We start from the raw sequence: 459,472 nt of genomic DNA, 5'->3' as shown, positions 1-459,472 counted from the left end.
GGTCGGTGCGGACGAAGCTGGCGATCACCGCGAGCGAGTTGAAGATGAAGTGCGGGGAGATCTGCGCGCGCAGGGCCTTGATCTCGGCCTCGATCAGGCGGGTGCGGGACTGGTCGAGGTCGGCGAGCTCCAGCTGGACCGAGACCCAGCGGGCCACCTCGCCCGCCGCACGCACCAGCACGGCCGACTCCCGGGGCGCGCAGGCGACGAGGGCGCCGTGGACCCGGTCGTCGACGGTGAGCGGGGCGACCACCGCCCAGCGCACCGGGCAGTCGGGGGTGTCGCAGGTCAGCGGGAAGGCCTCGCCGCGGCCCGACTCCAGGGGGCCGGCGAGGAGTTCCATGATCTCCGTACGGTGATGGCCGCCGACCCCGTCCCAGACCAGGACGTCCTTCTGGTCCGTCAGGCACAGCGCGTCCGTGCCGAGCAGTGAGCGGAGCCTGCGGGCCGACTTGCGGGCGGTCTCCTCGGTGAGTCCGGCGCGCAGCGGGGGTGCGGCGAGGGAGGCGGTGTGCAGGGTCTCGAAGGTGGCGTGCTCGACGGGGGTGCCGAGGCCGCCGGAGTTCTCGGGGCGGGCGGTGCGCCGGCCGAGCCAGAAGCCTGCGGCGAGCAGCGGGAGGATGGCCACGCACAGGCCTGCGATGAAGCCGCTCATATCGCCTCCGTCGCACGCCGTCCGGCGATGGGTTGCCTCATGCCGTCACCGCCTCACGCCGTCCGGCGATGAGATACCTCATGCCTTCACCTCCGCCCGCAGTTCCTCCGGCAGATGGAACCGCGCCAGGATCGCCGCCGTGCCGGCCGGCACCCGGCTCGGCGTGGCCAGGGAGACCAGCACCATGGTGAGGAAGCCCAGCGGCACCGACCAGAGCGCGGGCCAGGCGAGCAGCGCGTGCAGGGCGCCGGAGCCCGGGAAGCCGGCCATCGTCGCCGCGACGGCGAGCAGGGCGGAGCCGCCGCCCACCAGCATCCCGGCTGCCGCGCCGGGCGGGGTCAGCCGCCGCCACCAAATGCCGAGCACGAGCAGCGGGCAGAACGAGGACGCCGACACGGCGAAGGCGAGGCCCACCGCGTCGGCCACGGGGAGTCCGCCGACCAGGGCGCTCGCGGCGAGCGGGACGGCCATGGCGAGGACCGTGCCGAGCCGGAAGTGCCGTACGCCGCGGGACGGGAGGACGTCCTGGGTGAGTACGCCGGCGACGGCCATGGTCAGTCCCGACGCCGTCGACAGGAACGCCGCGAAGGCACCGCCCGCGACCAGCGCGCCGAGCAGGTCGCCGCCGAGGCCGCCGATCATCCGCTCGGGCAGCAGCAGGACGGCGGCGTCCGCGTCTCCGGAGAGGGCGAGTTCGGGGGCGTAGAGGCGGCCGAGGGCGCCGTAGACCGGGGGCAGGAGGTAGAAGGCGCCGATCAGGCCGAGCACGGCGACGGTGGTGCGGCGGGCGGCGACGCCGTGCGGGCTGGTGTAGAAGCGGACGACGACGTGCGGCAGCCCCATGGTGCCGAGGAAGGTGGCGAGGATCAGTCCGTACGTGGCGTACAGCGGGCGTTCGCCGCGGCTCTCGGCCTGCGAGGGCGACAGGCTGCCGCTGCCGCCGCGGTCCGGGTCGGGGACGGGGGCGCCCTTGTCGAAGGTCAGGCGGGTGCCGGCCTCGATGTGGTGGGTGCCGGCGGGGAGTCGGACCTTCTGCTCCTCGTGCGTGCGGCCGTCGAGGGTGCCGCTCACGGTGACGGTCAGCGGGCTGTCGAGCTTCAGGTCGACGGTGTCGTCGACGCGGACGACGCTCTGTTCGCGGAACGTCGCCGGTTCGTCGAAGGCGTGGCGGGGGGCGCCGTCGCCCTGCCAGGCGAGGATCAGGAAGAGGGCGGGGACGAGCAGGGCGGTGAGTTTGAGCCAGTACTGGAAGGCCTGCACGAAGGTGATGCTGCGCATGCCGCCGGCGGCGACGATGGCGACCACGACGACCGCGACGATCACTCCGCCGAGCCAGTCGGGCGCGCCCGTGAGGACGGTCAGGGTCAGCCCGGCGCCCTGGAGTTGGGGCAGCAGATACAGCCAGCCGGTGCCGACGACGAAGGCACCCGCGAGCCGGCGTACGGCCTGCGAGGAGAGGCGGGCCTCCGCGAAGTCGGGGAGGGTGTAGGCGCCGGAGCGGCGCAGCGGGGCCGCGACGAACAGCAGCAGGACCAGATAGCCGGCGGTGTAGCCGACCGGGTACCAGAGCATGTCGGGGCCCTGGACGAGGACCAGGCCCGCGATGCCGAGGAAGGAGGCGGCGGAGAGGTACTCGCCGCTGATCGCGGCGGCGTTGAGACGGGGGCCGACGGTGCGGGAGGCGACGTAGAAGTCGGAGGTGGTGCGGGAGATGCGCAGGCCGAAGGCGCCGACGAGGACGGTCGCGAGGACGACGAGGGCGACGGCGGGGACGGCGTAGCTGGAGTTCACGTCCGCATCGGTTCTTTCGGGCTCAGCGGTCTTCGACGAGCCGTACGAAGTCCCGTTCGTTGCGCTCCGCTCGGCGTACGAACCAGCGGGCGAGCAGGACCAGGGGTGCGTAGAGGCCGAAGCCGAGGATCGCCCAGACCAGGGGGCGGGTGTCCGGCATCGCCGCGAAGAGCAGGGGCAGCGGGCCGATGAGCAGGCCGAGGACGGCGAACACCGCGAGGGCGGTGCGCAGTTGGGTCCGCATCAGGGAGCGGACGTAGGTGTGGCCCAGGGTGGTCTGCTCGTCGATCTCGGTGCGGGGCCGGTAGTAGCCGGAGACGCGGCGGGTCTGCCGGGGCGGGCCGGTGACGACGACGCGGCGTTCGGCGGGGTTCTGCGGCATCGTCATGGCCTCCTCATCAGCAGGTCCCGCAGCTCGCGCGTGTGCCGTCGGCTGACCTGGAGTTCCTCGGAGCCCACCATGACGCTGACGGTGCCGGCGTCCAGGCGGAGTTCACCGACGTGGCGCAGGGCGACGAGGTGGCGGCGGTGGATGCGGACGAAACCCCGGGAGCGCCAGCGCTCCTCCAGGGTGGACAGCGGGATGCGGACGAGGTGGCTGCCCTTGTCGGTGTGCAGCCGGGCGTAGTCGCCCTGCGCCTCGACGTGGGTGATGTCCTCGACGGAGACGAAGCGGGTCACGCCGCCGAGCTCCACGGGTATGTGGTCGGGGTCGGGCTCGCTCACGGGTATGCGGGGCGCGGCGCCGCGGAGCTCGGCGGCGCGCAGCTCGACGGCGCGGCGGACCGCCTCGGCGAGCCGCTCCTTGCGGACGGGCTTGAGGACGTAGTCGACGGCCTTGAGGTCGAAGGCCTGGACGGCGAAGTCCTCGTGGGCGGTGACGAACACGACCAGCGGCGGCTTGGCGAACCCGGTGAGCAGCCTGGCCATGTCCAGACCGTCCAGGCCGGGCATGTTGATGTCCAGGAAGACGACGTCGATCGCCTCCGGCCCGCCCGGCCCCGACTCCAGGGCGCGGTTGATGCGGCGCAGCGCCTCGGTCGCGTCGCCGGCGCCCTCCGCGCTGCCGATACGGGGGTCGGCGTTGAGGAGGTAGAGCAGCTCCTCCAGCGAGGGGCGTTCGTCGTCGACAGCCAGGGCGCGCAGCATGAACCCGGAGTGTAGGAGCAATTCGCACGCTTGGACATGTGCTCCGTCCGGACGTTCGCGCTGGGTGGCGGGCCGCTTACAGTGCCCTCATGAACAGCGGCGCGGCGTCCTTCGACGAACTCGACCGGAAGATCATCACCGCCCTGATGGCGAATGCCAGGAAGAGCTTCGCCGAGATCGGCACGAGCGTCGGGCTGTCCGCGACGGCGGTCAAGCGGCGCGTGGACCGGCTGCGCGACACGGGCGTGATCACCGGGTTCTCGGCCACGGTCCAGCCGTCGGCGCTGGGCTGGCGTACGGAGGCGTACGTCGAGGTGTACTGCGAGGGCGCGGCCCCGCCGCGGCGGCTCGCGGAGGTGGTCCGCAACCATCCGGAGATCACGGCGGCGATGACGGTGACCGGGGGCGCGGACGCCCTGCTGCATGTGCGGGCGCGGGACGTGGAGCACTTCGAGGAGGTGCTGGAGCGCATCCGTGTCGAGCCGTTCATCCGCAAGACGATCAGCGTGATGGTGCTGTCCCATCTCATCCCGGAGAGTCCGGAAGCGGGCGCGGCGGGCCTCGCCGCGCCGGAGGAAGGCGCAGGAATCTGAGGCCACGCAGCAAGCGTGCGCCAGTTGGGCAAAATACGCAGCATTCCTGCGTGGACACGCAATTTTGGTTGCTTGTCGCTCGTCAGGGTGTCTTCTTACCTTGGTGTCAATCCTCATCGACACCGCAGGAAGCGGAGGAACCCCTCTGTGACCGACACCCGTGTGCCGCGCCGGCGGCGCTTCCTGGTCTGCGAACCCAGACATTTCGCCGTGCAGTACGCGATCAACCCCTGGATGCAGCCCGACGTCCGCGTCGACGTCGATCTGGCGCATACGCAGTGGCAGTCGCTGATCAGCGCCTACCGCTCCCACGGCCACGCCGTCGACACCATGGAGCCGGTCCCCGGTCTCCCCGACATGGTCTTCGCCGCGAACTCGGCCGTCGTCGTCGGCGGCCGTGTCTTCGGCTCCCTCTTCCACGCCAGCGAGCGCCGCCCCGAGTCCACGCACTACGACACGTGGTTCAAAACGGCGGGCTTCGACGTGTACCGGCCCGAGTCCGTCTGCGAGGGCGAGGGCGATCTGGTCTGGACGGGCCGTTATGTGCTCGCCGGCACCGGCTTCCGCACCACCCGGGAGGCACACCGCGAGGTGCAGGAGTTCTTCGGCCACCCGGTGATCAGCCTGACGCTGGTGGACCCGTACTTCTACCACCTCGACACGGCGCTGTTCGTGCTCGACGACGACAACATCGCCTACTACCCGGAGGCGTTCTCGGCGGGCAGCCGTGAGGTGCTCGCGCGGCTGTATCCGGACGCGGTGCTCGCCACCCGCGACGACGCCACGGCCTTCGGCCTGAACTCCGTGTCCGACGGCCGTCACGTCTTCATCGCGCCGCAGGCCGAGGCCCTCGCGGCCCGGCTGGACGAGCGCGGCTATGTCCCCGTCCCCGTCGACCTGTCGGAGTTCCGCAAGGCCGGCGGTGGCATCAAGTGCTGCACCCAGGAGATCCGCTCATGACCGCGCCCGCGCAGACCCGTTCGTCCGCCGATCTGATCCGCGCCGAGGAGCCGGTCCTGGCGCACAACTACCATCCGCTGCCCGTGGTCGTCGCCCGTGCCGAGGGCACCTGGGTGGAGGACGTGGAGGGCCGCCGCTACCTGGACATGCTGGCCGGCTACTCGGCTCTGAACTTCGGTCACCGCCATCCGGCGCTGATCGAGGCTGCGCACGCCCAGCTCGACCGCCTCACGCTCACCTCGCGCGCCTTCCACAACGACAGGCTCGCCGAGTTCGCGGAGCGCCTGGCGGCGTTGACGGGCCTGGACATGGTGCTGCCGATGAACACCGGCGCCGAGGCCGTGGAGAGCGGCATCAAGGTGGCCCGCAAGTGGGCGTACGAGGTGAAGGGCGTCCCGGCCGACCAGGCGACGATCGTGGTCGCGGCGGACAACTTCCACGGCCGTACGACGACGATCGTGTCGTTCTCCACGGACGAGACCGCGCGGCAGGGCTTCGGCCCGTTCACGCCGGGCTTCCGGGTCGTGCCGTACAACGACCTGGCGGCGCTGGAGGCGGCGGTCGACGAGACGACGGCGGCGGTGCTGCTGGAGCCGATCCAGGGCGAGGCGGGCGTCCTCATCCCTGATGCGGGCTACCTGGCCGGCGTGCGTGAGCTGACCCGCCGCAAGGGCTGCCTGTTCATCGCGGACGAGATCCAGTCGGGCCTCGGCCGCACGGGCCGTACGCTCGCCGTCGAGCACGAGGGTGTCGTCCCGGACATGGTGCTGCTGGGCAAGGCGCTGGGCGGCGGCATCGTGCCGGTGTCCGCGGTGGTGGCCCGCCGGGACGTACTCGGCGTGCTGCGGCCGGGCGAGCACGGCTCCACGTTCGGCGGCAACCCGCTGGCCGCGGCGGTCGGCACGGCCGTGGTCGGGCTCCTGGAGACGGGCGAGTTCCAGCGCCGGGCCGCCGAGCTGGGCACGATCCTGCGCAGCGGCCTGTCGGACCTGGTCGGCAAGGGCGTCCTCGGCTTCCGTGCGCGGGGCCTGTGGGCGGGCGTCGACGTCGACCCGGCGGTCGGCACGGGTCGGGAGATCGGCGAGCGTCTCATGCGCGAGGGAATCCTGGTCAAGGACACCCACGGCTCCACGATCCGTCTGGCCCCGCCCCTGACCATCACGGCGGAGGAACTGGTGGAGGCGCTGGGGACGCTGGAGAAGGTACTGAAGTAGTCCGCCCCGGCCCGGCGGCCCGGTTCCCCCGACACGGAGCCGGGCCGCCGCCGCGCCGCGCAGCCGGGTTCCTCACGCAGGGACCGGGCCGCCGCCGTCCCAGCCGGGCCACCGCAACCCCCGACCGAGGAACCCCGCCACACAAGGGCACCCCAAGACCGGCACCGGACCCGGCCCCCGCCCGACTGGCTGGGTGCCGAATGGCTCGGCGGTCCCTGCCGCAGGTCCCTGCCGCAGGGACCGGGCTGCGGGCGTCCGGTCGGGCCGCCCGGGTCCCGGCCGTGAGGCCCCCGCGCAAGTGCGCCCGACACCCGGCACCGGACCCGGCTCCCGCCAACCGACCCCACCTCGCCCCACCCGGCCCCAGCAAAGAGGCAACGCCCACACGATCCGCCTCGCCCCGCCCCCGACCATCACGGCCGAGGAACCGGTCGAGGCACTGGGGACGCCGGAGAAAGTACCGACATAGCACGGCCCGGCCCGGCAGCCCGGTTCCCGAAGGGGGCATCGCTGCCGGCGTCCCGGCCCGGCCCCCGGGGTTTCCGACCGAAGGAGCCCGCCGCGCAAGTGCCCCCAACACCGGCGCCGGCACGGGCACGCGGCTCCCGCCAACCGGCCCCACCTCGCCCCCACGCGGCCCCCGCAAAGACGCAACGCCCACCGGAAGGGTGAAGATGGGGACAAGAGGTGGTAGACCGCTCTAAGCGACAGAGAGGTCGGCCGTGGGCACACACGAGGAGCGGGGCGTTGCCCGGCAGTGGTTCGACGTGGCGGACGCCGCGCCTGTGCTGCTCGATGCGCAGGGTCGGGTGACGGGGTGGACCAGAGAGGCACAGCGGCTGCTGGCGTACGAGGCCGGCGAGGCGGTGGGGCGGAACGTCGCCGAGCTGCTGAGCGCCGAGGACGCGGCGCGGGTGCCGGAGGTGATGGAGCGGTGCCGCGCGGACGGCGGGTGGGTGGGGTTGCTGACGGGTCTGCGCGGGGACGGACAGACTGCCGGGATCATGGTGCGGATCACCGCGGCCCTCGACACGGAGAGCCCCTCGCGGTGGCTCGCCCTCCTGTCGGAGCTGGACGAGGCACCCGGCTGGGACATGAGCCGGGCGGTGCTGGAGCAGATGGTCGCCCGCTCCCCCGTCGGGATAGCGATCGTCGACACGGACCTGCGCTACGTCTGGTCGAACGCGGCCCTCGCCCAGTACGGAGGCGGCCCGCCCAGCCGCCGGCTCGGGCTGCGGCTCGCCGACATACAGCCCGGACTGGACTCCGAGTCCATCGAGGCGCAGATGCGCCATGCCCTGACGACCGGCGAACCGATCGTCGGCTACGAGCACGTGGGCCACGCCCGCTCCGCGCCGCTGCGCGAGACCGCGCACATGATGTCGTTCACCCGGCTCGACGACGGCCAGGGCCACCCCATGGGCGTGTACTACACGGTGGAGGACATCTCCGACCGGCACCAGGCCCGCCAGCGCCTGGCCCTGCTGGACCGGGCCGGCGAGCACATCGGCCGGACCCTGGACATCAACCGCACCGCCCAGGAGCTGGCGGACGTGGCCGTACCGGGCCTGGCCGACCTCGTCACCGTGGACCTGCTGGAGTCGGTGCTGCGGGGCGGCGAGCCCGCGGCCGGGCCGTTCGGCGACACGGAGCAGGTGACGCTGCGCCGCGCGGGGCATCGTTCGGTCACCGAGCAGGTGCCGGAGGCCGTCGTGGGCATCGGCGACCTGGTCGCCTATCCCGCGGGCTCGCCGCCCATCCGCTCCCTCAGGACGGCCAAGTCCTGGCGCGAGGAGAGACTCGATCCGCTCGGTGAGGCCTGGACCGAGCACGCGCGCGGCGGAGAAGCCGCCATCTTCGTCGAACTGGGTCTGCACAGCGTGATGATCGTGCCGATCCGCGCGCGGGGCGTCACCCTGGGCGTCACCTCCTTCTTCCGGCGCCGTCGCCAGGAGGCCTTCGAGGAGGCCGACCTGAACCTGGCCGAGGACCTCGTCTCACGGGCGGCCGTCTGTGTCGACAACGCCCGGCGCTACACGCGCGAACGCGACGCGGCGCTGGTCCTGCAGCGCAGCCTGCTGCCGCACGTCCTGCCCGACCAGGACGCGCTGGAGGTGTCCGCCTGCTACCGGCCGGCCGACGAGCTGACCGGCCTCGGCGGCGACTGGTACGACGTCATCCCGCTGTCGGGGGCCCGCGTCGCCCTGGTGGTGGGCGAGGTGCCGGGCCACGGCATCGACGCCGCCGCGGCGATGGGGCGGCTGCGGACCGCCGTACGCACCCTCGCCCTGCTGGACCTGCCGCCCGAGGAGGTGCTGGCCCATCTCGACGACCTGGTCGCGAGGTCGGCCCGCGAGGAGGGCGTCCAGGCGAGCGAGGGGGAGGCCGCCGTCGCCCAGTCCGTGGGGTCCGGGTGCGTGTACGTCGTCTACGACCCGGTCGACGGGCAGTGCACCATGGCGGCCGCGGGCCATCCGGCGCCCGCCGTCGTCATGCCCGACGGCGGCGTGGCCTTCGTCGATCTTCCGCAGGGCCCGCCGCTGGGCGTGGGCGGTCCCCCCTTCGAGTCGGTCGAGCTGGCGCTGGCGGAGGGCAGCACGCTCGCGCTGCACACCGACGGGCTGCTGGCGCGCGGGGACGACTGGGCCGTGGACGCCGACCGGGACCGGCTGCGGCAGGCGCTGGAGCAGCGCGCGGCCTCGGTCGAACTGCACTGCCGGAATGTCGTCGACGCCCTGACGCCGGACCGCCCGCACGACGACGTGGCCCTGCTGATGGCCCGCACCCGCCTCCTGGGCGCCGAGCAGGTCGCCGACTGGGACCTGCCCTCCGACCCGGCCGCCGTCGCGGACGCACGCAAGACGGCCTCCCGGATGCTGTCGGAGTGGGGCCTGGAGGAGCTGGTCTTCACGACGGAACTGGTCGTCAGCGAGCTGGTCACCAACGCGATCCGGTACTCCGACGGCCCCATCCGGCTGCGTCTGATCAAGGAGCGCGCACTGGTCTGCGAGGTCTTCGACGGCGGCGCCACGGCCCCGCATCTGCGCCATCCGCGCACCACGGACGAGGGCGGCCGCGGGCTGCTGCTGGTCTCCCAGGTCACGCAGCGCTGGGGCACGCGCTTCGTCCCCGACGGAAAGATCATCTGGGCCGAGCAGTCCCTGACGGATCCGTCGCCCTGAGCTGACGAATCTCGACAGGTGTAGTAATTCGGTGCATACGACGCACAGCATGGGAAACTGGTGTGATCCCGGTGGTGAGGCGGGAGCCATGAACGAGAAGGCGATCGACTACGAGGCGGTGTTCCAGGGCCTGCCCGGAATGGTGGCCCTGCTCACCCCGGAGCTGGTCTACGCCGACGCCAACGAGGACTTCCAGCGCCTGTCCGGGCGCACCCGCGCAGAGCTGGTGGGCCGGTACATCTTCGACGTCTTCCCCGACAACCCCAACGACCCCGCCGCCACCGGCATGCGCGACGTCCGGGCGTCGATGCTGCGCGTGGTGGCCACCGGCGAGCGCGACACGATGGCGCTGCAGCGCTACGACGTCGAGGACGCCTCCCTGCCCGGCCACTGGGAGGAGCGCTACTGGAGCCCGATCAACGCGCCCGTCTTCGGCCCCGACGGGCAGGTGGCCTTCGTCGCGCACCGGGTCGAGGAGGTCACCGAACTCATCCGCCTGCGCGGCGGCACCAGCGGTGACAGCCGGGTGAGAGTACTGGAGGCCGAGCTGTACACCCGCGCCCGGGAGCTGCAGGAGCTCAACGAGCGGCTGCGGCAGTCCCACGCCCGCGAACGCGAGGTGGCGCTGGCCCTGCAGGAGGCGATGCTGCCGGCCCGCCGGCAGGTGGGCAACCACCGGGCCGCCGTGCGCTACCGGCCCGCCGTGGGCGCGCTGAACGTGTGCGGCGACTGGTACGACCTGATCGACCTGGTGGGCGGCAACCGCATCGGCGTCTCCGTGGGCGACGTGGTCGGCCACGGCCTGGAGGCGGCCGGCGTGATGGGGCAGCTGCGCAGCGCGCTCAGCGCCACCTCACGGGTCGCCGACGGCCCGGCGCAGGCGCTCGACGTGCTGGGGCGGTACGCCCATGTCGTCGACGGCGCCGAGTCGGCCACCGCGGTCGCGACGTTCATCGACTTCGACGCCCGCACCATCACGTACAGCAGCGCCGGCCATCCGCCGCCGGCGCTGGTGCACGCCGACGGCCGGGTGGAGTTCCTGGACCTGGCCACGGATCCGCCCCTGGACGCCCGCCCCGACCCGAAGCCGAGGCCCCAGGCCGTCACCACCTACTCCGACGGTGCCACGCTCGCGCTGTACACCGACGGCCTGATCGAGCGCCGCCGCGAGGACATCGACACGGGCCTGGCCCGTCTCGCCGACGCGCTCGTGCGCCATCGCACCTTGGACCCCGAGGCCCTAGCCGACGCCGTCCTGCTGGAGCTGTTGCCGCCCGGGGGCGCGACGGACGACACGGCGCTCGTCATCGTGCGGCTGTGATGAACGAGCAGACCCGACGGCTCCCCGCAAGGGCGGGCCACCTGCCACGCGGCGATCGTGATCACGCCAAACCCCACCATCGAGTTGCCGCACACCGACCCCGGACACCAGGCTGGTCCCGCGGTCCTCCCCACCCGCAAACCCCGCCGCCCGCCCACTACCTGACATCCACTCAGATCGGTCTTCGTCGGCCGGCATCCGCCCGTCCCGGCCCGGTTCCGGCCTGTCACCCCTGCGCCTACACTGGCAGCCCCACGGCACGCTGGTTGACCTGCCAGAACGCGGCGGCCCAAGCTGATCCGCCGGAGTGAGGAGCGCCCCCCTTGTTCTACTACGTACTGAAATACGTGTTGTTGGGACCTCTGCTCAGACTGGTCTTCCGGCCCCGAATAGAGGGCCTCGAACACGTACCGGCCACGGGTGCGGCCATCGTCGCGGGCAACCACCTGTCGTTCTCCGACCACTTCCTGATGCCGGCGATAATCAAGCGGCGCATCACCTTCCTCGCGAAGAAGGAGTACTTCACCGGCCCCGGCATCAAGGGCCGCCTGACCGCGGCCTTCTTCCGCAGCGCCGGCCAGATCCCGGTCGACCGCACCGGCAAGGAGGCGGGCCAGGCCGCGATCCGCGAAGGACTCGGCGTCCTGAGCAAGGACGAACTCCTCGGCATCTACCCGGAGGGCACCCGCTCGCACGACGGCCGGCTCTACAAGGGCAAGGTCGGGGTCGCGGTCATGGCGCTCAAGGCACGCGTCCCGGTCATCCCCTGCGCGATGATCGGCACCTTCGAGGCACAGCCGCCCGGCAAGGTCATCCCGAACGTCCACCCGGTGAAGATCCGTTTCGGCGAGCCCCTCGACTTCTCCCGCTACGAGGGCATGGAGAACGAGAAGGCGATCCTGCGCGCCGTGACCGACGAGATCATGTACGCGATCCTGGCGCTGTCCGAGCAGGAGTACGTCGACCAGTACGCGGCCGTCGCCAAGGCGGAGCAGGAAGCCGCCGCGAAGGCCCAGGCCAAGGCGGGGAAGGATCGCAAGCTGCCGCGGCTGCCCATAAGCTGACGCGCTCCGGAGGACTCAGCCGAGCCGGTCGAGCGCCTCGTCGAGCACCCGGCGCAGCCGCAACGCGTCCGCCGCCACGGCACTCACCAGGGCGGCGGGCCCGGCGAGGGGCATGACAGCAGCGTTCTCCCCAAGCACCCGAGCCACCACCGGAGTCTGCGCGAACTCCGGCCGTACGAGCACGAGTTGACCGACCGCCCGGAACCCGCCGAGCCCTGCGGGCCCGTCCCACCCACCCGGCGCACCGGGTCCGCAGGCGAGCTCCTGATCAAGAACGACCCGCCCGGCAACACTCACCCGGATCCGGCTCCCGAGCCGCCCGGGCTCCTCCCCCACCCGCCCGAGCACCTGCTCCTCACGCAGCACGAGCCGACCGGTCGCGCCGACATCGACGCGGGTGGTCACGCACAGGTCACTCCCCCGGGCGGAGATCAACTGCTCGGGCAGCCACTGCAGTTCACCCCCGTCGGCGACGGACAGCCGTACGTCGTAACGTGCCTCGCCCTTGCTCTGTCCCGGCAGCGCGATGGTGGCCGCCGCGGACCCGACGCGCAGCCGGGCGCCGGCCTCCACGTCGGCCTCGATGGCGAACCGATCACCCCCGAGCGGCCCGCTCATCGCCCCGACGAGCACGACCCGCGCCTCGGCGCCGCTGCCCCGCGTCCGCCGGAGCGCCAGGGGCCCGTCGCCGTCGAGCACGGGCAGCGAGGTGCCGCCCCGCCCGTCGTCCCTGGCGACGATCCGCGCGTGTGCCCGCACCCCGCCGACGGTCGTCGTCATGCCGTCCACGCCACGAGCTGCGCCCGCACCCAGTCGGCGACGTCCTTCACTCCGGGCTCGCTCCTCAGCGACTGGAACACGACCGGCAGTTCGGCCCGCTGCGCCTTGGCGTCGGCCGCCATCCGCGCCAGGTCTGAGCCGACGTACGGCGCGAGGTCGGTCTTGTTGACGACGAGCAGATCGGCGGTCGTCACCCCCGGCCCGCCCTTGCGCGGAATGTCGTCCCCACCGGCGACATCGATCACGAAGATCTGCGCGTCGACGAGCCCCCTGGAGAAGGTGGCGGTGAGGTTGTCCCCACCGGACTCCACGAGAATGAGCTGAAGCGGCCCGACCGCGTCCTCCAGATCCTCGACGGCTTCGAGGTTCGCGGAGATGTCGTCCCGGATCGCGGTGTGCGGACAGGCCCCCGTCTCCACGGCGGTGATCCGCTCGGGCGCCAGTACGGCCTCCCGCAACAGAAACTCGGCATCCTCGCGCGTGTAGATGTCGTTCGTGACAACGGCCAGAGCCAGCTCGTCACGCAGAGCACGACAGAGCGCGGCAACAGTGGCCGTCTTACCGGACCCCACGGGCCCACCGAGCCCGATCCGCAGGGCACGCCGCGACCCGTCGGGACGGTGGGCGTCGGCACTGACGACGGAGGGGCCGTGGTGGGAGTGGTCGAGGTGCATGGGGCGGCTCCTTTTGGGCTTGGCTTCTCAGCTCTTCGGGTTTGGCTTCTCGGCCCTTGGGGTCTGGCTTCTCGGCCCTTGGGGTCTGGCTTCTCGGCCCTTGGGGTTTGGCTTCTCAGCCCTTGGGGTTGAGTCCTCAGCTCTTGGGTTTGGCTTCTCAGCTCCGGTCCGGGCATTCCAGCCCGTCCGGCGTTTGAGGACGAGGCCGTTCAGGCCGAAGCGGGGGTCTGGGGGCGGCAGCCCCCAGGTACGGGACGGGTAGGGGCGGCGGGGGCGAAAACCCTCAGGACGCAAACAACCGCACGCCCCAACCCGCATGCACCTCCGCCCCGATCTCCAACAGCGGAGCAGAAGCCGCAGGCAGCGCATCCACCCCGCCCTCCACAACACACCGCCCCGCCTCCACCGCCCGATCCACCACCCGGTCCACCTCGGGCGCCAACCGAGCCAGCACCCCCGTAGCGTCAAAGGGATCAAGACTCAGCAACCGCACCGTCGCACTCGCCGGCCCACTCACACACTCGTAAGCGGCGCAGTAAGCCGCCTCCACGGCCCCCAACCCCGCGGCCCGAGCCACAACCCCCAGCACAACCGGCTGATGAGCCCCCTTGGGAAACCGCCGAGCCAGCTCATCCAGCTCCCCGGACGGCCAGGTGGCCCGAGCGGCCCGCATCAACTGCCGCCCCAGCTTCCGAGCGGCGAGCCGCAACGCAGGCGACGGCGTACGGGCGTCGGCCGCAGCGTCCAGGGCCACCGCATCACCCCCGAGTGCCGCCGCCGCGGCGAGCGAGCCCGCGACCAGTCCCGCCGTGTGCAACCGCCCCCGGCAGAAGTCCTCCAGGCTCGCGGCCCCGGTGATCCGCCCCGCCTTGACGGCCGCCTCGGCCCCGCCGGAGTGCGCGTGGCCCCCGGCGGGAAAGCGGCCGTCGGCAAGGAGGAGGAGTGCAGCTCGTGACATAAGAACCCAACCATCAGAACCCGACCATCAGAATCCCGACCCTCAGAACCCCGACCCTCAGAACAGGAAGTACCGCTGAGCCATGGGCAGTTCGGCGGCAGCCGTGGCCTCCACCAGCTCCCCGTCTATGTGCACGGCGAAGCTGTCGGGATCGACCCGCACCTCCGGCCGCGCGTCGTTCTCCCGCATGTCGGCCTTGGTGACCCCACGCGTCGACTCGATGGCCACGAACCGCTTCCCGAGCTGGAGCCGCTCCGGCAGCCCGTCCTCGATCGCGAGCGGGGCGACGAAGTTGACCGAGTTCGACGCTGGCGCCCGTCCGATGGCACCGAACATCGGGCGGGGCAGAATCGGCTGCGGCGTCGGGATGGAGGCGTTGGCGTCGCCCATCTGCGCGTACGCGATCTGACCGCCCTTGATGACGAGTTGGGGCTTGACCCCGAAGAACGCCGGTTCCCACAGCACCAGGTCGGCGAGCTTGCCGGTCTCCACGGAGCCGATCTCGCGGCCGAGGCCCTGTGCGAGCGCCGGGTTGATCGTGTACTTGGCCACGTACCGCCGCACCCGCAGGTTGTCGGCAAGCCCGTCCCCCGGCAGCGCGCCCCGCCGCCGCTTCATCACATGGGCGGTCTGCCAGGTCCGCATGACGACCTCGCCCACCCGCCCCATGGCCTGCGAGTCGGACGAGATGATCGAGATCGCGCCGAGGTCGTGCAGTATGTCCTCCGCCCCGATGGTCGACGGCCGGATCCGCGACTCGGCGAAGGCGAGGTCCTCCGGCACCGCCGCATTGAGGTGATGGCACACCATCAGCATGTCGAGGTGTTCCTCGGCGGTGTTGACGGTGAACGGGCGGGTCGGGTTCGTCGAGCTCGGCAGCACGTGCGGCTCCGAGACGACGGTCATGATGTCCGGCGCGTGCCCGCCGCCCGCGCCCTCGGTGTGGTACGCGTGGATGCCCCGGCCGGCGATGGCGGCCAGCGTGTCGCCGACGAAGCCGGCCTCGTTCAAGGTGTCCGTGTGGATGGCGACCTGGATCCCGGTCCGGTCGGCGACGGTCAGCGAGGCGTCGATGACGGCCGGGGTGGTGCCCCAGTCCTCGTGCAGCTTGAGGCCGAGCGCGCCGCCGCGGATCTGGGACAGCATCGCCTCGTGGGAGACGGTGTTGCCCTTGCCCAGCAGGCCGAAGTTGACGGGGTGGCCCTCCATCGCCTCCAGCATCCGGGCCAGATGCCAGGGGCCGGGTGTCACGGTGGTCGCCTTCGAGCCCTCGGCGGGTCCGGTGCCGCCGCCGATGAGGGTGGTGATGCCCGACGCGAGCGCCTCGTCGGCGATCTGCGGGCAGATGAAGTGGACGTGCGCGTCGATGGCGCCGGCCGTCAGGATCCGCCCGTTGCCCGCGATGATCTCGGTCTCGGGGCCGATGACGAGGTCCGGGTGCACCCCGTCCATGGTGTCGGGGTTGCCCGCCTTGCCGATGCCGGTGATCCGGCCGTCGCGGATGCCGAGGTCGGCCTTGACGATGCCCCAGTGGTCGATGATCACGACGCCGGTGATGACCGTGTCCGGGGTGCCCTCCGCGCGGGTGGCCCGCGACTGGCCCATGGACTCGCGGATGACCTTGCCGCCGCCGAACACGGCCTCGTCACCGGCGAGTCCGGGACCGCCGGAGCGGTCCTCCTCGATCTCGATCAGCAGATCGGTGTCGGCGAGCCGGATGCGGTCACCGGTGGTCGGGCCGAACAGGTCGGCGTACGCGGCACGGGAGATCTCAGGCATCGAGGGCACCTCCGGTCTCCCCGCGCAGGCCGGGCACCACGCGGGCGCCGGTGAGCGGGACGAGTTCGACATCGACGGGGATGCCGGGTTCGAAGCGCACGGCGGTACCGGCGGCGACGTTGAGCCGCTTGCCGCGGGCGGCGGCGCGGTCGAACTCCAGACCGGGGTTGGCCTCGGCGAAGTGGTAGTGGGAGCCGACCTGGACGGGCCGGTCGGCGGCGTTGAGTACGGTCAGCCGGGTGACCTCACGGCCCTCGTTGTATGCGATCGGGCCGTCGGCGAACAGGATCTCTCCGGGGATCATGGAGGCCGCCTTCACACGATCGGATCGTGGACGGTGACGAGCTTGGTGCCGTCCGGGAAGGTCGCCTCGACCTGGACGTCGTGGATCATCTCGGGGATGCCCTCCATGACGTCGTCCCGCGTGAGCAGCTTGCGTCCGGAGGACATGAGCTCGGCGACCGTACGGCCGTCGCGGGCGCCCTCGAGGATGTGCGAGGTGATGAGAGCCACCGCCTCGGGGTGGTTGAGCTTCAGCCCGCGGGCCCTGCGCTTCTCGGCGACGTCGGCCGCCACGTGGATGAGCAGCCGCTCTTGCTCGTGCGGGGTCAGTTGCACGTCCCACCTCACAGTCCTTGCTCCGGACCGTGCGGGGTCCGGTTGCCGCAGCCACGGGGCAAAGTGCCAGGTGGCGTGGATCGGCAGGCTAGTTGGACGGAGTTTCAGGCAAGTTAACCGAGCTGTGATCCTCTAGGCGTCCGACTGCTGGGCCCGCATGCTCGTCAAGGCCCGCAGACCGTCCTGCAGCACCTCGACCGGCGCCCCTCCGAACAGGGCCTGCTGGGCGATGAACCCCTGCACCGTGGCGATCATGGTGCGCGCCACATGGTCCGCCGGGATGTCCGCCGGCATCATCCCGGCGTCCTGGTACGCCTCGACGGCCCGTCCCCAGGCCTCCCGCAACGTCGCGTACACATCCGTCAGAACGGCGGCCAGCTCCTTGTTGCGCACGGTCTCCGCCCAGACCTGCATGATCAGCAACGGGAAGACCGACTCCCCTTCCTCACTGAGGGACGAGTACACCCGCAGGGTCCGGCTCAGGACCGCTCCCACCAGGACGTCCGGCGGCGGGGGCGGGCTCTGCCGGACGACTTCCTCGAACGAGGCGCGGATCTCGCCGAGCACATCCTTGACGATCGCGGCGATCAGCTCGTCCTTGCCGCTGAAGTAGCGGTACACCGCGCCGGCCGAGAGGTCGACCTCCTTCAGCACGTCCTGCATGGACGTGGCGTGGAAGCCGTTGCGGGCAAAGAGACGGGCGGCGCCGTCGAGGATCTGCCGGCGGCGGGCGTCGAGGTGTTCCTGGGATACGCGGGCCATGGTCACAAAGTAAAACGAACATTCCTTCTTGACAAGGAGCGGCATCAGCAGGACGGTGGGAGCGTCATCAAAAACGAACGATCCTTCTTTTTAGCCGGGAGACCCCATGCCCACCCCGTCCGCTACGCCGCCCAGGTCCGCCGCACCCAGGCGCCTGATCGCGGTCGTCGTCCTCGTCCCCGTCCTCGCCGCCCTCGCTCTGTGGGCCTTCGCCTGGCCCGCCGCCCGCACCGCTCCCCGCGACCTGCCGCTCGGGGTGGCCGGGCCGGCCGCCGCCACGGCCCAGATGGAGAAGCAACTCGGCCGGCACGAGGGCGCGTTCGAGATCCACCGCTACGCGGACGCGTCCGCCGCCCGGGACGCGATCGAGGACCGGACCGTATACGGCGCTGTCGTCGTGACCCCTCAGGGCCCCGAACTGCTCACCGCGTCGGCGGCGAGCCCGGCCGTCGCCCAGCTGCTGCAACAGGCCGTGACCCAACAGGCCGCCGCCGAGGGCACCCAGGTCAAGGCCGTCGACGTCGTCCCCACACCCGACAACGACCCGCGCGGTGCGGCCCTCGGCGCGAGCGTCCTGCCGCTCGCCCTCGCGGGCATGGCGGCGGGAGCCGCGGTGACCCTGCTCGGGCTGCGCGGCATCCGGGCCGTGAGCGCCCTTACCGGCGCCGCCGTCCTGGTCGGCGTGGTCGCGGCCTCGCTCGCGCACAGCTGGCTGGGGATCCTCACCGGCGCCTGGTGGGCGGAGGCAGGGGTGTTCGCGCTGACGACGCTGGCCGTGAGCGCGGCCGTGGCCGGGCTCGCCGCACTGATCGGCAACGCGGGCATCGGCATCGTGTCGTTCGCGGTGATGTTCCTCGGCAACCCCTTCTCCGGGGCGGCCTCGGCGCCGCAGATGCTGCCCGAGCCGGTCGGCGTCATCGGCCAGTGGCTGCCGCCGGGCGCGGGCACGACCCTGCTGCGCTCGGTGTCCTTCTTCGACGGCGCGGCGGCGATCGGTCCCGCCATGACGCTGACCTGGTGGGCCGCACTGGGACTGGGCGCCGTACTGCTCGGGAACGCCCTGAGGTCCCGTAGGCCGAGCGCCGAGCCCGCGGCCGAGAGGGAGCTCGCCCCCGTCGGCTGAGCGGCCGCCCGGCCACACCGAACCGACCGTGCACCCCCGCTGTAGCGGACGGGGGTGCACGGTCCTGTCGTTCCGGGGTACGGCGCAGGGAAGTCCGAACGCCGGCTCGGCGTCCGGAAAGGCGGCGGCCCTACGAGGGGCTCGGCCCCCGGTGCTCCGCGGCGATACCGAAGCGCTGTCGTTCGCGGGGAGCGGACGCGACCTCGCGGACGCTGGAGACCGCGCTGATCACCTGCTCCTCGGTGAGCTCCGCCGGCTCCCCGAGTTTCTCCAGTCGTTCGAGGTCAGAGGCGGAGACAAGGGCGACGAGGGGCTTTCCGTGGCGCGTCACGACGACGCGCTCACCGCCGTACACCACGCGATTGATCAGTTCGGCGAGCTCAGCCCTGGCTTGCGTCACCGGAATCTCGTAGGCCATGCTCCCTACATTACGTCATGTACGTCCTGTACATTTTTTACAGGCACCCGGCAAGGGAGCGTGAGCCATGACCCGACCGTCAGCCCGCTATGTACTGCCCGAGTTCACCGAGCGCACGAGTTCAGGCCTCAGGACGCAGGATCCGTACTCGAAACTGCTGGAGGAGCGGATCGTCTTCCTCGGCACGCAGATCGACGACATCTCGGCGAACGACGTGATGGCCCAGTTCATGTATCTGGAGCACAAGGACCCCGACCAGGACATCTCGCTGTACATCAATTCGCCCGGCGGCTCGTTCAGCTCCATGTCGGCGATCTACGACACGATGCAGTACGTCACCTGCGACGTGGAGACGATCTGCCTGGGCCAGGCCGGCGCGTCCGGCGCGGTGCTGCTCGCCGCGGGCACGCCGGGGAAGCGGTTCGCCCTGCCCGGGGCCCGAGTGGTGATCCATCAGCCGGGGCTGCCCGAGCCGGTCGAGGGCCAGGCCAGCGATCTGGCCATCCAGGCCGACGAACTGACGCGGATTCGGGGCAGCCTGGAGGAGATGCTCGCCCGGCACACCGGGCGCACCCGCGAGCAGGTGTCGAAGGACATCGAGCGGGACAAGATCCTGAACGCCCAGGAGGCGCTGGAGTACGGACTGGTGGACCGGATCATCCCCAGCCGCAAGGCGACCCTCGCGCCGCCCACGGGGCGGTGATCGGCCGGTGCTGCCACCCGAGTTGCCGCCCCTGCCCGCGCTGACCCGTGCGGAGGGCGAGTTGATCGACCGTTATCTCGATGTGGTGGACCTGCTCGGCCGGATCAACCCGGCGCAGGACGGCGACACCTACCGCGGACTGCGTGCCGCCCAGGCGCTCGTCCGCAAAGCGGCCGAGCTGCGGGACGCGCTGGCGCTGATGCACCAGCGGGGCGAGACGGAGCTGCACGCTCCCACGCTCGCGCGTGCGCTGCGCGTGCTGGACGGGGAGCGCCGCACGGCTCGCGTCACGCTGCCGCCGCGCTCCGACAGTTGACGACGTGTACAGGCCGGCCCCGGACGTCTCGATCTCACTGACGACGCGTCCGGAGCAAGGCTGAAACGGACCAAACGGCGTACCCCCTTTCGGCGTAGCCGTGGCTCCTTTTGCGGGCCCGTCAGGGTTGCGCAACGGGCATGAGTCCACGGCGGAACAAGGCGCTCCATCGCTGGTCCGGGACGCCTTCGCCCTCTGGACACCCTCTCGAACACACGGGTACCCACCCGAACGGGTGAGTGGTGACTAACACCACAAATCACCGGTTCCGCTGGGTATTTCGCTCATCCGTGCACCAAGATCCCTGTCTGACGACAAGCCCCCGCCGCAGCGGCGGGGCGGTCCGGGCGGACGCCGAGTCCTGCCGCCGCCCGGATGACCGGTCGACAGGAGTGGATCGGCAGGAGTGGAGGACCCGAGCAAGACGGGTCGCCGGAGCGGACGTTCGTTCGATCCGAGCAGCCCTTGGGGTGAAGCCGCAGCAATGCGGCCGGGCAACTTCGCCAGCCCGAATCCGACAGGTCATCCTTCACAGGCGGCTGACGAAGGGTTGCGCATGACTGCGCTCAATCGTGTCCCGTCGCTCATGGCCCGGGCCGGTACGGCCTCGGCTCTCACCATCGCCGCAGTGGGCGGCTCGATAGTGGCGCCCGGCTTCACGTCCGAAGCGGAGGCAGCCACACCGGCGACGAAGGCACTTCAGATCGCGGCCTCCAAGAAGGGCTCCCCGTACAGGTGGGGCGCCACGGGGCCGAACCGGTTCGACTGCTCCGGGCTGACGCTGTACTCGTTCAAGAAGGCGGGCAAGAAGCTGCCCCGCACGGCGGCCCAGCAGTACAACAAGACCCGCCACATCTCCGCCAACAGCCGCAAGGCCGGAGACCTGGTGTTCTTCCACTCGGGGTCGTACGTCTACCACGTCGGCATCTACGCCGGGAAGGGAAGGATCTGGCACTCCCCCAAGAGCGGGGACGTGGTAAAGCTGCAGAAGATCTGGACCAGGAGCGTCTGGTACGGCCGGGTCAAGTGACCCACCCCGGGGCGATGGCGGCGGCCTGACACGCCGTCATCGCCCACGGGGCACGAGAAAGGCCGTCAGACGGCCATCAGCGGCCCGGCAAGGAGCCCGACGCCGAAGGCCGTCAGCGCGACGCCGGTGACGGTCGTGACCGCCCGGGCGGCGCGCGGCCGGCGCAGCCACCGCCCGAGCCGGTCCACCAGCAGCGCGACCGCCTGGAACCACACCAGCGCGATCGCGAGCACGATCAGTGCGAGCAGCAGCGTCCGGGGCAGCGCGGGAGCGCCCGCGGGCACGAACTGGGGCACCACGCTGAGGAAGGTCAGGGACGCCTTCGGGTTGAGGGCGTTGGTGACGAAGCCCTGCCGCAGCGGTCGCCCGGTGGAGTCCTCGCCCGTGTCCGCCACTTCACCGCGCCGCCGCCGCAGGGTCTGGACGCCCAGATACAACACATAGACCCCGCCGACCACTTGGAGCGCACGGAACAGCGCCGGTACGGCGGCCAGGACCGCGGCGACCCCCAGCACCGCCAGCGTCACATGCACCAGCATCCCGGCCCCGATCCCGAGCGCGCAGGCGATGCCGGCCCGGCGGGAGACGAGGGCGTTGCGCACGACGACGGTGAAGTCGGCGCCGGGCATGGCGACGAGGCCGGCGGAAACCCCGGTGAAGGCGATGAGCTGAGCGTCCATGGCACTCAGCGTGCCGGGCGGAAGCCTTCAGCAGGTATGTCGAATATCCTGGGCTAGCCTAAAGCATTGCTTTAGGCAGACAGGCTTGGACGGACGAGGGGCCCGGCATGTACGACGCGACCAGGCTCGCCGCCCTGGTGGCGGTCGCCGAGGCGGGTTCGATCACCCGGGCGGCCGAGCGGCTCGGCTACACCACGCCCGCGCTCTCCCAGCAGCTAGCCAAGCTGGAGCGCGAGGCGGGCACCGCACTTCTGGTACGGCATCACCGCGGAGCGCGGCTGACAGGTGCGGGCGAGCTGCTGGTGGCGCGGGCGCGGCGGGTGCTCGACGAGCTGGAGCGGGCACGGCACGAGCTGGCCCGGCTGACCGGCCTGTCGGGCGGCACGCTCCGGCTCGGCACCTTCCAGACCGCGGGCATCCATCTGCTGCCGCCGGCCCTCAGCGCCTTCCGGCGGGCCCATCCGGACGTGGAGCTGACGGTCGCCGACTACGAACCGTCGGCGGGTGTCGCCGCCGTGGCGGCCGGGGAGGTGGATCTGGCGCTGACGCACGCGTATGAGCCGGGCGACCCGATCCCGCTGACGTCCTCGGTCCGCGTCGAGCCGATCCTCGTCGAGGAGCTGGTCCTGGTGTCCGCTCCGGGCCACGCCCTCACCAGCGGGACCGCACGGCTGCCGCTGGCCGAGCTCGCCGGGCAGCCGCTGATCAGCATGGCGCCGGACGCTCCGGCCCGGCGGGGTGTGGAGGCGGTGCTGGCCCGGGCGGGGGCCCTGCCCTCGGTGCTGGTGCCGACGCCGGGGTATCTCCTGGTGTGCGCGCTGGCCAGTGCGGGGCTCGGGGTCGCGGTCGTACCGGAGATGGTGGCGCGTACGTCGGTCACGCCGGTCGGGGTGCGCGCGCTGGAGGGCGCTGAGCTGCGCCGTACGATCTCGGTCGCCTTCCGGAGCGAGGAGGCGGCTCCGGCTGCGGATGCCTTCCGGGCTCTGCTGCGCGGCTCGTTCGGCCGGTCGCGGCAGACCTGAGGGGTGGGCCTGCGGCTACGGTTCCTGGGGTCCTGCGATCGGCACGGGTTCCGCGGGCACCGTCCACGGCAGTTCGATGGAGATGGTCTTGCCGCCTTCGCGGGTCGGGCGCACTCTCAGCTTGCCGCCGCATTCCGCGGTCAGCCAGCGGATGATGACCAGGCCACGGCCGTTGTCCTGCTGGACGGCGGCGGGCAGTCGCTTGGGGAAGCGGGGGTGGCTGTCGGTGACCCCGATGCGCAGGTGTTCGTCACGGTCGAGCACGAGGTCCACCGTGAAGGTGGGTGACTGGCCGAGGGTGTGCTGTACGGCGTTGGTGGTGAGTTCGGAGACGATCAGGCGAATGGTGTCGGCCGCTTCCGTGTCCGGTGGCAGTCCCCACTCCGCAAGGGTGGTGACCACATAGGTTCGGGCCGCGGAGACCGAGGCGGGATCGCTCGGCAGAGTGACGGATGCTTCCAAATGGTCTGCCATGGCGATGTCGTCCCTTTCCCAACGGGACCGCAGTCCGACACGGAGCGGAGGGTTCGAGTACGGTCCCGGACTGGTGCTTCGTCGCCAGACTGCCATTACCAGGGCCGTCACGGTGCCGATCCCCCGAGATATGCATATATCTGTCGCTCGAAGCGGTGAACTCTGCGACGGCAGACCGTATTTGGACGGCTCGGTTGGAGTAAGGAGTTGCGCATGCAGCACGGTCCCGCGGTGCGCCGCCGGAAACTGGGCGCGGAACTGCGTGCGTTGCGCACCGGGGCCGGGCTCACCAGTGGTGAGGCGGCCCGGCTGGTGGGCTGGCACCAGTCCAAGGTGAGCCGGATCGAGACGGGTGCCAGCGGGGTGAAACCGGCCGATGTGCGGTTACTGCTCGACGTCTACGGCGTACAGGATGTCCAACTACGCCAGTTGATGCTGGCGCTGGCGGGCTCCGACGGGGGTGACGGCCGGGATCACTGGTGGCACGCGTACCGCGGAGTGCTGCCGACGACGTACCGCGACTTCATCAGCCTGGAGTCCCAGGCGAGCGCGATGCGCACGCTGGAGACCTCCGTGGTGCCCGGGCTGCTGCAGACGCCCGAGTACGCCCGCGCGGTGACCCGGGCCGCGGTGGGCGGGCTCGACGACGACGCCGACGAACGCCTGGACGCTCTGGTCGCGGTCCGTCTGGCCAGGCAGGACGTGCTGCGCGCCGAGCCGCCGCTGGAGCTGAGTGCGGTGCTGGACGAGGCGGTGCTGCGCCGGGAGATCGGCGGGCCCGAGGTGATGGAGCGGCAGTTGAGGCGGCTGGTGGAGGCGGCGCGACTGCCGCAAGTGCGGCTGCAGGTCCTGCCGTTCGCGGCCGGCGAGCATATCGGCATCACCGGGCCTTTCGTTATCTTCTCATTCTCGCGCACTTCTGATCTGGATGTGGTTGTTCTCGACCACTTGACGAGTAGCCTCTACCTCGAACGGAAAGAAGACCTCCAGGCCTACACGGAGGCCTTCAACGCCCTTCGGATCCACGCCCTTTCGCCCGAGGAATCGATGGATTACATCGCCGCACTGGCTGGCGGCGCGTAAGGAGGCACCATGACCGCCCTGCCTCGGAAGGTGAGTTCAAGCACCGAACTGCCTGGTGCACGATGGCTGCGCAGCAGCTACAGCACCGGAGCCAACAACTGCGTCGAGACGGCGCGGCCGCACTCGGGTCCCTGGACCGGGCTGCTCGCCGTGCGCGACTCCAAGGACCCGGCCGGACCCGCGCTGCTCTTCTCCCCCGAGAGCTGGGCGGGCTTCATGGCGGCGCTCCAGTCCTGACAGTTTCCCGATCAGCCTGACCGATTCCGATCATTTCCGATCGGTGCGGCCGGGCGCGACGGCAGGGCCGTGTCACGCCGACTCATGGTCGTGTCTCGCCGATGACCCGTACAGCGCGTTCGATCTGCCCCTCGGAGAGGTCCGCGCGGGCGGTGAGCCTCAGCCGTGAGATGCCGTCGGGGACGGAAGGAGGTCGGAAGCAGCCCACGGCCAGGCCCGCCGCACGGCACTCGGCCGCCCAGCGCACGGCCTCCTCCGGGGACGGCGCGCGCACGGAGACGACCGCCGCGTCCGGACGTACGGCTTGATGGCCCGCGGCGGTCAGGCGAGCGTGCAGTTCGCTCGCCACCTCGCGGGCCCGTGCCGCGCGCTCCGGCTCGCGGCGCAGCAGTCTCAGTGCCGCCAGGGCCGCGCCCGCCGCCGCGGGGGCGAGGCCCGTGTCGAAGATGAAGGTCCGGGCCGCGTTGACCAGGTGGTCGATCACCCGGGCGGGGCCGAGCACGGCGCCGCCCTGGCTGCCGAGCGACTTGGACAGCGTGACCGTGACGACGACGTCGTCGGCGCCCGCGAGCCCCGCCGCGTGCGGGGCCCCGCGGCCGCCGGCGCCGAGCACCCCCAGGCCGTGGGCGTCGTCGACGACCAGCCCGGCGCCGTGTTCCCGGCAGGCCTCGGCGAACCGGGCCAGCGGGGCCGCGTCGCCGTCGACCGAGAAGACGGTGTCGGACACGACGACGGCGGGCCCGTCGTGCGTCTGGAGCGCCTTGCGCACGGCGTCCGGGTCGGAGTGGGCGACGACCTGTGTCGTACCGCGCGCCAGCCGGCAGCCGTCGATCAGCGAGGCGTGGTTGCCCGCGTCGGAGACGATCAGCGAGCCGTGCGGCGCCAGCGCGGTGACCGCGGCGAGGTTGGCGGCGTAGCCGGACGAGAACACCAGGGCCGCCTCGACACCGCAGAAGTCGGCCAGCTCGCGCTCCAGCTCGGTGTGCAGCTCCGTCGTGCCCGTGACGAGCCGGGAACCGGTCGCGCCGCCGCCCCACGCCCGCGCGGCCCGCGCCGCTCCCTCGGTGACCTCGGGGTGGCGGGCCAGGCCCAGGTAGTCGTTGCTCGCGAGGTCGAGAAGCGGCGATTCGGCGGGGCGGGGGCGCAGGGTCCGCACGAGTCCGGCGCGGCGGCGCAGCTCCGCCTGCTCGTCGATCCAGCCGAACGCCATGACTCCTCCGGGCTTTTGTAGGCAGTGGACAGACACTAGCCGCAGCGGCGGGCACCCACGGTGTGGCAATACCCACACATCGAATGGACAGGGTTGTGCAAACTCTCCTTGGCTCGGAGCCCCTCCGTACGTCAGGATCAGCTCCCATGGACCTGCTGAACACGCTGGTGGACAAGGGGCTTCGGCGCGAGCTGCCGACCCGCGAGGAAGCCTTGGCCGTCCTCGCCACTTCCGACGACGACCTGCTCGATGTGGTGGCCGCGGCCGGGAAGGTGCGCCGGCAGTGGTTCGGCCGACGGGTGAAACTCAACTATCTCGTCAACCTCAAGTCGGGCCTGTGTCCGGAGGACTGCAACTACTGCTCCCAGCGGCTCGGCTCGACCACCGGCATCCTCAAGTACACCTGGCTCAAGCCCGACGAGGCCTCCCAGGCCGCGGCCGCCGGTTTGGCGGGAGGCGCCAAGCGGGTCTGCCTGGTGGCGTCCGGACGCGGCCCGACCGACCGTGACGTGGACCGGGTCTCCAAGACCATCAAGGCGATCAAGGACGAGAACGAGGGCGTCGAGGTGTGCGCCTGCCTCGGCCTCCTCTCCGACGGCCAGGCCGAGCGGCTGCGCGAGGCGGGCGCGGACGCCTACAACCACAACCTCAACACCTCCGAGAGCACCTACGCGGACATCACGACCACGCACACCTACGCCGACCGCGTCGACACCGTGAACAAGGCGCACGCGGCGGGCCTCTCGGCCTGCTCGGGTCTGATCGCGGGCATGGGCGAGAGCGACGAGGACCTGGTCGACGTCGTCTACTCACTGCGCGAGCTGGACCCGGACTCGGTGCCGGTCAACTTCCTGATCCCGGTCGAGGGCACCCCGCTCGCCAAGGAGTGGAACCTCACCCCGCAGCGGTGCCTGCGCATCCTGGCGATGGTGCGGTTCGTCTGCCCCGACGTCGAGGTCCGGATCGCCGGTGGCCGCGAGGTCCATCTGCGCACGATGCAGCCCCTCGCCCTGCACCTGGCCAACTCGATCTTCCTCGGCGACTACCTGACCACCGAGGGCCAGGCGGGCAAGGCCGACCTGGAGATGATCGCGGACGCCGGGTTCGAGGTGGAGGGCACCGACCAGGTGACGCTGCCGGAGCACCGGGCGACGGCCGGGGGCGGGTGCGGCTCGCACGAGAGCGCGGGGTGCGGGTCGCACGAAGGTGCCGGATGCGGATCGCATGAGAGCGCCGGGTGCGGGTCGCACGAGGGTGGCGGTGTCTGCGGTACGGCCGACCCCGCCGCGCCGGTCACCGAGGCGCGCACCGACCTGGTCGCCGTGCGCCGCCGGGGTGCCGGAACGGACCTCGCACCCAATGCCTGACCCGCGCTCCGTGGCCGACCTGACCGTGCCCGAGCTGCTGGAACTGGACCGGCGGCACGTCTGGCATCCGTACGGCCCGATGCCCGGCCGTATCGAGCCGCTCGTCGTGGAGTCGGCGAGCGGGGTGCGGCTGACCTTGGCGGACGGCTCGGGCGAACTGGTCGACGGCATGTCGTCCTGGTGGTCGGCGATCCACGGCTACAACCACCCGGTGCTCAACGAGGCCGTGCGCGAGCAGCTGTCGCGGATGAGCCATGTGATGTTCGGCGGGCTCACGCACGAGCCCGCCGTACGTCTGGCGAAGCTCCTTGTCGACATGTCGCCCGACGGTCTGGAGCACGTCTTCCTCGCGGACTCCGGGTCGGTGTCGGTCGAGGTCGCGGTCAAGATGTGCCTGCAGTACTGGCGTTCGCTGGGCCGCCCCGGCAAGCAACGGCTGCTGACCTGGCGCGGCGGCTACCACGGCGACACCTGGCAGCCGATGTCGGTGTGCGACCCCGAGGGCGGGATGCACGAGCTGTGGACCGGGGTGCTCCAGCGCCAGGTGTTCGCGGACCCGCCGCCGGCGGAGTACGAGGAGTCCTACGCCGATCAACTGCGCTCGCTCGTCGAACAGCACGCCGACGAACTGGCGGCGGTGATCGTCGAGCCGGTCGTGCAGGGCGCGGGCGGGATGCGGTTCCACTCCCCCGCGTATCTGCAGGTACTGCGGGAGGCGTGCGACGCGCACGACGTGCTGCTGGTGTTCGACGAGATCGCGACCGGGTTCGGGCGTACGGGTGCGCTGTTCGCGGCGGACCACGCGGCGGTGACGCCGGATGTGATGTGCGTGGGCAAGGCGCTGACGGGCGGCTACCTGACGATGGCCGCGACGCTGTGCACGTCCCGCGTGGCCGACGGCATCTCGCGGGGCGAGGTACCGGTGCTGGCCCATGGCCCGACGTTCATGGGCAACCCGCTCGCCGCCGCGGTCGCGTGCGCCTCGATCGAGCTGCTGCTCGGCCAGGACTGGCCGGCCGAGGTCAAGCGGATCGAGGCGGGGCTGCGCGAGGGGCTCGCCCCCGCGGCGGACATTCCGGGCGTGAAGGACGTACGGGTCCTCGGTGCGATCGGGGTCGTGCAGCTCGACCACGCCATCGACATGGAGGCGGCGACCGCGGCGGCCGTGCGCGAGGGCGTGTGGCTGCGGCCGTTCCGGGACCTCGTCTACACGATGCCGCCGTACGTCACGGGCGACGTGGACGTGGCACGGATCGGCCGCGCGGTGTGCGCGGCAGTGCGGGAGGGATGAACATGCCGATCCTGGTGATCACGGGGACGGGCACGGAGGTCGGCAAAACGGTCACGACCGCCGCGGTCGCCGCGACGGCGCTGGGCGTGGGCCGGTCGGTGGCGGTGCTCAAGGCCGCGCAGACCGGCGTACGGCCGGACGAGTGCGGCGACGCGGAGGAGACGGCGCGGCTCGCGGGCGCCGTGACGACCGCCGAACTCGCCCGCTATCCCGACCCGCTGGCCCCGGGGACGGCGGCGCGACGGGCCGGCCTGCCTCCGGTGCGCCCGCAGGAGATCGCCGAAGCGGCCGCCAAGCTGGCCACCGAGCACGACCTGGTGCTGGTGGAGGGGGCGGGCGGGCTGCTCGTCCGCTTCGACGAGACGGGCGGCACGCTGGCGGACGCGGCCGAGCTGATGGCGGCGCCGGTTCTCGTGGTGGCGTCGGCCGGCCTGGGCACGTTGAACACGACGGAGCTGACGGCGCGTGAACTGCGCTCACGCCGACTCGACCTGCTGGGCGTGGTGATCGGCAGCTGGCCCACGGCACCGGATCTGGCGTCGCGCTGCAACGTCGCGGACCTGCCCGAGGTGGCGGGAGCGCCCCTGCTGGGTGCGGTGCCGACCGGCGCGGGGGCGCTGGCACCGGCCGACTTCCGTGCTGCGGCGCCGGGTTGGCTGGCGCCGCGGTTGTTCGGGTCCTGGGACGCGGAGGGGTTCCGAGGGCGGGAGACGCCGTGACAGGAGACGCCGTGACGCCTGCCGCTTCCGCCGAGTGGGACGACGTGATCGGCACGTGGGACGAGATCCGCCAGGGCTACTACCTCGGCGATGCGCCGGAGGCGGTACTGGAATGCGCGAGGAACCTTGAGGCGAGCCTCCGGGCCGACAGTCCGGACACCGCTCTGTGGACCCTCGGACTGGTGCTGACAGGGCCCTACGTGATCCACGCCCGTCCGGATGCGGCGGCCGAGGCCCGTGTGCTGGAGGCGATGGGCGCCGTCGAGCAGGCTCTCGGAGAGGCGAGCTGCGCCCATGACGAGCATCCGTGTGACGACATGCCGCTCGACGACGAGCTGGACGCCCTTCGCGGTGTCCTGGAAATGCTGGCCCACCCGGGGCGGGACGGTGCAGCCGACGAACCCGGCCCCGAGGACGACTCGGACAACTGGTTCGAACACCGGATGACGCGGGAGATCTGGGCCTGCCCGCGTAACCTCGCCGGGTTCGCCCGGGCCCTCGTCGGCGCCTAACCGGTCGTACCTCCCCCACTCTCGTCGACCTCGGCAATGAGCCGCACCAGCTCGATACGGGAGCGGATCCCCAGGCGGGTGAAGACGCCCCGCAGATGGTGGTCGATCGTGCGCGGGCTGAGGGCGAGACGAGCGGCGATCTCGCGGTTGGTGGCTCCCTCGGCGGCCATACGGGCAACCAGGAGCTGCTGGGCCGTGAGCCCGGCGATCGGGGTGTCGGGGCCGGTCCGCCTGGGGCCGGCCGGGGTGCCCAGGGCGCGCAGTTCGGAACGGGCCTGGGCCGCGCAGTGCGGAGCACCGAAGGAGTCGAACGCCTCCAGGGCGCTGTGCAGGCGGTCGCGTGCCTCCGTACGGCGGCGCAGTCGACGCAGGGTGCTGCCGAACAGCAGCTCCGTGCGGGCGCGTTCGAAGTCGCGGGTGCCGTGGGAGTGCAGGTCGAGGGCCACCTGGTAGTGGTCCACGGCTTCCGCGCCGGGCGCGAGGAGGGCTCGGCAGCGGGCGCTGAGGGCGAGGTCGTCGGGGCTGCGCACGGCGCTTGCCCACCGGTGGTAGTCGGCGTGCGCGACGCGGGCGACCCGGGTGTCGCCGGTGCGGACGGCGGCCTCGACGTAGTGCGGGGCGGCCAGGTGGCGGATGGCCCGGTGGCCGTGCCCGGGGCCGAACCCGGCCAGGGCGCGCAGGCGGGCGGCTGCGGCGGCGGAGCGGCCGCTGCTCAGGTCGAGGTAGGCCAGCGCCCACTGGGCGAGGGCGGCGGGCAGGCCCAGGCCACGTGCGAGGGCGTACGACCGTGCGCTCGCGGCGCGTTCGTGGCAGAGGTCCGCGTCTCCGGTGAGCGCCGAGAACATGGCCAGGGCCGCCTGCAGATGACAGGCGCCGTTGTCCTGGCCGGTGGCGTGGGCCTGCCACAGCGCGTCCACCACGGCGGCCTCGCCGGCCCGGGGGCGTCCGGTCCAGAAGTCGGCGTACGCACGGAACTCCATCGCCTGCGGCACGGTCACCGGGGTGCCGCGAGCCCGGGCGGAGGCGGCCGCGCGGAGGGTCGCGGTGGCGGCACGGGTGTGGTCGCCGAGGAGCAGGGCGGCGATCCCGGCGTGGATCAGAACGGTGGGATCACCCCCTGGCCCGCACCGCCCGGCCGCCGCCTCCAGCAGCTCCCGCGCATCCTCGTACCGCCCCTCGAACGCCGCCACGAGCCCGCCCAGCGTCCCTGGCGAAACGACCCCGAGCCGATCGGCCACCCGCACGGCCTCGCGCAGGCGACGCAGGTCTCCGGTGTAGATGGCGGCTTCGGTGGCGCGGGCGAGGAGGTGGGTGGCGGGGGCCGGGGTGCGGGGGGCGACGGTGGGGGCGGGGGTGGCGACGGGGAGTGTGGGGGCCGGGGTGGCGACAGCGGCTCGGGGCGCTGAAACCGGGCTGTCGACGGCAGCCGGGGGCGCCGAGGGCGTGGCCGTGGCGCCCGAGGGCGCAGAGGCAGGGGCGGCGAAGGCGGCCGACTGCGGGGCGGGAGGCGCGGCGAGACCGGCCGACGGCGCAGGGGCAGGGGCAGGGGCAGGGGCGACAACGGCAGCCGACGCGACCGGTACTGCGCCGGCGGGAGCCTCCCCGGGCCCGGGAGAGGTACGGACCGTGGACGGGGATGCCCTGTCGGCGGCGACTCCGGTCGGCCGGGAGCGGCCCTCGCCCTCGGCAACGGGACTCGCCGTGAGGTCGCCATCCGAGTCGGCGGCGCTCGGCGGAGTGCCCCCGCCGAACGCGGCACCAGCCAACCGCGGGCCCGCTCCCACACTGGCCTCCGGGGACCGTGAGCCCGTTCCCACACCCGCCCTCGTGGCCCGCGGGCCCGCCCCGGGATCGGCCTCCGCCGGCCCCACGGCCGACCCCGCACCACCATCCGTAGGCAGCGGCCCCGCCCCCGCGCCACTCGCCGCAGACCCCCCACCATCCACAGCACCGATCCCCGCACCACCCTCCCCGGCACCGGCAGCCTCCACCCGCACCACCGCCGACACCAACGCGTCGAACGCCTCCCCCGCATTCCCCGCCCGCAGAGCAAGCACCCCCGTCAGTGCGTCCTCGGAGCCGGCTGCCGCCAGCCGCCGTGCCCGTTCCCCATCGCCGGCTCGCCAGGCGTACCCCGCTGCCCGGGTCAGCAGACGGGCCTGCTCGGACGGGTCGGGGCACAGGGCTGCGGCCCGTTCCGTCAGCGCCCGTGCCAAGGGGAGCCGCCCCGCAGATGCTGCCTTGCGCGCGGCGGTGCCGAGTTCCGCCGCGAGCCGGCCGCTGGGGCCGGGCGCGCCGGCGCCCCGGTGCCACGAGCGCCATGGTGTCTCGCCCGCGCCGCCCAGCACGCGGGCCAGCAGGCGGTGGACGTCGCGGCGGTCGGCCGGGGAGCCCGTTTCGTAGGCCGCGATCCGCGTCCACGCGTCGCGGAACACCACCCCGCCCGCACCCGCGTGTGCGATCCCGGCAGCCTCGGCGGCGTCCAGGGACCTGGTGTCGAGGCGGGCGGCCATGACGGCGCGCAGGAACGCGTCGGTGGGGACCGGGTACTGGTCGGCCGCGGCGAGGAGCAGGAGCAGGCGGGTGCCGTCCGGCAACGTCCGTATCTCCGCGCGGCGTTCACGCAGCAGGGACGGGGCCAGCTCGGCGGGGTCCGTGGGCAGCGGGTCGAGGCCCGTCGCCTGGCGGTCGGTCAGGCGCGGGACCAGTTCGGCGGCGGCGCGCGGATCGCCGTACACGGCACGCAGCACCCGTACGCGGACCCCGTCCGCAAGGGTGGCGGCCAGCTCTCGCCACGCGTTTGTGAGCTGCGGTGGCGAAGTGCGGTCAAGAGGTGGGGGGTTCACCGGTGTCACCACACAAATGACGTTACTGGCGAGTTATTTGAACCGTAAAGACCGGCGATTTCACCGATGCGGCGCGCGTAGACCCGGCTGACACTCCTGACAACCCCACACGTTTCAGGAGGCATCATGCAGCGCCACAAGCGTCGCATCGCCACGGCCGCCTCGGCCTTGGCCGCATCGCTCCTTCTGTCACTGTCCCTCTCCCCCACACCCGCGCACGCCGCGGCCCACGACCCCGTCGTCTTCGTGCACGGCCTGAGCAGCTCGGCGAGCAGCTGGGACGACTGGGCCGGCTACTTCCGGGCCGACGGCTACACGGCCGCCGAGCTGGACGCCTGGTCCTACGACTGGGCCCAGTCGAACGCCACCACCGCCCAGCAGCTCGGGACCGAGATCAGAAACGTGCTCGCCCGGACCGGCGCCTCGAAGGTCGACCTGATCGTCCACTCGCTCGGCGCGCTCAGCTCCCGCTACTACCTCAAGAACCTCGGCGGGACGTCGTACGTCGACGATTTCGTCTCCACCGCCGGGGTGAACCACGGCACGTCCACCGCCTCGTGGTGCGCATGGCTGTACACCTCCTGCGCGGAGATGAACACCGGCAGCTCGTTCCTGACCTCTCTGAACTCCGGTGACGAGACCCCGGGCGGCGTGTCGTACGCCAGCTACTGGTCGAACTGCGACGAGGCACTCAATCCCGACACCACGGCGGTCCTGAGCGGCGCGACGAACGTCGAGGTCGGCTGTGTCTCGCACACCGACATGAACAACGACCACGGCGTGTACGAGCAGGTTCGGGACTTCATCGGCTGAGCCGGCCCGGAACGACAGCCACCGCAACGGCGGGGGGTGCGTCGGCCCCGTACGGGGGACAATCAGGGTGAGCCCTGTCCCGCCCGGGAGGTCCCCATGGCCCTACGGTCCCCACGGTCCGCCGCCTCCGGCAAGGTGCCACGGGATGCCGTGCACCACCCGCTGTTCGCCCGCTTCTACGCCCGGACCAGCGTCAGCGCCGAGACCCGGATGGGCATGGGCGGCGTCCGCGACCGGCTGCTGGCCGGGCTCTCCGGCCGGGTGATCGAGATCGGCGCGGGCAACGGCCTGAACTTCGCCCACTATCCGAGTGCCGTGTCGGAGGTCGTCGCCATCGAACCGGAACGTCTGCTGCGGCAGTTGGCGGTGGAGTCGGCGCTGCGCGCGGGTGTGCCCGTGGACGTCGTGCCGGGCGCGGCGGAGGCGCTGCCGGTCAAGAGCGAGGCCTTCGACGCGGTCGTGCTCTCGCTGGTGCTGTGCAGCGTGCGGGACGTGCCGCGGGCGCTCGGTGAGGTACGGCGGGTGCTGCGGCCCGGCGGCGAGGTGCGGTTCTTCGAGCACGGCCGGGGCGGCGGACGCGCCATGCTCCTCACTCAGCGCGCCCTGGACCGGTCGGTGTGGCCACTGGTGAGCGGTGGCTGCCACGTCTCCCGCGACCCGGTCGGGGCGCTGCGCGGGGCCGGCTTCGAACTCGGCCCCGTCCGGCGGGTCATGATGCCGGAGAAGGGGCCGACGCTCCCCTCGTCGTACTGCGCGCTGGGGACGGCGTGGCGACCGCGGATCAGCGACTAGTCACAGGCTCCACTGGCGCAGTTCCCGCGCGATGTCGTGCACTGTGGCCTCGCCGCTCTTCACGAGCCGGGCCAGATCGCGTACCTGCTCGGGCGAGGTGACGACCTTGAGGCCGCTGGCGACGAGGTAGGCGTAGGCGACGGCGGAGGCGAACAGGGCGTTGGAGCGCTCCAACGCGGGGACGTGAATGAGGAGTTGGAGCAGGGAGGCGGCTCGGGTCTGCGGGCTGTCGTAGACAGGGACGTCGAATATCTCGGCCTCATGGCGTGCGACGGCGGCGACGAGGGCTCCCCAGTCGGTGACCTGGGGGTCCCCCGGCGTGTTCTGTTCGGCGAGCATGAGCAGCCAGGCGAGGTCGATGTTCAGATGGCTCAACGGATCAGTGGCGACCTTCGCGCGTGCCCTCGCGGTCCGCGCCGAACTCCTCGGCGAACACCGACTCGTACTGCTTCATGAAATCGGCCGCGGCCTCCACGAAGGTGTTGCCGACCTCGCCGGTGTCCTGCTGGACCAGCTCCTCGATGTAGCGGTTGACGCTCACGCCTCGGGCCAGCGCGCGTTCGCGGGCGGCGCGGGCCGTGCCCTCGTCCACTCTCACGTTCAACTGGGTCTTCGCCATACCTCGAAGCTAGCGCGATCGCGCTAGCACGGCAAGAGCCCACCCCGGGGGTCGAGGGCCGCCCCGGATCGGCGAGTGCCCCTTACATCGATATCAGGGACCCGACCTGGGGCGGAGACCCACCGGGACCTCGGGGGGATACCAGGTGTGTGGTGGATCACATTAGTCTCGGCGGTGACGACGAGTCGCTCCGTCGAGTCGTCCCGTCCGTTCCGCGAGGAGGCGGTCTTGTCCGCAGCAGCTGCCCAGTACGCCCCGGGGCCCGCGCCGGCCGACGGCATCGCGGCCCGCGCGCGCGGTCTGACCAAGGCGTACGGCTCGGGTGAGACCACGGTGCTCGCCCTCGACTCGGTGGACGTGAACATCGCGCGCGGGCGCTTCACCGCCGTCATGGGGCCGTCCGGTTCCGGGAAGTCCACGCTGATGCACTGTCTGGCGGGCCTCGACAACGTCTCGGCGGGGCAGGTGTGGCTCGGCGACACCGAGATCACCGGGCTGAAGGACCGGGAGCTGACCCGCCTGCGGCGGGACCGGATCGGGTTCATGTTCCAGTCGTTCAACCTGATCCCGACCCTGAACGCGGCCGAGAACATCACCCTGCCCATGGACATCGCGGGCAAGAAGCCCGACGAGAAGTGGCTCGACCAGGTCATCGACACCCTCGGGCTGCGGGACCGCCTCAAGCACCGGCCGTCCCAGCTCTCGGGCGGCCAGCAGCAGCGCGTCGCCTGCGCCCGCGCGCTGGCCTCCCGGCCGGAGCTGATCTTCGCGGACGAGCCGACCGGCAACCTCGACTCGCGGGCGGGCCTGGAGGTGCTCGGCTTCCTGCGGGAGGCCGTCGACCTGCTGGGGCAGACCGTCGTGATGGTCACCCACGACCCGGGCGCCGCCGCCCACTCCGACCTGGTGCTCTTCCTGGGCGACGGGCGGATCGTCGACGAGATGGAACGGCCGACGGCGGAAGCCGTACTGGAGCGCTTGAAGCGTTTCGACGTGACCCGCGGCCCGTTCGACGGCGGCGGCCCGGCGCCGGGGGCGGTACCGGACGACCGGCCGTCGTCCGCCTCGCCCGCGCCTGCCGAGTGGCCCGCGCCGCCCGAGGAGCGCTGACCCGGTGCTCAAGGCGACGCTCAGGAGCTTCCTCGCCCACAAGGGACGGCTGCTGCTCTCCGCCCTGGCGGTGATTCTGTCCGTCGCGTTCGTCACGGGCAGCCTGATCTTCTCGGACACCGTCAGCCGTACCTTCGACCGGCTCTTCGCCTCGACCGCCGCGGACGTCACCGTCACCCCGAAGGAGACCCTCGACGAAACGATCCCCTCCGGGCAGACCCTGACCCTCCCGGCCTCGCTGGCCGACCGGCTGGCCCAGGTCGACGGTGTCGCGGCGGCCCGCCCGGACGTGGACGTCGAGGGCCTCACCGTCGCCGACAAGAACCGCAAGTCGGTCGGCCCGACGACCGGCGCCCCGACCATCGGCACCGCCTGGAACCCGACCGAGCGCAGCCCCGTGGAACTCACCTCCGGACACGCACCGAAGGGCGATGCGCAGGTGCTGATCGACGCGGAGACCGCCGAGAGCAAGGACGTACGGATCGGCGACCGTCTCACCGTCATCGGGCAGGAAGGCTCCTTCCCGGTCGAGGTCGTCGGCATCGTCACGTTCACCACCACCAACCCCGGCGCCGCACTGGTCTTCTTCGACACCGAGGCCGCGCAGACGAAGCTCCTGGGCGATTCGAAGGCGGCCACCAGCATCTCGCTCGACGCGGCCGAGGGCGTCAGCGACGCGGACCTCAAGCGGCGCGTGGCCGAAGCGCTCGGCGGCGACACGGGCGCCTACGAGCTGCGTACCGCCGACGAGCAGGCCGAGTCGGACGTCGAACAGCTGGGCGGGTTCCTCGACATCATCAAGTACGTCATGCTCGGCTTCGCCGGGATCGCCGTGCTCGTCGGCGTCTTCCTGATCGTCAACACCTTCTCCATGCTGATCGCCCAGCGCACCCGTGAGCTGGGCCTCCTGCGGGCCCTCGGCGCGGACCGGCGCCAGGTGCGGCGCTCGGTCCTCGCCGAGGCGCTGCTGCTCGGTCTGGTCGGCTCGACGCTGGGCCTCGCGGCCGGCATCGGGCTGGCCGTCGCGCTCATCGAGCTGATGGGCCTGCTGGGCATGAACATCCGGGCAGCCGAGATGGTCATCGGCTGGGGGACGCCGGTGGTCGCGTACGTCGTCGGCCTCGGTGTCACCTTCGTCGCGGCCTACCTCCCGGCCCGGCGTGCGGCGGGCGTCTCGCCGATGGCGGCCCTCGCGGACGCCGAGATCGCCGACATCGGACGGCCGCTGAAGCTGCGGGCGATCGTGGGCACGGTGGTCGGGGCGGGCGGTACGGCGGCGCTCGTGGGCTGTGCCATGTCGTCGAAGACATCGACGGCGGCCTCGCTGCTGGGCCTCGGCGTCATCCTGACGCTCATCGCGACCGTGATCGCCGGACCCCTGCTCGTACGGCCCGTGATCCGGGTCCTCGGCGGGGCCTTCCCTGCGCTGTTCGGCTCGATCGGCCGGATGAGCCAGCGCAACGCCCTGCGCAATCCGCGCCGCACCGGTGCCACGGCCGCCGCCCTGATGGTGGGCCTCGCCCTGGTCGGCGGGATGTCGGTGGCGAGCGCCTCGATGACCAAGTCGTTCGACGAGCAGATCGACAAAACGCTGGGCGCCGACTTCGTCGTGCAGAACAGCAACTTCGTGCCGTTCCCCCAGGAGATCACCGACCGGATCCGGGACACCGAGGGCGTGGGGCTCGTCGTGCGCTCGCAGTTCACGACGATCGCGGTACGCCTGCCCGACGGCGACCGGGTGCAGACGACCGCCGCGGCGTACGAACCGCGGCTCGACGAGGTCGCCAACATCACCTACGCCCGGGGCGACAGCGCGGCGGCCCTCGCGGACGGGCGCCTCGCCATGGACAAGGACTTCGCCGAGGACCACGGCGTGCGCGTCGGCAGCACCCTCCCCGTCGAGTTCCAGGGCGGCCGGCGGGCCGAGCTGACGGTGGGTGCCCTCACCGACCAGGAGTCCTCCGACGGGTTCGGCTCCCAGGGCGGGATCTACTTCGGCCTGGCCACACTGGAGAAGTACGCGCCCGGCGGGCAGGACGCGGCCGTGTACGTCAACGCCGCCTCCGGCACGAGCACGGGCGACCTGCGGGCCGGACTGGAGAAGACGCTGGACCCGTATCCGCAGGTGCAGGTCCGGGACATCGCCGACTACAAGCAGCTGGTGCACGACCAGATCGCCGTGCTGCTCTACCTCGTGTACGCCCTGCTCGGCCTCGCGATCATCATCGCGGTGCTCGGCGTGGTCAACACCCTCGCGCTGTCGGTCGTCGAGCGCACCCGGGAGATCGGGCTGCTCAGGGCCATCGGGCTCGCCCGCCGGCAGCTGCGCCGGATGATCCGCCTGGAGTCGGTGGTGATCGCCGTGTTCGGCGCGGTCCTCGGGCTCGCGCTGGGGCTGGTGTGGGGTGTGTGCACCCAGCAGGTGCTGGCGTTGCAGGGCATGACGGCGCTGGCGATCCCCTGGGGCACGATCGTGGCGGTGGTGATCGGGTCGGCGGTGGTGGGTGTCGTGGCGGCGCTGCTGCCTGCGTTGCGTGCATCGCGCATGAATGTGCTGGCGGCCATCGCACACGAGTGATGGAATCGCGGCAGGTGCTCAAGTCCCCTGAAGGTGAGGAGAGTTCATGTCGCAACCGGTGGGCCCGCGTCCGTTCCGTTTCGGCGTCAACCTGATGACCTCCGCCCCTGCCGACGAGTGGCGCGCCAAGTGCCGCCGGGCCGAGGAGCTCGGCTACGACGTGATCCTGGTCCCCGACCATCTGGGCATGCCGGCGCCGTTCCCGGCCCTGGTCGCGGCGGCCGAGGCGACCGAGCGGCCGCGCCTGGGCACGTTGGTGCTCAACGCGGGGTTCTGGAATCCGGCCCTGCTCGCCCGGGAGGTGGCGACGACCGACGCACTGACGGGCGGGCGGCTGGAACTGGGGCTGGGCGCGGGCTATGTGCAGGCGGAGCACGATTCGGCGGGTCTGCCGTTCGGCACTCCTCGCGAGCGCGTGGACCATCTGCGTCGCACGGTCGAGGAGCTTGAGCGGCTGCTCGGGGCGGAGTCGTACCAGCCGCGGCCGACGCAGCAGCCGCGAGTGCCGCTGCTGGTCGGCGGCAATGGCGACCGCGTGCTGCGGCTGACCGCCGAGCACGCCGACATCGCGGCGTTCGGGGGTGCGTACCCGGACCCGGAGAGCTCGACCGGGCGGCTGCTCCCCGTCACGGCCGAGCAGCTCGACGAACGGGTGGCCCGCTACCGGAAGTTCGCGGCAAGCCGGCCGGAACCCGCCGAGCTGAACCTGCTCCTGCAGATGGTGACCGTCACGGAGGACCGCGAGGCCGTGCTCCAGCCGCTCCTCGACCTGGTGCCGGAGCTGACCCTGGAGCAGGCCCTGGCGCTGCCCATCGTCCTGACCGGCAGCCTGGACCAGATCACCGCGCAGGTGCTGGTCCAGCGCGAGCGGTACGGGTTCTCGTATCTGACGGTCCTGGAGCCATACATGGAGGCGTTCGCTCCGGTGATGGCGCGGCTGCGCGACAAGTAGCCGTCCGGATACTGGAATTCCGCTTCCTGTTCCGCCGCCCGTGATGGGATCACGGCATGACTGATCTGCGGATACGGCCCGCGACGGCCGACGACCTCGACAGTGCGCTGGCCTTCTGGAAGACGGCCGCCGAGGGCACGAGCATCAGCGACGACCGGGACGGCGTGGAGCGGCTGGTCGCCCGCGACCCCGAGGCGCTGATCCTGGCGGAGCTGGACGGCGAGCTGGTCGGCACGGTGATCGCGGGCTTCGACGGCTGGCGCTGCCATCTGTACCGGCTGGCGGTGCACCCGCAGCGCCGTCGCCGGGGCATCGGCTCGGCGTTGCTGGCCGCCGCGGAGGAGCGGTTCGTACGGCTGGGAGGGCGCCGCGGCGACGCGATGGTGCTCCAGCGCAACGAGAACGCGCACCATGCCTGGCGCTCGGCCGGGTACTCGCCGGAGGATCACTGGCGGCGGTGGGTGAAGCCGCTGAACGACTGATTCACCTCGGACAGGGATCACACACGGATCACATACCGCATCACTTTGCCCGTCCTTTACTATTGCTGGACCACTTCGGTCCTCCAAGGAAAGGTGTGAGCGTCCGCCCATGGGCGAGCCTCCCAGTACCCGACATCGCGCGATCCTCCCCACCCTGTCCGACCATGGGACGGAGGTGACCCGATGACCGAAGTGCTCCTCCTGCTGGTGGCGATCCTCCTGTCGCTCGCCTGCGGTGCCTTCGTCGCGGCGGAGTTCTCGCTGACCACGGTCGAGCGCAGCGAGCTGGAGCGCGCCGTGGAACGCGGCGAGCGGGGCGCGTCCGGCGCCCTGAAGGCCGTACGGAACCTGACGTTCCAGCTCTCCGGCGCACAGCTCGGCATCACGGTCACCAACCTGGTCGTCGGCATGCTCGCCGAGCCGTCGATCGCGCGGCTCATCGCGGGCCCGCTCGAATCGCTCGGCATCTCCCACTCGGCGTCCAGCTCGATCGCGCTGGTGATCGGTACGGCGCTGTCGACGATCGTCCTGATGGTCGTCGGCGAGCTGGTGCCCAAGAACTGGGCGATCTCCTCGCCCCTGGCCGTGGCCAAGCGGGTCGGAAACGCACAGCGCTGGTTCAGCGCGGTCTTCCGCCCCTTCATCACCCACCTGAACAACACGGCGAACCGCATCGTGCGCCTCTTCGGTGTGGAACCCACCGAGGAGCTGGCCGCCGCGCGCGGCCCGCAGGAGCTGGCCGCCCTGGCTCGGCACTCCGCCCGTGAGGGCGCCCTGGAGGCGGACACCGCCGAGCTCTTCGTGCGGACGCTGAACCTGGCCGACCTGACCGCGGAGAACGTCATGACCCCGCGCGTCCAGGTCGTCGCCCTCGACGCGCAGGCGACCTGCGAGGACGTGGCGAACGCGACCCGGGCGACCGGGCTGTCCAGGTTCCCCGTCTACCGCGGCAGCCTCGACTCGGTCGTGGGTACCGCGCACATCAAGGACATCCTGGCGGTGCCCGCCGAGAGCCGTCCGCGCGTCTCCGTCGCCGAGCTGATGCGCGAGCCGCTCCTCGTCCCCGAGACGCTCACCGTCGACCGGCTCCTGGACCGGCTGTCCGGCAAGCGCACCATGGCCGTGGTGATCGACGAGTACGGCGGTACGGCGGGCGTGGCGACCCTGGAGGACATCGTCGAGGAGGTCGTCGGCGAGGTGCGGGACGAGCACGACCCGCACGAGACACCCGACCTCGCCCAGGCGGGCAGTGACGACGACGGCCGGACCCTGTACTCGGCCGACGGCTCGGCGCGCGTGGACCAGCTCGCGCGCGTGGGGCTGAGAGCGCCCGACGGGCCGTACGAGACCCTGGCCGGTCTCGTCGCGACGGAGCTGGGCCGCATCCCCGCGGTCGGTGACTGTGTCGAGGTCGCCGGCTGGCGCCTCGACGTCGTGGACGCCGCGGGGCGCAGGGCCGCGCGGGTGCTGATGCATGCGCCGCCTGCCGACGAGGCGGACCAGGACGAGAAGGAGGACGAGCGATGACCGCCGTACAGCTGCTCATCGGTCTCGCGACGCTGGTCGTGAACGCCTTCTTCGTGGGCGCCGAGTTCGCGCTCATCTCCGTACGGCGCTCGCAGATCGAGCCGTACGCCGACCAGGGCGACCGGCGCGCCAAGAGCGTGCTGTGGGGCCTGCAGCACGTGTCCGCGCTGATGGCCGCGGCGCAGCTCGGCATCACGCTGTGCACGCTGGTGCTCGGTGTGGTCGCGGAGCCCGCCATCGAGCACCTGCTGGAGCCTCTGTTCCATGCAGTGGGCGTGCCGGAGGGCGCGGGGCACGTGGTGTCCTTCGTGATCGCGCTGGCGCTGGCCACGTATCTGCACATGCTGCTCGGCGAGATGGTGCCGAAGAACATCGCGCTGGCCGAGCCGGTGCGCAGCGCCCTGGTGCTCGGCCCGCCGCTGGTCACCCTGTCGCGGGCGCTGCGGCCGGTGATCTTCACGATCAACGCCTTCGCCAACGCGCTCCTGAAACTGCTGCGGGTCGAGACCAAGGACGAGGTCACCGCCACGTTCTCGGACGCCGAACTGGCACGCCTGGTGCGCGACTCCGGCGAGGCCGGCCTCATCGACGAACGCGCGCGGGAGCGACTGCACGATGCCCTGGAACTGGGCCGTCGGCCGGTGCGCGACGTGGTCCTTCCGCTGGAACGTGTCGTCTACGCGCGCGTGGGCGTCACTCCGGAGGAGCTGGAGCGCCTGTCGGCCGAGTCGGGCTTCTCCCGCTTCCCGGTCGTCGACTCCGGCCGCCACATCGTCGGATATCTGCATGTGAAGGACGCGCTGGACGCCTCCCCGCGGGACGTGCCGTTCCAGGTGGACGACATGCGGCCCATCGCGCGCGTCCGGGAGAGCACGCCCCTGGACGACGTACTCACCGCCATGCGCGGCAGCCGTACGCATCTGGCGGCCGTGCTGGGGAGCGACGGGCGACTGGGCGGGGTGGTGACCATGGAGGACGTGCTGCGGGAGCTGTTCGGACAGCGGGCGTAGGTCCGCCGAGGGAGGCTGACCGACCGCTGGGTATGTGCACGGGATACCATTTCTGTCGCCATGCAGACGAACCCCACCCACAGCAGCCTGGTCGCGGTCGGCGACTCCTTCACCGAGGGCATGTCGGACCTGCTCCCGGACGGCTCCTACCGGGGCTGGGCCGACCTCCTCGCCGGCCGGATGGCCGCCCGTACGCCCGGCTTCCGGTACGCCAACCTCGCGGTGCGCGGGAAGCTGATCGGCCAGATAGTCGACGAGCAGGTCGAGGTTGCGGCGGCCATGCAGGCCGACGTGATCACCCTGGTCGGCGGGCTCAACGACACCCTGCGCCCCAAGTGCGACATGGTGCGTGTGCGCGCTCTGCTGACCGAGGCCGTGGAGCGGCTGGCCCCGTCATGCAAGCAGCTGGTCCTGATGCGCAGTCCCGGCCGCCAGGGCCCCGTGCTGGAGCGGTTCCGGCCGCGCATGGAGGAGCTGTTCGCCCACGTGGACGAGCTGGCGGCCAAGCACGGAGCCGTCGTCGTCGACCTGTACGGCGCCCCGTCCCTCAGGGACCCGCGCCTGTGGGACGTGGACCGGCTGCACCTCTCCGCCGAGGGACACCGCAGGGTCGCGGAGGCCGTGTGGCAGACGCTCGGGTACGACCCCGAGGACACCGAGTGGCGCACGCCGGTGCCGGCCACGCTGCCGCCGGGGTGGACCTCACGGCGGGTCGCCGACGCACGGTTCGCCCGGCAGCACCTGCTGCCGTGGATCGGCCGCCGCCTGACCGGCCGCTCCTCCGGCGACGGCCGCCCGGCCAAGCGGCCGGATCTGCTGCCGTACGAGGGGACTGTGGAGTAGCTCCGGTTCCGGCTGCTGGGGAGGCCGCTCACCCGGTCCACCGGCTCACGGGGCAGGACTCGTCGGGACGTGACGCACGTCTCGTACGTTCCACCGAACCGGGCCACGGCGCCGGCCTGCACAAACCGCCAGTAGAATCTGGACACGTGACTTCTGCGCCCGCCAAGCCCCGCATCCCGAACGTCCTCGCCGGACGCTACGCCTCCACCGAGCTCGCCACGCTCTGGTCCCCCGAGCAGAAGGTGAAGCTGGAGCGGCAGCTCTGGCTCGCCGTGCTGCGGGCCCAGAAGGACCTCGGCATCGAGGTGCCGGACGAGGCGCTCGCCGACTACGAGCGTGTCCTCGACACCGTCGATCTGGCCTCCATCGCCGAGCGCGAGAAGGTCACGCGGCACGACGTGAAGGCGCGGATCGAGGAGTTCAACGACCTCGCCGGGCACGAGCACGTCCACAAGGGCATGACCTCGCGCGACCTCACCGAGAACGTGGAGCAGCTGCAGATCCGGCTCTCGCTGGAGCTGATGCGCGACCGCACGGTGGCCGTGCTGGCGCGCCTGGGCAAGCTGGCCGGCGAGTACGGCGAGCTGGTCATGGCCGGCCGCTCCCACAACGTCGCCGCGCAGGCCACGACGCTCGGCAAGCGGTTCGCGACCGCCGCCGACGAGCTGCTCGTCGCGTACGGCCGGGTCGAGGAACTCCTCGGCCGCTACCCGCTGCGCGGCATCAAGGGCCCGGTCGGCACCGCGCAGGACATGCTGGACCTGCTCGGCGGGGACGCGGCGAAGCTGGCGGAGCTGGAGAACCGGATCGCCGGGCACCTCGGCTTCGCGCAGGCGTTCACCTCGGTCGGCCAGGTCTACCCGCGCTCCCTGGACTACGAAGTCGTGACCGCGCTGGTGCAGCTGGCGGCGGCGCCGTCGTCGATGGCGAAGACGATCCGGCTGATGGCCGGGCACGAGCTGGTGACCGAGGGCTTCAAGCCGGGCCAGGTCGGCTCCTCCGCGATGCCGCACAAGATGAACACCCGCTCCTGCGAGCGCGTCAACGGCCTGATGGTCATCCTGCGCGGCTACGCCTCGATGACCGGCGAGCTGGCGGGCGACCAGTGGAACGAGGGTGACGTGTCCTGCTCGGTGGTGCGCCGGGTCGCGCTGCCGGACGCGTTCTTCGCGCTGGACGGCCTGTTGGAGACGTTCCTGACGGTGCTCGACGAGTTCGGCGCGTTCCCGGCGGTCGTGGCCCGTGAGCTGGACCGCTACCTGCCGTTCCTCGCCACCACCAAGGTGCTGATGGGCGCGGTGCGCGCGGGCGTCGGCCGTGAGGTCGCGCACGAGGCGATCAAGGAGAACGCCGTCGCCTCCGCGCTGGCGATGCGCGAGCAGGGCGCCGAGCGCAACGAGCTGCTCGACAAGCTGGCCGCCGACGAGCGCATCCCGCTCGACCGCGCCGGCCTGGACGCCCTGATGGCCGACAAGCTGTCCTTCACGGGTGCCGCGGCCGACCAGGTCGGCGTCGTCGTGGGCCGGATCGAGGAGATCGTGAAGCAGCGTCCGGAGGCCGCCGGTTACACGCCGGGGGCGATCCTCTGACGTCGCGCACCGCATGACGCGCTTCACCGCCGAGGAGTTGGAGGCCGCCCGCGACCGTCTGGTGCCGGACGTCGTCGCGGACGGTCTCCATGTGCTGTTCTGCGGCATCAACCCCGGTCTGATGACGGCCGCGACCGGCCATCACTTCGCCCGCCCGGGCAACCGGTTCTGGCCGGTCCTGCACCTGTCCGGGTTCACGCCGAGGCTCTTGAAGCCGTCGGAGCAGGAGGAGTTGCTGTCCTACGGGCTCGGCATCACGAACGTCGTGGCGCGGGCGAGCGCGCGAGCCGACGAGCTGAGCGCACAGGAGTACCGCGACGGCGGGCGGCTGCTGGCGACGAAGGTGGCTCGGCTGCGGCCGCGTTGGCTGGCCGTCGTCGGGGTGACCGCCTACCGGGCGGCGTTCGACGACCGCAAAGCGTCGGTGGGGCCGCAGGAGCGGATGATCGGGGACACGCGGGTGTGGGTGCTGCCGAACCCGAGCGGGCTGAACGCGCATTGGACCGCGCAGACGATGGCGGAGGAGTACGCCCGGTTGCGGATGGCGGCGGAGCGGGCCTGACAGGTCAGGGTGGGGCGACGTCCGTGACCACGGCCAGGAGTTGGACGTCGGCGGCGGGGTCCCGGTCGGCGACGGCCACCGCGATCCATCGTCCCGTCCCCTGCGCCTCCCAGAGGTGGGCGACGGCGGCGCCGGCGCTGAGAGACCGCCAGGGCTCGGGTATCTCCTCCCGCTCGGTGCGCAGCAGTGTGGTCTGCAGGTTCAACGGATGCGTGTGCCGCCATTGAGGCGCGTACACCTCGTACAGGGCGTCCCGGTACTTCTCGAACTGCTCCACCGTCGCCGCGCGTGTCCCGCAGTCGTCCTGGCTGCTCTCCAACACCACGACGTGATACCCGGGCCCCCAGTCGCCGACGTCCGACGGGCCGTGCTCCGCCGGAAAGGGGCGGAAGCACAGCTCGTCGATGAGGGCGATGTGCCGTGCGATGTTCATGGGTCCAGTAAACCCGGCCGCACTGACAATTGGCGTGCCGTCAGGCGTCCCGGCGCCGCACGCTCCACGCCCCCGCCAGCAGCGCCGCCGCCGTCCACAGCGCGGTCACCGCGAGTCCCGACCAGGGCCCGAGGGTGCCGTCGTAGGTCTGGTGAAGGGCGATCTGGCCTGCCTTGTCGGGCAGGAAGTCCGCGACGGTGCCGGCGGCGTCGCCGATCACGAACGACACCACCAGGATGAACGGGATCAGGACGGAGAGCGTGGCCACACCGCTGCGCAGCACCGCCGTGAGGCCCGCCGCGAACAACGCCATCAGCATGAGGTAGATCCCGCAGCCCACGACCCCGCGCACCTGCTCGGCCGTGGTGAGACCGCCGGCCGCGGAACCGAGTCCCGCGCGTGCCACCACCAGTGCGGTGAAGGCGGTGACCAGTCCCACGAGCAGTGCCGGCACGGCGATGGCCGTCACCTTCGCCGCGAACCAGCGTCCGCGCTGCGGAACCGCCGCGAGCGACAGTCGGAGCGCACCCCCGTGGTACTCCGACGACACGGCCAGCGCCCCGAACGCGATGGCGGCGATCTGGCCCGGCAGGATCCCGAACATGGCCGTGAACAGCGGGTCGAACTCCGGGTCGGAGCTCCCGTCGGTGCCGGCCAGGGCGGAGAACGCCGTGGTCACGGCGAACAGCGCCAGCAGCGCTCCGGGCAGCGAGCGGAGCGTACGGATCTTGAGCCATTCCGAGTGGAGCACGGGCGCGAATGCCATGGTTCAGGCCTCCTGGGGCTGTGCGGTGAACTCGGCCTCGGCCGCGGTCAGATCGAGGTAGGCCTGCTCCAAAGTGCCCTCTTCCGCCGCGAGTTCGAGGATGGGAACGCCTGCCTCGGACATGACGCGGCCGATGTCCTCCACGCGCGCTTGGTGCACACTCCAGTGCCCGTCCTCGTGCTGGACGGCGTCGTGACCGTGGCGGGCGAGGACGGTCTTGAGTGCGGTGGCGTCCGAGGTACGGATACGGACGCGGGGTTCCACGCGCGCGTGGATGAACTCCCGCATGGGGGTGTCGGCCAGCAGGCGCCCCCTGCCGAGGACCACGAGGTGGTCGGCGAAGGACGCGGTCTCGTTCATGAGATGGCTGGAGACCAGGACCGTGCGCCCCTCCCCCGCGAGACGGCGCAGCAACTCGCGGATCCAGATGATGCCTTCGGGGTCGAGGCCGTTGGACGGCTCGTCCAGCAGGACGACCTCGGGGTCACCGAGGAGGGCCGCGGCGATGCCGAGCCGCTGGCGCATGCCCAGGGAGTACGTCTTCACCCTGCGCCCCGCCACCGACGCGAGCCCCGTCTCCTCCAGCGCCGCGTCCACGCGGCGGTTCGGGATGCGGTTGGTCGCGGCCAGGACGCGCAGATGGTCACGGCCGGTTCGGTAGCCGTGCGCGGCCTGGGCGTCGAGCAACGCGCCCACCTGCCGCAGGGGTTCGTGCAGGGTGGCGTAGGCGTGACCGCCGACTGTGGCGGCTCCGGAGGTCGGCCGGTCGAGGCCGAGGACGAGCCGCATGGTGGTGGACTTTCCGGCGCCGTTGGGGCCTAGGAAGCCGGTGACGCGGCCGGGGAGGACGGTGAAGGTGAGGTCGTCCACGGCTCGCCGGTTGCCGTACTCCTTGGTGAGGGCTTGGACTTCGATGCTGGTCATGGCAGTCAGCCTGGCCGCCGGGGGTGGGCCGGCTCCTCCCCCGCCGGTGGAGATCGTCTCCCCCGTGCGGGGGAGGTCCGTTGTCAGTGGCGGCTGGCACCATGACGAAATGGTCCGCTTGCTGCGCCCGTTCGGTCGGGCGGTGACGTACACACGGCTGCTGCATCTGTTCATCGGCATCGTGTGGCCGAGCATGTGGCTCTTCGTCCGGGAAGCGTGGTGGATCTGGCTGGTGGCCGCCGCCGCGCTCGCCCCCGCCGCACTGGTGCCCGCGATGCGGACCGCGGAAGGGCTCCAGGCGAGGCTGCTGCTGACCGGGCACCGGCACGACCACGGGAGCACGGACATCGTGGTCGCGCCGTCGGCATCCTGGGGCGACCGGGGACGGCTCGTCGTCTGGCTGGAAGCGCGGCTGCTGCTGGGCTACGCGACCGTCACATGCGTCGCCCAACTGCTCTTCGGCACGGTGCACCTGCTGTCGGCGCCGTTCGACCGGGACTTCGAGGAGGGCGGACTGTTCACCCTCGCTGGCCGCGGCTGGTGGAACGTCCTGCTGGTGCCCCTGCTGCTGGTCGCACTGGCGGTGACGGTGGTCGCCTCCGGCCATCTCATCACGGCACTCGCCCGCCGCCTCCTGGGCCCCACACCCGCCGAGCGCCTCGCGGCCATGGAGGAGCGCACGGAACAGCTCCTGGAACGCACGCGTATCGCCCGTGAACTCCACGACTCCATCGGCCATGCCCTGACCGTCGCCGTGGTACAGGCGGGCGCCGCCCGCGCGGCCCGCGACCCCGCCTTCACCGACCGGGCCCTGGACGCCATCGAGGAGACCAGCCGGGCCGCCCTGGAGGACCTGGAGCGGGTTCTCGGCATCCTGCGCGAGTCGGAGCGGCCGGTCAGCAGCCGACCGACGCTGACGGACGCGGACCGGCTGCTGGAGTCCGCGCGGGCGTCGGGCGCGAAGATCGACATCGAGCTGACGGGACCTTTGGACACCGTGCCCGGACCGGTCTCCCGCGAGGGCTACCGCATCCTCCAGGAATCGCTGACCAATGTGCTGCGGCACGCGGGCGCGGTCCCGGTCGGGGCGCGCATCGCCGTCGCGGACGGCACGCTCACCCTCGAGGTCCGCAATCCGCTGACCGCCGACATACCCGGGCCCGGCCGGGGCAGCGGCCTGCGCGGGATACGCGAGCGCGCTGCCTTGCTGGGCGGGCGTGCGCGGACCGGCCCCGACGAGGGTGTCTGGCAGGTACATGTTGAGCTGCCGCTGAGTTGATCTAGGCTGGCCGGATGCCGGTCACCGTTCTCCTCGTCGACGACGAACCCCTCGTACGCGCGGGTCTGCGGGCCGTGTTGGAGGCGCAGCCCGACATCGAGGTGGTCGGGGAGGCCGCCGACGGAGCGGCGGTGATCCCGCTGGTCAGGCAGCTGCGGCCCGATGTGATCGCCATGGACGTACGGATGCCGCTGCTGGACGGGATCGAGGCCACGCGCGCGGTGCTGCGCACGGTCGATGAACCGCCGAAGATCCTCGTCGTCACGACCTTCGAGAACGACGAGTACGTGTACGAGGCGCTGCGGGCCGGTGCCGACGGGTTCCTGCTGAAGCGGGCCCGGCCCGCCGAGATCGTGCACGCGGTGCGGCTGGTTGCCGAGGGCGAGTCACTGCTGTTCCCCGCGTCGGTGCGGCAGCTGGCCGCACAGTACGGCGACGACGGCGGCAACCGGGCGGCGCGCGCGGTGCTGGAGCGGGCCCGGCTGACCGAGCGGGAGGCCGAGGTGCTGCGGCTGATGGCACGCGGACTGTCGAACGCGGAGATCGCGGCCCGGCTGGTGGTCGGGACGGAGACGGTGAAGTCCCATGTGAGCGCCGTCCTGGCCAAACTGGGGGCGCGGGATCGCACGCAGGCGGTGATCACGGCGTACGAGTCGGGGTTCGTGGCACCCGGGTGAGCCCTCCCCCGGACCGAGGCGAGGACAGCCGGACGGACCGACCGGTAGGTTCGGGGTGCCCACCACTCGCCGGGGTCAGCCACGGCGAGTACCATCCGCCCAACATGCGCACGAGCTGGGAGGACGGACGTTGGGGCCACTGACCGGCGGGGATCCCTCGCTGCTGCGAAGGATCAACTCCGCGGTGGTGCTGCACGCGCTGCGTGCCACGGACGCCGCCACGCTGACGGAGATCACCCGGGTGACCGGGTTGTCCCGGCCGACCGTCGAGGGCGTCGTCGAGGGACTCATCGAGGCGGGGTACGTCGTCGAGAAGCCGGCCGACGAGAGTGTCGTGCGGCGCCAGGGCCGGCCCGCGCGCCGGTTCCGGTTCCGGGCCGAGGCCGGTCACCTGCTCGGCGTGGAGATCGGGTCGCACCGGGTCGCCGCGCTCCTTGCCGACCTGGACGGCCGGATTCTCGGCGCCATCGCCAAGGACGTCGACGAGACGGCTCCGGCCGACGAGCGCCTCGATCGGGTGCGTACGGGCGTGGCCGAGCTGCTGCGCAGGGCCGGTGTGGCACGCAGCTCGCTGCGGGCTGTCGGGGTCGCGACGCCGGGCATCGTCGAGGCGGACGGAACCGTGCGGCTGGGCGCCGCGCTCCCCGAGTGGACGGGGCTCAGGCTGGGCGAGCGGCTGAGCCGTTCCTTCAAGTGCCCTGTCCTGGTGGAGAACGACGCCAACGCGGCGGCCGTTGCCGAACATTGGAAGGGCTCCGCCACCGAGTCCGACGACGTGGTGTTCGTCCTGGCCGGGCTGAGCCCCGGCGCCGGTTCGCTGATCGGCGGTCAGCTGCACCGGGGCTTCGGCGGCGCGGCCGGTGAGATCGGCGCGCTGCACATGCTGGGCCGCGAGGCGACACCGGAGACGCTGCTGTCGACCACGGACGAGCCCCTGCGTCCTCTCGACGAGCACGCCGTCGCCAAGGTCTTCGCCCAGGCCCGCGATGGCGACCAGCAGGCCCTCGCGGCCGTCGATCGCTTCATCCAGCGCCTCGTCCACGACGTGGCCGCGCTCGTCCTCGCCCTCGACCCCGAGCTGGTCGTCGTCGGCGGCTGGGCGGCCGGCCTGGACGGCGTACTGGAGCCGCTGCGCCGCGAACTGGCCCGCTACTGTCTGCGCCCGCCGAAGGTCGCGCTGTCCCTCCTCGGCGAGGCCGCCGTGGCGACCGGCGCGCTGCGGCTCGCTCTCGACCATGTCGAGGAGCAGCTGTTCGCGGTCGAGGGGACCGTGACGGGGCGACGCTGACGGTCACCCGGTCAGGCATCGGTCCGGCGCGCCACCGGCAGGCAGCGGCACGACCTCTGCGCCACTCAACGCGACGCGCCCCGGAGTCGATCCGGGGCGCGGGGCATGTGCCGGTACGGCGGTCAGGACGCCTGGCGCTCCGGGCCCTGGTGGATCTCCACGCCGCCGGAGTCGCCGAAGGTGAGCCGGCAGGTGTCCGCGCGGTACGTGGCGACGGAGAGCGCGGCGGTGCGGCCGTCGGCGAGGTAGCGGGTGGTCACGACGAGGACGGGCGCCCCCGGGAGGCGGTCCAGCTCCTTGGCGTCGTCCGCGCGGGCCGAGCCCAGCTCGACGGCGCTGTCCTGGCCCTCCAGCTCCAGGCGCTGCAGCTCGCGCAGCACGGCACGCGCGCGTGCCGCTCCGGCCGCGTCGATGGCGGAGAGGTCGGGCACCGAGGACTGCGGGATGTAGAGCAGTTCGGCCGCGACGGGCTGGCCGTGCGTCACGCGGGAGCGGCGCACGGTGTGCACGGCCTCGTCCCGGCCGCTCTCCAGGGCGTCCGCGACGGACGCGGGCGGCGCCGCCAGTGCGCAGTCCGCGGGCTGCCAGACGTCGTCGGTCGCCCCCGGCCAGGCGTGCTGCTCGCCCCCGACGGACACGCCCACGCGCGGCGGCGCGACAGTCGTACCGACACCGCGGCGGCGCTGCAGCCTGCCTTCCAGTTCGAGCTGTTCCAGGGCCTGCCGGAGCGTGGCCCTGGCGACGCCGAAGCGGGCTGCCAGGTCGCGTTCGTTGGGCAGAATCTCGCCAACGGTGAACTCGGAGTCCAGTGCCTCACTGAGCACGGTCCTCAGATGCCAGTACTTCGGTTCCGGCACCGTTTCCAGCTGCGTGGTCCCCACCCTGTCCTCCGCAATCGCCGTGGCCCGTCGGCGTTTTAGCGCCCTTGTTTATTAAAGGTTGTTGCACTTATCTGCGACCATAGGGCGGCCCTCACCCTTGGTCAATACCAATCGCCGGGAGCGTTCACGGGACGGGCTCGCGCCGTCACCGCCGGGACGGGGCGGTGGGAGCTACGCCGTCGCCAGCGACTTCAGCTTGTCGGGGTTGCGGATGATGTAGACCGACTGGATCTGCCCGTCCAGGACGTCCAGTTGGAAGACGCTGTCGGGCTTGTCGCCGGACCGCACCAGCACCGCGGGGCCACCGTTGATCTCCAGGAACCGGAAGGTGACATCGGGGACGCCGTTCCGGGTGACGCCCACGAGGAAGCGCCCGACCTTGTCGGCCGTCTCCAGGACGCGTACCGGCGCCTTGGCCTTGCCGCCGCTGTCGCCGACGAGACGGACGTCCGGGGCCAGCAGCGACATGAGGCCCTCCAGGTCGCCCTCCGCCGCCGCTGCCAGGAACCGTTCGGTGAGATCGCGTCGCTGGGCGGGGTCGACCTCGTACCGCGGCCGCCGCTCGTCGACATGCTTGCGGGCCCGCCCGGCCAGCTGGCGCACCGCCGCCTCACCGCGGTCGAGCATGGCGGCGATCTCGGCGTACGGGTAGCCGAAAGCCTCCCTGAGGACGAACACCGCCCGCTCCAGCGGCGACAGCGACTCCAGGACGACGAGCACGGCGAGGGAGACGGAATCGGCGAGGACGGCCCGCTCGGCGGTGTCCGGGACGGCGTCCCCGAAGTCGGTGACGTACGGCTCCGGCAGCCAGGGACCGACGTAGGTCTCGCCGCGCGCCTTGACCTGGCGCAGTCGGTCGATGGCGAGCCGGGTCGTGATGCGCACCAGGTAGGCGCGCGGTTCGCGCACCTCGGACCGCTCGGCGCCCGACCAGCGCAGCCAGGCCTCCTGCACCACGTCCTCCGCGTCGGCCACACGGCCGAGCATGCGGTAGGCGACCCCCAGCAGGACGGGGCGGTGCTCTTCGAAGACATCGGTCTCGGTGTCGGTGGTCACCGCTCCATCCCAGCCGACACGTCCGGCCGTGTCCAGGCGAAATCGGCGCCCCGACCCCGTGCCGTTCAACCTCGGGGGGCGCAGGGCGCGTTGGGGAGCACGCGAGCCCGATGTCCACGACCGTCAGGGTCTACCCGTCGGTAGCAATTGCTGACAAGCTGTCTACGGCCGTCCGTCAGCGTGTCCCAGCCGAGGAGCACCCCATGTCCGCCACCGTCTCCTTCCAGGTCGCCTCTCCCCACGGCCCGCAGAGCGTGAGCGTCGACCACACGCGCGTGGGCAGCGGCGAGCCGCTGCTCCTGCTGCACGGGATCGGGCATCACCGGCAGGTCTGGGAGCCGGTGGTCGACATCCTCGCGACCGAGCGCGATGTGATCTCCGTGGACCTGCCCGGCTTCGGAACGTCCCCGGGCCTGCCGACCGCCCTCTCCTACGACCTGGCGACGACGACGGCCGTGTTCGGTGCCTTCTGCGAGGCCATGGAGCTCGACCGGCCGCATGTGGTGGGCAACTCGCTGGGCGGCCTGATCGCACTCGAACTCGGCCGCGAGAAGCTCGTGCGGTCCGTCACCGCCCTCTCCCCGGCCGGGTTCTGGTCGGAGGCCGAGCGGCGTTACGCCTTCGGCGTGCTGCTCGCGATGCGGCAGATCTCGCGCCGGTTGCCGCTGCCGCTGGTGGAGCAGCTGTCCCGGTCGGCGGCCGGCCGTACGGTCCTGACGAGCACGATCTACGCCCGTCCCGGCCGCCGGTCACCCGACGCCGTGGTCGCCGAGACCCTGGCGCTGGCGCGGGCCACGGGCTTCGACCAGACCCTCGACGCCGGCCGGGCCGTCCGGTTCACCGACGACATCCCCGGTATCCCGGTCACCGTGGCCTGGGGAACCAGGGACCGGCTGCTCGTGCGCCGCCAGGGTGTGCGCGCCAAGCAGATCATCCCCCGGGCACGCCTCGTCAGGCTGCCCGGCTGCGGCCACTGCCCCATGAACGACGACCCGGCCCTGGTCGCGCGCGTCATCCTCGACGGCAGCCGCTGACCCACGCGGGGCGCGCGCCAACGCGCCCGACCCCAGGGCGACTCCGGCGCCGACCAGGGCGCTCCCCAGCGCCTGTACGGCGCCGTAGGAGCCCGTTCCGACGAGCGGGGCGGTGCAGGCGGCGGCCACCGGGATGAGGCCGGAGAAGAGCGTGGCGCGCTCGGCGCCGATCCGCTGCATGCCCATGTACCAGCACACGAAGCCGACCACGGTCACGACCACCGCCTGCCACAGCAGAGCGGCCGTCTCGGTGGTGCCGGGCCGGCGCAGCCACGCGGTGCCGTCCAGGAGCAGTCCGGCCGCCGCGGACTCGACCGCCGCGACACCGCACACCACGGCGGACAGCAGCCGCGGGCCCAGCGGGCGCAGCACGGGCACGGCCAGGACGGCGAAACCGACCTCGCCGACCAGCGCACAGGCGGAGAAGGCGATGCCGGCGCCGTCCGTACGCCCCCAGCCCTGGACCGTGACCGCGCCGGCGGCGACCAACAACGCCCCGTGGAGGACGGTCCGTTGGGGGCGGCGCTTGTCCAGCAGGGGGACGACCACGGCCACGACCACGGGTGCGCAGCCGACGAAGACTCCGGGAACCGCCGGTTCGGCCGTGCGCTCGGCGGCGATCACAGCCAGGTTGAAGCCGACCATGCCGACGGCGGCGAGTACTACGAGGCGGGCCCACTGACGGGCCGCGAGCGCGCGCAGCCGGGCCGGGGCGCCACGCCCGGCCAGCGGGACCAGCAGGAGGCAGGCGAGGGCGTAACGCAGGAACTGGCCGCCGGCGTACGGGTAGTCGCCGAGGAGGCTGTTGGCGGTGAAGGATCCCCCGACGAGGACGCAGGCGAGCGCGGCGAGCAGGGCTCCGCGCGTGGTGGTGGCGTTCATGGCACCGACGCTAGGAAGCGCAGCGGTCCGGATTAAGGTCCACTTTCATGACGCCATCGCAGACCAATCCGGCCGGGAGGACGGCACGGCACGCCTCGGAGCCTTCGGAGGCCTCGGAGACCTCGGCAAACGATTCCTCGGGGCGGGCGAGCGGCCCCAGCGGGCGGGCGCGGCCCCCTGCGACGCCGACCGCAGGTGGCCCGCAGCCTCCTGTGGACTCCGCAGCCTGGGAGTTGCTGCTGCCTGCCGCGTCGGCGCCGGCACGCGCGCGTGGGCGTTCGCTGCAGGCGGCGCTGCGTGAGGCGGTGCGGTCGGGGCGGCTGGCGCCGGACACCCGGCTGCCGTCGAGCCGGGATCTCGCGGCCGACCTCGGTGTGTCGCGCGGGCTGATCACCGAGGCGTACGAGCAGCTGACGGCGGAGGGCTATCTGCGCAGCGGCCGGGGTGCCGGGACCTGGGTGGGCAGTGCAGTACGGGCCGCCCGGCCACGCGCCCGTGATCTCGCGCCACGCGCCACCGGCGCCCACGCCGACTTCGTAGCCGGGACACCGGACATGTCGCTGTTCCCGCGCGCGGCGTGGGCTGCCGCGCAGCGCGGGGTGCTGGCCGAGCTGCCGCACCACGAACTCGGCTATCCCGACCCACGCGGGCTGCCCCGGCTGCGTACGGCGCTGGCCGAACTGCTGGCGCGCCGCCGGGGCGTGGTGGCGGACCCCGAGCGCATCGTGGTCGTCTCCGGGGTGGCACAGGCGACGACACTGCTCGGGTTCGTGCTGCACGCGCGCGGGATGCGCGAAGTGGGCGTGGAGAGCCCCGGGAGCCCGCAGCACGACGCGCTCTACGCATCAGCGGGGGTGACCACTGTGCCACTGCCACTGGACGACGAGGGGCTCGCCGTCGGACCGTTGCGGGAGTCCGGCGTACGGTCCGTCGTCACGACCCCGGCCCATCAGTTCCCCACCGGCATCGCCTACTCCGCGCGTCGCCGTGCCGAGCTGCTCGACTGGGCGCGGTCCGTCGACGGATTCGTCCTGGAGGACGACTACGACGGCGACTTCCGCTACGACCGTGCGCCCGTCGGCGCGCTCCAGGGGCTCGACCCCGAGCGCGTCGCGTACGCGGGATCGGTCAGCAAGTCCCTCGCACCCGGCCTCCGGCTCGGCTGGCTGCTCGTGCCGGAGGCGCTGGCCGAGGATGTCGTCGAGCGCAAGCGGACCATGGATCTCGGTCATCCCACCCTCGATCAGGCGCTGTTCGCCCGGTTCCTGGAGCGCGGCGACTACGACCGCCAGCTGCGCCGGTGCCAGCGCGCGTACCGCGAGCGCCGCGACACCCTCGTATCCGCCCTGGAAGATCACTTCCCGGGCGCGGAGGTGACCGGGATCGCCGCGGGCCTGCACGTCATCGCCGCACTGCCGGATCGGTACGGGCCCCAGGAGCGGTTCCTCGCGTGCGTGGCCGCGGCCGGGGTGGCGGTGCGGCCTCTGACGGACTACGCACACGCGCGTGCCGGGGAGGGCGATCGGCCGGGTGTGCGGCTGGTCCTGGGATACGCGCATCTGTCGCCGACGCGGATCCGTGCGGGCGTACGGCTCATGGCCGAGGCGGTCGTCGCGGGTCCACGCTGATCGGCACCACACCGGCACGCCGGTTCCCTTGCGGATGCGGTCAGTTGTTCACTTGTGGTTTGCGTGTGCGCTGCGGCGCACCAGTAGTTGTGGCACTGCACACTGGCCGGATCCCGCCTCTGGAGGCCTTCATGTCACACCGTCCGTCCCCGGGCCGCCGCAGCGTTCTGCGCGGCTCGCTCGCCGCTTCGGCGGCGCTCACCCTGCCCACAGCACTCGGCCCGGCACCGGCGTTCGCCCTGTCGGGGCGTCCCAAGGCCGGGTGGGGTGTGCAGACGGGCGACGTGACCTGCGACTCAGGGCTGGTGTGGGTGCGGTCCGACCGTCCGGCCCGGATGATCGTCGAGACGTCCGCGACCGAGTCGTTCCGCAAACCGCACAGATGGCACGGCCCGCTGCTCGGCGCTGACACGGACTTCACCGGCACGACCCGGCTGCGCGGCCTGCCGTCCGGCGAGCAGATCCACTACCGCGTGCTGCTCGCCGACCCGGACGACCCGCGCCGCACCGGTGAGCCGGTCTCCGGCACGTTCCGTACGGCCTCCGCGCGGCGGCGCGACGGGGTGCGCTTCGTGTGGTCGGGCGACCTCGCCGGGCAGGGCTGGGGCATCAACCCGGACTTCGGCGGCTACCGGATCTACAACGCGATGGCGGCGCTGGACCCGGACTTCTTCCTCTGCAGCGGCGACAACATCTACGCCGACGGCCCGATCACGGCGTCGGTCGCGCTGCCCGACGGCAGCACCTGGCGGAACATCACCACCGAGGAGAAGTCCAAGGTCGCCGAGACCCTGGCCGAGTTCCGCGGCAACTTCCGCTACAACCTGCTCGACGACAACCTCAAGCGCTTCAACGCGCAGGTCCCGTCCGTCATCCAGTGGGACGACCACGAGGTCACCAACAACTGGTACCCCGGCGAGATCCTCACCGACTCCCGCTACACCGAGAAGAACGTCGACGTCCTGGCCACACGCGCCCGGCAGGCGTTCTCGGAGTACTTCCCCATCTCCACCCTGCGCCGCCCCGAGGGCCGCGTGTACCGGGTGGTCAACCACGGTCCGCTGCTGGACGTGTTCGTGCTGGACATGCGCACCTATCGCAACGCCAACTCGACGGACGACCAGGCCACCGACGCGCAGGGCATCCTCGGCGCCGAACAGCTCAGGTGGCTCAAGCGCGAGCTGTCCCGCTCGCGGACGGTGTGGAAGGTCATCGCCTCCGACATGCCGCTGGGCCTGGTGGTACCGGACACCGGCGACGGCAAGCCGAACATCGAGGCCGTCGCGCAGGGCGACCCCGGAGCTCCGCTCGGGCGGGAGCTGCAGATCGCCGAGCTGCTGCGCTTCATCAAGCACCGCAGGATCACCGGTACCGTGTGGCTGACCGCCGACGTGCACTACACGTCGGCCCAGCACTACCAGCCGTCGCGGGCCGCGTTCACCGACTTCGAGCCCTTCTGGGAGTTCGTCTCCGGCCCGCTCAACGCGGGCGCGTTCCCGGCGAACACCCTGGACAACACCTTCGGTCCGGACCGGGTGTTCATCAAGGCGCCGACGACCGCGAACGTCTCGCCCGCCGGCGGTTACCAGTTCTTCGGCGAGGTCGACATCGACGGCGGCAGCGGCGAGCTGACGGTGCGGCTGCGCGAGTCCGACGGCACCGTGCTGTTCACGCAGGTCCTGCAGCCGGGCCGGGTCGGTCAGTAACTCCCGTGCCCGGAAGGCCGTAGCCTGGAATCCGTGCCGCGCACCGGTGTCATCCCCCGGGGCGCGGCACGGTCGTATACCCCGTCCCGGACGGTGTTTTCGCAGGTCAGAGTCCATTGTCAGTGGTCGCCTCTACGGTTTTTCCATGACGCGATCTTTGCAGGCCGTGGCCTACAGCCGACCCTCCGTGCTGGAGTCCGCAGCGGACGGACAGCGCCTGGGGCTCGAGACCTCACGGGGTGCGACGCCCTCGGGCGTGGAGGACCATCCGCGGTTCTTCGCAGGCTTCCTGACGTCCCCTCAGGTGGCCTCCGCCGGGCTGCTCGCGGTGGCCGACGTGGCCGCGGCGCGGTACTACCAGCGGCAGCTGCGCGCCTCTCTCGACCCGGTGGTGACGGGGAACGGCGACCGGCTGCGCTTCGAGTCCTTCTCCGGCTGCTGCGGGGTGTACGCCCGCCTGGACGTGCTGGAGTCGGGCCTGGACGGCGGCGAGGTCGGACACGGCACGACGAACGTCGACGTCAACAACCCCCTGCGCGAGGCCCTGTCGAAGATCGGCGCGGACGATCCGCTCCATCTGCGGGTGGGACCGGAGGAGTTGGCGGTGACCACGCTGGACGGCCCGGTCGTGGAGAAGAAGGTGCCGCTCCCCGACCGCTGGCTGCGGGGCTTCGCGGATGCGCAGGTGATAGCGGCCGGCTTCGACCTGCGGGCCGAGCTGCCGGCCGCGGAGGCCGTGCGGTTCCTGCGGGCGCTGCCGCGCGGTGGGGCGCGGGGCGCCTCGATCGGCGCGCGATGGGTGGTGTCTTCGGGGAGCGGGCTGCGGCCGACCACGCGCGCGGTGCCCGGTGCGGTGTGCCTGCCCGGCCCCGAGCGGCTGGTCGCGCTCCAGCGGGTACTGAGGCATGCCACGGCCCTGCGGGTCTACGGCCCTTCGGTCACGGGCGGCGCCGCCGCGACGGCGAGTGCCTGGGAGGTGGTCCTGCCGGGCATGCGACTGACCCTGACACTGTCGCCCGACGCCTCGCGCGGCTTCTCCGGCGAGGGCGGTGTCCTGGACGCCCTCGCGGCGGACGAGGCAGCCGAGGACGCGGAGCTGATCGCGGTACTCCTCGCGTGGGAGCCTCGCGTCGACGTGGCCGACCTGGCCGCCGCCTCGGGGCTCACGCCCGAGCGCGTCCGGGCGGCGCTGGTCCGCCTGGGCACGTCGGGGCGGGTCGGATACGACACTGCGGAGGCGGCCTACTTCCACCGGGAGCTGCCGTACGACGCCGAGCGCGTGGAGCGCCACAACCCGCGGCTGCGTTCGGCACAGGCGCTGGTGGCGGCGGGCGCGGTCGCGCTGGACGGGGCCGTCGGGACGGTGACGGCCGAGGACGGGCATGTGCACCGGGTGCGCGACGCGGCGGGCGTGCTCAGCTGCAGCTGTCTGTGGTGGGCGAAGTACCGGGGCGGGCGCGGGCCGTGCAAGCACGCGCTGGCGGTGCGGATGGTGCGGCGGGGCATCGCCGCTGCGGAGCGGGACATGGCACGAGTCGACGGGGGTGCGCGATGAGTTCGCTGATGGAAGCGGTCCGGGCCGGGCGGACGGCCGAGGTGGTGAGCCTGCTGGACGGGATGACGGATGCCGAACGACGGGCGGTCTTCCCGGAGTTGAAGGCGCTGCGCAAGGAGCTGAGGGCGGATCAGTGGACCGCGCAGGCCCGCAGCGCCTATCCCGCCCTGCACGCGGCGGGGACCGCCTGCCAGACCGGTGCGGCCGGTGTGGCGAGTTGGCTGGCGGCCTCCGACATGCGCTGGTGGCCCGCTCCGCCCGGGGTGCTGATCGACCTCCTGGGCGACCGGTCCCCCGGCTGGCTCGGCGACGTGGCGCACCGGCTGGCCGAGCGGCCGACCAGTTCGCGTGTGCCGTATGAGCTGATGGCAGGACTGGTACGGCTCTCCGGCTGCCCGGTGCCGACCACGGAGGCCTATGTCCACGGGTGGGTGGAGCACATCGGCCATGTGTGGCAGCGCGGTGACACGATCCTGGACCGGCTGCGCAAGGACCCGCACCTCGCGCAGCTCACGGCCGCGCTCTTCGAGACGAGTGAGATCGGCAGCCGTCTGGCATGGACCGCGGACGAGGGTCCGAACAGCTGGACCGAGGTGCTGGCGACGCTCACCGCCGACGGCGTCCTCGACCGGAAGCCGACGGTCGACGCGTGCGTGGCCCGGCTGCTGCGGGGAGGCGGTCCGGCCGCCGACCACCGGGTGTTCCTGCGCATGCTGCGCGCACTCGCACTCACCCGGGACGAGGAGCGGGAGCACACGGCCGAGTGGCTGGCTCTGGCTTCCGACGCCGCGTCCGTGGTGGCCGCGCACGCCCAGTCGGTGCTGGCGTCGCTGGCCCTGGACGGTGAACTGACCACCCGTCAACTGGCCGAGATGTCGGGCGCGGTCCTCTTCCGCACCGAGAGGAAGCTCGTGCGCGCCCAACTGGTCCTGCTGGGCAAGGCGCTCGCCCGCGACGCGTCCGCCGCCGATGAGCTGCTGCCCACCGCCGCCCAGGCCTTCGGACACGAGGACTCGGACGTGCAGGAGCGGGCACTGAAGCTGGTGGAACGGCATGCGGGCAAGGTCGGCACGGCCGAGACACGGGAGGAACTCGCCTCGGCGGCCACGCAGTTGATCCCCCCGCTCCGGATGCGTGCGGCCCAGAGTCTGGGTGCGGAGTCCGAGGCGTCGGAGCCGGTGCCCTACGAGGAGGCGCTGCCGCCCGCACCGGAGCCCGTGCGCCTCATGCCCGCGCCCGAGTCCGCGGAGGAACTGGCCGAAGAAGTCGGGGCGTTGCTCGCGTCCCACGGTGACGTGGCGGCGTTCGAGCGGGCCCTGGACGGGCTCGTGCGTCATGCGTACCGCGAGCGGGACGGGCTGCTGGAGGCGCTGGCCCCCGTCGTGGTGTGCCCCTGGTGGGACGGGCGGGAGCAGTCGTTTGCGTACAGCGCGGACGCCTACTTCATCAGGTACAACGGCCTGATCAACGCCGCGCACGGTCTCGAACTCCTACTGGCGACGCTGCGGGGGATGGTGCTCACGACCACGCTCCACAAGGCCCTCCACCGCGGGACCGTCACCATCGACTGCGGCCACAGCCCTCTCACCCGGGCCTTCGAGGCCCGCATCTGGGAGGTGGCGTACCGCATCCGCACCGAGCCTCTGCCGTTCCTGCTGTCCACGCCCACCTGGGGCACGGGCCTGCTGGAGCCGGACGAGCTGGTGACGCGTCTCGACGAGTACCGGCGGCTCGGCGCACGGGTGTCGGAGGCCGACTTCGCGCAGGCGCTGCTGCGGGTCCGACGCGGCGACCGTGCGGTGGCCGAGGCGGCCGCGGAGCGGGCGGCGGCGCTGGGCACGCCGCAGGGGACGCGTCTCGCCGAGTGGCTGGAAGCCGGGGCTCCGGCCGCGCCCGCGTTCCGGCGGCAGACGTCAGGGGACCGCATACTCGTCGAATCCGGGGAGATCGCCGAGTGGCAGGGTGACTTCCCAGCCGGATTCCGTCCGTTGGGACGGCCCGTGAGCTTCGACCGGGACCACTGGCACTGCTGGCACGGGGGCGAGGGCATGCGCCGGCACTGGCTGGCCCTGCTGCCGGAGCAGCGTGAACTCGTGGCGGTCAGAATGCTGCGCGAACTGTCGGCGGTCGCCGTCGACGACACCCGGGGCGAGGCGGAGGTCCTGCCGCAGCTGGCCGAATCGGGCGGTGAGGCCGGTGATGCGGTGCACCTGGCCGTGGCGTACGGGCTCGGTGCGCGGCACCCGGAGGACCGGCTCGCCGCCGTGGACGCCCTGCTGGTGCTGGCGGCGCGCGGGCAGCTCGACGGCGCCCGGATGGGCGCGGATCTGGGGCAGTTGGTGCGACGCGGGGCACTGAAGCCGTCGCGGCTCGTGGAGTCGGCGCGCACGGCGGCGGCCACGGGGGCGAACGCCACCGTCTGGGGGATGCTCCGGCATACTCTTCCCGTCCTCCTCGCGGACGTCGCAACCAGCGGCACGACCAGCGCGACGACCGCGCCCCCACGAGGACTCGCGGATCTCGTGGCCGTCGCTGCGGAATGCGCCGAGCGAACGGGGGCACGCGGGGAACTGCCGCATCTGGCGCGGACAGCGGATCGCCGTGGCTCGTCGCGGCTCGTGGCCCAGGCTCGGCGCCTGCGCAGTACATTGGCGGCTGCGTGACGTGACGAGAAGGGTAGAAAACAAGACAAAAAGGTTCTTTACCGCCCGGTCACAAAGCGTTCGTGATCACGCAACACCGTTCCTTCACAGTGGGTGCATGAGTCGAGACATATCTGATGTGACGCGTGCGAAATCCGGACGTTCTGTCCACCCCTGGCGGAGGAACGTCGTCCAGGTCGCCGAACTCTTCACGGCGGGGTTCCACTCATGGTGGTCACGCCGCCACGGTCACGCGCCTCCGACGGGCGATACCGGTGCCCGGCCGCGCCCTGACGCGCAGGCCGGGCCGTCGGAACCGTCGCCGGAGACGTCCGCGGCGGTGACCGATGAAGGCGCCCTCTGGCGGATGCGGACGACAGTGCAGGACGAACCGGGGTCGCTGGCCGTGCTGTGCACGGCCCTCGCCGGGCTGCGGGTGGACATACTGAGCCTGCAGACGCATCCGCTGGCCGAGGGCACGGTGGACGAGTTCCTGCTCCGTGCGCCCGGCGGGCTCACGGCAGCCGACATCGCCCGTGCGGTCTCGGAAGCCGGCGGTGCCGGGACCTGGATCGAGCGTGCCGACGCCCACGACCTGGTGGACGCGCCGACCCGGGTGCTGGGGCTTGCCACCCGTACCGCGCTCGATGCCGCCGAACTACCGCTGGCACTGCGGCAGTTGCTCGGCCGGTGCACCATTCGCTCGCTGCCCGCAAGGCCTGCCGTGGGCGGAAGGGGCCCCGAACCGCTCCCGGTGGAGGGCGCGCTCGAGGACACCGTGATGCGGCTGCGGGCGCCGGAAGGCGGAGTGATCACCGTGGAGCGGCCGTATCTGCCGTTCACGCCGACCGAGTTCGCGCGGGCGCGGGCCCTCGTGGAGCTGGACGCCCGGCTCGGCCCGCGCGTGCCGCGCAGCGAGGACGTGCTGACGCTGCCCGAGGGCAATGACATCACGGTGCGCCGAGCGGACACCGGTGACGTTCGGGCCGCCAAGGAGATGCACGAGCGGTGCTCGACGCGGACGCTCGGGATGCGGTACCACGGGCCGGTCGGTGACGCGGACCGCTATCTGAAACACCTGCTCAGCCCCCGCTTCGGCCGCACGATCGCCGTGCAGACCGCGTCGGGGCGCATCGTCGGGCTCGGCCACCTGCTGTGGGACGGCGACGAGACGGAGGTCGCGCTGCTCGTCGAGGACGCCTGGCAGCGGCGCGGCATCGGCAGCGAGTTGCTGCGCAGGCTGGTGGGGATGGCGGTCGAGGCGCGCTGCGAGAGCGTGTACGCCGTGACGCAGTCGTCCAACACCGGCATGGTCGCCGCGATGCGCGCCCTGGGGCTCCCCCTCGACTATCAGATCGAGGAGGGGACCCTGGTGATCACGGCCCGCCTGGCTGCGTCGGATGTCGAGCCGGAGGGCGCCGTGGGGGTTACGGGGCGACTGTCGAGTGCGGGTGGGACGGGGAGGGTCGAAGCGCCGTAGAGGCCAGGGGCCGGTTGACGGCCGCGGGTGTGCTGTGGCTGGGCGTGCCCTGCGGCCGGGCCGCACGTCGTGCCGGCCCCGCGCCCTTTTCCGGGCGCGCCGGCGTTCCCAGCGCTGCGTCGAGATCCGCCCACAGGTCCTCGACGTCTTCGAGCCCCACCGACATCCGCAGCAGTCGGTCGCTCACTCCGGCGTCGCGTCGGTCGTCCGCGTCGACGATGCGGTGGCTGATGGACGCCGGGTGCTGGATGAGGGTGTCGACGCTGCCGAGGCTCACGGCGGGGGTGATCAGGCGGACGTCGGCGATGACCTCGTGCGGGTCGCCGTGGACCTCGAAGGCGATCATGGCGCCGCCGATGCGCGGATAGTGGACGCGGGCGACGCGCGGGTCGTCGGCGAGACGGCGGGCGAGTTCGGCGGCGCTCGCCGAGGCGGCCCGTACCCGCACCGGGAGGGTCGACAGGCCCCGCAGCAGCAGATAGCCGGCCAGCGGATGCAGGACACCGCCCGTGGCGAACCGTATCTGCCGCAGCCGCCCGGCGAACTCCTCGTCGCAGGCCACCACGCCCGCCATCACGTCCCCGTGCCCGCCGAGGTACTTGGTGGCGCTGTGCAGCACGAGCCGCGCACCCTGTTCCGCGGGGCGCTGGAGCACCGGGGTGGCGAACGTGTTGTCCGCGAGCAGCGGCACGGAGCCGCAGGCGTGCGCCACGGCCCGCAGGTCCACCTCGGTGAGCGTGGGATTCGCCGGGGACTCGACCATCACCAGGCCGGTGTCCGGACGCAGTGCCTCCGCGATTCCGGCCGGGTCGGTCCAGGTCACCTCCGAGCCCAGCACTCCGGCGGTGAGCAGATGGTCGCTGCAGCCGTACAGGGGGCGTACGGCGACGACGTGGCGCAGGCCCATCGAGGCGCGTACGAGCAGAACGGCGCTCAGTGCCGCCATCCCGCTGGCGAAGGCGACCGACGCCTCGGTGCCCTCCAGCCGGGCGAGGGCGGTCTCGAAGCGGGCGACGGTCGGATTGCCCAGGCGGCCGTAGACGGGTGGGCCGTCCGGCTCGGCGCCGGTGGTGGCGAAGGCGTCGATGCGGGCGGCCTCGCCGCGGCTGTCGTAGGAGGGGTAGGTGGTGGACAGGTCGATCGGCGGAGCGTGCAGGCCCTGCCGGGCGAGGTCGTCGCGGCCGGCGTGCACGGCCTCGGTGGCGAGTGCTCTCGGTGCGGTGCGTACGTCGTCGTACCCGTGCATAAGGTCGTATGCCTCCCTGCTCGCTGGGTCCATGGGCAGCCATAACTCAAGGCCGAACAGCGGAAGACTGAACAGCGGGCGGGGTTCAGTGGTGGAGGACCGTGTTACGTTCGGCCAATGGCCGAATCTGTCGTACTGGATCCGGTCGATCTGCATCTGCTACGGCTCCTGCAGAACGACGCCCGGACCACCTACCGCGACCTCGCCACGCAGATCGGGGTCGCGCCGTCGACGTGTCTGGACCGGGTGACGCGGCTGCGCCGTTCGGGCGTGATCCTCGGCCATCAGCTCCGGCTGGACCCGGCCAAGCTGGGCCGTGGGCTTCAGGCGCTGCTGTCCGTGCAGGTCAGGCCGCATCGGCGGGAGCTGGTGGGACCGTTCGTGGAGCGGATCCGGGCGATGCCGGAGTCGCTGACCGTCTTCCATCTGACCGGGCCGGACGACTATCTGGTCCACGTCGCGGTCGCGGACATGGCGGATCTGCAGCGGCTGGTGCTGGACGAGTTCACGTCCCGGCGCGAAGTGGCGAGGGTGGAGACCCGGTTGATCTTCCAGCAGTGGGACTGCGGGCCGCTTCTGCCACATGACGTGCCGGAGAACACGCCCTCAGCGAAATCGGGCTGATGTAGGACAGGCGCCGGCGAAACCGGGCTGACGCGGCGCCGGTCGCCGTATGAGGATGGACCGCATGTCTGAGACCAACAGCCCGCTGCCCCGTGAGGTCGCCGACGCGTACGTCGACGAGCTCATCGCCCTCGACCCGGTGACCGGTACGTACCTCGGCGTGAAGGAGAGTTCGAGCAAGCTTCCCGACCTCTCGCCCGCGGGTCAGGAGGCGCTCGCGGACCTCTCGCGGGCCACGCTCGCCCGGCTCGACGAGGCCGAGCGGCGGCCCGGCGCGGACAGTGACATCGAGCGCCGGTGCGCGCGCCTGCTGCGCGAGCGGCTCACCGCGGAACTCGCCGTGCACGAGTCCGACGAAGGCCTGCGCGCGGTCGGCAACATGGCCACGCCCGCGCATTCGGTGCGCGAGATCTTCACCGTCACCCCGAATCAGACCGACGAGGACTGGGTCGCGATCGCCGAGCGGCTGCGTGCCGTGCCGGTCGCGTACGCGGGCTACCGCGAGTCCCTCGCGCTGGGCCTGGAACGCAAGCTGTACGCGGCCCCGCGTCCCACCGCCACGTTCGTCGAGCAGCTCACCGAGTGGTCCGACACGGGTGAAGGGCATGGCTGGTTCGAGGACTTCGTGTCGGCCGGGCCCGATGCGCTGCGCGCGGAGCTGGACGAGGCCGCCCGCGGGGCCACGGCCGCCGTGGTGGAGCTGCGGGACTGGATGCGCGACGTGTACGCGCCGGCGATCGAGAGCGCCCCGAACACGGTCGGCCGCGAGCGCTACGCCCGCTGGGCGCGCTACTTCAACGGCACGGACCTCGACCTGGACGAGGCGTACGCGTACGGCTGGTCCGAGTACCACCGGCTGCTCGGCGAGATGAAGAAGGAGGCGGAGAAGATCCTTCCCGGCGCCGCGACCCCATGGGTGGCGCTGGCGAACCTCGACGAGCACGGCCACCACATCGAGGGCGTCGACGAGGTCCGCGACTGGCTCCAGGGCCTGATGGACGAGGCGATCGAGAAGCTCGACGGCACGCATTTCGAACTCGCCGAGCCGGTACGCAAGGTGGAGTCCTGCATCGCCCCGCCCGGCGGCGCGGCGGCGCCCTACTACACGGCCCCCTCCGAGGACTTCTCACGGCCGGGCCGCACCTGGCTGCCGACCATGGGGCAGACCCGCTTCCCGGTCTACGACCTGGTCTCGACCTGGTACCACGAGGGCGTGCCGGGCCATCACCTCCAGCTCGCGCAGTGGACGTACGTCGCCGGGGACCTCTCCCGCTACCAGGCCACCATCGGCGGGGTCAGCGCCAACGCCGAGGGCTGGGCGCTGTACGCGGAGCGGCTCATGGACGAGCTCGGTTTCCTCACGGACCCGGAGCACCGGCTCGGTTACCTCGACGCGCAGATGATGCGGGCCGCCCGGGTCATCGTCGACATCGGCATGCACCTGGAGCTGGAGATCCCGGCCGACTCCCCGTTCCGCCCGGGTGAGCGCTGGACTCCGGAGCTCGCCCAGGAGTTCTTCGGCGCGCACAGCAGCCGTCCGGCGGACTTCGTGGAGAGCGAGCTGACCCGCTATCTGACGATTCCGGGCCAGGCCATCGGCTACAAGCTCGGTGAGCGGGCGTGGCTGCTGGGCCGCGAGAAGGCACGCGAGCGGCGCGGCGACGCCTTCGACCTCAAGGCGTGGCACATGGCGGCCCTGTCCCAGGGTTCCCTGGGCCTGGACGACCTGGTGGACGAGCTGGCCCGGCTCTGAGGTGGACGCCGGCGCCTGCTGCGGAAGTCAACCCCTGCCGCACGCGCCGGCATCGCCGCCCCCTCGACGCCGTCATCGCACCCTCAACGCCCGAATCCGCCCTCGGAGTTGATGACCTCACCGGTGATCCAGCCCGCCTCGTCCGTCGCCAGCCAGGCGATGAGGCGGGCGGGGTCGTCGGGCATGCCCCACCGGCCGGTCGGGAAGCGGGCGGCCACGGCCTCGTACGCCTCGCCCGTCAGGTAGTCCGTGTCCACCGGGCCGGGGTTGACGGTGTTCACCGTGATGCCTTGTTCGGCGAGCGTGGTCGAGAGCGAGCGGGTGATCGAGGCCAGTGCGCCCTTCTGAAGGGCGTAGGCGATCTCCCCCGGCATGCCGCCCGCGATGTCCTGCCCGGAGGTCATCATCACGACGCGGCCGCCGGGACCGGCCGGCCTCAGCCGGGCGTGGGCCTGGACGAGAAGCAGTACGGCGCGGGTGTCGACCGCCCAGTGCTCGTCGAGCATCGCGGCGTCGATCTCGCCGAGGGTGCCGTCGGAGCCGCTGACGGCGTGGTTGGCGATCAGGATGTCGAGCCTTCCGCCGAGTGCCGCGGCGGCCGTGGCGATCAGCTCGGCGGGCGCGGCCGGGTCGGACAGGTCACCGGGTCCCGCGAGGACCCGGGCCTCGGGGTCGCCGAGCGCCTCACGCACGGAGGCGACGACGTCGTCCGGGCTGTCGGCTCCCCAGGGCATGGCGGCGTCGTGCGGCACATGGTGGTGCAGATAGACGCTCGCCCCGTACGCGGCGAGCCGCCGTGCCACCGCATGACCGATGCCGGCGCGCCTGCTGGCCCCGGTGACCAGAGCGGTCCGGCCGCGCAGGGGCAGGGGGTCGCGGCGCAGGTCTTGGGGGGTGGGGTGCGGTAGTCGGGGCATGACAGATCATGATGGTGATCCGCCGGGTGCGGCGCACCTGGATATTCACCCATCCACGTGGCGTCAGTGCGGCAGCCGTCGCAGTTGGACGAGCCCCAGCCAGATCTCCGGGCCTGGCTGCACCTGGGCGGCTCGGACGGCGTACGCCCCCGGTTCCAGGGCCACTCGCAGATGCTCGGTGCGTTCCGTCTCCCGTCCGGGCCAGGCGGAGTCGAACAGGACGACCGTTCCCGGCACTTTCCAGCGCACTTCGCTTCCCCAGACCGCCGTGGCGAGGGCGTCCGGAACCCGGGCCAGCAGTTCCGCTTCGGAGTCGGCCGCGCACCACCGCACGAAGATGCCCTGGTCGGGCAGGTAGGAGGTCGAGGCGGGCTCGTCGCCGAACACCAGTGCCGCGCTGTCTCCGACGGGCAGGAGTCCGACGAAGCCGTCGATCTCGCAGGCCCGGTCGTAGTCCGAGGCCGTCTCGTCACCGTCCGCGCCCGCCCAGAAGGGCAGCACCGTCTCCGGCACCGCTATCAGCGGGCCGCCGCCCGACTCCACCCACTCCACCACGCCCGGTTCCGCGTATCGCACCATGGCAGCAGAACCTACACGCACCGCGTTGCGCTCAGATCACCCTCACCAACTCACGCCTCAGCAGCCGCAGTTGTCGGCACCCGCTCGCGGTGCGGTCAGCGGGTCGGCCTCCCGACGCTCCCGCCCCCGCCAGGTCTCGTACTCGAAGCCCTCACGCGCCCAGTACTCGAAACCTCCCAGCATCTCCTTGACCTGGTAGCCGAGTTCGGCGAGGGCCAGGGCGGCGCGGGTGGCGCCGTTGCAGCCGGGGCCCCAGCAGTACGTCACGACGGGTACGGACCTGTCGAGGAGCTGCGCTGCCTGCTCGGGGATCAGCGCGGTGGGGAGGTGGATCGCGCCGGGGATGTGGCCCTGGTCCCAGGACTCGGTGGAACGGGAGTCCAGGACGACGAAGCCGGGGTCGGCGTCGGCCGCGAGTGCGGCGGCGACGTCGGACACGTCGGCGTGGAAGACGAGGCTCGCGCGGAAGTGGGCGGCGGCGTCGGCAGGCGTGGCGGGCGCGACGCGCAGGACAGCGTTGGGCGTAGTCGTCATGACTGGAAATCTACGACCGGTGATCCACGCTCTGAAGAGGAATTCCCTTGCGCTCCTCTTGTTCCACCGGGGAATTTCCTGCTATTCCTCGCCCATGACCGCGTATTCCCCGGACGCCACCGACTGGCGCATCCTCGACGTCCTCCAGCGCGACGGCCGCGCCAGTTTCGCCGAGCTCGCTCGTGCCGTGTCCATGTCCGCGAGCGCGGTCACCGAACGGGTGCGTCGGCTGGAGGAGGCGGGCGTCATCCAGGGCTATGCCGCCGTGGTGGACCCCGAGCGGCTGGGCCTGCCGATCCTGGCCTTCGTCCGCCTTCGGTACCCGAACGGCAACTACAAGCCGTTCCACGACCTGGTCGCCGCGACGCCCGAGATTCTGGAGGCCCATCACGTCACCGGCGACGACTGTTTCGTCATCAAGGTCACGGCCCGTTCGATGCGGCATCTGGAGGAGGTGTCCGGCAAGATCGGCACACTGGGCTCGGTGACGACGAGCGTCGTCTACTCGTCCCCTCTGCCCCGCCGCCCGCTCGGCCACTGACGTCATCCGACACCCCGCTGCCGCAGCACCGACCCCGTTCTCCCCTTCACGACCTCCAACTGCGCATGGATCCGCCGCCGCAGATCGGGGACATGGCTGACGATCCCGACGCTGCGGTCGCGCTCGCGCAGTGAGTCGAGGACATCGAGGACCTCGTCGAGGGTCTGGTCGTCGAGGCTGCCGAAGCCCTCGTCGATGAAGAGCGTGTCCAGGCGGACCCCGCCGGCCTCGTCGGTCACGACGTCCGCGAGACCGAGAGCGAGGGCGAGAGAGGCGAAGAACGTCTCACCGCCCGACAGCGTCGCCGTGTCCCGCTCCCGCCCCGTCCAGGCGTCGACGACATGCAGCCCGAGCCCGCTGCGGCCACGGCCGGCCCGGTCGTCGGAGTGGACGAGGGTGTAGCGGCCGGACGACATGCGTTGCAGCCGCACGGTCGCGGCGGCGGCGACCTGTTCGAGGCGGGCAGCCAGGACGTACGACTCCAGGCGCATCTTGCGTTCGTTGTCCGACGAGGTTCCGGCCGTGAGCGTGGCGAGGCGGGCCACGCGGTCGTACTCCTGGCGCAGCGGGGCGAGTTGGCGCACGGCGGCGGTCGCGCGCGTGGACAGCCGGTCGAGCTCGGTGCAGCGCCGGCCGGCGGCGTCACGCGCGGAGGCGGCGTCGCGGGCCCGCTGGACCGCTGCGGAAGCGGCCCGCTCCGCGGACCCCACCTCGGCCGGCGGCTGCTGGGCGGCGGCAGCGGTGTCGGCCTCGGCGAGGACCGCGCGTACAGCGGACTCTTCGGACTGCCAGGCGTCCAGCCGTCGTTGCAGGTCGCGGTGGGCGGCGTCGTCGAGGAGCGCGGCGGCCGCGGCGTGCGGGGTGTCGAAGCCCGCGCGGAAGGCGGCGTCGGCCAGGCGGGCATCGGCGTCCTTGAGCCGTTGGGCGACGTCCTCGGCGACGCGCGCGGTGTCGGCGGCGTCGGTGAGCAGCTCGGCCTGCCGCTCCAGTTGGGCGGCTCGCGCGGCCACGCTCGCGGCGGCGCCGCGGGCCTGGGCCAACTCACCCTCCAGGGTGGCCCGTTCCCGGTCCAGACGCTCGCGGTGGCCCACCCGGGAGGCGACTCTGACCGCCGCCCGTTGCCGGTCGGCGGTCCGCTGCTCGTACTCCGCCTCGGCCCGGCGCAGCTCCTCATGTGCCGGATGCAGGGCGGAGGCGTCCCGGCGAGCCTGCGCCCACAGGCGCTCCAGCTCCTCGCAGTGCGCGGCGAGTTGGCCGGTCGGCGAGTCGCCGGCCTCGGCGGTGGCAGCGGCGAGCGCCTCGCGTACGACGCCCAGGTGCCGTTCCTTCTCGCTGTGCCGTTCCTCCGCCTGCTGGTAGGCGGTCAGCGCGCGCTCCTCCGCGTCCCGGTCCACGTGCCCGGCGTCCTTGCGGGCGGGGGCGGGGTGGTCGGTGGCGCCGCAGACCGCGCAGGGTTCGCCGTCCTGCAGCTGGGCGGCCAGTTCGGCGGCGATGCCGTTCAGCCGCTGTTCCTTGACGTCGAGCCAGTGCGCCTTGGCGTCGAGCACCTGTTCCTGGGCGAGCCGGGCCTGTTCGGCGGCGGCGTCCGTGTCCCCGGCGAGCTGGTCCCGCATCCGCGCGGCACCGAGCCGCTGCTGCGCGGGCTCACGCTGTACGGCGAGCTGCTCGGCCCGGGTCGCGGCGTCCTGGGCGGTGTCGATCCGGGCCTGGAGTGCGGCGCGGCTGTCCTCCCAACCGGCGAGCCAGTCCTCGGCGTCCTGTAGCAGGCCCTCGTCGGCCCGCTCCTGACGGTCCAGCTCGTCGCGCTCGTCGACGAGTTCGGCCAGTCGCTGCTCACCGCGACGCGCCGACTCCAGTCCGCCCAGTTCCTCGGCCGCCCGGCGCGCGGCCACCGCGAGCCCGGCGGCGCCGGCCCCCGCGAAGGTCTCCGGCAGCAGTACACGCGCGCGTGCCTCGGCCGCCGCCGCCCGTCGGTGCTCCGCCTCGGCCGCGTCGCGCAGCTCCAGCGCGGGCGCCACGGCCTCCGCCTTGCGGGACCGCTCCATCCGGACCTGCGCCTGGCGGTAGCCGTCGGCACGCTCCTCCAGCAGCGCGGCCCGCTCCGTTGCCTCGGCGAACCTCCGCTGCAGCCGGGCCACTTCGCGTACGTCGGCCAGGGCGCGATCGGCGGCCGCCTGGGCGGACTCGGCGGCCAGCAGGCGGCAGTGGGCGCCGGTCAGCTGCTCGCGGGCCGTGCTGCGGGCGATGGCGGCAGCACCGAGGATGGCCTCGGCAAGGCCCGGCTCGCCCGGTGCGAGGTCCGGCGGCAACTGCATGGCGTTTCCCGCCGCCTGCTGCATCCGGTGGGCGTCGGCCAGCAACGCGGCGTCGCCGTCCCGCACCTGCGCCTCGGCCGCCCGTCGGCGCTCGGCGAGGCGCTTCTCCACCTCGGCGAAACGGTGGGTGTCGAAGAGCCGGCCCAGCAGCTTTCCGCGCGCCTCGGCGTCGGCGCGCAGGAAGCGCGCGAAGTCGCCCTGGGGCAACAGCACGACCTGGCAGAACTGCTCGCGGCTCATGCCGAGCAGCTGGGTGATCTCCTCGCCGATCTCCTGGTGCGAACGGCTGAGGTCCTTCCAGCTCCCGGCCTGCACGTCGTACTCACGCAGCCAGGTCTGCGCCTTGTCGAGCGTCGTGCCCGAGCCGCGCTTCTTCGGGCGCTCCCAGGGCGGTTGCCGGGTGACCTCCAACCGGCGTCCGGCAACGGTGAGTTCGAGCCGGACCTCCGTGCGCGTGCCGGCCGCGGCGTGGTCGCTGCGCAGGGTCATGCCCTGGCCGCTCTGACGGGCACCCGGCACGGAGCCGTAGAGCGCATAGCAGACGGCGTCCAGGACGGAGGTCTTGCCGGCGCCGGTCGGTCCGTGCAGCAGGAAGAGGCCGGCCAGGGACAGCGCGTCGAAGTCGACGGTCTGCGAACCTCCGAAGGGCCCGAAGGCCGTCACGTCGAGGCGATGGAGCCTCACCGCGCCACCTCCCGCACAACCTCGTCGGCCCGCGCCGCGTCGAAGGCGTCCCTCAGCACGCCCTGTTCGTGCTCGTCCGGTCCGGCCCCGCGCACATGCGCCACGAAGTCCTCCGCGATCTCCTGATCGCTCCTGCCCGCGAGCCGCTGCGCATAGGACACCTCGGGATCGTCGGGCGCGCGCTCGGGGTCGAAGACGAGGCTGAGCGTGTGCGGGAAGCGCTCGGCGAGGCGGGCCATGGGGTCCGCCGGGCGCACCGCGTCCGTGAGCGTCGCCTCGACCCAGGCCTCCTCGCACCGCGTGAGCGCCGGGTCGGCGAGCAGGTCCTCCAGCGTGCCCCGGATCCGGGCCAGCGCGCGCGGCACCGGGCACTCGACCCGCTCGGCGGTGACCGCTCCGTCGGCGTCCAGGTCGACGAGCCACATGCTCTTGCGGTGATCGGCCTCCGAGAAGGAGTACGGCAGCGGCGAGCCCGAGTAGCGGACGCGCTCGGTGATGGTCTGGCAGCCGTGGAGGTGGCCCAGCGCCGCGTAGTCGACGCCGTCGAAGACCCCCGCGGGCACCGCGGCCACCCCGCCGACGGTGATGTCCCGCTCGCTGTCGCTGGCCTCGCCCCCGGTGACGAAGGCATGCGCGAGGACGACGGACCGCGTGCCACACGCGCGTGCCGTGAGGTCGTCGCGCACTCGGTCCATCGCGGCGGCGAGCACTGCCTCGTGCCCGGGCTTGTCGACGCCGAACTCGTCCTTCACCAGGGCGGGTTCGAGATACGGAAGCCCGTAGAAGGCCACATCGCCGAAGTCGTCCCGGAACACGACCGGCGTCCCGCACGCCGACGGCTCGGTCCGCAGATGGACACCCGCGCGGCCGATCAGCCCGGCTCCCACACCGAGCCGACGCGCCGAGTCATGATTCCCGGAGATCATCACGGTGGGCACACCGAGGTCGGCGAGCCGGTGCAGGGCGTCGTCGAACAGCTCGACCGCGGCCAGTGGCGGAACCGCCCGGTCGTACACGTCTCCCGACACGACCACCGCGTCCACACCGCGCTCACGCACGGTCGCGACGAGGTGACCGATGAACTCGGCCTGGGCCCCGAGCATGTTCACCCGGTGGAACGCCCTGCCGAGATGCCAGTCGGAAGTGTGCAGCAGCCTCATGATCCCCGAGACTAACGGCCGGGTCCGACAGCACGGGCGGTTACTCCCGTATCGCCCCGTCATGACAGGGGCGCCATACGCCCGTTACGGACATTTCACACAGCACGCCCTGCCCGCCGTGCAGCACGCCGCGCCGCCCAGCCCCTCACGCGTCCCCGTACGCCTCTCCCCCGAGCTCGAACCCCGCCGCCCCCGCCGTCGCGTCCGCGAGCCACGCGCGAAACGACTCCACGTCGGCGTCCGGCAGACCGATCTCGATCGTGACCGCCTCCCCGTACCGCACGTCCCGGACCTCGCGCCCGGTCGACCTGAGGTCGTTCTCCACCTTGCCCGCGCGCTGGTGGTCGACGGTCACCGTGGCCAGCCGGAAGCGGCGGCGGGTGAGCGTGCCGAGCTCGTCCATCGCCTGTCCCACGGCGCCGCCGTAGGCCCGGATGAGCCCGCCCGCGCCGAGCTTCACGCCGCCGTAGTAGCGGGTGACGACGGCGACGACGTACCGCATGTCGCGGCGCAGCAGCATCTGGAGCATCGGGACGCCGGCGGTGCCGCCCGGTTCGCCGTCGTCGCCGGCCTTCTGGATCGCGGCGTCGGCGCCGATGACGTAGGCCCAGCAGTTGTGGGTGGCGTCAGCGTGCTCCTTGCGGATGCCTGCGATGAAGTCCTGGGCCTCCTGTTCGGTGGCCGCCGGGGCGAGCGCACAGATGAAGCGTGAGCGGTTGACCTCGGTCTCGTGCACGCCCGCGTGGGCGACTGTGCGGTACTCGTCCTGCATCCGGCCAGCCTATGCCGAGCTTCCGCCAACCCTCGTCCCGAGGCCTGAGCCCTGAGGCCCGAGCCGGGGATCGGTTCACGTCGGCTTCTTGCCTCGCGCCACCATCACCGCCGTCAGCAACGCCGTGCCCGGCGTGAGAGCACGCCAGGTGGTGCCGTGCCAGGCGAGTACGGCGATCGCCGACGTCGGAAACTTCGTACGGACCTCGGCGAGCGCGCCGTCGAGGTCGTCGCCCGCGAGGTCGAGGACGAGTTCCTCCAGGCCGGGGTTGTGCCCCACCAGCAGCAGCGTCTCGACCTCGGCAGACACCTCGTGCACGACCGCCAGCAGGTCGGGCACGTCGGCCGCGTACAGTCGCGGATCGTGACGCACCGGTGGCGGTGTGCCCCACTGGGAGGCCGCCAGGTCCCAGGTCGCACGCGCGCGTACGGCGGTCGAGCACAGGGCGAGGTCCGGCAGACAGTCGGCCTCGGCGAGCATCCGGCCGGCGACCGGGGCGTCGCGGCGGCCGCGTGGGGCGAGCGGGCGTTCGTGGTCGGCGACACCGTCCGGCCAGGCGGACTTGGCGTGCCGCAGGACGACCAGGCGGCGCAGCGGACTCGCTCCCATGCGCGTGCTCACGCCGGGCTTCCCAGGTCGCGCGCGAGGTCGAGGCCGAGGAGCCGGTCGGCGTAGGCGTACGTCTCGAAGCGGGCGCCGTCCGAGAGCTCCGGCGCGGTCTCCACCCAGCGCAGGACGCCGAGCACGCCGGGTACGTCGAGGTCGTCCTCCCAGGCCGTACGCAGCTCTGTGCGCACCTCGTCGGGGATGGGCCGTGACGGCCGCTGCGCCCAGCCGGCAACGGCACGGCGCCAGCGGGCGAGGGTGTCGTGGGCTTCGGCCAGCGCGGCCACGTCGAGCCGTACGGGCACGTCTCTGCGCCGGGACAGCAGTGCGAGGCGCAGGGCGGCGGGGTCGCCCTCCCGCGGCGGCGCCTCCGAGCGCACGGGCGCGACGGCGACCCGTACGCCGTCGGGTTCCGCGTCACCGCCTTCACGCACGACGTGGATCACCTGCGCCTCGCCCAGGCCGCCCGAGGCCGCGTCCCGGCCGTCCTCGAAGGGCCGGATGCCGAGCGCCGCGGCGCCCGCCCGGAGCTCCGCCTGCTGCCGCTCCTCGTCGAGCAGCGCCCAGACCGGCGTACCGCCGAGCTCCAGGGCGCGGACGAGGAGGTCGGCGACGAGGAGCACCCGCAGGGCGGTGACGTCGAAGCCCTCCGTATGCGCCTCGATGCGGGTCAGGCCGCGGCGGGCGGGCGCGGCGTCGACGGGCTTGCCGGTTCGGGCGTCGATGATGCGCAGCACGGAGCGAGCGTAGGCGCCCGCGCGGTCGTAAGCAGCCATCCGGCCCGCTTTCCGGTCAGCGTGGCGGGCGTCGGGTCCGCCCGGAGTTCGCTGGTCATCCATAGTCGTACGGCCCATTCACGCGCGCGAGGCGTCTGTCGTACCCGGGCATCGCCACCCCCTGCCGTGCGGACTGCCCGAACGGTACTGCGCACCTGCCCGCCCGGACAGGAGTTCGGGCCAGGGTTCCCAGGATCCGCGGCGTGTCGGGGAATCCTCGTGGGCCGTCGGCCGTTGTGGGTCATGAGAACAGCTGGACGGCAGTTGTACGAATCACTGGTACGTACGAAGCAGGGAGGCCGACGGTGTACGGCGACGAGGCAGCGGTCCGCAGGATCCTCACCGAACTGGGCGACACCTGGGCCGTCGTGGGCCTGTCGTCGAACGAGCGGCGGGCGGCGTACGGGGTCGCCGATGTGCTGCAGCGCTACGGCAAGCGCATCGTGCCCGTTCATCCCAAGGCCGAGACGGTCCATGGCGAGCGCGGCTATGCCTCCTTGGCGGACATCCCCTTCGACGTGGACGTGGTCGACGTCTTCGTGAACAGCGACCTCGCCGGCCCGATCGCCGACGACGCGGTCGCCAAGGGCGCGAAGGCGGTCTGGTTCCAGCTGGGCGTCATCGACGAGGCGGCGTACGAGCGCACGCGCGCGGCGGGACTGGAGATGGTCATGGACCGCTGCCCGGCGATCGAGATACCGCGCCTCGGCCGTCCCCACCACTGAGTCGCCGCCGCGCCGAGCTGCCGTCTCACTGCGCCGCCACTGCACCGAGCCGCCTCCGGGAGCCTCCCCTCCCCACGACGACCACCCCATAATGCTCGGGTGACTTCCGCCTCTCCCCACCCCAACTCCAGCGCCCCGCACCGCTTTCCGGTCGTCGTCGTGGGCGCCGGCCCGGCCGGTCTCACCCTCGGGAACATCCTGCGGGCGGCGTCCGTCGACTGTCTGGTCCTGGAGATCGAGACACGCCAGTTCATCGAGCAGCGGCCGCGTGCCGGCGTCATCGAGGAGTGGGCCGTACGCGGACTCCAGCGGCGCGGCCTCGCCGACACGCTGCTGGAGCGGGCACAGCGGCACACCGAGTGCGAGTTCCGGTTCGCCGGGGAGCGCTACCGGTTCGAGTACGCACAGCTGACGGGCGCTCATCACTGGGTCTACCCCCAGCAGTTCCTGGTGACGGACCTGGTGCGCGAGTACGCGGACGTGCGCGGCGGCGCCATACGGTTCGGTGTGCGGGACGTACAACTGCACGACCTCGACACCGAGCGCCCCTCGGTGTCGTACACCTGCCCGGAGACGGGACAGCGGGAGATCGTGCACTGCGACTTCGTGGCGGGCTGTGACGGGGCGCGCGGAGTGACGCGGGCGGCCCTGCCTGCCGACCGGGCCCGCATCTCCCGCAGCGACTACGGCATCGGCTGGCTGGCGCTGCTCGCCGAGGCGCCGCCGTCCTCGGACTGCGTTCTGTTCGGCATGCATCCCAGCGGGTTCGCCGGGCACATGCCGCGCAGCGCCGAGGTGACCCGCTACTACCTCGAGTGCCCGCCCGGCGACGACCCGGAGAACTGGTCGCACGACCGGGTCTGGACGGAGCTGCAGCAACGGCTCGGGGCGAACGGCGCCCCGCCGCTGACGGAGGGGCGTCTCATCGAGAAGCGTGTCCTCGACATGCACAACTACGTGGTCGAGCCCATGGTGTTCGGCCGCCTCTTCCTGGCCGGCGACGCCGCCCACCTGACCGCCCCCATCGCCGCGAAGGGCATGAATCTCGCCCTGCACGACGCCTTCCTGCTCGGCGACGGACTCGTCGCCCACCTGACGAAGGGCGACAGCACCGGCCTGGACGGCTACTCGCAGGCCTGCCTGAACCGGGTGTGGGACTACCAGGAGTTCTCCCACTGGCTCTCGGAGGTCTACCACGGCACGTCCTCGGGCGACCCGTACCGCGCGGGCACCACCCTCGCGCGCCTCCGCCGCATCTTCGGCTCCCCGACGGCCGCGATGGCGTTCGCGGAGCAGTACCTGGGCAAGCACGCAGACGCCTGACTACGCCACCTCGGGACCGAGGTCGCCTTCGAGGACGGTCCGGGTGATCGGGGGACGGTCCCACAGGGCGAGGATCTCGTTGGCGAGGTCCACGATCGGGAGCGGGTGCGGGGCCCCGTCCACCTGGATGGCGGCGGCCGACAGGCTGCGCGGGACGGCACCGGCGGCGAGCAGGACGCGCCACTCCTGAGGACCGAGCTCCAGGAACTCCAGCCCGGTCAGTTTGGCGATCTCCTGCGGATCGGCGAGTGTGCCGGGGTATGCGGTGAGGGTGCGCAGGCGGGGCAGGCCGGTGAGGGGCGCGAGGCTGAACGGCTCACCGTCCCACACGCCGATGCTCAGCGCTTCCAGCTCGGGGTGGGCGGCGGCCTGGATGCTGGTCAGGCTGCTGCTGTTGACCCGCACCACGGCCGACGGCCGGTCCCCGCGAGAGTCGCCGCCCGCTTCCCCGCTCTCCCCGTTCAGCACCAGATCGGTCAGCGAGTCGGCGAGCAGTTCGGCGCCGATGTTCCACTCGTGGCCGACCATGACGATCTGCCCGAGGTGGCCGCGCGGACCGGGTGTCAGGTCGACCGCGATACGGTCGCCGCCACCGTTGCCGCCGAAGACGATCCAGCCGGGTGAGCCGACCAGTCGCTGCACCGCGGCGTCGGGCGGGGTGACGACCGCCTCCATCGCCGCGAACTCCCAGCGGCACGGGCGGGAGGAGGCATCGGCGACGAACAGGTCCTCCAGCGCGAGGAGTTCACAGCCGACTGCGTCGTAGACGACTTCCGCCGTCTCGTAGTCGCCCCAGTCCGCCCACCGCGCCCGCGTCACCCGGTAGAGCGCCTTGAGTTCGTCGGGCAGCGTGACGCCGAGGCGCGCTTCCGCGGCGGCGATCTCCGCCTCGGTGGCGCCGATGGCGTCGGGGAGCCGCTCGCGCAGGGTCCGTTCCAGCTGCGCCGGGTCCGCCGACGGCGCCGGCACCGCGCCGGGCATCGGATCGGGCAGGCGGCGCCACGGCTCGGCCACGGCGTCCTCGACCAGGAGGAGCGAGCCCGGGTACGGCCCGGCGATACCGGGATCCGCGGCGGGACCACAACTGATCAGACGGAGCACGGTCCGACCCGCCGGCGAGATCTCGGCCACGAAGGCGATGTCGTCGGTGTCGGCCTCCAGAAGAGCGTTGCGCACCACCTCGACCGCGTCCCACTCGTCCTGCATGTCCTCGACCTGGGCGGCTCGTCCCGGCTCCGGTGACCGGCGCCGCACGGGCACGCTCCACCCGTACACACCGATCCGGCCGGTCACATGGCCGCCCGGAGCGGCCAAGCGCTCCTCGTTGCTCGCCCGCAGGACCCGCAGGATGGGTTCCCAGGTCGCGAAGTCATGTATCGAGGGCAACGGTGGCCTCCGGTCGTTCCGTCGGTCGTGACGGAGCCGATCATCGCCGGGTTCGGCCGTTTCGGCCGTTCATCCGCTGGTGCTGGGCGACCGGCTTCAGTCGTGCAGCGGCCGGTCGCTGAGCCGGTGGTCCGCCACGTTCAGCGCCTCGTCGACGAGGCGGCGCAGATGACCGTCGCCGAGCGAGTAGATCACCCGTCGGCCCTCCTTGCGCGTGTTCACCAGACCGGCGAGACGCAGCCGCGCCAGATGCTGGCTGACGGCGGGCCGGGCCGCGCCGCAGGCCTCGGTGAGGGTCGTGACGTCGGCCTCGCCGGCCGTCAGTGCGTGCAGCAGCGTGAGACGGGTGCGGTCCCCGAGCAGGGCGAGGAGTTCGGCGGCGAGTGCGAACTGTTCCTCGCCCGGGGTGCGCGGGTGCGCATCGTGCGCAGTTGATAGGTGCATGCGTGCGCTCATACGCACATAATGGCCTCGTGGACGGCCCGCGTCCACACCCGCGCAACAGACCTCCACACACTCAGGCGACGGAAGGGGAACGCCGTGGGCGACCTGCACGAGCACGAGCACCACCACGGGCACGGTCACGACCGGGGCCCGGCGAGCGAGCACGAGCACGCGCACGACCATCCCCACCCGCACGACCACTCCCCCACCGGCCTCCGCCACCGCCTCGCCCACCTCTTCACCCCCCACTCCCACGAGACGGCCGACAAGCTCGACTCCGCGCTGGAGTCCTCGGCCCGCGGCATGCGCGCCCTGTGGGTCTCGCTGGCGGTCCTCGGGCTGACGGCGCTCGCCCAGGCGGTCGTCGTGGTCGCGTCCGGGTCGGTGGCGCTGCTCGGCGACACGGTGCACAACACCGCGGACGCGCTGACGGCCGTGCCGCTCGGGATCGCCTTCGTACTGGGCCGGCGCGCGGCAACTCGCCGCTTCACCTACGGCTATGGACGGGCGGAGGATCTCGCGGGCATCGCCATCGTGCTGACGATCGCCGCGTCCGCGGCCTTTGCGGCGTGGACGGCCGTCGACCGCCTCCTCGACCCCCGCCCCATGCAGCAGATCCCGGCGGTGGCCGTGGCGGCACTCGTCGGGTTCGCGGGCAACGAGTGGGTGGCCCGCTACCGGATCCGGGTCGGCCGGGCGATCGGCTCGGCCGCACTCGTGGCGGACGGCCTGCACGCCCGGACGGACGGCTTCACCTCACTGGCCGTCCTGTTGGGCGCGGGCGGTGCGGCGCTGGGCTGGCAACTCGCGGACCCGATCGTGGGGTTGGCGATCACGGCCGCGATCACGCTGGTGCTGCGGGACGCCGCGCGCGAGGTGTTCCGGCGGGTGATGGACGCCGTGGACCCGGCCCTGGTGGACCGGGCCGAGCAGGCACTGCGGGAGGTCGAGGGCGTACGAGAGATCGGCGAGTTGCGGTTGCGCTGGATCGGGCACCGGCTGCGCGCCGAGGTGGCGGTCGTCGTGGACGGCGAGGCGACGGTACGGCAGGCACACGCCATCGCCGTCGACGCCGAACACGCGCTGCTGCACGCCGTGCCCCGGCTCACCTCGGCCCTGGTCCACGCCGACCCGGCACCGGTGCCGGGCGAGGCGGATCCGCACCACGCCCTCGCCCACCACACCGCGGCCTGAACCCGCGTACTCAGGAGACGCCGAGCCCCTCCAGTACGACCGCCCCCGGCAGCTCGGCGAACGCCTTGCCCGGCACGAGCAGCTTGCCGCGCCGCCGGCCGCTGCCGACCAGGACGTACGGCAGATCGAGGACGGCCGAGTCCACCAGCACCGGCCAGCCGTCGGGCAGCCCGATCGGGGTGATGCCGCCGTACTCCATGCCGGTCTCGCTCGTCGCCGTGTCCATCGAGGCGAACGAGGCCTTACGGGCGCCCAGTTGACGGCGCACCACGCCATTGACGTCGACCCGGGTGGTGGAGAGCACGACACACGCGGCCAGGGACGTCTCGCCGCCGCGCTTGCCGGCGACGACAACGCAGTTCGCCGACTGTTCGAGCAGCTCCCGCCCGTAGTGCTCCACGAACACGGCGGTGTCGGCCCACTGCGGATCGGTCTCGACGTAGATGATCTGCTCGGCGGGGACGCTGCCGTGCCACTGGCGTACGGCGTCGGCGACCGGTCGGGTGAGCTCGTCGAGGCAGTCCGGGGCGGGAACGGCGTGGTCGAAGTGTCCGATGGGTGCGTCCATGAGCGCACGCTAACAGGACCGCGGAGGCTTCCGGCCGGGCGTCTCAGTGCACGAGGGGAACGGAGACCGTCAGGGTCATCTGCATCGGGACGTCGCCCTGATTGGCGTAGGTGTGCGGGGCGTTGGCGTCGAAGGTGACGCTGGAACCGGCCGCGACGCGGTACTCCACACCCTCGACGGTCAGGGTCAGTTCGCCCGTCGTGACATGGGCGATCTCGACGGTGCCGGCGGGATGCGGGTCCGATCCGCTGTTCTCGCCCGGCATCAGCTTCCAGTCCCACATCTCCAGCGGACCGGGGGCCTCCGTGCCGGCGAGGAGCCTGCTGTAGCTGCCCGCGTCGGTGTGCCACAGCCGGACCACCTGCTCGGGCGGGACGATGCGCACCTTCGGGCCCTGCTCGTAGTCGAGGAGGGTCGTGATGCTGACCCCGAGCGCGTCGCCGATCTTGACCACGGTGCCGAGGCTCGGGTTCGTGCGGGCCTGTTCGATCTGGATGAGCATGCCGCGGCTGACCCCGGCGCGCGCGGCGAGCGTGTCCAGGGTGAAGCCGCGCTCGGTGCGCCAGCGCTTGACGTTGCGCGCCAGGGACTGGGTCAGCAGGTCGAGGTCCGACACATTCCGTCCAACGTTGCGGAGTCCAATATTCTGGATGACAGGGTTTACCCCACTGCACTACGGTGGGATGCACCCGATCGTGCACCGAACTGTACTGCGAGGCACCCGTGACAGCACTCTTCGCCCTGGCCACCAGCCTGCTGTGGGGGCTGGCCGACTTCGGCGGCGGACTGCTGACGCGACGCACCCCGGCCCTGACCGTGGTCGTCGTCTCGCAGGGGATCGCGGCGATCGTGCTCGGCGTGATCGTCGTGGCCACCGGCGCCTGGAGCGAGGCCGGTGACCGGCTGTGGTTCGCGGTCGCCGCCGGAGTCGTGGGCCCGGTAGCCCTGCTCTGCTTCTACAAGGCGCTCGCGCTGGGCCCGATGGGCGTGGTCTCCCCGCTCGGCACCGTCGGCGTGGCCGTCCCGGTCGGGGTGGGCCTCTTCCTCGGCGAGCGGCCCGGACTGATGCAGGTCGCGGGGATCGCCGTCGCCGTGCTCGGTGTGGTGCTCGCCGGCGGACCGCAACTGCGGGGTGCACCCGTGCAGCGCCAGGCCATCCTGCTCACGCTGATCGCCGCCTTCGGCTTCGGCACGGTGTTCGCGCTGATCGCGGAGGCGTCGACCACCATCACGGGCCTGTTCCTCGCGCTCTTCGTCCAGCGTGTGGTCAACGTGGTGGCGGGCGGCCTCGCCCTGTACGCCTCAGTCCGGCGGGGCGCCGCCGCGCTCCCGGACGGCACCTTCCCCTGGCGCTCCCTGCCGGCGCTCGCCTTCGTCGGCCTCGCCGATGTGGCGGCGAACGGCACGTATGTGGTCGCCGCCCACCACGGCCCGGTCACGGTGGCCGCCGTGCTCGCCTCGCTCTACCCGGTGGTGACGGCGATGGCCGCGCGCGGTTTCCTCAAAGAGCGGTTGCGGGGCGTGCAGGCGGCGGGCGCGGGGCTCGCACTGGTGGGGACGCTGCTGCTGGCGACCGGCTGACTCAGGACTCCGCGTCCAGCTCGGCGAGTTCGACGGCCGCCGGCTCATCCGGCTTGGCCACCGCCTCCTCGTCCGGCCCGTCCAGCTTCGCAGCCGCCTTCTCGTCCAGCTCCGCCAGCTTCGCCACCGTCTCGTCGTCCAGCTCGGCCAGCGCCTGGAGCTGCTCGGGGGTGATCCCGTCGGGTATCGGCACGGGCGCCGGGGTCCGAAGCGGCGGCTGCCAGCCGTCGTCGGGGGTCCAGCGCCGTACGACTCGGGCGGGCGCCCCCGCCACGACGGCGTGGTCGGGCACCACGCCCCGGACCACCGCGCCGGCCGCGACCACGACGTTCCGCCCGATCCGTGCCCCCGGCAGGATCACCGCGCCGGTGCCGATCCAGCACCCGGGGCCGATCTCGACCGGCTCCATCCGCGGCCACTGCTTGCCGATGGGCTCGTGCGGATCGTCGTACGAGTGGTTCGTGGACGTGACGTACACGTACGGCCCGAAGTAGCAGTCGCTGCCGATGGTGACTGTCGTGTCGGCGATGACATGGCTGCCGCGGCCCAGCACGACGCCGTCCCCTATCCGCAGGATCGGCTCCGGGCCGAGGTCCAGGTCGGGCATCAGACCGGCCGTCAGCGTCACCTGCTCGCCGACGATGCAGTGGGAGCCGAGGTGGATCCAGGGTTCGCCGAAGACCGTGCCGAGCGGGAAGGCCAGCCGGGTGGCCTCGCCGATCGAGCCGAAGTGGAAGCGGCCGGGGTTCTCGGACGTCACCGAACCCGTGCGCTGCACCCAGGCCCAGCCCGCATGGACGGCGCGCTGCGTGAGGCCGCGCCGCCAGGACGAGAACGTGTTCTTGCGCTTGGGCACCCGCTTACCGTACTGAGCGCGCCGGGCCCTTATGCGGTCGAGGGCCTGTGATCTTCGCCCTACCGGGTGGCGTACGGTGCGCAGTGTCGACGACGTTTGCGGTGAGGAGAGGGCGATGACGCAGAAGGCGCTGGTCATGGGCATCGGGGGCCGGGAGCCGAAGATCGACGAGGCTGCGTTCGTGGCGCCGACCTCGTCGGTGATCGGGGACGTGACGCTGGAGGCGGGGGCCAGCGTTTGGTACGGCGCCGTCGTGCGGGGGGACGTGGAGCGGATCTCCGTCGGGGCCGAGTCCAATGTTCAGGACAACTGCACGTTGCATGCCGATCCCGGTTTTCCCGTGAGCATCGGTGCGCGTGTCTCGGTCGGTCACAACGCCGTGGTGCATGGGGCGACCGTCGAGGACGACTGTCTGATCGGGATGGGGGCGACTGTCCTGAACGGTGCGGTGATCGGGGCGGGGTCCCTGGTGGCTGCTCAAGCCCTGGTGCCGCAGGGGATGCAGGTGCCGCCCGGGTCGCTGGTGGCGGGGGTGCCGGCGAAGGTGAAGCGGGAGCTGACTGAGGAAGAGCGGCAGGGCGTCACGCTGAACGGAACCCTGTATGCGGACTTGGCGAAGGCCCACCGGGACGAGCACGGGGCGTAGCGGTCCTACGAGGTCCGCGGCCCGTCCGTGGCTGGTCGCGCCGTTCTCCACACCCCTTCAGGACGCGCTTCAGTCCCCGGCGGCCACCGGTTCCGGCTCCGCGTGTGCCGTCTGGGCCTTCTTCGCCTTGCGCTTGATGATCAGCATTGACGTCAGGCCGATCAGGACGGCTGCCACCAGGCCCAGCCACGAGAAGCGCTTCAGCCAGGACTCGGCGACCACTCCGACGTAGTAGATGACCGCGGTCGTGCCGCCCGCCCAGAGGATGCCGCCGAGGACGTTGGCGGTCAGGAACTTCCAGTACGGCATCCGCAGGACGCCCGCGAGGGGCCCGGCGAAGATGCGCAGGAGGGCGACGAAGCGGCCGAAGAAGACGGCCCACATGCCCCACTTCTGGAAGGAGCGCTCGGCGGTGGCGATATGGCCCTCGCTGAAGTGCTTGGGGAATTTCGCGCCCAGCCATGCCAGCAGTGGGCGCCCGCCCTTGCGGCCGATCGCGTAGCCGATGGAGTCACCGATGATCGCACCCGCGGTCGCGCAGGCGCCGAGCACGAAGGGGTCGATCTCACCGTGCTGGGAGGCGAGCAGCGCCGAGGAGACCAGGATGATCTCGCCGGGCAGCGGGATGCCCAGGCTCTCCAGACCGATGACCACGCCGACCAGTAGATAGATGGCGAGCGGGGGCACCGTTTCGAGCCATTCCTGGACGTGCAACGCCGCTTCCTCCCATGTCGTGCACCCTGTGGTTTCCCGGCGCACGCTCGGTCGTGAGCGTGCGCCGGGGCAGCCTACCTGTTCAGAGTGACGCTCTCGGAGTCCCACAGGTTGCACTGGTGCTCACGGTGCACACCGGTGCTCGGCACGTTCCCGCCGGCCGACGGTGTGCGCAGCGACAGCACCGTCCCGGGCCGGGCCGGCATCGCGGGCTGTCCTGTGGCGCGCGGCACTCCGTCGCGGACGAAGGAGCCCCAGTACTGGATCATCTGCCGCGCCAGCGTCCGCTGCTCCGCGTCCAGCGGTGACCGGAGCCCGAAGTGCTTGAAGAGGTACTGCACCTCGTTGACGTGGGTCGCACCGAAGTCGAAGTCGGTGCCGAGATCGCGCAGGGACGCGAACGGCGGGGAGGTGCGGTCGGCGAACTCGTAAGCGTAGACCTTGCCGCGCCCGGCGAGCGTGCTGTCGAGGCGGAGCGCCGGGCAGGCGAACAGCTGGTCGCCCTGGGCGGTGGCGTACGCGATGGTCGGCGAGGGGTGGGCGGACAGCGGGTAGCGGGCGAGGACCTCGTCGCCGTAGTCCTCCCGCATGACGGCCGGGTACTGCTCGGCGGTGAGCGGGGTTCCGCTCAGGTCGAACCGGGCGAAGGCGAACAGCCGGCCTTCGTCCTGGTTGGCCCCGTTCATGACCGGCACGCCCGCGGCCGCCCCGCGCGCGAACGCCTCCTCGGGCTGTCTAGGCAGGAAGTCGCCGCCGACCACGGGCGCCCAGTCGAACGCGCTCTGGGCGGCCAGGATCTCGGCGGCCGGCTTGGCACGCAGACACGCCAGGTCGGTACAGCCGAGCTTCTGTGCGAAGTCGGCACCCTGGGCCACGGCCGTCCCGTGCGGACGGGCGCCGCAGTCGCCGTACGCCCCGCTCTGGATGATCCCGGCCCTGAACAGCCCCTTCGCCGTCGGCGAGGCCAGCTGGGTGCAGACCGAGCGGCCGCCCGCCGACTCGCCCGCGATGGTCACGCGACCCGGATCACCGCCGAAGCGGCCGATGTTGGCGCGCACCCAGCGCAGTGCGGCCTGCTGGTCGAGCATGCCGAAGTTGCCGGAGACACCGTCGCGCGCCTCGCCGTCGAGCCCGGTCGTGGCGAGGAAGCCCATCGCCCCGAGGCGGTAGTTCACGGTCACGACGACGGTGCCGGTCTGCCGGGCGAAGGTGTCGGGGACGACGTCCTGACCGGCCCCGGCGGTGAGTCCGCCACCGTGGAACCAGACAAGGACCGCACGGCTGGCGACCCCCTCGGGGACATACACATTGAGGTCGAGGCAGTCCTCGGTGTGGCTGGGTTCCTCATAGCCGGGATCCCAACTCGCGCCCTGCACACATGTGTTGCCGAAGTCCTGTGCCGTACGCACCCCTTGCCAGGGTCGGACGGGACGCGGCTGCTTCCAACGGAGCTTTCCGACCGGCGGCTCGGCGTAGGGGATGCCGAGGAACTGCCTTCCCTCGGCGGTGGTTTCACCCCGCACCCAGCCCGCGGACGTGCGGATGACGGGCGGATCGGCGGCGGCTTGCGCGGGCACGGGCGTGACGAGCGCGGCCGCGAGGGCCATCAGCGCGACGGACATACGACGTAACACCGGTCCACCTCCACATTCGTTGACTGTCGAAGGTCGTCAAAGGTTCAAGCGGGGCTGCTGGGCGCGGCGGGAAAGCTATGAGCGTCAGTGACTCGTGTCAACGATCTGCGCAAGGAACGGCCGAATGACGCAGGGAACGAAGCAGGGGCCACCCCGGTGGGGTGACCCCTGACCGACTCAGGTCCTAGCGGAGTACGGAGTCGAGCGTCGCGCCGGCCGCGCCCACGACCGTGGAGACCGTGGCCGGCACCTTGGCCGGAAGGGCCACGACGGCATCGACGGGGGTGGCGGCCCCGGCTTCGTTGCCGGAGTCGTCCTGGACGTAGCGGGTCTCGTAGTGCGACTGCGGATCCCCCTCCGGCAGGTCCTGCTCATCGCGCGGAGACTCCGCGTCGGGCGGCTCGGGGACGGCGGTGCCCTGCGACTCGTGTCCGGGCTGCGCAGGTGCCCCGTTCTCCGGCCCCTGCTTCTCCTCCGGCTTCTCCCCTCTCTTCTCCCCTCTCTTCTCCTCGGTCTTCTCGTCGGACCCGGATCTCTCCCCGCGTACGTCCGCAAGCCCGCCGTCGAGCATCCAGCGCTGCGCCTCGGACCCGTCCCGTTCGGCGACCACCACGCTCACGCCTTCACCGGACGCAACGGCCAGTCCCCCGGAGCGGCGTGGCAGAAGTTCGCCGTGGACGGTGAGGTCGTAGCGCACCTCACCGGCGTGCGCGAGGCAGTCCGCCAGGACGACCGTGCCCTCGTCGGCGTCGGAGTCGAGGCAGAGGGTGGGGTCGGCGGCGCTGCCCAGCAGGCCGTTGTCCCGGTACGACCACTGCTGGGACGCGGCGGACGAGCACGCCGCCAGCTCGGCTCGGGCACCGGTGCGGACCTCGCCGTCGCTCAGGTCCAGGCACAGGCCACGGTCGAGATTGCGGAGTCGGCCCTGGGCGATCTCGACCGGGTCCTCGGCCGAGGCGGCCGACGGTGACCCGCCGGACGAGGGCGGGGGCACCGCGCCCGGACGGACGGTCTTGCCGCTGGGGGCACCCCAGGTGGCGCCCGGGGCGGGGACGCCGCTCTCCTCGGTCCAGCCCTTGGCCGTGAGCACCGTCACGAGCAGCGCGAGAGCGGTGAGACCGACCCCCATGGCGACGGCTTTCGGACGGACGCGCGGCGGAGCCAGGCGCTCCGGCCGGTGCCGCCCGCCGTGGCGCGGGCCTTCCCACGGCGTCGGCCCCGAGCCGCCCCGCCGGGGCCGGGAGTCGAGATAGCGCCGGGCGCCCCAGCCGAGCACGGTCTCGGCCAGCAGCACTTCGAGACCGCCCTCGAAGTGGCTGAGCTGCTCGGCGGCGTGACGGCAGTAGCGGCACTCCGTCAGATGCTGCTGGACATCGGGCAGCAGGGCTCCGCCCCGGCGAATGGGGACATCTAGAAGCCGGTTGTAGTAACGGCATTCCCGGCTGGGCGCGAGTTCGCCATGGGCGCGGACGCAACCCCTCCTGAATTGCTCGCGCACTCCCTCCAGTGCGGCCGAGGCGGTTGCCGCGTCCACCCCCAGCAGACCAGCGGGTATGGATATCGGTTCCGCCTCGACCTCGGTGTGCCAGAGAAGGCATTGCGAGGCCCCCGACAGAGCACGGAAAGCGCGTTCTGCGATATGCCGCCTTTCGGGCGTCACGGACCGCGCGGCACGAAGCCCGCGGCCGCCCGTCGGTTTGCCGAGTTCCGGCAGCAGAGCGGAAATTTGGCTGTCAGCCGCCCACTCCTTCACCAGATCCCTTACGGCGGTGAGGAGTTGGGGACGCAGTGCGCCGCCGCCCGGTCGGCCGAGCACGCGATGGAACGCGGCGGCGGCCACCATGGAGGCCGAACTCTCCGTGGACACCAGGCAGATGGCCGCGTAGTCGTGGGTGGCGCGCCAGTGCCGGGCCATCAGCAGCGCGACGGCATGAGCGTCCGCACCGGCCTTGCCGAGGCTCGCGACGAGATCGCGGTCGGACTCTCCGGGGCTCGCCCCGGGCCGTGGCGGGTAGGGCGGTCGTGGGGGGTGGGGGGATTGCACTGAACCAATTCCTTCCCGGCCTCAGGACGGCATGGGGAATGCACGCCCGTCGGAAAGCAGGTGCCTGATTGGTGCGTACCTAGGCCGCGTCACCTGTGGACCGGCTATCGGGGCCGCTCACTTTCGCACAAGCGACGCACAGGAAACAAGAAGTTCGAGTGACCAACGTTCAAAAGACAAGAAATTCAGAATAGTTACCGGCGGTATCCGCACCCGCATTCGATAGCACCGCCGAGGGACACACCAAGTTGTGTGCAACCAAGGACACTTGGTCCACGGAATCTTCAACTCCGCATCGATCGGCGGTATGAGGGCTGCCGGGCGGCCAGGACACAGAATCGGCCAGGACACAGAAGAGAGGCCCCGCACACTCGGCGGGGCCCCTCTTCGTGGTCGTACGGCTCGACTCAGCCGTTCGGCCTCAGCGTCCAGACGACGGTCATCGCTGCGGTGACGGCTCCGTCACCGCGCTGGATCTCGATGGCCACGGGAAACTCGGGCCGCTCCCCCGCGTCCAGCTCCGCGACGACGTCGGCGGCCGGACGGCCCAGCGTCGCGGTGGCGGTGACGGCACCCATGGCGAGCTTCTTGTAGGCGATCTCGGCCTTGACGGCGAGCGGGACGGCGCGCGAGAGCTGGTCGCCGAACGCGGCCAGCACGATCGCCCCACTGGCGGACTCTCCGAGCGTGAACATGGCGCCGGCGTGCGGCCCGCCCACGTGGTTGTGGAACTCGCCCTGGTCCGGCAGAGCCACCACGGCCTTCTCCGGCGTGGTCTCCAGGAACTCGAGGTTCAGGGTCCGGGCCATGGGCACGGTGGCGGCGAGCATCTCGCCGATCGACATCTGGTCTGCGCTCATGGCGGTCATGTTACCCATGAGTAGGCTCCGAGGAACAGGTCGTGTGACGGAACAGATAGGTGGTCCGTGTAAGGGGACTGCGATGGATGCGACGCGATGGACGCCGCACGGCTCGAAGCCGTCCATCCGACCCGTGACCTGCAATTCGTTTGGCAAATCGAGGACCGGGCGGCGATAGTCGGCCGGTGACCTCCGCCGCCGATCCGCCCCGCCGTTCCCGCCGCCCCGCCTGGGCGGGCCGCAACTACAGCCTGCTGACCGCCTCGGCGTTCGTCACGAACCTCGGCAGTCACGGCGCGCTGATCGCCGCGGCGTTCGCGGTGCTGGAGGCCGGCGGCGACGGCGGCGACGTGGGGCTGGTGGCCGCCTCCCGCACGCTGCCCCTGGTGCTGTTCCTGCTGATCGGGGGCGCCGTCGCGGACCGGGTCCCGCGGCACCGGGTGATGGTCGCGGCCAACGCCCTCAACTGTCTCTCCCAGGCCGTCTTCGCCGTGCTCGTCCTCGCCGGCGAGGCCCAGCTGTGGCAGATGATGCTGCTGACCGCCCTCGGCGGTACCGGGCAGGCGTTCTTCAGCCCGGCGGCCGAGGGCATGCTGCTGTCGTCGGTGCAGGGCGAGCAGGCGAGCCGGGCGTTCGCCGTGTTCCGGATGGCCATGCAGGGGGCAGTGGTCGGCGGTGCCGCGCTCGGCGGTGCCATGGTGGCGGCGATCGGGCCCGGCTGGGTGCTGGCGGCGGACGCGGTGGCCTTCGCCGTCGCCGGATCCATGCGGGCGTTCCTCGACGTGAGTCACATTCCGCAGCGCGCGCCGGGCGGCGGCATGCTCGCCGATCTGCGGGACGGCTGGCGCGAGTTCGCCGGGCGGCCGTGGCTGTGGGCTGTCGTCGTCCAGTTCTCCATCGCGAACGCGGTCGTCGCCGCGGCCGACGCGGTCTACGGTCCGCTGGTCGCCCGCGACCACCTGGGCGGGGCGGGCCCATGGGGCATGGCGCTGGGCTTCTTCGGCGCGGGCACGGTCGCCGGAGCCCTGCTCATGACCCGCTGGAAGCCACGCCGCCTGCTCCTCGCCGGCACCCTGTGCGTCTTCCCGCTCGCCCTCCCCTCCGCCGCGCTCGCCGTTCCGGCGCCGATCAGCGTGCTGTGCGCGGTGATGTTCCTCACCGGCGTGACGGTGGAGGTGTTCGGCGTCTCCTGGATGACGGCACTCCATCAGGAGATCCCGGAGGAGAAGCTGTCCCGGGTCGCCGCATACGACTGGTTCGGCTCGGTCGCCCTGGTCCCACTGGCGACGGCCCTGGCCGGCCCTGCGGAGGCGGCGGTCGGGCGCACGTCCGCGCTGTGGGGCTGCGCCGCGCTGGTCGTGGTCGTCACGGCGGGGGTCCTGTGCGTACCGGACGTACGGAACCTACGGCGCCGTACCAAGCAGGTCACCGCGAGCGGCCACCTCGGCTCAGCCGATGCTGAAAGCCCCGTTCGGGGGCTCGGGTGACGGTACGGCGTCCTCGTCCCGCACCGGCCGCGCCCCGCCGATGAAGTCCCGCAGCGCCGACCCGTGTTCGACCCTCGCCGGAAACGCGTCGGAGGCGGTCAGGCGGGCCAGGGCCGCCAGGTCGAGGGGCCGGTGCGCGGCGATGAGCACCGCGTTGCCGAACCGCCGGCCGCGCAGCACACCCGGCTCGGCGATCAGCGCCAGCTCCTCGAACACCGTGCCGTAGGTGGCGATCTGGGAGCGCAGGAAGGCGAAGGGTGCGGCATCGGCGAGGTTGGCCACATAGACGCCGCTCCCCCGCAGGACCCGGTCGGCCTGACGGACGTACGCGAGCGACGTCAGGTGGGCCGGCACCCGTGACCCGCCGAAGACATCGGCGACGAGCACGTCGGCCGAGTCGTCCTCGGCCGCTTCCAGCCAGTCCCGGGCGTCCCCGGCGTGCAGCCGGATGCCGACCCCGTCCGGAACCGGCAGATGCTCGGCGACCAGCTTCAGCAGCCCACGGTCGGCCTCGACCACGTCCTGCCGTGAGCCGGGCCTGGTGGCCGCCAGATACCGGGGCAGGGTGAGCGCCCCGCCGCCGAGATGGAACACGTCCAGCGGACGCCCCGCCTCGGCCACAATGTCCAGGACATGGCCGAGGCGGCGCGCGTACTCGAACTCCAGATGGGTCGGCTCGTCGAGATCGACGTACGACTGAGGAGCCCCGTCGACGGTGAGCAACCAGGCCCGCTTCCGATCGACGTCGGGCATCAGCTTGGCGGTGCCGTAGTCGACGGCGCGGGTGACGGGTATGGGATCGCTCACCTGCTCATTGTGCAGTCCCCGCGAACCGAGCGACCTCACACGACGGCAGTCACGGTCCCCGCTCCGACGGTCCTGCCACCCTCACGGATGGCGAACCCGAGCCCCGGCTCCAACGGCACCTCGCGCCCCAGCTCGACGGTCATCGCAACCGTCTCCCCGGGCCGCGCGACACCCACCTCACCGAGGTCGATGTCACCCACCACATCCGCAGTACGGATGTAGAACTGCGGTCGATACCCGGTGACGACAGGCGTCGTACGCCCGCCCTCACGGGCCGAGAGCACGTACACCTGCGCCGAGAACCGGCGCCGCGGCACCACACTCCCCGGCGCCGCCACGACATGCCCCCGCCGCACCGCGTCCCGGGGAACCCCGCGCAGCAGCAGCGCCACGTTGTCACCGGCCTGCGCCTCGTCCATCGGCTTGCCGAACGTCTCCAGGCCGGTGACCACGCTCTCCAGCCCGGCCCCGAGCACTTCGACCCGGTCGCCGACCCGTACGGTGCCCCGCTCCACGGCGCCGGTCACCACGGTGCCCCGACCGGTGATGGTGAGCACGTTCTCGACGGGCAGCAGGAACGGGGCGTCCACATACCGCTCCGGCATCGGAACGTACGTGTCCACCGCGTCGAGCAGCGCCTCGACGGACGCCGTCCACTTGGGGTCACCCTCCAGGGCCTTCAGCCCCGACACCCGTACGACGGGCGCGGCGTCGCCGCCGTAGCCGTGCTCGGTGAGCAGGTCGCGGACCTCCAGCTCGACCAGGTCGATGAGCTCTTCGTCACCCGCGTCGGCCTTGTTGAGCGCGACCACGATGTGGTCGACGCCCACCTGCCGGGCGAGCAGCACGTGTTCGGCGGTCTGCGGCATGATCCCGTCGAGCGCGGAGACGACGAGGATCGCCCCGTCGAGCTGCGCGGCGCCGGTGACCATGTTCTTGACGTAGTCGGCGTGGCCGGGCATGTCGACGTGCGCGTAGTGGCGGGTGTCGGTCTCGTACTCGACGTGCGCGATGTTGATGGTGATGCCCCGCGCGGCCTCCTCCGGCGCCCGGTCGATGCGGTCGAACGGAACGAAGGTGGAGGACCCGCGCTCGGCGAGGACCTTGGTGATGGCGGCGGTCAACGTGGTCTTGCCGTGGTCGACATGACCCATCGTGCCGATGTTCAGATGCGGCTTGGTGCGCACGTATGCCGTCTTGGACATGGCTGTACCTCGAAGTCTGTGAAGTCTCTGCAAAGGTGATCTCGCGTACGAGCGCTCTCGTGCGAGATCGGGACCCCAAGGACCTGCCGACCCTCCCCCTGCGGGGTCCGCCGGACTTTCCGGAGAGGGTCAGCTTCGGGCGCCGTCGACGGCGGTCAGGAAGACCGGAACGGCAGCCTTCGTGGCATCCGCGACTGCGGATGCTGCGAGGACGAAGGCGTGCCGGAACATGAGGTCGATCATCGTCGACGCCGTGCCCGGCGTCGAATGGTTTTTCGCGGATGGGGTGTTCGGGGCCTTATGCCCCGATGTTCTTCAGTGCCTCCCGCACCGACAGCGGCGCGAACCTCCCCCGCTCCCGCGCCAGGAACTCCCGTACGGCCTCCGGATCGGTCTTGGCGTACTCGCGCAGGCACCAGCCGATCGCCTTGCGGATGAAGAAGTCGGTGTGTCCGGACTGGCGCAGGCAGTAGGCGAAGAGGCGTCGGGTGTCGGTGTGGTCCTTGTAGCGCAGCTGGTGGAGGAGGGCGGTGCGGGCGACCCACAGGTCGTCGTCGACGATCCAGTCGTCCATGTCGGCGGTGAGCTTCGGGTCGGCCGCGACGAGCCCGCCGACGACGTGCGCGGCGAGTGCGTCGACGGTGTCCCACCAGGAGACGGTGGTGATGAGGTGCCGGGTCACGGGCAGGAAGCCGGAGGAACAGCGCCCCACGTGCCGGCGCAGATAGTCGACGGCGAAGTAGTGGTACTCGCGCTCGGGCAGCTCCCAGCAGCGCAGGGCGATCGCGGTGCAGTCGGCCTCGTCGGGGCGTGGTGTGCCCGTGAGGACGGCGCGGGAGAGGGCGCGGCGCTCGGGGGTGGGGATGCCGAGGAACGGGGCGACGTCTTTCATGTACGCCCGGGCGCCTGCAGCGCGCAGCGGGTCCGCGGCTGCGGCGTACGTGGCGGTGAGCCGCTCCAGGACCGTGTCGGCCAGACCACTGCGGGGAACTTCCGTTGTTCCCCCTCCTGTGACGCTCATGAGACGAACCATACGGCGATCACACATCTTTGTCGGTTAGTGTCGCCGGATGCTCGACGATGCCACCACCCGCTCTGGGGGCACCGCCAAGGCCTCTTCCCGGGCCGCCGCCACGGAGCTCGCAGTAGCCGCCCCCGCAGCCGTAACCGTTCCCGTCCCCGTGCCCGCGGGCTTCGCCGCGCGCTGCACGAGAACGCTGCTGTCGCCGTGGTCCCGGCTGTCCCTGCTCCTGGTCCTGCTCGCGGCGGCTGCTTCGTCCGTGCTGCTCTTCGAACCTCAGAAGCTGCTGGCGAACGGCTGGCCGCCCCACGTTGCGGGCCCGGCCGCGGTGGTGTTGTTCGCCGTGGCGTACGGGCTGATCACGGTGGCCTTCGTGCCACGGCCGCTGCTGAACCTGGCGGCGGGCGCGCTCTTCGGCTCCGAGTGGGGCATCGGCGCGGCCATGGCGGGCACGGTGCTGGGGGCCGGGATCGCCTTCGGGCTGGGCCGGTTGCTCGGCCAGGAGGCGCTGCGCCCGCTGCTGCGCGGCCGGTTGCTGAAGGCGGCGGACGGCCAGTTCAGCCGGCACGGCTTCCGGTCGATGCTGGCGGTGCGGCTGTTCCCGGGTGTGCCGTTCTGGGCCGCGAACTACGCCGCCGCCGTCTCCCGCATGGGCTACGTGCCGTTCCTGCTCGCGACGGCCATCGGATCGATCCCGAACGTCGCCGCGTACGTCGTCGCCGGCGCCCGTGCCTCCACGCCGACGTCGCCCGCCTTTCTGATCGCGCTCGCCTGCATCGCCCTGCCTGCGCTGGCCGGCGCGGTGGTGGCGTGGCGCAAGCGCCACCACCTGCGGGGCCGCTGAACCGTTTCGCCTGCTGCGAGGGCGGCTACGCCGACTCCAGGATCATCGCGTTGGCGAGTCCGCCCGCCTCGCACATCGTCTGCAGGGCGTAGCGGGCGCCGCGCTCGCGCATCGCGTGCACCAGGGTCGTCGTCAGTCGGGTGCCGCTGGCGCCGAGCGGGTGGCCGATCGCGATCGCGCCGCCGTGCACATTGACCTTGGCGAGATCGGCGCCGGTCTCCTGCCGCCAGGCGAGCACCACGCTGGAGAAGGCCTCGTTGACCTCGAACAGGTCGATGTCGCCGAGGGACAGGTTCGCCCGGCGGAGCACCTTCTCCGTCGCCGGTATCACCCCGGTGAGCATGAGGACGGGGTCCGAGCCGGTCACGGCGAAGCTGTGCAGCCGGGCAAGGGGGCGCAGGCCGAGCCGGGCGGCCGTCTCACCGGACGTGATGAGCACGGCGGAGGCGCCGTCGTTGATGGGGCTCGCGTTGCCCGCGGTGACGTTCCACTCGATCTGCGGGAAGCGCTCGGCGAAGGCGGGGTCCTGGTAGGCGGGCTTGAGGCCGGCGAGGATCTCCGGGGTGCTCCCGGGTCGTACGCACTCGTCGCGCGAGACTCCGTCCAGGGGCGCGACCTCGGCGTCGAAGAGGCCCTTGTCCCAGGCCGCGGCGGCCTTGTGGTGCGAGGAGACGGCGAACGCGTCCATCTGCTCCCGCGTGATCGACCACTTGGCCGCGATGAGCTCGGCGCTGATGCCCTGCGGGACGAGCCCCTCGGGGTAGCGCTCGACGATGCCGGGGCCGAAGGGGTCCTTGCCGGGCGGCACGTTCGACCACATCGGCACCCGGCTCATCGACTCGACCCCGCAGGCGACGACCATGTCGTACGCGCCCGCGATGACGCCCTGGGCGGCGAAGTGCACGGCCTGCTGGGAGGAGCCGCACTGGCGGTCCACGGTGGTCGCCGGGACCGTCTCCGGGAAGCCTGCCGACAGGGCGGCGTAGCGGGTGGTGTTCATGGCCTGCTCGCCGACCTGGTCGACGGTGCCGCCGATGACGTCGTCGATCAGCGCCGGGTCGACGCCCGAGCGCTCGACAAGGGTGCGCAGGGTGTGGGCGAGGAGTTCGACGGGGTGGACGTGCGCCAGGGCACCGTTCGGCTTGCCCTTGCCTATCGGGGTGCGTACGGCTTCGACGATGACTGCGTCACGCATGGTGCGGGCCTCCTTGGCCGCCGGGGTTCCCGCCGGCGCGATTACCGGTGAGTAGGAAAGTCCAACTCACCATAGCCTGGCGAGTTGGAAAATCAAACCCTCCCAGTTGGAAAGTCGAACCCTCCCCCTAAACTGAACCCCATGGCCGCCACCAAAGACCCGCGCCCCTGTTCCATTGCCGACGCACTGGCGCTCGTCGGCGAGAAGTACTCGCTGCTCGTCCTGCGCGAGGTGTGTCTGGGCAACGGCCGCTTCGACCAGCTCGTGCGCAACATCGGCGCCCCGCGCGACATCCTGGCCACCCGGCTGCGCCGCCTCGTCGACGCCGGCATCCTGACCAAGCGCGCCTACAGCGAGCGCCCCCAGCGGTTCGAGTACCGGCCCACGCCCGCGGGGCTGGAACTGGAGCCGGTCCTGATGACCCTCATGGCGTGGGGCGACCGCCACCTCCGCACGGACGGCGACCGCCCCATGGTGATCGAGCACACCTGCGGCAACGAACTGGTCGCGGTCGTCACCTGCCGGGCCTGTGGCGGCGCGGTGCACCACCAGGACCTCACGGCGCACCCCCAGGCGCCCGGATGGACGGTGACGGGACCGACGGCAGCCTGAGGCCCGGTGCCGCGGCCGGAGCCAGGCCCCTGTGCCGGAGCCGACTTCGAGGGACGCTACGCTGCCCCTCGACACCCGCGATCACTGCGCCGCCGACGCGGTGTCCCCCCTTCATCCCTTGCCACCATCAGCACTTGGACTCCGTAACTTCATGTCTTGGTTTGAATCCCTCATCCTCGGACTCGTCCAGGGGCTGACCGAGTTCCTCCCCGTGTCCTCCAGCGCGCACCTGCGACTGACCGCGGCGTTCTCGGGATGGGAGGACCCCGGTGCGGCCTTCACGGCGATCACGCAGATCGGCACGGAGATTGCCGTACTGATCTACTTCCGCAAGGACATCGGGCGGATCATCTCGGCGTGGCTGCGCTCGCTGACCAACAAGGAGATGCGGCAGGACCACGACGCCCAGATGGGCTGGCTGGTGATCGTCGGCTCGATCCCGATCGGCGTGCTGGGCCTGACGCTCAAGGACCAGATCGAGGGCCCCTTCCGCGACCTGCGCATCACGGCCACGATGCTGATCGTCGTCGGCATCATCATCGGCATCGCGGACCGGCTGGCGGCACGCGACGAGTCGGGCGGCCGGCACCGCGCCGCCAAGCAGCGCAAGGGACTTGAGGACCTGGGCGTGAGGGACGGCCTGATCTTCGGCCTGTGCCAGTCCGCGGCGCTCATCCCCGGAGTCTCGCGCTCCGGCGCCACCATCAGCGGCGGCCTCTTCATGGGCTACTCCCGCGAGTCCGCGGCCCGCTACTCCTTCCTCCTCGCGATCCCGGCCGTACTCGCCTCCGGCCTGTTCGAGCTCAAGGACGCGATGGAGAGCGACCACGTGTCCTGGGGCCCGACGATCTTCGCGACGGTGATCGCCTTCGTGACCGGCTACGCCGTCATCGCCTGGTTCATGAAGTACATCTCGACCAAGAGCTTCATGCCGTTCGTCTGGTACCGCATTGTCCTCGGTGTGGTGGTGATTGTGCTGGTCAGCATGGGTGTGCTCAGCCCGCATGCGGGCGAATCCGGCGGCTGAACCAGGGCCGCACAGGTAGCGCTATCTAGCATTTTCTAGCGCCTGATTGCAGCACCACGCCATGATCATCTCCCACTTGTCTCCCACTCATCTCCCACCGGGGAGGCGGGATACGCCCCACGAGGACGTGTGCGTCCGCAAAGTAGGGGATGACACGGAAGGGCCCGCACGGACGTGCGGGCCCTTCCGCACAGAGGGTAGAGCGGGTCAGCTGAGGTTCATGTCCGGCCAAGGCCGCGACCCTCGCCACGCGGAAGCGCAGCCGCTCATCCACCGTGTCCCAGGCAGCACCCGGTGAGGTCGTCCAGCGCGGCGCCCGTGAGGATAAGCCAGCCGAGGCGCGCTTCCATGTCCTCCCACGTGTGCGTCACCTCCACTCCCTCACCGTGCAGACCCGTGCCCCGTACACCGCTATGGCGACTTCCCCCATGTCCCCGTTGATCGCGAGGACCTGGAGGAGCCGGATGCCCCCAGCCGCCGGTGATCCCATCCGGCGCGCGGCCCTGGAGCTGGTGCTCCACCACCGCCGCGCCGTGAAGGGCCTCCGCGACCTCGCCCAGCTCCTGACTGATTTTGAGCACGCGCACCGGCTCCGCCGCACGCCGCCCATCCCCGAAAGGCCCCTCCACCAGACCGACTCACGGACGCTCCTCGCCCGCCGTTCGGCCCATGAGATCTGCACCGTCCCGCGCTACCGCGCACCACGCCGTGGGCCGAGCCACACCCGATGGTGGCCCGAGGGCCGGCACACCGGGATATGACTGGACGACGAGGACATCGTCTGCACTCAGGTCAGCGCGGGCCGTCTGCGTCGTCGTGCTCTTCGCCGACTGGGAGTGGCCGACGGTCGTCCCCCCGGGGTCCTCGCTGTAGGTAACCGCGGAGGATGCTCCTCGGAAGTTGAGCCTGAGCTGCTCTTCTGACGGAGCATCAATCGGGTGGGAGGGCCGGTCACCCGGCCCTCCCACCCGATTGATACGTCGGCGTCTCGCCATGGACATCTTCGAGTTCCGGTGGTGTCCCTGAGGAGACGTCTCACTGCCACCGGCCGGACGCGACAACGCCACTGATCGCCGAAGCCCCCAGCAAAACACCGATGAGACCCGTCAATGCACCAGCCGGGACACGCATCGGCCTCCACCAAGACCCTTGACGGCCTCACACGAGTACGCCCAGTCCCCGACTCGGAACAGCGGCGCGGGAGCGGTCAGCCGGTTCGCCACCAGTACCTCGATGACCTGACCGTGCGTCAGGTCCGCCCGCGAATCCGGTGGCCGCAGCCCGTCGACGATCCCACGACGTCCAGCCGACGCAGAAACTCGGCAGCGACAGGCAGAGCGCCCAGGCGCTTGATCACCACGGACTCAACCTCCACGCGAGGGCGTTCCGTCCGCCCGGACGACACTCCGGACCGTCTACGAGACGGTCCTCAAACCAAGCGGTTGGCTGCGGAGACTGCGGGTCGGGCAAGGACGGCAGAGCTCGACCTGGTACCTCGGCGACTGCAGCCAACCCCAAAGCCCCTGCTCCCGCTCTCCCGACTCAGGGCGGCGCCAACCTGGAAGACCGACAGCGACCTCCGGGCTTCCTGCCCCTCAGGAGCGGACAGACCGTTCTCAGACCTCCCGGGGATCTTGCTGGTCGAGCGCAGCCAGCACGCGAGTCGGATCGTCGATCAGATCGAACAGGCCGCTGGTCCGTCGCGCCCACTGCTCAGGATCCTCTCCCTCCGCGAACGCCGCGGCCGACGCGAACTGGTCCTGGAGGTTGACCGGCAGTCTGCCAGCCAGGAACGCACCGAGCTCTCGGCCCAGGACGGCTCGCGACGAAGACGGCCGCATGAAGCGGGCCAGCTTGCCGGTCGCCGGGACGACGGTGCCGCTCACTCCCTCGAGAGCCGCAACGGCATCGCGCACCCAGCCGCCATCCCAGGTGTCGGGGAGCGGAACAGCGATCCGCTGAACGCTGGCGATCGCGTCCCTCCCCAGCGCGAGCGAGAGCCCTCCCGGATCCTCGTGGAAGTTCAGGTAGCGGGCGACGTCGACGCCCGGCGGGCAGACCTCGTCGAGCCCGACGTCGCCGACGAAGTTGCTGGGGTCGACGAGCCACCCCTCCCGCACCACGACGGATGGCTTCAGACGGACCCGATACAGATAGAACTGGCTGCGCTGGTTGGCCTGGTCGCGGATCCGGCGCAGCATGTTGTGGACAGCGGCCTCGTACGTGCCGACGTGGAGAGCCTTCGCCCGCTGGCGCGCGGCCCACGCGGAAACCCGCTGCTCTCCGCCCATCCTCCTGCGGGTCTCGGGAGTCAAGACGGCTGCCGGGTCGAAGTGCCGCGTCGGCCAGTCCGGCTGCGTGCTCGTGTGGTACCAGGAGAACTGCGCGAACCCGTCGTCGTCGAGCGCCGGGTCGCCGGAGTCGAGCGTCACCCGAGGCGAGTCCTCGTGCTCGCAGGCCATGCCGCAGCCGGGGCAGGTCTCCTTCGCCTGCTCCCACCGATCGATCCAGTCCAGATCGACGCGCCACCGATGATCGCAGCGCCCACAGAGCATCTGCCGCTCGCGCCAGAAGTCAATCCGCCGTTCCACGGCACCATTCTCCGGAAGCGTCTGACGGAGAACCAGCCTCAGCCGAGGTCTCGAAGCCGCCGGAACTCCGCTTCCGCGGCATCTGCTTCGTCGCGGAGCAGGCCGACGATCTGCTCTGCGAACCTGCTGGGATCCTCGGAACGCAGCTCAGCAGCGCAGCGAACGCCGTACCACTTGCCCGCGAAGGCCATCTCGGCGTTGAGCAGGGACTCGGACATGGCTGCGAGAGAACTGCTCATGCTTCAACCCTACGGGCGGATGCGCCTGATGCGACGAGACCCCGGCAGATTCGGCGGGGCCTCGTCGCGCTCCGAGGATCCGTTCCCTACAAGACGTTCGCCGTCTTTACGCTCGTGTTACTGACCGGCACGTCGATCCGGTCCCGAGCGACGACGACCCCGTCCTTGACGACGTAGCACTCGACGACGTGCTCGCCCTTGAAGTCCGAGTGCTCGATGCGGACTCCCCGCTTGCTCGAGTCGACGATCTGGCCGCGGATCTTGTCCCGCCGCTCGGCTTCCGGACCACGATTGAGCACCTTCCACTTGAGTGTGTAGGGCTCCCCGACCGAGCAGCTGGTGACCACGAACCTCAAGCTCTTGTCGGCCTTGAGCAGGATCCCGCCGCGACGCATCGCGCGGAGCCAGGTCGGACGCCATCCGGCCTGCGTGACCTCGCAGTCGATGGACACTGTCTCGGAGACGTCGACCGGGAACTCGTCCTCGATGAACTCCTCGGTGTCCCTGAACGACCGGGACGACTCGCTCGCGCTCTTCGCCAGCGGCACCGACGTGCCGAAGACCTCGCGCCACTTCTTGTTGGCGGACGTCTTGCCTTCGTCCGCGATCGCCTCGAGGCATCGGTTGTACGCCTTCTTCGCCTTCGGCTGGAACGGCGCCTTGACGTGGACCCGCTGCCGGCTGCCCAGCGCCAGGTAGTACTCCTGCTCTGGTTGATCTTTGAGGAATTCGAAGAAGTCGCGGGCCATGAGGTCGAACGAGCCTGTGCCCGCTGCGTCGTAGTCGTCGGTCTGGTCGAAGAAATTGTAGACGAGGGTGTCGATGAGCAGGCCGCCCATGTTTACGCCGTTCGCGTTCTTCCATGCCCGTGCCATCCGGGCGAGGTGGCGCATGTTCGTCGAGGTGCGGTCGTTGCACTCCTTGGTCGCGGCGATCTCCTCGCGCGGCTTGGTGACCTTCCAGCCCTCAGCCTTCGTGTCCGGGTAGTCGAAGCTGCCATCGGCGTTCTCGAATGCCGGCTGGACCTCGAACTTGAAGGCGTTGGACGTGAACCGCACTCGGACGACGCACTGGTCGACGCGGATCTCCGTGTTCTTGTACCGCGCCTTGAGGTCGTCGCGAACCCTCTCGAGAATCCTCCGCGGGCCGGTGTGCCCGTCGTAGCTCGACCGGATCCTGGACGGAAGGATGAAGATCATGTCGAGGTCGGACAGGCCCTTGATCGCGGTGTGCCGGCCGAACGATCCGACCATCAGCTTGTAGTCGGTGCAGCTGTCCTTGTCGCGGAAGTCCTTGTTGAGCGCCTTCGTGATCTCGTCCCGGCGCGAGGCGACCGTCGTGGCCAGCTCCCCGACCTTCAGGTTCTCGAGCAGCGTTTCGAAGATCTCTGAGGTCTTCATCGTCATGCCTCGCCTTCGCCGAGCCGGAGCGCCTCCGGGAGGAAGAGGTCGATCTCGCGCGAGGTGAACGTCATCTCCTCGTTGTTCTGAAGCCCACCCTGGGCGCGCGTGAACGCCCTGCTGCTCGTCCTGGGCGCGTCGGCGTACGCGTCGCGCGCGGCCTGCTGCAGCTCGTCCCGCCGCTCTCGGCCCTCCGCGCCCGAGACGGTGCCGGACATCAGGTCGGCGATGAGGGAGATGTAGGACTCCCGGACGTCCCACAGCCGAGAGGCGATGCCGCGGTGAGCCTCGGACTCCTCCTCGAACTTGAAGGTCTTCGTCCCAAGGCTCATCCAGCTGACCAGGAGCGCGATAGAAGAGGTCGCGAGGCTCGTCAGCACTGCGTTGCCGAGCAGGCCGACCACCGCGGCAAGGAAGGTGCCCGAGCTGATCGCGGTGAGAGCAATGAGGACGCCCTGCTGCCACCGGTGCTTGGTGAAGCAGATGTCCGCCTGCTTCTCATGGGTCTTGTGGCTGTAGACCACGCGCCCGAAGGCCTCTCGCATCTGCGCCAGAAGGTACGGGTCGCGGTCAGGCACCGCGTCGCTCTCGGGTGTCAATTCGTTCCTACTCGGTCGAGGACTCCTGGACATGCGCCTGAAAGTCAGTTGCACATCTTCTGAGTATGGCGGCGACCACTGACACTCCGACCGACTTGAGCTACCTCCCGTTCAGGCCGCGCTCGATCCGGCCCGCCCTGCGGCCCTCTCCTGCTTCGCGCAGGTAGAGGAAAGCGGTGGACACGATGCCGCGGAGCCGCTCGCCTTCCTTCTCCGCGGCGGCCTCGCGAAGCTCCTGGCTCCAGGCCCGGGCGAGAGCGAGGCTCAGAGCAACTGGTACTGATCCGGGCAGACTGGGGCCGGACCTGGCAGCTCGCCGACGCCTGTGCCGCGTGCGCGGTCGCGATTCCGCAGGCGGCGACCATCCCGGAGCCCCCTGCGTCGTGCGACGGTACGGCCCGCGAGTCGCCAGCGGCCGGCGCCTCCTATGTGCTGGAAGAGCCCGGCGAGTGGATCGAATCACTGTGAGCAGCGCCGTATCGCAGCCATGGCAGGGATCCGGGGAACCGGCCAGAGGTTCGATGCGCCCGTTATCTGCCGTGGCGGTCGGGTCCCGTGGTGTCAGTGCGGGCGGTGCGGACGGCCCGGTGTGACAGGGGGGTACCGTGGCCGCGGTCCGGGGGCAGCCAGAAGGAACCGGGCAGCAGGTCGACTTCGCGGGCCGCCTGATCGAGGTCGGCGACAACCGGCTCCAGGGCCGTGTAGACCGGGTCGCCGCCGGCGGCCATGCAGCGGATGACGTCCGCGTTGGTTCTGGCCCGCTGCGCCACGACAGCTTGGAACTGCGGGCGGTCGCCCTCGTATCCGTAGGCGTCGAGCAGCAGGTGCAGGCGCCGGGAACGGGCCTGGAGGCGGTGAAGGCGGTCCAGCTCCGGCGAACCCGCGTGCGTGCAGGGGAACCCAGGTCAACGCCATGAAGGCCAAACCGAACTCCCGCGTTGAGTGCCCGGCGGTGTCCCAGTCGAAGAAACCCGCGAGGCCCCCGTCGCGCCAGACCGCGTTCCACGGTGTGGCGTCGTGGTGCCCGATGATCAGTCCGCGCCGCCACGTCTGTCCGGCGAGCCAGCGCGCATCGAGTGGCGGGACAAAGAACTCGGTCACATCGTGCAGCCTCCGCGCCCACGCCCCCCACCTGCCTCAGCGCGGTCTCGGAGCGCACCTACGCCGACCAGGGCAGCTCCTCGCCCGACACATCGCCGTCGAGGTGGGTCAGAACCTCACGCCCTTGACCGTCCACGCCCAGCACGCGGGGCGCGCCCGCGAAGCCGACCGTCTCCAGATGAACGTCAACCGCATGAGTTCCGGGTCATGTCCCCCTTCGTGGTGTAGCCGATCAATCGGTGGGCTTGTTGGTGGTGTGGGGTAGTGCGGGGGTGCGTTCGGGGAGCTCGGAGTAGAGCTCGGTCATGCTGCCTTCGGGCAGGTACCGACGGGGGAAGGCGATCCATTCGTCGTGCAGTTCGAAGAGCACGGCGGTGACCAGGCGCTCGAGGGCGTCGGGGTTGGGGAAGACCTGCACGACGTCGGTTCTGCGCTTGATCTCCCGGTTCAGCCGTTCAAGGGGGTTGGTGGACTGGATCTTCTTCCAGTGCTGGAGTGGGAAGACCGCGAACGCGGTCAGGTCCTCCTTCGCTGCCAGGAGCATCTCTTTCACCTTGGGGAACTGCTCGCCGAGCATGTCGGCGACGGTGTCCAGCTGGGTCCGCACCAGTGCCGTGGCGGGCTGGGCGAAGATGGTCCGGATTGTCGCGGCCACCATCTCACCAGCACCTTTGGGGATGTGCGCGAAGCAGTTGCGCAGGAAGTGAACGCGGCACCGCTGATAGGAGGAACCCAGCATCACCTTGCGGATAGCGGCCACCAGTCCGCTGTGGTGGTCTGCGATGACGAGGCAGATGCCGCCCAGGCCGCGGGCGCGGAGCGAGCGCAGGAACTCGCTCCAGAATGCTTCGGTCTCGCTGTCACCCACGGCGACCCCCAGGACCTCGCGGCCGCCGTCCTCGGTGATGCCGGTAGCGATGACGACGGCCTGGGAGACGATCTGATGGTTCACCCGCACCTTGCAGTACGTCGCGTCCAGGTAGAGGTAGGGGAACCTGGTGTGGTCCAGGGGACGGGTGCGGAACGCGGTCAGCGGCTCGTCGAGCTCGCCGCAGATCCGGGAGACCTCACTCTTCGAGATCCCGCTGTCCCCGCCCAGGGCCTTGACCAGGTCATCGACCGAGCGGGTGGAGACCCCGTGAACGTAGGCCTCCATGATCACGGCATACAGAGCCTGATCTATACGCCGCCGGCGTTCCAGCAGGCTGGGGAAGAAGCTGCCAGTCCGGAGCTTGGGAATCTCCAGGTCCAGGTCGCCGGCTGGCGTGGTCAGGGTCTTGTCCCGGTGGCCGTTGCGCAAGGCCGTCCGTGATGCGGTGTGCTCGTTCCAGCCGGCACCGATGTGCGCGCTCACCTCGGCCTCGATCAGTTCCTGCAGCATCCGCTCGGCCACACTGCGGACAAGCTCGATTCCATCAGACGAGCGTAGTGACTCCAGCAGCCGTATCAGGTCAGACTGGGACAGGGCCATCGCGTACTCCTCATGGTTGAACTGGGCGTTCACCAAGGAGAGTTACGTGATGGCCCGCCTCGCGTCAGGGAGCGGCAGGCACCAACAGAAGTGCGCCCCGAGCACCCGCCCGCGCACGCCCGCACCTTGATCGGCTACACCACAACAAGGGACGCCATCGAGTTCCGCTCCATACCCGCAATGACCTGCACGTTTCCTGCCCCTCACCCCCGCATGACCGTCAGGGGGTTTCCAGGGAGTTCGCCTCCCCGCTGAACCAAGCATCCATCGCGGCGCGACCTCGCGTGCCCGCGTCGGGCATGAAGTGCGTGTATGTACGCAGAGTAAAGCCAGGGTCGGCGTGCCCAAGCCAGCGGGCGAGGGAGACGATCGACTCGCCGGCTTCGAGCTGGACGCTGGCATAGGTGTGGCGCAGGGCATGGAAGCCGAGCCCGCGCGACGGCTCCCACTTGCTCCCGCCGGAATCGGGGTCCACTTTGCCGATGAGTCCCGCAGAGGCGAGCGCGGGCTTCCAGAGACGCCTGTTCCATGTGTCGCGGTTGCATGCGCGCCCCTGCCGGGTAGCCAGGAAAAGTGGGTAGGTACGCGGAGCCCAGTCGACGCGCTGCCGTTCGCTCTGAGGTTCATGGGGGCTCTCCCACGGGAGTTTCACCACAACCGGCTGCCAGCGCTTCGCGTGCTGTTTGATGCTGGCCAGGACGCCGGGTGCCGCATCGACCTCTCGCGTCTTGCCCCCCCTTGGGGAGCGCAAAGAAGAGGTGGCCGTCGATCATGCAGACCTGCCGCCGGACATGTACGACCCCGCTCTCCGCGTCGAGGTCCTCCGGGGACAGTCCGAATACCTCGCCCTGGCGCAGGCCAAGCCCCACCCCCAAGTCGACTGCGAGGCGGTATTGCTCCGGGAGCCCAGCGCGTACCCGCATCGCCTGATCGCGCGACCACGCCCGCGCCTTCTGCGCGGGCTTGGCCGGTGGCCGAGCGGTACGGCTCCCCTTCATCGGATGCTTCACCAGCCTGCCGTCCTCGACGGCGGCCTGGAGGATCGTAGAGAGATGCCCCCAGGTGGTGCGGATCGTCCCGGGCGACAGAGTCTCCTCCATCCGGGCAACCCATTCTCGGAGGGCTGGCGCAGTGATGGCATTCAGGGGCATCGACCCGAGCGCCGGGAGAACGTGTCCCCATATTCGTCGACGCGCCGCATCTCGGGTCGTGGCGGCGTACCGCTGGTGTGGCCACCATCGATCCTCCACGTACGAGCGCAGCAGGATCGTTCCTTCACGCGGGTCGACGAACTCCTGCCGCGTCACGTCGGTTTGAGCATGAGCGAGCCACTGCTTGGCGTCGGTGAGCTTGGTGAAGCTGCGGGCACGGACACCGGGGATGCCGGCGACCTTGTAACGCTTCCCCTTGCCGTAGAGCTTGCTCTTCTCCTTGGTTCGTTTGCTGATCCAGCGGTCTTCTATATGCCCTGGCACGTACTCGACACTCCCTAGCGGGCTAGATCGACATTAGTTTCGTGTGGCGTCAGCCACATCAACTACCGGCAAGTAGGGATGCAGCAGGACGTATCTGGGATCGAGAGGGATCGAAAGCGACTACACCTCTACCGTCCTGGGGTTATCAGGCTTCCGCACCCGAAGATTCTGCCACGCCTAAACCGACACAACCCACTATGTTGTTTTCGAAGGCAGTCACTCAAACGATCTCCTTCAAAGGGATATACAGACACCTCTGGAGGCTCTTGGAATGGGCGACTCCACGCCTGTGACCGAACACGCGACAATTTGGCAGTTGCTGGCACCTCCGCAGCTAGCCGAGCTGCTCGCAGTGTCGGACAAGACGCTGCGCAACTGGCGGAATGACGGCAAGGGCCCGGCTTACATCAAGCTCGACGGCGGCGCCGTCCGCTATCCGATGCGAGACGTTTATGCCTGGCTCGATGAGCAGCGCAATGCCTCCGTCCGCTTGCATGCACACCGCGCTCACGAAATGCGCCCGATAGAGCCCAAGATTCTGAACGCGGCCTGATCCACCCACCCCCATCCCTCACACGGAGGGGATTATGGTGAACGCTGCCGCCATACGGCCATCACTCTCTCCCATTTCCTTGAACTGAACCAAGGAAAGCGGAGCGGGACTCGAACCCGAATGTTACGTAAGCTGACTCGTGAAAGCGCGTTGACCTGCACCAACCATGCGGGTCGACCCCCCTCTCGCACGCGTTTCGATCCGCCTGAACCCCCTGCCGTGTTCCGACGGGAAAACGACAGGGAACACCGCTCACGCCGATGGAATCTGGATGGCGAACCAAGTCCAATGGTCGGGTGGCGGGGGCGCGGCTCCCCGCCACCCGACCACCCAATGAACCTAACGAGTTGGTGCGTGATAGCGGGTGAGGCATGTCTGGCCTGGTCGTGGATTGTTTTCAGACGTTGATGGTGCGATCGGATACGAGGCTGGCGATGGCGCGGTAGGTGTCGGGCAGGCGGTCGCGGCGGTGGGTCCAGCGCGTCAGTTGCTTCCAGCGTTTGTGATCGGCGAGGGCGTGTTCGACGGTGATGCGGTCGGATGAGTGCCCGTGGCGGTCACGTTCCCACTGTTCAACTCTGCCGGGCAGTGCTCCCGGACGCGGTTTTCTGGGCGGTGTGATTGCTTGCCCGCGGTGGTCGCGGCTCAGGCCGAGATAGCCATCGTCCAGAAGGACCTCGACGTCGGGGAAGTGCTGGAAGCAGATGGCGATGCCCTCGTTGCGGGCAGCCGTCGCGTCGTGCATACGCCCAGGTCGCAGGGCATCGGTCCATAACGTGCGGCCAAGCCAGTCGGCGATAACGGTGGCCTTCATGGTGTTCTGCTTCTTCTTCCCAGACACGAACACGCGCCGGCCGCCACGTCCGGCCGGCGGCCGGCGGACCTGGATCTCGGTGGCATCCAGCCGCAGCTCGATGCCTTCGGCCTGGGCGTAGGCGAACACGTCGGCCAGAGTCCGTAACCGCAGGCCGGGGCGGTCGGGGACCGCGCACCCTCGCTCGGCCAGGAGCGTGCGTACTTCTGCGATCGCACGGGTGATGGTGGAGCGGTCGACGCCGAACAGCAGCCCCAGCACCGCGTGCGGTAGGTCGTGTCGCAGATGGATCAGCGTGGCCACCAGCCGGTCGACGAACACCAACTGGTGGCGGGCGCCGGCACCCGCAGCCCGCTTCCTGGCCCCACCTCGTGCAGCGTGCCGGCGGCCCTCGAGACCGGCCTGCCACGGCACCGCCAACTCCTCGACCAGAGACGCGAGATGACGCCGGGAGATCCCGGTGAACAGCCGATGCGCCAGCACCGCCCGATTGACCATGATCGACACACCAGAATCATGCCACCGACCAGGCACGACGCCTCACCCCCTATCACGCACCAACTCGTAACGAGTTGGTGCGTGATAGCGGGTGGGGCGTGTTTGGCCTGGTCGTGGATTGTTTTTCAGACGTTGATGGTGCGATCGGATACGAGGCTGGCGATGGCGCGGTAGGTGTCGGGCAGGCGGTCGCGGCGGTGGGTCCAGCGCGTCAGTTGCTTCCAGCGTTTGTGATCGGCGAGGGCGTGTTCGACGGTGATGCGGTCGGATGAGTGCCCGTGGCGGTCACGTTCCCACTGTTCAACTCTGCCGGGCAGTGCTCCCGGACGCGGTTTTCTGGGCGGTGTGATTGCTTGCCCGCGGTGGTCGCGGCTCAGGCCGAGATAGCCATCGTCCAGAAGGACCTCGACGTCGGGGAAGTGCTGGAAGCAGATGGCGATGCCCTCGTTGCGGGCAGCCGTCGCGTCGTGCATACGCCCAGGTCGCAGGGCATCGGTCCATAACGTGCGGCCAAGCCAGTCGGCGATAACGGTGGCCTTCATGGTGTTCTGCTTCTTCTTCCCAGACACGAACACGCGCCGGCCGCCACGTCCGGCCGGCGGCCGGCGGACCTGGATCTCGGTGGCATCCAGCCGCAGCTCGATGCCTTCGGCCTGGGCGTAGGCGAACACGTCGGCCAGAGTCCGTAACCGCAGGCCGGGGCGGTCGGGGACCGCGCACCCTCGCTCGGCCAGGAGCGTGCGTACTTCTGCGATCGCACGGGTGATGGTGGAGCGGTCGACGCCGAACAGCAGCCCCAGCGCCGCGTGCGGTAGGTCGTGTCGCAGATGGATCAGCGTGGCCACCAGCCGGTCCACGAACACCAACTGGTGGCGGGCGCCGGCACCCGCAGCCCGCTTCCTGGCCCCACCTCGTGCAGCGTGCCGGCGGCCCTCGAGACCGGCCTGCCACGGCACTGCCAACTCCTCGACCAGAGACGCGAGATGACGCCGGGAGATCCCGGTGAACAGCCGATGCGCCAGCACCGCCCGATTGACCATGATCGACACACCAGAATCATGCCACCGACCAGGCACGACGCCTCACCCCCTATCACGCACCAACTCGTAAGTGAGCGTTTGATTCGCTTATTCGGTAGTTCATCGCGATTTTGAGCTACCGATCAGGGGCACCGGTTTGACGATCTGCCAGGAAAGCGGCTTGTGCGGCAATGAAGCACTCGATAATGCGCCGGGTTCCTCGGTAAAGCTCCCGTCCCATTTGGAAACCCACCGGTTCATGCTGGATTGCGAACTCGTACCCCGGCGCCCCGAACACCCCCGCACACGCCCTGCCCAGGCCGACCGCCGCCACATACCCAGGCATCATGCAGCCCTCACGGCCCTACCCCAGCGACCTGTCCGATGCCCGCTGGGAACTCATCCGCCCCACCCTCGAAGCCTGGCGCCAGCACCGCAACGGCATCCGCAAACCCACCCACGACCTGCGCACGCTGATGAACGCCATCCTCTACGTCGACCGCACCGGCATCCCCTGGCGCTACCTGCCCCACGACTTCCCGCCCCACCAGAGCGTCTACGGCTACTTCGCCCACTGGGAAGCCGACGGCATCTTCGACGAGCTGACCGGACTATTACGCGGCAAAGTCCGCCAGGCCGAAGGCCGTGCGAGCGAGCCCACCGCCTGCCTCGTCGACAGCCAGAGCATCAAGACCTCCGCCACCGTTCCCCTGACCAGCCAAGGCATCGACCCGGCCAAGAAGATCATCGGCCGTTATCTTGAGCCAGTACGAGCGTGTCCTTCATGTGTGTGAAGCACTCTGAAGTTCCCCCAACTTCCGTCGTGGATGCGGTTATCTGCCGCCGTCCAACACGGAAGGGCCGGATGCGTAGTGCGTGTACAGAGGGTGCTGGCACCCGGGTCGGCGGCGGAGTCGTGGACGCTGCTGGGGGATGATCTGCGGCCGGTCGATCCGGTCGAGTCGTTCCTGGCCTACCTGACGGCGATCGAGCGGTCACCGAACACCATCAAGGCGTACGCCCACGACCTCAAGGACTGGTGGACCTACCTCAACGGCCGCAGCCTCGACTGGAAGACGATCGATCTGGAGGCGGCGGCCGCGTTCGTGGCCTGGCTGCGGCTGCCGCCCATGGCCCGGAACGGGGTGGTGGCCGTGCTGCCGACGGCCGAGCACCACTGCACGGCCTCCAGCGTGAACCGCAAGCTTGCCGCGGTCAGTACGTTCTACGAGTTCCACGCCCGCAGCGGTGTTGAGGTCGCCGGCCTGCTGGTGACGATGCGTCCGGCCGGGCGGCACTGCGCGTCGGCCACCTCCTACAAGCCGTTCCTGCAGCACATCGCCTCTGGCAGGCCCGAGCGGACCAGGACCATCAAGCTCAAGTCCGGGCGGAAACGTCCCCGTGTCCTGACCGCCGTCCAGGCCCAGAAGATTCTGGATGCCTGCAAGCATCTGCGGGACCGGCTGCTGTTCGCCCTGCTGCTGGACACGGGGGTCCGTATCGGTGAGGCCCTGGGGATGCGGCATGACGACATCGAGATCGCCGAGAAGCAGGTGACGGTGGTGCCACGGCAGAACGACAACCGTGCCCGCGCTAAGGCCGGCCGCACGCGGGCCGTCCCGGCGAGTGCGGAGTTGATGCGGTTGTACTCCGACTACCTGCACCGCGAATACGGCGCCCTGGACTCCGACTACGTCTTCGTGAACCTCTTCGCCGAACCGCACGGCCGTCCCTGGGCCTATCCGGCCGTCTATGACCTGGTCAGACGGCTGCGGAAGACCACCGGGATCGCGTTCGAGCCCCACCAGTACCGGCACACCTACGCGACCTGGCTGCTGCGTCGCGGGGCGGGCATGGAGAACGTCAAGGAACTCCTGGGACATGCCTCGATCAGCACCACGATCGACACCTACGGTCACCTGACCGTCGAGGACGCCCGCCGCACCCTGGAGGACGCGGGTTGGTTCACCGGACGGGAGGTCCGGCTGTGACACCTCATGCCCTGCCTGCCGGACACGGCCGAGCCGGACTGCTGGAGAAGCTCCTGGCCACGGTCCGGGCCGAGTTCCGCACCGAGATCTACCGCCCGGCCCCCGACGACCCGGTGTTCGTCGCCCCGGCCTGCGCCGTTGCCGACTGCGACCGCATCGTCAGCATGCGGGGGCTCTGCAACGGACACGTGATCCGCTGGCGCCACCGCGGACGCCCGGCGATGGAGGAGTTCCTCGCGGATCCCGGCCTGCCCGTTCGCGGGCGCCAGGCCCTGACGGTCTGCACGATCACCGGTTGCCGCTACGGGAACTCCGGGAAGGGCTTGTGCGCCAAGCACTACGACCGGTGGGTCCGGGCCGGACGGCCCGGCCTGGACCTTTGGGATGCGCCGAATCTGGTGCAGCCCGGTGACGACCAGGCCGAGTGCCGACTGTCGTTCTGCACCCTGCGGGCGGAGGGCCCGCAGATGTTGTTCTGCCGCAGCCACCATGAGCGGTGGGCGAACGCCGGCCGCCCGGATGCCGAACGGTTCGCCCTGGACGCCGAGTTGACCGGCACCGCCCACATAGATCTGCGTGACCTGCCCCGTCAGCTGACGCTGGAATTCCAGTACGGGCTACAGTGCCGGTCCGATGCCCACCGCCGCACGACGCCGCCTCGCGTCGTGGCGCAAGCTGTCCGGCTCACCCGGGCCCTCGGGGTGTCCTCCCTGCTCGACCTCACCGAAGAGCAGTGGCGGCACGACGCGTCCTCGGGCCGCGTCCGTGAGCCGGGGCTCTTCCTGATCGAGGTCCGGGACGCCGTCGAGGTCCTGCGCGACGGCGCGGGCTGGGAGAGCGAATACCCGCGGGACGTGTGGCGGCTGGAGCGGCTGCCGGGCATCACCACCCCGGCCACCGCCACCGTCCCCCGACCCCGCGTTCGCCTCCATCTTGAGCGGATCACTCAACCGTGGCTGCGTGACCTGGCCAAACGATGGCTGCGGCTGAGGCTGACCAGCGGGCTGAGCATCACCGCGGCCCACACCGGCCTGGACGCGCTGGTCTGCTTCGGCGACTTCCTCGTGCACGTCGGCGTCGACCGGCTCGCCGACATCGACCGTCCGCTCCTGGAACGGCACCTCGCCCACGTCGCCTCAGTGCCTGGCGGGCACGGACTGAAGAAGGGCCGGATCAGCAACCTGAACCTGTTCTTCCAGGCCATCCGGCAACACCGCTGGGACGACTCCCTGTCGGGCACCGCCGCGTTCTACCCCGGCGACATCCCGCCGGAGCCGGCCGCCACGGTCTCCCGGCGGCTGGCCGAGCACGTCATGGCCCAGGTCGAGTCCGAGGCGAACCTGGACCGCTGGGACAACCCGTCCGGCCGCCTGATCACGCTCATCCTCATCCGCGGCGGACTGCGGATCTCCAGCGTCATCTGCCTGGATTTCGACTGCCTCCTCCACGACGGCCAAAAAGCCCCCTACCTGCGGTATTTCAACACCAAGATGAAACGTGAGGCGGCCGTCCCGATCGACGAAGAACTCGAACAGGCCATCCGCGACCACCAGCAGCGCGTCCTTGAACGCTGGCCCCAGGGCACCGGCGTCCTCTTCCCGCGACCGCACGCGAACGCGTCGGGACGGCTGCGGATCGCCGACGGCAGCTACCGGCAGATGCTCCGCCGCTGGCTGGCGACCTGCGACATCCGCGACGAACACGGCCAGCCCGTCCGTTTGACGCCCCATCAGTGGAGACACACCTTCGCCTGCCGGCTGATCAACCGCGACGTCCCGCAGGAAGTCGTACGCGTTCTCCTCGACCACGAATCGTCCCGGATGACCGCCCATTACGCGCGGATCACCGATCAGACCGTCCGGCGCCGCTGGGAAGCGGCGATGAAGGTCAACATCAAGGGCGAGCGCGTCACGCTCGACGCCGACGGGCCGCTCGGGCAGGCCCAATGGGCCAAGACCCGCTACGGCCTCGCCACCCAGACCCTGCCCAACGGCTACTGCGGGCTGCCCGTCCAGAAGACCTGCCCTCACGCGAATGCCTGCCTGACCTGCCCGGTCTTCCTGACCGGACCCGAGTTCCTGCCCGAGCTGCGGGAACAGCACACCCGCACCCTGACGTTGATCGACAATGCGAAGGGCTGCGGCCACACCCGTATTGCCGAGATGAACCAGCAGGTCGCCGACAACCTCGACCGCATGATCGGCGAGCTGGGAGACTGCCAGGACGAGGGGGCCGCAGATGCCGGCTGACAACTCCCACCTGATCGTCACTGCGGCCCGTCGACGGGCCGCAGCAACCCGCCGACGCGCGGTCTCCGCCTTGCGGCGGCTGGACACCACCGGCGGCGCGATCACATTCGAGACCGTCGCCCGCGAAGCGGGCGTCTCCCGGTCCTGGCTCTACAACCAGCCCGACCTCAGAGCCGAGATCGAACGCCTCCGGGCCCGCCACCGTGTTCCTGGGGCCCGGTCCGTTCCTGACCGGCAGCGGGCATCCGACGCCTCCCTGCTGCGACGTCTCGAAGCAGCCACCCAGCGCAACCGTCAACTGGAGGAAGAGAACCGGGAGTTGCGGCAGGCGCTCGCCCTCGCGCTCGGGGAACGACGCACCGCCGACCTGCCAGACCGCCGCGGCGACACACCGAGGAAGAAATCTTCCGCCGTCATCGGACCATGCTGACGAACACGTTGAGGACACCGTCCACCACACATCACGCCAGGTCAGCAGCACGCGAGTCGAGCGAGCTCAAGATAAGGGCCGCAAACGGCACATCGTCACCGACACACTCGGCCTCCTGCTCGCCGTCGCCGTCACCGCCGCCAGCATCCACGACTCCACCGCCGGCACCCAGCTCCTGACGCACATCGCCGAACAGCATCCCACCGTCACCAAAGCCTGGGCCGACAACGGCTACAAGACCAAGGCCGTCGAACACGCCGCCCGCCTCGGCATCGACCTCGAGATCGTCCAACGCGACCCCGCAACCCGCGGATTCCACATCCAACCCCGCCGCTGGGTCATCGAGATCTGTCAAGCACAGTGCACTCATGGAGTCTGTTGCTCTGCTGTTTCGGCGGTCTCGGTCCAGATGCGGCGGCTGTACCAGCCGGGCGGACGGGTGCGGCGTTCGCGGAGTTCGGCGAGTTCTCGCTGGTCGGCGTGGGCAATGAGCCGGTGGGGCCAGTGGCTCTCCCGGCGGGTGGTGATCCAGCCGCGGTTGATCCAGGCGTAGAGGGTGGAGGTGGTCATGTTCAGCTCTGCGGCCAGGTGCTTGAGCCACCACTCGTCCGGGCCGGGCTCCTCGCCGGGTGGTGCGGGGCGGTGCTGGTGGACGCGGCCTGCGGGGCAGGCGAGGCGGCGCATGAGGTCGCGGACGGTGGCTGCGGAGATCCGTTTGCCGCCCTTCGCGGGCCGGAAGCCCTCGGCTTCCAGGCGGTCGGAGATCCCGCTGGCGCCGATGCCCTGGCCTGCGAGTTCGCGGATCCGATCGATCAGTTGCGGGTAGTAGCTGAGCTGTTCCAGCCGCTGGACCGGGCGGATCACCTCTCCCGCCGTAGTCGTCCCGCCGGCCCAGACGATCGTGACGTTCACCTGCTCGCTGGTGCCGTGCACGGTGACGACGACCTTGTCGGCGACCGCGCGGACGATCTCCTTGCGGTCCGCTGTCGTGGTGCTGTCCGCACGCCACAAGCCCTCGATGTCGCCTGCCAGAGCCGTGATGGTCTGCCGCTCGGCGGGCGTGAGGATGTGTGGGCTGCTGCGGGCGAAGCGGTCGTAGTCCTCGCCGAGCCGCTGCTGGGCGGCCAGGGCGATCTCCCATTCCTTCTCCAACTGGCGCACGACCAGGCGGTTCTCCGGTTCGGCGAGGTGGTGGCTGCGCCGTGCCCGGTCGGCGTCCTGCGCGGCGCGTTCCAGCCGCTGCGACCACAGCCGTTCCAGCTCGGCCCGCTCGGCCAGGACCTGGTCGGCCGCGCGCAGGGACACCTCGACGGCGGCGGGCGTCAGTGCCGCGAGAACCTGCTGCTCGACGAAGGCGTCCACACAGGCGGAGTTAAGTAGCTGGCAGCCCTTCTGCGCGCCGTAGTTGGTCAGGTCCCGGGCGCACACGTATTCGGGCAGGGCCTTGCTGTGCTGGGTGTGATAGCGCACACTCATGCGCCGGTTGCAGCGTCCGCAGTGCACGAGCCCGGCCGCGAGCGCGGGGCCGCCCCGGACCGCTCCCATGGCTTCGGCGCGGGCACGGTTGGCCGCGAGTTTCGCCTCGTTCGCCTCGAACTGGGCGATGGTGATGTAGGCGGGCAGGGCATTCGGGATCATCACATGCCATCCGTCCCGGGAGCGGACGACCCGTCCGGTGCTCGGCCGGGCCGGGTCCTGGCGGCGCGGGTCGACCCGGCGCCGTCCGTAGGCATAGATGCCGGCATAGGCGGGATTGTGCAGCAGAGTCTGCAGCGTCATCCGGTTCGGCCTGCGCCATTCCAGGGTGCCCTTGTCCGGCCCCTCCCGCAGCCGGATGCCCAACTGGACGTCGTGCTCGACGAGATAACGCAGCACACCGTGCAGCGTGCCGAGCCGTTCGAACTGCGCGAAGATCAGGCGGATCACGGTCTGCACCTGCTCGTCCGGATCGAGGGCCACCTCCCCGGACGGGCGGCGGACGTAACCGCTGGGCAGGGGGAAGGCCAGCTCGCCACGGCGGGCCTTGTTCAGGCGTCCACTCCACATCCGCTGCTTGATCAGGTGGAGTTCGGCCTCGCTCATCGTGCCCTTGAGCCCCAGCAGCAGCCTGTCGTTGTACTCGGCCGGGTCGTAGACCCCGTCGGTGTCCGCCAGTACCGCACCCGACAGGGCGCACAGCTCGATCAGCTGGTACCAGTCCCTGCCGGAGCGAGCCAGACGGGACATCTCGATCCCCACCACGAGACCGACGTGGTCCAGCCCGATCTCGGTGACCAGACGCTGGAAGCCGGTGCGGGCCACCGCACTCGACCCCGACTTGCCCAGATCCTCGTCGATCACCAGGACCCGGTCCGCCTGCCAGCCCAGCGCGACCGCCCGGTCCACCAGCGCGTACTGCAACCGGGTCGACTCCTGGTGGTCGACGAGCTGCTGGCGGGTGGACTGCCGGACATAGATCACCGCGAGTCGCTGCAGGTGACGGTCGTCGATCTTGCTGCCGGGCCGCTCCCACGGCATCACCGAGGTCATCGCCGGTCCCGCTCACTCGCCGTCGCGGCGGCCGACAACGCGCGGCTCGCCAGCCGCACCAACTGCCCCACCACCGCCTGCTGGCTCACCTCCGGCAGCGCCGCCCACACCTGCCCGTCCGGCACCACCGGAATCGTCGTCTTGGGCCGACGTCACTGTCGTCTCGCATGACGACCCGTTCCCCTCGTCACTCAGCCGGCCCCGCAACCGTCGGGCCACAGCGACCAACCGCTGCAGGCCCTCACGGCCGATTATCGGCGTCCGCTCACTACTTTGACTATCCATAAGCGCAGTGTGCTTGGGCGATAGAACGCACCCTCGGCTGGCTCATGCACCACCGCCGTCTCGCCCGCGACTACGAAACCCACCCCCACCGATCAGCAGCCATGATCCAACTCGCCGCCATCAACCTCATGACCCGCCGCCTCACCCACGAGACCACCCTCAACTGGCGCTAGCGGTGAGCCAAATGAAACAGACAACCAAGAATCAAACGCTCACTAAATCGCATGCGGATGAGACGTTGATCGTCTATACCTCCACGGCAGGGTCCCACGCCGTCTCGCGTGTTGCCCCCGCCGGCCAAGTAGCGGCGAGTCGGGTCAGCGGCCCGGTCGCCGAGCAGGCAGGAGGAGTGAAGAGACGGCGTCGTGCACCTGGTACAGGTACTCAACCTCGCTGCCTATGGAGCCTTACGTGACAAGTGACCTGATCTTCCGCCCCATTACCGGTCTGGAGGAGATCAAACTCTTCAATGCTCTGCCTGGCCCCTACAACGACCGTCTCGCAGAAGATCTCCAGAGCGGACATTGCAAATCTGACTGGATGTGGGTGGCCCTACGAGACGGCCGACCGGTGGCACGGGTCGGCTGGTGGTCCCGCAGCGGCATCAGGCCCCAAGTCATGGAAACCCTCGACATCGACGACGCCCACGGCGACCCGCTCCGGACAGACATCGGCGCGCATCTTCTGCGCACCGCCCTCACCGCGCTCTTCCCTGCGGGCACCCTGCCGCCCCCGTACGTTCTCCAGCCCCTCCTGGCGAATTGGAGAGACGACTCCACCACGGAACGTCGCATCAAAGACCGGATAGAGGTGGTGGAGCGCACCGGCGGCAAGATTTTCGTCGAGAGGCTCCGCTATCGCTGGACGTCCAGCACACCAGTGCCTTCACACCGTGGCAGCCTGACCTTCCGCCCGGTCAGCAGCGATGAGGAAGCGATCGATCTTCTCACTCGCATCCTTCCGGGCACACTGGATGCCTACAGCCAGGCCGACGTCGCCCGTTCCTCAGCCAACGACTATGCACGCGTGCAGTACCACGACGAACTGCTGAGCTATCCCAGTCCGCGTGCATGGTGGCGGATCGGGGTCCGCCCGGACGGCGAACCAATCGGCTTGGTTGTTCCGGCGCAAAGCCCGAACGGCTTCGTGATCGCCTACCTCGGCGTGATCGACGGCCACCGAGGCCAGGGCTTCGTCAACGACCTGCTCGCCGAAGGGACCCACCTGCTGGCTGCCCAGGGCGCCGAACGCGTCACCGCAGACACCGATCTGGGAAACCAACCGATGGCCCGGGCATTCGAGCGTGCCAGGTATGACAACTTCGCTGGGCGCATCGACATGCGCTGGGACTGAGTGGCCACCTCCCAACCTTCACCCTCGCCCCTCCCCTCAACCCTCTCGCCAACTGGCCACCGACCTTCGATTTGTGGGACATCCCTTAAAGGGTGTTGCACAAGGCTGTGTTTGGGCAGGTCGGAGTGCATGAACACAGTCTTCTGGTCATGATGCGAGGGCGAGGTTGTGCATGTGAGCGACGGCTTGGACGGCGTGATGGAGGCCGTCGCCGTGCTGTCGGCAGTCGCGAAGGATCTTGTAGTTCTTCATGCGTCCGATCACATGCTCCACCCGAGCACGCACCTTACGGTGGGCGGCGTTGTCCGCTTCTTCGCCTGCCAGCAGGGGCCGGCGCGGGCGTTTGCGGTGCGGCACGACCATCCCGCAGTTGAGGTAGGCGCCGTCGCCCAGGACGGTCACGTCCTGGCAGTGTTGAGCCAGGCCGGAGACACGCCAGGCATGGGCATCTGCGGTGGTGCCCGGTGCCGGTCGTGCGGCTGCGATCACGAGGCGGGTGTCGGCGTCGACGATGACCTGCACGTTTGCTGAGAAACGGTAGTTGCGGCTGGACGCACCGACCTGCCGGTCGCGGACGGGGATCAGAGTTCCGTCCACGATCCACAGCCGATCCGCGGCGTCGGCCGGACGGGAGACGGGCTCGAGCGCCAGCAGCGGACCGAGACGTTGGATCACCCGGCACGCAGTGGACGAGGACACTCCGAAAAGCGGTCCCAGTTGCCGCATCGTCAAGTTCGTCCGGTAGTACACCGCGACCAGCAGCACCCGCTCCGCCAGCGGCAGGCTCCACGGCCGGCCCTGCATCGTGCCGTTGCCACCGCGCTCCCGCACTGCCTTGAGCAACCGCGAAAACTGCGTCAACCGCAGTCCCGTGAACGTCTCCACCCACACCCGTTCAGCACTCAACACCCCGGCCATATAAGGGAGATGCCCAGCTCAGAGGGTTGTGCAACACCCTTTAGGGGAGTCGAACCCCTGACATCCGTCGCGCAAAGGGGGCCTTCGCGTCCCAGGCGGGAGGCTCACCTGCATCCGGGCGCTGGCCGGAACTGCCATAGCAATCACCAGGGCCGCCAGTCCGCCGATGACCCGAACCGGGCGGGGATGCGTCGTTGAGGCGGTATGCGACGTAGTCCAAGGTCACGGTGCCGAAGGGCACGGTGGCGCTCCTCGTGGCCGCTGGCGAGATCCGGGAGGGCGCAGGCATGCGCCAGATCCGAAACGCCCCATTCACGAGACCTACCGGCTGGCACACTGCGCCATCAGGCTCGGGTGGGGGGCGAAGCCGCTGGGCCTTGCCCAGAGCCCGGATCGGCCGGCGCGACCGCCGCTGCCTGTCCCAGCCCAGATCCTGAAACGCAGCATGCCGGACGCATGGATCACGGGACGGGAGACGCCGAGGCAATCGGCGAGATCTAGGTCCTGTCGTCACATGCCCGGCCGCATCAGGAAGGATGCGAGGGAACGGGGCTTGGTAGGACGAGGCTGCGATGCTTCCTCGTGGCTCACCGTGAATACTGTTCCGAATTGCCATCACGCTGGGAGGAACATTGACCGTCGCCAAGCTCTTGAGACCCACCCTCGCCGCCACGCTCCTGGTCTCGGTCACCGCCTGCGGTGCGTCGTCCGTGCCGGACGTCTCGGCGAGCACCGCGACCACATCGGGGGCCGCCGAGACGCATCGCTCGGCAAACCCCGAGCCGGTCACCGCCACCATGCCGGATGTCATCGGTGGCAACGCCGGGCGTGCATACGAGCAAATGGGCTCCAAACTCGACATGACCTTCAAGGACGCGAGCGGGCAGGGCCGTCCGGTGGACGATCCGGCGGCGTGGAAGATCTGCAACTCGCAGCCGGGACCGAACCAGCAGATCACCGGTTACCCGGTGGTCTTCGGCGTGGTGAGAGTTTCGGAGAGCTGCACGGATGAGGTGCCGGAGTGACACGACAGTTGGTCAGTTGCTGCTGCTGAGTTCGCCGCTGAGTGTCTTGTGGATGCGGGCGCTGGGTTCGTTCAGGCCGGTGATCTCTACGGTCTTGCCGCGCTGGGCGTACTTGGTCTCGATGGCGTCCAGGGCGGCGACGGAGGAGGCGTCCCAGATGTGGGCGGCGGACAGGTCGATGACGACCTTGTCGGGGTCGCCCGCGTAGTCGAACTGGCCGACGAGGCCGTTGGATGAGGCGAAGAACAGCTCGCCCGTGACCCGGTAGACGACCGTGGCATGGTCGGGGTCGGTGACGGCGGTGACCTCGGCGAGGTGGGCGACCCGCTTGGCGAAGATGACCATCGCGGTGACCGAGCCGACGACGACACCGATGGCGAGGTTGTGGGTGGCGACCACGCACGCGACGGTGACCACCATGACGGTGATCTCCCCAGCCGGCATCCGCTTGAGGGTCTTCGGCGCGATGGAGTGCCAGTCGAAGGTGGCGGCCGACACCATGACCATGACGGCGACGAGCGCGGCCATGGGGATGTCGGAGACGACCGGTCCGAAGACGATGCACAGCACCATCAGGAACGCGCCCGCCAGGAACGTCGACAGCCGGGTACGGGCACCGGACACCCGCACGTTGATCATCGTCTGGCCGATCATCGCGCAGCCGCCCATGCCGCCGAAGAAGCCGGTGACGATGTTGGCGACGCCCTGCCCGACGGACTCGCGGTTCTTGGAGGAGTGGGTGTCGGTGATCTCGTCGACCAGCTTGGCGGTCATCAGCGACTCCATAAGGCCGACCAACGCCATGGCGAGCGCGTATGGGGCGACGGTCGTCAGGGTGTCGAGGGTGAACGGCACGTCCGGCAGGCCCGGCACGGGGAGGGAGGACGGCAGGTCGCCCTTGTCGCCCACGGTCGGCACCGCGATGCCGGCCGCGATGGTGATGACCGTGAGGATGACGATCGACACCAGCGGCGCCGGGATCACCTTGGTGACCTTGGGGAAGAACACCATCAGCCCCAGCCCGGCCGCGATCAGCGGATAGACCGGCCAGGGTACGTCCGTCATCTCCGGCACCTGCGCCATGAAGATGAGGATGGCAAGGGAGTTGACGAACCCGACCATCACGCTGCGCGGCACGAACCGCATCAGCTTGGCGACACCGAGCGCGCCGAGGACGATCTGGAAGACGCCGGCCAGGATGACGGCGGCGACGAGGTAGCCGAAGCCGTGCTCGCGGTTGAGCGGGGCGATGACCAGGGCGACGGCACCGGTGGCCGCGGAGATCATGGCCGGGCGGCCGCCGACGATCGCGATGGTCACGGCCATGGTGAACGAGGCGAACAGGCCGACCGCCGGGTCGACCCCGGCGATGATCGAGAACGAGATCGCCTCCGGGATCAGCGCCAGGGCGACCACGAGACCGGCCAGCACCTCGGTGCGCAGCACCTTCGGGTTGGACAGCCAGGACGGACGTCGGGAGCCGCGCAGCCACGCGGCTGGGGACAGGGCTGAGGAAGACAAGACGAAAGGAACCTGTCGTGCTCGGGCACACCCGGCATCACGGCGGGCGCACAGGGAGGCGTGGAGCACCGGCACGGTCCTCCACGAAGTCCGCGAGCGGTGCGGACCGAAGTCAGGGGCGGCAGCGAAGCGACCCACGAGGGAATCGAGTGCTGCTCGGGGGCGAAGGCTCACGGCGGGCAGACAGCGGCGACGCCGGGCATCACGGACATGCGCACGCTCTCTCCTGCGGACAACGGTCCTCGCCGGGGGCTTCGTCGGCCCCGACACGGCTGATGGTCACGGGACGGCATCCCGCACCACGGTAACCGGCACGGCAGGCAGCCTCCCCAAACCGACGCAACTCTACCCTAACGTTAGAGTAGAGATCAGCGACGACCGCCCCGGCCGCAGTAAGAGACAAGGAATGCACCCCGCGTGAGCAGCGAGCACATGCAGATCGGCGAGGTCGCCGCACGGACCGAGCTGTCGCTGCGCACCATCCGGCACTACGAGGAGACCGGCCTCGTCATCCCCTCTGCCCGCTCCCAGGGCGGCTTCCGCCTCTACACGGGGGCCGAGGTCGCCCGCCTGATGGTCATCCGCCGAATGAAGCCGCTCGGCTTCACTCTTGAGCAGATGCGTGACCTGCTTGAGGCCACCGACCGTCTCGACAGCGACCAGCTGACGCCGGACGAGCGAAAGGAACTGCTGGAGCGCATCCGCACGTACGAGCAGGGCGCCACGGAGCAGGTGGAGAGGCTGCGTGTCCAGTTGGCGCGGGCCGAGGAGTTTGCGGGGACACTACGCGGGCGCCTGGCGCGGGGCCGGCACGCCGGGGCGTAAGGAGCGCGGACGGAGGCGGCCGACCCCTTTACGCGCGCGGCACCGTGCCCGTCACATCACTTCTTCACAAGGCACCTCACTCCTCCCCGTGCAGCTCGGCCAAGCCGCTAGCCGCCAACGCCCGTCGCAGCTCTGTGACCGAGGGGGCGCCGTCGGTCGTGCCGTCGCCGTGGTGATAAAGCCTGCACGACAGGCTCGACCGGAGGTCCTCGTGGGCGAACGGGTCGGAGCCGTCCACCAGCACGGTGGGTGAGCCGTTCATCCCCCGCAGTGCGGCCTCTTCCGCATCTGCCACCTCTACCCAGTCCACCGGCACCGCCCGGCCCGCGAGGGCAGCGGCGATCCGCTCGCGCATGACCGGCGCGTTCGGGCAGTCTGGAACCGTCAGCACTGTGATCCGTACGTCGGCGTCCCTCGGGTTCATGGCGCGACACCTCCTGGCTGCTTGTGGGGACCGTAGACCTTCCAGCGCACTGGAAGGTCAAGGGCTAGCCTGGAGGCATGCGTATCGGCGACCTCGCCGCCACCAGCGGGCTGACCACGAAGGCAATCCGCTTCTACGAGCAAGCCGGGCTGCTGCCGGAGCCACCCCGTACCCCGGGCGGCTACCGCGACTACCCGGAGCGGACCACGCAGCGCCTCGCGTTCATCCGCGACGCCCAGGGCGCCGGGCTCACCCTCGCCGAGATCCGTTCCGTCCTGGCGCTGCGCGACGCCGGAGCCTCCCCCTGCACACACGTCACAGCGCTTATCGACCGGCACCTCGCCGACATCGACCGGCGCCTGGCCGAACTGCGCGAGACCCGCACCGCGTTGCGCGCACTGGACGAAGGGGCGGCCGCAACCGACCCGGTCGAGTGCACGGACGCCGACATCTGCCGCATCCTGGTCGGGACGAACAGTGAGCGCCGTTACTGAGCCGCACTCCCGCTCGCGCGTAGCGTTCCGGAGATGAGGGACCTGCCCCGCGCATGACGAGGAGCCCAGTAATGCTGCGCGCAGTATGGAACGGCACCGTGATCGCGGAAGCCCCGCGCACCGTGATCGTCGAGGGCAACCACTACTTCCCGCCCGAGGCACTGCACCGCGAGTACTTCACCGAGACCCGCAGCCGGTCGCTGTGCTTCTGGAAGGGGCTCGCCCGCTACTACGCCGTCACGGTCAGCGGGCGGACCAACCGGAACGCGGCCTGGTACTACCCGCACCCGAGCCCGCTCGCCCACCGGATCAAGAACCACGTCGCGTTCTGGCAGGGCGTGACGGTCGAGGGCGAGCCGGAGGGCAGGTCGTGAGTGGCCGCCGACTGGTCCGCACGGCGGCCTGGGCGGCGACCGCGACGGTCGCGACGGTCGGCGGATATGCCGGGTTGGTCAGCGGGGCACTGCCCGTCGACCTCGGCGTGGGCCGACGCCTCAGACCGCTCGGGCCGCAGGCCCTGGACATCGCGGCGCCCCGGGACGTCGTCTTCGACGTGATCGCACAGCCGTACCTGGGGCGCGCCACCCGGACCATGCAGGAGAAGGTGCGGGTACTGGAGCGCGGCAGCGACATGGTGCTGGCTGCCCACGTCACGCCAACAGGCGGGCGGTGGAAGGCGGTGACCGTGGAGACCGTGCGGTTCAGTCGGCCCGAGCGCGTCGGCTTCCGCCTCGTGCGTGGCCCGGTCCCGTACGTCGTCGAGTCGTTCGCCCTGACCGAACTGCCCACGGGCACCCGCCTGTTGTACGAAGGGGAGCTGGGCACCGATCTGTGGCGGGTCGGGGCCTGGTGGGGTGGGAAGGTGGCCGCCCGCTGGGAGGCGGCCGTCGCCGGATCCCTCGCCGTGGTCAAGGAGGAGGCGGAGCGCAGGGCCCGGCGCTGACCGGCGAGAGCCGTCAGGGGGCCGCCGGGCCACCGAGCGAGGCGAGGGCTGCGGTCACCGTCCTGCCCAGGTCGCGTGCGTCCGCTCCGGCGCGGGAACGCAGGTTGACGCCATACGCGAGCAGTGCCAGCAGGTCGGCGCAGGCACCGGGGTCGCAGGCGGCGGCGAGTTGTCCGTAGCCATGGGCGGTGACGAGCGCCGCGTACATCGCGTCCCGCAACTCCTGGTGATGCCGGTCCAGTACGGCGCGCACCTCGGGATCACCATTCTCGGCCCCGGCATGCGCGTTGGAGACCATGCAGCCCCAGCGGGCGTACTTGCCCGAGCAGCGCGCCTCGATCAGGCCGGCGAAGAACTCGGCGATGGCGGGCAGCCCCCGCTCGTCCTCCGCGAGGCGCCGGAACATCGGCTGAGACCTGTGCTCCATGTAACGCCGTAGCGCGGCGAGGTAGAGCTCCTGCTTGCCGCCGAACGTGGCGTACAGGCTGGAGCGGTTGAGCCCGGTCGCGGTCACAACATCCTGGATGCCGGTCGACGCCACGCCCTGCCGCCAGAACAGCCGCACCACGGCCTCCAGGGCCGTGTCCGGGTCGAAGTGCTTGATATCCGGCATGCCTCACCCGCCATCTCGAAACGAGGGTTCCAGGATACTTCCGCCGCCGCCATCTTGGAACGGTCGTTCCGAGTTGAGTCGTGACCCAGGAGGACCATCGCCATGCCCCTCAACGCCGAGCTGCGCTCCTTCTACGAAGCCCGCCAGCAGCAGATCCCCGCCGAGATACGCGAGATCATGCGCCGGGCGGGACAGGAACTGGCCGACTCCGGCCAGGCCGACCACGCCCTGACCGTCGGCGCGCAGGCCCCCCGCTTCACCCTCCCCACGGCGACCGGACAAACCCTGTCCCTGGACGACCTGCTGGCCGAGGGCCCCGTCGTGCTGACGTTCTACCGCGGTGCCTGGTGCCCGTACTGCAATATCGCCCTGCGCGCCCTCCAGCAGCACCACGACGCGATCACCGCACGCGGCGCCCGCCTGGTGGCCGTCTCCCCGCAGATCCCCGACGAGTCCCTCTCCCTGACCGAGAAGCACAGCCTCGCCTTCGACGTCCTCAGCGACGTCGGCTCGGACACCGCCAAGCAGTACGGCCTTGCCTTCGACCTTCCCGACGACCTCGCCGCCGTCTACGACAAGCTCGGCTTCGACCTCCAGCGCGTCAACGGCGGCCACCCGCGCATGCTCCCCCTGCCCGCCACCTACGTCATCGACCGCGACGGCGTAATCCGCTGGGCGTTCGCCGACACCGACTACACCCGCCGCGCCGAACCCGCCGACATCCTCGCCGCCCTCGACGCCCTGGACTGACCTACCAGGGCAGCGGTCAAATCACGACCGTGAGCGGGTCCGCATGCGCTGTGCGCGTCCGTCCGTCCTCCGCGGGAGGACGGACGGTGGAAGGTCTTCATCGGCACCGTGATCGGACCCCGAACGGGCAAACCGCCCGCCGCGCAAGTCGGCCGCCTCGCGGCCGAGCGACCTCAGCAGGCATTCCGGCCCGTTCGGCCTCCCGCCGCGCGCCGTCCGCATTACCGGTGCCTGCGGGCCTGCAACGAGCCGAAGGCGGATCAGTCAGGGGACGTGGCAGCTCTGGGACCGCGGCGCAGAACGTGCCGCACGGCGACCACGGCCTGCATCGCGGCGGCCGGACGCAACAGCGCCGGCCGGGGCCTGTCGGGCATCCTGCCGCGACGGATGCCGACGGCGGTGACCGCGGCCACGGGCACGATCCATGCCGCGAGCGCCGCGGCCCGCACCACACGGCTGGGTTCGTGCCGCAGTACGAGCCAGGTCCAGAAGGCGGCGTCGGCGAGGGAGTCTGCGTAATCACCGAACGGGGACACAGTGCCCTGGCGGCGGGCCAAGCGGCCGTCGGCCACGTCGAGGGCGATCGCCAGCAGGCCCGACCAGCGGCTCCCCCCGAGGGCGGTGGCGGGGAGATTGCCTCGCAACAGGGTGATCACATCAGCCCCGGAGAGCTGGTCGCGCTTCTCCAGCAGGCCCAGATGCAGGACGGTGAGAGTCCAGCTGGTGGCCACCCACGTCCGGGCTCCGGGGCCTCGGGCGGGCGTGAACAGTAGCCCGTGCAGGGCGCCGGCCTGCGCGAACGCACACGGATGCCGGGTCGCCTGCCGCAGTGACCGGTGAGCGGCCATACGCAGGAAGCACCCGACGGCACCCGGTCTCCACCGACCGTTGCGGAGTATCTCCAGCAAGGCGTCGGTCGCCGCACGGCTGTCGGCAAACTCATATACGGGTACGGACACGGCGTTGCGGTCCTTCCTGGTGCCCGACGTGTGCTGATCTCACCGTAGGCGGCCGTCCCGGCGGGGGAACGTGAGCACGCACACCGATCCGCGCGCCGGTCGGCCGTGGCGTCGTACCCGATCATGAGGCGCCGCGATGTCGACGGGCCCGGCAGGTTCGAGGCCCGGCAGACTCGGTGAGCGCGCTTACAGTTCCCGGCTGCTGTACGGCCGTAGCGTCGTGGGCATGGTGCTACGGCTCGTGCTGGGCGCGATCTACGCGGCGATGGGGATCGGTCAGCTCGCCTCTCTGGGCGAGATGCCGGCCGTCCTCGGCGCGTACGGCCTGGTGCACGGTGCCGCCGCGACGCTGCTGACCATGTCGTTGATTGTCGGCGAGTTGGTGTGCGGGGTGTGGTTCCTTGCCCGGCCGAGGTCGACGGCGATCGCCCCGGTGGGGGTGTACACGGCCGTGGCACTGGTGTGGAGCGGGCTGGCTGTGCAGGCATTCGTGCGCGGGCTGACGGTGGTCAACTGCGGCTGTTTCGGGAGCTACCTAGCCCAGCGGCTCGGCTGGTTCGTGCTGGTCCAGGACGCGCTGGCCCTGCTGTATGCCGCTGTGCTGCTGCGTGGCGCCCGCCGATCCCGTGCCCGGCCTGCCCGGCACGAGAGCACCGGTGACCAGACGTACGACCACGGCGAAGCGAAGGCGAGGAGACGATGACGGTGAACCATCCGGCACGACCGGTCACGTCGCCGGCGGCAGACGGCAGCCCAGCGAAGCAGGACCGAGAGGAGGTGTTCATCGAGTTCACCAAGTCGATCTGCCCGATGTGCAAGACGCCGGTCGACGCGCAGGTCAACATCCGCGAGAGCAAGGTCTATCTGCGTAAACGCTGCCGCGAGCACGGCGAGTTCGAGGCGCTAGTGTACGGGGACGCCGAGGAATACCTGTCGTCGGCCCGCTTCAACAAGCCCGGCACCATCCCTCTCACCTTCCAGACCGAGGTACGAGACGGCTGCCCGTCGGACTGCGGGCTGTGCCCGGAGCACAAGCAGCACGCCTGCCTGGGGATCATCGAGGTCAACACCGGCTGCAACCTGGACTGCCCGATCTGCTTCGCCGACTCCGGGCACCAGCCGGACGGTTACTCGATCACCCATGAGCAGTGCGAGCGCATGCTCGACACTTTCGTCGCCTCCGAGGGCGAGGCGGAGGTGGTGATGTTCTCCGGTGGGGAACCCACCATCCACAAGCACATCCTCGACTTCATCGACCTCGCCCAGGACCGCCCCATCAAGAACGTCACCCTCAACACCAACGGCATCCGCCTCGCCACCGACAAGAACTTCGTCGCCGAACTCGGCAAGCGCAATCAGGTGTCGGGCAAGTCGGTGAACATCTACCTGCAGTTCGACGGCTTCGACGAGCGCACCCACCTGGAGATCCGGGGCCGTGACCTGCGTTCGTTCAAACAGCGGGCCCTGGACAACTGCGCCGAAGCAGGGCTGACCGTCACCCTCGTCGCCGCGGTCGAGCGCGGCCTGAACGAGCACGAACTCGGGGCGATCATCGAGTACGGCATCGACCACCCTGCCGTCCGCTCGGTGGCGTTCCAGCCGGTCACCCACTCCGGCCGGCATGTGGAGTTCGACCCGCTGAACCGGCTCACCAACCCCGACGTCATCAAGCTCATCAACGCCCAGCGACCGCAGTGGTTCGCCAAGGGCGACTTCTTCCCCGTGCCCTGCTGCTTCCCCACCTGCCGCGCCGTCACCTACCTCCTCGTGGACGGCGAACCAGGCAACCGCACGGTCGTGCCCGTCCCCCGCCTGCTGAACGTCGAGGACTACCTCGACTACGTCACCAACCGCGTCCTGCCGGACGCCGACATCCGGGAGGCGCTGGAGAAACTCTGGTCCGCCTCCGCGTTCATGGGCACCGCCACTACCGAAGAGAAGCTCCGCGCCACCGCCGAGGCCCTGGACTGCGCAGACGCCTGCGGTATCGACCTGCCCACCGCCGTACGGGACCTGAACGACAAGGCGTTCATGATCGTCGTACAGGACTTCCAGGACCCCTACACCCTCAACGTCAAGCAGCTGATGAAGTGCTGCGTCGAGGAGATCACCCCCGACGGGCGGCTGATCCCGTTCTGCGCCTACAACTCCGTCGGCTACCGCGAGCAAGTCCGGGCCCAGATGTCGGGCGTGCCAGTCGCGGACGTGGCGCCGAACGCACTGCCGCTCGCGGACAGGCTCACCCCGACACCGTACGGCTCGAAGACCGTCCGTACCCAGGCGGAGGGGGAGCGGTCATGAACAGCGACGAGGTCAAAGCCTGCTGTGCCGACGCCTACGCGAAAGATGTCGTCGCCCTCCTGCTCGGCGACTCCTATCACCCCGGCGGCACCGCCCTGACCCGCCGCCTCACCGACCACCTCCACCTGACCGCGGACAGCCGGGTCCTGGACGTGGCCTCGGGCCGGGGCACGACCGCACTCCTGATCGCCGACGCCTACGGGGTGCGCGTGGACGGCGTGGACTACTCCCCCGCCAACACCGCCCTCGCCCAAGGAGCCGCCCAGGCGGCGGGATTGGCGGAGCGCGCTGTCTTCACCACCGGTGACGCGGAACACCTGCCCTACCCGGACGGCGCGTTCGACGCGGTGGTGTGCGAGTGCGCGCTGTGCACCTTCCCCGACAAGGCGAAGGCCGCCGCCGAGTTCGCCCGGGTCCTGAAACCCGGCGGCCGTGTCGGCATCACCGATGTCACCGTCACCACCGACCGGCTGCCGCCCCAACTCTCCACGCCCGCCGCGCGGATCGCCTGCGTCGCCGATGCCCGGACGCCGGCCGAGTACGCCGCGATCCTGTCGGCCGCAGGGCTGCGTACCTTGCGCACCGAGCGCCACGACCAAGCAATGCTGCGGATGATCGACCAGATCGAGGCCCGGCTGAACCTGCTCCGGCTGACTGCGGCGGACCGGCTCGCCGCTTCCGGTCTGGACATCGACGCGGCCCCGGCCGTCCTGGACGCGGCCCGCACCGCCGTTTCGGACAGCACCCTCGGCTACGCCCTCCTCGTCGCGGAGAAGTCCTCCGCACCATAGGCACGCTCGCCTGCTGTTCCGAGCTACGGCTTGATGTCGTAAAGGACGTTGAACGGGTCATCCGCCGTGGACCGGGCCACGTCGCTGAAGCCTGCTTCGGCGCACAGACTGCGTACGACCGCCTCGGGCATACCGCACGTTCCCAGGGCGGCTCCGCCGCTCGCGAGAGACGTGGTCATGCAGTAGAACATGCTGAACCCATAGAGCATCGATGGCACGGGGCCCACGTTGTCCTCTGGGCGATCCCGGCAGTTGACCTCGAGCATCAGGTAGTCGCCGTCGTCCTTGACCGCAGCCCTGATGGCGGCAAGGAGCCGCTGCGGTTCCGCCGCGTCGTGGATGACGTCGAAGGTGGTGACGAGGTCGTAGCGCCCCGGAAGTCCCTGGACGACATCGGCCGTCTCGAAGGTCACGCGGTCGGCGACACCGGCTTCCTCCGCGTTCGCCCGGGCGCGTGCCACCTGACCCGGGAAATTGTCGAACCCCGTGAAACGGGAGCGTGGGAACTTCTGGGCGAGCACGATCAGGGCACGGCCGGCACCGCAGCCCACGTCCGCGACGTCAACGCCCCGCTCCAGCCTTTCAACGACATGAGGGAAGGTGCTCAGCCAGTCATCGACCATCACGCTCTCGAACCAGCTGCCGGTGAAACGGCTCATGCCGTCCCACAGAATGTCCGGATACTCGCTCTGCCGTACGCCTCCGCCGCTCCGGAACGCCTCGACCAGTCGTTCATACGGTGCCATCGCGGCGGGCATCATCTGATACACGCCGCCGAGGAACATGGGTCCCGATTCGTCGGCCAGGGCGGGGGCGTGCTCGGCGGGAAGCTCAAAGCGCCCGGGCTCCGGCTCCTCCAGATAGCCCGCGGCGGTGAGACCGCGCAGCCACTCGCGTACGTAACGCTCGTTCAGGTCCAGACGCTCGGCCAGCTCCTGGCGGCCAACGGGGCCGTTGGCCGCCAGGTCCTTGAACAGTCCCAGCCGGTCGCCCAGATGGCACAGACCGACGATCATCGTCCCGCTGATGTCCCCGAGAGCCTTCTCCATGAAGGCTTCGACCCTTGCCTCGTCCAATCCCTGCTGTGCCGCCACTGTGTCCCTCCTGGCCAAGCACGGTGGCGGGGTGCGACCGTGCTTGGCCAGCGAAGCACCGGGGTGCTCTCTGGCCTCACCGCCACGACGGACGAGGCAGCTCGGGCCGGTTCGCCTCACCCGATCCGAGCATCTGACGCACATCCTGGAAGTGGCGGCAGCAGACGCTGGCACTGGCACTGGCAACAGCAGCCGACAAGCCTGCCCGGGCGCTGCCGGCATCCTCCTGCCCGGCGAGGGCGCATCCAGCGACGCCGCCGGGCCACCTGGATGCTGTCCCGGCACGAAGGACGTGGATCGTCGCCACGTAACCAACTGCCCCACGAACACGCCGACCCGTACGTAAGCGCCCTCACATACGTGTACACGCCCCGCGTCCTAGCGTCAGCGACGAGAGCGGAAACCACCGCAAGAGGAGGACGATCATCATGGCCACAACCCTGCGTGTTTCCCCGAGCACGGCCGCTATCCCGGTGCACGCGGTATGGGGCGCCGCGTCCGGTCTGGTCGGCGGCGTGGGTATGGGCATCTGGATGTCGGTGTCGAGGCCCATGGAAGACACCGCGATGATCACCATGGTCGCGGGTCTGCTCGGCTCCACGAACACCTTCGCCGGGTGGCTGATCCACCTGTCCATCGCGCTCTTCGCCGGTATCACCTTCGGCGCCCTGCTCGGCCAGTTTGCCCAGCGCCCCGCGCCCGCCGTGGTCCTCGGCCTGGCCTACGGCGCGGTGTGGTGGACGGTCGGCGCCCTGTGGATCATGCCCGCCAACATGGGCATGCCCGTCTTCGAGTGGAACGACGTCACCTCCTCCAGCCTCGGCGCCCACCTCGTCTACGGTCTCCTGGCCGGAGTCACCTTCTCGACCCTCGCCCAGTTGGCGGGCAAGCGGACCGGCCGGGCCGCGGGATGACACCGATACCACCGGGGTCACCGCCTGGTCCCGGCGCGCCGCCCCGGGGTGCTGAACCGCTCCTCGGTGCCCCGGACGACTACTGTCTGGCCAACAGAGCGGGCGCACTGGCCAGCCCGGCGTGGGGCACCGCACCCCCGCCCTGGGCACCAGGCCGACGCGAGGAACCACACCACATGAACCACACCGGTGACGAGGCCGAGAAGACCTGGTGCATCTCCGAGGTCGACATCTTCCGCGACTTGAGTGAGGCGGAGATGGACGCCATCGCCGCTGCGGCCCCGATGAAGACCTACAGCGCCGGCGAACTGCTCTACTCACCCTCCCAGCCCTCCGAGGTGCTGTTCATCCTCAAGCAGGGACGGGTGCGCATCTTCCGGGTCTCCGCCGACGGCCGTGCACTGACCTGCGCGATCATCAGCCCCGGCACCATCTTCGGCGAGATGGTGCTGCTCGGGCAGCGGATGTACGACAACTTCGCCGAGGCCCTCGACGACGTCACCGTCTGCGTGATGAGCCGTGCCGACGTCAACCGCTTCCTGTTGTCCGACGCCCGGATCTCCGCCCGCATCACCGAGATCCTCGGCCGCCGCCTGGCCGACCTCGAACAGCGCCTGTCCGACAGCGTCTTCAAGTCTGTCCCGCAGCGCATCGCCACCACCTTGCTGACGCTTGCAGCCGAGACCCGGCCAAGGGTGCTCGGCGCCCGCAGCCCGCAGATCGCGCTCACTCACCAGCAAATCGCCGCCTTGGCCGGCACGTCCCGCGAGACGTGCACCAAGGTGCTGCGCGACTTCGCCGACCAGCACCTGATCCGCCTGGCCCGGGGCCGCATCACCGTCCTCGACGCAGAGCGGCTCGCCGACCACGCGGGCTGACGTCACCGAACCGTAAGCACCCACTCCAGCCCAGACCGCGCGCCGCCCGCCTACAGTTCAGCCAGCCGACCCCGACCACCAGGAGCTGTCCCATCATGCGTGTCCGCACTCTGCTCCCGGCCGTCCTGGCCGCCGCCCTGCTCACCGTGACCGGGTGCGGCTCCGACGGTGGCACCGACTCCGGCAGCGACGTCCAGGGCGCACCGCCTAAGACGGCGTCTTCCGCCCCTGGGTCCACCACCTCGGACGAGAGCGGGGGCGACAGCGGGGCGCAGGTCCCCGAGGCCCTGAACTTCACCGGCACCACGGTGGACGGCAAGCCCTTCGACGCCAAGGCCCTCGCGGGCAAGCCAACCGTGCTGTGGTTCTGGGCCCCCTGGTGCCCCAAGTGCCGCGCCCAGGCCGCCGAGACCGCCAAGGTCGCCGCCGACTACCAGGGCAAGGTGGGCGTCCTCGGCGTCGCCGGCCTCGACAAGAACACCGCCATGAAGGACTTCGTTTCCGAGACCGGCACCGACGGCTTCCCCCACCTCTCCGACGAGGCGGGCGACGTATGGAAGCGGTTCGCCGTCACCGAGCAGAGCCGCTACGTCATCCTCGACAAGGACGGCGAGACCGTCTACGAGGGCGTGCTGCCCGGTGGCGAGGGGCTGGCCGAGAAGGTCGCCGGGCTCACCGGCTGAACCCGCCATGACCGACCTGCCCCTGGCTCTCGCACTCAGCGCAGGCATGCTCGCCGCCGTCAACCCGTGCGGCTTCGCCCTGCTCCCGGCCTACCTGTCGCTGCTCGTCCTCGGCGACGACTCCCCCAGCCGTACGGTCGCCGTCGGACGGGCGCTGACCGCCACCGCGGCGATGACGGTCGGATTCGCCGCGCTCTTCGGCGTGTTCGGCCTGGCCGTCCAGCCCGTCGCTGGCCAGGTCCAGGAGCATCTGCCCTGGTTCACCATCGCCTTCGGGCTCCTCATGGCGGTGGCCGGCGCCTGGCTGCTCGCGGGTCGTCAACTGCCCACCCTGGCCCCGAAGCTGCGCCGCGCGCCGACCGTGACGCGCTCACTTCCTTCTATGGCGCTGTTCGGCATGGCGTATGCGACGGCCTCCCTGGGCTGCACCATCGCCCCGTTCCTGGCCATCGTCGTCTCCGCCTTCCGCAGCGGCTCGACCGGCGAGGGCATCGCCCTGTTCGCCGCGTACGCCGGCGGGATGGGCCTGATCGTCGGCGCCGCCTCGCTGACCGTCGCCCTCACCCGCGCCACCGCCGTCACCCGCCTGCGCCACCTCGGCGCGATCGCGCCCCGGCTCGGCGGGGCACTTCTCCTGTGTGTGGGCGCGTACGTCGCGTACTACGGCTGGTACGAGATCCGCGTCCAGCGCGATCCCACGCTCCAGGACCCGGTCATCGACGCGGCCGGAGCCGTTCAGCGCGGCATCGCCGAGGCCCTGGACGCCACCGGCCCCGCAGTGATCGCTCTCCTCTTCGCAGGCCTGTTCATCGCGGCTGTGGCGCTCGTCCGCTTCCGGCGGGCCCGAGGGGCCCGCCGGTCACCCGGTGCGGACACCGGTGCGCGGTCGACGCCCAGCCCCAGCCCCTGAACGCGGGGCGATCGAAGGTCAGACGGTCATGGTGGTGCCGTCGAAGCGGCTGAGGGTGAACACCGCCTCCTCCAGCGTCGACTCCTTGGCCTCGCGCAGCACACCGATGGCGACCTCCTCGCCCAGCCGAACCGCCGCGGTGTAGTCGGTGCGCCAATGCACACCGGCCATGTTGCGGCCGGTGGCGATGTTGGCAGCAACCTTGTTGAGCTCGCCGCCGACGGTGAGCCGGTCGGCGTCCGGGCCGGCGTACGGCTCCAGGGCGGTGCCGTCGGTGCTGGGCACGACCGGGTCGGGCAGGACGTGCGATTCGTCGAACCACGCCTTGAGGATGGTCACGCACGCCCCGGCCACCGTGGCGTGTCCGGAGCCGTACGAGGGATGGGTCGGGCTGCCCTCGGGGAACGCCTGCGGCAGCAGGTAGCTGCCGTACTTCTCGAAGACCCGCTTGACGGCGACGGAGTCCAGCACCCCGCCGTCGATGGGGTACTCGCGCTGCCCGCGCAGCTGCTGGTGGACGCGGCCGCCGAACTCCTCCGGCCGCAGCCGCCGGTGCACGTACCACTTCTGGAACCACACCGACTTCAGGGCACGCGTGGCCACCTCGGTGACGAGCGAGAGGATGTGCGGGCCGCCGTACGTCCCGAAGCCGATCTGGTTGCGTGAGAAGTTGTACGGGTTGCCCGGATCCGCCGGCGCTTTCAGGTCGAGCAGGATGAGGGCGGCGTTGAGGTACGCCTCGTACAGCGCGTCGAAGTGCACGTAGTGCGCCAGGTCGCGCGGGGTCTGGATGTACCGCCGGGTGGCGAAGTCCCGCTCGTCGGGCTCGGGTTCGGAGCCGTTCTGCACCTCCAGCCAGTCGCCCCAGGTGGTCAGGTGGTCGACCGGGCGGACCAGGGTGTCCTGCCGCTGCGGGATCAGCAGTGTGCCGTACGGGATGTCCTTGAGCAGGAACTGCGAGAGATACGGCCCCACCAGGTCGCCCCGGGTGTCGCCGCGGAAGATGGTCTGTGGGGTCACCTGGCCGTTCTGCTTGGGCGCCCGGAAGTCCTCCAGACCGCTCAGTTCGGTGGCCGCCTCGGCGACCAGTTCGCTGTCGCCGAACCGGGTGAACAGCACGTCACGGCACAGCGCCATCCAGTACAGCTCGACCGCCTCGGCGGAGTTCTGCGCGCTGTCGATACGCGGCGCAGGCGGGATGGCCAGGGCTTGAGCGTCCGGGCCCTGCGGGTCGAAGGCCAGTCCGGCCTGCGGGTTGACCAGTTTGCGGGTGTCGCCGAGCGGGATACGCTCGAAGTCCTCGTAAGCGCCGGTGGCCAGGGCCCGGCGGAGCAGGTTGTAGGCGGCCGGGTCGACCTCGCCGTACTTGTCGTGCGGCAGCGCTTTGGAGTAGGTGCAGACGAAGGGGTGGTCGGTCTCCTCTCCGTTGGCGGTGTGGACCGGTACGTGGCGCTGGAACTCGGCCTCGGCGGCCCGGATCCGCGCATCGCGCGCGGCAAAACGACGGTCACTCATACGAATCCCCCGTGTTCCCCCGTGAGTTGTGCGTGGAATCGCACTCCTTACCCATGAGACGCCCGAGCGCGTAGGACTGTTGTGAGAACACGGGCAATCAAGAGGATTTGCACATATGTAGCGTGAACCTCCGCCTCCATACCAGACCGGGCAGACAGCGACGGCCGTGCGAGACGTCGAAGCGGTCGCGCCCGTCTGTCGGGAGTTCTCAGTCCCGGACCGAACCGGGTGGGCCGCCGAGCAGCAGTGGCAACACGCTGGGCATCTCGGCCACCGGTACCTCGATCAGCGAGCGGCCGGGTTCGCTGAGGCGGTCCTTGAGCGCCCCGGCGAGCCGTGCCGGGTCGTCGGCCCGGACTGCGCGCGCCGAAAACGACTCGGCAAGGCGCGCGAAGTTGGGGCCGGTCAGGTCGCTGCCGGTGAACCGGCCCTCGACTGCCAGCACATTCACGTCTGCGGGACTGCCGCGGCGAGAGCCACCTGAGCAGTCACCTCCGCCTGTCGCCACCCCGTCGCTTCCTGAGGCTGTAGCTGACGAGCCCAGCGCCCAGGAGAGAGCCGATGCCGGGAGCCAAGAGCTGGACGAGCGCATCAGGCCCCCACAGAAACCCCAGGCCGAGCGCCGTCGCGTTGATCGCGACCGCCAGACCCCACATCATCGCGGCCTGGGTCCGCGGTGGAATCCCCCGCATTTTCACTGGTGTGCACGTCTCTGCCTCGACCCGGCTGCCGGGCTGAAGTGACACGGCCGGGGGCGGGCTGTCGAACGCCCGTCCCCGGCCCCGATCTCCGTCAGTACCTGATGCGGCGGGTCAGCCGGCTCGCCATTCGAAGCCACAGGCCAGCAGTGCCGCCCCGGTGGCTATCCCAAAGCCCGGTGCGCCCGCCTGCGCGTCCTCCACGAAAGTCATCGCCGTCGCGATGACCGCCACGGTGGCCGCGGTGGCAAACAGCAGCAGGGATGCGCTTTTCTTCTCATCTCGCCCTTCTCGTTTCTTGTTGGTCGGTGGGAATCCTCGGCATCGGCCCCGCCGCGGGTAGGCGTAGGTGCCCCAGGGGTAGCTGGTGAATCCCCAACGGTGTTTGACGCGTGCTCCACCGCGAATCGTCAGGCATTGGCCCCGGTTACGGGCGTTCGTGGCGAGGAGTTGGATCGTGCCCAGGATGACCTCGATCGCGACCGTGACGGCAGCGATCGCCGGTGCGGCCGGTAGGAACACCACTCCCAGGAAGAAGCCCATCGCGCCGGTGATGATGTAGAGGTACCAGCCGTAGTCCGCGATCCGACCGGTCCACCGCTTGCTCAGGGTGGGCGTGACGCGAATCCTGGACGAGCCGCTCCACCACGAGCTCGGCGACCAGTACTCACCGGTCAACCTGCCCCACGAGTAGTACCAGGTCCGCTTCTTGTACCAGCGGCCGTCCAGGTCAAGGTGGTTGACGGGGTTGGCCCCGGCGTACTCGTAGGCGTTGCGGCTGCCGCCGAAGACCGGGTCGGTCGAGAGGAAGCGGCCGGTCTCGGGGTTGTACAGGCGAACGCCCGTCAGTAGGGCGCCGGTTGTTGTCTCCGTCGAGCGTTGCTCAGCGCCCAGCCAGCCCTAGCAGACGGCCTCCGTGCCGGCGCGCCGATTGCCGTACTCGTCGGCGCTCAGCGCGGTCGGCGCCACCGATGTGTCGAGCGGCAGCAGCAAGTTGACGTCCCCGTGCAGGTTGGTGAGCTGGAAGACCACGGTGCCCGATGCGCGGTCATGTCGTCGTACGGCTCTCCGGGGAAATCACCGCCCGGAACGCTGAGCGCGTCGCCGAGCGGCTGCGCCAGGCCCTGCGCACCCACCCTCAGGTACTCGAAGTCGACCTCGGGCGGGTGACCCACCTGAGCAGCGACGGCTGTGCGGCGTTCTTCGCGGCGTTGCTCGCAGCTCGCCCGCAGGCCACCCGTGTGACGGTGACGCACGCGAATGCGCGGGCACACGACACGCTCACTCAACTGGGCCTGGCCCGATTCCTCGATCTCCGTCGGGAGGAGGACCAGGACAGTCCGTAACGCCGGGTTCAGGCCGTGGCGGCGAGACCGTCGCCTTGGATGCGGCATGACCGGTGCGAGGACCGGAGCACCATGGCACAATGCAAAGACGCTCCGCGTCCGGCGTCCGCCAGAGGCCGCAGACAGAGCTGGTGCGCCGGGAAGCCTGGTCGGCATGGGTTTGTCCGCGCGACGAGGGGGCCGAGCGTGTCCGCCATTGAGATCGCACTGAGCCGGGCAATGAGCCTCGACGGAGCGCGCGGTGCCGCGGTCGTCGACTACGTCAGCCGTATGTCTCTCGGCACATCCGGCCATCCGGACGGCCTCGACCTGAACCGGGCGGTCCACGGGGACACCGATGTCGTGCGCGCCAAGCTGGCCGCCCTCCAGCTGATCGGCTACGCGCCGGAGCGGATGGAAGACATCGTGGTCACCCTGGACACGGAGTACCACGTCATCCGACCCTTGACCCGTCGCGCCCACGAAGGGCTATTCCTCTTGCTGGTCCTGGACCGAGGCGGCGCCGATCTCGACGCCGTGCGCAAGGAGCTGCGCTCCATCGAAACGCTGCTGTGAGGCTGCCGGATCGAGCCGTCCGGGCCAGCTGTCACTCACGTTCACGCAGGAACCGCTGCCGGTAGACGTGGGTCCGGCGCCGCGACCGCCACCTCGAGCAATGATGCACGGTGGTAATCAGGTCGCGCACTGCCGGATCCGAGAAGCCTTCATCAGGGTTCGCATTCCGGTCGACTGCGCTGCCGCGCGGGTGACGTTCCTTCAGCCACCTGCACGGGTAAGGTGTGCCGCCGGAATCCTGACGGGCCTTTGACACCCGTGCGTGCGAAGCACGAGGGTTGGAGGCGGAACGGAAACGGCGGCGATGGCGGGACTGGTGGCATGGGCCCGGAAGGGGTCGTCGCTGCTTGCCGCGCACCCCGCCCGTGCCGTGGTCGTGGCGTTCGCCGTCGTGGTGCTGGCGGGTGCTGTGGTGTTGTCGCTGCCGTTCGCCGCTGAGGACGGCTCCGCGACCGGGTTCGTGACGGCGCTGTTCACCTCTACCTCGGCCGTGTGCGTCACCGGTCTGGCCGTGGTGGATACGGGAACGTACTGGAGCGGCTTCGGCGAGGGCGTCATCCTCGTGCTGATCCAGGTCGGCGGCTTCGGCATCATGACCATGGCGTCGCTGCTGGCGTTGCTCGTCTCGGGACGCCTGCGACTCCGTATGCAGCTGACGGCGCAGGCCGAGACGAAGAGCCTCGGCATCGGGGACGTGCGCCGGGTGCTGCTGGGCGTCGCGGGCACCACTCTGATCGTCGAACTCGCCGTCGGGGCAGTGCTGGCGCTGCGCTTCCGGTACGGGTACGGCGAGGACTTCGGCAGCTCCGTGTACCTGGGCTACTTCCACGCCGTGTCCGCGTTCAACAACGCCGGGTTCGGACTGCACGCCGACAGCCTCACCCGCTACGCCCAGGACGCCTGGGTCACCCTCCCGATCGCGGCCGCCGTGATCCTCGGCGGCATCGGCTTCCCGGTGCTGCTGGAGCTGCTGCGCCACCGCCATCGGCGGCGTACGACCGGACGCCGCAACTGGACGCTGCACACGAAGCTCACGCTGATCACCACCACCGTCCTGCTGGCTGCCGGTACCGTGCTCACCTGTCTCCTTGAGTGGTCGAACCCCGGCACACTCGGCACCCACACCGCGGCAGCAAAGATCCTCGACGGGTTCTTCCACTCCGCGATGTCACGCACCGCCGGCTTCAACTCCCTCGACATCGGCGCGCTGCACGCCTCGACGCTGCTGATGACCTGCGTGCTGATGTTCATCGGCGGTGGCAGCGCCGGAACCGCCGGCGGGATCAAGGTCACCACCTTCGCGGTCCTGCTCGCCGCGATCACCGCCGAGGTGCGCGGCGAGCCCAACTCCGCGGTCCTGGGCCGCCGTCTCGCCCCGCATGCACTGCGCCAGGCACTGACCGTGGCGCTCCTCGGCGTCGGCCTGGTCATCGCCTCCACGCTGGCCCTGCTCTCCCTCACCGAAGAGCGGTTGGAGGTCGTGCTGTTCGAGGTCGTATCCGCCTTCGCCACGGTGGGCCTGTCCACCGGCATCACCGCCGACCTCCCGACGGTCGGCCAACTGCTGCTGATCGGGCTGATGTTCATCGGTCGACTCGGCCCGATCACTCTCGTCTCGGCCCTCGCCCTGCGCGAGCGCACCCGCCGCTACGAACTGCCCGAGGAGCGACCCGTCATTGGTTAACTACCTACGCAACCTGCGCGAACGGCGTCACAAGCGCCGCTCCGAGCCCCAAACCCGGGGTGAAGACCAGCGGGTCGCCGTCATCGGCCTGGGCCGCTTCGGCCTGTCCCTGGCCAACGAGCTGGTGCGGCGCGGCTGGGACGTCCTCGGCATCGACACCGACGCCCGCCTGGTGCAGAAGTACAGCGACGACCTCACGCACGCCGCTGTCGCCGACTGCACCGACGCAGAGGCGCTGCGCCAGCTCGGCGTCCACGAGTTCACCAGCGCCGTCGTCGCCATCGGCACCGACATCGAAGCGAGCATCCTGGTCAGCTCCAACCTGCTGGAGGCCGAGGTCCCCAACATCTGGGCCAAGGCCATCAGCCGCCAGCACGGCCGGATCCTCGAACGCCTCGGCGTCCACCACGTCGTCCTGCCCGAGCACGAGATGGGCGAACGCGTGGCCCACCTGGTCACCGGCCGCATGCTGGACTTCATCGAGTTCGACGACGACTACGCCCTGGTCAAGACCGTCGCCCCGGACATCGCCACCGGCGTCCCCCTCGGCCAGAGCCATGTCCGCAGCAGATTCGGCGTCACCGTCGTCGGCATCAAACGCCCCGGCGAGGACTTCACCTACGCCACCGCCGAGACCGTCGTCCGGAAGGGCGACGTCATCGTCGTCACCGGCAAGACCCACGCGGTGGAGACCTTCGCCGGGCTCGGCTGAGTCCCTTCGAGTCCGGAAGCCACATACCTAACCTGCACCCAAGGCGCCCGGATCGGTGCCCAGCACGTCGGCGCCGTGATGGAGCCCCTTCCCTCGCCCCTGCCGTCGTCCACCACGCTGTCCGACGCGGCAGATCTGCTGAGCCTGTCCGGCCACGGCGCGCTCCCGATGGTCGACGCCATCGGGAAGTACGTCGGCGTAATCACCGCCCAGGCGGTCGCCGAGGCACTCGTGGAACAACCCCAGACCCCGCCCGTCCGGGTCGGGCAACTCGTCGAGCCGCCCGCACCCGTGACCGCGGACCAGCCGCTCGCACAGGCTCTCGACGCCCTGCTCTCCCCCGGCGGGCACCGGGATGCCGGTCCTCGACGCCAAGCACGGCGAGCCCGTCGGCTGGCTCAGCCACCAGAACGCCCTGCGCGCCGTGCACACACCGACCGCGTAGTGCCGGGCACCCCGCCAACGGCGTTCCCACACGGACACCAAGGCGGGTCTGGGGAGGGGCATGTACGGCATCGTCATGACCGTGGACAAGCACGCCCGTTCTCCGCCGTCCACCGGCTCGGCGGCAAGCGCGTGCCCTCCCCCTTGCAGTCGCCACAGTGCCCCGCCTGCGAGAGCCACAAGATTCGCATCCTGGGACCGGGGCGCGCGGCGCCCGCCGACCTGCACGAGACATGAAACCGGTCTCTGCACTGGAGTCAACCGCACGGCACTCCACGCCATCCACAGCCAGCAGACCTCCCACCCGCCCTGTGATCGAGCGGGCCATCGGCGCCGACAAGCCCCTGAACGCAGCCTTCCTGCTGGATTTCATGTCGGCCGCGATGCCCACATCGGGCATTTTGCATAATGCAAAAGAGTTAGTAGTCACGGCGCGCAAGACGCATGGGGTAGTGGTCGCTGCATCCACACCCGCCCCGCCGCTAACGGAGGCCGCCCCAATGGCCCAGCGTCCCTCACGCCTCACCACCCGCAAGACCCTGCTCGGCGTCGCAGCCGTGGTCGCCCTGGCCACCCTCAACACCCCCGCCGTGATGGGCTTCGCCCAGCACGCCTACCACCGCTACGAGATCAACCAGCCCGAGTACAAAGCGAAGTACGGCCACTGGACACTCGCCTCACTCCCGGAGAAATACCAGCTCAACTCCATCCACGCGATCCTGCTGCACACCGGGAAAGTGCTGCTGATCGCCGGCTCCGGCAACAACGTGAAGCAGTTCAACGGCAGTGCCTTCAAGAGCACCCTGTGGGACCCGGCCACCGACACCTTCAAGAAGATCGACACCCCGGCCGACCTGTTCTGCGGCGGCCACGCCCAGCTCCCCGACGGCAAGATCCTCGTCGCCGGGGGCACCGCCCGCTACGAGGTCCTGAAGGGCGATGTGAAACGAGCTGGCGGCGCCATGCTGGTCAAGAACGAGGACCCGGACCGCGCCCGCACCTTCCCCAAGGGCACCCTCTTCCGCTCACCCTCCGGCGTGGAGTACCGCTCCCAGTTCAGCGTGCGCGTACCCGCCGCGAAGAAGACGCCCACCGGGCGGATCGGCCCCGTGAAGGTCACCGCGAGCGAGGCCCGTGTGTTCGTCGAGGCGGTCGAGGAGGGTCCGCTCGGCATCACCAACACCACCGAGCAGTACGCCATTGTCGGTCTTAAGGGCAAGGACGCCGACAACCTTCTACGGCATCGCCAACAAGCTCGGCCTCGACAAGAAGGACTCCCAAGGCATCAAGGACACCTACGAGTTCGACCCCGTCACCGAGAAGTACACCAAGGTCAGCTCCATGAGCGAAGCCCGCTGGTACCCGACCCTCACCACCCTCTCCGACGGGCGCGTCCTCGCCGTCTCCGGCCTCGACGACATCGGGCAGATCGTGCCGGGCAAGAACGAGATCTACGACCCGAGGACACAGACCTGGTCCCCGGCATCGACCCGCCACTTCCCTACCTACCCGTCCTTCTTCCTGACCGGCACCCGGAAGATCTTCTACTCCGGCTCCAACGCCGGCTACGGCCCCGCCGACCAGGGTCGCAAGCCTGGCCTGTGGAACCTCAAGACCAACACCTTCACCCCCGTCCCCGGCCTGAAGGACCCGGACATCCTGGAGACCTCCTCCTCGGTCCTGCTGCCGCCCGCACAGGACAAGAAGGTGATGGTGCTCGGCGGCGGAGGCGTCGGCGAGTCACGCGCGGCCACCTCCCGTACCGCGATCGCCGACCTCGACGCCGAGCACCCCGCCTTCACAACCGGTCCCCGCCTGCCGGAGAACACCCGGTACCTGAACAGCGTGATCCTCCCCGACGACACGGTGTTCACCACAGGCGGCAGCCACGACTACCGCGGCAAGGGCGCCAGCGACATCCTCAAGGCCCAGATCTACGACACTGCCAAGAACACCTTCGCACCGGCCGCAGACCCGACGGTGGGCCGCAACCACCACACCGAGGCCCTGCTATTGCCCGACGGCCGCGTCGCCGCGTTCGGCTCCGACCCTCTCTTCGCAGACAAGGCCAACTCCCGCCCGGGCCGCCCCGAGCAACGGGACGAAGTCTTCTCCCCGCCCTACCTCCACCGCGGCGACCGCCCGGACCTGACACCCAGGGGCAGAACGGAGGTCGAGCACGGCAGCGAGGTCGTCCTGCGCACCTCCGACCCGACCCGCATCAGCCACGTACGGCTCATCCGCCCCGGATCCGCGACCCACGTCACGGACTTCGACCAGCGCTCCGTGGCCCTCGGCATCACCCGGCGCGCCGACGGCACGCTCACCGTGCGCGTGCCCGAAGACGCGTCGCTCGTCCCACCCGGCTGGTACATGGTCGTTGCCGTCGATGAACACGGTGTACCGTCCCCCGCCGTCTGGGTGCACGTGTTCCTGTGAGACACAGCCTGCGCACACCAACCCTGCGGGACGCACCGGAGTCGGCACAGCGCAGTACAGCAGAGTGCAAAATTTACCCAGTGCAATGATTGGTTCGGTCCGCGCGTCCGTACTTCCTGGCAAACAGCCCTCTCACGCCAGGAGGCCCCATGCCCCTCTCCCGCAACACGATCGCCACTGTCTTCGTGGGCGGCGCGCTGGCGCTCACCCTTTCCGCGCTCGCCTACCCCGCCATGCTCGGCATAGAGAACACGGCGACGAACACGTCCCGGATCATCGCGAACACCCAGTACGGGCCGCTGACCGAGGCCGACCGTGACTTCGTGGTCAAGGTCCGCGCGGCCGGGCTGTGGGAGTACCCGTTGGGAGAGATGGCGATGGCGCGGGGCACCACGAAAGAGATGAAGGAGGCCGGCGAGCACCTGGTCGTCGGCCACGCCGGGCTCGACACGATGTGCCGCAAGATCGCCCCGGAACTGAACATCACCCTGCCGAACCAGGCCAGCCCGCAGCAGCAACAGTTCGTGGCGACGGTGGACTCCAAGAGCGGCAGGGAGTTCGACTCCACCGCGGTCAGCATCATGCGGGTCACCCACGGGCAAATCTTCCCGACCATCGCCAAGATCCGCGCCAGCACGGAGAACACCCTGGTGCGCCAGCTGGCCGATCTGGCCAACGACACGGTCTTGGACCACATCACGGTCCTGGAGAACACCGGCCTGGTCAACTACGACCAGGTCAACTTCCAGCAGACCACCCCACCGAAGCTCCCCAAGGGCCAACTGACCCCGCCCGCACCCCAGCCCGGCGCACCGTTGGTCGCTCTCACTCCCCGCCCGGACCTGGACGTCAACACCAGCTCCCCGACACCCACACCCAGCCCGACCGCCGAATGATCAGCGAGGGAGCGGCTGGGGCGCCGCCCTGTCACGATTCAACAGCGGAGGCCGGTGGGAGGGCAGACACTGCGCGGGAGAGCCGATAGGAGCGTACGACCGCGACGAGGCACGCGGCGACGAGAGCAGCGGCCCAGCCACCCAGATCACGAAGAAAGCCCGACCGGGACGCTCCGGACTCCACGCCGCGCGGTGGCACGCGACCTTTCGAGTCGTACACGACGGCAAGCGCGTCTCCGGGCCGGGTGGTCTGTGCGCAGCCGCGCCAGATGCGGACCTTCAGCGGTACGCCGTCACGGTCGGCCACCGAGCAGAGATATCGGCCGCTGCCGGAGACGGCTCCCGGTCCACCCTCGACCGAGGTCACCACGACGGACTCCACATGTCCCCGCTCCGCCATCACCAGGCCCACGGCCGCCTGGGGCGCGTGCAGCGCCAGGCAAACTCCGAGCACGGAGACGATGCCGACCAGTGCCCGGCCGGCCCGTACCACGCAGAGGTAGATGGCGAGCGCTGCGGCGCACACCAGGCCGCCCTCGCCGTTCGCCAGGCCGGTGACGCCGTACCAGGCACCGGCGACTGTGACCCCAACGATCACCCCCGCTCCTACGCACCCTGCAGCGAGCCCTTCCATTGCCAGCCACCACGGCGGCAGGCCGACGAACTCGGCGGGCCCCCACACCGCGCTCCGCAGATGCGCCATCAGGTGCCGTTCCGGCGTGGGCAGGGCGCGATGCCGTCTGCTCACATACGTCACCCCTCCCATTGTTTGCCCGTGTCCGCCATCCTCGTGTGACAGGCGGACGGTCCGCGCCGCCGCCGGCCGGACGCGCACACACGGCCCGTTTTGCCGAGATTGGGCAGCGGGGCCCACCTGCACACTTCCCTTGCATTATGCAAAACGAGTCTGGCAGAGATATGTGCGGCTCGAAGTCTGACGGCGCCCCGAGGGACCTCCGTGTTGAGCGGACAGCGTCCGCTCAACAGTTCGCGAGGCATTTGGTCAACGCCGGTCGGCGGTCGGCGCGGCGGCCACGAGGACCAGAAAGCCGCCCATGGTGTGGAAGAGCGCGGCTCCGGAAGCGAAGGTGCGAGCCTGGGCCTTCGCGGCCTCGTGGTACTCGGCTGCCGTGAGCACGACCCGCTCGCTGCGCAGCTTCGTGTTGTTCCACCGGGTGTAGTAGTGGTTGCCGTGCTCGTCGGTCTTGGTGTCCCGCGCCTCGCCCCCGGCCGTCATGGCCAGCAGCACCGCCGCGAACATCACGGCGTAGGAGCACTTCAGACCGGTCGGCAGGCTCCATGCGAACCGGGCCATCCGGCCGCCGTTGTTCCTGCCGAGCAGGCTTCTGCCGCCCTCGGAAAACAGGACCCGAAGCAGGGCGACGCCGAAGACCGGGAAGATCGCGACGAACACGACTCCCGCGGCTCCAAACGGAACCTTGTTCGGACCGGGCAGCCAGGTTGCCGCCGCGAGCAGCAGCGAGAGCACACTCAGGGCCCAGGCCAGCGCAAAGTGAACACGGTCGACGCGAGGCAATCCGGACAGCTCCACCTGATCCATGCGTCACTCCTCCCCCTGTGTGCCGTTGCCTCCGCTGCGGCGGCAACTCGTGCAGCATCGCGTGCCCCGGCGGCAGGAGGAAGGTCCCCCTCCCGGCAGCCTGCGCAGGCGAATCCTGCATGATCCGGGCAACCAGGCGGCGCCCCGGGCATCCGCACCGCCGTAGCCTCCGACAGCCGACCGCCCCTGGTGTCACTGGCGACGGGAACACATACGTCTCAGGAAATGCCGGAGCGATGCTGTCAGGCGTCGCGGACCACCGGGAGGTCCGCCGCCCAGCCCAGCGGATGCGGCTCCGTGTCGTCCAGCGCCGGGGCGAGGGGCTCTCCCCCGGCCTCGTTGAAGGCGGCCAGCGCCGCAATGAGCGCCAGCCGCTGCGTCGGAGTCAGCCGTTCGACGATCGTGGCGATCTCGGCGCGACGCCGGGCGGTGACGTCCTCGACCGTGCGTCGGCCTTCCTCGGTGAGCTGCAGCAGGGTCTCGCGGCGGTTGGCGGGATTGGCCTGCCGGTCCGCGAGCCCGGCCGCGATCAGCCGGTCGACCATACGCATCGCGGTGGACGGCGCCACCTGGAGCAGGTCGGCGAGCGCGACCAGCTTGGTGGCACCGCGCGTGGACAGGACGACAAGCATTCTGAACTGCGGGAGCGTCACCCGCTCCTCGACCGCGGCGAGGGAGCGGGCGGAAACGGCCACCAGCAGCCGGGACGCGGTCAGCACCGCACGCGTCACCGCGTCAACATCGTCCATCGCCCCCGCAGGGGTCTCGCGCTCCGGCATGTGTCCTTTCTACCGTGCCGAAGTCCCTGCTCACTCACGCAATGGGAACAGATTTTCCTTCCCCATGACCGTGGTAACGCAGCAGGAGCATCGCGGCGTCGTCGTGGGGCGGCCCGATGGCATGCTGGGCAAGGTCCGCACGCAGCGCCTCCAGTGCGCGGTGCGCGTCGGGATCCTTCAGCAGGTGCGCCCGTTCGCCGAGCGGATAGAAACGGCCGTCTTCGTCGCGGGCCTCGGTGACACCGTCGGTGTACAGCAGGAGCTGCTCGCCGGGGACGAAGTCCACCCGATGAGGCTTGGGGCCCTCGCTCCCGTGCGCGCCCAGCCCCAGCGGAAGGGCGTAGGCGGGCGGCCGCGGGAAGTCGACCATGCCGTCGCGGCGTAGGACGATCGGGGCCGGGTGGCCGTAGTTGAGGAAGACGGCCTCGTGTCGTGCGCCGATCTCCGCGAGGATCGCGGTGACGAACTTCTCGCCCTCCAGTTCCCGGGCCACGCTGCGTTCCAGGCGCTCGCCGAGCCTCACCAGGTCCGGCTCGTCGTGGGCGGCCTCCCGGAAGGCACCGAGCACCACGGCCGCCGTCTCCACCGCGGCCAGGCCCTTGCCCTGCACATCACCCACGATCACCCGGACTCCGTGCGGCGAGGCCACCACCTCGTACAGATCCCCGCCGATGCGGGCCTCCGCGACGGCCGAGGTGTACGAAACGGCCGCCTGCAGCGGGCCGGCGGTCAGCGGGACCGGCCGCAGCAACACTCGCTGGGCGACCTCCGCGATCGACCGCACGCTGGCCAGCTCCCCCTCGCGGCGCGAGCGCATGACAGCCGCCGCGATGCCGACGCCGGTGACGCCGGCCACCGAGGCCAGCGCGGTGAACCCTCTTCTTTCCTCGAACAGCCCGTCGTACAGCCCGAGCGCCACGCACAGCACCAACGCCACGAGCCCGAACACGGCCGTACGACGCCACCCCCCGACCAGCCCGGAGAACGCCGGACCGAGAGACACCAACGGCAGGAACCCGACCCCCGGCCCGGCCACGACGTCCATCACCGCGACCACCGCCATCACCACCGCCGGCATCCAGGACAGCACGGTCCAGCTCGATGGCGGCTTCCGGTCAGTCATGACGTACTCCAACGGTGTCACGGCACTCGAGAGCCGCCCGTCGTCCCCGCAGGCGCCCCTACCCCACCTTTAGACTATGCAAAGGTGGCTCGAGCGAGACGGCTCCCAACCCCGGTCCTTTACCCAATCGAGGCCAAGAGCCGACATTCCCGACCCGCGGAAGGCGACCATGCACAGAGAAACCACACCTCGCCGCCCCCAACTCCCCAGCGGATGGCGACGCCTGGCCGCGCGACTGCCGATCCCGCTCTTCCGCGCGGGGCTCGGGTCGCTTTTCGGGAGACGGCTGCTCCTGCTGCACCACGTGGGCCGCGTCAGCGGCCTGGACCGCATGGTGGTCCTGGAAGTGGTGTCCTACGACCCGACCCGCACGAGCTGGACCGTCGCCTCCGGATTTGGGCCGAAGTCCGACTGGTACCAGAACCTCCGCGCGCAGCCGAAGACCCTCATCCGGGTCGGCAACCGCCCGTACGCCGTCACCGCCCGCTTCCTCCTCTCCGAGGAAGGCGCCGAGATCATGCCCGGCTACGCACACCGACACCCGCGAACGGCCCGCCGCCTGTGCGCGTACATGGGCCTTCCCGTCGACGGCAGCGAGGCGTCGTACCGCGAGGCAGGGCGAGCCATCCCCTTCGTCCGCCTCGACACCGCCGTCGGACACCATTAGCACGGGCGCGGACAGGCGTGACGCCCCGGACAAAGTGTCCGGGGCGATGGGCCTCGGTGACCGCTTTCCGTTACACCGCCTACACCGCGGCAATACCCTCCATGCCGGACTCGGCGAAGGCGGGCAGTCCGGCGGCGGTGGTGACCTTGGTGAGGGAGCCATCCCTGCCGATGCGGAAGCCGTCCACCGTGCCCGAGACCGCGTTCTGCACATAGAGGAACTTCTCGTCCTGCGTCACCGCCAGGTCGATAACCCCCTGGGACTTGGCCGAAGGGGGCGTGGCGACACCGACGTCGTTGGTGAGCGCGAGCCGACCGTGGCGGTCTGTGCGGTAGCCGGTGACGGTGGAATTGCCGGTGTTGCCGCCATAGAAGAAGTCACCGGCGCGCTCAAGCCAGCACAGCGCGTCCTGCCCGTTGGCCAGCGGCCGCTGGACCCCCTTGAGGCGACCGTCACCGCGCACCTTGTACGTGCTGACTGTGGACTTCTCGGCCTCGGCCACCAGCATCCGGCCGCTCTTGTCGAAGGTGATCGCGAACGGCACGCCTCCCGCAGAGTCGTTGACCACTGCCCGGTGCGCAGGACGACCGTCGCGCCGCATCGGGAAGACCTCGATGGTGCCCGCGGACTTCGTGGTCACAGCCAGTGCCCTGCCGCCTGGAGTGAAGGCGACCTGACCGGGCGAGCTGGAGAACAGCGGCACCCTGGCGTTGTCCAGCCCCAGGGAGCGGTGCGAACCGCGCAACGGCTTCAGTCCCGAGGCGGTGATCCGGAAGCCTGAACACTGCCGGAGCCGCCCGCGTTCATGACGTAGGCAAGGTTGCCGTACACCGCGATGGAGGACGGGAAGTACCCGCCGGAGTCCACCACCTGGCGGTGCGTCAGCCTCTGCCCGTCGACCCGGAAGGAGGTCACGGTGCCACTGCCCGCATTGACCGCCAGCAGCAGCCCCGAGGCGTCGTCGTAGACGAGCGATCCCTGGGAGGCCAGGGAGTCGGTGGGCGCGTCGACCTGGTCGCCGCCCTTGCCGCCGGTGGCGTATCGGCCGGCAGCGCTCAGCGCGCCGTCCTTGCCTCGCCGGAAAGCGTGGATGGTGTTGCCTTCGAGCTCGTTGCCCTGGACGAACACCGAGTGATCCGCCCCGGCCTTGGCCGATTGCGCGGCGGGACCGCCGGGCTCGTCGCCGCTGCGGCGACGATCCCGGCTCCGGCGGTCAGCAGCCGGACTCGTAACGGGGACCTGCGCCTGGTGTGCCTGCTCATACGTCGCTCCTCGGGGTTCGTGCCGCCGCCACGGGGCCGGCGGCGGACGGAACCAGAGTTGCCAGTGAGACGAGCGTGGCAGAGCGGTTTCCCGACCGCGTCAGGGTCTCGTAAGGCCTTCGGCCCTCTCTGGCTCTAACGTCCCCAGACGCCGGTCACCACGGCACGGCCAACCGCCCGCGCCGTCGCAGGAATTTCGCGAAAACCGATGGGGGACTGGCGATCTCATTTTGCATCATGCAATGATCGAGCCGGGGGAAGCCGAGCCGACGGCCGATTGCCATCCGGCGCCCAGGAGTGAGACCGGCAAGTCAAGCAGGACGGCGCACCGGCCGTCGGTGGGCTCCCCCCCTCGACCCTGCCACCGCCTGCCCTCACAGCCGGTCCGCACCTCGGTACATACCGATCGGCGGAGGATATGGATTGCAGGAGCGAGCTAGCTCCTACCCGGCGTCACGGACCGAACCAGACCGACGACCCCCTCTGACCACGGAGCCACAGGGAACATTCACTGGCAAGTCGGGGGCCCTGCCCACAACCCTGTGGACAGGAAAGGAAGAAGGAGACCGTGACCACCAAAGGGCCAGGCGGCGAGGGAACGCCCGAAGAGCCGGACGGCACGCCGCCCGCCCCTGAGGACATCTGGCTGAAGTTCCTCACAGACAGCGAGGTGGCCATCCGCCAGTCCGCCCCCAAGGAACCCTCCGCCCTGGAACGGGCACCGGGGTGGCACCGACTCGTCGACCCAGCCGACAGGACTGGGTTGCGTTCGCGGCGTCCGCACGGCGGCGCGACCGACGGTGGAACGGATGCGGTCGGCGACCTATGGCAGCCGGACGAACCTTGGACCGGAGCGGCCTGGCGGGACCTGGACGACAAAGCCAAACTCCGGCGCGTCGTCCGCGTGATAGCCACGGCTGCCGCGATCACGGTGACCCTGGGCGCCTGGTCCTGCCTGCCCACCAGCGCGGGCACTGCCGGCAACGCGCCGGACGACTCCATCGTGCAGCAGTTGGAGGAGGCGCCCCCCGAGCTGTCCCCGGCAACCCGCTTCCCGCCCGGATCCGCCGCCGCGGAGCCGTCCTCGTCTGCGGTTACTGCCGGCTGACGCGCATCGCCAGGGGGAGCGCCTCGACGGCCATGGCGCACCCTGACGGAGAGCGACCGGCAGAGGCAGGCCCGAAGGCCCTCCCCCGGGCCGATCCGCCGAGCCCTGGACCACTGACTGAAAACCTGTTCAGCATGCTGTACGTGCGTTCAATGCCGGACGATCGGACCAGGCGGGCGGTGATCCGCGACGAGGCCCTGCGCTTGTTCGCCGACCGTGGGCCGGAGTCGGTGACCGGACGCCAGATCGCCGAGGCCGCAGGCGTGTCATCTGGGCTCGTGGTGCACCACTTCGGCTCCAAGGGCGGCCTGCGTCGGGAGGTCGACGAGTACGTGCTGGCCGTACCGGCCCGCCATACCCGGCCGCGGCGCGGGGATCTTCTTGCACGTCAATAACAGTGGCGCGACGGCTGGCTGCGTGTCGGTGCCCCGGCCACCAAGGACCGCATCATGGGCCGGATTACGCCGTCCGCCCATCGCAGGATCGCCATCGACTGACCAGCCCGACGTGATCTACGTCGATGCGCCTTGCCGAGCAGTGACGTTTACCCAGTGCAAAACGCTGGCCAAAGCAGGCCATCCATGTGACGGATGTGCCTCACGTGACTTTCTTCTCCGGCCGTTCAACGGCCTTCTTTGGGGTGGGATTCGTCTTGAGTCGTCGTACTCGACGTGCGCGTCGTACGTCGCACGCGTACAGACCGCTGAGCCTGAGGCGCAGGGCCTGGCTGACGCTGGGTGCAGTGGTCCTGGGGGGCGTGGCGACGTACGCCCTGGCCGGCCGTCCGAGGATCCGGGCGCCACAGGTCGGGCCAAGCGGCCCGTGAAGGTCTACGACCTCGCGTTGAAGGGAACCGGCAGTCAGGAGCGGGAGCTGCCGCGTACCAGCACGAAGCAGTTCTCGCTGCTGGGCGTCTCCTGGACCGGGCCCAGGAAGCAGATCGACGGCACCGCGCAGGTGCGCACGCGCAACCTGGAGACCGGTGAGTGGAGCGCCTGGCAGGACCTGGAGTTGGGGGTGGATCCGCCGGAGGGCGTCGAGCCGGGCATGCGCGGTGCCTCGGAGCCGCTGTGGGTCGGGCCGTCCGACGGTGTCGAGGTGCAGGTCGTCCGCGAGGACGGCACGGCGAGCGCGGGGCTGCCCACGGGGCTAGAGGTCAACCTGGTCGACCCGGGAATGACCTCCGCCGAAACCAAGTCCATCGGCACCGAGTTCGAGCCGGCCGCGTTCGCCGCCGAGACCGACCCCGCCGCCACGCCCACCGACACGGTCACCCCCACCGACACGGTCACTCCCACAGATGCGGTCACCCCCACGGACACCGCGACCGAGTCGCCCACGGCGGATCCGACCACGACGCCGACGGACAGCGTCTCGCCCACCGACACCGCGACCCCGACGGACTCGGCCTCCGCGTCCCCGTCGCCGAGTGAGACGGTGCCGACCGCCCCGCCGTCCACCGTCACCCAGCCGCCGATCACCGGCCGGGCCCAGTGGGGCGCGGACGAATCCAAGGTCGACGACCCGCCGGCGTACAACGACAAGGTGCAGGCCGTGTTCGTGCACCACACCGTCGGCTCCAACAGCTACCGCTGCGCCCAGTCGGCCTCGCTGGTGCGCGGCATCATGGCGTACCACATCGACGTCAACGGCTGGAACGACCTCGGCTACAACTTCCTGGTCGACAAGTGCGGCCAGATCTTCGAGGGCCGCGCGGGCGGTACTGACCTGCCCGTGCAGGGCGCACACACCTACGGCTTCAACAGCTACTCCATCGGCATCGCCGTCCTCGGCGACTTCCAGGGCGACTCCGCCAAGGGCATCGCTCCGGCCCGGCCGACCCGGGCCACGCTGGAATCGGTGGCCCGTGTCGCCGCCTGGAAGCTTGGCCAGTACGGCGGCAACCCGACCGCCAAGGGCGACACCGGGGTCTGGAAGAACGGCCAGGAGGCCACCCTCAACGTGATCTCCGGCCACCGCGACGGTTACGCCACCGAGTGCCCCGGCGCCGCCATGTACGCCAAGCTCGGCGAGATCCGCCGCTTCGCCGCGAGCCCCGGTAGGAACTCCGCCATCCCGACCGCCGACTTCAACCGCGACGGCGTGACCGACCTGGTCGCCGGCACGCCCCGGGCGCTGAGCAGCGGCGGCACGCTGACCGTCGTGCCCGGCAACACGGAGGGGCCGGACGCCACAGTCAAGCGCTCCTTCACCCAGAACAGCCCCGGTGTCCCCGGCGGCCACGAGTCCGGCGACAACTTCGGTGCCGCCACCGCCTGGGGCGACGTCAACGGCGACGGCTACGCCGACCTCGCCGTCGGCTCCCCCGGTGAGGACGACACCAGCGGCCACGCCGACCGGGGTTCGGTCACCGTGCTGTACGGTCCCGGTCTGGACTCCGGCTTCTCGTACACCACGTCGGGTGTGACCAGCACCGGAGCCAAGCTGGGCGCGGCCGTTACGGTCGGCGACTTCAACGCTGACGGCAAGGCCGACGTCTTCTCCGCCGGCACCGGCAACAGCGGCAGCTGGAACACCCGCCTGACCGGCGGCGCCACCCAGTACGGCAAGCTCACCAGCGCCTCCGGATCCCTCGCCGCCCTCGACGCCGCCACCGGCGACTTCAACCGTGACGGCTACGCGGACGTGGCCCTCAACTACCTCGACCAGTCCGGCACCGGCCGGGTCACCTGGTTCAAGGGCACGTCGTCCGGCCTGATCAAGGTCAGCGTCCTGTCCGTCAAGGGTGGCCGCTCCATCGCCGTGGGTGACGTCAACGGGAACGGCTATGACGACATCGCCATCGGCCAGCCCTTCACCGCCGAGTCCGGCGCCTTCAAGGGCGGCCAGGTCACCGTGGTCCCGGGCACCTCGACCGGCTTCACCACCACCGGTATGCGTACCGTCCACCAGGACACCAGCGGCGTGCCGGGTACCGCCGAGGCCGGCGACGCCACCGGCGCATCCGTCTCCGTCGGCGACTACAACGACGACGGCTACGCCGACGTCCTGACCGGCATGCCGGGCGAGGACATCACCCGCAGCGGCGCCAACCAGACCAACGCGGGCATGGCCCTGCTCCTCAAGGGCACCTCGTCGGGCCTGACCGGCTCCGGCGCCCAGTGGTACAGCCAGGACCGCAGCGGCATCGCTGGCGTGACCGAGCCGAACGACAAGTTCGGCTCCGCTGTGGTCCTGCAGGACCTCTCCGGCTGGGGCCGCGCCGACCTCGCCATCGGCGTGGAGGGCGAGGACGCCTACAACGGCGTCATCCTCCAGCTGGACAGCGGCAACTCCGGCATCGACACCAGCGGCGGCGTCTACTACAGCAAGAGCGCCCTGTGCACCCCCACCGGCGCCCACCTCGGCCAGACGCTCACCCCGTAACCCGGAACCGCACAGTGCCAATGCAACGTGGGGTCCTCCGTCGCGGAGGGCCCACATTTGCATTGGCGGCCGCGCTCCAGACCGCAGAATCGGGCATCAGCTGATCCCCTGGCCGGCCGCCGCCATCTGAGGCTCAGCCGATTCCCTCGACACATAGCCGGTGCCCTGTGGCGTCGCGGTCGGTGTCGGCAAAGCGCGGCTATTGATTGCCGGCCTGACGAGCGGGTAGCGCCTTCCGCAGCCCGGCAATCTCCGTGACCAGGGCGTTGCCGCACACCGCACATGCGCATGCGATTGCGCGGCTGGCAGGATCATCCGCATGTCCGAAGCGCCCGACATGACCTGCCGTCCCCTCATCCGCCGCCCCGGCCGGGTCTTCGCCGGATTCGGCGCCGTGGTCGGGGTCTGGGCGTTCCTGACGGTGCTGCTGTCCACCGAACGCTGGGGCAAGTGGTTCGTCCTGTGGATGACCGTCGGCCTGACGGTAGTGCTGACAGCCATTCTGGTGCTCCTCTGGGCCACAGCTGAGGTGCGCGCCGACGCGTACGGCGTGCGCTCCCGGATGATGCTGCGCCGCCGCAACGTGCCGTGGAGCGAAGTCGCGGACCTGCACATACGACTGCAGCGTGTACGCAACGGCGAAGTGCGTCGCGTCGACCTGGTGCTGCGCGGCGGACGCAAGCTGCGCCTGCCCCTGCCGCAGACCGCGAAATACGACGACCCGGCGTTCGACTCGGAGGTGGAGGCGCTCCGAGCACTGCACCGCTGCTACGGCACGCCGGAGTCGACGCATCTCCCCGTCGTGTCGTACCGCACCGCCGGGCGTGGCCGGCGCTGGTTGATGGCCTTGTGCCTGCTGCTGCTCGCAGGTGCGGGTCTGGCCGCGTGGTCCGTGCCGAGCGCCAATGCGCAGAAGCGGGCTTGGGAGGCGGCCGTGCCATGTGCCGCCGAGACGCCCGCAGCGGTGCGCGGCGAGTGCCTGACCACCGTGCCGGCCGTGATCGCGCGGGCCGAGCCCGAGGGGGGCAAGAAGCCCAGCTGGCTGTACTTCGCTGACGCCGAGCCGGTGCGGCGAGTCAGGGTCTCGTACGAAGGCGCCCAGGGGTTCGCGGCCGGTGACCGGGCCGAGGTGACCTTCTGGCGTGGTCAAATCAGAGTGGTCGCCGGCGAACGGCACGTCTGGCGCGAACACATGACGCCCGCCGGTGACGTGGCCGTCATCGCGGCCGGGCTGGCCGTGGGCGCGGCGTACCCGGGAGCCCTGATGCTGATGCGCCGGAGCGGGCGCCGCCTGGCTGACGACGAGGTGCTCCCGTCGGCACTGCCGTTAGCGGGCGTTCTGGTCGCTACCGCCGTATGGCTGCTGCCGCTGTGCTACCTCCACCCCACCACCCTGTTCTCATCGCGCACGCCGATCACGTGGTGGGCAGCGGGCTCGCTGGTCAGCCTGAGCCTGTTCGCCTGGGCGTGGCGCGCTACACGTATCCGTACACCGGGGGAGGCGGGAGCGGCCCAGACACCGCCCGTGCGGGGAGAGGTGTTCCTGGCCGCCCGCTTCCTGGACCATACCGACTACAACCCGCACGGCTTCGGCACCCACATCGTCCTCGGCGACGGCCCGCCCGCGGTGGTGCCTCACGGCGGCCCCGGCCGGTTCGCGGCGAAGCCGATCCCGGTGGAACGGCTTACCGCCGTGAACGTGAGGCGCGCGCGGGGCGATGAGGAGGCGATCAGCAGAAGCTGGCACGTCGCCGAACTCGACGACGCGGGCGCCCCGGTCCGCCTGGCAGCGGCTCCGGCCGACCTGACCCGAATGCTGCGCGAGCTGGGCCTCGGGTACAACCCCGCACCCACCGCCCGCCGCGAGCTCTGACGGGAGCGGCTGCAATGGTGGTCGCGGTGGCACTGTGACCAGGCGATCCGGCAGGCCGTACTGGATCACCGTCCCTGTGACCTGGGGCTGGCCGGGCAGTTGTGGTTGCGCGTCGGAGCGGGAGATCTGATCACAAAGCTGTACCCGGTGCGGCTCACCGAGCAGACGAGATCTCATACACCCGAAGATTCTTGTGCGCGTTCTTACACGAATGTACGCAGCATGAATTGGCGCGCTCTCACGTAGATGAGCGCGCGATAGAGAACTACCGACTTCCGTTGATCTTCTATACGGAAGGGCCGAGTTCGCGCCTGCGGCGGCTACCGCGAATCTCCCGGAAAGACAGAAGGACGACTGCCAGGTTCAGGGGGAAAGAGATGGCGTTCGCCACCTCTGAAATGTCGAACGCCCGCAGCAGGCTGGCCGCGGCAGCGATCAGGAAAAGGGAGAGCGGCAGAAGCCTGCGCCAGGTTGGGATGTCCTGCATCCGGGCGATAGTGACGGAGCACCACAGAGTGAGACAGAAGAAGGCGATCCCGAAAGCGATCACTGCGGGAAGCATAGAGATATCTCCACAAAAGTGGCCAAGGCCCGAGCGGTGAACAAACCGGCCTGCGGCAGTGCGGGTGGGACAAGGAGGTGGTGCTCCGCGACCAATGTCGCGGAGCACCACTTTATGCTCTACAGATGATCAGGCTGCAGAAGTCAGCCCTTCGTATAGACGATGCGATAGCTGGACACGTAGCGCCATGATGTTCTCGTCCAGCTCCAGCCTCCGGTCCGTGTCCATTTGATACCGGTCCATTTGATCCGGTACGTAGTGCGGTCACGGTAGGAGTACTGCCAGTGCGTTTCGAAGGTCGCCAGGATCTTCTGCCGGCCCCAGCCGTACCAGGCCACGACCTTGCACTTGAAGATGTACTGCTTGCGGTAGCGGTACTGCCGCTTCCACGCGCTGATGGGCACCGGGCCGTAGTCACCGCTCAGGACGTCCATGTACCAGTGCCAGCTGACGTTCTGCCAACCGCTGTAGCTCCAGCGCGTGGTGCGCAGGACCGTGGTGTAACTGCGGCCGGTCCAGGCGTGCTTGGGCACACGACAGGTCGCGCAGCCGGTGACGTCCTCGTTGTTGACGGGGTCGGCGCACGCGTAGTCGTAGGCGTTGCAGCTGCCACCCGGCAGCGGGTCGGCGGACAGGAAGCGGCCGGTCGCCGGGTTGTACAGGCGGACACCCATCAGGGTGAGGCCGGTGAGGGTCTCCCCGGACCGGTGCATTCCGCCGTGCCAGCCGTAGCGGACCGTGCTGGAGGTGTTGGCGCGGTTGCCGTACTCGTCGGTGGTGAGAACGGTGGGGGCCTGACCGGCGGTGGTGGGCAGTTGCATCACCACGTCGCCGTGCAGGTTGACGAGTTGCAGGACGGGTGAGCCGGTCTTGGCGGTGGTCGCCACCAGTTGACCGTCGAATCCGTTCACGTTACGGGTGACCGTGCCGGTGGCGGTGTCCTCCACGGTCCAGCGCGGGGTGTCCGCGTCGGAGCTGTAGTGGTGGAGCTTGGACTGGGTCTGTGTCCAGGTGCCCGAGGCGTTGGATTCCACCGTCGAGCCGCGGAAGCGCAGCTGGGAGTCGAGAGTCCAGGTCTGTCGCTGAGTGCCCGCGGTCTGCTGACGCACCAGGTCGTTGGTGTAGTAGGCCAGCGTGGTCCCGGGCGCGGCGGCGGTGCGGCCGAAGGTGTCGTAGGCGTAGCCGGAGTCAACCAGACGGTCGGCGCTGTCGTAAGTGTGGCTGGTGGTCGTGGCGCCGGTCGTGGTGCAAGCCAAGCCGGGCTCGGCGGCGGCGGTGGCAAGGGTCTTGCGGTTGGAGTTCTGGTCGAAGGTGTAGCTTCGGGTGACGCAGACACTGTCGACGGTGTCGTCCTCCGCCCGGACGAGCCGGCCGGCCTTGTCGTACCGGTAGGTCTGGCTGGAGGTCTGGCCCAGCGAGCCGGTATAGGAGGAACGCTGGCCGTGGACGGTGGGAATGAGGGTCTCCGAGAAGAGCACCTCGCCGTCACTGTCTCGGGTGTACGTCCGCTCCATGGCCATGCCGGCCGGGTTGGTGCTCTGGCTCATGGTGTAGCCACCCGGCAGCTTCTGGGAGCGCACCTGCCCGTCGGCGTCGTAGCGCACGCTGAACGTGCCCGCCACGGAGTCCGTGATCGACGTGGGAAGACCGCGTGGGTCAACGCTCGCGTCGTACGCGTAACTCGTGCTGGACGGCACATTGTCGCTGACGAGGACCGCGTGGCCCTCGGCGTCGTACTGGCTGGTGGTGACGCCTCCGTCGGCGTCGGTGTAGGAGACGAGGCGGCCGAGCTTGTCGTACGCCTTCTTGATCGTTCCGCCGCCGGTGGAGGTGATCTCGGCCACCTTGCCGCTGACCGGGTCGTAAGTCGTGGTGACCGCGGGGACGGCCGTGCCAGTACCCCCCGAGATCGTCACGGTCTTCGTGCGGCCCGCGTCGTCGTAATCGGTGGTCTTCACCCGAGTGGTTCCGTTGGCGGTCTCCGTGAGCTTGGCGGTCTCGACCCACCGGTCGTACTCGGCGGTCGTGGTCGCCAGCTGGCTCGGGTTGGAGCCCCCTCCGGTGATCGCCGCCGCGGGTCGGGTGCGGCACACTTCGTCGGCCCACTCGGGGCGGCCACCGCAGACGCCGGTGCCGTCGCCGGTGTAGTAGTCCGTGATCAGCGTGCCGGCGTCGGACCCGGTTGAGGTGGGCAGGCTGCGCGTGATCTGCCGCCCTGCGGTGTCGTAGGTGGCCTTCTCGGTGATGGCCAGGCCGCCCGGGTCCTGGATGGTGCTGGTGGGCTCGCCAACCACCCAGTCGTACACACTCTGGGTGACGCGGACATCGGCCGTCAGCGTCGGCCAGTTGCGCGGCTGACCGCCTTCGGTGCGCTTGGTGACCTTGTCCGAGACGGTCGCAGTGCCGTCGGTCGGACGGCCGTTGTCGTACTCGTTCACGGTGCGGTGGCGCACGATTGCCTGGTCACCTGCGGCCAGAACGGTGGTGGTGCCGTCCTTGAGCTCCGCGTCCAGGGCTACCCGGTGCAGCGGGCCGAGCGTCTCCACCTCACGGGAGCCGTCAGCGTTGTAGATGCCGCGGTTGGACAGCAGCTCGGCTCGCTCCGCCGCCGGTATACCGGCGATGCCGAGGTCGGCCAGCTGGGCCTTGTCGGCGTCGGTCGTTCCCAGCGCCAGCGCGCGGTTGGCTGCGGACAGCTCCCGGACGGCGTTGCCGAATTGGTCGTACTCGGTCGTGGTGATGTTCTTGGCGGCGTCCAGAGTGTTGACCTCACGCCCGGGGGCGTTGAGGTAATGCACCATGGCCCGCCCGTAGTCGCCCGCTGCGAGCGAGGCACCGCTGTGCGAGGCCGGGACCGAACCCGTCGGGAAGACCGCGGTGGCGTCCGAAGGAGCGTCGAGCTGTCCCCATGCCGCTACGTCGCCGGTTCCCATGGCCTGAGGGGCCTTGGCACCGGTGAGCGGTACGCCGTACACGACCGACGTCTGGGCCGTACCGCCGTCCAGCTCGATGGCGGAGCCTGCCTTGAGCGTCGGACGGGATGCCTTGAGCAGCATTCCTTCGCCGGACACTGGATCGGTGCCGACCTTGCCGTAGGTGAACGTCCAGGCAAGCTGGTCCGGCGGCGTGAACTGGGTGACCCGGCCGGCGGAGTCGTAGGCGTAGGTCGTCTTCAGCGCCGGGGAGATCCTGGGGTCCCAGGTCTCACGCAGACGTCCGGCGTCGTCGTAGGAGTACTTCGCCACGCTCGTCGCGGTGGACGCGGTGGCGCCGGGGCTGGTCGCCCAAGCGCGGATCTCGGACACCTGGTCCTTCACGTTCCCGAAGGCCGTGGCGGTGGCGGTGGTCGAGGCCGCGTAGACGAACTCCAGGACGCGGCATCCCCGGGTTGCGGGGTTCGCCTCGCAGGTTGCCAGGGTGACCGCGCTGGTGGCGGCGATCACGCGCTTGGGGCGGGCGAGGACCTTGCCGTCGACGGTAACCGCCTCGGAGATGACCTCGGTCGTGGAGTTGGCCTGTCCATCGACCAGGGACCGGGAAACCGTCCAGGCATCGGCGGACGTGTTGACCTGGCTGAAGGTGGTGACGTTGGCCTCGGTGTCAGAGAGGGTGAAGTCGCCGCTGGTGAAGTTGCCCTTCAGCGTCAGGTTTTCGGCACCCGGTTCAGGGATCCAGCCGGTCTTGGCCGAGTTGGCGGAGAAGGCGATCGTCTCCCCGTCGGCGGTGACGATGTCGAGCGAGGACGCCGAGGTCTTCCGCAGCTCGGAGTAGTCGGACTGGACGGCCTGCGCGACCGTGCCGGCCACCCACTCCTTGCCGAAGATGGCCGCCTGTCCGTCCTGTGCCGCACCGGCCTGCGGGGTGCGGGAGGACGCGCTGCGCGTCACCGTCATGTCGAGCACGGACACATCGGTGCCGGACAGGGTGTAGTCGCCTGTGAGGAGGTTCAGCGAGCCGGGCCCGACCTCACTGGCGGCGGCGCCGTCGGCGTTGCGGTCCACGACGACGGCGAGAGGCTGCGTCGCGCCGGAGGCTCCGTTGGGACCGGTGAAGTCGGCCTTGATCTGGATGGAACCGTCCGGGTCGACGGTGTCCGTCGTGTTCCACACGAGCGCGGCGTTCTTACCGCCCGTCAGCGGAACCGGCCATGCCGTGAGCGCGGCGCCGCCGGAGGTGACGTCACCGGCGGGGATCTTCACCCAGTCATCGGCTTCGGAGCGGCGCCAGGAGAAGGACACGGCATCGTACTTGCCCGCCTCCGCCTCGGCGATCAGCGGGAGCCGGCGCGCGGTGCGCTCACCGTCGGACGGCTGGATGAAGCCTCCGGGGCCGGCGTGGAAGGTGTACTGGGCGGGTTCGGACTTGTTGTCCGCCTTGTCGACGGACCGCACCTGCAGGGTCTGGGTGCCGTCCTTCGGCGGAGTGATGGAGAGGGCCTTGTTCGCAGTGGAACCGCCGGTGGCCACCTTGGTCCAGGTCACCCCGTCCAGCGACCACTCCAGCCAGTTGTGGTCCGCGGCAGGAGGCGTGACCGTGAATGTACCGGCCTGTCCTGCGCCCTTGACCCACTGAGCCGACGGATAGTCCGTCGATGTGATGTTGGTCGGGGCGGAGGGAGCCTTGGTGTCGACGGTGAACGTCTTCCACGCCGACCAGCCGACGTTGAAGTGCGTCCCGTCGTACGGCGAGGTCCGGAACTTGTACGTCTTGCCGTCAGTCAGTACGCCGGACGCGACCGTGACCTCGGCGACCTGGCCGGAGGGAACCCACGGGGAGACCAGGTACTCGCCGACCTTGGTGTCGGTCGCCGAATCCCGCACCTCGAAGGTGCCGTTGACCTTGTCGCCGTTGGCGTCCACGAAGGTGTCGCGCAGCGTGGGGGTGGTGGTGTCGACGACGTAGGCACCGTTGTAGGAGAAGTACGGTGGGCCCGCCTCCTGCTTCGTGCCGGTACGCGGCCGGTAGTTGTAGTTCACCACCAGCTTCGGCGGGTTGGAGGCCGCGTTGGCGGAGTTGACCCGCTTCCACTGGGCCACGATCGACTCGTCCGTGGCGCGGATGCCCATGTGGCCGCGGGTGGCCTTGGCAGAGGCCCACTCCTGCACCAGGGTCGTCACGTCGGCGTTGATCCAGCCGTCTGGCTGCGTGGTGCACCCCGCGTTGCCGCGGGTCTCGGTCGAAGTGGCCTTCTTCGCCGTCATGGTCGGGCGGTTGGTCCACCGGCTGGAGGTGGATGCGGCGCCGGAGGACCACACCTCCCAGGGGTAGAGCTTGCAGTCGGTGTTACCCGAGTGGAAGTTCCACAGGGACAGCTTCGCGTCCGAGATGAGCGCGTCCTGGATCGGCGAGGTGTTCCAGGAGATGAAGGACTGCGCCGTGCGCGGCGTGCCGTCCGCGTTCTTCGTACCGGGGTTGCCGAGGTCCAGTTCGGTGTCGGCGGACCAGTCCACCGTCTCGCCCTGCTGCACGTAGGTGTCGAAGACGTTGGACAGCGATGACGTCGAGGGGTCGACGGTGACCGGATAGGTGGTGTCAGGGTCGGCGAGGAACTTCGCGTCCGGGGTGATCACCAGATCGACCGACGAGCCCTTTTGCACGACCTTCATGCCGACCTTGGCGCGGTTGGTGTGCTCACCGGACCGCTTGTCGACGGTGGCGTCCCACATCACTGGGGCCGGCATGACGGCGTGCTTCTTGTTCTTCTTGTCAGTGAACAGGATGCTGCCGTCTTTGAGCTGCTTCGCCTTCAGGCCCTTGGCCTTCAGGGGCAGCGTGTAGGAGTAACCGCCCTCTGCGGGGCGCTCCTTGATCTCGACGTACTGCTCGAAGCCGGTCCGCGTGGCCTCCACGACCACGTCCGCGCCGGGAACGGCGTTGACGTACTCGGCACGCGTCCCGGCGAGCTTCGGTTTCGGCAGCCCGCCCTTCCACTGCAAGGTGATCTGCTGATCGCCTTCGCCGAGCGTGACCAGGTCGGTTGCCTTGGCCTCACGCGCAGCCTTCAGCGACTTGGCAGGAGTTCCGGTCTTGCCGGCCAGTCGCAACCCGTCCGGGTGCGCTTTCGGCTCCACGCCGCCGGCGACTTCCTGCAACTCGACATCGACATCGGTCCACTGACCGTCCTGTTGGAACCGGACCGGCCCTGCCGCCATCTCACTGGTCAGACTGCCGTCCTTGTTGACCCAGGTGGTCGACGTCTCGGTGCGCTCGCTCAGGGCCTCCACGCGGTGCCCGTAGAGCCGGGCGGCGATGCGGGCCGACGGTATGTCGTCGGCCTGATTGACAGCTGGTTTCTTAGGCTTAGCTTCCTTCACCTGCTGACTCTGAGCAGCGAAGGTGAGGGCCACGGCGTCGCCTGTGTTGGCGACCAGGAGAGCTGTTTCGGCGGCCAGCAGCATCGCGGCAGCCGCGGCGATCGGTGGCAAGGCCCGTCTGCAGCGGTGGAAAGCGAGCACAGAGCCCCGTATTCGGGGCACGGCGTGTCTCATCGATTGGCATCCCTCGTGGATCAGGACATGGGGGGCGCCCGATCCGACCACTTCCACGGTCGCGAAAGAAGTGAGATCTTCACCAATCCCCTGCACAACCCTTTGCTGCGCTGCACGGTCGTACGTGGACGGTGAGGTATGCCCATCACCGGGCATGCCTGGAAAGCCGAGAGCGCAGGCCATGGAACGGGGGAACGGTGTGGGTCATCGCATCAGGCTGAGTCAGGCCACCGGAATCGCGTCACTGTCCCTGACAGTCCTGGTCGCGGGCTCGCTCACCTTGCTGGCCGTGGACGTGCTGGCGCAGCCCCTGAGCAAGGGAACACTGATCACCGGGCTCATCTTGATGATCTTGCTGCCCGGAGTACTGCTGGGCCAGTACGCGCCACCTCCTTACCGTCTCCCCTACCGGTGGCGCTGGGGACTGCTCGGCCTGCAGGCGGTGCTCACCTATCTGCCTGTCCTCGTCTTCGAGTACTCGTGGCTGAGTCTCTTGGGATTCCTCGCGGGTGCCGTGCTGCTGACGGTGCCTCGACCGGCTTCGATCGTCATCGCGGCAGCGGTGGCAGCGAGCGGCCCTCTGCTCGTGAACAGCAGTCTGGTGACCGCGCAGAGCGGCAGTATGAGCGTGCTGGTGTCGACCGTCGTCACCGGCAGCAGCGTGTACGCGGTGGTCCACCTCACCCTGCTCGCTGCGCGGCTTCAAGCCTCACACAGTCAGGCAGGGCGGCTCGGTGAGCACCGCGAACGGGTCCGCATCACGCAGGACCTGCATGACCTGGTGGGTTCGTCACTCGTCTCCATCGCCGTGCAGAGCGAGCAAGCCCTCGCCCGGACTGTGAGCGACGCACCAGGTCACCAGGCGCTGACCGACATCGCCGCGCTGGCACGACGCACCCACCAGGAGATACGAAGCATCACTGGGCATAGGATCGCCGCCGATCTGCACACGGAAGTCGCGCATGCCCAGAATCTGTTGTCCCCTGCGGGGATCGCCACGCGCACAACTCTGCCGGCCGGGCTGGATCTCGGCGGGCCCACGGCCAATTGCATGAGTGCTGTCCTGCGCGAGGGCATCGGGAACGTGCTGCGGCACAGCCAGGCGTCGCGTTGCGAGATCGAGGTGACGACCCAGGTTTCTCGGGTGCAACTGTCCATCGACAACGACGGCGTTCTGCCGAGCGTAGAGGACGCCGATCAGGGCAGTGGACTGGTGAACATGCGATTCCGAGTCCTGGCACTCGGCGGAACCCTCGGCACGAAATCCTGCGGCGGACGCTTCATCCTGACCGTCGAACTTCCCCTAGATCCAGCCGTGACGCTCGGCGATACGAATCGCGTCCACCAGGGTGCGGGCGTGTAGTTTGCCCACGGCGGCCGAAAGTCGATTGCGTACGGTACCCACGCTGAGGAACAGATCGCTGGCGATCGCCCGTGTGTCCGCACCACTCGCGGCCAGCCTGAGTACCTCCGCCTCGCGCGGGGTCAACGGAGTCATCAATTCCGCCAAGTCTGCGAGCTCCGGCGGGTCGATCACCCGACCGCCTGCGGCGACCGTGCGCACCGCCTCCGCGAGTCCCTTCGGCGAGATGCTCTTCAGCAGGTGCCCCGCCGCCCCCGCGTCCAAGGCTCTCCGCACATGGCCGGGCCGGTCCAGAGCCGTGAGCATGACGGTACGGCAGGCCGGCGCCCGCTCGGCAAGCTCACACGCCAGAGCCAGCCCGTCCATACCCGGCAGATCGATGTCGAGCAGGGCGACATCCGGAGCCACATGTTCGATGGCATTCAAGGCATCGACCGCGTCGGCTGCCTGGGCGACGACCTCCATGCCGAACTCTCCGTCGAGAAGAGCTACCAGGCCTGCCCGGATCACCTGCATGTCTTCTACGACGAGGACCTTGATCACGCCGTGAATCGTCCAGTCCGCTTGGCACGAGCGCATTGCCAGCTCTCGGCAACGTTGACTTCTCTTGATTGCCTGTGCCCGGCAGAGCTTGAGATGGCCCGCCCCGAAGTGCAGTTCGCCAAGGTGGTGGCGCCGATGCGGCGCCGTGGTGGCGACGTTCAGCGGGGCCGCCCCCTGTCGGCTTCCGCTGGCGGCCGTGTCTTGCTGGTACGCCCGCGGCCAACGGTGAATCGGCGGGTAGTTCGCCGCTGAGGATCGAGGCCCGGCTCCCATGGATCTCGGCACGACTGGTTTCCGTGCCGTCGACAAGCAGCTCGACCACTCAATCATGGCCGCCATCGAGGGTCACGGTCATCGCGTGGCCCATGGCGTCAAGGTGAGATCGGTGACTCCTCCCGATCACAAGTCTCCCTGGCGGATCCGCCACCTCTACGCCGAGCGTGCCCCCGCTCCCCCATCTCGACCTCTGTACAAGAGCGAGGCTGGTGACCTGCTCCGCCTCCGCGCTGGTGTCGCCGGACGCAGTCAAATGCCGCAGACTCCCGTATAAGGGCTCGTATCAGCGTGGGCCGCTGAGAAGGTGACGGGTTGTGCTTGACGTCCCGTTCTGGCTGTGGGGAGCCTTCGCCGCGACGGTGGTGGTGTCGCTGGCGGTGGACCTGCTGGCCCACCGCACCGCGCACGTCATCGGCTTCAAGGAAGCTGCCGCGTGGAGCGCCCTGTGGGTGAGCCTCGCTCTGATCTTCGGCGGCGTCGTCTTCCTCGTCCTCGGCACGACGGCCGGCACCGAGTACACCACCGCGTGGCTGCTGGAGAAGAGCCTGTCGGTGGACAACCTGTTCGTCTTCGCCGTGATCTTCGCCTACTTCAAGGTGCCTCGCGCCTACCAGCACCGGGTCCTGTTCTTCGGCGTGATCGGCGCACTGGTCTTCCGCGGGATCTTCCTCTCCCTCGGTGTCGCCGTCGTCAGCCGCTTCACCGCGGTGCTGTTCGCCTTCGCCGCCGTCCTCTTCTACAGCACCTACAAGCTCCTCAAGGACGAGGAGGAGAGCTTCGACCCCGGCAAGAGCTTCGCTGTGCGCATGCTCCGCAAGATCATGCCGGTCCGGGACGAGTACGCCGACGCGAAGTTCTTCGTCAAGGAGGCCAGCAAGCGCGTGGCCACCCCACTCCTCGCGGTGGTCGCCGCGATCGAGGCCGCCGACCTGATCTTCGCCGTCGACAGCGTGCCCGCCGTCCTCGCCGTCAGCGACGACGCCTTCATCGTCTACACCAGCAACGCGTTCGCCATCCTGGGCCTACGTGCCCTGTACTTCATGCTCGCGGGCCTGCTGGACCGCTTCCACTATCTGAACATGGGCCTCGCGATCATCCTGGCCTTCATCGGCGTCAAGCTCATTCTCCAGGCGTCCCACAAGGTGATCAGTCCCAGCATCCCGGAGATACCCTCACCGATCAGCTTGGCGGTCATCGTCGTTGTTCTGGCCGCTTCCGTCGTGTTCAGCCTGCGGCGGCCCGTCCCGCCCCATCTGGCTACTGCAGCTCAGGATGAGAAGGCACCCTCCCTGTCAGACGCGCCATCCGAGAACCCGGGACCCGCTGGCGCACATGCTGAGCAGGACCAGCAGCCGGATGATCCGCCCCGGCCGGCGCAGTGATCAACGCGGCGGTGAGCAGCCTGTGGCCCATCCCTTTCCCCGTCCACACAGCCTATTGTTAAAGAATGAGCAAAGCCGCGCATGAGACGAGTCCCCGAGGGACGCTTGTGTGCCCGGTCTGCAAGCAGCCCCTCGATATGACCATCAAGAGACGGCACAAGACTCTCGGGATCTTCGTGCCGGTGTGGGGCCCGGGCCCCTGCCACAACCCCGAGTGCCCCGATCACCTGGAGCAGCCAGAGCACAGCAACCACCAGGACCACTGACCTCCAGGCAGGACGCCAGGCCCAGGGCCGCCGATCGCGGCCGGGGGCTGGGGACTCACGGTGGGCCTCCGAATCCCGCGCTCGTCGCGGACGGTGATCAACCTGACAGCCCCAGCAGTACGCGAGAAAGTGGGAGGCGAAGTGACAGAGCACCCAGGCCGGCGATTCCTCGGTTCTGGGGACGGCGACGCCCACTCGATCTCGGTCATGTGCAAACTCCGGGACTGGGTGAGTGCCCGGCCGCACGGCCGCTATGCCCTGAGTGGGCAGCGCATTGCGCGTGATGTCCGCGCTATCGGCCACGATTTACAACCGTGCGGAGCCTCTGGTTTCGCCGGTCAATTCACACAACGAGTGGGACCCGCTGGAAGAGATCATCGTCGGACGCCTCGACGGCGCGACGATCCCCTCCAAGCATCCGGTCGCGGCCCACGTACGCCTTTTCTTCCGCCGTCGCACCCACCGCCCCGGTACATCGGACGCGACGCCAGCAACGACCGGGCCTTAGCCCACCTGACCGCAAGGAGCCTGCCATGCTGCCGGTGCACCTCAACATCGCGGTCACGCTGACCGGCTACCTCCTCGTCATGGGCTATCAGGCTGTGGCCGGCGCCGGGCCGACCAGTTCGGACAGAACGTCCTCCATGGTCACGAAGCCAAGGACCGCTCCCCCTTCGCCGGTCACGGCGGCCAAGTGGCTGCCGTCGGCGCGCAGGGCGGTCAGGGTGTCGTCCAGCGGCGTGTCGATGCGGACCCGGGTGACGGGGTGCAGGGCACCGTGCGGGAACGGCTGGTCGCGGTCGGCGATGCCGAGGGTGTCCTTGATGTGCAGGTAGCCCAGCAAGGTGCCGTTCGGGCCGGTGACAGGGAAGCGCGAGTAGCCAACTGCGGCGGCCGTCCGCTCCAGTTCGGCCGGGGTGATGGTGTGGTCGACGGTGTGCATCCGCTGGGCGGGGACGAGGATTTCGCCGACCGGGCGGGTGCCCAGTTCCAGCGCATCGCGCAGCCGTTCACCGTCGGCGCGGGAGAGCAGTCCGGCCGCGCTGGAGTCGAGGACCATGCGGGCGAGTTGGTCATCGGTGAAGACCGACTCCACCTCGTCCTTCGGTTCCACCCGTAGCAGCTTCAACAGGATGTTCGCGAAGGCGTTGATGCCGAACACGACCGGGCGCAGCGCTCGAGTGAGGGCCACCATTGGCGGGCCGAGCAGCAGGGCCGTCCCGACCGGCGCTGCCAGCGCGATGTTCTTCGGAACCATCTCGCCGATCAGCATGTGCAGATACGTCGCCACGCTGAGCGCGATGACGAACGCGATCGGGTGCACCAAGCCGTGCGGGATGTGGGCCGTCTCGAAGGCGGGCTCCAGCAGGTGGGCGATGGCCGGTTCGGCGACCGCGCCCAGCACCAGCGAGGAGACGGTGATGCCGAGCTGGGCGGTGGCCATCATCGCGGAGAGGTGCTCCAGGGCCCACATGGTCATCCGGGCCCGCGCATGGCCCTGCTTTGCGCGGGGCTCGATCTGGCTGCGGCGCACGGAGATCAGGGCGAACTCGGCCCCGACGAAGAAGGCGTTGGTCAGCAGGGTCAGGGCGCCGATGGCGAGCTGCAGCACGGTCATCGGGACTCCTCCCCCGTCGCTCCCGCCTGGACCGGGATCTGGGCGGGCTCGGTGATACGGACACGGTCGGCGCGGTGGTGGTCGACGTCGAGGACATCCATGCGCCAACCGTCGTCCAGTTCCAGGACGTCCCCCTTGGCGGGGATGCGCGCGAGGCGGGTGGCGACCAGACCGGCCACGGTCTCGTACGGGCCGTCCGGTGCCGTCAGTCCTATCGCGGCGAGCTGGTCGATGCGGACGGAGCCGTCCGCCTCCCATGCCGCGCGGCCGTCGGCTGCGGCCTGTGCGGTCTGCAGGTCCGGCACCTCGAAGGGGTCGTGCTCGTCGCGGACCTCGCCGACGACCTCCTCGACGATGTCCTCCATCGTCGCCACGCCCGCCGTGCCGCCGTACTCGTCGATGACCACGGCCATGGTGCGGGTGGAGCGCAACCGCTCCAGCAGCCGGTCGGCGGTGAGGCTGTCGGGAACCAGCAGGGGCTCAGTGGCCAGTTCGGTGACCGGAGTGACCGCGCGCTTCTCCGGGGCCAGCGCGAGCACGTCCCGGATGTGGACGGTGCCGATGACCTCGTCCAGGCTGTCGCGGTAGACCGGGAAGCGGGACAGGCCGGTGGCGTGGGTGAGGTTCGCCGCGTCCGCGGCCGTGGCGTGCGCTTCGAGGGCCTTGACGTCGACCCGCGGGGTCATCACGTTCTCGGCGGTCAGCTCGCCCAGGTGCAGCGTGCGTACGAAGAGTTCGGCGGAGTCGGCCTCCAGCGCGCCTTCGGCGGCGGAGTGCTGGGCGAGCGCGACCAGTTCCTCGGGGCTGCGGGCGGAGGCCAGCTCCTCGGCGGGCTCCAGGCCGAAGCGGCGTACGAAACGGTTGGCGGTGTTGTTCAGGTGTCGGATGAACGGGCCGAAGGCGGCCGTGAAGCCGCGCTGCGGGCCGGCCACCACCTTGGCGACGGCGAGCGGGCGGGAGATCGCCCAGTTCTTCGGCACCAGCTCGCCGACCACCATCAGCACCACGGTCGACACGGCCACACCCAGCACGGTCGCGACGGAGGATGCCGCGCCGCCGAGGCCGACCGCATCCAGCGGCCCGCGTAGCAGCGCCGCGAGCGATGGCTCGGCGAGCATGCCGATCACCAGCGAGGTGACGGTGATGCCAAGCTGGGCGCCGGACAGCTGAACGGTCAGATGGCGTACGGCCTTCAGCGCGCCTTCGGCGCCGCGTTCGCCCGCCGCGGCGGCCCGCTCCAGGTCACCGCGCTCGACGGTGGTCAGGGAAAACTCGGCGGCGACGAAGAGTGCGCAGGCCAGTGTGAGAAGGAGGGCCAGCAGGAGCAGCAGGACCTCGGTCACCGTGCCACCCCCGTTCCCTCAAGTCTGTGACCTGGGCAGGGCATGGCACGGCCGGTACTGGGAGGCTCACCCATTGCGGGACTCTGGCTCCTTTTCGGGACGACGTCTTCGGTAGACGGGTCGGTTCGGTGCGACAGGTCGGGAGGGTGTCAGCCCTCTCTCCCCCATGGTAAAGGTCAAGCAAAGCCGGCCGGTCAAGTCCTTGGCGGCCGCGAGTTTGAGGCGGTTTTCGGACTTTCCCGCATCCGGGGTGGTGACGCCGCCTTCGGCGGGTCCGTCCACCCTATGCTTCTACTCGCGTGTAGAGAACGCCCGGGCCTGCCGGGTTGTTCCACGCGACAGACGCGCATGACGGACGCATGTAAAGGAGTGGACGCCGCGATGGTGTTCAAACGGCTGCTTGGTTCGCTCGGCGTGGGCGGGCCCACGGTGGACACAGTCCTCACGCCGGGCCCGACCCGGCCGGGCGGCAGTCTGTCGGGGGAGGTCCGCCTCAAGGGCGGCGACGCCGACTTCGGCATCGAGCAGATCACCCTGGAACTGGTGGCTCGGGTGGAGGCCGAGCACGACGACGGGGAGAGCGAGGGTGTCGTTATCTTCGACCGGTTCACCGTGGGCGGGGGCTTCCGGCTCGCGGCAGGTGAGGAGCGCGGCATGGCGTTCGCGGTGACGCTGCCGTGGGAGACCCCGGTCACCGAGCTGTACGGCCAGCCGCTGGGCATCGTGCTCGGCGTGCGCACCGAGCTGGCGGTGGCCGGCGCGAAGGACAAGGGCGACCTCGACCAGCTGACCGTGGGCCCGCTGCCCGCGCAGGAGGCGATCCTGGAGGCCCTCGGGCAGCTCGGGTTCGGCTTCCGCTCCGCCGACCTGGAGTACGGCCGCATCAGCGGCACCGGGCAACAGCTGCCCTTCTACCAGGAGATCGAACTCACCCCGGCCCCGCAGTACGCGCACCAGGTCAACGAGATCGAGCTGACCTTCCTCTCGAACCCCGCCAGCGTCGAGGTGATCCTGGAGGCCGACAAGCGTGGCGATTTCTTCACCGGAGGGCACGATGCGCTGACCCGCTTCACGGTCGGACACCACGACGTACGGGACTGGAACACCGAAGTCGACGGCTGGATCCGGCACCTGGTCGAGCACCGGGCGTCGTACGGCTCTCACTCCGCGTACGGCCACAGCGGGCACAACGGGCACGACGACCACCACCACAACGGGCACCGCTCTGGACCCGGCATGGGCACCGCCGTCGCAGCGGGTGCGGCCGGGCTCGCGATCGGCGTCGTCGGCGGCATGGTGGCTGCCGAAGTCGTCGACGAGGTCGGGGACTTCTTCGAGGGCGACGAGGAAGAAGAGAGCTGATGCCCCCCGACAGCACCCGGTAAAGGATGCGCAGCAGGGTGCGGAGCGGCTCTCCGCTTCGCACCCTGCTGGTAGCTTCTACGTTGCTGTAGAAGAAATGCTGTCCGGAGCGCCTCCGTCCGGGCATCCTTCCGACACGTACGGAGTTCTCATGGCCCTGTGGGACCGCCTCAAGGAGTCCGCATCGCAGATGCAGACCCAGCTCACTGCGAAGAAGAACGACCTCAAGGGCGGCGCCTTCCGCGACGCGAGCATGGCCATGTGCGCGCTCGTCGCCGCCGCCGACGGCACCGTCGACCCCTCCGAACGGCAGCGGGTGGCGCAGCTGATCGCCTCCAACGAGGTGCTGCAGAACTTCGACGCCATGGACCTGCAGCGGCGCTTCGAGGACAACCTCAACAAGCTCACCACCGACTTCGACTTCGGCAAGGTCAGCGTCCTTCAGGAGATCGCCAAGGCGAAGAAGAAGCCCGCCGAGGCGCGTGCCGTCATCCAGATCGGCATCGTCATCGGCGGCACCGGCGGCGACTTCGACAAGGACGAGCAGGCTGTGGTCCGAGAGGCGTGCTTCACTCTCGACCTGCCGCCGCACGAGTTCGATCTCTGACCAACAAACGGCACATGTGCCGGGCCGGCACCCAGGGGCCGCCGCCCGGCACACCGCCCGTCCGCACGGCCGCGATCCCGGCCAGCGCCGGACGCTGGCCAGCATCGTGCTCTCGGCCCCCTGCAGGAGCCGATCCCCCCGCCCGGTCACGGCGGGCCACCACGAGGACCGGCGTCGCCCCCCTGGAGCTTCTCCCCCAGGGAGGCCTTCCATTCAGCCTCGGCCGCCTCCGGGCCGTTTGCCGGAGCGGATGGGGAGCCGAGGCGCCGACAGCGGTTCTCCCACGTCCACGTCGGCCGCGAAGAGCCGATCGGCCACATTCTCGTCAGCCGCGCACTCCTGGACCGCACTGTCCGGCCTCCGGCTCCGGCGCGACCAATGCCTCAGCCAGCTCCGCCTGCTCGAACTCCTCGGCGTCGACATAAGACGAATCCGCTGGGGCAGAACTGAATCGGCAACCTGCCAAGTATGGGGCGAGACGGGACGGAGACGGGCCCGGGCTCGCCCTGGCGAGCATTCTGACCGACTGTCTGGTGCTGTTCGTCCGTCTTCGGGCGTCGCCCCATGGAAAGGCTCGTCACCAGACTCTCGATGCTTCGGGCCTATGCCTGACCGAACTGCCCCTGCGGGTCAGAGGGGCGTCGCCGCATGCAGGATGAGGACCATCGTCACGGCGGAGTTCGCTGACGACATTGCTGATACAGCGGTTCCCGCGGCCGCACCCCACGCGGCAAGGCCCACCGACGTGAACACCGACGGCCAGCTGCGCACCACCGGAGCGGGCCCGAGCAGGGCCGCCACCCGGCGCGGCACCGGCCCGGGTGCCGCGAGCCCCGCGAATGTGGGCACCGGCGTCCCGCGCGACACGAGGGCCGCCTTGCCGATCGCGCACGCAACGGCCCGCCGACTGCCGACCGCCCGGGCCGCTTCCTCGTCCGCCCATCGCTCCGCGGTGTACGACACCGCCGTACGCAGTGGCCGCAGGAAAGGGTTGGCGCGCGCGGCCAGTTGAACGGTGAGCAGGAAGCGGTGGTGCCGGGCGGTCAGATGCGCCCGCTCATGGGCGAACAGCGCCCGGCGCTCATCCGGTTCCAGGCAGTCCAGCAGGGCCGTGGTCACCACCACCCGGTCCCGTCGGCCGCCCGGCAGCGCGTACGCGTACGGGACGCCATCGGGCAGGACGGCCACTTCCGTACCCGGCAGCCCTGCCAGCGCGTGGTGGGCGCGCCGTCGCACCCGGCCGTGCCGCCACAAGGTCCGGCCGCAGGCCACGATCACCGCGACGAGCGCGGGGATGGCCGCCTTGCCCGCGACCTCGTCGTACGGGACCGCCTCGCGCACCTCGGGGTCCGACCAGCCGTCCGGCAGGGGGTTGCCGGGCAGCTGGGCGGTGCCGACCACCATGACCAGCCCCAGGCACACCGTGCTGCACGTGCCCATCACCGCGGCCACTCCGGTCAGCAGCCGCGTCGCGGTCCTTGGATGCAGACGCTGCTCGGCGAGGCGCGCGATCGGCCACGCCGTTAACGGCAGGACCAGCGGCAGAAAGACGAAGACCCCCATGAGATGTCAGTCTTCCCCTTCGCTCAGCGGCTGACCCAGCAGTTCGCGCAGCAGCCGCTCGTCGTCAGGGCCGAGGCCGGTGACGAAGCTGGCCAGCACCGCTTCCCGGTCGTTCTCGGCGTCCAGCACCCGGCGCATCTTCCCGGCGGCCAGGCCCGCCTGGTCCGACGTGGGCGTCCAGGCGAAGGAACGGCCCGCCTGCTCCCGTGTGACCGCCCCCTTGGCCAGCAGCCGGGTCAGGATCGTGATCACCGTCGTATAGGCAAGATCCCCGCCCAGACGCTCCTGCACCCAGCCCGCGGTCGCCGGACCATCCGCCTCGGCGAGCGCCGACAGGACCTGTGCCTCCAGCTCGCCCTGCCCCCGCCGCCGGGGACGCTGCCGGTGATCCGTCACACCCTGCCTCCCTTCCGCCATCATCCCGTTTCCCGGGCGGACATCGTATAGACGCCCGGAGCAACTCCGTGCCTCCCAAGGAGTCCGCACCAGCCCACCACCAAATCCTCTACATAATTGTAGAAGCTACGGTGCTCGGCACCGCCCGCCAGAAGCCAGGACAGTCGGGCTGGCCGAAGGGAACAAGATAAACGGGTGTCATCGCATGGCTGATTCCGGGCCTTCCCGCCGGCGCGATCGCCAAGGCCCGCCTGCCCGGGATCCGCGGGACTGTATCGACACGACGGTCATCGGCATCGCCGGCGCCTTCGCGGGCGGCTGGCTGTCGCCGGAGCCCCTCGACTAGCGGTGCAGCGGGAGTTCTTCGACGCCGCGAGCTGGGGCTCGGCCATCGCCGGTGCACTCGCGCTGCTGATCGGCCACCGCCTGCCGTTCGGCAACTCACAGGACTGACAGACCGCTTCGGGGCCAGTGCCCCGCAGATGGGTCACGCTCGCTGCGTCTGCCGCCCGGCCCCGCCATCCTTTCACTGTCTCTACAGTGCTGTAGATTCTTGATCCGGGTCCGCGCCGCGGACCGTGACCGCACCCGCCGAGAAGGAGTACGTCGTGGGAGTTTCCCTGTCCAAGGGTGGCAATGTCTCGCTCAGCAAGGAGGCACCGGGCCTGACCGCCGTCCTGGTCGGCCTGGGCTGGGACGTGCGCACGACCACAGGCACCGACTACGACCTCGACGCCTCCGCGCTGCTCCTCGACGCCTCCGGGAAGGTCCCGTCGGACCAGCACTTCGTCTTCTTCAACAATCTGAAGAGCCCGGACGGTTCGGTCGAGCACACCGGGGACAACCTCACCGGTGAGGGCGAGGGTGACGACGAGGTCGTCAAGGTGAACCTCGCGGCCGTACCGGCCGAGGTCGACCGGATCGTCTTCCCAGTGTCCATCCACGACGCCGAGAACCGTGGCCACAGCTTCGGCCAGGTCCGAGGGGCCTTCATCCGCGTCGTCAACCAGGCCGGCGGAGCCGAGATCGCCCGCTACGACCTGTCCGAGGACGCCGCCACCGAGACCGCGATGGTCTTCGGCGAGCTCTACCGCAACGGCCCGGAGTGGAAGTTCCGCGCGGTCGGCCAGGGATACGCCTCCGGCCTGGCCGGCATCGCCTCCGACTTCGGCGTCAACGTCTGACACGGACCGACATGACACCACCGGACCTGTCGCTCAGGACAGGACCGGTGGTCGCGCCGTCGAAGCAGTCCCACACCGCGGCTCCCTCTGCGACCGCCTCAGCAACCAACGAGGAGACCACGTGGCCGGCCTGCACCGCCTCCGCCCGGAGGACCGCGCGGACTTCGAAGCGGTACTGCATCTCGCACTGAGCACCGCGGACATCCGCGCAGCCCTCCTCGCCGACCCCACCGGCCACGCGGCCAGGTATCTCCGCGCCCACGCCCTCGACGCCGCCGACGAGATCACGGCGGAGGCGGGCGATGCCTACGACACGTACCTCGCCGTACGATCGTCCGCCCCGCACGGTCCGGAGCACCCGCCGAGCAAAGCCACCCTGTTGTCGGCGCTCAGCGTGCTCACGCCGCTGGTGGCCGCCACGTCCGCGGCTATCCTGCTCCTGCTCGGCTACGTTCTCCAACTCGCCGAGATATCAGGCAGCTTGCCCGCCTCACTCGTCACCGCGGGCTGGGTGCTCGCGCTCATCGCGGCGGTGAGCACCCTGCTCGCCCTGACCGCCCTCCTGCGCACGGCCCTACAGCAACGACACGGTATCCCCTCAGCCGACCGCCTGGAACAGGCACGGATCACCTGGCAACAGGCGCTACTCGACCGCGGAATGCTGCCCCACCTGAGACGCCGCATCAGCGAGGACCCACTCCTTCGCGCCACGCTCCCAAAGCCCTCACCCGCTGGCCCCGACGACACCGTCCGGCCCATCCCCTGACGCCACCCGCCGCCTCAACGCGCGACAGAGCCCTACACAAGAGCCGTACGCACCCGAAGGAGCACCCCCATGTCGGTCGATCTGAGCAAGGGCCAGCAGATCAGCCTCACCAAATCCGACGGCAGCAGCCTGACCTCCGTACGCATGGGCCTCGGCTGGCAGGCCGCACCACGCAAAGGCTTCCTGGCCAAGCTCACTGGAGGCAGTGAGATCGACCTGGACGCCTCCGCCGTACTGTTCACCTCCGGGCGGATCGCTGACGTCATCTTCTTCCAGCACCTGACCAGCGACGACGGTTCGGTCCGGCACACCGGAGACAACCTCACCGGCGGCGCCGGCGCCGGAGGCGACGACGAGGCCATCCTCGTAGACCTGGCCAGGGTCCCCGCCCACATCGACCAGATCGTCTTCACCGTGAACTCCTTCACCGGCCAGACGTTCACCCAAGTGCAGAACGCCTTCTGCCGCCTCGTCGACGAGACCACGGGAACCGAGCTGGCCCGCTACACACTCACCGGCGGCGGCAACCACACGGCCCAGATCATGGCGAAGGTCCACCGCAGCGGCAGCGGCTGGCAGATGAAGGCCATCGGCGAACCCGCCGTCGGCCGCACGTTCCAGGACCTGCTGCCGTCGATCTCTCCCCACCTGTAATCGCGGCCCCAGCCGTATGCGCGGCTTGCGCAGCCTCCCAGCCACTCCGGCTCACGGTGGCCGACACCAAACCCGGACAGCGACACCGTCGTCCCCCCGCCGCTCGATATGCTCGCGCCGCGCCCGGCCCGGGCCCTGAAAGAGAAAGCCAGGACCTGCATGTTCGGACTGAGCGAACTCGCCGTCATCCTCATCGTCGTCATAGCCGTCCTCGCGGCCAAGAAGCTCCCCGAACTCGCCCGCTCCGCAGGCAAGTCGGCCCGCATCCTCAAAGCCGAGGCCCGTGCCATGAAGGAGGAGCGCGCCAGCACCGGGGAACAGACCGTGGCCGGAGAAGGGGCGGCACCCCGCGTCATCCCGGGCGAGGCTCTGGCTCCCTCCAATGACACAGCCCCGCCCACGCCCCCACAGTCCCCTCAACCCGGGCACCCGGCGTCCGAGCCGCCCCAGGCCAGAGACTGAGGCCGCTACGGCAAGGCCGCACACCGCAGCATCAGCCGACAGGCACCAGGCCGCCGGGAGGATCTGGTGCGAAAACGCGCAGCAGCATCGGCAGCGAGCGGTGCAGCTCCCGTTCTCCGTAGGCCGGGTGACGGGTCCCGGTATGGAAGTGACTGATCGCCGGGAGTCGAGGCGCCGTGGCGGGCGTCCAGGGACCGTTCGTCGTGGCAGGCCGGAACAGACCTCTCACGGCACACCGCTTCATGCGCGCCTGCGCGAGATCAGCCATGCCGCACCGGTTGCTGCGGCACCGACGGCAATGGCCACACCGAGCTGATGGATGGGCAGGTCTGCACTCCGCCCATCGGTGTTGCTGCTGGCCTTCATGGTCGCCACGAACAGGTAACGAGTTGGTGCGTGATAGCGGGTGAGGCGTCGTGCCTGGTCGGTGGCATGATTCTGGTGTGTCGATCATGGTCAATCGGGCGGTGCTGGCGCATCGGCTGTTCACCGGGATCTCCCGGCGTCATCTCGCGTCTCTGGTCGAGGAGTTGGCGGTGCCGTGGCAGGCCGGTCTCGAGGGCCGCCGGCACGCTGCACGAGGTGGGGCCAGGAAGCGGGCTGCGGGTGCCGGCGCCCGCCACCAGTTGGTGTTCGTCGACCGGCTGGTGGCCACGCTGATCCATCTGCGACACGACCTACCGCACGCGGTGCTGGGGCTGCTGTTCGGCGTCGACCGCTCCACCATCACCCGTGCGATCGCAGAAGTACGCACGCTCCTGGCCGAGCGAGGGTGCGCGGTCCCCGACCGCCCCGGCCTGCGGTTACGGACTCTGGCCGACGTGTTCGCCTACGCCCAGGCCGAAGGCATCGAGCTGCGGCTGGATGCCACCGAGATCCAGGTCCGCCGACCGCCGGCCGGACGTGGCGGCCGGCGCGTGTTCGTGTCTGGGAAGAAGAAGCAGAACACCATGAAGGCCACCGTTATCGCCGACTGGCTTGGCCGCACGTTATGGACCGATGCCCTGCGACCTGGGCGTATGCACGACGCGACGGCTGCCCGCAACGAGGGCATCGCCATCTGCTTCCAGCACTTCCCCGACGTCGAGGTCCTTCTGGACGATGGCTATCTCGGCCTGAGCCGCGACCACCGCGGGCAAGCAATCACACCGCCCAGAAAACCGCGTCCGGGAGCACTGCCCGGCAGAGTTGAACAGTGGGAACGTGACCGCCACGGGCACTCATCCGACCGCATCACCGTCGAACACGCCCTCGCCGATCACAAACGCTGGAAGCAACTGACGCGCTGGACCCACCGCCGCGACCGCCTGCCCGACACCTACCGCGCCATCGCCAGCCTCGTATCCGATCGCACCATCAACGTCTGAAAAACAATCCACGACCAGGCCAAACACGCCCCACCCGCTATCACGCACCAACTCGTAAGTGCTCGCGGGGGGATCAGGAGCGACTGCCGGTCGCGAGCCAGGAGGGGGAAGGCCGGCAGGTCGGCGGCGCGCCGCAGCGGGTCGTCGCCCGTGGCGTCTGTCGCCGCCGCTTCGCGTCACGGCGGTCCTTGCGACAGCCCGAGGGTGGGCTCAATCTCCGGACGTCTGCGCCCGGCGCGGTACCTGGGGCGACATTGCGGCCGCTGCCTCCGCCTTGGCGTCGCTCACTGCGGCGGCGGCCTCCTTCCCGGCCTCGTCAGCAGCCGCCGCCGCGTCCATCGAAACCGCCGAGCCTGCATCGAGCTCTGGAACCCGGCTTTCTTGCGACGTGTCGTCGGCGTCGGCGGTGGCTGCTTCCTCGGGTTGCGCGGGTGTGTGCGAACCCGCAGTCGGCTGGTCGCCGAACGCACGGGTGACGGTCCGCACCGCCTCGGTCAGCTCCCCCGGGATCACCCAGAACGTGTTGTTGTCGCTGCTCGCCAAGTGCGGGAGCGTCTCCAGGTACTTGTAGGCCAGGATCTTCGGGTCGGCATTGTTGCGATGGACAGCCTGGAAGACGAGCTCCACCGCCTTGGCCTCGCCGTCCGCCCGCAAGATCATGGCTTGCTGCGTGCCCTGTGCCTCCAGGATGTCCTTCTGCCTGGTGCCTTCCGCGGTCAGGATCTTGGCCTGCCGCTCCCCTTCGGCGTGCAGGATGGCCGCGCGCTTGTCACGCTCGGCCCGCATCTGCTTCTCCATCGCTTCCTTGATGGTGTGCGGTGGATCGATGGCCTTGATCTCTACGCGGTTGACCCGGATGCCCCACTTGCCGGTGGCATCGTCGAGGACGGCGCGGAGCCGGGAGTTGATCTCCTCACGCGAGGTGAGCGTCTCCTCCAGGTCCATGCTGCCGATGACGTTCCGCAGCGTGGTCACGGTGAGCTGATCGATCGCCTGCAGGTAGTCAGCGACCTCGTAGGCCGCCGCCCGCGGGTCAGTGATCTGGTAGTAGAGCACGGTGTCGATGTTCACCACGAGGTTGTCCTCGGTGATCACCGGCCTGGGATCGGAGGAATAGACCTGCTCACGCACGTCGAGTTTGGTGTTGATGCGGTCCGCCACCGGCACAACGAAGTTCAGGCCGGGTTGCAGCGTCCGGCGATATCGGCCGAACCGCTCGATGTTGTAGCGGCGCGCCTGCGGGACGATCCGCACAGTGGAGGCCACGAGGAAGACGACGACGATGGCCGCCACAAGAGTGAGGATGACAACTGGATCCACAGTGTGCCTCCGTTGCTGTGTGTTCAGCCGTTCACAGAAGGAGCTCGCGGGGGTAGACGATGGCTGTGGCGCCTTCGATCTCCATGACGTCCACCAGCGCTCCCACCGGGATCACAAGGCTCTCGTCGAGGGCGCGGGCGGACCACTCCTCGCCGGAGAGTTTGATCAGGCCGTGGGTTGCGGTGACCTCCTGCATGACCTCGGCCCGCTTGCCGATCAGCGCATCACTGCCCTCGCGTGTGAGGGGCTGCTGTGCCATATGCCGCAGCGCGACCGGACGGACGATGACGAGACCCGCTCCCGCTGCTATCGCGAAGGCAACGAGCTGGCCGAGAACACCGATGCCCACACCAGCGACTACGGCGGCCACCAGCGCAGCGCCCGCCAGCAACCCGAAAACGAGTGTCAGGGTGAAGAACTCCGCGGCACCCAACACCCCGGCGGCGAGCAGCCACAGGAACCACGGCATCAAACCGCCCTCCTTACAGGGGCCTTCTCCACCAAGCTACCTTCCGTGACGCCGGGCAGAACAGACACGGGAGCCGTGGTCCTTGCTCGCCGAGGGGATTGCCCTGGCCCGCCGGGGTACATACGGGCAGCTGAAGGCCGCGCCAGCAGTGCCGGACCGCCGGGCGCCGGGTACGTCAGGACACTGCGCGGTCCCAGCACGTCAGCTGCGGTGCGTGCCTGCGGTAGGTGACACCGTCCAGGACGGGAGCGGTGAGGATGACCATGGGACGCATCGCCGCAGAGCGGGCCACCAGCGCCAAGGCCAGGCCACGCCGTCGCCGGAATTCGCACGGCCGGCGCGGGCGCCCTGGTCTCCAGACCGCGGGCGAACTGAGGATCGCTTCGCCGCGTCTGCGCCGCAAGTTCGTGCAGCGGATCGGTGCCGGGCTGCGTCATGGCTCCTCCTACCGGAGAACTGACGCATAAGGGTCCATGCCACTGTCACACACAGCCTTGCGGCATCACCATCGGGCCCAGTACCCATTTCCGCCGGTACCCGACACCCACTACCGGCCGACACCTGGGCGCCGACGGTGCTTCTCACCCGGCCGCTCCAGTTCCGAGTCGCGCAGGGCAAGCGCCTACGCGGAATCCTCCAAGGCGTGGGCAAACACGGGACTCGCCAGGTCGGCGCTTACGTCAGATCTCGTGAATTGCCGAGGGGGATTTCCGGCACACCCCTGGCCGACTGTGCTGGCGACGCCTTCGTCGGTCAGACGGTGGCCTTGGGGGTCTGTGGATCACAGGGGTCTGGTCGGCCAGTCGAACAGGCGGGCGCCGATGACCGCGGTCTGCAGGGTGTAGCGGTGTGCAGGGTCGCTGGGGTCGGTGCCGGTCAGAGTGTGGACGCGTTCCAGGCGGTAGGTCAGCGCCCGCACGCTCAGTGACAGTCGGCGGGCGGTTTCGGCGGCCACGCAGCCGGTGTCGAAGTAGGTGGGCAGCGTGTCGAGGAGGGGCTGGGCTCCGCCGCGGGCTTGCTCCAGCGGGCTGAGGGTGCTGCGGACGAGGTCCATCAGCGCGAGGATCGGAGTGGGCCCCCGGAAGGCCCCCAAGCGCACGAGGGTTCCGCATGTTGGCAAGGATGCTGCCCAGGTGACCCCTTCGCCCCGGGCAGGGACGCAGGCGCGGTGTTCATCTGGCAGTGAGGGGACCGACACGCCCCGAGCTCATTGCCGTACAACCCGCACTGCCTGAGGGCCGCGATTCGCTCGTGTCGGCGGGCGACTTCACCGCCCTGGGCCCGCTCCCGGATCCGATCACCTCGCTATGTCTGTGAAGGCTTGAGGTGGCAGCGCAGTTGAATAACGGTCCAGTCACACGCGCTGGCGCTTTCCGCACTTACTAGCCGTTACGTGATCCGCATCACTAAAGATTCCGTAAAGGCCGTGGTAGAACAGCGCAAGCCCTGTCCAGCCCACCCAGGCCTGCACGGGGTGTCGGCACGCACCGGTGACAGCCGGTAATCGCGAGTCTGCGGGCTGTGCCGCCCCGCCCCAGAGCCGCCGACGGCGCTCGCTCAAGACTGCACATCAGCTGGCGCAACCAGGCGCCGGCCTCTGCACCATCGAGGTAGCCACTGTGTCACTCGACTCCATGACCGACTCCGTCGACGAAGCTGTCAGCGAGTTTTTCGAGCCCATAGCCAAGTGGCTCGGGGAAGTCGTCTTCTACGCCGTTCCGGTCGGTGGAACGGAGCTGCCCCTCATCGTCGCCTGGCTCGTCGTCGCCGGTCTGGTCTTCACCGGCTGGTTCGGATTCGTGCAGGTCCGCAAGTTCAGACTGGCCGTCGACGTGGTGCGCGGGAAGTACGACGAGAAGGGGTCGCCTGGCGAGGTCAACCACTTCCAGGCGCTGACCGCCGCCGTCTCCGGCACGGTCGGCCTCGGCAACATCGCGGGTGTGGCCGTCGCCGTCTCCTGGGGCGGCCCCGGCGCCACGTTCTGGATGATCCTTTGCGGCCTGCTCGGCATGGCCACCAAGTTCGTCGAGGTCACCCTCGGTGTGAAGTACCGCGAGGTGCACGCCGACGGCACGGTCTCCGGCGGGCCGATGCACTACCTGCCCAAGGGCCTCAAGGAGCGCTTCGGCAGCAACGGCGCCAAGCTCGGCAAGGTGCTCGCCGTCCTCGCCTCGATCATGATCCTCTTCTTCGGCCTGTTCGGCGGCAACCTGTTCCAGACCAACCAGAGCTACGCGCAGATCTCCTCGACCTTCGGCGGCGAGGACGGCTTCCTGGCCTCCTCCGCCGGTGCCGTCCTCTTCGGCCTGGTCGTCTCCGCGCTGGTCGGTCTCGTGCTGCTCGGCGGCATCCGCTCCATCGCCTCGGTCACCAGCCGGCTGGTGCCCGCGATGGCCGGTATCTACGTCGTGGCCTGCCTGGTCGTCATCCTGGGCAACGTCACCCACGTGCCCGACGCCTTCCAGACCATCCTGCAGGGCGCCTTCGAGGCCGACGGCGTCGTGGGCGGTGTGATCGGCGCCCTGATCATCGGTTTCCAGCGCGCCGCGTTCTCCAACGAGGCCGGTCTCGGCTCCGCCCCGATCGCCCACTCCGCGGTCAAGACCAAGCACCCCGCGAGCGAGGGTCTGGTCGCCCTGCTGGAGCCGTTCATCGACACGGTCGTCATCTGCACCATGACCGCGCTGACCATCGTCATCGCCAACCCGGCCAGCTGGGCCGAGGCCCGCGAGGGCAAGGACATCGGCGGTGTCACCATCACCTCGGCCGCCTTCGAGACGGTCCTGCCCTGGTTCCCCTACATCCTCACCATCGCGGTGCTGCTGTTCGCCTTCTCCACGATCCTGACCTGGGGCTACTACGGCCTCAAGGCCTGGTCGTACCTGTTCGGCAAGAGCAAGGCCAGCGAAACCGTCTTCAAGGCCGTCTGGAGCCTGTTCGTGGTCCTGGGCGCCCTGATGTCCCTCGACTCGCTGATCAGCCTCGCCGACTCAGCACTCTTCCTGCTGTCGGTCTTCAACATCATCGGCCTGTACCTCCTCGCCCCGGTCGTCAAGCGCGAACTCAACTCCTTCCTGGAGTTCGTCCGGGCCCGCAAGGCCGGCGAGATCACCGACGGCGACGAAGACCAGGAGCCGGTGAAGACCACCGTCTGACCGCCCCCGCGGCCCGGCTCCTGAGCGGGCCCGTGCACACCTCGCGCCTTGGTGTGTACGGGCCCGCTCGTTGTGCATTGCGGCAGGTGAACGACCATCTGGTGTGATCACGTGCAGGCGGTTAGGGTGTTAGGAACGCGTCAGCGGCCCGCCCGGAGCGGGCGCCGCACGCGGGGTGTGCCGGGAAGTCTGGTCGGCGTCGAAGGGGCGTATGCCCTCATGCCGATGCCCCGGAGGCCTTTTCTGATGGCTGCTGCCCCGCGCGAGCGTTCCACCTTCCTCGGTCTTCTGCCGTGGCCGGAGCGGACAGCGGTGGCGCAGGCCCTGCGGACGGAGACGGTCGGCGGGCTGGTCCTGCTGGCGGCGGCCGTAGTGGCGCTGGTGTGGGCGAACACCCCGTGGAGCGGCGCCTACGAGGCGATCCGAGACTTCCACTTCGGCATACCCGCACTCGGCCTCGACCTGTCGGTGGAGCACTGGACCGCCGACGGACTGCTGGCCATCTTCTTCCTGGTCGCAGGTATTGAGCTGAAACGCGAGCTGGTCGTGGGCTCGCTGCGTACGCCCGCCACGGCCGCACTGCCGGTTGTCGCCGCGCTGTGCGGCATGGTCGTGCCTGCTGCCGTATACGCCGCCACCGCCACCGTCGGTGGCGGCAGCCTGGAGGGCTGGGCGGTCCCAATGGCCACCGACATCGCCTTCGCCCTCGCGGTCCTGGCCGTGCTCAGCACCCACCTTCCCTCCGCCCTCCGCGCCTTCTTGCTCACCCTCGCCGTCGTCGACGACCTCGGCGCGATCCTCATCATCGCGATCTTCTTCACCAGTGATCTGAACTTCCTTGCCCTGGGCGGAGCCCTCGCCGGGCTGGTCATCTTCTACGTACTCCAGCGGTATCGGGTGCGCGGCTGGTGGTGGTACGTACCGCTCGGCATCACCATCTGGGCGCTGATGTACAACGCAGGCGTCCACGCCACCGTGGCCGGGGTGGCGATGGGCCTGATCCTGCGCACCACCCGCGACAAGGGCGAGGACGCCTCCCCTGCCGAGCGGACCTCCCATCTGCTGCACCCGGTCTCAGCAGGAGTGGCCGTACCACTCTTCGCTCTCTTCGCCGCAGGCGTCGCAGTCTCCACAGCGTCGCTGGGCGAGGTGTTCACCCAGCCGGAGCCGCTGGGCGTGGTGCTGGGCCTGGTCGCCGGCAAGACCCTGGGCATATTCGTCGGCACCTACCTCGCCGCGCGCTTCACCCGGGCCCGCCTCAACCCCGACCTGGCCTGGGCCGATGTGTTCGCCCTCGCGGTACTCGCCGGGATCGGCTTCACCGTGGCCCTGCTGATCGGCGAACTCGCCTTCCCCGACCCGACCGATGCCGAGCACATCAAGGCCGCCGTGCTCCTCGGCTCCCTGATCGCCGCGGCCCTTGCGGCGCTGCTGATCAAGCGCCGCAACGGGATCTACCGCCGCCTGTGGGAGGAAGAGACGCGGGACGAGGACGCCGACGGCATCCCCGACATCTACCAGCGGACCAGCCCCGGACCCGGCAGCGCTACGGGCGACGGCTGAGGAGGACGCTCATGCGCGCACGGGATCTCGCCGAGCCCTACCCCTTCGTGACCACGGACGACGACGCCCTCGACGCGGCCCGCATGCTGGCGGAACAGTCGCTGCCGGCCCTGCTCGTCCTCGACCCCGACGGGCAGCCCCACGCCATCGTGCCCGGCTCCCAGCTCATCCGGCAGCTCCTCCCCGCCTACATTGCCGAGGACCCGCTGCTCGCCGGTGTCGTCAACGAGCGAAACGACGCCGACCTCGCGGAACGTCTGACCTGCCTCACCGTCGCCGAGTGGGCACCGCGTCATCTGTATCCCCCGCCCATGGTGGGGCCGGATGCGCGTCCGATGGAGGTCGCGGCACTGATGACCCGGACCCATAGCCCCCTGGTCGCCGTCATCGAGCGCGACGGCCCCCAGGTGACGCTGCTCGGTACGGTCACCGTCGCCCGCCTCATGCAGCACTTCATCGGCGCCCCGTGAACGGCGCCGGGTCTCTGCTCACCGTGGTCATCGTGGTCGCCGCGCTGGTGATCAGGACCGCTATCGGTGAGCTACGCCGACCGGGCAGCACCCGGGAGCAGTGGGCGTTCGCGACCAGGGGCCGCGCCCTGGCCGCCGGGGTGGCGGCGGCCGTGGCCGTCGCCGTAATGGGCTGGCCACAGGCCGGGGCGGCGGCATTGGCGTGGGCAGTGCTGGTCGGCACGCTCGTCGCCTTCCTCATGGGCCGACCCACGAACAAGCCCTGACACGCCCCACCCCGCCAGCCTCCCGACACCAGCGCGCCAACAGCTCGTGCGGCTGACCGAGTGAATGCACGGCATACGGCCGGAGAGTCCGCCCGTGCTGAGTGACGCACTGAGGTCAGCCAGCTCGGCATGGGCCAGCAGCGGATAGTTCTGTTGCCCTGGAGCCCGCCCAGCCCGACGTACCAGCCGTCGTCGAGAACACCCCACCCGGCCTTGCCCTGGATCACCGGTGCGTCAGTGCGCCTCTCAAAAGGATTTCGCCGGCCAGTCCAGCAACCGGGCCCCGATCACCGCGGTCTGCAGCGTGTAGCGGTGCACCGGGTCCGACGGATCGGCGCCGGTGAGCTTGTGGATGCGCTCCAGGCGATAGGTGAAGGCCCGCACACTCAGCGACAGCCGCCGGGCCGCCTCCGCGGACACGCAGCCGGAATCGAAGTACGCGGTGAGGGTGTCCAGGAGCGGCTGGGCACCGCCGCGGGCCTGACGCAGCGGGCCGAGGGCGCTCTGCACCAGGTCAGCCATGGCCTGCCGGTCGCGGGTGAGGACGGGGTAGACGAGGAGGTCGGCGGCGCGCAGCACGGGCTCGTCGAGTTCCAGGCGTTCGGCCAGGTCGAGGGCGTTCAGAGCCTCCTCGTACGAGTGGACGACGCCGGCCGCGCCGGGCTGCGGGCGGCCGATCGCCACCTGTCCTCCGCCGGTGGCGGCGAACGCCTGTTTGGCAAAGTATGCGAGGACCTCGTCCTGGTCGCCCGGGGCGATGCACACAAGCCGCCCGTCCTTCGTGGTGAGCAGGATGCTCCGGTCGCCGAACCGGCCGATCAACGCATGCTCCACCTCACGCAGAACTGGGTCTCCCTCGTCGTAGGCGGTCTTGCCGCGTGCCACGGCAACCGCGTGCTCGTAGGACAGGCGCAGCCCGTAGCGCTCCGCACGCTGGGCCAGCCGTCCCAGGTCACTACGGCCGTAGAGCAGGTCGTCGATGAACTCCCGGCGGGCGGCTTCCTCCTGGCGTACGGCGAGCCGCTGGGCCCGCTCATAGCCCTCGGCGAAAGCGTCCACGGCCTGGGCCGCGGCGCCGAGCACGCCGTCCACGGAAACGCCGTTCCCGGTCGGCCAGTTCGCCCGAGTGGCGGCCATGTGGGCAGCGACCAGCGCGCGCAACCCGAGACCCGCCTCCGCGGCCTGCTCACCCAGGCCGCGGCGCGAGTCCAGTTCCTCCCGCGTCAGTCGGCGACCCGTCGCGGAGGCATCCGCGAGAAGGCCGGCATACCCGTCCAGGTACTCCGCGTACTCCTTGGACACGCCCTGCCCCGTCATATAGGTCCCCCGAATGAATGCGCCATTGACGCCTTTTTAACGCATGGCCCGCGGGCGGGGCCTGGCGGGGCAGAGGTTCACTGCCTGGCTCCGGCAATCCACGGAGGTAACGAGGAGCCGACCAAGAATGCCGGCGTGGCCACCTACGACCAGCAGCGGGAGAATACGTGCGGCAGGCGCTTGTGTCGTTGCGTCGATAGGCTGCTACGTAGGTGTGCCGGGAAGCCTGGTCGGCGGACATGTCCGGCTGCCCTGGGGGCTCTGATGCACCTTTTCCGTTTCCGTCATCATCGGCGGTCCCGGCCTCAACCCCCACCTGGGCATGAAGTGGTCCGGCTGCACGGCGATCTCGGGCTCCGTAACGCCGACGCGACGGGGCGGCGCCTTGTGCAGGTGATCGACAGAGGTCCGGATGTCCTGGAGGTGGACCTGACGAACCTGAAATACCTGAGCCCAGACGGTTGCGGAGCGTTCTTCACAGCTCTTCGGGCTGCCCGGGCACGCGGTGTGCGGCTGGTCATCACACACGCCAACGAAAGGGCACAGGCAGTTCTGTGGCAGATGGGACTGACCCGCGCTCTGACGGACGGAGACGCGGGGGCCCGGTAGAGCACGTAGCCCACAGCGCACGATGCCTGATTCCGGCAATGTCGCGGATGACAGAGTGCATGCCAAGAACCTGTCAATGCCGCGTAAAGAACGTGTAGGGTTCCCACCGGTGTGCCGGGAAGCCTGGTCGGCGATTTGAGGACAAGTCTCTTCGCTGATCGGGGGTTCTGGTCATGGTGCTCATCGTGGTCTTCGGGGTGGCGCTTCTTGTCGCGGTGCTGCTGTCGGGCCTTGCCGCCCGGACCGTCCTGTCCACCTCGTTCCTCTTCCTGGTCGGCGGGGCACTGGTCAGTGACGGCTTCCTCGGGCTGATTCACATCACGCCGGACAGCGAGATCGTGTCCGTCACGGCCGACCTGGCGCTGTTCGCGGTGCTCTTCACCGACGGCATGCACGTCTCCTTCCCCAAGCTGCGCGCCAACTGGCGCAACCCGGCACGCGCGCTCGGGCTCGGCATGCCGCTCGCCTTCGTCGGCATGGCACTGATCACGCACTACCTGGTGGGCCTGGACTGGACGACATCCTTCCTGGTCGGCGCCGTACTCGCGCCGACCGACCCAGTGTTCGCCTCGGCGATCGTCGGGCGCAAGGAAGTCCCGGCGAAACTGCGGCAGTTGCTGAACGTGGAGAGCGGCATCAACGACGGGCTCGCCCTGCCGGTCGTCCTCATCCTAATCGCCACCGCCGGCCCAACCTCCGGGCAAGCGGAGGCGTCCCTGGGGAAGATCGCGCTGGAGCTGGTCCTGGGCCTGGTCTTCGGTGTCGTGCTGCCGATCGCGGTGACCGGCCTCGTACGGTTCCGGCTGCTGGGCGCGGAGCCGAAGCTCCAGCCACTGCTGCCGCTGGCGATCGGCGTGATCCTCTACGCGACCTGCCACCTCACGCACGCCAACCCCTACCTCGCCGCGTTCTCCGCGGGTGCCGTACTCACCGCCCGCTCCATCGAGGCCAAAGAGGCGTTCGAGCCGCTCGGTGAGGCGCTGGCGGAGCTGGCCAAGTTCGCGGCGCTGCTGGTGTTCGGCGCGCTGCTGACGCCACAGCTGTTCGGTGACCTGTCCTTCGGCGGCTACGTCGCCGTCGTCCTGGCCATCGTGCTCATCCGTCCGGCCTCGCTGCTGCTGTCGCTGCTCGGTACCCGCTTCACCCGGCAGGAGAAGCTGGTCGCCGCCTGGTTCGGCCCGAAGGGCTTCGCCTCGGTGGTGTACGGGCTGCTGGTGCTGCAGGCCGGGATCCCGCAGGGCGAGGAGGCGTTCACGCTCATTGCCGTGTGCATCGCCTTCTCGATCATCGCTCACAGCTCCACCGACGTACCGATCGCACGCATGTTCCACGTCGACGACCTCGCCGGAATCCCGGCCGGACGCGAGGACAGCGACGCACAGTCCAAGGAGGCTCCAGCGGAGGTACGTGCGTGAACGCCTGCCGACGCTGACTGGTCCTCAACCGAGGCGAGTGCGGCCCGAAGTCGCAGACGACGCACGGGCATGGCATGCCTCTTTGCCCGCTCCGCTGGCGCAGCACTTTCACGCCGCCTCTGGCCACGGCGCAGCCCTCAGGACAGGCGGCTGAGGGAGCCGGGAGACGTGGCCGGGAGGCATTGGGAGCATGACACCGGAGCCTGGCCAAGCCTGCGCAGCGGGCGGAGACAGCGGGAGGGCTACCCACGATGAGGTGGTTCTGGAACATCGGCGGCCCTAACTATGAACCGGTACGGCTGAGCTACAGCGCCACCTCCGCTTCGGGCGGTCCGACCGAACTCGTCCTGCTCGACCGATGCAACCGCGTCATCGGGCGACTTCGTTTCAGGGCCTGCCAAACGTGCCGGACCGGGCGCATCATGGACATCTGGATCTGCGACACGTGGCAGCGCCAAGGGATGGGGCAAGAACTCGTGTGCTCCCTGCTCGCCCACCGCCCGGGCTACCGGTGGAGCACCACGCTGCAGAGCAGCGCGGGGCGGGGATTCTTCTTGGCGATGACACGGGAAACCACGGTGCCCCTCCCAAGGTGGCCCGTTGTGTTCCCATCTCATGGGCTGGTTCCGGCGGACCTGGCGCCGCCTGCTGGACGCCTGCTGTTGACGGCTGCGCTCAGCACCGTCGGTCCGTCCCAGCCACCGCCAGGCGACCCCGGCGCCTGGCACCGCGGTCTGCAGCCAGGGCGTTGCCCGATCCTTGAAAGCAACCGGTAGTCGGACCGCAGTGAGCACTGCCCGGAAACGGCGGTGCGCCCGCTCCGGCCGCACGGGCAGGATGAGTGGCGGGGAGCACCGGGGATGGTCCCGGTGCCGTGCACCGTCCTGGGGCGCCGCACCGGGGGCCGAAGGGTTCGTGGCTCCGTTGCGGTCCTATCGTCCGGGCACGGGCTGGTGGCGAGCCCTGATCGGTTGGCGTCATGCACCTCGCCCCGATGCACACTGGAAGAGAGCTGCCGGTGCTCACGAGGGGGTGTCGCGATGGCTGCGGCACGGTGTGCCAGGGTGCGTCTGTGGCGGTGGCGGCGAAATCCGCTCCGGCGGCGCAGCGACGTCATCGAAGCCTGGGTCGTGCTCGCTGGGTGGTTGCTGGCCCTGGTAGGTGGCCTGCTCACAGGGCTGACGGCGGCGGACGCGATCGGGCAGTCCACCGACCGGCAGCGGGCGGAGCGCCGCGAGGTCTCGGCCGTCCTCGTCGAGGACGCGGAGGACAGGGTGCGCACCAGGGCAGTGGGCGACCCAAGGGTGTGGGCGATGGTCCGCTGGACCGCGCCGGACGGTTCGACACGCACCGACGAGGCCAGAGTCTCGGCCTTGAGTCCGGCCGGGAACCGGGTCACGATATGGATCGACGAGGACGGTCGCCTCACTGCCGAGCCTCTGACCGCCGGGGAGGCGCGGTTCCATGCGATCTCTGGAGGAGTGCTGGCCGGAGCCGCTGTGAGCGGCATCGCGCTGGGCGCTGTCTGGGTGACACGCCTGTACTTGAGCCGACGGCGTTTGAAGCAGTGGGCTGCGGAGTGGGAGCGGATCGACACGCGATGGGGGAAGAAAGCCGGCTGACCAGACCGGTCGAGGGTAGTGCCACAGAAACAGGTCTACGGTGTGGCGGGGTCGGCCGGTCGGGGGTGGCGGCCGAGGAGTTCGGCGGGACCCTGGCGGGTGGCGGCCAGCACTACCCGGTCCTCGGGCCGTAGAACGTACCCGGGGTGCAGCTCCCAGACGAGCCCGGGAGGCCGGTCGTCGCCGTCGGCCGGATGGGCCGCCGCGAGATCGGGACGGCGGTCGGCGGGGGCGGCCGCGTCCAGGGCCAGGACACGCCAGGCCCCGGGGCGGAAGGCTTCGGCGACCGTTCGGCCATCCAGTTGCGGGTGCCCTGCGACGACGAGGGCGGCGAAGAGGAGCACCTTGCGTTCGACGGGTATTGCTCCGAGGATCTGGCGGCCCATCATCGCGCCGGCGAAGGCGGGGGCTGCGAGGCTGGAGACGCTGCGGCTGCGGGTGAGGGCGTGCGGGTGGGCGGAGCGCAGGGTGCGGTAAACGGCGGTGGCGAAGTCGTCGTCGTACAGGCGCAGCGCGACACGCAGGTCGGGCTTGACGGAGCGGGCGTACAGGGCGGCTTCAAGGTTGGTGGTGTCGGAGCTGGTCAGGGCGAGCAAGGCATCCGCACGGTGGATCTTGGCGGACTCCAGGACGCCCTCCTCCGTGACGTCACCGATCACGGTGGGAATGCGCAGGCGACGGGCGAGTGGAATACCGCGCGCCTCGGGGTCCAACTCCACGCAGACGACGGGGATGTCGAGTTCCTTCAGCCGGGCCAGCACACGGGTCCCGATCTTGCCGAGGCCGAGCAGGACGACATGCCCGGACAGGCCACGCGGCGGGCGGCGCAGGGCGGAGGCGCTGCGGAAAGTGCCCAGGCCCTCCAGCACGGCAGCGGTCATCACCGGCAGCAGCAACAACCCTGCCAGCCCGGACAGGAGTTGGATGATCTGACGGCTCAGCGGCTCGCCGATCGCCGGGTCGTCGATGGCGAACAGGTCGAGCAGGGTGAGATAGGTAGCGTGCAGGAGGTCGTCGTCGGTGGTCAGCCAGGCGGCGACAGCGAGGCCGAGGACGCAGGCGAACAGGCCGACCAGCGACCAGCGACCAGCGCAGCCGACGCGAGAACAACCGGGAGAGCGGAGCTCCCCGGCCGGCCAGCCGACCGGCGGGCAGTACCGGCCCACTGTACGAGACAGCTTCCAGCACCACCGTGCCGTGTCCAGTGGCCACGGTCACCGCGCGCTCATCGGGCAGGAGTTGGGGTGCCTCGGGGCCGCTTCTGTCCGAACCCTCCGCCCCCGCAGGATCGTTGGCAGTCGCCGACAACAGAGCCAGGGTGCACAGACCGGGGTCGACGACCTCACCGCGGCGAGGCGGAGTACGCTCCACAGCCCGCAGCAGCAGTCCATCCGCCTGAACGACCTTGCTGGTACCCGCAACGGCGGTGGCGGCCAGTGCCGGGGCGGCGGTGTCCGCGTCGGACATGACAGTGGTGGAGGAGTCCAGAGCCACCGGGTCCAGCCCTGGCGAGGCGACGATGGCGGCCTGGTCCAAGAGCTCTTCCAGCTGCTGGCCGAGCTTGCGGTTGTACAGTCGGATCACCAGCCGCACCTGTGGGTTGAGGCGCCGGGCGATCAGCGCCGTGCGGATGTTCACCCCATCGTCCTCATACACCAGCGCGAGCGCGGTAGCCCGTGCCACCCCGGCCGCGGCCAGCACCTCGTCGGTGACCTCCGATGCCTCCAGCACCTGTTCGTCATCGGCGGCATCCGGTGCGGTGCCCGCAACCCTGGTCATCACCGTGGACACCCGGCCGAAGAGCGCCGCCGCCCGGTCCCGGCCGGCCGACGACCTACCCGCCGCGACGCCGCTTCGGCCGGGGGCCACGAGCGTGACGTGCTCGCGGTAGACCTCGCGCAGTTCGTCGGACAGCCGGTAAGCCAGCCCGTCATCACCGCAGACGATCATGTGTCCACTGCGGGGCGCTACTTGGCGCGGGAGAGACGACATGGAAGATCATTTTGCCGCAGTCCGACAGTTGTTTCCATGCCCACGGGACGGAGGACAGCAGAGCGGCACGGCACGACGGAAGACCGCCCCTCGGCGGGCATGTGTCCGCCTCGATCGCGCGTAGACCCCTACCCGCACTCCGTAGGGTGTCTGGTGCACCGCAGGGCTTCCTCGGTCTCCACGGAGCTGGTGTTGGCGTCGTTCGCGATCTTCTGTTGTAGGTCGTTCACCTTCTTGGAGTCGATGCCGTCACCGCGTGCCGTGGCCCAGATGTCGATGATCCGGACGCTGTCGTCCTGGAGGAATCGGGCCTGGTCCGCGTCGACCCGCTCGACTACCGCCTGTTGCCAGCTGCCCGCGATGTGCCGTGCGTGGTTCACCTTCCACGGCGGAGGACTGTCGGCGGTGTTCTTGAGACGCCGCAGTACATCCGAGCGCCATTGCTCGGCCTGCGACTCGGGGACGTCGTCCGCGATGCCGTCGTAGTAGCCGAGGCCGGCGGCGCAGCTGCGCGATGGGCCGGTGTAGAACGGGCCGGTGGCGTCGGCAGGGACCTCGGCGAGGCGTGTGGCGCACTGGCGAACGTGTGCGGCTCGAAGGTCGGCGTACGCAGTGGAGTCCTGGGACACCGCACGCAATACGTTGACGAGGTCGTCGAGGTGGGCCGACATCCGGACGGTCTTGCCGTCCTGCCACGGGGCACTGTCCTCCCGCTCTCTGTACTCGTCGTTGACGCCGCTGAGTATCTCGTGGGTGTCCTGGGCGTAATCCACCAGAGCTGCCGCGAGTGGGACGCGCAGGTCCGGGGCGACGGCGGGCTCCTGGCGTCGCTCGATGTCCTCACTGACCGCGCCGAGAGCGGCCTGCATGGCGCGAGCCTGCGTGACCGTGTGCCGCCCCGGTGTAGTGCCCACTACCACGCTCCGTATTGCGATGCCGAGATCACCGCAACTCATGTCGGCTCGCTGCCCGTCACCCAGGGCGCGTTGCAGGGCCTTGTCGGACAGCAAGGCGTCGCAGTCGGCCCCGTCGTCGCGCGTGGCGAGGGCATAGCCAACCAGTCCACCGCCGATGAGGACGAGTGCGGCTCCCGCCATGGCAAAGACACGGGTACGTCGCGTACGAGTTGCTGTCTGGGGTGTGATGGTGCTCATCGGCCGATCGCGTCGTTGGCCAGCTTCTCGCCGGTGGTGTGGTCATTGCGCATGTCAGCTTGGAGGTCGTTGACGGTCCAGTGGTCCTTTCCGGGCTTGCCTTCTCCTTCAGCCCACTCCTTCATGAGGTCCCGCATCTCCTGCTGCGAGGTAAGGCTTCGGTCGGCGACCTCGGCGGCGGCCGCGTCGTTGTTGTAGCCCTTCTCCTGATTGGAGATGTCGTACGTCCAGGCGTCGAGCATGCGTTGCGCGGCGTCGCCGATGCCGGGAACCGCAGTCACAGGAGTGCCGGCGATGTGGTAAATAGTCTTGGCCTTCCAGTCTTCCTGAGCGTTGGCGTTGTCCCGCTTGTCGTAGATCACGTCTTCCCGTACAGCGTCATAAGCGCCGAGGGCGGAGCCACCCTTGCGGGCGGGATCCCGGATCGAGTCGGCGGTGTCGCCGCCGGTGTCCTCCAACTGCTTGGCAATGTAGGCGGTTTCCGCCTTGTGCATGGTGCCGTAGGCCTCGGGGTCCTCCGCGATGCCCCGCATCATCCGGATCAGCTTGTCGGAGTCAGGGGTCATGTGCGCGTTCTCATCACTGCCGAACACCCCCTCGCCGCCTTGCCTGGGCGCATCGTCCGTGTACGTATCCTGCAGTCCGGAAAGGATCTCGTGGGTGTCGTTCGTGTAATCGGCTAGGCAATTGGCAAGGGGCTGCCGCAGGTTCGGTTTGATCTCCTCGTGCCCCGGCGGCGTATCGAGCAGAGTGACCGTGTCCCGCATGATGCGCGCCTCCCCAGCCGTGTGCGGCGGGCCCGCCTCCTCGCCTGTCGTGGCGGCCTCCAGGATGCTGCCGAGGCCGACGCGGGTGTTGGAGGCGTCGATGTGATCGATGTTGCCGGTCGGCTCCTGCCCGCGGTAGACCTCCCGGACTTCCAGGTCGGGCCAGTCGCGCTTGTTGAGCAGGTACTCCAGACGCTTGTTGCCGCCGTCGTCGCCGGGGTCGAGGTACGCGGTGGCCGTGTCGGGGTCGTCGCTCATGATGCCGAGCATGTCGTCCACCGGGTCAGTGACGGGAACGGCGTCGACGTCGGCACCAGCCTGTGCCTGGTCATACTCGTTCCACAGGTCCGGGTGCTTCTTCTCGGCGGCGATGATGTCGTCGGTCAGGCCCGTGGTGAGTCGTGGGGGGTAGTCGGCGGTGTCACCGTGCTTCAGCAGGGTGGACAGTGTCTGGTAGCCGTAGGGCTGGGAGCCGTCGTCGCCGGTTCGCTCGACGCCGAGCGCACGCATGTCCTCGCGCCACCGGTCGGAGAACTCCTTGTCCTGGTTGGCGGTGGCGATGTTGTTGGCGAGGGCGTGCTGGATGTTGTTGTACTTGTCCTTGTTCGGCCCGTCACCGGCCCGTTCGTGCTCCAGGTCCTGAGCCAGGCGCAGGGTGCCCTCGGGGCCGAGGTCACTGACGAGCATGCGGCTGAACTCGGGGTCCTTCTGGTTGTGGCTCATCAGCCGGTCGAGCTCGTTGAGTTCGGCGGGGGAGAGCTTTTCGCCCTTCTCGTACTTCTTCAGGAGCTTCGAGGCGCGCTGGGATTCGTCCTGGTCGATGGACTTGACCGTCTTGTCGTTGAAGCCCTCGTCGCCGCCCTTGCCGGTGTTGCGCTTCAGGGCGATGGCGGCGGACTGGTCCGCGTTCGCGGCGGCCGTGAGGATGATACCGATCCGGGCCTGCCAGAACAGGACCTTCTCCTCGTTCTGCGAGGGAAGCAGGCCTCCTGGGCCGCGGCGCTGGTTGCCGTCCTCTTCCGGGTCGATCAGGCTCACTTCGCCCATGCCGCTGATCTGCACACCGTTACCCTTGGCATCGGCGGCCAGCTCGTGTAGGTCGGCCTTGTACTTGCGCAACTCCTCGTAGGCGTCCTCCAGGACGGCGCGTATGCCCTTCGCCTCGGTGACCGCGTCACCGAACTCCTTCTCAGCGGCCGCGACCTGGGCGCGGGCGAACACCGATGTCCCGTCGATGCTGGTCCAGCCGGCCTGGTCGAAGGGCTTGACGACACCGTCACCGAAGCCCTGGCCCCATTGCTGGTAGCGGCGGGCGACATCGCTCCACTGGTCGGCGGCGGTTTTCAGAGAGGCGACGTCGAGGTGGTAGAGCTGTTCGTAGGCAATGCTGCTCATGGCAGGTTCCTGTCAGTCGAAGTCGGGCAGCGAGGCGTGGACGGCGTTCATCTCGGACTCGTTCGCCGACTCCGTACGGACGTGGTTGTGCGCGGTCGTGATGCATTTGTCGCCGATGTCACCGCAGGTGCGGGCCAAACGGCGCGCCTGCTTGTCCCAGCTCTCCAACGTGCTCATCAGCGCCACACCGAGATCGCCGCCCCACAGGTCCCCGCTGAGAGACCCCACAGCCGCCATCATCTCCCCGTCCTCGCCGACGTCCCCGTTGGAGTGCACCATGCTGGCCAGCTGATTGGAGTTCTCACCGGCGCGGTTCAGCGCGGCCGGGTCGTCGACCCCGCTGAACCCAGTGGTCTGCACACCCCCGCTGCCACCGCTCGACATGGTCTGGATTCCGCCGGTCCCCGACCCCTGGGAAGGTGCACCGGGAACCGGGTCGAAGTCGCGTACGTCGACGGGGTGGTCGGGTGCGGCGATGGGCGAACTCGCCGAGCCGGGGCCCGAAGTGCCGCCTGCAGGCGCCGAGACGGGGCGTATGTCACGGGTGTAGATGCCACCGGGATCAGGGTTGACGCCGGGAGCGGGGTCCATGTCCCGCACGTCCCTGCTCGTGTCCGGCGTGGGTAGTTGGTACGCGGTGCGCGGATCCGGCCCCCCGTTCGGCGCGGATATAGGACGTACGTCACCCATGTCAGAACTCATCGCGTTCCCCCGCGTAAGTAACGCGCCATCACCAAAGACTGCACGTCAACAGAACCGTGATCGAATCACCGCCACCCTAATGGCCCCTGCCTCCCGTTGACCAGGGAGGTCCTGTGCACATACGACGGCTCACACAATGGGCCCGTTTCAGCCCGAAGTTGCTGGTCACGGCGTCGGCATAAGTGAGGTTGCCCGGATGATGAACTCACCCCGATGATCGCCGTCCACGCCTGTACCGCGGCACTGCAAGCATCCCAAATGACGCCAAATCGGCGCTGCACGGCGGACGTTCGCACGGGAGCGTTTGGGGGCGCAGAGCCATCGGCGCCCTCACGTTCCCGAGGCACGCGGCAGGTTCCGCGGGCGGGCTCCCAAAAGTTCGGCCAGGCCGTGGCGGGTGGCGGCAAGCACTACGCGGTCATGCGGGCGCAGCACGTAGCCCGGGTGCAGGTCCCAAACGAGGCCGCTCGGGTGCTCGGCACCCTCGTCCGACGGCGTTGCCGCGAGGTCGGGCAGGCGCTCGTCCGGGGCAGCGGAGTCGAGGGCCAGGACACGCCACGCACCGGCGCGGAAAGACTCGCCGACTGTGCGGCCCTCCAGCTGCGGATGGCCTGCCACCTCGACGGCGGCGAACACGAGCACTCTCCGCTCGACCGGAATGGCCCCGAGGATCCGTCGGCCCATCATCGCCCCGGCGAACGCGGGCGCGGCCAGAGTGGAGACGCTGCGGCTGCGGGTGAGGGCCCGGGGGTGGGCGGCGCGAAGGGTGCGGTAGACGGCGGTGGCGAACGCGTCGTCGTACAGGCGCAGTGACACGCGCAGCCGGGGCGCCACGGACCGGGCGTACAGAGCGGCTTCGAGGTTGGTGGTGTCGCTGCTGGTGACGGCGAGCAGCGAGTGGGCTCGGTGGATCTTCGCTGCCTCCAGGACACCTTCCTGGGTGACGTCGCCGATCACGGTGGGCACACGCAGACGGCGGGCCAGCGGGATGCCGCGGGCCTCGGGGTCCTCCTCGACGCACACCACCGGGATGCCGAGCTCGCAGAGCCGGGCCAGGAGTCGGGTGCCGACCTTGCCGAGGCCGAGCAGGACGACGTGGCCGGACAAGCCGCGCGGCTGGCGGCGCAGCGCGGACGCGGTGCGGAATGTGCCGAGCCCTTCCAGCACGGCGGCGAGCAGGACGGGCAGCAGGAGCAAGCCGACCAGACCGGACAGGAGTTGGAGGACCTGGCGTGCGGTGGGCTCGCCGGTTGCGGGGTCGCCGATGGCGAAGAGGTCGAGGAGGGTGAGGTAGGCGGCGTGCAGAGGGTGGTCGCCCGTGGTCAGCCAGGAGGCCACCGCCAGGCCCACGACGCTGAGCAGGAGCCCGGCCATGGACCAGCGCAGGCGGCGTGAGAAGAACGAGCCGATCGGCAGGCCCCGCCCCGTGAGACGACCGGGCGGACGTGCCGGGCCGGCGTGCGTGACGGTCTCCAGGACGATGGTGCCCCGGCCGTTGGCGGCGGCAACGCTACGGTCGTCCGGCAGCAGCAACGGCCCGTCCTGGCCACTGGCGTCCGAACCCTCCGCTCCCGCCGGGTCGTTGGCCGTGGAGGAAAGCAGGGCGAGCGTGCACAGGCCGGGGTCGGCGACTTCGCCGCGCCCTGGCGGGGTGCGCTCCACGGCACGCAGGAGCAGGCCGTCCGCCTGTACGACCTTGCTGGTGCCCACCACAGCTGTGGCCACGAGGGCGGGCGCCGCGGTGTCCGCGTCCGACAGGACCGTGGTGGAGGTGTCCAGGGCAGCCGGATCGAGTCCCGGTGAGGCGACCGCGGCAGCCTGGTCCAGCAGGTCGGCCAGATGCTGGCCAAGCTTGTGGTCGTAGAGCCGGATGACCAGACGCAGCCGGGGGTTCAGACGGCGGGCGGCGAGGGCGGCACGGATGTTGGTCTCGTCGTCGTCATGGACGAGGGCGAGGGCATCCGCCCGTGCGACACCGGCCTCGGCAAGGGCATCCTCGTCGAGCACCGGTGCTTGCAGGACGCCGACGCCTGGCGCGACATCGGAGTTGGCGGTGGGGTTGACGACCGCCTGCATCCGGGCGAGAAGGGCCGCCGCCCGAGCCCGTGCCGCGGTTGCGTTCCCGGAGTCGGTGGTGGCGGACAGCGTCGGTACGACGACCGTGACCCGCATGCGGTACAGCTCACGCAGCTCGGAGGCCAGACGCTCGGCGAGGGCGTCGTCGCCGCAGACCACCATGTGGCCGGACAGCGCAGGGTGCCGTGTCTGGTCCGGAAGCAGGGTGCCGCGCCTCACCGTGCGGTCCTCCTTCTGCCAGTCACCGCTCGGCTGCTGTGGGGCGTGCCGTCGTACGTGAGTCGGCGCACCTGTTCTCCTTCCTCGGTGCGGATATGGATGCCGTGGCTGCGGTGGCGTTCGAGCCGCCACGACCGGAATTGATCATGACGCACTGGGGCAAGTGGCAACTGCGAGCTCGTTCCGTCGGCACAACTTCACCTGCGCCAGATCGATTGCGGGGTATCGCAGTCCGGCATCAAGGAGACGTCAAGACTGCCGGATTACGGCAATGCGTCGTGGACCAAGGCGAGTTCAAAATGGTGTCGACGGAGCACGGACGCGACACGAGTGCCGTGTTCTGGCAACCGAGGTAAGTAGAGCCGCAGGACGACGCTGAAGGGGGTGAGGAGATGGGGCAGGTCTTCGACGCCGCCGCAGAGTTCCCCACCATCATCTTCACCTCGGCCCTGCTCGTCGCTCTCGGCTTCTGGCTGCTGGTCCTGCTGGGCCGGGCCGACGTACACACCTTCGACGCCGACGCTCCCACGTTGGTCAGGACCCTCAGGGGTACGCCGTTCGCCGTCGCCGCCTCCGTCGTGATCGCGACCGTCTGGCTCGTCAGCCTCACCGGAACCCTTCTGATGGTCCGCGCAGGCTTGACGGGACTCGGCGGTGCCGCGGCCCGCGTCGCGCTGCTCGCACTGTCCACCCTCGTCGCCTGGTTGCTGATGCGGAGCTTGGCGGTTCCGCTGGCCAGGTTGTTCCCCGAGGAACCCGGGCCGCGCCCGCAGGGCTTGGCGAGCAGCGTCCCGTTCGATCCCGGCAGCCGTCGCCACCCTCACGGCTGATCCCCCTGCTCGCCCGCGGTTGAATCGCAGGCCGTTGCCTGACGCACTGTGCGCGCCAAGCGGGCCGCTTCGCCCCGCCTGAGACGTCAACTCTTCTCTTCGTAGAATTCAAGGATTTCCTATGGATGCCATCACCCTGGGCATCGGCGCGCTCGTCGCCGCCTGCCTGCTCGCCGTACTCGTCGTCGTACTCGTCTTCTCCAAGCTGTTCCGCAAGGTGGAGCAGGGCAAAGCGCTGATCGTCTCCAAGATGCGCAACGTCGACGTGACCTTCACCGGGCAGGTCGTGCTGCCGGTGCTGCACAAGGCCGAGGTGATGGACATCTCGGTGAAGGTCATCGAGATCACGCGGGCCGGACGGGACGGTCTGATCTGCCGGGACAACATACGGGCCGACATCCGGATCTCGTTCTTCGTGAAGGTCAACAAGACGGTCGAGGACGTCATCAAGGTCGCCCAGGCCGTCGGTACGGCGCGGGCCAGTGACCGGGACACGCTGCAGGAGCTGTTCCACGCGAAGTTCTCCGAGGCGCTGAAGACCGTCGGCAAGCAGCTGGACTTCACCGACCTGTACACCAAGCGCGAGGAACTGCGGTACCGGATCATCGAGGTCATCGGCGTCGACCTCAACGGCTACCACCTGGAGGACGCGGCGATCGACTACCTGGAGCAGACGCCGCTCACCCAGCTCGACCCGGCCAACGTCCTCGACGCCCAGGGCATCCGCAAGATCACCGAACTGACGGCCGTGGAGCACGTACGCACCAACGAAGCCCAGCGCACCGAGGAGAAGGAGATCACCCGGCAGAACGTCGACGCCCGCGAGGCCATCCTGGAGCTGGAGCGCCGCCAGACCGACGCCGAGATCAAGCAGCGGCGGGAGATCGAGACCGTACGGGCCCGTGAAGAGGCCGAGACGGCGCGGGTGGTGGAGGAGGAGCGGCTGCGAGCACAGTCCGCGTTCCTGAAGACCGAGGAGCAGCTCGGCGTCCAGCGCGAGAACCAGGCCCGCGAGGTCGCCGTCGCGCAGAAGAACCGCGAGCGGGTCATCGCCATCGAGAACGAGCGCATCGAGAAGGACCGGCTCCTCGAAGTCATCGCGCGCGAGCGGGAGACCGAGCTGACGAAGATCGCCGCCTCCAAGGAGGTCGAGGCGGAGAAGCGGGAGATCGCCGAGGTCATCCGCGAGCGGGTCGCTGTGGACCGTACGGTCGCCGAGCAGGAGGAGTCCATCAAGAAGCTGCGCGCCGTGGAGGAGGCGGAGCGGCAGCGGCAGACGGTCGTCATCGCCGCCGAGGCCGAGGCGCAGGAGAACCTCGTCAAGGACATCAAGGCCGCCGAGGCCGCGGAGCAGGCCGCCGTGCACCGCGCCGCCGAGGAACTCACCCTCGCCGAGGCCCGGTTGAAGAGCGCCGATCTCGACGCACAGGCCAAGCTCCGCCTCGCCCAGGGCGTCCAGGCCGAAGCCGCCGCCGAGGGCCTGGCCGCCGTCCAGGTCCGCGACAAGGAGGCCGAGGTCATCGAGAAGGCCGGCCGCGCGGAGGCCGAGGCCACCGAGGCGCGCATGCGGGCCGAGGCGGAGGGCGCCCGGGCGAAGGCGCTCGCCGAGGCGGAGGCCATCGGCGAGAAGCTCAAGGCCGAGGCCGCCGGTCTCACCGAGAAGGCCGCCGCGATGGCCGCGCTCGACGAGGCGTCCCGCGGTCACGAGGAGTACCGGCTGCGGCTGGAGGCCGAGAAGGACATCCGGCTCGCCGGGCTCGACGTCCAGCGGCAGGTCGCCGAAGCGCAGGCCACGGTGCTCGCCACCGGGCTGGAGAACGCCGACATCAACATCGTCGGCGGCGAGTCGGTCTTCTTCGACCGGCTGATGTCCTCGATCGCGCTCGGCAAGGGCCTGGACGGCTTCGTGCAGCACTCCGAGACCGCCCAGGCGCTGGCGAAGCCCTGGCTGGACGGCACCTCCAGCTTCACGGGCGACCTCAGCGGCATCCTCGGCTCGGTCTCCACGGCCGACGTGCAGAACCTGACCGTCTCCGCCTTGCTGATAAAGCTCATGAACAGCGGTGGCGCGAACGCCGGGCAGCTCCAGCAACTGCTGGACAAGGCGGGCGAGCTGGGTCTGGCAGACGCCTCACTCACCGCCCTGAACGGCAGCGCCAAGGGCTGATGGACCCGTGGTCCGGAGCTGCCGCACAGGGGACGGCAGCTCCGGACCACGTCTTCTTCGACTTCCTGAGAGGACCCCATGACCACCGGTCTGGACACCGGCACGTACGAGGTGCTGCGCGACCGCCTCACCACACAGGCCGCCGAACTCGCCCGCCGCGCCGAGACGCTCAACGCCCGCCGCATCGAGGAGTTCGGTTCGCTGCGGCTGGAGCTGACGGGTACCGAGCGGCTGCGTACCGAGCACACCTGTCTGCCTCGCGACATCGTCTCCGTCGGCGACGTGCTGTTCTTCGGCTGCAACGCCGCCTCCGGATCGGAGCCGGAGACGACCGTGGCCGACGTCTTCGCCCTGTACGACCGCGACCTGAACCGGCTGCCCGACGACGCCGTGCCCGGTCTGCTCGACGACCCTGACTTCGTACGGGAGTTCACGGCACTCCACCGCTACTACCGCCAGGCCCGCCTCCTCCAGCTGCGCCGTGTGGACGGCAAGCTGCTCGCCGTCTTCCAGACGGGAGAGAAGGCGGACGACATCCGCGTCCTGCGCTGGGCTCTGTCCGACGACGGCCTGGTCAAGTTCCTCGACGCACGCGGTGAGCGCGACCACGTTCTCCCGGCCCCCCACGACGTCGACTGGCACGAGACGACCCGGGAGGACCACGTCCTCGGCCGGCACCCGCACGTGGCGGTAGCGGGCGAGGCCTACGTCGACACGCTCGGCGGCACACTCACCGTCAAGGTCGAGAACGACACCGAAACGGGCGAAGGCGTCTACAGCGAGCCGGTCCAGGAGCCGCTGCAGTCGCTAGCCGACGCGGATGTCGCGTACGCGCGCGTGGGCGCCCTGATCCTGCTGCGGATCCGCCCCTACAAGGAGGACGCCCACCGCTACCTGGCCGTCAACACGCTCACCAAGGCGGTCGTCCGCCTCGACGGCATCGGACAGGCTTGCCGCCGGCTGCCCGACGACCAGGGAATCGTCTTCCCCGGCGGCTACTGCCTGACCACAGGCGCGTACAAGACGTACGAACTCGACATGGACGGCCTGGAGTTCGAGCGCGAGGTGCGCTCGCCCAACGGCGAGGACGTGCTGTTCGCGTTCCACGCGCGCGGGGTGGGCCGCACTCTGCTGCTGCCGTACAACACCATCCGCAAGGAGGTCGCTACCCCGCTGTCCTGCCACGGCTGGGGACTCTTCGACGACGGCACTCTGATGGTGCTGCGCGGGGACACTGCGGGAATCAACGCCGAGCCGGGCCGTGTGCACCCGATCCAGCTGTGGCGCTCCCCGTACGTCTCCGATACCCATGCCGCTGCCCAGCCGACCGGCGACGGTCCTCTGGCCCGCGTCGGCAACGCCGACCTCGTCCGCGGCATCTCCGACTGCCTGTCCCTCACGCGCACCGTCGCCGAGACCACCCCGACGACCGAGGTGTACGAGGCGCTGGCTGCCGCCTGCGTCCGGGTGGCGGACTCTCACCACTGGCTCGGCGATGCCGGCGTCGGCGACCTGTGCACGCCGCTCACGCAGGTGCGGGCGACGGCCGAGCAGGTGCTGGCCGAGTTCGCGACCGTCCAGGCGCTCACCCGGCAGGCCGGCGACGCGCTCGGCGAGGCCGCCGCACGCGTCGCGGGCGTCGTACGCCGACTTCGTGGCGAGGCCCCGCGCGGTGCGGCCGCCTGGGTGGCTGGTCTGACCGAACTCCGGCAGGCGCAGGGACACCTGCTCACGCTCAAGGAGATGCGGTACGCGGACACCGCCCGCATCGACGAGCTGGCCACGGACACCGAGGCCGACCTCGCCACGTTCGGGCAGCGGGCCATTGCCCACCTGGCCCGCGAGGACGCCTTCGCCGACCACCACGCCGACATCGAACAGCTTGTGGCGGACGCCGAGTCGATCGCCACCGTCGCCGAGGCCGCGCCCGTCGCAGCCCGCCTCGACGAATTCGCCGGCGGTCTGAACACGGTGACCGAGGTCGTCGCCGGGGTCGACATCGGCGACGCCACCGTCCGTACGTCCATCCTGGAGCGGATCGCCGAGGTGCTCGGCGGCGTCAACCGCGCCCGCGCCACCCTCGAAGCCCGCCGCCGCGCGCTCCTCGACCAGGAGGGACGAGCCGAGTTCGCCGCCGAGTTCGCGCTGCTCGGCCAGGCGGTCACCGGTGCGCTCGCGGCAGCCGAACGCCCCGAGGCGTGCGACGAGCAACTCGCCCGCATGCTCGTGCAGGTGGAGAACCTGGAGTCCCGCTTCGCCGAGTTCGACGACTTCCTGGGCAACCTCGCCGACAAGCGCGACGAGGTCCACGAGGCGTTCTCCGCTCGCAAGCAGACCCTCGCCGACGCCCGCGCCCGCCGCGCCGAACGCCTCGCCGACTCGGCGACCCGAGTCCTGCAAACCGTGGCCCGTCGCGCGGCCACGCTCGCCGACGCGGACGCCGTCGCCACGTACTTCACCTCCGACCCGATGCCCGCCAAGGTCCGCCGCATCGCCGACGAACTGCGTGAACTCGGCGACCAGGTCAGGGCGGAGGAGCTGGACGGCCGCCTCAAGGCCGCCCGTCAGGAGGCCCTGCGCGTCCTGCGCGACCGCACCGACCTGTACGCCGACGACGGTCGCACCCTCCGCCTGGGCAGCCACCGCTTTGCCGTCAACACGCAGCCTCTTGACCTGACTTTGGTCCCGCACGGCGACGGCCTCGCCTTCGCCCTGACCGGCACCGACTACCGCTCCCCCGTCACCGACCCGGACTTCGCCGCCACGCGCCCCTACTGGGACCGGCCGCTGCCGTCCGAGTCGCCCGAGGTCTACCGGGCCGAACACCTCGCCGCCCGGCTGCTGGACGAACACGGCCCGGAGACCCTCGCGGAGGCGGACCTGCCCGCCCTCGTCCGGCAAGCTGCGGAGCAGGCGTACGACGAGGGCTACGAGCGCGGCGTCCACGACCACGACGCGGTCCTGATCCTCAAGGCACTCCTGCGCCTGCACGAGGGCGCAGGCCTGCTGCGTCACGGGCCCGCCGCCCGCGCCGCCGCTCAGTTGTTCTGGGTGCACGGCACCACGGCCGACGAACGCGGGAGCTGGGCCCGGCGCGCGGTGTCACTGGCCCGCGCGAGGGACACGTTCGGGCTGGCGCCCGCGATCACCGACCTTCAGGAGGAGTTGGCGCAGGCGATCACCGGGAAGGTCGCTGGTGCTGCCGCCACGTACCTCTTCGAAGAGCTGACCACCGGCCCCGACGGCTTCGTCATCAGCGCCGGTGCCCGCACACTGCTCGACAAGTTCCGCCGTACGGTGGGCACATCGGCCTACGACGACGACCTCACCGCCCTCGGAGACCTGGCCGCGCGTCAGCAGCTGGTTCAGGCGTGGCTGTCCTCGTACGCCGCGTCCACCGGCACGGACATCACCGCCGGTGACCTGGCCGAGGCGGTGGCCGCCGAACTCTGCCCGGACCTGCCCCGCTACGAATCCGACGCCCGGCTGACGGACACCGTCGAAGCCCTGCTCGGCACCCACCCACGCGTCCACGGCCGTACGCTCACGCTCCGCATCGACGACTTCCTCGCCCGCACCCGCTACTTCCGCACCCACGACGTGCCCGCCCACCACGCCTACCAGCGCCGCCGGACCGCTCTGCTGACCACCGAGCGGTCCCGTCTCCGCCTGGAGGAGTACCGCCCCCGGGTGATGTCCGCGTTCGTCCGCAGCCGCCTCATCGACGAGGTGTACCTCCCGCTGATCGGCGACAGCCTCGCCAAACAGCTCGGCACCACGGGCGACACGAAGCGCACCGACACCGGTGGCCTGCTCCTCCTCATCTCCCCGCCCGGCTACGGCAAAACGACGCTCATGGAGTACGTCGCCGACCGCCTCGGCCTGCTCCTGGTCAAGGTCAACGGACCCGCCCTCGGCCACGCCGTCACCTCGCTCGACCCGGCCGAGGCCCCGAACGCCACCGCCCGCCAAGAGATCGAGAAGATCAACTTCGCACTGGAAGCAGGCAACAACACGCTCCTCTACCTCGACGACATCCAGCACACCTCGCCCGAGCTGCTGCAGAAGTTCATCCCGCTGTGCGACGCCACCCGCCGCATCGAGGGCGTGCGGGACGGCGAACCGCGTACGTACGACCTGCGCGGCAAGCGGTTCGCGGTCTGCATGGCGGGCAACCCGTACACCGAGTCCGGCAGCCGCTTCCGCGTACCCGACATGCTCGCCAACCGCGCCGACGTGTGGAACCTCGGGGACGTCCTGACCGGCAAACAGGACGCCTTCGCGCTCAGCTTCATCGAGAACGCCCTCACCGCCAACCCCGTCCTCGCCCCGCTCGCCGGTCGCGACCGCGCCGACCTCCACCTGCTCATCCGCCTCGCCGAGGGCGACAACACGGCAGAGGCCGACCGGCTCACCCACCCGTACTCGCCCGCCGAGCTGGAGCGCATCCTTGCCGTCCTCCGCCACCTGCTGACGGCCCGCGAGACTGTCCTCGCCGTGAACGCCACGTACATGGCCTCCGCCGCGCAGACCGACGCCACGCGCACAGAGCCGCCCTTCCAACTCCAGGGCTCGTACCGCAACATGAACAAGATCGCCCAGCGCATCCAGCCGGTCATGAACGACGCCGAACTCGCCGCCGTCATCGACGACCACTACACGGCCGAGGCCCAGACTCTCACCACCGGCACCGAGGCCAACCTGCTGAAGCTGGCCGAGCTGCGCTCCACGCTGACCGGCGAACGGGCAGCGCGCTGGGCCGGGTTGAAGGCCGCCTACGTCCGCGCGCAGGCCCTCGGCGGCCCGGAGGACGACCAGCTCACCCGCGCGGTCGCCGCCCTCGGCCTGCTCGCCGACCGGATCGCCTCGGTCGAGTCGGCGATTAACCGAGCCGCCGACCCACGCACCTTGTTGGCCAACCCCGCGGCCCGGCACGCGTCCCGCCCGGTCTCCGCCCGCGGAGAGCCCTGAGATGCCACGCCACCACCCGGCGCAGCTGCCCCAACAGCTGCCCGCTCCCGCTACGGTCCGCCGTCGTGCCCGCTTTGCGGCGGCCACAACGGTTTCGCTGCTGATGCTTCCCCTCGCGGTCGGCGTCCTCACCGGGCAGAGGTCGCTGGGTACGGCATGCGGTCTGGCAGTCGGCCTGCTCGCCTTCGCGCTGTTCGGCACGCTGGCCGAGGAGCGTCCGCCGGCGCGCCATTCGACGGCCAGGATGACCGCAGTGCCACGGCCAGCGCGGTCGCGGCGGCCCCGGTCACCAGCCCGTACGCGGACAGGATGGCGGGCATGTGCCCGAACGAGGCGAGCTGGCCGATGGCCATCGCCGTATACACCGCGCCCAGCACGATCCTCAGCACCATGTTCCGAACGTAGGCCCCGGAGCAGGGCGAGAACTGTAAGCGCGCTCACCGAACCACCACCTCGCTCGCGGGACGATCAGCAGTACGAAGCGGTGTCTGACGCCGAAAAGCCGCACTCCCGCACAGTCGGGAGGTGCCAAGTGAACGGTCAGCAGCGCCCCAGCCCGGACCGGAGGCAGGCCCTCAAGGGCGCGGGGGTGATCGGGGCAGTCACCGTCCTGCTCGCCGGCGGAGGCATTCTCGGATGGCAGGCGATCCCGGATCGCCCCTCTGAGCCGGTGACGGCCCTGCAACTGGGCCAGGACCCCTCAGTGGAGGCGCTGGCCGACGCCGCGCTCCCCGGCGGGCGGGGCAAGGACGGAATCCCTCCATCGACAAGCCCGTCTTCATCGCGGCCCGTAACGCGTACTTCCTAGCGCGGCTCCGCCTCCTGATCTACGCCTACCCCACCTTCCACCGGGCCGTGGAGGACGCCCTCACCGACCTCGACCACGACTGACCGGCACAACACAAGCATGGCAACAACGGGCTGGCACCCACCCCCGCCAGGCCGCCTGGCCAGGGCAAATCCGGGGCGATCAGCCGTGCGGAGGCGGCAGCCAGCAGAACACGGCACGCCGCAGCGCCCTGACCAGCCAGTCGCGTACTCGATCGCGCAACCGCACCGGACCCGGGACAGTCGGGGATTCCGGCAGGACGCGTTTCATGGACATGCGCCCTTCAGCGCGTCCGATCCGTCGTGATGGCATGGCCCGCACCTCCATCCCTCATCTGCCGCACGAACACGGCAACCCCGCCGTTCCGCAGCCCCGCATCGGTCGGCACAAGGCCCTCGGGCTCACGGCAGGGCCGAGCGCCGCTCCGCCTCCTGCCTGACTGCCGCCAGAGACGCCGCGACGGTCGCCTCCCAGCGCGGAGCGACCATGCCGCCCCACCACTGACCCGCCCGCCACAAGTCCGTGGCGAGTTCCCCCTCGTACACCAGCCGGGTCCCCCGCCCCCACTCGCTGAGCGTGAACGACTCCTTGACGGCGGGCACGGGCCCTCGTACCAGGTGGAAGTCGACCCGCTCCGGGCGGGTGAACTTCACCGTCTCCACCGTCGTCGCCGTCAGCCGCCCACCCGCAACCGGGGTGTGGTGCGCTGCCAGCACCATGTCGGTGCCACGCTCCACCACCTGCACCTTCTCCCGCATGGCCCGCGTGGCCCGCCCGAGATAGGGCTGGGCGATCACCTCGAAGACGAGCTCGCGGGGCGCCGCGATGTCGACCGTCTGCGGCCCCAGTGGGCGCGTCCGACGGCCCACACCCACGTCCAGGGGCAGCGCCCCCGTCACCAGCCCCAGATACCCGGCTGCCGCACTGCCTGCGGCCCCCACGGCCACCAACCCGCCGACCCATGCCATGCGCTCGCCCCTTCGTGCTCGGCTTGTTTCTCTGTCTCGGTTCGAGGCTAGGTCGGCTGACCCTGTTGATCGGTGAGCGCGCTCACCTTCAACCAGCGGCTAGCCGCTTACCGTGGGCGCATCCGTCACTCCACGAAGGGACACGGGCGTGGAGTCCGCAGTGAAGTCCGTATCCGAGTTCGCCGACAGCCGCGCTGCCACCGACGCTCTCCTGGCCATCCTGCGGGAAGGTCACCTGTCGCCGCCTGCCGTCGCACGCTTTCTGGGCCGGGCTGCCCACAGATCGCTGCGGCAAGCGGCCAACCGCCCACGCGCCCTGGTCGAGCTCACCGTCCTGCACGGTCTGCTGCTCGTCCTTGCCGCGGGCAGGCGCCCGGGACGTCTCTGGGTGGCAACCAGCTGGGCCCTTGCCGCAGCGCACCTGGGCCTGCTGGAGCGGCGCGAGAGGCTCACCGCAGCCGACACGCTCACTCTGATCCGCGCCAACCTCCCGGCGCTGCCCTGCGGGGCGAGCCGCTGGTCCGGGCCGCTGGCGATCACCCTCGATCTCGCCGACGGCCCCTTGGCTCGCCGCCATGGCACCGCCTCGCCCTTCGGCGACTACGCCGACACCTTCGCCGACGCGGCCTACTGGACCTGGCTCGCCCTGCGCCACGAGCCCAGCCGCACTGTGCGGGCTGCCGCCGTCGCCGCCTGGGCGCTTCCCGTCGTCACCGTCACCGGGATCGCGCTGCGCCGCGGCGCCATGCCCGAGCGGCCCCGCCCCACGCTGCTGCGGCCGGCCGCTGCCATGCAGGGCATCGTCGCGCTGCGCCACCTCATCCGCCGCTGACCCCTCGCTTATCCGCTGCCGGCGCCCGACCGCGCCGACTCCTGCGTGCCCTCGACGGTGACGCCCTGCCAGAAGGCCACGTGATTCTTGATCTTCCGGGCCAGGGGGCTGGGCTTCGGGTAGTACCAGGCGGCATCCGGATTCGTCCGGCCTTCGACCTCAAGGGTGTAGTAGCGGGCCACTCCCTTCCAGAAGCACAGGGACCTGGTCCTGCTCGCTGTGACAGTCCCGGGGCTGCAACGCCGTAACCTCGCCCCACCGGAGACCGGGCTGATGACCTTCTGATCCGTAGCTCTATCTAGATCGGGCATTGACGGTCATACAGGCCGCTCGGAAGGGTCCGATGGGTACTACGGGCCATGGTCGGTTGCTGTGGTTGCTGTACTTCGCTGCTGTACCGCACAGGCGCCGGAGGCCTGTGACCTCTACCTGTTACTCTCTGCCTTCCTGATCCGGAGAAGGTGCACGGCTCCGGCAATCCAGCTTGCCAACAGCAGGCCAAATGCAGACTCAAGCATGGCGACCCAGCGGTCCCCATCCGTGATCAACTCGGCAACGTAAAGCCCCGCGTCAAGGCTCCCCAGCGCGAAGAGGCAGACCGAGGCACTACCAAGCGATCCTCGTGTCTTTCTGGTTCTTGCTCCCACTTGGACACTCTGCATGCCGCTCATGATGAGTGCGATCAGGTCGCATGGCTATAGCCCTACAGCTCTCATGACCATGGGACGATGCCATGGAAGGTTCAGGCGTCCAGCGCTGCCTCGAACCACCGTTACTTTGGACTGCGCCTGGCGCGCTTGTCGGCAAGGTCTGCGACCAAGAAAAGCAAGGCACCGGTGACTCCCACGGCGCCGCCTGCCACCGTCGCCGTCATGACTACGCCCTGAGAGGCGTCGGCGAGCCGGGGAAATCCGTTGATCAGCGCAGTGCTGTAGATAAGCAGCATCCCGACACCCCAAAGCCGTATGCCCTGCATGCTCGCTCGCTCGCCTACCAGCCTCGGTGCCCAACCAAAGAGCATGGCGACGGACAGCGGCAGCACGAGCACTGTAGAGACAGCGATTCCAGTCCAGTGGATCGCAGGGTTGCCGTTCATGTCCGCCCCCTCGCAATAGCCGTGGAGCCCTATTCATACAGGCCTCCTGGTGATCGGCTGCGCGGCACCCTACCGTGCGGGCGGTGGAGTCTTAATTAACTCTGTACAGGGCGAGGCAGATCCTTGGTGCTCAGCCCTCGCCTTCGTTGAGGCCGAACCCGTCCGAGACCTCCAGCAGCGCGTCGCGCCATGTTCCCTCCGGTTCCTTCATGGCCGCGTCGCGAAAGAGGTCTGCGAGTCGATGTCGATCCTCTGCACCGAGACGGTCAAAGAGGTATGCCGGGTACTCGAACCATCTGGACGCCGCGTCTGGTGAGGCTTCCTGGTCAGTGCTGGTGTCGACTGCTGCCACAAGATGTGCCATGGCCTCCGCCAGAGTGCTGAGCAGCGGATCCCCGTGGGAACGAGCGGGCCACCGGTACCGCTCGCGAACCGGCCCCGCGGTGAGATCGTCACGAGACACGTGATCGGGCAGACTCTCCCCGACTTCAACGAGGTCAAGGCACTCGTGAGGCAGGCTGGTCTTGGATCCGTTCGGAAGCCTCACCAGCGCCTTTCCGTGTCGGTCTTCCAAGAAGACAACAAGTGTTGATGCCAGATCACCAGGATTCATGGCGCGCACCGTACTCCGGGGTGCGGGAGCTCTTGGTGGCCGGGTCAAGCTGCCGTGGTGGTTGCCTCTGCCGGTGGGGTGGCGGTGAAGACGCGGTGGTCACGGAGCAGGGCCCATAAGACGTCGACGCGGCGGCGGGCTAGGGCGATGACGGCGGCGATGTGTTTGTGCCCCTCGGCTCGTTTCTTGAGGTAGTAGGTGCGGTTGGGGCCGTCGCGGATGATGCTGGTCTGGGCGGAGAGGTAGAAGACGCGGCGCAGGCGGCGGCTGTAGCGCTGAGGTCGGTGCAGGTTGCCGGTGCGGCGTCCGGAGTCCTTGGCCAATCTGGTCGACGTGATGCGAGGTCAAAGCTGCGGCTGACCTCGAACAAGGCAACCACCGGCAGGCGAGCGGTCAGTGTCCTGCATTCCTGGCGAGCCCTCTGGCACCAACCCGTACGGCTCTCTTCACGTCCCGGTCTAGCCAGCCCGCTCTCGCGCTCCACGCGGAAAGGACTGTTGAACCTACCTGCCTTGGCCCCGAGGAGCTCGTCAGGCCGTCGCCGCACCACGTCATCAGGGTAGCCGTCGGTGGGCCAGCGCCAGAAGGTAAAACGCATAGACAGTCACAGAGAGTTATCACGATTAGACCAGGCCCGCAGCACGAAACTCCCCGGTCGCACCCTCACCCCAGGGGGTTTCCAGGGAGTTCGAGTACGAATCCAGGGAGTTTTCAGGGAGTTTCAGCGCGGGACGGGCCGGGACGGGTAGAGCTTTCGATTCCGCACAACAGTGCAGGTCACAGCACTAACTCACGTATATCTCCGCAGGTCGGCAGGTCTTCCGCTGCCAGAAGACGCAGCAGCGCGTGCACCGTCGGCGTCCACAGCTGGACGGGCCGGTGGACCGTGACGCACGGCCCCCGCGGTCCGGCCCCCGGGCAGGCGCTGCTCATCGTCCCTGGGTCGGTGCTAGCGCAGCCGGCCGACTCACGCTGCCAAAAGCCCCGCCGGGGTGCCGGACCCCTTGTCTGCCGGTGGCGTTGCGCGCGCCGCGAACGGCAGGGGTGATTGTCACAGGCGGTCGCTAACCTCCTTTGAACTGGGCGGCGTTGGACGAAGGAGGGGTTCGATGGTGCGGATGGACGGCGGCCGGGTGGCAGCCCACGGATTTCAATACCAGTACCTACGCACGCTCGAAGCCATGTTGACCGCATCGGATCAGGAACGGGTCCACGGCTGCCGGATCGAGGGGCCTGCGGACACGACCTCGGTCTCGGCCATCGACGTGGTCGACTTCGACCTTGTCGACAAGGACGGCGACTGTCTGCTCGCCGCGCAGGTCAAGAGCGCTTCGCCGGGACGGCAGGTCAGCGCCCCGGACGCGTTCACGATCCTTGCCGAGCTGGTCTGCAAGGTCGAGGCCGAGCAGTACAAGCTGATCACGGCTGCGCTGCCCGACCGCAACTGCCGGGCCCTGGCCACGATCCTTGATGCGCCGCCCGCCGACCCCGGTGAGCTTAGGTCGCAGCTGGAGCATCTGCTGCAGCGGGCCTCCTCGGCCACGGCCCGCCTGACGGCCCTGTCCGAGCAGGACCTGGAACGCCTTACCCGCGCCCGGGTAGTAGTGGACGCCCGCGAGGTGGAGGGCATCCGCCAAGACCTGCACGAGCGGCTGCGAGAGCGGCGGGCCCGCCATCGTGCCGGTCTCGGCAGCCGCTCGGCGGGGCTGATCACGGGGCATCTGGTCGCCGAGATCATGCGCCGCGCGGCCGACCCCCGCCATGCGTACTGGACCATCGCGGACTTCACCGACGCCGCACTGGTGGAGGACGACGTGCTGGTGCGCGCGCTGGGACGCCAGGACTGGGGCAGTGTGTTCGGCCCGCTCGCCCCCGTCCCCGACATCCCCCGGCCCCGCGTGCTCTCCGAGATCGCCGAAGCCCTGACTTCGTCCGACCCGCGCGACCGGTCGGTCAACTTCTGTGTCCTGTCCGGGCTGTCGGGGATCGGTAAATCGAGCACGGCCGCCGCGTACGTCGCCGCGCACGCCGACCGCTACGACCTCGTCTTGTGGGCCAAGGCGGAGACAGAAGAGACCCTGACCGGATCCTTCAGGCGCATCTGGGGGCACCTGAACGGACACACGCACGACAGCCCGCCCTCAGCGAGCACCTCCTACCTGCGCGAGCAGGTCCATGAGCTGCTCGCGGCACTGCCCGGGCGCTGGCTGCTCGTCTTCGACGACGCCACCCCGGACGGCGTCGATGCGTGGATACCGCGGCTGTGCCGCGGCCATGTGCTGTTCACCTCGATCGACAGCGCCGGCTGGCACACCATGCCCCGCGTCGCCCTGTCCCGGATGAACCACGCCCAGGCCCTCGAACTCCTCACCCGCCGCCTTCGCCTGGACGAGAAGACAGCGGCCACCTGGCGCGAAGGCCTGGACGCTCTGGCCGAAGCGCTGGAGGGATGGCCCCTGGCCATCGAGCTGGCCTGCGGGTACATGCGCACCTGCCAGATCCCCGTCGAGCGTCTGGAACAATTCCATACCCTCCTGCTCGATCGGGCCCTGGCCGACAAGAGATCCAAACCCTCCGGCTATCCGCGGACCCTGGCCGCCACCGTCGAGCTGAGCCTGGAACGCCTGGCCCACAACACCGCCGACGACGGCGAGTTGCCGAACCAAGTCCGTGAAATCCTCGGATTCCTGTGCAACTTCGCCGCCCAGCGCATTCCGGTGCACCTGGCGATGGCCTGCGCGTTCATCCCGCCCGACATCGTGCCCGCGGGCAAGGAAGCCGTCGTCCTGGACGAAGCCACCGTCCCAGTACGGGAGATCATCCGGGCACTGATCCAGGTGTCCTTCCTCCGCTACGACGAGCCGCTCGCCTCCCGCTTCTCCGAGTTCGCCGGCAGCGACGACACGGTGTCGATGAACACGGTCCTGCAGCATCTGCTGCGCCAGCACCTCACCCGGGGCGCCCAGGTGGACACGGCGCTCTCCCGCAGCGCCTTCCACACCGCCCGCTGGCTCGGTGCGGCCCTCGACTTCGGCGACGGCGACGTGGCCTGGGAGATCGCCCCGCACGCGGCGGCCCTGGCGTGCCACGTCCAGGACAGCGAGGTCAAGGACAACCACACGGCGCTCCTGATCGGCAACCTCGCCGGATTCGAGTACATCCAAGGGCGAATGGACCAGGCGATGCGGCTGCTGCATCTGGAACTGGACTGGCTTCAGGACCTGGCCGACCCCAGCCAGTTGCTGATCGCGCAGACCCGCATCTCACTGGCCCAGATGTACGCGCACCATGACACGTCCGATCCGGTGGAGCAGGCCGTGAGTCTGCTGTCGCCGCTGGTGGAATACATCGAGCAGCTGCCCGGTGAACCGGACGGCGAGCCGGCCGCGGCGCTCCTGGCAACGCAAGCGCTCATCGTCCTGCGCAACCTTGCCAACACCCACCCCGACGATCCGCGTCTGCACCCCGCGCTCAAGGCGTTCACCACGCTAACCGACCACCTGCCGAAGACGGCGGCGGTGACCGAGCAGCTCGAGGCTGAGCAGGTCGCTCGCCTGTTCGGCGACGGCGATCTGCAGGGTGTCGAGCACATCGCCCGCAGTCAGCTTCCCCACTCCCATCACAGCCACGCGCGCTCCTTCCACGCTGCGGAGGTCACGCGCCACCTCATCGAGGCGCTCGTCTATCAGCGCCGCTGGCAGGAGGCCGAAGCGGAGTTCGAGAGGTTCCTCCCCTACACCGGGCCGCGGTCGCTGTATCGCTCCTCCGTCCAGGACTTCGTCCACAACGTCGGTCTCGCCTGCGCCTTGGTATGGATCGAGGCCACCGACGAGGGCGCCGCGGCGCTGCTGCACCGCGTGCTGACGGAGTGCGGCATCGAGCATCTCGATACCGCACTGCGCGAACACGAGCGGGCCCGGGTCACGCTCCTCAAGGCGGTTGACGTCGCTGCGCGTCAGGACGCGGATGCCTTCGTCGCTCTGATCGTCGAGCTACACGACAAGTCCTTCGATATCGACGGCATCGATGCGGCCGCGCCGTGGGAGCAGGTGTTCCAGGCCCTGCTGGAACGGGTGAAGGCCATAACCAGCAAGCAGATCCACGACCATGTGCACACGAGGGGCGAGGAGGTTTTCGACCTGGAGCGCATGCTTCCCGAGCAGAGCGCCTACCTCCGTCAGACCGCCGAGGCGGCGCTGGCCGATGTCCATTGCACCCTCAGCGGCCAGCCCCCGTTCCAGTCGGTCGGCATCATCCGCAATCCGCACACCGACGGCGACGGCACCGGCGGCGAGCGGGCCCCCAGGACGCCGATCGTGCTGATGGAGCCGCGTTACATGCTCACCGCCATGCCCATGACCGGGGCGCCCGCCATGGAGTACCAGGTCCACCGCATCAGCGGCGCAGGCTTTCGACGGGTCATCCCCGGGGCCATGTCCATCCCCGCCCTTCTTGAATGGCGGCTGTGCCAGCGCGGCAACCGCATGGAACTGCGCGACCAGGATGGGACCGTCTGGGCCCGCGCCCAGACCAGCCTGCCGCCCCGGTGGCACCAGGCGGCCGCCACCAGCAAACGCGTCCTGGTGCTCTACGGGTTCGGGTTCATGCTCCAGGAACCTGCCGAGCGGCGCCCCGCGTTCGCTTCGCCGCATGCCTTCGCGGAGCACTTCCACATCGCCGCGTCCTCCGGACTGCTGACTGCGGCGTTCGTGGCGTGGGACGGTGCCCGGCCCCCGAAGCGCACCCGCCGCCAGCAGGGCCGCAAGCCGCGCAAGCGATGACACGGGCCCCCTCACCTGCCGGTACGACTGAGGCACGCCCGATACGGGAAAGACCGTAGACACCGGCCGGGCCGCGTCAACGTCCTCACCGTCCGTACCCGTGTCTCACGTCGGTGCGGTGGGCGGGAAGTGCGTGGCGCGAAACTCAGCGAGGGTCTGCTCCACACCGGCGATGGTCAGACGCCAGAAGTCCCAGCCGTCGATCTTGTTGCTGCCGGTCGCGGCCCTGGCGGCGGTGGTCGGGTGCGCCAGGGGCGCCCAGGACTTTGATCTGGCCCTCGTGGTTCAGGACTGCCTGGTGCGCCTTCTTCTCGTGCCAGCCGGTGAGGGTGATGCCGACCTTCAGGTCGTCCGGGTCCAGATGTTCCAGCAGGTCTTGCAGGTCGACTCGGGAGCGTGTCGGGTCGATGGTGGGTGTGATGCCGGGCGTCGTTGTGGCCGGTGTGGGCGCGGCGGCGGGCCGGTCGCAGGCGCGCTGCAGGGCCAGGGCCATGGCGGCTGCCGAGCTGTATGGCGCCTTGGGCCCCACCTTGTCGTCGATCAGCTGCTGGATGGCGGGATCGTCCCCGTAGCGGGCGAGCACGCCGACCTCCCGCATGAGGCGGCTACGGAGCGGGACGAGGTGGGAGTCGTTGAGCGCGAGGATCCGTATGGTTTCGTCGGCGCGGCACAGGCCGCGTTTCGCTTCGGCCAGCGAGTAGGGGGTGTTGCTGCGCCGGGCGTAGCCGGCGCTGTCGAAGCCGAGCAGGTCGGGGTCGCTGTGGTGGGCTGGGTCCAGGAGCAGCGGCTGTTCGCGGTCCAGGTCGTCGGCTGATGCGCGGGCGCGGGTACCGCCTATGACCGGGAACTGGCTGCCCTTGGCGCGGCCTTCCCGGACACCGTTGTAGCGGGCTCCGCCGCTGTTGCAGTGTCTGCAGGCGATGCCGTAGTTCGACACGTCGCAGGCCAGCCACCAGTGACCCGGGTGGCCGGGCACGTCGCGTACTGGGGGAAGATCTCGGCTCCCGCACCGAACCCGTGCTGCTCCGGGAACACGGCCACGGGAGGAAGATCCGGGGGCGCTCCTGGCTGAGGTCTCCCGGCCGTCAGGCGCGCAGCAGGGTGACGGTGCGCCCGGACGGCGTGGTCTGCTGCGAGGAGGCAGTGCGCTCGTGGACCGGGGCTGCTTGCGGGCGGGTGTCGAAGACGACGAGGGTGCCCGTGGACAGCTCCATGCGGTCCAGGTAGTCGTCCAACTGTGCCAGACCCTCGGCGAGGGGGTCGGTGCGGCCCTGGCGCCACACCTTCAGCTCCAGCGCCTCGCGCTGCACCGCCCGCGAACCGTCGGCAGCGGTGTACGGCTGGCGAATCAGCAGGTCCACGCGCCGCCGGCCGACCCCGTACTCCCGGTCGATGAAACCCGCCCCGTTCACGATCCGGTGCAGGTAGGCCATCATCACCAGCTGTGCTGCGGCCTCCGGGTAGGTCGAGGCGGTGGCCAGGATCTCACCGTTCTCCCGCCAGAACTCGGCGAAGGAGCACAGCAGCTTGTCCATGTCGATCCGGCCGTCCGGCAGCCGGAAGCTGCTCGGGGCGGCGACGACCTGGCCCTCCGTGTTGTTTCCCAGGACCCGGACAATGACCTCCTGGTAGATCGGATTGGCCACCCGCACCGGCGCGTCCGGAGCGACCAGCCCCAGGTCGCGCACGTACGCCAGATCGTCGTCGTACGTGTCCGTCGGCAGGAGCAGCTCGCCCGCGATCACCGGCTGGATCACCCGCCGCACCCGGTCCTCGCCCAACCTGGCGGCCAGCGAGTCCAGATGCGTCGCACGCGCCAGGATCAGCCGCTCCTTCGCCTCCTCCATGTGCTCGGCCGTGATCGGCGTGGCCGACGGCACCCCCATCTCCTCGACGACCTCCCGGGCCAGCGCGTTGACCAGCCACGGCTGTCCCTGGGTAAAGCTGAAGGCACGCTCCAGCGCATCCACCGTGAAATCCTGGCCCGTCTGCGTGGTGTGCTGCCCGTACAGCTCGGCGACCTCGGCCTCGGTGAAGTCGCCCAACCGCAGCGACGCCACCTTGATGTTGAACGGACTCGATGTACCAAGGCGCCCCGGATCCCCGCCCGAGGCCGCCTTGTAGTCACGCACATCCCGCAGCCCGCACAGCACCACCGCATGCGGGAAGCCGCCACGGCTGACAGTGAAGCCATCGCGCAACTGGCGCAGCACACTGCGCAGGCTCTCCCCCCGCAGCGCGTCGATCTCGTCGAAGAACAGCACCAGCGGACGCGGACAGCTCCGCACCCACTCAGCCAGCCCCCGCGTGAGCCGGGACCCGGGCACCGCGTCGGGCCAGGAGGCGGGGGGCGCGAGCTCATCAGGAAGCCCAGCGGACTCCGCGGACCGCCGAATCGCCTCCAGCACCAGCAGCTCGGCCTGGCCGTAGTCCTCCCCGGCCACCTCCGCACTCTCGCACGAGAAGTGCAGCGCCGCGTACCGGCCCGAGGCCGTCAGTTCCAGGGCCATCGCCGCCAGCACCGTCGTCTTCCCGGTCTGCCGTGGCGCGTGCACCACGAAGTACTGGCCCTGCTCGATGTACCCGCGGGCCCTGGGCAGCCGCTCCTGGGCCGGCACCATGTAGTGACGCGTGGGGACGCACGGCCCGGCCGTATTGAAGTAGCGCATACCTCGCACGCTAGCCGACGGCACCGACAACCTGAGGCGACCGTGCACCCGACCACCGGCTACGCCGCCCCGTACGGGCACGAGTGCCAGAGCAGCGGTGCCCCGGTGCGGAGATCACCCGGCGGGCAGACGCAGAAACGCGGCCAGCGCCCGCTGGGGTGCGGTGACCGCTGGAGCGCCTCCGGCGACCGCCAGGGCATGCAGGTCACCGCCGCACAGCTCTTCGCGTGCCGATCAGCTCATCCGGGGCACCGCTGTCGTCCCAGTCGGCCTCATGCATCCTGCCCTTGCCGAAAATCTCATCCGGGCTGGTGAGCGACCGAGGCGCGCACTGCGGCCAGTGCCTTGTTGGACAGTTTGGCCGCGGGTCAGGGGCCGGTTCCCCGCGACCACGAACGCCGGAAAGCGGCTGTACCTGCTTCGTCACGGCGGCAAGGAGTGGCTGGATGAAGATCGACACAGTCGCATCACCGTGGAGACCCGCATGGGCCGCGAGGTCGCCGGCGTGGATGGTCTCTACTCGCACGTTGCCCTGGCCATGGAGCAGGAGATTGCCGATTCGCTGCAAAGCAGGTGGTTGCCGCCGTTCGTGGTCGGCGAGGGAGGGCACTGGAAAGGCGCCATCTCCCACTGCTCTACCATTCGATCTTGAAAAGTGGTGGAAACCAGCAGGTCAAAGCCGCTCAGGACACGTCGACATAGTTTCGTTCATGAAGTTCATCTCGACCAAGAGCTTCATGCCGTTCGTCTGGTACCGCATCGCACTCGGCATCGTCCTCATCGTCCTGGTGTCGGCGGGCGTCCTGAGCCCGCATGCGGCGGAGTCGGCGGGCTGACGAGACGCCGTCCATGGCGCTCACCCAGCAGTTCGCCCGCATCACCCCGGCCTACCTCGAACGTTGCCGCACCTCGGCACTCGACTCGCCGGGGGGAGCGCCCGGCTGGGATCCACTGCCGACCGATCTCCTCGACACGGACTGGGCGCTTTGGGGCCTCATCCGGTACTGCCGCGCGACGGGAACCGACGCGGACCTGATCGCACTGCTCGACCGGGCTGTCTCCGGGGACCCCGGCGGGGACATCGGCTTCCTCGACCACGACGAGTTGTACGACGGCATCGACGGCCCGCCCCGCCTCCTCGCCCCTGCCGCAGTCGCGGAGATTGCCCGCGCCCTCTACGCCGTCGACCTGGACGACCTCATGGCCGACCTGCCATCCCACCCCAAGGACGCGGCCGCCGCCTGCGGGTTCGGCCGTGAATTCGCCGGTGACGTACGGGACTACCTCATCGAGCACTTCACCGCGATGCGGGAGTTCTACGGCGGCGCAACGCGGCGCGGGCAGTGCATGGTCATGTGGACCGACTGAGCGTCCGACCTGCTGACCTCTAGTCAGTACGAACGCTCGCCTAAACGCCCGCCGTGAAATCCGTGACCAATCACATACGTTCTGCGTAGCCGTCCGGTAGCGCACGGTCAGTCCTTGCCCCTAGGCTTGGCCGCATGTCCCCCCATTCCTTAGGCCCTGGTTCCGTGCGGTCTGCTGCCGAGGTGAACGAGGAGATTCGCGCCCTGTGGCTGCGCGCCGGCGGCTCGTTGTCGGCCCAAGAGCGCGCGGAGTACGAGCTGTTGGTCGTCGAGTGGGCGGCCGCGATCCGCGGTGCGGTCATCGAGGCGGCTTGAAGCAGGTAGTCCGGGGCGAGGCCGGTTGACGCTCGGCCGCGTCCAGGCGGCCAGGTGCGCCATGATCTCCTCACCCAACGGACCGGATCCCACTGCACGCGCGCAGGCGCCACCCTCAACTGCCGCTTCCAGGCGTCCCGGTCGCCGTGCCGGGCAGGCATGTAGTGCGAGAGGCACGCTCCTTCGCGGCCCAGCCGCAGCGGTACATCATCCAGAGGAGCGACGGCTTGATCCACTCAAGGATTGTTCGCAACTCGAGCTTCCGCCGTTCATCGTGCGCCGCGGCAGTACGAGCTCGGTGCGCTGCCGGCGGGCGAGGATCGAAACAGCCGCGGGCGGTCACCCGGGCGGCGTTGTCTCCTGCTCGGCCCCGAGGCGCGCGAAGCGGGATCCGTTCGAACGAAACGAGCTCCTGCTGAACGCGCCGTCAATCCTCACCTCAGCGGCCCATCATCTGTTGCGGCGCCTCGGGCCTGTCAGTGAGGTGGAGGTATGCAGCCAGAGCCCTCTGCCGTGGAAGACCGCGCCAAGCCACCGCTTGAGCAATCACAGTGGGTGGCCTTCGCTGGGATCCTGCTCGGCCTGTTCGGCATCACCAACGGCTTCGTCGCCCTGCTGGACCACGGCTACCACGAAACGACCTACGAACACGGCCAACGCTTCCTCATTTTCGACTATGACGCCTGGGGCTGGATCTGGATCATCGTCGGCATGGTCCAGATCCTGGCGGGCGTCGGCGTGCTCGTCGGTTCGAGGGCGGCACGGCTCAGCGGCATCGTGCCGGCTTCGGCCTGCCTGGTGGGCCAGCTGATGTTCCTGTCCGCGTTCCCTTGGTGGTCGGTCGTCACCATGGCCCTGTCCGTGCTCGTCATCCTCGGGCTGGTCGCCGAACCTCGGCATGTCCCGGGCATGCCGGTCTGAGGCGGAGCCGATGTGCGGACCAGCCGGGAACGTCGGCTCCCTGCGCTCGACGTTCGGCGCCATGTGGAACCACTCACCGACGCCGACCTGCGCAAGGGCAACGACCTGGACGGGGACGGCCCGGCGGGGACCACTGACGCGCCGGCCCTTCGTTGAATCCCATGGCGCCAGGACCACGACGTAGGGAACCGCTGTGACCGACGACGACATCCTTCTCGGACTCGCCCTGACTGTGGTGCTCGCCACCGGCTCGCAGGTCCTGGCGAGCAAGCTGCGTGTCCCGGCCCTGATCATTCTGCTGCCCGTCGGCTTCGCCGCCGGCGCACTGACGGATGTCATTCATCCCGACAAGCTGATGGGGGAGAACTTCTCCCCTCTGGTGTCCCTGGCCGTCGCGGTGATCCTCTACGACGCGGGCCTGGGGCTCAACCTGCGCAACCTCACCGGTCGGACGCGGTGGATCGTGGGCCGGCTGCTGGTATTCGGCGTGCTGGTGACGTTTGTGGGCGTCGGCCTGCTGGCACCGGTGATGCTCGACATGCCGCTCAGAGTGGGCGCGATGCTCGGCATGATCCTCGTCGTTTCGGGGCCGACCGTCGTGGGTCCGCTGCTCGACTTCGTGAAGCCGAGCGACAAGGTGCGACGGATCCTCATCTGGGAAGGAACCCTGACCGACCCGATCGGCGGCATCCTCGGCGCACTCGTTTTCCACGCCATCGCCTCGACCCACCAGGTCGACATCGGCCGGGGTTATCAGCTCGGCCAGTTCGGCATCAGCCTCGTCGTCGGTCTGATCGGCGGGCTGGTGGGAGCCGCGGTGCTGTGGTGGACGCTCCGCACCCTGCGGCTCGGCGAGACCCTGGGCACACTGGCGCAACTGGCCACCGTGATCGGCGTGTCGGCCGGCTGTGACATCGTCCGGGACGACACGGGACTCATCGCCGCGATCGTCACCGGGCTCGCCGTCACCAACATCCGCGGTTTCGACATGCCCGCTCGCCGGCCCTTCTTCGAGACCCTGGTGCAGCTGATCATCGGACTGCTGTTCGTCTCCATCTCGTCCACCGTCACCCCGTCCTCCCTGGTGCCCGTACTCCTTCCCGCCCTCGCTCTCATCGCGATCCTCGTCCTGGTGGTACGTCCCCTGGTCGCCTTCGCCGCGACCGCGCGTTCCGGACTGACCCGGGGGGAGCGGGCTTTCATCGGATGGATGGCGCCACGCGGCATCGTCGCGGCCGCCACGGCGTCGGCCTTTTCCGCCAGTCTCGTCGCCCGAGGAGTGGACGGGGCCGCCAAGATCCTTCCGGTCACCTTCCTGGTGATCGTGGCAACCGTCCTGTTGTACGCCCTGACCGCTGCCCCCGTGGCCCGACGGCTGGGCGTCGTGAAGCCGTCCGGCACGCGCATCCTCCTGGTGGGCGGCGAGCCGTGGGTGGTGGACATGGGACGGGCCTTGCGATCGGCCGGACTCGACGTGCTGATGTGGGCTGGGCTCGACGACGAACGGAACAGGATCAAGGATGCGGGCATCCAGCTGGCCAGGGGCGATCTGCTGGCCACGGCCACCAACCCCGGTGCGCGCCTGGAGGGCGTGACGGCCGTGTTCCTGGCCACCGATGACGACGACTTCAACGCCCTCGCCTCGGTCATGATGCAGGGCAACGTCGAGGGCCCTGTGTACCAGGTCGGCCCACCGCACGAAAGCCACGGGGTCGTCGCTCCCTACACCGGCGGCGCCATCCTCTTCGGCGGTTCGCTCGTCCGGCACGTCCTGGCGGCGCGCTACGAGGCAGGAGCCCGCTTTCTGGTTCAGCCCGCCTCCGCTCCACGGCCTCCCGACCACGACACACTGTTCGTGGTACGGGCCAACCACCGGCTGGAGCCGGTCACCGAGAACCAGCCGATCGCGCCGCTGGAGGGCGACAGCGTCGTACTGCTCGGCACCGTCCCTCACCCGCAGTAGCGGCAACCACCTCTCGGGCTACGTCCCGCTCCGGCGGCCGGCGAGACGGTGTCGTGCCGCTGCGTGAGTTCGCTCATTGCCTTACCGTGAGCAAGGACCAGGGAAAGGGTACGGGCGTGCGCACCATGATGTCCTGGGCCTCGAGATTCCGGCTGCGGCAGTACGCAAAATCCAGCTTGTGGATTGTTCCGCTGTGCGGAATCGCATTGGGTGTCATTCTTGCCGAATGCGCCGTCGCCGCGGACGGGGCGGACTGGCCGCCGAGCGGATGGCGTTACTCCGCGACCACCGCGAGTGGCGTGCTCAGCGCCATTGTCGGGGCGATGGTGGCACTGCTGGGTTTTGTCGTGACGATCGGTGTTCTCGTCATTCAGCAGGCAACCGGAGCGTTGTCCCCGAGGTATATGCGCCTGTGGTACAGAGACCGCCTCCAGAAGACCGTTCTGGCCACCTTCACGGGTACTTTCGCGTTCGCCTTCTCCCTGCTGCGCAGTATCGAGTCGAATTCGGTGCCCGACCTCGGGGTCACCCTCGCGGGCGCGGCCGTTGCCGTCAGTCTCGTGCTCCTGCTCGTCTATCTCAATCGCTTCACGCACAACCTCAGGCCGGTGGCCATCGCCGATCTCGTGGGACGCATGGGAGAGAGCGTCTTTGCCCGTGGGCTTACAGAAGTTCGTCGTTCCGCGCCGCACGGTGGCGAGTCCGTTGCGTCGCGCGGCACGGTGACGCTCGTCCGCTCTCCACGCGGCGGGGCCATTCAGGCATTCAACACCGCTGGGCTGGTGGCTGCTGCGGCGCGCCACGACTGCACTTTCGTCGTGCCCTGCCTCATCGGGGATTACGTACCCCCCGGAGGCATCCTCGTCGAGGTTCACGGCGGTACGTCCGCGGCCGATCCCCAGCGCCTGACCGGCCTCATCGCGCTGGGTGCCGAACGAACCATCGATCAGGATCCCGCTTTCGCCATGCGGGTTCTGGTGGACATCGCCATCCGCGCGCTTTCCCCGGCAGTCAACGATCCCACGACAGCCGTGCAAGTGCTCAACCACATCGAGTCGTTCCTCAGCATGGTCGGCAGTACGCCGCTGCCCGGCCGCTACGTGATGGCGGACGACCATGGCCGGCCGCGCCTGGTGTTGCAGGGACGCGACTGGGAGGATTTCCTGCAGCTCGCAGTCTCGGAGATCCGCGACTACGGGGCAACCTCCGTACAGGTCTGCCGCCGGTTGCGCGCCCTGCTCGAGGACCTCCTCGACGCCCTGCCTCCGGCACAACGCCCCGCGGTGCAAGCAGAGTTGGATCTGCTGCGCCAGTCGGTGGAGCGAAGCTTCACGGACCCGGCCTCCCGAGCCGTCGCACAGCGGCCCGACCGTCAGGGAATCGGCGGACGGGCCAGGTCTCGCCGGTAGAGAATCGTCGGTCGGGGACATACGACGCCGTTCACGACCAGAATTGGACGCTTTCCCGCAGCCTATTCAGCCGGCCGCGGTCTCGTTCATGATTGGCACGTCGCTGTTCCGCCTCGGCGTGTCCCTCGCCGAGGCAGTCTCCGGCACTGTTTGAATCGTCATATGACCAAGCGCGACGACGCGGCCCTGTTCGGCAACCGATTCTTGACCGAGCCCGCCCCCTCGGAGAAATTCCCCGAGGAAGGCATGGCCGCGACGGACGCAATGAGGCTGCTGGATGTGGACCTCGCCATGGAGGGTGACCCGCAGCGCAACCTCGCCACATTTGTGACCACTTGGATGGAGCCAGAGGCGCAACGGATCATCGCCGAGAATCTCCATCGCAATTTCATCGACCACGCGGAATACCCGATTTCCGCCGAGATCGAGCAGCGTTGCGTGCGCATGCTTGCCGATCTCTTCCATGCTCCGGGCAGAACAACCGGATGCCGGACCCAGGGTTCGTCCGAGGCGATCATGCTCGGGGCGCTGTCGCTGAAGTGGAAGTGGCGGCAGCGCCGCCAGGCCGCCAATCTGCCGGTCGACCGCCCCAACCTGGTCTTCGGCGGGGACGTCCACGTGGTGTGGGAGAAGTTCTGCCGCTACTTCGACGTCGAGCCGCGGATCGTGCCGCTCGCCGAGGGCAAATACACGATCGGCCCGGAGGACGTGGAGCCCCACCTCGACGAGAACACGATCGGCGTCGTCGCCGTCCTCGGCACCACGTTCACCGGCCACAAGGACGACGTCGTCGGGATCGACAAGCTCCTGCGGGACGTCCGCAAGGAGCGGGACCTCGACATCCCGATCCATGTGGACGGTGCCAGCGGTGCGTTCGTGTGGCCGTTCCTGTACCCGGACTCGAAATGGGACTTTCGGCTCGAGCAGGTGCGCTCGATCAACGTCTCGGGACACAAGTACGGCCTGGTCTATCCCGGGATCGGCTGGCTGGTCTTTCGCGAGGAATCCGACCTGGCCGAGCACCTCGTGTTCTACGAGAACTATTTGGGCAAGACCGACTCGACATTCACGCTGAACTTCTCCACCGGCGCTTCGATGGTGCTCGCGCAGTATTACAACTTCGTCCGGCTCGGTCGCCAGGGCTACACCTACGTCATGAGGACGATGCAGGAGAACGCTCGTACGTTGGCGGACAACCTGCGTGGCAGCGGCCGTTTCGAAGTGATCGGGAGTGACCTCGAGCAGCTGCCGTTGGTCGCTTTCCGTCTTGCCGGCGAGCACGGCTACGACGAGTCCGATGTCGCATGGCAACTCTCGGCCGAGCGAGGCTGGATGGTGCCGGCGTACACGCTCCCGCCCAACGCTGAGCGGGTGAAGATCATGCGTGCTCTGGTCAAGGAGACTCTCAGCCGTGAGCAGATCGATCGCCTGACCCAGGACATCGTCGACGCGTGTCGCACTCTGGACGACAAGGGTGCGGCCCACGGGAACGAGCGGGCCCAGGTCAAACGCGGCACCGGCTACTGAGCACCTCCGGCGCATCGGTACGTCCGCGGACGCCTGGCCTCGTCGGGGGTGTCGTACAGTCGCACTTCGCCCGACGCGCGCGTCTGCCCCGTTGTTGTCCACGCACCTGGACTTCGTCGACTACGAGCCCGAGACGACCGGCCACCTCTCGGCAGATGCTCTCCTGACGCCACGCCACGCCAGTCCGGTCGTCGTCCACATGAGAGACACAGGCACGGCAGTGGACAGCAGCCGGCTCCCCCGTGCAGTCGGACCGGTCGCCCCGAGCGCACCCACATCCACCGAATATCGCTGCACGCCCCCTTGGCTCCGTGCACCTCATGCCCAACACTGAGCCGATGACGCAGCGTGTGGAGCTCGCCACCCTGAGGGACCGGCTGGCAGTCGACGGAATGGTCACCGAGTACGCCGTGGCCGTGGACGACGGGGACTGGGAGGCGTACCGGAGTCTGTTCACCCCGGACGGACGCGCGGACTACCGGTCGGCCGGCGGGATCGAGGGGGACGCCGGGAGCGTCGCGACGTGGCTCGCGGAGAGCATGCAGCTCTTCTCGATGCGTCAGCACCTGATCGTCAACCGCAGGGTGCGCTTCGGGATCCTGGAACAGGACATCGGCGACACGGCCGGGGTGCAGGCCGACTACGTCAATCCGATGCGGTTCGCCGAGAACGGCGCAGGCTCCGCCGCCCCCGACTTCGTGTGCGGGGGCCGCTACGCCTTCGGGCTGCTGCGCACGGACGACGGCTGGCGGCTGCGTGAGGTGGTCGTGCAGGAGAAGTGGCGCCGTCTGCCCGACCGGACCGCACCGGCCGTAGCCACCTGACGTGATCGCCGGGCGTGGTCACCGGGCGTGATCACCTGAGCGGACGCCCACTGTCCCACTGTCAGTGCCTGGCCTCACACTGGAAGGACCACGGGGTAGGAGGCGATGCATGAAGACGATCAACCACTGGCTCGCCTCCCCGTGGCGGCGTTCGATCACCGCCGTTCTGGTCGGCGCACTGCCCGTGCTGGCCTTCCCCGAGCCGTCGTGGTGGTGGTTCGCGTACGTCGCCCTGGTCCCGTGGATCGCGCTGCTGCGCTCCGCCCCGACCGGGCGGCGGGCGCTGCACGACGGCTGGTGGGGCGGATTCGGCTTCATGCTGGCGATGCACCACTGGCTGCTGCCGAACCTGCATGTCTTCACGCTCGTCATCGCCGCCCTGCTGGGCGCCCTGTGGGCCCCCTGGGGCTGGCTGGTGCGCCGCTTCCTGGCCGCGCGGCCCTCCCCGGGGCGGGTCGCGGTGGCCCTCGTCGTGCTGCCGTCCGGCTGGCTGCTGATCGAGCTCGTCCGCTCCTGGCAGGGGCTCGGCGGGCCATGGGGTGTGCTGGGCTCCAGCCAGTGGGAGGTGGAGCCCGCGCTGCGCGTCGCCTCGGTGGGCGGCGTGTGGCTGATCAGCTTCCTGGTGGTGTCCGTCAATGTCGCGGTCGCCGTGCTGGTGGTGCTGCGCAGGTGCCGGATCCCCGCGCTGGCCGGGCTGCTCGCCACGGCCGTCGCCGCCTCGGCCGCCTGGGTGTGGTCCCCGCGCCCGCACGTCGAGGACCGGGTCCGGATAGCCGTGGTGCAGCCGGGTGTCATCCCGGGCGCGGGCAAAACCGCCGACCGGCGTTTCGACCGGGAGGAGCAGCTCACCCGCGAGCTGGCCGGCCGGGGCGTCGACCTGGTCGTCTGGGGCGAGAGCAGCGTCGGCTACGACCTCGACGACCGGCCCGACCTCGCGCGCCGGCTCGCGGCACTGTCCCGCGAGACGGGGGCGAACATCCTGGTCAACGTGGACGCGCAGCGCTCCGACCGGCCCGGCATCTACAAGAGCTCGATCCTCGTCGGCCCGGACGGCCCGACCGGCACCCGCTACGACAAGATGCGCCTGGTGCCCTTCGGGGAGTACATACCGCTGCGCTCGATGCTGGGCTGGGCCACCTCCGTCGGCAAGGCTGCCGCCGAGGACCGCCGGCGCGGCACCGAGCAGGTCGTGATGGACGCCGGGCACGGGCTGCGCATCGGCCCGATGGTCTGCTTCGAGTCCGCGTTCTCCGACATGAGCCGCAACCTCGTCGACAGCGGCGCCGAGGTACTGATCGCCCAGTCGGCGACCTCGACGTTCCAGCAGAGCTGGGCCCCGGAGCAGCACGCCTCCCTCGCCGCACTGCGCGCCGCAGAGACCGGCCGGCCGATGGTGCACGCGACGCTGACCGGCGTCTCCGCCGTCTACGGCCCCAGCGGACAGCGCATGGGTTCCTGGCTGGGGACGAGTGAGAGCACCAGCACGGTCTACGAGGTTCCGCTGGCCGGCGGTGTCACACCGTACGTCCGCTTCGGCGACTGGCCGCTGCAGGCGGCACTGCTGATCATGGCCGCCTGGGCCGCGACCGAGGGCGTTTCGACCCTGCGGCCCCGCTTCAGGCGCCCTGCTCCTGAACCGCGCGTACGACCCGCTCGCACAGCTCATGGGTCGCCAGCGCGTCCCGGGCGCTGAGCACCTTGCCCGCGCGCACGGCGTCGAGGAAGGCGAGCACCACCTGCTCGATGCCGCGCTGCCGTGCCACCGGCACCCAGTCCCCGCGCCGTCGCACGGTCGGCTGGCCCTTGTGGTCGACGACCTCGGCAAGGTTGAGGACCTGACGCTTGGTGTCCTGCCCGGACACCTCGAGGATCTCCTCGGCCGACCCGCTGAGGCGGTTCATCACGCCGAGCGCGGTGAAGCCGTCCCCGGCGAGCTGCAGCACGACATGGTGCAGCAGCCCGCCCTCGACGCGGGCGCGCACGGTCACGTCGTCGACCGGGCCGGGCGCCAGGAAGCGGAGCGTGTCCACGACGTGGATGAAGTCGTCCAGGATCATCGAGCGCGGCTCTTCCGGCAGCCCGATCCGGTTCTTCTGCATCAGGATCAGCTCGCGCGGATGGTCGGCGCACTGCGCGTACCCGGGGGCGTAACGCCGGTTGAAGCCGACGGCGAGGCTCACGTTCCGCTGCTCGGCGAGCGCCACCAGCCGCTCGGAGTCGGCGAGTTGATAGGCGAGCGGCTTGTCGACGTACGTCGGCACGCCCGCCTCCAGCAACCGGGTCACGATCTCCGGGTGGACGACGGTCGGCGCGTGCACGAAGGCGGCGTCGAGGCCCTGGGCGAGGAGCGAGTCGAGGTCCGTGTGCCGCCGCTCGGCCGGCAGATGGAGGCCGTCGGCGACCCGGGCGAGCGTCGCGGGCGTACGGGTCTGCAGGTGCAGTTCGACCCCGGGCTGCACACCCAGCACCGGCAGGTAGGCCTTCTGCGCGATGTCACCGAGTCCGATGCAGCCGACCTTCACGGGGTGTTCTCCTCAACTGCTTGCCTGCCGGGGTCTGCCTGGAAGCATACGGCTGCTGCGGCGGCCCCCAGTCGGCGATCCCCTCGAAGCTGCGCAGGAACAGCGCCGGCGCGACCTTGGACAGGGCGGCGAGCGTGGTGTTGCGTACGGCGATCCCGGCGCGGCCGGTCATCAGGTTGAGGCGGGCGACCTTGACGGCCTGGCGGGCAAGGGCGGTCGTACGCGGAAGGCGGGCTGCCGAGTAGGCCGGGAGGTCCGCGCAGTGGTGGGCGAGGACCACGGCGTCCTCGATGGCCTGGTTGCCGCCCTGCCCGAGCATCGGCGGCATGGCGTGCGCGGCGTCCCCGACCAGGGCGACCCGCCCGCGGTGGTAGGCGGGCAGCGGCTCGGCGATGTGGTGGACGTCGTGACGCAGGACGTCCTCGGGGCGGGCGGCGGCGAGGATCGCGGGGATCGGGTCGTGCCAGTCGCCGTAGCGGCGGAGCAGTTCGGCCTTCTCGTCGTCGGGAGCGCGCTCCGAGGGGGGCGTCATCGCGGCGGCGTAGGCGTAGACCCGGCCGTCCTTGAGCGGATGCGAGCCCCAGATACGGCCCCGGCCCCAGGTCTCGTGCGAGGCGAACTCCGCGCCGGGCACCGGGATCACGACCCGCCACGTGGTGAAACCGGAGTACACAGTGCCGGGATGGTCCGCGAAGAGCACCGGGCGGACGGCGGACCGGATGCCGTCGGCCGCCACCACGAGGTCGGCCTCCATCTCGTCGTCCGAGGTCGCCACGCGCGCCGGACGACCGGCATCGCCGGGGTCGGTGACGGTCGCGGAGATCCCGGTGCGGACGGTCCCGGGCGGGAGCAGCGCGGCAAGGCTGTTGACGAGGGTGGCCCGGTGGAGGAGGACGAGGGGGCCGCCGAAGCGTGTGGCCACGGCGTCGGCGTCGGTGCGGGAGAGCCAGCGTCCGGACGGTGTACGCACTCCCCCGTCGCCCTGCCAGGCGGCGAGGTCGCGGATCTCGTCGCCGAGCCCGATGACGTCCAGCGCGCGCAGGGAGTTGGGCGCGAGAGAGATGGCTGCGCCGACCGGCTCCAGGGACGGCGCCCGCTCCAGAACGGTGACGTCCCAGCCGCTCCGGTGCAGCGCGGCGGCCGCGGTCAGGCCCCCGATGCCACCGCCGATCACGACGGCCCGCTTGGACTGTGCCATGACTCCTCCTGTTGCGACTACAGGTGTAGTGTCCCGATGGGTCGACTGTACTACGTCTGTAGTGACGCGCACTACAGACGTAGTGAGGGAGGTAGGTTGATCTCCATGTCCGTACACACGCCGGGTACCTCGCGCCCCGACCTCGTCGCCGACACAGCCCTTGCGCTGCTCGCCGAGCGAGGGATGCGCGGGCTGACGCACCGGGCGGTCGACGAGACGGCCGCACTCCCCCAGGGCTCCACGTCCAACCTGGCGCGCACCCGACAGGCTCTGCTGGAACTTGCGCTGCGGCGCCTCGCCGACCGCGAGGCGCGGGTCCTGGCACTGGAGGAGATGCCCGACCCGCGGGGCGGCCTCGACCCGCTGGCCGACGGCCTGGCCCTGGCGACACACCGGGCCCTGACCCGCAACCGCGAACTGACGCTGGCCCGCTACGAACTGGCCCTGGAAGCCACGCGCCGCCCCGAGCTGCGCGCCTACTTCGACGCGACCGGCGCCCGCTTCCGCGACCAGCTCACCGTCCTGATGACCGCAGCGGGGTCGACGGACCCGGACCGGCACGTGCTGTCACTGGTCGCCTGGGCGGACGGACTGATGTTCAGCTGCGTCGCCGGGTCCTTCAGCTCGGAGGTGCCGAGCCTGGACGAAGTGCGGACGGGTCTGCGCGAGCTGCTCCAGGGGATGTTCGGCCGGTGAGCCCCGCGACCGTGAAAACTCCTGTTCAAACGCCCCGAGTTGGGCCACGATGCGGGCATGACCATCGAACGCCATGAGCCCGACACCACCGCCGACGAGCGCTCCATGCTGGAGGGCTGGCTGGACTACCACCGGCAGACCCTCGCCTGGAAGTGCGAAGGCCTGACCGACGCCCAGCTCAGGGCGGCCTCCGTGGAGCCGTCCGAGCTGACCCTGATGGGGCTGGTGCGGCACATGGCGGAGGTCGAGCGGTTCTGGTTCCACGAGATCCTCCTGGACGACGACCTCGGGGTGCTCTACTGCAGCGAGGAGGACCCGGACGGCGACTTCCACTTCACCGAGGCCGACACCTGGGACGAGGCGCGCGCGACTTGGCAGACCGAGATCGACAACGCCCGTCGCAACGCGGCCAGCTTCGGTCTGGACGACCTCGCCAAGGGCAGGAGCCGCAGGGGTGAGCCCTTCAATCTGCGCTGGATCATCACCCACATGATCGAGGAGTACGCCCGTCACAACGGCCACGCCGACCTGCTCCGCGAGCGCGCCGACGGCGCCACCGGCGACTGACGTCAGCCGCGGCGGGAGCGCGCCGCCCCAACGGGGTCAGAGATCACCCGTAGGGAGCAACGTTCGCTCATCCGCTGTCCCGACGGCCGCCGAACCCAGCAGAGTGGCGCGGGTGCATCGAACGACGACCACCGCAACGCTCCTGGTCACCGTGGCCGTCTCGGCCCTCTCCGGCTGTACGACGGTCCAGCGACCGCCTACGTCCGACGCGCCGACGGCACCGTCCCAGCCGTCGGCCCCGCGACCGAGCGGGCACAGGGACCCCGGGATCGTGCAGGCACCGGCCCGCGAGGCCCTGGCGTTCATCGGCCCGTCCCGCCGCCCGACCCCCACATCGTCCGCCGCGCACTCCACGCCCCCCGGCTCCCCGCCCCCGGCCCACACACCACAGGCCCCTGGCGCGCACCCCCACCCCCGTCCCGAGCACCAGGAGCCCCACCGCCCGGCCTCCAGGGCCCCGAAGGCGCCGCCGGTCAACATCCCCGACATGCCGGACTCGCCCCGCCCGGAGGTCCCTAAGAACACGAACGTATGCGCGCTGGGCAAGCAGTACGGCGGCTGGCGGGCCGACAGCCCGGAGTCGAGGATCTGCGAGCAGACGTACGGCCATTGAGCGGCGGGTGAGCGGAGGCGGGTGAGCGGACATCCGCCGCCCGCCTTCGTGCCGCCAGGGCACCTGCTCCCCGTTCCCCCTGTGCTACGGCCCCTCCCCCAACCACACTTCCAACCGCCTGATCTCCGCCCGCACCCCGTCCCCGTACCTGTCGTCCGCCAACGCTCCCGCCGCTCCCCGCGCCCGGTGCAGGTGGACGCGGGCGGCCTCGGCGCGATCGAGCTTCACATAGTCGGCGGCCAGATTCAGATGCAGCGAGGGATACAGCGCCCGTACGGCCGGCGCGTCACGTCCGTCGCCGGCTCCGGCCCCCTCGGCCTCGGTCAACGCCCGCAGATCCCATGCCAGTTCGTCCGAGGGGTCGTCCTGGGTATCGGCCAGGTAGTGCGCCAGGGTGCAGCGGTGCAGCGGGTCGCCGTCCTCGCCGAGCTCCGTCCACAGGTCCAGCAGCCGACGCCGGGCCTCCTCGCGGTCCCCCGCGTGATGCAGCATGACGACCTGGCCGATCCGCGTCAGCACGGCGTCGGGCGCCGTACGCTCCTGTCGCTCCGCCACCGCGTCCTCCGGGCCCTCGTCGGCTGATCCCTCGACGCTAACGGCCCCCACGGGCAATCCCGGTCAGGCGGCTCCGTACGGCACCGGGCCGGTCCGGCGCAGGACCGGCCCGGGACGGGGTCAGCCCAGGTCGGGGATCCGCCAGTCGATGGGGTCGTGCCCCTGCAGAGCCACCGCTTCGTCGATCTGCGTGAAGGGGCGGGAGCCGAAGAACTTCTTCGCCGACAGCGGAGAGGGATGCGCCCCCTTGACCACCACGTGCCGCGTCTCGTCGATGAGCGGGAGCTTCTTCTGGGCGTAATTGCCCCACAGCACGAAGACCGCGGGGTCGGGCCGGGTGGCCACGGCCCGGATCACCGCGTCGGTGAACTTCTCCCAGCCCTTGCCCTTGTGCGAGTTGGCCTCGCCGCCGCGGACCGTCAGCACCGCGTTGAGCAGCAGGACGCCCTGCTGGGCCCAGGGCATCAGATAGCCGTTGTCGGGGACGGGGAGGCCGAGCTCCTCCTTCATCTCCTTGTAGATGTTCCGCAGCGACGGCGGCGTCTTCACGCCGGGACGCACCGAGAAGCACAGGCCGTGGCCCTGGCCCTCACCGTGGTAGGGGTCCTGGCCGAGGACCAGGACCTTCACCTTGTCGTACGGAGTCGCGTCCAGCGCGGCGAAGACCTCCTCGCGCGGAGGGTGAACGGGGCCCTTCGCCCGCTCCTCCTCGACGAACTCGGTCAGCTCCTTGAAGTAGGGCTGCTGAAGCTCGTCGCCCAGAACCCCGCGCCAGGACTCGGGCAGCATGGCGATGTCGGTCACGTCAACTTCCTTACGATGTACGGCGAACGGTGAGAGGCGACCGCGCCGCGGTCACTTCCAGGCCTCAGAACCTACAGGCGGCCACTGACAATCGCCCCGCCCACCGCACATCCCACCGCTACCAGCTGGTCTTGCGGTACAGCTCCCCCATCATCATGATCGTCGACGGGTCCAGCGCCCGCTCGGAGCCCGAGACCTCGGCGCTCGCGGCCACGTACTGCCGGCCCTGCCACAGCGGCAGCAGCCGCGCGTCGTCGACGAGGATGCGCTGGGCGTCCTCGAAGTCCTTGACCACGTTGGCCCGGTCGCTCTGCGCACGGGAGTTGGGCAGCAGGGTCTCGGTGATCTTGGGCGTCACGTACGGCGTGCCGAGCGCGTTCTGCTCGCCCACGAACGGCGCGATGAAGTTGTCGGCGTCCGGGAAGTCGGGGAACCAGCCACGCCCGAACACCGGGTACTCGCCCTTCTGGTAGCCGGCGACGTAGGTCTTCCACGGGCGGCTCTTCAGCGTGATGTCGAAGAGGCCGGACTTGTCGAGCTGGCTCTTCAGCTCCTCGAACTCCGCCTTGGTCGCGGAGCCGTAGCGGTCGCTGGTGTACCAGAGGGTGAGCCGGACGGGAGTCGTGATGCCCGCGTCGGAGAGGAGCGAACGGGCCTTGTCCGCGTCGGGCTCGCCGTAGTCGTCGAAGAAGCCCGTGGTGTGTCCGGTGAGGCCCTTGGGGACCATGGAGTACAGGGGCTCGACGGTGTCCCGGTAGACCTTGTGGGCGATCGCCGGGCGGTCGATGACCTGGGCGATGGCCTTGCGGACGGCGACCTTGCCGGCCATCGGGTCCTTCGGGTTGAAGACCAGGTAGTTGATCTCGGTGCCGGAGCCCTCGGTCAGCTGGAGCTCGTCGTCATCGTCGGCCTGGAGATCGACGATGTCGTCGGCGGCGAGGCCACGGAAGGCGACGTCGAGCTCCTTGTTGCGCAGGGCCGCGACCATGGGGGGCGAGTCCTGGTAGTAACGGATGGTCACCGCATCGTTTTTGCGTTCCGCGTACCCCTGGTAGCCCTCGTTCTTGACGAGTTCGGCTCGCTTGCCCTCCTCGTAGGACTCCAGGGTGTACGGCCCGGACCCGACGATCGTGCCGTCCTCGCGCAGCTTGTCCGCCGGGTAGTCCGCGGGGTCGACGATCGACATCGCGGGCGTGGCGAGCACGAACGGGAAGGTGGCGTCGGCCTTGTTGAGGTGGAAGACGACCTCGCGGTCGTTCAGCACCTGGACCCGTTCGAGGCTGCCCAGCAGACCGGCGGGACCACCGTTGACGTTGATCTTCCGGATCCGGTCGATCGAGTACTTGACCGCCTTCGCGTCGAGCGTGTGCCCGTCGGAGAACTTCAGGCCCTCGCGCAGCTCGCACTGGTACTTCATGTTCGATGCGTCGGTGAACTGGCAGCTCTCGGCGGCGTCGGGCTCGGGCGCCGTCGACCCTGAGGGGTAGCTGAGCAGTGTCTGATAAATGTTGCGGAACAGTTCCCAGGAGCTGTCCCAGGCCGCGGCGGGATCAAGGGTGCTGGGGGCTGCGGTAGTCCCCACGACGATCGGCCCCTGCTCGTCCGTCGAGTCGGACGAGAGGACTCCGCACCCTGCCACCAGGGACGATATGGACGCGATGGCCGCCACCTGCCGCAGGCGTCGGATCCGGTTGAACACGCGCACGCTCCTCGATCTGCCATACCAAGGGTCGGCAGACCATACCGCAGTGTTCCGGCCGTTGGACCTCCCGTCTCAATGAGCACTTGTTCGATCTTGCGGTGACTACGTTGTCACCGGTCGTTCGTCTCCTGGCAGGGATCTCCTGATACGCCGACACGGGCGCCGCTGGTGTCCAGCGGCGCCCGTGTCGAGGTGCCGTGTCGGCCGTGCTGCGGTCCCGTCCGTCAGCCGACGCCGGCGTTGAGGAAGATGCCGCCGTCGACGACCAGCGTCTGCCCGGTGACCCAGTCGGACTGGTTCGAGGTGAGGAACGCGGCGGCGCCGCCGATGTCGGAGGGCACGCCGAGCCGGCCCAGCGGGTAGGCCGCGGCGGCCTCCGCCTCCCGGCCCTCGTACAGGGCCTGCGCGAACTTGGTCTTCACGACGGCCGGGGCGATCGCGTTGACCCGCACCTTGGGCGCGAACTCGTGCGCCAGCTGCTGGGTCAGGTTGATCAGCGCGGCCTTGCTGACGCCGTAGGCCGCGATGAACGGCGAGGGCGCGATGCCCGCGACGGAGGCGATGTTGACGATCGCGCCGCCGTTGTCCTTCTGCCAGGCGTGCCAGGTCCGCTGCGCGAAGCCGAGCGCCGAGATCACGTTGGTCTCGAAGACCTTGCGCGCGACGTTCAGGTCGAGGTCGGCGATCGGCCCGAACACCGGGTTCGTACCGGCGTTGTTGACCAGGTGGTCGACGCGGCCGAACGCCTCCATGGTGCGCTCGACGGCGACGGCCTGGTGGGCCTCGTCGTGCGCCTTGCCGGCCACGTAGATGGCGCGGTCGGCGCCGAGCTGCTCGACGGCCTCCTTGAGGGCGTCCTCGTTGCGGCCGGTGATGCACACGCGGTCGCCGCGTGCGACGAGCGCCTCGGCGACGCCGTAGCCGATGCCTCGGCTGGCGCCCGTGATGAGGGCGACCTTGCCGGAGAGTGCAGGCAGTTCAGTCATGTCCGTGTCTCCCAAGGCCCTAGTCGAGCGGTCCGCCGGCGACGTACAGCACCTGGCCGGAGACGAATCCGGCCGCCTCGCCCGTGAAGAAGGCGATGGCGTTGGCGATGTCGTCCGGCTCGCCGACCCGTGCGACCGGGATCTGGGTGGCGGCGGCGGCCTTGAAGTCCTCGAAGCCCATGCCGACGCGGTCGGCGGTGGTCTTGGTCATCTCGGTGGCGATGAAGCCGGGCGCGACGGCGTTGGCGGTGACGCCGAACTTGCCGAGCTCCTTGGCGAGGGTCTTGGTGAAGCCCTGGAGACCCGCCTTGGCGGCCGAGTAGTTCACCTGGCCGCGGTTGCCCAGCGCGGAGGACGAGGAGAGGTTGACGATCCGGCCGAAGCCCGCGTCCACCATGTGCTTCTGGCAGGCCTTGGACATCAGGAAGGCGCCGCGCAGATGCACGTTCATGACGGTGTCCCAGTCGGCGACGCTCATCTTGAACAGCAGGTTGTCGCGGAGCACGCCCGCGTTGTTGACCAGGATCGTCGGGGCGCCGAGTTCCTCGGCGATCCGCGCCACGGCCGCCTCGACCTGCGCCTCGTCGGAGACGTCGCAGCCGACCGCGATGGCCTTGCCGCCGGCCGCGGTGATCTTCTCCACGGTGTCCTTGCAGGCTGCCTCGTCGAGGTCGATCACGGCGACCGCGCGGCCCTCTGCGGCCAGTCGTACGGCGGTGGCGGCACCGATGCCACGCGCTCCGCCGGTAACCACGGCGACCCGCTGCTCAGTGGTGGACATTGCTGGTTCTCCTCGCCCTCGAGATGCGGCTCGTGCGGCGCGCCCGTTGGTGAGCGACCGCTTAGTTTCTTCAGCAGACGTGACGCTAGAAGCCCTGGCACCCGGTGTCAACGGCCGACCGGCTGCGTGTGATCGATTCCCCGTACGACCGGCGCGAACCGGGCGTACCCAGCCATGGTCCCCGCTCGGCCGTGTCCCGCCGTGCACACCCGAACGGCCTACGGCTGCGAGCCGCCGAGCGCAAGGGCCCCTAGCGTCGAAGCGCGAAGTCATCGATGGCCGGAAAGGAGGCGCTCCATGCGCCGTCGCACCGGTGCCGTCGGCACGCTGTTCGTGATCGCCGCGATCGTGCCGTTCGCCGAACCCGCTCACGCACAGGACCTGGACTGCCGCAGTTTCACGTACCAGGAGGACGCGCAGGCCCACTTCGACTCGGACCGGGATGATCCTGATCGGCTCGACGAGGATCAGGGACGGGGCGACGGGATCGCCTGTGAGACGCTGCCCCGTCGGGGCGGCAACGGGGACCGCGGCGGCAACGGGGACGACGGGGGCATCATCTCGTCCACGACGCGCCCCAGGACCCGTCCCTCGGCGCCCGTGACGCCTGAGACTCCAGCCGCTGCCATCACTCCTGCCACGCCGGCCACTCCTGCCATGCCGGCCACTCCTGCCACGCCAGTCACCCCTGCGACTCCTCGTGCGGCCGCCACGCCGACCCGCGGCACGCGCGGCGGGCTGGGCGGGGCCACGTCGTCCGGGCCGGGCGGCTGGGACATCGCGATCGGCCTGGCCTTCGTCACGGGCTCCGCGCTCGCGGCCGGTTACGTGGTGAAGCGGCGCAGGGGCTGACGCCCGGCGGGCGTGCGGTGCCGACGCGGGGGCGGTCACCGCACCAGCAGGTCCAGCAGTCGCTCCGTCTCGGCCGCCGGGTCGGCGGTGAGCCCCGTGTGCACGGGCCCGGGCTGCACGATCGTCGAGCGGGGCGCGATCAGCCAGCGGAACCGTCGCCCCGGATCGTCGCCCGCAGCCTGCCCCGCCGCGTCGCCGCCCGCGCAGACGCCCTCGACGGCACCGAGTGCGGCCCGTACGCCTGCGACGTCGGCATCGGGGTCCAGCGCACGCAGCCTGGTCTCGTCCAGGTGGGTCCGGGCGGCCACGTAGGACTTCGCCCGGCAGTACACGAGCACTCCGGCGTTGATGCACTCGCCGCGCTCGACGCGGGGTACGAGGCGCAGGACGGCGTACTCGAAGACGTCGCGGTCGCCGCCCTGGCCCGGCCTGATGAAGTGGCGGTCGCTCACTTGGTCCCCTCGATTCCGTTGACGCGCTCGTGGACGACGGCCGCCCGTGCCAGCAGCGGGCGCGCGTAGGCCCGCCTGAGGTCGTCCGCGGTGTCGAAGCCGGGCTCTGCGGCCAGCCAGACGTCCGGGATCTCGGCGGTCACCTCGGTGAGGAGGTCCTCGGTGACCAGCGGCGCCAACTCGGCGGCGGCCGCCCGCACGTCGGGGGCGAAGCGGGCGAGGGCGTGGTCGGAGGCGTCGTACGGGCGCTCCGCGGAGGCCTGTGCGCCGGGCCAGTTGTGCTGCCAGATCATGGTCGCGCCGTGGTCGATGAGCCACAGTTCGCCCTGCCACATCAGCAGGTTGGGGTTGCGCCAGGACCGGTCGACGTTGTTGACGAGGGCGTCGAACCAGACGATCCGGCCGGCGTCCTCGGGGCTCACCTCGAAGGCGAGGGGATCGAAGCCGAGCGCGCCGGAGAGGAAGTCCATGCCGAGGTTGGTGCCAGCGCTGGACCTGAGCAACTCCTGGACCTGCTGGTCGGGTTCGCCGAGCCCGAGCACCGAGTCGAGTTCCACCGTCACCAGCCGGGGCACCCTGAAGCCCAGCCTGCGTGCGAGTTCACCGCAGACGACCTCCGCGACGAGCGTCTTGCGGCCCTGTCCGGCGCCGGTGAACTTCATGACGTACGTCCCGAAGTCGTCGGCCTCGACGAGTCCCGGCAGCGAGCCGCCCTCACGCAGCGGCGTGATGTAGCGGGTCGCGATGACTTCCTTGAGCATCGCCCCAGGTTACTGGCGCGAGGACGGCGCCCGGGGGCGGCCCGGGGGTGCGGTGCGCCGCCGCGTCGACAGCAAACCGACAGCCCTCGACAGGGAACCGACAGCTCCGCTTTACCCACGTCCAGTCGGGACCGGGTCAGGATTCCGACAGCGTCTGAACAGCCGGTCCGAACGGACCGTACCTCTCCGCAGATCACGAATGACCGGAAGGAACGTCAGCATGACCAGCGAATCAGTTCAGCCGGTGTCGGGCCCGAGCCGCCGTACCGTCGTGGCGGCGGTCGGCGCGGCGGGGCTCGCCGTTGCGCTGACCGCGTGCGGATCGGACGACGACGCGTCCGGCTCGGCCACCGAACAGGGCGCCGGCGCCGGCGCGACCACCGAAGCGGGCTCGTCCGGCGGGGGCGGTGCCGGCGGTGCGGCGCTCGCGAAGACGGCCGACATCCCGGAGGGCAGTGGCAAGGTCTTCAGTGACGAGAAGGTCGTGGTCTCGCAGCCCGCGGCGGGCGACTACAAGGCGTTCTCCACGATCTGCACCCACCAGAACTGCCCGATGACGGACCTCAAGGAGGACACCCTCTCCTGTGCCTGTCACGGCAGCCAGTTCTCCGTTCTCGACGGCAGCGTGAAGAAGGGCCCCGCGACCCAGCCGCTGGCCGCCAAGCAGATCAGCGTGTCGGGCGACTCGATCACGCTCGCCTGACCCGCGACGGCCGCTTGAGGCCGCCCAGTACCTCGTCCGTGGTCGCGACCGTGGCGACCAATGCGAGGGTGTGGCGGATCATCGCGGGGGTGTAGTCGGAGGGCACCCCGGCGATGGCGTCCCGGGGCACGACCACGACGTATCCCCGGTTCACCGCGTCGAAAACGGTGCTGGGGATCGCGACGTTGGCCGAGACGCCGGTGACGATGAGCGTGCGGCAGCCGAGGTTGCGCAGCAGTGCGTCGACGTCGGTGCCCTGGATCGGGGACAGGCCATGCAGTCGTCGTACGACGAGGTCTTCCTCGGTGACCTCGATCGGCGCCGCCACGCGTACCGCGGTCGTTCCGGACAACTGCTGGACGGGGAGCCGTTCGGCGGCACGGAAGAGGCGGGCGTTGTGGTTGGCGCCGCGGCCGTCGGGACGGCGTTCGGCGATCGCGTGGATCACCTGGACGCCGCTCTCGTGGGCGGCGGCGACCAGCCGGGCGACGTTGCCGAGGGCGCCCGAGGAGCGGGCCTCCTTGGCGAGTTCGGGCAGCGCACTGTCCGGTCCGACGACGCCCTGCTGGCATTCGACGGTGAGCAGGACGGTGGTCGCGGGGTCGAGGAGTTCACTGAGCTCTGCGGACGACGGCATGGTTCCCCCTGTGACCGACGGCGTGGGCGGGCGAGCGTAGCCACCATTGCGTGTGGACGGAAGACGACTCATCCTTTTCTGACGTGATGTCAGAGGATCTCTCCTCTGACACGACGTGAGAGAAGAGGGGGCCGCATGACCGTCACTCAGCGCCGGGGCCGGAAGATCATGATGACGTCCGGCGAGCTGGACGAGTTCCTCACCACGCAGCGCACCTGCCGGGTCGCCACGGTTTCCGCCGACGGGTTCCCGCACGTCAGCGCCCTGTGGTTCGCCTGGGACGGCACCTCGCTGTGGCTGTACTCGGTGGTGCGCAGCAAGCGGTGGACCGAGCTGCGCCGCGATCCGCGGATCGCCGTCGTGATCGACACGGGTGAGGAGTACGAGCAGCTGCGCGGCGTCGAACTGTCCGGCACCGTCGAGTTCGTGGGCGAGAGCCCGCGCGTCGGCGAGCTGCGCGCCGAACTCGACGTCCCCGAGATGCTGTTCGCGCGCAAGAACTTCGGCCTCGACGAGATGCCGCACGACGGCAGGCACGCCTGGATGCGGCTGACGCCGCAGAAGATCGTGTCCTGGGACTTCCGGAAACTGGGGTCGCGCTAGCCTCCGGCGATCTTCTCGGCCACCGCCTGCAGGGCCTCCACCGCCGCCCGGATCGACGGGCGGCGGTCGGCGTCCGCTCGCCACACCGCGTACACGTACCGGTGGACCCGGTGGCGCACGGGCACGACCCGCACCCCCGGCGGCATCGGGTCGCGACCCAGCCGGGGCGCGACGCAGACGCCCAACCCGGCGGCGACCAGCGCGAGTTGGGTGTGATGTTCCTCCGCGCGGTGGGCGATACGGGGCTCGATGCCCTTGGTGCGCAGCGTGTAGACCAGCCACTCGTGACAGAACTCGCCCTCGGGCCAGGCGACCCACTCGTCGTCCGCGAAGTCCTCCAGATCGACCTCCCGCCGCTCGGCGAGCGGATGCCCCTCGGGCATGGCGATCTCCACCCGGTCGTCGAGGATCGCGGCCTTGGCGAGCCCCTCCGGCATGGGCAGCGGCTTGTTGTACCAGTCGAGGACGAGGGCGAGGTCGGCGTCCCCCCGGACCACCGCGGCGACGCCGTCCTCGGGCTCCAGCTCCCGCGACCGCAGGCGCAGCGCCGGGTGGCCGGCCCGCAGCGTGGTGAGCGCGGCGGGGAACAGGCCCCGCAGGGCGGTGGGAAATGCGACCAGCCGGAGCTCACCGACCACCTGGCCGCGCTGTGCCTCCAGATCGGACTGGGCGAGCTCGACCTGCGACAGGATGCGCGCCGCGTGCTCGGCGAGCAGCCGTCCCGCGTCCGTGAGCCGCACACCCCGGCCGTTCTTGGCGAGGAGCTGCTGGCCGACCTCCCGCTCCAGCTTGGACATCTGCTGGGAGACGGCCGAGGTCGTGATGTGCAGGCCCTCGGCGGCACCGCTGACCGAGCCGTGCCGGGCGAGGGCGTCGAGGGTGCGTAGGCGCTCCAGGTTCAACATGTAAGCAATGCTACGAGATACAGCGCCGAAAAACTCGATTGTGCTACGAGATTGTGTGGCGGATCGTTGCTCCCATGAGCACCGCCTCCTCCACCAGCTCCGCCTCCACCGGCCCCCTCTCCGCCCACCCCGCTTCCACCGGCGCCCGTGCACCGGCCGGGGCCGCGCCGCGAGCCCGTCTCGACTGGCGGCTGCGCTTCGCCGCGCTCTCCCTGATCTGGGGCTTCAGCTTCCTGCTGATCAAGGTGGGTACCGACGGCTACGCCCCCTTCCAGGTCACGCTGGGGCGGCTGGTGTTCGGCACGGCCGTACTCGCGGTCGCGATGGCGGTGAAGCGGGAGCGGTTGCCGCGAGGGGTGCGGACCTGGGGGCATCTGGCGGTCGCCGCGTTCCTGCTCAACGCACTGCCGTTCTCCCTGTTCGCGTACTCCGAGCTGACGATCCCGTCCACGCTGGCGGGCATCTGCAACGCGACCTCGCCGCTGTGGGGGATGGCCCTGTCCCTGGTCGCCCTCTCGGAGGACCGGCCGACCCGGGTCAGGGTCGCCGGGCTCGGGATCGGCTTCCTCGGCGTCCTGACCGTGCTCGGGGCATGGCAGGGCTTTCACGGGCTGGACGCCACGGGTACGGCGATGGCGCTGCTGGCCTCTTTGAGCTACCCGATCGGCTGGATATACGTCCGGCGCACGCTGGCCGGCTCCGGTGAGTCGCATCTGTCCCTCACCGGTGCCCAGTTGTTGCTCGCCTCGGTACAACTCGCCGTCGTGACCCCGGTGTTCACTTCCGCGCCGACCCGCTTTCCGGTGCTGCCGCTGCTCGCGATCGTGGCGCTGGGGGCGCTCGGTACGGGGCTCGCGGTTCTGATTCAGTACGGGCTGGTCGCGGAGGTCGGACCGACCACGGCTCAGATGGTCACGTACTTCATTCCTGTCATCGCCACGGCTGCGGGGGTCGCCGTGCTCGGTGAATCGTTGAGCTGGTCCACGCCGGTGGGTGCGGTGATCGTCCTTGTGGGGGCGGCGCTCACTCAGGTGAAGCGGGCCGCCTGATGCGGTGGTCGAGCAGGTCGGCAATGCCTCGCCACGTCCGGGGCCTGCCGTTCGGATCAAGCCGGCGTCCGAACGGCAGCCCCTAGGCGTAGCCCCTGGGCGGCGCCGAAGCCACCGCCGTCGCCACCGCGTCGGCCAGCGGGGCGATCTCGTCCGCGGCCAGGGTCGCGACGGTGATCCTGATTCCGGGTGGAGCGCTCATCCGGAATCGGGCGCCCGGCGCCACCGCCCAGCCGGCGTGCAGCAGTCGGGCCACTGCACCCGTCTCGTCGGGTACCGGGATCCACACGTTCATGCCACTGCGGCCGTGTGCCGTGATCCCCCGCTCCGCAAGCGCGGCGATGAGTGCGTCGCGGCGAGCGGCGTACGCCGCTGCCACCGTCGTGGGGTCGACGGCGCCCTCGGCCCACAGCCGCACCAGGGCCCGCTGGCCGATGCGGCTCACCCAGCCGGGACCGAGGCGCTGGCGGCCGCGCACCCGGTCGACGGTGACGGGGTCGCCGGTGAAGACGGCGAGCCGCAGGTCGGGGCCGTAGGCCTTGGCGGCCGAGCGGACGAAGGCCCAGCTGCGGGTGGTGCCGGCGAGGGCGTGCAGCGGCAGGTCGACGATGCCGTGGCCGTGGTCGTCCTCGATGAGCAGCATGTCCGGGTGGTGCGTCAGCACGGAGCGCAGGGCACGCGCGCGTGCGGCGGTCACGACCGCGCCCGTCGGGTTCTGCGCCCGGTTGGTGACGATCAGGGCGCGTGCTCCCGCCCCCAGGGCCCGGCGCACGTCGTCCGGCAGCGGGCCCTCGTCGTCCACGCCGACGGGGGCCGTCCGCAGCCCGACCGCCGGGACGAGGTCGAGCAGGCTGCCCCAGCCGGGGTCCTCGACGGCGACGGTGTCGCCGGGCTTGAGGTGGGCCGCGAGGACCCGTTCGATCACGTCGAGCGAGCCGGAGGCGACGGCGATCGGACCGGCCGCGACGCCGTCTGCGTCGAACGCGGCCCGCGCGCTGCGCGCCAGCTCGGGGTCCACGGCCTCGTCCCCGTACATGACGGGTTCCCGGTCGTTCTGCTCGGCGGCCGCCGCGAACGCCTTGGCCAGGGGCGGCAGCAGTGCGGGGTCCGGGTTGCCTGCGGCCACGTTCCGCACCCCCTCCGGCACGTCCACCCGGATGGATTCACGCCCGGTCGTGGCCGGCTTGGGGCGCACCCGGCTGCCCCGGCGCCCGGCGGTCTCGATGACCCCGCGCTCCCGCAGGATCCGGTAGGCGGCCGCGACCGTATTGGGATTGACGCCCAGCTCCACCGCCAACTCCCGCATGGGTGGCAGAAGTTGCCCCGGTTCCAGCTCACCGGCACCCACCGCACGCTCGACGCTCGACGCAATGTCCGCTGCGCGACGCCCTTCGATCCGATATCCTTCTAGCACAAAGCAGATTATGCACTAGTGCAATACAGATCGCAAGACGTATCGCAAGGGAGACCGAAATGCAGGGGACCACAGAGCCGACGCAGCAGCCCGCCGCCTATCCGGCGACCGACCGCACGGTCCCCACGCGCTCCCCGGACCGGGCCTCGTACGACAAGGAGCTCGTGCACGCGATACTCGACGAGGCCTATGTCTGCCACCTCGGCTTCGTCCGCGACGGCGCTCCGGTCGTGCTGCCCACGCTGTTCGCCCGGGTCGGCGAGACGCTGTACGTCCACGGCTCGACGGGTTCGCGCCCGCTGCGGATGACCGGCCGGGCCGACCCGGGCCTGCCGGTGTGCCTGACGGTCACGCATGTCGACGCGCTGATCCTTGCCCGCTCGGCCTTCCACCACTCGATCAACTACCGGTCCGTGGTGGTGCACGGAACCGCGTACGACGTGACGGACGCGCAGGAGAAGCGCACCGCGCTCGACGCGCTCGTCGACCACGTCGTGGCCGGCCGGTCCCGGGACTCACGGCCCGCCGACAAGAAGGAACTGGCCGCCACCGCCGTCATCCGCCTCGACCTCGACGAGGTCTCGGCCAAGCTCCGCACCGGCGGCGTGAACGACGAGCCCGAGGACCTCGCCCTCCCCCACTGGGCCGGTGTCGTCCCCCTGCGCAAGGGCTACGACGCGCCCGTCGGCGACCCCGAACTGGCCCCCGGCACCGAACTCCCGCCCTACCTCAAGGCCCTGTGATGCTGATACACCCCTGGGACGCGCCCCGCGACGACACCGAGTGGCAGCGGTGGCTGGCCGTCCACGACTTCGGGCACCTCGTCGTCAACGGCCCGGACGGCGAGCCGCCGTTCGCCCAGCCCCTGCACTTCGCGTACGACGCCGAGCGCGGCGAGGTCGTCACCCACCTGGCCCGCCCGAACCCGATGTGGCCGGCACTGCTGGCGCACCCCGAGGTCGTGCTGAGCGTGGTCGACGACTACGCGTACGTCCCCGGGCCGTGGCAGGCGGCACCGGACCAGGCACCCGAGCACGGCGAACCGACCAGCTTCTACGCGGCGGTCCAACTCCGCTGCCGGGCCCATGTCGTGGACGACCCGGCCAAGAAGGCCGAGTTGCTCAACCGCCAGGTCGGCCACTTCCAGCCGGAGGGAGGCTCGGCGGAGGTGGCGGTCGGCGAGGCCCCGTTCGGCAGGCTGTTGGCCGGCGTCCGCGGGCTGCGGCTCGAAGTCACCGGCGTGCGCGCCAAGTTCAAGTACGCGGGCAGACGCACCGCGGAGGTGCAGGACCGGATCGCCGCGAAGCTGACGGACCGGGCCGGTCCGGGTGACGCGGCGGCTCGTGAGCACCTGCTGCGCCGGCGCGCGGTCTGAGGGAGCGGTCGCTCGACGACCCTCCACCCACCCGTGGGGGCCTGCACCGAGCGGTGCAGGCCCCTCGCGCGCACGCGGGCAGCCGCCGCGCGCCCCGGGCCTCCGCCACCGCGAGCCCCGTGACGGACCCGAGCATCAGCAGGGTGCCGGCGAGGATCGGTGCCGTCAGGTGTTCGCCGAGCAGGACGACGGCCGGCACGGCAGCGCCGACCGGCTCCAGCAGCATGATCACGGACACGGTGGCCGACCGTACGGCGGCCGCGCCCGCGAAGTAGAGGGCGTACGCGAGGGCGGTGGGGACGGCCGCGATGTACGCCGGCAGCCAGCCGAGCCGTACGGGTTCGGCCGTGTGCGGCACGAGTCCCTCGGCGAGGGCGAACGGCAGCAGGCACAGGCCGGTGACCGCGAAGGACCGCACGGACGTACTGGCGGCGTCGGCCCCGCCGTCGCGGCCCCACTTCCGGGTCAGCAGGGTCATCACGGAGTACCCGGCCGCGGACACGAGCGCGAGCAGCACGCCCCACGGCCGTAACGGTCGCGCCCTCGCCGCCGAGGGCCGGCAGCGCGAGCCCGACAAGCGCGTCGGCCACGGCAACGACGCCCCCGCGACCCAGCCGCTCCCCCAGCGTCAGCCGGGCGCCGAGCGCGATGAAGACGGGGCCTGCGCCGAGGGTGACCACCGTGCCCACGGCGAGTCCGGTGACGTCGACGGCGGCGAAGTACGCCGTCTGGAACACGGCGAGCCCGACGCCGGTGGCCCCGGCCCGCAGCGCCTTGCGGCCGATGGGTTCGGCTGCGACGGCCTGCGCATGGGCACGCACGCGTGGCTGCAGGAGGCGGACGGCCGGCAGCAGCACGAAACCGATCGCGCAACGCCAGAAGGAGAGGGCGACCGGTCCCATGTCACTGGCGCGGTAGACCGGGGAGGCGGCGGCGCCCGCGGTGCCCCGGGCGGCACCGGCGACGATCAGACAGAGAAGGCCACGCCCGATGGGCAGGCCGGAGACAGCGGTGTTCGACACGAGTTTTTCTCCGCAGACATGCAGAAGTGCTGGGAGGAGCCCGGCTCAGCGGGATCCGTGGACTTCGTCTGCGGGCAGCACCGTTCCGCCCGGCGTGACGCCGGGCAGGCGTTCCGGAAGGCCCGCCTCAGGCGGCCGGAGGCGGAAGAACGAGTGCCGTGGAGTGCATGGTCCGGACCCTACGCGGCCGGCTCTCGGGCCGACAGATCCCTTTCCGGACCGCCGCTCGCCACCGGCTCCGGGGAGCCCTTCGCGGGCGCCGACGACTGCGCGATGAAGGCGCCGGCCAGGACGACCGCGCCACCGATGATCTGCGGCGCGGAAAGGTGCTCGCCGAGCAGGAACCAGGCGAGGACGGTCGCGATGACCGCTTCGAGGCACGCGACGACGCCGGCGACCTGCGGGGAGAGCCTGCGTACGGAGACGACTCCGGTGACGTACGCGATGACCGTGGCGACCAGGACGATCCAGGACAGCAGGAGGACGGCCGCCACCGGGGTGCCGTCCATGTGCGCGGTGCCGCCGAGCACGGACCAGTCCATCGTCCAGGGGCGGGCCACCACGGTGAGTACGCCGGCACCGATCAGGAGGCCGTACGCGATCACTCCGAGCGGGTCGGGGGCGTCGGCGCCGGAGTCGCTGCCCTGGTCGGACAGGACGAAGTAGCCGACCTGGCAGCAGGCGGCGCCGAGGGCGAGGAGCAGGCCGAGCGCGTCGAAGCTCAGCCCTGACCAGATCTCGACGACACAGGCGAGTCCGCCGACCGCGAGGACGACCCCGACCGCGGCGGCGGGCGTGACGGGCCGCCTCTGCACGAACCGCACCCAGCCGAGGACGAGCGCCGGGGCGAGGTACTCGACGAGCAGCGCGACCCCGACCGGGATACGGGATATCGAGGCGAAGTAGAAGGCCTGCACACCGGCCACGCCGAGCAGTCCGAACCCGGCGAGCAGGGCGGGGCGGCGGCGCAGCAGCGCGCGGTGGCGCACGGCGAGCGGCAGCATCACGAGGGCCGCGCCGGCGACCCGCAACCACACGACGTGCAGCGGGTCGAGCCCCGCCTCGATCAGTGGCTTGGCAGCGACGCCGGACCCTCCGAAGGCGACCGCGGAACCGAGCGCCAGACCGAGCCCGACGCCCTTGCCGCGGCCGGCCTGAATGTTTTCAGACATACGCACCGGCACATGATGACAGCCGATGACATGAGCGTCACCCCCAATGACACCTGTCTCAGCGGGTGGACGGAGGAGCCGCCTCGTGAGGGGGGCGTGGGTCGTGGTCACGACGGAGGTGTGAGTCAGGGATGCGCGGGCCTAGCAGGCGGGTTCGGCGCCGCCGACGTATTCGTCCCGTTGTTCGTCGATGCGGGTGCGCAGCGCGTCTGCGTCGATTCCGGCGCGGGCGAGCACCTCGACGGCGCGGGCCTGCGGGTCCACGACGATCGCCGCGAGGAGGTCGATGCCGCGGGCCTGTGTGTCGCCGCGCAGGGTGGCGCGTCGGCAGGCGTACTCCATCGCGCTCGCGGCCAGCGGGGAGAACCCGTCACCCGCCATCACCACGGGTACGCCGCCGGAGTCCTCGACGGCGCCCTGCCAGCGCAGGCCGTAGCCGATGGTGCGCTGGACGAGGTAGCCGAGGAGACGCGCGATCTGGGGTCCGTCGCCGAAGACGGCGTACACGTCCCGGTCGTGCTCAAGGAGCGAGTGCAGCAGATGGGCCGTGTCGATCTGCCGGTCCCCGTCCCTGACCGCGCGGCGGCGGGCGCCGGAGATCACCGCTGCCAGCTCGTCGCTGAGCCCGGCATCGTCCGCCGCGGCGTCCGGGCGACGGCAGTCCTGCTCCTGGGCCGACTGCCGGGGGATACGGGGTTGCACATCCCCTACCTCATCAACCACTTCGAGCCGAGTCATCCCCGAGGGGAAGCATTTGCGCGTCCCACACAGAGTGGACTCCGAAGGCCGGAATCTCCTCCTTACGGATGAGATCACGCCGAACGACGCTGATGGGCGCGCGCCGCCTTGCGGTGCACCTCGGTCGGCCTGTCCGGCGTCTCCACATTTTCTGACGGTTCATCAGTATTGAATGTTCCACGCCCCACGGCTACGTTCCGCGACACCGTAGCCCGAGACGAAGGGGTGGTCGCATGGCCGAAGTCAGCGCGGAGGCACGCATCGAGGCACCGGCCGAAAAGGTCTGGGCGCAGCTGACGGACTGGTCGTCATGGAGCCAGTGGAACGCCACCCACACCAGCTTCCCGGGCGGCGGCCCCGCAGCCCTCGAAGCGGGCGGGACCTTCCAGGAGAACATGAAGCTGATGGGGTTCCCGGCCGAGGTCGAGTGGACCATCGAGGAACTGGAGCCGGCACGGGTGCTCGCCATTCGCGGCAAGGGCCCGATGGCGGTGACCGTGGCGACGCGCTACACGCTGACCCCGGAGGGCGACAGCGCCACGACCGTGCGCATCGACGGGGAGTTCACGGGTGCGGCGGTGTCGTTGATGGCGGGCAAGCTCAAGGACTCGGCGACGGCGGCCCTGAACGAATCGCTGCGGAAGTTGGCGGGCCTGGTGACCTGAAGGCCCTCGCTGCGCACATGAAAGCGCCCCGCGGATCACTCCGCGGGGCGCCTTCAGCCAGTCCTCGTCCGACCGTCAGTCCTCGTCGGCGAGGATCAGGTACAGCCGCTTGCGGGCGTCGTTGATGACGGTCAGCGCCTTCTCGCGCTGCTCCTTGCTGCCCGTCTTCCAGACCTGCCCGAAGGCCTCCATCAGACCGAAGCCGGCCTGGCGGATCTCACCGAGGGCCTCCCAGTCGACACCGCGGGAGGCTTCCTCCCAGGGCGCCTCGGGCCCGGCCTCGGCCGCCTCGCGGCCCGCCTTCGTGAGCGAGAACAGCTTCTTGCCGCCCTCACTCTCACTGGCGATCAGGCCCTCGTCCTCCAGCAGCTGGAGGGTGGGGTACACCGAGCCCGGGCTGGGCTTCCAGGCCCCGCCGCTGCGCTCGGCGATCTCCTGGATCATCTCGTAGCCGTGCATGGGGCGGTCCTTCAGCAGGGCGAGGATCGACGCGCGCACATCACCGCGCCGCGCCCTCCCCCGCGGTCCGCCTCGACCACCCCTCGGCCCCCAGGGGCCGGGCCCGAATCCGGGCCCACCGAAACCGGGGCCCCCAGGGCCACCCGGCCCGAAGGGCCCGAAGGCGCCGCGAAGCCCCTCGAAGCCGCCTCGGCCGTGATGACCGTGTCCACCGTGTCCACGCTCGAATCCATGGGAACGCATCGCAATCACTCCATCCATCGTTGATCTGTCGCGATGGCTCAACGATATATCGGAACAGTTCGCTGGGCAAGAGTGGAGATGAGATGCGGTGGCGACCCCGAAATCGGTCCAGCACCCCGGAATTGGCCTTGGCCACCCCTCCGCACGCCCCCCTACCGTCTCCGTCATGCGGATTCGAATCGTCGATGCCTTCTCCGACCGCCCCTTCGGCGGCAACCCGGCCGGGGTCCTCCTCCTGGACGGCTCCCCCGAGGACAGCTGGCTCCAGAACGTGGCCATGGAGGTCAATCACGCCGAGACGGCGTTCGCCCACCCGTTGGAGGAGGGTGGGGAGGCGGACTGGGCGTTGCGGTGGTTCACGCCCGTCGCGGAGGTGGCGATGTGCGGGCACGCCACGCTCGCCACGGCCCACGTGCTGCACAGCACCGGCGCTCACGAGGGACCCGTCCGGTTCGCCACCCGCAGTGGCGTCCTCGTCGCCACGCCCTGCGAGGACGGCTCCATCACACTCGACTTCCCGACCGCCCCGCTCACCCCGGTCGACGTACCCGACGGGGTCGCGCAGGCGCTGGGCACCGAGCCGCTCGTGGCCTTCGACACGGGTCCGAACGTCGGCGACCTGCTCCTCGAAGTCACCGACGAGAAGACGGTCCGATCCCTGCGCCCCGACCTCAAGGCTCTCGGCGCCTACTCCGCGCGCGGCATCATCGCCACCGCCCGCGCCGAGGACCCCGCCCGCGGCTACGACTATGTCTCCCGCTGCTTCTTCCCGAACATCGGCATCGACGAGGACCCCGTCACCGGCAGCGCCCACACGGCCCTCGCGCCCTTCTGGTCCGAGCGCCTCGGGCGCGCCGACCTCACCGGCCTGCAGGCCTCCCGTCGCTCCGGCCGGGTCCGCACGGAACTGCGCGGCGACCGCACGCTGCTGAGCGGCCACGCGGTGACCGTCATCGAGGGGGAGCTGATCGCCTAGACGGCGTCGGCCGGCCGGCGAGTCGGCGGTGCGCGGTCCGGCCGGGCATGCCGAAGGGGGCGTACGACGGTCTCGTACGCCCCCTTCGGCATGTTCCGGCGACTGTCGACCTACAGCGCTGTCGGCCTGCCGACCGGCGTCACGCCGTAGGCAGCCACCCCACCTTCCCGGCCAGCAGCGCGTACCCCACGAACGCTCCTATGTCGAGCAGGGAATGCGCCACGACCAGCGGCCCCACCCGGCCCCAGCGCCGGTACAGGTAGACGAACACCACGCCCATCGCCATGTTGCCGAGGAAGCCGCCGATGCCCTGGTAGAGGTGGTACGAGCCGCGCAGTACGGAACTGGCCACCAGCGCGGTGCCTGGCGTCCAGCCCAACTGGTCCAGCCGGCGCAGCAGATAGCCGACGACGATGACCTCTTCGAGGATCGCGTTCTGCATCGCCGAGAGGATCAGCACCGGGTACTTCCACCACACGTCGGGCAGCGCCTCGGGCACCACGGTGAGGTTGAAGCCGAGGCCGCGAGCGGCCAGGTAGAAGGCGATTCCGGTGCTGCCGATCACCGCCGCGATGCCCGCGCCACGGCCGAGGTCCAGCCAGGGGCGAGTGCGGTCGAAGCCGAGGGTGCGCAGGCTCCGCCCCTCGCGCATCAGGAAGTGCGCGACGAGCGCGACGGGGATCAGGGCGGTGGTGATCCCGAACAGCTGCCAGGCGAGATCCAGCCAGGGGCGGCCGGGCGCGGCCGAGGCGTTGAGCGTGGCCGCCTGGTCCTTGAGGCCCCCCGGTTTGGTGACCGAGCCGACAAAACTGATCAGGGCGGACACACCACTCGCACCGAGCGAAAGCCCCAGAACAAGCAGCGTCTCATCACGGAAGATCCGTCGCGAGGGCCGCTCATGCGGAAAAGAATCGGCCACGGGGCCTGCCTCGCCCTGCACACCTGCCTCCAGTTGAGTAATCCCGCCTCATCCTCATCGCCACCCCGCTAGGGTCTCGAATGCACTTACGAAGACCGTGCGCGACAGGCCGTTGGGGGGACGGGCGCCGTACGGGGCGTACCGCCCCTTTGCCTGCCATACGGCCGGACTCCGGCACGGGGTTCAGCAGGGCAACAGGGAGGGGCACCACCGTCATGGGACGTCACAGCTTGCCCGATCAGTATGGGGCGGGCGGCAGCGACCCCCGTCGACCCGGCCTCCGTCGACGCGCACGCCGCCGCACGGTGGTCATCGCGACCGCCCTCGTCCTGACCGTCGCCGGCGGTACGGCCGTCGCGGTCAGGGGCGGGTTGCTCTCCTTCGGCTCCTCCTGCCAGGACGACCCGGTACGACTCACCGTCGCCGTCTCCCCCGACCTGGCCCCGGCGCTGCAAACGGCGGCGAAGCAGGCCAGGGAGGCCGACCTCACCTCCGACGGGCGCTGCGTTGCCGTGACGGTGAGCGCTCGCGAGTCGTACGAGGTCGCGGACACGCTCCGGGCGGGCAAGGACCCCGACGCCGAGGTGTGGGTGCCGGACTCGGAGCTGTGGCTCCAGCGGCTCACGGCGGACGGCGGCACGTCCGCCGTCTCCACGGTGGGCCATGTCGCCTCCACGCCGGTCGGGGTGGCGATGGTGCCCGCGGCCGCGAAGTCGCTGGGGTGGCCGAAGGAGACGTACAGCTGGCTGGAGCTGGCCGGCGCCCGCCTGCGCGACGACTCGCTCCGGCTCGGTGCGGCCGACCCCGCGCGCAGCGCGAGCGGGCTGCTCGCCCTCACGCAACTGAGCACGGCCGCCGCCGCGGGCGAGGGCGGGGACACGCAGGCCGCGGCGCTGATGAAGGCGCTGTCGCAACGTGTCTCCGACAGCGACGGCCAGGTGCTGGAGACCCTGCCGCGCGACGCCTCGGGCACCGAGCTGGGCAACCCGAAACGCAATCAGGCGCTGGTCGTGAGCGAGCAGGCGGCGCACATGTACAACTCCGGGACGGACAGCGGCAGCAGCCTGGACTTCTTCTATCCGCAGGACGGCTCGCCCCGCCTCGACTACCCGTACGCCCTCCTCGACCAGACAGGGCTGACGACCGACGAGAGCCGGGCCGCGATCCGGTTCATGAGCTACCTCGGCGACGCTCGGCAGCGGCGGCTGCTGGAGCGGCACGGTTTCAGGACGTCCGACGACGCGGCGCCGCCCGACGCCCTGGTCACCCGGGCAGGCGGCAGCAGCCCGCAGCCGTACGCGGAGCCGGCGGGCCGGCCGGCCTCGGCGGTCGCGGTCCAGGAGACGCTCGGCGTGTGGACGATCACCGTGCAGAGTGCGCGGATCACCACGGTCGTGGACGCCTCCGCATCCATGGCCCAGCCGGTGCCGGGCACCGAGCAGTCACGGATGGACGTCACCAAGGCATCGCTGCTGCAGGCTCTCGCCACGTTCACGTCCGACGACGAGATCGGCCTGTGGGACTTCTCCACCGAGCTGGACGGCGACAAGGACTACCGCGTCCTCGTGCCGACCGAGCGGCTCGGCGACGGGAACGGCGAGGGCGCGCAGCGCGAAAGGCTGTCGACGGCGTTCGGCAGCCTGGAGCCGGTACCCAACGGTGGGACCGGCCTGTACGACACCACGCTCGCCGCCTACAGGTCGGCGACCGGCTCCTACGCCAAGGGCAGGTTCAACGCCCTGGTCGTCCTCACCGACGGCAGGAACGAGGACCCGGGCAGCATCGCGCGCGCCGACCTCATCGCCCGCCTGGAGCGCCTCACCAACCCCGAGCGCCCGGTCCCCCTGATCATGATCGCCGTGGGTCCCGACGCCGACCGCGAGGAGGCCGACCGCATCGCCAGGGCGACGGGCGGCTCGGGCCACGAGGTGACGGACCCGTCCCAGATCCACTCGGTGATCCTGAAGGCCATCGTCGGGGCGGCGTCCCCGGGCGCCCCGGACTGACAGGCCCGCGCCCGCCAACCGCACCCGTCCCGCCGGGCCGTCACCCCAGGGGCACCGGCTCCAGCAGCCCCACCGGCCACGTGTGCACCGGATCTCCGCGGTGCATCAGCTCGCGGTACCGGCGCGTCGTCGCCGCCAGCGCAGCCTCTCGGGACAGACCCGACTCCAGGGCCCGGTGGAAGGTGGCCGCCTGCCAGGACGCGCCGTTCGTGCGCCTGCGGCATCGCTCCTCGATGACGCCCAGGTAGAAGTCCCGGTCCGCCGGCTCGACGCCCCACGCGTCCAGGCCGACCTCGGCGAGCGGCAGCAGTTCGTCGCGTACGAGGCTCACCGCATCGACCTCGGTCGTCCCGCCGTACCGCCCCCGCCGGGGCCAGCGCAGCCGCGCGTCGATGCCGTGCCTGCACGCCTCGTCGAAGTTGGCGGCCGCCGCCTCGAAGGGCAGCCTGGTCCACACGGGCCGCGTCTCTTCGGCGAGGGCGCGGACGACGCCGTAGTAGAACGCCGCGTTGGCGACGACGTCCGTGACGGTCGGCCCGGCGGGCAGCACGCGGTTCTCCACACGCAGGTGCGGGACGCCGTCGGCGATGCCGTAGACCGGCCGGTTCCAGCGGTACACGGTGCCGTTGTGCAGGACGAGTTCGGCGAGCGACGGTGTGCCGCCGGCGTTCAGGACCTCTAGAGGATCCTCGTCGTCGCAGATGGGCAGCAGGGCCGGGAAGAACCGCAGGTTCTCCTCGAAGAGGTCGTACGCCGAGGAGATCCACCGCTCCCCGAACCAGGTGCGCGGCCGCACGCCCTGGGCCTGGAGCTCGGGCGGGCGGGTGTCGGTGGACTGCTGGAACAGCGGTGGCCTCGACTCCCGCCACAGCTCGCGCCCGAAGAGGAACGGCGAGTTGGCCCCCACGGCGACCTGCGCGGCGGCGACCGCCTGGGCCGCGTTCCAGACGTCGGCGAAGCGGCCCGGGGTGACCTGGAGGTGCAGCTGCACGGAGGTGCAGGCGGCCTCCGGGGCTATGGAGCCCGAGGTGCACGTCAGGCGCTCCACACCGTCGATGTCGAGCGTGAACTCCTCACCGCGGGCCGCCACGATCTGGTCGTTGAGCAGGGTGTAGCGGTCGACGGCGGAGAGGTTCGAGGAGACCAGGTCGTCCCGGTCCAGCGTCGGCAGAATACCGATCATCACGATTCCGGCGTCGAGCTCACCCGCTTTTCGGTCGGCATATGCCAGTGACGTACGGAGCTCTTCGGCAAGCCGGTCGAATACCCGCTCCTGAAGCCGGTGCGGGGCGATGTTGACCTCCAGATTGAACATGGCGAGTTCTGTTTGGAAATCACGGCTCGCGATCCGCTCCAGTACCTGCATGTTCAACATTTTCGGCATGCCGTCCGCGCCGGCGAGATTCAATTCGATCTCCAGCCCCATGAGGTTCTTGGGGCGGTCGAACCGCTTCTCCTCCAGCAGCCGCTCCAGGCCCGTCAGACACTGCCGCAGCTTCTCGCGGTAGTGCTGGCGATCGGACAGATCGAACCGACCTGCCACGACCTTCTCCCCCATCGAAGCTTCCCTCCTCGGATAGCCGGCTCCGAGGCCCGCTCGGCGGATCCTGGATCCTGCCGCCCGGTCCCGGGTCAGGTGGGATGATGCCCAGCAGAAGCGATCGATAACGTCCCGCGTCGGCCCGGCGCCCGCTACGCTGTCGAACGTGACCGGCGGCACATTCACCGGGCATGGAGCACGGTGCAGTTGCGGACGGCTTCCGAACTCGTGAAAAACGCCGACGAGAATTGGCCGACCGCACGCGGGGTATTTTTCGAGGTCATAGGTGTATGGCCGGTCGGCAATCGGGATGATTCCCACAAAACACCGGCTGAATGGGCCCTTGCCGGGTGCGCCAAAAGCGGCTAGATGAAACATCGTCTGAACACTCGTCGTATAAACTCCGCAATCAAGGCAGAGGGTTGGCGCCCACGGTCCCGGGACCTGCCGTCAGGTCACGTAGGGCAGGCCTCACGCACCCCCCGCGCTCCCAGACCCCGGCCCCCGCCTCTCTGACCTCCGTGAGCAGACAGCGCCGTCCGCCCCCGCCACGCCCTCGCGCCACCGTGCCTGTCAATGAGAGGCGACCCACCATGCCGCTGCATGTTCCCCCGGCTCCCGCGCCCGCACTTCGCTCCGTCCTCACCGCACTCGGCTCGCCCACCGCGGTCCGCGAGGCCCGGACACCGTCCCTGCGTGCCGCCCAGGGCCCCGCCACACCCGAACTCCCGCTGCCCGTACACGTCGTGGACGAGATCACCCCGGCAGGCGTGACCGCGACCCGGCTGGCCGGCTGGCGCTTCCTGATCCGGTCCGGCGAACGAGCAGTGGCCGCGGCCGAGACCCGGCTGACCCCGGACGGCTGGGCGTTCTCGCACTTCTTCGAGGGCCCGTACATCGCCTCCACCGAGCGGGCACTGCGGCAGGCGGAGACGATCGCACAGCCCTACCAGCCGCGCCTGCTGTCGTTCCCCGGCCTCTACATGCTCACCCTTTGGCTGCACGGCGACTGCACCGCGGACGCCACCGCCGGCCACCCGGCCGCCACGGATCTCCTCGTGCCGCTGGCCCCCGCCCCGCCCGGCATCGCGGCCCATCGGCCGCACCTGGTCGCCGAGCTGCTCCCGGTGCTGACCCACCGGGCGACCCCGGCTCCGCTGCCCCCACTGCCTCCGCTGCTCGGCTCACCCGCCTGACAGCGCACCGCGCGAGCGCCCGTGTACCCCGCCGCCCCAATCCCGGGTTGCGGGGTACGCCGCTTTAAAACACGCGACACTCGACATCACTCGGCACTCGTACGAGCAGGAAAGCACTCGCCTGAGCGCACAATAGTCGAGCGCGCGAGAAAAGTATCGCTCGCGCGAGCGACAATGCGCTCGAACGAGCCACTCAGGGCCCTGGCCCGTCCGGACTAGCCCCATCCGACCACGGTGAACCACCCGAAATGACAGTGGAGTTGGGATGAACCGTCCGCGCGGGTGATGCGTCATCAACCTGTGAGAAAGCGGTGCTGCGAAATCCCTGCGGATTGACGCCCGTGGGGCAACACTGGGTTCCGACCGACTAATCACAACGGGGGGCGGCCATGAACGAAGCTTCACGCCGCGAAACAGAAGCCACAGCCATCTCGCACATCACGACAGAGCGAAAGATCCCATCCATGTGCCAGCACCAGCCACCGTGTCCCTCAGCCGACTCCGCCGACCGGGAATCCGCCCGTCTCGTGGCGCACCACCCGGAGCAGGGTTGGAGCCTGCTGTGCAACGGTGTCCTGCTCTTCGAGGACACCGGTGAGCTCCTGCCGGACGGCCAGATCATCGCCCCGCACCGTCCGCTGGGCACCGGCAAGGTGATGACCGCCGCGTAGCGCCTGCCGGCGGCACGCCGGAGAGGTCCTGCGGCACTACCGGGCGGAGCGATGACCGACGCCCGGCGTACTCCCAGGGGCCGGTCGCAGACCCTGACTGCGAGCCGGCCCCCACGTGTATCCAGGGGTGGTCACTCAGCGTAGTTCTCCGTGCGCCTGAGGCGGCGGCCCACCTACCTCAGCGCCTGCCGTATCGCGAAGTACGCCGGCTTCGGGCGCAGTTCCTCGTCCCACGGCAGCGCGGCACCCTCGCCCTCGAAGAACGCCGGGATCCAGGAGTACTTGTCGGTGTAGTCCCAGACGGTGATGCCCACACACCGGCGCACGGCCAGGCACGCAGCGGTCAGATCCCGGTACCACTCGGCCTGCTGGGCAAGCTTCTCCTTGGTCGCGGGCAGGATCATCCGGATGTCGACCTCGGTGAGCGCGGTGTCGAGCCCCAGCCCGGCGAAGCGCCGGAGGTTGTCCTCCAGCGTCGTCGGATAGCCGTACTGCAGGGCCAGGTGGGCCTGGAGGCCGATGCCGTCGAGTGGGACTCCCTGGGCCTTCAGCTCTTTGGCGAGACGGAAGTAGGCGTCGCTCTTCGGGCCGACCGCCTCGATGTTGTAGTCGTTGAGGTAGAGCTCGGCCTTCGGGTCGGCCTGGCGGGCCCAGCGCAGGGCGTCGGCGATGTAGCCGGGGCCGAGCGTCTTGTAGAAGACCGTCTCGCGGTAGGTGCCGTCCTCGTTGAAGGCCTCGTTGACGACGTCCCAGGCGAACACCTTGCCGCGGTAGTGCCGTACCTCCTTCTGGATGTGGTTCTTCAGTACGGCCCTCAGCTCGTCCGCCGTCCACTCCCGGTCCGTCAGCCAGCCGGGCAGCTGGCTGTGCCAGACGAGGGTGTGGCCGCGCACCTTCTGGTGGTCGGCACGGGCGAGGTTCACGATCTCGTCGCCCTTCGAGAAGTCGAACACACCCTGCTGGGGCTCGGTGGCGTACCACTTCATGCCGTTGCCGGGGGTGATCTGGTCGAACTCGCTGCCGAGGAGCGCCTTGTACGGCCCGTCGACCAGCTCGGGGTTGTCGGTCGCGCTGCCGAAGTAGCGGCCGTGGCGCTGGGCGAGGTCGGCGAGGGTGGGCGGCTTGCCGTGGGCCTGGGCTGCCGGGCCGCTCGCGGCGCCCGCGATGACCAGGACGGCGGCGAGGGCGCCGGCGAGTCTCAGACGGTTCTTGCGCATGGTGCGACTCCTCACGTAGCGGCGGTGTGTTGCGCCGTACGTCCGCCTGCGCGCGTCAACCCTTGGTCGCACCGGCGGTGAGGCCGCCGACTAGCTGGCGCTCGGCGACCGAGTAGAAGGCGAGGGCGGGGACCATGGCCAGCACCAGGTAGGCGAAGACGCGGGCGTAGTCCGCGGAGTACTGACCCTGGAACTGCTGGACGCCGATCGGGATGGTCCACCACGTGGAGTCGGTGAACACCAGCAGCGGCAGGAAGAAGTTGTTCCAGCTGGTGACGACGGCGAGGACCGAGACCGTGCCCAGCGCCGGCCGCGCCATGGGCAGCAGCACCCGCCAGAAGAAGCCGAGGGGGCTGCACCCGTCGAGCGTGGCCGCCTCCTCCAACTCGCCGGGGATCTCCCGGAAGAAGCCGCGCAGGATGATGATGGTCATCGGCAGCCCGAAGGCGGCCTGCGGAAGGATCACGCCGAGCGGGTTGTCCAGCAGGCCCAGGGAGCGCAGCAGCAGGAACAGGGGCAGGGCCGCGACCGCGAAGGGGAACATCAGCCCCATCGTGAAGAGGGTGAACAGCGTCTCCCGGCCCCGGAAGGCGAACCGCGCGAAGGAGAAGGCCGAGAGCGCCGAGACCGCCACGACCAGGACGGTCGTCCCCACCGCGATCAGCGTGCTGTTGCCGATCAGCCGCCAGAAGTCCCCCGATCCGAGGATGTCCGTGTAGTTGCCGGCCACCCACGACTCCGGCAGTCCGACCGGGTTGCGGGACAACTCGTCGGTGGACTTGAAGCCGGACACGACGGCGTAGAGCAGCGGCACGACCATCACGGCGCCGACCACCAAGAGGATCACGTGCACCGGCAGACTCTTCCTGCCGGTCTTCCTGCCCGTCTTCCTGCCGGACCCGGCCGTCACTTGGCGCCTCCCCGCATGGTCGTGGTGGCCCCTTCGAGGTCGCGGCGGAGCACGAACCGCTGGTAGGCGAGGGCGAAGACGAGGCTGATGCCGAACATGACCACGCTGATCGCGCTGGCGTAGCCGACCTGGTAGCGCTTGAAGCCGTACTGGAACATGGTCACGGCCATCGTCTCGGAGTGGTGGTCGGGACCGCCCGCGGTGGTCACCCAGACCAGGTCGAAGAGCTGGATCGACCCGATGACGGACAGGAACACGCTGATCCGCAGGGTGGGCGCGAGCAGCGGCAGCGTGACGCTGCAGAAGCGCTGCCAGGCGTTCGCGCCGTCGATCAGCGCGGCCTCGGTCAACTCGGTGGGGATGGACTGGAGTCCGGCGAGGTAGAGCATCATGTGGAAGCCGAAGTACTTCCACGTCATGACCAGGAAGAGCGTGGCCATGACGGTGGACGGGTCGGCGAACCACTCGCCGCCGAGCCCGTCGAGGCCGATGTGGCCCAGGATCTGGTCGGCGAAGCCGTCGTCGGGGGCGAAGATCATGCCGAACAGGACGCCGGTGATGGCCTCGGACAGGACGTACGGCCCGAAGAACAGCATCCGGTAGAAGGCCCGGCCGCGCAGCTTCTGGTTGAGCAGTACGGCCATGGCGAGCGCGAACGGCAGCTGGACGGCGAGCGACAGCACGACCAGGACCAGACAGCGCCACAGGTCACCGAGGAAGACGGGGTCCTGGAAGAGCCGGGTGAAGTTGTCGGCGCCGATGTAGTCGGACGGCATGCCGAAGCCGCCCCAGCGGAAGAAGGCGGCATACAGCGCGAACAGCATCGGCAGCAGCACCAGGACGACGAACAGCACCAGCGCGGGCACCTGGAAGCCGACCGCGGTGAGCCAGTGCAGCGCTCGACGCCGGGACCGCCCGCGGGCCGCGCCGTTGGGCGGGGGCGGGCGATCGACGCCGGTGCCGGTGCGCTTGTCCGGCAGGAACGTGGAGGTCATCGCCGGCTACTGCTCTTCCTTCGCGGTCTGCGTGATCGACTCGGCGACCTGCTGGGGTGACTTGGACCCGGCGACGAGCGCGCCGACGCTGTCGTTGACCTCCTGGCCGACGGCGGGCGCGTAGGCCTGGTCGAGATAGAGCTGGAAGCCGGTGGTGCCCTTCAACTGCGCCTGTACGGCCTTGATGTTGGGGTCGGTGAGGGCGCTCTCGGCCGCCGGGACCACCGGCAGGACGCCGGTCTTCTTGACGAGCTCCACGTCCGTCGCCTCGGAGGCGAAGAACTTCAGGAAGTCGACGGCGGCCTGCGGAGCCCCGCTGCGCAGGGCGTGCCCGCCACCCCCGCCGAACACCTCGGTGATCGTGCCCTTGCCGCCGTCCACCGCGGGGAACGGGAAGAACCCGAGATCGTCACCGAGGCCCTTGCCGGCGTCGGCCTGGACGACCGGGGCCCACTGGCCCATGAGCTCCATCGCCGCCTTGCCATTGCCGACGGCAGCGGCCTGACCGGTGGGGGTGGAGTAGGCGGCGCCGAGGAAGCCCTTCTGGAACGGCTGGAGGTCGACGAGCTCCTGGAGGTGCCGGCCGGCCTGCACGAAGGGGTCGCCGGTGAAGTCCTTGTCGTCGTACGCCTTCTGGAGGGCCGAGGCGCCCGCGGTGCGCATCGAGAGGTACGCCCAGTAGTACATGCCGGGCCACTTCTCCTTGCCCGCGAGGGCGAGCGGCGTGGTGCCCTTGGCCTTCAACTTCCGTACGGCGTCGAGGAAGTCGCTCCAGGTCGTCGGCGGCTCGGTGATGCCCGCGTCCTCGAAGAGGGCCTTGTTGTACCAGAAGCCGACCATGCCGATGTCGAACGGGATGCCGTAGAGCTTCTCGTCGAGGAGGTACGGCTCCTTCGCGACCGGCAGCAGGCCGTCGGCGAAGTCCTGGGTGCGGTCGGTGAGGTCCTCGACGAGCCCGGCGTCGGCCTGCTGCTTCAGGACGCCGCCGCCCCAGGTGTGGAAGATGTCGGGCAGCTTCCCGGACGCGGTCAGGGCCGTCATCTTCGACTTGTAGGCGTCGTTCTCCAACTGGACGATCTTTATCTTCACCTTGGGGTTCTGGGCCTCGAACTTCTTGGCCAGTGCCGCCCAGACGCTCTTCGTCGGCTCGGTGGTGGAGATGTTCCACCACTCGATGGTGGTCGTGCCGTCCGACGCCCCTCCGTCCGAGTCGCCACCGCAACCGCTCAGTGCCGTCATGCCCACACCGGCCCCGGCGGAGGCCGCCAGGAAGCCGCGGCGGGACAGTCCCGGGTCGCCCATCATGCGCTCCTTGGGTACGGGACGGCGCGTCCATGGCCACACCGTCCGTTGCATCGAAAGTTTCGGAATGGATCCAGAAAGCTTCGTTGCTGCCGCACCCTAGAGACAGCCACCAAACGGTGGCAACCCTTTGTGCAAGGTGAATTGGCTCCCCATGCTTAGCTGTGGGACTGATCGAAACATTCGACTCGGGCGGCGAACTTTACGGACGCCCTGACGCTGGACGCCTCAGAGGCCGACGTCGCGGCTGCGGATGTCGTCCAGGGACTCGCGGCGGATCAGGAGCCGGGCGTGGCTGTCGGCCACGGCGACCACCGGTGGGCGTCCGACCAGGTTGTAGCCGGAGGCCATGGACAGGTGGTAGGCGCCGGCGGCCGGGACTGCGAGGAGGTCTCCCGGGCGGATGTCGTCGGGGAGTTCGACGTCCGCGGCGACGACGTCGCCCGCCTCGCAGTGGCGGCCCACCACGGTCACCGGGGCGGGGGCGGCGGTGCTGTGCCTGCCCACCAGCCGGGGCGCGTAGCGCACCCCGTACAGTGCGGGCCGCGGGTTGTCGCTCATGCCGCCGTCCACCGCGACGTAGGTGCGGGCACCGGTGCGCTTGACGGCGAGGACGTGGTAGAGCGCGATGCCCGCCGGGCCCGTGATCGCCCGTCCCGGCTCGATGATGAGGCGCGGCACGGTGAGCCCGGCCGCCGCGCAGGCCTCGGCCAGTTCCGTCCGCACCCTGCGCGCGAGCAGGGTCAGGTCCAGGGCCGGCTCGCCGGGCCGGTAGGCGATGCCGTGGCCGCCGCCCAGGTCGAGTTCGGGCAGGACCAGGCCGTGTTGTTCGTACAGCCGGGCCATGAGGCCGACGATGCGCCGTACGGCGGCGATGTAGGGCTTGACGCTGGTGATCTGCGAGCCCAAGTGGCAGTGCAGGCCGCTGAGTTCGAGCTGCGGCTGGTCCAGGATGCGGGCGATGGCGTGCTGCGCGTAGCCGTCCGGGATGGACAGGCCGAACTTCTGGTCCTCGGTCCCGGTGCGGATCTTCTCGTGTCCGCCGGCGCTGATGCCGGGCACGACACGGACCATGACCTTCTGGTGGCCGTCGGGCCCGACCGCCGCGGCCAGCCGGGCGATCTCGGACGGGCTGTCGATGACGATGCGGCCGACACCGAGGCGAAGCGCGGTCTCCAGGTCACGCGGCGACTTCGCGTTGCCGTGCAGCACGATCCGCTCCGGGGGGAAGCCGGTGGTGACCGCGAGTTCCAGTTCACCGGCCGAGCAGACGTCCAGGCCCAGGCCCTCGTCGGCCATCCAGTGGACCATCGCGCGGCACAGGAACGCCTTGGCCGCGTAAAGGACTTCGGCGTCCGGGAAGACGTGCCGGTAGGTGCGGCAACGCTCGCGCACCTCGGTCTCGTCCAGGACGTAGACGGGGGTGCCGAAGCGATCGGCGACCTCGGCCAGGGGCACGCCGCCGACGGAGAGGTCACCGGGGCGGGGCTCGGCGGCGGAGACGGGCCAAACGGACAGGGCGTCGGCAGGGGTGGTGGTCGCGGGGGAGGCCGTGGCGGTGGCGCTGGCTGTGGGTTCGTGAAGCGTGGTCATGGCGTGCCCTCTCAGCCGATCCGCAGGGCGGGAACAGGAACGACGGGCTCGATCGGCGTGGGAGCCGGTGCCGCGAACTGCGGGTCCACCGTGACGGTGGTGACGCCGAGCGGTGCGGTCAGGGCGCGCAGGGCAGGCTCGGCGAGCCTGATCCAGGGCTGGTCGGGGCCGAGGGTCGCGGCCAGCTGCCGCGATGACGTGAACCCTACGGCCGTACGGTCGCCGAGGGCGTACGGAAGAGGCGGGCCGCACAGGCGGCGGCCGGTCCCGGCCGGACCGGAACGTACAGAGGGCCGGCCGGGAACCGTTCAGAGGGCTCCGGGTCTTCTTCGTACTGGATGTCTGCCATGGGGTGCCTCCGGGAGGAACCGAGGTGGATCGGGTTGGTTGGCTCGACGGCCCCGGCGCGGGGAGGCGGACCGGGGCTTGCCACCGACGGTATGCCCGATGGCCGGGGGGTTCGGGCGGTTCATGACGCGATGCTGACGCCGATCGGCCGGACGCTGACGGGACGTTGACGCGGAGCCCGGCCGACCGGGGCGAAGGCCGTCAGAGCTGCGCCAAGAAGTGCCGTCGGGGCCGGCTGCGGGCCTGCGGCAGGCGTGTGATGGGAGCGGCCCGTCGAGGGCTTCCCGCGAGAACGGCTCGCGGGCGTACGCGAAGAACGGTGGAGTCATGTCCGGTTCCGGCAGCGCCGCGACAGCACGGGTCGTGGTCGGAGTGAGCGGTTCCGTGGGCAGCCTGACGGCCCTGCGCCGGGCCGCCGACGAGGCGCGGCGGCGGGGCGCGGAGCTGTGGCCGGTACCGGCATGGCGACCGCCCGGCGGGGACCCCGTCGCCCGGCGCGGTCCAGGGGTGAGCCTGATGCACGGCGAGTGGCAGCGCCTGGCGCGCGAGCGCCTGGTCGCCGTCCTCGGCGACGTGTTCGGCGAGACCGGCCCCGGTGTGTGGATGTACGCCCTCGTCGCGCGTGGCACTCCGGGACAGGCACTCGTCGAGACCGCCGACCGCGAGGAGGACATCCTGGTCGTCGGCGCCGGCCGACGCAGCCTCTGGCATCGCGCGTGCTGCCGCTCGGTGACCCGCTACTGCCTCGCCCACGCCGCCTGTCCGGTCCTCGCGGTACCGCGTTCACCGCCGGCGTCGGAGCCGGCGGCCGTACATCGGTGCAACGCCCGGCGACTGCGGCTGGACACCCGGCACTTGGCGAAGGAGACGGTGCGGCCGGACGGGGCGTGACCCCGGGGGCCACACCCGGTCCCGGCCATGGCCCGCGATCCGGGCCTCTACGGCATTGCCGCAGCCGGCACCTCCGTCTCCCCCGGCCGCCTCCCCCGCGCCATCCGCACACTCAGCACCATCGTCAGCCCACCCCCTGGCGTGTCCTCGGCGTTGACCGTGCCGCCCATCGCCTCCGCGAAGCCCCGTGCGACCGCGAGCCCGAGCCCGACTCCGGCACCGCGCGGGGCGTCGCCGTAGCGCTGGAAGGGCTCGAAGATGCGTTCCTTGGCCTCGTCCGGGACGCCCGGGCCGCGGTCGACCACGCGTACCTCGACCCGGTCGGCGATGGCGCTCGCGGCGACCAGCACCGGTTCGTCCTGGCGGCTGTGCTTCACGGCGTTCTCGACGACGTTGGCGACGACGCGCTCCAACAGGCCCTTGTCCACCGAGACCATGGGCAGCGTCTCCGGGATGTCCAGTTCCACGCTGTCCTCCGGCACCCCGCCGAGCGCCATCGGCACCACCTCGTCGAGGTCGATCTCCCTGATCAACGGCTTGACCGTGCCGGTCTGGAGGCGCGACATGTCCAGCAGGTTGCCGACCAGGTGGTCGAGCCGGTCGGCGCCCTCCTCGATGGCCTCCAGCAGCTCGGCCTCGTCCTCCTGCGACCAGGCGACGTCGTCCGATCGCAGCGAGGACACCGCCGCCTTGATGCCCGCGAGAGGTGTACGCAGGTCATGGCTGACGGCGGCCAGCAGCGCGGTACGGATGCGGTTGCCCTCGGCCAGTTCCTTGGCCCGGTCGGCCTCACGCCGGAGGCGTTGGCGGTCCAGGACGACGGCGGACTGTGCGGCGAAGGCGGCGAGCACCCGGCGGTCCTCGGCGGGCAGCACCCGTCCCGTCAGGGCGAGGGCCATGTGGTCGCCGACCGGCACGTCCACGTCCGCGTCGTCGGGGTTCTGGCAGGGCCGGGGTCCCACGCTGCCCGCGCAGGTCCACGGGGCGACGTCGCTCTCCCGCTCCAGCAGAGCCACCGACCCCATGCCGAACGTCTCGCGGACGCGCTCCAGGAGCGCCTCCAGGCTGGTCTCACCGCGCAGGACGTTCCCGGCGAGGAACGAGAGGATCTCCGACTCGGCGCGCAGACGTGCCGCCTGGTGGGTGCGGCGGGCCGCCAGATCGACCACGGAGGCCACCGCCACGGCCACGCTGATGAAGATCGCGATGGCGACGATGTTCTTCGGGTCGGCGATGGTCAGCGTGTGCACGGGTGGCGTGAAGAACCAGTTCAGGAGCAGCGAACCCACCACCGCGGAGGCCAGTGCCGGCAGCAGCCCGCCGAGGAGCGCGGCGGCGACGGTCAGCGCCAGGTACAGCAGCATGTCGTTGGCGAGGCCGACTTCGGGTGCGACGTGCGTCAGCAGCAGGGTGAGGACGACAGGGCCGAGGACCCCGACCAGCCAGCCCCGGATGATCCGCGCCCGGCCGAGCCGTGCGGTGCGGGCCACGGGCAGCCCGCGCCCCTTGCCCGCCTCGCCATGGGTGATCAGGTGGACGTCGAGGTCCGGCCCCGAGTCCCGGGCGACCGTGGCGCCGACGCCGGGCCCGAGGACGTACTGCCGGCTCTTGCGACGGGAGACGCCGAGCACGATCTGGGTGGCGTTGACGCCGCGTGCGAAGGCCAGCAGGGCCGCCGGGATGTCGTCGCCGACCACGTGGTGGAAGGTGCCGCCGAGGTCCTCCACCAGCCCGCGCTGTACGGCCAGTTCCTTCGGTGACGCGCCCGTCAGGCCGTCGCTGCGGGCGATGTGGACGGCGAGCACCTCGCCGCCGGCACCCTTCTCCGCCAGCCGGGCGGCCCGGCGGATCAGCGTCCGCCCTTCCGGGCCACCGGTCAGGCCCACGACGATCCGTTCGCGCGAACCCCATATGGTCGTGACCTCGTGCTCGCTGCGGTACGCGTTGAGGTACTCGTCCACGCGGTCGGCCACCCAGAGCAGTGCCAGTTCGCGCAGTGCGGTCAGGTTGCCGGGGCGGAAGTAGTTCGACAGGGCCGCGTCGACCTTGTCCGGCCGGTAGATGTTGCCGTGCGCCATCCGTCGCCGCAGTGCCTGTGGCGACATGTCGACCAGTTCGATCTGGTCGGCCCTGCGCACCACCTCGTCCGGCACTGTCTCCTGCTGGCGTACGCCGGTGATCGACTCGACGACGTCACCGAGGGACTCCAGGTGCTGGATGTTGACGGTCGATATCACGTCGATGCCGGCGGCGAGCAGCTCCTCCACGTCCTGCCAGCGCTTGGCGTTGCGCGACCCCGGGATGTTGGTGTGGGCCAGCTCGTCCACCAGTGCCACCTGGGGCCTGCGGGCGAGGACGGCGTCGATGTCCATCTCCGTGAAGGACGAGCCCCGGTACTCCAGTTCCCTGCGCCGGACCTGCTCCAGGCCGTGCAGCATCACCTCGGTGCGCGGCCGGCCGTGGTGCTCCACGAACGCGACCACGCAGTCGGTGCCCCGCTCCGCCCGCCGGTGCGCCTCGGACAGCATGGCGTACGTCTTGCCGACGCCCGGTGCCGCGCCGAGATGGATCCGAAGCCTGCCGCGTGCCATGTTCACCCTTCGAAGCGGTAACCCATGCCGGGTTCGGTGATGAGATAGCGGGGGTGCGAGGGGTCCGTCTCGAGCTTGCGGCGCAGTTGGGCCATGTAGACCCGCAGGTAGTTGGTCTTGCCGCTCCGGGACACGCCCCAGACCTCCCGCAGCAGGTGCTTCTGCGTGACGAGGTGCCCGGGATGGGTCACCAGGATCTCCAGCAGATGCCATTCGGTCGGGGTGAGGCGTACGTCGCGGCCGGCCCGTACGACCCTCTTGGCCAGCAGGTCGATGGTGAACTCGGCGGTCGCCACGTGCGTCGTGCCGGGAGTGGGTGGGGCCTCCTCGGTGCGGCGCACCGCGGCCCGCAGCCGGGCCATGAGTTCGTCCATGCTGAAGGGCTTGGTGACGTAGTCGTCGGCGCCCGCATCGAGTGCGGCCACCTTCTCGTCGGAGGCCCGACGGGCCGACAGCACCATGATCGGCACACGGGTCCAGCCGCGCAGCGCCTTGATGACGTCGACGCCGTCCATGTCGGGCAGGCCGAGGTCGAGCATCACCACGTCCGGCTGACGCGCGGCCGCCAGCCGGAGGGCCGTGGCGCCGTCGGGCGCCGCGTCCACTCCGTACCGGCGTGCCTGCATGTTGATCACGAGTGCTCGTACCAGTTGGGGGTCGTCTTCCACGACCAGCACCCGGGTCATCGGTCAGTCGCCCTTGATGAGTTCCCTGAGCGCGATGTTGAGTTCGAGGACGTTCACGCGTGGCTCACCGACGAAGCCGAGCGTGCGTCCCTCGGTGTGGTCGTCGACCAGCTTCTGCACCCGGGCGACGGACAGGTCGTTGCGCTCGGCGACCCGGTGGACCTGAATGTCCGCGTACTGCGGGGAGATGTCGGGGTCCAGGCCGGAGCCGGAGGAGGTCACCGCGTCGGCGGGGACCTGGGAGGGCCTGACCGTGTAGCCGGGCACCGAGTTGTCCTCGACGACCTTTGCCTTCGCCTCCTTCACCCACTTGATCAGCTCGGGGTTGTCGCCGGAGCGGTTGCTGGCGCCGGACAGGATCAGCCTGTACTGCGTGTTGACCGAGTTCTCACCGAGTCCGTTCGCTGGACGGGGCTGGAAGTAGTCCGGGCTGTAGCCCTGTTGACCGATCAGCGAGGAACCGACGACCTTGCCGTCCGCCTTGACCTCCGAGCCGTTCGCCTTGTCGCTGAAGAGCGCTTGCGCCACGCCGGTGACGGCCAGCGGATAGATGACGCCGGTGAGCAGGGTCAGCACGAGCAGCGCCCGCAGACCCGCGCCCAGCAATCGTCCGGTGTTCACAACGGAGTTGTTCATGGTCCTTCACCACGCCTTTGAGAATTACAGCCCGGGGAGCAGAGAGATGAGCAGGTCGATGAGCTTGATGCCGATGAACGGAGCGACCAGTCCGCCCAGCCCGTAGATGGTGAGGTTCCGCCGGAGCATGCGGTCCGCGCTCACCGGCCGGTACCGCACGCCCTTCAGGGACAGCGGCACCAGCGCGATGATGATCAGCGCGTTGAAGACGACCGCGGACAGGATCGCGGAGTCCGGCGAGGACAGGCCCATGATGTTGAGCTTGTCCAGGCCCGGGTAGACGGCCGCGAACAGCGCCGGGATGATCGCGAAGTACTTCGCGACGTCGTTGGCGATGGAGAACGTGGTCAACGCGCCCCGGGTGATCAGCAGTTGCTTGCCGATCTCGACGATCTCGATGAGCTTGGTCGGGTTGGAGTCGAGGTCGACCATGTTGCCGGCCTCCTTGGCGGCCGACGTACCGGTGTTCATCGCCACGCCAACGTCCGCCTGGGCCAGCGCGGGCGCATCGTTCGTACCGTCACCGGTCATCGCGACGAGCTTGCCGCCGGCCTGCTCCCGCTTGATGAGCGCCATCTTGTCCTCGGGAGTCGCCTCCGCGAGGAAGTCGTCCACGCCCGCCTCGTCGGCAATCGCCTTGGCGGTCAGCGGGTTGTCACCCGTGATCATGACGGTCTTGATGCCCATGCGGCGCAGTTCCTCGAACCGCTCCCGCATGCCGTCCTTGACGACGTCCTTGAGGTGGATGACGCCCAGGATCCGGGCGCCCTCGGCGTCCTCCACCGCTACGAGCAGCGGCGTGCCGCCCGCCTCGGAGATCCGGTTGGCGACGGTGTCCGCGTCGTCCGCGACGGTGCCGCCCTGCTCCCGCACCCAGGCGATGACCGAACCGGCCGCGCCCTTGCGGATCTTGCGCCCGTCGACGTCCACGCCGGACATCCGGGTCTGCGCGGTGAAGGCGATCCACTCGGCACCGGCCAGCTCGCCCTGCTGGCGCTCGCGCAGGCCGTACCTCTCCTTCGCCAGTACGACGACGGAACGGCCCTCGGGCGTCTCGTCGGCCAGCGACGACAGCTGGGCGGCGTCCGCCAGCCGGGCCGCCGTCGTCCCGCTCACCGGCACGAACTCGGCGGCCTGGCGGTTGCCGAGCGTGATGGTGCCGGTCTTGTCGAGCAGCAGCGTGGAGACGTCACCGGCGGCCTCGACCGCCCTGCCGGACATGGCGAGTACGTTGCGCTGGACCAGTCGGTCCATGCCCGCGATGCCGATCGCGGAGAGCAGGGCGCCGATCGTGGTCGGGATCAGACAGACCAGCAGGGCGACCAGCACGACCATCGTCAGGTGCGTGCCCGCGTAGTCCGCCAGCGGCGGCAGCGTGGCGCAGGCGAGCAGGAAGACGATCGTCAGCGAGGCCAGCAGGATGTTGAGCGCGATCTCGTTCGGTGTCTTCTGCCGGGCGGCGCCCTCGACCAGGTTGATCATCCGGTCGATGAAGGTCTCGCCGGGCTTCGTCGTGATCTTGATGACGATGCGGTCGGAGAGGACCTTCGTACCGCCGGTGACGGCCGAACGGTCGCCGCCGGACTCACGGATGACGGGCGCGGACTCGCCGGTGATGGCCGACTCGTCGACGGACGCGACGCCCTCGACGACGTCACCGTCGCCGGGGATGACATCTCCCGCCTCGCAGACGACGAGGTCGCCGATCCTCAGCTCGGTGCCGGCGACGACCGTGCCGTCGGCCTTGCGCGCCACGCTGTCGGTCTTGGCCTTGCGCAGGGTGTCGGCCTGCGCCTTGCCGCGGCCCTCGGCGACGGCCTCGGCCAGGTTGGCGAAGAGCACGGTCAGCCACAGCCAGGCGCTGATGCTCCAGCCGAACCAGTCACCGGGGTTCCTGAACGAAAAGGCGGTGGTGAGGACCGATCCGACCAGCACGACGAACATGACCGGGGACTTGACCATCACCCGTGGGTCGAGCTTGCGGAAGGCGTCCGGCAGCGACTTGACCAGCTGCTTGGGGTCGAAGAGGCCGGCACCGACGCGGCCCTCGGGGGCCGTGTGCCCGGTGGGTACGTCGCTGTGCGGCGCCCGGGTCGGGGTGACTGTGGACATGGAGTCCTCTTGCTTGTCGATACGAGTGGTCATGACGCCAGCCCCTCGGCCAGCGGACCCAGCGCCAGCGCCGGGAAGTACGTCAGACCGGTGATGATGATGATCGTGCCGACCAGCAGACCCGCGTAGAGCGGCTTGTCGGTCCGCAGCGTGCCCGCGGTCCGGGGGACCGGATTCTGCCCGGCGAGCGAGCCGGCCAGCGCCAGCACGAACACCATCGGCAGGAAGCGGCCGAACAGCATGGCCAGGCCCAGCGTCGAGTTGAACCACTGGGTGTCCGCGTTCAGACCGGCGAAGGCCGAGCCGTTGTTGTTGGAGGCGGACGTGTAGGCGTACAGGATCTCGGAGAACCCGTGCGCCCCGCTGTTCGTCATGGAGTTGCCCGGTGTGGGCAGCGCCATGGCCGCAGCGGTGAAGATCAGCACCAGTGCCGGAGTGATCAGGATGTAGCAGGCCGCCAGCTTGATCTCGCGGGAGCCGATCTTCTTGCCCAGGTACTCGGGCGTACGGCCGACCATCAGACCGGCGATGAACACCGCGATGATCGCCATGATCAGCATGCCGTAGAGGCCGGAGCCGGTGCCACCGGGCGCGATCTCGCCCAGCATCATCCCGAGCATGGTGATGCCGCCGCCAAGGCCCGTGAACGAGGAGTGGAAGGAGTCCACCGCACCGGTCGAGGTGAGTGTGGTCGCCGTCGCGAAGATCGACGAGCCGCCGACACCGAAGCGGACCTCCTTGCCCTCGTACGCCCCGCCCGCGATGTCGAACGCCGGGCCGTGGTGGGCGAACTCGGTCCACATCATCAGCGCCGTGAAGCCGAGCCAGATGGTGGCCATCGTCGCGAGGATGGCGTAACCCTGCTTCACCGATCCGACCATGAGGCCGAAGGTGCGGGTCAGCGCGAACGGGATGACGAGGATCAGGAAGATCTCGAAGAGGTTCGAGAACGGGGTGGGGTTCTCGAACGGGTGGGCGCTGTTGGCGTTGAAGTAACCGCCACCGTTCGTGCCCAGCTCCTTGATCGCCTCCTGCGAGGCGACCGCGCCGCCGTTCCACTGCTGCTGCCCGCCCATGAACTGGCCGACCTCGTGGATGCCGGAGAAGTTCTGGATGGCGCCGCACGCGACCAGGACGACCGCGGCCACGGCCGCGATCGGCACCAGAATGCGTACGACACCGCGCACCAGGTCGGACCAGAAGTTGCCCAGCTCACCGGTGCGCGAGCGCGCGAACCCGCGCACCAGCGCCACGGCCACGGCGATGCCGACGGCCGCGGACACGAAGTTCTGCACGGCCAGCCCGGCGGTCTGCACGACGTGGCCCATGGCCTGCTCGCCGTAGTACGACTGCCAGTTGGTGTTGGTGACGAAGGACACGGCGGTGTTGAAGGCCTGGTCCGGATCGATCGCGGAGAAGCCCAGCGAACCGGGCAGCACGCCCTGGAGCCGCTGCAGCAGGTACAGGAACAGCACGCCCGCCGCCGAGAAGGCGAGCACACCACGCAGATACGCCGGCCAGCGCATCTCCGTGTCGGGATTGGCACCAATGCCCTTGTAGATCCACTTCTCGACACGCCAGTGCTTGTCGGAGGAGTAGACCCTGGCCATGTAGGTGCCGAGGGGTATGTAGGCGAGAGCCAGCGCGCCGATCAGGGCGAGCAATTGGAGGACGCCTGCGAGTACGGGACCCATGTCTGCTCTCAGAACCTCTCCGGGAAGATCAGGGCGAGGACGAGATAGCCCAGCAGGGCGACGGCCACGACGAGGCCGACGATGTTCTCGGCAGTCACAGCTTGGTCACCCCCTTGGCGACGAGCGCCACCAGCGCGAAGCACGCGATCGCGGTGACGACGAAGGCCAGATCGGCCATCGTGAGCTCCTGGAGTGAGGATCGGTTGAACAGGGACGATTCGAGGAAACAGCCTCTGTGGCCGGATTCGGCCGCCGTTGACGGGTCCCTTACGGCGCACTGCGCCTCCTTGACGGGACTCATACGCGGCCCGGCCCGAGGTCAGAACAAGCGGAACCGCAGCCGGCAGATCGCCGCGTCGGTCTGCCGCCGTACGGCGTGCGCGACGACGGCGCCCCGCTGGTTCTGAAGGAGCCGCTGCCACAGCCGCTCCGGCTCGGCCTCCGGGATCAGGACGGTGACCCGGGTTGCCGGTTCGGCCGCCATGACGTCCCGCACGTAGGCGGCGATGGGACGGCCCAGACTGCGCCGGTCGCAGGTCAGCCGCACCAGAGGCATGCCGGGGTCCCACTCGGCCCAGGACCGCTCCAGGGCGTGCAGGGCGGCCCGGTCCTCGGGGCCCGGGTAGCAGACGGTGACGGCACGGACCTCGTCGCCGAGGGAGGCCGCGGCGGTCAGGGCCTCCGAGGTGAGGCGGGACAGCGACGACACGGGGACGACCACGACGGACCGGTCGCGGTGCGGATGCTCGGGGACACGGCCGAGCCCCAGCCGCTCACCGATCCGTACATAGGCTCGGTGCACGGTCTCGAAGGCCACGACCAGCAGGGGCAGGGCGATCACTGTCAGCCAGGCGCCCTCCTTGAACTTGGAGGCGGTGACGACGACGGCCGCGACACCCGTGAGCAGGGCACCGGAACCGTTGAGCGCGGCCTTCGCCTGCCACCCCGGCCCCTTTCCGAGCCGCCAGTGCCGGACCATGCCGACCTGGGCGATCGTGAAGCCGACGAAGACGCCGATGGCGAACAGCGGCACCAGGGTGTTGGTGTCACCGCCGGAGAAGACCAGCAGCGCGGCGGAGACGACGGCCAGGGTCAGGACACCGTGCCGGTGGACCTGACGATCGGCCTTGAGCAGGAAGACGTGCGGCAGGTAGTTGTCGCGGGCCAGCAGCTTCAGCAGCACCGGGAGGCCGCCGAAGGAGGTGTTCGCGGACAGGGCCAGCAGGATCATCGTCGCGAACTGGATGACGTAGAAGGCCCAGTTGTGGCCGAGCGAGGCGTCCGCGAGCTGGGCGAGGACGGTGACGCCCTCGACCGGCTGGAGGTGGAAGCGGGAGATCAGTGCCGACAGGCCGATCAGCATCACACCGAGCACGGCACCGAGGGCGACCTCCGCGTGCTGGGCGCGCCTGGCGCGGGGGACTCGGAAGGAGGGGACGGCGTTGGCGATGGCCTCGACGCCGGTGAGGGCGGAGCAGCCGGAGGCGAAGGCCTTCAGCAGCAGCAACGCGCCTACGGTCGTGGCGTTGTCGGCGAGCACGGAGGTATGGCCGGCCGCGGCCGCCGTACTGACCGGCTCGGACCGGAACAGGCCCACTCCGATCAGCACGAAGATCGATCCGACGAACACGACGGTCGGCACGATGAACGCCTTCGCCGACTCCACGATGCCCCGGAGGTTGACGGCCGTGACGAGCGCGAGCACAGCCAGGCACAGCCACAGGCAGTCGTCGTGAGGGCGGGGAGGGCGGAGGTCAGCGCCGCGACTCCGGCCGTGACGGCGACGGCGACGTTGAGGACGTAGTCCAGGACGAGCGAGGCCGCCGCGACCAGGCTCGTGCGCTTGCCCAGGTGCGTCTTGGCCACGGCGTAGGAGCCGCCGCCGTCCGGGAAGGCCGCGATCACCTGGCGGTACGAGGCGACCAGTACCGCCAGCAGGGCGGCGATGGCCAGCGTGACAGGAAGCGTGAAGCCGAGGCCGTGCGCGCCTGCGGCGGCCAGGACGAGGACGATCGCCTCGGGCCCGTAGGCCACCGACGCCATGGCGTCGAGCGAGAGGGCGGCCAGCCCGGTGACCGCGGTCAGCCGGTGCCGATCACCGGTATCCGGCGGCTCCTCGTCGGCGGCGGGCGCCCCGGGTTCGGTGGTCAGGACGGACATGGTGCGGGCTCCTTCGTACGGGACGAACAGCCGCGCGCGGAAACCCGCGCGCGGGGCACCAAGGCTCTGTCCGGATCCCGCCGTTCCCTGCCCCTCCTTGCGCGTTCTTCGCGCTGAACCGACCGTCCTTGACGGCACTTTGACGCCCCAAGGGGCCTCGGAGAACTACGCGACCGGACAAGGTCAACCCGCACCCGGCCGAACCGCACGCGCCGCTCCCGGCGCGCACCGTCACGCTGGGTGTCCGCCCTCGGCAGACAGCCACGCCTCCCGTGTGCGGCCCAACCCCGCCCATGTGCCCCCGGAGCTCGATCAATGCCGTTCGCCACGCCCCGACCCGGCCAGTCTTAACGGAAGCTTGACGCTCACGGGCCCCTGATCCGTGGGCCCATGCGTCACTCTCCGCTTACGCTGATCCCGCCGTCCGCGTGATGGCCGAAATCGCGCCGACCCGCACATCAGGAGCACGCCGATGGCCACGACCGAACACTCGACGTCCAGTCGCGTGCGCTCCTGGATGCTGCAAGGGCTGTCCGACATGGGCAAGGGCCACGGCCCCGGGGGCCCGCACGCCGAGCCGGAGCCCGCGCACCAGGGCCGGCCCTGGTACCGCGTCATGTGCCTCACCGGCGTCGACTACTTCTCAACCCTCGGCTACCAGCCGGGAATCGCCGCCCTTGCGGCCGGCCTGCTCTCCCCCATCGCCACGATTGTGCTCGTGATCGTCACACTGGCGGGCGCACTGCCCGTCTACCGGCGGGTGGCCGAGGAGAGCCCGCACGGCGAGGGTTCGATCTCGATGCTGGAGCGGCTGCTGTCCTTCTGGAAGGGCAAGCTTTTCGTCCTGACCCTGCTGGGCTTCGCCGCCACCGACTTCCTGATCACCATCACCCTGTCGGCCGCCGACGCCTCGACCCACCTGGTCGAGAACCCGCACCTGAACAGCGCCCTGCACGACAAGCAACTGCTGATCACCCTCATCCTCGTGGCCCTGCTCGGCGCGGTGTTCCTCAAGGGGTTCCTGGAGGCGATCGGCGTCGCCGTCGTCCTGGTCGGCATCTACCTCGCGCTGAACGCGGTCGTCGTGGTCTCCGGCCTCTGGCACGTCATCGCCGAGGGGCATGTGATCACCGACTGGTCCAGCGCCCTCACGGCCGAGCACGGCAACGTCTTCATCATGATCGGCGTGGCCCTGATCGTCTTCCCCAAGCTCGCGCTCGGCCTGTCCGGCTTCGAGACCGGCGTCGCGGTGATGCCGCACGTCAAGGGCGACCCGGGTGACACCGAGGCACAGCCGAAGGGCCGGATCCGGGACACGAAGAAGCTGCTCACCACCGCCGCCCTGATCATGAGCTGCTTCCTGATCACGACGAGCTTCATCACCACGCTGCTGATCCCTGAGAAGGAGTTCGAACCGGGCGGTCAGGCCAACGGCCGCGCGCTCGCGTTCCTCGCCCACGAGTACCTCGGCAACGCCTTCGGCACGGTCTACGACGTCTCGACGATCGCCATCCTCTGGTTCGCCGGCGCCTCCGCCATGGCCGGCCTCCTCAACCTGATGCCGCGCTATCTGCCCCGCTACGGCATGGCCCCGCACTGGGCCCGCGCGGTGCGCCCGATGGTCATCGTCTTCACCCTGGTCGCCTTCCTCGTCACCTGGATCTTCGACGCGGACGTCGATGCCCAGGGCGGCGCTTACGCCACCGGTGTCCTGGTGCTGATCAGCTCCGCCGCCATCGCCGTGACCATCGCGGCCCGCAAGGCCGGTCAGCGGAACTGGACCATCGGCTTCGCGGTCATCTCCGCAGTGTTCCTCTACACCACTGTCGTGAACGTCATCGAGCGCCCCGACGGTGTGAAGATCGGCGCCTGCTTCATCGCCGGCATCATCCTCGTCTCCCTGCTCTCGCGGCTGATGCGGGCCTTCGAGCTGCGCGTCACCAGCGTGACGCTGGACGACATGGCGGAACGTTTCGTCCGGGACATAGCCAGCCGCAAGATCCGGTTCATCGCCAATGAACCCGACCAGCGCGACAAGGCCGAGTACCGCGACAAGATCGAGCAGATCCGCAACGACAACGACGTCCCCGTCCAGGAGGACTTCGTGTTCGTCGAAGTGACGGTCACCGACCCGTCCGAGTTCGAGGCGGGCGTGACCGTACGCGGCGAGGTCCTGCACAACCGCTACCGCGTCCTCACCCTGGAGTCCTCCTCCATCCCCAACGCCCTGGCCGCGCTGCTCCTCCACGTCCGCGACACGACGGGCTGCATCCCCCACATCTACTTCGAGTGGACCGAGGGCACTCCCTTCGCCAACTTCCTGCGCTTCTTCCTCTTCGGCCAGGGCGAGGTCGCCCCGGTCACCCGCGAGGTGCTGCGCGAGGCGGAGCCCGACCGTGACCGCCGGCCTCGGGTGCACACCGGCTGAAACGGCCGCGGACATCAGGATCGCGTCAAGGTTGCACCGTAAGGCGTCAGAGCACCGACAGCGGCGGTCCCTCCGGCGCCCCGGAGCCCTACCGTCTGCACTGTGCAGGGAAGCGGGCCTCTTCCGATGCCGACCGGCGACCGCCACTGGCGTGGCAGCGCCTGGTTCGCAGTGGGCTGCGCCCTGGCCTTCCTCGGCATGACCCTGCTGGTCGACCTGGACGGGGAGACGCTGACACCGCCGCGTGCCCTGCTGTGGCTGGCCCTGACCGCTCTGCTCTTCACGATCCTGCTCCCCCAGCGGGTGACCGCGGGGCCGGGCTGGCTGGCGGTGCGTGGCCTCGTACGACGGCAGTCGGTGCGGACGGACGCGCTGGTGGCCGTACGACAGCACGGCCGCGTCTCCGCTCTGCTGACCCTGCGCGACACGGACGGCTGCCGCCTGGACCTGGATCCGCGGATCCTCGTCGCCAACCCGCTGCTCTGGCACGAGCTGGACACCGGGGTACGCCGGTCGCTCGAACGCGGGACGCTCCTCGAAGGCACGGACGTGGTCGAGCGGTTGGGGCATCAGATCGACGACGCCACGGCGCAGGCGGTGCTCAGGGCGTCGGGGATGTTCTGAACGGCGTGCGCCGCGGGGGACGTACCACTATTCGGCCGTACTGCATCCGCCCGGCGATCTCGACCCGCAGGACGACCGGCGCACCTGCATCACCGGCCGGACGCGTCCTGACCTTGGCGTAGTCGACCGCCAGGGCGTCGGTGTCCACCACCACGCCGGGCCGCGTGACCAGCCTGAGCGTGCCGCCGCGCATGTCCAGGTCGATCCGCAGGGTCCCGCCGGCTGTCACCGCCTGCGTGAAGTCGAGGGTCACATCGCCCCAGGACGACTCGATCTCCAGCCGCCTGGGCACCACCCACTCCCCGCCCCGCACGGCCGAACCGCCCTGTTGCTCGATCCGGACGACATCCTTGACCTCGACACGGCCCGGCGCCGCCGCCAGATCCACCGTCAGCTCGGCCAACTCGCCCACCGTGCGGGCGGAGAGAGCGGTGGTCACCCGCTCGTCCAGTTCCTCGATGGTCAGCCGACCGTCCCCCGCCGCCGCGTTCAGCACGTCCACAGCGCGGTCCCGGTCCGCGTCCGAGGCACGCAGCCCCGTGTGCGACAGCTCAGCCGCCATACCCTCACCCCGTTCGAACCGACCGACCCCACTGACGCTATATCGCGTTACACCCAACGGCCAACCCCCTGCCTCGAGTTCCCGGCCCGGCCCCTATCGTGACCGGCATGCAGTCCTACACGATCGGCCAGGCGGCGCGGCTGCTCGGCGTGAGCCCCGACACCGCGCGCCGCTGGGCGGACGCCGGCCGCGTCGCGACCCACCGCGACGACACCGGACGACGACTCATCGACGGCAAGGACCTCGCCGCGTTCTCCGTCGAACTCGCCAGGTCCGGCAGCGACGAGGAGGAGGCCTCCTACACCTCGGCCCGCAACGCCTTCCCCGGCATCGTCACCGCGATCAAACTCGGCGACGTCGCGGCCCAGGTGGAGATCCAGGCCGGCCCGCACCGACTGGTCTCCCTCCTGACCCGCGAGGCGGTCGAGGAACTGGGCCTGGAGGTCGGCATGGAGGCCACCGCCCGCGTGAAGTCGACGAACGTCCATATCGACCGCACGTAACCGGCCAGTCGACGCCGCTACGGTGGAGGCCGGAGTCTGCAAACCCCCACAAATCCCCACCCCACTCGCTCCCCTCCCACTCCCCTCCCACCGTCTGCGAGGCGTCCCTCCATGAGCCTGAGCATCCGCAACCAACTGCCCGGCACCGTCACCGCCATCGCCCCCGGCGAGGTCATGGCAACCGTCAAGGTCCACCTCGACGGCGGTCAGGACCTCACCGCGGCGATCACCCTGGACGCCGTCGAGGACCTCGGCCTGGCCGAGGGGACCGGCGTGACCGCCCTCGTGAAGGCCACGGAGATCTCCCTCGCCACCGCACCGATCAGCGGTCTGTCCATCCGCAACCAACTCCCCGGCACGGTCACCGGCATCGCCACGGGCGGCGCGATGGCCTCGGTGAAGATCGCCGTGGAGGGCGGCGTGCTCACCGCGGCCATCACCAGGGACGCCACCAACGACCTCGCCCTGGCTCCCGGGATGCCCGTCGTCGCGCTGGTCAAGGCGACGGAGGTGGCACTGACGACGGCGTGACGCGGGAGCGCCCCGGCCGCCGACGTGCGGCAGGACGGGTGCCCCCGCCGGCCTGACGACAAGGGCTGCCGACGTCGTGCGGGGCACACGCCGACCTCACGCACGAGGGCTCCGCCCGGCCGAACACGGCCAGAGCGGAGCCCTCGATCACCTACGCCGGTGCGTCAGCCCTCGTACGCGTCCATCGGCGGGCAGGAGCACACCAGGTTCCGGTCGCCGAAGGCCTGGTCGATCCGGCGCACCGGCGGCCAGTACTTGTCGGCGGCCGACACCCCGGCCGGGAACACGGCCTCCTCACGGCTGTACGCGTGCTCCCACTCACCGCCCAGCGCACCGGCGGTGTGCGGAGCGTTCCGCAGCGGGTTGTCGTCCGCGGGCCACTCACCCGACCCGACCTTCTCGATCTCCGCACGAATGGCGATCATCGTCTCGCAGAACCGGTCGAGTTCGTTCAGGTCCTCGGACTCGGTCGGCTCGATCATGAGCGTTCCGGCCACCGGGAACGACATCGTCGGCGCGTGGAAGCCGTAGTCGATGAGCCGCTTGGCCACATCGTCGACGCTCACGCCGGTCGCCTTGGTCAGCGGCCGCAGATCGATGATGCACTCGTGCGCGACGAGCCCGCCCGGCCCGGTGTAGAGCACCGGGTAGTGCGGCTCCAGCCGCTTGGCGATGTAGTTGGCGGACAGCACCGCCACCTGCGTGGCCCGCTTGAGCCCCTCGCCGCCCATCAGCCGTACGTACGACCACGAGATCGGCAGGATCCCGGCGGAACCCCAGGGCGCGGCCGAGATCGGGCCGACGCCCGTCTCCGGCCCGGCCGCGGGCTGCAGCGGGTGGTTCGGCAGATACGGCGCCAGGTGCGCACGCACACCGACAGGGCCGACGCCCGGACCGCCACCGCCGTGCGGGATGCAGAAGGTCTTGTGCAGGTTCAGGTGCGAGACGTCACCACCGAAGTGCCCCGGCTTGGCAAGCCCCACGAGGGCGTTGAGGTTGGCACCGTCGACGTACACCTGCCCGCCGGCCTCGTGCACCTGAGCGCAGATGTCGGCGACGTGCTCCTCGAACACCCCGTGCGTCGACGGGTACGTGATCATCAGCACCGACAGCTCGTCCCGATGCTTCTCGATCTTCGCCCGCAGATCCTCGACGTCGATCTCACCGTCGTCGGCCGTCTTCACGACGACGACCTTCATGCCGGCCATGACGGCGCTGGCGGCGTTGGTCCCGTGGGCGGACGACGGAATCAGACAGACGGTGCGCTGCTCGTCCCCGTTGGCCCGGTGGAATCCGCGTACGGCGAGCAGCCCGGCCAGCTCCCCCTGCGACCCGGCGTTGGGTTGCAGCGACACCTTGTCGTAGCCGGTGACCTCGGCGAGACGTTCCTCCAGCTCGCGGATGAGCGTCAGATAGCCCTGCGCCTGCTCGGCGGGCGCGAAGGGGTGCAGCTGTCCGAACTCCGGCCAGGTGACCGGCTCCATCTCGGTCGTCGCGTTGAGCTTCATGGTGCAGGAGCCCAGCGGGATCATGCCGCGGTCGAGCGCGTAGTCGCGGTCGGCGAGCCTGCGCAGGTAGCGCAGCATCGCGGTCTCGGAACGGTGCTGGTGGAAGACGGGGTGCGTGAGGACCTCGTCGCTGCGCAGCAGCCCGCCCGGAAGGGCGTCCTCGGCTCCCTCGTCCAGCGCCTCGACATCACCCTCGACCCCGAACGCCGTCCATACGGCACCCAGTTGGGCCCGCGTGGTGGTCTCGTCGCAGGCGAGGGACACGTGGTCGGCGTCGACGAGACGCAGGTTGACGCCGTTCTGCCGGGCGGCGGCGACAACTTCGGCGGCCTTCTCGGGCACCCGCACGGTCAGCGTGTCGAAGTAGGAACCGTGCACGACCTCGACACCACCGGCCGTGAGGCCCGCGGCGAGGACGGCGGCGTACCGGTGAGTGCGCCGGGCGATGCCGCGCAGCCCCTCGGGACCGTGGTACACGGCGTACATCCCGGCCATCACCGCGAGCAGCACCTGCGCGGTACAGATGTTGCTGGTCGCCTTCTCCCGCCGAATGTGCTGCTCACGCGTCTGGAGGGCCAGCCGGTACGCCCGGTTCCCGTCGACATCCACGGACACACCCACGAGCCGCCCGGGCAGGCTGCGCGCGAACTTCTCGTGTACGGCCATGTAGCCGGCGTGCGGCCCGCCGAAGCCCATCGGCACGCCGAACCGCTGTGTCGTCCCGACCGCGATGTCCGCCCCGAGCTCACCGGGGGACTTCAGCAGCGTGAGCGCGAGCAGATCGGCGGCGACGGTGACGAGGGCGCCGAGCTCATGGGCCTGCTCGATGACGGGCTTGATGTCCCGTACGACGCCGGAGGAGCCCGGGTACTGCACCAGCACGCCGTTGATCTCACGCCCGGCGATCTCGGCCGGAATGCCGTCGCTGAGGTCGGCGACCACGACCTCCACGCCGGTGGGCTCGGCACGGGTCTCGATCACGGCGATGGTCTGCGGAAGCACATCCGCGTCGACCAGGAACAGCCCCTTCTTGTTCTTGCCCATCCGCAGCGACAGGGCCATGGCCTCCGCCGCCGCGGTCCCCTCGTCCAGCAGCGAGGCACCGGAGGTCGGCAGTCCGGTGAGGTCGGCGACCATGGTCTGGAAGTTCAGCAGGGCCTCGAGCCGTCCCTGCGAGATCTCGGGCTGATACGGCGTGTAAGCCGTGTACCAGGCCGGATTCTCCATGACATTGCGCAGGATGACCGGCGGCGTGAAGGTCCCGTAGTACCCGAGCCCGATCATCGGGTCCAACACCTGGTTGCGATCGGCGAGCGAGCGCAGCTCGGCGAGCACCTCGGCCTCGGTACGCGCCCCCGGCAGTTCGAGGGAGTCGGCGTTCTTGATCACATCCGGCACCGCGGCGGCGGTGAGCTCGTCGAGCGAGCCGTACCCGACCTGGGCGAGCATCTTGGCCCGAGCCTCTTGATCAGGACCGATATGACGCTGCTCGAACGGAATACCCTGCTCGAGCTCGGAGAGCGGAATGCGATGGGCGGTCATTGCGGAGGCCTCCTGGTCTGACACGACCTTCGAGGGGCACCACGGCGCGGGTACCCGGACGGCCTCCCCCTCTGTCATCTCAACCTGAGAGCTTCACCGGGGCACCACAAGGTGCCCGGTTTTCACCGTCGGTGAGAGCGGAGGCCATCGACACCCGCCCTGCTTTCCAGAGTGACCTCGTCCGTGCGGTACGTGTGCCTGAGAGATTCCGGGGAGGATTTGCTCCTTCGGCGCCTCCGGATGGTTCCCGGAGGACTCTCCCGCACGGGGTCAGCAGCCGGTAGCCAGCCTACCAGCGGGGTCAACGCACGGTCCTTCGAGTGGCCGCGCTCACCAATGTGCCCTTTCGTAGTGCTTACGGATGAGTTGCGACCAAGTGGAGGGCCCGTGCAGACCGACATCGATCCGCGCAATCTGATCGGCCGCAAGGCCTTCGACCGCAACGGCACCAAGATCGGCACCATCGACGAGGTCTACCTCGACGACGCGACCGGAGTGCCGGAATGGGCGGCGATACGCACCGGCCTGTTCTCCCGGGACGCCTTCGTCCCCCTGGAGCCCAGCGATTTGGTCGAGGGCAGCCTCCACGTCCCCTTCGACCGCGCCCTCATCAAGGACGCCCCCGATTTCGGCGTGGGCCGCCACCTCTCCCCCGAACAGGAACTCCAGCTCTACCACCATTACGGCCTCGACGTAACGGCTCCGCCCCCACCCCCTGACCGGGACTTCGGCAACCTGGCAACCACGGAAACCCCGGACGACAACGGCCCCCGCACATCCCACCCTCACTCCTGAAGACGCCCCCGCCTTCCACCGCACATCCCCCAGCCCGCACAGTCACGCCCACCTCCGGCCCGCCCGCACGGCTGACACGCCGCCTCCGCGCGGTCGAGTTCTCCTGCCCAGCCGCACCCCATCGCAACGCAACGCCGCGGCGGCGCCCACACGGCAGCCGACCTCATACAGCTGCGGGCAGTCGTGCCGCTGGGGCGGCACGGGAGCGGCACCCCGCAAGCGCGGGCGAGCGACCCACCTCTTACGGCAGCCGCAACGCCGGGCGCCCAGGAAGAACCAACCGCACGTCCGGTTCAGCCCGCCCACGTCCTACCCGGGCACCACGGGCGGCGCCTCCCCCACGCCCCCACAACCCCGCTCCCTTTCCCGTCCCAGGAAACCGGCCTCCACCCCTAAAACCCCACCAACCCCATGCCCGCCGCCTTCCGCATCTCCCCCATCTCCCGCAGACACCCCACGTCTCTCCCGCACCAACGGCAACGGATCCGCCGCCTCCAACCCCGGATCGTCGACCCGAAACGTCCGCACCCGCCCCGGCCCCGACGCCTCAGGTGTCTCGAACCGCACAGTCACCCGCCCCAGCCCACTCCCCTGCACCCATCCGTGCCCGTGCTCGACGTGCCGCACATCGTGCCCCGCCACCCACCGCCGCTCGACGGACAGCGCAGCCTCCCGCTCCGCCAAGGGCTCCTCGGGGGCGCCCTCCTCGCCGTGCTCGACCCGCTCCCCCGCCACCTGCGCGAACAGATCCTCCTGCGTGTAGTCGGCCAACCCGGTGACCCCGACCCCCAGCAGCCGTACCCCACCCGTCGTGTCCACGGAATCCAGCAGCCGCAGCGCAGCCTCGCGCACCACACCCGGGTCGTCCGTCGGCCCACGCAACGTCTCGGACCGGGTCAGGGTCGAGAAGTCGTACCGACGCACCTTCAGCACGATGGTCCGCCCGGACAGGCCGGCCCCCCGCAACCGCCGAACACAACGATCGGCCAGGCGCTGCACCTCCAGCCCCACCCGGACCCGGTCATGAATGTCCACGTCGTACGTGTCCTCGACCGACACCGACTTGGCCTCCCGCTCGGCCACCACGGGCCGCTCGTCGTGCGCCAGCGCCATGGCGTACAGGGCATGCCCATGAGCCTTGCCCAGCAGCCGTACCAGCTCGTCCTCACCCGCCTCGGCGATCTCGTCGACCGTGTGGATTCCGGCCCGCCGCAGATGGTCCCCGGTCGCCGGCCCCACCCCCGGCAGGGTCCGCACCGACATGGGCGCGAGCAACGCCCGCTCCGTCCCTGGCTCGATCACCACCAGCCCGTCGGGTTTGGCCTCCTCCGAGGCGATCTTCGCCAGCATCTTGGACGCGGCCAGGCCCACCGACCCCGCAAGCCCGGTGGCGGCCCGTATGTCGGCGCGCAGCTTCACCCCCACCAGCCGCGCGGACTCCTCGTCCCAGGCCGCTCCTCCGGCCTCCAGGTCCACGAACGCCTCGTCCAGGCTCAGCGGCTCCACCAGCGGTGACAGCTCCCGCAGCAGGCCCATCACCTGCTCGCTGACGTCGCGGTAGATCCCGAAGCGCGGCACGAGATACGCGGCATTGGGCGCCAGCCGGCGCGCCTGCCCCATGGGCATCGCCGAGTGCACCCCGAACACACGGGCCTCATACGACGCGGTGGCGACGACTCCCCGCGGCCCGAGCCCGCCCACGATCACGGCTTTGCCGCGCAGGCTCGGCTTGGATGCCTGCTCCACCGAGGCGTAGAAGGCATCCATGTCGAGATGCAGGATCGTAGGCGCGTTCCTCACATCTCCGATGCTGCCTCACGCCACTGACAATGCCCTGCTGCAACCGCCTGATACGCCGCCCAGGCCGGCCCATCGACCCCATTCCGCCCGCCGCCACACGGCAACTTCGACGGCGTCCCGGCAAGGACTGCTCAGACCGCCCGGTTTCGCCGCCGAGCCAGCTCGTCCGCCGGATTGTGCCCGACCAGGGTCTCGCCGGTGTCGATCCGCTCCCCGTGCAGCTGCGACAAGGCGCTCTCGACGTCCCGCCACACCACACCCACGGCGATCCCGAAGACCCCCTGCCCGCCCTGGAGCAGCGCGTGCACCTCGTCCGGGGAACTGCACTCGTACACCGTCGCACCGTCGCTCATCAGCGTCAGGCGCTCAAGATCCCGAAAGCCCCGCTCCCGCAGATGCTGCACGGCGGTACGGATGTTCTGCAATGACACACCGGTGTCCAGGAACCGCTTGACGATCTTCAGGACGACGACGTCCCGGAAGCTGTAGAGCCGCTGCGTCCCGGACCCGTGAGCGGGCCGCACGCTGGGCTCGACAAGGCCGGTGCGCGCCCAGTAGTCCAGTTGCCGGTATGTGATGCCCGCGGCCGCACAGGCCGTCGGACCGCGATAGCCGATCTGCTCGGTCGCCATGGACGCCGCCCCTCCGCCGCTGCTCGGCACGGCCGTCGGTCGCTGCGGAGCGTGATCGGCCGCGCTGCCCTGAAGCGGGCTGGTGTGAAGCGGGTACGGGCCGCTCGCCCCGAGACTGCGTCCGGGGGCACCCCCAGCCGTACCGTCGCCGCTGCTTCTCACGCCGACCTCCGTCCTTGACCTGCCTTCTCGACGGTAGGCAGTCACCAGGGGTGCGTCAACGATCGCCACACTCGGCACGCCGAGTGATAATCACCCTAGGAGTGGTTTCCCGTGCCCCACCGCGGGGAAAGGCTAGCCGAATGCGCTCGGAGCAGGCCGCAGGACGCTCTCCCTCGCCGCTGGCAAATGCCGGCATTTGAGCCGTAACGGGCTGTGGGCCGAACCACCACGGACCGCAAGTCCGCCGGGCCGCCCACGCCGCCTCACTGGCTGCTGGTGCCGAAGTCCTCGGGCGAGATCTGGTCGAGGAACTCGCGGAACTTCTCCACCTCGTCCTCCTGCTCGTCCGGAATCGCGATGCCCGCGTCGTCGAGCACGCCGTCGCTGCCGTAGATCGGCGTTCCGGTGCGCAGGGCCAGCGCTATGGCATCGGAGGGGCGGGCGCTCACCTCGACGCCGCTGGCGAACACCAGCTCGGCGTAGAAGACGCCCTCACGCAGATCCGTGATGCGTACTTCGGTGAGCTCCTGGCCGACGGCCTCCAGCACGTCCTTGAACAGGTCGTGGGTCAGCGGTCGCGCGGGGGCCATGCCCTGCTGGGCGAAGGCGATCGCCGTCGCCTCCCCCGGCCCGATCCAGATGGGGAGGTAGCGGTCGCCTCCCACTTCACGCAGGAGCACGATCGGTTGGTTGGAGGGCATTTCGACCCGGACACCTACGACATCGAGCTCGTTCACACAGCAACCCTAGGCCGTGCTCGGGACGTTTGGGTAGTCGGGCCGAGAACGGGTGGCCGATCCGGGCTCCCCGCCCCTGCCCGGCTCAGGGCAGCCGCACTCCGAGAGCGGTCTGCACCAGGGCGGCGTGCAGCTTCACGGCCAGCCCCGCCAGTTCCTTCGTACGCGCCTCGGCATGAGCCCTGGTCTGCGGATTGCGGTGCCGCCGCAGAGGCGCCACGACCTGGTCCACCAGCCCGGCCTCACGGTCGGCGGCGGCCTTCATCACCCGCAGATGCCGCGGCTCGATCCCGAACCGCCCCAGCTCTACGACGAGCGAGGCCACGGTGACAGCCTCCGCGTCGTACGCCCCGTCGGGAAACGGGGCGATCAGGCCGTACGACTCCCATTCCGCGAGCTCCTGCTCACCGATCTCGGCGGCGACGAGCAGCTCGGCCCGCCCGACCCGGGCCGCGGTGGGAGCCTCGACGGGCTCCAGGACCGTTTCTCCATCGCGCTGCCGGCACACGGTCGGCAGTGGTGCGGCCTCACCGCGCTCCATGGCGTCCAGATGCTCGCGGATCACCTTGAGCGGCAGGTAGTGGTCCCGCTGCATCCGCAGAACGTGGCCGAGCCGCTCGACGTCCTGCGCACTGAACTTGCGATACCCCGAGGGGGTCCGCTGCGGCTCGACGAGCCCCTCCGACTCCAGGAAACGGATCTTGGAGATGGTGATGTCAGGGAACTCATCGCGCAGCACGTTCAGCACCGTGCCGATGCTCATCAGCCGACCGTCCGTGGCGGCGATGCCGTTTCCGGCACCGCCCCTCGGTGTTTTCAGCATGGACCTTCCCTGGGTATCCCCGGACGGGCTCCGGGGGAGGGTCAGTAGCCCCGCTGGCTCGCGTAGAAGACCAGCCGGTACTTGCCGATCTGCACCTCGTCACCGTTGTTCACAGCAACCTGGTCAATCCGCTCGCGATTGACGTACGTGCCGTTCAGGCTGCCGACGTCGGCCACCGTGAACGAGCCGTCCTGAGCGCGACGGAACTCCACGTGCCGGCGCGAGACCGTCACGTCGTCCAGGAAGATGTCGCTCTGCGGGTGCCGCCCGGCCGTGGTCAGATCGCCGTCCAGCAGGAAGCGGCTGCCCGAGTTCGGGCCACGGCGCACCACCAGGAGCGCGGAGCCCAGCGGCAGCGCGTCGACCGCGGCCTGCGCCTCCGGAGACAACGCAGGGATCGCCGTCTGACCGGTGGTCTCGGCGTCGTAGGCCTCAAGACCGGAGATGGAGATCGTGGAGGTCGTCTCGGACGGACGCTCGGGCGTGGCACCCGGCCGCAACGGGGCGCCGCAGTTGGAACAGAAGCGGCTGTTCTCCGCGTTGCGGTTACCGCACCTCGTACACACCAGGGCCGACATCGGGGAAAACCCTCCACCCGTACTTGAGGTTGACGGTTGCCCAAAACCTATGCCGCCGGACTGGCCAGGGTCAACTGACGGCGCGCCCTGACCACCGGAAATGTCACCACCGGGCCCAGGCACCTGGTCCCTGAACAAGGGGCGCTGACCCTCATCGTCCCCCTGCGCGCGGTGACGAGCGGTCGCGTTGTCGCCACCGTCTCGCGCGCTCTTGCCGAACAACTTCGCAAACAACTTCACGGGCGATTCCCCTTGACCGAAATAGACCCGCCCGTGGGGCAGGACGAACCGTGACTGCACTCCCTGGCCGACCCGGACATCCTCACAACGTCCGTCTCCACCAGACAGTTTCCACCACGCACCACCCATTCGGTGCGCCGACCCCCCGCAACCTCATGCCCTCGCCTGATGTCCCCCATGCACCGCCGGTTCACTGGGAGGACGACCGAGCGTAGTCAGGCCGCTTCGCCGCTCGCAAGGCGTCCACGACGATCTTGTCCGACCGCTCGATGGTCACGGTGGCCTGCTCCTTCTCGAGAGTCTGAACCACGCCTCCAGGGATGTTGAGCGCTGGTTCGAGGTCCTGCGACTTGCCGATGACCTTGAAACGATACGGAGCGTTGATCTTGTTCCCGTCGACGCTCACGCTGTTGCCGGCGTCGGTCAGATAGGTGCCGGCGACGACGCGTACGCCGTTCACCTGGATCGCTTCCGCGCCGGCCGCGCGCAGCTCCTGGATCGCGTCGAGCAGCATGTCCGCCTCGACCGTCCCCTTCGTGTCGTCGATGGTCATCGTGATGCCCGGCCCCTGAGCCGCCACCGTGCCCGCCAGAATGCCGAGTTGCCTCTCCTTCTCGACCGTCTGCTTGCGGGCCTCCTCGGCCTGGTTCGAACTGTTCTCCAGCTCATCGCGCTGCTTCTCGAGACCTTGCTTCTCGTCCTCAAGACGCTGAGTACGGTCATCCAGTTCATCGAGGATGCGAACGAGATCTTCCTGACGTGCGCCACGCAGGGCCCCGTCACCGTCACTGTTCGACGCAACCTGGACGGCCAGGCCGAAGCCGAGGCCGAACAGCAGGACAGCGACGATGAGTTGGGCCCGGCTGACCCGCGGCGGCCACAGCCCCTTCACGAGCCGCTGCCGACCAGTGAGGTCGCTCGACTGCCCCTTGGTGCCGTCCGCGGCCTCCGAGGCGTTGTCCATGGCCTCGGCCGCGCCCGCCGGCATCTCCTCGGGCAGTTCCTTGCGCAGCCTGTTCTCCGGTGCCTCGTCGTGGTTGCTCATCGGCCTCACGCCCGGAACACGTGCCGGCGAATCGCCGCGGCGTTCGAGAAGATACGGATGCCGAGCACGACGACCACACCGGTGGACAGCTGGGCGCCCACGCCCAACTTGTCGCCCAGGAACACGATCAGCGCGGCCACGACCACGTTGGACAGGAACGACACGACGAAGACCTTGTCGTCGAAAATGCCGTCGAGCATGGCCCGTAGACCTCCGAAGACGGCGTCGAGGGCCGCCACGACGGCAATCGGCAGATAAGGCTCGACGACCGCCGGAACCTCAGGCCGGACCAACAGGCCGGCCACGACGCCCACGACGAGGCCCAGTACGGCGATCACGATGTGCCCTTCTCGGTTTTCTCGGTGTTCGGCTGTGCTGTACGTACGGTCACGCTCGGGGCGGCGGGCAGCCGAAGGTCGTCCTGCACGGAAATGCCGGTCCGGATCCCGAAGTTCTCCTGCAGGGCGTGCAGATACAGCCCGTCGGCGCTGTCCTGGAACCTGGTGCTCAACCGCTCGCCATCCCCCACCGCGAGCACCGTGTACGGCGGCACCAGCGGCTTGTTGTCGACCAGTATTGCGTCTCCCGCGGCCCTGATCGCCGACAGGGCCGTCAAGCGCTGCCCGTTGATCGAAATGGCCTCGGCGCCCGACTCCCACAGCCCGTTGACCACACGCTGCATGTCGCGGTCGCGCACCCGGCCGGTGTCGGAGAACCCGGACGTTCCGCGCGGGTCGCCGCCGCCGCTCGAGGCGGTCTCCTTGGAGTCGTTGACGATCAGCTTCACGCCGGGACCGTGCACCTCGACAGCACCCGCCAGGATGCCCACCAGCTCCCCCTGGTCACTGTCACCGGTCGACTTCAGCGCCTCACGCTGCCGCGCGCTCACGTCGTCGCGCAGCTTGTCGACGGTCTCTTCAAGCTGGTCCGCCGCCGCGGTCTCACGGTCGATGCGGTCGACCAGCTCCTCGCGCTCCTTCGCCACAACGGGCGCCGCGACCCGCGCCTGCGCCGCCCCAACGGTCACCACGAGCGCCGCGAGCACCAGACCGGCAGCGAGCCCCAGCTTCGCCCTGAGCGTCCTGGGCAGCCCTCCGTCGCCCGCGGCCTTCTTGCGCGCGGCTGCCTCGGCGTAACCGTCGTCGAGGCTGTGATCCATGACGTTGGTGAGCAGCGACATGGACGCGTCCGGGCGCGCTGGGCGCGTAGGTGTGCTCCGAACGGGGGGCTGCTGCGGCATGCCGCACATCGTCGCACGTCGCCGCCGATACCTCCGAATGGCCCCACCGCCGTGCCGGACAGGCCCCTCGGGGGATGCCTGTCCAGCACGCGCGCGTGGTACGTACGTCAGCGGCCGGCGCTGTCCACGACCGCCGCCCATTCGTCGAGCAGAGCCTGCGCTGAGGCGTCGTCCGGGCCTTCCGCCCACAGATGGGTGACCGCCTCGGCCGGGTCGGGCAGCACCATCACCCAGCGCCCGTCCGTCTCCACAACCCGCACACCATCGGTCGTGTCGACAAAGCGATCTCCGGCCTCCTCCACGACTCGACGCATCACGAGCCCCTTGACGGCCCAGGGAGTCGCAAGATCCCGTTTGATGACATGGGCCCGCGGAATCCGCGCGTCGATCTGGCTGAGCGTGAGCTGCGTCCGCGCCACCAGGCCGATCAGCCGTACGAAGGCCGCCGAACCGTCGAAGACACTGCTGAACTCCGGGATGATGAACCCGCCCCTACCGTCACCGCCGAAGATCGTCGTGTCGTCTCGACCGACCCGGGTCAGGTCGTCCGGCGACGTCGTCGTCCATTCCACCTGCGTCCCGTGGTACGCCGCCACCTGCTCGGCGATCCTCGTCGTGGTCACCGGCAGCGCCACACGCCCACTGCGCCGCTCCGCGGCCACCAGGTCGAGCATGACGAGCAGAGCCCGGTCGTCCTCGACGATCCGCCCCTTCTCGTCCACCAGCGACAGCCGCTCACCGACCGGGTCGAACCGCACCCCGAACGCGGCCCGCGCGGACGCCACGATCTCTCCCAGCCGCACCAGCCCCGACCGCCGCGTATCCGCAGACTCCGTGGGCCTCGACTCGTCGAGACCGGGGTTGATCGTCAGCGAGTCCACACCGAGCTTGCCGAGCAAGCTGGGCAGCACGAGCCCCGCGCTGCCGTTGGACGCGTCGACGACGACCTTGAGCCCCGACTCCGAAATCCCCGTCGTATCGACATTCCGCAGCAACGACCCGGTGTACGAGTCGAAGACACTGGCCGGGAAATGCAGATCCCCGATCTCTCCGGGGAACGCACGCCGGTACTCCTGCCGCGCGAAGACCCTGTCCAGCTTGCGCTGACTGGCCTGCGACAAATCTGCACCCCGGCCGTCGAAGAACATGATGTCCACGGAATCCGGCACACCGGGCGTCGTACGGATCATGATCCCGCCGGCACTGCCCCGCGCAGTCTGCTGCCGCGCCACGGGCAGCGGTACGTTCTCCAGGTCCCGTACGTCGATGGCGCTGGCCTGCAGCGCCGAGATGACCGCCCGCTTGAGCGCACGGGCACCACGGGAGTGGTCGCGAGCCGTGGTGACGGTGGACCCCTTCTTCAAGGTCGTCGCATACGCGCCGGCGAGTCGCACCGCTAGCTCGGGCGTAATCTCCACGTTCAGGATTCCGGAGACGCCGCGGGCACCGAACAGATGCGCCTGGCCCCTCGACTCCCAGATCACCGAGGTGTTGACGAAGGCGCCGGCCTCGATGGTCTTGAACGGATAGACGCGCACATTGCCCTGAACGATCGATTCTTCACCGATCAGGCACTCGTCACCGATGACCGCGCCGTCCTCGATCCGGGCCGCCCGCATGATGTCGGTGTTCTTCCCGACGACGCACCCACGCAGATTGCTGTGCTGCCCGATGTACACGTTGTCGTGCACAACAGCCTTGTGAAGAAAGGCTCCGCTCTTCACGACCACGTTCGAGCCGACGACGGTGTGCTCACGGATTTCCACACCGGCCTCGACCTTGGCGTAGTCCCCGATATACAGGGGCCCACGAAGCACGGCATCAGGGTGCACCTCGGCGCCTTCGGCCACCCAGACACCCGGGGAGATCTCGAACCCGTCGAGCTCGACGTCGACCTTGCCCTCCAGGACGTCGGCCTGCGCCTTCACATAACTCTCGTGGGTGCCGACGTCCTCCCAGTACCCCTCCGCGATATAGCCATAGATCGGCTTGCCTTCCTTCATGAGCTGCGGGAAGACGTCGCCGGACCAGTCCACGGGAACGTCGGCCTCGACATAGTCGAAGACCTCGGGCTCCATGACATAGATGCCGGTGTTCACCGTGTCCGAGAAGACCTGACCCCAGGTCGGCTTCTCGAGGAAGCGTTCGACCTTGCCTTCCTCGTCGACGATGGTGATGCCGAATTCCAGCGGATTGGGCACACGCGTCAGGCAGACCGTGACGAGGGCACCTTTTTCCTTGTGGAAATTGATCAGCTCGGTGAGGTCGAAGTCGGTCAGGGCATCACCGGAGATGACGAGGAAAGCATCGTCCTTCAACGCCTCTTCGGCGTTCTTGACGCTTCCGGCGGTACCGAGTGGCTTCTCCTCATTGGCATAGGTGAGCTCCATTCCGAGCTCTTCACCGTCACCGAAGTAGTTCTTGACCAGAGAGGCCAGGAACTGAACTGTCACGACAGTTTCATTCAGCCCATGCCTTTTGAGCAGCCGCAGAACGTGCTCCATGATCGGCCGGTTGGCCACCGGCAAGAGCGGCTTGGGCATGCTTGAGGTCATGGGACGAAGGCGTGTGCCTTCGCCCCCGGCCATCACGACGGCCTTCATGTCGGAAGCGTCCTCCTCGAAGAGACGACTGTCTAGCCGACTTCACCCGTCCAGATTGTCCCGCACTTTTCCGCCGCGGGCCATCGAGCGCCAGGCGCTCCAATCCGCGAGTTCAATCGGCCATGGCGTCCGCACGGACCAGGCGGCGGACTTGTACCACGTAGAGGACTCCTGCCCACCAATACAGGGTTGTACCCCATCCGGCGAACGCCCATCCGAAAATAGCAGCGAGTGACGGGATCCATCCGCTTCCGTCGCTGAGCAGCAGCAACGGGAAGGCATACATCAGGTTGAACGTGGCAGCCTTCCCAAGGAAGTTCACCTGAGGTGGCGGATAGCCATGGCGTCTGAGGATGCCCACCATCACCAGCAGAACCAGCTCACGCGCCAAAAGTGCAGCGGTCAACCAGACCGGCAGAATCTCGCGCCAGGTGAGGCCGACCAAAGTCGAGAGAATGTAGAGCCGGTCGGCCGCAGGGTCGAGAAGCCGGCCCAGGCTGCTGATCTGGTTCCAGCGTCGCGCAAGCTTGCCGTCCAGGTAGTCACTGACGCCACTCAGAGCCAGCACCAGAAGTGCCCAGCCGTCACTCTTGGGCCCACCGAACTCAGGCCTGAGAATCAGCCACAGGAACAGCGGCACACCAAGGAGCCGCGCCATGCTGAGGATGTTGGGGATGGTGAGCACTCGATCCGTCTGGACGCGAGTCTCCTGGACCTCCACCCGAGGGCCTCCTGTGGGAAACGTACCTACGATGCCCCCTGACCCTACCTCAACGCAAAAAAGCTCTGGCCCTCGGGCTGTATGCCCAAGAGCCAGAGCTCTAAAAGGAGTTCGGCGGCGTCCTACTCTCCCACAGGGTCCCCCCTGCAGTACCATCGGCGCTGTAAGGCTTAGCTTCCGGGTTCGAAATGTAACCGGGCGTTTCCCTCACGCTATAACCACCGAAACACTATGAAACTGTCAGCCGCACCGCATGTGGCCATACGGGGCTGTTCGTGGTTTCAGAACCAACACAGTGGACGCGAGCATCTATGGACAAGCCCTCGGCCTATTAGTACCGGTCACCTCCACACGTTGCCGTGCTTCCAGATCCGGCCTATCAACCCAGTCGTCTACTGGGAGCCTTACCCCATCAAGTGGGTGGGAATACTCATCTCGAAGCAGGCTTCCCGCTTAGATGCTTTCAGCGGTTATCCCTCCCGAACGTAGCCAACCAGCCATGCCCTTGGCAGAACAACTGGCACACCAGAGGTTCGTCCGTCCCGGTCCTCTCGTACTAGGGACAGCCCTTCTCAATATTCCTGCGCGCGCAGCGGATAGGGACCGAACTGTCTCACGACGTTCTAAACCCAGCTCGCGTACCGCTTTAATGGGCGAACAGCCCAACCCTTGGGACCGACTCCAGCCCCAGGATGCGACGAGCCGACATCGAGGTGCCAAACCATCCCGTCGATATGGACTCTTGGGGAAGATCAGCCTGTTATCCCCGGGGTACCTTTTATCCGTTGAGCGACGGCGCTTCCACAAGCCACCGCCGGATCACTAGTCCCGACTTTCGTCCCTGCTCGACCCGTCGGTCTCACAGTCAAGCTCCCTTGTGCACTTACACTCAACACCTGATTGCCAACCAGGCTGAGGGAACCTTTGGGCGCCTCCGTTACTCTTTAGGAGGCAACCGCCCCAGTTAAACTACCCATCAGACACTGTCCCTGATCCGGATCACGGACCCAGGTTAGACATCCAGCACGACCAGAGTGGTATTTCAACGATGACTCCCCCTGAACTGGCGTCCAGAGTTCACAGTCTCCCACCTATCCTACACAAGCCGAACCGAACACCAATATCAAACTGTAGTAAAGGTCCCGGGGTCTTTCCGTCCTGCTGCGCGAAACGAGCATCTTTACTCGTAGTGCAATTTCACCGGGCCTATGGTTGAGACAGTCGAGAAGTCGTTACGCCATTCGTGCAGGTCGGAACTTACCCGACAAGGAATTTCGCTACCTTAGGATGGTTATAGTTACCACCGCCGTTTACTGGCGCTTAAGTTCTCAGCTTCGCCAGGACGAATCCTGACTAACCGGTCCCCTTAACGTTCCAGCACCGGGCAGGCGTCAGTCCGTATACATCGCCTTACGGCTTCGCACGGACCTGTGTTTTTAGTAAACAGTCGCTTCTCGCTGGTCTCTGCGGCCACCCCCAGCTCAGGAAGCAAGTTCCCTCACCAGTGATGGCCCCCCTTCTCCCGAAGTTACGGGGGCATTTTGCCGAGTTCCTTAACCATAGTTCACCCGAACGCCTCGGTATTCTCTACCTGACCACCTGAGTCGGTTTAGGGTACGGGCCGCCATGAAACTCGCTAGAGGCTTTTCTCGACAGCATAGGATCATCCACTTCACCACAATCGGCTCGGCATCAGGTCTCAGCCTTGTGTGCGACGGATTTACCTACCGCACGGCCTACACCCTTACCCCGGGACAACCACCGCCCGGGCTGGACTACCTTCCTGCGTCACCCCATCACTCACCTACTACAGGTCTGGTCCGTCGGCTCCACCACTCCCCTTTGCCCGAAGGCTCCAGGGCGGCTTCACGGACTTAGCATCGCCTGGTTCAATGTTTGACGCTTCACAGCGGGTACCGGAATATCAACCGGTTATCCATCGACTACGCCTGTCGGCCTCGCCTTAGGTCCCGACTTACCCTGGGCAGATCAGCTTGACCCAGGAACCCTTAGTCAATCGGCGCACACGTTTCTCACGTGTGAATCGCTACTCATGCCTGCATTCTCACTCGTGAACCGTCCACCACTGCCTTCCGGCGCGGCTTCACCCGGCACACGACGCTCCCCTACCCATCACAGCACCCGTTGGGGCTATTGCTGCAATGACACGACTTCGGCGGTACGCTTGAGCCCCGCTACATTGTCGGCGCGGAATCACTAGACCAGTGAGCTATTACGCACTCTTTCAAGGGTGGCTGCTTCTAAGCCAACCTCCTGGTTGTCTCTGCGACTCCACATCCTTTCCCACTTAGCGTACGCTTAGGGGCCTTAGTCGATGCTCTGGGCTGTTTCCCTCTCGACCATGGAGCTTATCCCCCACAGTCTCACTGCCGCGCTCTCACTTACCGGCATTCGGAGTTTGGCTAAGGTCAGTAACCCGGTAGGGCCCATCGCCTATCCAGTGCTCTACCTCCGGCAAGAAACACACGACGCTGCACCTAAATGCATTTCGGGGAGAACCAGCTATCACGGAGTTTGATTGGCCTTTCACCCCTAACCACAGGTCATCCCCCAGGTTTTCAACCCTGGTGGGTTCGGTCCTCCACGAAGTCTTACCTCCGCTTCAACCTGCCCATGGCTAGATCACTCCGCTTCGGGTCTTGAGCGCGCTACTGAATCGCCCTATTCGGACTCGCTTTCGCTACGGCTTCCCCACACGGGTTAACCTCGCAACACACCGCAAACTCGCAGGCTCATTCTTCAAAAGGCACGCAGTCACGAGAATGTGCAAGCACATTCCGACGCTCCCACGGCTTGTAGGCACACGGTTTCAGGTACTATTTCACTCCCCTCCCGGGGTACTTTTCACCATTCCCTCACGGTACTATCCGCTATCGGTCACCAGGGAATATTTAGGCTTAGCGGGTGGTCCCGCCAGATTCACACGGGATTTCTCGGGCCCCGTGCTACTTGGGTGTCTCTCAAACGAGCCGCTGATGTTTCGACTACGGGGGTCTTACCCTCTACGCCGGACCTTTCGCATGTCCTTCGCCTACATCAACGGTTTCTGACTCGTCTCACAGCCGGCAGACTGTGAAAGAGAGATCCCACAACCCCGTATACGCAACCCCTGCCGGGTCTCACACGTATACGGTTTAGCCTCATCCAGTTTCGCTCGCCACTACTCCCGGAATCACGGTTGTTTTCTCTTCCTGCGGGTACTGAGATGTTTCACTTCCCCGCGTTCCCTCCACACTGCCTATGTGTTCAGCAGCGGGTGACAGCCCATGACGACTGCCGGGTTTCCCCATTCGGAAACCCCCGGATCAAAGCCTGGTTGACGACTCCCCGGGGACTATCGTGGCCTCCCACGTCCTTCATCGGTTCCTGGTGCCAAGGCATCCACCGTGCGCCCTTAAAAACTTGGCCACAGATGCTCGCGTCCACTGTGCAGTTCTCAAACAACGACCAGTACACCGTCACACACCACCTCAGTGGTGCTTCACCGGCGCCGGCAACCGAAGCACAACCTTGCGGCCGTTACTTCAGACACCCAACAGCGTGCCCGGCACCCTCGCCACTCGTGATCAGCGTTCCACGCTCCGAAGAGCAGTACTGGCAGCCCGAGATGACTGAGAGTGCCGAATAATCAACGTTCCACCCATGAGCAACCACCGCAGAACGTTTGCCTGCGTAGTGGCCTCTGACCTGGCCCCGAAGGACTCGGTAAGAAGTGCTCCTTAGAAAGGAGGTGATCCAGCCGCACCTTCCGGTACGGCTACCTTGTTACGACTTCGTCCCAATCGCCAGTCCCACCTTCGACAGCTCCCTCCCACAAGGGGTTGGGCCACCGGCTTCGGGTGTTACCGACTTTCGTGACGTGACGGGCGGTGTGTACAAGGCCCGGGAACGTATTCACCGCAGCAATGCTGATCTGCGATTACTAGCAACTCCGACTTCATGGGGTCGAGTTGCAGACCCCAATCCGAACTGAGACAGGCTTTTTGAGATTCGCTCCACCTCACGGTATCGCAGCTCATTGTACCTGCCATTGTAGCACGCGTGCAGCCCAAGACATAAGGGGCATGATGACTTGACGTCGTCCCCACCTTCCTCCGAGTTGACCCCGGCGGTCTCCTGTGAGTCCCCATCACCCCGAAGGGCATGCTGGCAACACAGAACAAGGGTTGCGCTCGTTGCGGGACTTAACCCAACATCTCACGACACGAGCTGACGACAGCCATGCACCACCTGTACACCGACCACAAGGGGGGCACTATCTCTAATGCTTTCCGGTGTATGTCAAGCCTTGGTAAGGTTCTTCGCGTTGCGTCGAATTAAGCCACATGCTCCGCTGCTTGTGCGGGCCCCCGTCAATTCCTTTGAGTTTTAGCCTTGCGGCCGTACTCCCCAGGCGGGGAACTTAATGCGTTAGCTGCGGCACCGACGACGTGGAATGTCGCCAACACCTAGTTCCCACCGTTTACGGCGTGGACTACCAGGGTATCTAATCCTGTTCGCTCCCCACGCTTTCGCTCCTCAGCGTCAGTAATGGCCCAGAGATCCGCCTTCGCCACCGGTGTTCCTCCTGATATCTGCGCATTTCACCGCTACACCAGGAATTCCGATCTCCCCTACCACACTCTAGCTAGCCCGTATCGAATGCAGACCCGGGGTTAAGCCCCGGGCTTTCACACCCGACGTGACAAGCCGCCTACGAGCTCTTTACGCCCAATAATTCCGGACAACGCTTGCGCCCTACGTATTACCGCGGCTGCTGGCACGTAGTTAGCCGGCGCTTCTTCTGCAGGTACCGTCACTTTCGCTTCTTCCCTGCTGAAAGAGGTTTACAACCCGAAGGCCGTCATCCCTCACGCGGCGTCGCTGCATCAGGCTTTCGCCCATTGTGCAATATTCCCCACTGCTGCCTCCCGTAGGAGTCTGGGCCGTGTCTCAGTCCCAGTGTGGCCGGTCGCCCTCTCAGGCCGGCTACCCGTCGTCGCCTTGGTGAGCCATTACCTCACCAACAAGCTGATAGGCCGCGGGCTCATCCTTCACCGCCGGAGCTTTCAACCTTCACAGATGCCAGTGAAGGTGGTATCCGGTATTAGACCCCGTTTCCAGGGCTTGTCCCAGAGTGAAGGGCAGATTGCCCACGTGTTACTCACCCGTTCGCCACTAATCCCCACCGAAGTGGTTCATCGTTCGACTTGCATGTGTTAAGCACGCCGCCAGCGTTCGTCCTGAGCCAGGATCAAACTCTCCGTGAATGTTTTCCCGTAATCGGGACGACACACACGAGAGCGGAACAGCCAGGCGGAATAAGCCCGGCCGTTCACAGCGTCCTCGCTGTGTTTATTTCAAAGGAACCTCGCCACCGGGAACTAATGTTTCCGGTAGACGGGGTATCAACATATCTGGCGTTGATTTTTGGCACGCTGTTGAGTTCTCAAGGAACGGACGCTTCCTTTGTACTCACCCTCTCGGGCTTTCCTCCGGGCGCTTCCTTCGGTGTTTCCAAACTCTATCAGGGTTTTTCCGGCCCTCTGACCACCATCCTGCGAGCATGCAGAAGGTGACCCCGAGATAGGATCTGACAAGTTTGTTTCTGCCAGGCGAGGTTGCGTAGTCGCGTCGCTCAGCCCCAAGCAGGAGTACGACAGTACACGCGGTCACGGAGCGGGTGCAAATCGATTTGGGGTATGGTCTAGACCACTCCGGTCTGCTCGCGCGGAACCGGCACTTCATGTGACATACGCTGCTGAACAGTGTGCCCTCCAGCACAGGCAGCGACGGCCATATCGATCTCCACCCCTGGGAGGCTTCCCATGACCACCGTGACGTCCCCATTGGCAGGACGCGCCGTTGGACTGGCGTCCGTGCCGGATCCGGTCTTCTCCGGGGCCATGGTCGGCCCGGGCACAGCGATCGACCCGGTGCGTGAACCGTCCGAGGCTGTGTCCCCCGTGGACGGAGTCATCGTCTCGCTCCATCCGCACGCCTTCGTCGTCGTCGACGAGCAGGGCCACGGTGTCCTCACCCACCTTGGCATCGACACGGTGCAGCTCAACGGCGAGGGCTTCGAGTTGCTTGTGAACAAGGGCGACACCGTGACGCGCGGCCAGAGCATCGTCCGATGGGACCCCTCGGCCGTCGAGGCAGCCGGCAAGTCTCCTGTGTGTCCGATCGTGGCCCTTGAGGCAACGGCGGAAGCTCTCTCCGAACTGCGTGACAGCGGCGACGTGAAGGCCGGCGACAGTCTCTTCGTCTGGAAGTGACTTCGGGTGCCGTCGCACGGCGGCACGTAGGGACGACAACCACTGCGGCGGCTGTGCCCGCCGCACTAGCGGAGACGGGTGAGATGGAGACAACGCTGCGAGGCGTCGGCGTGAGCCACGGTGTGGCGATCGGCGAGGTTCGGCATATGGGAACGGCGGTCCTCGAGCCGCCTGCCAAGCAGATTCCGGCCGAGGACGCGGAGCGTGAACAGGGGCGCGCCCGCCAGGCCGTTGAGGCTGTGGCAGCCGACCTGATGGCGCGCGGCAATCTGGCGGGGGGCGAAGCACAAGCTGTGCTCGAGGCACAGGCCATGATGGCCCAGGACCCCGAGCTGATGGCGGATGTGGACCGGCGTATCGCCGTGGGCAGCACGGCCGAGCGTGCCGTGTACGACGCCTTCGCCGCATACCGGGAGCTGCTGGCCGGGGCCGGTGAGTACCTTGCCGGCCGGGTGGCCGACCTCGATGACGTGCGGAATCGTATCGTCGCTCGTTTGCTCGGGGTTCCGATGCCGGGTGTCCCGGACAGCGACGAGCCCTATGTCCTTGTCGCCCGCGATCTCGCGCCGGCCGACACGGCACTGCTCGACCCGGCCCTGGTCCTCGGTTTTGTCACCGAGGAGGGTGGGCCGACCAGCCACAGCGCGATTCTGGCCAGGGCGCTCGGGGTGCCGGCCGTGGTCGCGCTGCCGGGTGCCGGTGAGCTCGCCGAGGGTACGGTCGTAGCTGTGGACGGCAGCACGGGCGATGTCTTCGTGCACCCGAGCGACGAGAAGAAGGCCGAGCTGGAGGGCGCTGCTGCCGCGCGCAAGGCCGCCCTCGCCGCGTCGACCGGGCCCGGCGCAACAGCCGACGGCCACAAGGTGCCGCTGCTGGCGAACGTCGGCGGACCGTCAGACGTTCCAGCCGCTGTCGAAGCGGGTGCCGAGGGTGTCGGTCTGTTCCGGACCGAGTTCCTCTTCCTCGACGACAGCAAGAAGGCACCGTCGGAGGAGAAGCAGGTCGAGGCCTACCGGCAGGTTCTCGAGGCCTTCCCCGAGGGCCGTGTCGTCGTACGTGTTCTGGACGCCGGCGCGGACAAGCCGCTCGACTTCCTGACTCCCGCCGACGAGCCGAACCCGGCGCTGGGTGTGCGGGGGCTGCGGACGTTGCTGGACCACCCCGACGTGCTGCGCACTCAGCTGACGGCCCTGGCGAAGGCGTCCGAGGGACTGCCGGTCTACCTCGAGGTCATGGCCCCGATGGTGGCGGACCGGACCGACGCAAAGGCGTTCGCCGACGCGTGCCGTGCGGCCGGGCTGCAGGCGAAGTTCGGTGCGATGGTGGAGATTCCGTCGGCCGCGCTGCGGGCCCGTTCGATCCTGCAGGAGGTCGAGTTCCTGTCGCTGGGGACGAACGACCTCGCGCAGTACACCTTCGCCGCGGACCGTCAGGTGGGTGCGGTGTCCCGCCTACAGGATCCGTGGCAGCCTGCGCTGCTCGACCTGGTCGCGCTGTCTGCGGAGGCGGCGAAGGCCGAGGGCAAGAGCTGTGGCGTCTGTGGTGAGGCCGCGTCCGACCCGCTGCTGGCGTGTGTGCTGACCGGTCTGGGTGTCACCTCCCTGTCCATGGGTTCTGCATCGATTCCGTACGTCCGGGCGACGCTGGCGAAGTACACGCTGGCGCAGTGTGAGCGTGCCGCTGCGGCCGCGCGGGCCGCGGACAGCGCCGAGGAGGCACGCAACGCTGCTCAGGCGGTGCTGTCCGGCGAGTAGTCGGGGCAGGACGCGTCTGCGCGCTGGCTGCAGGCTTGTTGTGATGGGGCGCTCCACCGGTTGGTGGGGCGCCCCATCCGCTTCAGTGGTGGTGTCCCGGTGGTGCTTCCTCGTTGCCGAGGTCCGGTGGCACGCAGTAGTCGACGCCGGATTCCGGGGAGATGAGGTCTCCGGAATCGATGTCGGTGCAGTAGGCGTCGAAGACCTCGCCGGCGGTGAGGGGCTCCAGACCGTCTCCGCGCAGGCGCCATCCGTAGATACGGTCGGACGTGCCCGGGGCGCTGGTCCGCATGACGAGTCCACCGGGGCTCCGGGTGGCGAGGCCGACGGCGAGGACCGTGGTGAACTCCAGGGCTTCGGCCTCGTCGAGGTGCGTGGCGCCCTCGGTGTCTTCCTCCGCGTGCAGGACGGAGACGAGTGCTTCCGGGGTCCCCGTGACGCTGCAGACGAGGTGCCGGCTGCCCGGCTGGGCAGTGTCGAGGATGCGGACGAGCAGGCTCGAGGCGCGCACGAAGGCCGAACGGCCGATGTCCTCGCCGCAGGTGGCGCAGGCGCCGAGGCGTGCCAGGAGTGTGGAGGCGTACTCCCACGTGGCTTGTCGGACGGCTTCGTCGACGAGGGTCGGGACGAGGTCTGCGAGGGGCTGACCCTGGTAGGGGACGGTGGGTCCCGTGGTCGCGAGTTCGGCTGTGAAGCGCGTGCGGCTCGCCGCGTTGTCGGGGTCGAGGCCCGTCTCCGCGCAGAACTCGGCGTACTCCTGAGGATCGAAGAGGGCAATCGTCGTATGGCTGCCTTGGGAGGCCCGAGTCCTGAGGAGGGCCTCCATCTGTTGCAGATAGATCTTGTGGTCGTCGAAGGAGAAGCTGCGGTAGTGCCTCATGGCACGGAAGTCGTGCTCGTCGGTGAGCAGGCCGATCGTGCCGGCGATCTCGCGGCGCAGGACGCGTCGCATCGTCTGGTGGTCGGTGTGCGCCATGTTTCCCCCTGTGTGTGCACAGTCGATCAATGCTCACTCACAGTAACCGGCAGCACTGACAACGGCCCTGGCTCGCCGTGGTTCGACGAGTCCGGGGCCGGGTGTCGGTCAGGCGCGCTTGCGGGCCAGTTCTTCGTAGAAGTGCAGGAGGTCGAGGTTGTCGATGGAGCCGGGGTTGACCGCCCGCTCCAGGGGTGTGCCTTGGAGGAGGCGCTTGACCGGGACCTCGATGCGCTTGCCGGTGAGGGTGTGGGGGACGCCGGGGACTTCGATGACCTCGTCGGGGACGTGTCGCGGTGAGAGCTGTTCGCGGATGGTCTGCTTGATGCGGCCCAGGAGCGCTTCGTCGAGCACGGCTCCGGGGGCCAGGTGCACGAACAAGGGCATCCAGTAGCCGCCGTCGGGCTGTTCGATGCCGATGACGAGGGATTCCTTGATCTCGGGGAGGCGTTCGACCGCTTCGTAGATGTCGGCCGACCCCATGCGGACGCCCTGGCGGTTGAGTGTGGAGTCGGAGCGTCCGTGGATGACGACGGAGCCTCGTGAGGTGAGTGTGATCCAGTCGCCGTGGCGCCATACGCCGGGATAGGTGTCGAAGTAGCTGTCGTGGTAGCGCCTGCCGTCGGCGTCGTTCCAGAAGTGGATCGGCATGGACGGCATGGGGTTGGTGACCACGAGTTCGCCCACCTCGTCGATGAGGGGTTCGCCGCCCGGGTCCCAGGACTGCAGGTCGGTGCCGAGGCCGGGGGCCTGGAGTTCGCCGACGTGCACGGGCACGGTGGGCACGGCTCCCGCGAAGCAGGAGCACACGTCCGTGCCGCCGCTGACGGAGGCGATCCAGAGGTCGTCGCGGACCTCGTCGTGCAGCCATCGGAATCCGTCGGGCGGCAGTGGTGATCCGGTGGTGGCGACGCACTGGACCTTGGTGAGGTCGAAATCGCGCGCGGGGTGCACGCCGGCCTTGCGGCAGGCCATGACGTACGCGGCGGACGTGCCGTAGAGGGTGGCTCCCGTGCGTTCGGCGACTCGCCATTGGGCGCCCGTGTCGGGGTAGCCCGGGCTGCCGTCGTACAGGACGATCGTGGTGCCGGTGAGGAGGCCGGAGACGAGGAAGTTCCACATCATCCAGCCCGTCGACGTGTACCAGAAGAAACGGTCCTCTGGGCCCAGGTCGCAGTGGAGTCCGAGTTGTTTGAGGTGTTCGACGAGGATGCCGCCCTGGGACTGGACGATGGCCTTGGGGAGGCCGGTCGTGCCGGAGGAGTAGAGCACCCAGAGGGGGTGGTCGAAGGGCACCTGCTCGAAGACTGGTTCCTCGTCTGCCGCTGTGAGGGCCGACCACTCGAGCGCACCTTCGGGGGCCGCTGTGCCGAGGAGTGGAATGTGCACCACGGCGCGCAGCGTGGGCAGTTCGCGGCGAAGCTCGGAGATGATGTCGCGGCGGTCGTGCTCCTTGCCGCCGTAGCGGTAGCCGTCGACGGTGAACAGGACGACCGGTTCGATCTGCTGGAAGCGGTCGAGGACGCTGCGGGCGCCGAAGTCGGGGGCGCAGGAGGTCCAGACTCCGCCGACGGCGGCGGTGGCTAGGAGGGCCACGACGGCTTGCGGGATGTTCGGGAGGTAGCCGCTGACGCGGTCGCCGGGGCGCACGCCGAGAGCACGCAGCTCGGTGGCGAGGGAGCCGACCTGGCGGCGCAGCTCGGACCAGGTCACGGGGCGGGGCTCGTGGGATTCGTCGACGTACAGGAGTGCGGGTTCATCGGCGCGGGTCGCAGCGGCGCGCAGGGCGTGCTCGGCGTAGTTCAGCGTGGCGCCGGGGAACCACTGGGCGCCGGGCATCGAGCGGTCGCCCAGCACGCGCGCGTACGGGGTGGAGAAGCGGACGTCGAACCACTCCGTGACGGCCTTCCAGAAGGTGTCCAGTTCGTCGACCGACCAGCGGTGCAGTGCTGCGTATCCGCCCTCGGAGGGCGCGCCGTGGTGCTCGGCGGCCCAGGCCTGGAACTTGGTGACCTGAGCCCGGGCGATGCGCTGGGGATCTGGCTGCGAGAGCGGCTGAGGGTTCGCGATCGACATGGAGCGGCTCCCGGACTGTGCGCGTCGTGTGCGTCTTCCGCGCACGGCTGGGTCGTGCGCGTGACGCGGCTGACAGGGACGATGCCATGTGATCGACTTCTACACCAGGGTGCGCCCCACACAGTCCGTGTCGTGAAGATGTGGTCCCGGCACGGGTGAACGGAAGTTGAACGACACACGCGTGTGGGGCGGTCAATGGCAGGCTGAGCAGCATGAACGGTCGTGACCTGGTGCGTTCGATGAAGGTGGTCGGTTCTGTGGGAGCGGCCCAGGGGTTGCGTACCGTGCGAGCGGCGTGGCGCAGGAGGCGTGCCGACGCCGTGGGACTGCCGCCGCGGGGTGCGGAGCGCGCCCGGGTGCCTGGGCCGGTGCAGGAGGTGCGGCCCGGTCCGGGGGGTGGTGTCATCCGGTTCAGCCGGTCCGAGCTGCGCGTCACCGTCGCCGTGAACGGCGCGGTGTTCTGGGGCTGGGACGGGGCCTCTCCCGAGCCGTCGTACGCGCTCGCGGGTCGCTGTCCGGAACCGGATCCAAGGGCGGTGCTGGAGCCCGACAAGGACGGTGGCTGGCGGGTCGTGGCCGAGCGGGTCACGGTCGTCATCTCGCGGCATGGCGCCGTGGAGGTGAAGACGCCCGGTGGCGTGACGCTGCGCCGCGACCTGCCGCCGCGCTGGTGGGAGCCCGTCGACGGTGGGGCGGCGCGGTGGATGCAGCGGTCGGAGGTGGCCGCGGACGCGCGGTTCTTCGGACTCGGGGGGCGTGCGTCCGGGCCCCGGCTGAAGGACGGAACGTATCGGCTGTGGAACACCGACCCCGGCCATGCCTTCGGTCCTGGTGACGACCCGCTCTACATCACCATGCCGGTGCAGGTGGTGGTGGCCGACGCGGCCACGCACCTGGTGTTCCACGACACGTCGTGGGACGGCACGGTGACGTTGCGGGAGGGCGAGGAGGGCGCCGGGTCGGGGCACGACCGGGCGGGGACGTGCGAACTGCGGATGGACGGCGGTCCGCTGCGCTGCTGGGTCATGGTGGGCACCCCCGCGCGTGTACTGCGCGCCTGGGCGGCACTCACCGGTGCACCCGCTCTGCCGCCGGCATGGGCGCTGGGTCACCATCACGCGCGATGGGGGTTCGGTAGCGAACAGGAGGTCCGGCGGATCGTTTCGGGCTACCAGGAGCGCGGCCTGCCCTTGGACGTGGTCCATCTGGACATCGACCACTACGACGAGCACCAGGTGTTCACGGTCGATCAGGACGCCTTCCCCAAACTGCCGCAACTCGCCGAGGACTTGCGCCGGGACGGGATCCGCCTGGTTTCCATCGTCGACCCGGCGGTCAAGGCCGTGCCCGGCAATGCCGTGTACGACAGCGGGACGGCCGAGGACGCGTTCGTGCGGGACGCCTCGGGACGGCTCGTGCGGGGAGTCGTCTGGCCCGGGGAGGCGGTCTTCCCGGACTTCACGCACGCGCGCGTGCGCAAGTGGTGGGGTGGGCTCTACGAGGAGCGGTTGGGGCAAGGTTTCTCGGGCTTCTGGCATGACATGAACGAGCCGACCTCGTTCGCGGCCTTCGGAGAGTCGACGCTGCCGCGTTCGGCCCGGCACGCGCTGGAAGGGCGAGGCGGGGACCACAGGGAGGCGCACAACGTCTACGGTCTGTGCATGGCCAGGGCCGGCTACGAAGGCTTGCTCGAACTGGCGCCCCGGGAGCGGCCTTTCGTCTTCTCCCGCTCGGGGTGGGCCGGCATGCAGCGCTACGGAGGCACCTGGTCCGGGGACGTGACCACAGGCTGGCCCGGGCTGCGGGCGTCACTGTCGCTGGTCATGGGCCTCGGGCTGTGCGGGGTGCCCTACTCGGGGCCGGACGTGGGCGGATTCGACGGGAGTCCGTCGCCGGAGCTGTATATGCGCTGGTTCCAGTTGGCCGCGTATCTGCCGCTGTTCCGTACGCATGCGAGTTTGCGGGCGGGGCGTAGGGAGCCGTGGGAGTTCGGTCCAGTGGTGCTGGAGCACGCGCGCGTGGCGCTCGTCGAGCGTCGCAGGCTGCTGCCCTACTTCGTGACGCTGGCGCATCTGGCCCGGCTTACAGGGGCGCCGTACGTGCGTCCGCTGTGGTGGTCGGCACCGGAGGACCGCGCGTTGCGTGACTGCGAGGATGCGTTTCTGCTGGGCGACTGTCTGCTGGTGGCGCCGGTGCTGGATCCGGGAGTCGACCGGCGTGCGGTGCAGCTGCCGCGAGGGCGCTGGTACGACACGGCGACCGGGCGGGCGTACGAGGGGCCGGGGCAGATTCTCCTGGACGCGCCCATGTCGCGGCTCCCGGTGCTGGCGCGCTCGGGTGCCGTCGTCCCCGTGCGCGGGGACGACGGCGGGCTGGAACTGGAGGTGTGGGCACCCGCCCCGGGACGCACAGGGGGCGGGCTGGTCGTGCCGGATACGGGTGACGGCGAGGACGAACCGGAGATCGAGCGGTATGTCACCCGTTGGGAAGGCCGAAAGCTGGTCGTCGAGCTGGAGCGCGAGGACGGCATGATCGCCTCGCCCCGTCCGGTGCGCATACGAGGGCTCGATAAGGGTTCGGCTCAGATGTAGCGGCCCTCGAAGAACGCCCTGACGGCCACTGTGTGCAACGGGAAGGCGAGCTCCTCCGGCCTGCGCAGGAGGTGCCAGCCCTCGGTCTCGTCCGTGGCCGCCGAGGTCGGCAGTCGGTCGGCCGGCCGTTCCGGAAGGAGGCCGAACAGCAGCAGGTGGCCGTCGGGAGAGCTCATCGCATCGACGAGACGTACGTCGCGGCCGGCCGCGTCGATGCCGGTCTCTTCCCTGAGTTCGCGGACGACGGCCTGCCGCCAGTCCTCACGGTCGTCGATGTAGCCACCGGGCAGGGCGATGCCTCCGCGCGCGGGGGCGACGGTTCGGGTGATGACGACCAGGGCGGTGCCCTGCTCGTCGTACACGGGCTGGAGCGCGATCGCTACCGGCAGCGGATTGCGGTAGGCCACGGCGCCGCACGCAGGGCAGGTGCGGGGCCAGCCGGAGACGCCCTCTCCGTAGGGCGCGCCGCAGCTTGAACAGTGGGAATCTGCTGCGGAGTTGGGGGCGTAGTGCTGAGTATCGGACACGCGGCGGACTGTATCCGATCAGCGGAGGGGCATCTTCCGTGGGGCGTCACTAGTGCCTGGTCAGGGATTTTCTGGAAACAGGGAAGTCGAAGTAGGTGTCCGGGTAGGGCTCCGGTTTGAACGTGTAGTGCCACCACTCCTCAGCGAGGTTCACGAATCCGAGGGCTTCGAGGGTGCTCTTGAGCAGCAGCCGGTTGGTCCGTTGTTCGCCCTTGATGCGCGGGTCGAGGGTGTGGGACAGAGTGTCGAAACAGTCGAAGCCGGTGCCCATGTCGACGGAGTTGTCGGGAAAGCGCTCGGCCTGCGCTGCGAAGCAGGGTACGAGGGACTCTCCTGGTACGTACGGCCTGGTGGGCTTCGCCGGCAGCCTGACGATCGTCAGGTCCATGGTCGAGCCGCGGCTGTGTCCGGACTTCTCGGCGATGTAGCCGTCCGCGAACAGACGGGTCTTGTCGACGTTCGGGTAGAACTCGTCCTTCATGGCCTCGTCGTCGAGGTCTTCGGCCCAGCGCACGAAGTGGTCGACGGCGCGCTGCGGGCGATAGCAGTCGTACACCTTGAGCGTGTAGCCCTGGCGCAACAGCCGCTTCTGGGCCTTGCGGAGGGCCTCCGCGGCGGGTCGGGTGAGGATGCACAGGGGCTGTCGGTAGCCGTCGATGCGCTCACCCACGAAGTTGTGCGGGGTGATGTACCGCATCTCCTGAACGATGGTCGGGTCCACGGTTCTCAGCGCCACGAAGTCGTTCGGCGCTTTGGGTTCTGGCTTCGCGTGGGCAGCGGTTGGGACGGCGGTCACGGCGAGGAGGGTGGCGAGCGTGGTGACCAGTCCCCGTACCGCGATCGAGAGTCGTGTCATGTTCCTGCATCTATCAGGAGTCTGTTCCGTACCGGAAGCGATCGGATGCATTCCACCCCGAAAGCCGGACAGGAAGGCCGCCGCCGGTGAGTCCGGGTGACCCTGCCGCTTTTCCGTTGGCCATGGCAGACTTCTGACGTTCCGTCAGATCGGACGATCAGGAGGGGCTATGCCACGCACGCGCACACCGGTGGTCGCAGGGTGGTTCGCCGGTGACGAGACCGACTTCCGCCTCCTCGGCACCCGCTGCTCGGCCTGCACGTCGGTCTTCTTTCCGCGCGAGGACGCTCACTGCCGCAACCCCGACTGCCCGGGCGGTGACCTGGAGGAGGTCCCGCTCTCGCGGCGGGGGCGCGTGTGGTCGTACACGGACAGCCGATACAGGCCTCCGTCACCCTATGTGACCAATCCGGAACTTCCTTGGGAGCGCTACGCGTTGATCGCTGTGGAGCTGGAGTCCGAGCGCCTCGTGGTGCTGGGACAGGCGGTTCCCGGGATCACCGTCGCCGACCTGACGGTGGGCATGGAGGTGGAGGTCGTCCCCGCCGTGCTGCATGAGGACGCGGAGACGACCTGGACGACGTGGCAGTGGCGGCCGACGGGGGTGACGGCATGACGGACGACGTGGCGGTGCTGGGCGCGGGCATGCACCCGTGGGGCAAGTGGGGGCGCAGCTTCGTCGAGTACGGCGCGGTGGCGGCTCGCGCAGCACTCGCCGATGCGGGACTTCAGTGGCGGGACATCGGGTCGATCGTCGGTGCGGACACCGTGCGGGGCGGCTATCCGGGGTATGTGGCGGGGGCGACGTTCGCGAAGGCGCTCGGCTGGCAGGGGGCCCGGGTTGGGAGCGTGTACGCAGCGTGCGCGTCCGGGGCTCAGGCCATCAACACCGCGCGGGCGCAGATACTTTCGGGGCTCACCGACGTGGTGCTGGTGGTGGGCGCCGACGCGGCTCCCAAAGGCTTCTTCCGGCCTGCGGGCGGTGATCGGCCCGACGATCCGGACTGGCTTCGCTTCCGGGTCCTCGGTGCGTCCAATCCGACGTACTTCGGGTTGTACGCGCGTCGGCGGATGGCCGTGCACGGGGACACACCGGAGGACTTCGCGCAGGTCAAGGTGAAGAACGCCGCAGTGGGTGCGCTCAACCCCTACGCCCGCTACCGCAAGCCGGTCACCGCCGAGGAAGTCGCCGCCTCCGCGGTGGTCGCCGATCCCCTGCGGCTGCTCGACATCTGCGCGACCTCGGACGGAGGGGCGGCGCTCGTGCTGGCCGGCATGGAGTTCGCACGTCGGCACGGGGTCAGTGATCCGGTGCGGATCCGGGCCGTGTCCACCGTGACACCGCGTTACCCCAACACCGTCCTGGACCTGCCCGACATCGCAACCGACTCGGCGGTGGCAGTGCAACCGGCGGCCGAGACGTTCCGGGAGTCGATCGCGCGCGCGGCCTATCAGGAGGCCGGCATCGGCCCCGATGATCTCTCCTTCGCGGAGGTCTACGACCTGTCCACCGCACTGGAGTTGCAGTGGTACGAGGATCTGGGGCTGTGCGGCCAGGGAGACGCCGCGAAGCTGCTGCAGGAGGGCTCTACATCACTGGGTGGACGAATACCGGTGAACGCGAGCGGCGGTCTTGCCTCCTTCGGAGAGGCGGTTCCGGCCCAAGCGATCGCCCAAGTATGCGAACTCACCTGTCAGTTGAGAGGCGTCGCAGGCGACCGGCAGGTCACCGGGGCACGTGTGGGAATCGCCGCCAACCAGGGACTGTTCGGGCATGGATCGGCCGTGGTCGCGGTGCGATGAGTCGTGAGGGCTCGTCGGGCCCGGACACGCGGTTGTGAGGGCGGTGTCACCGCTGTACCACCACGGACGACGTGGCGTTTCTACACTCCGTGAGCAAGCCGGAATCCTGCGTGAACGTTTCATGAACTGGGCTCGGGCGAGCTTCGGCGGCGGGATCATGCTCCCGTGGACTCCTGGACGGATACTCTCCGCTTCGCCTTCCAACCGGTGGTCAATCTGACGACCGGTGGAGTCGCGGGGCTGGAGATTCTCGCCCGCCCGGAGACCGGCGACGTCCTGGCCGAGGCGCGCCGCGATCCCGAACTCGACGGCCGGCTCGCCGTGTTGGCATTCCGTGCGGCGGCACGCAAGGAGACGTTGCTGCCCCTGTACGTCAACGTGTTCGCCGGCACCCTCGCCGACCTCGGCGGGCTCACTCCGCTGCACGATGCCGTGCGCGCGGCGGGTCGTCTGCCGTGGGAGGTGACGATCGACATCGGTCCCCCGTACACGCAGGTGCCGCAGCACGCGCTGCTGGAGGCGATGGGCGCGCTACGGAACCAGGGCTTCCGGATCAGTGCGGACGGCGTCGGAGACGGAGACCTCCCGCTGCGCCTGCTCACGGACATGGCGCCGGATCTCGTCAAGCTCGACGCGTCCCTGCTGGCGCGGCCGGCCGCGGTGCGGGCGATGCGGACGCTGTGCGAGCAGCAGGGAGCACTCCTGTGCGCCGAGGGTGTGGAGACGGAGCTCCAGTGCGCGTCCGCACGGTCGGCCGGTGCGCAGCTGGCTCAGGGTGAGCTGTTTGCCCCGCCGGCTCGCCTCCCCGCGGCGGAGGTATACGTTCCGCCACGCTCCCCCGGACTGTCGGTGACGCCACGGTCGGGACCTTCGGTACGGGAGTTCGTGCGGCCGGCCGCGTTGTTGCCCGCGACCGCGTCCGCGGGCCAGGTGCGGGCGCTGCTGACCGGGTCGCCGGAGGTGTCCGGGGTGCTGCTGGTGGACCAGAGCGGCGTTCCGGTGCGGTCGGTGCACCGCTCCCGCTTCCTGCTGTCGATGTCGGGCCGCTACGGCCACGCCCTGTACGCGGACCGGCCCGCGGCCAAGCTCGGAGATCCCCCACGCACCGTCGGCGTCGACGCCACCGCGTGGGAGGTGCTGGACGTGGTCGGGGACGGCGGCCGTAACCGTACGTCGGACGATGTGGCGGTCGTCGACCGGTACGGCCGCTGCGTGGGCGTCGTACGGCTCGCGGACCTCGTACGGGCTCTGGCCGAGAATCGAGTCGAGGAAGCTGCGGCGCTCAACCCGCTGACCCGGCTGCCCGGTTCGGACGCGATCACCGGTGAGGTGGACCGGCGGATCGCGGACGGCCGGAGGTTCGCGCTGAGCTGGCTGGATGTGGACCACTTCAAGCAGGTCAACGACGGCGCCGGGTTCGCGGCGGGCGACGAGCTGATCCGGTCCGTCGGACGGGTGCTGCAGCACGCTGCTACGGACAGTACCCACGTGGGCCACATCGGCGGGGACGACTTCCTGGTGCTGGCGGATCCGGAGGGGCTGGATCCGCTGGCCTCGTCGGTGCTGGACGCGCCCTGGTCCGCTGGTGGACTTGCCATCAGGCTGTCCCTGGCCACGGTCCTGTGCGAGCCGGGCAGCGTGACGGACCACCGCCAGGCGGCCGCCTGTCTGGCGCCGCTGAAGAAGGCCGCGAAGTCGCTGAGCGGAGCGAGCTGGGTGCTGGGCCGGGCAGGGCTCCCCGGGCACGAGATCCTGCGCGGGGTGGACGAGACGACGGCCCCCGCCGAGTGGGCGGTGGCGGAGCCGGGCAGAGGGTGAGACGCTTCTCCTACCAGGTCGACGGAGGCCGAGGCGGTGTCCGTACGGCCTCAGTGCAAAACATCATCATCGGCCCCCGTCGGGTCCGGCAGGACCTGGCCTCCCTGCCGCCTCAGCGGGGCCCCCGGTGCCCGTCCCGCCCGCGAGTGGCGTGCCGCTAGCCCGGTCGACGACGGTCCGTGACCGTGGGCACGCCCTGAACCGTTGGCGTCCGCGACCTTGACGCCCCCTGGACGCCGGTGAACACTTCCCGGTGTCAGTCGACATCGCCGTACATTCTCGGCGTATCCACGCACTGCACCGCGCGGTTGCGCCTCGACCAGAGCCCTTTTCCCCACGGGCGAGTCGGCTGCGACGGCACGCTCGTCACGGACGCCGGGCGGGGCGCGGGACCCTTCCCTGCCTTCGGCTGAAGTAGCCAAGGGAAACGCACCCTGCACGGAGGTTCGGGGTCGATCACCCCGGGCCACGGCCAAGGAGCCGCCATGACCAACGGAGACATATTCGTCGGCGAGATGATCGGGACGGCGATCCTGATCCTGTTCGGCGCCGGCGTCTGCGCCGCAGTCACTCTGAGATTCTCCAAGGCACGCGCCGCCGGCTGGGTGGTGATCGCGTTCGGCTGGGGCTTCGGTGTGCTGGCGGGCGCCTACACCGCTGCTCCGCTCTCCGGCGGTGTGATCAACCCGGCCGTCACCTTCGGTCTCGCCGTCGACACCGGCGTCTGGGACAAGGTCTGGGTCTATCTGCTCGGCCAGATCACCGGCGCCATGATCGGCGCAGTGCTGTGCTACCTCACGTACTACGCCCAGTTCCAAGCCAACGTACGGCAGACGGGCACCACAGAAGGCACGGCGGACGAACCAGTTCCGACCCTCGGCATCTTCTCCACGATCCCGGAGATCCGGAACCCGATCGCCAACCTGATCACCGAGATCCTCGCCACCATCGCCCTGGTGCTGCCCATCCTGGCGCTGGTCGGCAACAACAGGCACGTCGAGGGCATCGGCATCGGACAGATCGCGGGTCAGGCCGACGGCATCTACGGCTCCGGCATCGCGATCCTGCTCGTCTCACTGCTGGTCGTCGGCATCGGCCTCTCCCTGGGTGGCCCGACCGGGTACGCCATCAACCCGGCACGTGACCTCGGACCGCGCATCATCCACACCTTCCTGCCGATCCCGAACAAGGGCACGTCCGACTGGGGCTACTCGTGGATCCCGGTGGTCGGTCCACTGATCGGCGGCCTGCTCGGTGGCCTCATCTACAACGCAGCCTTCTGAATCAGCCCAAGGGGTAGCCATGACGGACAACGCCGAAAAGTACGTCGCCGCAATCGACCAGGGCACCACCTCCAGCCGCTGCATCGTCTTCAATCAGAGCGGCGCCATCGTCGCCGTCGACCAACGCGAGCACCGCCAGATCTTCCCCAAGCCCGGGTGGGTGGAGCACGACGCCACCGAGATCTGGTCCAAGGTGCAGGCGGTGGTCGCCGGCGCGATAGCCAAGGCCGGCCTGCGTGCCGACCAGCTCAGCGCGCTGGGGATCACCAACCAGCGCGAGACGACGGTTCTGTGGGACCGCGCGACGGGCAAGCCGGTGCACAACGCGATCGTGTGGCAGGACACCCGTACGGCGGCGCTGTGCAACCAGCTGGGGGGTTCCGACGGCCAGGATCGATTCCGTGAGCAGACCGGGCTGCCGCTGGCCAGCTACTTCTCCGGGCCCAAGGCTGCCTGGCTGCTGGACAACGTGCCCGGTCTCCGGGACCGCGCCGAGCGCGGCGAGATCGCCTTCGGCACCATCGACTCCTGGCTGATCTGGAATCTCACGGGCGGCACGGACGGCGGGCAGCACGTCACCGACGTGACGAACGCCGGACGCACGATGCTGATGAACCTCGAGACCCTCCAGTGGGACCCCTCCATCCTGTCCGCCATGAACGTCCCCGAAGCCGTCCTCCCGGAGATCAAGTCGTCCTCGGAGGTGTACGGGACCGCCGTCGGTCAGCTGGCCGGGGTGCCGGTCGCCTCGGCCCTGGGCGACCAGCAGGCGGCCGTGTTCGGGCAGGCCTGCTACGACGTCGGCACCGCGAAGAACACCTACGGCACGGGCAGCTTCCTGCTGCTCAACACCGGCAACCGACCTGTGCCGTCGAAGAGCGGGCTGCTGACGACGATGGGCTACAAGATCGGCAGCGAAGCGCCCGTGTACTGCCTGGAGGGGGCAATAGCCATAACGGGCGCGCTGGTCCAGTGGTTCCGCGACCAGCTCGGCATCATCAGCACCGCCGACGACATCGAGCCCCTTGCGGCGAGCGTCGAGGACAACGGCGGCGCGTACATCGTGCCCGCCTTCTCCGGCCTCTTCGCGCCGTACTGGCGTTCCGACGCGCGCGGAGTGGTCACCGGACTGACGCGGTACGTCACCAAGGCGCACCTCGCGCGCGCGGTGCTGGAGGCGACGAGCTGGCAGACGCGCGAGGTCGTGGACGCCATGTACCAGGACTCCGGCGTGCAGATCACGACCCTCAAGGTCGACGGCGGCATGACGAAGAACAACCTGCTCATGCAGCATCAGGCGGACGTGCTCGACGTGCCGGTGATCCGGCCCAAGATCTCCGAGACGACCTGCCTGGGCGCCGCTTACGCGGCGGGGCTGGCCACCGGCGTGTGGAACGACCTGGACGAGCTCAAGGCGCACTGGGCGAAGGACGTCGAGTGGACGCCGTCCATGACCGCACAGGAGCGGGACCGCGAGTACCACAACTGGCGCAAGGCGGTGGAGAAGAGCTTCGGCTGGCTGGAGGACGACGAGAGCTGACCGCGCCTCCGAAGCGGTCCACGCGTGCGTGCACTCGGCGTGAGGCACGCGCGAGCCGCCATGACCCACGGCTCGTACCCCGGTCGGCGGGGGTACGGGCCGTGCCCGTCCTGCGGGCGTCAGGTGGTCACGGTCTGCCGGCGGTCGGCCTGGTAGGCCATCGCGTGCTGGACGACACCGATGAGGATCTCCTTGACGGACTCCCGGTCGCGGGCGTCGCACAGCAGCAGCGGTACGCCGTCGTCGAGATCGAGGGCCTGCCGGATGGCCTCCGCCGGGTAACGGTCGGCTCCCTCGAAGCAGTTGACGCCGACGAGGAAGGGTATGGAGCGCCGCTCGAAGTAGTCGACGGCCGCGAAGCAGTCCTCGAGACGCCGGGTGTCGGCGAGCACGACGGCACCGAGCGCACCCTCGGACAGCTCGTCCCACATGAACCAGAACCGCTCCTGGCCGGGCGTGCCGAAGAGGTACAGCACCAGGTCCTCGCGCAGGGTGATGCGCCCGAAGTCCATGGCGACGGTGGTGGTGCGCTTGCCTTCGACACCGCTCGTGTCGTCGACCGGCCGTCCGGCCTCCGTGAGCAGTTCCTCGGTACGCAGTGGCCTGATCTCGCTGACCGCGCCGACGAGGGTGGTCTTGCCCACGCCGAAGCCGCCGGCCACCAGGATCTTGAGCGTGACGGGCTCGACCGGAGGCTTCCCGCGCTCAGAACGCCCGAAGATCATCGATCTCTTCTCCTGCTTGATGGGGGTCGCGCGACGGTGGGCCGTAGCCTCCGCCGCCAGGGGTTTCGATGACGAGTACGTCGTCGGCTCCGACGTCGGCCGAGTCGCTCGCGCCGAGCGCGGTGACCGTGCCGTCCGCGTGCTCGACGCGGTTGGCTCCCAGCGCGCCGGGTTCGCCGCCCGCCATGCCGTACGGCGGGACCCTGCGGTGCTGGGAGAGGGTGGAGACGGTCATGGGCTCGTGGAAGCGGATGCGGCGCACGGCGCCGTCCCCGCCGGACCACTGCCCGGCCCCGCCACTGCCGCGCCGTACGGCGAACTCGTCGAGCTGTACCGGCAGTCGCCACTCCAGCACTTCGGGATCGGTGAGCCGCGAGTTGGTCATATGGGTCTGGACGACGGGTGCGCCGGGGAACCCGTCGCCCGCTCCGGACCCGGAGGCCACGGTCTCGTAGTACTGATGCCGTTCGTTGCCGAAGGTGACGTTGTTCATGGTGCCGGAGCCCTCGGCCTGGACGCCGAGCGCGGCGTAGAGGGCGCCGGTGATGGCCTGGGAGGTCTCCACGTTGCCCGCGACGACCGCTGCCGGGGGTTTTGGGGCGAGCATGGAGCCGGGCGGCACGACGATGTCGAGGGGGCGCAGGCAGCCGTCGTTGAGCGGGATGTCGTCGGCGACGAGGGTGCGGAAGACGTACAGGACAGCCGCGTTGACGACCGAGAAGGGGGCGTTGAAGTTCGTGGTCAGCTGCGGGGACGTGCCGGTGAAGTCGACCGTGGCGCAGCGGTTCTCGCGGTCCACGCGCACGCGTACCCGGATGATCGCCCCGGAGTCGGTCTCGTAGGCGTACTCACCGTCGTCCAGGGCGTCGATGACCCTGCGTACCGCTTCCTCCGCATTGTCCTGGACGTGCCTCATGTACGCCTGGACGACGTCGAGGCCGAAGTTGTCGATCATCCGGGCGACTTCTTCGACGCCCTTCCGGTTGGCGGCGATCTGGGCGCGCAGATCGGCGAGGTTGGTCTGGGGGTTGCGCGACGGGTAGGGCGCCTGGGTGAGCAGGCTGAGGGTCTCCTCCTCGCGGAACCGGCCGTTCTCGGCGAGCAGCCAGTTGTCGAAGAGGATTCCCTCCTCGTCGATGGTGCGGCTGTTGGCGGGCATGGAGCCGGGGGCGATGCCGCCGATCTCGGCGTGGTGGCCGCGTGAGGCGACGTAGAAGAGGATCTCCGGCTCACCCTCCGTGTTCGTCGGGCTTGCCGTGTCGAAGACCGGGGTGATCACGGTGACGTCGGGCAGGTGGGTGCCGCCGTGGTACGGGTCGTTGACGGCGTAGGTGTCGCCGGGGCGCATCCGGGAGCCCCGGCGACGGATCACCTCTTGGACACTCGTGCCCATCGAGCCCAGGTGAACGGGGATGTGCGGGGCGTTGGCCACCAGGTTTCCGTCCGGGTCGAAGAGCGCGCAGGAGAAGTCCAGGCGTTCCTTGATGTTGACGGACTGGGCGGTGGATTCGAGGCGGGCGCCCATCTGTTCGGCGATGGACATGAAGAGGTTGTTGAAGACCTCGAGGAGAACCGGGTCCGCTTTCGTGTCGAGGTCGGAACTCTGTGTAATCGCCGCGCGTTCCATGACCAGATGCCCGTCGTCGGTCGTCGCGGCTTGCCAGCCGTCGTCGACGACGGTCGTCGCACTGGCCTCGGTGATGATCGCCGGGCCGGTGACGGTTTCGCCGGGAGGCAGGTGTTCTCGGCGGTGGAGGGGTACGTCGCGCCAGGTGCCGCCCGTGTGGAGGGGGACGGTTCCCGGGGTGGCCGGGCTGCCTTCAGGGGCGGCTTCGTGAGGGGCGAGAGCGGAGAGATCAGGGGGTTCGGTGATGCCGGTGGCTTCGACGGAGAGGGCTTCGACGACGATCGGGCGGTCGAGGGTGAAGGAGTACGTGGCGCGATGACGTTCTTCGAAGGCGTGCCTCATCGCGTCGGGCTCGGTGAGCTCGACGGTGAGGGTGGTGTCGGTGCCGTCGTAGCGGAGTTGGGCGCGGCGGGTGACCTGGACGCGGTCCTCGGGGATGTCCTCGTCGAGGAGTTCGGTGCGGGCGACAGCTTCCAGGTCGTCGGCCGTCTTCAGGATCCCGGGCATCGAGGCGGCCTGCAGGGGTGCCTCAACGGATTGTTCGCGCATGGCCGTCGTGTCGGCGAGGCCGATGCCGAGCGCGGAGAGGACGCCGGCCATGGGAGGCACGAGGACCGTGCGGATGCCGAGCGAGTCGGCGACCATGCACGCGTGCTGGCCGCCCGCGCCGCCAAAGGTGGTGAGGGTGTAGCGGGTGACGTCGTGGCCCTTCTGGACGGAGATCCGCTTCACGGCGTTGGCGATGTTGGCGACCGCGATCTGCAGGTAGCCCTCGGCGACCTGCTCGGGCGTTCGGTCGTCGCCGGTCTGCTCGCGGATCTCGTTCGTGAGGGCGGTGAAGCGCTCACGGACGAGGGCGTCGTCGAGGGGCTGGTCCCCGTCGGGTCCGAACACCTGGGGAAAGTGGGCGGGTTGGATGCGGCCGAGCATGACGTTGGCGTCGGTGACAGCGAGCGGCCCGCCGCCCCGGTAGCAGGCAGGGCCCGGGTCCGCGCCCGCCGAGTCCGGCCCTACGCGGTAGCGGGACCCGTCGAAATGGAGGACCGAGCCACCGCCGGCCGCGACGGTGTGGATGTCCAGCATGGGCGCGCGCAGCCTGACACCGGCGATCTGTGTGGTGAAGACGCGTTCGTACTCGCCCGCGAAATGCGAGACGTCGGTCGACGTACCGCCCATGTCGAAGCCGATGACGCGGTCGAAGCCGGCGAGCTGCGACATGCGGGCCATGCCGACGATGCCGCCGGCGGGCCCGGAGAGGATGGCGTCCTTGCCGCGGAACTGTCCGGCTTCGGCGAGGCCGCCGTTGGACTGCATGAACATCAGCCGCACGCCTTCGAGTTCGTCGGCGACGTGCTGGACATAGCGGCGCAGGACGGGCGAGAGGTAGGCGTCGACGACGGCGGTGTCCCCGCGCGGGACCAGCTTCATCAGCGGGCTGACCTCGCTGGACAGCGAGATCTGCGGGAAGCCGATGCGGGCGGCGAGCTCTCCGACGGCCTGCTCGTGCGCGGGGTGGAGGTGGCTGTGCATGCAGACCACGGCGACGGCGCGGATCCCGTCGTCGTACGCCTCCTGGAAGGGGCCGGCGAGGGCGTCCAGGTCGGGAGCGTGCAGGAGGGTGCCGTCGGCCGCGATGCGCTCGTCGACCTCGATGACCCGTTCGTACAGCAGCTCGGGCAGCTCGATGCGGCGGGCGAAGATGCGCGGGCGGTTCTGGTAGGCGATGCGCAGGGCGTCGCGGAAGCCGCTGGTGATGACGAGCAGGGTCCGCTCGCCCTTGCGCTCGAGGAGGGCATTGGTGGCGACCGTGGTGCCCATGCGGACGGCCTCGATGGGGTCCTCGGAGCCGTCCAGCAGTTGACTCACGCCCGCCACGGCCGCGTCGGAGTATCGCGCCGGATTCTCCGACAGCAGCTTGTGCGTCAGCAGACGGCCGTCCGGGCGTCGCGCGACGATGTCCGTGAAGGTGCCGCCTCGGTCGACCCAGAACTGCCAGCCAGTCACGTCACTACCCCGCTTCCGCGCCGCTCACAGCGCCCGCAGGCCGTTGATCACGTCGCGCAGAATACTCTCGTCCACCAGCTCGGCAGGCGGTACCGGCCGGTTCACATGGACGAATTCCGAGTCCACGAGATCTCCGACGAGGACCCGTACGACGCCGATGGGCAGATCGAGCTCGGCGGAGAGTTCGGCCACGGACTGCGGGGCGTCACGGCAGAGTCCGACGATGTCCACGTGTTCCGGGGACAGTGTCGAGTCCGCTTCCGGATCGTCCGCCTGCGGTTCCGCGACGACCACCGCGATCAGATCGAGGCGGTGCTGGGCCGCACTGGAGGTGCGGCCGCGCGTCATGGCGTACGGACGGACGACCGGTCCGGCCTCGTCGTCGAACCAGTGGCTTCTTCCCTGACCGTCAGCGCTCATGCCATCCCACTACCCGCCCGCGGGCAGATCGGTGCGCGGAGCGGTACCCAGATGCACGCCGACACGCTTGACCAGGAGGGTCATCTCGTACGCGACCAGACCGACGTCGGAGTCGGCGTCCGAGAGCACCGCGAGGCAGCTGCCGTCACCGGCGGCCGTCACGAACAGGAAGGCGTCATCGAGCTCGACGACGGTCTGCCGGACGTTGCCCGCCTCGAAGTGGCGGCCCACGCCCTTGGCAAGGCTGTGGAAGCCGGACGCGACGGCGGCCAGGTGCTCGCTGTCCTCGCGGGTCAGGTCCTTGGACACCCCCGTCGGCAGGCCGTCGCCGGAGAGCACGAGGGCCTTGCGGATGCTGGCGACCCGGTCCACCAGGTCGTCGAGGAGCCAGTTGAGCTCTCCGGACTGGTTGGTCGCGGTGTGGCCGGTCGCCTTCGGTGCGGTCATCGACCGTCCCCCTTAGTCGTTCGTTGTGGTGCTGTGCCGCTGTGGGCGTCGTCGCCCGCGGCGTTCTCCTGGCGGCCGCGCTGCCAGCCGCGCTGGAGGGAGGCCATTCGGCTGCGGACCTCGTCCGCGTCCCGCTCGGCGAGTTCCGGCTTCTCCTCGGTGCGTGGTGCCGGGCCCTGTTTGAGCTGCGGAGCCAGGCTGGCCTGGCGTACGCGCCGGGGCAGCGCTCCCGCGCCGGAGCCGGCCTCCTGGGGCGGGGCGGTCGGGTTCGGGGCGGAGTCGGAGCCGCTCGAGGCGATCGCGGGACGCCGTGTGCGCCTCGGGAGAGCCGGGGGCTCCGGCGGTTCACCGTGGTCGTACCCGGCGGAGGGCGCTGAGTCGGTACGGTCACCGACCCGGTCGGGCGCGCCGGCTCCCTCGCCATGGGGTCCCGTACCGCGGCGGCGGGACGGCAGCGGAGCGAGGCCGTTCGGCTGCGGACGGGTCGCGCCTGTCGGCGATTCCGCGTCTGCTTTCTCCCACCGGGAGCGCTGCTCGGTGACCGGGCGTCCGTGGGAACTGACCAGCTTGGGCGTCCCGCGGCGGGGCAGCGGGACGGGCGCGCTCGGGTCTTTGTCCGGATCAGCGTGGTCCGGTCCGCCGTGGATACCGGAGACCGGGTGCTGTGTGCCGTGCGGGCCCGTCGCTTCGTCCTCCATGGGGGCGAGGGTACGACGTGGGCGGAAGAGGCCGCCGCGTTCGCCGTCCTCGTCGCCGAGGGCGTCCGGGAAGTCACTGAGGGCGTCGAGATCGACCGGGGCCTCAAGCTCGACCGGGCCGTCAAGCAGCGCGGCGGGCAGGCCGGGCATGCGGGCAGGCACCTGGGAGAGTGCGGCCCGGCGCGGCTCCTCCAGCTCGGCCTCCTTGGATGGCGTGGGCCGGTCGAGACGGAAACCGATGCCGTTGGTGTCCGGGACGTCGTCGGTGAGCAGCGCGTCGGGGATGAACACGACGGCCGTGGTGCCGCCGTACGGCGACGGCTGCAGCGAGACCCGGACGTTCTGCCGCTGGGCGAGCCGGCTGACGACGAACAGGCCGAGCCGGTCGGTGTCGGACAGCTCGAACTCGGGTGTCTCGGCCAGTCGGAGGTTGGCGTCCAGCAGCACGTCGGCCGCCATCCCCAGGCCTCGGTCGTGGATCTCCAGGGTGAAGCCGTTGGCGACCCGCTCGCCCAGAACCTGGACGGCGGTGTGCGGCGGGGAGAACACCGTGGCGTTCTCCAGGAGTTCGGCCACGAGGTGGGTGATGTCTGCGACGGCCGGGCCCGTGACGGCGACGCGGGGCAGGCGGCGGACCTCGATGCGCTCGTAGTCCTCGACCTCGGCGACCGCGGCGCGCACGACGTCCATGAGCTGCACGGGCTTGCGCCACTGCCGGGAAGGGGCGGCGCCGGAGAGGATCACCAGGCCCTCGGCGTGCCGACGCATACGGGTGGTCAGGTGGTCCAGGCGGAACAGGTCGGCGAGTTCGTCGGTGTCCTCGGTCCGGCGTTCCATGGTGTCGAGCAGGGTGAGCTGCTTGTGGAGGAGGACCTGACTGCGGCGGGCGAGGTTGACGAAGACCTCGGAGACCCCGGCGCGCAGTTCGGCCTGCTTGACGGCGGCCTCGACGGCGGCGCGCTGCAGGGTGTTGAGGGCGTGTCCGACCTCGCCGATCTCGTTCCTGTCGTACTCCAGACGGGGGACCTCGGTCTCCACGTCGACCTGTTCTCCGGCGGAGAGGCGGCGCATCACGCTGGGCAGTCGTACGCCCGAGGCCTCGTGGGCATCCAGACGCAGCTGCCGCAGGTCGCGGACGAGACTGCGGCCGATGCGCACGGAGAGGAAGAGGGAGAACAGCAGGGCGAGCAGACCGAGGACGCCGGCGACGGCCGCCTTGACGATGACACTCATCGCGACGGGGCTGACGCGGTCCTGATAGCGGGCGCCCGCCTCGTCGTTGAGTTTGCTGAGCTCATCGAGGACGCTGCCGGCGACGGTGTCCCAGCGCTTTGCGTCGACCGTGCTGGGCCTGCCCGGCTGGGAGGAGATGACGTCCTGTTCGGCGACTCGCAGCGGAGCGGTGGAGGCGTTCTTCCAGAAGCGTTCGAAGCGGGCGCGCTCGGCCGAGGGCAGGTCCGTCAGGCTGACCTCGTACATGAGCGTGCGCTGGGCTACGAGATCGGAGACGTCGCGTATCTCGTCGCCGGAGAGCTTGCCGACCACGAGGGCGGAACTGAGCAACGCGTCCTCGCGGGAGAGCAGTTCGCGGGCGCGGGTGACGTTGAGAAGGGCGCGGGCCTGCTTGTCCATCGCCACGTTGTCGACGCCGTCGAGGGAGGCCAGGAGGGTGTAGCAGGGGTCCACGAGAAGGTTGTACTGGTGGAGGGCGTCGGCGCGGCTCACCGTTCCGTCCTCGACGCTGCGACGCAGGGGGTTGATGCCGTCGAAGGCGTCCAGCACGGCGGTGAGGCGCTCGCTGTCGCCCTGGTCCAGCCCGTCGCGGACGTCGGGGTCCTTGGCGTTCTTGCGGATCTCGGCGACGGCGGCGTCGGTCGCGTTGCGGGTGACCCGCAGTGCGGACAGCGCGTCCGAGGCCCGGCGGTCGGCGAGATAGACCAGTGCCTGGCGGCGTTCCTGCTGCAGGACGCGGACGGCGTCCTCGGTGGAGTAGCCGATCTTCTCGACGAGTGCCGACACCGTGAAGAGCTGCGCCGCACCCCGCCCCGTGATTACCGTGGCGAAACCCCAGATCGCGGTGAGGGACACCAGCGGCACGAGAAGCAGCGCCACCATCTTCCGGCGGATCGACGTCCCGCGAAAGCGCATGGCCTCCCCCAGCTCAAACCCCCACCCGGTCAGGGGGGCACACATGTGCGTCAACAATCGGCGCGAGCCTACTACCGACGCACACGTAACTCGAAGAGAGATCCGGAATCTGAACTTCCGCACCGGTGACGAGACATGCGGAGTTGTCCGGCCATTGCGGGAGATTGCCTCCCGCAAACCCGGGGCGCCCCGGAGGGCGGATCAGGCCGGTCTGTCCGGCCAGTTGGCCGGAAATCTACCTTCCTTGGGAATCTTCAGGACGCGCCGATCGTCCTTCTCTACGGGAAATGGGGACGGATTGGGCCACAGGAGCCGCATCCAGCCCCCGGGCAGCGTAAAACAGCGCAAGCCGGGCAACCGCTGGGGAGCTGAGTCTTCGGATGCGGGCGAGCGGTCTGCTGACGGTGGGGAGTGAGACGGTGACGGGCACGGTGGAGCGGCACGTGGCGCCTGAGGACGGCGAGGCGGCACGCCGGGCAGCGCGACAGGACCCCGAGGCACTGGATCGCGACATTCCAGCACTCGGAGGCGGGACCGCCGGGAGTGCCGCGGCTCAGGATCAGCCGCATTACCAGCCGTTGTGGATCGAGGAGCCCGCGCGGCGGCGCCGGATGCCCGATCCGGTGCGCACGGCCGCGGTCCGAGCCGTTCTGATCATCGCCTTGACGCTGATCCAGGCAATGGTGGCGTTTCTGTGCACGCTGGCGGGCTCTTGGCTGGCGTTCCCGATGGTTATCAGCAGCGTGACGAGCACCGTGGTGGCGACGTGGGCCGCGCTCGACGTCTGGGTGACGCGCCAGGTGTGGAACCAGCGCAACGGCGTAGTGTCGGCACCCAGCAGCACAGCCCGGTCCCTGCGGCGCGAGCGGCGCAGGGCACGACGGCAGGCGCGCGCTGCGGAGCGGGCTCAGGAGCGCATACGCCGGCAGGGCGGGACGGGGCAGTTGTCGCACCCTTAGCGGTAGCCGACGCAGACGAGCAGTGGCCCGCGAACAAGAAAGCGGCGGGCCCGAGGGCCCGCCCGTTCACCGACTTGTGAGGGTCAGGCCCTGGCGTACTCCCAGCCGCCGCAGCTGTACGGGGTCCCGCTGGACGTGTCCTGGAGGCAGGCACGAATCTGCAGGGTTGTGCCCTCCGCGAAGGACAGGTTCCACTTCCCGACGGTGGCGTAGCCGCCGCCGTGGTAGTAGGAGTGGGTGGCGGAGCTCGAGTTGTAGCGCCACTGGGCGGCGACGCCGTGGCCGTCACGCTTCAAGTCGAGCGCGGAGAGAGTCTCGCCGTCCTCGGCGAACTCGGTCTTCGCACTCGGCGAGCTGATCGCGTTGTAGGCGTCGAAGATGTTGCCGGCGGCCTGCGCCGGGGCGGTTCCCAGGACAAGCACCGATGCGGAGGCCGCAGCCGTACCAAGGACAGTCGTCAGACGACGGTAGGTCATGCGCAAGGCAAGGTTCCTCTCTTCGGACAACTGATCGATTGCCTGAACCTACCTGAGAGGAAAGGGAGTTCACCGCTGCTTTTCCGGTTCCGGCCTTGGAGCTAGGGGGCCGCAGGCGCCGCCGGGCGTTTGAACATCCGCGTGGCCGTGATCTCGCTGCGCACCGCCTCCCCCGCCCGGGGCTGGTGCGGCAATCCCGGGCGAAGATGTTCCTCCACGCTGATGTACTTCAGGCCCGCCCTGAGGTCGGCGTCGTTGCGCAGTCGGATGACCAGCGGGAACTCGGCCAGGGCGGTCGTGTCGAACAGGCCGGTCGTGTAGAGGAGTTGGACGCCGAGGGCGTCCGAGACGGCTCGCTGCAGCTCCAGGAGGTAGGTGGCGTTGGCGCGTCCGATGGGGTTGTCCAGGAACAGCGTGCCGGCGTGGCGGTGCTTGTCCCGGCCCCGGTCGTTCGACCGCAGGGCGGCCATCGTGCAGTACAGGGCGATGGCCGCCGTCAGCAGCTGGCCGCCGGAGAACACGTCGCCCATCTGTCCGACGGGCACCCGCTCGGCACGCAGCACGGCGTCCGGCTTGAGGATCTCGACGGCGACACCCTTGGGCTGAAGCGCCGCCGCAACGCCGCGCAGGAGCAGGGACATGCCGTCCCGCCGCAAGTCCGAGTTCTTCTTCACCGCCGCGCGCGTGGCCTCGTCGACGACCTCGCCGAGTCGTTCCGTGAGGGTGGCCTGGTCGGGCTCCTCGAATCGGATGCGCAGGAACTCCTGTCCGGACCACTCGCCTAGGCCCTCGGGCAGGCGGGACAGCCGCTGCGCGGACCGCAGCGTCGTCAGCGCCGACTCGACCAGGCCGCGCAGGCGGTCCACGATGGAGTCCCGGTTCCGTTCCAGCTGGGCCAACTCGTCGGTGAGCACGCGGAGTCGGGGCGCGAAGGCGTCCGCCCACTTCTGCGCGTGTTCGGGCAGTGCGGAGGCGGGCAGTTCGCGGATCTGCTGGCGGGCCGGTGTGCGGACCTGTTCGTAGCGCGTGGAGTTGGCGTGCCGTACGAGCACGTCGCTCGCCTCGCGGACGGCGGCCTCGGCGGCGGAGAGATCTGCGGCGCAGCCGCGCAACGACCGGCGGGCCTCGGCGGCGGAGTGCCTGGCCTCCTCAGGGCTGCCGGGGTACGGCTCCGGCGCCTCCTGCTCCTCGTCCGAGGTGTGCTCTCGCAGCAGGTCGCGCAGCATTGCGGCGATCTCGTCGAATCCGCCGGCCGCGTCCTCGGCGGCGCGGTGGGCGTCGAGGAGCTCTGCGTGCGCCTCGCGGGCCTGTGTCAACGCCTCGGTGCGGGAGGCGAGTTCGGCGGTCGTCGTACGCAGCAAGGCCTGCGCGTGCTCGGCGTCACGCGGCTGGAGTTCCTCGGAGAGGTCGGTGTGGGTCTCGCCGTCCTCGGGCGCGTGCCGTTCGGCCTCGCCGCGAAACCGCCCGAGCTGCTCGCTCGCGCTGGACATCCGGGTCTCCAGGAGCTGGACGAGTTCCTCCGCGCGTGAGGCAGCCGCCTGCCGGGAGGGCCCGTCGGAGCCGTCGGTCGACTCAAGGAGCTGTTCGGCCCGGGTGCGGACCTTGTTGCTGAGCCGGTCCAGTTCCGCGCGTGCCGCGCTCTCGTCGCTCTCCGCGCGGGCCTGCTCGGCGCGCAGATCGGCGCCGACGCCGACCTTCTCGTACACCTGGGAGGCGGCCCGGTATGCCTCGCGCAGCGCGGGCAGGGACCCCCTCAGGGCTTCCGCGTCGGTGTCCGGCACATCGTCGGGGGCGCCCGCGATCTCCGATCGCTCGGCCCGCAGGGCACGCGCGGTGCGGCGCGCGTCGTCGGCGGCGCGCTGGGCGGCGCGACGGTCCTCGTCGGCGGCGCGAGCGCGCTCCAGGCAGGTCTGCGCGCGGGCCTCGGATTCGGTGGCCTCGTCGGCGAGTTCGCGCAACTTGACCTGCCAGCCGGCCCGCTCGCGCAGTCGGAACGCCAGCCCGGCCAGGGCGTCGGCGGCTCGCCGCGCCTTCTGGGCGGCCTCCTGCCGCTCGTCGCGGACCTGCGCGGCCTCGGCGGCGGCTTCGTCGGCCTCGGTCCGCACGGTCCGCGCCTCGGCCAGTTCCGCCTCGGACTCCTCGGCGAACGCGCGCGCGTCCCGGGCCGCCTGCGCCAGCTCGACCAGTCGGCCGGCCGGGCAGCCGGTCCGCCACGAGGCGAGGCGCGCCGCCAGTTCCCGGTCCTTGCCGAGCCGTGCGGCGAGGGCGCGGATCTCCTCGTCCCGCTCGGTGGCCCGCGCGCGCAGCGCCTGTCGTTCCTCGTCGGCGGCGTGCTCGTCGTGCATGGCGGGGTTCGGCGGCACGAGGAAGACGTCAGGAGAGGCGCCGCTCGGGGAATCCGGTGCCGGAGTCGGGGCGAGCAGGGCGGCTGCGGTGCCGACGGCCACGGCGGACCGGGGCAGCAGCGCGGCGTCGCTCAGCACCTCGCGGGCACGCGCGTGCGTGGCGGGGTCGGTGATGATCACGCCGTCGACCAGTTCGGGGCGGGCGGCCAGCACACGCGCGTGGTCGGCCGGGTCGACCGCCTGCGCGAGGTAACGCCAGCCCGGCAGGGCCGGGATGCCCTGCTCGCCGAGGAACTCCACGGTGGCCAGCACGTCCGGGCCGGGCGGCAGCAGCCCGCCGTCACCGAGCGCGCCCAGGATCCGGGAGTCGTCGGCGGCGGCCGTACGCAGCTCGAACAGCTGCCGCTCGGCGGTGGAGACGCTGTCGTCGAGCAGCTCGCGCAACTCGTCGGCGAACCGGTCCAGTTCCTCCGGCGTGAGGGCGCCTTCGTCGACCGAGGCATGGGCGACCGCCTCCGCGGCGTTCTGCGCGGCCGTGCTTCCCTCGCCGTCGTCACCCGCGCGGGGAGCGGGAACGGCTCCGGGAGCAAGAGCGGCGCGGCGCTTCGCGCCCGACTCGCCGGTCAGGCCGATCAGTTCCGCGAGCCGTTCCTCCGCCGCGAGTCCCTCGGCGAGACGGCGCTCGGCGTCGTAGGAACGCTCCGCGGCGGCTGCCGCGTCCGCCGCGCGGGCCGCCGTCAGTTCGGCGCGGGACTCGGCCGAGGCCGCCTCGCGCGCGTGTTCCGAAGCACGCCGGGAGGCCTCGCGGGCGGTGTCCCAGGCCGCGACGGCCGTCTTCTCGGCGTCGCTCGCCGCAAGGGCCGCGCGCGCCGGGTCGGCGTCGGGCGCGCTGTCGTCGAGCCAGCCGGCCCGCACGGCCTCGGCGGTCTCCTGCTCCACCTCGGACAGCCGCTGGCGCAGATGCCCGACCTCACTGCGGGCGCGCTGCGCCTCGGTGGCGGCGGCGGTGGAGTCCCGGTACGCGGACTCGCTGACCTCCTGGAGGGCGGCGGACCGCTCCTCCCCCTCGTTGGCGAGGGTCTCGGCTCTCTCCGCGGCCGCGTGCAGGGCCCGTACGAGATCGACGGCGGCCTTGGCGCGGGCGGCCAGGGCGGGCGCCGCGTCGCGCTCGGCCTCCTGGATGGCGGTGGCCACGCGCGCGACGCGGTCGGCGGCGGCGCGGTGTCGCAGGACGGCCTCGGCACCCTGCCAGGCCGAGTGCAGCGTGCGGGCGTCGGCGAGCTCGCGCTTCTGTGCCGCCGCCGACTTCTCGGCAGCCGCGAGGGCCAGCGAGGCGTGCCGGTAGGCCAGTTCGGCCGCGATCAGCGCGCTGCGGTCCCGGCCCGCCTCGGCGTGGGTGACGGCGGAGGCGGCGGCGGTGACCCGCTGGGCGAGGTCGCCGGCCCGCACGCGCTCCTGAACACCCCGCGCGGACAGTCGCCTGGCCAGGGTCCGGGTGCGCCGCTCGGCCCCGGCGTGGATGTCACGCGCGCGAGAGCGGGCCTCGGCGACCTCGACGATCTGCCCGAGCAGGTCGACGGAACCGGCGGTGAAGTCCCGCTCGGCGATCAGCTCGGCCCGCCGGCCCAGCTTGTTGCCGAAGCCGCCGACCAGGTCGGCGAGGCCGTCGGTGTCGCGCGTATCCGTCACGGCCCGCAGCAGCAGGTCGGTGAAGTCGGAGTCCTTCTTGACCGCGAAGAGGCCGGCCGCCTCACCCTCGTCGGCGTTCATCTCCCGCTGGTAGCGGAAGAGTTCGGGGTCGAGACCGAGGTCGCCGAGGTGCTCGATCCAGCGGTCGTGGATCTCCTCCCAGTGCACCTCCAGATGCGGATACGCCTTGCCCGCCTCCGTGATGGCGTCCCGGAAGCCCTTCATCGTGCGCCGCCGGCCCCGCGCGCCCGACTGGCCCTCGGCGGGCGGCCGCACGGCGGTGGACTCGGCGACGGGCAGGTTGTCCAGGCTCAGCCCGGGTCCCGGGCGGAAGGAGTACCAGGCCTCGGCGAACTTCCGCGGGTCGTTGGAGACCTGGCGCCCGCGCCACTCGCTGGCCTTGCCGACCACGACGCACTCGCCGGTGAGCGTGTGCTGCCACTCCAGCGCGACATGCCCGCAGTCGTCGGCGAGCAGGAACTTGCGCAGCACGCCGGAGCTGGCGCCGCCGAGGGTGTTGCGGTGGCCCGGCAGCATCACAGAGAAGATCAGCTTGAGGAGGACCGACTTGCCGCCGCCGTTCTCCAGGAAGAGCACCCCCGCGGGAGCGGGCCGGCGCGGCGGTCCGGTGGGCTCCTCCTCGAAGAACTCCGCCTGCATGGGCGCGGGATCGGGGACGGGCTCGCCGACACCGCGCAGGTCAAGCACGGTGTCGGCGTAGCGCGCACCGGCCGGCCCGATGGAGTAGAGGCGGACCCGGGACAGCTCGTACATGGCGGACTCTCGTAAGTCTTCGTCAGATCGGGGAAGTTCGGGGCTTCGGACGGAATCGGAGATTCAGGTGGATCAGAGATTCAGACCGGTTCGGAGATTCAGACCGGTTCGGAGATTCAGGCGGAGTGGAACGGCAGCCCGGCGTCGGCCACCAGCTCCAGGTCGTCCGTGTTCTCGGCGGGCAGCAGCGTCGGTGTGCCGTCGGTGACCGGGACCACGCCCAGCTCCAGCAGTTCGGCCATGGCGGCGCTGCCCGCCATGTCACGGACTTGAAGTTGGTAACGGGCGGTCGTCCGGAAGGTGCCGCCGCTGTCGTCGCCCGTCCGCTGGAGAAATCCTGAGTCGGTGAGAAACGCGGCCGCCTTGCCGACGATGCCGGTCGTCGAACCGGCGAGTCTGCGTGCGTCCTTGGTGGCGCCGGTCGCGCTGCGTCTCACCCAGATGCGCCAGGCGGCCTCCAGGCCGGGCGCGTCCGTGGCGGGGTCGGTGTTCTCCCCCTGCTCGGCCGCGCGCTCCTCCAGCCGGCGGCAGGCCTGCCGGACGAAGGCGTCGACGCCATTGACCGTCACGCGCCCGATGTAGCCGTCGTCGGCCAGGTCCTCGGGCCGCGGGAACGCCATGGCAGCGATGGCGAGATGGGCCAGCCCGTGCAGGAAGCGGTCGCTGCCGTCGGCCGACGTACGACGCGCGTAGTCGCCCATGCGGACGGCGAACACGGAGTCCTCGGCGGCCGTGACGGCCATCCCCGCGCGCGGGGACACCTCCAGCACCACCAGCCCGAGCCCGGCGGCCACGGCGTCCGCGAGCCGGGCGAACGGCGGGTCTTCCCGGTACCGCCGCAGCAGCTCCGTGTACTCCTGATCGCGCGCGGGCTGCAACTTCGGCTGCAGCCCGAAGGCGACCAGCCGGGCCGCGTCGGCCGCGTCGGCGGGAGTCACGGCGGCGGTCGCCGACGGGGCCGGGGCCTCGGTGTCACTCCACTCGGCGTGCTCGCTCACGGTCCGGGCTCCTTGCTGCGCTGTTGCTCACTCATGCTGCTTCCGTCCTGTCCGCCGCCATCCCGGCCGCGTCCAGCAGGGCCGTCCCCACGATCAGGTCGGCGCCGCCGAACTCGGGATCCTCCAGCTCCGTCCCGTCGTCCACGGCGAACAGCAGCTTCTCCTCGCCCTGCCGGTAGGCCGTACCGACCGGCGGACTGGCCGCGTGGACCGCCAACAGAGCCACCAGGTACGGCAGCTCGGGATCCTGCCGACGCGCCTGGGCCAACAGCCCCGACAGCCTGCGCGGGGCGTCGGCCGGCAGGTCCAGCAGCTCCATCGCCGAGGCCAACTGCTCCTCGCTGAACCGGCTGTCGTCCGGTGTCGCGATGAGGTCGGGCTCGGGCATCTCGGCGCCCAGGTGCTCCCGCTCCACGGGCGGCGTCAGCAGTATGTCGACGAGATCACCCACCCGGACCGACACCGGCGTACGCAGCCCGGTCCCGCACGCGAAGAAGGCGTCCGTGACCCGGACGGACTGCTCCAGGGGCAACGGCAGGACAGGGGCGACGAGATGGCCGTACAGGTCGACCCCCGATGTCGTCATCGGCGTTGCGAAGGCCTGCCGGTCCTGCTCGGCGCGGAACAGCGGCCCGGCCTCCAGCAGGCGGGACTGCAGCTGGGTGTGGCGTCGGATGCAGTCCTTGACGATGTCGACGAGCTCGGCCGCACGGCGCTTGTGCTCGGGGTCCTCGGTCTCGTCGCGCGCCTTGCGGATGTTGGTCAGGATCGCGTTCTCATGGCGGTACCGGTCGGCGACATGGTCGAGCGCCTCGGCGATCATGTCCGGCACGGTGTTCAGCCAGTCGACCGCCCGGACGTTGCGCCGGGTCGCGTCCAGGGCCCTGCGGAGCGTCTCCGAGTACTGCACGGTCCGGTACCGGGCCTGCTCGGCGGCCAGCTGGGCGTCGGCGAGCCGGCCGCGGTTGATCAGCACTTCGAGCTTGACCTCGGCGGCGATCTGGGCGCTGGTGACGTCGGTGTCGAGGGCGCCGACGAGGACGTTGACCGCCTCGTCGGTCGTACGGAGATACACCGTGCCGCCAGGGCCCGGCACCTCCTCGATCAGCTTGAAGTCATAGTCACGGCGGACATAGCTGCCGTCCGGCGCGAACGTGCCGTAAACGGCACGAAAGCCGCGGTCCACGCTGCCGACATTGATCAGGTTCTCCAGGACCCAGCGGGCCACTCGCTCGTGCTCGGCGACGGGGCGCCGCGGGGCCTGGGCGGCGATGCGGGGGATGAGCCTGGCGACTATCTGGTCGTGGTCGGCTCCCGTGTCGAAGTCCATGTTCAGTGTGACCAGGTCGATGGCGGCGAGCGCCACCTCCGCCATGCCGTACACCGAGTACTCCCCGGCGAGGTTGGCCTTGCGCGCATCGAGGTCGTGCAGCGGCGCGGTGCAGGCGAGCGCACGCAGCCGTCGCGCCAGCCCCTCGTCGGCGGCCGGGCCCGGAGCGGGGCGCGGCCCCGCGCTGAGCTGGGGCGGAACACGGTCCGTCGATGCGGGTGAAGTCACGATGCACAGACTAGGTCCTAGGTCTGACAACGACCCAAACGACGCCGATCGCCCCCTGCGATGGCCGGGCGACCATGGTCATCCTCGTCCGCGGGACGATGGAGGCGGGGCGTGCCGTCGCGGCGGCGGCGCATGTCGACTCGGCCCCGCGCCTTCAGCCACATACCGGCAGAGCCCCGTGAGCAAGGGCTTCACCTAGGCGAGTGTTTCACCCTCCCCCACCCGCCGCCGGTACACCTCGACCACCCGCTCCAGCGAGTCCTCGAGATAGACCGCGAGCATCTTCTCGGCCCCGCTCCGGTCCCCTGCTTCCAGGGCCCGGAGGATCTGCTGGTTGCGTGCGAGGTACGGCTCGTGCAGCCGGTGCGGATCGTCGACGACGTGGAACGCGAGCCGCAGCTCGGCGAAGACGCTGCGCATGAGTTCGTCGGTGCGTTCGCTGCCCGCGAGCGCCACCAGTTCGCGGTGGAAGTGGATGTTGGCCGTCCCCAGCCCTTTCCAGTCACCTTCACGCACCGCGCGCTGCCCCTCGGCGACGGCTTCGGCGGGCCCCTCCAGGAGGTACGGCGGTTCGCCGAGCCCGCGGACGACGGCGCACTCGACGAGGCGACGGGTGCGGTAGATGTCCTCGACGTCCTCCACCGTCAGGACCCGCACGAACACGCCCCGGTTCAGCTCGTGGACGAGGAGCCGTTCATGGGTGAGCAGCCGAAACGCCTCGCGCAGTGTGTTGCGGGACACACCCAGCGCCCCTCCGATGCTGTCCTCCGACAGCCGGGTGCCGGGCGCGAAGTAGCCCTCGGCGATGCGGCTTCTGAGGATGTCCGAGACCCGCTCCGCCGTGCTCGTACGACCCAGGAGGGCACGGTCGTCGGCCAGTCCGCCCAGCTGCTCTGCCATGCCCGGAATTCAACCGCAGACCCGAGAACGAAACAACAGGGGTATTGAAGGATCGTTCAACGATCCTCTACCTTGCTGCTCACCGTTCAGCTCAGTTCAGCTCCGTTCGGCTCAGTTCCGCACCCCCGTCCCCTCTCTGCGAGGTGCCCATGAGCACGACCCCTCCACCGCAGGCTCTGAAAGACACCCAGGCCACCACCGCCGAACGCGCCGACGACGACGGCGCGTTCGGCTGGCTGCGCGCCCTCGGCCCGCGCGGCCGCCGCGCCTTCGCGGGCGCTTTCGGCGGCTATGCCCTGGATTCGTACGACTACTTCACGCTTCCGTTGAGCATGGTCGCGCTGGCCGCGTACTTCGGCCTGGACAGCGGCCAGACCGGCCTCTTCACCACCGTCACGCTCGTGGTCTCCGCGATCGGCGGCGCGCTCGCCGGCGTGCTCGCCGACCGGATAGGCCGGGTCAAGGCGCTGATGATCACGGTCATCACGTACGCGATCTTCACCGTCGCCTGCGGGTTCGCCCCCAACTACGAGTGGCTGCTGGTCTTCCGCGCCCTCCAGGGCCTCGGCTTCGGCGGCGAATGGGCGGTCGGCGCGATCCTGGTCGCCGAGTACGCGAGCGCCAAGCACCGTGGCCGCACGCTCGGCGCGATCCAGAGCTCGTGGGCCGTCGGGTGGGCTCTGGCCGCGATCATGTACACCGTCGTCTTCTCGCTCGTCGACGACGACCTGGCCTGGCGCGTGATGTTCTGGACCGGCGCACTGCCCGCGCTGCTCGTCATCTGGATGCGGCGCCGGGTGCAGGACGCCCCCGAGGCCGTCGCCGTACGTGAACAGAGCACCCAGAAGGGTTCGTTCGCGGCCATCTTCAAGCCCGGGCTGCTGCGTACGACGATCTTCGCCGGACTGCTCTCCACGGGCGTCCAGGGCGGCTACTACACCCTCGCCACCTGGGTGCCGACCTACCTCAAGACCGAGCGCGACCTGTCGGTCGTCGGTACGGGCGGCTATCTGACGTTCCTGATCTCGGGCGCCTTCATCGGTTACCTCACCGGCGGTTACCTCACCGACCGGCTGGGCCGTCGGCGCAACATCTGGCTGTTCGCGCTGCTGTCGGCCGTCTGCATCCTGGCGTACGCGAACATCCCCAGTGGCTCCAACACCCTGCTCCTGGTGCTCGGTTTCCCGCTCGGGTTCTGCATGTCGGCGATCTTCAGCGGCTTCGGGTCCTACCTGAGCGAGCTGTACCCGACGGCGGTGCGCGGCACGGGACAGGGCTTCACGTACAACACCGGCCGCGCGGTGGGCGCCATCTTCCCCACCACGGTCGGCTTCCTGGCCGACAGCTGGGGCGTGGGCGGCGCGCTGGTCTTCGGCGCGATCGGCTACGGCATCGCCGCACTGGCCCTGCTCGGGCTGCCCGAGACGCGCGGGAAGGAGCTGGCGTGAACCGTACGGAGGACCGTCCGCCCGCCCTCGAAGAGGGCCGGCCGCTCACCCGCGAAGAAGGCCGGACACCGGCCCTGACGGAGGACCGTCCGCTCAGCCTCGAAGCGGACCGCCCCCTCACCCTCGTCGACAAGCACGCGCACGCGTGGAGCCCGCGAACGGCACGCGCCCGCTTCCGGGAAGGCCTCACCGGGCCCACCGCCGGGGTCGCCGCGGGGCACACCCAGGTCAACCTGATCTCGGTGCCCGCCGACTGGGCGTACGACATGCTGCTGTTCTGCCAGCGCAATCCCAAGCCCTGCCCGGTCCTGGACGTCACGGACGCCGGTTCCTGGACGACCGTCCTCGCCGACGGCGCCGACCTGCGCACCGATCTGCCGCGCTACCGGGTGTGGCGGGACGGCGAGTTGGTGGACGAGCCGAAGGACGTACGTGCGCACTGGCGCGACGACCTGGTGTCGTTCCTCATCGGTTGCAGCTTCACCTTCGAGTGCGCGCTGGCCGAGGCCGGCGTCCCGATCCGCCACGTCGAGCAGGGCCGCAACGTCCCGATGTACGTGACCAGCCGCCAGTGCCGGCCGGCGGGGCGGCTGCACGGCCCGATGGTGGTGTCCATGCGCCCGGTGCCGCCGGAGCATGTGGCGGCGGCGCTGCGGGAGACCGGTCTCCTCCCGGCGGTGCACGGCAGCCCCGTGCACTGCGGCGATCCGTCGGCGCTGGGCATCGCCGATCTCGGCCGCCCCGACTTCGGCGATCCGGTCGAGGCGGAGCCGGACGACATCCCGTTGTTCTGGGCCTGCGGAGTGACCCCGCAGGCCGCCGTGATGGCCTCGCGGCCGCCGTTCGCCATCACCCACGCACCGGGCCAGATGTTCCTGACCGACGCCCGTGACGAGCAGTACCGCATCGCCTGAGAAGTCACCCGAAGAGAAGTCACCCGACAGGAGAAACGACGGACCGATGACCTCCATCGACCTGAACGCCGACCTCGGCGAGGGCTTCGGCCGCTGGCAGCTCACCGACGACGAACGGCTGCTGTCGGTCGTCACCAGCGCCAACGTGGCCTGCGGCTTCCACGCCGGGGACGCGGCCACCATGCGGCGGGTGTGCGAGCAGGCGGCCGAGCGCGGGGTACGGGTCGGCGCCCAGGTCTCCTACCGGGACCTGGCGGGGTTCGGGCGGCGCGCGATGGACGTGCCGTCCGCCGAGCTGGCGGCCGAAGTGGCCTACCAGATCGGCGCCCTGGCGGTCTTCGCGCGGGCAGCCGGCACGCGCGTGTCGTACGTCAAGCCGCACGGCGCGCTCTACAACCGCGTCGTGCACGACGAGGAGCAGGCCGGCGCGGTCGTCGACGGCGTGCTCCTGGCGGACGCCTCGCTGCCCGTGCTCGGTCTGCCGGGCTCACGACTACTGGAGTTGGCCGCCAAGGCAGGGCTGCCGGCCGTCAAGGAGGCGTTCGCGGACCGCGCGTACACCGAGCAGGGCACGCTCGTGCCGCGCGGCCGGGAAGGCGCCGTGATCACCGACCCGGAGGCCGTCGTGGAGCGCTCGGTGGGCCTGGCCCGCTCGGGCGTGGTCACCTCCCACTCCGGAGTTCCCGTGGCGGTACGCGCGCGTTCCCTGTGCCTGCACGGGGACACGCCCGGCGCCGTCGAGCTGGCCCGACGGGTGCGGGCACGGCTGGAGGAGTCGGGTGTGCGCGTGGAGGCCTTCGTATGAGGGCGCTGCCCGTCGGCGACGACGCTCTGCTCGTCGAGGTGGCCTCGGGCGAGGAGGCCCGGGCGCTCCACGCCGAGCTGCTGCGCCGCCGCGCGCAGGGCTCGCTGTCCGTCCGCGAGATCGTTCCGGCGGCCCGTACGGTGCTGCTCGACGGGCTCGCCGACCCGGCCCGCCTGGCCTCCGAACTGACCACCTCCGAAGTGCCGCACGCTCCCCCTCGCGCGGGTGAGGTCGTCGAGCTCCCGGTGCGCTACGACGGCCCGGACCTGGCCGACGTCGCGGCGCACTGGGGCGTCTCCCCGCCCGAGGTGGCCCGCATCCACGCGGACACCGAATTCAGCGTCGCCTTCTGCGGTTTCGCCCCCGGGTTCGGCTATCTGACCGGCCTGCCGCCGCGCTACGACGTGCCGCGCCGGGCCACGCCGCGCACGGCCGTCCCCGCCGGTGCGGTGGCGCTGGCAGGCCCGTACACGGGCGTGTATCCGCGCTCGTCGCCGGGCGGGTGGCAGCTGATCGGCACCGCGGACGCCGTGCTGTGGGACCACACGCGTGTGCCGGCCGCGCTGCTGTCGCCGGGCACGCGCGTGCGCTTCGTTCCGGTGGGGTGCTCATGACCGACCGCGCGCTGTCCGTCGTACGCGCCGGGGCGCTCACCACCGTGCAGGACCTCGGCCGGCCCGGGCACGCCCACCTCGGGGTGCCCCGCTCGGGTGCGCTGGACGGGCCCGCGGCGGCGCTGGTCAACCGCCTGGTCGGCAACCCTCCGGAGGCAGCCGTACTGGAGACCACGCTCAACGGCTGTGCGGTACGGCCCCGTTCGACGGTGACCGTGGCGGTCGGCGGCGCGCCCTGCCGCGTCACGGTGGATGGACGTCCGGTCGCCTGGGGCGCTGCGGTGCGCGTGCCCGCCGGTGCGCTTCTGGACGTAGGCGGGGCCATGTCCGGCGTACGGAGCTATGTGGCCGTGTCCGGCGGCATCGCCGTCGAGCCGGTCCTCGGCAGCCGCTCCACGGACCTGCTGTCCGGCCTCGGCCCAGCGCCTCTCACGGACGGCACGGTGCTCCCCCTGGGCCGGCCGACGCAGCTGCACGCGCGCGTGGACGTCGCCCCGCAGCCGGCGCCCCCCTCCGAACTGGTCCTGCGGGTGACGCCGGGCCCGCGCGACGACTGGTTCACCCCGGCGGCCGTGCGTGCCTTCACCTCCCACCCCTATCGCGTGTCCGCCGCGAGCAACCGCATCGGGCTGCGCACCGAGGGCCCCGCCCTGGAACGGGCGCGCACCTGCGAACTTCCCAGCGAGGGCGTGGTCCTGGGCGCGGTCCAGGTCCCGCCCGACGGACGGCCGGTCGTGTTCCTGGCCGACCACCCGACGACGGGCGGCTACCCGGTGATCGCCGTCGTCTGCGCGGCCGACCTCCCGGCCGCCGCACAGGCCGTACCGGGGACGCCGGTCCGCTTCGTGGCCGTACGCCGTCGCTGACGCCCGCCACTGCGCCGACCACCTCCCGCCACGCACGCGTGCGTGGCGCCCGCCTCAGGCGGCGTGGGATGCCGCTCCGGAGGCCGAGCCCTGTCCTGGCAACCGCTACGCCGCCTCAGGTGCGGGTTGCGGCTCCTGGACCGAGCGCTGTCCGGGCACGGGCACCGACAGTCCCTCCGGCCGGGACAGGTGTTCGGGCACGGATCCACGATCGGTGACCAACCGGTGCTCGGCCGCCGGCCGGTGATCGGTCACCGACCGGTGTTCCGGTGCCATCGGATGCTCGGGCACCGCCACCCGGTCGGACAGCGGCCCCTGCCCGGCCAACGCCACCGACTCGGACACCGAGCGGTGCCCGGCCGACGCCGTCCCGTCCGGCATCGACAGCACCGCCAACGCCCTGGACACCGACTGTGCCGCGCGCAGGTCGAGCCGGTCGCTGGTGCCCTTCGCGCGGTGCCGCATCTCGACGGCGGCGAGGCGGACCAGCTGGGGCAGCAGGTCGTTGCAGCGCCGGATCATCCAGGCCGTACCCGCGGTGGCCAGCCACAGCAGGCTCGCCGACTTGGTGGGCGGCGGGAACTCGGGCTCGGGCGAGGGCGCCGTCTGTGTCGCGAGGGCCCGGTGCGCGAGCATCGCGTGGAAGCGCAGGGCGATCTGCCGGTGCCCGCGCTCCCCGGGGTGCAGCCGGTCGGAGCTCCACATCGCGCGCTCCATGATCCAGGCGTCGTCGACCGCGTGCAGATGCAGCGCCCCGTACCGCTCGGACAGCGTGTGGACCACCGTGTTGACGGCCCGCTGCCGACGGGCCAGCGGGTTGCCCAGGATTCCCGGCAGGCCCAGCATCGTGCCCGGGTCGGGCAGGCATGCCGTGAGCACGGCCGTGCCCTGACGGGTGAAGGACGCGTAGACCTTGTCGAGGCGCTCGGCGATCTTCTCTATGTCGAAGGTGCTGCGCAGCGTGTCGTTGACGCCCACGAGGACGGACGCGACGTCGGGCCGCAGGGACAGCGCCGTCGGCAGCTGCTTCTCCAGCACGTCCCGCGTCTGTGCCCCACTCACGGCGAGGTTGGTGAACTCGGCAGCCGGCTCGGACAGTCCGCCGGCGAGCAGCGCGGCCCAGCCGCGCCACCCGTTCCCCACGGGATCGCCCACCCCCTCGGTCAGCGAGTCCCCGAGGGCGACGTAGCGGAGCGGTCTCATGCCGCGCCCTCCGCACGGGCGAAGGGACGTACCGGCACCGCCGCTTCGTGCGCGGTGAGGAACGCGTCCACCGCCGTGCCCCAGCCGAAGCACTCCGCACGCGCGCGTGCCGCCTCGCGGCGCTCGCGCTCGGGACGGTCGAGCAGCATCTCCACGGCGTCCGCGAAGGCGTCGCCGTTGTCCGCCGCGGTGGCTCCGGCGGAGCCGATCACCTCCGGCAGCGCGGAGGACGCGCTCGCCACCACAGGCGTGCCGCAGGCCATGGCCTCCAGCGCGGCGAGCCCGAACGTCTCGGCGGGCCCGGGGGCCAGGCAGATGTCGGCGGAGGCCTGCAGCGCGCCGAGCAGGCTGCGGTCGGCGACATGGCCGAGGAAGGTCACCGGCAGGTCGCGCTCCTGCGCCCGCTTCTCCAGGCCGGCGCGCAGGGGCCCGTTGCCGGCCACCACGAGCACCGCTCGCACGCCGCGCCGGCGCAGCGACTCCAGGGCGTCCAGCGCGGTGCCGGGCCGCTTCTCGACGGAGAGCCGGGAGCACATCACGAGCAGCTTCTCGTCCGCACGCGCGTGGGTCTCGCGCAGCGCCGCGTCCCGCAGGGTGGGCCGCCGGTTCATCAGGTCGACGCCCAGCGGAGCCCGCACGACGTTGCGGGCTCCGATCCGCACGAACTCCCGCTCGGCGAACTCGGTGGTGCACACGACCTTCGAGTAGGTGTGGGCGGTACGGAGGTTCAGGGCGTCGGCAGCCCGCCGGGACAGGTTCTCCGACAGGCCCCAGGTGCGCAGCACGCCGTCGGCGGTCTCGTGGGAGACCATCACCGCGCGGACCCGGGCGCGGCGGGCCCACTTGCCGGTCCACCGCAGCGTCGTCCGGTCGGAGACCTCCAGGCGGTCGGGGGCGAGCTCCTCCAGGAGGGCCGCGACCCGCCGCTTGTCGACGAGCACGCGGTAGCCGCCGGTGCCGGGCAGCATCGGGCCGGGCAGGGTGATCACACGGCCCTGCTCGGTCTCGCAGTCGCTGTACTTCTCGCCCGGCACGATGAGGACGGGGTCGTGGCCCGCCAGCTTGAAGCCCTTGCCCAGTTCGCGCAGCGCGGTGCGCAGGCCTCCGGAGGCGGGGGCGACGAAGTTCGCCAGCCGGACGATCCGCAGCCCGGTGTTCGTCGACGGGTTCACGGACGGGTTCACAGAGGGGTTACCTGAGGCGTTCACCGAGGAGTTCATACCGCCACCGCCGGCCTCCGCGCCTTGAGCACGGCCTCGTAGTGGGCGATGAGCTGGTCGCCGATGGCCGCCCAGGTGCGGCCGTCGACCGTCGCGTGTCCGGCGGCCCCGTACGCGGCCCGCAGCGCCGGGTCGGCGACCAGGGAGCCCACGGCGTCCCGTACGGCGTCGGCGTCGCGCGGCGGCACCAGGAGCCCGGTGCGGCCGTGGTCGACCAGGTCCAGCGGACCGCCGGCGGCCGGCGCCACGACCGGCACACCGCTCGCCATGGCCTCCTGCACGGTCTGGCAGAAGGTCTCGAACGGACCCGTGTGGGCGAAGATGTCGAACGAGGCGAAGATCCGGGCGAGGTCGTCCCCGCCGCGGCGGCCCAGGAAGACCGCGCCGGGCAGCGCCTCGGCGAGCGCGGGCTGGCTCGGCCCGTCGCCGACGATCACGACCTTCACGCCCGCCAGGCCGCACACGCCGGAGAGCAGCTCGATGTGCTTCTCCGGGGCGAGCCGCCCGACGTAGCCGACGATGACCTCGCCGTTCGGGGCGAGTTCCCGGCGCAGCTTCTCGTCGCGCAGCTCGGGGCGGAAGCGTGCGGTGTCCACGCCGCGTGCCCACAGCTTGAGCCGGGGCACCCCGTGGGCCTCGAGGTCGTTCATGGACGCGCTGGACGGGACGAGGGTGAGGTCGGCGGCGGAGTGGACGGACCTTATGCGCCGCCAGGCCGCTGCCTCGCCGGCGCCCATGTAGGTGCGGGCGTATCCGGCCAGGTCGGTCTGGTAGACGGCGACGGCGGGGATGCCGAGCCGGGCGGCGGCGGCCATGCCGCGGACGCCGAGGACGAAGGGGCTGGCCAGGTGCACGATGTCGGGCTGGTGCTGGATCAGCGCGGCGGCCAGGCGCCGGCTGGGGAGGGCGACCCTGACCTGGGGATAGCCGGGGAGCGGAAGGGAGGGGACATGGACGACGGGGCAGGGCGCCAGGGCGGCGGCTGCCTTGTTCCCGGGAGCGGGAGCGGGTGCGACGACGAGGGGAGCGTGACCGCGGTCGACGAGGTGTCGGGCGGTCTGGAGCGCGCAGTGGGCCACGCCGTTCACATCGGGGGGAAAGGATTCGGTCACGATGACGACACGCATACCGGTGTTGTCGCCGTGCTGGACGTGGCCGCGTCAACGTGGATCTTTCCAAACAAGAAACGTCCCATGAGCGTTGCGCTCCGCGACCGAACGGGTCAGGTCCCGGCCATGCAGACCTGACCCGTCGGCCACCCCGAGTTCACCTGGCGGGCGGATCTCCGCGGACGTTCACAGTGCGGTCACATGTCCCGGCCGATGGTCAGCCGGTGGTTGCGTCGGGTCCGATCCGGCTGCGTACGGCCGTCTGGACCTCGGCCTCCTCGGCCGGATCGGCGGCGAGCCGGCGCAGTCGCTCGACCACGCGGGTGTCACCGGTCTCGGCATGCCGGGCGGCGATCTCGCGGGTGGTCTCCTCGCAGTCCCAGAGGCACTCGACGGCGAATCCTGAGGCGTAGGAGGGGTCGGTGGCGGCGAGAGCGCGAGCGGTGCGGCCCCGTAGATGGGAGGACGCCGTCTCGCGGTAGATATGGCGCAGTACGGGGGCCGCGCAGGCGATGCCGAGCCGTCCGGTGCCGTCGACCAGGGTCCACAGGGTCGGGGCGTCGGGACCTTCGCCCCGTACGGCCTCGCGCAGCGCCGCCAGGACCAGGTCCTTGTCCTCGGCCCCGCCCCGGCAGGCGAGCATGCGTCCGGCGGCGGCACCGAGCGGATCGGGCCTTCGGGCCCAGCCGCGCGCGCGGTCGATGGCGGCGACGCTGCGCATCCGTTCGAAGGCGTCGAGGGCCGCATCCACGACCGCCGAAGAGCCGGTGATCACGGCCGCCTCGATCAGGTCGAGGGCGCCGGGATCGTTGGTGTCGGCCAGGTAGCGCAGGGCGGTGCAGCGGGCTCCGTCGGTGCCGTCCTTGGCGGCAGCGACGATTTCGGGCCGGTCCTCGGCGCCGGCGACGGCCATGAGGCACCGCGCGGCCGGCACATGGAGCGCGGCTCCGCGCTCCATGCCCTGCTGGGCCCATTCGAAGACCGCCTGCACGCTCCACCCCGGACGGGGGCCGGTAGGTCGCATCTGCCGCTGCCAGCGGTCAAAACAGCCGGCCTCGTGAGCGGCACGCACACGTGTGGCGATCGATTCGCGCTGATCCTCGGCCCAGAGCCGCCACGGGCGTGGCTCAAAAGCATCGCGTACGACGGCGGCCAGCTCGGCCTCACCCTCGGGATCGGCCGGGAACCGCGCCAGCACGGGCGCGGCGAGGGCACGCAGCCCCGCGTCGTCGTCCCTGAGCGCGAGTTCGTCCAGGGCCCAGGCCCAGTTGGAGCCCGAGGCGGCGTACCTGCGCAGCAGCGCGAGCGCGTCCAGCCTGCCGTAGGAGGCGAGGTGGCCGAGGACGGCGAGGGCCAGCCCCGTGCGGGATTCCTCGGTGTCGAGGGCGTCCTCGACGTCGAAGAGGTGCGCCTCGATCTCGTCCAGCTCGCCGTTCAGGTCGAGGTAGAGACGGGCGTAGTACAGGGAGCGGTTCTCCACCTGCCAGTCGTGGCGGGGGTCCCGCAGCACACAGTGGTTCAGGGCCGCGAGCGCTTCGGCGCGCGGGGCGGTGAGCGCGTGCAGTGTGCCGTCGCCGCGGCCCCGCTGAAGCAGGCCGAGCAGCGTACCGCTGGGCGCTATGACCGGTTCGAACATGGGAAACAGCCTCACATCAAGCGTCGACGCAACCGGGGTTCTTGCTTCACCTGGCCGCGTGACAACACGTCGGGGCGCCCGCCGTTTCCTGCTTGCTGTAGACCATCTTCCTCTGCCTCTCGTCGGTGGCCCATGCGGACCGCATCACGGCCCGCGCGGTGCGGCAACACCTGCCCAGCCATCGCGTCCGTGAATCACGACGTCATGATGACTCGGCACTTCCATCTGCCGCGACCGAAATTTCGGCGGCCTTGTACCGCCTCCCCCGTTTTCTGCGTTTTCGCTGGTCAGAACATTCGGATCAGTGTGCGCCGAACAGTTCGAGCAGTTCTGTCTTGGCGAACATCCGGGCCGTGTCGACGGCCGAAGGCGTTCCGGAGGCGGGGTCGGCGCCGCCCTCGAGCAAGGCCTTGATGACTTCCGTCTCACCCTTGAAGACGGCACCGGCGAGCGGCGTCTGGCCCCGGTCGTTGACGTGGTCGGCCTCGGCACCCCGGGCGAGCAGGGCGCGCACCGCCCCGGCGTGCCCGTGATAGGCGGCGAGCATCACGAGGGAGTCGCCGCGGTCATTGGTGAGGTTGGCCGGAACGCCCGCGTCGACGTACGCCACGAGCGCCTCGGTCTGCCCCTGCCGGGCCAGATCGAAGATCTTGGTCGCCAGCTCCACGACCTCCGGGTCGGGGGCATCAGTCATCGGCCGGACCGCCTCTCACTACGTACACGGGGACTGCGGGGAACTGCTGGGAACTGCGGGGAGCACGGGTACGACCGCGAGCGGTGCTCGGCCGTACGAGTGATTCGCCAGGGTACTGGCTCGCGCGGCACATGACCTGATGCGCTCGCGGCAAAGATCATCGCAGACACGGCGGGACGCAACACCCAAGCTCATCCGCCTCAGGACACTCCGCCAACAGGAGGAAATCTGACGAATTTCACCCAGTTGCACCTTTTATAGTATGGATACATCCTGTGAGCCTGGAAGTACTCATGGTGACTGTCCCCACCAAACCAGGAGCACTCACATGATCCTCTCCATCTCAGGCGTCGTTCTGCTGGGCATCGTCGTCTTCATCTTCTTCCGCAAGGACGGGCTGAAGGCGTCGCACGCCCTGATCTCGGCCCTGTTCGGCTTCTATCTGGCAAGCACGGCCATCGCCCCGAGCATCAAGGCCGGCGGCGAGAGCCTGGCGAGCCTGCTGGGCGGCATCCAGTTCTGACGCCGCCCCACCCGCCCGTACGCACCTGTAGGAGACAGCAGTGGCCCGCCGCCCCCTCCCCCGCATCCTGAGCACAGGCAGCGCGCAGATCACCCGAAGCCGGGAGCTGGCCCGGGCGCAGTTCGCCCGTAGCCGGGAGCTGGCCCGGACGGCGGGCGACAGCGCCTCTGACGTCCTCCACCCACTGATCACGATCACCCGTGGTCTGCGCCGGCTGGCCTCGGCCGGGCGGCGCAAGTGGGCCGACACCCCCAAGGACAAACGCGGACCGCTGCTGTTCCTGGTGGCCTCGGTGATCCTGGTCGTGGCGCTGGTTCCGTACGGGCCGCTGCTCGCCGTCATCAGCCTGATGGCGGCGGCAGCCTGGCAGGGCCGGGACCGCAAGCCCTCGACGCCCGAGGGACCCGACGAGTCCCAGACGGAGCGGCTGAGGGCGCTCTACGAGGCCCTGGTCCCGTACTTCTCGGCCGCCGAGGACCCGGCTCCGCTGTACACCCACGGCGGCGAGTGGGAGAAGGCCTTCCCGGAGTTCGACTTCGACGGCACGGGCCGCGTCAGCAGCCTGCTGATCCGTTACCCGGCCTACTTCACCGACGGCGAGGCGGAGTCCCGCGCGCGGATCGAGCACCTGCTGACCGCGAAGTCCGGCCGCGGCCGGGAGTACCACTTCGCCTGGGACGAGGAGGGCAACGAGCTGGCGGTCACCGTCCTCGCCGCGCTGCCCACCGACATCGCCGCCCAGCGTTTCGTCACGAACCCCGGCGAGACCGTCCTCGGCTTCACCGACCCCACCCACGTCCAGCGCACGCTCCCGCTCACCCACGGCGCGGAGCAGCGCGACGTACCGCCGGTCGTCTGGCGCACCGGTATCCGCTCCACCGAGCCCCATCTGCTGGTCATGGGCCAGCCCGGCAGCGGCACCTCGACGCTGCTGCGCTCGATCGCCCTGCAGGCCCTGCAGTACGGCGACGTCGTCATCGTCGAGGGCGGCAGCACCGGCGAGTACGCCTGTCTGATCGGGCGCGACGGCGTCCTGGCGGTCGAGTGCGGTCTGTCGGGGGCCCTGGCGAGCGTGGAGTGGGCGGCGACGGAGACGGAGCGGCGCCTCATCGCCGTGAACCGCGCCCGACAGGCGGGCAACCCGCCCCCGGACGACACCAAGCGCCCGCTGTGGATCCTCCTCGACCGCCCGACCGCGTTCACCCACCTCGCCGCGGCGGACCACCGCAAGGACCCGCAGTCCCTGCTCCAGGTCCCGCTCAGACACGGCCGTGCGGTGGGCGTCACGGTGGTCGTGGCCGAGCAGTGGGACGCCATGGACGCCCTGTCCGAAGCCGTGCGACAGCACACACGCGCGCGTGTCGTGCTCGGCCCCGCGACGGCTGAGCAGCTGCGGACGGTCCTGGGCGCTCCCCCGCACACCACCCAGGTCGCCGACGTCCCGCCGGGCCGCGGCTACGCCCGCCTCGGCACGAGCCCCGTCCACCGCCTCCAGGTCCCGGCGACCCCGGACCCGTACGACGACGCAACGAGCGACGCCCACCGGCAGGCGGTTGTGGACCTGCTGCCGGAGCGGACGACGCCGGTCGAGGCGGAGGCACTCCCGAAGCTGGAGAAGCCGGAACAGCAGCCGGAGCCGGTGCCGGCGGAGGCCGTGGTGGCCGAGACTTCGTAGGAGCCGACACAGCGGACGCGAGAAGAGGTGCTCACGCCGCTCACGCCACGAACGGCCTCGCCGCGTCGCCGCCCCCGGAAGCCCCGCTCTCCACCAACCGCGCCGCCGCCCCCAACCGCACCGCGGCCTCCTCGGCCACCGCGCCCCCCACGGTGAACGGCAGCCGCACATACCCCTCGAAGGCGCCGTCCACCCCGAAGCGAGGCCCGGACGGCACCCGAACCCCCACCCGCTCCCCCACTTCCGCGAGCCGCGATCCCGACAGGCCCCCCGTCCGCACCCACAGCGTGAGGCCGCCCCGCGGCACCTCGAACTCCCACTCGGGCAGCTCCCGCCACACGGCCGCGACGAGGGCGTCCCGGTTCTCCCGGGCCTGCGTGCGCCGCAGGTCCACCGCCTGCTCCCAACCTCCCGTGCCGAACAGCCAGTTCACGGCCAGCTGCTCCAGGACCGGCGTCCCCAGGTCGGCGTACGCGCGCGCGGCCACCAGGCTGCGGATCACATCCGGAGCCGCCCGCACCCAGCCGATCCGCATGCCCGCCCAGAAGGCCTTGCTGGCCGACCCGACGGTGACGACGGTCGACCCCGCGGGGTCGAAGGCGCACACGGGTCGCGGCATCTCGATGTCCGGATCGAGCCACAGTTCGCTCATCGTCTCGTCGGCGACGAGCACCGTCCCCGCCGACCGCGCCGCGTCCACCAGCCGCCTGCGCTGGTCGTCGTCGGCAAGCGCCCCGGTCGGGTTGTGGAAGTCGGCGACGACGTAGGCCATCCGGGGCGCGGCGTCCCGCAGGACCTGCCGCCAGCGGTCCACGTCCCAGCCGGCCAGCCCCTCCGCCATGGCGACCGGCACCAGCCGGGCGCCCACCTCCCGCATCAGCTGGAGGATGTTGGCGTACGACGGCGACTCGACCGCGATCCGCTCACCGCGGCCCGCGAACAGATGGCAGATCGCGTCGATGGCGCCCATCGCCCCGGTCGTCACCATGATCTGCTCGGGCATGGTCGGAATCCCGCGCGCGGTGTACCGGTCGGCGATCGTCGAGCGCAGCGCGGGCAGCCCGGCCGGATAGTCGCCGTGGGTGTGGGCGTACGGCGGCAGCTCCTCCAGGGCGCCCTGCACGGCACGGGTCAGCCACGGCTCGGGCGCGGGCAGCGCCGCGCAGCCCAGGTCGATCATGGAGCCCAGCGCCTCGGGCGGCAGCGGCTCAAGGCCGCGGGCAGGCAGCGGGTTCCCTGCCGGTACGGCGGTCCAGCTGCCGGCCCCGCGCCGGGACTCCAGGAACCCCTCGGCGCGCAGCGCCTCATAGGCTGCGGCCACCGTCGTACGGCTCACGGACAGTGCGAGGGCCAGCTCACGCTCGGCGGGCAGCCGCGCGGCGACCGGGACACGGCCCTCCAGGACGAGCAGCCGGACACCGTCGGCCAGCGCACGGTAGGCGGGCGGGCGCTTGCTGCCCGGGCCGGCGGGGCGGTCCTGCTGGGACGTGAGAAGCCGGGCCAGCTGCGCGGCACCCACCGCAGAAGTCCACTGCGCCATGATTTCCAGTCCACCTTCCCCGAATTGGCCATGGAGGGCGATGCCTCCCAAGCCACAGGGTGTCACGCAGCAGGCCACTACCACCACAGGGGGGCGCATCTTGTCCACACAAGGAACCACAAAGCGGCATCTGGTACGGCGGCTGTCACAGCTCTACATCGGACTCGCGCTCTACGGCGCGAGCTCGGCACTGCTCGTCCAGGCGGGCCTGGGCCTGGAGCCCTGGAACGTGCTGCACCAGGGCCTCGCCGAGCGCACCGGCCTGACGATCGGCGTCGTCTCGATCATCGTGGGCGCAGCAGTGCTGCTCCTGTGGATCCCGCTGCGCCAGCGCCCGGGCCTCGGCACGGTCTCCAACGTCTTCGTGGTCGGCATCGCCATGGACGGCACGCTCGCCCTGACCCCCGAGGCGCACACCCTGGCCGTCCAGATCCCCCTCCTCCTGGCCGGCATCCTGCTCAACGGCGTCGCGACCGGCCTCTACATCGCCGCCCGCTTCGGACCGGGTCCCCGGGACGGCCTGATGACCGGCCTGCACCTGCGCACCGGCCGCTCGATCCGCCTGATGCGCACGGCCGTCGAGATCGTGGTCGTCGTCACCGGCTTCGCCCTGGGCGGCACCGTCGGCGTCGGCACCCTCCTCTACGCGGTGTCCATCGGCCCGCTCGCGCAGCTCTTCCTGCGCGTGTTCGCCGTCCCGTCGGCATCGGACGGCAGCGCGGTCGTTGCCACCGGGCAACCCCGGCGCGCGATACTGCGTCCGTGAGCACCACGCGCATACGCCACCCGTATCTGGACCACCCCGGCCCGATCCCCTTCGCCCACCGGGGCGGGGCCGCGGACGGCCTGGAGAACACCGTGCTGCAGTTCCGGCGCGCGGTCGACATGGGGTACCGGTACATCGAGACCGACGTCCACTCCACGCGCGACGGCAAGCTCGTCGCCTTCCACGACGCGACCCTGGACCGGGTGACGGACGGGGCCGGCAGGATCGCCGACCTGCCCTGGGGCGACGTACGGCACGCGCGCGTGGCGGGCCAGGAGCCGGTGCCGCTCTTCGAAGAGCTCCTGGAGACCTTCCCCGACGTGCGCTGGAACGTCGACCTGAAGGCGGAGCCGTCGCTGCACCCCTTCCTCGACCTGATCGAACGCACAGGCGCCTGGGACCGCATCTGCGTCGGCTCCTTCTCCGAGGCCCGCGTCATCCGCGCCCAGCGACTGGCCGGACCGCGCCTGGCGACGTCGTACGGCACCCGGGGTGTGCTCAATCTGCGGCTGCGCTCCTGGGGCGTGCCGGCCGCGCTGCGCCGCTCGGCGGTCGCCGCACAGGTGCCCGAGACGCAGTCCGGGATCCAGGTGGTGGACCACCGCTTCGTACGGGCCGCCCACGCGCGCGGGCTGCAGGTGCACGTGTGGACCATCAATGATCCCGATGCGATGCACCGGCTCCTGGACCTGGGAGTCGATGGCATCATGACCGATCACATCGACACATTGCGCAAGGTCATGGAGGACCGGGGCGTCTGGGTCTGACCCCCGTCCGGACTCCACCCGCGCGCGGGATCATCACGGAAGAGTGAGGGCGCGGGTGGGCACCGACACCGTGCGGACGGAGGCGGCCGACGATGCCGCCGGGCGCCGGCGCGAGCAGCGCGGCTGGTACTTCTACGACTGGGCGTGCTCGGTCTACTCCACGAGCGTGCTCACGGTCTTCCTGGGCCCCTATCTGACGTCGGTCGCCGAGGAGGCGGCGGACGCGGACGGGTTCGTCCACCCTTTGGGCATCCCGGTGCGCGCGGGCTCCTTCTTCGCGTACTCGGTGTCCCTGTCGGTGATCGTGGCCGTCCTGGTGATGCCCCTGGTCGGCGCGGCAGCGGACCGCACCGGCCGCAAGAAGCCCCTTCTTGCGGCCGCCGCCTATCTGGGGGCCACGGCGACCACGGCCATGTTCTTCCTGGACGGCGACCGCTATGTGCTCGGCGGGCTGCTCCTGATAGTCGCGAACGCGGCGCAGTCGGTCGCGATGATGCTCTACAACTCCTACCTCCCGCAGATCGCACCGCCCGAGGAGCGCGACGCGGTCTCCTCCCGGGGCTGGGCCTTCGGCTACGCGTCGGGCTCGCTGATGCTGGTCATGAACCTGGTCCTGTACCTGGCACACGACTCCTTCGGCGTCTCCGAGAGCATGGCCGTCCGGATCTGCCTCGCCTCGGCCGGCCTGTGGTGGGGCACGTTCGCGATCATCCCGCTGCGCCGCCTGCGCGATCGCAGGTCCGCAGCGGATCCGGCGAAGTCGAGCGCCAAGAACGCGGAGGCGCCCGGGAAGCCCACCGCCCAGGGCTTCCGGCAGCTGGCGGCGACCATCCGCGACATGCGCCGCCACCCCCTGACGCTCGCCTTCCTCCTGGCCTACCTCATCTACAACGACGGCATCCAGACGGTGATCTCCCAGGCGTCGATCTACGGCTCCGAGGAACTGGGCCTCGAACAGTCGACCCTCATCGGCGCCGTGCTCCTGGTCCAGGTGCTGGCAGTGGTGGGGGCGCTGGCGATGGGGCGGCTGGCCCGGATCTACGGGGCGAAGCGGACGATCCTCGGCTCGCTGGTGGCCTGGACGGTGACGCTGGCGGCGGGGTATTTCCTGCCGGCCGGGGCGCCGATGTGGTTCTTCGTGCTGGCGGCCGGCATCGGGCTGGTCCTGGGCGGCAGCCAGGCCCTGTCCCGGTCCCTGTTCTCCCATCTCGTCCCGCCGGGCAAGGAGGCCGAATACTTCTCGGCGTACGAGATGAGCGACCGGGGCATGAGCTGGCTCGGGCCACTGCTGTTCGGGATCACGTACCAGCTGACCGGAAGCTATCGGGACGCGATCATCTCCCTGGTGGCCTTCTTCGTCATCGGATTCGCCCTGCTCGCGAGGGTCCCGGTGCGCCGGGCGATCAGTGACGCGGGCAATCCGGTGCCGACCACGATTTAGCGTTCCGAGTCAAAGGGCGGTAGTGTACGCGTTTGGCCTGCCAGGCGTACCGTTACTGCGCGTCAAAGATGCCGAAACGCTGGGTTACATCTGCTAGCAGATGTGACAAACCGGGCGCCGGTGGGTACGACATTGGTCAGCAAGGCTGCGGCTACGACGGCGACGCATCACCCGGAACGGGACACGGAACGGGAATCTTTACCGCCGACCGGACGTTGACCGGATGACGACGACAGCGACACCTGTCCTGTGGGCGACAAGCCCGGGAGGCACGATTCATGAGTGAGCGAGCTCTTCGCGGCACGCGCCTCGTGGTGACCAGCTACGAGACGGACCGCGGCATCGACCTGGCCCCGCGCCAGGCCGTGGAGTACGCATGCGAGAAGGGGCACCGGTTCGAGATGCCCTTCTCGGTCGAGGCGGAGATCCCGCCGGAGTGGGAGTGCAAGGTCTGCGGGGCCCAGGCACTCCTCGTGGACGGCGACGGCCCTGAGGAGAAGAAGGCCAAGCCCGCGCGTACGCATTGGGACATGTTGATGGAGCGGCGGACCCGCGAGGAACTCGAAGAGGTCCTCGAGGAACGGCTCGCCGTTCTGCGTTCCGGGGCGATGAACATCGCGGTTCATCCCCGGGACAGCCGCAAGTCCGCGTAGCGGACGCCGCAAACAACACACGCCGATAACCGCAGGTGCCGTACGTCTAGTGACGTACGGCACCTGCGGTTTCGTGCGTTGCCCCCGACTTGCTCTCGACGCTCTGGACGAGGGGCAGAGCGAGGTCGCCGGGGCTCCGCCCCGGACCACCTCCCTCAGCTGTTCAGCGGCGGCCTGGGGCCCTGCGGGGCATCCCCGGGCTCGTCCCTGATGACCTCACCCTGCACGACCTTGCCGTCGGGCCGGTGCATACGGGCCTGCTGGAAGGCATCGCCGAACGAACCCGGCCCCGCCTCACGCAGCTTTCGGTCGAAGGTCCGCTCCGCATAGCTGCTCAGCGCCTTCTGGACCGGCGGAATCAGCAGGATCAGGCCCAGCGCGTCCGAGACCAGGCCCGGCAGCATGATCAGCAGGCCGCCGAGCATCATCAGTCCGTTGCCACCGCCGCGCTCCGGGGTGCCGCCGCGCTGCAGCGCCTCGTTCAGTGCCTGGAAAGCGCGTCGCCCCGCCCGCTTGATGACCACCGAGCCGAGCACGAGCCCGGCGAGCAGCAGCAGGAACACCGTGAGCCCGCCCGCCACGTCCGCGACCACGGTCAGCAGCCAGATCTCCAACACCAGCCAGGCGGCGATGCCCAGCGGCAGGAAGGTGCGCAGCCGGGAGCGCCGCGGCCGGGTGGGATAGGTGGGGGTCGGAGCGCCAGTCGTCATGCGTCCAGTGTGCCTGGACCCGGCTCAGAGCGGGATAAGAGGACGACGGCCGCTACGACGGTCGCGACGGGGGCGACGACTTCGAGCGGTCCAGCAGCTTGCCCACCCGCTCCCGCGCGCCCCATGACGTGACCCGCCACAGCGCCTCGACCAGGATGTCTCGGCTCATCTTCGAGTCACCGAGCTCGCGCTCGACGAAGGTGATCGGCACCTCGACGACGTGGAAGCCGGCCTTGACCGCACGGCGGGCGAGGTCGACCTGGAAGCAGTAGCCCTGGGAGGCGACGTCGTCGAGGCCGAGCCCCTCGAGGGTCTCGCGGCGGAAGGCCCGGTAGCCGCCGGTGATGTCGCGCAGGGGCAGGTCCAGCGCGACCCGGGAGTAGAGGCTGCCGCCGCGGGAGATGAACTCGCGGGACTTGGGCCAGTTCACGACCCGGCCGCCGGGTACCCAGCGGGAGCCGAGGACCAGGTCGGCGCCCTTGAGGGCGGTCAGCAGCCGGGGCAGTTCCTCGGGCTGGTGGGAGCCGTCGGCGTCCATTTCGACCAGGACGCCGTAGCCGTTCTCCATGCCCCAGTGGAAGCCCGCGAGGTACGCCGCGCCGAGGCCCTCCTTGCCCTTGCGGTGCAGGACCTGGACGTGGTCGTCCTCGGCGGCCAGTTCGTCCGCGAGCTTGCCGGTGCCGTCGGGGCTGTTGTCGTCGGCCACGAGCACGTGGGCCTCGGGGACCGCCTTGCGGACCCGGCCGACGATGCTCTTGATGTTCTCCGCCTCGTTGTAGGTCGGAATGATCACCAACGCCGTGCCGAGCGGCCCGAACCGCTTCCCCCGGTCATGAGCCGCGAGGGTCCCGTCGCCGTCGTTCACTGCTGCCCCTTCACATCCGTACGCAGACGTCCACCATAGTGGGCGCGGCCTGCGCTGACGTGACAGCACGTTCGTATGGCGGTGTCGATTCCGCAAGAGCCGGGTAGGCATGGGATTTTGCGCATCCGTACGCCGGGGTACGCCTGCTGCGGATGGGGGCCCGGCGCCCTTCGGGCCGACCTGGGACCCGCTGGCTGCGGATCGACCGAAAGCCGTTGTCTACTGAGCGCCCGGGCCCCACCCGGGTCACACCTCCCCGACCGGCCGGAACGTTCCGTCGTCGCCGCGCGGGCACTGAGCCTGGCTCCCAGTGACGGTGCCCCGGTACGGCACACCGTCCCTGACCCAGCGGCGTTGCGACGGGTTCCCGGAAGTTCCGCGGTTCCCCGGTCGGGCGTCCGGTGGTGGACTCGGCCGAACCTACCGGCCTCGGGCCTCCGCCTGTCAACAGCCGTTTGACCTGCGGAAATCCGCCCAACTCCCTGGTCAGCGCAGAGGATGCGCAGGTCGCGCGACGGGGCGGAGCGGATCGATCCGGTTCGCGCCACCCCGGGAGATCACTCGCCCGGCCGTACGAAGACCGTTCGTCCGCCCACAACCGTGTTCAGGCAGGTGGGGAGTTCCCGGCCGGGGGTCAGGTCGGGCAGGCCGGGGGTGCCGGAGCGGGGGTCGGTGGACCAGCGCGCGACCCGGTCGTCGGGGGCCTGGACCACCAGTTCGTCGGTGCGCCACACGGCGTAGTCGGCGGGGGCGCCCGGCACCAGGACGCCCGCGTCGTCGCGCCCGACCGCCCGCCAGCCGCCGCGCGTGTGCGCCGTGAACGCGGCGCGCACGGACACCTGGTGCTCAGGCGTGTGATGGAACGCGGCCGCGCGGACCGTGCCCCAGGGGTCGAGGGGCGTGACAGGGCTGTCGGAGCCGAAGGCGAGGGGTACGCCGGCGCGCAGCAGGGCCGCGAAGGGGTTGAGTGAGCGGGCGCGTTCGGCGCCCAGGCGCTGGGCGTACATGCCCTCCTCGCCGCCCCACAGCGCATCGAAGGCGGGCTGCACCGAGGCGGTCAGGCCCAACTCGGCGAAGGCCGCGATGGTGTCGGGACTGAGCATCTCGGCGTGCTCGACGCGGTGGCGGGCGGCGCGGATGCGGGCGAGCCCGAGCTTCTCGGCTGCGGCGCGGGTGCCCTCGACGACGGCGGTCACGGCGGCGTCGCCGATCGCGTGGAAGCCCGCCTGGAGGCCGGCCTCGGTGCAGGCGGCGACGTGGGCGGCGACGGCGGCCGCGTCCAGGTAGGCGGTGCCGGTGTGGGCGGCGTCGGCGTACGGCTGGTGCAGACAGGCGGTGTGGGAGCCGAGGGCGCCGTCGACGAACAGGTCACCGGCCGCGCCGATCGCGCCCAGCTCGCGCGCCTTGTCGACGTCCTGCTCCGCCCAGTAGCCGACGACCCGCGGTCCCGCTTCCTCGGCGGCGAGCCGGAGCAGGCCGGTGAAGTCGTCCTCGGAGGAGATGTCCGGCCCGGCGCACTCGTGGACGGTGCCGATACCGAGGGAGGCGGCGTGGGCGAGGGCGGCGCGCTGGGCCTCGATGCGCTGGGCGGGGGTGACGGCGGCCAGCGCGGTGGCGCGTACGGCGTGGTGGGCGCCGGCGACGAGCGGGGCGTCCGCCGCGCCGACATCGCCGGGCGTCAGGTCCAGCAGGGCCGTGGTGACGACCGCCGAGTGGACGTCGATGCGGGAGAGGTACAGGGGGCGGCCACCGGCGGCCGCGTCGAGCTCGGCACGCGTCGGCGGCCGTCCGCCGGGCCAGCGCGAGGCGTCCCAGCCGTGACCGAGCAGGACGCGGTCGTTCGGCCGGGCTGCGGCGAAGTCCCGTACGAGGGCGAGCGCCGCCTCCAGGGAGCCGGCGCCGGACAGGTCGAGGCCGGTGAGGGCGAGGCCCGTAGCGGTGGTGTGCACATGCGCATCGGTGAACGCGGGCGTGACCAGAGCACCGTCCAGATCGACGACCTCGTCCACGCCGTCCGCGAAGGCCTCGGCGGCACCCTCGGAGCCGACCCAGGCGACCTGTCCGCGCTCGACGACCATCGCGGTGGCGAAGGGGTCGGCGGGGCTGTGGACTTCTCCGCGGCGGAGAAGGACGGTCTTCGGTTCGGCGCTGCGCTCACTCATGGAGAACAGTCTCGCGCCTCACCGGGACCGCCCCGGACACGGGGCACTAGATCTTGGGCGGACGGGCCTCGTAGGGCGTGGACAACACCACGGTGGTCCGGGTCGAAACCCCCGCCAGTGACCGCAGCCTGGCCAGCAGTTCCTCCAGCTCGTGCGGCGTGGCCACACGGACCTTCAGGATGTAGTTCTCGTCGCCGGCGACACTGTGGCAGGCCTCGATCTCGGGAACGCCCGCCAGCCGGTCCGCGATGTCGTCGGGGGCGCTGGGGTCGAACGGTTTCACCGAGATGAACGCGGTCATGGGCAGCCCCACCGCCTCGGAGTCCACGACCGCGGCGTAGCCACGGATGACGCCGCGCTGCTCGAGCCGGCGCACCCGCTGGTGCACGGCAGATGTGGACAGGCCCGTGGCCTTGCCCAGGTCGGTGTAGCTCATCCGCCCGTCTTTGACGAGCAGCTGCACGATTTGTCGGTCCAGCTCCTCCATGGCGCAAGAACCTACAGTGCGGCTGATCTCCCCGGATACCTGAGCAGCCCAGGTCATGCCCGGTTTGTGATGTCTCCGAGAGGCTGCTGTGAGCCGACTGAGGGACAAACCGGCCGCCAGGGGCACCTGCGAGCGGCATGTGACGAACGCCACAGGCCTCGAACAGGCTCCGTGATGTTCTCGTGATTACCGCCGAGACCGGACGGGAAGTGCTTGCTGTGGTCGAGGCCGCAGTGCCTTCACGGCCCAGCTCGAGGGGGAGAACCCAATGCAGAGTCTTAAGCGCCCTGGTCGTACCGCACCCAAGCGGCTCCAGCCGGTCGACGAGCCCGCTCCGGAGGGTGTCGAACCCGACGCCTTCGACGACGAACTCGACGCGTACGACACGTTCGAGATGTACCGGGTGATCTGCCCGGACTGCGCGCAGCCCATCGCCCTGCTGGCGGACGAGGAGGTTCTGCCGGAGCACGCGCTGTGCGCCTCTCCGTGGAATCCGTTCGGCCTCACGGTCTGCGCCGGTACGGGCCGCAGGGCTGCCGAGGCCCGCTCCGCGGACGAGTCGGAGGAGCCCCACGAGCAGGACACCGCCCTGCTGTTGACGCTCCCTCAGGGGCTGGACTGGCGGACCCAGCCCTTCTCGCACGTCGGCGGCCCGGGCTCGCGTCCCATCAGGGTCCCGGACATGCGGCGCCAGGCCGCCTGAGCGCACCCCGCCTCGCGCGGCGCCACCGCCGCATCGCTCAATCCCAGTAGCTGCCCTGCACCATGGCTCGCAGGCTGCCGTGGTGCAGGATCAGTGTGTCCGGGTCCGCCGGGACGGCGACTTCGCCGAAGTAGGCCTGGCGGTAGGCGATCCGCAGCATGACGACGGCGTGCCGCAGGGCCGCGTACAGCGTGTGGAAGTCCATGTCGCGTGGTGTGTGACCGGTGAGGTCGGCGTAGCGGGCCTCGACGCGGTCGCGGCGCAGGAAGCCTGGCAGCCCTCGCTGCCCGAAGGCGACCGTCAGGTCCTGGAAGAAGCGGTGCAGATAGACGGTCCAGCCGAGATCGACCTCGCGCGGGGCGAGTGCAGCCATCTCCCAGTCGAGGACGGCAGCGGGCTCGAACCCGTCGTAGATGACGTTCCCGATGCGCGCGTCGCCCCAGTTGAGCACGGGTGCGCCCGGATCGCTCGGCCAGAGGTCCTCCAGGCGGTCGAAGGCGTCCTCGATGAGGGGTGAGCGGGCGAGTCCGTCAACCACCCATTCGTAGTAGGCGCGTTGGGCCGCGACATGCCGCCGCAGTGCGTCACCCTCGCCCGGGAGGGTGAGGAACTCGGCTTCCCGCGGCGGGACTTGATCGTGCAGTCGGGCCAGCAGCCCGATGGTGGCCCCCTCCAGCCGCTCACGCTCCTCGTCGCTCGCGGCATGCAGCCAGTTGCCCTCGTAGGTGTACGGCATGACGTCCGGCGGCACGCGGCCTTCGACGCGCTCCATGACGAAGAAGGGCGCCCCCAGCGGACCGGGGTCCTCCTCCAGCCACAGCGCCTTCGGCACCGGGAGATCCGTGTGCTCGGCCACGACGCGCAAGGTCCGGTACTGGCGCGGCATGTCGTACACCGGGAAGACGGTGTACGCCGCCGGGTCCGCCGCGAGCCGCAACGCGCAGGCGCGCGCCGGCGTCTCGGGGTGCTCGATGTCGAAGAGCAGCGTCTCGCTGGACATGCCGTTGGACTCGGGAACCCTGATGCCGACCGCCTTGGCCCCCGGCAGTCGGGTACCGAGCCACGCGGTGAGACGGCGGGCGACCTCCTCCGGATCGCGGGTGGTGGTGCGCGGGCGGGGCCGGGGTGCCGTGGCTGCCATGCTGCAAACCCCCTACGGTGCAACCGACTTGAAGTCCGCGAACCCGCTCGGGTCGTGCCGTCCGAACGAGCCGTGCTCGAAGATGCCGTGGCCGACCCGGCCGTCCAGCCGGAAGCGCGCGGCGTGGTCGGTGACGCCGTACGCGGCCAACGGGTGGGCCTCGGTGAGGTCGTAGGTGTGCCGGTCGGTCCATCCGCGCCCGCGCCACATGCCGTGCTGCCAGTCGTCCGCGGGCGGGTAGCCGGCGCCGACGGCGAGCGGGGAGGAGGCCAGGACCTCCACCTCGAGCTCCTGCGGCTTGCGGAGGTCGCCGAGGTGGATGAGGGCGCGTTCCGGATGGCGGGTGCCAGAGCGGTAGCTGATCTCGGCCTGGGGCCAGCCCAGTTGGCGGTCGCGGTGGCCGGGTCGGACCATCGTGGCGTCACTCAGCGAGCGATGTCCGTCGGCGTCCTCCTGCACGATCACCATCAGGAACCGGTCCTCGAAGCGCACCGGGCACCAGATCCAGTGGAAGCCCTCGGTCGGATGCTCCTCGGCGAAGCGCCCGCCCTCCTCGCCGGGCATGGGGCGCACCCCCCAGCTGCGGTCGCGGGTGCCGGTCCACTCGGCGGGCGTGACTCGGAACTCCGCACCACCGGCGCGCACGACCCCCTGCACGCCGCCCGCCTGCACGAAGCGGCGCCCTTCGAGAGTGAGCCGGTCGCCGCGGCGTTGGAGGTGGTGCGGTTCCCAGAGGGCGGGGAAGTCGGCGGTCCACATGATGTCGTACGACAACTCGTCGTCGTCGCACGTCAGTCGAAGGCGTCGCAGCGGCTCCACGGCCTCGATGCGCAGCGGTCCGACGGCGAGCCGCATGCGGTCCTCGCCGAGGGCGTCCGAGGCCCGCACCGCGTGCAGCGTGTCGCCCACCCGCAGGGTCGCGTAGGCATCGATCACGCCGGCGTTCGGGTAGACCCCGAGGCCGAGGATGAGCAGGGCACGCCCCTCGTGGTCGAGGACGTGGAAGATGCAGCGGTCGTAGGCGTTGCGGTCGCTGGTCGCGACGTACCTCATGGACAGCGGAACCTGGTGCACCGGGTACTCGTCGAGCGGTACGGGACGGTGGTCGTCGGCCATGGCTGACCTCCCTGGCGGCGGCTGGGCTGACGGTACGTCAGGCAGCCGCACGTGGCCAGAGAGCGAGCCGGACGTCCGTGAACTCACGCCCGATTTCGGCGAGCGGTGACTTGTCCGCCCACCTCCGCGTTGCCCTGGTATGCCCCCCACCTATTCGGCGACCGGACCGCAGCGCCGCATCTTCGTTCCGCGGCCCGCAGGAACGCTTGCGCCGGCGCCTCCGCAGCAGCCTGATCCGCCCATCTACCGCGAGCTGATGCGCACCTGGGCCGACCGTGGCCGCACCCTGCCCGGGCACCACGACCCGGAGTGGATCCGGCTCGCGGCGCCGCAGGTCAAGCGCGGTCAGTTCAGCGTCCCTCGGGACCTGCTAGGTGACGGGCGATGACCATCCGCTGAATCTGGTTGGTGCCCTCGACGATCTGCAGGACCTTGGCCTCGCGCATAAAACGCTCGGCCGGGAAGTCCGCGGTGTAGCCGTACCCGCCGAGGATCTGGACGGCGTCGGTGGTGACGTTCATCGCCGTGTCGGTGCAGTGCAGCTTGGCCATGGCCGCCAGCTTGGCGAACGGCCGGCCGGCGTCACGCAGCCGCGCAGCCGCCAGGTACAGCGCGCGGCCGGCCTCTATCTGCGTCGCCATGTCGGCGATCATGAAGCGCAGGCCCTGGAAGTCGGCGATCGGCTTGCCGAACTGCCGGCGCTCGGTCGCGTACGTCACCGCCTCGTCCAGTGCCGCCTGAGCGACGCCGATCGCGCAGGCCGCGATGCCGAGCCGTCCGGAGTCCAGCGCGGACAGGGCGATCGCGAAACCCTGGCCCTCGTCGCCGATGCGCCGCTCGTCGCCGACCCGGACCCCGTCGAAGTGGACCTGGGCCGTGGGCGAGCCCTTCATCCCCATCTTCTTCTCGGGCGCCGCCGCGCTCAGCCCCTGCGCGTCACCGGGCACGAGGAAGGCGGTGATCCCGCGCGGGCCGTCCTCGCCGGTGCGCGCCAGGACCGTGTAGAAGTCGGCGATGCCGCCGTGTGTGATCCAGGCCTTGGTGCCGGTGATCACCCAGTCGTCGCCGTCGCGCACCGCCTTGGTCCGCAGCGAGGCGGCGTCCGATCCCGACGCCGGTTCCGACAGGCAGTACGCACCGAGCAGTCCGCCGCCGAGCATCGCGGGCAGGTGCTCGACCTGCTGCTTCTTGGTGCCGTAGGCGGCCAGGGGGTAGGAGGCCAGGGTGTGCACGCTGGCGCCGAGGCCGACGGTGAGGCGGGCCGCGGCGAGTTCCTCGAGGACCTGGAGGTAGACCTCGTACGGCTGGTCACCGCCGCCGTACTCGACGTCGTAGGGCAGGCCGAGCAGTCCCGATTCCGAGAGCAGGGTGAAGACCTCGCGCGGGAAGAGTCCGGCGTCCTCCTCCTCGGCCGCCTTCGGGGCGATCTCGCGCTGCGCGATGTCGCGGACGAGCGAGATCAGATCCCGGGCCTCGTCCGTGGGCAGTTGACGGTCCACCGGCTGCGGGGCGCGGTCGGGCATGTCGACGATCCTCCCTGTCGGGCACGTCGGCGGACGTACGCCTTGGGTGGGGCGGCTCCGCCTGGTCTCACTGGTGCCGGTTCGATGGTCGCAATTCCCGGGTCTCGAAAGCTGCTGACCAGCGGCTGTGCCCTGTGAGTATGCCCGATCGGAGGCACCCGGTCACCAGTTAACGACCGCTCACTCCAAGAAGTATCCAGCAAGTTATCCGGGGCACCGAAATTGGTCCGAACCATTGACGTACTGGTCTAGTCCTCCTACCTTGGCGGAGCGGTTCACATCATCGCGTTCATGCCAATCGGCCCAGCTCCCCTCTCCCCCACGGAGGAGACACCCGATGCACACTTCGCACCGCCCCCGCGTCCGGTTCCGGGCGCTCCTGTCCGCCGCGTGCGCGGCCGTCCTCGGCGCCGGGCTGCTCGCCGGCGCCGGCACCGCCACGGCGGAACCCGCCCCCTCGGCGCCGAGACCGGCCGCCGGTTCCAAAGTCGTCGGCTACTTCACCGAATGGGGCACGTACGACCGCAAGTACTACGTCAAGAACATCGAGACGTCCGGCTCCGCGGCCAAGCTGACCCACATCAACTACGCGTTCGGCAATGTCACCGGCGGCAAGTGCGCCATGGGCGACAACTACGCCGCGACCGAACGCACCTACACCGCGGCCGAGTCCGTGGACGGCGTCGCCGACACCTGGGACCAGCCGCTGCGCGGCAACTTCAACCAGCTGCGCGAGCTGAAGAAGAAGCACCCGGGTCTGAAGGTCCTGTGGTCCTTCGGCGGCTGGACCTGGTCGAACGGCTTCGGCGAGGCGGCCCGCAACCCCGCCGCGTTCGCCCAGTCCTGCTACGACCTGGTCGAGAACTCCAAGTGGGCCGACGTCTTCGACGGCATCGACATCGACTGGGAGTACCCGAACGCCTGCGGTGCCACCTGTGACACCAGCGGCCGGGAGTCGTTCAAGAACCTGATGTCGGCGGTGCGCGCCAAGTTCGGCTCCGGCAACCTGGTCACCGCGGCGATCACGGCCGACGCTACGAGCGGCGGCAAGATCGACGCGGCGAACTACGCGGGTGCCGCGCAGTACGTCGACTGGTACAACCCGATGACGTACGACTTCTTCGGGGCCTGGGACGCGACCGGTCCGACGGCTCCGCACTCCCCGCTGAACTCCTACTCCGGCATCCCGAAGGCCGACTTCCACACCTCGGCGACCATCGCCAAGCTCAAGGGCCTCGGCATCCCGTCGTCCAAGCTGCTGCTCGGCATCGGCTTCTACGGCCGCGGCTGGACCGGCGTCACCCAGTCGGCACCCGGCGGCACGGCGACCGGGGCGGCCGCAGGCACCTACGAGGCGGGCATCGAGGACTACAAGGTGCTCAAGACCAAGTGCCCGGCGACCGGGACCGTGGGCGGCACCGCGTACGCCAAGTGCGGGAGCAACTGGTGGAGTTACGACACCCCCGCGACCATCGCGACGAAGATGACGTACAAGAACCAGCAGGGGCTGGGCGGGACGTTCTTCTGGGAACTGAGCGGGGACACGACGGGCGGTGAGCTGATCAAGGCGATCAACTAGCCGGTCGCACGGGGGGCAAGGGGCGGAGGACCACGAGACCTCCGCCCCTTGTCGTGCCCCGGGTCAGCCGTCGCGGCGGGCCGGCTCCGGTGCCGGGTGGTCGGGGTCCATCTCCTCGATGGCGCGCATGGCGCCGCCCAGCGTCTTCACCAGCAGTTCGCACATGGTGTCGCGGGGCAGCTCGGGGCTGTCGATCCAGGCGAGGGTGGCGCCCTCGACGCTGCACACCCAGGCGAGCAGGCCCATCCGGGCGAGCGGGGCGATGTCGGTACGGCCGTACGCCCCTTCGGACAGGGTCGCCACGATCGCCTCGCGCACACCGTCCCGGATGGCATGCACCTCGGTGTCGAAGCCGACGCCGCCGCTCACGATGGTGCGGTAGGCGGCCTGGTTGTGCTCGGCGTAGCGGAGGTAGCTGTCGATGGTGCGGTGGACACGGTCCACCGGCGGCAGTTCGAGGCCGCTCGCGGCGAAGGTGACCAGGCCGGCGACGGAGTCCTCGATGATCGCGAGGTAGTAGCCGCGCTTGGACTGGAAGTAGTAGTAGATGAGCCCCTTGGCGACATGGGCCTGCCGGGCGATGTCGTCCATGGAGAGCGCGTCGTACGACGTGTCGGCGAACAGCTTCCGCCCGATGACGATGAGTTCGGCACGGCGCGCCATCGAGCGCTCGGTGCCGCGGGCCCGAGGGCGGGCCGCGTCGCGCTGTTGACTGATATTCAATTTCGACCCTGTTATCCAACGGGCGGCAGGACATCCGCAGTATGGCAGAGGGACACCAGCTGCTCGTTCGATTCTGATCGACTTTGATGGAGCCGCTCTACAGCAGAGTCGGTAGATGTCCGGTCAAAGGGGCCCGTGTGTGTCAAGTCACAGCAGACCGAGCTGCGTGACCAGCATCGCGACGACCACCACGAGGGTCCAGCCCATGACGTGCTCGAGGATCTTCGGGCCGTCTTCCTTGGGGCCGCCGGTACGGACGCGGGTGGCGGTGGCTGAGTGCGTGGTCATACGCCCACCCTGCCACCGCGACCGGTATGTGCGGCGGAGAAATTGGTCACAGCCGAGGGCCCCTCAGCGCACCCCCGCCGCCGCGAGCGCCGCGCGCTGGCGCAGGGTCGGACGCGCCGGGAAGTAGAGGTAACACACGCCGCCGGTGCCGGAGACGACCTTCCCGTCAGCGTTGTACCGCTTGGTCCGCAGCCAGATGTTCTCCCACTCGCGCCGCTTGTAGACGCGCCGCACCGCCTCGTTGCTCGGTGAGTTCGGGTCGTTGGCGATCACGTCGCCGTCGGCGGTGAAGCCGACGACGGTCATCAGATGCCCGGCCGTGCCGTACCCGGCTCCGGTCAGCTCCTCCTTCAGGAAGGACTGGGACGTTATGGCCGGGATGCCGGCCGCGATCAGCCTCTCCAGTTCGGTGAGCGAGCCGAGCCGGGTGACGACGCCCTGCATGTCCTTGAAGGTGGCCGCGTAGGCGGCGTTGAACGGCCAGTTCCCACAGCCGTCGTACTGGTAGTCGAACGTGAACCGGGCCGCGTGGCACACCTGGGGGTCGGCGAACGCCGGGTCGACCCAGGCCAGCTGCTCCTGGGTGAGCCTGCCGCCCCAGTACTCGACGATCATCTGCGAGGAGGTGGGGCTGCACCAGGCCTCGCCGCCGTTGTCGTACTCGGGGTACTGGCCGACGTGGATCTCCTGCGAGTAGCGCGGGACGGTCAGCTCCCGGGCGCGGCCGGGTGCGGAGGCCGGGACGGTGAAGCGGTCGGGGACGTCGGAGCCCATCGCGCCGGCCCGCCAGACCTTGGGGGTGATCTTCGTGCCGGGCTTGCGGTAGAGGGTCAGCCGCAGCCGGTACGAGGCCAGGCGCAGCCCGGTGGCCGGGTCGTCGATGGCGAACGTGTCCGTCCACACGCTGCTCTTGCCGTCGCTCTGGTCGTCGACCGAGGTCCGCCGGATGTCCTGGTCGCCGGCGGCCCAGCGGCCCAGCACGTACCAGGGGGTGGCGGCGCCGTCCGAGTACGTCCCCTGCAGTTCGATCTGCAGCCAGCTGCCGTCGGGGGTGTGCGCGTTCCAGGAGGCGATCGCCTCGGTCGCGGGGACGGTGAGCCGGTGGACGGGGGACGTCCAGGTCGCGTACTCCCAGCGGGCGGTCCTGCCGGTGTGCGGGTCCGTGTAGTCGGTGCTGCCGGCGGGCGTGGCGATCACGATGCCGGGGCGGGCGCCGGCGACGGCACGAGTGCCCCGTGCTGCGCCGCCGCGCCAGTCGGCATACGAGGTCCAGGCACGGTTGTCGACGGTGCGGGCCGGGGCGGCGGCAGGGCCCTTGGCCGCGGGGCGGGCGTCGGCGACCGCGGGGCCCGCGCTGCCGGTGACGGCTGCGGCGACCGCGGCCGCCAGAACGATTCTGCGGGACGGCTGTTCGGCTCTGCTCATGGGCGGAAGAACCCCCAGGTGTCCGAGTCGGGCGGGTCCGGTGCACGGTTGTCCGCCCACTATGACCGCGGGCGCCTTCGTCTGCCAGCACTTGGCGCCTGGCGCGCCCCACCAATATTGGTGTCGACCAGTGGCACGACCTGAGGGGGTTGCCTGTCCCCCAACCGCCCTGCGCGCGGGGTGGGATGAACGAGCGGGTGTCCCGGCGTACGCCACTGCGGCGGCGTACGCCGGGACGGGTGACGAATCGTCAGACGAGGTCCATGGCGGCGACCTCGTCGGGGCGGCCGTAGCTGACCGGGCCGTGGAAGCGGCGGCGGGCCGAGGCGAACCACCACACCGTGGCCACGGCCAGGACGCCGGCCAGCGCGACCGGTGCGTAATTGAAGGTGTCGGCGGTGACCGGCGAGGCATGCGGCAGCATGAACAGGACACTGCTGAGCAGGATCCAGGTCACGGCCACCACCCCGACCGGCCGTCCCCAGCGGCCCAGGTGCCACGGCCCCGGCTGGAACTCGTCACCGAGGCGCAGCCGGAGCAGGATCGGGACGGCGTACGCGAGGAACAGGCCGACGACGTTGACGCTGACGATGGCCGTGAACGCCGTGTGCGACCACCAGCCGGGCAGCACGAGCGCCAGCGAGCAGGCGACCGCGAGCCACACCGCCTTGACGGGGGTACGGGTGCGCGGCGAGACCGAGTGCCACCAGCGGGAGCCGGGCATCGCGCCGTCCCGGGAGAAGGCGAAGATCTGCCGGGTGTTGCTGGTGAGATTGGCGAGGCCGCAGAAGAGCATCGCGCCGATCACGATCAGCAGCAGCACCTTGGCGGTGCCCACTCCGAGCCCGTCGATCAGGATCTGCACGGGCGGTGCGTCGGCGCTCGCCACGCGCTCGTAGTCACGAATGCTGTAGACCAATGCGAGCATCAGCAGCAGTCCCGCAATCGCCGAGTATGCGATCGCCCGCGTGATGCCCCGCGGGGCATTGACCGTCGCCCGGACCGTTTCCTCGGACATGTGGAAGCTGCCGTCGAAGCCGGTGAAGGTCCAGCTCGTGACCAGCAGACCGAGCATCCCGCCGTAAAGGCCGCTCGTGAAACCGGTGTTGTTCGCGAAATGCGTGACGAACGAAGCCGACTGATGGTGATCGGGCATGACGATCAAAGCGCTGACGATGACGACGAGCCCGATCAGCAGCCACCACACTGAGATCCGGTTCAGCACGGCAACCAGGTGCACGGTGTAGGTGTTGGCCAGCCCCTGCAGCACGATGATCAGCGCTGTGATCAGCACCGTCCGGTGGCCCGACGGCTCGTAGGAGGGCCACTGCAGGGCGATGAACGCCTGGATGAAGGTCGCGGCGGCGTACCCGGTGGCGGCCGTGCCGCCGACCTGGCCGACGAAGTTCAGCCAGCCGGTGTACCAGGACCAGGCGCCCTTGTGGCGTTTGGCGAGCTTTCCGGCGGAGAAATACAAAGCGCCGCTCGTCGGATAGGCGGAGGCGACTTCCGCCATTGCTGCTCCCACGAAGAGCACCATGACGGAGACGCCGATCCAGCCGAAGACGAGAACGCTCGGACCGCCCGCGTTCAGACCGAACCCGAAACCCGAGAAGATTCCCGAGATTATGTTGATGATGGTGAATGAGATGGCGAAATTGTCGAACGCCTGAAAGCGGCGGGTGAGTTTTCTCGGATAACCCATCGCATGCAGGGTCGCGTCGTCGTCGAGCGCGCTCGGATCGGCTCCCCCGCGCGCTCGGGCGCGCGGCGCCGTCATCCGTTCTGACACGGGTCGGACCTTTCTCTTGGTGGGGGGTTGCGGTCCGTCAGGCGCCCGGCACGAGCAGGCCGCAGGCGCGGCGCGCCCGGGACAGCTGCTCGGCCGGGTCGCCGAAGACGGACCAGGGCATGCGCGAGGCGTACGGCCCCATCGCCGTGAAGGCGGCGCGTGCCTCCTCCTCGTGCCGGGCCATGACCAGGGCATGCGCGAGATAGGCCAGGTCGAGGACCGGCGTGAAGGGGTAGTCGGTCACCGTCGGCAGCCAGTGGTGGTGGATCGCCAGGGCGGTCGTGCGCCACTGCGGCTGTTCCCAGACCCGGTCGGCGAGCAGCTGGGTCGGGTCGTAGCACTCCACCAGGGCGACCAGCGGCAACAGCCTCAGCGGCGAGTCGGCGGGCGCCCGCTGGCCGAGAAAGGCGGCGACGTCCCAGGCGGCGGTCACGGAGCCGCCGTACCGGGTGAAGAAGCAGGCCAGAAAGCGGTGGTGGGCCTCGCGGTGCCAGGGGTCGATGGAGAGGATGTGCGCGAACAGGCGCCACGGCCCGGGCGGGGCGGTGAGCAGTCCGCGGGGCGCCCCGTCGCGCAGCCGGTGCAGCCGGGCCATGGCCAGCTTGGCCACCCAGGGCGTGGGATCGGCGGGGTCCGCCGTCGCGGCCCGGTCGCAGGCGGCCAGCGCTATCCGCTCCAGCGCCTCGGTGCGCGGGTCGCGCGCGTCGGCCGCGCGCACCGCCCGCAGCACCGCCACCCGCGCCCACAGCAGCGCCGCCTCGGGTCCCGGCTCCTCGGTGAGCCAGCGCTCGACGAGATCGGAGTCGGCGGCCTCCGAGGCGAGCACGAGGGAGCGATGGGCCCGCAGGGCGAAGTGACCGCGCGTTTCGGTCAGGGCATCGCGGGCGCTCAGATACCGCCCGGCCCGGACATCGACGCATACGCTCGCGAGCACACGGTCGTCGGCCGCCGGATGCCACACATACTGCCCCTCGAATAACCCCGCGGCCATCTGTCCCAGCCCATCCCCGTTACGGCGCCTCACAGTTGCACACCAGGCACCTTACTCAGCGTGCGGCTCAACCGGAACGCAGATTTCAGTGTGGTGGCTTGAGTTTTTCGGCGGCATTGTGGACATCCGCCGGCTAGTTCAAAGCGACACCTTTTCTCATCCCGTCTCTGCATCCGCTTTCACCCACTACTAGAATGTTCCAACGAAATATGCCCACCGCCCCGTCTCACTTCAGGAAAAACGATTCACGACCTCGCCACCCGGCTCCGCCGCCTCCCCCCGTCCTGCGGCCCGGTCCGCCTGATCGCCGTCGACGGACACGCCGGCTCCGGAAAGTCCACGTTCGCCGGGCAGTTGGCCCGGGCACTCGGCGACGCCCCGGTGCTGCGCCTCGACGACATCGCGAGCCACGACGAGCTGTTCGAGTGGACCGAGCGGCTGCTGAGCCAGGTCATCGAACCGCTCGCGCAGGGCGGGACCGCCCACTGCGCGCCCTACGACTGGCGGGCCCGCCGTTTCGGATCGCCCCGCGCACTGCCGCCCGCTCCGGTGATGCTCGTCGAGGGTGTCGGCGCCGGTCGCCGTGCGCTGCGCCCGTATCTCGCCCAGCTGCTCTGGATGGAACTGCCGCGCGAGGAGTCCTGGGCGAGGGGCCGCGCGCGGGACGGGGAGGAGCAGCGGGAGTTCTGGGACGGGTGGGTCGGGGCGGAGCGAAAGCACTTCACCGAGGACCCGTCCAGGCCCTTCGCCGATCTTCTGGTTCTGCAGTGCGGGAAGGGATATGAGGTGGTTCGTGGGCCTGCCGGGACCAATGGACCGGACCACGCCATCACACAGGGTGACGACCCATCGGCAATGTGCTGAACTTGTGAAGAGCCCTCCGGAGCAAGTTCGCGGAGTGCCTCAACTCTGCTTGACCCGGGGGCCGTACAGGACTTACGTTCTGAATGTGCGGTCATTCGAGGCCGCCCCGCAGACGCGAAGCCCCCGGTTGTTCCCCCGTGATCGGGGGCTTCGTTCTGCCCTCACTCCACTTTTCGGGCGCCGAGAGGCGCGAATCGCTCACCCTCGGTCACCGAGGGCGCTCCGCCCGATCTGCTCCCACCTCGACAAACGGCCGGTGCGGCACCCTGGGGCGGGCGACACCCTCGCAGGTACGATGCCATCGGTGCGACCTACGGACGGCTGCTCTGCGCACCGTTGCAACTCCGGTCCGCGGCACGGCGGTTCGACCACGGCGGCCGTCGGACGAGCGGTCGGCCAACCGACGGGGGCACGGTTTGTGGGGGACGTGATGGACTTCGGCACGCGGGGCCCCGAGGCCCCGGCCGACCTCGCCTGGTTGCGAGGTGTGGATGCCTACACGATGGGGGCCTATCCGCAGGCGGAGGAGGAGTTCCGCACCGCGGTACGGATCGATCCCGGGATGGCCGACGGCTGGCTCGGTCTGCACGCGCTGCGCGTCGACACGACGACCGCGCTGCTGCGGATGTTCCGGCACCGGGACCGCTTCGGGGAACAGCGCGCGCGACATCGGCGGACCATCAACTCCTGGTACTGGCTCGGCTGGTGGGTGCAGCCGGTGCTGGAGAGCCCGCGCGATCTGCTGCTGGCGCACGCCTCGCACTGGCTGGACGGCCGGCACGTCCCGGAGCTGGACCGCGCGCTGGCCGGGCTCCCGCCCGTGGACACCGATCACCAGGTCCGCTTCCTGCACGCCTGCCGGGCCTATCTGGTCAAGGACTGGGACCAGCTCGTCCGGCACACCGACCCACTGCTCGACGACACGATGCTCGGCATCGAGGCGGGCCTGTTCGGCGGCATGGCGCGGGTCCGGCTGGAGACGTACGGGCAGGCCGAGCCGCTGCTGTCGGCCGCGCTGATGCGGTGCCGCAGCGAGCAGCCGCAGCGCAAGGAGCTGCGGTACTGGCTGGCCCGCGCGCACGAGGGCACGGGCCGGTCCGCCGCCGCTCTCCCGCTCTACCGTGCCGTGCACCGCGTCGACCCCGCCTTCATGGACACCTCGGCCCGGCTCGCGGCCATCGCCGAGAGCGACGGATACGACGACCCGGCCGACCTCGCGGCGATCACCCTCACCGGGATCGGACCGGACCTGGGCGACGGACCCGACGGACTCGACCCGCTCTTCGGCATCGAGGGACGGGACCTGAAGCTGTCGGACCCCGATCTGCCGCCGACCGGTCCGCTGCCGTCGGTGGTCGACCCGGCGGTGCGCGAGAGGACGGCCGTACCGGCGCATCAGCTGCCCGCCGGGCCCACCGACCCCCAGTTACTCGAGGAGGCGCTCGCCGAGCTCGAGCGCATGGTCGGGCTGGAGCCCGTGAAGCGCCAGGTCAAGGCCCTGTCCGCCCAGTTGAACATGGCCCGGCTGCGCACCGGGCAGGGCCTGCCGGTGCAGCCGCCCAAGCGGCACTTCGTCTTCTCCGGCCCCTCCGGCACCGGCAAGACCACGGTCGCCCGCATTCTGGGCCGTGTCTTCTACGCCCTCGGGCTCCTCGGCGGCGACCATCTCGTGGAGGCCCAGCGGGCCGACCTGGTCGGCGAGTATCTGGGCCAGACCGCCGTGAAGGCCAACGAACTCATCGACTCCGCGCTCGGCGGGGTCCTCTTCGTCGACGAGGCCTACTCCCTCTCCAACACCGGCTACGGCAAGGGCGACGCGTACGGCGACGAGGCCCTCCAGGTGCTGCTGAAGCGGGCCGAGGACAACCGGGACCACCTGGTGGTGATCCTCGCCGGCTATCCCGAGGGCATGGACCGGCTACTGGCCGCGAACCCCGGCCTGTCCTCGCGCTTCACGACCCGCGTCGACTTCCCTTCGTACCGTCCCCTCGAACTGACCTCGATCGGCGAGGTGCTCGCCGCGGAGAACGGGGACGTGTGGGACGAGGAGGCGCTGGACGAGCTGCGCTCCATCGCCGGGCATGTGGTCGACCAGGGGTGGATCGACGAGCTGGGCAACGGGCGGTTCCTGCGGACGCTGTACGAGAAGAGCTGTGCGTACCGGGATCTGCGGTTGTCGACCTATCCGGGAGCCTTGACGAGGGACGACCTGTCGACGCTGCGGCTGCCCGACCTGATGCAGGCCTACGGCGAGGTGCTGTCGGGAAGGGGCCCGCAGGATCCGTCGGCCATGTGACGGATCCCGCGAGCCGGTGCGCGATCAGCCGGCCAGTGCCTCTTCCGGCTCCCCGGTGTTCACCCGCGGCGCAGTCACCCGTACCTCCGGCAGCTCCCGGTGCGCAGGGTCGCGTACCTCGCCGACCAGGAGTTCCAGTACGTCCTCCAGCGCGACGAGCCCCAGCACCTTGCCGGATGCGTCGGCCACCTGGGCGAGGTGGGTCGCGGCGCGGCGCATGACCGTGAGGGCGTCGTCCAGGGGCAGTTCGGAGCGCAGCGTCGTCATCGGGTGCCACACCTGCTGCGGCACCGCGCGCTGCGACTCCTCCAGGTCCAGTACGTCCTTCACGTGCAGGTAGCCCATGAAGGCGCCGTTCTCCGCAGCGACCGGGAAGCGGGAGTAGCCGGTGCGGGCGGTGAGCGCGACGATCTGGCCGGGGGTGACCGACGGGCTGACGGTCACCAGGGACTCACGCTTCAGCAGGACGTCCGTCACCGGGCGGGAACCCAGCTCCAGGGCGTCCTCCAAACGTTCCTGCTCCTCGGGGTCGAGCAGGCCCGCCTGGCCGGAGTCCTCGACGAGCCGGTTCAGCTGCTCGCTCGTGAACACCGCCTCGACCTCGTCCTTCGGCTCGACCCGGAAGAGCCGCAGGATGGCATGCGATACGGCCCCGAGGGCCACGGTGATCGGCTTGCAGAAGCGGGCGAACCAGACCAGGCCGGGGCTGAGCCACAGCGCGACCTTCTCCGGCGCCGCCATCGCCAGGTTCTTCGGCAGCATCTCGCCGATGACCAGGTGGAAGAAGACCACCGCGGCGAGCGCGATGACATAGGTGAGCGGGTGGATCAGGCCGTGCGGCAGGTGGATCCACTCGAACACCGGCGTCAGCAGGTGCGCCACCGTCGGCTCGGCGACCGCGCCGAGCGTCAGGGAGCAGACGGTGATGCCGAACTGGGCCGCCGCCATCATCTGCGGCAGCCGCTCCAGGCCGTACAGCACCTGACGGGACCGTGCGGTGCCCAGCGGTTCGATCTGGCTGCGGCGGACCGAGACGAGGGCGAACTCGGCGCCGACGAAGAATCCGTTGGCGAGCACGAGCAGCCCGGCGAAGAGGAGTTGGAGCACGCTCATCGGGCGACCTCCACCACGGCACCGGTCCGGACCAGCCGGACGCGCTCGGCGCGGTAGTGGCCGACCCGGCGCACCGACAGCCGCCAGCCCGGCAGTTCCGCCTTGTCGCCGACAGCCGGGATACGCCCGAGCAGGTCGGCGACCAGTCCGGCGACGGTCTCGTACGGCCCCTCGGGCACGTCGAGTCCTATGCGCTGGAGGATGTCGACCCGGCAGCTGCCGTCCGCGTCCCAGGCGGGCCGGCCGTCCTCCGGCGGGGCGGCGGCGATTTCTGGCAGGTCCTGGCCGTCGTGCTCGTCGCGGACCTCGCCGACGAGCTCCTCGACGATGTCCTCCAGCGTGACCACCCCGGCCGTGCCGCCGTACTCGTCGACGACGACCGCGATGGGCTGCTCGCTGCGCAGCTGGGCGAGGAGGGGCTGGACCGGGAGGGTCTCGGGGACCAGCAGCGCCGGGCGGGCGATGCGGCCGACCGGGGTGCGCAGACGATCACTCGAACGGATCGCCAGGGCGTCCTTCAGGTGAACCATGCCGACGATCTCGTCGATCTTCTCCCGGTAGACCGGGAAGCGCGACAGACCGGTGGCGCGGGTCAGGTTCACCACGTCCTCGGCGGTCGCCGACGACTGGAGCGCACTGACCTTCACGCGCGGGGTCATGACGTGCTGCGCGGTGAGTTCGGCGAGCGACAGGGTCCGTACGAAGAGGTCGGCGGTGTCCTGTTCCAGGGCGCCGGCCTGGGCGGAGTGCCGGGCCAGGGAGACCAGCTCCCCCGGCGTGCGGGCGGAGGCCAGCTCCTCGGCGGGCTCGATGCCGAGCGCGCGGACGAGACGGTTGGCGACGGAGTTCAGGCCGGCGATCACCGGGCGGAACAGGGTTGCGAAGGCGTGCTGCGGGCCGGCGACGAAGCGCGCGACCTGCATCGGCCGGGACACCGCCCAGTTCTTCGGCACGAGCTCGCCGATCACCATCTGCACGGCCGAGGCCAGCAGCATGCCGACGACCACGGCCACACCGGACACCGCGCCGTCGGGGATCCCGATCGCGGAGAAGGGGCCGCCCAGCAGCTCCGCGAGCGCCGGTTCGGCGAGCATGCCGACGACCAGGGAGGTGATGGTGATGCCGAGCTGGGTGCCGGAGAGCTGGAAGGACAGTTCCCTGAGCGACTCGACGACCCGGTGGGCCCGTCGGTCGCCTTCCGCGGCGGCCTTCTCGGCGTCCGTCGCCTCGACCGTGACCAGGCCGAACTCGGCGGCCACGAAGAAGCCGTTGGCGAGAATCAGGAGGAACGCGGCTGCGAGAAGCAGCAAGGGGATGCTCATGATGCCGCCGCCCCGGTATGTCGGGAGGGGGCGGCGCAGGTACTACAGGACGATCCGTCCATCGCTGGAGGGAATCACTCCTCGGGTAGCAGGGACTTCGGATGGCCGGTTGGACCACCAAAGGCGGAGGCGTCACAAAAACGCCTCCGCCAACAGATTAATCAAGACATCGCGATTTACGGCAGGGGGAATGCCCCCGAGTCAGCCCTTGGGGCCCTTCTCAGCCCTGGTGCTCCTCGGGATCCCTGATGGAGCGGGCCTCGGCGAGCGCCCGCAGGGTGCGTGCGTCGGCGATGGCGCGCTGCTTGGCGATGCCCGGCTGGATGCCGAGCGCGGGCAGGCTGGTGCCGTCGCTGAGGTTGAGGAACACCCAGGGGTCGCCGGGGCGGAGGTTCACCTGAACGATCTCGGCCCACTCCAGACGGCGCCTGGTGGCGATGTTCACCACGGTGACGCCGGACTCGTCGGCGACGACCTTCACCCGCGCCAGCATGGCCAGCACGCCGAACATCAGCGCGCCGGTGAGGACGAAGCTGAGCCGCTCCCCCGGGCCGAGCTTCTCCAGCAGCAGCGCGACCGCCGTGATGACGACGAAGATCGCGGTGCCGGCGGTGAGCAGGACGGCCCGGGTGCGACCCGGCCGGAACGTGAGGGGCAGGGTGGGCAGTTCGGAAGACATCGGTGTACGGCCCCTCGGCTCAGAGGCGGCAGGCGTGGATGGCCGTGGTCAGGATGGCCCGCGCCCCGATGTCGTACAGGTCGTCCATGATCCGCTGGGCTTCCTTGGCCGGGACCATCGCCCGGACGGCGACCCAGCCCTCGTTGTGCAGCGGCGACACGGTCGGTGACTCCAGGCCCGGAGTGAGGGCGACGGCCTTCTCGAGCTGCTCGACGCGGCAGTCGTAGTCCATCATCACGTACGTCCGCGCGACCAGGACACCCTGCAGGCGGCGCAGGAACTGCTGCACCTTGAGCTCCTCGGCGTCCGCGCCGGTGCGGCGGATGACGACGGCCTCGGACTTCATGATGGGCTCGCCGAAGACCTCCAGGCCCGCGTTGCGCAGGGAGGTACCGGTCTCGACGACGTCGGCGATGACCTCGGCGACCCCGAGTTCGATGGCGGTCTCGACGGCACCGTCGAGGTGCACGACGGAGGCGTCGATGTCCTGCTCGGCCAGGTGGCCGGCGACGATGCCCTCGTAGGAGGTGGCGACCGTCTTGCCCTTGAGGTCGTCGATGCCGTTCGCCGTGCCGGGCTTGGCGGCGAAGCGGAAGGTGGAGCGGGCGAAGCCGAGCGGCAGGATCTCCTCGGCGTCCGCGTCGGAGTCGATCAGCAGATCGCGGCCGGTGATGCCGATGTCGAGCCTGCCGGAGGACACGTAGATCGCGATGTCGCGCGGGCGCAGGTAGAAGAACTCGACCTCGTTCACCGGGTCGACGATCCGCAGTTCCTTGGACTCGCGGCGCTGCTGGTAGCCGGCCTCATGCAGCATCTCCGCCGCAGGGCCGGACAGGGAACCCTTGTTGGGGACGGCGATGCGCAGCATGAGGTCGGCTTCCTTCGTTCGCTCTTACGGTGTGCGGGGGTGGTGGTGCTCAGAGGTGGGCGTAGACGTCGTCCAGGGAGATCCCGCGGGCGACCATCATCACCTGGACGTGGTACAGCAGCTGCGAGATCTCCTCGGCCGCCGCTTCCTTGCCCTCGTACTCGGCGGCCATCCAGACCTCGGCGGCCTCTTCGACGACCTTCTTGCCGATGGCATGGACGCCCTTGCCGACCAGCTCGGCGGTGCGGGAAGTGGCGGGGTCGCCGTGGGTGGCCTTGTGCTGGAGCTCGGTGAAGAGCTCCTCGAACGTCTTATTGGACATGGTGCCGCTCAGCCTATGCCACATGTGCCTTTCGTCAGTGCCAGGGTTCAGATACTGAGCGGAGGGTCGCCGCCGTCGCCACGGCCGCCGTCACCGCCTCGTGCCCCTTGTCCTCGTTGGAGCCCTCGATGCCCGCACGGTCCAGGGCCTGTTCCTCGGTGTCGCAGGTCAGCACGCCGAAGCCGACCGGGACACCGGTCTCGACCGACACCTGCGTCAGGCCCTGGGTCACGCCCTGGCACACGTACTCGAAGTGGGGGGTGCCGCCGCGGATGACGACGCCGAGGGCGACGATCGCGTCGTAGCCGCGGCCCGCGAGGACCTTGGCGACCACCGGCAGTTCCCAGCTGCCGGGGACCCTCAGCAGGGTCGGCTCGTCGATGCCCAGGTCGTGCAGGGCGCGCAGGGCGCCGTCCACCAGACCGTCCATCACCTTCTCGTGCCACTGCGCCGCGATGACCGCGACCCGCAGGTCGCCCACATTGCGTACGGACAGTTCGGGTGCGCCCTTGCCGCTCACGTTCTCAGGTCTCCTCGGTGTGCTTCTACTGGTTGGTGCAGGTGGTCAGGGGGGCCACGGGTGCCGGGTCCAGCCAGGGCAGGTCGTGTCCCATCCGGTCCCGCTTGGTGCGCAGGTACGTCAGGTTGTGCTCGCCCGCCTGTACGGGCATCGGCTCCCGCTCGGTGACCTTGAGGCCGTACCCGAGGAGCGCGTCGGACTTGTCGGGGTTGTTGGTCAGCAGGCGCACGCTGCGCACGCCGAGGTCGGCCAGGATCTGTGCGCCGGCGCCGTAGTCGCGGGCGTCGGCGGGCAGGCCGAGTTCGAGGTTGGCGTCGAGGGTGTCGCGGCCGCGCTCCTGGAGTTCGTAGGCGCGCAGCTTGGACATCAGGCCGATGCCCCGGCCCTCGTGTCCGCGCAGGTAGACGACGACGCCGCGGCCCTCGGCCTGGATGCGCTCCAGGGCCGCCTCCAGCTGGGGTCCGCAGTCGCAGCGCAGGGAGTGGAAGACGTCGCCGGTGAGGCACTCGGAGTGGACGCGGACGACGACCTCCTCGCCGTCGCCGATCTCGCCGTGGACGAGGGCGACGTGCTCGACGCCGTCGACGGTGGAGCGGTAGCCGTACGCCGTGAAGGTGCCGTGCGCGGTGGGCAGGTGGACCTCGGCCTCGCGGCGGACGGTGGGCTCGGCCGGGGCCGGTCGCTGCTCCGCCCGGGTCGGCTCCTGCTCGGCCGGCTTCGGGAGTTCGGCGCCCCGGAGGTGGGCGATCAGGTCCTCGATGGAGATGATGCTCAGGCCGTGCTTGCGGGCGAACGGGATCAGCTCGGGCAGCCGCAGCATCTCGCCGTCCTCGCCTGCGATCTCGACGATGGCACCGGCCGGGCGCAGCCCCGCGAGCCGGGCGAGGTCGACGGCGGCCTCGGTGTGGCCGTTGCGGACGAGGACGCCGCCGGGCCTGGCGCGCAGCGGGAAGATGTGGCCGGGGCGGACGATGTCCGACGGCTCCGCCTTGCCGCTCGCGAGGAGCTGGAGCGTGGTCGACCGGTCGGAGGCCGAGATGCCCGTGGTCACGCCGTGCGCGCCCGAGGCGTCCACGGAGACCGTGAACGCGGTCTTCATCGACTCGGTGTTGTCCTCGACCATCTGCGGCAGCCCCAGCCGGTCCAGCTCCTCGGGCTCCATGGGGGCGCAGATCAGGCCGCGGCACTCGCTCATCATGAAGGCGACGATCTCGGGGGTCGCGTGCTCGGCGGCGATGACGAGGTCGCCCTCGTTCTCCCGGTCCTCGTCGTCGACGACCACGACCGGGCGGCCCGCGGCGATGTCGGCGATGGCCTGCTCGACGGGGTCGAGTGACCAGTCCTCGATGCCTTCGGCCTTGTGGGTGCTGTACAGAACGGGTGCCGTGGTCATGCCGGCGCTCCTTCCAGGACGGGCCGCGCGTCCTTGCGGGAGCGCAGCCACCAGTCGCGCATGCCCCACAGGACGAGTGCGCCGTAAATGACGTAGACGAAGCCGGAGAAGGCGTAGCCGTTGGCGAAGTTCAGGGGCACGCCGACCAGGTCGACGAGCAGCCAGGCGAACCAGAACTCGACCATGCCGCGCGCCTGCGCGTACATGGCGACGACGGTGCCGACGAAGATGTAGGCGTCGGGCCAGGGGTCCCAGGACAGGGTCGGGTACGCCTTGAAGAGCAGCGCCACCGCGACGGTGCCGGCGGCGGCCGCCGCGGCCATCGCCCCGCGCTCGCGCCAGGTGGCGAACCGTACGGCGATGTGGCCGTCCTCGCCCTGCCCCTTGCCGCGCTGCCACTGCCACCAGCCGAACAGGGCGACGAGCATGACGACGGCCTGCTTGCCGGCGCTGCCGGTGAGGTGGCCGTAGAAGGCGCCGAAGAGGATCAGGCCGGCCAGGAACTGCACGGGCCAGGTCCAGATCGAGCGCCGCCAGCCGAGGGCGAGGGCGGCCAGGCCGAAGAGGTTGCCGACCATGTCCGACCAGAGGATGTGCTGGCCGAAGAGGGTGAAGGCCTCGGAGTTCAGCGAGTTCACTTGGCCGTCGCCCCTTCGGAGGAGCCGTGGTCGGAGGAGCCCCGGTCGGAGGAGACCCGGTCGCCCAGCATCCGCTCGACGTACTTGGCGATGACGTCGACCTCGAGGTTGACCGGGTCGCCGGGCTGCTTGAGGCCGAGCGTGGTCAGGTCGAGGGTGGTGGGGATGAGGCTGACGGTGAAGTAGTCGGGTCCGGCGTCGACGACGGTGAGGCTGATGCCGTCGACGGTGATGGAGCCCTTCTCGACGACGTACCGGGAGAGGTCCGCGGGGAGCGAGATCTTCACGATCTCCCAGTTCTCGGAGGGCTTGCGGTCCAGCACCTCGCCGGTGCCGTCGACGTGGCCCTGCACGATGTGGCCGCCGAGGCGGTCACCCACGGCAGTGGGGCGTTCGAGGTTGACGCGGGAGCCGACGGTGAGGGCGCCCAGGCTGGAGCGGTTGAGGGTCTCGGCCATGACGTCGGCGGTGAACTCGTCGCCCTCGTGATCGACGACCGTGAGGCAGACGCCGTTGACCGCGATGGAGTCGCCGTGTTTTGCGCCTTCAGTGACGACGGGGCCACGCAGTCGGAAGCGACAGGCGTCGTCGAGGGTCTCGACGGCCGTGACCTGGCCCAGCTCTTCGACGATTCCGGTGAACACTTCCCGGGTCCTCCTGCCACATCGGGGCACGGACTCCGGGGCTGTCGATGACGACAGAATGTACGAGCAGAGACACCGAGGGCGACGCCGGACAGGGCTCGCCTCAAGGACGAACCGGTACGGCGGCGCGCACGAATGCCCGCCCGCCGCGCACTGCCTCCCATCCGGACTTTAACCGTCGGTCCAGGAATTTCACCTGGTCAACCGGCCGCTGGAGGCGACCGGGTCGCGGACTGTAACCGCCGGTTCGGACTTTCACCGACCCCGGAGTGCGCTGCTACTGGTACAGAGCCAGTGTGCCACGCCTGATCGGCGTCCATACGGGCGAATGTTGTGGGGTGGCTCACAGGCCGCTCGGCTGGACTTCTCCACTCGGAGACGGCGCCGGGATTCGGCCGTACTCATGGACCGTTCACCTATTGGTCCATACCTATTGACTGACTGGTCTAGTCCTCTTTAGGGTCTGCCCAACTTCCGTGGAGAGGAACCGACTTGCTGTCCCCCTCACGCAACCGGGCGAGACCCGCCCTGCTCGCCGTCCTCGGCACGGTCGCCGGCCTGGTTCTCGCCGGACTCCCGGCGACCGTCTCGCACGCCGCCGACAACGAGTCCTGCCGCCCCGACGGCCTCTACCGGACGCCCGACGTCGACGTCCCGTACTGCTCGGTCTACGACTCGGCCGGCCGCGAGAAGATGGGCGCCGACCACCAGCGCCGGGTGATCGGCTACTTCACCGGCTGGCGCACCGGCAAGGACGGCACCCCCGCCTACCTCGCCTCCGACATCCCGTGGGACAAGGTCACCCACCTCAACTACGCCTTTGCGCACATCGACGGCAGCAACAAGATCTCCGTCGGCTCGGACGGTGCGACCAACCCGGCGACGGGCATGACCTGGCCCGGCGTGAGCGGCGCGGACATGGACCCGGCGTTCCCCTACCAGGGCCACTTCAATCTGCTGAACAAATTCAAGAAGCAGCACCCGGACGTCAAGACGCTGATTTCGGTGGGCGGTTGGGCCGAGACCGGCGGCTATTTCGACGACAGCGGCACGCGCGTGAACTCGGGCGGCTTCTACTCGATGGCCACGAACGCCGACGGCTCCGTCAATCAGGCCGGTATCGACACGTTCGCGGATTCGGCGGTCGGGTTCATCAGGAAGTACGGATTCAACGGCGTCGACATCGACTACGAGTACCCGACGTCCATGAAGGACGCGGGCCACCCGTTCGACTGGCCGGTCTCCAACGCCCGCCGGTCCGGCCTGGTCAAGGGCTATGCCGCCTTGATGAAGACGCTCCGCGAGAAGCTCGACCGCGCGGGAGCCGCGGACGGCAGGCACTATCTGCTTTCCGTCGCGGCGCCCTCCAGCGGATATCTGCTGCGCGGCATGGAGACGTTCCAGGTCCAGAAGTACCTGGACTACGTCAACATCATGTCGTACGACCTGCACGGCGCCTGGAACGAGTACGTCGGCCCGAACGCCTCGCTCTTCGATGACGGAAAGGACGCCGAACTCTCGGCGGCGGGCGTGTATTCCACGTCCCAGTACGGCGGAATCGGCTATCTGAACACCGACTGGGCTTACCACTACTTCCGCGGTTCGATGCCCGCGGGCCGGATCAACATCGGACTCCCCTACTACACCAGGGGATTCAAGAACGTCACGGGCGGCACGGACGGACTGTGGGGCAAGGCGCCCTCGACGACGTGTCCGGCGGGTTCCGGACTGACCAAGTGCGGGGACGGGGCCGTCGGGATCGACAACCTGTGGCACGACCTCGACACCGCCGGCAAGGAGTCGCCGGCGGGTTCGAACCCCATGTGGCACGCCAAGAACCTGGAGAAGGGGGTCGTCGGGGACTACGTCACCGAGTACGGCTTCCCGGCCGACACCCGGCTGAGCGGCACGTACGCCCGCAAGTACGACTCCACGCTGGTGGCGCCCTGGCTGTGGAACGCCGAGAAGAAGGTGTTCCTGTCCACCGAGGACGAGCAGTCGGTGAACGCCAAGGCCGACTATGTCGTCGACCAGGGCATCGGCGGCACGATGGTGTGGGAGCTGGCCGGGGACTACGGCTGGAACGCGGGCAAGGGCCAGTACGAGCCGGGGTCGACGCTCACCTCAGCGATGTACGAGAAGTTCAAGTCGGCCTCCCCGTACGGCGCGAAGCGGTCCACGATCGACCTTCCGGCCGAGGCGCTGGACATCGACGTCGAGTTCGGGCAGTTCCCGCTCGGCGACTCCAACTACCCCATCAGCCCCAAGCTGAGGATCACCAACAACTCGACGGCGACACTGCCCGGCGGAACGGAGTTCCAGTTCGACTACGGCACCTCGGCGCCCGGGAACGCCAAGGACCAGTCGGGCTGGGGGACTTCGGTGACCCGCAGCGACCACACGGGGAGCAACGTCGGCGGGCTGAAGGGCGACCACCACCGGGTCTCGCTGAAGCTGCCCGGCTGGCAGACGCTGGCGCCGGGGGCGTCGGCGGAGCTGGACCTCGTGTACTACCTGCCGGTGTCGACACCGTCGAACTGGACGGTGACGTTCGGCGGGAAGACGTACACGCTGGCCGGGGACCTGGCACGCGGGCCGACCGTCGTGCGGCCGGGGCCGGGAACCCCGTCCCCCACTCCGACCTCTTCCGGTGGAGAGTGCACGGGCCCCGTCTGGAACGCCACGACGGAATACGGCGGAGGCAGCACGGTGTCCCACGAGGGGCACTCGTGGAAGGCCAGGTGGTGGACCAAGGGCGAGGAGCCCGGCACCACCGGTGACTGGGGTGTGTGGCAGGACCTCGGAGCCTGCTGAGCCCCGCGCAGACGGCCCGGCGGCGGTGACGACGGCCCTTGCCCGCCGCCGGGTCTCCCAACGACCGCCGGCGGCGGCTCTGGCAGGGTGAAGGTCATGACGACCGCGATCGCCGACGAGTTCGAGACCCACCGCCCCCGGCTGTTCGGCCTGGCCTATCGCCTGCTGGGCTCCGCCGACGAGGCCGAGGACACCGTCCAGGACGCCTATCTGCGCTTCAGCGGTGCCGACCGTGACGTGATCGAGTATCCGGGGGCCTGGCTCGCCAAGGTCGTCACCAACCTCTGCCTCACCCGTCTGACTTCGGCCAGGGCCCGGCGCGAGCAGTACGTCGGGCCCTGGCTGCCGGAGCCCGTGGTCACCTCGGACGGCACGCTCGGGCCCCTGGAGTCCGCCGAGCAGCGGGACGCCGTGTCCATGGCGATGCTGGTGCTGCTGGAGCGGCTCACCCCGACCGAGCGGGCCGTGTACGTGCTGCGGGAGGCGTTCGCGTACGGCCACCGGGAGATCGCCGAGGTGCTGGAGCTGACCGAGGCCAACTGCCGGCAGCTGTACCGGCGGGCGGTGCAGCGGGTGGGTGAGGAGCGGTCGCGGTTCGAGTCGACTCCCGAGCGGCAGGAGGAACTGGTCAGGTCGTTCCTCACAGCGGCCCGCGACGGGGATCTCGGTGGACTGGAGAAGCTCCTCGCGGCCGATGTCGTCTGGTCGAGCGACGGCGGTGGCAAGGTCTCGGCGGCCCGGCGGCCGATCGAGGGCCGGGACAAGGTGTTCCGCTTCCTGGCGGGTGCCACCCGGACGTTTCTGGCCGGCATGCACTTCACTGCGGTCGAGATCAACGGCTCGACCGCGCTGGCCGCCTGGGAGGGCGACACGCTGCTCACGGTGGTGGCCTTCGAGCTGCGGGACGGGCTGATCGCGCACGCGTGGGCCATGGTGAACCCGGACAAGCTGGACTTCGTACGCCGTCAGCTGGCGCGGGCGTAGCAGGGTCGCCGCAGGGGGCACGTCCGGTGCTGTCACATTTCAGCCGGGGTACTCGGTCTCACCTGATGAGGGGCGCTCCACCCGGGAGCGCCCGGCGTCCGAAGGGACCAACAGCATGACCACGATCCTGGTGACCGGCGGTACCGGAACACTCGGCCGGCTCGTCAGCGAACGGCTGCGTGCGGACGGGCACGAGGTGCGGGTGCTCAGCAGGCGTGCCCAGCCGTACGCCGTCGATCTCCGCAAGGGCGGCCCCGGTCTGGACGTGGCGCTGCAAGGCGTGGACACGATCGTGCACTGCGCGAGCTCGCAGGGCGGCGGCGACGAGAAGGCGGCGGCGCATCTGATCGCGGCGGCGCGCAGGGCCGGGGTACGGCACCTGGTCTACATCTCGATCGTCGGCGTCGACCGGGTGCCGTACGGCTACTACAGGTCCAAGCTCGCCGTGGAGAAGTTGATCGAGGAGTCGGGGCTCAACTGGACCGTGCTGCGCGCGACCCAGTTCCACGACCTGCTGGTGAGGGTGCTCGGCATGCTGTCCAAGCTGCCCGTCCTGCTGCTGCCGGCCCGCGTGAAGGACCAGCCCATCGAGGTGGCGGAGGTCGCGGACCGCCTCGCCGAACTGGCCCTCGCCGACCCGGCCGGCCGGGTCGAGGACATCGGCGGCCCCGAGGTACGCACCTTCGACTCCCTGGCCCGCGCATACCTGAAGGCGACGGGCCGCAAGCGGGCGGTGGTGAACTTGCCGCTGCGGGGCAAGGGGTACGAGGGGTTCCGCTCGGGCGGGCATCTGGCGCCGGGGCATGCGGTGGGGAAGGGGACGTTCGAGGAGTACTTGGAGCGGCGGTTCGGGGGCGGGCGGGGGGTCTGAGGGCGGCTCTCCGGGCCGGCGGGCACCTGACCTGGACCTCTGCGCTGGGGGAAGCGGGGTTTGATCGGCGGCCCGGTGTGGGCCGCCGGCCAGGACGGCCCTGAGCCGCAGCGCCGGCATCCTCGCCAGGAAGGGGCTGAGGCGGCCCGTACGGCCGAGCGCGTCAGCGGTCGGGCGGGGCGAACAGATCGTCCTGGGCGGCATCCCGTGCGGTGAGCAGCGCTCCACGCAGAACGGCGCCGCCGCCCAGGCTGCTGGGGCGCACCACCGTGGCCAGGGGCGACATCCTCCGGACCCGCACCTCCACCCGCCCGGCGAGTTCCTCTCCCCCGGCCTGCCCGACCTCCCCGCCGAGGACCACACAGCCGGGGTCGAGGATCGCGACGACGGAGGCCACACCCAGGGCGAGGCGGTCGGCCAGGGCATCGAGGAAGCGGTCGGAATCGCCGGCAGCGTGCCCGCCGACCAACGCCACCGCTTCCCTCACCACCCGCGCCGCCGCCGGCTCATGCACGGACGCCCCCTCGACACTCGCCCCGTGCGCCCCCGCCAGCTCCACGATCGCCGCCGACCCCGCGAGCGAGTGGAAGCCGCCCTCGCAGTCCACCGCCGACGGCGGCCCCGACGTGCCCGGCACCGGCAGGAATCCGATCTCGCCGGTACCGCCCGAGGCGCCGCGGCGCAGCGCGCCGTCGAGGACCACCGCCGCGCCGGTGCCGTGACCGAGCCACAGCAGGACGAAGGTGTCCCGGTCCCGGGCCGCCCCGTCGCGCTGTTCCGCGAGGGCGGCGAGGTTGGTCTCGTTCTCGACGTTGACGCGTGCCTCGGGGAGCCGTTCCTGAAGGGCTGCCACCAGGCGGCGGTGCCATTCGGGCAGGCCCGTGGAGTCACGCAGCTCACCGGTCGCCGGGTCGATCAGGCCCGGCGCGCCGATCCCGACCGTATGGAGCCGGTCCGCCCCCGCCTCCTTGGCGACCCGCTCCACCAGCGCCACCGCCTGCTCCACCGCGGGCCCGGTCCCGATGTCGCCGCCGATCGGCACCGACGCCTCGGCGAGCACGGCCCCGACCAGGTCGGAGACGACGACGGAGACCCCCTCGGTACGGACGTCCAAGGCCGCCAGATGGGCGCGGTCCGCGACGATGCCGTACAGCTTGGCGTTCGGGCCGCGCCGCTGTTCCCCGGCCTCGCCGACCACCGCGATCAGGCCGGCGGCGGTGAGGCGCTCGACGAGGTCGGCCACGGTCGGCCGGGACAGTCCGGTCAGCTGCTTCAACTGCCCTGCCGTCAACGGGCCGTCCTGCTGGAGCAGTCGCAGGGCGAGCCGGTCGTTGATGGCCCGGGCGGTGCTCGGGGATGCGGGCATGCCGGGATCCTTCCAGATCGGCGGGGCGGGCAGCGGACGGCGAGGGCGGGGGCTTGGGGCCCGGGCCGGGGGCCGGTTAATTCTCTATCTATCAGGCAGGGTTCCTGATAGTTTACGGCGGCGCACGGCACGAAGCGAGAACCGGGAGGGGCCGGACGATGGGCGAAGTGGTCTACGACCTGCGCGAGGTGAGGCGGGCCCGCTATGCCGTGGCGTCCGTCTTCGCCGTGCACGGCGCCGTCACCGGGTCGTTCGCGACACGCGTGCCATGGATCCAGGACCATGCCGGCGTCAGCGCGGGCCAGTTGGGCCTGGCGCTCGCCTTCCCCGCGCTCGGCGCCTCCGTCGCCATGCCGGTGGCGGGCCGCATCAGCCACCGCTTCGGGGCCCGCAACGCCCTGCGCGGACTGATCGCCCTGTGGACGCTCGCGCTCACCCTGCCCTCCCTCGCCCCCAACCTGCTGACCCTGTGCCTGGCCCTGTTCGCCTTCGGCGCCACGGCGGGCATGGCGGACGTGGCGATGAACGCGCTCGGCGTCGAGGTCGAGAACCGCCTCGGGCGGTCGATCATGTCGGGGCTGCACGGCATGTGGAGCGCCGGCGCCCTGATCGGCTCGGCAGCCGGCACGCTCGCGGCCCACCTGGGCTCGGACGCCCGGCTGCACCACGCGCTCGCCGCGGTGACCCTCACCTGCCTCGGCATCCTGGCCTGCCGGTGGGTGCTCGATCTGCAGCCCGCCGAGGACGAGGAGCCGCCGCCCCGGTTCGCGCTGCCGCCCCGCTCGGCGCTGCTCATCGGCGCGGTCGGGTTCTGCGCGGTCTTCGCGGAGGGGGCGAGCCTGGACTGGTCGGCGGTCTATCTGCGGGACCAGTTGGACACCTCGGCCGGTCTCGCGGCGGCCTGCACGACCGGCTTCACGCTGACCATGGCGCTGGCCCGGCTGGCCGGCGACAGGGTGGTCGACCGCTACGGCGCCGTGCGCACGGTCCGCTCCGGCGGCGTCCTCGCCACGCTCGGCGGCCTGCTCATCGTCGTGTCGGACAGTCCGGCTCTGGCGATGACCGGATTCGCGCTGCTGGGACTGGGCATCGCGGTGGTCGTGCCGCTGTGCTTCGCGGCGGCGGGCCGCAGCGGCAGCAACCCCTCGCTGGCCATCGCGGGCGTCGCGACGATCACGTACACGTCGGGTCTGGTCGCACCGGGCGCGATCGGCGGGATCGCCCAGGCCACCAGCCTGATGGTGTCCTTCTGCCTGGTCACCGTGCTGTCCTTCGGCCTGGTCGTGTTCGCGCGCGTCCTGCGTGCAGGGGACCGCGACCGCCCGAAGATCAGCCGCCCGGACGCGGCGGTTCCCGACCCGCGCCCGTGAACTCCTCGCGAGAAGGGTCTGCCCTGATCAGCCCCGGTCGGAGCCACCTCTGACGTCCCTGACAATGGTCCGGTCACCCGCACGCACGACGAAAGCGAAACCGCACCATGGATCTCGGCGTCCGCTGGAAACTGCACGGCGACGGACGCACTCCGGCGCCCGGAGCGGTGGTCCGCCCCGACGAGCGGCTCTCCTGGCCCCGCACCGTCGGGCTCGGCGCCCAGCATGTGGTGGCCATGTTCGGCGCGTCCTTCGTGGCGCCGGTGCTGATGGGGCTCGACCCCAACCTGGCGATCATGATGTCCGGCGTGGCGACGGTCATCTTCCTGCTCGCCACCCGCGGCCGGGTGCCCAGCTACCTCGGCTGCTCCCTCTCCTTCGTCGGCGTCGCGGCGGTCATCCGGGCCGACGGCGGTTCGAGCGCGACCGTCACCGGCGCGGTCCTCGTCGTCGGTGCCGTGCTCTTCCTGATCGGTCTCGCCGTACAGCGCTTCGGTGCGCGGATCATCCACGCCACGATGCCGCCGATCGTCACCGGCGCGGTCGTCATGCTCATCGGCTTCAACCTCGCCCCGGTGACCGCCTCGACGTACTGGCCGCAGGACCAGTGGACGGCGCTGCTGGTGATGCTGTTCACCGGTCTGGCGGTGGTCTGCCTGCGCGGGTTCTGGTCCCGGATCGCGATCTTCCTGGGCCTCGTCCTCGGCTACGGCATCTCCTGGGCCTTCGACCGGATCTTCGGCAGGATCCACTCGGCCGACGCGAGCGGCAAGGTCACCGACCACTGGCGGCTCGACCTCTCCGGCGTCGCCAAGGCCGACTGGATCGGCCTGCCCGATCTCCATGGCCCGTCCTTCCAGTGGTCCGCGATCCTGGTGGCGCTGCCCGTCGTGATCGCCCTGGTCGCCGAGAACGCCGGGCACGTCAAGGCGGTCGGCGAGATGACCGGCGACAACCTGGACGGCAAGCTGGGCACCGCGATCTCCGCGGACGGCGCCGCCTCGGTGCTCTCCACCGCGGTGGGCGGCCCGCCCAACACCACGTACTCCGAGAACATCGGCGTCATGGCCGCGACCCGCGTCTACTCCACCGCCGCCTACTGGGCCGCCGCCGGCTTCGCGCTGCTCTTCGGGGTCTGCCCCAAGTTCGGCGCGGTGGTCGCCGCCATCCCGGGCGGCGTCCTCGGCGGCATCACCGTCATCCTGTACGGCATGATCGGCCTGCTCGGCGCGCAGATCTGGATAAACGCCAAGGTGGACCTGCGCAATCCGCTCAACCTGGTGCCGGCCGCCGCGGGCATCATCATCGGCGTCGGCAACGTCACCCTGGAGTTCACCGACACCTTCGAGCTGAGCGGCATCGCGCTGGGCACCCTGGTGGTCATCACCGGCTACCACGCGCTGCGGGCGTTCGCCCCGGCCCACCTGAAGACGCAAGGGCCGCTGCTCGACGAGGGCACGTCCTCCTACGACGAGGAGAGCGAGAGCGACACCGGCGAGGGGTCTCAGCGCGCCAAGTCATAGGCGTACGACGCGGTGAACGTCCCGGGCCTGCCCTTGCACCCGTCCGACTCCCCCGGCAGCTTCACCCACAGATAGGCGTCGATCCGCGCCTCGCCGGTGCTGAGCGTCGGCGCCCGGCCCAGCCTGCGGCCGGCGGGGTCGCACCACTCCCCGTCGGCCGGAGCTCCGGCGCCGTTGCGGCTGGTGTCGATGACGGCGCCCAGGCTCGCTGGGCCGTCGAGGGCGTCGAGGACCTGTCGGCCGTAGGCGATCTCGTCGGTCGTGGCGTGGAAGTTGGAGACGTTGCTGAAGATGCCGTCGGAGGACGCGGCCGAGGCGGCGCCGGCCTGCTTCAGCCACCCGGCCTGCTTGCCGGGCGCGTTCCAGCCGGAGTGCCCGGCGTCGTAGTAGACGCGCGCCCTGGGGTTCGCCGCTTTGAAGGCGCGGCCCGCGCGGGCCAACGAGGCGAAGCGGTCGGCGCGTTCACCGGCGGAGAGGCACTCGGCCTGGGCGACGGAGTCGGGCTCCAGGATGACGATGACGTCGCCGGAGCCCAGTCCCGCGGCGAACCTGTCGATCCAGGCGTCGTAGGCGTCGAGGCCGGGCGCCCCGCCCTCGGAGTACCCGCCGCAGTCACGGCCCGGGATGGCGTAGGGCACCACCACCGGCACCCGCCCCAGCGCGGACCCGCCCGAAGTGACCGCGCGGACCCGGGCGGTGATGGTGTCCGGCGTGAAGTCGGCGAACCACACCGCGGCCGGCTGGGCGGCGATCCGGGACGCGATGACGGCGTGGCGCGGGTCTCCGGCGTTGTCGCGGACCCAGTCGAGGACCTGGGAGTCGGGGTGGCGGTAGAGGCGGGCGGACACCACGGCGGGCTGCTGCTTCCTCTCGGTCCTGGTCGGCGAGGGCGTGGGGCTCTTGGGGGCGGGCTTCTTCTTCGGTGTCGGTGAAGCGGACGTCGGCGAAAGGGACTTCGTCACCGACGGGGAGGGTGAGGGCACGAGCGGCAGGGGCTCCAGGCTCGGCGAGCGGATCACCTCGGGCGGCCCGGCCTGGTCGGAACGCCCTCTGTCGTCGAGCGCGGACATCATGCCGGTCACCGTGCCGACGGCGACCACGACCGAGGCCGCCACGACCATGGCATGGCGCCGGGCCGCCCTCCTGCGCTCGGACCTGCGTGCGGCCAGTCGCTGGGCACGTAAGCCTGGCACCCTCCTGCTCCCCCTCCGCCACAGCGAGCGCGTTCCCCCGTTCTGGGGAAGCGCCGGGCCCGCCGACACTCCCGTCAGCCTAAAGCTGGGACTCTGCCCCCATGGCGCAATGCGAACAATTCACCACGCCCGTGGACGCGGTCATCTCCCGTATGCGCGCCCTGGAAGCGGCCCTGCCCGAACGGGACGGAGTCGCGGTCTTCAACCGCGTCTACCTCGCCGTCACGGAGGCGGTGGACGGGCACATCGACGGCGGTCGGTTCACCGACACGCGGGCCGCGATCACGCTGGACGTGCGGTTCGCGCAGCGGTATCTCGCGGCGGTGGACAGGGCCGAGCAGGAGGGGCGTCCGCCCGCGTGCTGGCGGCCGCTCTTCCAGATGCGCCGGCATCCCGGCGTACGCCCGTTGCAGTTCGCGCTCGCGGGTATCAATGCGCACATCGGCCACGATCTGGCGCTCGCCGTGGTGGACGCCTGTCGTAGCCTCGGCTGCGAACCGGCCGAGCTGGAGGACGAGTTCGACCGGGTGGGTGACCTCCTCGTCTCGCTGGAGGAGCGCATCCGCGAAGAGCTGATGCCGGGTCCCGACCTGCTCCAGATCGCCGACCCGCTCACCCATCTGCTCGGCTCCTGGAGCCTGGAGCGGGCCCGGGACGCCACCTGGTCGGCGGCGCGGGCGCTGTGGGCACTGCGCCGGCTCCCGGACCTCGCCGGGGAGTTCACCGAGCGGCTGGACGCGGCCGTGGGGTTCGCGGGACGCATGCTTCTCACGCCCCTGCCGGACTGACCGGTCTTCGAGTGGCAGTTCCCCGTGCTCGCAGTACGTTGGCCGGTGGGGGGCCACCGATCGTGAAGGAGTACCCAGTCATGGCCATCCGTCTCGGACTCGGTCTTCCCCAGCTCCGGCAGTACGACCTCGCCAAGGACGTGACGGACGTGGCCCGCACGGCCGAGCAGATCGGCTACGACAGCCTGTGGGTCTACGAGCGGCTGCTGGTCCCCGAGTCCCCCACCCAGGGTCTGTACGGCATCCCGGGCCTGCCCTGGCCGGACTGGTACCGCGGCATGGCCCATCCGCTGGTCACGTTGACCCTGGCCGCGGCGGTGACCGAACGCGTCCGGCTGGGTTCGGGCATCCTGGTCGCGCCGCTGCACGGACCGTTCCAGCTGGCCAAGGCCCTGGCTTCGCTGGACGCGGCGAGCGGCGGCCGGGTGGTCGCCGGTCTGGGCACGGGCTGGTCGACCGACGAGTTCGCCGCCGCGTCGGTGCGGCCGATCGAGGAGCGCGGCCGGGTGCTGGACGAGGTGATCGACGTCTGCCGTGCGGTGTGGGGGCCGGACCCGGTGTCCTACGAGGGCCGGATCACGAAGATCGATGCGGCCGTGGTGGGCCCCAAGCCCGTGCGGCCGATCCCGATCCTCGTGGCCGCGGGAGGCGGGAAGGCCCTGACGCGGGTCGTGGACCACGGCGACGGCTGGATCCCGGTCGCCATGGACGTGCAGGGGTATGCCACGGCGTGGCAGCAGATCCAGGACATCGCCGCCCGGCGCGGACGCACCATGCCGATCGAGCGGGTGCCACGGGTGAACGCCATGTACTCGGCCAAGGCCTACGACGGTGACGACCGTCAGCCCTTCCAGGGCAGCGCCGACCAGATCGTGACGGACCTCGCGGCGTACGCCGAGGTCGGCGTGGACGAGCTCCTCCTCGACCTGCAGACCACTTTGCGGGACGCCCAGGAACTCAAGGACGTCGCCGCGGAGGTGTACCAGAAGGCGCGGGCCGCCGGGATCTGACCCTGGTCAGTCCTCCGGCAGCTCGACCGGCGCGATCTCGTCGTAGACGTCGCCCGGCCCGGGATTGGAGCCGTCGGTCGCCCCGCCGAAGTGGTGCATGACGCCCCAGACCGCGTTCAGCGCGGTCTGGACGGCGCCCTCGGCCCAGCCGGCCGTCCAGGAGATGTCGTCGCCGGCGAGGAAGATGCCCCGCTTGTCCTCGGGCAACCGGTCCTGCATGAAGTGCGTGAACAGGCGGCGCTGGTAGCGGTAGTGGCCCGGCAGGTTGGCCTTGAACGCGCCCATGAAGTAGGGCTCGTTCTCCCAGGAGACGGTCACCGGGTTGCCGATGATGTGCTTCCGGATGTCGACCTTCGGGTAGATCTCGCCGAGCGACTTCAGCATGACCTCCATCCGCTCGCTCGCGGACAGCGGCAGCCACTTCAGGCTGTCGTCGCACCACGTGTAGGAGAGGCAGATGACGGCGGGTTTGTCCGGACCGTCGTCGAGCAGGTAGGTCCCGCGCGTCATGCGGTCCGTCAGCGTCATCGACATGACGTCCCGGCCCGTCGGATTTCCCCTGTCGTCGACGGCCTTGTCCAGCCAGAACGGCCGGTCGACGGGCACGAAGAGCTTGCTGGACTCCATGTAGTGCGTGCGCTCGATCGCCGTCCAGTGGTCGATCGGGAAGAGCGTGTCGTCGCAGGCGATCTTCGACAGCAGCATCCAGGACTGCGCGGTGAAGATCGCCGCCTGGTAGGTGCGGATGTCGCCGTTCGCGTCCGTCACGGTGATCCGGTTGCCGGCGGTGCGGTGCAGCCGGGTCACGGCCGGGCGGGGCGCGCCGTTCTCGTGGAGCGCCGCGAGCGAGGTCCCGTAGGGCCAGTGGACGATCTTCTCCGGCTCGCGCTCCCACATGCGCAGCGGCAGCTGCTGGGAGCCGCCGACGATGCCGCGGTGGTGGTCGTCGGCCTCGGTGTAGACGACCCGCAGGATCTCCAGGATGGAGTTCGGGAAGTCGGTGTCCCAGCCGCCGGTGCCGAAGCCGACCTGGCCGAAGATCTCGCGGTGCCGGAAGGACTTGAAGGCCTCGGAGTCGCAGAGGAAGCCGTAGAAGGTCTGATTGTCGAGCTTCTCGACGAGCTGCGCCCAGATCTCACGGATGCGCGGCACGTCCCGCTCCCGCATCGCGCGGTTCATGTCGGTGAAGTCGGCGCCCTCTTCGAGGCACTTGTTCCAGGCCGCAGCGACATCCCGGTAGACCTGCGGAAGGTCCTCGACCGTCTCGGCGTAGTGCGACTCGCCCTTGAGGTCGACGACGGTCGACGGGGTGGCCTCGGCGAGCGGGTTCGGGAAGGGGCTGGTCTGCAGGCCCACGAGGTCGATGTAGTGCTGGAGGGCCGTGGAGGACGGCGGGAAGCGCATCGCGCCCATCTCCGCCGTGAGGCCCTCGGTGCCGGCGCCGTCGAAGCCGACGGTGCGCAGCCGGCCGCCGATCTCGTCGGCCTCGTACACGACCGGCTTGAGGCCCATCTTCATCAGCTCGTACGCGGCCACGATGCCGGAGAGGCCGCCGCCGATGACCGCGACCTCGGTGCCGTGCTCGGTCGCGGGTATCTGGCCGAGCCCCGCCGGGTGGGCGAGGAAGTCGTCGTAGGCGTACGGGAAGTCCGGGCCGAACATGGTGATCGGCGGCTGCTGCTCGTCGGCGTGCTGGACGGCGTTGGGCACCGTGGACGTCATGGGGTACGGACTCCTTGCGACTGCGACAGGGAAAGCGGGGGGAGGTTCAGACGAGCGACCCGTAGAGGCCGGGGCGGCGGTCGGTCAGATACGGGTTCGCCTCGCGCGAGGCGGCGAGGAAGGCGGGGTCGACGTCGGCGAGGACGAGCTCGTCACCGCGGCCGGCGCGGGTACGGGCGACCCCGTCGGGGCCGGCGAGCGTGGAGAGGCCGACGAACTCGAACTCCCCTTCCCGGCCGGCCCGGTTGACGTACGCGACGTACATCTGGTTCTCGAAGGCGCGCACCGGGATCATCGACTCGGCGACGAACTGGAACGGGTGCATCTGCGCGGTCGGGACGACGAGGAGGTCGGTGCCGGCCAGGGCGTGGGCGCGGACGTTCTCCGGGAACTCGACGTCGTAGCAGATCAGGAGCCCGACGCGGAGGCCGTCGAGCTCGGCCTGGACGACCTGCTGGTCGCCCGGCGTGAAGTGGTCGCGCTCGAAGCAGCCGAAGAGGTGGGTCTTGCGGTAGTCGGCGAGGCGGGTGCCGTCGGCGGAGATCAGCTGGGCGGAGTTGAAGACGGCGTCGCCGTCCCGCTCGGGGTAGCCGTAGACGACCGCCAGGCCGTGCCGGGTGGCGATCTCGGCGATCGCGTCCGCGCAGTCGCCGTCGGCGGGCTCGGCGAGGCGGGCGATGTCGTCGCCGATCGCGTACCCGGTCAGGAACATCTCCGGCGTGACCAGCAGCCCGGCGCCCGCCGCGGCGGCGCGGCCCGCGGCCTCGTCGAGGACCTTGAGGTTCTCGACGGTCGAGCCGGGGCGGCCGGAGCTCTGGAGCAGGGCGGAGCGCATGCGTGTTCCTCACCGGGCGGAAGGGGGTTGGGGGCCGTGTAGGGGCCACGTAGACGGTACGGGCGGCCGGCAGGGGCGGACAAGAAGGAGCCGTTGCGCGCCGGTGAGCGGTTCGTTGCGTGCACTGACGGGTCGGCGGCGATTCGTTGCGTGACCCCGGTCGTAGTCCCGCTCCTCCTGGCAGCGCAGGTCCCGCCGGTCTCCCCCGCCGGACGGCGGAGAGCGGGTTGCGCCCCGGGCGCGATGTGCCGCGGGCGCGGCGCCGGGAGAGTGGGGACCGTCCACTCGACCTGGCTTGACCTGCGGAAAGGACCACGATGAACCGCCGTACAAAGATCGTTGTGCTCGGCTGTGCACTCCTGCTCACGGCCGGAGCCGCTGCCACCGCAACCGCGTCCGGCGACGCGCCGCGGCAGCGCGAGGCCGCCGCGCTCACCGGCACCGCCAAGCTGTACCGCTCGGCCGGGGACGACATCACGTTCTCGTTCGACGCGCACCTGGCGGCGAAGGACACGGCCGACCCGACGAAGGCCACCGGCACCTTCGAGTTCAGCCACTACCTGAACGGCGAGGGCGCCCGGGCGAAGGTGAAGGTCGACTGTCTGCTGACCGGTGGGAAGGTGGCCGTCGTCTCCGGGGTCATCACCTCCTCCGACCTGCCGGGCGCCAAGGGCAAGCGGGTCGGCGTCACCGTCCACGACGTCGGCGGCCACGACCGGCTCGGCTACAGCTGGGCCTCCACGGGCAGCCCCGTCGAGACGAAGGCGCTGCCCAAGTGCGTGAGCTCCGCCCCCTTCGAGAAGGCCAAGAAGGGGACGGGCGACTTCACGGTCGTGCCGTGGCGGCCCGACTTCTAGCCAGCGCCAGCGCCGTCACCAGGTAGGGAACCGCGAGCACCGCGAAGACGGTGCTGTGCGCGGCGCCCGTGCCGAGCAGCGCGTACACGCCGAAGGTGGCGACCGTGGCCAGCTCGGTGCCGAGGCTCGCCACGGAGGTGAGCGTGGCCCGGCGGGACTCGTCGATCCGGTGCTGCAGGCGGACGTCGGCGAGCACCTCCGCCAGCTGGAACCCGGCGAAGGCGAGGCTCAGCAGGGCGATACCTGCCGGTGAGCGGGCCGCGGCGCCGACGGCGAGGGCGAGCGCCGCGCCCGCGAGCAGCGCCGCGAGCCCCCTCGTGCCGAGGCGTTCGGCCGGTCCGGCGAGGAGGCTGCCGGCGGTGACGCCCGCCCAGATCAACATGATCAGGTAGGGCACGGTCGCCTCGGCGAAGCCGATCTCCCGGACCAGCAGCGGGGTGTACTCGTCGAGCGCGCCCCACACCGCGGCCACGGCCGGCATCAGCAGCAGGGCACCACGCACCGCACGGTCCCTGCGGACCTCGGCGAGTCCGGTCCGCAGGGTCGTCGCCCAGCTGTCGCCCCCGGTCTCCGGCCGCACCCGGTGCTCCGGGAACCGGGTCGCGGTGAGGGCGGTCAGGACACAGGCGAGGAAGCTCGCGGCACCGACGGCCGCGTAGCCGCCCCGGGCGAAGACGGGCCCCGCCAGGCCGATGGAGGCGACGGTGCCCACCAGCCGTGCGGCCCGGGACCGGCCCATGACCCGCGCATACCGGTCGGCGGCGCCCAGCCGGTCCAGCTCGTCGTACACCAGCGCCTCCAGCGCACCGGAGCCGAGCGCTCCGCCGGCGCCCCACAGGACGAAGCCGGTCGCGAAGGCCCAGTACGACGGGACGGCCACCCACAGTCCGAAGCCGACGGCCGTGAGCAGCGGGCCGATCCACAGCAGCCGGCGCCGCGAGACGGCGTCGGCCCAGGCTCCGGAGGGGACCTCCAGCACGACGCCGGTGATCGACCACAGGGCGAACAGGGAGGAGATCTGCCAGAGCGACATGCCGGTGTCGGCGAACAGCAGCGCGTACACCGGGTAGAGCAGGACGAAGTCGTCGAGGAACGAGTAGCCGTACAGCGTGGCCGTGAGGCGGCGGACGCCGATTTCGGGCACGCGTGCAGGTGAGAGTGTCATGAGGCCTTCCCGCAGGGACAGTTCGGACGCCGGGGGTACGGCGGCCGAGGTGGCCCTCGGGAGGCACGGCTGGTGGATCAATGTCGCCAGGTCATGGCATCGATGGTAGGCCGACCCGGCTCACTCGTGCAGGGAGTATGTGGCGCTCTCGGAGAAGGCGGCGGGCAGCGCGAAGGTGGTGATGACGGCTGCGTGGTCGGACGGCCACTCGTTGTGCTCGACGTCGGGCCAGGGGCGCGGGTGGCCGCTCACGCAGGTCTGGGAGTCGAGCACGCGCAGGCCACGGTGGAGGACGAAGTCGATCCGGTCCTGCGGCTCCGAGCGCCCGCTGCCGTCCTCGTGCACGGGGTGGATCGGCGACCAGGTGTGGCCGGGGTGGGCCCTCGGGTCGGGGTGGGCCTCGCGGTAGGAGTCCCGCAGCCCCGCCTCCTCGGCCGCCTTGGTCACCGGCCATTCCACGTCCGGCCGGTCCAGGTGGGAGGGGCTGTTGAAGTCGCCGACGAGGACGACCGGCACGGAGTCGTCGATCCGGCGCAGGACATCCCGCATCTGGTCGAGCCGGACCTCCTCGTGGGCGATCAGACCGGCGGCCGGCAGCCCGTCGAACGCGGACTCGTACGGCCCGTACGGCGTGTAGTCCAGGTGGGCCGTCCAGACGTCGACCGCCTCGCCTCCCACGCGGACACGAGCCCCGGCGGCCCCGTAGAACCCGACGTCGGGGTCGCCGAGGGGGGCCGTGATGGGGTACCGGCTGATGATCCCGAGGTTCTCCCCGGCGCGGTGGTGGTACCAGCCGAGTGCCTCGGCGAGTTCTTCGGCGGCGGTGCCATACGTCTCCTGGAGCCCGACCACGTCCACGTCGGTCTCGGCGATGACCTTGAGCTGCTTGGCACGGTGGTCATGAACCTTGGTGCCGCCGTACCAGAGGTTCCAGCTCATGACGCGGAGCCGGTACGGCAGCAGGGCGCGCAGCCGCTGCGGGGTGACGCCCGTCAGGCCGCCCAGGACGGTCCGGCCGGGCCCCGCGTCGATCGGGGCGAGCGAGGGCACCGCGAGCACCGTGCAGCCCGCGGCCTCGGCGGAGGCGACGCCCGTCTCCGTGTCCTCGACGGCCACGCAGGCCGCCGGGTCGACGTCGAGGAGGCGGCAGGCGGCGAGGTAGGGGTCGGGGGCGGGCTTGGTGCGGTCGGTGTCGTCGGCGGTGACGGAGACGGCGAAGCGGTCGGCGCCGAGGGCTTCGAGGACGGCGTCGGCGACAGCTCTCGGGGACGCAGTCACCAGAGCCGTCAGTACGCCCTCGCGGGCGAGCGCGTCGAGCAGGTCGAGCGCGCCTGGGCGGGGCACGATGCCGGCGCGGACGCGATCCGCGAACTCCCGGTGCAGCACCTCGGCGAGCGTGTCCGCCGGGGTGCCGGTGACACCGGACAGCCAGTCGGCGGTGTCTTCGACGGCCCGGCCGAGTACCTGGGGCTCGTCCGCCTCGGTCAGGGCCCGGCCGGCCACCTGCTCCACCGCCTCCCACCACAGCCGCTCGGTGTCGACGAGCGTGCCGTCCATGTCGAACAAGGCGGCCTGGAGCGGGAGTCGGGTCACGGTTGTCTCTTTCATGCGTGGGGGGGGATCACCAGGTGGTACGGGAGTCAGCGGCTGCGTTCGGCCACCAGCACCGGCCGCTCCGGCAGCGACACGCTGACCGCGGCGCCGGCGCCGAGCGCGGCCGTCTCGTGCGCGGGCAGGTCGGCCTTGACCTCGGTGCCGTCGGCGAGCCGAACGGTCAGCCGGGTGGTGGCGCCGAGGAACGCCGTGGCGACCACGCGTGCGTCGGCCGCGTCGTCGGCGTGCACCGTCACCGCTTCGGGCCGCACCAGCACGTCGACGTCGGACACCGAGGGTGCGTCGCCGTCGACCGGCAGCCGCCGGCCCAGCACCTCGACGCCGTCCTCGACGAGCCGGCCCGGAATGCGGCTCATCGTGCCGACGAACTCGGCGACGAAGGCGGTGGCGGGGCGGCCGTACAACTCGGCCGGAGCGGCGCACTGTTCGAGCCGTCCGGAGCGCATGACCGCGACCCGGTCGGCCATCGACAGGGCCTCCTCCTGGTCGTGGGTGACGAACAGGGTGGTGATGCCCAGCTCCCGCTGGAGCCGTCGGATCTCCTCGCGCAGCGTCAGCCGCACCTTGGCGTCGAGCGCCGACAGCGGCTCGTCGAGCAGCAGGACGCGCGGGCGCAGGGCGAGGGCCCTGGCCAGGGCGATGCGCTGCTGCTGGCCGCCGGAGAGCTGGTGCGGGTAGCTCTCGCCCTTGTCGGCGAGGCCGACCAGCTCCAGCAACTCGGCGGCCCGTCCGCGCCGTTCGGCGGTGCGCACCTTGCGCATGCGCAGCCCGAACGCCACGTTGTCGAGGGCGCTCAGATGCGGGAAGAGGCTGTACGACTGGAAGACCATCCCGGCGTCCCGGCGATGCGCGGGGATACCGGTGACGTCCTCGCCGTCCACCAGCACCTGGCCGGAGTCGGGATGCTCGAACCCGGCGAGCATGCGCAGCGCGGTGGTCTTGCCGCAGCCGGACGGGCCGAGCAGCGCGAGGAGTTCACCCGGTCGCACGGTCAGGTCGAGTCCGTCGAGGGCGACGGTGGTTCCGAACTCCCGGCGCAGTCCCCGGAATTCGACGGTGGCGGCCTGTACCGATGCCTTTTCAGGCGCTGTCTTTTCAAGCACGGTCATGGTTCATCCCCGGGAGGTAGGACGGGTACGGCCGCCGAAGCCGGCGAGCACGAGGAGCAGCACCCAGGTCACGAGCAGGCTGAGCACGGACACGGCGACGGACAGCTGGGCCTGCGAGCCGCTGACGTTCACGATCCACACCGCGAAGGGCTGGAAGCCGAGCAGCTGCGCCACGGTGAACTCGCCGAGCACCAGGGCGAGGGTGAGGAAGGAGGCGTTGAGCAGGGCGCCGCGCAGGTTGGGCAGGACGGCCTGCACCAGCGCCTGCGGCCAGCTCGCCCCGCAGCTGCGGGCGGCCTCCACGAGAGTGGGCACGTCGATGGCGCGCAGCCCGGCGTCCAGGGCCCGGTACACGAACGGCAGCGCCATCACGACGTAGGCAAGGACGAGCACGAACGGGAAGTCGGGGTTCTGGATCGCGACGAACGTCTGGAACAGCGGCGTCCGCGACAGGTGTTCGGGCCCCCACTTCAGCACCGTCCCGATCCCGGCGACGAACGCGATGGGCGGCACGACCAGCGGCAGCGAGCACACGATCTCGACGACGGGCCGCAGCCGGGGCGCGCCGAGCCGCAGCGCGACCATGGCGGGCACCATCAGCAGCAGGACGACGGCGATGGTGGCGAGGGCCAGCTCCAGGGAGAGCAGCAGGCTGGAGGTGAAGCCGTCGGTGGAGAAGATCTGGCCGTAGGCGTCGAAGGTGAGGCCCTGCCCGGGCACGTCGACCGTGAAGACCACCGACGCGGCGAGCGGCACCAGGAAGTACAGACCGGCGAGGCCGAGCACGCCCCACCGCCACAGGTTCAGGCGAGCCATCGCGCGCTCCGTCGTTGCAGGGGCAGGTACACCGCCATGACCAGGCCGGCGACCAGGACCATGTCGAGGCTGAGGGCGAGCGCCACGTTCTCCTGGCCGACCAGGACGTTGCCGGAGAGGGCGTCGGCGATCTGGAGGGTGACCAGCGGGACGGAACTGCCGACCATCGCGGCGGCGGTGGCGTACGCGGCGAAAGCGCTGCCGAAGAGCAGGACGAACCCGCCGAGGAGCGTGGGCAGCAGGACGGGCAGGGCCACATGGCGCCAGTACTGCACGGCCGTGGCGCCGTTGTTCTGCGCTGCCTCGCGCCACTGGGAGCGCAGGCCGTCCAGGGCCGGGGTGATGGTGAGGACCATCAGCGGGATCAGGAAGTACAGGTAGACGAGGACCAGGCCCCAGAAGCTGTAGAGGTCCCAGCCCTTGTCCGTGAGGCCCAGGTGGCGGGTCAGCACACCGGCGTTGCCGAGCGTGGCGACGAAGGCGAAGGCCAGCGGGACGCCGCCGAAGTTGGCGAGTACCCCGGAGGCGGTGAGCACGGCCTCACGCAGGGCGCGGAAACGGGAGGTCACCACGGCCTGGGCGAGCGGCAGCCCGAGGAGGGCGCCGAGCGCGGCGGAGACGGCGGACAGCTTGACGCTGCCGAGCAGGGCCGTGAGGTACGCGCCCTGGAGCGAGGCGGTCAGGTTGTCGGCGCTGTACGAAGTCGCCCCCGTGGCCGGGTCCTTGACGGTGAAGGCGCCGTCCAGCATGGCCAGGGCGGGCAGCCCGAAAGCGAGCGCGGTGAAAACGAGCAACGGGGCGACGGCGAGCGAGCCGCCGACGCCACGGCGCCGCCGCTTGCGCGCAGCGGCGGGCGCCGTGTCGACCCGGGTGAGGGTGGTCGTCATCCGGAGACGGCCTTCGCCCAGCCCTGGCCGAGGACCGTCTTGGCCTTGTTCTGCTGCTCCTCGGTCGGGAAGGAGGGCGTGCCGGAGACCTGGGGCAGCTTGGCTGCGGCCGTCTTGTCGAGGGTGCCGGCCTTCTCCATGGCCGTCATCAGGGCCGGCCGGGCGTAGCCCTTGAGCCACAGGTTCTGGCCCTCGGTGCTGTAGAGGTACTCCTGCCACAGGCGGGCGGCCGCGGGGTGCGGGGCGTCCTTGTTGATCGCCTGGGAGTAGAACTGCGAGAACTGGCCGTCGCTCGGCACCGACACCTGCCAGTCGACGCCCTTGGACTTGAACTCCTCGGCGTATCCGGCGTTGAGGTAGTCCCAGTCGATGCTGATGGGCGTCTCGCCCTTTTCGACGGTGGCCGGGGTCGACTCGACGGGCGTGTAGTTGCCGTTCTTCTTCAGCTTGGCGAAGAAGTCCAGGCCGGGCTGGATGTCGTCGAAGGAGCCGCCGTTCGCGAGCGCCGCCGCGTACACGCCGCCGAAGGCCGAGCCGGACTTGGTGGGATTGCCGTTGAGGGCGACCTGGCCCTTGTACTGCGGCTTCAGCAGGTCGGCGAAGGTCTTCGGGCACTCCTTGACGCGCTTGGCGTCGCACCCGATGGAGATGTAGCCGCCGTAGTCGTTGAACCAGCGGGCCTGCGCGTCCTTCTGGCCCTCGGGGATGTCGGCGAAGGCCTCCACCTTGTACGGCGCGAGCAGCCCCTGCTGGGCGGCGCTGATCGCGAAGGAGCTGCCGAGGTCGAGCACGTCCGGGGCGCGGTCCTGCCCCTTGCGCGACGTCACGGCGTTGATCTCGTCCTGGCTGGAGCCGTCGGGGTTCTCGACCTCGACCTTGATGCCGTACTTCTTCTCGAAGCCGTCGATGAGGGCGCCGTAGTTGGCCCAGTCGCGGGGCAGCGCCATGGCGTGCAGCGTGCCCTCCTTCTTGGCCGCCTCGACCAGCTTGTCGAGGCCGCCGAACTCCTTGGCGGAGGTGGCGGTGGCGGCGCTCTTGCCGTCGGCGGCGGTGGACGCGTTGTCGGGGGCGGCGCCACAGGCGCTCAGGGCGAGCGCGGCGACGACGGCGAGTGCACCGCCGAGAGCGGCGTTTCTCGGCAGGGAAATGGACACGGGTTCTCCAGGGGACGCGCGAGGGTGCAGGAGGATCTTGCCCAGGAAAGATCTCGAACTTGTCTGAACAAGTTGGCCCCAGTAGGCCCGCCGATGGTGACACGTTCATGAACACTGGCGAAAGTCTCTGCCCTGAATTCGTGCACACTCCTCACGGACACGGAGCGCCGGACGGTCTCGATTAGGCTGGTCACGCTGTGCACAGCAACGGACTCAGAGGGGAAGCATGACGGCGCGACACGAGGAGATCGCAGACGAACTGCGTCGGGCGATCGACCGCGAGGAGTACACGGTCGGCTCGCTGCTGCCCGCCGAGACGGATCTCGCGGCCCGGTACGGCGTCTCGCGCGGGACGGTCCGGCAGGCCGTCGCGGCACTGACCGCCGAGGGCCTCATCGGCTCGCGCCAGGGCGCCCGCCGGGTGGTCCTGGCCAGCCGCCGCAGCCAGAGCTTCGCCGAGCTGCGCAGCTTCGCCCAGTGGGCGAACGCGATGGGGCGGGAGGCGAGTGGCCACGTGGTCGCGCAGGAACACCGACCCGCGACGAAGGAGGACGCCGTACGCCTCCAGCTGAGCCCCGGAACCCCGGTGTTGCACGTCCTGCGGATGCGTGGCCTGGACGGCGAGCCGGTCCTGCTGGAGCGCACGGTCTACGCCGACTGGATCGCCCCGGCCGTCGAGGCCATAGAGCCCGACTGCCCCTCTGTCACCCAACGCCTGTACGACGACACGGGGTTGGTCTTCGCCTACGGCGAGCACGTCATCGACGCGGTGTCAGCGGGCGCCCAGGACGCCGAGTTGCTGGGCATCCGCCGCACGAGCCCCTTGCTCCGGGTGCGCCGCGTGACGACGACCCGCGAGGGCCGCCCGGTGGAGTGGTCGGACGACCGCTACCGCTCGGACGCGGTGAGCTTCAGCGTGCACAACTCGATCGACAACAACGCCCTCGCCCGCAAGACGGCCGACTGACCCCTCCCCCGAACGGCTACCCGCCTCCACCCGCTGGAGGAGGCCCCGCCGTGGGCGGCCGCGCGAGACTTCCCCCATGGACGCCACCGAGATCCCCGCCCTGCCGTTCGTCGACGAACACACGACGACGGTCGAGGCGAACACCGACGCCGTCTGGCGCGACCTGACCGCCCGGATGGACGGCGCCCGAGGATTCCGGGTGGCAGTGTCGACCCCGGGCCGGGAGTTGGCCCTGGTCGGCCATCACCCCTTCTCGAGGTACGCGCTGATCTTCCACTTGGACGAGACGGAGCAGGGCCACACACACCTGCGGGCCGAGACACGGGCCAGGTTCCCCGGCCCGGCGGGTGCCGTCTACCGACGTCTCGTCATAGGCACGGGCGCCCACGCACTGGTCGTACGGCACATGCTGACGAAGGTCCGCGAGAACGCCGCCTAAGTGGGGCGGGGAACTGCGCGACAAGCCCCCACCCACCCGCACCCAGAAAACTACGTGGGCGACCCGGAAGAAAACCGCCGCAACAACGGCGACAGCACCAGCACAGACTTGGTCCGCTCCACGAACGGCTCCCCCGCGATCCGCTCAAGGACCCGCTCGAAGTGCCGCATGTCGGAGGCGAAGACCTGCACGACCGCATCCGCGTCACCGGTGACCGTGGACGCCGCCACGACCTCCTGGTACCGCTCAAGCCCCCGCCGGATCGTCTCCGGCGAGGTGTTGTGCCGGCAGTAGATCTCGACGAACCCCTCGGTCTCCCAGCCGAGCGCCGCCGGATCCACCCGTACGGTGAATCCGGTGATCGCTCCGGTGGCGCGCAGCCGGTCCACGCGCCGCTTCACGGCGGGCGCGGACAGGCCGACCAGTTGCCCGATGTCCGCGTAGGAGCGGCGGGCATCCTCGGCGAGGGCGTGCACGATGCGTTCGTCGAGATCGTTCAGCACTGCGGGTGGTTCACTTCACTTCTGGTGTCGCAAGACGGGAACGGCGATAGCCGTACACGAAGTAGAACACGAGACCGGCCGCCATCCAGAACCCGAAGACCACCCAGGTCACGGTGTCCAGGCTGAACATGTTGTACGCGCAGAACAGGAAGCCCAGCACCGGCAGCACCGGCCCGAACGGCACCCTGAACGTGCGCTCGAGCTCCGGCCGCCGGTACCGCAGGATGATCACCGCGATGTTGACCAGCGCGAAGGCGAACAGCGTGCCGATGCTGGTCGCGTCGACGAGCTTGCCCAGCGGGATGAGGGCCGCGAGCGCACCGCAGAAGAGGGACACGATGATCGTGTTGAGACGGGGCGCGCCGGTCTTCTTGTGGACCTTGCCGAGCGCCTTCGGGACCAGGCCGTCGCGGGACATCGCGAAGAGGATGCGGGTCTGGCCGTAGAGCACGGTGAGGACGACGCTCGCGATGGAGATGACCGCGCCGAGGGCGAGCAGGGTGCCCCAGAAGGTCTGCCCGCTGACGTCGTTCATGATCGCGGCGAGGGAGGCCTCGGAGCCCTCGAACTTGGTCCAGTTCCAGGCGCCGACGGCGACACCCGCGACGAGCACGTACAGCGCGGTCACGATGATCAGCGACAGCATGATCGCCCGCGGCAGGTCCCGCTTGGGGTCCTTCGCCTCCTCACCCGCGGTGGAGGCGGCGTCGAAGCCGATGTACGAGAAGAACAGCGTCGCACCCGCGGCGCTCACGCCCGCCATGCCGAGCGGCATGAAGTCCTCGTAGTTGCCGGACTTGAAGCCCATGAAGCCGACCGCGCAGAACAGCACCAGCGCGGCGATCTTGACGGCGACCATGATCGTGTTGGCCCGGGCGGACTCCCGGACACCACCGAGCAGGAAGATCATCGCCAGCAGCACGACGATCAGGGCGGGCAGGTTGATGATCCCGCCCTCACCGGGCGCGGAGGACAGCACGGACGGGATGGTGACGCCTATCGTCCCGTCGAGCAGCTCGTTGAGGTACTCGCCCCAGCCGACGGCGACGGCGGCCACCGACACGCCGTACTCCAGCACCAGGCACCAGCCGCAGACCCACGCGACCAGCTCGCCCATCGTTGCGTACGCATACGAGTACGAGGAGCCCGCGACCGGGATGCTGCCCGCCAGCTCGGCGTACGACAGAGCCGAGAACAGCGCCGTGAGACCGGCGATCACGAAGGCCAGGGTGACCGCGGGACCGGCCTCCGGGACGGCGTCGCCGAGGACGACGAAGATGCCGGTGCCGAGGGTGGCACCGATGCTGATCATGGTCAGTTGCCACATGCCGAGAGAGCGCCGCAGGGACCCTCCCTCACCCTGGCCACCCTCCGCGACCAGGTGTTCCACGGGCTTGCGACGCATGAGGCGCGCGCCGACTCCGAGGGACGCGGGGGCGGCGGTCTGGCTTGGGTTCTGCGGGGGTGCGCCTTGATCGAGCACGCGCTGGGCTCCTTATCGCTGCCGGTCAGGGCGGCAGGGACCGGCGGCACCCCTTCGAGCGGGGACCCACCGAGCGGGGTCCCTGCCACGCCACGTACGAGGCGACAGCCTACGAGGATCGGCGTTGCTGGTGAAATGCAGCAACCTTGCGCATGCCCGCAAGATCATTGCGTTCCTCGGGGCGGGGTGGGTGTTCGTTGCGCGGCGGCTTTCGACCGTTGCGCAACGGTCCGATCAGCGCAGTTTCCTGATCAGGAAAGCGCAGGGGTCGACGCACTCGCGCAGGGTGCCGTCGACGTCCTCGTACGAGTAGCGGTCGAGGTAGTCGACCAGGGGCCGATAGCCGAGCCGGCCGTAAAGGGCGGCCGCGCGCCGGTTGTCGAGGCCGACACCGATACCGACGACCGGCAGGCCGCGTTCCCGGGCAAGGCCCTCGGCAGCGCGGATCAGCGCGGTGCCGATGCCGCGCGAGCGGAGCTCCTCCCGGACGCCGAGACCGCCGATCTCGGGGCACTCGGTCGTCACCTCGGGCGCGTCACAGCCGCTCCACCGCATCTCGGCGTGGCCCGCCGGCCGCCCCTCCAGCCAGGCCACGAGATACGTGCACGCCCCCACCTCCTGCCGAGCGAATCGCCGGGCATGGAACGAGGTGCGCCCGGGCGAGCCCAGGTGCTGATCGAGCAGCGCGACGTCGCCGGCCGTACAGACGGTGATCTCCATGGCGCGACAGTAGAACGCGCGCACGCCGAACGGCCCCCGATTTTCCCGGCGAACGGGACAACGGGGGCCGCAGGCAAGGGAGTTGGCGTCAGCTCCAGCTGGCGTGCAGCGGCTTGCCCTCCGCGTAACCCGCCGCGCTCTGGATGCCGACGACCGCCTTCTCGGCGAACTCCTCCAGGGAGCCCGCGCCGGCGTAGGTGCAGGACGACCGCACGCCCGCGATGATCGAGTCGATCAGGTCCTCCACGCCCGGCCGGCCCGGGTCGAGGAACATGCGCGAGGTGGAGATGCCCTCCTCGAACAGCGCCTTGCGGGCCCGGTCGTACGACGACTCGTCGGACGTACGGTTGGCCACGGCCCGCGCGGAGGCCATGCCGAACGACTCCTTGTAGAGGCGGCCGTTCGCGTCCTGCTGGAGGTCGCCCGGCGACTCGAAGGTACCCGCGAACCAGGACCCGACCATCACGTTGGACGCACCGGCTGCCAGCGCCATGGCGACGTCACGCGGGTGCCGGACGCCACCGTCGGCCCAGACGTGCTTGCCGTACTTCTTCGCCTCGGCGGCGCACTCCAGGACCGCGGAGAACTGCGGCCGGCCGACGCCGGTCATCATGCGGGTCGTGCACATGGCGCCGGGGCCGACACCGACCTTGATGATGTCCGCGCCGGCCTCGATCAGGTCCCGCACACCCTCGGCGGCCACGATGTTGCCGGCCACGATCGGCACCTGCGGGTCGAGCGCCCGCACGGTCCGGATCGCGGCGATCATCGACTCCTGGTGGCCGTGCGCCGTGTCGATGACGAGCGTGTCGACGCCCGCGTCGAGCAGTTGCTTGGCCTTGCCCGCCACGTCGCCGTTGATGCCGACGGCGGCCGCTATGCGCAGCTTGCCGTTGGCGTCGACGGCCGGCGAGTACAGGGTGGCGCGCAGGGCGCCCTTGCGCGTGAGGATGCCCGCGAGGCGGCCGTCCTTGTCGACGGCGGGGGCGTAGCGCCGGTTGTGGTGGTCGAGGGTGTTGAAGGCCTCGCGCGGGTCGAGGTCCGCGTCCAGGAGCAGCAGGTCCCGCGACATGACCACTTCGAGCTGCGTGAAGCGGTCCACGCCGGACAGGTCGGAGTCGGTGACCACACCGATCGGCTTGAAGTCGTCGTCGACGACCACACCGGCGTTGTGCGCGCGCTTGGGCAGCAGTGCCAGCGCGTCGGCGACGGTCTGGTGCGGGGCCAGCACGATCGGGGTGTCAAGGACGTGGTGCCGGCTCTTCACCCAGGAGACGACGTCGGTGACGACCTCGATCGGGATGTCCTGCGGGATGACCACCAGGCCGCCGCGCCGGGCCATCGTCTCGGCCATCCGGCGGCCGGCGATGGCGGTCATGTTGGCGACGACCAGCGGGATGGTGGTGCCCGTGCCGTCCGGCGAGCTGAGGTCCACGCCCTGCCGCGAGCCCACCGCGCTGCGGCTCGGGACCATGAAGACGTCGTCGTACGTCAGGTCGTACGCGGGCTGGATGTCATTGAGGAAACGCACGTGCTGCACATCCCAGTCGATCAGAGGTGGCCCCCGGACAGGTCAGCCAGGGGGAAGAGCACGTACTTCATTGTCCCACGCTGACCGGAATGCGATGCACGGTCACATCATCCAAGCAGGTCAGACACCCCCTAGGAGGATCCTCCAAGAGCGAGCACGACCGTGAGCGCCTGCGTCCGGTCCACCGCCTCGGAGAACACGTCCTGGGCGATCTCCCACTCGTCGGGCCGCGCCTTCGCGTACGCCCGCCAGTTCCGTACGACGACCAGCAGGCCCTGTTCCACGGCGGCCTCCGGCCAGACGGTGCGGTCGGAGAGGGAGTCGGCGAGCGCGTCCCAGTTGCGGCCGAACCAGTCGGGAAGGTCCAGGGCACGGGCGCAGCGGTCCATCAGGCCGGCCTTGTCCGTGATCCCGTCGAGGTCCAGCGGGACCACGAGCTCCGTCATCTCAGTACCGCCAAGGTCGTAGTGATCGGATGAAGCAGATGAACGAAGGGGGCGACCGCTTGGCCGCCCCCTTCCTGACATACCGTCAGTGTCCGTCCGGATCGGTCCTGTTGAGCGTCGGCTTCGGCGTCGGACCCGCCGTCATCAGGTAGTCCGCCGCCGACGTGTCCGTCACCAGGCTGGTGACGAGCCCGGAGCGCAGCACCGCGTCGATCGCCGGTCCCTTGCGCTGCCCGCCCGCGATCGCGACGACCTCGGGGATACGGCGGAGCTGGTCGGCCTTGACCGTGATGCACCGCTCCCCCAGGTCCCGTCCGACCCGGCGCCCCTCGGCGTCGAAGAGGTGCGCGGACATCTCGGCGGCGACGCCGAGCGAGGCGTAGTGGGCCCGCTCCTCGTCGCTGAGCATGTCGTGCACCGTCGAGATGCCCGGCTCCCAGGAGCCGATGGAGACGCAGGCGACCGTGACCTTGTCGAAGTACTCGAAGGCCCGGGCGATCCCGGTCTGGTGCCGCAGCGCCGCCGCGGTGGCCGCGTCCGGCAGCAGCATCGGCGCGTAGATGGGGTGCGCGTCGCCGCCGGACACCTGGGCGGCGCGGCGCACCGCCTCGACCGAACCGCGCTCGGCGGTCCCGGCGTCGTACACGCCGGTCAACTGCACCACCGTGCACGGCGGCAGCCGGTCCAGGGCCGCGGCCATGTGGATGGTGGACCTGCCCCAGGCCAGGCCCAGCACATCCCCCTCGTTCACCAGCTCGCCGAGCAGGTCGGCGGCCACCTCTCCCAGGTTCTCGGGGTCGGGCGACTCCTCGGCCTCGGCCGGGGACTCGACCACGACGGCGTGCCTGAGGCCGTACCGGGCGCGCAGCGCGTCCGAGCGATCGGCGTCCAGTTCGGCCGGTACGCGGATTTCGATGCGCACCAGATCCCGTTCGAGAGCGGTCTCCAGGACCCGGGCCACCTTGAAGCGGCTGACGCCGAACTCCTCGGCGATCTGGATCTTGGATTTGCCCTCGAGGTAGAAGCGGCGGGCCATGGCCGCCGCCTGCACCAGCTCAGCGGGTCCCATCCGCATGGCTGACCGGCCCGCCGACATACCCGACACGGCGATCTCCTCACTGCTGTTCACACTCTGGATTCGCCGTTCATCCTTGCAGATCCGGCGCTCTTGATCCGCCCTGATGGGCGCCGTTCACGTTCCCTTGGCTCAGTGGTCGCATGCCCAGGCCGCGGACTTCGTCACCGCCTCGGCCTGCGCGCGCAGCGCACGGACCGCCGCGGCGGGGTCCTCGGCCCCGTACACCGCCGAACCGGCGACGAAGACGTCCGCGCCCGCCTCCGCGCACCGCTCGATCGTCGAGGCCGAGACACCGCCGTCGACCTGAAGCCACAGGTCGAGGCCGTGCTTGCTGATCAACTCGCGGGTGCGGCGAATCTTCGGAAGCATGATGTCGAGAAACGCCTGACCACCGAAGCCCGGCTCGACCGTCATGATCAGCAGCATGTCGAGTTCGGGGAGCAGATCCTCGTACGGCTCGATGGGCGTCGCGGGCTTGAGCGCCATGGAGGCACGGGCACCCTTGGCCCGGATCTCCCGGGCAAGCCGTACCGGAGCCGCGGCGGCCTCGACATGGAAGGTGACGGAGGAGGCCCCTGCTTCGACGTACTGGGGCGCCCACCGATCGGGGGCCTCGATCATCAGATGGCAGTCCAGCGGAGTGTCCGTCGCACGGGCCAGGGACTCTACGACCGGCACGCCGAGCGTGAGGTTCGGGACGAAATGGTTGTCCATGACGTCGACGTGGAGGAAGTCGGCTCCCTGGACCGCCTTCGCCTCGTCCGCGAGGCGGGCGAAGTCGGCGGACAGGATGCTGGGGTTGATCTGCGCGGCCATGACCCAAGACTGCCATGCCGGAGCACGAATGTTCGCGCCAGTACAGACCTAAGACGTTCATCGGATGTTGTGTCCGGTTCGCGCGTGCCATGCTGGGCGGCCGACCGGCTCCTCGGAGAGCTGCGGGGGTGGCCATGACTCAGACCCGGGAGAAGGGGCAGTCCCCTTCGGGACAGCGGGGCGTCGCCCATCTGGTATGCGGGCGGCGCGCCAAGTGGGTGGTGCTCATTCTGTGGCTGGCGGCGCTGTTCCTGACGGCCCCGTTCGCGCAGAAGCTTACCGACGCGCAGGACAACGACGCCGCCTCCTGGCTGCCGGGGTCCGCCGAATCCACCCAAGTCCTGGAGATCTCCGAGGACTTCAGGCCGGAGCAGATCCCCGCGGTCGTCATCTACGCCCGCGACGGCGGCCTGACGGCACAGGACCGCGCGGCGATCACCGAGGACGTGGCGCAGCTCAAGCAGCTCACCGACCACGGCATCCGGGGCGCCGAGACCCGGGGCCCGGTCTTCGACCGCGAGCTGGACCCGCGCGCGGCCCAGGTCCAGGTCCCGATCACGATGGACGAGCAGGGCTGGGAGCGCATCGCACCCGCCGTGGACTCCATCAAGGACGTCGTCGGCGAGGGCGGCGGCGGGCTGACCGTGCACATCACGGGCCCGGGCGGCACTTCCGCGGACTTCTCCGAGGCCTTCGAGGGCATCGACTCCACGCTGCTGTTCTCGGCGATGGTGGTCGTCATCGTCATGCTCCTGCTCACCTACCGCAGTCCCACCCTGCTGCTGGTCCCCCTCATCTCCGTGATCGTCGCCCTGTTCACCGCGCAGGCCCTGATCTATCTCCTGGCGGAGCACGCGGGCCTGACCGTCAACGGCCAGAGCGCGGGCATCCTCACGGTCCTGGTGTTCGGCGCGGGCACGGACTACGCGCTCCTGCTCGTCGCCCGCTACAGAGAGGAACTGCGCCGTCACGAGGACCGCCACGAGGCGATGGCCCTTGCCCTGCACCGCGCGGGCCCGGCGGTGATCGCGTCCGGCGCGACCGTCGTGCTGAGCATGCTGGTGCTGCTGGCGGCGGAGATGAACTCCACGAGAGGCCTCGGCCCGGTGGCCGCGATCGGCGTGGCGGTGGCCTTGCTCGCGATGATGTCCCTGTTCCCGGCGCTCCTGGTCATCTTCGGCCGCTGGATCTTCTGGCCGGTCATCCCGCACCTGGGGACCGAGAACCCGGACAAGACAGGCATCTGGGCCCGCATGGGCCGCCGTATCTCCCATCGCCCGCGCATGGTCTGGGTCGTCACGGCGATCGCTCTCGCGGTCTGCTCCCTCGGCCTGATCCAGCTGCGCGCCGAGGGGCTGAGCAACGCCGACGCGTTCACCGACAAGCCGGACTCGATCACCGGCCAGGAGGTCTCCGCGCGCTACTTCCCGGCCGGCAGCGGCGACCCGCTGGTCATCGTCAGCAACCAGGCCCAGGCCGTGGAGGTCGGCCGCGCGGTAGCGGAAACACAGGGCGTCGTACCCACCTCGCTGGGCCTGCCACCAGGCACAAAACCGTCGTTCGAAGGCAAGGTCCTCTTCGAGGCGACGATGACCGCTCCCGCCGACAGCGAGGCCGCGAAACAGACCGTGGAACGGGTCCGTGATGCCGTCCACGCGGTGCCGGACGCCGATGCCCAGGTGGGCGGCGGTACGGCGGCCCTCCTGGACATGGACAAGGCGACGACGCACGACAACATCCTGATCATCCCGCTGGTCCTGCTGGTCGTGCTCCTGATCCTCTGCGCCCTGCTGCGCGCCCTGATCGCCCCGCTGCTGCTGATCGGCACGGTGATCCTGTCCTTCGCGGCAGCCCTGGGCATCAGCGCGCTCGCCTTCCGCCACATCTTCGACTACGCCGGGGAGTCGACCGACTTCCCGCTGTTCGTCTTCGTCTTCCTGGTGGCGCTCGGCATCGACTACAACATCTTCCTCACCACCCGCATCCGCGAGGAGGCAGCCCACCAGGGCACCCGCGCCGGCGTGATCACCGGCCTCGCCGCCACAGGCGCGGTCATCACCTCGGCCGGCCTGGTCCTCGCCGGCACCTTCGCCGCCCTCGGCACCCTCCCCATGGTCGCCTTCGCCGAAATCGGCTTCGCAGTGGCCCTGGGCGTACTCCTGGACACCTTCATCGTCCGCTCGGTCCTGGTGACGTCCCTGTTCCTGGACGTGGGCCCCAAGGTGTGGTGGCCACACCGCCTGTCCCGGGAGGACGGGGGAACTCCGGCGGTACGGGAGCCGGAGGAGGGCGTGGCGGGGAGGGGCGGCTGAGGGGGGCTGAGGGGGCAGCTCAGCCCGTCCGGGGGTACCCCCTCTGGGGGAGTTTGAGGACGAGGCCGTTCAGGCCGACAGCGGGGGTCCGGGGGCGGCAGCCTCCAGGTACGGGAAGGGTAGGGCCGGCGGGGGCGAAATCACCCCGAAATCACCCCACCCGCCGAATCAGCGCCAAATACATCGCATCGGTCCCATGCAGATGAGGCCACAACTGCACATCAGGCCCCTCCCCCAGCTCCGGCACCCCCGGCAGCAAGGGCCGCGCATCAACCAGCTCGCCCGCAGCCCCTTGCTTCAGCACGTCGTCCACCACGGCCCGAGTCTCAGCGAGATGCGGCGAACACGTGGCGTACCCGACGACACCCCCCACCCGCACGGAGTCCAGCGCCGTCCGCAACAACTCCCGCTGCAGCGGCCCAAACCCCTCCAGATCCTCCGGCCGCCGCCGCCACCGAGCCTCCGGCCGCCGCCGCAACGCCCCGAGCCCCGTGCACGGCACATCCACCAACACGCGGTCAAAGCTCCCGGGCCGCCAGGCCGGCCGCGTCCCGTCGGCGGCGATGACCTGATACGGCCCCGGATTGCCGGCAAGCGCCTTGGCCACGAGCCCCGCCCGGTGCGGCTGCTTCTCGGAGGCAAGCAACATGGCCCCCCGCTCGGCGGCCAACGCCCCGAGCAGCGCCGCCTTGCCCCCGGGCCCGGCGCACCCGTCGAGCCACTTCTCGTCGGGCCCGTCCAGGGGCGCGTTCGCCAGGGCTAGCGCAACCAGCTGAGACCCCTCGTCCTGCACCCCCGCCCGGCCGTCCCGCACTGCTTCGATGGCCCCCGGCTCCCCGCCCTCGGCCAGCCGCACGGCACAGGGCGACCAACGCCCCGGCACCGCGGCCTCCTCGCCGAGGAGTTCCTCGGTCGTGGCCCGCCCCGGCCGCGCGACAAGCGTCACCTCGGGCCGCTCGTTGTCGGCCTCCAGCAAGCGCTCGATCCCGGCCCGCCCGCCACCGAGCGAGTCCCACAGCGCCGAGACGACCCACCGCGGATGCGAGTGCACGACGGCGAGGTGTTCCTCGGGATCGTCGTCGTACGGCGGCGCGACCCGCTGGATCCAGCCGTCGAGGTCGTCCTGCGCGACCTTCCGCAGCACGGCGTTCACGAACTTCGCACGCCCGTCACCGAGGACGACCCGAGCGAGCTCGACGGACGCCGACACCGCGGCATGCGTGGGAATCCGCGTCCCCAGCAGCTGATGCACACCCAGGCTGAGCACATCGAGCACGGGCGGGTCGACCTCACGCAGCGGCCGGTCCACACACGCGGAGATCACGGCGTCGTACGTCCCCTGCCACCGCAGCGTCCCGTACACCAGCTCGGTCGCGAGCGCGGCGTCCCGCCCGTCGAAGTCGCCCTGCTCCCGCGCCTTCCGCAGCAGCGGCGGCAGTACGAGGTTGGCGTACGCGTCCCGCTCGTCCACGGCGCGCAGAGCCTCGAAGGCGAGGACGCGGACGGGGTCTTTCTTGGGCCGTCGGTAGGGCTTGCCGGGTTTGCGGGGCCGACGGGTGGTGTCGCTCACGAAAAAGGTGCTCCGGATTGCTGGATGAGATGTACCGACCAGCCTACGTCGCACGCCCGGCCCGGCGTAGGGCCCCTCACTCCCCGACGCGCTCGCCGTCCCCGATCCGCACGCCCCGCGCCCAGTCCGCGGCCCGCATCGGCTTCTTGCCCTGAGCCTGTACCCACAGCAGCTCGACGGCGTACGACCCGGTCCCGACGTACACGTTGTTCTTGCCGACGGAGAGCGCGCCGGGCGCGAGGTCGTCCCGTCCGGGGACCGGCTGCACCTGGATGAGCTTGAGCCGCTCGCCGCGGAAGGTGGTCCAGGCACCCGGGGCAGGGGTGCACCCGCGCACCACACGGTCGACGCGCAGGGAGGGAGCGGCCCAGTCGATGTGGGCGTCCTCGACGTTGACCTTGGGGGCGAGGGTGATCCCTTCGGCAGGCTGCGGTACGGCCTTCAGCGTGCCGTCCTCGATGCCGTCCATGGTCGCCGCGAGCAGCCCGGAGCCCGCGAAGGCCAACCGGGTCAGCAGGTCGCCGCTGGTGTCGGTGGCCCGGATCTCCTCGGTGACGGTGCCGTATACGGGCCCGGAGTCGAGCCCTTCCTCGATCAGGAAGGTGGAGGCCCCGGTGATCTCGTCGCCGGCCATGATGGAGTGCTGCACCGGCGCGGCCCCGCGCCAGGCGGGCAGCAGCGAGAAGTGCAGGTTGACCCAGCCGTGGGCCGGGATCTCGAGGGCGACGCGCGGCAGCAGGGCGCCGTAGGCGACGACGGGGCAGCAGTCGGGCGCGATCTCCCGGAGCCGCTCCAGGAACTCGGGGTCGCGCGGCCTGACGGGCTTGAGCACCTCGATGCCCGCCTCCTCGGCCCGCTCGGCCACCGGGCTCGCCACCATCCTGCGTCCCCGCCCGGCGTGCGCGTCGGGCCGCGTCACGACGGCTGCCACCTCGTGCCGCCCGGAGGCGATCAGAGCGTCCAGAGCGGGAACAGCGACCTCGGGGGTACCGGCGAAGACAAGCTTCATGGGTGGGCACGGGCCTCTCGGGCGGGGTTGGTTGGGGCAACACACAAGTCTATGTGCGGGCGCGCGGAGGGCTCACGTCGGCAGCGCCACGAAGAAATTCACCACCGGACCGGGAGGGAGGGCAGGCACCCGAGGCCGAAGGCCCGGAGATCGAGGCGCGTACCCCCACCCAGGGGCGTAGGCATATGCCCATACGCCCCCAGTGCGTGACCCGCGGAGCGCTCCCGCGTTGGTCAAGAAAGAGTTGACCACAACGGGCCGCACCCGCCGTATCCGCGGCCCCTTCCTTTTCAACGCCGGTTCGAGAGGCTTGTTCATGGCCGACCACGCAACCCACGACGCCCAGGCTCGGGCCAGCCTGCACTTGCTGGTGCGGGACATCGAGCGGGTCCGCCGGCAGGTGGACGCACTGCGCACGCTCACCGCCCAACTGGGCAACGTCTACCGCCCGCGCCGCTCCGGCCCCTCCACGGGCTTCGTCGTCTACGGACGCGCCCCCGCCCCGACGGTCCGTCTCGCCCAGGAGCTGCGGGACAGTGTCGAAACCCTGGTCACGGCAGCCGTGGACTTCGACCGCTCACTCGGCTTCTCGTGGGACGCGGTGGGTTCCGCCCTCGGCGTCACCAAGCAGGCGGTCCACCGACGCTACGGCGCGCGCCGCGCCGCCACCCAGGCGGCGGCCGAGGCCGAGCGGACGACCGAGCCGGCGGGCAGCCGGGCGGTCAACGTCACCACCGCTCTCCCCCCGGTGCCGACGGTCCCCGCGGCTCGTTCCATGCCGACGCAGCCGACGGCAGGCAGTCCCGGCCTGCGCGACGAGGCCAGGCCCACGGCGTTCCCCGGCCCTCGCAACGGCTGACCCCGCGACTGCCCCCACCTCGCTCTGCCCTCCCGATGCGCACCCGGGAGGGCAGAGGCATGCCTGCCCGAACCCTCCCAAGCCCTGCGCGGCACCGCAGGGCACCAGGCAGCACGAAGGTCACCCGATGTCAGGCGGGTCGATCCGAACCCGCACCGCGATCTCCCCGGCCCCCCGCGCCATCCGCGCCGCCTGAGCGGCCTTCAGCGCGGACGCCAGCGCCGCCCCGCTTCCCGGCGGAACCCGGATCAGCGCCCGGTCCCACTGCTCTCCGGGCGGCGGACCCCCTACGCGCCGCGGCCGTCCCACCGCCGTGACGGGCACCGGCACAGGGCCCAACACCTCGGCATCCGGCGGCAGTTCGACCGTACGGAGGAACTCGGCCACCGCCTCCGGCGGCCCGGCCACGGAAGCCATCCGGGACACCGGCGGAAACCCCAGCTCGGCCCGCTCGCCGAGTTCCCGCACCGCATGCCCGACGGGGTCCCATCGCACCAACGCCTGCACGGGTCGCAGCGTGGGCTCGGCGACCACGACCACGGTTCCCCCGGCGCCCTGCGGCCGTACCAGCGAAGCGGCTGCGATCCACCGCCGCAGCGCGTCCTCACCCGCCCGCAGGTCGGGCCGCCCGAGCATGGCCCAGCCGTCCAGCAGCAGCGCCGCCGCATAACCGCCCTCGGCGACGGGTTCGGCCCCCGGTGTGCTCACGACCAGCGAGGGCGTGCCCGGCACGGTGTCCAGCACGTGCTCGCGCCCGGAGGTCCGCACCGGAACAGCGGGAAAGGCCCGCCCCAGCTCCTCGGCGGTCCGCCGCGCCCCCACCACCTGAGCCCGCAGCCGGAACGCACCGCACTCCGGACAGTGCCAGGCCCCTTCGTCACGCCCGCACCACCCACACCGCAGCTCCGCCCCGGAGCCCTGCGCCTCCAGCGGCCCGGAACAGTGCCGACACCGGGCGGGAGCCCGGCAGTTGGCGCAGGCCATCCGCGGCACGTAACCACGCCGCGGCACCTGCACGAGGACCGGTCCGTGCCGCAGCCCTTCCCGCACCGCCTGCCAGGCCAGGGTGGGCAGCCGAGCGGCTCGCGCGGCCTCGTCCCGCGCGAGATCCCCGTCCCCCACGGTCCGTACGAGGGGAGCCGCGCCGCGCACCTGCTCCCGGGTGGCGACCAACGGCCGGGCCCAGCCGCTCTCCACGAGCTGGGCGGCCTCGACGGTGCAGCTCCAACTCCCCAGCAGGAAGCCGCACTTGTCCTGCGCGGCGCGGAGCAACAGCACTTCACGCGCATGGGGCTGCGGGGCGTGCTGCTCGCTGTGGCTGTCGTCGCCGTCGTCCCAGAGGGCGACCAGCCCAAGGTCCTGCACCGGCGCGAACATGGCGGCCCGCGTCCCCACGACCGCCCGGACGATCCCGCGCCGTACGGCCAGCCACTCCCGGTACCGCTTCTCGGGCCCGGCATCGGCGGTCAGCACCGCATGCCGCCCCTCGCCCATCAGCGAGGTCAGGGCAGCGTCGACCCGTGCAACGGCTCGCCCGTCCGGCACCACGACGAGCGCCCCGCGCCCGGAGGCGAGCGTCGCCGCGACGGCCCGGGCCAGCTCGTCGCTCCACTCGGGGCCGGGCAAAGCGTTCCACACGGCCCGCGGCGCGCCCCCGGAGGCCAGGGACTCCAGGAAGGCGGTCCCCCGCTCGTACCGCCCCCAGGACCCCGTCTCGGGCCTGCCGGGGGGCGGGAGCGGCTCCGGTGACGGCCGCTGCTCGGCCCGCGCGCTGCGCGGCGGCACGGCCAGTTGCAGCACATCGGCGAGCCCTCCGGCATACCGGTCGGCCACGGCCCGCGCGAGCCCGAGCAGTTCCTCGCTCAGCACCCGCTCGGGCGAGACGACCTGCGCGAGCGCCGCCAGCGGCCCGGAGTAGTCGGACTCGGCAAGCCGCTCGACGAGGAAGCCGTCGATGAGCCCCCCGCCCTCACGCCGCCCCTCCCGCACCCGATTCCGCCCGGCCCCGAACCGCACCCGCACCCGCACCCCGGGCTGCGCCTCGGCGTCCAGCTCCTCCGGCACGGCGTAGTCGAAGTACCGATCGAGGTGCAGCACGCCCTTGTCGACCAGCACCCGGGCCACGGGCAGCTCCTTGGCCAGTGCGGCGCCCCGCCAGGTCCGGGGCTTGGCCCGCGGGACCTTGGCCTTGCGCACACTGTCCCGAATGAGCGCGAGCTGCTCGGGCGACGCCCCCTCGGCCCCGCCACCATCGTTCTCGTTCTCGCTGCTCACGCCTGTATTCCTACCAAACGCCACTGACAACCGCCGGAGCTCGAGTTCCCCCACGAGCGCGGGTACACCGAGGCCCGGCGCCCCACCAGGGACGCCGGGCCTCGAACAAACCGTGGAACCGGGCCTTACAGACCCACTGCCTTGCGCAGCGCCTCCACCCGGTCCGTCCGCTCCCAGGTGAACTCCGGCAGCTCACGGCCGAAGTGGCCGTACGCGGCGGTCTGGGCGTAGATCGGGCGGAGCAGGTCCAGGTCGCGGATGATCGCGGCCGGACGCAGGTCGAAGACCGTGTCGATGGCCTTCTCGATCTTCTCGGTCTCGATCTTGGCGGTGCCGAAGGTCTCGACGAAGAGACCGACCGGCTCGGCCTTGCCGATCGCGTACGCCACCTGTACCTCGCAGCGCGAGGCCAGGCCGGCCGCGACCACGTTCTTGGCGACCCAGCGCATCGCGTAGGCGGCCGAGCGGTCCACCTTGGACGGGTCCTTGCCGGAGAACGCGCCGCCGCCGTGGCGGGCCATGCCGCCGTAGGTGTCGATGATGATCTTCCGGCCGGTCAGACCCGCGTCACCCATCGGGCCGCCGATCTCGAAGCGGCCGGTGGGGTTGACCAGGAGGCGGTAGTTCTCGGTGTCGAGCTTGATGCCGTCGTCGAGCAGGGACTTCAGCTCCGGCTCGACCACGAACTCGCGGATGTCCGGCGCCAGGAGGGAGTCCAGGTCGATGTCGCTCGCGTGCTGCGAGGAGACGACCACGGTGTCCAGACGGACCGCCTTGTCGCCGTCGTACTCGATGGTGACCTGCGTCTTGCCGTCCGGGCGCAGGTAGGGGATCGTGCCGTTCTTGCGGACCTCGGAGAGGCGCTTGGACAGGCGGTGCGCCAGGAAGATGGGCAGGGGCATCAGCGTGGGCGTCTCGTCCGTCGCGTAGCCGAACATCAGGCCCTGGTCGCCGGCGCCCTGGCGGTCCAGCTCGTCCTCGTCGCCCTCGACACGGGACTCGTAAGCCGTGTCGACGCCTTGCGCGATGTCCGGCGACTGCGAGCCGATCGAGACCGAGATGCCGCAGGAGGCGCCGTCGAAGCCCTTCTTCGAGGAGTCGTAGCCGATCTCGAGGACCTTGTTGCGGACCAGCGTCGCGATGTCCGCGTACGTCTTGGTCGTGACCTCTCCGGCCACGTGCACCAGGCCGGTCGTGATCAGGGTTTCGACAGCGACCCGGGACGACGGGTCCTCGCGCAGAAGCGCGTCAAGAATGGTGTCGCTGATCTGGTCAGCGATCTTGTCGGGGTGGCCCTCGGTCACGGACTCCGAGGTGAACAGGCGACGGGACACAACGCTCCCTGGGGTTGCAGCGGCTGCTGGCTGATCATTGTTGGACGGGACGGGGGCTGCGCCCGGCGTCGTCCGAGGACAGTTTATCTGTCGCGTTCGGCCACGGACCCCCTGTCTCGCCTCTCGGGAGGGCTGTGACCTGCGGCACGGGCATTCTGCCCAATGTCATGTGCCCTTGGCCAGGGGCGCCACACCCGAATCGAGTGCGGCCGGCGGGAAGTCCGCAGCGCATCAACCATGTGCGCCCAGCCGATGCGCCACCAGGTCCCATACGGTTTCGGCCAGGGCTTCCTTGGGCCCGTACGGCACGGGCGTCTCGCTGCCGTCGGCGCCCAGGACCACCGCCTCGTTCTCCTCGGAGCCGAAGGTCTTGCGCTCGCCCACCTCGTTCACCACAAGGAGGTCGCACCCCTTGCGCTCCAGCTTCTTGCGACCGTTGGCCAGCACGTCGTCCGTCTCCGCGGCGAAGCCGACGATCACCTGGCCGGGGCGGGCGCGGTCGGTCGAGATCTCCGCGAGGATGTCCGGATTCCGCACCAGGACGATGGGGTCCGGCTCGTGGTCGTCCTTCTTCTTGATCTTTCCGGTGGCGTACGACTCCGGGCGGAAGTCCGCGACCGCCGCCGCCATCACGACCGCGTCGGCGTCCGCGGACGCCTTGAGGACCGCTTCCCGCAGCTGTATGGCCGTGCCGACCTGGACGACGTCCACGCCCGCCGGGTCGGCCAGCCCGGTGTTGGCGGCGATCAGCGTCACCCGGGCGCCCCGGGCGGCGGCGGTGCGGGCGAGGGCGTAGCCCTGCTTGCCGGAGGAGCGGTTGCCGAGGAAGCGGACCGGGTCGAGGGGCTCGCGGGTGCCGCCGGCGCTGACGACGACGTGCCGTCCCGCCAGGTCGGGCTCGGTGACGCCCCGGGCGAGCACCCGGCGGCAGACCTCGAAGATCTCCGCGGGCTCGGGCAGCCGGCCCTTGCCGGTGTCGACGCCGGTGAGGCGGCCGACGGCGGGCTCGATGACGATCGCGCCGCGCCGGCGCAGCGTCGCCACGTTCTCCTGGGTGGCCGCGTGCTCCCACATCTCGGTGTGCATGGCGGGGGCGAAGACCACCGGGCAGCGGGCGGTGAGGAGGGTGTTGGTCAGCAGGTCGTCGGCGAGGCCGTGCGCGGCCTTCGCGAGCGTGTCGGCCGTGGCCGGGGCGACGACCACCAGGTCGGCCTGCTGGCCGATGCGCACGTGCGGGACCTCGTGGACGTCGTCCCAGACCTCGGTCGAGACGGGCTTGCCGGACAGGGCGGACCAGGTGGCGGCGCCGACGAAGTGCAGCGCCGAGGCGGTCGGCACGACCCGGACGTCATGTCCGGACTCGGTGAGTCTGCGCAGCAGCTCGCAGGCCTTGTACGCCGCGATACCGCCGCTGACCCCCAGAACGACCTTCGGCTTGTCCACCGTCTCTCCCCGGACCTCGGAAACGTACGACATCCATGACACACCACAGGCCCGGCAGACGCGCTGCCGGGCCTGTGGAAAAGCCTTCTGCAAGCTGCAGATCTTACTTACTGCGCCGGGCCCTCGACGGCCTCGGACGTCAGCAGACCCGCGTTGATCTCGCGCAGGGCGATCGACAGCGGCTTCTCGTGGACGTGGGTGTCCACGAGCGGACCGACGTACTCGAGGAGGCCCTCGCCGAGCTGCGAGTAGTACGCGTTGATCTGGCGGGCCCGCTTGGCCGCGTAGATCACGAGGCTGTACTTCGAGTCGGTGGCCTCGAGGAGCTCGTCGATCGGCGGGTTGATGATGCCCTCGGGCGCGGAGATGGAAGAGGACACGCTCTACCTTCCGATGGATGGGAAAGAATCAGTCGATGTGATCACTCTTAACGAGCAGTCACGATCACACAACGTCCATCAAGGCTAGCAGCTCACGCGCCACGTCCTCGACGGAGGTGTTGACCAAGGTCACATCGAACTCCGGCTCGGCCGCCAGCTCGATCTTCGCCGCGTCCAGGCGGCGTGCGATCACCTCGGGCGACTCGGTGCCACGTCCGGTGAGTCTGCGTACGAGCTCCTCCCAGGAGGGGGGAGCCAGGAACACCAGCTGGGCATCGGCCATCGACTCACTGACCTGCCGGGCGCCCTGGAGGTCGATCTCCAGCAGAACGGGCTCACCCGCCTCCAGCCGCTCCAGCACTGCCGCACGCGGCGTGCCGTAGCGGTTGCCGGCGAACTCGGCCCACTCCAGCAGCTCCCCGTTGGCGATCAGCTTGTCCATCTCTTCGTCGGTGACGAAGAAGTAGTGGACTCCATGCCGCTCGCCGGGGCGGGGCTTGCGGGTCGTCGCCGACACCGAGAGCCAGACCTCGGGGTGTTCCTTGCGCATATGGGCGACGACCGTGCTCTTGCCGACCCCGGAGGGGCCGGAGAGCACGGTCAGCCGCGGACGTTCACTCATGCAGCGATTATTCCAGCAATCCCGGAGTGCCCGGGACTCCCGGTCCCAAGTGCCGGGATCAGGAGCCCGTGCTGCCGAACTCACGCTCCAGGGAGGCGATCTGGTTCGAGCCGAGGCCACGCACGCGGCGGCTCTCGGAGATGCCGAGTCGCTCCATGATCTGCTTGGCGCGGACCTTGCCCACGCCGGGCAGGGACTCGAGCAGGGCGGAGACCTTCATCTTTCCGATGACGTCGTTCTCCTGGCCCTGCTTGATGACCTCGTGAAGGGAGGCGCCGGAGTGCTTGAGTCGATTCTTGACCTCGGCCCGCTCCCGGCGAGCCGCGGCGGCCTTTTCGAGCGCGGCTGCGCGCTGTTCAGGGGTAAGGGGCGGAAGAGCCACGCCTACGTCACCTCGGATGTTGAACTGTCGGATACGGACCGGTGAGGAACCTAGTCGCCCCACACCTGGGGAGGCACGAGCAACACGCTGCCCGTTCTCCCCCACTGCTTTAGGGAGCGTGGGAGGTGCCCCCACTCGTCGGAGACTAGCGGCCAAGTCCGCCAGAGTCAGCGAGAACAGCGGAAAAGTCCTGGTCAGCCTCCGCCAGGCCGGACATTTAGGACATAATGCCCCGGATTTGAGGATGTATTCAGACTCAAGTCGGCTCGCGCCACTCATCGGAGGACTCGCGCGAGCGACTCGAACAGCCCTGACGGCGGTCAGACACCCGACACAGCGACCGTGACCTCTTCGGCGAAGCGTGACGCGGCGTCACGCAGCGCGACGACGTCGGGCCCGTGCCGCAGCACTCCCCGGCTGACGTTCGGGACGACATTGCGCGCCGCGGCCCCGAAGACCCGGGGAAGATCCGCCGGCGTGGCGCCCTGCGCACCGATGCCGGGCGCGAGAAGCGGACCGTTGATGTCGAGGTCGTACGACGAGAGGTCACCGAGCGTGGCGCCGACGACCGCCCCGAAGGAGCCCATGGGTTCCTCCCCCGTGTTCTCGGCAGCCAGGTGCGCCAGCATCGTCGCGCCGACATTGCGGCCGTCCGCGCGGACCGCGTGCTGGACCTCGCCGCCCTCCGGGTTCGAGGTCAGGGCGAGCACGAACAGGCCGGTGCCGCTCTCCCGGGCCAGCGCGACGGCCGGCGAGAGCGAGCCGTAGCCGAGGTACGGCGAGACGGTCAGCGCGTCGGAGAACAGCGGGGAGTCCTTGCGGAGGAAGGACTCGGCGTACGCGGCCATGGTCGAGCCGATGTCGCCCCGCTTGGCGTCCATCAGGACCAGCGCCCCGGCGTCCCGCGCCTCCTCGACCGACTTCTCCAGGACGGCGATGCCACGCGAGCCGAAGCGCTCGAAGAACGCGCTCTGCGGCTTGAGCACCGCGACCCGGTCGGCCAAGGCCTCCACGACCGTACGGCTGAACCGCTCCAGGCCGGCCACGTCGTCGTTCAGGCCCCACTCGGCGAGCAGCGAGGCGTGCGGGTCGATGCCGACGCACAGGGGGCCACGCTCGTCCATGGCCCGGCGCAGGCGCGCGCCAAAGGATTCCGGAGCACTCATGCGGTCTTCCTTGCCTTCCTGACGTCGGCGCCGACCGCGTCGGCGAGGGTTTCGTACGGGCTGGTACTCAGGCGTGCGGCGAGTCCCTTGTGGATGGCGCGGCCCCAGAAGGGCCCCTCGTAGATGAAGGCGCTGTATCCCTGGACCAGCGTGGCGCCCGCCAGGATCCGCTGCCAGGCGTCCTCGGCGTTCTCGATGCCCCCGACGCCCACGAGGGTGATCCGGTCGCCCACACGCGCGTAGAGGCGCCTCAGCACGTCCAGGGAGCGCGCCTTCAGGGGTGCGCCGGAGAGACCCCCGGCCTCCTTCACCAGCGACGGTTCGGATTTCAAACCGAGTCCGTCGCGCGCAATGGTGGTGTTCGTGGCGATGATGCCGTCCAGGCCGAGCTCGACGGCCAGGTCGGCGACCGCGTCCACGTCCTCGTCGGCGAGGTCCGGCGCGATCTTCACCAGCAGCGGCACCCGGCGGGTGGTCACCGTGCGGTCGGCGGCCTCGCGGACGGCGGTCAGAAGGGGCCGCAGCGCCTCGGTGGCCTGCAGGTTGCGCAGCCCGGGCGTGTTGGGCGAGGAGACGTTGACCACCAGATAGTCGGCGTACGGCGCCAGCCGCTCGGTCGACTTCACGTAGTCGTCGGCGGCCTCCGCCTCCGGGACGACCTTGGTCTTGCCGATGTTGACGCCCACGACGGTCCTGAAGACGGGCGTACGGGAGGCCAGACGGGCCGCGACGGCCAGCGAGCCCTCGTTGTTGAAGCCCATGCGGTTGATCAGCGCCCGGTCCTTCACGAGGCGGAACAGCCGCTGCTTGGGGTTGCCCGGCTGCGCCTCCCCCGTGACCGTGCCGATCTCGACGTGGTCGAAGCCGAGCATCGACATCCCGTCGACGGCGACCGCGTTCTTGTCGAAGCCGGCGGCGAGCCCGAAGGGGCCGTGCATACGCAGCCCGAAGGCCTCCGTGCGCAGTTCCTTGTGGCGGGGCGCGAGCGCGGCGGCGACGAGCGTGCGCAGTACGGGGATGCGGACGGCGAGGCGGATCCAGCGGAAGGCGAGGTAGTGGGCCTTCTCGGGGTCCATTCGCTTGAAGACCAGGTTGAAGAAGATCTTGTACATGATGTCCTCATGAAGAGGGGGACACCGTTTCCGGTGTCCCCCTCGTCGGCTGCTAGTCGCGGGCCGCGGTCAGGTGTTCCGCGTGTTCCTGAAGCGAACGGACGCCCACGTCACCGTGGTTGAGGGCGTCGATGCCCTGGACGGCGGCGGCGAGCGCCTGAACCGTCGTCAGGCACGGAACCGAGCGCGCCACGGCCGCCGTACGGATGTCGTAGCCGTCGAGGCGGCCGCCGGTGCCGTACGGCGTGTTGACGATGAGGTCGACCTCGCCGTCGTGGATGAGCTGGACGATGGTCTTCTCGCCGTTCGGGCCCTCGCCCTCGGACTGCTTGCGCACGACGGTGGCGTTGATGCCGTTGCGCTTGAGGACCTCGGCGGTGCCGGAGGTGGCCATCAGCTCGAAGCCGTGAGCGACCAGTTCACGCGCCGGGAAGATCATCGAGCGCTTGTCGCGGTTGGCGACCGAGATGAAGGCGCGGCCCTTCGTCGGCAGCGGACCGTACGCGCCCGCCTGCGACTTGGCGTACGCCGTGCCGAAGACGGAGTCGATGCCCATGACCTCGCCGGTGGAGCGCATCTCCGGGCCGAGGACGGTGTCGACGCCGCGGCCGTGGATGTCGCGGAAGCGCGACCACGGCATGACGGCCTCCTTGACGGAGATCGGCGCGTCGAGCGGCAGCTCGCCGCCGTCGCCGGTTGCCGGAAGCAGCCCCTCGGCCCGCAGTTCGGCGATGGTCGCGCCCAGCGAGATCCGGGCGGCGGCCTTCGCCAGCGGCACCGCGGTCGCCTTCGAGGTGAAGGGGACCGTACGGGACGCGCGCGGGTTGGCTTCGAGGACGTACAGGATGTCGCCGGCCATCGCGAACTGGATGTTGATCAGGCCGCGCACGCCGACGCCCTTGGCGATGGCCTCGGTGGAGGCCCGCAGGCGCTTGATGTCGAAGCCGCCCAGCGTGATCGGCGGCAGGGCGCACGCCGAGTCGCCGGAGTGGATGCCGGCCTCCTCGATGTGCTCCATGACGCCGCCGAGGTAGAGCTCCTCGCCGTCGTAGAGCGCGTCGACGTCGATCTCGATCGCGTCGTCGAGGAACCGGTCGACGAGGACCGGCCGCGAGGGGCTGATCTCGGTCGACTCGGCGATGTAGGCCTCCAGCCGGGTCTCGTCGTAGACGATCTCCATGCCGCGCCCGCCGAGGACGTACGAGGGCCGCACCAGGACCGGGTAGCCGATCTCGTCGGCGATGGCCTTGGCGCCGGCGAACGTGGTGGCGGTGCCGTGCTTGGGGGCCGGGAGGCCCGCCTCCGCGAGGACCCGCCCGAAGGCGCCGCGGTCCTCGGCGGCGTGGATGGCCTCCGGGGACGTACCGACGATCGGCACGCCGTTGTCCTTCAGCGCCTGCGACAGCCCCAGCGGGGTCTGGCCACCGAGCTGCACGACGACACCCGCGACGGGGCCGGCCTGCCGCTCCGCGTGGACGATCTCCAGGACGTCCTCCAGCGTCAGCGGCTCGAAGTACAGCCGGTCGGAGGTGTCGTAGTCGGTGGAGACGGTCTCAGGGTTGCAGTTGACCATCACCGTCTCGTACCCGGCGTCGCTCAGCGCGAAGGAGGCGTGCACGCAGGAGTAGTCGAACTCGATGCCCTGGCCGATGCGGTTGGGCCCGGAGCCCAGGATGATGACGGCCGGCTTCTCGCGGGGGGCGACCTCCGTCTCCTCGTCGTAGGAGGAGTAGAAGTACGGCGTCTGCGCGGCGAACTCGGCGGCGCAGGTGTCGACCGTCTTGTAGACCGGGCGGACGCCCAGCGCGTGCCGCACCTCGCGCACGACGTCCTCGCGCAGGCCGCGGATCTCGGCGATCTGCAGGTCGGAGAAGCCGTGCCGCTTGGCCTCGGCCAGCAGGTCCGGGGTCAGCTCCGGGGCCTCGGCGAGCTCGTCGGCGATCTCCTTGATGAGGAAGAGCTGGTCGACGAACCAGGGGTCGATCTTCGTGTACTCGAAGACCTCCTCGGGCGTGGCGCCCGCGCGGATGGCCTGCATGACGGAGTTGATCCGGCCGTCGGTGGGGCGGACCGCCTCTTCGAGGAGAAGCTTCTTGTCGCCGGGCTCGCCGACGAACGTGAACTGGCTGCCCTTCTTCTCCAGCGAGCGCAGTGCCTTCTGGAAGGCCTCGGTGAAGTTGCGGCCGATGGCCATGGCCTCGCCGACCGACTTCATGGTGGTGGTCAGCGTGGAGTCGGCCTGCGGGAACTTCTCGAAGGCGAAGCGCGGGGCCTTCACGACCACGTAGTCGAGGGTCGGCTCGAAGGAGGCCGGGGTCTCCTTCGTGATGTCGTTCGGGATCTCGTCGAGCGTGTAGCCGACGGCCAGCTTGGCCGCGATCTTGGCGATCGGGAAGCCGGTCGCCTTGGAGGCGAGAGCCGAGGAACGCGACACACGCGGGTTCATCTCGATGACGATGACCCGGCCGTCCTCCGGGTTCACCGCGAACTGGATGTTGCAGCCGCCGGTGTCGACGCCGACCTCGCGGATGACCGCGATGCCGATGTCGCGCAGGGTCTGGTACTCGCGGTCGGTCAGCGTCATCGCGGGCGCGACGGTGATCGAGTCACCGGTGTGCACGCCCATCGGGTCGAAGTTCTCGATGGAGCAGACGACCACGACGTTGTCGTGCTTGTCGCGCATCAGCTCCAGCTCGTACTCCTTCCAGCCGAGGATGGACTCCTCCAGGAGCACCTCGGTGGTGGGAGAGAGGGTCAGGCCCTGGCCGGCGATGCGGCGCAGCTCCTCCTCGTCGTGGGCGAAGCCGGAGCCGGCGCCGCCCATGGTGAAGGACGGGCGCACGACGACCGGGTAGCCGCCGAGCGTCTCGACACCCGCGAGGACGTCCTCCATCGAATGGCAGATGACCGAGCGGGCGGACTCGCCGTGCCCGATCTTGCCGCGGACGGCCTCGACGACGTCCTTGAAGAGGTCGCGGTCCTCGCCCTTGTTGATGGCCTCGACGTTGGCGCCGATCAGCTCGACGCCGTACTTCTCCAGGGTCCCCGCCTCGTGCAGCGAGATCGCCGTGTTGAGGGCCGTCTGGCCGCCCAGGGTGGGCAGCAGCGTGTCCGGCCGCTCCTTGGCGATGATCTTCTCGACGAACTCGGGGGTGATCGGCTCGACGTAGGTGGCGTCGGCGATCTCCGGGTCGGTCATGATCGTCGCCGGGTTGGAGTTGACGAGGATGACCCGCAGGCCCTCGGCCCGCAGGATGCGGCACGCCTGGGTGCCGGAGTAGTCGAACTCGGCGGCCTGGCCGATGACGATCGGGCCGGAGCCGATGACCAGGACGGACTGGATATCGGTGCGCTTAGGCACGCTGGCCCTCCATCAGGGATACGAAGCGGTCGAACAGGTAGGCGGCGTCGTGCGGGCCGGCTGCCGCTTCGGGGTGGTACTGGACGCTGAAGGCCGGGCGGTCGAGGAGCTGGAGTCCCTCCACCACGTTGTCGTTGAGGCAGACGTGGGAGACCTCGGCGCGGCCGTAGGGGGTGTCGGAGACCTGGTCGGTCGGGGCGTCCACGGCGAAGCCGTGGTTGTGCGCGGTGACCTCGACCTTGCCGGTCGTACGGTCCTGCACCGGCTGGTTGATGCCGCGGTGGCCGTACTTCAGCTTGTACGTGCCGAAGCCGAGCGCGCGGCCCAGGATCTGGTTGCCGAAGCAGATGCCGAACAGCGGCGTGCCGCGCTCCAGGACCGCCTGCATGACGGAGACCGGGTGGTCGGCGGTGGCCGGGTCGCCCGGGCCGTTGGAGAAGAACACGCCGTCCGGGTTCACGGCGAACACGTCCTCGGCGGTCGCCGTCGCGGGCAGCACGTGCACCTCGATGCCGCGCTCGGCCATCCGGTGCGGGGTCATGCCCTTGATGCCGAGGTCGACGGCGGCGACGGTGAACTTCTTGTCGCCGATCGCGGGGACGACGTACGTCTCCTTGGTGGCGACCTCGGCGGAGAGGTCGGCACCCTTCATCTCGGGGGCCTGGCGGACCTCGGCGAGCATGGTGCCCTCGTCGGGCAGCGCGTTGCCGGAAAAGATGCCGACGCGCATGGCGCCGCGCTCGCGCAGGTGGCGGGTCAGCGCGCGGGTGTCGATGCCGGAGATCCCGACGACGCCTTGGTGGCGCAGCTCGTCGTCCAGCGAGCGCCGGGAGCGCCAGTTGGACGGCACGCGCGCGGGGTCGCGGACCACGTAGCCGGCCACCCAGATCTGCTTGGACTCGGGGTCCTCGTCGTTGACGCCGGTGTTGCCGACGTGCGGGGCGGTCATCACGACGACCTGGCGGTGGTACGACGGGTCGGTGAGGGTCTCCTGGTAGCCGGTCATGCCGGTGGAGAACACGGCCTCGCCGAAGGTCACCCCCACGGCCCCGTAGGCACGGCCGCGGAACATGCGGCCGTCCTCCAGGACGAGTACGGCGGGAGCCGCCTTGTGCCTCTGCGAGGCGGTCCCCTGGATGGAGGTCGTCATCGTTCGGCGCCTTCCGTGCTGTTGTTCTTGATCATGGAGTTAATGAGGTCGACCCACTCGTTGTGCTCCGCCGCGTGGTCCGAGCGGAAGCCGGAGTCGATCAGCCGTTCGCCGTGCGCCCACATCACGACGAGCAGTCCGCCCTCGGTGAGGACCTTGCCGGCGATGCCCTTGTCGAGCCGGGCCTCGCGCAGCTGCGCGACCGGGACGAAGAAGTCGGTCGCGCCGGGACGTACGACGTCCAGTCCCGCCTCCGTGAGGGTGAGCTCGACGCGGCTGCGGGTGCCGAGGCCGTGCGCCACGATGCGGTCCAGCCACTGACCGGCGGTGGTCGAGCCGTGGTAGCGGCCGCTCATGCTCAGTCTCGCCGGGCCGGGGTCGTCCGGCGCGCTGGGCAGCTCGGGCAGGTCGCCCTGGAGCGTGCCGCGCCACTTCCAGCCCTCACGCATCAGCCAGTAGACGAGCGCGACGAAGAGGGCGAGTCCGACGACCCAGCCGATGCGGGCGGCCCAGTCGGTCACGTCGGCCGACTTCTGTTCGGCCGCGAGTCCGGTTCCGGCTGCGAGCAGTGTTGCAGGTGTCACGTGAGCTTCCCGTCGACGAGCGTGGCCTTGCCCCGGAGCCACGTGTGCGTCACACGGCCCGGCAGCTCACGCCCCTCGTACGGAGTGTTGCGGCTGCGCGAGGCAAAGCCCGCGGGGTCCACGGACCCACGGTATTCCGTGTCGACGAGCGTGAGGTTGGCGGGCTCACCAGCCGAGACGGGACGGCCGTGCCCCTTCGCCTGCCCGATCTGGGCGGGCTTGAAGGACATGCGCTCGGCGACCCCGGCCCAGGTGAGGAGCCCGGTGTCCACCATGGTCTCCTGCACCACTGACAGCGCGGTCTCCAGGCCGACCATCCCCATGGCGGCAGCGGCCCACTCGCAGTCCTTGTCCTCGTGCGGGTGCGGGGCGTGGTCGGTGGCGACGATGTCGATCGTGCCGTCGGCGAGCGCCTCGCGCAGCGCCAGCACGTCACGCTCGGTGCGCAGCGGCGGGTTCACCTTGTAGACCGGGTTGTAGCTGCGGACCAGCTCGTCGGTGAGGAGGAGGTGGTGCGGGGTGACCTCGGCGGTGACGTCGATGCCGCGGGACTTGGCCCAGCGCACGATCTCGACGGACCCGGCGGTCGACAGGTGGCAGATGTGGACGCGGGAGCCGACGTGCTCGGCGAGCAGGACATCCCGGGCGATGATCGATTCTTCGGCCACCGCGGGCCAGCCGCCGAGCCCCAGCTCGGCGGAGACGACGCCCTCGTTCATCTGGGCGCCCTCGGTCAGCCGCGGCTCCTGCGCGTGCTGGGCGACGACGCCGCCGAAGGCCTTCACGTACTCCAGGGCCCGCCGCATGATCACGGCGTCGTCGACGCACTTGCCGTCGTCCGAGAAGACGGTGACGCCGGCGGCCGACTCGTGCATGGCGCCCAGCTCGGCGAGCTTCCTGCCCTCCAGGCCGACGGTGACGGCGCCGATGGGCTGCACGTCGCAGTAGCCGCCTTCCTGGCCGAGCCGGTAGACCTGCTCGACCACACCGGCGGTGTCGGCGACCGGGAAGGTGTTGGCCATGGCGAAGACGGCCGTGAAACCGCCCGAGGCGGCCGCGCGCGTGCCGGTCAGCACGGTCTCGGAGTCCTCGCGTCCGGGTTCGCGCAGGTGGGTGTGCAGGTCCACGAGCCCCGGCAGGAGCACCTTGCCGGCGGCCTCGACGACCTCCGCGCCCTCGGCGCTCAGCCCTGCGCCCACCTCGGCGATGGTCCCGCCGTCGATCAGGACGTCCTGGGGCTCGCCGCCGAGCACCTTCGCACCACGGATCAGGATCTTGCTCATCTGTCTTACTTCTCCTCGGTACGGGTGTGGGTCGCGGCGGGCTCGTTGCCGCCGAGCAGCAGGTACAGAACGGCCATCCGGATGGAGACTCCGTTTGCGACCTGCTCGATGGCGGTGCAGCGCTCGGAGTCGGCGACCCCGGCGGTGATCTCCATGCCGCGCACCATCGGGCCGGGGTGCATCACGATCGCGTGCTCGGGCATCCGCGCCATGCGGTCGCCGTCGAGGCCGTAGCGCCGCGAGTACTCGCGCTCGGTCGGGAAGAAGGCGGCGTTCATGCGCTCGCGCTGGACGCGCAGCATCATCACCGCGTCGGTCTTGGGCAGCGTGCTGTCGAGGTCGTACGACACCTCGCAGGGCCAGGTCTCGACGCCGACCGGCACCAGGGTCGGCGGCGCGACGAGGGTGACCTCGGCGCCGAGAGTGTGCAGCAGGTCGACGTTGGAGCGGGCGACCCGGCTGTGCAGGACGTCGCCGACGAGCGTGATGCGCTTGCCGTCGAGGTCCTGCCCGATCCCGGCGTCCCGGCCGACCAGCCTGCGGCGCATGGTGAAGGCGTCCAGCAGCGCCTGGGTGGGGTGCTGGTGGGTGCCGTCACCGGCGTTGATGACGGCGGCGTCGATCCAGCCGGAGTTGGCGAGGCGGTAGGGCGCCCCGGAGGCGCCGTGCCGGATGACGACGGCGTCGACGCCCATGGCCTCCAGGGTCTGGGCGGTGTCCTTCAGGGACTCGCCCTTGGACACGCTGGATCCCTTGGCGGTGAAGTTGATGACGTCCGCCGACAGCCGCTTCTCGGCGGCCTCGAAGGAGATACGCGTGCGCGTGGAGTCCTCGAAGAAGAGGTTCACGACGGTCCGGCCGCGCAGGGTCGGCAACTTCTTGATCGGCCGGTCGGCGACCCGGGCCATCTCCTCGGCGGTGTCGAGGATCAGGACGGCGTCGTCGCGGGTGAGGTCGGCGGCCGAGATGAGATGACGCTGCATCTGTCAGGCTCCGTAAGGCAGTTAAGTCAGGATCCGGGGTGTCCGGGGGATGTCCCCCAGGAGGCCCAGCGGGGCAGACGGGTGCGCGCGAGCGCGCACTGAGCGGGCGTACTACAGCGGCGTACGCCGTGGGCGCTACTGGGAGGTCTGCTTGGCACCGAGCAGCACGGTGTCGCGACCGTCCTCCTCGGCGAGCTGGACCTTGACCGTCTCCCGCAGCGACGTGGGGAGGTTCTTGCCGACATAGTCGGCACGGATGGGCAGTTCGCGATGGCCTCGGTCGACGAGTACCGCGAGCTGCACCGCGCGCGGACGCCCGATGTCGTTCAGGGCGTCGAGGGCGGCACGGATGGTGCGGCCCGAGAAGAGGACGTCGTCGACGAGGACGACCAGCCGGCCGTCGATGCCGTCACCGGGGATGTCCGTGCGGGCCAGCGCGCGCGGGGGGTGCATGCGCAGGTCGTCGCGGTACATGGTGATGTCGAGCGAACCGACCGGGATCTTCCGGTCGGTGACCTCCTCGAGCTTGACGGCGAGCCGCTGGGCGAGGAAGACGCCTCGGGTCGGAATGCCGAGGAGCACCACGTCGTCGGCGCCCTTGGCGCGTTCGACGATCTCGTGGGCGATGCGGGTCAACACCCGCGCGATGTCAGGGCCTTCGAGAACGGGCCGGGCATCGGACGCTTGCGTGTCCTGTTGCCTGTCCATACGAAAGGGACCTCCTTCTCCGCCTCACGGGACGGACCTTAAAGGACGTCTGGTTTACGTCATCCACCGTAGCAGGCCGGTGAGACACCCCCTGTCACCCACTTGGCCCAATCGGTCGCCGATAGCACGGAAGCGTCGGTGTGGACCATTCGGCTTGACGCGCCAGAGTAACGCTGCGTAACCTCACAGTGAGTTACCAACTGCGCGGCATGGAACCCAAGCCAAGTCGCGTCGACCCAGTGCCGGGGAGCTATATGTCCAGCGAATACGCCAAACAGCTCGGGGCCAAGCTCCGGGCCATCCGCACCCAGCAGGGCCTTTCCCTTCACGGTGTCGAGGAGAAGTCCCAGGGACGCTGGAAGGCCGTCGTGGTCGGTTCGTACGAGCGCGGAGACCGCGCCGTGACCGTGCAGCGCCTCGCCGAGCTGGCGGATTTCTACGGCGTTCCGGTGCAGGAGCTGCTGCCGGGCACCACGCCGGGCGGGGCCGCCGAGCCGCCGCCGAAGCTGGTCCTGGACCTGGAGCGACTTGCCCACGTACCGGCCGAGAAGGCGGGCCCCCTCCAGCGGTACGCCGCGACGATCCAGTCGCAGCGCGGTGACTACAACGGCAAGGTGCTCTCGATCCGCCAGGACGACCTGCGCACACTCGCCGTCATCTACGACCAGTCCCCCTCAGTCCTCACCGAGCAGCTGATCAGCTGGGGCGTGCTGGACGCGGACGCGCGTCGCGCGGTCTCCCACGCCGAGGAGAGCTGAGCGCTTCACGCGTTGAGCCCCTTGAGAAGAAACGTGCCGCCGGGGTGGCCGGAACTTTGCGGTTCCGGCCACCCCGGCGGCGTTCTGCGGGCCTGAAGGGGCCCCAGTGACACAGGGACGCCGGAGGGCCCGCAGCATCCGTGCTGCGGGCCCTCCGGCGTCTTCGGTCGAAACCCTTACGCTTCCTCGCGGCGCAGCGTGGGCTTCAGGTCCTTGAGCCGACCGAGGAGGCCGTTGACGAACGAGGGCGAGTCGTCCGTGGAGAACTCCTTCGCCAGCGCCACCATCTCGTCCAGCACGACGGCGTCCGGGGTCTCGTCGACCCAGATCAGCTCGTACGCGCCGAGACGCAGGATGTTGCGGTCCACGACCGGCATCCGGTCCAGCGTCCAGCCGACCGCGTACTGAGCGATCAGATCGTCGATGCGCCGCGCGTGCTGCGCGTAGCCCTCGACCAGCTGCATCGTGTACTCGCTCACCGGCGGCTGCCGGGTGTCGTCCCGGGAGAGCCGGATCCAGTCCGCGAGGACCGTCAGGACTCCGGCGTCGCGCTGGTCACCCTCGAAGAGGATCTGGAAGGCGCGCTTGCGGGCTGTGTTGCGGGCAGCCAATTTAGCTGTTCACCCGGCCGAGGTAGTCGCTCGTGCGGGTGTCGACCTTGATCTTCTCACCGGTGGTGATGAAGAGCGGGACGTTGATCTGGTGACCGGTCTCCAGGGTGGCGGGCTTGGTGCCGCCGGTGGAGCGGTCGCCCTGGACACCCGGCTCGGTCTCCTGGATCACGAGCTCGACGGCGGCGGGCAGCTCGACGAAGAGCACCTCGCCCTCGTGCTGCGCGACGGTGGCCGTGAAGCCCTCGATCAGGAAGTTGGCGGCGTCGCCGACAGCCTTGCGGTCGACCATGAGCTGGTCGTAGGTCTCCATGTCCATGAAGACGAAGTACTCGCCGTCCATGTAGGAGAACTGCATGTCGCGCTTGTCGACAGTGGCCGTCTCGACCTTGACGCCGGCGTTGAACGTCTTGTCGACGACCTTGCCGGAGAGCACGTTCTTGAGCTTGGTGCGCACGAAGGCCGGGCCCTTGCCGGGCTTGACGTGCTGGAACTCGACGACGGACCAGAGCTGGCCGCCTTCGAGCTTGAGCACCAGGCCGTTCTTGAGGTCGTTCGTGGAAGCCACGGTTGCGGAATCTCCTGGACTGACGTGGACGACCCCGGGGCACGCCACTTCCTAGAGGGCGAGCAGCTCCTTGGTCGTGATGGTGAGTAGCTCGGGTCCGCCGTCCGCCTCGGGGCGAACGACGAGCGTGTCATCGATCCGGACACCGCCCCGGCCCGGGAGGTGGACCCCCGGTTCGACGGTGACCGGCACGCAAGCGTCCAGTTTACCCATGGCCGCGGGACCCAACTGCGGGTCCTCGTCGATTTCGAGTCCCACGCCGTGCCCCGTCAGTGCTGGAAGGCCCTGAGCGTACCCCGCGGAGTCCAGCACCTGCCGTGCCGCGCGGTCCACATCACGGTAGGCGGCGCCGGGCACCAGACTCTCCCGTCCGGCGCGCTGAGCGGCGAAGACGAGGTCGTACAGCTCGATCTGCCAGTCGGCGGGGGACGTACCGATGACGAACGTACGGCCGATCTCGCAGCGGTATCCGCGATACGTCGCCCCGAGGCAGACGGAGAGGAAGTCGCCCTCCTCCACACGGCGGTCGGTGGGCCGATGAGCGCGGCGGCCGGCGTTGGGGCCGGTGGCGACGGACGTGGCGAAGGCGGGGCCGTCGGCGCCGTGATCGACGAGGCGTCGTTCGAGTTCGAGGGCGAGGTGGCGTTCCGTGCGGCCGACCAGGATGGACTCGAGCAGTTCCCCGAGGGCCTGGTCGGCGATCTCCGCGCCGATCCGGATGCAGGAGATCTCTTCCTCGTCCTTGACGACCCTGAGCTGTTCCACGGCTCCGCCGAGGTCGGTCAGGCGCAGGCGCGGGACGACCGAGCGGATGGCTCTGTGGCGGGCCACGGTGAGGTGGTGTTCCTCCACGGCGAGGCAGACCCCGCCCTGCGCCGCCGCGAGGTCGGCCGCGGCGACTGCGGGGTCACCTCCGGCGCCGGGGAGGGCGTGGATCCGCAGTGCCTCGTCGGGGCGGCCCTCGGTGGGGCGGTCGTCGGGCGGGCCGGTGCACACGAGCAGATCTTCGGTCTTGCCGAGGAGCAGCACGGAGCCCTGCGGGGCGGCGCCCGCGAGGTAGCGGACGTTGGCGGGGCGGGAGATCAGCGCGGTGGCGCTGCCGCTGGCCTGGCAGCGGTCCCTCAGCCTGGAGCGGCGGGTGGCGTACACCTCTGACATGACCCGAGCGTATGAGCTTCGCTGGGTTGGCGCCGGTTGAGGGCGTCTGAGTGGGCGGTGTCCGGATTGTGCGGGTTGGTGGGGTGCCGTTCGGGGACGGGGGTGCGGCGTGAGGTTGTGCGCCGCCTGCGGGGCCGGTGAGGGCTGGTCGCGCGGTTCCCCGCGCCCCTTAGGTGGCTCCGGGCGCGTTGGCTACCACTTCGGGGGCGCCGCGGGGTGCGGTTGTGCGCCGTCTGCGGGGCCGGTGGGGGCTGGTCACGCGGTTCCCCGCGCCCCTTAGGTGGCTCCCGGGCGCGTTGGCTACCACTTCGGGGGCGCCGCGAGGTTGTGCGCCGTCAGCAGGCCCGTGGGGGCTGGTCGCGCGGTTCCCCGCGCCCCTTAGGTGGCTCCCGGGCGCGTTGGCTACCACTTCGGGGGCGCCGCGAGGTTGTGCGCCGTCAGCAGGCCCGTGGGGGCTGGTCGCGCAGTTCCCCGCGCCCCTAGGGGCGTCCACTCACGTGGGTTACCACTTTGGGGGGCTGGCGATTGATCTTGCCAGTACGTCGTCCAGGATCTGGGCTGTCTGGGGGACGTCGAGTTGGGAGTTGTCGATGATCGGGAGTCCTGAGCCGTACCAGCCGGCCATGCGGCCGTGGATGCGGGCCACCTCCTCGTCGGTGAGGCGGCGGTTGCCGGTGCGTTCGGCGTTGCGCTCCAGGACGATCTCCAGGCCGGGGAGCAGGACGACCGGGAGGAGGCCGGGCCCCACGTGGCGCTTCCAGCCGCCGAGGCCGACCACGGGGCGGTCGGGGAAGACCGCGTCGTCGAGGATGCACGAGATTCCGTTGGCCAGGAAGTTCCGCGCGGCGAAGCCGCAGGTGCGGCGGGCCAGGCGGTACTGGGCCTCCGAGTTGTCGTTCCACCCGGACTGAGGGTCGGCGAAGCCCGAGCGGACCCATTCGCGGACGTCATCGAGGCTGATGTGGGCCGTGGGGACGCGGCGGTGGTCCGCCCAGTACTTGGCGACGCTGGTCTTGCCGGCGCCGGCCGGCCCGATGAGCAGCACGGCGAGGGTGGTGGTCGCCGGGTCCGGGACCGCCGTGGCGGGCGGGGCGCTCGGCATGCCGACCGGGCCGCCGGGCGGCAGCGGTACATGGCCCGTGGTCTCCGGCGCGGGCGGGACGTGGGCGTGCGGTGGCGCGGGCGGGACCGGTCCGGAGGGAGTGCCGGGTGGTCTTCCAGGGGGTGTGAAGCCCGGTGCCGTGGGTGGCGGAGGCACGGGGGCGGAGCCCTGGTGTGGGGCGGGTCCCTGGTGTGGGGCGGGTCCCTGATGCGGGGCGGGTCCCTGGTGCGTGCCCGGGTGATGCGGACCCGGGTGTTGTGCGGCCGGCGACCAGCCGTTCCCCGACTGGTGGGGCGGCGGCAGCGGAGAACCCACTGCGTGCTGCATCCGGTGCCACTCCGTCTCGTCTTCCATGGCCATTGACGCTGGCAGCGGGCACAACCCGCTCGCTACCGAACGGTACCGCCCCCGGCTGTCGTTTGGTGAACGGCCGGGGGCGGTCCGAAGTGCCCATCGCCACAGGCGAATCGGACGGAAGCGCGCTTTTCGTGGACTTACTGGCCGACTTCGCCGTACGCAGCGAGCAGCACGGCCGGGTCCGGTCCCTCCAGGACGGTCGGCTTGGCCAGGCCGTCCAGCACGATGAAGCGCAGCAGGTTCCCGCGGGACTTCTTGTCGACCTTCATGTTCTCCAGCAGCTTGGGCCACTGGTCGTAGCGGTAGTGCAGCGGCAGGCCGACCGCTTCGAGGATCGTGCGGTGACGGTCGGCCGTCGCGTCGTCCAACCGCCCGGCGAGACGGCCGAGTTCGGCGGCGAAGTGCATACCGACGGAGACCGCGGCGCCGTGCCGCCACTTGTAGCGCTCGTTCTTCTCGATGGCGTGGCCGAGGGTGTGGCCGTAGTTGAGGATCTCCCGCAGGCCGGACTCCCTCAGGTCCGAGGAGACGACCTCGGCCTTGACCCGGATGGAGCGCTCGATCAGCTCGGCGGTGTGCGGGCCGGCCGGGGTGCGGGCGGCCTCGGGGTCGGACTCGATGAGCTCCAGGATCGCCGGGTCGGCGATGAAACCGGCCTTGATGATCTCGGCGAGCCCGGACACGTAGTCGTTGACCGGGAGGGACTCCAGCGCGGCCAGGTCGCACAGCACACCGGCCGGCGGGTGGAAGGCGCCGACGAGGTTCTTGCCCTCGGCGGTGTTGATACCGGTCTTGCCGCCGACGGCCGCGTCGACCATGGCGAGCACGGTGGTCGGTACGGCGATCCAGCGCACCCCGCGCAGCCAGCTCGCGGCCACGAAACCGGCGAGGTCGGTGGTCGCGCCGCCGCCGACGCCGACGATGACGTCGGAGCGGGTGAAGCCGGACTGGCCCAGCGCCTTCCAGCAGTAGGCGGCGACCTCGGCGGTCTTGGCCTCCTCCGCGTTCGGCACCTGGATGGCGACCGCGTCGTAGCCCTGCTCGACGAGGTCGGCCCGCAGCGCGTCACCGGTCTCGGCCAGCGCCTCCGGGTGGATGACGGCGACCCGCTTGGCCTTCTCACCGATCAACCCGCCGAGCTCGCTCAGGAGTTGACGGCCCACCAGGACCTCGTACGGTTCGCTGCCCGCGGTGCCGCCGACCTGGATCCGCGTCACTGCCTCACTCATACGTCCTTCAACTCCAGTGCGTCCAGGGCGGCTTGGGTCACTTCTTCGGGGGTACGGCCGTCGGTCGCCACGACCGCCGTGGCCACCCCCTCGTACAGGTGGCGGCGGGCCTCCATCAGCTCGCGCCACTGCTTGCGCGGGTTGACCGCGAGCAGCGGGCGGGCGGCGTTGAGGCCGGTGCGCTTGACCGCTTCCTCGACGTCCATCGACAGGTACGCCACGCGCTGGCCGGCCAGCAGCGCACGCGTGTCCGCGTCGAGGATCGCTCCGCCACCGAGGGCGAGGACGCCGTCGTGCTCGGCGAGCGCCCGGTGCACCGCCTGCTTCTCGATCGCCCGGAAGGCGGGCTCGCCCTCGTCGACGAAGATCTCGGCGATGGTCCGGCCCTGCTCGGCGACGATGTCGTCGTCGGTGTCCCGGTAGCCCACGCCCAGCCGGTCGGCCAGCATCTGCCCCACTGTGGACTTGCCCACGCCCATCGGGCCGACGAGGACGACCACGGGTGCTGCGCTCACCGGATGGCCAGGTTGTCGAGGTACGAGGTTACGTTGCGGCGGGTCTCGGTCACCGAGTCGCCGCCGAACTTCTCCGCCACCGCGTCCGCGAGGACGAGCGCCACCATGGCCTCGGCGACGATACCGGCGGCCGGGACCGCGGACACGTCGGAGCGCTGGTGGTGGGCCTGCGTCGCCTCACCCGTGGTCACGTCCACGGTCTGCAGGGCGCGCGGCACGGTCGCGATCGGCTTCATCGCGGCGCGGACCCGCAGCAGCTCACCGGTGGTGAGGCCGCCCTCGGTGCCGCCGGAGCGGCCGGAGACGCGGCGGATGCCCTCGGGTGTGTTCACGATCTCGTCGTGCGCCTTGGAGCCGGGCACCCGCGCCAGCTCGAAGCCGTCGCCGAGCTCGACACCCTTGATCGCCTGGATGCCCATGAGCGCGCCGGCGAGACGGGCGTCCAGCTTGCGGTCCCAGTGCACATGCGAGCCCAGGCCGACGGGAACGCCGTACGCGAGGATCTCGACCACGCCGCCGAGGGTGTCGCCGTCCTTGTGGGCCTGGTCGATCTCCGCGACCATCGCCTTCGACGCGTCCGCGTCCAGGCAGCGCACCGGGTCCGCGTCCAGCTTCTCGACGTCGGCCGGCGTCGGGTACACACCCTGCGGCGCCTTCGCGGCGGCCAGCTCCACGACATGGCTGACGATCTCGATACCGGCCGTCTCCTTGAGGTACGACCGGGCGACCGCGCCCAGCGCCACCCGCGCGGCCGTCTCACGCGCGGAGGCGCGCTCCAGGATGGGCCGGGCCTCGTCGAAGCCGTACTTCTGCATGCCCGCGAGGTCGGCGTGGCCGGGGCGCGGGCGGGTCAGCGGCGCGTTGCGGGCGAGGCCGGCGAGGATCTCGGGGTCGATCGGGTCGGCCGACATGACCTGCTCCCACTTCGGCCACTCGGTGTTGCCCACCATGATCGCGACCGGGGAGCCCAGCGTCAGACCGTGCCGGACGCCACCGATGAACGTGACCTCGTCGCGCTCGAACTTCATGCGCGCACCGCGTCCATATCCGAGCCGGCGCCGGGCCAGGTGGTCCGCCACCATCTCCGTGGTGATCGGCACGCCGGCGGGAAGACCCTCCAGCGTCGCCACGAGTGCGGGACCGTGGGACTCCCCCGCGGTCAGCCAGCGCAACCTGCTCAACGGTGCTCCTCAGTGCTCGCGCCCTGGTACTGCCCTGCGTACGCGCGTCCTCGCGTACGTCGACGGCGTGACCAGGTGCGCGGCCCCGGCCCGCCACCTTCGATCCTCCCACGTCCCGGGCCGGTGCCCGGCCGCCGGTCCACCAGACGGACGGCCGGGCGGACAACGCCGGACAGCGGCGGAGATCACGCGGGACGGTTGCCCTGGGGCTGCTGAGGGGCGTACGCGCCGAGGAAATCGGCGCCGCTCGACTGCTGAGGCTCCGGCGTCCGCTGCTGCGGAGCGTACGGGCCCAGATGGTCGGCGCCTCGCCCCTGCCTGTGCTGAAGCGCCACCTGAACGGCCTGGCCCTGGCGCCTCGCACGCCGTCGGTCGATCTTGCGCTTCAGCTTGAAGACCCACGACCCGACGACGAGCAGCACGATCAGGACGAGCACCGGGATCTGCACCCAGTCCGGCATGAACTGCAGGACGATCTCGAATATTTCGCCCTTACCGGACGCCAGCGGCACACCAATGAACACTGCTTGTACTCCCCCTGGAACCGCTCCGCCCCCTGCGGAACCCAGCGGATCCTAGCGGTTCGCGAGAGCGCGCTCCCCCGCATTTCGCATGGCCTCAAGGGGCGCCGGGACGCGGCCCGTCATCTGCTCCACCTGCAGCACCGCCTGATGCACCAGCAGGTCGAGCCCACTGACCACGGCGCCGCCGTACATCGACCAGCGAGCCGCGAGGGCGGTCGGCCAGGGGTCGTAGAGCACGTCGAACAGGGTGGCCGGGCGCTCGGGTACGGCGGCGGCGAGGGCGTCCGTCGCACCGGCCGGGGTGGTCGCGATCACCAGCGGCGCCTGCAGCGCCCGGTCCGCTTCGGCCCAGTCCGCCGTACGGATCTCGACGTCGAGCCGCTCGCCCCACTGCCGCATCTCGGCGGCGCGGGCCTCGCTGCGTACGTACGCCACGACCTCGCCGGTACAGATGCGGGCGAGTGCGGCCAGTGCGGAGGACGCCGTGGCGCCCGCGCCGAGGATGGCCGCCGAGTCGACCTGTTCGATGCCGTGCTCCCGGAGCGCGGCGACCATGCCGGGGATGTCGGTGTTGTCGCCGACCCGACGGCCGTCCTCGGTCATGACGACCGTATTGACCGCCTCGACCGAGACCGCCGTCTCCGTGACCTCGTCGAGCAGCGGGATGACGGCCCGCTTGAGCGGCATGGTCAACGACAACCCGGCCCACTCCGGCCCCAGTTCCGCGACGAACCCGGGCAGCGCGGCCTCGTCGATCTCGAACCGGTCGTACGACCAGCCCGTCAGCCCCAGCTCCGCGTAGGCGGCCCGGTGCAGTACCGGGGAGAGGGAGTGGGCGATGGGCGAACCGAGCACAGCGGCTCGGCGGGCGTCAGTTGCCCCTGCTCTCATTGAACTTGTCCTTGAGCTTCAGGAAATCGTCGTGGGTCTTGGCGAATTCTGTCTTGTTCACGCCGTCGGTCGCCACGAAGTAGTACCAACCCTCGTTCGTCGGATTCAGCGTCCCCGTCAGTGCACCCTCACCCGGGTTGTCGATCGGACCGGGCGGCAGACCCTTCTGCGTGTACGTGTTGTACGGGTCCTGGTTGCGCTTGATCTCCGACTCACTGATATCGATGTTGCTCTGACCCTTCAGGTAATTGAAGGTCGAGTCGAACTGCAGGGCACCGTACGTCTCAGGGTTCGCGAGATCGAGGCGGTTGTAGACCACCTCCGCCATCTTGCGGTAGTCGTCGTTGGTCTTGCCCTCGGCCTGGACGAGGCTGGCGACCGTGATGACCTGCAGCGGGTTGTCGAGCTTGAGGGCCTTCGCCTTGGCCTCCAGGTCCAGCGCCTCGTACTTGTCGGCGGCCTGGGACACCATCTCCTTCAGGATCGCCTCGGGTTTCATGCCCTTCGCGGCGGCATAGGTGCCCGGGTAGAGGAAGCCCTCCAGCGGATCCTTGATCTCCTTGTTGCTGTTCGCCCAGCTCGGAAGCCCGAGGTTCTTGTATTTCTCCTCGGCGACCTTCTCGGTGGTCCCGGACGACAATTCGAGCTGTTCGTCGATCGCCTTGTAGACGCTCAAATTGCGCTCGCCCGGCCTGACCAGAACGTTGTTCTGACTGTCGGGGCTGAGCATCATCTCGACGGCACTCTCGGCGGACATCTGTTTCTTCAGCAGATAGGCGCCCGCCTGGATCTTGTCCCCGTCGGGATTCTCCTCCTGGGCGGCGACGAAGGCGTCGACGCTCTTCACGACGCCGGCCGCCTTCAGCTTCTGACCGATATCGGATCCGAACGCGCCCTTGGGGATCTCGACGCTCACCGTCTCGTTCGTGCCGTCACCCGCGAAGTCCGGCGCGTCGCCGAAACGATCCTGGTAAAACTGGTAACCGAAATATCCGACTCCGGCCACACCTGCGCCGAAGACCAGCACGACCACCAGGCAGGCCATGCCGCTGCGGCGCTTCTTGGGCTTCCCGCCACCCCGGCGGTCACCGCGCCCCCGGCCGCCGCCCGAGTCGTCGTCGGAGTCGCCGTCCTCGTCGTCGCCACCCGCGAAGAAGGCGTGTTCACCCTGGTCAGGGCCGGGGTCCCAGTCGGTCTCGGGTGGCTCCGGTTCGGCCTGCCGCCGACTCGGCGGCCCCGGTTCGGCCTGCCGACGGCTCGGCGGCTCCGGCGGCGGGTACGCGTCGGGCGTGCCGTAGTAGTCGTGCTGGTCGCCGCCGTACGACGCGGTCTGCTGCCCGTAGGGGTCCGCAGGGCCGGGGTACTGGACCTGCGGGTGGGAGCCGGTGGCCCAGCCGTTGTTGTCGTAGGCCTGCTGCCCGTGACCCGGGTACTGCTGCTGGTCGTACTGCTGGGGGTATTGCTGCCCCTGCTGCGGGTAGTGCTGGCCCTGCTGCTGGTACTGCTGCGGCTGACCGTATGAGGCCTGCTGGCCGTTGTCCCAGTCGCCGTAGTGCTGCGGCTGCTGAGGCTGCTGCTCCGGATAGTGCTGCGGCTGGCCGCCGTAGGCAGCCTGCTGGCCCGTGTGGGCCTGCTGCTGCCCTTCCCATCCGCCGTCCCCGTACAACGGGTCCTCCGGATGCCACGGTTCGGAGCCTTGGCCCCGGCCATACTCAGTCATCGATCCCCTAGAGCCGCGAGGCGGCGGTCACGCGGCTGCTGACGATCCGGATCCCGTCCCGCCTCTCTTTGTGCGCCGGCTGTTCGAACACCGGCGCATCGCGCGGAACGTTACCGTATCGCGATCAGATAACCACTTCGACGCTCTCTCCCGGTGCTTTACCTGACACCCGTTCGGATTCGAGCGCCTGCTGCAGGATGATCACAGCGGCGGCCTGATCGATCACCGACCGGCCCTTCTTCGACTTCACGCCAGAGGCACGCAGTCCCTGACTTGCCGTCACGGTCGTCATCCGCTCGTCCACGAGCCTGACCGGTACGGGCGCGATCATGCGGGCCAATTCCTGGGTGAAGCCCCGGACCTTGGCCGCGGCCGGGCCCTCGCCACCCTTGAGGGAGCGTGGGAGACCGACGACGACCTCGATCGGCTCGTACTCGTCGACGAGTTGCTTCAGGCGCCGGTGAGCTGCCGGGATGTCCCGGCCCGGGACCGTCTCCACCGGGGTGGCGAGGATCCCGTCGGGGTCACACGAGGCGACGCCGATGCGGGCGTCCCCGACGTCGACGGCCAGGCGACGGCCGCGGCGCATGCCGCGGCCGTCACCGCTCGACTGTGTGTCGGCGCTCACTTGGCCGATTCCGCCACGAGCCGCTCGACGGCGTCGACGGCATCGCCGACGGCGGCCGGGTTCTGGCCGCCGCCCTGGGCGACGTCCGGCTTGCCGCCGCCTCCGCCGCCGAGGGTCTTGGCGGCCGTACGGACCAGGTCGCCGGCCTTGAGGCCGCGCTCGCGGGCGGCCTCATTGGTGGCGATGACCGTGAGCGGCTTGCCGTTGTTGACGGTGAACAAGGCGACCACGGCGGCACGTCCGCCCTGAATGCGGCCGCGCACGTCGAGGACCAGCTTGCGCAGGTCGTCCGGCGTGGTGCCGTCCGGAACCTGGCCGGTGACGACGGCGATGCCACGGACGTCCTTGGCGGACTCGACGAGACCGGCGGCGGCCTGGAGCACCTTCTCGGCGCGGAACTTCTCGATCTCCTTCTCGGCGTCCTTCAGCTTGCCGAGCATGGCGGAGACCTTCTCCGGAAGCTCCTCGGGGCGGCCCTTGATCAGCTCCTGGAGCTGGGCGACGACCGTGTGCTCACGGGCGAGGAAATTATAGGCGTCCACGCCGACGAGGGCCTCGATTCGACGCACACCGGAGCCGATCGACGACTCGCCGAGCAGCTTCACCAGACCCAGCTGGGCGGTGTTGTGCACGTGCGTGCCGCCGCACAGCTCCTTGGAGAAGTCGCCGATGGTCACGACGCGGACGCGTTCGCCGTACTTCTCACCGAACTCGGCGATGGCGCCCTGCTTCTTGGCCTCGTCGATGCCCATGACCTCGGCGCGCACGTCGAGGTCGCGGGCGAGAACCTCGTTGATCTTCTGCTCGACGTCGGTCATCACGGCCGTCGGCACGGCGGACGGGGAACCGAAGTCGAAGCGGAAGCGACCCGGCTGGTTCTCGGAACCGGCCTGGGCGGCCGTCGGGCCGAGGGCGTCGCGCAGGGCCTGGTGGGTGAGGTGGGTGGCCGAGTGGGCGCGGGCGATGGCCGTACGGCGACGGCCATCGATCGAGGCGAGGGCCTTCGAGCCGACGGTGACCTCGCCGACCTGGACGACGCCCTTGTGGACGTACACGCCCGGGACCGGCTTCTGGGTGTCGCGGATCTCGATGACGGCACCGGTGTCGACCTTGATGCGGCCGGTGTCGCCGATCTGGCCGCCGCCCTCGGCGTAGAAGGGGGTGCGGTCGAGGACGATCTCGACCTCGTCGCCCTCGGTGGCGGCCGGGGAGGAGGCGCCGTCGACGAGGATGCCGACGATCGTGGACTCGCTCTCGGTGTCCGCGTAGCCGATGAAGTCGGTGGCGCCGGCCTGGTCGGCGATCTCGCGGTAGGCGCCGGTGCCGGCGTGGCCGGTCTTCTTGGCCTGGGCGTCGGCCTTGGCGCGCTCGCGCTGCTCCTTCATCAGACGCCGGAAGCCGTCCTCGTCCACGGACAGGCCCTGTTCGGCGGCCATCTCCAGGGTGAGGTCGATCGGGAAGCCCCAGGTGTCGTGGAGCAGGAAGGCCTTGTCGCCGGCGAGGACCTGGCCGCCGGAGGCCTTGGTCTCGGTGACGGCGGTGTCGAGGATGTTGGTGCCGGCCTTGAGCGTCTTGAGGAAGGCGTTCTCCTCGGCGAGAGCGACCTTCTCGATGCGCTCGCGGTCGGTGACCAGCTCGGGGTACTGCTGGCCCATCATCTCGATGACCGTGTCGATCAGGTCCTTGACGACCGGGCCGGTGGCGCCGAGCAGACGCATGTTACGGATGGCGCGGCGCATGATGCGGCGCAGGACGTAGCCGCGGCCCTCGTTGCCGGGGGTCACGCCGTCGCCGATGAGCATCACGGACGTGCGCATGTGGTCGGTGACCACGCGCAGGGAGACGTCCGAGTCGTGGGCGTCGCCGTAGGCCACTCCCGTCAGCTCGGTGGCCGTCTTGATGACGGCCATGGAGGTGTCGATCTCGTACATGTTCTGCACGCCCTGCAGAATCATGGCGAGCCGCTCCAGGCCGAGGCCGGTGTCGATGTTCTGGCTCGGAAGGTCGCCGAGGATCTCGAAGTTGTCCTTGCCGATGCCCTCGCCGCGCTCGTACTGCATGAAGACGAGGTTCCAGATCTCCACGTACCGCTCGTCGTTGACGGCGGGGCCGCCCTCGACGCCGAACTCGGGGCCGCGGTCGTAGTTGATCTCGGAACAGGGGCCGCAGGGTCCGGGGACGCCCATCGACCAGTAGTTGTCCTTCATGCCGAGGCGCTGGATGCGCTCCTTCGGCACGCCGACGACGTCGTGCCAGATCCGCTCGGCCTCGTCGTCGTCCTTGTAGACGGTGATCCAGAGCTTCTCCGGCTCCAGGCCGTAACCACCCTTGTCCTGGGGGCTGGTGAGCAGCTCCCAGGCGTACTTGATGGCGCCTTCCTTGAAGTAGTCGCCGAAGGAGAAGTTGCCGCACATCTGGAAGAACGTGCCGTGCCGGGTGGTCTTGCCGACCTCTTCGATGTCCGGCGTGCGCACGCACTTCTGGACGCTGGTGGCGCGGGCGTAGGGCGGCTTGACCTCACCCAGGAAGTAGGGCTTGAACGGCACCATGCCGGCCGGGACGAGGAGCAGAGTCGGGTCGTCCGCGATGAGCGACGCCGAAGGGACGACGGTGTGCCCGCGCTCCTCGAAGAAGCTCAGCCAGCGGCGGCGAATCTCGGCCGACTCCATCAGTGGTCCTCGTTTCGGTTGTGCGAGTACGTCGTCCTGTCGACGTACTTCGGGTCCTTGCGGTTCTCGATGGCGGCGTACCGCCGGGGTGCGGGGAGTTCCTGGTCGACGGGGGCGTTGATGCCCAGCGCGTCGCCCAGTTCCTCCTCCCGCTGCGCCATGTTGTCGCGGACGTCGAGGGCGAAGCCCACCGCGCGGTCCTTGAGCCGGTGACCGGCCTCGATCGCCTTGTTGGCCGCGGTCGCGGCGAGGCTCTCGGGGGTCAGCTGCTTCAGCTTCCGGTTGACCTTGGTGGTGGCCCACACACCGGCGGCAACGCCCGTGCTGAACCAGAACGTACGGCGGAACATGCTGGGTCTCAGTCCCTCTTTCCGCGGAGGTTTCGCTTGTCCCGTCGCGAGGCCGGAACCGTGCGGCCCACGATCACGGTACGCCGGGGCGCCTTGGCGGGCGCGTCGTCCTTGCGGCCGCCGAGGGCCCGGCGGACGCCGTAACCGAAGGCCGCGACCTTGACCAGGGGGCCGCCGAAGGTGGAGGCGACGGTGGTCGACAGTGCCGAGGCGTTCGACGTGACCTCCTGGACGTCGGTGGCGATCGCGTCGACCCGGTCGATCTGGGTCTGTGCGGAGCGCACCGCCGTGGAGGCCTCTGCCAGGAGCGGGACGGCCTGGTCGGTCACGTCCGCGACGAGCTTGGTGGTCGCCTTGAGCGTCTGGGCCAGCCTCACCAGTGCAACGGCGAGGAAGGAGACCAGGATCGCCCAGAAGACGGCCACCAGGATCCCGGCCACCTCTCCACCGGACACTGTGTGCACCCGCTCCCTGAAACGTGCCTCTACATCGGTCTACATCGAAAAAGTCGTGCACCGAGCCTATCGCGCCGGGGATGCCGCTCCACACCGGATTACCGCCCCGCGCGGAGCCGAGTCGCGAGAAGCGATTGTACGGACCGAACACGCTTCAGTACGCTCCGTATCCCATGCGGGATCAACAGCGCGCCCACTCCCCCGAGTCCGCCGGTCCGCCCCTGGAGCTCAGCACGTTCGTGGGCCGCTCGGCCGAACTCGCCGGACTGGCCGGGGCACTCGGTGCCGTGCGGCTGGTGACTTTGACGGGGGCGGGCGGCGTCGGCAAGTCACGGCTGGCGGCACGCGCGGCCTCGCGGTGCACGCCCGTCGACGGTGTGTGGCACGTGGACCTGGCGTCGGTGCGTGACCCGGAGTTCGTCGACTACGCGGTCGTGGAGGCGCTGGGGCTGACGGACCACACGACCCGCCTGCCCCACGAGACACTGCTGGCGCACCTCGCGGAGCGTCAACTCCTGCTGATCCTGGACGGTTTCGAGCACCTGGTGGACGCCTGTGCGGAGCTGGTGAGCGGACTGCTGCGCCGGCTGCCGGGCCTGAAGGTGCTCGCCGTGGGGCGCAGACCGCTGGGCGTGACGGGTGAGCTGCTGTTTCCGCTGGCGCCGCTCGGCGAGGACGAGGCGGTGGAGCTGCTCGTGGACCGGGCGGCCCAGCCCTCGGTGGTCGCGGCGGACGACGCGGACGTACGGGAGGTGTGCCGTCGCCTGGACGGGATCCCGCTGGCGATCGAGCTGGCCGCCGGGCGGCTGCGCATGCTGTCCCCGCGGCAGGTGCTGGAGCGGCTCGACGACCGGTTCCGGCTGCTGACCGGCGGCGGGCGGGACGGGTTGCCGCGCCATCGGACGCTGCGTACGGCGGTCGGCTGGAGCCATGAACTGTGCACGCCCGAGGAGCGGTTGCTGTGGGCGCGGCTGTCGGTGTTCGCGGGCCGGTTCGACCTGGAGGCCGTCGAGTACGTGTGCGGCGGCCAGGGCCTGCACTCCGACGACATCCTCGAAGTGCTCTCCCAGCTGCTCGCACAGTCCGTGGTCACGCGCGAGGAGACTCCGGCCGGCGTGCGCTACCGCATGCTGGACACGATCCGGGCGTACGGCGCCGACTGGCTGGCGGCGACCGGGGACGCGGCCCGGCTGCGACGCCGGCACCGCGACTGGTATCTGGGCCTGACGACCTGGTGCGAGCTGGAGTGGTTCTCACCGCGACAGGACGAGGTGGCCGCGCGGGTCGAGGCGGAGCTGCCGAATCTGCGCCGCGCCCTGGACCACTGTCTGAGCGAGCCGGACGACGCGCATCTGGGTCAGTACCTCGCGGGCTCCCTGTGGTTCTACTGGGTCGGCTGCGGCCGGCTGTCGGAGGGGCGGCACTGGCTGGAGCAGGCCGTGGCGCTGGACTCCGGTCATGAGCAGTCCCGGCTGAAGGCTCTGTGGGTGCTGGGCTATGTGGCGATCCTGCAGGGCGACACGGTGCCCGCCCTGGGGGTGCTGTCTCAGTGCCGTGAGGAGGCGGAACGTGCCGCCGACCCCACGGCGGTGGCGTACGCCGAGCATCGCACCGGTTGTCTGGCCCTGCTCTCGGACGACATGGAGCGTGCCGAAACGCTGCTGCGCTCGGCGCTCGGCCGCTATCAGGAGATCGGCGAGCTCAACAGCAATGTGCTGATGGGGCAGGTGGAGCTGGCGATGACGCGGGCGTTCCAGGGCGACCTGCCGGACGCGGTGCGGCTGTGCGAGGACGTCCGCCGGGTGTGCGAGGACCATGGCGAGCGCTGGGCGCGCTCCTACGCGCTGTACGTCCTGGCGTACGCCGCCTGGGCCGACGGCGACCTGCCCGGCGCCCGCGCGCTGCTGTCGGACTGCCTCGGCAGCGCCCACTCCTTCCACGACCTGCTCGGCTCGGTGCTGGCGGTGGAACTGTTGGCCCTGGTCACCGGTGCGGAGGGCGATTCCGTGGAGGCCGCGGTGCTGCAGGGCTCCGCGTCAGGCATGTGGCCGTCGGTGGGGCTGCCGCTGTTCGGCTCGGCGTGCTTCAACGCGCCGCACGAGCTGTGCGAGACGGCAGCTCGGGAACGGCTGGGCGACGAACGGTACGAGGAGTGCGCACGGCAGGGGGCGGCACTCGGCCGTGAGGAGGCGGTGCGCCGGGCCCTGGGACGGCTGCCGTCGGACGGCGTTCCGTCGCCGCGGGGCCCGGTACGGCATGTCACGGCGACCGTGGCCATGCGAAAGCCCGCCGCCTCCCCCACCCGGAAGGGCGGGGAGACGACGGGCTGAGGCGCAGAAGCCTACGACCGCTGAAGGATCAACGGGCGTAGTACTCGACGACGAGCTGCTCGTCGCAGATCACCGGGATCTCCTTGCGGTTCGGCTCACGGTCCAGGCGGAACGCCAGGGCCTTGAGGTTCACCTGGAGGTAGCGCGGGGTCTCACCGTCGGGGGCGAAGCCACCCTCGCGGGAGATCGAGAAGAGGGTCTTCTCGCGGCTGCGCTCACGAACCATCACGACGTCGTCGGGCTTGACGCGGAAGGACGGCTTGTCGACCTTCTGGCCGTTGACCTCGATGTGGCCGTGCACGACCATCTGACGGGCCTGGTAGATGGTGCGGGCGATGCCCGAACGCAGGACCAGGGCGTCGAGACGACGCTCGAGCTCGATAATCAGGGCCTCACCGGTCTTGCCCTGAACCTTGGAGGCACGCTCGTAGGCGCGGACGAGCTGGCGCTCGGACACGTCGTACTGCGCACGCAGACGCTGCTTCTCCAGCAGACGGACCTTGTAGTCCGAGTTCTGCTTGCGGCCACGGCCGTGCTCACCCGGCGGGTAGGGACGGGCCTCGAAGTACTTGACGGCCTTCGGGGTCAGCGCGATGCCGAGGGCACGCGACTTCTTGACCTTGGGGCGGGACTGATTCGCCACTGCTTCTCATTTCCTTGTTCTCGGCTTGTCAGGGTTGAGGGAGGTCGCATCCGCAGCCGGGGAAACCCTTGAGGTCCGAGAACCTGCCGGGCAGCCGCTCCCCTGGTCTGGGCACATACGTGCAGCACGCGAGTGGCCCACCGACCGTTCTCGTCGTGCGACGAGTGGTGGTGGGCTGCCCGCGACACCGAATCGACGGTGCGCGACGCTCCTGGAGCCGACCTTCGAGGAAGACCGGGCTCCGGCTGACCGTCCCGTTCTGACTGCACGGGACACAGCACTGCCACGGATTCTACAGGGTGCTCAGGACCGCTTCCGACCGAGGTGTTTCCTGGTCCACTCCACCGCGTCCGCGTACCGCGCCTCGGCGCCGTGCCGGGTCGGGGTGTAATACTCGCGGTCCTTGAGGGCGTCCGGGGCGTACTGCTGCTCGGCGATGCCCTCGGAGAGGTCGTGCGGGTAGACGTACCCCTGCGCGTGCCCGAGCTTGGCGGCGCCCTTGTAGTGCCCGTCACGCAGGTGGGGCGGCACGGGGCCCGCCATGCCCTTGCGTACGTCGTCCATGGCGGCGCCGATCGCGGTGGTCGCGGCGTTGGACTTGGGCGCGAGGGCGAGGGCGATGGTGGCGTGGCTGAGAGTGAGGGCGGCCTCGGGGAAGCCGATCATGGCGACGGCCTGGGCGGCGGCGACCGCGATCGGCAGGGCGTTCGGGTCGGCCAGGCCGATGTCCTCGCTCGCGGAGATCATCAGACGGCGGGCGATGAAGCGGGGGTCCTCGCCGGCCTCGATCATCCGGGCCAGGTAGTGCAGGGCGGCGTCGACGTCGGAGCCGCGGATGGACTTGATGAGGGCGCTGGCCACGTCGTAGTGCTGGTCGCCGTCGCGGTCGTACTTCACCGCCGCCCGGTCGACCGTCTCCTCCAGTGTCTGGAGGCCGATCTGCGACTCGCCCTTGTCGAGCGCCGCCCCGGCTGCCGCCTCCAGGGCGGTCAGGGCGCGGCGGGCGTCGCCGCCGGCGATGCGCAGCAGGTGCTCCTCGGTGTCCTCGGGGAGTCCGACGGCGTCGTGCAGTCCCCGCTCGTCGCTCAGTGCCCGCCTCAGCAGGCCTCTGACGTCGTCGTCGGTGAGGGGTTCGAGGGTGAGCAGAAGGGAGCGGGACAGCAGGGGGGAGATGATCGAGAAGTACGGGTTCTCGGTGGTCGCCGCGATCAGGGTCACCCAGCGGTTCTCGACGGCCGGGAGGAGGGAGTCCTGCTGGGCCTTGCTGAAGCGGTGGATCTCGTCGAGGAAGAGGACGGTCTCCTTGCCGAAGCCGCCGGTGGCACGCCGGGCGCCCTCGATGACCGCGCGGACCTCCTTCACCCCGGCGGTGATGGCGGAGAGCTCGACGAAGCGCTTGTTGGTGGCCTTGGAGACCACGTACGCCAGGGTCGTCTTGCCGGTGCCGGGCGGGCCCCAGAGGATCACCGAGGACGGTCCGGCGGGCCCGCCGCCGGACTCGCCGACGAGTCTGCGCAGGGGCGAGCCCGGTTTGAGCAGGTGCTGCTGGCCCACGACCTCGTCCAGGGTGCGCGGGCGCATGCGCACCGCCAGGGGACTTCCGGCTGGGTCCTTCTCCTGGCGTTCTTCTGCTGCGGCGGTGAACAGGTCGGGCTCCACGTGGGAAACCCTAATTCACCCCACTGACATCGACGTCCGAGCGGGTCAGGCGGCCCAGAGCTGGCTGCCCCAGCGGGTCAGGATCAGCATGACGATGACACCGCAGTGCGTCACCGGGAGCACCCAGGTGAACTCGGCGAGGAAGTTCTTCAGCGGACGCGGCGCGGGCAGGAAGCCGTTGCGGACGTTGAAGGAGGTCACGTACCAGAACATCGTGATCGTCGCGGCCCAGGCGAGCGAGCACCACAGGCACAGCGCGTTGATGTTGTACAGCGACTGGAACATCAGCCAGGTGCAGAAGGCGACGCCGAAGAGGGTGCCGACGTTGAAGGTCAGCCAGTACCAGCGCGGGAAACGGGCGCGGGTGAGCAGGCTCATACCGACGCAGATGACCATGCCGTAACAGACCAGGCCGAGCATGGGGTTGGGGAAGCCGAAGACGGCCGCCTGCTTGCTCTCCATGATGCTGCCGCAGGAGACGATCGGGTTCAGGCTGCAGCCGGGTGTGAAGGTCTTCCCGTCGACCTTCGCCTCGAGGATCTTGAACTTGTCGATCGTGATGACCCACGCGGCAAGCAGTCCGGCCGCGCCGGTGATCACCAGCATCAGGGCGAACGCACGGCTGCTGCCCGCCGAACCGGGCGACGCCTCGGCACGCTCCGGCTCGGGCTCGAGCTCGGTGGAGACGTCTTTGACTGTCGTCTTGCTCATCACGCCGATTCCGTCACTTGAGACTTGGAGTTTCTCCGGACAGGGCACATTGTGCCGTACACGCACGCCCTCCCACCGTTCGCTGGGGATAAGGAAATACGCGCGACTGTCCCGAGGCGCACGGTTCAGGACACCGTCGGGACGACGTCAGGGCCCTTCAGGGGGCCCGCAGGTGCCTTCATGACGGCAAAAGAGCGGACACCGAAGCGGTGCCCGCCCTTTCCCGAACTTTTCCGAACTCAGCCCAGTCGGGCTTCCAGTTCGGCCACGATCTCGTTGACGCCGACGGCGGCCTGCTCGCCGGACTCCATGTCCTTGAGCTGGACGACGCCCTCGGCGAGGTCGCGCTCGCCGGCGACGATCGTGTAGCGGGCGCCGCTGCGGTTGGCGTTCTTCATGGCGCCCTTGAGGCCCTTGCTGCCGTACGAGAAGTCCGCCGCGATGCCGACCTTGCGCAGCTCGGTGACCTTCGCGAACAGCACCCGGCGAGCATCCTCGCCGAGCGGGACCGCGAACACACTGGTGGACGACGGGAGTTGGAGCTCCACTCCCTCCGCCTCCAGGGCGAGCACCGTGCGGTCGACGCCGAGCGCCCAGCCGACGGACGGCAGCGCGGGGCCGCCGATCATCTCGGACAGCCCGTCGTAGCGGCCGCCGCCGCCCACCGCGGACTGGGAACCCAGACCGTCGTGGACGAACTCGAAGGTCGTACGCGTGTAGTAGTCCAGGCCGCGCACCAGCTTGGGGTCGTCCTCGAAGGCGACGCCGGCCGCCGTGATCAGCTCGCGGACCTCCTCGTGGTACGCCTTGCAGGCGTCGCAGAGGTAGTCGCGCAGCAGCGGGGCGTCCCCGAGCTGCTTCTGGACCGACTCGCGCTTGTCGTCGAGGACGCGCAGCGGGTTGATCTCCGCCCGGCGCAAGGTGTCCTCGTCCAGGTCCAGGCCGCGCAGGAAGTCCTGGAGCGCGGCCCGGTAGACCGGACGGCACTCCTTGTCGCCCAGGCTGTTGAGCAGGATGCGGAAGTTGCTCAGGCCCAGCGAGCGGTAGGCCTGGTCGGCCAGGATGATCAACTCGGCGTCCAGCGCCGGGTCCTCGGCACCGATCGCCTCGGCGCCGACCTGGGAGAAGTGCCTGTAACGGCCCTTCTGGGGGCGCTCGTAGCGGTAGTAGGAGCCGGAGTACCAGAGCTTGACCGGCAGGTTGCCCGCCTTGTGCAGGTTGGCCTCCAGGGCCGCGCGCAGGACCGAGGCCGTGCCCTCGGGGCGCAGGGCGAGCTTGTCGCCGCCCTTGGTCTCGAAGGCGTACATCTCCTTGGTCACGATGTCGGTGGACTCGCCCACGCCGCGTGCGAACAGCTCGACGCTCTCGAAGCCGGGCGTCTCGATGTAGCCGTAGCCGGAGTTGCGCAGGGGAGCCGCGATCGCCTCACGGACGGCCAGGTACTTGGCGGAGTCCGGCGGGATCAGGTCGTACGTGCCCTTGGGTGCTTGAAACGTGCTCACGGAAGTCTCTCGTCACATTCCTCGTCGGGGAGCTTCGGGGGCTCCCGGGCCGGCGGCCACCTGCCGCAGATAGGGGTTGGTGGCGCGCTCCTGGCCGATGGTCGTCTGGGGGCCGTGGCCGGACAGCACCACGGTCGAGTCGTCGAGCGGCAGGCACACGCGGGCCAGCGAGTCGAGGATCTCGGCCATGTCACCGCCGGGCAGGTCGGTGCGTCCGATGGAGCCGGCGAACAGCAGGTCGCCCGAGAACAGGATCGGCGGGATGTCCGCCGCCTCGGGCAGGCCGAAGGTCACCGACCCCTTGGTATGGCCGGGCGCATGCGCGACGGTGAGCTCCATCCCCGCCAGCGCCAGCTTCGCGCCGTCGGTCAGCTCCTTGACGTCGTCCGGCTCCCCGACGGTCAGCTCGCCCATCAACTGCATGCCGATGGACCGGCCGAGCGCCTTCTCGGGGTCGCTCATCATGTACCGGTCCTCGGGGTGGATCCAGGCCGGTACGTCGTGCGCACCGCACACGGGGACGACCGAGGCCACGTGGTCGAGGTGGCCATGGGTGAGGACGACGGCGACGGGCTTGAGCCGATGCTTCTTCAGTGCTTCCTCGACTCCTGGGGCCGCTTCGTGGCCCGGGTCGATGATCACGCACTCCTCACCGGCGGCGGGGGCGACGAGATAACAGTTCGTCCCCCAGGCCCCGGCGGGGAACCCGGCAATGAGCACGATCGTCCTTCGTTTGTGTGGACACGGGTGGTTTGTCGGCGGGCTCCGCCTGACGTCAGAGCCTACCGGCGCTGCCGATTCCTCAGCGAACCCATATACGGTACGGGGCACACGCAGGCAGTCGGCTCACCGGACGCACGCGTACCGGTCGACACCCACGACGCATGAGGAGAGAACCCGGTGGTCAGCCAGGAACAGCGGCGGCGTCAGCTCGCCCGGGAGAAGTTCTTGCGGCAGCAGCAGCGGCGCACGTCCGCCCGGCGCAAATCGCGGATGCGCAACTCGGTGATCGCGTCGGTGCTCGGAGTGGTCGTCATCGGCAGCCTCGCGCTGTACACGACCGGGGTACTCAAGGACGACGGCACCAAGAAGGCGAACGCGGGCGCGGAGGTCAGCCCCACTCCGACCAGCAAGGCCCCGGACCCGTGCGAGAAGCCCGCCGCGGGCAAGGTCAGGACGGCGACCTGGAAGAAGGAGCCGGAGCTGACCGTCGACAAGTCGGCGAAGTACACGATGAAGCTCGCGACGACGTGCGGTGACATAGACATCGCCCTGAAGGCGTCGGCCGCGCCGCACACCGTGAACTCGTTCGACTTCCTCGTCGGCAAGGGCTACTTGGACCACTCCAAGTGCCACCGGCTGACCGACAGCGGCATCTACGTGCTCCAGTGCGGCGACCCGAAGGGCACCGGAATGGGCGGGCCGGGGTACACGATTCCGGACGAGAACCTCAAGGACAAGAGCCTCAAGGGAGGTGTGTACCCGGCGGGCACGGTGGCGATGGCCAACCAGTACAACGCACAGGCGAAGCAGGGGCGCAACACCGGGGGCAGCCAGTTCTTCCTCGTCTACCAGGACAGTCAGCTGCCGCCCGACTACACACCGTTCGGCACGGTGTCCGAGGCGGGCATGAAGGTTCTGAAGAAGATCGCGGATGCCGGAGCCCAGGCCGCGGACCCCACAACCGGCAACACCGCCCCCAACGCAACGGTCGTGATCAACAAGGCCACGGTCACGAAATCCTGAGCCTCAACTGCGAAATTTCGGTCGCGCGGGATGCGGACAGGCAACCCGCCGGTCGCCTATGTTGGCCGTGACGAAACTGTGGACGATGCCCGGGGGAAAACAAGCCCCTCGCAGGCATCATGTGGAGGAGGCGCTGTGAGCAGCGACCCGTGGGGCCGCGTCGACGAGACGGGGACCGTGTACGTGCGTACGGCCGACGGCGAGCAGGTTGTCGGCTCTTGGCAGGCAGGCACTCCTGAAGAGGCGCTGGCCTATTTCGAGCGCAAGTACGAAGGCCTGGTTGTCGAGATCGGCCTCCTCGAAAAGCGAGTGAAGACCACCGACCTGTCGGCGAAGGACGCCCAGACCGCGATCGACCACATCCGTGAGCAGGTCGACGCCCATCACGCGGTCGGTGATCTGGACGCCCTGAAGACCCGGCTGGACAAGCTGGTCGAGACGGTCGGCAAGCGCCGCGAGGAGCGCAAGCAGCAGCGGGCGAAGCAGTCCGACGAGGCACGCCACGCCAAGGAGGCGCTGGTCACCGAGGCGGAGGAACTGGCGCAGTCCGACCAGTGGCGGGCTGCCGGTGAGCGGCTGCGTTCCCTGGTGGACACCTGGAAGGGCCTGCCGCGTCTTGACCGCAAGTCGGACGACGAGCTGTGGCACCGCTTCTCGCACGCCCGGTCGGCGTTCTCCAAGCGCCGCAAGGCGCACTTCGCGCAGCTGGACGCGCAGCGCGAGGAGGCACGCAAGACCAAGGAACGGCTGGTCGCCGAGGCCGAGTCGCTGTCCGGTTCGACCGACTGGGGTCTGACGGCGGCGCGCTACCGCGAGCTGATGTCGGAGTGGAAGGCGGCCGGCCGCGCCCAGCGCGAGCACGAGGACGACCTGTGGAACCGCTTCCGCGGTGCCCAGGACATCTTCTTCGCCGCCCGCAGCTCGGTCTTCGCCGAGCGTGACGCCGAGCAGTCGGAGAACCTGAAGCTGAAGGAGGAGCTGGCCGGCGAGGCCGAGAAGCTCCTGCCGATCGGCGACCTGAAGGGCACGCGTGCCGCCTTCCGCTCGATCAACGAGCGCTGGGAGGCCATCGGCCACGTGCCGCGCGACGCCCGCCCGAAGGTCGAGGGCCGGATGCACGCCGTCGAGCGGGCCCTCCAGGATGCCGAGGAGAACGAGTGGCGCCGGACCAACCCGGAGGCACGCGCGCGTGCCGAGGGGCTCACCGGTCAGCTCCAGGCCGCCGTGGACAAGCTGCGGGGCCAGATCGAGCAGGCGCGTGCGCAGGGCAACAACTCCAAGGCCGACAAGCTGGAGCGTGAGCTGGAGGGCCGCCAGGCGCTGCTGGACCAGGCTCTGAAGGGTCTCCAGGAGTTCGGCGGCTGACACCACAGCCCCAGACGACGAGAAGGGCCCCGTACATCGCGTACGGGGCCCTTCTCGTCGTCTGCCTTACGTCCGGTTGCGCGCCGACGTCACCCGGTACACGTCATAGACGCCCTCGACGCCCCTGACCGCCTTCAGGACGTGCCCGAGGTGCTTCGGGTCGCCCATCTCGAAGGTGAAGCGGGAGGTGGCGACGCGGTCGCGGGAGGTCTGGACGGCCGCGGAGAGGATGTTGACGTGCTGGTCGGACAGGACGCGCGTGACGTCCGAGAGGAGCCGGGAGCGGTCCAGGGCCTCGACCTGGATGGCGACCAGGAAGACCGAGGACTGGGTGGGCGCCCACTCGACCTCGAGGATGCGCTCGGGCTCGCGGGACAGGGAATCCACGTTCACACAGTCGGTGCGGTGAACCGATACTCCACTGCCGCGGGTGACGAAGCCCATGATCGGGTCGCCGGGGACCGGCGTACAGCAGCGGGCCAGCTTGACCCACACGTCCTCGACGCCCTTGACGATGACGCCCGGGTCTGCGCTGGAGCGGCGCTTGCGGCTGCGTCCGCGGGTCGGCGGGACCGACTCGTCGATCTCCTCCGTGGCGGCTTCCTCGCCGCCGAGGGCCTGGACGAGCTTCTGCACGATGTTCTGCGCGGAGACATGCCCCTCGCCGATCGCCGCGTAGAGCGCGGAGATGTCCGCGTAGCGCATCTCGTGGGCGAGCGTGACGAGCGAGTCGCCGGTCAGGATGCGCTGGATCGGCAGGTTCTGCTTGCGCATCGCGCGGACGATGGCGTCCTTGCCCTGCTCGATCGCCTCGTCGCGGCGCTCCTTGGAGAACCAGGCCCGGATCTTGTTGCGCGCGCGCGGCGACTTCACGAAGCCGAGCCAGTCGCGGGAGGGACCCGCGCCGGGGGCCTTGGAGGTGAAGACCTCCACCAGGTCGCCGTTGTCCAGGGTGGATTCGAGCGGTACGAGCCTGCCGTTGACCCGCGCTCCTATGGTGCGGTGGCCGACCTCGGTGTGGACGGCGTACGCGAAGTCCACCGGAGTGGCGCCCGCAGGGAGCGCTATGACGTCGCCCTTCGGGGTGAAGACGAAGACCTCGTTGCGGGACAGGTCGAAGCGCAGGGACTCCAGGAACTCGCCCGGGTCCTCGGTCTCCTTCTGCCAGTCGAGGAGCTGGCGCAGCCACGCCATGTCGTTGAGGTGGTCGTCCTTGCCCTTGCCGGACGACTTGGGCGCGTCGGAGCGCACCTTGGAGGCGCCGGCGACGGCCTCCTGCTTGTACTTCCAGTGCGCGGCGATGCCGTACTCGGCGCGGCGGTGCATGTCGAACGTACGGATCTGGAGTTCGACCGGCTTGCCGTTGGGACCGATGACCGTCGTGTGCAGCGACTGGTACATGTTGAACTTGGGCATCGCGATGTAGTCCTTGAACCGGCCGGGGACCGGGTTCCATCGCGCGTGCACGGTGCCGAGGGCGGCGTAACAGTCGCGGACCGTGTCGACAAGTACACGAATCCCCACCAGGTCGTAGATCTCCGCGAAGTCACGGCCGCGGACGATCATCTTCTGGTAGACGCTGTAGTAGTGCTTCGGGCGGCCGGTGACGGTCGCCTTGATGCGGGCGGCCCGCAGGTCCTGCTGGACCTCGTCGGTCACTATGGCCAGATACTCGTCACGCTTCGGGGCCCGCTCGGCCACCAGCCGTACGATCTCGTCGTACATCTTGGGGTAGAGGATCGCGAAGGCGAGGTCCTCCAGTTCCCACTTGATGGTGTTCATGCCGAGGCGGTGAGCGAGCGGCGCGTAGATCTCCAGCGTCTCGCGCGCCTTCTTCTCCTGCTTCTCGCGCTTGAGATAGCGCATGGTGCGCATGTTGTGCAGGCGGTCGGCGAGCTTGATGACCAGGACGCGGGGGTCCTTGGCCATCGCCACGACCATCTTGCGCACGGTCTCGGCCTGCGCGGCCTCGCCGAACTTGACCTTGTCGAGCTTGGTGACACCGTCGACGAGGAGCGCGACCGAGTCGCCGAAGTCACGGCGGAGCTGGTCGAGGCCGTACTCGGTGTCCTCGACGGTGTCGTGCAGCAGGCCCGCCATCAGGGTGGCCGGATCCATACCCAGCTCGGCGAGGATGGTGGTGACGGCGAGAGGGTGCGTGATGTACGGGTCGCCGCTCTTGCGCTTCTGACCGCGGTGCCAGCGCTCGGCGACCTGGTAGGCCTTCTCGATCTGGCGGAGCGTGGCGGTCTCGATCTTCGGGTCGTTGCTGCGCACTATGCGCAGCAACGGCTCCAGCACCGGGTTGTACGGGTTGGAGCGCTGGACGCCGAGACGGGCGAGGCGGGCACGGACGCGGTTGGAGGAGCCGGTGCGGGCGGGCTGGCCGGTGTTCGGGCGCACTGCCGGTGCCGGGCGCTCGGGCGGGGCGGGCTTGGGTCGCGTCTGCTCGGCCGGCTTGTCGACGGGCGCGGACTGGGCATGCTCGACCGCCCCACGCGCGTCGTTCTTCGCGTGCGGCGCGTTGGGCGCCGGCTTCGCCGCGGGCGCCGAGGCGGACTCGGGCTTGGCGGCGGTCAGGTGCTGGGCCTCGTCTGGCAAGAGGACTCCTCGTGCGCGATCCGGGTCCCCCGGTCAGGCTCCGGAGATCCCATGGTAGCGATCCTGCGCCCCGGCATCGCCTGCAGCCGGATGTGAGGACCGTCTACCGGAGAAACGCAAGGGGCTGCCGTCGGATTCCGCGGGGCCTGTCAGGACGGTGTCCGGACGGTGGCGTGGGGGTTGCGCAGGCCTGGCGCAGGGGTCGCATACGCCCCTCACGCACGCCCCGCATGCATCGGGCAGCGGGTTTTTCACGCCATCCAGGAGAGGGGGCCGGGGGCGGGCGGCTGTCGTGCGAGCCCGGCATGACGATGCCGCGCCCCTGTCGTGCAGGTGCGCGGCATCCGGTGCTGCTGTGGGTGCTCCTCGGATCAGACCGTCAGCAGTGACTCCAGCGGGGCGCCGGCCAGGGTCGGCTCCAGGCGGGCTCGGCCGCCGAGGAAGCCGAGTTCCATGAGGACGGCCAGGCCGGCCACCTCGGCGCCGGCCCGGCGGATCAGCTGGATCGAGGCCTCCGCGGTACCGCCCGTCGCCAGGACGTCGTCCACGACGAGGACACGGTCGCCGGCGGCCAGGTCCTCGTCGTGGACCTCGATCTCCGCGGAGCCGTACTCCAGGTCGTACGTCTGGCTGAGGGTCGCCCCGGGGAGCTTGCCGGCCTTGCGTACGGGGATGAAGCCGATGCCCGCGCGGACGGCGACCGGAGCGCCGAGGATGAAGCCGCGGGCCTCCAGGCCCACGATCTTCGTGGCACCGGTGTTCCCGGCGATCTCGGCCAGCGCGTCGGTGAGCGCCGTGAACGCCGCCGGGTCCGCCAGGAGCGGGGTGATGTCCTTGAACATCACGCCCGGCTCCGGGTAGTCCGCCACATCACGGATACGGCTGAGCAGCAGCTCCTCGATGTCGGTCATCGACGCTTCCCCGAGGGTCGGCCACGGCCCCGGTTGCGCGCCGCGGGCTGGTTGCGCGGCCCGACCACCGCGGGGGTGGCGTCCTCGGACTCGTCGTCCAGCGGCTCGTCGCCGGCCGGGGCGTCCGGGGACTCGCCCTGCGCGGCGGACTGCGCCCGCTTGGCGAGGACGCGCTTCTTGAGGGCCTTCATCTGCGGCTCGCGCTCCTTGAGGTCGGCGACGAGCGGCGTGGCGATGAAGATCGAGGAGTACGCACCGGCGGCGAGACCGACGAACAGCGACAGCGAGATGTCGTTGAGCATGCCCGCGCCGAGGAACCCGCCACCGATGAACAGCAGGCCCGCCACCGGCAGCAGCGCGACCACCGTGGTGTTGACGGAACGGACCAGGGTGCTGTTGATCGAGCGGTTGGCGATGTCGCTGTAGGTCCAGCGGGTCTGTTTGGTGATGTCCTTCGTCTGCTCCTTGAGGCTGTCGAAGACGACGACCGTGTCGTAGAGCGAGTAACCGAGGATCGTCAGCAGACCGATCACCGTGCCCGGTGTGACCTCGAAGCCGACGAGGGCGTAGATGCCGACCGTGATGGTGATGTC

399 protein-coding genes, 3 rRNA genes, 18 pseudogenes and 3 riboswitches (2 of these 423 only partly in view) are annotated in these 459,472 nt (G+C 70.1%); of the genes and pseudogenes, 177 read left to right on the top strand and 243 right to left on the bottom strand.

Annotated elements, in window-relative coordinates; genetic code table 11:
• The 4 genes from OG331_RS41560 to OG331_RS41545 all read right to left on the bottom strand — a co-directional run.
• Positions 1-655, bottom strand: partial view of a sensor histidine kinase gene (locus OG331_RS41560; protein ID WP_406206729.1) — the 5' portion only. 560 nt of this gene lie to the left of the window's left edge; 655 of the gene's 1,215 nt are visible here — the first part of the coding sequence; it begins with the start codon at positions 653-655; the stop codon falls past the left edge of the window.
• Between the two features lie 78 nt (positions 656-733).
• Entirely contained in the window at positions 734-2,446 is a 1,713-nt protein-coding gene (locus OG331_RS41555; RefSeq protein ID WP_406206726.1) for a cation acetate symporter, read from the bottom strand.
• Positions 2,447-2,468: 22 nt separating this feature from the next.
• The gene (locus OG331_RS41550) at positions 2,469-2,828 is read right to left on the bottom strand and encodes a hypothetical protein (protein WP_406210645.1); all 360 of its coding nucleotides are present in this window, start codon (positions 2,826-2,828) and stop codon (positions 2,469-2,471) included.
• A 2-nt stretch (positions 2,829-2,830) separates the two neighbouring features.
• Positions 2,831-3,595, bottom strand: coding sequence for a LytR/AlgR family response regulator transcription factor (locus OG331_RS41545; RefSeq protein ID WP_406206723.1), 765 nt, complete (start codon positions 3,593-3,595; stop codon positions 2,831-2,833).
• A gap of 89 nt (positions 3,596-3,684) precedes the next feature.
• Between OG331_RS41545 and OG331_RS41540 the strand changes: the two genes are divergently transcribed.
• The 6 genes from OG331_RS41540 to OG331_RS41515 all read left to right on the top strand — a co-directional run bounded on the left by OG331_RS41540 (position 3,685) and on the right by OG331_RS41515 (position 11,929).
• On the top strand, positions 3,685-4,188 hold the full coding sequence (locus OG331_RS41540) for an Lrp/AsnC family transcriptional regulator (RefSeq protein ID WP_406206720.1): 504 nt from the start codon (positions 3,685-3,687) through the stop codon (positions 4,186-4,188).
• A 147-nt stretch (positions 4,189-4,335) separates the two neighbouring features.
• Positions 4,336-5,148, top strand: a complete 813-nt coding sequence (ddaH, locus tag OG331_RS41535; protein ID WP_406206717.1) for a dimethylargininase — start codon at positions 4,336-4,338, stop codon at positions 5,146-5,148.
• A complete protein-coding gene (gene rocD, locus OG331_RS41530; protein ID WP_406206714.1) occupies positions 5,145-6,362 on the top strand; it encodes an ornithine--oxo-acid transaminase in 1,218 nt (405 codons plus the stop codon). The genes ddaH and rocD overlap by 4 nt, the downstream gene beginning before the upstream one ends.
• Positions 6,363-7,084: 722 nt before the next feature.
• Positions 7,085-9,544, top strand: a complete 2,460-nt coding sequence (locus OG331_RS41525) for a SpoIIE family protein phosphatase (RefSeq protein ID WP_406206711.1) — start codon at positions 7,085-7,087, stop codon at positions 9,542-9,544.
• Between the two features lie 88 nt (positions 9,545-9,632).
• Positions 9,633-10,865, top strand: a complete 1,233-nt coding sequence (locus tag OG331_RS41520; protein ID WP_406206708.1) for a PP2C family protein-serine/threonine phosphatase — start codon at positions 9,633-9,635, stop codon at positions 10,863-10,865.
• Between the two features lie 323 nt (positions 10,866-11,188).
• Positions 11,189-11,929 (top strand): lysophospholipid acyltransferase family protein, encoded by a 741-nt coding sequence (locus OG331_RS41515; RefSeq protein ID WP_406206705.1) that lies wholly within the window; start codon positions 11,189-11,191, stop codon positions 11,927-11,929.
• 15 nt (positions 11,930-11,944) lie between these two features.
• Here the strand turns inward: OG331_RS41515 and OG331_RS41510 are convergent, their stop codons facing one another.
• The 7 genes from OG331_RS41510 to OG331_RS41480 all read right to left on the bottom strand — a co-directional run bounded on the left by OG331_RS41510 (position 11,945) and on the right by OG331_RS41480 (position 17,500).
• Entirely contained in the window at positions 11,945-12,709 is a 765-nt protein-coding gene (locus tag OG331_RS41510) for an urease accessory protein UreD (protein ID WP_406206702.1), read from the bottom strand.
• Positions 12,706-13,383, bottom strand: a complete 678-nt coding sequence (ureG, locus tag OG331_RS41505) for an urease accessory protein UreG (protein WP_406206699.1) — start codon at positions 13,381-13,383, stop codon at positions 12,706-12,708. Before ureG ends, OG331_RS41510 begins: the two co-directional genes overlap by 4 nt.
• Positions 13,384-13,666: 283 nt before the next feature.
• Entirely contained in the window at positions 13,667-14,341 is a 675-nt protein-coding gene (locus OG331_RS41500) for an urease accessory protein UreF (RefSeq protein ID WP_406206696.1), read from the bottom strand.
• 57 nt (positions 14,342-14,398) lie between these two features.
• A complete protein-coding gene (locus OG331_RS41495) occupies positions 14,399-16,120 on the bottom strand; it encodes an urease subunit alpha (protein ID WP_406206694.1) in 1,722 nt (573 codons plus the stop codon).
• Positions 16,113-16,424 carry an urease subunit beta gene (locus OG331_RS41490; protein WP_190050893.1) on the bottom strand — a complete coding sequence of 104 codons (312 nt, stop codon included), beginning with the start codon at positions 16,422-16,424 and terminating at the stop codon, positions 16,113-16,115. The genes OG331_RS41495 and OG331_RS41490 overlap by 8 nt, the downstream gene beginning before the upstream one ends.
• 11 nt (positions 16,425-16,435) lie before the next feature.
• Positions 16,436-16,738, bottom strand: coding sequence for an urease subunit gamma (locus OG331_RS41485; protein ID WP_010988499.1), 303 nt, complete (start codon positions 16,736-16,738; stop codon positions 16,436-16,438).
• A gap of 132 nt (positions 16,739-16,870) precedes the next feature.
• Positions 16,871-17,500: a TetR/AcrR family transcriptional regulator gene (locus tag OG331_RS41480; protein WP_406206690.1), complete on the bottom strand. Its 630-nt coding sequence runs from the start codon at positions 17,498-17,500 to the stop codon at positions 16,871-16,873.
• Between the two features lie 106 nt (positions 17,501-17,606).
• Between OG331_RS41480 and OG331_RS41475 the strand changes: the two genes are divergently transcribed.
• Positions 17,607-18,623 carry an ABC transporter permease gene (locus OG331_RS41475; RefSeq protein ID WP_406206687.1) on the top strand — a complete coding sequence of 339 codons (1,017 nt, stop codon included), beginning with the start codon at positions 17,607-17,609 and terminating at the stop codon, positions 18,621-18,623.
• Positions 18,624-18,753: 130 nt separating this feature from the next.
• On the opposite strand, the gene OG331_RS41470 is transcribed toward OG331_RS41475, so the two are convergent.
• The gene (locus tag OG331_RS41470; RefSeq protein WP_406206684.1) at positions 18,754-19,041 is read right to left on the bottom strand and encodes a type II toxin-antitoxin system Phd/YefM family antitoxin; all 288 of its coding nucleotides are present in this window, start codon (positions 19,039-19,041) and stop codon (positions 18,754-18,756) included.
• A gap of 67 nt (positions 19,042-19,108) precedes the next feature.
• Between OG331_RS41470 and OG331_RS41465 the strand changes: the two genes are divergently transcribed.
• From OG331_RS41465 to OG331_RS41455, 3 genes are all read left to right on the top strand, one after another.
• Positions 19,109-19,744, top strand: a complete 636-nt coding sequence (locus tag OG331_RS41465; protein WP_406206681.1) for an ATP-dependent Clp protease proteolytic subunit — start codon at positions 19,109-19,111, stop codon at positions 19,742-19,744.
• Between the two features lie 7 nt (positions 19,745-19,751).
• Positions 19,752-20,060: a hypothetical protein gene (locus tag OG331_RS41460; protein ID WP_328883119.1), complete on the top strand. Its 309-nt coding sequence runs from the start codon at positions 19,752-19,754 to the stop codon at positions 20,058-20,060.
• A gap of 342 nt (positions 20,061-20,402) precedes the next feature.
• A riboswitch (cyclic di-AMP (ydaO/yuaA leader) is annotated at positions 20,403-20,613 on the top strand.
• Between the two features lie 3 nt (positions 20,614-20,616).
• Positions 20,617-21,090: a C40 family peptidase gene (locus OG331_RS41455; protein ID WP_406206678.1), complete on the top strand. Its 474-nt coding sequence runs from the start codon at positions 20,617-20,619 to the stop codon at positions 21,088-21,090.
• Between the two features lie 65 nt (positions 21,091-21,155).
• Here OG331_RS41455 and OG331_RS41450 read toward each other — a convergent pair whose 3' ends face one another.
• The gene (locus OG331_RS41450) at positions 21,156-21,770 is read right to left on the bottom strand and encodes a LysE family translocator (protein WP_406206676.1); all 615 of its coding nucleotides are present in this window, start codon (positions 21,768-21,770) and stop codon (positions 21,156-21,158) included.
• Positions 21,771-21,877: 107 nt separating this feature from the next.
• Here OG331_RS41450 and OG331_RS41445 point away from each other — a divergent pair, with 107 nt between their 5' ends.
• Positions 21,878-22,792: a LysR family transcriptional regulator gene (locus tag OG331_RS41445; protein ID WP_406206673.1), complete on the top strand. Its 915-nt coding sequence runs from the start codon at positions 21,878-21,880 to the stop codon at positions 22,790-22,792.
• A gap of 15 nt (positions 22,793-22,807) precedes the next feature.
• Here OG331_RS41445 and OG331_RS41440 read toward each other — a convergent pair whose 3' ends face one another.
• Entirely contained in the window at positions 22,808-23,266 is a 459-nt protein-coding gene (locus OG331_RS41440) for an ATP-binding protein (RefSeq protein WP_406206670.1), read from the bottom strand.
• 213 nt (positions 23,267-23,479) lie between these two features.
• Between OG331_RS41440 and OG331_RS41435 the strand changes: the two genes are divergently transcribed.
• Positions 23,480-24,349, top strand: a complete 870-nt coding sequence (locus tag OG331_RS41435) for a helix-turn-helix domain-containing protein (protein WP_406206667.1) — start codon at positions 23,480-23,482, stop codon at positions 24,347-24,349.
• 9 nt (positions 24,350-24,358) lie between these two features.
• The gene (locus tag OG331_RS41430) at positions 24,359-24,586 is read left to right on the top strand and encodes a DUF397 domain-containing protein (protein ID WP_406206664.1); all 228 of its coding nucleotides are present in this window, start codon (positions 24,359-24,361) and stop codon (positions 24,584-24,586) included.
• 82 nt (positions 24,587-24,668) lie between these two features.
• Here the strand turns inward: OG331_RS41430 and OG331_RS41425 are convergent, their stop codons facing one another.
• Positions 24,669-25,796 carry an 8-amino-7-oxononanoate synthase gene (locus OG331_RS41425; RefSeq protein ID WP_406206661.1) on the bottom strand — a complete coding sequence of 376 codons (1,128 nt, stop codon included), beginning with the start codon at positions 25,794-25,796 and terminating at the stop codon, positions 24,669-24,671.
• Positions 25,797-25,942: 146 nt separating this feature from the next.
• On the opposite strand from OG331_RS41425, the gene bioB reads away from it, so the two are divergent.
• The 4 genes from bioB to OG331_RS41405 are packed head-to-tail and all read left to right on the top strand — an operon-like array spanning position 25,943 to position 29,685.
• The gene (bioB, locus tag OG331_RS41420; RefSeq protein WP_406206658.1) at positions 25,943-27,163 is read left to right on the top strand and encodes a biotin synthase BioB; all 1,221 of its coding nucleotides are present in this window, start codon (positions 25,943-25,945) and stop codon (positions 27,161-27,163) included.
• A complete protein-coding gene (locus OG331_RS41415; RefSeq protein ID WP_406206655.1) occupies positions 27,156-28,454 on the top strand; it encodes an adenosylmethionine--8-amino-7-oxononanoate transaminase in 1,299 nt (432 codons plus the stop codon). Before bioB ends, OG331_RS41415 begins: the two co-directional genes overlap by 8 nt.
• A 2-nt stretch (positions 28,455-28,456) precedes the next feature.
• Positions 28,457-29,173, top strand: a complete 717-nt coding sequence (gene bioD, locus OG331_RS41410) for a dethiobiotin synthase (protein ID WP_406206653.1) — start codon at positions 28,457-28,459, stop codon at positions 29,171-29,173.
• 11 nt (positions 29,174-29,184) lie between these two features.
• Entirely contained in the window at positions 29,185-29,685 is a 501-nt protein-coding gene (locus OG331_RS41405) for a hypothetical protein (RefSeq protein ID WP_406206650.1), read from the top strand.
• Here OG331_RS41405 and OG331_RS41400 read toward each other — a convergent pair.
• Positions 29,682-32,543 carry a LuxR C-terminal-related transcriptional regulator gene (locus tag OG331_RS41400; RefSeq protein WP_406206648.1) on the bottom strand — a complete coding sequence of 954 codons (2,862 nt, stop codon included), beginning with the start codon at positions 32,541-32,543 and terminating at the stop codon, positions 29,682-29,684. The two genes, OG331_RS41405 and OG331_RS41400, sit on opposite strands and share 4 nt — an antisense overlap.
• Positions 32,544-32,657: 114 nt before the next feature.
• Between OG331_RS41400 and OG331_RS41395 the strand changes: the two genes are divergently transcribed.
• Both OG331_RS41395 and OG331_RS41390 read left to right on the top strand, forming a co-directional pair.
• Positions 32,658-33,344 carry an esterase/lipase family protein gene (locus OG331_RS41395; protein ID WP_406206645.1) on the top strand — a complete coding sequence of 229 codons (687 nt, stop codon included), beginning with the start codon at positions 32,658-32,660 and terminating at the stop codon, positions 33,342-33,344.
• Between the two features lie 96 nt (positions 33,345-33,440).
• Positions 33,441-34,136 (top strand): class I SAM-dependent methyltransferase, encoded by a 696-nt coding sequence (locus OG331_RS41390; protein ID WP_406206642.1) that lies wholly within the window; start codon positions 33,441-33,443, stop codon positions 34,134-34,136.
• On the opposite strand, the gene OG331_RS41385 is transcribed toward OG331_RS41390, so the two are convergent.
• Entirely contained in the window at positions 34,137-34,511 is a 375-nt protein-coding gene (locus tag OG331_RS41385) for a fic family toxin-antitoxin system, toxin component (protein ID WP_328429210.1), read from the bottom strand.
• A gap of 4 nt (positions 34,512-34,515) precedes the next feature.
• The gene (locus OG331_RS41380) at positions 34,516-34,755 is read right to left on the bottom strand and encodes a toxin-antitoxin system HicB family antitoxin (protein ID WP_328883105.1); all 240 of its coding nucleotides are present in this window, start codon (positions 34,753-34,755) and stop codon (positions 34,516-34,518) included.
• Positions 34,756-34,983: 228 nt separating this feature from the next.
• Here OG331_RS41380 and OG331_RS41375 point away from each other — a divergent pair, with 228 nt between their 5' ends.
• From OG331_RS41375 to mug, 9 genes are all read left to right on the top strand, one after another.
• Positions 34,984-35,865 (top strand): ABC transporter ATP-binding protein, encoded by an 882-nt coding sequence (locus OG331_RS41375; protein WP_406206638.1) that lies wholly within the window; start codon positions 34,984-34,986, stop codon positions 35,863-35,865.
• Between the two features lie 4 nt (positions 35,866-35,869).
• Positions 35,870-38,443 carry an ABC transporter permease gene (locus OG331_RS41370; RefSeq protein WP_406206635.1) on the top strand — a complete coding sequence of 858 codons (2,574 nt, stop codon included), beginning with the start codon at positions 35,870-35,872 and terminating at the stop codon, positions 38,441-38,443.
• A 46-nt stretch (positions 38,444-38,489) separates the two neighbouring features.
• Positions 38,490-39,395: an LLM class F420-dependent oxidoreductase gene (locus OG331_RS41365; protein WP_406206632.1), complete on the top strand. Its 906-nt coding sequence runs from the start codon at positions 38,490-38,492 to the stop codon at positions 39,393-39,395.
• Between the two features lie 56 nt (positions 39,396-39,451).
• Positions 39,452-39,877 (top strand): GNAT family N-acetyltransferase, encoded by a 426-nt coding sequence (locus OG331_RS41360; protein WP_406206629.1) that lies wholly within the window; start codon positions 39,452-39,454, stop codon positions 39,875-39,877.
• A gap of 183 nt (positions 39,878-40,060) precedes the next feature.
• Complete coding sequence (locus tag OG331_RS41355; RefSeq protein ID WP_406206626.1) at positions 40,061-41,404, top strand: hemolysin family protein; 1,344 nt, start codon at positions 40,061-40,063, stop codon at positions 41,402-41,404.
• On the top strand, positions 41,401-42,414 hold the full coding sequence (locus OG331_RS41350; protein WP_406206624.1) for a hemolysin family protein: 1,014 nt from the start codon (positions 41,401-41,403) through the stop codon (positions 42,412-42,414). The genes OG331_RS41355 and OG331_RS41350 overlap by 4 nt, the downstream gene beginning before the upstream one ends.
• A gap of 60 nt (positions 42,415-42,474) precedes the next feature.
• Positions 42,475-43,257 carry an SGNH/GDSL hydrolase family protein gene (locus tag OG331_RS41345; RefSeq protein WP_406206621.1) on the top strand — a complete coding sequence of 261 codons (783 nt, stop codon included), beginning with the start codon at positions 42,475-42,477 and terminating at the stop codon, positions 43,255-43,257.
• A gap of 146 nt (positions 43,258-43,403) precedes the next feature.
• Positions 43,404-44,846, top strand: coding sequence for an adenylosuccinate lyase (gene purB / locus OG331_RS41340; RefSeq protein WP_362378897.1), 1,443 nt, complete (start codon positions 43,404-43,406; stop codon positions 44,844-44,846).
• Between the two features lie 13 nt (positions 44,847-44,859).
• Complete coding sequence (gene mug, locus OG331_RS41335) at positions 44,860-45,408, top strand: G/U mismatch-specific DNA glycosylase (protein WP_406206617.1); 549 nt, start codon at positions 44,860-44,862, stop codon at positions 45,406-45,408.
• A gap of 4 nt (positions 45,409-45,412) precedes the next feature.
• On the opposite strand, the gene OG331_RS41330 is transcribed toward mug, so the two are convergent.
• Genes OG331_RS41330 through OG331_RS41320 form a run of 3 tightly spaced genes read right to left on the bottom strand, consistent with a single transcriptional unit; the run spans position 45,413 to position 47,531 of the window.
• The gene (locus OG331_RS41330; protein WP_406206615.1) at positions 45,413-45,841 is read right to left on the bottom strand and encodes a hypothetical protein; all 429 of its coding nucleotides are present in this window, start codon (positions 45,839-45,841) and stop codon (positions 45,413-45,415) included.
• 40 nt (positions 45,842-45,881) lie between these two features.
• Positions 45,882-46,607 carry an ABC transporter permease gene (locus OG331_RS41325; RefSeq protein WP_406206612.1) on the bottom strand — a complete coding sequence of 242 codons (726 nt, stop codon included), beginning with the start codon at positions 46,605-46,607 and terminating at the stop codon, positions 45,882-45,884.
• A gap of 3 nt (positions 46,608-46,610) precedes the next feature.
• Positions 46,611-47,531 carry an ABC transporter ATP-binding protein gene (locus tag OG331_RS41320; RefSeq protein WP_406206609.1) on the bottom strand — a complete coding sequence of 307 codons (921 nt, stop codon included), beginning with the start codon at positions 47,529-47,531 and terminating at the stop codon, positions 46,611-46,613.
• Positions 47,532-47,640: 109 nt separating this feature from the next.
• On the opposite strand from OG331_RS41320, the gene OG331_RS41315 reads away from it, so the two are divergent.
• The 3 genes from OG331_RS41315 to OG331_RS41305 all read left to right on the top strand — a co-directional run bounded on the left by OG331_RS41315 (position 47,641) and on the right by OG331_RS41305 (position 50,775).
• Positions 47,641-48,810 carry a sensor histidine kinase gene (locus OG331_RS41315; protein ID WP_406206606.1) on the top strand — a complete coding sequence of 390 codons (1,170 nt, stop codon included), beginning with the start codon at positions 47,641-47,643 and terminating at the stop codon, positions 48,808-48,810.
• Positions 48,811-48,824: 14 nt separating this feature from the next.
• Positions 48,825-49,487: a response regulator gene (locus tag OG331_RS41310; protein ID WP_406206603.1), complete on the top strand. Its 663-nt coding sequence runs from the start codon at positions 48,825-48,827 to the stop codon at positions 49,485-49,487.
• 130 nt (positions 49,488-49,617) lie between these two features.
• Positions 49,618-50,775, top strand: coding sequence for an ROK family transcriptional regulator (locus OG331_RS41305; protein ID WP_406206601.1), 1,158 nt, complete (start codon positions 49,618-49,620; stop codon positions 50,773-50,775).
• A 122-nt stretch (positions 50,776-50,897) separates the two neighbouring features.
• Here OG331_RS41305 and OG331_RS41300 read toward each other — a convergent pair whose 3' ends face one another.
• Positions 50,898-51,656, bottom strand: coding sequence for a GntR family transcriptional regulator (locus OG331_RS41300; RefSeq protein WP_406206598.1), 759 nt, complete (start codon positions 51,654-51,656; stop codon positions 50,898-50,900).
• A 171-nt stretch (positions 51,657-51,827) separates the two neighbouring features.
• A complete protein-coding gene (locus OG331_RS41295) occupies positions 51,828-52,712 on the bottom strand; it encodes an RNA polymerase sigma-70 factor (RefSeq protein WP_406206594.1) in 885 nt (294 codons plus the stop codon).
• A gap of 203 nt (positions 52,713-52,915) precedes the next feature.
• Here OG331_RS41295 and OG331_RS41290 point away from each other — a divergent pair, with 203 nt between their 5' ends.
• Positions 52,916-53,746 (top strand): alpha/beta fold hydrolase, encoded by an 831-nt coding sequence (locus OG331_RS41290; RefSeq protein WP_406206591.1) that lies wholly within the window; start codon positions 52,916-52,918, stop codon positions 53,744-53,746.
• A 93-nt stretch (positions 53,747-53,839) separates the two neighbouring features.
• Here the strand turns inward: OG331_RS41290 and OG331_RS41285 are convergent.
• A pseudogene (locus OG331_RS41285) lies at positions 53,840-54,628 on the bottom strand (EamA family transporter); the annotation flags it as partial.
• A 212-nt stretch (positions 54,629-54,840) separates the two neighbouring features.
• Here OG331_RS41285 and OG331_RS41280 point away from each other — a divergent pair.
• The 5 genes from OG331_RS41280 to OG331_RS41260 all read left to right on the top strand — a co-directional run bounded on the left by OG331_RS41280 (position 54,841) and on the right by OG331_RS41260 (position 63,639).
• Positions 54,841-56,256: a PLP-dependent aminotransferase family protein gene (locus OG331_RS41280; RefSeq protein ID WP_406206588.1), complete on the top strand. Its 1,416-nt coding sequence runs from the start codon at positions 54,841-54,843 to the stop codon at positions 56,254-56,256.
• A gap of 131 nt (positions 56,257-56,387) precedes the next feature.
• Complete coding sequence (locus OG331_RS41275; protein WP_406206586.1) at positions 56,388-57,962, top strand: alkaline phosphatase D family protein; 1,575 nt, start codon at positions 56,388-56,390, stop codon at positions 57,960-57,962.
• Between the two features lie 145 nt (positions 57,963-58,107).
• Positions 58,108-59,517 (top strand): SWIM zinc finger family protein, encoded by a 1,410-nt coding sequence (locus tag OG331_RS41270; protein WP_406206583.1) that lies wholly within the window; start codon positions 58,108-58,110, stop codon positions 59,515-59,517.
• The gene (locus OG331_RS41265) at positions 59,514-62,180 is read left to right on the top strand and encodes a DUF6493 family protein (protein WP_406206581.1); all 2,667 of its coding nucleotides are present in this window, start codon (positions 59,514-59,516) and stop codon (positions 62,178-62,180) included. Before OG331_RS41270 ends, OG331_RS41265 begins: the two co-directional genes overlap by 4 nt.
• Positions 62,181-62,277: 97 nt before the next feature.
• Positions 62,278-63,639, top strand: a complete 1,362-nt coding sequence (locus tag OG331_RS41260) for a GNAT family N-acetyltransferase (RefSeq protein ID WP_406206578.1) — start codon at positions 62,278-62,280, stop codon at positions 63,637-63,639.
• On the opposite strand, the gene OG331_RS41255 is transcribed toward OG331_RS41260, so the two are convergent.
• Entirely contained in the window at positions 63,587-64,885 is a 1,299-nt protein-coding gene (locus tag OG331_RS41255) for a trans-sulfuration enzyme family protein (RefSeq protein WP_406206576.1), read from the bottom strand. The two genes, OG331_RS41260 and OG331_RS41255, sit on opposite strands and share 53 nt — an antisense overlap.
• Positions 64,886-65,002: 117 nt before the next feature.
• On the opposite strand from OG331_RS41255, the gene OG331_RS41250 reads away from it, so the two are divergent.
• The gene (locus tag OG331_RS41250) at positions 65,003-65,509 is read left to right on the top strand and encodes an Lrp/AsnC family transcriptional regulator (RefSeq protein ID WP_406206573.1); all 507 of its coding nucleotides are present in this window, start codon (positions 65,003-65,005) and stop codon (positions 65,507-65,509) included.
• 64 nt (positions 65,510-65,573) lie between these two features.
• Positions 65,574-67,262: a DUF885 domain-containing protein gene (locus tag OG331_RS41245; RefSeq protein WP_406206570.1), complete on the top strand. Its 1,689-nt coding sequence runs from the start codon at positions 65,574-65,576 to the stop codon at positions 67,260-67,262.
• A gap of 83 nt (positions 67,263-67,345) precedes the next feature.
• Here the strand turns inward: OG331_RS41245 and OG331_RS41240 are convergent, their stop codons facing one another.
• The 3 genes from OG331_RS41240 to OG331_RS41230 form a co-directional block, all read right to left on the bottom strand.
• Entirely contained in the window at positions 67,346-68,179 is an 834-nt protein-coding gene (locus tag OG331_RS41240; protein ID WP_406206567.1) for an SDR family oxidoreductase, read from the bottom strand.
• Positions 68,180-68,242: 63 nt separating this feature from the next.
• Complete coding sequence (locus OG331_RS41235; RefSeq protein ID WP_406206564.1) at positions 68,243-68,758, bottom strand: immunity 21 family protein; 516 nt, start codon at positions 68,756-68,758, stop codon at positions 68,243-68,245.
• Between the two features lie 57 nt (positions 68,759-68,815).
• Positions 68,816-69,292: a rhodanese-like domain-containing protein gene (locus OG331_RS41230; protein WP_406206561.1), complete on the bottom strand. Its 477-nt coding sequence runs from the start codon at positions 69,290-69,292 to the stop codon at positions 68,816-68,818.
• 94 nt (positions 69,293-69,386) lie between these two features.
• On the opposite strand from OG331_RS41230, the gene OG331_RS41225 reads away from it, so the two are divergent.
• Positions 69,387-69,833, top strand: a complete 447-nt coding sequence (locus OG331_RS41225; protein ID WP_328883076.1) for an Lrp/AsnC family transcriptional regulator — start codon at positions 69,387-69,389, stop codon at positions 69,831-69,833.
• Positions 69,834-69,835: 2 nt separating this feature from the next.
• On the opposite strand, the gene OG331_RS41220 is transcribed toward OG331_RS41225, so the two are convergent.
• The 5 genes from OG331_RS41220 to OG331_RS41200 form a co-directional block, all read right to left on the bottom strand.
• Entirely contained in the window at positions 69,836-72,832 is a 2,997-nt protein-coding gene (locus OG331_RS41220; RefSeq protein ID WP_406206558.1) for an AAA family ATPase, read from the bottom strand.
• Complete coding sequence (locus OG331_RS41215; RefSeq protein WP_406206556.1) at positions 72,829-73,992, bottom strand: exonuclease SbcCD subunit D; 1,164 nt, start codon at positions 73,990-73,992, stop codon at positions 72,829-72,831. The genes OG331_RS41220 and OG331_RS41215 overlap by 4 nt, the downstream gene beginning before the upstream one ends.
• Before the next feature lie 145 nt (positions 73,993-74,137).
• Complete coding sequence (locus OG331_RS41210) at positions 74,138-74,764, bottom strand: YigZ family protein (RefSeq protein WP_406206553.1); 627 nt, start codon at positions 74,762-74,764, stop codon at positions 74,138-74,140.
• A gap of 75 nt (positions 74,765-74,839) precedes the next feature.
• The gene (locus OG331_RS41205; RefSeq protein ID WP_406206550.1) at positions 74,840-75,385 is read right to left on the bottom strand and encodes a SixA phosphatase family protein; all 546 of its coding nucleotides are present in this window, start codon (positions 75,383-75,385) and stop codon (positions 74,840-74,842) included.
• On the bottom strand, positions 75,382-76,146 hold the full coding sequence (locus OG331_RS41200; RefSeq protein ID WP_406206547.1) for a hypothetical protein: 765 nt from the start codon (positions 76,144-76,146) through the stop codon (positions 75,382-75,384). The genes OG331_RS41205 and OG331_RS41200 overlap by 4 nt, the downstream gene beginning before the upstream one ends.
• Before the next feature lie 305 nt (positions 76,147-76,451).
• Here OG331_RS41200 and OG331_RS41195 point away from each other — a divergent pair, with 305 nt between their 5' ends.
• Together OG331_RS41195 and OG331_RS41190 are read left to right on the top strand one after the other, a co-directional pair.
• Positions 76,452-76,871: a CoA-binding protein gene (locus tag OG331_RS41195; RefSeq protein ID WP_363036842.1), complete on the top strand. Its 420-nt coding sequence runs from the start codon at positions 76,452-76,454 to the stop codon at positions 76,869-76,871.
• A gap of 99 nt (positions 76,872-76,970) precedes the next feature.
• Positions 76,971-78,194 (top strand): 4-hydroxybenzoate 3-monooxygenase, encoded by a 1,224-nt coding sequence (locus OG331_RS41190; protein ID WP_406206544.1) that lies wholly within the window; start codon positions 76,971-76,973, stop codon positions 78,192-78,194.
• Here the strand turns inward: OG331_RS41190 and OG331_RS41185 are convergent, their stop codons facing one another.
• Both OG331_RS41185 and OG331_RS41180 read right to left on the bottom strand, forming a co-directional pair.
• Positions 78,195-79,580, bottom strand: coding sequence for an SMI1/KNR4 family protein (locus OG331_RS41185; protein WP_406206541.1), 1,386 nt, complete (start codon positions 79,578-79,580; stop codon positions 78,195-78,197).
• Between the two features lie 96 nt (positions 79,581-79,676).
• On the bottom strand, positions 79,677-80,036 hold the full coding sequence (locus OG331_RS41180) for an ArsR/SmtB family transcription factor (RefSeq protein WP_389447529.1): 360 nt from the start codon (positions 80,034-80,036) through the stop codon (positions 79,677-79,679).
• Between the two features lie 84 nt (positions 80,037-80,120).
• On the opposite strand from OG331_RS41180, the gene OG331_RS41175 reads away from it, so the two are divergent.
• On the top strand, positions 80,121-81,218 hold the full coding sequence (locus OG331_RS41175) for a cation diffusion facilitator family transporter (RefSeq protein ID WP_406206538.1): 1,098 nt from the start codon (positions 80,121-80,123) through the stop codon (positions 81,216-81,218).
• A gap of 10 nt (positions 81,219-81,228) precedes the next feature.
• Here OG331_RS41175 and OG331_RS41170 read toward each other — a convergent pair whose 3' ends face one another.
• Both OG331_RS41170 and OG331_RS41165 read right to left on the bottom strand, forming a co-directional pair.
• Positions 81,229-81,786, bottom strand: coding sequence for a YbaK/EbsC family protein (locus OG331_RS41170; RefSeq protein WP_406206536.1), 558 nt, complete (start codon positions 81,784-81,786; stop codon positions 81,229-81,231).
• 43 nt (positions 81,787-81,829) lie between these two features.
• Entirely contained in the window at positions 81,830-82,402 is a 573-nt protein-coding gene (locus OG331_RS41165; RefSeq protein WP_406206533.1) for a helix-turn-helix domain-containing protein, read from the bottom strand.
• 107 nt (positions 82,403-82,509) lie between these two features.
• On the opposite strand from OG331_RS41165, the gene OG331_RS41160 reads away from it, so the two are divergent.
• Positions 82,510-83,367, top strand: coding sequence for an EamA family transporter (locus OG331_RS41160; RefSeq protein ID WP_406206530.1), 858 nt, complete (start codon positions 82,510-82,512; stop codon positions 83,365-83,367).
• A gap of 1 nt (position 83,368) precedes the next feature.
• On the opposite strand, the gene OG331_RS41155 is transcribed toward OG331_RS41160, so the two are convergent.
• Entirely contained in the window at positions 83,369-84,223 is an 855-nt protein-coding gene (locus OG331_RS41155; RefSeq protein ID WP_406206528.1) for an acyltransferase, read from the bottom strand.
• 115 nt (positions 84,224-84,338) lie between these two features.
• Between OG331_RS41155 and OG331_RS41150 the strand changes: the two genes are divergently transcribed.
• A complete protein-coding gene (locus tag OG331_RS41150; RefSeq protein WP_406206526.1) occupies positions 84,339-84,869 on the top strand; it encodes a gamma carbonic anhydrase family protein in 531 nt (176 codons plus the stop codon).
• 69 nt (positions 84,870-84,938) lie between these two features.
• Here OG331_RS41150 and OG331_RS41145 read toward each other — a convergent pair whose 3' ends face one another.
• The 4 genes from OG331_RS41145 to OG331_RS41130 form a co-directional block, all read right to left on the bottom strand.
• The gene (locus OG331_RS41145) at positions 84,939-85,583 is read right to left on the bottom strand and encodes a DedA family protein (protein WP_406206524.1); all 645 of its coding nucleotides are present in this window, start codon (positions 85,581-85,583) and stop codon (positions 84,939-84,941) included.
• A 74-nt stretch (positions 85,584-85,657) separates the two neighbouring features.
• A complete protein-coding gene (locus OG331_RS41140; RefSeq protein ID WP_406206522.1) occupies positions 85,658-87,205 on the bottom strand; it encodes a carboxylesterase/lipase family protein in 1,548 nt (515 codons plus the stop codon).
• Positions 87,206-87,401: 196 nt separating this feature from the next.
• Entirely contained in the window at positions 87,402-89,261 is a 1,860-nt protein-coding gene (locus tag OG331_RS41135) for an RICIN domain-containing protein (protein ID WP_406206519.1), read from the bottom strand.
• Positions 89,262-89,668: 407 nt separating this feature from the next.
• The gene (locus OG331_RS41130) at positions 89,669-90,106 is read right to left on the bottom strand and encodes a DUF4442 domain-containing protein (protein ID WP_406210642.1); all 438 of its coding nucleotides are present in this window, start codon (positions 90,104-90,106) and stop codon (positions 89,669-89,671) included.
• 200 nt (positions 90,107-90,306) lie between these two features.
• Here OG331_RS41130 and OG331_RS41125 point away from each other — a divergent pair, with 200 nt between their 5' ends.
• Complete coding sequence (locus OG331_RS41125; RefSeq protein ID WP_406206516.1) at positions 90,307-91,608, top strand: MFS transporter; 1,302 nt, start codon at positions 90,307-90,309, stop codon at positions 91,606-91,608.
• Here the strand turns inward: OG331_RS41125 and OG331_RS41120 are convergent.
• From OG331_RS41120 to OG331_RS41110, 3 genes are all read right to left on the bottom strand, one after another.
• Positions 91,570-92,415, bottom strand: a complete 846-nt coding sequence (locus OG331_RS41120) for a spermidine synthase (RefSeq protein ID WP_406206513.1) — start codon at positions 92,413-92,415, stop codon at positions 91,570-91,572. The two genes, OG331_RS41125 and OG331_RS41120, sit on opposite strands and share 39 nt — an antisense overlap.
• A 35-nt stretch (positions 92,416-92,450) precedes the next feature.
• Positions 92,451-93,620, bottom strand: coding sequence for an elongation factor Tu (gene tuf, locus OG331_RS41115; protein WP_406206511.1), 1,170 nt, complete (start codon positions 93,618-93,620; stop codon positions 92,451-92,453).
• A gap of 298 nt (positions 93,621-93,918) precedes the next feature.
• Complete coding sequence (locus tag OG331_RS41110) at positions 93,919-94,641, bottom strand: DNA alkylation repair protein (protein WP_406206508.1); 723 nt, start codon at positions 94,639-94,641, stop codon at positions 93,919-93,921.
• Positions 94,642-94,690: 49 nt separating this feature from the next.
• Between OG331_RS41110 and OG331_RS41105 the strand changes: the two genes are divergently transcribed.
• Positions 94,691-95,485: a TVP38/TMEM64 family protein gene (locus OG331_RS41105; RefSeq protein WP_406206505.1), complete on the top strand. Its 795-nt coding sequence runs from the start codon at positions 94,691-94,693 to the stop codon at positions 95,483-95,485.
• A 25-nt stretch (positions 95,486-95,510) separates the two neighbouring features.
• Here the strand turns inward: OG331_RS41105 and OG331_RS41100 are convergent, their stop codons facing one another.
• Positions 95,511-96,680, bottom strand: a complete 1,170-nt coding sequence (locus OG331_RS41100) for a thiolase family protein (protein WP_406206502.1) — start codon at positions 96,678-96,680, stop codon at positions 95,511-95,513.
• Between the two features lie 141 nt (positions 96,681-96,821).
• Between OG331_RS41100 and OG331_RS41095 the strand changes: the two genes are divergently transcribed.
• From OG331_RS41095 to OG331_RS41085, 3 genes are all read left to right on the top strand, one after another.
• Complete coding sequence (locus tag OG331_RS41095; protein WP_362378810.1) at positions 96,822-97,292, top strand: helix-turn-helix domain-containing protein; 471 nt, start codon at positions 96,822-96,824, stop codon at positions 97,290-97,292.
• 151 nt (positions 97,293-97,443) lie between these two features.
• Positions 97,444-98,319: an undecaprenyl-diphosphate phosphatase gene (locus tag OG331_RS41090; RefSeq protein ID WP_406206500.1), complete on the top strand. Its 876-nt coding sequence runs from the start codon at positions 97,444-97,446 to the stop codon at positions 98,317-98,319.
• Positions 98,320-98,783: 464 nt separating this feature from the next.
• The gene (locus tag OG331_RS41085; protein ID WP_406206497.1) at positions 98,784-99,080 is read left to right on the top strand and encodes a hypothetical protein; all 297 of its coding nucleotides are present in this window, start codon (positions 98,784-98,786) and stop codon (positions 99,078-99,080) included.
• 855 nt (positions 99,081-99,935) lie between these two features.
• On the opposite strand, the gene OG331_RS41080 is transcribed toward OG331_RS41085, so the two are convergent.
• The 9 genes and pseudogenes from OG331_RS41080 to xerC form a co-directional block, all read right to left on the bottom strand.
• Positions 99,936-100,751: a hypothetical protein gene (locus OG331_RS41080; RefSeq protein WP_406206494.1), complete on the bottom strand. Its 816-nt coding sequence runs from the start codon at positions 100,749-100,751 to the stop codon at positions 99,936-99,938.
• 197 nt (positions 100,752-100,948) lie between these two features.
• Positions 100,949-101,149: a hypothetical protein gene (locus tag OG331_RS41075; RefSeq protein WP_406206491.1), complete on the bottom strand. Its 201-nt coding sequence runs from the start codon at positions 101,147-101,149 to the stop codon at positions 100,949-100,951.
• Between the two features lie 86 nt (positions 101,150-101,235).
• Positions 101,236-102,555 carry an SMODS domain-containing nucleotidyltransferase gene (locus OG331_RS41070; RefSeq protein WP_406206488.1) on the bottom strand — a complete coding sequence of 440 codons (1,320 nt, stop codon included), beginning with the start codon at positions 102,553-102,555 and terminating at the stop codon, positions 101,236-101,238.
• Positions 102,552-103,148 (bottom strand): SLATT domain-containing protein, encoded by a 597-nt coding sequence (locus OG331_RS41065; RefSeq protein ID WP_406206485.1) that lies wholly within the window; start codon positions 103,146-103,148, stop codon positions 102,552-102,554. The genes OG331_RS41070 and OG331_RS41065 overlap by 4 nt, the downstream gene beginning before the upstream one ends.
• Positions 103,149-103,678: 530 nt before the next feature.
• Positions 103,679-103,918, bottom strand: coding sequence for a hypothetical protein (locus tag OG331_RS41060; RefSeq protein WP_406210941.1), 240 nt, complete (start codon positions 103,916-103,918; stop codon positions 103,679-103,681).
• 139 nt (positions 103,919-104,057) lie between these two features.
• Positions 104,058-104,249 (bottom strand): annotated as a pseudogene (locus OG331_RS41055) (phosphotransferase); the annotation flags it as partial.
• Between the two features lie 232 nt (positions 104,250-104,481).
• On the bottom strand, positions 104,482-105,720 hold the full coding sequence (locus OG331_RS41050) for an IS256 family transposase (RefSeq protein WP_406209680.1): 1,239 nt from the start codon (positions 105,718-105,720) through the stop codon (positions 104,482-104,484).
• Between the two features lie 220 nt (positions 105,721-105,940).
• Positions 105,941-106,195: a hypothetical protein gene (locus OG331_RS41045; protein WP_406206482.1), complete on the bottom strand. Its 255-nt coding sequence runs from the start codon at positions 106,193-106,195 to the stop codon at positions 105,941-105,943.
• Between the two features lie 148 nt (positions 106,196-106,343).
• Positions 106,344-107,195 (bottom strand): tyrosine recombinase XerC, encoded by an 852-nt coding sequence (gene xerC, locus OG331_RS41040; RefSeq protein WP_406206479.1) that lies wholly within the window; start codon positions 107,193-107,195, stop codon positions 106,344-106,346.
• A 271-nt stretch (positions 107,196-107,466) separates the two neighbouring features.
• On the opposite strand from xerC, the gene OG331_RS41035 reads away from it, so the two are divergent.
• Entirely contained in the window at positions 107,467-107,748 is a 282-nt protein-coding gene (locus OG331_RS41035) for a helix-turn-helix transcriptional regulator (RefSeq protein WP_406206476.1), read from the top strand.
• Positions 107,749-108,145: 397 nt separating this feature from the next.
• Here OG331_RS41035 and OG331_RS41030 read toward each other — a convergent pair whose 3' ends face one another.
• Complete coding sequence (locus tag OG331_RS41030) at positions 108,146-109,060, bottom strand: transposase family protein (protein ID WP_406210635.1); 915 nt, start codon at positions 109,058-109,060, stop codon at positions 108,146-108,148.
• 125 nt (positions 109,061-109,185) lie between these two features.
• Positions 109,186-110,100 carry a transposase family protein gene (locus OG331_RS41025; protein WP_384194982.1) on the bottom strand — a complete coding sequence of 305 codons (915 nt, stop codon included), beginning with the start codon at positions 110,098-110,100 and terminating at the stop codon, positions 109,186-109,188.
• A gap of 326 nt (positions 110,101-110,426) precedes the next feature.
• Here OG331_RS41025 and OG331_RS41020 point away from each other — a divergent pair.
• From OG331_RS41020 to OG331_RS41000, 5 genes and pseudogenes are all read left to right on the top strand, one after another.
• Positions 110,427-110,834: pseudogene (locus OG331_RS41020) on the top strand (transposase); the annotation flags it as partial.
• A 117-nt stretch (positions 110,835-110,951) separates the two neighbouring features.
• Positions 110,952-112,070, top strand: coding sequence for a tyrosine-type recombinase/integrase (locus tag OG331_RS41015; protein ID WP_406190526.1), 1,119 nt, complete (start codon positions 110,952-110,954; stop codon positions 112,068-112,070).
• The gene (locus tag OG331_RS41010) at positions 112,067-114,319 is read left to right on the top strand and encodes a tyrosine-type recombinase/integrase (RefSeq protein WP_406190529.1); all 2,253 of its coding nucleotides are present in this window, start codon (positions 112,067-112,069) and stop codon (positions 114,317-114,319) included. Before OG331_RS41015 ends, OG331_RS41010 begins: the two co-directional genes overlap by 4 nt.
• The gene (locus OG331_RS41005; RefSeq protein ID WP_406191208.1) at positions 114,309-114,749 is read left to right on the top strand and encodes a DUF6262 family protein; all 441 of its coding nucleotides are present in this window, start codon (positions 114,309-114,311) and stop codon (positions 114,747-114,749) included. Before OG331_RS41010 ends, OG331_RS41005 begins: the two co-directional genes overlap by 11 nt.
• 76 nt (positions 114,750-114,825) lie before the next feature.
• Positions 114,826-115,095 (top strand): annotated as a pseudogene (locus OG331_RS41000) (transposase); the annotation flags it as partial.
• 20 nt (positions 115,096-115,115) lie between these two features.
• Here the strand turns inward: OG331_RS41000 and OG331_RS40995 are convergent.
• On the bottom strand, positions 115,116-117,278 hold the full coding sequence (locus OG331_RS40995) for a recombinase family protein (protein ID WP_406191923.1): 2,163 nt from the start codon (positions 117,276-117,278) through the stop codon (positions 115,116-115,118).
• Positions 117,275-117,403 carry a hypothetical protein gene (locus OG331_RS40990; protein ID WP_406191925.1) on the bottom strand — a complete coding sequence of 43 codons (129 nt, stop codon included), beginning with the start codon at positions 117,401-117,403 and terminating at the stop codon, positions 117,275-117,277. Before OG331_RS40990 ends, OG331_RS40995 begins: the two co-directional genes overlap by 4 nt.
• Before the next feature lie 174 nt (positions 117,404-117,577).
• Here OG331_RS40990 and OG331_RS40985 point away from each other — a divergent pair.
• Positions 117,578-117,736, top strand: a pseudogene (locus tag OG331_RS40985) (IS5/IS1182 family transposase); the annotation flags it as partial.
• A gap of 238 nt (positions 117,737-117,974) precedes the next feature.
• Entirely contained in the window at positions 117,975-118,916 is a 942-nt protein-coding gene (locus OG331_RS40980; protein WP_406206473.1) for a GNAT family N-acetyltransferase, read from the top strand.
• A 147-nt stretch (positions 118,917-119,063) separates the two neighbouring features.
• Here the strand turns inward: OG331_RS40980 and OG331_RS40975 are convergent, their stop codons facing one another.
• Entirely contained in the window at positions 119,064-119,834 is a 771-nt protein-coding gene (locus tag OG331_RS40975; RefSeq protein WP_406206470.1) for a transposase family protein, read from the bottom strand.
• A 650-nt stretch (positions 119,835-120,484) separates the two neighbouring features.
• Here OG331_RS40975 and OG331_RS40970 point away from each other — a divergent pair.
• The gene (locus tag OG331_RS40970) at positions 120,485-120,859 is read left to right on the top strand and encodes a hypothetical protein (RefSeq protein ID WP_406206467.1); all 375 of its coding nucleotides are present in this window, start codon (positions 120,485-120,487) and stop codon (positions 120,857-120,859) included.
• A gap of 12 nt (positions 120,860-120,871) precedes the next feature.
• Here the strand turns inward: OG331_RS40970 and OG331_RS40965 are convergent, their stop codons facing one another.
• Positions 120,872-122,380, bottom strand: a complete 1,509-nt coding sequence (locus OG331_RS40965) for a SulP family inorganic anion transporter (protein ID WP_406206464.1) — start codon at positions 122,378-122,380, stop codon at positions 120,872-120,874.
• 417 nt (positions 122,381-122,797) lie between these two features.
• Between OG331_RS40965 and OG331_RS40960 the strand changes: the two genes are divergently transcribed.
• Complete coding sequence (locus tag OG331_RS40960) at positions 122,798-123,205, top strand: MerR family transcriptional regulator (protein ID WP_406206461.1); 408 nt, start codon at positions 122,798-122,800, stop codon at positions 123,203-123,205.
• A 76-nt stretch (positions 123,206-123,281) separates the two neighbouring features.
• Here OG331_RS40960 and OG331_RS40955 read toward each other — a convergent pair whose 3' ends face one another.
• A complete protein-coding gene (locus tag OG331_RS40955) occupies positions 123,282-123,629 on the bottom strand; it encodes an alkylmercury lyase (RefSeq protein WP_406206458.1) in 348 nt (115 codons plus the stop codon).
• Positions 123,630-123,706: 77 nt separating this feature from the next.
• Between OG331_RS40955 and OG331_RS40950 the strand changes: the two genes are divergently transcribed.
• The 3 genes from OG331_RS40950 (at position 123,707) to OG331_RS40940 (ending at position 125,066) form a co-directional block, all read left to right on the top strand.
• Positions 123,707-124,123, top strand: coding sequence for a heavy metal-responsive transcriptional regulator (locus OG331_RS40950; RefSeq protein WP_406206455.1), 417 nt, complete (start codon positions 123,707-123,709; stop codon positions 124,121-124,123).
• Between the two features lie 71 nt (positions 124,124-124,194).
• The gene (locus tag OG331_RS40945) at positions 124,195-124,497 is read left to right on the top strand and encodes a DUF427 domain-containing protein (protein WP_406206453.1); all 303 of its coding nucleotides are present in this window, start codon (positions 124,195-124,197) and stop codon (positions 124,495-124,497) included.
• A complete protein-coding gene (locus OG331_RS40940) occupies positions 124,494-125,066 on the top strand; it encodes an SRPBCC family protein (RefSeq protein WP_406206450.1) in 573 nt (190 codons plus the stop codon). The genes OG331_RS40945 and OG331_RS40940 overlap by 4 nt, the downstream gene beginning before the upstream one ends.
• A 13-nt stretch (positions 125,067-125,079) precedes the next feature.
• Here the strand turns inward: OG331_RS40940 and OG331_RS40935 are convergent, their stop codons facing one another.
• Positions 125,080-125,679, bottom strand: a complete 600-nt coding sequence (locus tag OG331_RS40935; protein ID WP_406206447.1) for a TetR/AcrR family transcriptional regulator — start codon at positions 125,677-125,679, stop codon at positions 125,080-125,082.
• Between the two features lie 102 nt (positions 125,680-125,781).
• On the opposite strand from OG331_RS40935, the gene OG331_RS40930 reads away from it, so the two are divergent.
• Positions 125,782-126,429, top strand: a complete 648-nt coding sequence (locus OG331_RS40930) for a peroxiredoxin-like family protein (RefSeq protein ID WP_406206444.1) — start codon at positions 125,782-125,784, stop codon at positions 126,427-126,429.
• A gap of 260 nt (positions 126,430-126,689) precedes the next feature.
• Here OG331_RS40930 and OG331_RS40925 read toward each other — a convergent pair whose 3' ends face one another.
• The gene (locus tag OG331_RS40925; RefSeq protein WP_406206441.1) at positions 126,690-127,277 is read right to left on the bottom strand and encodes a CDP-alcohol phosphatidyltransferase family protein; all 588 of its coding nucleotides are present in this window, start codon (positions 127,275-127,277) and stop codon (positions 126,690-126,692) included.
• 337 nt (positions 127,278-127,614) lie between these two features.
• Between OG331_RS40925 and OG331_RS40920 the strand changes: the two genes are divergently transcribed.
• From OG331_RS40920 to OG331_RS40910, 3 genes are read left to right on the top strand one after another with little or no spacing between them, the layout of a single operon-like run.
• Complete coding sequence (locus OG331_RS40920; RefSeq protein ID WP_406206438.1) at positions 127,615-128,091, top strand: MauE/DoxX family redox-associated membrane protein; 477 nt, start codon at positions 127,615-127,617, stop codon at positions 128,089-128,091.
• The gene (locus OG331_RS40915) at positions 128,088-129,689 is read left to right on the top strand and encodes a radical SAM protein (RefSeq protein WP_406206435.1); all 1,602 of its coding nucleotides are present in this window, start codon (positions 128,088-128,090) and stop codon (positions 129,687-129,689) included. The genes OG331_RS40920 and OG331_RS40915 overlap by 4 nt, the downstream gene beginning before the upstream one ends.
• Positions 129,686-130,480, top strand: a complete 795-nt coding sequence (locus OG331_RS40910) for a class I SAM-dependent methyltransferase (RefSeq protein ID WP_406206432.1) — start codon at positions 129,686-129,688, stop codon at positions 130,478-130,480. The genes OG331_RS40915 and OG331_RS40910 overlap by 4 nt, the downstream gene beginning before the upstream one ends.
• A 23-nt stretch (positions 130,481-130,503) precedes the next feature.
• On the opposite strand, the gene OG331_RS40905 is transcribed toward OG331_RS40910, so the two are convergent.
• On the bottom strand, positions 130,504-131,529 hold the full coding sequence (locus tag OG331_RS40905) for a methyltransferase (RefSeq protein WP_406206429.1): 1,026 nt from the start codon (positions 131,527-131,529) through the stop codon (positions 130,504-130,506).
• Between the two features lie 473 nt (positions 131,530-132,002).
• Between OG331_RS40905 and OG331_RS40900 the strand changes: the two genes are divergently transcribed.
• The 4 genes from OG331_RS40900 (at position 132,003) to OG331_RS40885 (ending at position 134,959) form a co-directional block, all read left to right on the top strand.
• Complete coding sequence (locus OG331_RS40900; protein WP_406206426.1) at positions 132,003-132,488, top strand: hypothetical protein; 486 nt, start codon at positions 132,003-132,005, stop codon at positions 132,486-132,488.
• Positions 132,489-132,664: 176 nt separating this feature from the next.
• Positions 132,665-133,366 carry a Crp/Fnr family transcriptional regulator gene (locus tag OG331_RS40895; protein WP_406206423.1) on the top strand — a complete coding sequence of 234 codons (702 nt, stop codon included), beginning with the start codon at positions 132,665-132,667 and terminating at the stop codon, positions 133,364-133,366.
• A gap of 95 nt (positions 133,367-133,461) precedes the next feature.
• Positions 133,462-134,049, top strand: coding sequence for a redoxin domain-containing protein (locus tag OG331_RS40890; RefSeq protein WP_406206420.1), 588 nt, complete (start codon positions 133,462-133,464; stop codon positions 134,047-134,049).
• 7 nt (positions 134,050-134,056) lie between these two features.
• Positions 134,057-134,959 (top strand): cytochrome c biogenesis CcdA family protein, encoded by a 903-nt coding sequence (locus tag OG331_RS40885; RefSeq protein ID WP_406206417.1) that lies wholly within the window; start codon positions 134,057-134,059, stop codon positions 134,957-134,959.
• 18 nt (positions 134,960-134,977) lie between these two features.
• Here OG331_RS40885 and OG331_RS40880 read toward each other — a convergent pair whose 3' ends face one another.
• The 5 genes and pseudogenes from OG331_RS40880 to OG331_RS40860 form a co-directional block, all read right to left on the bottom strand.
• Entirely contained in the window at positions 134,978-136,474 is a 1,497-nt protein-coding gene (locus tag OG331_RS40880; protein WP_406206414.1) for a vanadium-dependent haloperoxidase, read from the bottom strand.
• A 208-nt stretch (positions 136,475-136,682) separates the two neighbouring features.
• Positions 136,683-136,925 carry a hypothetical protein gene (locus OG331_RS40875; RefSeq protein ID WP_406206412.1) on the bottom strand — a complete coding sequence of 81 codons (243 nt, stop codon included), beginning with the start codon at positions 136,923-136,925 and terminating at the stop codon, positions 136,683-136,685.
• A gap of 361 nt (positions 136,926-137,286) precedes the next feature.
• Entirely contained in the window at positions 137,287-137,850 is a 564-nt protein-coding gene (locus tag OG331_RS40870) for a hypothetical protein (RefSeq protein ID WP_406206409.1), read from the bottom strand.
• Positions 137,851-137,904: 54 nt separating this feature from the next.
• Positions 137,905-138,066, bottom strand: a pseudogene (locus OG331_RS40865) (RHS repeat-associated core domain-containing protein); the annotation flags it as partial.
• 6 nt (positions 138,067-138,072) lie between these two features.
• Positions 138,073-138,204, bottom strand: coding sequence for a hypothetical protein (locus tag OG331_RS40860; protein WP_406206406.1), 132 nt, complete (start codon positions 138,202-138,204; stop codon positions 138,073-138,075).
• 8 nt (positions 138,205-138,212) lie between these two features.
• On the opposite strand from OG331_RS40860, the gene OG331_RS40855 reads away from it, so the two are divergent.
• From OG331_RS40855 to OG331_RS40825, 7 genes and pseudogenes are all read left to right on the top strand, one after another.
• Positions 138,213-138,518 carry an STAS domain-containing protein gene (locus OG331_RS40855; RefSeq protein WP_406206403.1) on the top strand — a complete coding sequence of 102 codons (306 nt, stop codon included), beginning with the start codon at positions 138,213-138,215 and terminating at the stop codon, positions 138,516-138,518.
• Between the two features lie 186 nt (positions 138,519-138,704).
• Complete coding sequence (locus tag OG331_RS40850) at positions 138,705-139,073, top strand: hypothetical protein (protein ID WP_393443785.1); 369 nt, start codon at positions 138,705-138,707, stop codon at positions 139,071-139,073.
• Between the two features lie 304 nt (positions 139,074-139,377).
• Entirely contained in the window at positions 139,378-140,757 is a 1,380-nt protein-coding gene (locus OG331_RS40845; RefSeq protein WP_406206399.1) for a TrkH family potassium uptake protein, read from the top strand.
• Positions 140,750-141,469, top strand: coding sequence for a TrkA family potassium uptake protein (locus OG331_RS40840; protein ID WP_328878754.1), 720 nt, complete (start codon positions 140,750-140,752; stop codon positions 141,467-141,469). Before OG331_RS40845 ends, OG331_RS40840 begins: the two co-directional genes overlap by 8 nt.
• 42 nt (positions 141,470-141,511) lie before the next feature.
• Positions 141,512-141,914 (top strand): annotated as a pseudogene (locus OG331_RS40835) (CBS domain-containing protein); the annotation flags it as partial.
• 499 nt (positions 141,915-142,413) lie between these two features.
• Positions 142,414-144,352, top strand: a pseudogene (locus OG331_RS40830) (galactose oxidase-like domain-containing protein).
• Positions 144,353-144,501: 149 nt separating this feature from the next.
• On the top strand, positions 144,502-145,248 hold the full coding sequence (locus OG331_RS40825) for a DUF4142 domain-containing protein (RefSeq protein ID WP_406206395.1): 747 nt from the start codon (positions 144,502-144,504) through the stop codon (positions 145,246-145,248).
• 31 nt (positions 145,249-145,279) lie between these two features.
• On the opposite strand, the gene OG331_RS40820 is transcribed toward OG331_RS40825, so the two are convergent.
• The 4 genes from OG331_RS40820 to OG331_RS40805 all read right to left on the bottom strand — a co-directional run bounded on the left by OG331_RS40820 (position 145,280) and on the right by OG331_RS40805 (position 148,711).
• Positions 145,280-145,996 (bottom strand): hypothetical protein, encoded by a 717-nt coding sequence (locus OG331_RS40820; protein ID WP_406206392.1) that lies wholly within the window; start codon positions 145,994-145,996, stop codon positions 145,280-145,282.
• A gap of 255 nt (positions 145,997-146,251) precedes the next feature.
• On the bottom strand, positions 146,252-146,809 hold the full coding sequence (locus tag OG331_RS40815; RefSeq protein ID WP_406206390.1) for a hypothetical protein: 558 nt from the start codon (positions 146,807-146,809) through the stop codon (positions 146,252-146,254).
• A 242-nt stretch (positions 146,810-147,051) separates the two neighbouring features.
• On the bottom strand, positions 147,052-147,588 hold the full coding sequence (locus tag OG331_RS40810) for a MarR family winged helix-turn-helix transcriptional regulator (protein ID WP_406206387.1): 537 nt from the start codon (positions 147,586-147,588) through the stop codon (positions 147,052-147,054).
• 34 nt (positions 147,589-147,622) lie between these two features.
• Positions 147,623-148,711, bottom strand: a complete 1,089-nt coding sequence (locus OG331_RS40805) for a PP2C family protein-serine/threonine phosphatase (RefSeq protein WP_406206385.1) — start codon at positions 148,709-148,711, stop codon at positions 147,623-147,625.
• 169 nt (positions 148,712-148,880) lie between these two features.
• On the opposite strand from OG331_RS40805, the gene OG331_RS40800 reads away from it, so the two are divergent.
• Positions 148,881-149,378 carry a nitroreductase family deazaflavin-dependent oxidoreductase gene (locus OG331_RS40800; RefSeq protein WP_406206382.1) on the top strand — a complete coding sequence of 166 codons (498 nt, stop codon included), beginning with the start codon at positions 148,881-148,883 and terminating at the stop codon, positions 149,376-149,378.
• A gap of 79 nt (positions 149,379-149,457) precedes the next feature.
• On the opposite strand, the gene OG331_RS40795 is transcribed toward OG331_RS40800, so the two are convergent.
• Positions 149,458-150,123, bottom strand: a complete 666-nt coding sequence (locus OG331_RS40795) for a beta-propeller fold lactonase family protein (RefSeq protein WP_406206379.1) — start codon at positions 150,121-150,123, stop codon at positions 149,458-149,460.
• A 5-nt stretch (positions 150,124-150,128) separates the two neighbouring features.
• Positions 150,129-150,506 carry a hypothetical protein gene (locus tag OG331_RS40790; protein WP_406206376.1) on the bottom strand — a complete coding sequence of 126 codons (378 nt, stop codon included), beginning with the start codon at positions 150,504-150,506 and terminating at the stop codon, positions 150,129-150,131.
• A gap of 702 nt (positions 150,507-151,208) precedes the next feature.
• Here OG331_RS40790 and OG331_RS40785 point away from each other — a divergent pair.
• The 4 genes from OG331_RS40785 (at position 151,209) to OG331_RS40770 (ending at position 157,008) form a co-directional block, all read left to right on the top strand.
• A complete protein-coding gene (locus OG331_RS40785; protein ID WP_406206373.1) occupies positions 151,209-151,748 on the top strand; it encodes a hypothetical protein in 540 nt (179 codons plus the stop codon).
• Between the two features lie 134 nt (positions 151,749-151,882).
• Positions 151,883-152,143, top strand: coding sequence for a helix-turn-helix domain-containing protein (locus OG331_RS40780; protein WP_406206370.1), 261 nt, complete (start codon positions 151,883-151,885; stop codon positions 152,141-152,143).
• A 427-nt stretch (positions 152,144-152,570) separates the two neighbouring features.
• Positions 152,571-155,135, top strand: a complete 2,565-nt coding sequence (locus OG331_RS40775) for an FG-GAP-like repeat-containing protein (RefSeq protein ID WP_406206367.1) — start codon at positions 152,571-152,573, stop codon at positions 155,133-155,135.
• Between the two features lie 319 nt (positions 155,136-155,454).
• Complete coding sequence (locus tag OG331_RS40770; RefSeq protein ID WP_406206364.1) at positions 155,455-157,008, top strand: PH domain-containing protein; 1,554 nt, start codon at positions 155,455-155,457, stop codon at positions 157,006-157,008.
• A gap of 286 nt (positions 157,009-157,294) precedes the next feature.
• Here the strand turns inward: OG331_RS40770 and OG331_RS40765 are convergent, their stop codons facing one another.
• Both OG331_RS40765 and OG331_RS40760 read right to left on the bottom strand, forming a co-directional pair.
• The gene (locus tag OG331_RS40765) at positions 157,295-157,558 is read right to left on the bottom strand and encodes a hypothetical protein (protein ID WP_406206361.1); all 264 of its coding nucleotides are present in this window, start codon (positions 157,556-157,558) and stop codon (positions 157,295-157,297) included.
• Between the two features lie 155 nt (positions 157,559-157,713).
• The gene (locus OG331_RS40760) at positions 157,714-163,968 is read right to left on the bottom strand and encodes a DNRLRE domain-containing protein (RefSeq protein WP_406210639.1); all 6,255 of its coding nucleotides are present in this window, start codon (positions 163,966-163,968) and stop codon (positions 157,714-157,716) included.
• Between the two features lie 289 nt (positions 163,969-164,257).
• On the opposite strand from OG331_RS40760, the gene OG331_RS40755 reads away from it, so the two are divergent.
• Positions 164,258-165,421, top strand: coding sequence for a sensor histidine kinase (locus OG331_RS40755; RefSeq protein WP_406206359.1), 1,164 nt, complete (start codon positions 164,258-164,260; stop codon positions 165,419-165,421).
• On the opposite strand, the gene OG331_RS40750 is transcribed toward OG331_RS40755, so the two are convergent.
• Complete coding sequence (locus tag OG331_RS40750; protein WP_406206356.1) at positions 165,362-165,964, bottom strand: response regulator; 603 nt, start codon at positions 165,962-165,964, stop codon at positions 165,362-165,364. The two genes, OG331_RS40755 and OG331_RS40750, sit on opposite strands and share 60 nt — an antisense overlap.
• A gap of 590 nt (positions 165,965-166,554) precedes the next feature.
• Here OG331_RS40750 and OG331_RS40745 point away from each other — a divergent pair.
• The 3 genes and pseudogenes from OG331_RS40745 to OG331_RS40735 form a co-directional block, all read left to right on the top strand.
• Positions 166,555-167,622, top strand: a complete 1,068-nt coding sequence (locus tag OG331_RS40745; protein WP_406206353.1) for a TerC family protein — start codon at positions 166,555-166,557, stop codon at positions 167,620-167,622.
• Positions 167,623-167,759: 137 nt separating this feature from the next.
• A complete protein-coding gene (locus OG331_RS40740; protein ID WP_406206350.1) occupies positions 167,760-167,888 on the top strand; it encodes a hypothetical protein in 129 nt (42 codons plus the stop codon).
• A gap of 283 nt (positions 167,889-168,171) precedes the next feature.
• Positions 168,172-168,312: pseudogene (locus tag OG331_RS40735) on the top strand (amidinotransferase); the annotation flags it as partial.
• Between the two features lie 171 nt (positions 168,313-168,483).
• Here the strand turns inward: OG331_RS40735 and OG331_RS40730 are convergent.
• Positions 168,484-169,506, bottom strand: coding sequence for a hemolysin family protein (locus OG331_RS40730; protein ID WP_406206347.1), 1,023 nt, complete (start codon positions 169,504-169,506; stop codon positions 168,484-168,486).
• Entirely contained in the window at positions 169,503-170,849 is a 1,347-nt protein-coding gene (locus OG331_RS40725) for a hemolysin family protein (protein ID WP_406206344.1), read from the bottom strand. Before OG331_RS40725 ends, OG331_RS40730 begins: the two co-directional genes overlap by 4 nt.
• A 381-nt stretch (positions 170,850-171,230) precedes the next feature.
• On the opposite strand from OG331_RS40725, the gene OG331_RS40720 reads away from it, so the two are divergent.
• The gene (locus tag OG331_RS40720; RefSeq protein ID WP_406206341.1) at positions 171,231-172,211 is read left to right on the top strand and encodes a sporulation protein; all 981 of its coding nucleotides are present in this window, start codon (positions 171,231-171,233) and stop codon (positions 172,209-172,211) included.
• Positions 172,212-172,362: 151 nt separating this feature from the next.
• Complete coding sequence (locus OG331_RS40715; protein WP_406206338.1) at positions 172,363-172,818, top strand: tellurite resistance TerB family protein; 456 nt, start codon at positions 172,363-172,365, stop codon at positions 172,816-172,818.
• 630 nt (positions 172,819-173,448) lie between these two features.
• On the opposite strand, the gene OG331_RS40710 is transcribed toward OG331_RS40715, so the two are convergent.
• Entirely contained in the window at positions 173,449-174,381 is a 933-nt protein-coding gene (locus tag OG331_RS40710) for a M56 family metallopeptidase (protein WP_406206335.1), read from the bottom strand.
• A 6-nt stretch (positions 174,382-174,387) separates the two neighbouring features.
• Complete coding sequence (locus OG331_RS40705; protein ID WP_406206332.1) at positions 174,388-174,777, bottom strand: BlaI/MecI/CopY family transcriptional regulator; 390 nt, start codon at positions 174,775-174,777, stop codon at positions 174,388-174,390.
• Positions 174,778-174,977: 200 nt separating this feature from the next.
• Between OG331_RS40705 and OG331_RS40700 the strand changes: the two are divergent.
• From OG331_RS40700 to OG331_RS40675, 6 genes and pseudogenes are all read left to right on the top strand, one after another.
• A pseudogene (locus tag OG331_RS40700) lies at positions 174,978-175,230 on the top strand (GlsB/YeaQ/YmgE family stress response membrane protein).
• Between the two features lie 155 nt (positions 175,231-175,385).
• Entirely contained in the window at positions 175,386-175,961 is a 576-nt protein-coding gene (locus OG331_RS40695; RefSeq protein WP_328878779.1) for a TerD family protein, read from the top strand.
• Between the two features lie 121 nt (positions 175,962-176,082).
• Positions 176,083-176,727, top strand: a complete 645-nt coding sequence (locus OG331_RS40690; RefSeq protein WP_406206329.1) for a hypothetical protein — start codon at positions 176,083-176,085, stop codon at positions 176,725-176,727.
• A 69-nt stretch (positions 176,728-176,796) separates the two neighbouring features.
• Entirely contained in the window at positions 176,797-177,381 is a 585-nt protein-coding gene (locus OG331_RS40685; protein WP_406206326.1) for a TerD family protein, read from the top strand.
• A gap of 159 nt (positions 177,382-177,540) precedes the next feature.
• Positions 177,541-177,843 carry a twin-arginine translocase TatA/TatE family subunit gene (locus tag OG331_RS40680; RefSeq protein WP_406206323.1) on the top strand — a complete coding sequence of 101 codons (303 nt, stop codon included), beginning with the start codon at positions 177,541-177,543 and terminating at the stop codon, positions 177,841-177,843.
• Between the two features lie 452 nt (positions 177,844-178,295).
• On the top strand, positions 178,296-179,210 hold the full coding sequence (locus tag OG331_RS40675; RefSeq protein ID WP_406210635.1) for a transposase family protein: 915 nt from the start codon (positions 178,296-178,298) through the stop codon (positions 179,208-179,210).
• 210 nt (positions 179,211-179,420) lie between these two features.
• Here OG331_RS40675 and OG331_RS40670 read toward each other — a convergent pair whose 3' ends face one another.
• From OG331_RS40670 to OG331_RS40660, 3 genes and pseudogenes are all read right to left on the bottom strand, one after another.
• Positions 179,421-180,530: an SPFH domain-containing protein gene (locus OG331_RS40670; RefSeq protein WP_406206320.1), complete on the bottom strand. Its 1,110-nt coding sequence runs from the start codon at positions 180,528-180,530 to the stop codon at positions 179,421-179,423.
• 31 nt (positions 180,531-180,561) lie between these two features.
• Positions 180,562-180,999, bottom strand: a complete 438-nt coding sequence (locus OG331_RS40665) for an NfeD family protein (RefSeq protein ID WP_406206317.1) — start codon at positions 180,997-180,999, stop codon at positions 180,562-180,564.
• Between the two features lie 781 nt (positions 181,000-181,780).
• Positions 181,781-182,059, bottom strand: a pseudogene (locus OG331_RS40660) (PucR family transcriptional regulator); the annotation flags it as partial.
• A 559-nt stretch (positions 182,060-182,618) separates the two neighbouring features.
• On the opposite strand from OG331_RS40660, the gene OG331_RS40655 reads away from it, so the two are divergent.
• The 4 genes from OG331_RS40655 to OG331_RS40640 all read left to right on the top strand — a co-directional run bounded on the left by OG331_RS40655 (position 182,619) and on the right by OG331_RS40640 (position 186,453).
• Entirely contained in the window at positions 182,619-184,154 is a 1,536-nt protein-coding gene (locus OG331_RS40655; RefSeq protein ID WP_406206314.1) for an alanine/glycine:cation symporter family protein, read from the top strand.
• Between the two features lie 246 nt (positions 184,155-184,400).
• Entirely contained in the window at positions 184,401-185,717 is a 1,317-nt protein-coding gene (gene nhaA, locus OG331_RS40650) for a Na+/H+ antiporter NhaA (protein WP_406206311.1), read from the top strand.
• An 11-nt stretch (positions 185,718-185,728) separates the two neighbouring features.
• Positions 185,729-186,187, top strand: coding sequence for a CBS domain-containing protein (locus OG331_RS40645; RefSeq protein ID WP_406206308.1), 459 nt, complete (start codon positions 185,729-185,731; stop codon positions 186,185-186,187).
• Positions 186,184-186,453 (top strand): hypothetical protein, encoded by a 270-nt coding sequence (locus OG331_RS40640; RefSeq protein ID WP_406206305.1) that lies wholly within the window; start codon positions 186,184-186,186, stop codon positions 186,451-186,453. The genes OG331_RS40645 and OG331_RS40640 overlap by 4 nt, the downstream gene beginning before the upstream one ends.
• 246 nt (positions 186,454-186,699) lie before the next feature.
• Here the strand turns inward: OG331_RS40640 and OG331_RS40635 are convergent, their stop codons facing one another.
• Positions 186,700-187,770, bottom strand: a complete 1,071-nt coding sequence (locus OG331_RS40635; protein ID WP_406206303.1) for a PucR family transcriptional regulator — start codon at positions 187,768-187,770, stop codon at positions 186,700-186,702.
• Between the two features lie 264 nt (positions 187,771-188,034).
• Here OG331_RS40635 and OG331_RS40630 point away from each other — a divergent pair, with 264 nt between their 5' ends.
• The 3 genes from OG331_RS40630 (at position 188,035) to OG331_RS40620 (ending at position 191,416) form a co-directional block, all read left to right on the top strand.
• On the top strand, positions 188,035-188,379 hold the full coding sequence (locus OG331_RS40630) for an STAS domain-containing protein (protein ID WP_406206300.1): 345 nt from the start codon (positions 188,035-188,037) through the stop codon (positions 188,377-188,379).
• Between the two features lie 173 nt (positions 188,380-188,552).
• Entirely contained in the window at positions 188,553-189,794 is a 1,242-nt protein-coding gene (locus OG331_RS40625) for a cation:proton antiporter (protein ID WP_406206297.1), read from the top strand.
• Between the two features lie 1,145 nt (positions 189,795-190,939).
• On the top strand, positions 190,940-191,416 hold the full coding sequence (locus OG331_RS40620) for a hypothetical protein (protein ID WP_406206294.1): 477 nt from the start codon (positions 190,940-190,942) through the stop codon (positions 191,414-191,416).
• 35 nt (positions 191,417-191,451) lie between these two features.
• Here the strand turns inward: OG331_RS40620 and OG331_RS40615 are convergent.
• The 5 genes and pseudogenes from OG331_RS40615 to OG331_RS40595 all read right to left on the bottom strand — a co-directional run bounded on the left by OG331_RS40615 (position 191,452) and on the right by OG331_RS40595 (position 199,664).
• A pseudogene (locus OG331_RS40615) lies at positions 191,452-193,366 on the bottom strand (potassium channel family protein).
• A gap of 170 nt (positions 193,367-193,536) precedes the next feature.
• Positions 193,537-194,505: a hypothetical protein gene (locus tag OG331_RS40610; protein WP_406206292.1), complete on the bottom strand. Its 969-nt coding sequence runs from the start codon at positions 194,503-194,505 to the stop codon at positions 193,537-193,539.
• 53 nt (positions 194,506-194,558) lie between these two features.
• Positions 194,559-196,724, bottom strand: coding sequence for a hypothetical protein (locus tag OG331_RS40605; RefSeq protein ID WP_406206289.1), 2,166 nt, complete (start codon positions 196,722-196,724; stop codon positions 194,559-194,561).
• 12 nt (positions 196,725-196,736) lie between these two features.
• The gene (locus OG331_RS40600; RefSeq protein WP_406206286.1) at positions 196,737-197,315 is read right to left on the bottom strand and encodes a hypothetical protein; all 579 of its coding nucleotides are present in this window, start codon (positions 197,313-197,315) and stop codon (positions 196,737-196,739) included.
• A 441-nt stretch (positions 197,316-197,756) separates the two neighbouring features.
• Entirely contained in the window at positions 197,757-199,664 is a 1,908-nt protein-coding gene (locus OG331_RS40595; protein ID WP_406210632.1) for an NAD-binding protein, read from the bottom strand.
• Positions 199,665-200,113: 449 nt separating this feature from the next.
• On the opposite strand from OG331_RS40595, the gene OG331_RS40590 reads away from it, so the two are divergent.
• From OG331_RS40590 to OG331_RS40580, 3 genes are all read left to right on the top strand, one after another.
• A complete protein-coding gene (locus tag OG331_RS40590) occupies positions 200,114-200,551 on the top strand; it encodes a hypothetical protein (RefSeq protein ID WP_406206283.1) in 438 nt (145 codons plus the stop codon).
• A 121-nt stretch (positions 200,552-200,672) separates the two neighbouring features.
• Positions 200,673-202,718, top strand: coding sequence for a flotillin family protein (locus tag OG331_RS40585; protein WP_406206280.1), 2,046 nt, complete (start codon positions 200,673-200,675; stop codon positions 202,716-202,718).
• A 78-nt stretch (positions 202,719-202,796) separates the two neighbouring features.
• Complete coding sequence (locus tag OG331_RS40580; protein ID WP_406206277.1) at positions 202,797-207,689, top strand: DNA repair ATPase; 4,893 nt, start codon at positions 202,797-202,799, stop codon at positions 207,687-207,689.
• 1,230 nt (positions 207,690-208,919) lie between these two features.
• Here the strand turns inward: OG331_RS40580 and OG331_RS40575 are convergent.
• A complete protein-coding gene (locus tag OG331_RS40575; protein ID WP_406206275.1) occupies positions 208,920-209,486 on the bottom strand; it encodes an SRPBCC family protein in 567 nt (188 codons plus the stop codon).
• A 160-nt stretch (positions 209,487-209,646) separates the two neighbouring features.
• On the opposite strand from OG331_RS40575, the gene OG331_RS40570 reads away from it, so the two are divergent.
• Positions 209,647-210,318: a CDP-alcohol phosphatidyltransferase family protein gene (locus OG331_RS40570; protein ID WP_406206272.1), complete on the top strand. Its 672-nt coding sequence runs from the start codon at positions 209,647-209,649 to the stop codon at positions 210,316-210,318.
• An 8-nt stretch (positions 210,319-210,326) separates the two neighbouring features.
• On the opposite strand, the gene OG331_RS40565 is transcribed toward OG331_RS40570, so the two are convergent.
• The 4 genes and pseudogenes from OG331_RS40565 to OG331_RS40550 form a co-directional block, all read right to left on the bottom strand.
• The gene (locus OG331_RS40565; protein ID WP_406206269.1) at positions 210,327-210,629 is read right to left on the bottom strand and encodes a DUF427 domain-containing protein; all 303 of its coding nucleotides are present in this window, start codon (positions 210,627-210,629) and stop codon (positions 210,327-210,329) included.
• Positions 210,630-211,090: 461 nt separating this feature from the next.
• Entirely contained in the window at positions 211,091-211,414 is a 324-nt protein-coding gene (locus tag OG331_RS40560; protein WP_406206266.1) for a hypothetical protein, read from the bottom strand.
• A 130-nt stretch (positions 211,415-211,544) separates the two neighbouring features.
• Positions 211,545-212,027, bottom strand: a complete 483-nt coding sequence (locus OG331_RS40555) for a hypothetical protein (RefSeq protein WP_406206263.1) — start codon at positions 212,025-212,027, stop codon at positions 211,545-211,547.
• A 44-nt stretch (positions 212,028-212,071) separates the two neighbouring features.
• Positions 212,072-212,344: pseudogene (locus tag OG331_RS40550) on the bottom strand (IS110 family transposase); the annotation flags it as partial.
• Between the two features lie 792 nt (positions 212,345-213,136).
• On the opposite strand from OG331_RS40550, the gene OG331_RS40545 reads away from it, so the two are divergent.
• Positions 213,137-216,808 (top strand): NB-ARC domain-containing protein, encoded by a 3,672-nt coding sequence (locus tag OG331_RS40545; protein WP_406206260.1) that lies wholly within the window; start codon positions 213,137-213,139, stop codon positions 216,806-216,808.
• Positions 216,809-216,953: 145 nt separating this feature from the next.
• Here OG331_RS40545 and OG331_RS40540 read toward each other — a convergent pair whose 3' ends face one another.
• Both OG331_RS40540 and OG331_RS40535 read right to left on the bottom strand, forming a co-directional pair.
• Positions 216,954-217,784: an HNH endonuclease gene (locus OG331_RS40540; RefSeq protein ID WP_406206257.1), complete on the bottom strand. Its 831-nt coding sequence runs from the start codon at positions 217,782-217,784 to the stop codon at positions 216,954-216,956.
• A 109-nt stretch (positions 217,785-217,893) separates the two neighbouring features.
• Positions 217,894-219,477, bottom strand: coding sequence for an ATP-binding protein (locus OG331_RS40535; RefSeq protein ID WP_406206254.1), 1,584 nt, complete (start codon positions 219,475-219,477; stop codon positions 217,894-217,896).
• 484 nt (positions 219,478-219,961) lie between these two features.
• Between OG331_RS40535 and OG331_RS40530 the strand changes: the two genes are divergently transcribed.
• The 4 genes and pseudogenes from OG331_RS40530 to OG331_RS40515 all read left to right on the top strand — a co-directional run bounded on the left by OG331_RS40530 (position 219,962) and on the right by OG331_RS40515 (position 221,159).
• Positions 219,962-220,129 carry a hypothetical protein gene (locus OG331_RS40530; protein WP_406210938.1) on the top strand — a complete coding sequence of 56 codons (168 nt, stop codon included), beginning with the start codon at positions 219,962-219,964 and terminating at the stop codon, positions 220,127-220,129.
• Between the two features lie 46 nt (positions 220,130-220,175).
• Positions 220,176-220,313 (top strand): annotated as a pseudogene (locus tag OG331_RS40525) (undecaprenyl-diphosphatase); the annotation flags it as partial.
• 13 nt (positions 220,314-220,326) lie between these two features.
• Complete coding sequence (locus tag OG331_RS40520) at positions 220,327-220,845, top strand: DUF1877 family protein (RefSeq protein WP_406206252.1); 519 nt, start codon at positions 220,327-220,329, stop codon at positions 220,843-220,845.
• A 134-nt stretch (positions 220,846-220,979) separates the two neighbouring features.
• Complete coding sequence (locus OG331_RS40515; protein WP_328883049.1) at positions 220,980-221,159, top strand: hypothetical protein; 180 nt, start codon at positions 220,980-220,982, stop codon at positions 221,157-221,159.
• Between the two features lie 115 nt (positions 221,160-221,274).
• Here the strand turns inward: OG331_RS40515 and OG331_RS40510 are convergent, their stop codons facing one another.
• The gene (locus OG331_RS40510; RefSeq protein WP_406210629.1) at positions 221,275-221,367 is read right to left on the bottom strand and encodes a hypothetical protein; all 93 of its coding nucleotides are present in this window, start codon (positions 221,365-221,367) and stop codon (positions 221,275-221,277) included.
• 347 nt (positions 221,368-221,714) lie between these two features.
• Between OG331_RS40510 and OG331_RS40505 the strand changes: the two genes are divergently transcribed.
• The 6 genes from OG331_RS40505 (at position 221,715) to lnt (ending at position 229,496) form a co-directional block, all read left to right on the top strand.
• Positions 221,715-222,080, top strand: coding sequence for a hypothetical protein (locus tag OG331_RS40505; RefSeq protein WP_406206249.1), 366 nt, complete (start codon positions 221,715-221,717; stop codon positions 222,078-222,080).
• Between the two features lie 193 nt (positions 222,081-222,273).
• Positions 222,274-224,043, top strand: a complete 1,770-nt coding sequence (locus tag OG331_RS40500; protein WP_406206246.1) for a cation:proton antiporter — start codon at positions 222,274-222,276, stop codon at positions 224,041-224,043.
• Between the two features lie 86 nt (positions 224,044-224,129).
• A complete protein-coding gene (locus tag OG331_RS40495) occupies positions 224,130-225,452 on the top strand; it encodes a DUF2254 domain-containing protein (protein ID WP_406206243.1) in 1,323 nt (440 codons plus the stop codon).
• Between the two features lie 162 nt (positions 225,453-225,614).
• Positions 225,615-226,979: a glutamate decarboxylase gene (locus OG331_RS40490; RefSeq protein ID WP_406206240.1), complete on the top strand. Its 1,365-nt coding sequence runs from the start codon at positions 225,615-225,617 to the stop codon at positions 226,977-226,979.
• Between the two features lie 338 nt (positions 226,980-227,317).
• A complete protein-coding gene (locus OG331_RS40485; protein ID WP_365054541.1) occupies positions 227,318-227,803 on the top strand; it encodes a nuclear transport factor 2 family protein in 486 nt (161 codons plus the stop codon).
• A 109-nt stretch (positions 227,804-227,912) separates the two neighbouring features.
• Positions 227,913-229,496, top strand: coding sequence for an apolipoprotein N-acyltransferase (lnt, locus tag OG331_RS40480; protein WP_406206237.1), 1,584 nt, complete (start codon positions 227,913-227,915; stop codon positions 229,494-229,496).
• On the opposite strand, the gene OG331_RS40475 is transcribed toward lnt, so the two are convergent.
• Positions 229,420-230,325: a Gfo/Idh/MocA family protein gene (locus OG331_RS40475; RefSeq protein ID WP_406206235.1), complete on the bottom strand. Its 906-nt coding sequence runs from the start codon at positions 230,323-230,325 to the stop codon at positions 229,420-229,422. The two genes, lnt and OG331_RS40475, sit on opposite strands and share 77 nt — an antisense overlap.
• Positions 230,297-231,523 (bottom strand): FAD-dependent monooxygenase, encoded by a 1,227-nt coding sequence (locus tag OG331_RS40470; RefSeq protein ID WP_406206232.1) that lies wholly within the window; start codon positions 231,521-231,523, stop codon positions 230,297-230,299. The genes OG331_RS40475 and OG331_RS40470 overlap by 29 nt, the downstream gene beginning before the upstream one ends.
• Before the next feature lie 105 nt (positions 231,524-231,628).
• Between OG331_RS40470 and OG331_RS40465 the strand changes: the two genes are divergently transcribed.
• The 3 genes from OG331_RS40465 (at position 231,629) to OG331_RS40455 (ending at position 233,399) form a co-directional block, all read left to right on the top strand.
• On the top strand, positions 231,629-232,219 hold the full coding sequence (locus tag OG331_RS40465) for a TetR/AcrR family transcriptional regulator (RefSeq protein WP_406206230.1): 591 nt from the start codon (positions 231,629-231,631) through the stop codon (positions 232,217-232,219).
• Between the two features lie 57 nt (positions 232,220-232,276).
• Positions 232,277-232,786, top strand: a complete 510-nt coding sequence (locus tag OG331_RS40460) for a DinB family protein (protein WP_406206227.1) — start codon at positions 232,277-232,279, stop codon at positions 232,784-232,786.
• 112 nt (positions 232,787-232,898) lie between these two features.
• A complete protein-coding gene (locus OG331_RS40455; protein ID WP_406206224.1) occupies positions 232,899-233,399 on the top strand; it encodes a hypothetical protein in 501 nt (166 codons plus the stop codon).
• Positions 233,400-233,483: 84 nt separating this feature from the next.
• Here OG331_RS40455 and OG331_RS40450 read toward each other — a convergent pair whose 3' ends face one another.
• The 5 genes from OG331_RS40450 to fabG form a co-directional block, all read right to left on the bottom strand.
• Positions 233,484-233,954, bottom strand: a complete 471-nt coding sequence (locus OG331_RS40450) for a hypothetical protein (RefSeq protein ID WP_365055297.1) — start codon at positions 233,952-233,954, stop codon at positions 233,484-233,486.
• Between the two features lie 120 nt (positions 233,955-234,074).
• A complete protein-coding gene (gene ung / locus OG331_RS40445) occupies positions 234,075-234,758 on the bottom strand; it encodes a uracil-DNA glycosylase (protein ID WP_406206221.1) in 684 nt (227 codons plus the stop codon).
• 118 nt (positions 234,759-234,876) lie between these two features.
• Entirely contained in the window at positions 234,877-236,457 is a 1,581-nt protein-coding gene (locus tag OG331_RS40440) for an ABC transporter substrate-binding protein (RefSeq protein ID WP_406206218.1), read from the bottom strand.
• A gap of 227 nt (positions 236,458-236,684) precedes the next feature.
• Positions 236,685-237,446 (bottom strand): SDR family oxidoreductase, encoded by a 762-nt coding sequence (locus OG331_RS40435; RefSeq protein ID WP_406206216.1) that lies wholly within the window; start codon positions 237,444-237,446, stop codon positions 236,685-236,687.
• Positions 237,447-237,465: 19 nt separating this feature from the next.
• The gene (fabG, locus tag OG331_RS40430; RefSeq protein WP_406206213.1) at positions 237,466-238,227 is read right to left on the bottom strand and encodes a 3-oxoacyl-ACP reductase FabG; all 762 of its coding nucleotides are present in this window, start codon (positions 238,225-238,227) and stop codon (positions 237,466-237,468) included.
• Between the two features lie 297 nt (positions 238,228-238,524).
• Between fabG and OG331_RS40425 the strand changes: the two genes are divergently transcribed.
• Positions 238,525-239,079: an excalibur calcium-binding protein gene (locus OG331_RS40425; RefSeq protein WP_406206211.1), complete on the top strand. Its 555-nt coding sequence runs from the start codon at positions 238,525-238,527 to the stop codon at positions 239,077-239,079.
• A gap of 35 nt (positions 239,080-239,114) precedes the next feature.
• Here OG331_RS40425 and OG331_RS40420 read toward each other — a convergent pair whose 3' ends face one another.
• Both OG331_RS40420 and OG331_RS40415 read right to left on the bottom strand, forming a co-directional pair.
• On the bottom strand, positions 239,115-239,531 hold the full coding sequence (locus tag OG331_RS40420; protein ID WP_406206208.1) for a DUF3037 domain-containing protein: 417 nt from the start codon (positions 239,529-239,531) through the stop codon (positions 239,115-239,117).
• Positions 239,528-240,292 (bottom strand): HipA family kinase, encoded by a 765-nt coding sequence (locus tag OG331_RS40415; RefSeq protein ID WP_406206206.1) that lies wholly within the window; start codon positions 240,290-240,292, stop codon positions 239,528-239,530. Before OG331_RS40415 ends, OG331_RS40420 begins: the two co-directional genes overlap by 4 nt.
• Before the next feature lie 220 nt (positions 240,293-240,512).
• Between OG331_RS40415 and OG331_RS40410 the strand changes: the two genes are divergently transcribed.
• A complete protein-coding gene (locus OG331_RS40410) occupies positions 240,513-240,995 on the top strand; it encodes a Rieske (2Fe-2S) protein (protein ID WP_406206203.1) in 483 nt (160 codons plus the stop codon).
• Here OG331_RS40410 and OG331_RS40405 read toward each other — a convergent pair.
• The gene (locus tag OG331_RS40405) at positions 240,982-241,632 is read right to left on the bottom strand and encodes a cysteine hydrolase (protein WP_406206201.1); all 651 of its coding nucleotides are present in this window, start codon (positions 241,630-241,632) and stop codon (positions 240,982-240,984) included. The genes OG331_RS40410 and OG331_RS40405 overlap by 14 nt on opposite strands.
• 135 nt (positions 241,633-241,767) lie before the next feature.
• On the opposite strand from OG331_RS40405, the gene OG331_RS40400 reads away from it, so the two are divergent.
• Positions 241,768-242,235 carry a pyridoxamine 5'-phosphate oxidase family protein gene (locus OG331_RS40400; protein WP_406206198.1) on the top strand — a complete coding sequence of 156 codons (468 nt, stop codon included), beginning with the start codon at positions 241,768-241,770 and terminating at the stop codon, positions 242,233-242,235.
• Here the strand turns inward: OG331_RS40400 and OG331_RS40395 are convergent.
• Complete coding sequence (locus tag OG331_RS40395) at positions 242,232-243,140, bottom strand: LysR family transcriptional regulator (RefSeq protein ID WP_406206195.1); 909 nt, start codon at positions 243,138-243,140, stop codon at positions 242,232-242,234. The two genes, OG331_RS40400 and OG331_RS40395, sit on opposite strands and share 4 nt — an antisense overlap.
• Before the next feature lie 38 nt (positions 243,141-243,178).
• Here OG331_RS40395 and OG331_RS40390 point away from each other — a divergent pair, with 38 nt between their 5' ends.
• Complete coding sequence (locus OG331_RS40390; protein ID WP_406206192.1) at positions 243,179-244,189, top strand: DMT family transporter; 1,011 nt, start codon at positions 243,179-243,181, stop codon at positions 244,187-244,189.
• Positions 244,190-244,271: 82 nt separating this feature from the next.
• Here the strand turns inward: OG331_RS40390 and OG331_RS40385 are convergent, their stop codons facing one another.
• On the bottom strand, positions 244,272-245,603 hold the full coding sequence (locus tag OG331_RS40385; protein ID WP_406206190.1) for an aminotransferase class I/II-fold pyridoxal phosphate-dependent enzyme: 1,332 nt from the start codon (positions 245,601-245,603) through the stop codon (positions 244,272-244,274).
• A gap of 59 nt (positions 245,604-245,662) precedes the next feature.
• Between OG331_RS40385 and OG331_RS40380 the strand changes: the two genes are divergently transcribed.
• Both OG331_RS40380 and OG331_RS40375 read left to right on the top strand, forming a co-directional pair.
• The gene (locus tag OG331_RS40380) at positions 245,663-246,346 is read left to right on the top strand and encodes a pyridoxamine 5'-phosphate oxidase family protein (RefSeq protein ID WP_406206187.1); all 684 of its coding nucleotides are present in this window, start codon (positions 245,663-245,665) and stop codon (positions 246,344-246,346) included.
• On the top strand, positions 246,346-246,978 hold the full coding sequence (locus OG331_RS40375) for an FMN-binding negative transcriptional regulator (protein ID WP_406206184.1): 633 nt from the start codon (positions 246,346-246,348) through the stop codon (positions 246,976-246,978). Before OG331_RS40380 ends, OG331_RS40375 begins: the two co-directional genes overlap by 1 nt.
• Positions 246,979-247,066: 88 nt before the next feature.
• Here the strand turns inward: OG331_RS40375 and OG331_RS40370 are convergent.
• The 3 genes and pseudogenes from OG331_RS40370 to OG331_RS40360 form a co-directional block, all read right to left on the bottom strand.
• A pseudogene (locus OG331_RS40370) lies at positions 247,067-248,000 on the bottom strand (DMT family transporter); the annotation flags it as partial.
• A gap of 179 nt (positions 248,001-248,179) precedes the next feature.
• Entirely contained in the window at positions 248,180-249,172 is a 993-nt protein-coding gene (locus tag OG331_RS40365) for an EamA family transporter (protein ID WP_406206182.1), read from the bottom strand.
• A gap of 141 nt (positions 249,173-249,313) precedes the next feature.
• Positions 249,314-249,874, bottom strand: coding sequence for a Clp protease N-terminal domain-containing protein (locus OG331_RS40360; protein ID WP_406206179.1), 561 nt, complete (start codon positions 249,872-249,874; stop codon positions 249,314-249,316).
• Positions 249,875-250,143: 269 nt separating this feature from the next.
• Between OG331_RS40360 and OG331_RS40355 the strand changes: the two genes are divergently transcribed.
• A complete protein-coding gene (locus OG331_RS40355; protein WP_406206176.1) occupies positions 250,144-250,575 on the top strand; it encodes an SRPBCC family protein in 432 nt (143 codons plus the stop codon).
• Positions 250,576-250,650: 75 nt separating this feature from the next.
• Here the strand turns inward: OG331_RS40355 and OG331_RS40350 are convergent, their stop codons facing one another.
• Complete coding sequence (locus OG331_RS40350; protein ID WP_406206173.1) at positions 250,651-251,277, bottom strand: PadR family transcriptional regulator; 627 nt, start codon at positions 251,275-251,277, stop codon at positions 250,651-250,653.
• Positions 251,278-251,443: 166 nt separating this feature from the next.
• On the opposite strand from OG331_RS40350, the gene OG331_RS40345 reads away from it, so the two are divergent.
• On the top strand, positions 251,444-252,253 hold the full coding sequence (locus OG331_RS40345) for a PhzF family phenazine biosynthesis protein (RefSeq protein WP_406206171.1): 810 nt from the start codon (positions 251,444-251,446) through the stop codon (positions 252,251-252,253).
• Between the two features lie 139 nt (positions 252,254-252,392).
• Here OG331_RS40345 and OG331_RS40340 read toward each other — a convergent pair whose 3' ends face one another.
• Positions 252,393-253,193, bottom strand: a complete 801-nt coding sequence (locus OG331_RS40340) for a CPBP family intramembrane glutamic endopeptidase (protein ID WP_406206169.1) — start codon at positions 253,191-253,193, stop codon at positions 252,393-252,395.
• A gap of 194 nt (positions 253,194-253,387) precedes the next feature.
• On the opposite strand from OG331_RS40340, the gene OG331_RS40335 reads away from it, so the two are divergent.
• Positions 253,388-255,178, top strand: a complete 1,791-nt coding sequence (locus OG331_RS40335) for a substrate-binding and VWA domain-containing protein (protein ID WP_406206167.1) — start codon at positions 253,388-253,390, stop codon at positions 255,176-255,178.
• Positions 255,179-255,218: 40 nt separating this feature from the next.
• Here OG331_RS40335 and OG331_RS40330 read toward each other — a convergent pair whose 3' ends face one another.
• Complete coding sequence (locus OG331_RS40330) at positions 255,219-256,736, bottom strand: glutamate--cysteine ligase (protein WP_406206165.1); 1,518 nt, start codon at positions 256,734-256,736, stop codon at positions 255,219-255,221.
• A gap of 575 nt (positions 256,737-257,311) precedes the next feature.
• Here OG331_RS40330 and OG331_RS40325 point away from each other — a divergent pair.
• Together OG331_RS40325 and OG331_RS40320 are read left to right on the top strand one after the other, a co-directional pair.
• A complete protein-coding gene (locus tag OG331_RS40325) occupies positions 257,312-257,914 on the top strand; it encodes a hypothetical protein (RefSeq protein WP_406206162.1) in 603 nt (200 codons plus the stop codon).
• Positions 257,915-258,378: 464 nt separating this feature from the next.
• On the top strand, positions 258,379-258,585 hold the full coding sequence (locus OG331_RS40320) for a DUF5999 family protein (RefSeq protein ID WP_030053671.1): 207 nt from the start codon (positions 258,379-258,381) through the stop codon (positions 258,583-258,585).
• Positions 258,586-258,758: 173 nt separating this feature from the next.
• On the opposite strand, the gene OG331_RS40315 is transcribed toward OG331_RS40320, so the two are convergent.
• The 6 genes and pseudogenes from OG331_RS40315 to OG331_RS40290 form a co-directional block, all read right to left on the bottom strand.
• On the bottom strand, positions 258,759-259,802 hold the full coding sequence (locus OG331_RS40315; protein ID WP_406206159.1) for an endo-1,4-beta-xylanase: 1,044 nt from the start codon (positions 259,800-259,802) through the stop codon (positions 258,759-258,761).
• 55 nt (positions 259,803-259,857) lie between these two features.
• Positions 259,858-260,622: a carbohydrate ABC transporter permease gene (locus OG331_RS40310; RefSeq protein ID WP_383234018.1), complete on the bottom strand. Its 765-nt coding sequence runs from the start codon at positions 260,620-260,622 to the stop codon at positions 259,858-259,860.
• Positions 260,623-260,708: 86 nt separating this feature from the next.
• Positions 260,709-261,707: a carbohydrate ABC transporter permease gene (locus tag OG331_RS40305; protein WP_406206157.1), complete on the bottom strand. Its 999-nt coding sequence runs from the start codon at positions 261,705-261,707 to the stop codon at positions 260,709-260,711.
• Positions 261,708-261,713: 6 nt separating this feature from the next.
• The gene (locus OG331_RS40300; protein WP_406210626.1) at positions 261,714-263,009 is read right to left on the bottom strand and encodes an extracellular solute-binding protein; all 1,296 of its coding nucleotides are present in this window, start codon (positions 263,007-263,009) and stop codon (positions 261,714-261,716) included.
• A 228-nt stretch (positions 263,010-263,237) separates the two neighbouring features.
• Positions 263,238-264,602 (bottom strand): diaminopimelate decarboxylase, encoded by a 1,365-nt coding sequence (gene lysA / locus OG331_RS40295; RefSeq protein WP_406206154.1) that lies wholly within the window; start codon positions 264,600-264,602, stop codon positions 263,238-263,240.
• Positions 264,603-264,613: 11 nt separating this feature from the next.
• A pseudogene (locus OG331_RS40290) lies at positions 264,614-264,951 on the bottom strand (SAV_915 family protein).
• Between the two features lie 326 nt (positions 264,952-265,277).
• Here OG331_RS40290 and OG331_RS40285 point away from each other — a divergent pair.
• On the top strand, positions 265,278-265,841 hold the full coding sequence (locus OG331_RS40285) for a universal stress protein (RefSeq protein ID WP_406206151.1): 564 nt from the start codon (positions 265,278-265,280) through the stop codon (positions 265,839-265,841).
• Between the two features lie 47 nt (positions 265,842-265,888).
• Here the strand turns inward: OG331_RS40285 and OG331_RS40280 are convergent, their stop codons facing one another.
• The 8 genes and pseudogenes from OG331_RS40280 to OG331_RS40245 all read right to left on the bottom strand — a co-directional run bounded on the left by OG331_RS40280 (position 265,889) and on the right by OG331_RS40245 (position 275,720).
• Positions 265,889-268,432, bottom strand: a complete 2,544-nt coding sequence (locus tag OG331_RS40280) for a DUF4118 domain-containing protein (protein WP_406206149.1) — start codon at positions 268,430-268,432, stop codon at positions 265,889-265,891.
• A gap of 2 nt (positions 268,433-268,434) precedes the next feature.
• Entirely contained in the window at positions 268,435-269,118 is a 684-nt protein-coding gene (locus OG331_RS40275) for a response regulator (RefSeq protein ID WP_406206147.1), read from the bottom strand.
• 3 nt (positions 269,119-269,121) lie between these two features.
• Entirely contained in the window at positions 269,122-269,754 is a 633-nt protein-coding gene (locus OG331_RS40270; protein ID WP_406206144.1) for a potassium-transporting ATPase subunit C, read from the bottom strand.
• 24 nt (positions 269,755-269,778) lie between these two features.
• The gene (gene kdpB, locus OG331_RS40265; RefSeq protein ID WP_406206141.1) at positions 269,779-271,899 is read right to left on the bottom strand and encodes a potassium-transporting ATPase subunit KdpB; all 2,121 of its coding nucleotides are present in this window, start codon (positions 271,897-271,899) and stop codon (positions 269,779-269,781) included.
• On the bottom strand, positions 271,896-273,560 hold the full coding sequence (gene kdpA / locus OG331_RS40260; RefSeq protein WP_406206138.1) for a potassium-transporting ATPase subunit KdpA: 1,665 nt from the start codon (positions 273,558-273,560) through the stop codon (positions 271,896-271,898). Before kdpA ends, kdpB begins: the two co-directional genes overlap by 4 nt.
• Before the next feature lie 8 nt (positions 273,561-273,568).
• The gene (gene kdpF, locus OG331_RS40255; RefSeq protein ID WP_016434100.1) at positions 273,569-273,658 is read right to left on the bottom strand and encodes a K(+)-transporting ATPase subunit F; all 90 of its coding nucleotides are present in this window, start codon (positions 273,656-273,658) and stop codon (positions 273,569-273,571) included.
• Entirely contained in the window at positions 273,655-273,861 is a 207-nt protein-coding gene (locus OG331_RS40250) for a hypothetical protein (protein WP_406206135.1), read from the bottom strand. Before OG331_RS40250 ends, kdpF begins: the two co-directional genes overlap by 4 nt.
• 18 nt (positions 273,862-273,879) lie before the next feature.
• Positions 273,880-275,720: pseudogene (locus tag OG331_RS40245) on the bottom strand (APC family permease).
• A gap of 472 nt (positions 275,721-276,192) precedes the next feature.
• On the opposite strand from OG331_RS40245, the gene OG331_RS40240 reads away from it, so the two are divergent.
• Both OG331_RS40240 and OG331_RS40235 read left to right on the top strand, forming a co-directional pair.
• Positions 276,193-278,148 carry an amino acid transporter gene (locus tag OG331_RS40240; RefSeq protein ID WP_406206133.1) on the top strand — a complete coding sequence of 652 codons (1,956 nt, stop codon included), beginning with the start codon at positions 276,193-276,195 and terminating at the stop codon, positions 278,146-278,148.
• Positions 278,149-278,274: 126 nt separating this feature from the next.
• Entirely contained in the window at positions 278,275-278,772 is a 498-nt protein-coding gene (locus OG331_RS40235) for a hypothetical protein (RefSeq protein WP_406206130.1), read from the top strand.
• On the opposite strand, the gene OG331_RS40230 is transcribed toward OG331_RS40235, so the two are convergent.
• Positions 278,750-279,334 carry a DUF1707 domain-containing protein gene (locus OG331_RS40230; protein WP_406206128.1) on the bottom strand — a complete coding sequence of 195 codons (585 nt, stop codon included), beginning with the start codon at positions 279,332-279,334 and terminating at the stop codon, positions 278,750-278,752. The two genes, OG331_RS40235 and OG331_RS40230, sit on opposite strands and share 23 nt — an antisense overlap.
• Positions 279,335-279,441: 107 nt before the next feature.
• Here OG331_RS40230 and OG331_RS40225 point away from each other — a divergent pair, with 107 nt between their 5' ends.
• Both OG331_RS40225 and OG331_RS40220 read left to right on the top strand, forming a co-directional pair.
• Entirely contained in the window at positions 279,442-279,837 is a 396-nt protein-coding gene (locus OG331_RS40225) for a molybdopterin-binding protein (RefSeq protein WP_406206125.1), read from the top strand.
• Between the two features lie 111 nt (positions 279,838-279,948).
• A complete protein-coding gene (locus OG331_RS40220; protein ID WP_328883001.1) occupies positions 279,949-280,368 on the top strand; it encodes a TOBE domain-containing protein in 420 nt (139 codons plus the stop codon).
• Between the two features lie 164 nt (positions 280,369-280,532).
• Here the strand turns inward: OG331_RS40220 and gcvP are convergent, their stop codons facing one another.
• On the bottom strand, positions 280,533-283,418 hold the full coding sequence (gene gcvP, locus OG331_RS40215) for an aminomethyl-transferring glycine dehydrogenase (protein ID WP_406206122.1): 2,886 nt from the start codon (positions 283,416-283,418) through the stop codon (positions 280,533-280,535).
• Between the two features lie 176 nt (positions 283,419-283,594).
• Positions 283,595-283,691, bottom strand: a riboswitch (glycine riboswitch).
• Between the two features lie 114 nt (positions 283,692-283,805).
• Between gcvP and OG331_RS40210 the strand changes: the two genes are divergently transcribed.
• Positions 283,806-284,213: a PRC-barrel domain-containing protein gene (locus OG331_RS40210; protein ID WP_328882999.1), complete on the top strand. Its 408-nt coding sequence runs from the start codon at positions 283,806-283,808 to the stop codon at positions 284,211-284,213.
• A 309-nt stretch (positions 284,214-284,522) separates the two neighbouring features.
• On the opposite strand, the gene OG331_RS40205 is transcribed toward OG331_RS40210, so the two are convergent.
• The 13 genes from OG331_RS40205 to OG331_RS40145 all read right to left on the bottom strand — a co-directional run bounded on the left by OG331_RS40205 (position 284,523) and on the right by OG331_RS40145 (position 300,064).
• Positions 284,523-286,013: a DNA polymerase IV gene (locus OG331_RS40205; protein WP_406206118.1), complete on the bottom strand. Its 1,491-nt coding sequence runs from the start codon at positions 286,011-286,013 to the stop codon at positions 284,523-284,525.
• A gap of 131 nt (positions 286,014-286,144) precedes the next feature.
• Positions 286,145-286,807 (bottom strand): MerR family transcriptional regulator, encoded by a 663-nt coding sequence (locus tag OG331_RS40200; RefSeq protein ID WP_328882997.1) that lies wholly within the window; start codon positions 286,805-286,807, stop codon positions 286,145-286,147.
• A 263-nt stretch (positions 286,808-287,070) separates the two neighbouring features.
• Entirely contained in the window at positions 287,071-287,544 is a 474-nt protein-coding gene (locus OG331_RS40195; RefSeq protein WP_004002801.1) for a bifunctional nuclease family protein, read from the bottom strand.
• Positions 287,545-287,629: 85 nt separating this feature from the next.
• Positions 287,630-288,367 carry a MerR family transcriptional regulator gene (locus tag OG331_RS40190; protein ID WP_406206114.1) on the bottom strand — a complete coding sequence of 246 codons (738 nt, stop codon included), beginning with the start codon at positions 288,365-288,367 and terminating at the stop codon, positions 287,630-287,632.
• 41 nt (positions 288,368-288,408) lie between these two features.
• Positions 288,409-289,314: an FHA domain-containing protein gene (locus OG331_RS40185; RefSeq protein ID WP_406206111.1), complete on the bottom strand. Its 906-nt coding sequence runs from the start codon at positions 289,312-289,314 to the stop codon at positions 288,409-288,411.
• A 61-nt stretch (positions 289,315-289,375) separates the two neighbouring features.
• Positions 289,376-290,230: a DUF881 domain-containing protein gene (locus OG331_RS40180; RefSeq protein WP_406206108.1), complete on the bottom strand. Its 855-nt coding sequence runs from the start codon at positions 290,228-290,230 to the stop codon at positions 289,376-289,378.
• Positions 290,231-290,235: 5 nt separating this feature from the next.
• On the bottom strand, positions 290,236-290,568 hold the full coding sequence (locus OG331_RS40175; RefSeq protein WP_003988855.1) for a small basic family protein: 333 nt from the start codon (positions 290,566-290,568) through the stop codon (positions 290,236-290,238).
• Positions 290,565-291,479: a DUF881 domain-containing protein gene (locus OG331_RS40170; protein ID WP_406206105.1), complete on the bottom strand. Its 915-nt coding sequence runs from the start codon at positions 291,477-291,479 to the stop codon at positions 290,565-290,567. Before OG331_RS40170 ends, OG331_RS40175 begins: the two co-directional genes overlap by 4 nt.
• Positions 291,480-291,577: 98 nt before the next feature.
• On the bottom strand, positions 291,578-294,073 hold the full coding sequence (locus tag OG331_RS40165) for a sugar phosphate nucleotidyltransferase (RefSeq protein ID WP_406206103.1): 2,496 nt from the start codon (positions 294,071-294,073) through the stop codon (positions 291,578-291,580).
• A 112-nt stretch (positions 294,074-294,185) separates the two neighbouring features.
• Entirely contained in the window at positions 294,186-294,794 is a 609-nt protein-coding gene (locus OG331_RS40160) for a CDP-alcohol phosphatidyltransferase family protein (RefSeq protein WP_328882991.1), read from the bottom strand.
• Between the two features lie 109 nt (positions 294,795-294,903).
• Positions 294,904-295,020: ribosomal RNA gene (gene rrf / locus OG331_RS40155) — 5S ribosomal RNA — on the bottom strand.
• Positions 295,021-295,105: 85 nt separating this feature from the next.
• Positions 295,106-298,223, bottom strand: a 23S ribosomal RNA gene (locus OG331_RS40150).
• 315 nt (positions 298,224-298,538) lie between these two features.
• Positions 298,539-300,064 (bottom strand): 16S ribosomal RNA (locus OG331_RS40145).
• Together the 16S, 23S and 5S rRNA genes form the textbook arrangement of a ribosomal RNA operon.
• A 558-nt stretch (positions 300,065-300,622) precedes the next feature.
• Here OG331_RS40145 and OG331_RS40140 point away from each other — a divergent pair.
• Positions 300,623-301,072 carry a PTS glucose transporter subunit IIA gene (locus tag OG331_RS40140; protein ID WP_406206099.1) on the top strand — a complete coding sequence of 150 codons (450 nt, stop codon included), beginning with the start codon at positions 300,623-300,625 and terminating at the stop codon, positions 301,070-301,072.
• Between the two features lie 83 nt (positions 301,073-301,155).
• Positions 301,156-302,826, top strand: a complete 1,671-nt coding sequence (ptsP, locus tag OG331_RS40135; protein ID WP_383247280.1) for a phosphoenolpyruvate--protein phosphotransferase — start codon at positions 301,156-301,158, stop codon at positions 302,824-302,826.
• Positions 302,827-302,908: 82 nt separating this feature from the next.
• Here the strand turns inward: ptsP and OG331_RS40130 are convergent, their stop codons facing one another.
• Complete coding sequence (locus OG331_RS40130; RefSeq protein WP_406206096.1) at positions 302,909-303,802, bottom strand: hypothetical protein; 894 nt, start codon at positions 303,800-303,802, stop codon at positions 302,909-302,911.
• A gap of 108 nt (positions 303,803-303,910) precedes the next feature.
• On the bottom strand, positions 303,911-305,878 hold the full coding sequence (locus OG331_RS40125) for an acetoacetate--CoA ligase (RefSeq protein ID WP_406206093.1): 1,968 nt from the start codon (positions 305,876-305,878) through the stop codon (positions 303,911-303,913).
• Between the two features lie 212 nt (positions 305,879-306,090).
• Here OG331_RS40125 and OG331_RS40120 point away from each other — a divergent pair, with 212 nt between their 5' ends.
• Positions 306,091-308,469 carry a TIM-barrel domain-containing protein gene (locus OG331_RS40120; RefSeq protein WP_406206090.1) on the top strand — a complete coding sequence of 793 codons (2,379 nt, stop codon included), beginning with the start codon at positions 306,091-306,093 and terminating at the stop codon, positions 308,467-308,469.
• On the opposite strand, the gene OG331_RS40115 is transcribed toward OG331_RS40120, so the two are convergent.
• Together OG331_RS40115 and OG331_RS40110 are read right to left on the bottom strand one after the other, a co-directional pair.
• Positions 308,460-308,996, bottom strand: a complete 537-nt coding sequence (locus OG331_RS40115; RefSeq protein ID WP_406206087.1) for an NUDIX domain-containing protein — start codon at positions 308,994-308,996, stop codon at positions 308,460-308,462. The genes OG331_RS40120 and OG331_RS40115 overlap by 10 nt on opposite strands.
• 49 nt (positions 308,997-309,045) lie before the next feature.
• Complete coding sequence (locus OG331_RS40110) at positions 309,046-309,852, bottom strand: M15 family metallopeptidase (RefSeq protein WP_406206084.1); 807 nt, start codon at positions 309,850-309,852, stop codon at positions 309,046-309,048.
• 190 nt (positions 309,853-310,042) lie between these two features.
• Between OG331_RS40110 and OG331_RS40105 the strand changes: the two genes are divergently transcribed.
• From OG331_RS40105 to glpK, 5 genes are all read left to right on the top strand, one after another.
• Positions 310,043-310,468 (top strand): Zn-ribbon domain-containing OB-fold protein, encoded by a 426-nt coding sequence (locus OG331_RS40105; protein WP_406210623.1) that lies wholly within the window; start codon positions 310,043-310,045, stop codon positions 310,466-310,468.
• Positions 310,465-311,655, top strand: a complete 1,191-nt coding sequence (locus OG331_RS40100) for a lipid-transfer protein (RefSeq protein ID WP_406206082.1) — start codon at positions 310,465-310,467, stop codon at positions 311,653-311,655. The genes OG331_RS40105 and OG331_RS40100 overlap by 4 nt, the downstream gene beginning before the upstream one ends.
• Positions 311,656-311,820: 165 nt before the next feature.
• Positions 311,821-313,473 carry an EAL domain-containing protein gene (locus OG331_RS40095; protein WP_406206079.1) on the top strand — a complete coding sequence of 551 codons (1,653 nt, stop codon included), beginning with the start codon at positions 311,821-311,823 and terminating at the stop codon, positions 313,471-313,473.
• Positions 313,474-313,958: 485 nt separating this feature from the next.
• On the top strand, positions 313,959-314,756 hold the full coding sequence (locus tag OG331_RS40090; RefSeq protein ID WP_328882981.1) for an MIP/aquaporin family protein: 798 nt from the start codon (positions 313,959-313,961) through the stop codon (positions 314,754-314,756).
• A gap of 19 nt (positions 314,757-314,775) precedes the next feature.
• A complete protein-coding gene (gene glpK / locus OG331_RS40085; protein ID WP_406206075.1) occupies positions 314,776-316,296 on the top strand; it encodes a glycerol kinase GlpK in 1,521 nt (506 codons plus the stop codon).
• Between the two features lie 119 nt (positions 316,297-316,415).
• On the opposite strand, the gene OG331_RS40080 is transcribed toward glpK, so the two are convergent.
• Genes OG331_RS40080 through OG331_RS40060 form a run of 5 tightly spaced genes read right to left on the bottom strand, consistent with a single transcriptional unit; the run spans position 316,416 to position 324,365 of the window.
• Positions 316,416-317,021, bottom strand: a complete 606-nt coding sequence (locus tag OG331_RS40080) for an ATP/GTP-binding protein (protein WP_126389958.1) — start codon at positions 317,019-317,021, stop codon at positions 316,416-316,418.
• A complete protein-coding gene (locus OG331_RS40075) occupies positions 317,002-320,652 on the bottom strand; it encodes a hydantoinase B/oxoprolinase family protein (RefSeq protein WP_406206071.1) in 3,651 nt (1,216 codons plus the stop codon). Before OG331_RS40075 ends, OG331_RS40080 begins: the two co-directional genes overlap by 20 nt.
• 24 nt (positions 320,653-320,676) lie before the next feature.
• Entirely contained in the window at positions 320,677-321,072 is a 396-nt protein-coding gene (locus OG331_RS40070; protein ID WP_406206068.1) for a DUF742 domain-containing protein, read from the bottom strand.
• Between the two features lie 9 nt (positions 321,073-321,081).
• The gene (locus OG331_RS40065; RefSeq protein ID WP_062704455.1) at positions 321,082-321,519 is read right to left on the bottom strand and encodes a roadblock/LC7 domain-containing protein; all 438 of its coding nucleotides are present in this window, start codon (positions 321,517-321,519) and stop codon (positions 321,082-321,084) included.
• The gene (locus tag OG331_RS40060) at positions 321,516-324,365 is read right to left on the bottom strand and encodes a nitrate- and nitrite sensing domain-containing protein (protein WP_406206064.1); all 2,850 of its coding nucleotides are present in this window, start codon (positions 324,363-324,365) and stop codon (positions 321,516-321,518) included. The genes OG331_RS40065 and OG331_RS40060 overlap by 4 nt, the downstream gene beginning before the upstream one ends.
• A 380-nt stretch (positions 324,366-324,745) precedes the next feature.
• Between OG331_RS40060 and OG331_RS40055 the strand changes: the two genes are divergently transcribed.
• A complete protein-coding gene (locus OG331_RS40055) occupies positions 324,746-325,324 on the top strand; it encodes a hypothetical protein (RefSeq protein ID WP_406206061.1) in 579 nt (192 codons plus the stop codon).
• Positions 325,325-325,407: 83 nt separating this feature from the next.
• On the opposite strand, the gene OG331_RS40050 is transcribed toward OG331_RS40055, so the two are convergent.
• The 5 genes from OG331_RS40050 to OG331_RS40030 all read right to left on the bottom strand — a co-directional run bounded on the left by OG331_RS40050 (position 325,408) and on the right by OG331_RS40030 (position 334,064).
• On the bottom strand, positions 325,408-325,800 hold the full coding sequence (locus OG331_RS40050; RefSeq protein ID WP_406206058.1) for a hypothetical protein: 393 nt from the start codon (positions 325,798-325,800) through the stop codon (positions 325,408-325,410).
• A gap of 101 nt (positions 325,801-325,901) precedes the next feature.
• Positions 325,902-330,608 (bottom strand): hypothetical protein, encoded by a 4,707-nt coding sequence (locus OG331_RS40045; protein ID WP_406206055.1) that lies wholly within the window; start codon positions 330,606-330,608, stop codon positions 325,902-325,904.
• Between the two features lie 116 nt (positions 330,609-330,724).
• Positions 330,725-331,606 (bottom strand): hypothetical protein, encoded by an 882-nt coding sequence (locus OG331_RS40040; RefSeq protein ID WP_406206053.1) that lies wholly within the window; start codon positions 331,604-331,606, stop codon positions 330,725-330,727.
• 31 nt (positions 331,607-331,637) lie between these two features.
• Complete coding sequence (locus tag OG331_RS40035) at positions 331,638-333,164, bottom strand: hypothetical protein (RefSeq protein WP_406206050.1); 1,527 nt, start codon at positions 333,162-333,164, stop codon at positions 331,638-331,640.
• Between the two features lie 195 nt (positions 333,165-333,359).
• A complete protein-coding gene (locus OG331_RS40030; RefSeq protein ID WP_406206047.1) occupies positions 333,360-334,064 on the bottom strand; it encodes a GntR family transcriptional regulator in 705 nt (234 codons plus the stop codon).
• A gap of 149 nt (positions 334,065-334,213) precedes the next feature.
• Here OG331_RS40030 and OG331_RS40025 point away from each other — a divergent pair, with 149 nt between their 5' ends.
• The 5 genes from OG331_RS40025 to OG331_RS40005 all read left to right on the top strand — a co-directional run bounded on the left by OG331_RS40025 (position 334,214) and on the right by OG331_RS40005 (position 338,711).
• Entirely contained in the window at positions 334,214-335,512 is a 1,299-nt protein-coding gene (locus OG331_RS40025) for an MFS transporter (protein WP_406206044.1), read from the top strand.
• A gap of 74 nt (positions 335,513-335,586) precedes the next feature.
• Positions 335,587-336,426 (top strand): putative hydro-lyase, encoded by an 840-nt coding sequence (locus OG331_RS40020; protein ID WP_406210621.1) that lies wholly within the window; start codon positions 335,587-335,589, stop codon positions 336,424-336,426.
• Between the two features lie 46 nt (positions 336,427-336,472).
• Positions 336,473-337,231 carry a LamB/YcsF family protein gene (locus OG331_RS40015; protein WP_406206041.1) on the top strand — a complete coding sequence of 253 codons (759 nt, stop codon included), beginning with the start codon at positions 336,473-336,475 and terminating at the stop codon, positions 337,229-337,231.
• Positions 337,228-337,845, top strand: a complete 618-nt coding sequence (locus OG331_RS40010; protein ID WP_406206038.1) for an allophanate hydrolase subunit 1 — start codon at positions 337,228-337,230, stop codon at positions 337,843-337,845. The genes OG331_RS40015 and OG331_RS40010 overlap by 4 nt, the downstream gene beginning before the upstream one ends.
• A complete protein-coding gene (locus OG331_RS40005; RefSeq protein WP_406206035.1) occupies positions 337,842-338,711 on the top strand; it encodes a biotin-dependent carboxyltransferase family protein in 870 nt (289 codons plus the stop codon). The genes OG331_RS40010 and OG331_RS40005 overlap by 4 nt, the downstream gene beginning before the upstream one ends.
• A 378-nt stretch (positions 338,712-339,089) precedes the next feature.
• Here OG331_RS40005 and OG331_RS40000 read toward each other — a convergent pair.
• From OG331_RS40000 to OG331_RS39980, 5 genes and pseudogenes are all read right to left on the bottom strand, one after another.
• Positions 339,090-339,914: pseudogene (locus OG331_RS40000) on the bottom strand (SGNH/GDSL hydrolase family protein); the annotation flags it as partial.
• Complete coding sequence (locus OG331_RS39995) at positions 339,911-341,134, bottom strand: glycosyltransferase (protein WP_406206032.1); 1,224 nt, start codon at positions 341,132-341,134, stop codon at positions 339,911-339,913. The gene OG331_RS39995 and the pseudogene OG331_RS40000, both read right to left, overlap by 4 nt.
• A complete protein-coding gene (locus OG331_RS39990; protein WP_406206029.1) occupies positions 341,131-342,261 on the bottom strand; it encodes a glycosyltransferase family 4 protein in 1,131 nt (376 codons plus the stop codon). Before OG331_RS39990 ends, OG331_RS39995 begins: the two co-directional genes overlap by 4 nt.
• Before the next feature lie 199 nt (positions 342,262-342,460).
• A complete protein-coding gene (locus OG331_RS39985) occupies positions 342,461-343,879 on the bottom strand; it encodes a HEAT repeat domain-containing protein (protein ID WP_406206026.1) in 1,419 nt (472 codons plus the stop codon).
• Positions 343,880-344,180: 301 nt separating this feature from the next.
• Positions 344,181-344,573, bottom strand: coding sequence for an ankyrin repeat domain-containing protein (locus tag OG331_RS39980; RefSeq protein WP_406206023.1), 393 nt, complete (start codon positions 344,571-344,573; stop codon positions 344,181-344,183).
• A gap of 328 nt (positions 344,574-344,901) precedes the next feature.
• Between OG331_RS39980 and OG331_RS39975 the strand changes: the two genes are divergently transcribed.
• On the top strand, positions 344,902-345,096 hold the full coding sequence (locus OG331_RS39975) for a hypothetical protein (protein WP_004002760.1): 195 nt from the start codon (positions 344,902-344,904) through the stop codon (positions 345,094-345,096).
• A gap of 40 nt (positions 345,097-345,136) precedes the next feature.
• A complete protein-coding gene (locus OG331_RS39970; protein WP_406206020.1) occupies positions 345,137-346,771 on the top strand; it encodes an ABC transporter ATP-binding protein in 1,635 nt (544 codons plus the stop codon).
• A 40-nt stretch (positions 346,772-346,811) separates the two neighbouring features.
• Here the strand turns inward: OG331_RS39970 and OG331_RS39965 are convergent, their stop codons facing one another.
• Positions 346,812-348,311 carry a PLP-dependent aminotransferase family protein gene (locus tag OG331_RS39965; protein ID WP_406206017.1) on the bottom strand — a complete coding sequence of 500 codons (1,500 nt, stop codon included), beginning with the start codon at positions 348,309-348,311 and terminating at the stop codon, positions 346,812-346,814.
• A 40-nt stretch (positions 348,312-348,351) separates the two neighbouring features.
• On the opposite strand from OG331_RS39965, the gene OG331_RS39960 reads away from it, so the two are divergent.
• The 4 genes from OG331_RS39960 (at position 348,352) to OG331_RS39945 (ending at position 351,938) form a co-directional block, all read left to right on the top strand.
• Complete coding sequence (locus OG331_RS39960) at positions 348,352-349,077, top strand: YitT family protein (protein WP_406206014.1); 726 nt, start codon at positions 348,352-348,354, stop codon at positions 349,075-349,077.
• Positions 349,074-349,844: a glycerophosphodiester phosphodiesterase gene (locus OG331_RS39955; RefSeq protein WP_406206011.1), complete on the top strand. Its 771-nt coding sequence runs from the start codon at positions 349,074-349,076 to the stop codon at positions 349,842-349,844. The genes OG331_RS39960 and OG331_RS39955 overlap by 4 nt, the downstream gene beginning before the upstream one ends.
• 55 nt (positions 349,845-349,899) lie before the next feature.
• Entirely contained in the window at positions 349,900-351,285 is a 1,386-nt protein-coding gene (locus OG331_RS39950; RefSeq protein WP_406206008.1) for an MFS transporter, read from the top strand.
• A 278-nt stretch (positions 351,286-351,563) separates the two neighbouring features.
• Positions 351,564-351,938, top strand: a complete 375-nt coding sequence (locus OG331_RS39945; RefSeq protein ID WP_003977404.1) for an RNA polymerase-binding protein RbpA — start codon at positions 351,564-351,566, stop codon at positions 351,936-351,938.
• Positions 351,939-352,093: 155 nt separating this feature from the next.
• Here OG331_RS39945 and fxsA read toward each other — a convergent pair whose 3' ends face one another.
• From fxsA to OG331_RS39925, 4 genes are all read right to left on the bottom strand, one after another.
• A complete protein-coding gene (fxsA, locus tag OG331_RS39940) occupies positions 352,094-352,648 on the bottom strand; it encodes an FxsA family membrane protein (RefSeq protein ID WP_406206005.1) in 555 nt (184 codons plus the stop codon).
• 52 nt (positions 352,649-352,700) lie between these two features.
• Positions 352,701-353,513, bottom strand: a complete 813-nt coding sequence (locus OG331_RS39935) for a polyprenol monophosphomannose synthase (RefSeq protein ID WP_328882957.1) — start codon at positions 353,511-353,513, stop codon at positions 352,701-352,703.
• A gap of 557 nt (positions 353,514-354,070) precedes the next feature.
• Positions 354,071-355,675: an amidohydrolase gene (locus tag OG331_RS39930; RefSeq protein WP_406206002.1), complete on the bottom strand. Its 1,605-nt coding sequence runs from the start codon at positions 355,673-355,675 to the stop codon at positions 354,071-354,073.
• 46 nt (positions 355,676-355,721) lie between these two features.
• Complete coding sequence (locus OG331_RS39925) at positions 355,722-356,162, bottom strand: Lrp/AsnC family transcriptional regulator (protein WP_328429053.1); 441 nt, start codon at positions 356,160-356,162, stop codon at positions 355,722-355,724.
• Between the two features lie 268 nt (positions 356,163-356,430).
• On the opposite strand from OG331_RS39925, the gene OG331_RS39920 reads away from it, so the two are divergent.
• Complete coding sequence (locus OG331_RS39920; protein ID WP_362381302.1) at positions 356,431-356,865, top strand: hypothetical protein; 435 nt, start codon at positions 356,431-356,433, stop codon at positions 356,863-356,865.
• A gap of 37 nt (positions 356,866-356,902) precedes the next feature.
• On the opposite strand, the gene OG331_RS39915 is transcribed toward OG331_RS39920, so the two are convergent.
• The 3 genes from OG331_RS39915 to OG331_RS39905 all read right to left on the bottom strand — a co-directional run bounded on the left by OG331_RS39915 (position 356,903) and on the right by OG331_RS39905 (position 360,645).
• The gene (locus tag OG331_RS39915; protein ID WP_406205999.1) at positions 356,903-358,006 is read right to left on the bottom strand and encodes a phosphotransferase family protein; all 1,104 of its coding nucleotides are present in this window, start codon (positions 358,004-358,006) and stop codon (positions 356,903-356,905) included.
• A gap of 12 nt (positions 358,007-358,018) precedes the next feature.
• Entirely contained in the window at positions 358,019-359,122 is a 1,104-nt protein-coding gene (locus OG331_RS39910) for a hypothetical protein (protein ID WP_406205996.1), read from the bottom strand.
• 350 nt (positions 359,123-359,472) lie between these two features.
• Positions 359,473-360,645 (bottom strand): acyl-CoA dehydrogenase family protein, encoded by a 1,173-nt coding sequence (locus OG331_RS39905; RefSeq protein ID WP_406205994.1) that lies wholly within the window; start codon positions 360,643-360,645, stop codon positions 359,473-359,475.
• A 337-nt stretch (positions 360,646-360,982) separates the two neighbouring features.
• Here OG331_RS39905 and OG331_RS39900 point away from each other — a divergent pair, with 337 nt between their 5' ends.
• A complete protein-coding gene (locus tag OG331_RS39900) occupies positions 360,983-362,224 on the top strand; it encodes a glycoside hydrolase family 18 protein (RefSeq protein WP_406205991.1) in 1,242 nt (413 codons plus the stop codon).
• Between the two features lie 63 nt (positions 362,225-362,287).
• On the opposite strand, the gene OG331_RS39895 is transcribed toward OG331_RS39900, so the two are convergent.
• From OG331_RS39895 to OG331_RS39875, 5 genes are all read right to left on the bottom strand, one after another.
• Complete coding sequence (locus tag OG331_RS39895) at positions 362,288-362,947, bottom strand: TetR/AcrR family transcriptional regulator (RefSeq protein WP_406205988.1); 660 nt, start codon at positions 362,945-362,947, stop codon at positions 362,288-362,290.
• 147 nt (positions 362,948-363,094) lie between these two features.
• Positions 363,095-363,235 (bottom strand): SCO1431 family membrane protein, encoded by a 141-nt coding sequence (locus OG331_RS39890; protein ID WP_406205985.1) that lies wholly within the window; start codon positions 363,233-363,235, stop codon positions 363,095-363,097.
• Between the two features lie 63 nt (positions 363,236-363,298).
• On the bottom strand, positions 363,299-364,660 hold the full coding sequence (locus tag OG331_RS39885) for a peptidase C39 family protein (protein WP_406205982.1): 1,362 nt from the start codon (positions 364,658-364,660) through the stop codon (positions 363,299-363,301).
• A gap of 250 nt (positions 364,661-364,910) precedes the next feature.
• Entirely contained in the window at positions 364,911-366,452 is a 1,542-nt protein-coding gene (locus tag OG331_RS39880) for an amino acid permease (protein ID WP_406205979.1), read from the bottom strand.
• Positions 366,453-366,489: 37 nt separating this feature from the next.
• Entirely contained in the window at positions 366,490-367,443 is a 954-nt protein-coding gene (locus tag OG331_RS39875) for a hypothetical protein (RefSeq protein WP_406205976.1), read from the bottom strand.
• Positions 367,444-367,686: 243 nt separating this feature from the next.
• Here OG331_RS39875 and OG331_RS39870 point away from each other — a divergent pair, with 243 nt between their 5' ends.
• Both OG331_RS39870 and OG331_RS39865 read left to right on the top strand, forming a co-directional pair.
• Positions 367,687-368,307, top strand: a complete 621-nt coding sequence (locus OG331_RS39870; RefSeq protein WP_406210618.1) for a uridine kinase — start codon at positions 367,687-367,689, stop codon at positions 368,305-368,307.
• Positions 368,308-368,737: 430 nt separating this feature from the next.
• Complete coding sequence (locus OG331_RS39865) at positions 368,738-370,603, top strand: AAA family ATPase (RefSeq protein ID WP_406205973.1); 1,866 nt, start codon at positions 368,738-368,740, stop codon at positions 370,601-370,603.
• A gap of 24 nt (positions 370,604-370,627) precedes the next feature.
• Here the strand turns inward: OG331_RS39865 and OG331_RS39860 are convergent, their stop codons facing one another.
• From OG331_RS39860 to OG331_RS39820, 9 genes are all read right to left on the bottom strand, one after another.
• Complete coding sequence (locus OG331_RS39860) at positions 370,628-371,716, bottom strand: hemolysin family protein (protein WP_406205970.1); 1,089 nt, start codon at positions 371,714-371,716, stop codon at positions 370,628-370,630.
• Positions 371,713-373,038, bottom strand: coding sequence for a hemolysin family protein (locus tag OG331_RS39855; protein ID WP_406205968.1), 1,326 nt, complete (start codon positions 373,036-373,038; stop codon positions 371,713-371,715). Before OG331_RS39855 ends, OG331_RS39860 begins: the two co-directional genes overlap by 4 nt.
• A gap of 220 nt (positions 373,039-373,258) precedes the next feature.
• Complete coding sequence (locus OG331_RS39850; protein WP_406205965.1) at positions 373,259-373,717, bottom strand: PH domain-containing protein; 459 nt, start codon at positions 373,715-373,717, stop codon at positions 373,259-373,261.
• Positions 373,718-373,736: 19 nt separating this feature from the next.
• The gene (gene hisG / locus OG331_RS39845) at positions 373,737-374,585 is read right to left on the bottom strand and encodes an ATP phosphoribosyltransferase (protein ID WP_406205962.1); all 849 of its coding nucleotides are present in this window, start codon (positions 374,583-374,585) and stop codon (positions 373,737-373,739) included.
• A 49-nt stretch (positions 374,586-374,634) separates the two neighbouring features.
• Positions 374,635-374,907: a phosphoribosyl-ATP diphosphatase gene (locus OG331_RS39840; protein ID WP_406205959.1), complete on the bottom strand. Its 273-nt coding sequence runs from the start codon at positions 374,905-374,907 to the stop codon at positions 374,635-374,637.
• A gap of 34 nt (positions 374,908-374,941) precedes the next feature.
• Positions 374,942-375,427, bottom strand: coding sequence for a 6,7-dimethyl-8-ribityllumazine synthase (gene ribH, locus OG331_RS39835; protein ID WP_030946752.1), 486 nt, complete (start codon positions 375,425-375,427; stop codon positions 374,942-374,944).
• A 25-nt stretch (positions 375,428-375,452) separates the two neighbouring features.
• The gene (locus tag OG331_RS39830) at positions 375,453-376,820 is read right to left on the bottom strand and encodes a bifunctional 3,4-dihydroxy-2-butanone-4-phosphate synthase/GTP cyclohydrolase II (RefSeq protein WP_406205956.1); all 1,368 of its coding nucleotides are present in this window, start codon (positions 376,818-376,820) and stop codon (positions 375,453-375,455) included.
• Entirely contained in the window at positions 376,817-377,458 is a 642-nt protein-coding gene (locus OG331_RS39825; RefSeq protein WP_406205953.1) for a nicotinamide riboside transporter PnuC, read from the bottom strand. Before OG331_RS39825 ends, OG331_RS39830 begins: the two co-directional genes overlap by 4 nt.
• Positions 377,455-378,102 carry a riboflavin synthase gene (locus tag OG331_RS39820; protein WP_406205951.1) on the bottom strand — a complete coding sequence of 216 codons (648 nt, stop codon included), beginning with the start codon at positions 378,100-378,102 and terminating at the stop codon, positions 377,455-377,457. Before OG331_RS39820 ends, OG331_RS39825 begins: the two co-directional genes overlap by 4 nt.
• Positions 378,103-378,248: 146 nt before the next feature.
• Positions 378,249-378,379, bottom strand: a riboswitch (FMN riboswitch).
• 215 nt (positions 378,380-378,594) lie between these two features.
• Between OG331_RS39820 and OG331_RS39815 the strand changes: the two genes are divergently transcribed.
• From OG331_RS39815 to OG331_RS39805, 3 genes are all read left to right on the top strand, one after another.
• Entirely contained in the window at positions 378,595-380,916 is a 2,322-nt protein-coding gene (locus OG331_RS39815; protein ID WP_406205948.1) for a chitinase C-terminal domain-containing protein, read from the top strand.
• Between the two features lie 96 nt (positions 380,917-381,012).
• Entirely contained in the window at positions 381,013-381,900 is an 888-nt protein-coding gene (locus OG331_RS39810) for an RNA polymerase sigma-70 factor (RefSeq protein WP_406205946.1), read from the top strand.
• 115 nt (positions 381,901-382,015) lie between these two features.
• Positions 382,016-382,771, top strand: a complete 756-nt coding sequence (locus OG331_RS39805) for an SDR family oxidoreductase (protein WP_406205943.1) — start codon at positions 382,016-382,018, stop codon at positions 382,769-382,771.
• Positions 382,772-382,934: 163 nt separating this feature from the next.
• Here OG331_RS39805 and OG331_RS39800 read toward each other — a convergent pair whose 3' ends face one another.
• Entirely contained in the window at positions 382,935-384,137 is a 1,203-nt protein-coding gene (locus OG331_RS39800; RefSeq protein ID WP_406205940.1) for an ROK family transcriptional regulator, read from the bottom strand.
• A gap of 158 nt (positions 384,138-384,295) precedes the next feature.
• Here OG331_RS39800 and OG331_RS39795 point away from each other — a divergent pair, with 158 nt between their 5' ends.
• Together OG331_RS39795 and OG331_RS39790 are read left to right on the top strand one after the other, a co-directional pair.
• Positions 384,296-385,507, top strand: a complete 1,212-nt coding sequence (locus OG331_RS39795) for an MFS transporter (RefSeq protein WP_406205937.1) — start codon at positions 384,296-384,298, stop codon at positions 385,505-385,507.
• Positions 385,508-385,614: 107 nt separating this feature from the next.
• Positions 385,615-387,030 carry a uracil-xanthine permease family protein gene (locus OG331_RS39790; protein WP_406205934.1) on the top strand — a complete coding sequence of 472 codons (1,416 nt, stop codon included), beginning with the start codon at positions 385,615-385,617 and terminating at the stop codon, positions 387,028-387,030.
• On the opposite strand, the gene OG331_RS39785 is transcribed toward OG331_RS39790, so the two are convergent.
• Complete coding sequence (locus tag OG331_RS39785) at positions 387,012-388,151, bottom strand: glycoside hydrolase family 6 protein (RefSeq protein WP_406210615.1); 1,140 nt, start codon at positions 388,149-388,151, stop codon at positions 387,012-387,014. The two genes, OG331_RS39790 and OG331_RS39785, sit on opposite strands and share 19 nt — an antisense overlap.
• A gap of 173 nt (positions 388,152-388,324) precedes the next feature.
• Between OG331_RS39785 and OG331_RS39780 the strand changes: the two genes are divergently transcribed.
• Together OG331_RS39780 and OG331_RS39775 are read left to right on the top strand one after the other, a co-directional pair.
• On the top strand, positions 388,325-389,011 hold the full coding sequence (locus OG331_RS39780) for a DUF5995 family protein (protein ID WP_406205932.1): 687 nt from the start codon (positions 388,325-388,327) through the stop codon (positions 389,009-389,011).
• 80 nt (positions 389,012-389,091) lie between these two features.
• Positions 389,092-390,021 carry an LLM class F420-dependent oxidoreductase gene (locus OG331_RS39775; protein WP_406205929.1) on the top strand — a complete coding sequence of 310 codons (930 nt, stop codon included), beginning with the start codon at positions 389,092-389,094 and terminating at the stop codon, positions 390,019-390,021.
• A 6-nt stretch (positions 390,022-390,027) separates the two neighbouring features.
• Here the strand turns inward: OG331_RS39775 and OG331_RS39770 are convergent, their stop codons facing one another.
• Together OG331_RS39770 and OG331_RS39765 are read right to left on the bottom strand one after the other, a co-directional pair.
• A complete protein-coding gene (locus OG331_RS39770) occupies positions 390,028-391,743 on the bottom strand; it encodes a flavin monoamine oxidase family protein (RefSeq protein WP_406205926.1) in 1,716 nt (571 codons plus the stop codon).
• 46 nt (positions 391,744-391,789) lie between these two features.
• Positions 391,790-392,578 carry a carbon-nitrogen hydrolase family protein gene (locus OG331_RS39765; RefSeq protein ID WP_406205924.1) on the bottom strand — a complete coding sequence of 263 codons (789 nt, stop codon included), beginning with the start codon at positions 392,576-392,578 and terminating at the stop codon, positions 391,790-391,792.
• Between the two features lie 317 nt (positions 392,579-392,895).
• Here OG331_RS39765 and OG331_RS39760 point away from each other — a divergent pair, with 317 nt between their 5' ends.
• Positions 392,896-393,435, top strand: coding sequence for a Repetin (locus OG331_RS39760; protein ID WP_406205921.1), 540 nt, complete (start codon positions 392,896-392,898; stop codon positions 393,433-393,435).
• Here the strand turns inward: OG331_RS39760 and OG331_RS39755 are convergent.
• The 6 genes from OG331_RS39755 to OG331_RS39730 all read right to left on the bottom strand — a co-directional run bounded on the left by OG331_RS39755 (position 393,404) and on the right by OG331_RS39730 (position 400,180).
• Positions 393,404-394,600: an MFS transporter gene (locus OG331_RS39755; protein WP_406205918.1), complete on the bottom strand. Its 1,197-nt coding sequence runs from the start codon at positions 394,598-394,600 to the stop codon at positions 393,404-393,406. The two genes, OG331_RS39760 and OG331_RS39755, sit on opposite strands and share 32 nt — an antisense overlap.
• A gap of 120 nt (positions 394,601-394,720) precedes the next feature.
• The gene (locus OG331_RS39750; protein ID WP_406205915.1) at positions 394,721-396,193 is read right to left on the bottom strand and encodes an HAD-IA family hydrolase; all 1,473 of its coding nucleotides are present in this window, start codon (positions 396,191-396,193) and stop codon (positions 394,721-394,723) included.
• Between the two features lie 47 nt (positions 396,194-396,240).
• Positions 396,241-397,323, bottom strand: a complete 1,083-nt coding sequence (locus tag OG331_RS39745; protein WP_406205913.1) for an ABC transporter ATP-binding protein — start codon at positions 397,321-397,323, stop codon at positions 396,241-396,243.
• A gap of 3 nt (positions 397,324-397,326) precedes the next feature.
• Complete coding sequence (locus OG331_RS39740; RefSeq protein WP_406205910.1) at positions 397,327-398,139, bottom strand: ABC transporter permease; 813 nt, start codon at positions 398,137-398,139, stop codon at positions 397,327-397,329.
• Complete coding sequence (locus OG331_RS39735; protein ID WP_406205907.1) at positions 398,127-399,026, bottom strand: ABC transporter permease; 900 nt, start codon at positions 399,024-399,026, stop codon at positions 398,127-398,129. The genes OG331_RS39740 and OG331_RS39735 overlap by 13 nt, the downstream gene beginning before the upstream one ends.
• The gene (locus OG331_RS39730) at positions 399,023-400,180 is read right to left on the bottom strand and encodes an ABC transporter substrate-binding protein (protein ID WP_406205904.1); all 1,158 of its coding nucleotides are present in this window, start codon (positions 400,178-400,180) and stop codon (positions 399,023-399,025) included. Before OG331_RS39730 ends, OG331_RS39735 begins: the two co-directional genes overlap by 4 nt.
• Positions 400,181-400,406: 226 nt before the next feature.
• On the opposite strand from OG331_RS39730, the gene OG331_RS39725 reads away from it, so the two are divergent.
• The gene (locus tag OG331_RS39725; RefSeq protein ID WP_406205901.1) at positions 400,407-401,147 is read left to right on the top strand and encodes a GntR family transcriptional regulator; all 741 of its coding nucleotides are present in this window, start codon (positions 400,407-400,409) and stop codon (positions 401,145-401,147) included.
• Between the two features lie 76 nt (positions 401,148-401,223).
• Positions 401,224-401,586 (top strand): hypothetical protein, encoded by a 363-nt coding sequence (locus tag OG331_RS39720; RefSeq protein ID WP_406205898.1) that lies wholly within the window; start codon positions 401,224-401,226, stop codon positions 401,584-401,586.
• 50 nt (positions 401,587-401,636) lie between these two features.
• On the opposite strand, the gene OG331_RS39715 is transcribed toward OG331_RS39720, so the two are convergent.
• The 7 genes from OG331_RS39715 to rpe form a co-directional block, all read right to left on the bottom strand.
• Positions 401,637-402,089 (bottom strand): Lrp/AsnC family transcriptional regulator, encoded by a 453-nt coding sequence (locus OG331_RS39715; RefSeq protein ID WP_155054451.1) that lies wholly within the window; start codon positions 402,087-402,089, stop codon positions 401,637-401,639.
• A gap of 10 nt (positions 402,090-402,099) precedes the next feature.
• Complete coding sequence (locus tag OG331_RS39710) at positions 402,100-403,572, bottom strand: amino acid permease (protein ID WP_328882918.1); 1,473 nt, start codon at positions 403,570-403,572, stop codon at positions 402,100-402,102.
• 234 nt (positions 403,573-403,806) lie between these two features.
• Complete coding sequence (locus tag OG331_RS39705) at positions 403,807-404,292, bottom strand: GNAT family N-acetyltransferase (protein WP_406205892.1); 486 nt, start codon at positions 404,290-404,292, stop codon at positions 403,807-403,809.
• Between the two features lie 88 nt (positions 404,293-404,380).
• The gene (locus OG331_RS39700; protein ID WP_406205889.1) at positions 404,381-405,823 is read right to left on the bottom strand and encodes a GuaB1 family IMP dehydrogenase-related protein; all 1,443 of its coding nucleotides are present in this window, start codon (positions 405,821-405,823) and stop codon (positions 404,381-404,383) included.
• A 131-nt stretch (positions 405,824-405,954) separates the two neighbouring features.
• Positions 405,955-406,269 (bottom strand): barstar family protein, encoded by a 315-nt coding sequence (locus tag OG331_RS39695; protein WP_406205886.1) that lies wholly within the window; start codon positions 406,267-406,269, stop codon positions 405,955-405,957.
• A gap of 85 nt (positions 406,270-406,354) precedes the next feature.
• A complete protein-coding gene (locus OG331_RS39690; protein ID WP_369269838.1) occupies positions 406,355-407,398 on the bottom strand; it encodes a sugar-binding transcriptional regulator in 1,044 nt (347 codons plus the stop codon).
• 78 nt (positions 407,399-407,476) lie between these two features.
• The gene (rpe, locus tag OG331_RS39685; RefSeq protein WP_406205883.1) at positions 407,477-408,163 is read right to left on the bottom strand and encodes a ribulose-phosphate 3-epimerase; all 687 of its coding nucleotides are present in this window, start codon (positions 408,161-408,163) and stop codon (positions 407,477-407,479) included.
• A gap of 134 nt (positions 408,164-408,297) precedes the next feature.
• Here rpe and OG331_RS39680 point away from each other — a divergent pair, with 134 nt between their 5' ends.
• Positions 408,298-410,475, top strand: coding sequence for an MMPL family transporter (locus OG331_RS39680; RefSeq protein ID WP_406205880.1), 2,178 nt, complete (start codon positions 408,298-408,300; stop codon positions 410,473-410,475).
• A 151-nt stretch (positions 410,476-410,626) separates the two neighbouring features.
• Here OG331_RS39680 and OG331_RS39675 read toward each other — a convergent pair whose 3' ends face one another.
• Both OG331_RS39675 and fmt read right to left on the bottom strand, forming a co-directional pair.
• Positions 410,627-412,045 carry an RsmB/NOP family class I SAM-dependent RNA methyltransferase gene (locus tag OG331_RS39675; RefSeq protein ID WP_406205877.1) on the bottom strand — a complete coding sequence of 473 codons (1,419 nt, stop codon included), beginning with the start codon at positions 412,043-412,045 and terminating at the stop codon, positions 410,627-410,629.
• Between the two features lie 76 nt (positions 412,046-412,121).
• Positions 412,122-413,054 (bottom strand): methionyl-tRNA formyltransferase, encoded by a 933-nt coding sequence (fmt, locus tag OG331_RS39670; RefSeq protein WP_406205874.1) that lies wholly within the window; start codon positions 413,052-413,054, stop codon positions 412,122-412,124.
• 316 nt (positions 413,055-413,370) lie between these two features.
• Between fmt and OG331_RS39665 the strand changes: the two genes are divergently transcribed.
• Entirely contained in the window at positions 413,371-413,913 is a 543-nt protein-coding gene (locus OG331_RS39665; RefSeq protein WP_406205871.1) for a hypothetical protein, read from the top strand.
• A gap of 120 nt (positions 413,914-414,033) precedes the next feature.
• Here OG331_RS39665 and OG331_RS39660 read toward each other — a convergent pair whose 3' ends face one another.
• The 14 genes from OG331_RS39660 to pyrR form a co-directional block, all read right to left on the bottom strand.
• Positions 414,034-416,187 carry a primosomal protein N' gene (locus OG331_RS39660; protein WP_406205868.1) on the bottom strand — a complete coding sequence of 718 codons (2,154 nt, stop codon included), beginning with the start codon at positions 416,185-416,187 and terminating at the stop codon, positions 414,034-414,036.
• A gap of 125 nt (positions 416,188-416,312) precedes the next feature.
• Complete coding sequence (gene metK, locus OG331_RS39655; RefSeq protein ID WP_391404632.1) at positions 416,313-417,521, bottom strand: methionine adenosyltransferase; 1,209 nt, start codon at positions 417,519-417,521, stop codon at positions 416,313-416,315.
• Positions 417,522-417,752: 231 nt separating this feature from the next.
• Positions 417,753-418,964 carry a bifunctional phosphopantothenoylcysteine decarboxylase/phosphopantothenate--cysteine ligase CoaBC gene (gene coaBC, locus OG331_RS39650; RefSeq protein ID WP_406210612.1) on the bottom strand — a complete coding sequence of 404 codons (1,212 nt, stop codon included), beginning with the start codon at positions 418,962-418,964 and terminating at the stop codon, positions 417,753-417,755.
• Between the two features lie 107 nt (positions 418,965-419,071).
• Positions 419,072-419,344, bottom strand: a complete 273-nt coding sequence (gene rpoZ, locus OG331_RS39645; RefSeq protein ID WP_003988945.1) for a DNA-directed RNA polymerase subunit omega — start codon at positions 419,342-419,344, stop codon at positions 419,072-419,074.
• Positions 419,345-419,408: 64 nt separating this feature from the next.
• Complete coding sequence (gene gmk / locus OG331_RS39640) at positions 419,409-419,966, bottom strand: guanylate kinase (RefSeq protein ID WP_406205864.1); 558 nt, start codon at positions 419,964-419,966, stop codon at positions 419,409-419,411.
• Between the two features lie 58 nt (positions 419,967-420,024).
• Positions 420,025-420,348, bottom strand: coding sequence for an integration host factor (locus OG331_RS39635; RefSeq protein WP_003977346.1), 324 nt, complete (start codon positions 420,346-420,348; stop codon positions 420,025-420,027).
• A gap of 320 nt (positions 420,349-420,668) precedes the next feature.
• Positions 420,669-421,514, bottom strand: a complete 846-nt coding sequence (gene pyrF, locus OG331_RS39630; protein ID WP_406205860.1) for an orotidine-5'-phosphate decarboxylase — start codon at positions 421,512-421,514, stop codon at positions 420,669-420,671.
• The gene (locus tag OG331_RS39625; protein ID WP_406205857.1) at positions 421,511-422,626 is read right to left on the bottom strand and encodes a quinone-dependent dihydroorotate dehydrogenase; all 1,116 of its coding nucleotides are present in this window, start codon (positions 422,624-422,626) and stop codon (positions 421,511-421,513) included. Before OG331_RS39625 ends, pyrF begins: the two co-directional genes overlap by 4 nt.
• 52 nt (positions 422,627-422,678) lie before the next feature.
• On the bottom strand, positions 422,679-425,987 hold the full coding sequence (gene carB, locus OG331_RS39620; RefSeq protein ID WP_406205854.1) for a carbamoyl-phosphate synthase large subunit: 3,309 nt from the start codon (positions 425,985-425,987) through the stop codon (positions 422,679-422,681).
• A complete protein-coding gene (gene carA / locus OG331_RS39615) occupies positions 425,980-427,137 on the bottom strand; it encodes a glutamine-hydrolyzing carbamoyl-phosphate synthase small subunit (protein ID WP_406205851.1) in 1,158 nt (385 codons plus the stop codon). Before carA ends, carB begins: the two co-directional genes overlap by 8 nt.
• Positions 427,134-427,721, bottom strand: coding sequence for a hypothetical protein (locus tag OG331_RS39610; protein ID WP_406205848.1), 588 nt, complete (start codon positions 427,719-427,721; stop codon positions 427,134-427,136). The genes carA and OG331_RS39610 overlap by 4 nt, the downstream gene beginning before the upstream one ends.
• Entirely contained in the window at positions 427,718-429,004 is a 1,287-nt protein-coding gene (locus tag OG331_RS39605) for a dihydroorotase (protein WP_328882900.1), read from the bottom strand. The genes OG331_RS39610 and OG331_RS39605 overlap by 4 nt, the downstream gene beginning before the upstream one ends.
• A gap of 5 nt (positions 429,005-429,009) precedes the next feature.
• Complete coding sequence (locus OG331_RS39600; RefSeq protein WP_406205845.1) at positions 429,010-429,987, bottom strand: aspartate carbamoyltransferase catalytic subunit; 978 nt, start codon at positions 429,985-429,987, stop codon at positions 429,010-429,012.
• 135 nt (positions 429,988-430,122) lie between these two features.
• Positions 430,123-430,695, bottom strand: coding sequence for a bifunctional pyr operon transcriptional regulator/uracil phosphoribosyltransferase PyrR (pyrR, locus tag OG331_RS39595; protein ID WP_406205842.1), 573 nt, complete (start codon positions 430,693-430,695; stop codon positions 430,123-430,125).
• Between the two features lie 254 nt (positions 430,696-430,949).
• Between pyrR and bldD the strand changes: the two genes are divergently transcribed.
• Positions 430,950-431,453: a transcriptional regulator BldD gene (gene bldD, locus OG331_RS39590; RefSeq protein WP_004002691.1), complete on the top strand. Its 504-nt coding sequence runs from the start codon at positions 430,950-430,952 to the stop codon at positions 431,451-431,453.
• Positions 431,454-431,629: 176 nt separating this feature from the next.
• On the opposite strand, the gene nusB is transcribed toward bldD, so the two are convergent.
• The 14 genes from nusB to OG331_RS39520 form a co-directional block, all read right to left on the bottom strand.
• Positions 431,630-432,064: a transcription antitermination factor NusB gene (gene nusB, locus OG331_RS39585; RefSeq protein WP_328882897.1), complete on the bottom strand. Its 435-nt coding sequence runs from the start codon at positions 432,062-432,064 to the stop codon at positions 431,630-431,632.
• 1 nt (position 432,065) lies between these two features.
• On the bottom strand, positions 432,066-432,632 hold the full coding sequence (gene efp / locus OG331_RS39580) for an elongation factor P (protein ID WP_328428997.1): 567 nt from the start codon (positions 432,630-432,632) through the stop codon (positions 432,066-432,068).
• A gap of 51 nt (positions 432,633-432,683) precedes the next feature.
• Positions 432,684-433,790, bottom strand: coding sequence for an aminopeptidase P family protein (locus OG331_RS39575; protein WP_406205836.1), 1,107 nt, complete (start codon positions 433,788-433,790; stop codon positions 432,684-432,686).
• A 502-nt stretch (positions 433,791-434,292) separates the two neighbouring features.
• Positions 434,293-435,219: an AAA family ATPase gene (locus OG331_RS39570; RefSeq protein ID WP_406210610.1), complete on the bottom strand. Its 927-nt coding sequence runs from the start codon at positions 435,217-435,219 to the stop codon at positions 434,293-434,295.
• A 167-nt stretch (positions 435,220-435,386) separates the two neighbouring features.
• Positions 435,387-436,478, bottom strand: coding sequence for a 3-dehydroquinate synthase (aroB, locus tag OG331_RS39565; protein ID WP_389447871.1), 1,092 nt, complete (start codon positions 436,476-436,478; stop codon positions 435,387-435,389).
• Positions 436,475-436,957 carry a shikimate kinase gene (locus tag OG331_RS39560; RefSeq protein ID WP_328884544.1) on the bottom strand — a complete coding sequence of 161 codons (483 nt, stop codon included), beginning with the start codon at positions 436,955-436,957 and terminating at the stop codon, positions 436,475-436,477. The genes aroB and OG331_RS39560 overlap by 4 nt, the downstream gene beginning before the upstream one ends.
• 32 nt (positions 436,958-436,989) lie before the next feature.
• Positions 436,990-438,174, bottom strand: coding sequence for a chorismate synthase (gene aroC / locus OG331_RS39555; RefSeq protein WP_362381212.1), 1,185 nt, complete (start codon positions 438,172-438,174; stop codon positions 436,990-436,992).
• A 185-nt stretch (positions 438,175-438,359) separates the two neighbouring features.
• A complete protein-coding gene (locus tag OG331_RS39550; protein WP_406205832.1) occupies positions 438,360-438,698 on the bottom strand; it encodes a hypothetical protein in 339 nt (112 codons plus the stop codon).
• Between the two features lie 51 nt (positions 438,699-438,749).
• A complete protein-coding gene (locus OG331_RS39545) occupies positions 438,750-439,589 on the bottom strand; it encodes a shikimate dehydrogenase (RefSeq protein ID WP_406205829.1) in 840 nt (279 codons plus the stop codon).
• Positions 439,570-441,309 (bottom strand): endolytic transglycosylase MltG, encoded by a 1,740-nt coding sequence (mltG, locus tag OG331_RS39540; protein WP_406205827.1) that lies wholly within the window; start codon positions 441,307-441,309, stop codon positions 439,570-439,572. The genes OG331_RS39545 and mltG overlap by 20 nt, the downstream gene beginning before the upstream one ends.
• 124 nt (positions 441,310-441,433) lie before the next feature.
• A complete protein-coding gene (ruvX, locus tag OG331_RS39535) occupies positions 441,434-441,898 on the bottom strand; it encodes a Holliday junction resolvase RuvX (RefSeq protein ID WP_328884543.1) in 465 nt (154 codons plus the stop codon).
• A gap of 35 nt (positions 441,899-441,933) precedes the next feature.
• Positions 441,934-444,606, bottom strand: coding sequence for an alanine--tRNA ligase (gene alaS, locus OG331_RS39530; RefSeq protein ID WP_406205824.1), 2,673 nt, complete (start codon positions 444,604-444,606; stop codon positions 441,934-441,936).
• Positions 444,606-444,956: a hypothetical protein gene (locus OG331_RS39525; protein WP_406205821.1), complete on the bottom strand. Its 351-nt coding sequence runs from the start codon at positions 444,954-444,956 to the stop codon at positions 444,606-444,608. The genes alaS and OG331_RS39525 overlap by 1 nt, the downstream gene beginning before the upstream one ends.
• 8 nt (positions 444,957-444,964) lie before the next feature.
• Positions 444,965-445,420, bottom strand: a complete 456-nt coding sequence (locus OG331_RS39520; RefSeq protein ID WP_328428987.1) for a DUF948 domain-containing protein — start codon at positions 445,418-445,420, stop codon at positions 444,965-444,967.
• Positions 445,421-445,584: 164 nt separating this feature from the next.
• On the opposite strand from OG331_RS39520, the gene OG331_RS39515 reads away from it, so the two are divergent.
• Positions 445,585-447,741 (top strand): ATP-binding protein, encoded by a 2,157-nt coding sequence (locus OG331_RS39515; RefSeq protein ID WP_406205818.1) that lies wholly within the window; start codon positions 445,585-445,587, stop codon positions 447,739-447,741.
• 28 nt (positions 447,742-447,769) lie between these two features.
• Here the strand turns inward: OG331_RS39515 and rpsD are convergent, their stop codons facing one another.
• From rpsD to OG331_RS39490, 5 genes are all read right to left on the bottom strand, one after another.
• On the bottom strand, positions 447,770-448,384 hold the full coding sequence (gene rpsD / locus OG331_RS39510; protein WP_147997166.1) for a 30S ribosomal protein S4: 615 nt from the start codon (positions 448,382-448,384) through the stop codon (positions 447,770-447,772).
• A 303-nt stretch (positions 448,385-448,687) separates the two neighbouring features.
• Positions 448,688-450,043, bottom strand: coding sequence for a replication-associated recombination protein A (locus OG331_RS39505; protein ID WP_406205815.1), 1,356 nt, complete (start codon positions 450,041-450,043; stop codon positions 448,688-448,690).
• Positions 450,044-450,088: 45 nt separating this feature from the next.
• On the bottom strand, positions 450,089-450,754 hold the full coding sequence (locus OG331_RS39500) for a vitamin K epoxide reductase family protein (RefSeq protein WP_406205813.1): 666 nt from the start codon (positions 450,752-450,754) through the stop codon (positions 450,089-450,091).
• Between the two features lie 239 nt (positions 450,755-450,993).
• A complete protein-coding gene (hisS, locus tag OG331_RS39495) occupies positions 450,994-452,256 on the bottom strand; it encodes a histidine--tRNA ligase (RefSeq protein WP_406205810.1) in 1,263 nt (420 codons plus the stop codon).
• Positions 452,257-452,268: 12 nt separating this feature from the next.
• Positions 452,269-452,976 carry an MBL fold metallo-hydrolase gene (locus OG331_RS39490; RefSeq protein ID WP_328428983.1) on the bottom strand — a complete coding sequence of 236 codons (708 nt, stop codon included), beginning with the start codon at positions 452,974-452,976 and terminating at the stop codon, positions 452,269-452,271.
• 180 nt (positions 452,977-453,156) lie between these two features.
• Here OG331_RS39490 and OG331_RS39485 point away from each other — a divergent pair, with 180 nt between their 5' ends.
• Positions 453,157-454,002, top strand: coding sequence for a peptidylprolyl isomerase (locus tag OG331_RS39485; RefSeq protein WP_406205806.1), 846 nt, complete (start codon positions 453,157-453,159; stop codon positions 454,000-454,002).
• Positions 454,003-454,137: 135 nt separating this feature from the next.
• On the top strand, positions 454,138-455,367 hold the full coding sequence (locus tag OG331_RS39480) for a DUF349 domain-containing protein (protein WP_406205803.1): 1,230 nt from the start codon (positions 454,138-454,140) through the stop codon (positions 455,365-455,367).
• Positions 455,368-455,433: 66 nt separating this feature from the next.
• Here the strand turns inward: OG331_RS39480 and relA are convergent, their stop codons facing one another.
• From relA to secF, 3 genes are all read right to left on the bottom strand, one after another.
• Positions 455,434-457,968, bottom strand: a complete 2,535-nt coding sequence (gene relA / locus OG331_RS39475) for a GTP pyrophosphokinase (protein ID WP_406205801.1) — start codon at positions 457,966-457,968, stop codon at positions 455,434-455,436.
• Positions 457,969-458,339: 371 nt separating this feature from the next.
• Entirely contained in the window at positions 458,340-458,879 is a 540-nt protein-coding gene (locus tag OG331_RS39470) for an adenine phosphoribosyltransferase (RefSeq protein WP_406205798.1), read from the bottom strand.
• A protein-coding gene (gene secF, locus OG331_RS39465) for a protein translocase subunit SecF (RefSeq protein ID WP_406205796.1) crosses the window boundary here: on the bottom strand, positions 458,876-459,472 show its 3' portion. The gene runs 528 nt beyond the window's last position; only the last 597 of its 1,125 coding nucleotides appear in the window; its start codon lies beyond the right edge, outside the window; its stop codon occupies positions 458,876-458,878. The genes OG331_RS39470 and secF overlap by 4 nt, the downstream gene beginning before the upstream one ends.

Source organism: Streptomyces sp. NBC_01017 (genome assembly GCF_045162795.1).
Lineage (GTDB): Bacteria > Actinomycetota > Actinomycetes > Streptomycetales > Streptomycetaceae > Streptomyces > Streptomyces machairae.
This window is presented reverse-complemented; position numbering and strand designations above follow the sequence as displayed.

What these genes read in the sequence shown, in the direction of transcription:
- OG331_RS41550 (WP_406210645.1), bottom strand. Translation starts at nt 2,828, where the DNA reads ATGCCGCAGAACCCCGCCGAACGCCGCGTCGTCGTCACCGGCCCGCCC.
- OG331_RS41545 (WP_406206723.1), bottom strand. Translation starts at nt 3,595, where the DNA reads ATGCTGCGCGCCCTGGCTGTCGACGACGAACGCCCCTCGCTGGAGGAG.
- OG331_RS41540 (WP_406206720.1), top strand. Translation starts at nt 3,685, where the DNA reads ATGAACAGCGGCGCGGCGTCCTTCGACGAACTCGACCGGAAGATCATC.
- rocD (WP_406206714.1), top strand. Translation starts at nt 5,145, where the DNA reads ATGACCGCGCCCGCGCAGACCCGTTCGTCCGCCGATCTGATCCGCGCC.
- OG331_RS41520 (WP_406206708.1), top strand. Translation starts at nt 9,633, where the DNA reads ATGAACGAGAAGGCGATCGACTACGAGGCGGTGTTCCAGGGCCTGCCC.
- OG331_RS41510 (WP_406206702.1), bottom strand. Translation starts at nt 12,709, where the DNA reads ATGACGACGACCGTCGGCGGGGTGCGGGCACACGCGCGGATCGTCGCC.
- ureG (WP_406206699.1), bottom strand. Translation starts at nt 13,383, where the DNA reads ATGCACCTCGACCACTCCCACCACGGCCCCTCCGTCGTCAGTGCCGAC.
- OG331_RS41500 (WP_406206696.1), bottom strand. Translation starts at nt 14,341, where the DNA reads ATGTCACGAGCTGCACTCCTCCTCCTTGCCGACGGCCGCTTTCCCGCC.
- OG331_RS41495 (WP_406206694.1), bottom strand. Translation starts at nt 16,120, where the DNA reads ATGCCTGAGATCTCCCGTGCCGCGTACGCCGACCTGTTCGGCCCGACC.
- OG331_RS41490 (WP_190050893.1), bottom strand. Translation starts at nt 16,424, where the DNA reads ATGATCCCCGGAGAGATCCTGTTCGCCGACGGCCCGATCGCATACAAC.
- OG331_RS41480 (WP_406206690.1), bottom strand. Translation starts at nt 17,500, where the DNA reads ATGGCCCGCGTATCCCAGGAACACCTCGACGCCCGCCGCCGGCAGATC.
- OG331_RS41475 (WP_406206687.1), top strand. Translation starts at nt 17,607, where the DNA reads ATGCCCACCCCGTCCGCTACGCCGCCCAGGTCCGCCGCACCCAGGCGC.
- OG331_RS41470 (WP_406206684.1), bottom strand. Translation starts at nt 19,041, where the DNA reads ATGGCCTACGAGATTCCGGTGACGCAAGCCAGGGCTGAGCTCGCCGAA.
- OG331_RS41465 (WP_406206681.1), top strand. Translation starts at nt 19,109, where the DNA reads ATGACCCGACCGTCAGCCCGCTATGTACTGCCCGAGTTCACCGAGCGC.
- OG331_RS41455 (WP_406206678.1), top strand. Translation starts at nt 20,617, where the DNA reads ATGACTGCGCTCAATCGTGTCCCGTCGCTCATGGCCCGGGCCGGTACG.
- OG331_RS41450 (WP_406206676.1), bottom strand. Translation starts at nt 21,770, where the DNA reads ATGGACGCTCAGCTCATCGCCTTCACCGGGGTTTCCGCCGGCCTCGTC.
- OG331_RS41445 (WP_406206673.1), top strand. Translation starts at nt 21,878, where the DNA reads ATGTACGACGCGACCAGGCTCGCCGCCCTGGTGGCGGTCGCCGAGGCG.
- OG331_RS41440 (WP_406206670.1), bottom strand. Translation starts at nt 23,266, where the DNA reads ATGGCAGACCATTTGGAAGCATCCGTCACTCTGCCGAGCGATCCCGCC.
- OG331_RS41435 (WP_406206667.1), top strand. Translation starts at nt 23,480, where the DNA reads ATGCAGCACGGTCCCGCGGTGCGCCGCCGGAAACTGGGCGCGGAACTG.
- OG331_RS41430 (WP_406206664.1), top strand. Translation starts at nt 24,359, where the DNA reads ATGACCGCCCTGCCTCGGAAGGTGAGTTCAAGCACCGAACTGCCTGGT.
- OG331_RS41425 (WP_406206661.1), bottom strand. Translation starts at nt 25,796, where the DNA reads ATGGCGTTCGGCTGGATCGACGAGCAGGCGGAGCTGCGCCGCCGCGCC.
- bioB (WP_406206658.1), top strand. Translation starts at nt 25,943, where the DNA reads ATGGACCTGCTGAACACGCTGGTGGACAAGGGGCTTCGGCGCGAGCTG.
- OG331_RS41415 (WP_406206655.1), top strand. Translation starts at nt 27,156, where the DNA reads ATGCCTGACCCGCGCTCCGTGGCCGACCTGACCGTGCCCGAGCTGCTG.
- bioD (WP_406206653.1), top strand. Translation starts at nt 28,457, where the DNA reads ATGCCGATCCTGGTGATCACGGGGACGGGCACGGAGGTCGGCAAAACG.
- OG331_RS41395 (WP_406206645.1), top strand. Translation starts at nt 32,658, where the DNA reads ATGCAGCGCCACAAGCGTCGCATCGCCACGGCCGCCTCGGCCTTGGCC.
- OG331_RS41390 (WP_406206642.1), top strand. Translation starts at nt 33,441, where the DNA reads ATGGCCCTACGGTCCCCACGGTCCGCCGCCTCCGGCAAGGTGCCACGG.
- OG331_RS41380 (WP_328883105.1), bottom strand. Translation starts at nt 34,755, where the DNA reads ATGGCGAAGACCCAGTTGAACGTGAGAGTGGACGAGGGCACGGCCCGC.
- OG331_RS41365 (WP_406206632.1), top strand. Translation starts at nt 38,490, where the DNA reads ATGTCGCAACCGGTGGGCCCGCGTCCGTTCCGTTTCGGCGTCAACCTG.
- OG331_RS41360 (WP_406206629.1), top strand. Translation starts at nt 39,452, where the DNA reads ATGACTGATCTGCGGATACGGCCCGCGACGGCCGACGACCTCGACAGT.
- OG331_RS41355 (WP_406206626.1), top strand. Translation starts at nt 40,061, where the DNA reads ATGACCGAAGTGCTCCTCCTGCTGGTGGCGATCCTCCTGTCGCTCGCC.
- OG331_RS41350 (WP_406206624.1), top strand. Translation starts at nt 41,401, where the DNA reads ATGACCGCCGTACAGCTGCTCATCGGTCTCGCGACGCTGGTCGTGAAC.
- OG331_RS41345 (WP_406206621.1), top strand. Translation starts at nt 42,475, where the DNA reads ATGCAGACGAACCCCACCCACAGCAGCCTGGTCGCGGTCGGCGACTCC.
- mug (WP_406206617.1), top strand. Translation starts at nt 44,860, where the DNA reads ATGACGCGCTTCACCGCCGAGGAGTTGGAGGCCGCCCGCGACCGTCTG.
- OG331_RS41330 (WP_406206615.1), bottom strand. Translation starts at nt 45,841, where the DNA reads ATGAACATCGCACGGCACATCGCCCTCATCGACGAGCTGTGCTTCCGC.
- OG331_RS41325 (WP_406206612.1), bottom strand. Translation starts at nt 46,607, where the DNA reads ATGGCATTCGCGCCCGTGCTCCACTCGGAATGGCTCAAGATCCGTACG.
- OG331_RS41320 (WP_406206609.1), bottom strand. Translation starts at nt 47,531, where the DNA reads ATGACCAGCATCGAAGTCCAAGCCCTCACCAAGGAGTACGGCAACCGG.
- OG331_RS41315 (WP_406206606.1), top strand. Translation starts at nt 47,641, where the DNA reads ATGGTCCGCTTGCTGCGCCCGTTCGGTCGGGCGGTGACGTACACACGG.
- OG331_RS41310 (WP_406206603.1), top strand. Translation starts at nt 48,825, where the DNA reads ATGCCGGTCACCGTTCTCCTCGTCGACGACGAACCCCTCGTACGCGCG.
- OG331_RS41290 (WP_406206591.1), top strand. Translation starts at nt 52,916, where the DNA reads ATGTCCGCCACCGTCTCCTTCCAGGTCGCCTCTCCCCACGGCCCGCAG.
- OG331_RS41275 (WP_406206586.1), top strand. Translation starts at nt 56,388, where the DNA reads ATGTCACACCGTCCGTCCCCGGGCCGCCGCAGCGTTCTGCGCGGCTCG.
- OG331_RS41270 (WP_406206583.1), top strand. Translation starts at nt 58,108, where the DNA reads ATGACGCGATCTTTGCAGGCCGTGGCCTACAGCCGACCCTCCGTGCTG.
- OG331_RS41265 (WP_406206581.1), top strand. Translation starts at nt 59,514, where the DNA reads ATGAGTTCGCTGATGGAAGCGGTCCGGGCCGGGCGGACGGCCGAGGTG.
- OG331_RS41260 (WP_406206578.1), top strand. Translation starts at nt 62,278, where the DNA reads ATGAGTCGAGACATATCTGATGTGACGCGTGCGAAATCCGGACGTTCT.
- OG331_RS41255 (WP_406206576.1), bottom strand. Translation starts at nt 64,885, where the DNA reads ATGCACGGGTACGACGACGTACGCACCGCACCGAGAGCACTCGCCACC.
- OG331_RS41250 (WP_406206573.1), top strand. Translation starts at nt 65,003, where the DNA reads ATGGCCGAATCTGTCGTACTGGATCCGGTCGATCTGCATCTGCTACGG.
- OG331_RS41245 (WP_406206570.1), top strand. Translation starts at nt 65,574, where the DNA reads ATGTCTGAGACCAACAGCCCGCTGCCCCGTGAGGTCGCCGACGCGTAC.
- OG331_RS41240 (WP_406206567.1), bottom strand. Translation starts at nt 68,179, where the DNA reads ATGCCCCGACTACCGCACCCCACCCCCCAAGACCTGCGCCGCGACCCC.
- OG331_RS41235 (WP_406206564.1), bottom strand. Translation starts at nt 68,758, where the DNA reads ATGGTGCGATACGCGGAACCGGGCGTGGTGGAGTGGGTGGAGTCGGGC.
- OG331_RS41230 (WP_406206561.1), bottom strand. Translation starts at nt 69,292, where the DNA reads ATGACGACTACGCCCAACGCTGTCCTGCGCGTCGCGCCCGCCACGCCT.
- OG331_RS41225 (WP_328883076.1), top strand. Translation starts at nt 69,387, where the DNA reads ATGACCGCGTATTCCCCGGACGCCACCGACTGGCGCATCCTCGACGTC.
- OG331_RS41215 (WP_406206556.1), bottom strand. Translation starts at nt 73,992, where the DNA reads ATGAGGCTGCTGCACACTTCCGACTGGCATCTCGGCAGGGCGTTCCAC.
- OG331_RS41210 (WP_406206553.1), bottom strand. Translation starts at nt 74,764, where the DNA reads ATGCAGGACGAGTACCGCACAGTCGCCCACGCGGGCGTGCACGAGACC.
- OG331_RS41200 (WP_406206547.1), bottom strand. Translation starts at nt 76,146, where the DNA reads ATGGCTGCTTACGACCGCGCGGGCGCCTACGCTCGCTCCGTGCTGCGC.
- OG331_RS41180 (WP_389447529.1), bottom strand. Translation starts at nt 80,036, where the DNA reads ATGAGCGCACGCATGCACCTATCAACTGCGCACGATGCGCACCCGCGC.
- OG331_RS41170 (WP_406206536.1), bottom strand. Translation starts at nt 81,786, where the DNA reads ATGGACGCACCCATCGGACACTTCGACCACGCCGTTCCCGCCCCGGAC.
- OG331_RS41150 (WP_406206526.1), top strand. Translation starts at nt 84,339, where the DNA reads ATGACGCAGAAGGCGCTGGTCATGGGCATCGGGGGCCGGGAGCCGAAG.
- OG331_RS41140 (WP_406206522.1), bottom strand. Translation starts at nt 87,205, where the DNA reads ATGTCCGTCGCGCTGATGGCCCTCGCGGCCGCGCTCGTCACGCCCGTG.
- OG331_RS41130 (WP_406210642.1), bottom strand. Translation starts at nt 90,106, where the DNA reads ATGTCGATCGGCGAGATGCTCGCCGCCACCGTGCCCATGGCCCGGACC.
- tuf (WP_406206511.1), bottom strand. Translation starts at nt 93,620, where the DNA reads ATGTCCAAGACGGCATACGTGCGCACCAAGCCGCATCTGAACATCGGC.
- OG331_RS41110 (WP_406206508.1), bottom strand. Translation starts at nt 94,641, where the DNA reads ATGAGCGTCACAGGAGGGGGAACAACGGAAGTTCCCCGCAGTGGTCTG.
- OG331_RS41105 (WP_406206505.1), top strand. Translation starts at nt 94,691, where the DNA reads ATGCTCGACGATGCCACCACCCGCTCTGGGGGCACCGCCAAGGCCTCT.
- OG331_RS41100 (WP_406206502.1), bottom strand. Translation starts at nt 96,680, where the DNA reads ATGCGTGACGCAGTCATCGTCGAAGCCGTACGCACCCCGATAGGCAAG.
- OG331_RS41095 (WP_362378810.1), top strand. Translation starts at nt 96,822, where the DNA reads ATGGCCGCCACCAAAGACCCGCGCCCCTGTTCCATTGCCGACGCACTG.
- OG331_RS41090 (WP_406206500.1), top strand. Translation starts at nt 97,444, where the DNA reads ATGTCTTGGTTTGAATCCCTCATCCTCGGACTCGTCCAGGGGCTGACC.
- OG331_RS41085 (WP_406206497.1), top strand. Translation starts at nt 98,784, where the DNA reads ATGCCCCCAGCCGCCGGTGATCCCATCCGGCGCGCGGCCCTGGAGCTG.
- OG331_RS41075 (WP_406206491.1), bottom strand. Translation starts at nt 101,149, where the DNA reads ATGAGCAGTTCTCTCGCAGCCATGTCCGAGTCCCTGCTCAACGCCGAG.
- OG331_RS41070 (WP_406206488.1), bottom strand. Translation starts at nt 102,555, where the DNA reads ATGACGATGAAGACCTCAGAGATCTTCGAAACGCTGCTCGAGAACCTG.
- OG331_RS41050 (WP_406209680.1), bottom strand. Translation starts at nt 105,720, where the DNA reads ATGGCCCTGTCCCAGTCTGACCTGATACGGCTGCTGGAGTCACTACGC.
- OG331_RS41035 (WP_406206476.1), top strand. Translation starts at nt 107,467, where the DNA reads ATGGGCGACTCCACGCCTGTGACCGAACACGCGACAATTTGGCAGTTG.
- OG331_RS41030 (WP_406210635.1), bottom strand. Translation starts at nt 109,060, where the DNA reads ATGGTCAATCGGGCGGTGCTGGCGCATCGGCTGTTCACCGGGATCTCC.
- OG331_RS41025 (WP_384194982.1), bottom strand. Translation starts at nt 110,100, where the DNA reads ATGGTCAATCGGGCGGTGCTGGCGCATCGGCTGTTCACCGGGATCTCC.
- OG331_RS41005 (WP_406191208.1), top strand. Translation starts at nt 114,309, where the DNA reads ATGCCGGCTGACAACTCCCACCTGATCGTCACTGCGGCCCGTCGACGG.
- OG331_RS40995 (WP_406191923.1), bottom strand. Translation starts at nt 117,278, where the DNA reads ATGACCTCGGTGATGCCGTGGGAGCGGCCCGGCAGCAAGATCGACGAC.
- OG331_RS40975 (WP_406206470.1), bottom strand. Translation starts at nt 119,834, where the DNA reads ATGGCCGGGGTGTTGAGTGCTGAACGGGTGTGGGTGGAGACGTTCACG.
- OG331_RS40955 (WP_406206458.1), bottom strand. Translation starts at nt 123,629, where the DNA reads ATGAACCCGAGGGACGCCGACGTACGGATCACAGTGCTGACGGTTCCA.
- OG331_RS40950 (WP_406206455.1), top strand. Translation starts at nt 123,707, where the DNA reads ATGCGTATCGGCGACCTCGCCGCCACCAGCGGGCTGACCACGAAGGCA.
- OG331_RS40945 (WP_406206453.1), top strand. Translation starts at nt 124,195, where the DNA reads ATGCTGCGCGCAGTATGGAACGGCACCGTGATCGCGGAAGCCCCGCGC.
- OG331_RS40935 (WP_406206447.1), bottom strand. Translation starts at nt 125,679, where the DNA reads ATGCCGGATATCAAGCACTTCGACCCGGACACGGCCCTGGAGGCCGTG.
- OG331_RS40930 (WP_406206444.1), top strand. Translation starts at nt 125,782, where the DNA reads ATGCCCCTCAACGCCGAGCTGCGCTCCTTCTACGAAGCCCGCCAGCAG.
- OG331_RS40925 (WP_406206441.1), bottom strand. Translation starts at nt 127,277, where the DNA reads ATGGCCGCTCACCGGTCACTGCGGCAGGCGACCCGGCATCCGTGTGCG.
- OG331_RS40920 (WP_406206438.1), top strand. Translation starts at nt 127,615, where the DNA reads ATGGTGCTACGGCTCGTGCTGGGCGCGATCTACGCGGCGATGGGGATC.
- OG331_RS40915 (WP_406206435.1), top strand. Translation starts at nt 128,088, where the DNA reads ATGACGGTGAACCATCCGGCACGACCGGTCACGTCGCCGGCGGCAGAC.
- OG331_RS40910 (WP_406206432.1), top strand. Translation starts at nt 129,686, where the DNA reads ATGAACAGCGACGAGGTCAAAGCCTGCTGTGCCGACGCCTACGCGAAA.
- OG331_RS40905 (WP_406206429.1), bottom strand. Translation starts at nt 131,529, where the DNA reads ATGGAGAAGGCTCTCGGGGACATCAGCGGGACGATGATCGTCGGTCTG.
- OG331_RS40900 (WP_406206426.1), top strand. Translation starts at nt 132,003, where the DNA reads ATGGCCACAACCCTGCGTGTTTCCCCGAGCACGGCCGCTATCCCGGTG.
- OG331_RS40895 (WP_406206423.1), top strand. Translation starts at nt 132,665, where the DNA reads ATGAACCACACCGGTGACGAGGCCGAGAAGACCTGGTGCATCTCCGAG.
- OG331_RS40890 (WP_406206420.1), top strand. Translation starts at nt 133,462, where the DNA reads ATGCGTGTCCGCACTCTGCTCCCGGCCGTCCTGGCCGCCGCCCTGCTC.
- OG331_RS40885 (WP_406206417.1), top strand. Translation starts at nt 134,057, where the DNA reads ATGACCGACCTGCCCCTGGCTCTCGCACTCAGCGCAGGCATGCTCGCC.
- OG331_RS40880 (WP_406206414.1), bottom strand. Translation starts at nt 136,474, where the DNA reads ATGAGTGACCGTCGTTTTGCCGCGCGCGATGCGCGGATCCGGGCCGCC.
- OG331_RS40855 (WP_406206403.1), top strand. Translation starts at nt 138,213, where the DNA reads ATGCGCGGTCATGTCGTCGTACGGCTCTCCGGGGAAATCACCGCCCGG.
- OG331_RS40845 (WP_406206399.1), top strand. Translation starts at nt 139,378, where the DNA reads ATGGCGGGACTGGTGGCATGGGCCCGGAAGGGGTCGTCGCTGCTTGCC.
- OG331_RS40825 (WP_406206395.1), top strand. Translation starts at nt 144,502, where the DNA reads ATGCCCCTCTCCCGCAACACGATCGCCACTGTCTTCGTGGGCGGCGCG.
- OG331_RS40815 (WP_406206390.1), bottom strand. Translation starts at nt 146,809, where the DNA reads ATGGATCAGGTGGAGCTGTCCGGATTGCCTCGCGTCGACCGTGTTCAC.
- OG331_RS40810 (WP_406206387.1), bottom strand. Translation starts at nt 147,588, where the DNA reads ATGCCGGAGCGCGAGACCCCTGCGGGGGCGATGGACGATGTTGACGCG.
- OG331_RS40805 (WP_406206385.1), bottom strand. Translation starts at nt 148,711, where the DNA reads ATGACTGACCGGAAGCCGCCATCGAGCTGGACCGTGCTGTCCTGGATG.
- OG331_RS40800 (WP_406206382.1), top strand. Translation starts at nt 148,881, where the DNA reads ATGCACAGAGAAACCACACCTCGCCGCCCCCAACTCCCCAGCGGATGG.
- OG331_RS40780 (WP_406206370.1), top strand. Translation starts at nt 151,883, where the DNA reads ATGCTGTACGTGCGTTCAATGCCGGACGATCGGACCAGGCGGGCGGTG.
- OG331_RS40770 (WP_406206364.1), top strand. Translation starts at nt 155,455, where the DNA reads ATGTCCGAAGCGCCCGACATGACCTGCCGTCCCCTCATCCGCCGCCCC.
- OG331_RS40760 (WP_406210639.1), bottom strand. Translation starts at nt 163,968, where the DNA reads ATGCTGCTGGCCGCCGAAACAGCTCTCCTGGTCGCCAACACAGGCGAC.
- OG331_RS40740 (WP_406206350.1), top strand. Translation starts at nt 167,760, where the DNA reads ATGACCATCAAGAGACGGCACAAGACTCTCGGGATCTTCGTGCCGGTG.
- OG331_RS40730 (WP_406206347.1), bottom strand. Translation starts at nt 169,506, where the DNA reads ATGACCGTGCTGCAGCTCGCCATCGGCGCCCTGACCCTGCTGACCAAC.
- OG331_RS40720 (WP_406206341.1), top strand. Translation starts at nt 171,231, where the DNA reads ATGGTGTTCAAACGGCTGCTTGGTTCGCTCGGCGTGGGCGGGCCCACG.
- OG331_RS40715 (WP_406206338.1), top strand. Translation starts at nt 172,363, where the DNA reads ATGGCCCTGTGGGACCGCCTCAAGGAGTCCGCATCGCAGATGCAGACC.
- OG331_RS40710 (WP_406206335.1), bottom strand. Translation starts at nt 174,381, where the DNA reads ATGGGGGTCTTCGTCTTTCTGCCGCTGGTCCTGCCGTTAACGGCGTGG.
- OG331_RS40685 (WP_406206326.1), top strand. Translation starts at nt 176,797, where the DNA reads ATGTCGGTCGATCTGAGCAAGGGCCAGCAGATCAGCCTCACCAAATCC.
- OG331_RS40680 (WP_406206323.1), top strand. Translation starts at nt 177,541, where the DNA reads ATGTTCGGACTGAGCGAACTCGCCGTCATCCTCATCGTCGTCATAGCC.
- OG331_RS40675 (WP_406210635.1), top strand. Translation starts at nt 178,296, where the DNA reads ATGGTCAATCGGGCGGTGCTGGCGCATCGGCTGTTCACCGGGATCTCC.
- OG331_RS40665 (WP_406206317.1), bottom strand. Translation starts at nt 180,999, where the DNA reads ATGCCGTGGTTCCTGTGGCTGCTCGCCGCCGGGGTGTTGGGTGCCGCG.
- nhaA (WP_406206311.1), top strand. Translation starts at nt 184,401, where the DNA reads ATGGCTGCTGCCCCGCGCGAGCGTTCCACCTTCCTCGGTCTTCTGCCG.
- OG331_RS40645 (WP_406206308.1), top strand. Translation starts at nt 185,729, where the DNA reads ATGCGCGCACGGGATCTCGCCGAGCCCTACCCCTTCGTGACCACGGAC.
- OG331_RS40635 (WP_406206303.1), bottom strand. Translation starts at nt 187,770, where the DNA reads ATGACGGGGCAGGGCGTGTCCAAGGAGTACGCGGAGTACCTGGACGGG.
- OG331_RS40630 (WP_406206300.1), top strand. Translation starts at nt 188,035, where the DNA reads ATGCACCTTTTCCGTTTCCGTCATCATCGGCGGTCCCGGCCTCAACCC.
- OG331_RS40625 (WP_406206297.1), top strand. Translation starts at nt 188,553, where the DNA reads ATGGTGCTCATCGTGGTCTTCGGGGTGGCGCTTCTTGTCGCGGTGCTG.
- OG331_RS40610 (WP_406206292.1), bottom strand. Translation starts at nt 194,505, where the DNA reads ATGGCGGGAGCCGCACTCGTCCTCATCGGCGGTGGACTGGTTGGCTAT.
- OG331_RS40605 (WP_406206289.1), bottom strand. Translation starts at nt 196,724, where the DNA reads ATGAGCAGCATTGCCTACGAACAGCTCTACCACCTCGACGTCGCCTCT.
- OG331_RS40600 (WP_406206286.1), bottom strand. Translation starts at nt 197,315, where the DNA reads ATGGACCCCGCTCCCGGCGTCAACCCTGATCCCGGTGGCATCTACACC.
- OG331_RS40595 (WP_406210632.1), bottom strand. Translation starts at nt 199,664, where the DNA reads ATGGTGGTCTGCGGCGACGACGCCCTCGCCGAGCGTCTGGCCTCCGAG.
- OG331_RS40590 (WP_406206283.1), top strand. Translation starts at nt 200,114, where the DNA reads ATGGGGCAGGTCTTCGACGCCGCCGCAGAGTTCCCCACCATCATCTTC.
- OG331_RS40585 (WP_406206280.1), top strand. Translation starts at nt 200,673, where the DNA reads ATGGATGCCATCACCCTGGGCATCGGCGCGCTCGTCGCCGCCTGCCTG.
- OG331_RS40580 (WP_406206277.1), top strand. Translation starts at nt 202,797, where the DNA reads ATGACCACCGGTCTGGACACCGGCACGTACGAGGTGCTGCGCGACCGC.
- OG331_RS40575 (WP_406206275.1), bottom strand. Translation starts at nt 209,486, where the DNA reads ATGGCATGGGTCGGCGGGTTGGTGGCCGTGGGGGCCGCAGGCAGTGCG.
- OG331_RS40565 (WP_406206269.1), bottom strand. Translation starts at nt 210,629, where the DNA reads ATGCCCGATCTAGATAGAGCTACGGATCAGAAGGTCATCAGCCCGGTC.
- OG331_RS40560 (WP_406206266.1), bottom strand. Translation starts at nt 211,414, where the DNA reads ATGAACGGCAACCCTGCGATCCACTGGACTGGAATCGCTGTCTCTACA.
- OG331_RS40555 (WP_406206263.1), bottom strand. Translation starts at nt 212,027, where the DNA reads ATGAATCCTGGTGATCTGGCATCAACACTTGTTGTCTTCTTGGAAGAC.
- OG331_RS40545 (WP_406206260.1), top strand. Translation starts at nt 213,137, where the DNA reads ATGGTGCGGATGGACGGCGGCCGGGTGGCAGCCCACGGATTTCAATAC.
- OG331_RS40535 (WP_406206254.1), bottom strand. Translation starts at nt 219,477, where the DNA reads ATGCGCTACTTCAATACGGCCGGGCCGTGCGTCCCCACGCGTCACTAC.
- OG331_RS40530 (WP_406210938.1), top strand. Translation starts at nt 219,962, where the DNA reads ATGGGCCGCGAGGTCGCCGGCGTGGATGGTCTCTACTCGCACGTTGCC.
- OG331_RS40520 (WP_406206252.1), top strand. Translation starts at nt 220,327, where the DNA reads ATGGCGCTCACCCAGCAGTTCGCCCGCATCACCCCGGCCTACCTCGAA.
- OG331_RS40515 (WP_328883049.1), top strand. Translation starts at nt 220,980, where the DNA reads ATGTCCCCCCATTCCTTAGGCCCTGGTTCCGTGCGGTCTGCTGCCGAG.
- OG331_RS40510 (WP_406210629.1), bottom strand. Translation starts at nt 221,367, where the DNA reads ATGTACCGCTGCGGCTGGGCCGCGAAGGAGCGTGCCTCTCGCACTACA.
- OG331_RS40490 (WP_406206240.1), top strand. Translation starts at nt 225,615, where the DNA reads ATGACCAAGCGCGACGACGCGGCCCTGTTCGGCAACCGATTCTTGACC.
- OG331_RS40485 (WP_365054541.1), top strand. Translation starts at nt 227,318, where the DNA reads ATGACGCAGCGTGTGGAGCTCGCCACCCTGAGGGACCGGCTGGCAGTC.
- lnt (WP_406206237.1), top strand. Translation starts at nt 227,913, where the DNA reads ATGAAGACGATCAACCACTGGCTCGCCTCCCCGTGGCGGCGTTCGATC.
- OG331_RS40470 (WP_406206232.1), bottom strand. Translation starts at nt 231,523, where the DNA reads ATGGCACAGTCCAAGCGGGCCGTCGTGATCGGCGGTGGCATCGGGGGC.
- OG331_RS40465 (WP_406206230.1), top strand. Translation starts at nt 231,629, where the DNA reads ATGTCCGTACACACGCCGGGTACCTCGCGCCCCGACCTCGTCGCCGAC.
- OG331_RS40460 (WP_406206227.1), top strand. Translation starts at nt 232,277, where the DNA reads ATGACCATCGAACGCCATGAGCCCGACACCACCGCCGACGAGCGCTCC.
- OG331_RS40435 (WP_406206216.1), bottom strand. Translation starts at nt 237,446, where the DNA reads ATGACTGAACTGCCTGCACTCTCCGGCAAGGTCGCCCTCATCACGGGC.
- fabG (WP_406206213.1), bottom strand. Translation starts at nt 238,227, where the DNA reads ATGTCCACCACTGAGCAGCGGGTCGCCGTGGTTACCGGCGGAGCGCGT.
- OG331_RS40425 (WP_406206211.1), top strand. Translation starts at nt 238,525, where the DNA reads ATGCGCCGTCGCACCGGTGCCGTCGGCACGCTGTTCGTGATCGCCGCG.
- OG331_RS40415 (WP_406206206.1), bottom strand. Translation starts at nt 240,292, where the DNA reads ATGCTCAAGGAAGTCATCGCGACCCGCTACATCACGCCGCTGCGTGAG.
- OG331_RS40410 (WP_406206203.1), top strand. Translation starts at nt 240,513, where the DNA reads ATGACCAGCGAATCAGTTCAGCCGGTGTCGGGCCCGAGCCGCCGTACC.
- OG331_RS40405 (WP_406206201.1), bottom strand. Translation starts at nt 241,632, where the DNA reads ATGCCGTCGTCCGCAGAGCTCAGTGAACTCCTCGACCCCGCGACCACC.
- OG331_RS40400 (WP_406206198.1), top strand. Translation starts at nt 241,768, where the DNA reads ATGACCGTCACTCAGCGCCGGGGCCGGAAGATCATGATGACGTCCGGC.
- OG331_RS40395 (WP_406206195.1), bottom strand. Translation starts at nt 243,140, where the DNA reads ATGTTGAACCTGGAGCGCCTACGCACCCTCGACGCCCTCGCCCGGCAC.
- OG331_RS40380 (WP_406206187.1), top strand. Translation starts at nt 245,663, where the DNA reads ATGCAGGGGACCACAGAGCCGACGCAGCAGCCCGCCGCCTATCCGGCG.
- OG331_RS40375 (WP_406206184.1), top strand. Translation starts at nt 246,346, where the DNA reads ATGCTGATACACCCCTGGGACGCGCCCCGCGACGACACCGAGTGGCAG.
- OG331_RS40365 (WP_406206182.1), bottom strand. Translation starts at nt 249,172, where the DNA reads ATGTCTGAAAACATTCAGGCCGGCCGCGGCAAGGGCGTCGGGCTCGGT.
- OG331_RS40355 (WP_406206176.1), top strand. Translation starts at nt 250,144, where the DNA reads ATGGCCGAAGTCAGCGCGGAGGCACGCATCGAGGCACCGGCCGAAAAG.
- OG331_RS40350 (WP_406206173.1), bottom strand. Translation starts at nt 251,277, where the DNA reads ATGCGTTCCCATGGATTCGAGCGTGGACACGGTGGACACGGTCATCAC.
- OG331_RS40345 (WP_406206171.1), top strand. Translation starts at nt 251,444, where the DNA reads ATGCGGATTCGAATCGTCGATGCCTTCTCCGACCGCCCCTTCGGCGGC.
- OG331_RS40335 (WP_406206167.1), top strand. Translation starts at nt 253,388, where the DNA reads ATGGGACGTCACAGCTTGCCCGATCAGTATGGGGCGGGCGGCAGCGAC.
- OG331_RS40330 (WP_406206165.1), bottom strand. Translation starts at nt 256,736, where the DNA reads ATGGGGGAGAAGGTCGTGGCAGGTCGGTTCGATCTGTCCGATCGCCAG.
- OG331_RS40325 (WP_406206162.1), top strand. Translation starts at nt 257,312, where the DNA reads ATGCCGCTGCATGTTCCCCCGGCTCCCGCGCCCGCACTTCGCTCCGTC.
- OG331_RS40320 (WP_030053671.1), top strand. Translation starts at nt 258,379, where the DNA reads ATGTGCCAGCACCAGCCACCGTGTCCCTCAGCCGACTCCGCCGACCGG.
- OG331_RS40315 (WP_406206159.1), bottom strand. Translation starts at nt 259,802, where the DNA reads ATGCGCAAGAACCGTCTGAGACTCGCCGGCGCCCTCGCCGCCGTCCTG.
- OG331_RS40310 (WP_383234018.1), bottom strand. Translation starts at nt 260,622, where the DNA reads ATGGTCGTGCCGCTGCTCTACGCCGTCGTGTCCGGCTTCAAGTCCACC.
- OG331_RS40305 (WP_406206157.1), bottom strand. Translation starts at nt 261,707, where the DNA reads ATGACCTCCACGTTCCTGCCGGACAAGCGCACCGGCACCGGCGTCGAT.
- OG331_RS40300 (WP_406210626.1), bottom strand. Translation starts at nt 263,009, where the DNA reads ATGGGCGACCCGGGACTGTCCCGCCGCGGCTTCCTGGCGGCCTCCGCC.
- lysA (WP_406206154.1), bottom strand. Translation starts at nt 264,602, where the DNA reads ATGACCACGCTTCACGAACCCACAGCCAGCGCCACCGCCACGGCCTCC.
- OG331_RS40285 (WP_406206151.1), top strand. Translation starts at nt 265,278, where the DNA reads ATGTCCGGTTCCGGCAGCGCCGCGACAGCACGGGTCGTGGTCGGAGTG.
- OG331_RS40280 (WP_406206149.1), bottom strand. Translation starts at nt 268,432, where the DNA reads ATGGCACGCGGCAGGCTTCGGATCCATCTCGGCGCGGCACCGGGCGTC.
- OG331_RS40275 (WP_406206147.1), bottom strand. Translation starts at nt 269,118, where the DNA reads ATGACCCGGGTGCTGGTCGTGGAAGACGACCCCCAACTGGTACGAGCA.
- OG331_RS40270 (WP_406206144.1), bottom strand. Translation starts at nt 269,754, where the DNA reads ATGAACAACTCCGTTGTGAACACCGGACGATTGCTGGGCGCGGGTCTG.
- kdpB (WP_406206141.1), bottom strand. Translation starts at nt 271,899, where the DNA reads ATGACCACTCGTATCGACAAGCAAGAGGACTCCATGTCCACAGTCACC.
- kdpA (WP_406206138.1), bottom strand. Translation starts at nt 273,560, where the DNA reads ATGGGTCCCGTACTCGCAGGCGTCCTCCAATTGCTCGCCCTGATCGGC.
- OG331_RS40250 (WP_406206135.1), bottom strand. Translation starts at nt 273,861, where the DNA reads ATGAGTCCCGTCAAGGAGGCGCAGTGCGCCGTAAGGGACCCGTCAACG.
- OG331_RS40240 (WP_406206133.1), top strand. Translation starts at nt 276,193, where the DNA reads ATGGCCACGACCGAACACTCGACGTCCAGTCGCGTGCGCTCCTGGATG.
- OG331_RS40235 (WP_406206130.1), top strand. Translation starts at nt 278,275, where the DNA reads ATGCCGACCGGCGACCGCCACTGGCGTGGCAGCGCCTGGTTCGCAGTG.
- OG331_RS40230 (WP_406206128.1), bottom strand. Translation starts at nt 279,334, where the DNA reads ATGGCGGCTGAGCTGTCGCACACGGGGCTGCGTGCCTCGGACGCGGAC.
- OG331_RS40225 (WP_406206125.1), top strand. Translation starts at nt 279,442, where the DNA reads ATGCAGTCCTACACGATCGGCCAGGCGGCGCGGCTGCTCGGCGTGAGC.
- OG331_RS40220 (WP_328883001.1), top strand. Translation starts at nt 279,949, where the DNA reads ATGAGCCTGAGCATCCGCAACCAACTGCCCGGCACCGTCACCGCCATC.
- gcvP (WP_406206122.1), bottom strand. Translation starts at nt 283,418, where the DNA reads ATGACCGCCCATCGCATTCCGCTCTCCGAGCTCGAGCAGGGTATTCCG.
- OG331_RS40190 (WP_406206114.1), bottom strand. Translation starts at nt 288,367, where the DNA reads ATGCTGAAAACACCGAGGGGCGGTGCCGGAAACGGCATCGCCGCCACG.
- OG331_RS40185 (WP_406206111.1), bottom strand. Translation starts at nt 289,314, where the DNA reads ATGGGTGGTGCGTGGTGGAAACTGTCTGGTGGAGACGGACGTTGTGAG.
- OG331_RS40180 (WP_406206108.1), bottom strand. Translation starts at nt 290,230, where the DNA reads ATGAGCAACCACGACGAGGCACCGGAGAACAGGCTGCGCAAGGAACTG.
- OG331_RS40170 (WP_406206105.1), bottom strand. Translation starts at nt 291,479, where the DNA reads ATGTGCGGCATGCCGCAGCAGCCCCCCGTTCGGAGCACACCTACGCGC.
- OG331_RS40165 (WP_406206103.1), bottom strand. Translation starts at nt 294,073, where the DNA reads ATGAAGGCCGTCGTGATGGCCGGGGGCGAAGGCACACGCCTTCGTCCC.
- OG331_RS40140 (WP_406206099.1), top strand. Translation starts at nt 300,623, where the DNA reads ATGACCACCGTGACGTCCCCATTGGCAGGACGCGCCGTTGGACTGGCG.
- ptsP (WP_383247280.1), top strand. Translation starts at nt 301,156, where the DNA reads ATGGAGACAACGCTGCGAGGCGTCGGCGTGAGCCACGGTGTGGCGATC.
- OG331_RS40130 (WP_406206096.1), bottom strand. Translation starts at nt 303,802, where the DNA reads ATGGCGCACACCGACCACCAGACGATGCGACGCGTCCTGCGCCGCGAG.
- OG331_RS40125 (WP_406206093.1), bottom strand. Translation starts at nt 305,878, where the DNA reads ATGTCGATCGCGAACCCTCAGCCGCTCTCGCAGCCAGATCCCCAGCGC.
- OG331_RS40120 (WP_406206090.1), top strand. Translation starts at nt 306,091, where the DNA reads ATGAACGGTCGTGACCTGGTGCGTTCGATGAAGGTGGTCGGTTCTGTG.
- OG331_RS40110 (WP_406206084.1), bottom strand. Translation starts at nt 309,852, where the DNA reads ATGACACGACTCTCGATCGCGGTACGGGGACTGGTCACCACGCTCGCC.
- OG331_RS40100 (WP_406206082.1), top strand. Translation starts at nt 310,465, where the DNA reads ATGACGGACGACGTGGCGGTGCTGGGCGCGGGCATGCACCCGTGGGGC.
- OG331_RS40090 (WP_328882981.1), top strand. Translation starts at nt 313,959, where the DNA reads ATGACCAACGGAGACATATTCGTCGGCGAGATGATCGGGACGGCGATC.
- glpK (WP_406206075.1), top strand. Translation starts at nt 314,776, where the DNA reads ATGACGGACAACGCCGAAAAGTACGTCGCCGCAATCGACCAGGGCACC.
- OG331_RS40080 (WP_126389958.1), bottom strand. Translation starts at nt 317,021, where the DNA reads ATGATCTTCGGGCGTTCTGAGCGCGGGAAGCCTCCGGTCGAGCCCGTC.
- OG331_RS40070 (WP_406206068.1), bottom strand. Translation starts at nt 321,072, where the DNA reads ATGAGCGCTGACGGTCAGGGAAGAAGCCACTGGTTCGACGACGAGGCC.
- OG331_RS40065 (WP_062704455.1), bottom strand. Translation starts at nt 321,519, where the DNA reads ATGACCGCACCGAAGGCGACCGGCCACACCGCGACCAACCAGTCCGGA.
- OG331_RS40060 (WP_406206064.1), bottom strand. Translation starts at nt 324,365, where the DNA reads ATGCGCTTTCGCGGGACGTCGATCCGCCGGAAGATGGTGGCGCTGCTT.
- OG331_RS40055 (WP_406206061.1), top strand. Translation starts at nt 324,746, where the DNA reads ATGCGGGCGAGCGGTCTGCTGACGGTGGGGAGTGAGACGGTGACGGGC.
- OG331_RS40050 (WP_406206058.1), bottom strand. Translation starts at nt 325,800, where the DNA reads ATGACCTACCGTCGTCTGACGACTGTCCTTGGTACGGCTGCGGCCTCC.
- OG331_RS40045 (WP_406206055.1), bottom strand. Translation starts at nt 330,608, where the DNA reads ATGTACGAGCTGTCCCGGGTCCGCCTCTACTCCATCGGGCCGGCCGGT.
- OG331_RS40030 (WP_406206047.1), bottom strand. Translation starts at nt 334,064, where the DNA reads ATGGCAGAGCAGCTGGGCGGACTGGCCGACGACCGTGCCCTCCTGGGT.
- OG331_RS40025 (WP_406206044.1), top strand. Translation starts at nt 334,214, where the DNA reads ATGAGCACGACCCCTCCACCGCAGGCTCTGAAAGACACCCAGGCCACC.
- OG331_RS40015 (WP_406206041.1), top strand. Translation starts at nt 336,473, where the DNA reads ATGACCTCCATCGACCTGAACGCCGACCTCGGCGAGGGCTTCGGCCGC.
- OG331_RS40010 (WP_406206038.1), top strand. Translation starts at nt 337,228, where the DNA reads ATGAGGGCGCTGCCCGTCGGCGACGACGCTCTGCTCGTCGAGGTGGCC.
- OG331_RS40005 (WP_406206035.1), top strand. Translation starts at nt 337,842, where the DNA reads ATGACCGACCGCGCGCTGTCCGTCGTACGCGCCGGGGCGCTCACCACC.
- OG331_RS39995 (WP_406206032.1), bottom strand. Translation starts at nt 341,134, where the DNA reads ATGAACTCCTCGGTGAACGCCTCAGGTAACCCCTCTGTGAACCCGTCC.
- OG331_RS39990 (WP_406206029.1), bottom strand. Translation starts at nt 342,261, where the DNA reads ATGCGTGTCGTCATCGTGACCGAATCCTTTCCCCCCGATGTGAACGGC.
- OG331_RS39985 (WP_406206026.1), bottom strand. Translation starts at nt 343,879, where the DNA reads ATGTTCGAACCGGTCATAGCGCCCAGCGGTACGCTGCTCGGCCTGCTT.
- OG331_RS39980 (WP_406206023.1), bottom strand. Translation starts at nt 344,573, where the DNA reads ATGACTGATGCCCCCGACCCGGAGGTCGTGGAGCTGGCGACCAAGATC.
- OG331_RS39975 (WP_004002760.1), top strand. Translation starts at nt 344,902, where the DNA reads ATGATCCTCTCCATCTCAGGCGTCGTTCTGCTGGGCATCGTCGTCTTC.
- OG331_RS39965 (WP_406206017.1), bottom strand. Translation starts at nt 348,311, where the DNA reads ATGGCGCAGTGGACTTCTGCGGTGGGTGCCGCGCAGCTGGCCCGGCTT.
- OG331_RS39960 (WP_406206014.1), top strand. Translation starts at nt 348,352, where the DNA reads ATGCCTCCCAAGCCACAGGGTGTCACGCAGCAGGCCACTACCACCACA.
- OG331_RS39945 (WP_003977404.1), top strand. Translation starts at nt 351,564, where the DNA reads ATGAGTGAGCGAGCTCTTCGCGGCACGCGCCTCGTGGTGACCAGCTAC.
- fxsA (WP_406206005.1), bottom strand. Translation starts at nt 352,648, where the DNA reads ATGACGACTGGCGCTCCGACCCCCACCTATCCCACCCGGCCGCGGCGC.
- OG331_RS39930 (WP_406206002.1), bottom strand. Translation starts at nt 355,675, where the DNA reads ATGAGTGAGCGCAGCGCCGAACCGAAGACCGTCCTTCTCCGCCGCGGA.
- OG331_RS39925 (WP_328429053.1), bottom strand. Translation starts at nt 356,162, where the DNA reads ATGGAGGAGCTGGACCGACAAATCGTGCAGCTGCTCGTCAAAGACGGG.
- OG331_RS39920 (WP_362381302.1), top strand. Translation starts at nt 356,431, where the DNA reads ATGCAGAGTCTTAAGCGCCCTGGTCGTACCGCACCCAAGCGGCTCCAG.
- OG331_RS39915 (WP_406205999.1), bottom strand. Translation starts at nt 358,006, where the DNA reads ATGGCAGCCACGGCACCCCGGCCCCGCCCGCGCACCACCACCCGCGAT.
- OG331_RS39910 (WP_406205996.1), bottom strand. Translation starts at nt 359,122, where the DNA reads ATGGCCGACGACCACCGTCCCGTACCGCTCGACGAGTACCCGGTGCAC.
- OG331_RS39905 (WP_406205994.1), bottom strand. Translation starts at nt 360,645, where the DNA reads ATGCCCGACCGCGCCCCGCAGCCGGTGGACCGTCAACTGCCCACGGAC.
- OG331_RS39900 (WP_406205991.1), top strand. Translation starts at nt 360,983, where the DNA reads ATGCACACTTCGCACCGCCCCCGCGTCCGGTTCCGGGCGCTCCTGTCC.
- OG331_RS39890 (WP_406205985.1), bottom strand. Translation starts at nt 363,235, where the DNA reads ATGACCACGCACTCAGCCACCGCCACCCGCGTCCGTACCGGCGGCCCC.
- OG331_RS39885 (WP_406205982.1), bottom strand. Translation starts at nt 364,660, where the DNA reads ATGAGCAGAGCCGAACAGCCGTCCCGCAGAATCGTTCTGGCGGCCGCG.
- OG331_RS39875 (WP_406205976.1), bottom strand. Translation starts at nt 367,443, where the DNA reads ATGGCCGCGGGGTTATTCGAGGGGCAGTATGTGTGGCATCCGGCGGCC.
- OG331_RS39865 (WP_406205973.1), top strand. Translation starts at nt 368,738, where the DNA reads ATGGACTTCGGCACGCGGGGCCCCGAGGCCCCGGCCGACCTCGCCTGG.
- OG331_RS39860 (WP_406205970.1), bottom strand. Translation starts at nt 371,716, where the DNA reads ATGAGCGTGCTCCAACTCCTCTTCGCCGGGCTGCTCGTGCTCGCCAAC.
- OG331_RS39855 (WP_406205968.1), bottom strand. Translation starts at nt 373,038, where the DNA reads ATGAGCATCCCCTTGCTGCTTCTCGCAGCCGCGTTCCTCCTGATTCTC.
- OG331_RS39850 (WP_406205965.1), bottom strand. Translation starts at nt 373,717, where the DNA reads ATGTCTTCCGAACTGCCCACCCTGCCCCTCACGTTCCGGCCGGGTCGC.
- hisG (WP_406205962.1), bottom strand. Translation starts at nt 374,585, where the DNA reads ATGCTGCGCATCGCCGTCCCCAACAAGGGTTCCCTGTCCGGCCCTGCG.
- OG331_RS39840 (WP_406205959.1), bottom strand. Translation starts at nt 374,907, where the DNA reads ATGTCCAATAAGACGTTCGAGGAGCTCTTCACCGAGCTCCAGCACAAG.
- OG331_RS39830 (WP_406205956.1), bottom strand. Translation starts at nt 376,820, where the DNA reads ATGACCACGGCACCCGTTCTGTACAGCACCCACAAGGCCGAAGGCATC.
- OG331_RS39810 (WP_406205946.1), top strand. Translation starts at nt 381,013, where the DNA reads ATGACGACCGCGATCGCCGACGAGTTCGAGACCCACCGCCCCCGGCTG.
- OG331_RS39805 (WP_406205943.1), top strand. Translation starts at nt 382,016, where the DNA reads ATGACCACGATCCTGGTGACCGGCGGTACCGGAACACTCGGCCGGCTC.
- OG331_RS39800 (WP_406205940.1), bottom strand. Translation starts at nt 384,137, where the DNA reads ATGCCCGCATCCCCGAGCACCGCCCGGGCCATCAACGACCGGCTCGCC.
- OG331_RS39795 (WP_406205937.1), top strand. Translation starts at nt 384,296, where the DNA reads ATGGGCGAAGTGGTCTACGACCTGCGCGAGGTGAGGCGGGCCCGCTAT.
- OG331_RS39790 (WP_406205934.1), top strand. Translation starts at nt 385,615, where the DNA reads ATGGATCTCGGCGTCCGCTGGAAACTGCACGGCGACGGACGCACTCCG.
- OG331_RS39785 (WP_406210615.1), bottom strand. Translation starts at nt 388,151, where the DNA reads ATGGTCGTGGCGGCCTCGGTCGTGGTCGCCGTCGGCACGGTGACCGGC.
- OG331_RS39780 (WP_406205932.1), top strand. Translation starts at nt 388,325, where the DNA reads ATGGCGCAATGCGAACAATTCACCACGCCCGTGGACGCGGTCATCTCC.
- OG331_RS39775 (WP_406205929.1), top strand. Translation starts at nt 389,092, where the DNA reads ATGGCCATCCGTCTCGGACTCGGTCTTCCCCAGCTCCGGCAGTACGAC.
- OG331_RS39770 (WP_406205926.1), bottom strand. Translation starts at nt 391,743, where the DNA reads ATGACGTCCACGGTGCCCAACGCCGTCCAGCACGCCGACGAGCAGCAG.
- OG331_RS39765 (WP_406205924.1), bottom strand. Translation starts at nt 392,578, where the DNA reads ATGCGCTCCGCCCTGCTCCAGAGCTCCGGCCGCCCCGGCTCGACCGTC.
- OG331_RS39760 (WP_406205921.1), top strand. Translation starts at nt 392,896, where the DNA reads ATGAACCGCCGTACAAAGATCGTTGTGCTCGGCTGTGCACTCCTGCTC.
- OG331_RS39755 (WP_406205918.1), bottom strand. Translation starts at nt 394,600, where the DNA reads ATGACACTCTCACCTGCACGCGTGCCCGAAATCGGCGTCCGCCGCCTC.
- OG331_RS39745 (WP_406205913.1), bottom strand. Translation starts at nt 397,323, where the DNA reads ATGACCGTGCTTGAAAAGACAGCGCCTGAAAAGGCATCGGTACAGGCC.
- OG331_RS39740 (WP_406205910.1), bottom strand. Translation starts at nt 398,139, where the DNA reads ATGGCTCGCCTGAACCTGTGGCGGTGGGGCGTGCTCGGCCTCGCCGGT.
- OG331_RS39735 (WP_406205907.1), bottom strand. Translation starts at nt 399,026, where the DNA reads ATGACGACCACCCTCACCCGGGTCGACACGGCGCCCGCCGCTGCGCGC.
- OG331_RS39725 (WP_406205901.1), top strand. Translation starts at nt 400,407, where the DNA reads ATGACGGCGCGACACGAGGAGATCGCAGACGAACTGCGTCGGGCGATC.
- OG331_RS39720 (WP_406205898.1), top strand. Translation starts at nt 401,224, where the DNA reads ATGGACGCCACCGAGATCCCCGCCCTGCCGTTCGTCGACGAACACACG.
- OG331_RS39705 (WP_406205892.1), bottom strand. Translation starts at nt 404,292, where the DNA reads ATGGAGATCACCGTCTGTACGGCCGGCGACGTCGCGCTGCTCGATCAG.
- OG331_RS39695 (WP_406205886.1), bottom strand. Translation starts at nt 406,269, where the DNA reads ATGACGGAGCTCGTGGTCCCGCTGGACCTCGACGGGATCACGGACAAG.
- rpe (WP_406205883.1), bottom strand. Translation starts at nt 408,163, where the DNA reads ATGGCCGCGCAGATCAACCCCAGCATCCTGTCCGCCGACTTCGCCCGC.
- OG331_RS39680 (WP_406205880.1), top strand. Translation starts at nt 408,298, where the DNA reads ATGACTCAGACCCGGGAGAAGGGGCAGTCCCCTTCGGGACAGCGGGGC.
- fmt (WP_406205874.1), bottom strand. Translation starts at nt 413,054, where the DNA reads ATGAAGCTTGTCTTCGCCGGTACCCCCGAGGTCGCTGTTCCCGCTCTG.
- OG331_RS39665 (WP_406205871.1), top strand. Translation starts at nt 413,371, where the DNA reads ATGGCCGACCACGCAACCCACGACGCCCAGGCTCGGGCCAGCCTGCAC.
- gmk (WP_406205864.1), bottom strand. Translation starts at nt 419,966, where the DNA reads ATGAGTGAACGTCCGCGGCTGACCGTGCTCTCCGGCCCCTCCGGGGTC.
- pyrF (WP_406205860.1), bottom strand. Translation starts at nt 421,514, where the DNA reads ATGAGTGCTCCGGAATCCTTTGGCGCGCGCCTGCGCCGGGCCATGGAC.
- OG331_RS39625 (WP_406205857.1), bottom strand. Translation starts at nt 422,626, where the DNA reads ATGTACAAGATCTTCTTCAACCTGGTCTTCAAGCGAATGGACCCCGAG.
- carA (WP_406205851.1), bottom strand. Translation starts at nt 427,137, where the DNA reads ATGACGACCTCCATCCAGGGGACCGCCTCGCAGAGGCACAAGGCGGCT.
- OG331_RS39605 (WP_328882900.1), bottom strand. Translation starts at nt 429,004, where the DNA reads ATGAGCAAGATCCTGATCCGTGGTGCGAAGGTGCTCGGCGGCGAGCCC.
- OG331_RS39600 (WP_406205845.1), bottom strand. Translation starts at nt 429,987, where the DNA reads ATGCAGCGTCATCTCATCTCGGCCGCCGACCTCACCCGCGACGACGCC.
- pyrR (WP_406205842.1), bottom strand. Translation starts at nt 430,695, where the DNA reads ATGGACAGGCAACAGGACACGCAAGCGTCCGATGCCCGGCCCGTTCTC.
- bldD (WP_004002691.1), top strand. Translation starts at nt 430,950, where the DNA reads ATGTCCAGCGAATACGCCAAACAGCTCGGGGCCAAGCTCCGGGCCATC.
- OG331_RS39575 (WP_406205836.1), bottom strand. Translation starts at nt 433,790, where the DNA reads ATGTCAGAGGTGTACGCCACCCGCCGCTCCAGGCTGAGGGACCGCTGC.
- OG331_RS39570 (WP_406210610.1), bottom strand. Translation starts at nt 435,219, where the DNA reads ATGCAGCACGCAGTGGGTTCTCCGCTGCCGCCGCCCCACCAGTCGGGG.
- aroB (WP_389447871.1), bottom strand. Translation starts at nt 436,478, where the DNA reads ATGAGTGAGGCAGTGACGCGGATCCAGGTCGGCGGCACCGCGGGCAGC.
- OG331_RS39560 (WP_328884544.1), bottom strand. Translation starts at nt 436,957, where the DNA reads ATGGGCGTGGGCAAGTCCACAGTGGGGCAGATGCTGGCCGACCGGCTG.
- OG331_RS39545 (WP_406205829.1), bottom strand. Translation starts at nt 439,589, where the DNA reads ATGAGAGCAGGGGCAACTGACGCCCGCCGAGCCGCTGTGCTCGGTTCG.
- mltG (WP_406205827.1), bottom strand. Translation starts at nt 441,309, where the DNA reads ATGACTGAGTATGGCCGGGGCCAAGGCTCCGAACCGTGGCATCCGGAG.
- ruvX (WP_328884543.1), bottom strand. Translation starts at nt 441,898, where the DNA reads ATGCGCCGCGGCCGTCGCCTGGCCGTCGACGTCGGGGACGCCCGCATC.
- alaS (WP_406205824.1), bottom strand. Translation starts at nt 444,606, where the DNA reads ATGGAGTCGGCCGAGATTCGCCGCCGCTGGCTGAGCTTCTTCGAGGAG.
- OG331_RS39525 (WP_406205821.1), bottom strand. Translation starts at nt 444,956, where the DNA reads ATGTTCCGCCGTACGTTCTGGTTCAGCACGGGCGTTGCCGCCGGTGTG.
- OG331_RS39515 (WP_406205818.1), top strand. Translation starts at nt 445,585, where the DNA reads ATGCGGGATCAACAGCGCGCCCACTCCCCCGAGTCCGCCGGTCCGCCC.
- OG331_RS39500 (WP_406205813.1), bottom strand. Translation starts at nt 450,754, where the DNA reads ATGAGCAAGACGACAGTCAAAGACGTCTCCACCGAGCTCGAGCCCGAG.
- OG331_RS39470 (WP_406205798.1), bottom strand. Translation starts at nt 458,879, where the DNA reads ATGACCGACATCGAGGAGCTGCTGCTCAGCCGTATCCGTGATGTGGCG.